Here is a 461,373-nt window from a genome sequence, read left to right on the forward strand (position 1 = left end):
AGGGCGGTCGCATTTGACGCCGGTATCCTCGATGCGCAGTTTCTGGGGGCTGATGAAGGCCTACTGGTTCTCCGAGCGCTGGAAGGAAGCCTGGACGCTCACTGTCGTCATCGCCCTGCTGACGGCGCTTTCCAGCAAGGCCGGCGTCTGGTTTGCCTTGGCATTGGGCGAGTTGGGCAATTCGATCGCCTTCTTCCACGATGCGGCCAACACCAGCCCGCTGCAGGCAATTCTGACCAATGCCGGCATACTTGTGCTGCTGGTCGTGCTCAAGGATGCCGGCTTCACCGGCGTGCGCGGTCTTGTCTCGGCAACCCTGCACCGAAAGTGGCGCGGCTGGCTGAATAGCCAGTTCAACAAGGCTCTGCTCGACGGCAATCATACCCACTTCCATGCTCAGCATGGTTCGGCGGCTGGCGGTATCGTCGCACCCGACAACATCGACCAGCGCATCCAGGAATCGATCAAGGACATGACGGGCGGGGCGATCGGTCTCGCCATGGGCGTTCTGGGTGTTGCGACCTCGCTCTATTTTATCGGCGAAAATCTGATCGGATCCTCGGTAGAGGTCAAAGGACTGGAGTTCCTCGGCGGTTATGGCAGCGCAGTGCTGGCCTTCCTCGCCGTCGCCATTTACGTGCCGTTGAACACTTGGATTGCGGTCAAGCTTGGCCGCTTGCTCGAGCGGCTCAATATCCGCATGCAGCAGGCCGAGGGCAGCTACCGCAGTGAACTGACGACGTTCCTGCGCCGCAGCTTCCATGTCGCCGCCTCGCATGGCGAAGATGTGCAAAAGTCGATGCACGACAAGCTCTATGTCGATATCGACAAGACCTGGGGCAAGCTCAATGTCGTCAACAATGGCTACACGTCGTTCGAGCTGATCTACAACTTCCTCGGCGCCCGGATCGTCGCCTATGGTCCCGGTCTGGTGTCGTTCATACACAATCGCTTGGACTACAAGGGCTACATAACCGGCTCCGAAATGGTCGCCCAGTTGATCAGCCAGTGCTCGTGGTTCATCCATGTCATGCCCGCCATCGCCACGCTGCGCGCCAACAGCCAGCGTGTCACGGAACTGGCGAACGCGATCGAGAACGTCCAGCATCCGCAGGCGTTCTACAGCCAGACCGGTCAGTCCGACTTCCACTATGCCAGCCAGAACCCTGTTTTCGGCCTGACCATCCAGAAGCTCGAACTGGCACATCAGGGCGAGGACGCGACACCGTTCCTCAGTGCCGCCAATTTGCGCTTCCGGCGCGGCGAGTGGACGTTCCTCAAAGGCGAATCCGGTTGCGGCAAGACTTCGCTGATCAAGGCGATCAACGGCCTCTGGCCTTATGGCCGCGGCACCATTGTCTTCCCCGACGGGGTGAAGAGTTTTTACGCCGCCCAGGAGGTCAAGCTCCAGCAGGTGTCGCTGAAACAGCTGGTCTGCCTGCCGGGCTCCGAGCACGACCATGGCGATGCCCAGGTCGCGTCGGCGCTGCACAAGGCGGGCCTTGGCGACTTCATCGAGCATATGGCCAATGAAAGCCGTGAAGGCAAAAGCTGGGATCAGGTCTTGTCGGGCGGCCAGAAGCAGAAGCTGGTGGTGGCCCGCATCATCCTGCAGCAGCCGGGGCTGCTGTTCCTCGACGAGGCGACCGGCGCCCTCGACCCGGAGGGCAAGATTGCCTTCCACCAGGCGATCAAGGACAACTGCCCCGATGTCACCGTGATCAGCGTCATGCACGAAGCAGTGGCGCCACGATCGGCTGCCGGCACCGAGTTCTACCACTCGATCGTGTTGATCGCCGACGGCGTCGCCACCAAGAAGCCGCTGACTCCGACCCTGCCAGTCGAACTCACCACGATTCTGACCCAGCCACGGCCGGTCGAGGATAAATGGCTGCGTTTCTCGCGCCGGCTGAAGCAGAAATAACGTTGATTTCACCACGACTTGCCGGGCAGCACGGCGGTCGGCGGTCACAGTATCGCGATCGGAGCCATCGGGCGCCGTTTTCCTCACTCACCGCGATTGACTCGGCAAGGCGCGCCCCTATGTTGCGCCGGCTTGCTGATAGTCAAACGCGAACCCGCAAGCGGAAAGGTCACCGCGCCATGCCTGGCGACAGTATTAGTCGAACGCAACCGCCGTCCGTCTACACGTGACCCCACATGGTTCATGTCCTGCCGGACGGCAAGGAGTGAACCATGAATGATTTTTCCCCCGTGGCGGACGACGAGGCCGTTGCCATCGCCCGCATCCTTGCAAACGACCATGTCGCCGACGTGGTCGAGGCGCTCAACCATGAATCGCGCGAAACCGCGACGGATCTGCTTTGCGCCGTACCCTTCGAACGGCTGGTCGAGATCTTCGACCAGCCCGAACTCGACGGTGCGCCCGAACTCGCGGACGCCCTGCCCCGCGCTAAGGCAAGCAAGCTGCTCACCGCCATGTCGGTCGACCGTGCGGCCGACATACTGCGCGAGCTCGACGAGCCGGCGCGATCCGAACTGCTCGGCGCACTGGCGCCGCCGCTGCGCGCCACTCTGCTTTCCATCCTGGGCTATCCCGAAGGCAGCGCCGCTTCGATCATGACGACGGAGTTCGTCAGCGTTCCCTCGGACTGGACCGTCGGGCGCACGCTCGACTACATCCGCAAGGTCGAGCGGACGCGCGAAACCGTCTACGCGATCTACATCGTCGATCCGCAAACGCATCTCCTGGTGCGGTCGACCGGCCTGCGCCGGCTCATTACTGGTGAGCCGGACGACCCGGTCCTGTCGGTGGCACCGGACCGCGTGCCGGTCACGGTCACCCCGCTGACCGATCGTGAAACCCTGGCGCAGACGATCTCCAAATATGATCTTCTCGCCGTGCCGGTCGTCGACCATGGCAAGATCCTCGGCATCGTCACCATCGACGACATCATCGACACGATGATCGAAGAAACGACGGAGGATGTGCACCGCTTCGGCGGCATGGAAGCGCTCGACGAGCCCTACATGAAGATGAGCTTCCTCGCCATGATCCAGAAGCGCGCCGGCTGGCTGTGCGCGCTGTTTCTCAGTGAAATGCTGACCGCCAATGCCATGCAGAGCTACGAGAGCGAGTTGGAAAGGGCGATCGTGCTCACCCTCTTCATCCCGCTGATCATGAGCTCCGGCGGCAATTCCGGCTCGCAGGCGACCTCGCTGGTCATTCGGGCGATGGCGCTGCGCGAGATTGGCCTCGGCGACTGGTGGCGGGTTGCCTTGCGCGAACTGCCGACCGGCCTGGTGCTGGGATCGATCCTTGGCGTTGTCGGCGTCTGCCGCATCACGCTGTGGCAGTATTTCGGTTTCTACGATTACGGCCCGCACTGGCCGCTGATTGCCGCGACGGTTGGCGCTGCACTGGTCGGCATCGTCACCTTCGGCTCCCTCTCGGGGTCGATGCTGCCCTTCGCGCTGAAACGGGTCGGTTTCGACCCCGCCAGCGCATCGGCGCCGTTTGTCGCCACGCTGGTCGATGTCACCGGGCTGGTGATCTATTTCTCGGTGGCGCAGGTCATCCTGCGCGGCACGCTGCTGTAGCCGTATTGCTGTCTCCGCCGCTGGCCATGGCCGGCGGCGGCTTCCGCCTTTCAGGCTTGCCTGCCGTAGATGCTTCCGTCGACTTTTATGGAGCAAGCCGCGCTCGTCACTGGACGCGCTGGCCGTCCTTCACGCGGTAGGTCGGCTTGTACATGGTGACGAGTTCTTCCGCCGCGGTCGGGTGCACGGCCATTGTGCGGTCGAAATCATCCTTGCTCAGGCCGGCCTTCAGCGGAATACCGAGCAGCTGCGCCATTTCGCCGGCATCCGGCCCCAATATGTGGGCGCCGAGCACTTTGCGGGAAGCGCCGTCGACCACCAGCTTTATCAGCATCTTCTCGTCGCGGCCCGAGAGCGTATGCCGCATCGGCCGGAAGCTGGCGCGGTAGATTTCGACATCGGCGAAACGCTTCACGGCTTCGTCTTCCGACAGACCGACAGTACCGATTTCAGGCTGCGAGAAGACCGCGGTGGCGATGGTGTCGTGGTCGGGCGCGGTCGGATTCCCCTTGAATGCCGTCTCGACAAAGCACATCGCTTCGTGGATCGCCACCGGTGTCAGCTGCACGCGGTTGGTGACGTCGCCGATCGCCCAGATATTGTCGATGTTGGTGCGGGAGTACTCGTCGACCTTGATCGCGCCGGCTTGGGTCATCTCGAGGCCGATGCCTTCCAGACCCATATTCTCGGTGTTGGGAATGCGCCCGATGGCCAGCATGACCTGGTCCACCGTCAGGGTCTGGCCGCTGGTGAGAAGGGCGTCGAGCCGGCCGTCCGGCCGCTTGTGCACCCGCTCGCTCACTGCATGGCAAAGTATCTTGATCCCCTTCTTTTCCATGGTCTCGTGCAGCGTGCGGCGCAGATCCATGTCGAAGCGGCTGAGGATCTCCTTGCCGCGATAGACCAGCGTGGTGTCGACGCCGAGGCCGTGGAAAATGTTGGCGAACTCGACCGCGATATAGCCGCCGCCCTCGATCATGATCGCCTTCGGCAGTTCCTTGAGGTCGAAAGCCTCGTTGGAAAAGATGCAATGCTCATGGCCGGGAAGCGCCGGGTGGGCCGCCGGACGGCCGCCGGTGGCGATCAGGATTTGGTCGGCGGTGACGGTGCGGTCGTCGTCCAGGAGATGCACCACATGCGGGTCTACGATCATCGCCCGCGAAGGGAAGGTCTCGCCGCCGGCGCCCTCGACATTCTTCTTGTAGATTGCCTCCAGCCGGCTGATCTCGCGGTCCTTGTTGGCGACCAGTGTCTGCCAATTGAAACTGGCCTCCGGCACCGTCCAGCCATAGCCGGCGGCATCGGCAAAATGCTCCGGAAATTGCGAGGCGTAGACATAGAGTTTTTTCGGCACGCAGCCGCGGATGACACAGGTGCCGCCAAATCGGTATTCCTCGGCGATGCCGACGCGCTTGCCGAGTGTCGCGGCAACGCGCGCCGCCCTCACCCCACCGGAGCCGCCGCCGATGACGAAAAGATCGTAGTCATAACCGGCCATGGGGCGGCTCCTTGAACGTCGGAAAATGTGAGTGACAGGTAGGCCGCCAATGGCCAAAAGAAAAGCCCGGACAAGCCGGGCTTCACAGATGGCCGCAAGGCCACATTTTGAAAACGCAGGATCAGTTCTGCGTGCCGTCGGCGGGAGCGGAGCCGTCGGCCGGCGCCGAGCCGTCGGCAGGTGCGGCGCCATCCGCCGGAGCCGCATTGTCGGCCGGAGCAGCTCCATCAGCGGGCGCAGGGGCAGCCGGCGCCTTTGCCTTGGCGGCCGCGGCCAGCGTTTCGCCGACCTGCTGGGCGAGATCGCGGGCAAGGCCGTTCTGCCAGATGTCGGCAGCCTTGACCAAATCACGCGTCACGGTCGGGCCGCTGTCGAGCAGCTTCTTGCCGGAGTCGGAGCTGTAGAAGGCCGCGATCTCGTTGAGTTCCTTTTCGGAAAACACCTTCGCATAGGCAAGGGCTGCTTCCTTCTCGAGATCGGCGCGGCGCGAGGCCAGCGCCAGCGCCTTCTCGTTGATCGTCTTGCCGATCAGCTCCTGCATATCCGGGTTTTTCTGGATGAGCTGCGATTCGAGCGCGGCGGCCGCCTGCGGCAGGATGTTGTCGAACGGGTCGGTCGCATGGATCGCCGCGACCGCAGCGCGGGCGGCCTTCAGGTGCGACTCCGTGACGTCCTGCGAAAACGCCGGCGACGAGAAGGCGAAAACGGCTGAAGCCGCCAGAACGACGCAAAGGCCGCGAACCCGGTTATGCAACATCATGGTTGGTAGAACTCCCTGGTTTTCGGGCGGCATGGACGGTTTGGATGCCGTCGCCGCCGGCGATGATGGCCGTTGACGCCAGCCCGATGAAAAGACCATGCTCGACCACGCCCGGAATGGCGTGGAGAGCATTCGAAAGCGCTCTTGTATCCGGAATGCGGCCAAAAGATGCATCGAGGATAAAATGGCCGCCGTCTGTAACAAAAGCCTGGCCTCCCGTCATCCTCAATGTAATCGGACCGGAAAGGCCGAGATCCGCAGCCGTCTTGGCTATGGCGATCTCGGTGGCGCGCAGGCCGAACTGGTTGACTTCGATCGGCAGCGGAAACCGGCCGAGCGTCTCGACCATCTTCGAGCGGTCGGCGATGACGATCATGCGCTGCGAGGCTGCGGCAACGATCTTTTCGCGCAGCAGTGCGCCGCCGCCGCCCTTGATCAAGGTCAGTTCCGGATCGACCTCATCGGCGCCGTCGACCGTAAGATCGAGCTCGGGAGTTTCCTCCAATGTCGACAGCGGCACGCCAAGCTCACGGCAAAGTGCCGCGGTGCGCTCGGACGTCGGCACACCGATGACGGTCATGCCGGTGGCGACCTTGTCGGCGAGCAGTCGCACGAACTCTTCGGCAGTCGTGCCGGTGCCGATGCCGAGCCGCATGCCGTCGCTGACATGGGCAAGGGCGGCCCGCGCGGCCTCGACTTTCAACTGTCTTGCATCCATGCTGCTGCTTGCTGCCCCGGGGAACCTTGTGTTTCGGGCTCCTAGCATTTTTGCCGGCCGGGTCAAAGCTTTTGACCGTGCTCAAAGCCTTTGATCATTGGGCGCCTGTCCACCGCTTTGCTTGCCTTGACGCGCCGCAGCCGCTATCGCCTGCCAATGCACAAACCTGCGCAGGATGGATCATGAGTCGCCCGATCATCGTGTTCGACCTCGACGGAACGCTGATTGACACAGCGCCGGACCTGCTCGACAGCCTCAACCACAGCCTGGCCGCCAGCGAACTCACGGCTGTCGACGAGGCCGGCTTCAGGCGCTTCGTCGGCCATGGCGGCCGCGTGATGATAGAGCGGGCGCACGCCGCCCAGCAGCGCTCGCTCGACGTTGCCGAGCACGACCGGCTGCTAAAACTGTTCCTCGATCATTACACCGACAACATCCCCGGCAAATCGCGCCCCTACCCCGGTGTCATCGAGGCGATCGCGCGCTTCGAGAAGGCTGGCTATCTCCTGGCCATTTGCACCAACAAATACGAAGCCAACTCGCTGGCGCTGATCGAAGCGCTTGGCTTGACCAGGCATTTCGCGGCTATCGCCGGCCAGGACACGTTCGCCTTCCGCAAGCCCGACCCGCGCCACCTGACGGAAACCATCCGGCTGGCCGGCGGCGATGCGCACCGCGCCCTGATGGTCGGCGATTCGCAAACCGACATCGACACCGCCAAGGCCGCCGGCATTCCGGTGGTGGCGGTCGATTTCGGCTACACCGACCGGCATGTCCGCGAATTCGAACCTTCGGCGGTGATCTCGCATTTCGACGCATTGACCGTGGAATTGGCGGAGCGGCTGATCCGCGCCGCGGGACACTGAGCGAACAGCAACAAGAATACCGCCGGGCTCTGAAATGGCGCAGAATCCGATCTCTGAAAGAACGCCGGAGAGCGCCTTGACTTAACCGGCCGGCCTCCCTTATATCGCGGCTCGCTTGGCCTTCGGGCAACGAGCGGGCGATTAGCTCAGCGGGAGAGCACACCCTTCACACGGGTGGGGTCGCAGGTTCAATCCCTGCATCGCCCACCATCTTCCCAAATGGTTTTCCAGCCTTAGCCCGTTAATGCTTTGTCGGCAGCGGCGCGGCGAATTGCAGTTTGCGCGGACATGGCCGGGCACGCTTGGCCTCCCATCCGGAACCAACCACCCGGCCAGCGAGTTTCCTTGCGTCGAAACTTGAGGGAAAACCATGTCCAGATTTCTCGTGGCAACCAGCGTCGCCGTTTTTCTCGCTGCCGGACCCGCTCTGGCTGCGGATGACAAGCCGCTGCCGCCGCCCAACGCCAAGAAGCTGTCGGAGATCCTCGCCAAGGTCGAGCAGCGCGATGGCTTTCGCTATGTGAAAGAGGTCGACTGGGACAATGGCGCCTATACCGTCACCTACTACACGTCGGACAAGGCGAAGGTCGAAATCACCTACGATCCAGTGACGGCCGAGCCTAAGTAAGAGCTGCCGGCAGAGCCTCTTCATTTCGACGGGTCTGCCCGTTTTCTCCGTGCACCTGGACGGCCAATCCGATTGCCGCAAATTGTCCATCCTTGGCGTGTGATATGCACGCCAGGCGTGGGCAGCGCTGTTGGCTTGGGGGCAGTCATGCGATTTTCCGTTCGAACCGATGTCATACTCGTTCTCGCCGTCATCCTGGCTGGCGGCATGCTTGCAACGCCTTCTGCGCGGGCCGACGGACCGTCCTTCGACTGTGCCAAGGCGAGCCTGCCGGCAGAGAAGGCGATCTGCGCCGATCCGCAGCTGTCGGCCATCGATTTGCTGGTCGCCAAGGCCTACAAGGGTTTCGAGCCAGCCTTCGGCGGCGACAAGCGCAAGATCGCCCGCGGGCTGATTGCCGACCGCAATGCCTGCAAGAGCGATACAGCCTGCATCGTCAGCGCGCTGAACAACGCCTTGCAGACCTATGGCAATGCGCCGTCCTGGGTGCAGGACTACAACATCGCGCTGATCGGCAAGAAGGCTCTGGATACCGCCGCGCGCAATCCCGGCAACAATGACCAGCCCCTGCCCTCGGCCGTCGGGCAATGCGCGTCCACCCATATCAAGACGCTGACCGCGCGGCTCGGCGACGCTCCGCTCGAAACCGCCTCGCCCGATGCGGGCAGCGCAGCCACCTTCACCAATGGCGGCGGGGCTGTCTCCTATGATCGCGAACCGGGCCTTGCCGCCTCGAAGGTCGGCGAACCCGTGGTGATGTGCCTGATCGCGGTTCCCAGGGATTGTCCGAAGGGCGACGACCGTGGCCGGGTCTATTATTCGATCGATCTTGTTGCGAAAGGTTCGTGGGCCTTGCCGGACTCCGAGCATCTGTGTGGCGGCGCCTGATCGGCGTGCTTCGTGTCCACAAAGCCTGCCAAAGCGTCCCGCTCTGTGCCTGCCCTTGCGCCGGATCGTCTTTGATGGCTGACTGAACCGGTTGACTGCGCCGCATGGGGGTATGGGCATGGCGACGGCGAAGTATGTGATGAAACGCATCCTGATGATGCTGGCCGGCTATCTGGTCGCCGTGCTGGTTGGCCTGGTCGCCGTGGCGGCGATCTACGCCGCGCTCAGTTCGCTGCCCAACGCGCCGGCCTATTTCGATGTCATGGGCGTCAGCCCGATCGCCGTTTTGGTGGTGCCACCGCTCGGCATGTTCGTCTATTTCCTGACGATTGTCGTGACCGGGCTGCAGACGCTGATCTTCGCGCTGATTGCCGAGTTCTTCTCGTTGCGCAATGCCCTGATGCACATGGTCTTCGGCGCCGCTGCCGCCGCCGGTGGCTTCTTCCTGATCTGGCCGGTTCCGGCGGAGGATATGGATCCGGAGCGCTGGGCCGACATCGGCATCATCGCAGCCGCCGGCCTCGTCGCCGGATTGATCTACTGGCTGATCGCCGGGCGGGAGGCGGGTTTCCGCCGCCCGTTGTCGCAAATCTAATCGATCAGCTCGACGGCGAGCGCACGGCCTCGGTGGCGTCCAGGGCCTGCTTCAGCCGCGAATCGCGGTCATAAACGTCGCTGAAATACTCGACCTTGCCGGACATGTCGGGCCAGGCGGTGAAATAGGCGACATAGACCGGAATCTTGCGTGTCACATCCTCGGTCGAATGTCCGTGCTTGAGCTTCTCGGCGACATAGTCGACCGAGGTGCCGAGCACCGCCGCCGCCATGCCGCGCGGATCCTGCAGGCGCACGCAACCATGGCTGAGCGCACGCATGTCCTGCTTGAAGAACGATTTCTGCGGCGTGTCGTGCATGTAGATCGCGTGCTTGTTGGGGAACAGGATCTTCAGTTCGCCCAGCGCATTGGCCTCGCTCGGCTGCTGGCGCACACTGTAGGGAATGTTGGCGCCATAAGCGCCCCAATTGACCGCCGACGAGGGAATGCGCTTGCCGCGCGAATCCGTCACTTCGTAGCCGGCCCGGTCGAGATAGCCGGGATCGCTGCGCAATCTGGGCAGCATCTCATTGACGATGATCGACTGCGGCACGCCCCAATAGGGATGGAAGTCGACCTGCTTGATCTGGTCGTAGAAGAAAGCCGTCTGGTTGGTCACCCGGCCGACGACGACGCGCGTCTTCAGCTTCTCCTCGCCATTGTCGATATAGCTCGCGGTGAACGCCGGCTGGTTGATGAAGACACGCGGGCTGCCGAGATCGGAAGGCAGCCAGCGCAGTTCCTCAAGCGCCACCTGCACCTTGAGCAGCCTGTCGGCCTTCGACGTGCCGGCCAGCAAGGCGACGGTGCGCGGACCGATGACGCCGTCGCCCTTCATGCCTTCCTTCACCTGCACCGCCTTGATCAGCGGCACCAGCTCGGGAACATAAACCTCGCTGCTCGCGAGCCGCGACAGCAGCTCGCCATAGGTGCCGCCCATATTGTCATCGAGATTGCGCGCGATCAGCGACAGCAGTTTTGGCAGCTCGGGGCTGGTCTCGCCGGGCTTCAGCAGCAGTTTGGGATCGACGACGATCTCATTTTCCGCACTGGCCTGCAGGGCCTCCAGTTCGACGCGCAGCGCCTGATATTCCGCATTCTGCGGATGCCGTGATTCGAGATAGGTGCGCACTTCCTGCGTATGCGCCAGCGTCTTCAGCACGCCGACCATGTCGAGCGGCTTGGCCGGGAAATCATAGTAACCGGTCATCCGGTTGGGCTCGACACGGCCGTTCTGGGCGTCATGGGCGTAGCGCAAGACGCGTGCCGACAGCGCCATCTCGAAGCGCACGAGTTCCCTGAGCTTGGCCGCGTCATCCGTTGAGGCCGAAGTCGTGGCCGGCACATCGACCGTATAGTCGGCGGGCGTCAGGCCATAGCTCGCGGCCTCGCCCAGCACCCGCACCGCATCCTGGGCGCGGTTGTTGGGGCTGGTTCCGTTCACCCAGATGAAGTCCGGATTGGCCGAGTAATAGGCGATCAGTGCCTTCGCGATGTCGGGCTCGGCATAGAGTTCGTAGTCGCTGAGACCAGCAATGGCGTCGTGGAAAGCAGCCCCCGTTGCCGACGGAACGAACGCCGCGTCCTGCGGCGTCGCCGGCTGAGGCGCGGCGGACAGCGTCGAGAAGTCGACGCGAATAAGCTTGTCAGCCTTGTAGGTGTAATAGGACGGTCCGCTGATCTTCGCGCCGCCACCGCCGCCGGCCGGGACTTTGGGTTTGTGCTTTGGCGGAGGCGGAAATTCCCCCTGCGGCTCATGCCTGACGCCGCCGCCGAACAGCATGTCGAAGAGCCCCTGAGCGCCTGCCTGAGGCGCGCCAAGAGCGAGCGTTGCAGCGATCGCCACAAGCGGCATCGCGGTTGCTTTTTTACCGAGGAATTTCATGGATCACCCGCTCCGGTCGCAACCGGTTCCCGTTCCGCACGCTAAACCGTCTCGCTCACCGCATGGCGGATGTAAGGCGCGACTATACCGATTCATACCGATTTCGTTAAGCTTCCATAAATTTTGGAAAGCCTGTTGCAGAACGGTTTCACAAGATAGTGACGGCTGGAGCGCGGGTGTTTCGCTCCGGCCCTGGGAATGCCGCAGAATTCAGGCGTTGGCGCCGCCATCGATGGTCAACGCCGCGCCCGTGACGAAACGTCCTTCCGGACCGGCGAGCCAGGCAACCATGCCGGCGATGTCATCGGCCTTGCCGAATCGCGGCGTCGCCATCTTTTGGCGCTGGTGTTCGGCATGCGGTCCATCCGCCGGGTTCATGTCGGTGTCGGTCGAACCGGGATGGACGACATTGGCGGTGATGCCGCGCGAACCGAGGTCGCGTGCGAGTGCCTTGGTCAAGCCGACCAGCGCCGCCTTGCTGGCGGAATAGGCGCCGAGGTTGGTGTCGGTGACGCGTTCGGCGAGATTGCTGCCGATCGAGATGATTCGGCCACCCTCGCCCATATGTGCCGCAGCCGCTTTCGAGGCGATGAACGGGGCTCTGAGATTGACCGACATGGTTTCGTCGAAGTCGGCTAACGACAATGTGTCGATGGGTGCCGCGCGCCAGATGCCGGCACTGTTGACCAATATGTCGAGCCGGCCGAAGGCGGCGGCGGTCTCGTCAACGGCCCTGTCTATGGCCTCAGCATCGCGGTTATCTGCCCTGATCGCGATGGCGCGGCCGCCCTTGGCTTCAATCTCGGCGACGACCGAGCGGGCCTGTTCCTCGCCATGCACATAGGTCAGCGCGACATCGGCGCCATCTGCCGCGAGCCTTCGCGCAATCGCCGCGCCAATGCCCCGGCTGCCGCCGGTGACGAGTGCCGCCTTGCCGTTCAAATTGCTGGAAGACATCGGTTTCTCCATTTATGTAGCGATTGATACACAAATATCTGGCAGCCTTGCTCGACCGCGTCAACTCATTTATGTATCGATCAACACAGAAAAGAAGAACATGTCGGACAGAGGACGTCCCCGTACCTTCGACCGAACCGCCGCCCTGCGGCGCGCGATGGAGCTGTTTTGGGCCAAGGGCTATGGGGGTACGTCGATCGCCGAGTTGACGACGGCGATGGGTATCAATTCGCCCAGCCTCTATGCCGCCTTCGGCAGCAAGGAGGCGCTGTTCCTCGAAGCGACCGAATATTACACGCAAGCCGAAGGAACCGAGATATGGGCCGCCTTGGACGAGGCGCCGACGGCATGCCAGGCGATCGAGAATTTTCTGCGGCGCACAGCCAAGGCCTATTCGCAGACCGATCGGCCGCAGGGCTGCTTGATTGCGCTGGGCGCCCTGCATGAGGACTCAAGCAGCGGTGCCATCTGCACGGATTTGCGCCGCCGCCGCGCCGAAAATCTTACCACCCTGCGCAAGCGCCTGGAGCGCGGTGTGGCCGAGGGCGAATTGCCTGCCGACTTCGACTGCGATGCCGTGGCGACCTTCTACGCCACGGTCCAGCACGGCATGTCCATCCAGGCGCGTGACGGCGCGTCGTGCCTCGCGCTGATGGCGACCGTCGCTGGCGCGATGGCTGCCTGGCAGGTACTCGCAGGCCCCGACAGAGCGTGACAAACGCTGGCCATTATGGTGGAAATCCAGCCAAACGCGCGGTCGGGAGGAACAAGCTGTGAAAAAGGGTTATCGCGAACTGCTGGACGAGGCCAACGCCGAGATCGAAGTGGTTTCGCCTGAAGAAGCGGCAGGATTGCTCGAGGACGAAGGCACCATCTTCGTCGACCTGCGCGACCCGCGCGAGGTCGAACGCGACGGCGGGATCCCCGGCGCCAAACATGTCACACGCGGCATGCTGGAATTCTGGATCGATCCGGAAAGCCCCTATCACAAGCCATTCTTCGCCTCGGGAAAGAGCTTCGTGTTCTTCTGTGCCGGCGGCTGGCGTTCGGCGCTCGCCACCAAGACGGCGCAGGACATGGGCCTTGTGCCCGTCAAGCACATCCTTGGCGGCTATACCGCCTGGAAGGCGGCAGGACTGCCTGTCGAGCCCGGCGAGAAGAAGAAATAACCCAATGCATGTCGCTCAAAAGTGGTCGCGGTTTTGAGACAACGGCATGCTTAGCACGAGGACAGCGGCTCAATGCAGCCGCGACGGCTCGCGGTGTTCCGCGACGAAGGCGACTGCGCGTTCGACCACGCCCTTGTCCGCAAGAATGCGGCGGTGGCCGAGACCGTCGGCCCAATGCAGCCGCACATGACCGCCGGCGCCGGCATAGCGCTTTGCATGCTCGGCCGGCACCTCGCGATCGTCCTGCGCGTGGATGACCAGCGTCGGCACGGGCGCCTGGGCAAGCTGGCGGTCGCCAGTGAATTCATGCAGCGGCCGGCCGGACAGGTGCTGGACGCAGTCCGCCATCGCCACCTGCGAGCGCGGCCCGACATTGAGCATGCGGCTGAAGTCGGCGAAGATCACCGGCAAGGAGCTCGGTGCTGCGATCAGCACGAGACGTCCGGCCGCCAGCGGCGGAATGTTCTTGATGGAACCGGCGATCGCATTGGCGGCGACGGCGCCACCGAAGGAATGCCCCACCGCCGCGACGAACGGGCCGAACCATTCGCCGGCGACCCGCACTGCGTCGACCGCATTCGCCATGTTCAGGTGTCGGCCCTGCGAATGGCCATGCCCCGGCAGGTCCAGGGAAACGACCCTGTAGCCGGCCGCGCGGTAGCCCTCGATCAAGGCGCGCATATATTCGGTACGCGAACGCCAGCCATGAACGACAAGCACGGTGCCGAGCGCCGCCCTGCCCGGCTCCGGCCGGAATTCGTGCACCATGACGCAGCCGGTTGCCGTCTTCAGCCGATGATGGCGCGCCTCGGTCATGAACTCCGCGGCCCGGCCGATGGCGCGGCGCTCGCCGTCGGTCAGCGCCCTGGCGCTCGGCGTGCGGCAGAACAGTTCGAAAGCCGCGCGCCCGGTGATGCGTGGCGCAATATGTTCGGCCGCACCAAATACGCTCCGGATGACCTTCAGCCCGATTGATGCCATAGTGAGAATCCATCCATACGTTCAAGCATGAACATAATAGTTCAAAGATGAACAATAAACAAGAGCTACCCTGGGACAACCCGCGTTTTCGCAACTGGGTCGCGGTGGCGCGCGCCAGTCATGTGCTGGAGCGCACGCTGGCGGTGAAACTCGCGCCGCTGGACCTGAAGCCGGCGCAGCTCGACGTGCTGATGAACCTCTACCGCCATCCCGGCATGTCGCAGCACGACCTTGCCCGCAAGCTGCTCGTCGGCCGCTCCAACATCACCATGCTGTTGCCCCAGCTGGAGACGCGCGGCCTGCTGCGCCGCGAAGGCGACGAGAAGGACAAGCGCATCTTGCGGCTTGCCCTCACAGAGGCCGGCGAGGCGCTGCTGATGCAGGCGCTGAAAGTGCACATGGCGTTGATCGAAAAAGCGATGAGCCAGTCGACGCCGGAGCAGTGCGACATGATCGGCGAACAGATGCGCAAGATCTACGAGGTGCTGAAGGAGGCCTGACGGCCCTTTCAGTCACTCACCACATGGTCTTCTTCGCCCGCTCCGGCCATTCCCTGTCGTAGGTTTCGCCGTCGATGTTCTTGCGGCTGGTGATTTCCAGGATTTTTCCGGGCGTCGGCAGCGATTTCGGATCGACATGTTTTGCCGGATTCCAAAGCTCCGACCGAACGATGGCGCGGGCACACTGGAAATAGACCGAATCGACGTCGATGACGGTCACCGAGCGCGCCGCCTTGCCGTCCACCATGAAGGATGCGCAAAGTTCGGCGTCCGTGGTGATATGCGCGCGGCCGTTGATGCGCAGCGTCGTGCCGGAGCCCGGCACCAGGAACAGCAGCCCGAGACGCGGATCCCGGATGATGTTGCGCAGCGAATCGGCGCGATTGTTGCCCCGCCGGTCCGGCATCATCACTGTCTTGGGGTCAACAATGCGCACGAATCCGGCGAGATCGCCGCGCGGCGAACAATCCAGTCCCTCCGGACCGCTGGTGGCAAGCGCTACAAAGGGCGAAGCCGCGATGAAGGCGGCATATTCGGGAATGACGTGGTCGAGTTCCTTGACCAGCGAGGCTTCGCCTGGAACGCCGTAGAGCGCCTCGAGTTGTTCGACCGTGGTGATAACCGGCATCGTTTTTGTCTCCGAACCTTTGCCGGCGCTACTCCAGATGTGTGACGCCCTTACGACGCCAGATTAGCGATCGCGGCTCAAGCCCTTTTCCGCAAGCTCCGCCAGATAGGCATTCCAGCGCTCATCCTTCTCATGGCCGAGCGTATGCAGGTAGTTCCAGGTGAAAATGCCGGTGTCGTGGAAATCATCGAAGGTGATGCGCACCGCATAGTTGCCGACCGGCTCGATCTTCAGAATGGCCACATTGCGCTTGCCGGGAACCGTCACACGCTGGTCGGGCGAATGACCCTGCACCTCGGCCGATGGCGAGGCAACGCGCAAAAGCTCAGCAGGCAATTCGAATGGCTGGTGATTGGGAAAGGTGACCGACAGCAGCTTGCGGTCCTTGGAGACCCGGAGTTCTTTTGGCGCGGTCATGCTGTTTGATCCCGTATCGATTGCCCTTCCCTACGCCGCTTCGCGACAGGGGAAAAGTCCTGATGGAACAACCGACATACCGTGTCGGCTCCGGGATGTTACCAAAGATCGAGAAGCGGTATCTTGAATGGCGGGCTGGATCGTATCACATAGCTGTATATAACGGCGCCCGGTAACGGCCACGGAAACGCTCGAACATGAACATGATCGACCCCTTCGGTCGCACGATCAGCTATCTCAGAGTGTCGGTCACCGACCGCTGCGATTTTCGCTGCACCTATTGCATGGCCGAAGACATGGCCTTCCTGCCGAAGAAGGACCTGTTGTCGCTGGAAGAGCTGGACCGGCTCTGCAGCGTCTTCATCGAGAAGGGCGTCAGACGGCTGCGGCTCACCGGCGGCGAGCCACTGGTGCGCAAAAACATCATGCATCTGGTGCGCCAGCTCTCGCGCCACCTCGACAGCGGCGCGCTGGAAGAACTGACGCTGACCACCAACGGCTCGCAGCTGTCGCGCTTCGCCGCCGAGCTCGCCGATTGCGGCGTCAAGCGCATCAACGTCTCGCTCGACACGCTCGATGCCGACAAGTTCCACCAGATCACCCGCTGGGGCCATCTCGACAAGGTCATGCAAGGCATCGATGCCGCTCAGGCGGCCGGGCTGAAGGTCAAGCTCAACGCGGTGGCGTTGAAGGATTTCAACGACGCCGAACTGCCCGACATGATGCGCTGGGCGCATGGCCGCGGCATGGATCTCACCGTCATCGAAACCATGCCGATGGGCGAGATCGACGCCGATCGCACCGACCAGTATCTGCCGCTGTCGCTGCTGCGCGCCTCGCTGGAGCGTCAGTTCACGCTGACCGACATTCCCTTCAAGACCGGTGGCCCTGCCCGATACGTCCACGTCGCCGAGACCGGCGGAAAGCTCGGTTTCATCACACCGATGACGCATAATTTCTGCGAAAGCTGCAACCGCGTCCGGCTGACCTGCACCGGTACGCTCTATATGTGCCTTGGCCAGGAAGACGCGGCCGACCTGCGCGCGCCGTTGCGTGCATCCGAAGGCAACGAACTTGTCGCCGACGCCATCGACGAGGCCATCGGCCGCAAGCCGAAAGGCCATGATTTCATCATCGACCGCCGCACCAGCCGTCCCTCGGTTTCCCGGCATATGAGCGTCACCGGCGGCTGATTTTTTCTCCGATTTGGTGCAAGATTATCTTTGGTCACAAGGGCCAAGGGGGCATCGTGCTGCGTCTTTATCGTATCGGCTTGTCGGCGCTGACCACAGTTCTGTCCTTGGCGACGCCAGTCACAACAACTGCAAACGCCAAGCCCTTCACCTATGTGAACGCGCGCTTCGGCACCGTCTGCACTTTTCCCGACGAGATATTCACCGATCGTCAGCCTGAGCCGGAAAATGGCGACGGACAGGTCTGGCTGAGCGCGGACGGCGCCAGCCTGACCTGCTCCGGCATCCTCAACGTCGATGACGACACGCCGAAAAGCTTTGTCGCCGATGAAAAGGCAAGCAAGGAACCTGGCTACACCGTTACCTACAGCAAGACCGGCAAGAACTGGGCGGTGTTGTCGGGCATGAAGGATGGCAATATCTTTTACGAGCGGCGCCTGTTCGGCAGGGATGGCGTCATCCGCACCGTCTGGATCGATTATCCGCCGGCCTTGAAGGCGAAATACGATCCGCTCGTCGGCGCCATTGCCGCAAGCCTCAAGGGGCAGTGAGTGTTTCCGATCACACCCCAGAAAAAGTCTTGCTTGCAAACCGCCGCCGGATTTACCGCCAGCCTGTTCCGGCCTAGCCTTTCGCCAGAAGCGGCTCTTCGCTGATAGGGGGAATACACCATGCGCAAACTCGTTCTTTCTCTCGCATTGCTTGGCCTCACGGCCCTGCCCGCGGCGGCGCAGTCGATCGGCGGCACCTACACCGTCGCCGGCACCAATTTCGACGGTTCGAAATATGATGGCGAAGCCACCATCACGCTGACCAGCGGGACGACCTGCGCGATCCACTGGGAGACCGGCGGTTCTTCGTCCGACGGCATCTGCATGCGCAACGACGACGCGTTCTCCGCCGGCTATGTCATGGGCAAGGACATCGGCCTCGTCGTCTACAAGGTCGAGGATGACGGGTCGCTGCATGGCCTGTGGACCATCGCCGGCAAGGAAGGCAACGGCACCGAAGTGCTGACGCCGAAGAAATAGACATCGGCAGCCTACGCAGGTTCCGGGAGGCGAAGCCGCCTCCCGACCAGATTCGCGCCGAATCCAGGACATGATTTCACATCGGCGATGACGAATGCCCCGGTCCTGGCCCAGCCCTTTGCCATTGCTGTTTCTTGGCGGGCTGTTACAGGCTTGCTGCCCAAGCAACCGGTGGATGCCTTGCCTCTTTCCCCAAATCTTCGCGGCGCGTTGTTCATGATGGTGGCGATGGTTGGCTTCACGCTCAATGACGCCATCACCAAATACTCTTCCCAATCGATGAACATGGCGCAGGTCATGCTGATTAGAGGAGCCTTTGCCTCGCTCTTCGTCGGCCTCCTGGCCTGGCAACGCGGCGCGCTTTTGCGGCCGGGCCTGATGCTGCAGCCGCTGGTGGCGATGCGTGTCCTGGGCGAAGCAGGCGCCACCGTGTCATTCCTCGTGGCGCTTGCCCATTTGCCGATCGGCAGTGTGTCAGCCGTTCTTCAGGCGCTGCCGCTGGCAGTGACGATGGGGGCAGCACTGTTTTTCGGCGAAGCGGTCGGCTGGCGGCGCTGGCTGGCGATCGCCGCCGGTTTTGCCGGCGTGATGGTCATCGTGCGGCCGGGATTCGACGGCTTCACTATATATTCCCTTTGGGCGCTGGCCAGCGTCGCCTGCTGCACCGTGCGTGATCTCGCCACCAGGCGCATTCCCCAAACCACACCGACCATGCTGGTCTCGACCGCGACCGCACTGGCGATGACCGTCGTTGGCGCGGTGCTGTTGGTGCCGATGGGCGGCTGGACGCCCATGACCGGCAAAAGCACGGCGCTGCTGGCTTTGGCTGCGGTGCTCGTGCTGATCGGTTATCAGTTCATCATCATGGCAATGCGCTCGGGCGAGATCTCCTTCATCGCGCCGTTCCGCTACACCGCGCTCCTCTGGTCCATCCTGCTTGGCTTGATCGTCTTCGGCGACATACCTGACATGCCGATGGTTGTCGGCGCGACGATCGTCGTCGGCTCGGGTCTTTATGCACTCTACCGCGAGCGTGTGGTCGGCCGGCGAAGGATCGTCGCCGAAACGACCGGGCCGGCCATGGCGCCGGATGGAATCTAGCCGGCTCTTGTGATTTCCGGCGGCTGGCGTACAGGCTCGATGCATGAGGCGAGATATTGCAGGGATCGTCCTGGCCGGTGGCCAGTCAAGGCGGATGGGAGGCGGCGACAAGAGCCTGTTGCCGCTCGGCAGCGGCAGCGTGCTTGACCAAATCCTGTCGCGCTTTGGCCCGCAGATCGAAATCCTGGCGCTGAGCGCCAATGGCGATCCCGAACGCTTTTCCCGTTTCGGACTGCCCGTGCTTGCCGACACCGTCGAAGGCTTTGCCGGGCCGCTTGCCGGAATCCTAACGGGCCTCGAATGGGCCATTGCCGGCACGCCTTGCAAGGCCGTCGTAACCGCCGCAGGCGACACGCCGTTCCTGCCGCTTGATCTCGTCGATCGCCTGGCGGCGGCAGCCCGCGACCATCCCGGTTCCATTGCCGTCGCCTCCTCGGCCGGTAGGCGGCACCCGACCTTTGCGCTGTGGCCGACCGAATGCCGCGATGCTTTGCGGCATTTCCTGGTCGATGAGGACAACAGGCGCGTTTCGGACTTCATCGAGCGCCATGGTCACGTGGAGGTGGAATTCCGGTTCGTGCAATCCGCTGGGCTCGATCCTTTCTTCAACATCAATGTGCCTGATGACCTTGCCCAGGCCGCGCGCCTGTTGCAGAGCATGACATCATGAACATCTTCGGCATCACCGGCTGGAAAAACTCCGGCAAGACCACCCTCACCGAAAAGCTGGTCGCCGAGCTTGTGCGGCGCGGCTGGAAGGTCTCGACGGTCAAACATGCCCATCATGATTTCGACATCGACAAGCCGGGCGCCGACAGCTTCCGCCATCGGCAGGCTGGCGCCACCGAGGTTGCGATCGTCTCCGGCAACCGCTGGGCGCTGATGCACGAATTGCGCGGCGAGGATGAGCCGCCGCTGGAAAGCATCCTCTCGCGACTCGCCCCATGCGACATCGTGCTGGTCGAAGGCTACAAGCGCGAATCCCACCGCAAGATCGAAACACGGCGCCTGGAGGCGAAGGACCGGACGCCGCTTTCGGCGGGCGATCCCAACATTGTCGCCATCGCCGCCGATTTCGCCGTCACGGACAAGAGCCTGCCGGCATTCGATCTCGACGACGTAAAATCGATAGTCGACTTCATCGAGCGTACCACCGGCCTCGTTGCTTGAGATGTAACGTGACGGCAGAAGCCCATTGCCGATTTCGGTGGTTTTGCAGTTGCTTTTTTCTTGGAAAGAATGGGAGTATCGCCTCAGCGGGCGGTCAAAAGCACCGCCCCATAGAGCCGTTTCGGAACGACGGTCGGGACCATAAAGAGAGGACTATCATGCGTATTGCACTGCGTATCGCGCTCGCCGCATCGGCTGCGCTGCTGACGCTCGGCGTCGCCCAGGCCCAGGAAAAGACCCTGCGGATCGGCACCGAAGGCGCCTATCCCCCGTTCAACAACCTCACCTCCGACGGCAAGCTCGTCGGCTTCGATATCGACATCGCCCAGGCGCTTTGCGATCAGATGAAGGTGAAGTGCACCTTCGTCGCCCAGGATTGGGACGGCATCATCCCGGCACTTCAGGCCGGCAAGTTCGACGCCATCGTCGCTTCGATGTCGATCACGCCTGAGCGCAAGGAGAAGGTCGACTTCACCCACAAATACTACAACACACCCTCGGCTCTCGCAGTGCCGAAAGACAGCACGCTGAAGGGCGTGACCAAGGCAGATCTCGCCGGCAAGACCATCGGCGTCGCCACGACGACCACCCATTTCAACTATGCCTCGAAGACCTACACCGACAGCACCGTGAAGGGCTATCCGAGCAGCCCCGAGGAGCAGGCAGATCTGGCCAATGGTCGTCTGGACGCCATCGAGGACGATATCGTCGTGCTCCAGCAGTGGCTGGACTCGCCTGATGGCGCCTGCTGCAAGATTCTCGGCCAGCCCTCGCCGCAACCGGTCGAGATCTTCGGGCCGGGCGCCGGCATAGCCGTGCGCAAGGGCGAGACCGATCTGGTCAACAAGCTCAATGAGGCCATCGACGCCATCCGCGCCAATGGAAAATACAAGGAAATCAACGACAAGTACTTCAAGTTCGACGTCTTCGGCGCCGAGTCCTGATAGACGGATCAAGACGGCGGGGAAATTCCCCGCCGTCTTTCTATTCATCTTGGAACGCCGTGGAGATAAGACCCGTCAATGCCAGCCCAAAGCATATGGACACTTCTCAGTTGGGGACCTGACGGCTGGAGTGACGACATTGCCTATGGCGTCATTGTAACGGTTCTGCTCGCGCTGGCGACGCTCCCCATTGGGTTGACGATTGGCTTTTTCATTGCGCTCGGCAAGCAGTCCGAGGAGCCGTCGCTGCGCCTCGCCGCCAATATCTACACCACGGTCTTTCGCGGCCTGCCGGAACTGGTGACGCTTTTCCTGTTCTTCTTCGGCATGCCGATCCTGCTGCAGCATCTCATCCGGTATTTCCGCCCCGAGGCGACCATCGACGTCAACAGCTTCGTCGCCGGCATGATCGTGCTCTCGCTGATCTTCTCGTCCTATGCCAGCGAGGTTTTCCTCTCGGCCTTCCGCGCCATCCCGAAGGGGCAGTATGAGGGTGGCTATTCCATTGGTCTGTCCAAATGGCAGACCATGCGCCTGGTGATCCTGCCGCAGCTGTTGCGCATTGCCTTCCCCGGCCTCGAGAACTGCTGGCTCAGCCTGCTCAAGGACACGTCGCTGGTTTCGGTCGTCGGTCTTGCCGAGACACTGCGCAATGCCGGCGTGGCGGCTCGCGTCACCAAACATTCGTTCCTGTTTTACAGCATTGCGGCTCTGGTCTTTCTCGGTCTGGCCGTCGTGTCATCCTTCGCCACCGGTGCCATTTTGCGCTCGCTTGGCAAACGGGAGGCACAACGATGAGCGCCACCGCCGCCATGGTCGAACGGCCGCCACCGCGGACCCGCGGCTGGCCGCGACCGCGCATCGTCGGCTACGCGCTGGTCTGCCTATGGATCGCCTTTGGCCTTGGCATCGTCGGCTATCTTGTCTTTGCCTGGAACCCGGTCTTCTTCGCCAAATATGCGCCGGCCTATCTGAGCGGACTGGGCGTTACCTTGTCGCTGGTCGCCATTTCAATGGTGCTTGGCGCCGTCCTGTCGATGCCCGTTGCTTACGGGCGCATGTCCAGAAACCGGATCCTGTCCGGCCTTGCTTACTGTTACGTCTATTTCTTTCGAGGCACGCCGCTGCTGGTTCAGACGTTCCTGATCTATTACGGGCTGGGGTCGTTCAGGCCGGAACTCCAGATGATCGGGCTTTGGGATTTCTTCAAGGACGCCTTCAACTGCGGCGTCTTCGCCTTTGCGCTCAACACCGCCGCCTACCAGGCCGAAATCCTGCGCGGCGCCATCGAAAGCGTGCACAGGGGCCAATGGGAAGGCGCTGCATCCCTCGGCCTGCACAAATTGCAGACGCTGCGCAAGATCATCCTGCCGCAAGCTCTGATCGTCGCCTTGCGGCCCTACGGCAATGAGCTGATCCTGATGGTCAAGGCGTCCGCCATCGTCGCCATCATCACCGTCTACGACCTGATGGGCAATGCGAAACTCGCCTTTGCCAATTCCTTCGATATCCAGGCCTATATCTGGGTCGCCCTGGTGTACCTGGTGATGGTCGAGTTGTTGCGCCATGCGATCGAATGGATCGAGCGCCGGATCACCATTCACCTGAAGCGTTGACCCGTTTTCGGCTGTGCCAGTCGATCGCACCACGCGCGTCTTGACGAATTAAGCGCAGGGCCTAGAGCTTTCCCAGCAATTTCGTTTCCGTCTGAAGGGCAAGCTCATGGCATCTGTGGCATTTCTCGGTCTTGGCGTGATGGGCTACCCCATGGCCGCGCACCTCAGGAACAAGGGTGATCACGACGTCACCGTCTACAACCGCACCAAGACCAAGGCCGAGCAATGGGTCGACCAGCATGGCGGCAGCCTTGCGGTGACGCCGGCAGACGCAGCTAAGGACAAGGATTTCGTCTTTTCCTGCGTCGGCAATGACGACGATCTGCGCTCGGTGACGACTGGTCCCGAAGGCGCCTTCAAATCGATGAAGAAAGGTTCGGTCTTCATCGACAACACCACTGCCTCGGCGGAAGTCGCGCGCGAACTGGCGGCAGCAGCGGAGGCAGGTGGATTTTCGTTTCTCGACGCGCCGGTCTCCGGTGGCCAGGCCGGCGCGGAGAACGGCGTGCTGACCGTCATGGTCGGCGGCGATCAGGCTGCCTACGACAGAGCGAGGCCCGTTATCGATGCCTATGCCCGCATGGTCGGGCTGATGGGGTCGGCGGGCGCTGGCCAGCTCACCAAGATGATCAACCAGATCTGCATCGCCGGGCTGGTGCAGGGCCTGTCGGAAGGCATCCATTTCGGCAAAAAGGCCGGGCTCGACATCGAGAAGGTGATCGAGGTGATTTCCAAGGGTGCCGCCGGTTCCTGGCAGATGGAAAACCGCCACAAGACGATGAATGCCGGCAAATATGATTTCGGCTTTGCCGTCGACTGGATGCGCAAGGATCTTGGCATCTGCCTGGCGGAGGCCGACCGCAACGGCGCCAAGCTGCCGGTGACCGCGCTTGTCGACCAGTTCTACAAGGATGTGCAGGCCATGGGCGGCAAGCGCTGGGACACGTCCTCGCTGCTCGCGCGCCTGGAGAAGTAGGGGGCCATGTCCCTGCCCGCCCCAGACTGGACGGCGCACGACATCATCGCACATCTGCGCTCAATCGGCACCGACGAAAACCGCGCCGGCATGGCGCGGTTCGGCATCAACATCGCGACCGCGCTTGGTGTCGGCAATACGGATTTGCGGCCCTTGGCGCGCAAGCTGAAGCGCAATCACGAACGATCCCTGGCGCTGTGGGCCAGCGGCATTCGCGAAGCACGGCTCGTTGCGGCTTTCACTGGCGAATCGAAGAGGATCACCATCGAGGAATGCCGCCGCTGGGCCGGCGATTTCAATTCCTGGGAAGTCGTCGATACCGTCTCCGACCTGTTCGTCGACACGCCGTTCTGGCGTGCGCTGATTGAGGAGTTTGCGGGCGACGAGCGCGAATTCGTCCGCCGCACGGCCTTTGCCATGCTGGCATGGGCGGCCGTGCATTTGAAAAAGGAGCCGGACGCGACGTTCCTGTCCTATCTACCATTGATCGAAGTCCACGCCGGCGATGAGCGCAACTTCGTCAGGAAAGCAGTCAACTGGGCGCTGCGGCAGATCGGCAAGCGATCGATGAGCCTGCACACCCCTGCCCTGGCGCTGGCGCAGAAGCTTGCCGACTCCCCAGACAAAACCGCGCGCTGGATCGGCAAGGATGCTGTGAAGGAATTGTCGGATGCCAAAACGCTCGAACGCCTCGCCAGCAGAAAAATTTGACCTCGCCAACATCCGCTTCATCGAGGTGACGCCGGCAACACGCGGCAGCTTTGAGACCCTGTTCGAGCAGCCGGGTGCGCCAAAATACTGCTGGTGCATGGCCTGGCGGCACTCTGGCCGCGAGCACATCCAGAACGATGAAAAGAAGCGCCAGATGATGGCGCGCATCGATGCCGGAGCCCCGGTCGGCATCGTCGCTGAGATCGACGGCAAGAGCATTGCCTGGTGTTCGGTCGCTCCGCGCGACACCTATCGCAGGCTTTCAAAGCGGCAGGATGACAGCGAGACCGGCGTATGGTCGATCGTCTGCTTCTATGTGCCGAGGGCTCTGCGCGGCGGCGGCCTTGCCTCGGCCTTGCTCGATGCAGCCATCGATCATGCCTTCGCCAAGGGCGCGCGCATCATCGAGGCCTATCCCGTGGCCGAGGCGTCGCCGAGTTACCGTTTCATGGGCTTTCGCGATATGTTCGCGTCGCGCGGCTTCCGTGAGGTCGGCATGGCCGGTTCTCGCCGACATGTGATGCGGCTCGAGCATTGACGTCATTTGGCATGGCGTCTTTACTCGCCTCCAAAGGGAGCGGCCATGAACCATTTCACGTCAATCACAGGGCTCGCGGCCGCGCTGTCTCTCTGCGCTGCCGGCGCCTCGGCCGAGACCATGCACATCTTCTGGAAGGATTTGCGCCCGGCGACCCAGTTAGCCGGCTATGCATTGCCGGTCGATCGCGACGGCGATCTCGTCTATCAGTTCCTGCTGGTGCCATGGACGGGCGCATGCAGCCACATGCCGACGCCGCCGCCCAATCAGATCGTGCTGGTCACGCCAGCCCATCCCTACAAGATGTCGCAAGCCTACCAGTCGGTCGCCGTCACCGGCGCCCTGAAGCCGGACATCGAAAAGAGCCAGCTGTTCATTCTGGATGGCGTCAGCGTCATCCAGTCCGGTTATAGCGTGCGCAAAGCGGATGTGATCGGCGTCGACACCGTGCCGGACACTGTCACCCTGCCGGTGAACTCGCCCTGGAGTTTCCTCAACAAGAAGAAGAACTGAGCGGCGCCGCCCGCTCAGGCGGCGTTGGCGCCGGATTCCTTGTCCAGCACCATGTAGTCGAGCGGGATTTCGGTCGTATACTTGATTTGCTCCATGGCGAAGGACGACGACACGTCACGGATTTCGATCTTGGCGATCAGCCGCTTATAGAAGGCGTCGTAGGCGGCGATATCAGGCACCACGACGCGCAAGAGATAGTCGACGTCGCCGCTCATGCGGTAGAACTCGACCACCTCGGGAAACTCCTGGATGACCTCGGAAAAGCGGCGCAGCCATTCGTGGCTGTGCGAATTCGTGCGAATCGAGACGAAGACGGTGACCCGCACATTGACCTTCTCATGGTCGAGAATAGCGACGCGCCGCTTGATGACGCCCTCCTCCTCGAGCTTCTGGATGCGGCGCCAGCAGGGCGTGGTCGACAGGCCGACTTTCTTGGCGACATCGGCAACCGCGAGTGTAGCGTCCTCCTGTAGAAGGCGGAGAATTTTTCGGTCAAGGCGGTCCATTAGAGGCTCCTGAGGAATAGTTTGGCTATATTCCCCTTTATTCGGGGCTTTCACAAGAAAGAAATTCTGCCAATCGCCATGAAAGCGAGTGATTTCTTGCTGAATGTCTAACCGAGGCGATAGCGGATTTCCGAGCGCAGGAAAGGCAGCAAATCCATTTCAAACCACGGATTCTGCTTCAACCAGCCGCTGTTGCGCCAGGATGGATGTGGCAGCGGCAGCACTTTTGCGCCGACGGAATTCTCCCAGATGGCGCGCCAGTCCATCACCGTTTCCGTCAGCGAGGGCCGGCGCGCGGCGGCCATATGCCAGGACTGCGCGTAGATGCCAATCGTCAGCACCAGGTCGATCCGCGGCATCAGCGCCATCAAAGGCGCACGCCAGGCTGGCGCGCATTCGCGCCTTGGCGGCAGGTCACCACCCTTGGCATCCTGGCCGGGAAAGCAGAAGCCCATCGGCACGATGGCGAATTTCTCGATGTCGTAGAATTCGTCGCTGGTCACGCCGAGCCAACTGCGCAGGCGGTCGCCCGAGGCATCGGTGAACGGCATGCCCGACAGGTGCACCTTGGTTCCCGGCGCCTGGCTGGCAATCAGGATGCGGGCGCTGGACGAGGGCCGCAGCACCGGCCTCGGCTCATGCGGCAGCGGCTTGCCGACGGGATTTTCAACGCAGATACGGCAGGCCCTGACCGTTGCCGCGAGGCTGTCCAGTTCCACGCTCAAGCGGCCGCACTCGGCCGGCTGGAGATCGCCTGATGCCAGCGCAGCACGTTGGTGCATTCCTCCGGCACCTTGATGCGCGCCGGCTTCATGAAGTCGATCGCGATCAGGCCGGTGATATCCGCAATCGAATAGCTGTCGCCGGCGGCGAATTCCCGGTTCGCCAACTCGCCGTCGAGGAGTTTCAGGAATTCGATTGCTTTCGGCTTGTTGGCCTCGCCCCATTCGGGGATCTGCGGGATTTCCCATTCCTTCATGGCCGGATGGATATGGCGAAAGGCCTGCGCGACGCAGCTGAGCAGCTTGAACTCCATCCGCCTCTGCCACATCTCGACCTGTGCCTTGCCCAGCGCGCCGCGCCCGAACAGGGCCGGCTCCGGATGCAACTCCTCGAAATAGCGGCAGATGGCGACGGATTCGGTGATGACGGTGCCATCGTCAAGCTCCAACACCGGCAGGCGCTGCAAAGGGTTGCGCGAACTCACCGTTTGGCCTTTGTGCTCCAGCGCGCCCATGTCGACGGACACCAGCGGAACCGCGATCCCCTTTTCGGCGAGGAAGACACGTACCCGCCGCGGATTGGGTGCCCGGCCACCGTCGAAGAGCTTCATATCGATCCTCCCTTTCCTTCCAAGCCGATACACCTCACCAGAAGCGAAAAATCTCCCGCACGGCGTCGCCGATCGACGCCAGCGTGCCGTGTTTTCGCTCCACGACCTCGCCGTGATGGCTGTCGCGCCAGTCCTGCGGCTGATCGAACGTACCCGCCCAGATACCGACCTTTGCGGCGCGGGCGGTTGCTTCCTCGCTTTCGAAGTCGCCAAAGGCAACCGCCCATCCCGCTTCGACCTGAGCGCGGTTGAGGTCGGTGCCGCCGGCCTTGCAGTCGCCAAGCAACCGGCCGTAGCGATCCCGCTGCCAGCCGCTGCAGGTGACGGGCCTGCCGGCGATCAGGCGCACCAGCGACTGGCGCGCAAGCGTGCCGCAGGCATAGTCGACGCCGTTCCTGCGGCAGGTCTGAGTGTATTCCGGAGCGTCGATGCCGCGCATGCGGATGCGCTCGGTGCCGAGCGTGATCGAATCGCCGTCATTGATGATGGCCGCGCCTTGCGTCTGACGCGTCTCCACCCGATCCAGGCGCGCCGCCAACAGGATCAGCAGCCCCAGAATGATGATGGTCAGCCCATAGTCCAGCACCTTGCGCCACAGGCTCCTCGGGCGCGGCGCCGCGTACCGCCGGCGCGATCTCGGCGACCAGGAACGGCTCATATGGCAAACGGTTGGTTAATCATTCGAACGTAGCTTAACACCTTGAAATCGCTGCGCGCATAAATTGAAGTTTTTGATGCCCTTGCAACGCTCGAACACAGCGGACAAGTTCATTGTGGACCGCAGGAAACCCCATCGCAACAGCGATGTGGCGCGCGCGGTGCGCAAGACGCGCGACCGTCTTTCGCAGCAGGCCGGCAATCCCGATTTCGACCGCGAATTGTTGAAACTCCATGCCGGCGCCATGACAAGCGGCGCCGTGGTGATCCCGTTGCTCGTCCTGGCGATCGCCGCTGCCGGCTGGCTCGCCGGCGTCGGCAACGAGATCGGGCTCTGGGCGTTGTTCACGCTCACTTGCTATACGATCGTCGCCTTCATGGCGCGACGCATCGAGCGCACGGAAGCGTCCGAGCTTAACCCCTTGCAAACGCGACGGGAATTCCTGGTAGGCCATTTCCTTTGCGGCCTCGGCTGGGGCTGGTTCGTCGTGCTCGGCTGCGGCGCCTGCGCGGTCGACCAGTTTCCGGTGGTCAAGGCGGTGGTGCTGCTTCTTGCCATGGCCGGGACGGCGCTCATGGCCTCATCGCTGAGCGGCGCGCTGCTGGCGACTTTCGCCGTACCGGTGGCGCTCTATGCCTATGTCGGTACCAGGCTGTGGATGCCGGTGGAGGCGATGATGGCCGGGCTGCTTGTCCTGTCGCTGCCTTTCTTCGTCTATGTCGCCCGTCAGCTCAACCGCGCCTCGCTGATGCTGTTGTCGTTCCGCTCCGAAAAGGATGCGCTGATCGCCGAGCTGGAGACAGCGAAATCCATGTCGGACGAGGCGCGGCGGCGGGCCGAGGACGCCAATCTGGCAAAGTCGCGTTTCCTCGCTTCGATGAGCCACGAATTGCGCACGCCACTCAACGCCATTCTCGGCTTTTCCGAGGTTATGGCGAACGAGGTGCTGGGGCCTATGAGCAATCCCACCTATCGCGATTATGCCCATGACGTGCATGATTCCGGCCAGCACCTGCTCGACCTGATCAACGAAATCCTCGATCTGTCGCGCATAGAAGCCGGTCGCTACCAGCTCAACGAAGAGCCGGTGATGTTGCTCAACATCGTCGAGGATTGCTGCCATATGATGGAGTTGAAGGCGCGCAACAAGGATATCCGCGTCGTCCAGGATTTCGAACAGACATTGCCGCGGCTGTTCGCAGACGAGCGCGCCGTGCGCCAGATCACGCTCAACCTTCTGTCCAATGCCATAAAGTTCACCGCCACCGGCGGCGAAATCCGCGTCCGCGTCGGCTGGACGGCGGGCGGCGGGCAATACATCTCCGTCAAGGACAATGGTCCGGGGATTCCCGAGGACGAGATCCCGGTCGTGCTCTCGGCCTTCGGCCAGGGCTCGATCGCCATCAAGAGCGCCGAACAAGGCACCGGGCTCGGCCTGCCGATCGTGCAAGGCCTGCTTGCAATGCATGGCGGCGAGTTCGAACTTCATTCCAAACTGCGTGAAGGCACGGAGGCGATTGCCATCTTCCCCCTGAGCCGGGTGATGGAAGAACTGCCGGCGTTGCCGACCGCGGCGGTGGCGGCGCGACGGCGGTAACGGACCTCGTCAGCGTCCGATGTGCCTTGCACCTAGATCCGAACCGCCGCCGCCATGCCTGAACTGGTTAGCGCCGCCGCCTTGACCAGGCCCGCGCCAAGTGCAGCCCCTGCCCCTTCGCCATGGCCTATGCCGAGGTCGAGCAGCGGACGGAAGCCAAGCAGCTCGGCGGCCCTGGTATGCGCGGGCTCCGGCGACAGGCTGGCGAGAAGACAATGATCCAGGGCCCCAGGATTCGCGGCATAAAGCACCGCCGCGGCAGCCGTTGTGGCAAAGCCGTCGAGCAGCACGGGAATCTTCTGCATCCGCGCGGCGAGGATGGCGCCGGCTATCGCGGCGAACTCGCGGCCGCCGACCCGGCGCAGCACTTCCAACGGGTCGTCGAGATGGCCGTGGTGAAAGGCCAGCGCCGCATCGACCACATCCGCCTTGCGCGCCTGCATTGCCGCGTCGGCGCCGGATCCCGGGCCAACCCAATCGGCACCCCTGCCTCCGAACAGCGCGGCAAACAGGGCGGCGGCGACGGTGGAATTGCCGACGCCGAGATCGCCGAGGCAAAGCAGATCGGTGCCGCCGGCGATCGCTTCCATGCCGAAGGCCATGGTCGCCGCGCATCCGCGCTCGTCAAGCGCGGCATCCTCTGCGATGTCGCCGGTCGGGATATGCAGGGCAAGATCGAACACCTTCAATCCCAGATCATAGGCAATGCAGATCTGGTTGATCGCCGCACCGCCTGCCGCGCAAAGCTCGACCGCGTTGGCGGTTGCCGCCACCGGGCGCGGCGAAATGCCATGACGGGTCACGCCGTGATTGCCGGCAAAGACCGCCATCAACGGCCGTGTCACCGCGGGCGGAGACCGGCCGCTCCAGGCGGCAAGCCACGCGGCGATGTCCTCGATGCGGCCGAGCGAATGCGCCGGCTTGTCGGCCTTGGCAAACAGCGCGCGCACGCGCGCTTCGGCTTTGAGATCGGCTGCCGGCATATTGTCGAGCAGGTTGCGAAAATCGTCGAAAGGCAGAGCGCTGGTCATGTCGTGAGCAATCATTCCTGGATTTGGTGAGCGGCATAGCTGCGTTGCGTGATCGGCACAACCTCTCCCAAACATCCGCCTTGATTGCCGCAAAGATGGCCCGGGAAGGCGCGATCGCGAGGGCTTGCATTGGCTTTGCCGTTGCACCATGTGTCGGTGGAAGAGCGGAGTCCGCATGGATCCCTCGAGAGAAAGTCATGACGGCCATCGAATCCCCCTGCATCCTGGTCTGTTCGATCGATATGAAAACCGGCTTCTGCTTCGGTTGCGGCCGCACCCGCGAGGAAATCGGCGCCTGGATGGGAATGACGCCCGAAACGCGCCGCAATGTGATGGCCGAACTGCCGGCCCGACTGGAAACGGTCGAGCGCCGGCCGCGCCGCGAAACGCGCCGCACCCGCATGGCGCGCGAACGCGACGCACTCTAGGGCAGTTCACCGTTTCACGGAAACGGCGAACCGCTCCAACTCTTTGTTTTAACGCAATTCTTATGGGAAAACCCGTCACGCTTTTCCTGGAATTGCTCTAGCGAGGAACGGATGAGCAGCCGACTGTTCTGGATTCTGATGGCGGTGATCGGCGTGGGAGCGGCCCTGCTCGTGCTCAATGATTCCGCCGGCAGCACGCTTGGCGTCGAGAATTACGATTTTGGCCGGCTGATCTGGCTTGGCGCCTTTGGTGCCCTGATCGGCGCCGGCTTGCTGCGCTCCGGCCGCCCGTTGGGCGACATGGCCCGCAATTTCGGCGCCTGGGCGGCAATCGTGCTGGCGCTGATCGCCGGCTACCAATATCGCTACGAACTGCAGGACATCGCCAGCCGGGTGACCGCGGGCCTCGTTCCCGGCAGCCCGCTGGCGCTTGGCGTCGAGGACGGCCACGCTACAGTGACCCTCGACAAGGCTGACAACGGCCATTTCGAAGCGCGCATCCTGGTCAACGGCAAGCCGGTCCGGGCTGTTGTCGACACCGGCGCGACCAGCACGGTGCTGACGTCGGAAGATGCCCAGGCCGCCGGCTTCAACCCGGCAGCGCTCAACTACACGATACCGGTTTCGACAGCCAACGGCATGGCGCGCGCCGCGGCGGTCAAGACCGATGCGGTGGCGATCGGCGGCATCGTGCGCAAGGACATGCCGGTGATGGTCGCGGCACCCGGCATGCTGAGCCAGAGCCTGCTCGGCATGAATTTCATCGGCTCCTTGTCAGGCTTCGACGTGCGCGGCGACCGCATGATCCTGCGGGACTGAGCCTAGGCCGCTTCGGCGGCCGCTCCACTGAATTCGACGGCGGCGAACGCCGTCTTCAGCACGTCAGGCCCGGCGCCGGGCCGGTTTGCGTCGGTGGACAGGATCTGACGGTAGCGGCGTGCACCGGGCAGCCCATGGAACAGCCCGACCATATGGCGGGTGACATGGCCGAGCCGCCCGCCCTGTTCGATGTGGCGCGCTGCATAGTCCGCCATGGCATCGATCAGCGCGGCGAAATCGAACGCCTCAGGCTTCGCGCCGTAGAAGCCGGCATCAACGCCGGCCAGAATGCCTGGCGTGTGGTAGGCGGCGCGGCCGAGCATGGCGCCGTCGACATGATCGAGATGCGCCCGCGCCTCTTCAAGTGATTGAATGCCACCGTTGATACCAATGAATTCGTTCGGTTTTTTGGCTTTCAGCCGATAGACCCTGTTATAGTCGAGCGGCGGGATGTCGCGGTTTTCCTTGGGGCTCAGCCCTTCCAGCCAAGCCTTGCGCGCATGCACCCAAAGCGCGTCGGCGCCGGCGTTGAAAACCCCATCTGCCAGCGCATCAAGCGCCGGCTCCGGATTCTGCTCGTCGACGCCGATGCGGCACTTGACGGTAACGGGTATTGCCACCGCCGCCTTCATCGCCGTGACGCAACCGGCGACGAGGTCAGGCACTTTCATCAGGCAGGCGCCGAACGTGCCCGATTGGACGCGATCGGACGGACAGCCGACATTGAGGTTGACCTCGTCATAGCCGAAGGCTTCGCCAATGCGCGCCGCCTCGGCAAGTTTCGCCGGATCCGAGCCGCCGAGCTGTAGCGCGACCGGATGTTCCGCGTCATCAAAGCCGAGCAGCCGTTCGCGCGCGCCATGGATCACAGCATCGGCCACCACCATCTCGGTATAAAGCAGTGCACGGCTCGTCAGCTGGCGATGGAAGAACCGGCAATGCCGGTCCGTCCAGTCCATCATGGGTGCAATAGCCAGTCTATGGTCTTGATATTTCAACATTTTTTCTTCAAATTGTTAGAACCTGCCAAGTGCACACGAATTTACGCCAGAATGCGACCCTTTCGCCACGTTTCGATCTCTCAGCGCGCACGGGGCGCACACGAAAAAATGGCCACCTAAACAAAGCTATCGTCCGGTTCCTGGCGTATCCAAGTCCATCGCAAAGGTCGCTACGTCAGCGGGACCTTCCTGCGCCGAGACGATGCACGGCGTTGGGCGACCCAAAACCGATAGCGCGCCTGAAACCTTTCGGCGAACTCATCGACCCTCATATCGACGACATGTGCGACGTAGGCAAGTCCCCCGCAGTTCGCGAACGGCGCGACCATCACCGTGCCCCACGGCATTCGCCAATAGATGCAATTCCTCGATTGCTGCCCTTACTGCCCTGTTTCCAGGTCCAGTCCATGGCGCACATCTCTCACATAGCGCCTATCTTGTGGCGATCCCCCGTCTACAATCAATGATTCTGTCAAAGAGTGCCTGTATTTGATTGTGCGCTAATATACGTTTTCGGCTAGGTAGGCACTGGGGCTATCGAATCAGACGAAGGAAATTGGATGGCCACTCTCCACTACGCATCAGGCGGATCAGCGACGGACGTCGCAACCACCGGGTTCAATCTTGTCGACGTTTCATCCGTGGACGAACTCAACGCCTTGCCGGCTGGCACGAAAGGTCTGGTCTGGCTCGATGAAGCCAATGGCGCGACCTCGTCTTTCATTCAGAAAGTCACGCCCTTCATCGGCAATCCGAATGTGTTCGGCTTCTTCCTCGTCGACGAGCCCGATCCCACGGGCAAATGGGGAACCTATGCCACAGCCGACAATCTGAAGGCGGACCAACCTGCCCGGCGCCAAGACCTTCATCACCATGATGAACATGGGGTCTTCGGCTGATCCCGATTTTTCAAACACTTTCAATCCCGCCAACACGCATATCGACTATTACGGCGTGGATCCCTACCCGGTGCGCACTGGCACAAGCACCGTCGACTACAACATGATCGACAGGACCGTGGCGGCGGCGGTCGCCTCGGGCGTTCCGCTCAGCCAGATCGTTCCGGTTTATCAGACGTTCGGCGGCGGCAACTACACCACCGATACGGGCGGCCAATATGTCCTTCCCAGCGTCGCCCAGGAGCAGACCATGCTGGACCACTGGGCCAAGGTGGCGCCATCGCCCGCCTTCGACTATGCCTATGCCTGGGGTTCTCAACAGGGCGACACCGCGCTTGGCAACTCGCCGGCGCTGCAGGCCTTGTTCCAGCAACATAATCTCAGCAGCGCCGCAAGCGGCCCTGCCACCCCTCCCCCGAGCACCTCTGGCGCCTCCAGCACTCCTAGCACTCCTAGCACTCCCAATACCCCCGATACCCATGTGAGCCTTGGCACCGCTAGTACACCGAGCACTCCAGTTGTCGCCAACCCCAGCGATGGTAGTCATCATCACACCAACGGTGCCGATTTGATCGACAGAACCGACGGCGTCCATCATGTCCCCAATGCCAACCACTGGGTGACAGAGTCGGCCGGTGGCCCCGGGCGCAGAGGACTCGCCTCACTGGCCGATGTCGGCAGCGATGCCTTCGCATTCAATACTGCTCTTACGGCCGGGAGGGCCGACCGGGCTACGGACTTCAGCCAACAAAAGATTCATCACGACCACGCTTTGGGGCTTCACACGGGCGCTCCGCCAAATGGCGCTCTCTTCGCCGGCATGGGCACGCATGATGGTAGCGACCATATCATCTATAACAGTTCGACCGGTGCGCTCTCTTTCGACGACCACGGCACCGGAGGTGCGCATCACATAGAATTCGCCCATTTTCCTGGTGCCTCTATGATTTGAAAGGGCCTTTAGAACGGCCAACATTGACCGAAGCCTCGCAAATCGCTCTTCGACCAAGTCTGTGACCCTTGAAGAGCGTTCGAGAAGATGGTTGGGCGCCTCTGCATGGAGCCGTTCGCTGGCGAAGGCGCAGGGCAACCCGGACGGAGGCTCAGGTTTGCCGCACGACCGGGCTTGGGGCCCTTTCGCGACCGTTCTTTGGCCTTTCGTCGAGCCTCACCAGACGCGCTTCCTTGTAAGTCGCCGCCTGGAGATTGCCCTTTCGATAATTTCGAACGGATCGTAGACAATCGCCATAGCCGGTTGGATTTGGACGACAACCCTGCCAGCCGAACCGGGCTTGCCGACCACAACTCGCGATCGGCCGTGCGCGCACTCGTTCTATCAGTCGCCAAGTCTTCCCCCGCGGTGCCCCATCATCATCCGGGAAGCATACATCGTGGGCGAGCGCTTACCCGGCATATTGGCTTCGAGAACGATCTGCTCGACGAACCCCTGGTTCGTTTCGAATTCAATGCACTCGTCGAGCTTGTCGACAATCCAAAGCATGTATCTATCCGCCACACTCGGCTGATCATTTTTCTTGTCATAGCCGCAATCGTCGGCTGGAATTTCTTGAGGAAAGGCGGAGATCAACATGATTTTTGGTTTTGGTAGATCATAGCAATGTCCTTCATAGGAATAACCCACAATAATACCACAAGACAGCAATTTTCTTTCCCTTGCCGCCTCTTCGATTGTTAATAACGTTGATAAAGCAATTTTTCCAAAATTTCGCGTGTCGAGGGCAATTTGGTACGACATTCCTACAGGCCATGGAAATGGCGGCGTGGTAATAAGTGTTTTGAATATTTCTTCGTCAGATAATATATTTTCTCCTGCAGCTCTTAAGCCTTCTAATATTTTATTTATTTCAGCATTTGCTTTTTCATCTTTTTTGAGGTCTCCAGTAGACATGTTTGAAGAAATACTTGTGTTCTTTGTGCCGACGGCCTTTGTGCTCCCTGGGAACACGAGACCGCCACTCCCGGGGATGCCGTAGAGCCTTACTTGGCTGGCGTTATATGCGCCACCGGGAAAAGTCAGTGTCGGTCGGTGAAAATCGTCACTCATGTTGTTACTCCTCCGTTGCAATCACCAGTTCATAATATTTCCCGCCACCTGAAGTTCTCCTCGAAGCTTGCCGCCACGGCCGGGCGGATGCGGTCGGACACTTCGATGATGGTGGAGGCTGCGATTGCGAATGTGAGATGGTCGGCATCGAGGCGCGTCCACGCGCGCGCGAGCGAAAGCGCGACATCGTCGCGCGCCTTGATTAGCTCGGTCTTGAAAAGGAAGGGACGGGCCCGGAACGCATCGCCCGTGAAGTTAGAGATGCGCCGCATATCGGCTTCACTAACCTGCCTGATGTCGAAGCGAAGCAGGCGCTCGTCGGCCAGGCCCTGCCGCACCAAGCCGGCATGGTAGAGATCGACCAGGGTATCGAAGATCGCTCCCGTGAATGGGCGAGACCGGTCATGAATCTCTTCGGTTACTTCCGTCATCTTGCGCGAGTTACTGGCAAGGCGGATCTGGCGGTCGCCCGTCAGTTCGCCGATGCGGTTGAGCTCGTTGAGGACAAGCAGGTTTGCCTGGCTGTGCCGTAACAATCGATCCATCCCGCTGTCGAAATGCAGGAACGAAAGCAGCGAAATAAGATCGGCGTTGGCTTCGTGGAACGGCCCGAAGTCGCCGTCCTGCAGGCCTTTCGTGGGCACTCCGAAGAGAGAAAAGAGTATTGAGTGACCCATTTCATGCGCGATCACGTCGAAGTTGAGGGCGTACGGATGGCCGCGCCCGTCGGCTCCACGCTCGCGGCCAAGCTCCAGATAGCCATACCCCGATTGCGCATTCTCCCAGTCAATCCAGGGAATGATCTCAAGCCGCTCGTATGTTTCGGCGAAGTACCAGACAATCGGTTTGCCCAGATAGCTTTCCCAGATGTCCAGCACCCGACTCGCAGCCGCGAACGCATGCGCTGCCAGGAACTGGCGCGAGTGAAGAGAGAGGTTGTCGAAATGACCATCAAAGCCGGGTTCGGCTGGTGGGAAATACGCGCCGACGAAGGGCGGCAGGTAGGGATACTCGTACGGCTGCTTGGCCAGCACGGGATCACGCACGTATATACGATGATCCTCCGGGCCTGGATGGATCAAACCAGGCGATGTTGAAATCCAGACCACCTCAGGTTTCTCGTAACCAGAAACGTAAGGCGCTTGTGGGTATAGCAGGAAGCGCGTTCCGGCCGACATCCCCGCCCGACCGGCGACATCAAGCGCGTTCAACTGCGCGGCCCCTCTCATAGTCTGCGACACTAGCACGAAGCCTGTACTTCGTAAAATGCACCAAGTATCAGCGGCAACTCTGTCGTCAGATTGCTAACCCGGCGTCCTCCAAATCTTGGACGAACCCGACCGTCATTCTGAAATTTTTCAATTCCGCCGGCACCAATGCATTTTCGTGCATAAATTGCAGAGCTGACAGTGCGTCGCGCTTCTTTTGCTGAACGAAAGCTCCTGCGAGAATTTGCCGGCAGGTTTGCAAGTCATGGTCACCGGCTTCCGGCAATGCCTCGCGGACCATTCGCGACAGCGTGCGTTCCCGAAAATTGAGGTTCCGGGCCGCACTCTCGAGCTTTCCGGACAAATCGGTGGAGATCAGGTTCCGCCTCCAAGCAACGCGGACGGTCATTCGTAAATCAACCAAAGCGTGCGTTAGTGGCGAGAAATTCACCGCCTTCGGACCATAGAGCACTGCCACTGCGTCATCAGGCAGGACAGCAAAGCGGCGGTACCATCGGTAGATAAGGCCAACGCCGTGCATGTATGGGTAAAGCTCCGCGGCTCGCAAGGCTCCCATGCTTCCAGCACCTATCACCGGGATGCCCTGGCTGATCGCCCACAGTATCTCCTTGTGCCTCACTGCCGGCTCAGCCTGGAAAGCGCCATCTATGATGACAATTGCAGCGGGGTCATAACGTTGCACCGCAGCTACGATCGAGCCTTGCACCGCGGGCGCCAGACAGATCACGTCGGCCACCTGCTGTGCCTCTGCATGCGATAGCGTAGGGCCGGTGAAAACGAGCCGAGGTCGCATCCGCTCACTCCACCAAAGGGTACAATTGGGGGATAACCATCCTGACGACCGACAGTCGGTTCCAAGGGCTGGTGTTTAGACGGATCAGATACACGGCATTGATTCCGCTTTCCTCCAATCTCGCGAGAAGGCTGCCACGCAAGGTCTGTCCGCCCGCCGCTCGATAGGCACGCTGGCGGGCGAAGCTCACGTCCTTACGGCCGCCGGTGATCAGCTGGCGGTGCGCCTCGATAAGCTGCCAGTCGGGATATCTCGGATAAGACGCCCGGGTCATGTCATCGCGCGCACCCGAGATCGCCGCAAGCCGCGCCTGCGCCGCCTCGCGAATCGCTTGGACGGCAGCTGCCGCCGGATCGAATGCAGCGGCCGAGCCATCGGCTGGCAGATGGAGCAATGCCGTCTCGCGAGGATTGCTCTCCATCAAATGGCACCAAATCACAGGCAGGCCAACAGGCGATGGCGCAAGCCAAAGGCCGACGATCATGTCTTTTCGTGCAAGTTCACCCAATAGGGCCAAGACCCTTGCGTCATCGATGGTCGCTGGATCGATTCGCTGGTGTTGCAGAAAACCATGGGTCTGGAGAGCGCGGGCGATCGCATCACGTTCGACGCACTCCAATATGCCGTGTGTGATGGCGTCTGTTTCATCAAGCGCGGCCGCCAGTCCGGTTGTCGTTGGCGTGAAAATTCCGTCACAGGGGCTGGGCGGTACGAGATAGGCCGTGTGCACCAATTCCAGCGGAACGAAGTCGCATTTGCCCCCCAGCAGGTTCTCCGCTGAGACCCAGGCCGTATCCTTGTCGCGCCAATCAGCAAACGTAGGCTCTCGCAGCCAAGTTTCATATCGCCCGGAGGGTATCTCGAGCGACTTGGCCGAACCGTGGATGACGTCAAAATATTCGATGCGCTCTGCGAAAAACCCTTCAGCGGATTCCAAAATTGCCGATATCGCAGCGCGGGCCAGGCTGACGCCCTTTCCCTGCGCGACCGCGTTTGAAAGCGAGAACGGCCTCGTTGCCTGCACGACCGGGATGCCAACACGGTCCAGGCCGGTAATGTCCGCAATACGGGTGATGCCCAACGCTTGTCGCATCGACATCAGATAGGTCAGCGCTTCGTCTGCCGGAGGACCAACGCGCTCATAGTGTTCCACTATCGGCCGGCCCGCAGTTCCGGCTCAGGGTTCACGATCAGCGGCTCGCCGGGCTCAACCGACTTCCTTGCCGCTTCGACACGGTCGTTGTAGCTCCGAAGCAGCCCGGGCGAGAGATTTGACGCGCTGAGCGTCTCGTAGGCCGCGATGAGGATGGGAACGGCATTTTGCTCGGCTGCAGTATTGAGGCTCTGCTCAAGGGCAGCTGCCACCCGGCCGGCCGGCGCCCTGTCAAGGACGAGAAGTTGTGCAATTCGCCGGTGTAGTTCCGCCAGCCAATATCGGCTGCCACCCGCCTCGGCCTGAGCCACCGCCGAATGAAGCAGGGCAAGCGCGTGACTGATCGCACCCGAGCGGGCGAGAAGTTCTGCCAGCATGCCGCAATAGACTGGCTCGTCCTCGGGTGTCTGCACTTGTCCATGCAGGCCGAGGCCCTCGCGCATCTTGTCCTTGCCCCGCTCAAGCTGGCCAGCGTTGCCATCGCACCAGCCCTCGAAGATTTGTGCCGAGACGACTAGCGAAGGCAGGTGATGAAGCGCGGTCAGCTGTCGCAGATCCTCAATCACGTTACGCAACGAAGCGAAGTCGCGGCGATAGCAACTCAGCATCGCGTCGTTGATACAGGCATGCGCAATGCTGCTGACATGGCCAGTCCGCTGCGCCCAGCGACGGGCCTCCGACATGGAGCGGAGAGCGCTCGTTGCACGTCCCGAAAACCACAGCGACAGTGCACGATGCGCCAAGCCGCACACGCGCGCGTCGTGCCCCCCAAAACGCGTGGCATTCGCGTGCCCCTGGCCCACGTCATAGAGCGGCAATCCAGAATCAATCGCGGCTATGCATCCACCATGGTCTCCGCGATTGAAATCGACTGCCCATAAGCAGTGCCTAGCCTGAAGCTGAATCTCGGGGTCGTTAACCTCCTTTAGATCACTGACGACGGCCTGCGCCCGCTCGCCATCAACGACCGAACCCGTGAACCACCAACCCCAATAGATTGGGAACCATTTGGCGCGCTCCGCTATCGGCCGACGCCGTGCGATCTTTACGCCTTCGTCATAGAGCATGCGGGCGTGCTCGGAATTTGGCCCTTCGACGGCGGTCAGTATCGGCCCGAGCGCCACCATCGCCGAGAGCCGCAGCGCATCCCGTTTGTCATGATCAGAAACTTGCCCGCAAAGCGCAATGGCATGCTCGAGCAGCTGCCTTGCCTCAGCCATGGCCGAGCGGGACGAGCTTTCCATGCCGGCATTGACGAACTCGCCGATCGCTTCGTCAAGCAGGCCTGCTCGCTCAGCATGATCGGCAAGAGCTGCCGTTGTTAGCCAGCCAACGAGGCTGCGGTTGCGGCTAGCCACCGCATAAAGACGCCGATGCAGAGTCTGACGCCGTTTCCGCAGCGTTGCATTATAGATCGTCTCTTGGATAAGCGCATGCCGAAATGCGTACACTGTTGCTGCTGCGTGCCTGGCGCGTACGAAGCCTGCCTCAACCAGGGCATCGAGCGCCGCAGAGATTGTGCCTGGGTCAAATTCCGGCAAGAGCGCCGACAGCAAGTCCAGGCTGAATCTGTTGCCGGCGACGGCGGCCGCACGCGCCACCTCGCGGGCGCGGCCGAGAGGCTCCAGCCGGGCATCTAACACTGTTTCCAACACGGCCGCGCGGCCGAGCGAAACGCCTTGTGGCAGTTGCTCTGTACCGCTAGCGGCATTCTCCGCCATCCATTGGCAAACCTCCTCGATGAACAGGGGTACACCGCCGGTGACGCGCTCGACCAACTCTTTCAGCTCAGGCGCAGGCGCTGGCTTGCCTTGAGGCCACATCGTTGCGATTGCCCGCAACGTGTCAGCATGCTCAAGGGGAGCGAGCAGGACATGCTTGCTTTTTTCGTCTAGCCAGACGCCAGATTCCGGCCTCGTCGTTGCGATCAAGAGCACGGGGCAACTAGGAACCAGCTTTGCAAGTTCACCCAGCAGTTGCTTCGACGTCAGGTCGATCCAGTGAATATCTTCAACGATCAGGATCACCGCGCCACTGGCGCACGTTGCTTGTAACGCATGGCGTGCAGCCCATTCGGCCTTCTCCCGGATCATTTCCGGATCCATCTCATGGAAACTGGACCTCACGCCTTCCACACCGAGCAGGAAGGAAAAGATGTCGACGACTTCGGGGTCGTGAACGCCATGTGCGGCGAACACCTCGGCCACAAGCGCAGGGGTGAGTGCACGCTCGCCGTCGTCGAAATTGCCCAGCATCGCCTGCCGCAGTGGATGCAGCGTCGAACGCGAGTCGCCTGGCATACATTGGAAGAGGAGCAACCTGTTGCGTTGGAAGCGGGTTCGCCGGCGCACCTCGTGCAGGATGCGCGACTTGCCAATGCCGGCTTCGCCCTCGATCACGATGACCTGGCCACGTCCCGAAACGGCTTCATTCCAACATTCACGTATCAACTTGGCCTCATCCGTGCGGTCGATCAAGGGGCTGGTGAGGCGTCCGAACGCGAAGAAACGGTCTACACCCCGCTTGTGGCTCAGCGCCTGCCAGACCTGCTCGGGTTGCGCGAAGCCTTTGATGACGTGAGAACCGCAGAAGCTAAATACGTGTGAACGCCGTGTCAGATTGCGTGTCTCGTTGCACACGACGACAGTATCTGGCCGGGCGATTGCCTGCAGCCTAGTTGCCAGCGCAAATGCAGGGCCGGTTACCGTGTCCTGCGCTACACCGGTGTCGCCCTTCAGGATTAGCGTCATCGAGGTCGCCACACCGACCCTCACATGTAGGTCGCTCCTCCCTTTCTCCGCGGCAAGGAGCTTGCACGCCCTGACGATCTCAAGTCCGGCGCTGATCGTCAGCGACGCCGCATCCTTCGCACCCAGATCGACTGGGAACACAGCGACGCCGCCGTCGCCGACCTCGACCCTCACGGTTCCGGAGCACGATACGATCGCTTCCTTGGCGGCCATTTGAAACGCCAAGATAAGTTCCTCAAAATCTTCGATGCCGAGCAGGCCGAGCAACTCGGTGGAGGCTACGAGATCGTAACAAAGGGCGGTTAGAACGCGCCGTTCATGACGGGCTCCGACGGCGTCGTCCATCAACCCCCTGCCGATCGGAAGGTGCGAGCCAGTCCCCGCGCTCGGAACATCAACTCGGCTCTTATGCGACATGTCACCCTCGCTGACAGGGCATACTATCAAAAGTATGACAGAGCACAAATTACAGAGCGGCGATCGCCGGAACGTGCGACGGCTGCTCAGGACCTCTCGCCTGTGGGTTGGCGGAACTCAACCCCAAATTCCAGAGGCAGACATGCGACGGCCTAAGCCCAGACGTCCCGGCAAACGCAACATCCAGCGCCGTCGCCACCGCGATCGGAGTTGGCAAAGCCGGCCGGACTCGGTCGGAAGGCGGCGCCGGCGAAGAAAGGCCCTGTGAAGCGAAAAGCAAAAATAGTCCCACCCCTAGCACGCAAGCCTTAATCGCGCTTTGGCAATCACGCCTTGTAAGAATGCGGCCGACCTCATAGTCCATCCGGTAAACCCAAACCTTTCGCGCCCACCTCCTTGGCGTAAGCAAGATTTCGCACGTTTGCAGGTCCAACGCCCACCACTTGCGGCCGTTCCTATACTGAGCAATACTGCTCTTGGAGAAGTGCGGGTTGTTGGGGGTGTACTATGCCAATTTACGATGTAGCAGAGATGCGTCTCGATCGAATTGTTAGGTCGAAGGCAGTCGAAGCATGTAGTCCAGACGCGGCTGCATTGATCATGAATTCACGCAGATCAATCTCCCAAAAATGGGAGAAAGATTGGGTCCGGGTGACTGACGAAAATGATGGGCGAGTATTCGCTTACACAATCGCCAGGCGCGAACGGATGACCGACGATAAGGAGGTCGACGATCCATATGTGTGAGGTGCGGCAGACCTGAAAAGCGGGCCGCCCGTCGGACGCCATTCCGGGCAACCTCCAACGGAAATTTGCCAGTTCAATGATCGGATGACGTGGCGAAAACTCGCCGGGGCCGCTAATAGGGGGACGACGGACTTCGTGAGACATTGCTTAACCGTCAGTTTTTAAAGCAGGAGCATGGCCGACACCAAACCGTCGCCCGCAACTGTAGAAATCAGCCAATCCTTGGGCGAGTGGGTTGTTACGATCGTAACAGCGGATGGTCACACCTATTCTAGAGCCTTCGAACGTGAGTCCGATGCCGTCGCTTTCGCTGTGAATCAGCGTTTGCACCTGGGATTGCAACTTCCGTCGCCCGACCAGTCGCCCTGAACCGGCACCTTGCTTACGCCTTTGTCCTCTTGGGCTGACCAAGGGTCAGGAAGCCATCCCTTATCAGGTCCAACGCGTCGAGCGCGTCTTCATCCAACAAGTTTGTCAAGGGCACTCCACCCACGCGCACAACCTTGTTGTTGTCTATGTCGTAGACCTCCCAGAGCCCATCACTGACCCTTCGGATTGCGTGCCGTCTCTCCATAAGGGGTCTCTAATAAACGAGTCACCGAAGCGCCAGCAAGAAAACTCGATCCAAAGAGTTAACGGTGGAAAACCATGCTCGCTTTGGCGACAAGGCTGAACCGAAGCCCGCCCGAGACAGTTTTGCCCCGTCCGAGGCGGGCTGTGGAAGCGCGCTCGGCACGAGCCTTTTCGATCGTCGCGAAGCCTTTGCCTCCTGCCGGTTCCGTGCGGTTTCCGAAGATCGCGGGTGGCGGGTTTGCTGCTGATCAGACGATGCGCAACAGCTCGCGCAGGCGGACCGGTAATCTGGGCGAAGCCTGTAGCTCGGCGCAGCTCGCCTCCCATTGCCGCAGATATTCACCAATGGCCAGGCCGCTGCGGCCGGGCCAGCGGTTGAGTGCCCCCAGCGCCTCGATGCAGTCCGGCGCGCGGTCGTATTCGGCGAGGATGGTCAGCGACATAGCCTGGGCGAACGGATTAAGGGCGGGCATTTCGATCTCGCCGCGATGATCGGTGAACCACGCCGCGGCGTCGCGGGTGAGCCCCTGGCTATCGGCGAGAGCCGTATAGCGGTCGATGATATCCTGGCGGTATCGGGCGATGGCATCGCCGAAGGCGTTGTCGCCGGCGAAGGGCGGGGCCTCCTTCCAGCTTCTTGCCAGACGCCCGAGCCCGCGCAGTGAGTGGGCCTCCACCATGGCCTCCTCGAGCCATTGGCATGGCGGCGCCGGCCTGGCGTCCGGTTGCCAGCTGTTGCAGAGCACATGGCCGAGCTCGTGGCCGAACTGGTAGGCGAGCTTCGACCAGTCCCGCTCGCCGATGTCCACGATGATCCAGGCCATGCTGGTGCCGTCCGGATGCAGCCAGATGGCCGGCGTGCCGGAAGTGTGTTCGTCGACACGCAGCCGCGTCGGCTGGCGGTCGGAGACAAGGCGGACGCCGTCGAGGCAGGCATGCCGCATTCGCTCGACGACCTGATCAGCCGCACCCTCAAGCATGCGGCCCCAGTCGCCGGCAAGCTCGATGGGCGCGGTCAAGAGGGTTGGCTGTGGGCGGGCCGAGGGAGTTTTAGGGCGCATGGCTGCGTAGGCTTTCCGAGAGCGGCTCAGCAGCGCAGCTGGTGCCAAGCTGGTAGCCAACGAGACGGCCGCAAGTATACTGAACTTTCGCCTGTTCGTCAGCTTATGCTCCTTTGTCCAAACATACCCATCGAGGTGTGGTGCGGAGCGCGCGATCGCTAGACTTACCGCAACCCCACACCCATTGAACAACGCGTAGGGTGGTATGTAATTTGCTAAGTTGCCTTTGCAGCGACGACGAGCATTTGAATCGGTAATGGCACTGGTCATGCACCGATTTGCGCCATGTCCCACAGACACATCGCCTTCGATGCGTAGTGTTCCTCCGGCATAATCAGGAGTGGCAGCGGCAACGAGAATGGCGGTTGCTGTAAGTTGAGAAACCCGAATCCGCCCGTTTCCCGCGCAATGTCCTGTGCCGAGGTCGAGTGGCTTGAGGTGAACAGCCAGCGCGCGCCGCATTTTTTGAAGTTGCGAAGCGCGCGCCAGATGTCGGGTTCGGTCAGATGCTGCAGACAGTCGCGTGAAAAAATGAGGTCAACGTTCGGCAGTGGTTCAACAGCCAGATCGAGCACGTGAAATTCGCGATCCGCATATCGCACACGGTTCGTTTCGATGACTTCTGGAACAATGTCGCAACCGATGTAGTGCATTTTGCCCAAGTCGACGAAGCGCATCCAGTTGAAGTCGCCGCAGGGCGCATCAAGCATGGACTTCACATCCAGTGCGCGCAAAAGCATCGGCAATACGGTTCGCACGCGATGCGTCGTCGCGTACGCTGAACCGAGCCCGGAGCGCGATTCCGCGGAGCCCCACTCGTTGCTTTGGTAAATGCGCGCGAAAGCTTCGCGGGAATCATCAGGCGTGCCTTGCGTCATCGAATGCACCTCATCGACGCCGGTGACGTGCTCGATCCCGATTCCAGCCGCATTGATTGAAAACGGAAAAGTCGTCAAGCACGCTTACTGGAAGGGAATAGGGCACTATGCGACAAATTTCAACGAATTCGATGTCGGCGCGCGTTGTTGCGGGCCAGCGTCATCAGCGTGGAACTCGTTTTCCAACCGCCTGACCAGGCCAATCCCGCCGGCGTCCATCTCGACCCTTTTTGCAAAATGGCCAAACTCGCTTACCATCATCCCAAAATCAGGGATCAAGGGAGGGGTCTTTCGTGGGTGCGAGTTTCAACCAGGCCGGGTTCGTCAAGCGAATATTTACTTCGCATGGAACTACCCTCTTCGTAGACACTTCGTCTGGCGAGCTTCGGCATGGGCTTATGGAGTATAGCCCAAACAATGTGTTGCTGACTAAAGATGGCAAATCGGCTCATATTCGTTTCGTTGATGGACCGACTGATATTGTCTATTTCACTGAGTACTCTGCAATCTCGGGTTCTAAGAGAATAGATGGGATCGATGCTCTCAATTTAATGCCCGATAACACGCTGACGATCGTGGATCTGCCCAGAAACAAATTTGGGCTTGTTCAAAATGGGACCTTTCTGTCCGCACGATCTGATGGTCGGATTACTCTATCCGCTCCGCTATGCAGAGGTTGGGAAAATTTCCATTTCCGCAAAGATGCGTCTGAGGTAAGCGGAGTTATTGTTAGTCACCGCATTGATGGTAAGATTATCACCTTCTTCATACAGGACCGAACCGACATAATTCAGTCTATCTTATTTGGAGGGGACTTTTATGAGCGCGACACGCTCGATCTGATTCGCGATCGCTCTACACCAGGCAAAGTGTTTGTCGATATTGGCGCGAATATAGGTAATCACTCTATCTTTATGTCAAAATTCTGCAGTCCATCTGAGGTGATCGTTTTTGAACCCAATCCGAAAGCGATTGAAATACTTAAGTTAAACGTCCTATTGAACGCTTGCGCAAACATAAACACGAGCTATCTCGGCCTCGCCCTTGGTTCAAAAGCGGCCCAAATGCGTGTCTTTTCGCCGGATCCCAATAATATGGGTCGAGCCCAAATGCTCGACGACGATGATGGAAATGTCAAATGCGTCGCTGGAGACCTCCTCTTGCAACAGAAACCGGTTGGCCTCTTGAAGATTGATGTGGAAGGTTCAGAGTTCGAGGTGCTCAGAGGAATGCAGGGGACGATCGAAACTTGGCGCCCGAACATACTTATCGAAGTGTGGCCGCAAAGCCAGCAAGATCTTTTCTCGTGGTGCGACTCTTTCCGCTACGTTGTCCAAGAAACTTTTCCCACGGACAATAACTATTTCTTGGCGCCCATTGAGAGGCAGTCTTGAGGCGAAGCAAGAAGTGTCGGGCTGAACGTGCGATCGACGCCAAGTTCACTGCCGATTCGCGACTTCCCGATCTGATGCCTGCTCGTCGTCGTGAATGACCAGTGGCGGCATGCAGACGAACGCATGCATCGAGTCATACACCGCGGACATTGCGCAGTCGATGCCCTCATCCTCGAGGACCACTCCAGTCCCAGGAAACGGAATAAGCCGCTTTCGAAGAGGTAGGCATTTTTCAAGAAGTACTTGAGCTCCCCTTGGAGTTACTGAATAAGCCATTGCACCAAAGGAATGGACTAGTCGGATAAGAGATCGCGGATAGGTTTCAGATTGAAATTGGGCCGGAATCTGTTTGTGTTGTCGGTTGTAGAACTCCAGCTTGGCTTTGGAGAAATCGAAGTTCAACCACAGGAATAGAGGGTCGAAATTGAATCCCCACTTTACCATATCCCAGTTCTCTGGAGCCATGGACAGAATGCGAGTCGACTCCTCAAGAAAGTTGAACGACGAGTAGACGTCGTCCTCGAAAATGGTAATTGGCCGCTTCTCGGATACCGCTAACTTCCACAAGTTGATGTGCGATAGAGCACATCCCAATGCGCCCGGCAGATACCCGCAATCCTCGGCAATCACTCCATCGTCCACCAAGGCTTGCAAGGTCGACCTATCGAGGGATGCTCCGTCGACGGCCGATACCCGAATTGTATTGGCGGCTAGATGAGGATTCCTATCTTGATATTTGCGCCAGCGCTCGACGCTGCTGTCCAAGTTTATTAGGTGAATTTGCGGCGGCTCGACATGTCGATCTGGCATCGGTACGGCGCCCGGAGGCGTGGCGGCAGTGAATACCGGCGTGTCGCCGGCACCGTGCAACAGCGCTCGGGCGCGCTCGATCCCGTCACTCACATAATATTGGCCATCGCCGAAGGTGATGTAGCCATAGACTTGTCGGTTATCCATATACTGGACGATGCCGGCCTTGCGGGCGCTGTCGGCAAAGATCACGTACTCGTAGCGCGATGTCGCGTCCTCGTATGTCAGTTCGGGCAGTACGTCGGCGCGGACAAGATAGGTGCAGTGCACAAGCGGCATCTCGATAATGCCGCGCACGTGGCGGTTGAGCACCCACCCATATTGATCGCACTGCATATAGTAGCCGTTGGCGTCGATTTCGGCGTGGTAGTTCGAATAGTATTGCCCGGGAGAGATGGAGCGAAGCAGGGGAGCGACGATCGGCACGTCGAGCGCGACAAGCTCGCGTAGCGTGGCCGGTCGCACGAAATTATCGACGTCGGCAACGAAATAGAAATCGCAGCTGTGTTCGAGAGTTTTCCGCAAACTTATGTTGCGGATTCGGCCAAGCACCCTGAAGCGCGTCTCGTTCCATTCGTGTTCGCCAAACTGCTCGACTCTATCGGCCACGTTGGAGGCATCGAATTCAACCGCGGCATAGAGGTGACCAACGCGCTCCACCCATTCGCGCAGTATGTGCTCGGTCCTGTCGGTGTTGTTGTTTGTCCTGATGTACAGGACGATCGACGCCTTGGGGTAGTCGAGCGCCTCGATGCACTCGAGGTACAGCGGCAGTGCCGGCTCTTTCTGCTTTGCGAGGATTGTCACCAGGATGCGCGGCGTGCCCTCGATGCGCGACCGCAACGACCGCTGCCGGACAAGCCTGTGCTGGTCGATCAAGCTCTCGGTCCCGAACGCCCCAAGTTTCGGCGGCTCATTGACCGGAAGCTTGCCGGTGGCGAAGCGAGCGTTGGCCACCACACGCTTCGCCATTTCCGCAGGCAATTTGTCGGAGGCGAGCAATTTTAGACAAGCGTCGAGCGATTCCCGGTAGGCGCCTGCCCAGTAGGCATTGACAGCAAACTCGTCGAGCAGTCCGTAATCGTAAACCCAGGGCTGAATGAAAAGTCCGGCGGGTTGAACAAGGTCGAGCCCTCGACGCGCAAATTCCGTTCCTTCCGCATTCCGGCCCTGGTTGCGGCAATAGAGGCTCGCAGCGTGTAGAGCCTCCGCGCGGGCGGGGACGACCTGCGCCGCGCGCTCAAAGGCGGCAACGACCTCGTCGAATGGCCGCCCCAATGCTGCCATGAGGTTGCCCGCCTCAAGCAGGCTGACATAGACCTCCTCGTCCCAAAAACCTAGATCGGCGCGCTTCAGATAGTTCGCGAGTGATTTTTCACGCTCGCCGGAATCCCTGTAGCTCTGCGCCAGATAGAAGGTGTATCGCGAAACAAGAAAGGGGTCGGTCTCCGTTGCAAGCGCATTTTCAAGAACGGCCGAGTCGTCCTGGTACTTTCGTGGGTTTTGACTGCGTGCTCCGCCACGCCCCGTCGCCACGCGAAAACCCTTGGCGGTCTCCCGCGTGAGATGGCCAGGAGGGGCCTCGAGATATTCGTGCAGGACGCCCTTGAAGGCGAACGGCAGACGGTTGCGGCAGATCTGCGGGCGATAAAACGAAATGCCACCATGTAACACCTCGACGTCGTATAAATCGTGTTCCATCTGCGACTTGAACCTGATCGGATCGAAGTCGGCGTCCCGGATCAGAACATCGTCCGCGTCGATGATCATTGCATAGTCGACAGTCTCGACTTTACGCAATCGTTCAAGGGCGAAGGTCCGGTTGTACGCGAAGTCCCGCCATGGCTCGTCAATGACAGCGCCTTGGACACCGTTATCGGCGAGAAAGCCGCGTATCAGGTCTTGCGTGCCGTCCTCGGAACCGGTGTCGACGATGAGCACGTAGTCGACAAGGGGGAGCACGCTGGCGAGGCATTGCAGGATGACCTTCGTCTCGTTCTTGACAATCATGCACAGGCCGATGGTGCTCATGCGATTCCTTCAGCTGAGCAGCGGTCGTTGCGCGCCTGCTCGAAATTGTGGAATGGGAATTCGTGCAGCTCGCCCGGCAGGCTGCGGGCAGCGAAGAACGATTTGATGAAATCCTGGGTCCCGTCGGTCGAGCCGGTATCGCCGATGACACAGCAGTCGATGTGGTCGACAACCGCCCCGAGACAGCGTTGAAGGTTCGCCATCTCGTTCTTGACGATCATGTTGAGGCAGAGCCGCTTGCCGTGTGTCACCTTCGAATTGTCAGCGATCGAGGGAAGTGGCGATCGGACGGATGATTCAGTCCTGCTTTGTCTCGCCTTCGGGGCGGACTGCGTCGATGCGGATGCCAAGTCCCGGTCGCCCATGCCTTCAGCCCGCATATCGTTCATCCTGCCAGCTCGACCGCCAGTATAGTCTCTATTCCCGAATATCGGATCATTCGTTCTATCGGTTCCTACGGGATCGTCGTGAGGAAACCGTGCTTAACCTGATTCATCATGGTTACCCCAAGCCATTTCTCCGGCGGGCTGCAAGGACCATGGGAGGCGATTGCAGGCATGGTGCGCTCCAACCTGTTCAAGCGGAGAAACCTCGCCGCAATTTGCGCACTGTCTGCTTTCCCGCCTTTTATCAATTTTCAACTCATAAATTACAAATTCCTAAAATTCTAACCACTAATATACGATGTCAAGTGGCGGCAAGGCTCACGGCTGCTTACGCCGAATTTGTGAGGAGTGGGTCAGAGGGTGCTGGGTAGCAAAGCAAATCGCGTATGAGGCGCGACCGGGGTGCGCTCGTTGTAGGCCGCGTTCGTCCCTCTGCAGAAGGACAGACGGCTTCAATTCCCTCGCGCCGAGACATTGGTGTCATCATTCGTTTGAAGGACGACGGACGTCTCATTTCGGAGCTTTCTAACGGTTGACGCCCAGCCTTCGGCGTACCTGGAGGGATTGCGTTGTGGGTGGGTTGATATCGCCTGCCGACCGGCGAAGCTGTGGTGCGGCACTTGGCTACTGCATCCGGCGACCGACTGCAGGGTCGCCACCGCTTCCGCGATCTCCTCCACGGAGAACCAACGCGGCACGGTTCGATCCCACATGGCGCGACGCCAAGCGTTGGAAATTGGGGGGGCACAAATAACGGTGCGGCACGACCGCCGCTGACCAGGGAGGGAATTATGAGCTACGCACCAGCGTTTGCGGCGATCGAAGTCACCGTTATGGGCGCTTTGCCGGTCGGAAGTACGACCGGAAATGTAAATTACTTTATCGTGGATACGGCCAAAGATGCGATAGTCGGCCAGGTCGTCCTTCCCAACGCCGTCAGGCAAAGTCAGTCCGTCGTTCTCACCGTCAAGGTTCCAAGCAACGTAAGCTCGCTGGCGATCGGGACGTTTGACGACGCTGGGAATTTCCAGGCCTCCACCTTTCTCAGCGTAGACAGCCCCGTCGCTGCTCATCCCGGCGGCGCCGTCGGGCCATCCTGAAGATAACCGCCCAGTCTCCATGCTTTTTTCCCGTGGCCACGCCGGGCGAGCCTGCGTGCCGCTAAACCTTAAGTTGAATTCGAGCCCACAGGAGCCGGTGATGGCCCGCGCCTCGGAAATCCTCTTTTTAGATCCTTCAATCCCTGATCTCGAAACCGCTCTGAGAAACGTGCGGCCGGAGGTGGACGCTATCGTGCTCGACAAACGCCAGCCCGCGGCGCGGCAAATGGCGGAGGCTCTAGAAGGGCGCAACGGGTTGGACGCGGTGCACATCCTAGCTCACGGCGCGCCGGGACGTCTCGGCTTTGGCTCGGGCGAGTGGTCGAGCGACACTCTGGTGCGCGACGCTGCGAACCTAGCCGCCATCGGCAGGGCCTTGGCCGATTGTGGCGGCCTGCGGCTGTGGAGCTGCGAGACCGGTTACGGCGCGGCGGGCGAAGCGTTTGTAAAGGCTCTCTCCGAGGCGACCGGCGCTGGCGTATCGGCTGCCGTAGGACTGGTTGGCGCCGAAGCGTTGGGCGGGCGATGGGACCTGCCGATATCCCCTATGTCCCGTGTTGCGCCGCCGCTAACCAACACGGGAACGGCAAGTTACGCAGGTGTTCTGAGCCTTGAAGTGACACTTACTGGGTCACTCGATACTGCTGGTTCTATCAGCCAGAAGGCAGTTCAGTATTATATCACGAATTCGTCTAACGTAATTGTCGCTAGCTTTACGTTACCATCAAAATCATCTGCTCAATTCTCTTCCGTCGCTATGATTGTCGACGTTCCAGTAAGCGGGACTTATACGATAACAGCGCTTGTTCAAGATGATACGGACGATAACAATCAATGGTCAGTTGTTTCTGCTGGCACATTCAATCTGAGCAACAATTCGGTTACTTCTGGCCCGTCCAGCAATTCCGACGGTGTCTTTACTCTTACAGGGGTTTCTTCCACCAGCAACAGTGGTTCGACAGGCCCGACGGGTGCGACCGGCGCCACGGGTGCGACCGGCGCCACGGGCCGTACGGGTTCGACCGGGGCTACAGGCTCGACCGGCGCCACGGGTGCGACCGGCGCTACGGGCCATACGGGTTCGACGGGTGCCACAGGCTCGACCGGCGCCACAGGCTCGACCGGGGCGACTGGCTCGACAGGTGCGACTGGCTCGACTGGGGCAACAGGCGCCACAGGTTCGACTGGGGCAACCGGCGCCACGGGTGCAACAGGCTCGACCGGGGCAACAGGACCGACTGGCGCAACCGGGGCCACAGGTGCAACAGGCTCGACTGGCGCAACTGGCTCGACTGGGGCAACGGGCGCCACAGGTTCGACTGGGGCAACCGGCGCCACGGGTGCAACAGGCTCGACCGGGGCAACAGGACCGACTGGCGCAACCGGGGCCACAGGTGCAACAGGCTCGACTGGCGCAACTGGCTCGACTGGTGCAACGGGTGATACCGGAGCAACAGGATCAACCGGTGCCACCGGCTCTACCGGTGCCACCGGTTCGACTGGCGCAACGGGTGATACGGGAGCGACTGGCTCGACCGGAGCAACTGGCTCGACCGGCTCGACCGGAGCCACAGGTGCGACCGGCGATACAGGTGCCACAGGCTCGACCGGAGCGACAGGTGCGACCGGGGCGACTGGTGATACCGGAGCAACCGGCTCTACCGGAGCGACGGGTTCGACCGGCGACACGGGTGCGACCGGAGCAACTGGCTCGACTGGCTCGACAGGTGCGACTGGCTCGACTGGTGCAACTGGCGCCACGGGTGATACGGGAGCGACTGGCTCGACCGGAGCAACTGGCTCGACCGGAGCAACTGGTTCGACCGGTGCCACAGGCTCGACAGGTGCCACAGGCTCGACAGGTGCGACTGGTTCGACCGGTGCAACAGGCTCTACCGGGGCGACTGGCTCGACAGGTGCGACTGGCTCGACTGGTGCAACTGGCGCCACGGGTGATACGGGAGCGACTGGCTCGACCGGAGCCACTGGTTCGACCGGCTCGACCGGAGCCACAGGTGCGACCGGCGATACAGGTGCCACAGGCTCGACCGGAGCGACAGGTGCGACCGGGGCGACTGGTGATACCGGAGCAACCGGCTCTACCGGAGCGACGGGTTCGACCGGCGCCACTGGTTCGACCGGAGCGACAGGCTCGACCGGCGCGACCGGAGCAACCGGCTCGACCGGTGCGACCGGCGCCACGGGCTCGACCGGAGCAACTGGCTCGACCGGAGCAACCGGCTCGACCGGCGCCACTGGTTCGACCGGAGCGACTGGAGCAACCGGCTCGACTGGAGCAACCGGCTCGACCGGAGCCACCGGCGCGACCGGCGCCACTGGCTCGACCGGAGCGACTGGCTCGACCGGAGCAACAGGCTCGACCGGAGCAACCGGCTCGACTGGTGCAACTGGCTCGACTGGTGCAACTGGCGCCACGGGTGATACGGGAGCAACTGGCTCGACCGGAGCAACTGGCTCGACTGGCTCGACCGGAGCGACTGGTGATACCGGCGCGACAGGCTCCACAGGTTCGACGGGAGCAACCGGCGCGACTGGCTCCACAGGTGCGACAGGTTCCACCGGCGCAACTGGTGCGACTGGCTCGACTGGTGATACCGGCGCGACGGGCGCCACGGGTTCCACCGGCGCAACCGGCTCTACCGGTGCGACGGGCTCGACCGGGGCGACTGGCTCGACTGGTGCGACTGGCTCGACTGGTGATACCGGCGCGACGGGCGCCACGGGTTCCACCGGCGCAACCGGCTCTACCGGAGCGACTGGTGCGACAGGCGCAACCGGTTCGACCGGAGCGACTGGATCGACCGGAGCGACGGGTTCGACCGGAGCCACGGGCTCGACCGGAGCGACTGGTGCGACAGGCTCGACCGGAGCAACCGGCTCGACTGGTGCGACAGGCTCGACCGGCGCCACTGGCTCGACCGGGGCGACTGGCTCGACTGGTGCGACTGGCTCGACTGGTGATACCGGCGCGACGGGCGCCACGGGTTCCACCGGCGCAACCGGCTCTACCGGAGCGACTGGTGCGACAGGCGCAACCGGTTCGACCGGAGCGACTGGATCGACCGGAGCGACGGGTTCGACCGGAGCCACGGGCTCGACCGGAGCGACTGGTGCGACAGGCTCGACCGGAGCAACCGGCTCGACTGGTGCGACAGGCTCGACCGGCGCCACTGGCTCGACCGGAGCGACCGGCTCAACCGGTGCGACTGGATCGACCGGAGCCACCGGCTCGACCGGAGCGACAGGCTCGACCGGAGCAACCGGCTCAACCGGGGCAACTGGCTCGACCGGAGCGACAGGCTCGACCGGAGCGACAGGCTCGACCGGCGCAACTGGCTCGACCGGAGCCACCGGCTCGACTGGTGCGACTGGCTCGACCGGAGCGACGGGTTCGACCGGAGCGACAGGCTCCACGGGCTCGACCGGAGCAACCGGCGCGACCGGCGCCACTGGTTCGACCGGAGCGACAGGCTCGACCGGAGCAACCGGCTCGACCGGCGCAACTGGCTCGACCGGAGCCACCGGCTCGACCGGCGCAACTGGCTCGACCGGAGCCACCGGCTCGACCGGAGCAACTGGCTCGACCGGAGCGACTGGCTCGACTGGTGCGACTGGCTCGACCGGAGCAACCGGCTCGACTGGTGCAACTGGCTCGACTGGTGCAACCGGCTCGACCGGAGCAACCGGCGCGACTGGCTCGACTGGTGCGACGGGTTCGACCGGAGCAACTGGCTCGACCGGAGCGACTGGTGCGACAGGCTCGACCGGGGCAACCGGCTCGACTGGTGCGACTGGCTCGACTGGTGCGACAGGCTCGACCGGCGCAAGTGGCTCGACCGGAGCCACTGGCTCGACCGGCGCCACTGGCTCGACCGGAGCAACCGGCTCGACTGGTGCAACCGGCTCGACCGGAGCAACAGGTTCGACTGGTGCGACCGGTGCGACTGGCTCGACCGGAGCGACGGGTGCGACCGGATCGACCGGAGCGACAGGCTCCACCGGAGCAACCGGATCGACCGGCGCCACCGGCTCGACCGGGGCAACCGGCTCGACGGGTGCAACTGGCTCGACCGGAGCGACGGGTGCGACCGGGGCAACCGGCTCGACTGGTGCGACTGGCTCGACCGGAGCGACAGGCTCGACCGGAGCCACGGGATCGACCGGAGCGACTGGTGCGACAGGCTCGACCGGATCGACCGGAGCAACCGGTGCGACTGGCTCGACCGGCGCAACTGGCTCGACCGGAGCCACAGGTTCGACCGGAGCAACCGGTGCGACTGGCTCGACCGGCGCAACTGGCTCGACCGGAGCCACAGGTTCGACCGGAGCCACTGGCTCAACCGGGGCAACTGGCTCGACCGGAGCGACAGGCTCGACCGGAGCGACCGGAGCAACCGGCTCGACTGGTGCAACTGGCTCGACTGGTGCAACCGGCTCGACCGGAGCAACCGGCGCGACTGGCTCGACTGGTGCGACGGGTTCGACCGGAGCAACTGGCTCGACGGGTGCGACCGGCTCGACCGGAGCGACTGGTGCGACAGGCTCGACCGGGGCAACCGGCTCGACTGGTGCGACTGGCTCGACTGGTGCGACAGGCTCGACCGGCGCAAGTGGCTCGACCGGAGCCACTGGCTCGACCGGCGCCACTGGCTCGACCGGAGCAACCGGCTCGACCGGAGCCACGGGATCGACCGGAGCGACTGGTGCGACAGGCTCGACAGGTTCGACCGGAGCCACTGGCTCAACCGGTGCGACGGGTTCGACCGGGGCAACTGGCTCGACCGGAGCGACAGGCTCGACCGGCGCAACTGGCTCGACCGGAGCCACAGGTTCGACCGGGGCAACCGGCTCGACTGGTGCGACTGGCTCGACTGGTGCGACAGGCTCGACCGGCGCAAGTGGCTCGACCGGAGCCACTGGCTCGACCGGCGCCACTGGCTCGACCGGAGCAACCGGCTCGACCGGAGCCACGGGATCGACCGGAGCGACTGGTGCGACAGGCTCGACAGGTTCGACCGGAGCCACTGGCTCAACCGGTGCGACGGGTTCGACCGGGGCAACTGGCTCGACCGGAGCGACAGGCTCGACCGGCGCAACTGGCTCGACCGGAGCCACAGGTTCGACCGGAGCCACTGGCTCAACCGGGGCAACTGGCTCGACCGGAGCGACAGGCTCGACCGGAGCGACAGGCTCGACCGGCGCAACTGGCTCGACCGGAGCCACTGGCTCGACCGGAGCCACCGGCTCGACTGGTGCGACTGGCTCGACCGGAGCGACGGGTTCGACCGGCGCCACTGGCTCGACAGGTGCGACGGGTTCGACCGGAGCGACAGGCTCGACCGGAGCAACCGGCTCGACCGGAGCAACTGGCTCGACCGGAGCCACCGGCTCGACCGGCGCAACTGGCTCGACCGGAGCCACCGGCTCGACCGGCGCCACTGGCTCGACCGGAGCAACCGGCTCGACTGGTGCAACCGGCTCGACCGGAGCAACCGGCGCGACTGGCTCGACTGGTGCGACGGGTTCGACCGGCGCCACTGGCTCGACCGGAGCAACCGGCTCGACTGGTGCAACCGGCTCGACCGGAGCAACCGGCGCGACTGGCTCGACTGGTGCGACGGGTTCGACCGGAGCCACTGGCTCGACCGGAGCGACGGGTGCGACCGGGGCAACCGGCTCGACTGGTGCAACCGGCTCGACCGGCGCGACTGGCTCGACCGGCGCAACCGGCGCGACGGGTTCGACCGGGGCAACTGGAGCGACTGGCTCGACCGGCGCGACTGGCTCGACCGGCTCGACCGGAGCGACGGGTGCGACCGGCTCGACTGGCGCCACGGGCTCGACCGGAGCGACGGGTTCGACCGGAGCAACTGGCTCGACTGGTGCGACAGGCTCGACTGGCTCGACTGGCTCGACCGGAGCGACAGGCTCGACTGGTGCGACCGGCTCGACCGGAGCGCCTGGTCCGACCGGTGCGACCGGTGCGACTGGCTCAGCCGATGACGATGATAAGCATCATCATCACCATCACCACCATGGCAACAACGGCAACGGCGACGACGACCGCAGCAACCGAGGCAACCGGCGTGACCAGGACGACGACGATGGCAAGTCCGGCAACGGCAACAACGCCAAAGTCACGGCAAGCACGCTCGGGCTCAAGGACACCACACAGTTCCTGCAGTCCGGCGCGCCCGACGGCAACAGTGGTCCCGGCAAGCATGCGTCGTTCGGCCAACTGGTCGGCCTTGCGGCGACTTCGGTGACGACAGACCTGCTGAACGTTCTCAAGACGGTTAGCGGATCTGGCAACAACCAGAACAAGCCGTCTGGGGCGAGCACGGATCTCACCTCGGATCAGACCAAGCCTGGCGCCGGCTATGCCAGCAACGAGCACACCGTCAAGACGTCCCTGAAGGATCTCTTGAAGCCGCACGAGTGAGCGGCGAATGGACCTGGACCGTGACTGGTCCAGGTTTGACAACGGGCGCGCGGGTTTCGCTGGAAAGCGGACTCCGCGCGCTGATCATTCTTGCTTTGTTGGCTCGCGCAGCGCCTGGCATCTACAGGGTCAGCCGCCGGCAAGCGCTCCGGCCAGGCCCGCGGCTGGCCCAGCCACGGCGACATTCGCGGGTTGACGGCAACTTAAGGGAAGCCGCCAAGTCTTCGATTTCCAAAAACAATTTGCGCGAGTCCGGCGCCTCAATATTGACCGAGGTCTGCTGCCTTCGTTCCTGCCAATTTACCAATTCCCTACTTAATAGTTTACAAATCGCTAATTTTCGCATCTACTAATATATGGGTATGGAGGGTGCCCGCAGATCGCACGGTCGGGTGGCCGTAAGGTCTGTGCAGGCGAGTTTGGGCAGGGGTCTGGGTAGCAAGGCTATTTAGCGGATGACGAAGGTGCGCCCATCAGGCGCGCCGTGAGACGCCGCGTCTATGTCTGTCCTCGGCGGAAGGCAGACGTCCCCATTCCGGAGTTCACTCGCGAGTTTGCCGTCGAGGCGTCGGCGGCACGGGTGATGGGAGTGGGTACTGTGAATCAAGCGTTGTCGCGTGCGCCCCAGGGCGTTGTGCCCCGGTTCGATGGGCGCCAAATTCATCCGCTGCCGGCCACAGCAACTGGTCGCCCGAATGCGCGGACCGATGCGCCCCTGCCCCGCGCTTCCGAAATCCTTTTCGTCGACCCCTCTGTATCCGATCTCGGCACGATCCTCGCCAATCTGAGGCCCGAGGTCGAGGCGATCCTGCTCGACGCCAAGCGCCCGGCCGCGCGCCAGATGGCGCTGGCGCTCGAAGGCCGCGACGGCCTCGATGCCGTGCACGTCATCGCGCATGGGGCGCCAGGGCGGGTGAGCTTCGCGGCGGGTGAATGGTCGGCGCGGACGCTGGACGACGACGGGGTCGACCTCGCGGCGATCGGCCGGGCGCTAGGCGATGATGGCGGTTTGAGGTTATGGAGCTGCTATGCTGCTGCCGGCGATGAGGGTGATGAATTCGTCGATGGCCTGGCGCGCGCAACCGGCACGAACGTTGCCGCCGCGACGGGACTTATCGGTGCAGCGGCACGGGGCGGCGGATGGCAACTCGCCAGACGTGTAAGAGGTGCCGTAGTAGCACAGCCGCCGCTGACTGCGGGGGGCATCGGCGCATATGCCGGGGTGTTGGTCGCCAGGACGTGGGTTGGGGGTGTCGACACTAATTTCCTCAACGTCAACAACTGGAGCGTGACAACTGGCTCAATTGGTGCGGACGTTCTAACCATCTCGGGGAGCCCAACCAGACAGCCCACGCTGAGCACCGCTGGCACCACCACAATAACTTCACTGAACATCAGCGGCTCCAACACTCTAACCATTAATGGTGCAGCCGTTATTCTCGCCGCGACAAGCGGCATCACTATGGCCAGCCCAGCCATCATCACGGGCACTGGCACGATCGCAGCAGGCACTAACATCACTGGCGCCGGCACCGTAGGCATACCGATATCGACCACCGGCACAATCACAGCCAGCGGCGGCACACTGAACCTTACCGGAACCGTGTCGAATCGGACGCTGGCAATCGCCAATGTTGCCGGATCGATTCTCAAACTCGACGGCACCGTGAGCTCCGGGGTTACCTTTAACGGTACCACCGGGACTCTGGACCTCACCAACCTCGCAGGGTTCACCGGCACCATCAGCGGGCTGAACATCGGCGCCAGCACCACCACGGCGACCAACCAGATCGATTTTGGCAATGCCAGCATTGTATCGGGAAGCCTGAATGGCAGCGTCCTCACAGTCGTAGACGGCGCCGGTCAGTCGTACGCGTTGACACTCGGCGGCGCTCCAGCCGCCGGCACAGTTGTCGATTTGAAGTTTGATGGAGCTAGCGGCACTGACGTCTTCTTCAGCACGCCGGCAGCGACGAACACCTTCACAATGGCCCAGGGAGGGGCCGACGCCTGGGGGGATACGGCTCGATGGAGCGGCGGCTTACCTCTGACTCAGCCGGCCGCCGGCCCCAATTTGACGTTCGTCAGCAACCACAATGCTCAGGGCAGTTTATCGGGCAATATTAATTCCTTATACATGCCGCCGACCCTGCGTCAGGCAACGGGAACCGGTAGCAGTATCTGGACCGTCAGTGACACGGGCTCCAGCGCCAACCAATTTACCACCTCGCTGACCCTGATCAACCATGGTCAGATTTTCGTAAACGGCACCGCAAACCTGACGTCGGGCACAGCGGCGACGACCAATTGGGTCATGACTGGCACCGGCGTCGGGGCGGGCGGCCTCGGCAATCAATATTTCGAAAATGACGGCTCCCTCAACGTCGTAGGCACGACAGCGGCCGCTCTCGCGAACGGCTTCTCAACCTCCGCGACTTTCACCGGCAATATTTATGTAACCGGCAGCGGGTACATGAATATATACGGCAACGCGTCGCTAGTGTTCGGTACTGGCGTTGGCGTGAGCGCGAGCCAGACGATTAATTTTGTTACCGACGGCGGTAATAATACAGATGGTACAGTTACTGAAATCAGCTCCCAATTTGTCAATGCGGCATACGCGGGATTTCTCCCGGGCGATACATTAGTCCTGGAGAATTTGGGGGCTACCCCCCTCTCCGAGGTCGTGATTGACGGCAATGGCCAGGCGACGGTCTACATATATAGCGGCGCGAACGGCACGGGCACTTTGCTCGATGAGGAAACATTCCTCGGCAATTTTACCAACGGCAACAGCGACTTCACCTTCGTTAACAGCTCCGCCAATGGCGGACAGGTTACGATAGGCGCTACCGGATCCGCAGGCCATGCAGTCGGGCCGACAGGTCCGACAGGTCCGACTGGCGCTACGGGTTCAACGGGCGCCACGGGCTCGACCGGCGCTACAGGTTCGACTGGTGCGACGGGTTCGACTGGCGCGACGGGTTCGACCGGTGCAACGGGTGCGACCGGCGCCACGGGTTCAACGGGCGCCACGGGCGCGACTGGCTCAACCGGCGCGACGGGTTCTACTGGCGCCACGGGCTCGACCGGTGCAACGGGTGCGACCGGCGCCACAGGCTCAACGGGCGCCACAGGTGCGACTGGCTCAACCGGCGCCACGGGCGCGACTGGCTCAACCGGCGCGACGGGTTCGACAGGCGTTACAGGCGCGACGGGCTCGACTGGTGCAACCGGAGCCACAGGTGCGACCGGCTCTACTGGTGCCACGGGTTCGACCGGCAATACAGGCGCCACGGGTTCAACCGGCGCCACAGGCGCGACTGGTGCTACCGGCGATACAGGCGCCACAGGTTCGACCGGAGCTACCGGCTCGACCGGAGCAACTGGCGCCACTGGCGATACCGGAGCGACAGGTTCGACTGGAGCAACTGGCTCGACCGGTGCCACAGGCGCGACCGGCGACACCGGAGCCACAGGTTCGACTGGAGCAACCGGAGCCACAGGTGCGACCGGCGATACGGGTGCCACTGGTTCGACTGGAGCTACAGGTTCAACAGGCGCGACCGGTGATACCGGAGCCACGGGCTCGACCGGTGCAACCGGCGCCACTGGCGCGACCGGTGATACCGGAGCCACGGGCTCGACCGGTGCAACCGGCGCCACAGGTGCGACCGGAGCCACAGGTGCGACTGGCGATACGGGCGCCACGGGTTCGACCGGAGCAACTGGCGCGACCGGTGATACCGGCGCCACAGGCTCTACTGGAGCTACAGGTTCCACTGGCGCAACCGGTGATACGGGCACCACAGGCTCTACTGGAGCAACCGGCGCCACTGGTGCGACTGGCGATACGGGCGCCACCGGAGCTACCGGCGCCACGGGCTCGACCGGAGCAACCGGTGCCACTGGTGCGACCGGCGATACAGGCGCAACGGGTTCCACAGGAGCAACCGGCGCCACAGGTGCAACTGGCGACACCGGCGCAACCGGCGATACGGGTGTCACAGGCTCGACCGGAGCCACGGGTGCAACCGGAGCCACAGGCGCGACCGGGGATACCGGCGCCACGGGTTCCACCGGTGCCACGGGCGCCACGGGTTCGACCGGAACAACCGGAGCCACAGGCGCGACCGGCGATACCGGAGCGACCGGCGATACCGGGGCCACGGGATCTACTGGCGCAACCGGTGCCACAGGTGCGACCGGCGATACCGGTGCCACAGGTTCAACGGGAGCGACGGGCTCGACCGGAGCCACAGGCGCGACTGGGGATACGGGCGCCACGGGCTCGACCGGCGATACGGGCGCCACCGGAGCCACGGGCGCAACTGGTGCTACAGGTGCAACTGGCGATACGGGCGCCACGGGTTCGACCGGAGCTACCGGAGCCACTGGTGCCACAGGCGATACCGGAGCCACGGGCTCGACCGGGGCAACCGGTGCCACAGGTGCAACTGGCGCGACCGGTGATACCGGCGCCACGGGTGCGACCGGAGCTACCGGCGCCACTGGTGCCACAGGCGATACCGGAGCAACAGGTTCGACTGGGGCCACAGGCTCAACTGGTGCGACCGGTGATACCGGCGCCACAGGCTCGACCGGAGCAACCGGAGCCACGGGTGCAACCGGCGATACGGGCGCCACAGGCTCTACCGGAGCAACCGGTGCTACGGGCGCAACCGGCGATACGGGCGCCACGGGTTCGACCGGAGCTACCGGCGCCACTGGTGCCACAGGCGATACCGGAGCAACAGGTTCGACTGGGGCCACAGGCTCAACTGGTGCGACTGGTGATACCGGCGCCACAGGTTCCACCGGAGCAACCGGAGCCACTGGTGATACCGGCGCCACAGGTTCGACCGGAGCCACCGGTGCGACTGGTGCGACAGGCTCGACCGGCGCGACCGGCGATACCGGAGCAACGGGCTCTACTGGAGCAACCGGAGCCACGGGCGCGACCGGTGATACCGGTGCGACTGGCTCGACTGGAGCAACCGGCGCCACAGGCGCCACCGGCGATACGGGTTCGACCGGAGCTACCGGAGCCACTGGCGCCACCGGCGATACCGGAGCCACGGGCTCGACCGGTGCAACCGGCGCCACAGGTGCGACCGGAGCCACAGGGGCGACTGGCGATACGGGCGCCACGGGTTCAACCGGAGCAACCGGCGCCACAGGCGCGACCGGGGATACCGGAGCCACGGGTTCCACCGGAGCCACGGGTGCGACCGGCGACACCGGTGCAACGGGCTCGACTGGAGCAACCGGAGCAACAGGTGCGACCGGCGATACGGGTGCCACAGGCTCAACCGGAGCTACAGGTGCTACGGGTGCGACCGGCGATACGGGCGCCACCGGCTCGACCGGAGCAACCGGAGCCACCGGTGCAACTGGCGCCACGGGTGCGACTGGCGATACGGGTGCCACCGGTTCAACTGGAGCTACAGGTTCAACTGGCGCCACAGGCGATACCGGCGCCACCGGCGCCACAGGTGCGACCGGCGATACGGGCGCCACAGGTGCGACCGGAGCTACCGGCGCCACGGGTGCGACTGGCGATACGGGCGCCACGGGTGCGACCGGCTCGACTGGAGCAACTGGCGCCACCGGCGATACGGGCGCAACGGGCTCGACTGGAGCAACCGGCGCCACAGGTGCGACCGGCGATACGGGTGCCACTGGTTCGACCGGAGCAACTGGAGCTACCGGCGCCACAGGTGCGACCGGCGACACCGGTGCCACCGGCTCTACTGGCGCAACCGGAGCCACTGGCGCGACTGGTGATACCGGCGCCACGGGCTCGACGGGAGCTACCGGCGCCACAGGTGCGACCGGCGACACCGGTGCAACGGGCTCGACTGGCGCAACTGGCGCCACTGGCGATACCGGAGCGACAGGTTCGACTGGCGCAACCGGAGCCACGGGCGCGACCGGTGCCACGGGTGCGACCGGCGATACGGGCGCCACCGGTTCGACCGGAGCAACCGGCTCAACAGGTGCGACTGGAGATACTGGCGCGACCGGCTCGACTGGAGCAACTGGCGCCACGGGTGCGACCGGCGATACGGGCGCAACGGGCTCGACTGGTGCAACCGGAGCCACGGGCGCGACCGGTGATACCGGTGCGACTGGCTCGACTGGAGCAACCGGCGCCACAGGCGCCACCGGCGATACGGGTGCCACGGGCTCGACTGGAGCTACCGGTGCCACTGGTGCCACAGGCGATACCGGCGCCACGGGTTCGACTGGTGCAACCGGCGCCACAGGTGCGACCGGTGATACAGGCGCCACGGGTTCGACCGGAGCTACCGGCGCCACGGGTGCAACTGGCGATACTGGAGCCACGGGCTCGACTGGAGCTACCGGTGCCACTGGTGCCACAGGCGATACCGGCGCCACGGGTTCGACAGGAGCAACCGGTGCCACAGGTGCGACCGGCGATACAGGCGCCACGGGTTCGACCGGAGCTACCGGCGCCACGGGTTCGACTGGCGATACTGGAGCCACGGGCTCGACTGGAGCTACCGGCGTCACAGGTGCAACTGGCGATACCGGAGCCACGGGTGCAACCGGTGCCACGGGCGCGACGGGCGCCACGGGTTCGACTGGCGCAACCGGTGCCACCGGCTCGACCGGTGATACAGGCGCCACAGGTGCGACCGGCGATACGGGCGCAACGGGCTCGACTGGAGCCACGGGTTCCACCGGAGCGACCGGTGCTACGGGTGCAACCGGCGCCACAGGTGCGACTGGCGATACGGGCGCCACAGGTTCGACTGGCGATACGGGCGCCACAGGTTCGACCGGCGCAACCGGAGCCACGGGTGCGACTGGCGCAACCGGAGCCACGGGTGCGACTGGCGCAACCGGAGCCACGGGTGCGACTGGCGATACTGGGGCAACGGGCTCGACCGGAGCAACTGGAGCCACCGGCGCAACCGGTGATACGGGCGCCACGGGCTCGACTGGAGCAACTGGAGCCACAGGTGCGACTGGCGATACGGGCGCCACGGGTTCGACTGGAGCTACAGGTTCAACAGGTGCGACTGGAGATACAGGCGCGACCGGCTCGACTGGAGCAACTGGCGCCACCGGCGATACGGGTGCAACGGGCTCTACTGGCGCAACCGGAGCCACGGGTTCCACCGGCGCCACGGGTGCGACCGGCGACACCGGTGCAACGGGCTCGACTGGGGCAACGGGCGATACGGGAGCAACAGGTTCAACCGGAGCAACAGGTGCGACCGGCGATACGGGCGCTACGGGCTCGACTGGAGCGACCGGTGCTACGGGCGCAACCGGCGCCACAGGTGCAACGGGCGATACCGGAGCAACAGGTTCGACTGGGGCTACAGGTTCAACTGGTGCGACCGGTGATACGGGCGCCACGGGTTCGACCGGAGCTACCGGCGCCACAGGTGCGACTGGCGATACGGGGGCTACAGGCTCGACCGGGGCAACTGGTGCCACGGGTGCGACTGGCGATACCGGAGCAACAGGTTCGACTGGGGCTACAGGCTCAACAGGCGCGACCGGCGATACCGGCGCCACGGGCTCGACCGGAGCCACGGGTTCGACCGGCGATACGGGTGCCACTGGTTCGACCGGAGCAACTGGAGCAACCGGCGCCACAGGTGTGACCGGCGATAGGGGCGCAACGGGCTCGACTGGAGCCACGGGTTCCACCGGAGCGACCGGTGCTACGGGTGCAACCGGAGCCTCAGGTGCGACCGGCGATACCGGAGCCACGGGCTCGACCGGAGCTACCGGCGCAACCGGTGATACGGGCGCCACGGGTTCGACAGGTGCGACTGGCGATACAGGCGCGACCGGCTCGACTGGAGCAACTGGCGATACGGGCGCCACGGGCTCGACTGGAGCTACGGGCGCCACAGGTTCGGCTGGAGCAACTGGAGCCACAGGTGCGACTGGCGATACGGGTGCCACAGGCTCAACCGGAGCTACCGGCGCCACTGGTGCGACCGGCGATACCGGCGCCACTGGTGCGACCGGCGATACCGGCGCCACGGGCTCGACCGGAGCTACAGGTTCAACAGGTGCGACTGGAGATACAGGCGCCACCGGCTCGACTGGAGCCACGGGTTCCACCGGAGCGACCGGTGCTACGGGTGCAACCGGAGCCTCAGGTCCGACCGGCGATACCGGAGCCACGGGCTCGACTGGGGCAACTGGCGCGACCGGCGATACGGGTTCGACCGGAGCTACTGGCTCAACAGGTGCGACTGGAGATACCGGCGCGACCGGCTCGACCGGAGCAACTGGAGCTACCGGAGCCCCAGGTGCGACCGGCGCAACCGGTGACACGGGCGCAACGGGGTCGACTGGCGATACCGGAGCCACGGGTTCGACCGGGGCAACCGGCGCCACTGGCGATACTGGTGCCACCGGCTCAACCGGAGCGACCGGTGCTACGGGTTCCGCCGGCGCCACCGGTTCGACTGGAGCAACCGGCGCCACTGGTGCGACTGGCAATACGGGCGCTACAGGCTCTACTGGAGCGACAGGTTCGACCGGAGCAACCGGCGCAACGGGCTCGACAGGACCGAAGGGTGACACCGGCTCGACTGGCTCAACCGGGCCCAAGGGCGACACCGGACCGAAGGGTGCCACGGGTGCAACCGGCGCCACGGGCTCGACCGGAGCAACCGGACCGAAGGGTGATACTGGACCTAAGGGCGACACCGGACCCAAGGGCGCAACAGGTGCCACTGGCGCAACCGGCTCGACTGGTTCGACCGGTCCGACTGGCTCAACCGGACCTAAGGGCGACACCGGGCCCAAGGGCGCGACAGGTGCCACTGGCGCAACCGGCTCGACTGGTTCGACCGGGCCCAAAGGCGACACCGGGCCCAAGGGCGCGACTGGTGCAACCGGCGCCACAGGCTCAACTGGTTCGACCGGGCCGACTGGCTCAACCGGACCTAAGGGCGATACCGGGCCTAAGGGCGCAACAGGTGCCACTGGCGCAACCGGCTCGACTGGTTCGACCGGTCCGACTGGCTCAACCGGACCTAAGGGCGACACCGGACCCAAGGGCGCAACAGGTGCCACTGGCGCAACCGGCTCGACTGGTTCGACCGGTCCGACTGGCTCAACCGGGCCTAAGGGCGACACCGGGCCCAAGGGCGCGACTGGTGCAACCGGCGCCACAGGCTCAACTGGTTCGACCGGTCCGACTGGCTCAACCGGACCTAAGGGCGACACCGGGCCTAAGGGCGCGACTGGTGCAACCGGCGCCACAGGCTCAACTGGTTCGACCGGTCCGACTGGCTCAACCGGACCTAAGGGCGATACCGGGCCTAAGGGCGCGACAGGTGCAACCGGCGCCACAGGCTCAACTGGCTCGACCGGTCCGACTGGCTCAACCGGGCCTAAGGGCGACACCGGCCCCAAGGGCGCGACCGGTGCAACCGGCGCCACGGGCTCGACCGGAGCGACCGGGCCGAAGGGCGATACTGGACCCAAGGGCGATACTGGACCCAAGGGCGCCACAGGTGCCACCGGCGCAACCGGTCCGACCGGACCCTCAAGCGGTCACCACGACTCGATCGTTCCGTCGACCTCAACCCTGGTGACGACGACCCAGAAGACCGCCAATGTCACGTCCGACTCGCTCGGCCTCAAGGATAGCGGGCAGTTCCTGCAGCCGGGCTCGACCGGCAATGGCAGCGGCGGCCAGCCGTCGCTACACCACCTGATCGGCCTAGCGGCCGGCTCGGTGACGACCGATCTCCTGAATATCCTCAATACGATCAAGGGATTTGGTCACCAACAGAACCAGCCGTCCCGCGCGACTACGGACCAGACCTTGGATGCGACCAAGCACGGTACCGGCTACGCCAGCACCGACCACACGGCGAAGACGACCCTGAAGGATCTTCTGAAGCCACATGAGTGAGCAAGACTGGCGAGAGAACACCGAAGGGAAACGCGCGGACGTCGCGGGAGAGCGAAGTTCGCGCGTTGAACATCCCGGGACACGGACTGGCAGAAGAGTCGCGCGGCCGATCAATTCGGAGTACGATGGCGGCATGATCGAAACCCTCGGCAGAGGCACTTCGGCCTGGGAATTGTCGAGTTCGCTTGCGTGCTGGAAGACAAGTCCATGGTGAACATCCCCGTGAACGCCGAAATCCAAGCGGTCCCGATCGACGCCGGTCCCGCGCAAGGCGAGGCGGCGGGCGGCGAGAGCACTATGGCTCGGATCCCTGGCGGTCCCGCCGAATTCGACAAGATCGGGCCACGCCTCAAGGCGATGCTGCGCGCCGCCCGCTATCACGGTGTCGAGCTCGACCCGAACGAATTCAGGGCCGCGAGCGCGGTTCCGGCCGCCGCCGATCTGTCGCAGTGGGCGCAGGACGCCGGCATGTGGTCACGTGCTGTGCGCATCCGCTGGTCGCACCTTTTGCGCTTCCAGGACGCCGGACCGGTCGTCCTGTTGTTCAACGACGGCGGCGCGGCTCTCCTCACCGGGGCGAGCGCCGAGCGAAACGTCGTCTTCCTGAAAAGTGCGGATGCACCCGAAGATGGTGAAGCCGTCGCCATCGACGAGTTGCGGCTGTCGCAGGTGTGGACCGGCGAGGCACTGCTGCTGCGCGCCACACGATCCTATGTCGCGGCGGACGCGCCCTTCACCCTTCGCTGGCTCGCCGAACTGGTGCGGCTCGAAAGTCACGCTCTGCGCGATATCACCATCGCCTCGTTCACGCTGAGTGTCCTTACCATCCTGCCGCCGCTTATCGTCATGACGGTGGTCAACAAGGTGCTGCAGTTCAACAGCATTTCGACGCTGGTGCTGTTGTCGGCGGTGATCGCCGTGGTTTTCGCCTATGAGACACTGCTTGGCCATGCACGGCGGCTGATCATCAATGTCGTCGGCGCCCGTTTGGATACCAAGTTGCAGCTGCACGTCTTCAGCCGGCTGTTACGCCTGCCGCTCGACTATTTCGAACGGCATCCGGCCGGCGAGACGATGTATCACCTCGCCCAGGTCTATCGCATCCGCGAGTTCCTGACGGGAAAACTCCTCAGCACGTTCCTGGATATGATCACGCTGTGCGTGCTGGTACCGGTCATGTTCTACATCAACACCGCCCTCGCCTGGATCGTGCTGGCCTGCGCGGTGGTGATCATGCTGATCATCCTCGCCTTCCTCATGCCGCTGCGCCGCAGATACCAGCGAGTAGTAGACGCCGAGACCTGGAAGTCGGCGGCGCTCGGCGAAACAGTCGTCGGCATCAAGACGGTGAAGGCGCTCGGTCTCGAGCCGCAGCGCAAGGCGCTTTGGGACGAGCGGGTGGCGGAAGCGGGAAAGGCGCGTCTCGCCTTCGGACAGCTGGCAAGCTGGCCGCAGACCCTGGTCACGCCGATCGAACGCGTGATGGTGCTCGGCACCATGCTGATCGGCGCCTATCTCGCGATGAACGACCGCACCGGCTACATGGTCGGCGGCTTGTTCGCCTTCATGATGATCGCCCAGCGTGTGGCCCAGCCGCTGGTTGGCCTGGCCCGATTGGTTGAAGACTACGAGGAGGTCGGTGCGGCGATCGGCGAGGCAGCGTCAGTCCTCAACCGGCCGCTGGAGAGCAGTTCGAATTCCACCGGCCTGAGACCCAGGCTGGTCGGCGAGGTCGTGTTCAGCGACCTGACCTTTAGCTATATCGCCACCAAGATACCGGCGCTCGACCGGGTCAGCTTCCACATTCCCGCCGGCAGCATGTTTGGCATTGTTGGGCGCAGCGGGTCGGGAAAATCGACAGTCGCCCGCCTCCTGCAGGGGATCAACCGCGACTACAGTGGTTTCCTCAAGCTTGATGGCGTCGACCTCAAGGAAATCAACCTGCGCCATCTGCGCCAGGGGCTTGGCGTGGTGCTGCAGGACAACTTTCTGTTCCGCGGGTCGATCCGCGACAACATCATCGCCGGGCGCCCGGGCCTGACGCTTTCCGACGCCATGCGCGCCGCGCACCTCGCCGGCGCCCAGGAATTCATCGAGCGGATGCCGAATGGCTACGACACCTACATCGAGGAAGGTTCGCCCAATCTGTCAGGCGGTCAGAAGCAGCGGCTGGCGATCGCGCGCGCGCTCATCCACGATCCGACTATTCTCATCCTCGACGAAGCGACCAGCGCACTCGACCCGGAGAGCGAGGCGGTTGTCAGCGCCAACCTCATGCGCATCGCCAGCGGGCGCACGATGATCATCGTTTCGCACCGGCTCGCCTCGCTGACCGAGTGCGACAACATCCTCGTCATGGATCAGGGTAAGGTCCTCGACGTCGCGCCGCATGCGACCTTGCTCGAACGATGTGCACTCTATCGCCAGTTGTGGTCGCAGCAGAACCGGCACCTCGACGGCCGCCACGGCCGCCCGGTCGCCGTCCCGCCGCGGTTGGTTTGATCATGTCGCGCGCCTCATATTCGCATCAGGTCCGGTAACCCATGAGCAGCACCTCCCTCACCGCCCTTCCCGCTCGGTGGCACCGGATGGAAACGAGAGATCCGACGGCGCCGGCAATACTCGAGTTCCAGTGGCCATCGACGGCTGTCGCCAATGCGCCTATTCCGCGGTCGGCGCGCGGCATCGTCTGGATCGTCTCTAGCCTGGTCATCGCGCTGATCGCCCTGGCGGGGCTGATACCGGTCGATCAGGTGGTGACGGCCAGAGGGCTGGTGGTCTCGCAATCCCCCAACATCGTTGTGCAACCGCTGGAAACAGCGATCGTCCGCTCGATCGAGGTGCGGGAAGGACAGCGCGTCCAGGCCGGCCAATTGCTTGCCCGCCTCGATGCGACCTTTACCTCAGCCGACAAGGCGGCGCTGGCGATGCAGGTCTCGACGCTTGAAGCCGAGGTGGCGCGGTTGAAGGCGGAGGCCAACGGCCAGGCGTTCACCTATGACGGCCTCGACCCGAGTTGGACCCTGCAGGTGTCGATATTCGAGCAACGCAAGGCGGTCTACGACGCCAAGGTGGAGAATTTCGAACGCCAGCGTGACGAACTCAGCTCGGTGATTTCGCGATCGCAATCCGATGCGGAGGGCTACCGCCAGCGGCTCACGGTCGCCGACTCGATCGAACAGATGCGCAGGCAGCTTGAGGCAAGGCAGGTAGGAAGTCGCCTCAACACGCTCCTGGCCGAGGACAACCGGGCGGAAATGTCCCGGGCGCTGGGCAATGCCGAACAGACCGCGGAAGCCGCCAAGCGCCAGCAAGCCGCGGTGGCCGCCGAGCGCGACGGCTACATTCAGGGCTGGCGCGCTGAAGTCTCGCAGAGCCTGTCCGAGGCGAGCTCGCGGATCTCGGACGCCCGCGAACTTCTCAACAAGGCAAAGCTTCGAAACCAGTTGGTCGAGTTGAAGAGCCAATCAGACGCCATCGTTCAATCCGTGGCAAAAGTCTCTGTCGGCTCGGTCATGCAGTCAGGGGAGCGCTTTATCACGCTGGTGCCGGCCGACGCGCCCCTTGAGATCGAGACAAACATCGTTGGCAGGAGCAGCGGTTTTGTGCATGTCGGCGACCCGGTGGTCATCAAGTTCGACACCTTCCCCTATTCGCAATACGGCCTCGCCCATGGAACTGTGCGGGCACTCAGCCCAGATTCCTTCTCGGCACAGGAGCAAGCGCGCGATCCGAACAGTTCCTTGGCCATGCTGCCTTCCGACGCCGAGCCATTCTATCGCACGCGGATCTCCATCGACCAGGTCGCCCTCCACGGCGTACCCGCCGGTTTCGCCGTCAGCCCTGGCATGCCGGTGACCGCCGACGTAAAGGTCGGCCGCCGCACGATACTCAAGTACATTCTCGGCGTCATGCTCCCGATCGGCCAGGAGGCAATGCGGGAGCCTTAGAGTACTGGAGGGATCAGAGGCTCGGATCGATGACAATCCTGGATCGGCTGACTGGTCTGGCCTTCCCGGCGGCGGTATTGCGTCGAGCGATCAAGCTTGCTGACAGCGGCAAGGCCGCTGAAGCCTTTCCGCTTATGGCGAAAGCGGCCCGCGCGGGGATCGTCGACGCCGAGTACCGGGTCGCGCGTTGCTATCTGGAAGGCGCCGGTGTGCCACCGAGCCGTATGGAAGGCGCGCGATGGCTGCTGCGGGCGGCCGACCACGGGAGCGCGGATGCGCAAGCGCTCCTCGCCGCACTCTACGTCACCGGGCTGGTGACGTCGGAAGCCGACGGCAAGGGACCCTCGGAGCACTTATTCAAACCTGATTCCGCTGGAAAACCAGACTTCACGGCCGCTTTCGACTTTGCCACCAAGGCGGCCGAGGCAGGCTCGGCCACGGGACAGGCGATCCTCGGTTATATCCTTACCAGCGGCCCCGCATCGATGCGCGATGCCGATGCGGCCCACCGGTGGTACGAGAAGTCGGCTTCTGCCGGCTGCGCCGAAGGGTGCCTTGGCTTTGCCCTGTCGCTGGCTCGCCGCGGCAAACGCGAAAACAGAGTTCGGATTGCGGAAGAGGTAAGACGTGCAGCCGACGCCGGCCTGCCGACCGCGACCTATCTTCTTGCGGTCCTTACCGAGCACGGGCTCGGCGTAGCACGCGACATGGCAGCAGCCGCTCAACTGTATCAGGCTGCTGCGGAGAAGGGCCTGCCCTCTGCTCAATTCCGGTTGGGATTGGCACTGATCGACGGTGCACTCGTCGGCCAAGATGTCGCTGCTGGGGAGGCGTGGATGCGGCGTGCTGCCCTGGCCGGCAATATCGAGGCAGCCTATCTCCTGGGCGATCGCCATGCGAAGACGCAGCGGCCGGATTTTGCGGAAGCCGCGAACTGGTATCGGCGGGCAGCCGAAGCGGGCCACCAAGCCGCCGCCCGCGCTTTGGCCTCGCTCTATTTGACTGGAAATGGTGTGGCTGAGGATGTCGAGGAAGGAGCACGCTGGCTGCGCTCTTCCGCAAGTGCCGGCAATCAGCAGGCACAGACAGACCTCGCCAATCTTATCCTCGGAGGGGCTGGCGAGCCGGACGACGGTGCAAGCGTTGCCGGATGGTTCGAGGCGGCCGCATCATCGGGCGACCTCATCGCGGCATTCAACCTTGGGCTCTGCTTCGCCAAGGGCGTCGGCGTTCGCCAGGACGAGGGGCAAGCGGCACACTGGCTGCGGCGCGCGGCCGAAGGCGTCGCCGAGGCACAATATATGTATGCCCGCCTCCTCCAGGATGGACGCGGCGTGGCGGCCGACCCAACTCAGGCCCGCGTGTGGTTTGCGCGGGCGGCCGACGCCGGCGTGCTCGACGCACGCGTGGCGCTCGCCGAGATGCTACTCAATGGGCGCGGCGGCATGCCCGAGCCCGAGGCTGCAATGCAGTTGTTTGAACAGGCCGCCGCCGACGGTCACGCCGGGGCGATGTTTGCGATTGGCGCGCTGTACGGAGCCGGCCACGGCCTGCCGCTCGACCAGACAACGGCACAGAAATGGTACGCTGCCGCTGCCGGACGTGGGCATAGCCAAGCCCAATTCATGCTCGGACGTTATCTCTTGAAAGGCCTCGCCGGGGAGCGCGACCCGGTTGCCGCTCGCCTTTGGCTCGAACGTGCGGCTGCGCACGGGATCAGTGAAGCCGCCGACGAACTGGGGGCTGCGGGCGGGTCCGACTAGTGCAGCGGTGGCCGTTGGAGTGAAGCAGCGCTAAGAAGGCTGGAGGACCGTTGGAAATTCGCTGACCGACTGGCTGCGAAAAAAGAAGAGAAGCAGAACTTTCGTGTGCGATATTTGCACACGACATCTCGTAACTAGCTTATATTTAAGTATCTGCCCCGTCCATCATGGGTGCAATAGCAAGTCTATGGTATTGATATTGCATCATTTCTTCTTTGCAATAAATCGTTATAACCTGCCGACGGCAATGCCGGCAACGCGCTACATGGAGTGGCCCGAAGGCGCACATCTACCGGTAACTATCTCGGTCCTTGGCCTTCTCGGCCTGGCAATCAACCTTACTCGAAGCAGCCTTGCGGTAAGCGTCTTCAAACACGCGAATAGCCCTCTCGAATTTAGCTGGATTGGGTACCAAGTGTTTGTCTAGCCCGTGATACAAAAGGATGGAGACAGCCATCATGGCTTTTCCACTTGGGCTTGGGCTCAGCGCCGGGCACCTTTTCAATACGCCATAGATGTTACCTGAAATTGCTGCAGCCCGATGCAATTTGCCATCTGCCATGCGCGCCAGGTAATCGATGTTTTTCTCTTCCTGCCCGGCCGAAGCAGCCGAAATCGTGAAGCAGATTGCTGCGGTGACCGTTAATAAAATGCGACTCAAGCGTTTCCCCTCTTCTTGCAGTCAACTCGGCCCTACTAATCACCCGTTATCATAACCGAGCTAAGATTCAAAAACTCACCAATCGGCAGCAGTGGGCATACCACTAAAACTGCGTCGCGGCCCTCCATCCGAGGGAAAAACCGGTCTTCTGGTAGACAAGCTCAATTCCTCCCAGAAGTCCTGCAACGAAGCTGCTGCAAGTCTTCCTCGCCGCGGTATGTTTCGGCAGAGCGCCAGATGGGCCGGTAAGACCGGCCCATCCTCAATCAATCCTCCTCAACGGGTGCCGGGATCTCATCCGGTACGGTTTGCCGTCCAACCCGGTCGGCAACGAGCATCGAAAGCATCATCTCGACAAGACCATTGGCGGCCCCCTTCTCGCCACCGGTAGCGCCGATCTGGATCTGCGGCACGAGCGGTAGCCTGCCATTCTCGATCGCCTCGGCGAAGCGCATGAGAACCTGCGAGTTGAGCTGATAGTCCGGGCCGCCGAATGCCGCGACCTTCTTCTCGGTGGCCTCGGCCTCTGCCAGACCGATGGCGCGCACCTTCTCGGCATCGGCAAAACCGGTCGCCTTGATGCGTTCGGCATCGGCAAGCGCGATAGCCTTGATCATGTCGGCCTCGCCCTGGCCGCCGAGGCGCACCTTCTCGGCCTCTGCCTTGGCAGTGACCTGAATGGTTTCTGCCTGCTGGCGGGTGCGGGCGAGTTGCGCCTTGCCTTCGTTCTCGCTGATCTCGATGGTAAGGGCCGATGTCGTGATCTTGGCTTGCTGTTCGGCAAGCGCCTCCTTCTCACGCAACGTGCGCTCCTGAATGGCCGCCCTCTCCTGCAATTTATAAGTCTCGACCTTTTCGACTGCGATCTGACGCTCGCGAAGCTGGATCAGGATCTGTTCTATGCTGTTCTGGCCATTGGCGGCACGGGGCGTACCAATCAACACTTCCTGCAGCTCGAGGCTGTAGGAATTGAATTTTTCGCGCATCTCCTCGCCCGATTTGCGCTGGATATCGCTACGCTCCTGCAAAAGCTGGATCAGCGTCTTTGTCTGGGCGATATTCTTGAAGTAAGCAGAAACCATCGGATCGAGCGTTTGTTCGACCAGCCGCTTGATGTCACCGAAACGCTGCACCACGAGCGGCGCCTTCATATAGTCGATATGCACGACGACGGAGAGCGGCAGCACAGGCTCGAACGCATCCTTGGTGATCAACGACACTTCAGACAGGTTCTCGTCCAGCCTGTGTTCGCCAAACTGCTCCTTCGTCCATTTGAGCACGAAGTTGGTGGTCGGCACGGTGATGATATTGCCGGCATAGGTATTGAACGCATATTTGCCTGGCAGTAGCGGCGTGGACCAGACACCGCGTGAGCCGATTTCGACCAGCTCGCCGTGACGATATGCCTGTCCGGATATATCCGTGCCGTGGCGGCCGTTATAGGAGACGACGACACCCACCGTGCCAACGTCAATGATCGTCTTCTTGACCAGTTCGACGGTCGCAAAAATGCGATTGAGGAAGTAGCTACCGTCGGCCAGCACCTGCAGCTGCCGGCCGCGGTAGCCTCTGGCATTGAGAAACTTCTCCGGGTCCTGAAAATTGTTGTGGAAGTTCGGGTCGTTCGGATCGTTGGCGACGGTCGGTGCGATGATCTCGCCGTCCGGTAGGGCCGGACCGTCATGGACGGTGACGATGCCGATCATGTCCTCGGCATTATGGATGACGACTGGCTCAAAGCCGCCCCGCTCCGAGATCATGGTGGACATATTGGTAAAAAGGTTTTGTTCCGACGAGCTCAGATTAACGGCATAGATCGACTGCGCGGTCAGCACGATGAACTGTGCGAGATTGATAGCATAGGTGCCTTCACGCAAGATCTTGCGTTGCGGTCCTTTCTGTCCGCCTTTTTCGAGAAAGCCGCGCACATCCTGGAAATCATCGGCGTCGGTGTTGGAAGCAAGTGTCTGTGTCGGAGGTAGCGGCTTGCCATCACGGGCAAAGACATAGCCGATCTGACCCTGCGGGATGGTGACAAGATTGGCGCGATGCATCGAATATTGGAACGGCATGAAGAAATGCAGGCCACCGCGCACGACTTCCGGCTGGTAGCCTGCCTCACGGTTAAGCGCAATGAAGCCGTTGCTGACGGAGCCGCGAAAACTCCATAGTTTTTCTAAGATGCCGAGCCTGTCGTTTGGGATATAGCGGACCACCCCGCTCCACCACAACAGGATTGCCAGCACGATGACTAGCACGGCTACCTCGATCGCCATCCATCCCGTCGGGCCGAGATATTGTAGGGCTTCCATCTCTTCTCTCCTATGGGCGCGCGGGTTTGCTCACCCGACCGCCACCCGGTTGGTGTTGCTTGGTAAAGCGGGGAGATTGCGCACCGACACGCTCGACGCACTAAGGGCGTGTCGAACGTTTGGGCTCTCATTGTATGGAAAAATGACCGCGTCCCGAGTCCCCAGTGCGGGCGTGGCCGTGAGCTATCTCACATTGGTGTTGCCTTGATAGACATAACGCAAATGAAGTAGGGATCGCGCCAACAGGTTTAAAGATATTCCGCGCGGAAATCGTATAAGTATTTCCAACGCTTTCGCTGTTCGAAAGCATGGTGGTTGGTTTTTTACAAATTGGCAAGAGCGCAACTCGACAAAGCTGGACAGATCCCAGAACGTCCATGTCACTCGTCCCGGAACGCGCGTGCTATCTGACGGGCCAGGGGCTTTACCAGGTTGGGACAGCATGGTTCGGCAGCCGGTGGAAAAGGGCGCTAAGTATTTATGGAGCTGCCACCATGAACGATCCGAGCGCGGGAAAGCCCGCTTACGACCCGCAGCAGCTGGAGCCCATGCTGATAGCGAGACAGCATGCTGGCGATGTCGATGGCATGGTCGCGCTGTTCGAGGCGGATGCGGTGATCGACTGCGGCGACGGACGCTTTCTGCGCGGCCGCGAAGCCATTCGTGACTACTATGCCGAGATCGTTACGTCCGGACGGAAGTTTGCGGTCGGAGAGCAGCGACCGGCGCTCGTTTGCGGCGACCTTGCCCTCACTTCGACCCGACTTCCCGACGGTGATGTGACCAGCGAGGTTGCCCGGCGGCAGGCCGACGGCTCCTGGCTCTGGGTGATCGATCGCTATTCCGTTGCTTGGGATTAAAGCTTTGCCTGGGGTGACCGTTTTCAGACAAGCGCCCGACCGTACTTGTTGCCGCAGGCGCGCATCAAAACGCCGCTGCGGCCGTCACAGCCGCAGTCCTGGCGTTCAGCAATCCGGGTGCGGCTACCGCCGCAGCGCGTATACGTCCGCCATGGTTTCGCCGGGGACCGGCAGCGCCATGTCGTCGTCCAGAAGCCGCGTTATCCGGGCAAAGCCGGTGAATGCCTTCCTGGCCTCCTCCGCCGACATCTGTCCCGACAAAGCGGCCGAGCAGCAGTTCAGCGCGCACTGATACACTGGCCCACGTCGTCCCGTCGGCCATTTACGCAAGAAAACCATCGCCTCGGCGACACTATCCACTTCTTCTACAGGATGTCCCTGCCCGCGCGAGATTCGCACGGGCGCAAAGAAATGCAGGTAGTCCATCGTTTCCTCCCGGTCGATCGCGATGCCGCCCGATCGAACCTTATGAAACGCACAGTCTTGCGGTTGGTTCCATACAGAAAACGGAACCTTTAAAAAATCTTTTGGTCAATGGTCGCCGGCTAAACCGTCGGGAAATGGCAGGCCACTTTGCAGCCGGGCCGATACTCCCTCAGTTCCGGCCGTTCCGTGCGGCATCGCTCGACCGCGATCGGGCATCTTGGGTGGAAACGGCAGCCGAATGGCGGCTTGAGCGGGCTCGGCACGTCGCCGGTGAGGATGATGCGCTTGCGCGTCCCGCTGGGCGTCGTCTCAACGACCGGAACCGCCGAGATCAAGGCCTGGCTGTAGGGATGGGCGGGCGTCGCGAACACCTGCTCCGCCGGCCCTTCCTCGACGATCGAGCCGAGATACATGACCGCGATGCGGGTCGATACCTGGCGCACCACCGACAGGTCGTGGGCGATAAAGATGTAGGTGAGGTTCAGCTTCTCCTGCAGATCAGCAAGCAGGTTGACTATCTGCGCCTGCACCGAGACGTCGAGCGCGGAGACCGGTTCGTCCAAGACAACCAGATCCGGGTTGAGCGCGATGGCTCGCGCGATGCCGACGCGCTGGCGCTGGCCGCCGGAGAATTCGTGGGGATAACGCATGACATGGTCGGGCAGCAGTCCCACGAGCTCGAACAATTCCGCGACGCGCGCGGTGATCTCGCGGGAGGAAAGCTTGCCATGGATGCGCAGCGGCTCGGCCACCAGATCGCCGACGCGCCGGCGCGGATTGAGCGAGGCCGACGGGTCCTGGAAGACCATTTGCAGGCGCCGCCGCAGCGGCCTGAGTTCAGACAGCGATTTCGAGGTGATGTCCTCGCCTTCGAACAGCAGCTCTCCGACCGATATGTCGTAGAGCCTCACCAGGCAGCGCGCCAGCGTGGACTTGCCGCAGCCGGATTCGCCGACCAGGCCGACCGTGTCGCCGCGCCGTACGGTCAGCGAAACATTGTCGACCGCATGGACGGTTCGCTTGCCTTCGGCGGAGAAACGGGTGCCGATCGAGAAGCGCTTGCCGAGTGAACGCGTTTCGAGGATGGGGCTGTCGGTCATCGGTCCGCTCATGCCTGCGTCACCCGAAAGCACGCGGCGGCGTGGGTGCCGACGCCAAGGTCTGGCTTGCCGGTCACGCAGGGCTCGTAGTGGACCGGGCATCGCGGGCCGAAGGCACAGCCCTGCGGCAATCGCAGCAGCGATGGCGGCGAACCGGGAATGGCCGGCAGGCGGCGCGGCTTTTCACCGGTCAGCGGCGGGATCGAACCGAGCAGCGCGCGCGTGTAGGGATGCCGCGGGTCGGAAAACAGTTCCATGCGGCTGCCACGTTCCACGACGCGGCCGGCGTACATGACCATCACTCGGTCGGCGAGTTCGGAGACCACGCCCATGTCATGCGTGATGAAGACCACGGCCGATTTGTGCGTCGCGCGCAATTTGCGCACGAGGTCGAGAATGCCGGCCTGCACCGTGACGTCGAGCGCCGTGGTCGGCTCGTCCGCCACCAGCAGCGCCGGATTGCAGGACAATGCCATTGCGATTACCGCGCGCTGCCGCATGCCGCCCGAAAGCTGGTGCGGATAGCGCGACATCGCCTCGTGCGGATTGGGAAAATTCACCTCGGCCAGCAGTTCTTCGACGCGCACCATCGCTTTGGCCTTGCTGATATTTTGGTGCGCGCGGATCTGTTCGGCGATCTGCCAGCCGATCGTGTAGACTGGCGTAAGCGCCGTCATCGGATCCTGGAAGATCATCGCGATCTCGTTGCCGCGTAAACGGCGAAGCTCCCGCGCGGGCAGCCCGACCAATTCGCGGCCCTTGTAGCGGATCGAGCCTTCGATCCGGGCGTTGGGATCGGTGATGAGGCCCATCACCGCCAGCAGCGACACCGTCTTGCCGGAACCGGATTCGCCGACAACGCCGAGTATCTCACTTTCCTCGAGGTCGAAGGAAACGCCGTCGATGGCCCGCACCAGACCGTCATTGGTGCGGAAGGATACTTTGAGGTCGCGCACCGACAGTATCATGATGTCCTCAGGCGCGGATCGAGCAGGATGTAGACGAAGTCGACGACCGCATTGGCGATGACCACGAACATGGACGCATACATCACCGTCGCCATGATCATCGGCAGGTCGAGGTTCTGCAGCGCGTCATAGGTGAGCTTGCCGATGCCGTGCAGCCCGAACACCACCTCGGTCAAAAGGGCCGAGCCGCCCACCAGCGCGCCGAAGTCGAGACCGAACAAGGTGACGAAGGCGATGAGCGATGTGCGCAAGGCGTGGCGCAGCAAGATGCGCGTCTCCGACAGGCCCTTGGCGCGGGCCGTGCGGATAAAGTCTTCCTGCAGGGATTCGATGATGGCGGCACGCAGCACGCGCCCGTAGATGCCGATGTAGAGAATGGCCAACGTGATCCACGGAATGACCAGGGTCAGGAACCAGCCTTTGGGATCGTCGGAGAAATTCTTATAGCCGAGCGGCGGCACCCAGGAGAACGCCCAGCTGTCGTGGTAGCGGCTCTGGGTGATCAGGTTCATCACCTCGCCCAGCCAGTAGACCGGCATGGAGATGCCAAGCAGCCCCAGCGCCATCAGCAGCTTGTCCAGCCAGCTGTCGCGGGTGGCGGCGGCAACGATACCGATGATGATGGAGACAACCACCCACAGGATCGCCGCCCCGAACACCAGCGAAAGCGTAACGGGAATGGAATCCATCACCGCCGGCACCACCTTCCAGCCGCGATTGACGAAGGAGGTCAGGTCGCCGGTGACGAAGATCTTCTCCATCATCTTCACATATTGCACGTAGAGTGGCCGGTCGAAGCCGAAACTGTGGCGCACGGCTTCCAGCACTTCGGGCGATGCATTGCGGCCGGCGATGCGCGCCGCCGGGTCAGCGCCCGGCGTCGCGAAGAAGATCAGGAAGACGATGACCGAGATGCCGAACATCACGAACAGCATCTGACCGAAACGGCGCAGGATGGCATAAAACATCAGTCGCGCCCCAGCCGAACCTTGGAGCGCGGGTCGAGCGCGTCGCGCAGCCCGTCGCCGAAGACATTGAGCGCCATGACGGACACTGCGATCGCCAGGCCTGGCACCAGCGCCACCAGCGGCCTGGTGTAGAGCAGCGCCTGCCCGTCCTGGATGATGGTGCCCCAGCTCGCGGCGGGCGGCTGCACGCCGATCGACAGAAAGGAAAGTGCCGATTCCGTCAGCATGTTCAGCGCCATCATCAGCGGCACGAAGACGATGAGCGTGGTGGTGATGTTGGGCAGGATATCGCGCCACAGGATGCGCCATCCCGGCACGCCGAGATTGATTGCGGCCAGCACGAATTCGCTGTGGCGCAGCGACAGCACCTGCCCGCGTATCGGGCGCGCCACATAGGGCACATAGACGATGCCGATGATGATGACTGGCAACCATAGGCTGCCGGACTCGATATCGATCGGCCCGATCCTGATGCCTTGCGCGATGGTGACGATGGAAAGCGAAATCGCCAGCAGATAGATCGGGAACGCCCACAGCACATCCAGCAGGCGCGACAGCACCGTATCGGTGATGCCGCCGAAATAGCCTGCGATCAATCCCGCCGCCGTGCCGATAATCAGGGTGAAGATGGTGGCCGCCCCGGAGATCAGCAGCGAGCTCAGCCCGCCATAGAGCATTCGGGCCATGACATCGCGCCCCTGGCTGTCGGCGCCAAGGAAATAATTACCGAGCCGCCAGGTCGGCCCCAGCGGCGTGTAGCCAAGCCCGAGCCCTTCGGTCGACTGTTCCATCACCGGGACGTCGGCGCCGTCGATCTGGATGACGGCGTCGAGCGTCGAAGCGAATGGGTCCGTGCCTGCCCATTTCGCGTAGAGAGGCGCGCTGAGGCAGGCCAGCACGATGAGGAGGAACACGGCCAAGGATGCCATGGCAGCCCTGTCCCTTGCCAGCTTCGCGAACGCGACGGCCCAGGGCCCTCGCGTCTTGCGCGACATGGCGACGGCTTGGTTCGACACGGGCGTGCCCCTCCAAAGGTCGTTACTGCACCCAGGACTGGGTGATCATCCAGTTGAACTGCCGGTTGAACTTGAAGTTGCCAACCCGTTTGCTGACGAAATCAAGCCGCTTCGGGGTAAAGAGGCCGACTGCCGGCGCCTTGTCCGTGACCTGCTTGTCGATTTCGGCCCACATTTTGTCGGCGGCTTTCTGGTCGGTCACGCCGAGGTCCAGCGCCTTTTGCATCTTGGCGTCGATGTCCTTGTCGCAGAAGCCGGCGATGTTGATCGAAGCGTCCGAACCTTCACGGAAGGAGGAGCAGCTGAACAGGATGTTGAGGAAGTCCGACGCTGCGGGATAGTCCTTGTACCACTGGGTAATGGACATCTGCACTTTGTTGTTGGTGTTCTGAATGTAGGTGAACTGGATATTGGGCGAGATCGGCTTGACGTCGGCGACATAGCCGATGCTGGTCAGCACGCTCTGCAGATAGACGCCGATGGAGCGTGAGATGGCTGTGTCCTCGGCGATGATGGTCACCTTCTGGCCCTTGGTGCCGGATTCCTCGACAAGCTGCTTTGCCTTGTCGAGATCGGGTGCCGACCATTTGGCGCCGGGGTTTTTGGTGAACGGGCAATAGTCCTCATGGCCCGGGAAGTCCGGCGGCAGGACCTGGCAGACCGGCGAGGCCAGCACCTTGCCGCCGAACAGCTTGACCAGCGTGTTGCGATCGATCGCATAGGCAACGGCCTGGCGCGCCTTTTCGTTGTCGAAGGGTGCCAGACGGTTGTTCAGCGGCGCATACCACCACGCCGAAAGCGGCGAGATGTGCAACTGGTCCATCGACTTGCTGCCAAGTTCGCCCAGGCGGTCGCTCGGCAGCGCATCGAACATCCAGTCCGCTTCGCCGTTCTGGATCGCCGTCACGGCCGCTTCCTCGGACAGGCCGAAATCATACTGGACGACATCCGGATAGCCGTCCGGCTGCGCTTCCTCGCTCCACTGCTTGAAGTTCGGGTTGCGCGACACCGTCATGCCCTTGTTGGGGTCGAAGGCGGAGATCATGTAGGCACCGGTGCTGGGAATGGGCTTGGAGCCCATGTCTTCGGCGGGCGTATCCGCCGGCAGTACCACGGCGTGCGGCAAGGCAAGCTTGTAGAGGATCTCGGCGTCGGGCTTGGTGAGATTGAGCGTGATGGTGCCGGCCGCCTCGTCGCCGACAACGCCGCCTTCGAGCGTGCAGTTCTTGGTGTCGGCCAGGCATTTGTCGGCGCCGACGATGCCGGCATAGAAGGTGCCGGAAGTCGGCCCGGAAACCTTGAAGATGCGCTGGAAGGAGGCGACGACGTCCTTCACGCCCATATCCTGGCCACTGGAGAACTTGATGCCCTTGCGCAGCTTGAACGTGAAGGTCTTGCCGTCATTGCTGACCTGCGGCAGCGCCTCGGCCAGATCGGGGACGATGGTGAAGCCGTCCATGCCCTCGGCCTTGCGGAAGGCCACCAGGCCGTCATAGATCGGCTGGTACATCTGCCAGCCCTGATCGGTGTAGTTGATGTGCGGATCGAGCGTTCCCGCCGCAGAGCGGGCCAGAAGGCGGATGGTGCCGCCTCGGTGCTCCTTGAGATACTCAGCCTGTGCCGGAGCGAGCCACGTGCCGGCCAGCAGTGCCGCGGCGGATGCTGCCAAAAGCAGTTTCTTCATGTCTTGGTTCCCCTTTTCTCAGTTGTCGTTGTCGTCCAGAAAGTCGCCCACCACCCGCATGCACGCGTCCTGCTCTTCGACATGCGGCATGTGGCTGGAATGCTCGAATATCTCCCAGCGCGATCCCTTGATGCCGTCCTTGTAGGGCTGCACGGTCGCGGGTGTGGCCTCGTCGTAGCGTCCGGAGATGATCAACGTGGGAACATCGACCGCCGGCAAGCGCTCGATGACGCTCCAGTTCTTCAGCGTTCCGATGACATGGAACTCGTTCGGCCCGTTCATCAGGTGATAGACGGTCGGATTGCGCGCGATCTGGTCGAAGATCTCCGTCACCTCCGGCGGGAAAGGCACGACCCGGCAGACATGCCGCTCGTAGAACGCCATCGTCGCTGCCTGGTAGGCTGGGTCGTCCGTCGTGCCGGCCTGCTCGTGCCGGGTCAGCGTCTCCTGTACATCCCCGGGCAGCTCGGCGCGCAACCGGTTGGCCTCTTCGACCCAAAGCTTCATGGAAGCCGGCGAGTTGGCGATGGTCAGCGACTTCAGACCTTTCGGCCGCGTCACCCCATATTCGGCGCCCAGCATGCCACCCCAGCTCTGGCCGAGCACGTGGAAGCCCGCGCGGATGCCGAGATGGTCGACGAGGTTTTCAAGCTCGTCGATGAAAAGCCGTGGCGTCCAGAAGTCGGCGCCCTTCTGCGGCAACAAAGTGGAATTGCCGCAGCCCAACTGGTCGTAGTGGATGACGGCGCGGTCCCGTCGGGCGAGAAGCTTATAGGCATCGACGTAGTTGTGGGCGGCGCCCGGCCCGCCATGCAGGACCACCACCGGGGCCTTGTCGGCATCGAGATCGCCAGAAATGCGATACCAGGTCTCGTAACTGCCGAACGGGGCTCGTCCCTCTTTGCTAGCGACCTCTGACGACATCCCGGTTCCCATCACGTTTAAACGCATTTCGTTTCTGTCCCCGACAGCAGGCGTCTAGTTCAGCCTGGTCTGCACCCACTCTTCCAGCATCTGCACGCCGAACGCCGTGGCGCCTTCGCGGCCGAGCGGCCGATCCGCGTCGGCCATTTCCTTGCCGGCGATATCGAGATGCACCCAAGGACGATCCTCGGTGAAATGGCGCAAGAACGCCGCCGCGTAAGGCGCGTCGCCATCCTCCATATCCTTGGCGTGATGCCGCAGATCCGCGAAGGGCGATTGCAGGCCCTCGTCATAGGCCTTGTCGAGCGGCAGTTGCCAGAACCGCTCGCCAACCGTTTCCCCCGCAGCGATCATCTGCGACGCGATGGCATCGTCGGTGCTGAAAAGACCGGCAAAGACCGATCCCAGGCCGCGCATCACCGAATAGGTCAGCGTCGCCAGATCGACGATCACCGAGGGGTTGAAGCGCGAGGCGGCATAGTGGAGGCAATCGGCCAGGATCAGGCGCCCTTCCGCGTCCGTGTCGAACACCTCGACCGTCTGTCCCGATGCCGTGGTGATGATGTCGCGCGACTTGAGCGCGGTGCCGGATGGCATGTTCTCGGCAATGCCGAGAACGCCGACGGCATGCACCGGGCTGCCTTGCCGGGCAAGCGCGATCAGCAGGCCGACCACCGCCGCCGCGCCGCCCATATCGGCTTTCATGTCGAACATCTGCTCGCCGCGCTTGATGCAGAGGCCGCCGGCATCGAAACACACGCCCTTACCGACGAAAGCCATCGGCTGGGAAGGAGCGCCCTTGCCGCGATAGCGCAGGACAGCGACACGCGGCGGCCGCACCGACCCGGAACCCACGGCCAGGATCGCGTTCATGCCGAGTTCTTTCAGCCGCGCCGTATCGAGTATGTCGACATCGATGCCGGCCTCGCGTAGCGGCTCCAGATGATCATGGAAATTGTCGGGATGGAGATGGTTTGGCGGCAGGTTGACCAGTGTGCGTGCATATTCGACGCCATCCGCGATGGCATTGACCCGCGCCAGTGCCGGGGTCAGCTCCGCGCTGCTTGCTCCGACCAGCTGTATCCGCAAGGTTCGGTCCGCCCCCGCGCCCTGCCGCCGGTTGCGCATGTCGAAACGATAGCGCCGCAGCCGCATGCCCAGCGCGACGCGGGCCAGGATCTCGGCTGCGGGCCGGCCGATGTCGTCGATCGGGTCGAGGACAAGCGTCGCCGCGCATTCGCATTTGCCTTCCAGATGCGCGGCAAGCAGACCGCCGGCGCGCGCCAATGACAGGGCGCTTACGGCCTCGGCTTTGCCCAGGGCCAGGACGATCACGCGCCGGGCCGATACGCCCTGGGGGGCGATGAGATCGATGCAGGTTCCGGAGTCGGCCAACGTGGCCGGGTCGGAGCAGGCTCGTGACAGGATCCCGCCCATTTCAGCGTCCAGCACCGTCGCCCGCGGGCCAAACCCTGCCTGGGCAGTCTGCAAGATCACGACGACCGAGGTTTCCGCGGAAATCCCGTCCACCGTTTCAAAGACCGGCACTGGCGATTGAGGCATAGACTGGCAGTCTCCCATGTGCTGACGGCTCCGGCCTCGGCGCAGCTTGCATCGCGCGCAAAGCTTCGCTCGCCAATGGCGAAAACCCGTTGCCGGTCTCTGCCGTTGGTGGAATGGTGCCGGAGAGGCCCCGAATAATCGTGTTTTGATGGCGACTTAGCCGCTCTTGCCTTTTGGGTAGCGCCGAACAGGCCAGGCAATCAAACGCCAATTTTACCCAAGTCGATTGACAAAAACTCAACTGACAATTCATGATTAGCCAATGGCCCTTCCCTCACTCAACGGCATGCGCGCTTTCGAGGCCGCCGCACGTCTCGGCAGCATCAAGGATGCAGCCGAGGAGTTGCACCTGACGCCCTCGGCCATCAGCCGCCATATCCGTGCGCTTGAAAGAAATCTCGGCCAGGATTTGTTCGAACGCGGCTTCCGCCAGATAACGCCGACCATCAGGGGCTCCTACTATGCGCGCAGCCTCTCCGAAGCGTTCGAGGCCATCTGGCGCGCCACCGACGATGTCAGCCTCGCCGATGGCCCAAGCCACGGCAGGACCCAACGCGTCAGGGTCTTGTGCGTCCCGGCGGTCCTGAACCTTTGGCTGGCGGACCGGTTGCCGAATTTTCGTCGGCTGCATCCAGCGGTGGAACTGGAGATCTCGACATCAGGCAAGCGCGCCAACTTCGATTTGGCCATTGTCGACGAGTTCGTCTACAAGGCCGGCCCGGCCTTGACGCTTTTGATCCCGCTGGTTCTGACGCCGGTCTGCGCACCCTCATTGCTCGACGGGCCCGTGCCGCTGCGATCGCCTGCCGATCTGGTCAACCATCATCTTATCCACGAATGCGAGAGCATGAGGTGGAAGCGTTGGCTGGAGCAGGAAGGCGTTCTGGACACGACGCCGAAATCCAGCACGACGCTGGATGACTGCACGCTCATCATGCGCGAGGCGATCAATGGCGCCGGAATTGCGCTCGCCGATACGATGATGGCGCAGGATTTTCTGCAGCAAGGCAAACTCGTCGCCCCGTTTCCTGCCCGCCACACCTACCCGGCCGGCATTTACCTGCATCAGCGCCGCAGCATCGGCAACAAGCCAGGGACCGGCCTGTTTCAGGACTGGCTGTTGTCGGAAGTCGAGGACCACAAGCGGGTCATGGCTATCGCCTAGGCGGAGAGGCGGTACCCAGATTCGAATCACCCGAGCTGTTGGTATTCAACAGCGGCCCACCATTGTGCCCCCTCGATAATCGCGGTTCGCATTGAATATCTTTAAGGCCAAAGCCGGCAAATGGGTTGCTTGTCGGTTCCCCAGCGTCAGGCTTAACCTGCACGGCCATCGCGTGGAGGCGCGTGGCCAATCAAGGGGAGGATTTTGCAGTGACCATACAAGGCGCATCGCCTGACCTGTACAACGAGGATCTCGCTCCGGCCAAAGTTCGAAACTGGGGAGCATTCTCGATCTTCAACGTCTGGACGTCGGACGTTCACAGCCTGTGGGGCTACTATCTCGCCGCCAGCCTTTTCCTGTTCTGCGGCGGCTTCGTCAATTTCATCATCGCCATCGGCATCGGCTCGCTGATCATCTACGCGCTGATGAACATGGTCGGTAACGCCGGCGTCAAAACCGGCGTGCCCTACCCCGTGCTTGCCCGTGCCTCCTTCGGCATCTGGGGCGCCAACATCCCGGCATTGGTGCGCGCCATCGTCGCCTGCTTCTGGTACGGTGCGCAAACGGCGGCCGCCTCCGGCGCCATCGTGGCATTGTTGACCCGCCTGCAATGGTTCGACGAATTCAACAAGACCTCGCATCTTCTCGGCCATTCCACCCTGGAAGTGATCTGCTTCGTCGTCATCTGGGCGCTGCAGCTGCTGATCATCCAGAAGGGCATGGAAACGGTGCGCCGCTTCCAGGATTGGGCGGGGCCTGCCGTCTGGGTGATGATGCTGCTCCTGGCCATCTATCTCTGCGTCAAATCGGGGACCTTCGCCTTTACCAGCGACATTCCGATGGACGTGCTGCGCGAAAAGACCGCCGACGCCGGCATTCCGGGCGATCCCGGATCGTGGACGGCGCTCTTCGGGGTCGCGGCGATCTGGGTGACCTATTTCTCGGCGCTATACCTCAATTTTTGCGACTTCGCCCGCTACGCACCGGACAAGGCGGCATTGCGCAAGGGCAACATCTGGGGCCTGCCGGTCAACCTCATCCTGTTTTCGCTGGTCGCCGGCGTCACCACCATTGCCGCCTATGACGTCTATCACGAGGTGCTGCTGCACCCCGACCAGATCTCGGCCAAGTTCGACAGCTGGTTCCTGGCTGCGCTCGCCGCCCTGACCTTCGCGGTGGCCACGCTCGGCATCAACGTCGTCGCCAACTTCGTCTCGCCGGCCTTCGACTTCTCCAACGTCTTTCCGCGTCAGATCGACTTCAAGAAGGGCGGCTACATCGCAGCACTTATCGCACTTGTGCTCTATCCCTTCGCGCCGTGGGAAGGCAGTGCCGCGCATTTCGTCGGCATCATCGGCGCGACGATGGGGCCTATCTTCGGCGTCATGATGGTCGACTATTACCTGATCCGCAAAGGCGAGGTCGACGTCGAGGCGCTGTATCGTGAGGACGGCGAGTTCCGCTTCCAGGGCGGCTGGCACGTCAATGCCTTCATCGCCGCCGGCATAGGCGCTGTGTTCTCGTCGATCCTGCCGAACTTCACCAACTGGCTGCCATCCTGGTGGGGCGTCTATGGCTGGTTCTTCGGCGTGGCGATTGCCGGAACCATCTACTACGTGCTGCGCACCGTCGCCGTGGGTGCGGGCGCCAAGACGGCAAAGGCTTGAAAAGAGGGAGTAGGCAGTAGGAGTTAGGGAATACAGACCCTTCCCTACTGCCTACTGCCTACTGCCCACCATCTCAGCCAACTTGCGCACCGTGTTCCAGTTGCGCGACGTGCCGATGCCGAGGCGTTTGTGGTTCATTGTCGCGAGCAGCCGTGACGTTGGCCTCTCGCGCGAAAAGACGACCCAGATATCGCCGGCGCAAGGCAATACCTTCTCGTCCTCGGCGGCATAGGCTTGCAGCGCCGCGACGTCCTCCACGGGCGCGGGTTTGCGCATCACCCGCACCGCCACCTGATCGCCTGCTTCAGCTGAATCGGCCGGAAACGGATTGCCGGCGGCAAGTTTCAGCCATTCCTCGGCAGTGCGCACGATGATGTCGACATGACGGCCGAAGGTTTTTTCGAAGGCCGTTTCCAGCCGCTGTTCCAGCTTGCCGATATCGGTCGCTCGCGCTTCGAAGACCAGATTTCCCGTCGCCACCAAGGTGCGCACATTCTTCAAACCGAGGCCTTCCGCCATCGCCTTGAGGTCCGCCATGACGACCCGGCGCCCCTCGCCCAGGATGATGCTGTAGAGGAGCGCGACATAGGTCTGCATGAGAGGCCCCGCCCGGCGGTTGCCTACACCAGGCGAGACTGCTCCACAGCCGCTTCGATGAAGCTGGCGAACAGCGGATGCGGATCGAGTGGCCGGCTCTTCAGCTCGGGATGATACTGCACGCCGATGAACCACGGATGGTCGGGATATTCGACCGTCTCCGGCAGCACGCCATCGGGCGACATGCCGGCAAACACCAGGCCGCAATCCTCCAGCCGCTCCTTGTAGTCGATATTGACCTCGTAGCGGTGGCGGTGGCGCTCGGAAATCTGCGTATCGCCATAGATCTCGGCGATCTTGGAGCCCTTGGCGAGGTCCGCCTGATAGGCACCGAGACGCATTGTGCCACCGAGGTCGCCGGTCTCACGCCGCTTCTCCAGCATGTTGCCCTTCAGCCATTCGGTCATTAGGCCGACAACGGGCTCCTCGGTCGGGCCGAACTCGGTCGAGGAGGCATGCTCGACGCCAGCCAGCGACCGCGCCGCCTCGATGCAGGCCATCTGCATGCCGAAGCAGATGCCGAAATACGGCACCTTGCGCTCGCGCGCGAATTTCGCCGCCAGGATCTTGCCTTCGGAGCCGCGTTCGCCAAAGCCGCCCGGAACCAGGATGCCATGCACCTTTTCCAGCCACGGCGTCGGATCCTCCTTCTCGAAGATCTCCGATTCGATCCAGTCGAGCTTGACCTTGACGTGATTGGCCAGGCCGCCATGCGAAAGCGCTTCGATCAGCGATTTGTAGGCATCCTTGAGGCCGGTGTATTTGCCGACGATGGCGATGGTCACCTCGCCTTCCGGGCTGTGGATGCGGTCCGACACTTTCTGCCAGGGCTCCATGCGCGGCTTAGGCGCCGGATCGATGCCGAAGGCAGCCAGCACCTCCGAATCGAGCCCTTCCTTGTGGTAGGCCATCGGCACGTCGTAGATGTGCGGCACATCGAGCGCCTGGATGACGGCGCTTTCCCTGACATTGCAGAACAGCGACAGCTTTCTGCGCTCTTCCTTGGGAATGGCGCGGTCCGCACGGACCAGCAGGATGTCGGGCGCGATGCCGATGCCGCGCAGTTCCTTGACCGAATGCTGGGTCGGCTTGGTCTTCAGTTCACCCGCCGTCGGGATGTAGGGCATCAGGGTCAGATGCACGTAGACGGCATTGTTGCGCGGCAGATCGTTGCCGAGCTGGCGGATCGCCTCGAGGAACGGCATGGCCTCGATGTCGCCGACCGTGCCGCCGATCTCGCACAGCACGAAATCGTAGTCGTCATTGCCGTTGAGGACGAAATTCTTGATCTCGTCGGTGACATGCGGAATGACCTGAACGGTCGCGCCGAGATAGTCGCCGCGCCGCTCACGCTCGATGATGTTTTTGTAAATGCGGCCGGTGGTGATGTTGTCTTGCTGATTGGCCGAGCGGCCGGTGAAGCGCTCGTAATGGCCAAGATCGAGATCGGTCTCCGCACCGTCATCGGTGACGAACACCTCGCCATGCTGGTACGGCGACATCGTGCCCGGATCGACATTGAGATACGGGTCGAGTTTTTTGATGCGTGCGCGATAACCTCGCGCCTGCAGGAGAGCCCCAAGGGCCGCTGCGGCTATGCCTTTTCCAAGTGAGGAAACCACGCCGCCTGTGATGAATACATATCGCGCCATGGGAGTCATCGCTTAACGCGGCTGGATTGATTCCGCCAGAGAAAAAACCACCGCGAAGGTTTTTTCCCAAGAAGGCGTCGGACCTTGATCCCGAAGAGTGGAACCCGGTTTTCTCGGACAACCGATTTCCGTTTGTCCAGGGATCACGACCGAACAGGCTTGGTCGTGAACGAGGCAAAACAAAAGGGCCGGCTGAGCCGGCCCTTTCGGCAGGATGATGGAACCGTCAGATGATGACGACTTTGGTGCCGACCCTGACGCGGCTGTAGAGATCCATGACGTGCTCGTTGATCATGCGGAAGCAGCCATTGGAAGCGCTGGTTCCGATCGACTGCGGCGCGATGGTGCCGTGGATGCGCAGATGCGTGTCCTTCTTGCCGTCATAGAGATAGATGGCGCGGGCGCCGAGCGGGTTCTGGCCACCGCCGGGCATGCCGTCCTTGTACTGGCCGTAATGCTTGGGCTCGCGCTTCTGCATGTCGAGGGTCGGGATCCAGCGCGGCCATTCCTGCTTGTCGCCGACCGCGACCGTGCCCTTGAACTGCAGGCCTTCACGACCGACCGCGATGGCGTAGCGACGCGCGGTCGAAAACGATTCGACGAGATAGAGCCGGCGGGCGCTGGTGTCGATGACGATGGTGCCCGGCTCATAGCCGGTGAATTCCACATCCTGCGGCACGAATTCCGGCTTCACCTTGAACGGCTTCTTGGCGTCCTTCTTGGCGAGAGCCTGGTCGAGAGCCCGCGTCTCGGGCAGATAGCTGATCGACGACCCGGAGGTGCCGCCGAACAGGCCGGCGAAAAGGCCGCCGGTCGGTTGCTTCTGGCCGATGACCTCACTGCGAAGCTCGCCATTGTTGCCTGTCAGCGCGACATTCATCGCTTCGGCCGGAAGCGGCTCGGCCGACTGGATTGGTGTGATCTGTTCGATCGGCTCGATGACCTTGGTGGTCTTCTTGGCCGGCTTGGCGTCAGCCACTTCGGCCGTTGCAGAAGCGCTCTTCTCCCTCTTGGCCAGGAAGGCCTGCCGTTCGGCGTCGGCCTTGGCCTTGGCCGCTTCGCGCATCGCCAGCTTCCTGGCTTCGAGCGCCTTGGCCTTGGCGTCTTCCTTGTCGGCAACGATCTTGGCCTCGATTTTCTTGATCTGGGCGAGATCGTCCGGTGTCGGGTTTTTCTTCTTCTTGAGAAGCCTCAACTGCGCCGCATCGCTCTTGACTGCGACGTTGATGGCGTCGGTTTTGTCGACCGACTGATTGGCGGCCAAATTGGCCGGCACGCCGGCGAAAGCCGGGGAACCCAGGCCGAGTACGGCGCAAAGTCCCAAGAAAATGAAGCTGCGAAGCTGCATGGCGAAGATCCGATCGTTCAATGCTTGTTGCCCACGGCGTCGCCCGGCGTCCCCCAAGGACACCGAAAATGCCGCGCGCAATCTATAGTCGAATAAGCGCGGATGTCTCAAGCGCGAGACCGCGCTGCTGCACGTTGAATCTTCGTGATCGCGCAGCATTTGCCGCGACTGTGTTCAAACGATCACAGGTCGCGGTTTGGACCAGATGGACGTTACTGGTTCGGGACCTGCGGTGCAGCGGGCGCGGTGTTGGTGGTGCCGTTGTTTGCCGGCGGCGTCGCACCAGAGGCCGGCGCGGTGGCCGGAGTTGCCGGCGCAGGCGTCGTCGCTGCGCCATTGCCCGACGGCGGCGTAGGGGCGGTGCTGCCGGCCGGTGCCGGGGTCGTCGTACCAGGCAACTGGTTGAGCACGCCCTTGCCGGTCGCGGGGACGCGATCGAGAATGTCGATCGGCTTTTCGCCGTAGCGGGCAATGATCGACAAGGTCAGCGACGTGACGAAGAAAGCCGCCGCCAGGATCGCCGTTGCCCGGGTCAGCGCGTTGGCGGCGCCACGTGCCGTCATGAAGCCAGATCCGCCACCAATGCCAAGGCCGCCGCCTTCGGAGCGTTGCAGCAGCACCACGCCGACGAGGGCGAGCACGACCATGAGATGGATGACGATCAGTACGGTTTGCATAGTTTATCCTGGCAAGGCCTTGCCCGGCCGCGGGCACGACCGGTGAATTGGAGGCGGCTCAATACAATGCTTTCACGGCATTTCCAAGCCCGTGGCCGGAATATGGGAAGCAACGCGCCCTTTGCAACGAATTTGGACGGGATGAGCGCCGTCTTTCGTCGTGAATCTCAGCCTGAAATGCTGCGATAGGCCTCGGCGATACCGAGGAAATCGGCCGCTTTCAGGCTGGCGCCGCCAACCAGCGCGCCATCGACATTCCTGACGCCCAGCAGTTCCACCGCGTTGGACGGCTTGACCGAGCCACCGTAGAGAATGCGCGTCTTGGCGGCAGAGGCACCAAGTTTCTCCGACAGCCTTTCGCGGATATGCGCATGCGCTTCGGCCACATCGGCCGCGGTCGGCGTCAGGCCGGTGCCGATCGCCCACACCGGCTCATAGGCAATGACGGTGTTGGATGGCGTGGCACTCGGCGGCACCGAACCTGCGACCTGGCGCGACAGCACCTCGAGCGTGGCGCCCGCCTCACGCTGCTGCTGCGTCTCGCCGATGCAAATGATGGCCACGAGCCCGGCGCGCCATGCGGCGGCGGCCTTGGCCTGGACCGTCGCATCGTCCTCGCCGCGTTGTTCGCGGCATTCGGAATGGCCGACAATAACATGGCTCGCGCCGGCGTCCTTCAGCATTTCCGCCGAGATACAGCCGGTGTAGGCGCCGCTTTCCTTGGTGTGGCAATCCTCGCCGCCCGCATGGACCGGCGTGCGCGACAGAATCTCGGCTGCATGGGAAAGCAGCGTCGCGGGAACGCAGACCAGCGCCTCGGTCTCCGCGTCGAGCCCGCTCATGAACCCGTTGCCGATCATCCTGAGCTCGTTCAGCGAAGCGCTGGTGCCGTTCATTTTCCAGTTGCCGGCGACAAGCGGGCGAATTCCTGGCGTCATGGTCTGCTTCTCCGGGCGATATCAAGCTCTGGCCCTCACTACCAAAATCAGGCCACAAAGCAATCGACAGTAGGCCGGAAGGGCGCTATTGCGCTTGTTTCAGACTCGGCGCACGCGAAAATGCGCATAAATCGGAAGTAACGATGCTTGGTATATTGAGAAGCGCGGCGGGTACATGGGTCGCGAAGACATTGCTGTCGCTGCTGGTGGTCAGTTTCGCCGCCTGGGGCATCTCCGGTCGGCTGATGGGCGGCTTTGCCGGCCACGATTCGGTGATAATAGCGGGCGGCACCAAGGTATCGATCAACGAATACCGCCTCGCCTATGATCGCCAGCTCGCCGTCATGTCGCAGCAGTTCGGTCAGCGCCTCACCCACGAACAGGCAAAGGCGCTCGGCATCGACAACCAGGTTCTGGCTCAGCTTGTCTCCGGCGCCGTTCTCGACGAACAGGCTCGCAAGCTTGGGCTCGGCCTGTCCAAGGACCGGCTGGCCGAGCTGACGCGCGAGGACCCGGCGTTCAAGGGCCCAGGCGGCGAGTTCGACAGGAGAACATTCGAATACATGCTGCGCCAGGTCGGCATGCGGCCCGAAGATTACCTGAAGAACCGCGCCCAGGTGGCGGTGCGCCAGCAGATCGTCGAGGCGGTCTCGGACGGCCTCAAGGCGCCGGACGCTTTCTTCAAGGCGGTCGCGCTCTATCGCGGCGAGGACCGCACCGTTGACTACCTGCTGTTGCCGAAGAAGCTCGTCGAGCCCATCGAAGCACCGAGCGACAGCGTGCTTCAGGCCTATTTCGAGGCCAACAAGAAAACCTACGCGGCACCTGAGTACCGCAAATTCTCCTATGTCCGCCTCGAGCCGGTGGACATCATGGATCCGACCGCCGTCACCGAGCAACAGGTCAGCGACGACTACAACAAGAACAAGACGCGCTACACCACGCCCGAAATGCGCACGATCGAGCAGCTTGTGTTCAAGACACCGGATGCGGCCAAGGCCGCACTCGATTCGCTCAAGGCCGGCGCCACCTTCGAAAAGCTTGTGACAGCCGAAGGCAAGACCCCGGCCGACACGCTGCTTGGCACGTTGGCCAAGGACAAGATCGCCGACAAGGCGGTTGCCGATGCCGCCTTTGCGCTCAACGCCAATGAAGTCAGCCAGGTCGTTCAGGGCGCCTTCGGCCCGGTGCTGCTGCGCGTCACCGAGATCAAACCCGAGGTGGTGAAGCCGCTCGCCGAAGTGTCCGACCAGATCCGCAAGGACCTGGCGTTGGGCGAGGCAAGCCGCATCCTTTTGGATGTGCACGACAATTACGAAGACACCCGCGCCTCCGGCAGTTCGCTGGCCGACGCGGCTGCCAAGCTGAAGCTGAAGGACGTCACCATCGACGCCATCGACCGCAGCGGCCTCAGGCCGGACGGCTCCATCGTCAAGGACCTGCCGGAATCGCCGGCGCTGATCAAGGCGGTCTTTGATGCCGAACCCAAAACCGAAAACGAAGCGCTGACCACGGCCGACAACGGCTTCATCTTCTATGAGGTTGCTTCGATCACGCCGGCTCGCGACCGGACGCTGGACGAGGTCCGCCAGAAAGTCGTCGCCGACTGGACTGCTGCTGAGACCACCAAGCGGCTTGCCGCCAAGGCAAGCGAGCTCGACAAGCGGCTCAAGGCAGGCGCCACGCTCGATGTCATCGCCGGTGATCTCAAGCTGGAGAAGCAGACCAAGCGCGGCCTGAAGCGCGAGGCCGACGATGCCGATTTCGGCAAGGAGGGTGCTGCCGTGATGTTCGGCGTCGGCGAAGGCGGCACCGGTTTGATCCCCTCGCCCACCGGTGACGGACAGATCCTGTTCAAGGTCGCCGAAGTGTTCGAGCCCGCCGGAGCCGATGCCAGCTCGGTGCCGGAAGACGCGCAGAAATCCTTCACTTCCGGCATGTCGGACGATCTGCTCGACCAATTGGTGGCGCAGTTGCAGACGCAGTACGACGTCCGCATCGACCAGGCCGCCGTTGCCCAAGCCGCGACAAGATGAGCGCGTTGAAAACCCATATCGCCAAGGTGGCGGCCGGCACCGCGCTTTCCTTCGAGGAAGCGCGCGAGGCCTTCGACATAATCATGTCGGGCGACGCGACCCCTGGGCAGATCGGTGGTTTCCTGATGGCGCTTCGCGTACGCGGTGAGACAGTGAGCGAGATTTCGGGCGCTGTCGCCACGATGCGGGCCAAGATGCTGCGCGTTGAGGCGCCCGCGGGTGCCATCGATATCGTCGGCACGGGCGGCGACAATTCCCACAGCGTCAACATTTCGACGGGCTCGGCCTTCGTCATCGCCGCCGCCGGCGTGCCGGTCGCCAAGCACGGCAATCGCGGCCTGTCGTCGCTGACCGGCGCGGCCGATGTCCTGATCGCGCTTGGGGTCAAGATAGACATTCCGCCGGACGCGATCGGCCGTTGCATCCACGAAGCCGGCGTCGGCTTCATGTTCGCGCCGGCGCACCATCCGGCTATGAAGCATGTCGGCCCGACTCGCGTCGAGCTCGGCACCCGGACCATCTTCAACCTGCTCGGGCCCCTCTCCAATCCGGCTGGCGTCGTCAGGCAGATGGTCGGTGTGTTCCTGCCGGAATGGATCTTGCCCGTGGCCGAGACATTGAAGGCGCTGGGCACCGAGCATGCCTGGGTCGTCCATGGCGACGGCTATGACGAAATCACCACCACCGGCGAGACCCAGGTGGCGGAACTGATCGGCGGTGAGATCCGCAGCTTCACGCTGACCCCGGAAGAGGTCGGACTGAAGCGCCACACCAAGGACGAGCTGCGCGGCGGCGACGCCGCCTACAACGCCAACGCCTTGCGCGACATGCTGGACGGCGCTGCCGGCGCCTATCGCGACACCGTGCTGATGAATGCCGGCGCCGGGCTGGTGATCGCGGGCAAGGCGACGACGCTCGGCGACGGCATCGCGCTCGCAGCGCAAGCCATAGACAGCGGCCGGGCGTTGCAGGTGCTCGACCGGCTGGTCGAAATTTCGAACGGGTGAACCGTGTCTGACATTCTGCGCAAGATCGAGGCCTACAAGCGCGACGAGATCGCCGCCGCCAAGGCACACGTGCCGCTGGCCGAGATCAAGGCGCGGGCGAAGGACGCCGACGCACCACGCGGCTTTCTTGCAGCCCTGGAGGCAAAGCGCAGATCAGGCCGCTTCGCCCTGATCGCCGAAATCAAGAAGGCGAGCCCCTCCAAAGGCCTGATCCGTGCCGATTTCGATCCGCCGGCACTGGCGCAGGCCTATGAGAAAGGCGGCGCCGCCTGTCTTTCGGTATTGACCGATGCGCCGTCCTTCCAGGGCGCGCCGGAATTCCTCACCAAGGCAAGGGCAGCCGTCGCCCTGCCCGCCCTGCGCAAGGATTTCCTGTTCGATCCCTATCAGGTCTATGAGGCGCGCGCCTGGGGCGCGGATGCTATCCTGATCATCATGGCCAGCGTCGACGATGCGCTGGCGAGCGCATTGGAAGCGACCGCATTCGAACTCGGCATGGATGCGCTGATCGAGGTACATGACGAAGCCGAGACGCAACGAGCGCTAAAGCTGTCGTCGCGGCTGATCGGCATAAACAACCGCAATCTGAGAACGTTCGAGACCAGCCTCGAAACCTCCGAGCGGCTGGCAACGATGGTGCCGGCCGACCGCTTGCTGGTCAGTGAGAGCGGCATCTTCACACATGACGATTGCCTCAGGCTGCAGAAGAAGGACATCGGCACCTTCCTTGTCGGCGAGAGCCTGATGCGGCAGGAGGATGTCACCGCGGCGACCCGCATTCTGCTGACGGGCAAGGCGCTGGCCGAGGTCGTCTGACGATGACATCAGCCCTCACCCATCTCGGCGCGCAGGGCGAGGCCAATATGGTCGATGTCGGCGACAAGGAAGAGACGACGCGCACGGCGATCGCAGAAGGGTTCGTCTCGATGCAGCCCGAGACGCTGAAGACCATCCTCGCCGGCAACGCCAAGAAGGGCGATGTGCTGGGCACTGCCCGCATCGCCGGCATCATGGCGGCGAAGAAGACGCATGAATTGATCCCGCTCTGCCATCCGCTGCTCTTGACCAAGATTTCAGTAGACATCGAGCCCGACCATGCGCTGCCCGGCCTGAAAGTCACCGCGTTGGCGCGTGTCACCGGCAAGACGGGCGTTGAGATGGAGGCGCTGACCGCAGCATCGGTCGCCTGCCTGACCATTTACGACATGGCCAAGGCGGTCGACCGCGCCATGCTCATCTCCGGCATCCGCCTGGTCGAAAAGACCGGCGGCAAATCCGGCGACTATAAGGTTGGCGCCTGATGGCGCTGGTTCCGGTGGCGGAGGCGCTTGAGCGCCTGCTGGATGGTGCAGCCCCCCTGGCCGGCGAAAGCGTCCCTCTGTTCGAGGCCGTCGATCGTGTGCTGGCGGAACCGCTCGCAGCACTGCGCACCCAGCCGCCTTTCAACGCTTCGGCCATGGATGGTTACGCGGTGCGCGCCGCCGATGTCGCTTCCGTGCCGTCGAAACTCACGGTAATCGGCATGGCGCCGGCCGGGCGCGGCTTTGACGGCTCACTCGGCGAGCGCCAGGCGGTGCGCATCTTCACCGGCGCGCCGCTGCCCGAGGGTGCGGACACTATCGTCATCCAGGAAAACGTCCGCGACCTCGGCGGCGGCCATATCGAAGTGATCGAACCGACGGCCGAGTGGCGCAACATCCGCCGCGTCGGCCTCGACTTTTCCAAAGGCGACTTCCTGCTGGAGAAAGGTCGCTTACTCGATCCGGCGGCGCTGTCTCTTACGGCGTCGGCCAACCATCCCGTGGTCACCGTGGTCAAACGGCCGCTGGTCGCCATCATCGCCACCGGCGACGAGTTGTTACCGCCCGGCAGCGAACTCGGGCCGGACCAGATCATCTCGTCCAACGCCTACGGCGTCGCTGCGGTGGCGCAATCGGTCGGCGCCCGCGCGCTCGATCTCGGCATTGCCGCCGACCGCAAGGACGCCATCGCAGCGCTGGTCAAAAAGGCGGTCGCGGCCGGTGCGGATGTCATCGTCACGCTTGGTGGCGCCTCGGTCGGCGACCACGACCTGATCCATGACGTGCTGACCGGCGAAGGCATGACGCTCGGCTTCTGGAAGATCGCCATGCGCCCTGGCAAGCCGCTGATGTTCGGCCGCCTCGGCGATATCAGGTGCATCGGCCTGCCCGGCAACCCGGTGGCAAGCCTGGTCTGCTCGCAATTGTTCCTGAAGCCGCTTCTGGCGAGGCTCGGCGGCCGCGATCATCGCCAGGACATCCGTCCGGCGCGATTGGGCGCCGCAATGCCGGCCAATGATCTGCGCCAGGACTATGTACGCGCGGTGGTCAGGGAAGACGGTGGCGAACTGGTGGCGACGCCGTTCAGCATCCAGGATTCGTCCATGCTGAGGATGCTGGCCGACGCCAATGGGCTGATCGTGCGGGCGCCATTTGCCCCTGCATCCGCTGTTGGAGATTCTTGCAGCGTGCTGATGCTGCGCTGAAGAACTATCCCATAACGCACTGATAACAGAACAAAAACTGTCTCATCTATTCCGAGATCAAGGTTCGTGTCAGCGCATGCGCCGGATCGGCGAGGCCATCGACAATGTCGTAATGATGCCGATCCGGCTCGACCACGCAGCTGGTGGCGGCGCCAAGTCCGGTCCAGATATTGGCCAGCAGCGCATTCTGGCGCAGGAACTCCGAGCGCTCGCCGCCGCCGGCCCAGCAGGTGATGCGGGCGCCATCCAAGGGCCGCAGCAGCGCTGGGCTCTCGGCCTGGGCTTCGGTCTCGTCGATTGCCAAGGCGGCGTTCATAGCGGTGCGCATCAGCGGGCGCAGGTCGTGCAGGCCCGAGATCGAAACGACATGGCGGATGCGCTTCCCCACATCCGCGGCCAGAGGCGTTGATGTGGTCACCATGCGGCTGGCGAGATGTCCGCCGGCCGAATGTCCGGTCAGCATCAACGGTCCGTCGACCATCGCCGCCACTTTTTCGATCGCTGCACCGATTTCACGGACGATGCCGGCGATGCGTATCTCCGGGCACTGCGTGTAGGACGGCATCGCCACCGCATAGCCGCTGTCGACCGCGCCCTTGGCCAGATGCGACCAGTCGCTCTTGTCGGACTCCAGCCAGTAACCGCCATGGATGAACACGACGAGCCCCTGGGGCGCGGCCTTTGGAAGGAAAAGATCGAAGCGGTTGCGCGGTCGCTCGCCATAGGCGATGTCGATGCGTGCCCGGCCCTCTGCCGTCAACGCGTCACGGAAGGCTTGCGCCGGCACCGCCCACGCCGCCGGCCAACGGTCGCTGCCGGCGATGTTCGCACCATTGGCGTAGGCGTTGTTCCAATCGGCAATGCGGTGTTCGAGCATTCGTACCCTCCCCCAAAAACGCATGCGTTTAACGCTAGCAATGGCCGCCACCAAGCCATGCGTCAATGCTTCAAGACAAAAACATTTTAGGCTTGAAACAAATTTCGACTGGTGCGATCCTACCCGAAGAACAGCCGACAATGGGAGGTCCGCTGTGCTGTCCAAACCTGGCGGATGTCTACCCTTCCGGTGGCGTCGCCGAACAGGTGTACCTGGCCGCACAAAGCCTCTCGCGAAAAGACGGGAACTTCAGATCCACCACCTCGGACAGGTGCTTCGCGCACTGGCCAGGCAGCAAATGGGATGGCGGCGGCATGCTTGGGCCTTCAGCGCATATCGACACGTTCACGCGCGATCATCTGCCGCCGCCGGATCAATGGCCGGATTTCCTGCTCGATGGCTTCGACTATCCTGAACATCTCAACGTCGGCGTCGAATTGACCGACAGGCTGGTCGAGAAGGGTCTTGGCGACCACACGGCCTTGATCGGCAATGGCCGCCGCCGCACCTACAAGGAACTGTCCGACTGGACGAACAGGCTGGCCCACGCGCTGGTCGAGAATTACGACGTCAAGCCGGGCAACCGGGTGCTGATCCGCTCCGCCAACAACCCCGCAATGGTCGCCTGCTGGCTTGCCGCCACCAAAGTCGGCGCGGTGGTCGTCAACACCATGCCGATGCTGCGCACCGGCGAGCTCACCAAGATCGTCGACAAGGCGGAAATAACCATCGCGCTCTGCGACACCAGGCTGATGGACGAGATGACCGCCTGCGCCAAGGACAGCACCTTCCTGAAGCAGGTCATCGGCTTCGACGGCACCGCCAACCATGATGCCGAGCTTGATCGCGCCGCGCTCGACAAGCCGGTCACCTTCACCGCCGTCAACACCGGCCGCGACGACGTCGCCTTGCTCGGCTTCACCTCGGGCACGACGGGCGTGCCGAAGGCGACCATGCACTTCCACCGCGATCTCCTGATCATCGCCGATGCCTATGCCCGGGAAATCCTCCAGGTCACGCCGGACGACATCTTCGTCGGCTCGCCGCCGCTCGCCTTCACCTTCGGCCTTGGCGGCCTCGCCATCTTCCCCCTGCGCTTCGGTGCAGCGGCAACATTGCTGGAACAAGCAACGCCGCCCAACATGATCCACATCATCGAGACCTACAAAGCGACCATCTCCTTCACCGCGCCGACCGCCTATCGCGCCATGCTGAAGGCCATGGATGAAGGCGCTGACCTGTCATCGCTGCGCGTCGCCGTTTCGGCCGGCGAGACATTGCCGGCTCCGGTTTTCGAGGAATGGACCGAGAAGACCGGCAAGCCGATCCTCGACGGCATCGGCGCCACCGAAATGCTGCACATCTTCATCTCCAACCGCTTTGACGACAGGAAGCCAGCGTCGACCGGCAAGCCTGTGGGCGGCTACGAAGCGCGCATCGTCGACGACGCGATGCGCGAGGTGCCGCGCGGCGAGACCGGGCGGCTGGCGGTGCGCGGCCCGACCGGCTGCCGCTACATGGCCGACGACAGGCAGAAGGAGTATGTGCGCGACGGCTGGAACCTGACCGGCGACACTTTCACCCAGGACGAGGACGGTTTCTTCCATTTCGCCGCGCGTTCCGACGATATGATCGTCAGCGCCGGCTACAACATTGCCGGGCCTGAGGTCGAGGCGGCACTGCTGTCGCATCCCGATGTCGCCGAATGCGCGGTCATCGGCGCAGAGGATGGCGAACGCGGCCAGATCGTCGAGGCGCATGTCGTGCTGGTGCAAGGCGTGGCGCCCGATGCGTTGACCGTCAAGCGCCTGCAGGACCACGTCAAGGCAATGATCGCGCCCTACAAATATCCGCGCTCGATCAAATTCATCGCCGCCCTGCCCAAGACCCAGACCGGCAAGATCCAGCGCTTCCGGCTGCGCACGGAGAAAATCAATTGAGCGAGCCCTACGATCCGGCGTCCGAAGGCGCACAGATGTCGTTCAACGAGCGCATGTCCTACAGCGACTATCTGCACCTGGAAAAAGTGCTGGAGGCACAGACGCCGCTGTCGTCGGCGCATGACGAGATGCTGTTCATCATCCAGCACCAGACCTCGGAGCTCTGGATGAAACTCGCTCTGCATGAGATCGGCGCCGCCATCCGCTCCATTCGCGCTGACCGGCTCGAGCCGAGCTTCAAGATGCTGTCGCGCGTCGCCCGGATTTTCGAGCAGCTCAACAATGCCTGGGACGTGCTGCGCACGATGACTCCAAGCGAATACACCGAGTTCCGCGACGCGCTCGGCCAGTCCTCTGGCTTCCAGTCCTGGCAGTACCGCGCCATCGAGTTCATGGCCGGCAACCGCAACCTGGCAATGCTCGGACCCCACAAACACCGGCCGGACCTCAGCGGCAAGCTGGAGGCAATCCTGGCCGAGCCGTCGCTCTATGATGAAGCGTTGCTGCTTCTGGCGCGCAACGGGTTCGACATCGGCGCCGACGCCAGGCGCACGGACTGGCGCGAGACGCGCACCGAGAACGAAGAAGTCCTGGTCGCCTGGCAGACCGTCTACCGCGATCCGCAGCGCTACTGGATGTTCTATGAGCTGGCCGAGAAGCTGGTGGATTTCGAAGACTATTTCCGCCGCTGGCGTTTCAATCACGTCACGACGGTCGAGCGCATCATTGGCCTGAAGCGCGGCACCGGCGGCACCTCAGGCGCATCCTATCTGAAGAAGATGCTCGAGGTCGTGCTGTTTCCCGAACTGTGGACGGTCCGCACGCGGCTCTGAGGTCTCAGGTCACCGCCGTCTTCACGGCAAAACGCGCTTCCTGCCAGGCGCCGGTACGCAAAATGTCCTCCAGCACCTCGACCGCTTGCCAGACGTCCTTGTAGCCGACATAGAGCGGCGTAAAGCCGAAGCGGATGGTCGAGGGCGCGCGGAAATCACCGATCACGCCGCGCTCGATCAAGGCGCGCATCACCTGGTAGCCATGCGGGTGGAGGAACGAGACCTGGCTGCCGCGCGCATTGCCGTCGCGCGGACCTTCGAGTTCGAGGCCGTAGGCGCCGCATCTGGCTTCGACCAGCTGGATGAACAGGTCGGTGAGCCCAATGCTTTTCTTGCGCACCGCCGCCATGTCGACATCGTCCCAGATATCCAGCGCCCCTTTCAGCGCCCGCATCGACAGCACCGGCTGCGTGCCGCACAGGAACCGGCGGATACCGCTGCCGGCCGTGTAGCTTTGTTCAAAAGCGAAAGGCCGCGCATGGCCCCACCAGCCGCTCAGTGGCTGATGGACATCTTCGTGATGGCGTTTCGCGGCATAGATGAAGGCTGGCGCACCCGGACCGCCATTGAGATATTTGTAGGTGCAGCCGATGGCGAAATCGGCATTCGCCGCATCGAGCTCGACCGGCAGTGCGCCGGCCGTATGGCAGAGATCCCAGACGATCAGCGCACCGACCTGATGGGCCTTGCACGTCAGCGCGGCCATGTCGCGCAATTGTCCGGTTTTGTAGTTGACGTGGTTCACCAGGATGACGGCGACGCGCTCGTCGATCAGTTCCTCAATGGTGGGCGCATCGACGCCCTCGAGCCGCAGCACGGTGCCCGGCCGGGTCGAGGCCACGCCTTCAGCCATGTAGAGGTCGGTCGGGAAACTGTCGCCCTCGGCGACGATGACCGAGCGGTTCGGCCGCATGCCGAGTGCCGCATGCAACACCTTGTAGATGTTGATCGAGGTCGTGTCGCAGACCACCGTCTGGCCGGAAACGGCGCCGATCAGACGCCCGAGCTGGTCGCCGAGCGCGACCGGCATGTCGAACCAGCTGGCGGTGTTCCAGGCGCGGATGAGGTCCTGCGCCCATTCCTGCGTCGCCGCCTTTTGCAGCTCGTTGAAGACAGCAGGCGCCGCGGCACCCAGCGAATTGCCGTCGAGATAGATCACGCCTTCCGGCAAAATGAAGCGGTCGCGCATGGCACGCAGCGGATCCGCCGCATCCAAGGCTTCGACTGCTGCGAGATCGAGCGGTGCACGCATGATTTGTGACATTCCCTGGTTGTTTACGTCCTGATTATTCGCGGATGGCTTCGCGAGCCGGCGTGGGTCCCCGGCTGCGCTTGAGGCTCGGCAAAGCAAGCATGGCGAGCACGAACAGGCCCGTGGCAAGCTTCAGGTCGGGGGGCGGCATGCCGGCGGCGAGGCAGAACGACACCAGCTGGTAGTAGATGATCGCGCCGGCAAAGGGCGCCAGCAGCTGGCGCCAGACCGTCTGCTTGCCAACGACCGCCTCGCCGATCATCAGCGCGGCCAGGCCGTTGATAAGGATGCCCAGCCCCATATTGACGTCGGCAAATCCCTGCGACTGCACCATCAGCGCACCGCTCGAGGCCGAAAACGCGCTTGCCAGCCCGACACCACCGATGGTCGCCGCCCAGACATTGATGCCCTGAGCCTCGGCCATGTCGGGATTGGCGCCGACGGCGCGCACGGCAGTCCCCTTCTCGGTCCGAAAGAACATGTAGAGCGCCGCGAAGACGACGAGCGCGAGAAGGCCGGCGACGACGATCTTGCTGGCCGGAAAACCCGGCCGTGCGAACGGCACCCAGTCGAACACGGTGGGCGAGCCGAAAACCGAGAGGTTGGATTTGCCCATGATGCGCAGGTTGATGCTGTAAAGCATCGTCATCATCAGGATGCCCGCCAGCAGCGTGTGGATGCGAAAGCGCAGATGGATGAAGGCGGTGCAGCAACCCGCCGCGAAGCCCGCCCCAAACGCGACGACGATGCAGGTCAGCGGCGATACCCCGGCAGCCAGCAGCACGCCGCAGGCGCAGCCGCCCAGCGGAAAGGCGCCTTCGCTGGTGAGATCGGGAAAATTCAGCATTCGGAACGGGATCATGATGCCGAGCACGACAAAGGCCAGGATCAGGCTTTGCGCCAGGGTCACCGGCATGATCGCGACAAAGCTGGAGAGAACGTCCTGAATAAAGCCCATGATGATCAGCTCGCCAGCAACATTCGGTCGGTCTTGATGGAAAAGTGGCCGATCAGATCGATAACCGTGACCCTGGCCTTCTCCTCGCCGGTGACTTCCAGCAGGACCCGGCCTGCGTCGAGCATGATCACCCGGCTGCCATAGTCGACGGCGTGCTGCATGTTGTGGGTCACCATCAGCGTGGTCAGCTTCAGCGCATTGACGGCGCGCACTGTCGCCTGCATGACGATCTCGGCCGTGCGCGGGTCAAGTGCCGCGGTATGCTCGTCGAGCAGCAGCAGGTCCGGCGATCCGCCGACGGCCATGATCAGCGACAGCGACTGCCGCTGCCCGCCCGAGAGCAGGTCGACACGGGTGTCGAGACGATTTTCGAGGCCGAGACCCAATATCGACAGGCGCTCCTTGTAGGACGCGAGCCGCGTGGCGTTCAGCCCTTGTCGCAGCGTGCGTTTTTGGCTGCGCAGATCGGCCAGCAGCATGTTCTCCGCCACGGTCATGCTGGCGGCGGTGCCACGCATCGGATCCTGGAAGACGCGCGCCAATCGTGTGGCGCGCTTGTACACCGGCATGGCTGTCACATCGGCGCCGTTGATCAGGATCTTGCCGGTATCCAGGACAAGGGCTCCGGAAATGGCATTGAGCATGCTGCTCTTGCCGGCACCGTTGGAGCCGATGACGATGCCGAACTCGCCAGTGGCCAATGACAGGCTGAGACCGTCCAGCGCGACCTTCTCGTCGGCCTGCCCCTTGTAGAATACTTTGCGCGCGGATCGGATATCGAGCATCGTTCCTCCATGGCCTGAAGGGCGACGGCGCCGACGCCGTCGCCCTGTGCAGCCCGATATCAGTCGACGATGCAGCCGCAATCGGCCATCGAAGCCGGTATCTCGATGCCGAAGGCGGCCATCGCCTTGCGGGAAATCGTTGCCATGTGATCCTTGTAGGCCGGGCGCGACGGCGCGATCGTCTTGGGATCCTTGCCCTTGAGGATTTCGGCGGCGATGTTGCCGGCGTTCATGCCGACCTGCGTGTAATTGACCGCGAAGCTCGCCGGCACGGTGTCGTTGCGGACCGCGCTGTCATCGGAGTTGACGACCGGGATACCGGCCTGGCGGGCGGCGGCGGAGACAGCGGCGATCGCCGGCTGGATCAGGTTCGAGGCCGGACCGTAGATCACGTCGACCTTGCCGGCGAGCGAAGCGATGCGCTGCTGGATGTCATTGACGTTGTCGACGCCGACTTCGACGACCTCAAAGCCGGCGGCGGGTGCCGCCGCCTTGATCTTTTCGATCAGGGCAACGTCATTGGCCTCGCCCGGATTGTAGGGCACGCCAAAACGCTTGGCGTTCGGCAGCAGTTTCTTGGTGAAGGCCATCACCGCGGCGACATCCTGCAGATCGCTGGCGCCGGTCATGCCTTCGTCTCCGGCGTCCCACGACGGCACCAGCTTGGCCGCCACCGGATCGGTGACCGCGGCAAAGACGATCGGAATCCCGGAACCGGCGAGCGCCTTCTTGGCGATCTGCGAGACCGGCGTGGTGATGGTATAGATCAGCTTGGGCTGCTCCGCCTGCAGCTTGGCGATCATCTGCGGCACCAGAGATGCATCGAAATTGGTGTGGCTTTCGGTGTAGACGACGTCCTTGCCCTCGACAAAGCCTTTGTCCGTCAAAGCCTTCTTGAAGCCCGCTATGGCGGCGTTGAGCTGCGGATGCTCGCCGAAATTGGCGATGCCGATGCGTATCTGATCGGCCGCGGCGCTGCCGACGCTGACCATCAATGCACCTGCCAGGGCCAATCCCGACAGCCAAGCGGATTTCGACTTCAACATCATTTCCTCCCAGATTTGATCAGCGCCGTTCACAGGACGGCAACTGCGACGATCATGGTCAGTCCCTCGCCACGTGTCAAACATTATATATAATTCTTGCCATATCTCCCCATCATATATAATTTTCCAGAGCCCGATGATGGACGGATGGCGATGCAGGATCAGAACAATTCCACGAAGACCGAGGCGGCCTATCAGCTGCTGCGGCGCGATATCCTGACCACCCGCCTCATGCCGGGCGCGCCGCTCAAGCTGAGCGCGCTGCGCGGCACATACGGCGTCGGCTGGACGCCGCTGCGTGAAGCCTTGTCCCGACTTGAAGCCGAACGCCTGGTCACCGCCATCAGCAATCGCGGCTTTGCCGTCGCTCCCGTGTCGCGCGCCGAGCTCGAGGACCTGGCGCGCGCAAGGATGGTTGTCGAAATGCCGCTGTTCCTGGAATCGATCGCGAACGGCGGCAGGGAATGGGAGGACGCGGTCGTCACCGCTCATTACCGGCTCTCCCGCTGCAAGACCGCGGTCGAAGACCCTTCCGATGCGGCCGTCGACAAATGGGACGAGAGCCACGAGGCCTTCCATGCGGCGTTGCTGAGCGCGGCGACGTCGAACTGGCTGTTGCGCTTCCGCTCGACGATCGCCGATCAGCTGCGGCGGCATCACCGTTTTCTCGGCCTGGCGCCCACATTACGAGCGGCGGCCGGCCTCAAGGACGGCTATGGCGAGGCAATGGACGCTTTGCGCGAGGCGATCGCCATCGAGCATCACACCGAGATCATGGAAGCGGCGCTCGATCGCGACGTCGAGCGGGCAAAGGCGCTGATGACGGCGCATATCGGCTACACGCTGCACGTCTATGTGCACAGCGAAGACAATTGCGCCAATCCCTACACCGCGCGCGCCGGCAGTCTGAAAGCGGTTTCCGGATGACGCGGCCGCGGCGTCCAGATCCACGCGGCCGTGCCGGCCCTGAACCCGCGATCGTTGGCGTTTTGATTTCGTTTCGTTCCACTGGAAATGGATCGATACACCGTACAAATCCACCCCGTGAACGCCTCTTAAGGGCCTGATGCCAAACCGCATCCAGGGGTAGGCCACAGGCCATTAACCAAAATGATTTCAATGCGCCGCCCGCAGCGGAAGCGGTCAATCGCTGCCCGCTGCCGGGGCCAAATAATTTCGGACGCCTTAACAAATTCATTAAACTTTAAACAGTTGCAGAACACAACTGGAACAGATAGTGTTTGTTCTGGGTTTGTTTTTCGATTCTGGTTCACACCCTTCGTCCAATGCCTTGGGGGCCGCCATGCTGACACGCAAGCAACATGAACTGTTGATGTTCATTCATGAACGGCTCAAGGAAAGCGGCATTCCGCCGTCTTTCGACGAGATGAAGGAAGCGCTTGATCTCGCCTCCAAGTCAGGCATTCATCGCCTGATCACGGCACTTGAGGAACGCGGCTTCATTCGCCGGCTGCCCAACCGGGCGCGGGCGCTGGAAGTGCTGCGGCTGCCGGATTCAATCGCGCCCGGCCTTAACGCGGCAAAGAAATTCTCGCCAAGCGTCATCCAGGGCAGCCTCGGCCAGGGTGGTCTTGGCCGCCAGATCAAGCCGGCGCCGTCGCGCTTGCCCGCGGCCGGCAATGATGACGACGCGGTTTCCGCCGTGTCGATCCCGGTGATGGGTCGCATCGCCGCTGGTGTGCCGATCGATGCCATCCAGCATCAGACACATTCGATCTCGGTACCGCCGGACATGATCATGGGTGGCGAGCATTATGCCCTTGAGGTGAAGGGCGACTCGATGATCGACGCCGGTATCTTCGACGGCGACACGGTCATCATCCGCAACGCCGACACGGCGAGCCCGGGCGAGATCGTCGTGGCTTTGGTCGACGAGGAGGAAGCAACCCTGAAACGGTTCCGCCGCAAGGGCGCCTCGATCGCCCTTGAAGCCGCCAACCCGGCCTACGAGACGCGCATTTTCGGACCGGACAGGGTCAAGGTGCAAGGCAAGCTGGTCGGGCTGATCCGGCGCTACTGAGCAGGAGCGGCCGGCTTTTCGGCTTTTTGATAGGGCGGCAGCCCCCTCGCCTCACGCGAAAATTTTCGCTGCTCGTGCCAAGGCCGATACGGCCCGTCCACCGCGAAGCTGACGGTTAGCGGACCGGTCGCCGATTGGCGGTCGAAGAAGACGGCGGCACTGCCCTTGCGGGCAAGTTGGCGTTTGGTGACGACGAGAACTAGCGGATTGTGACAGGCGTCATAGCCCGTCGCGTCATTGACGACGATCAAATCGGCGAAACCGCAGGCCTTCCAGGTGTCCTTGCGGTCTTCGACATGCGCGATGATCGCACCGGACGGGTGCCGGGCAAGACAGACGCCATCCGTGCAGTAGAACGGTGCTCCCGGCGGCAGATTGACGGCATCGGCAATGTCGAATTGCCCATCCGCCTTGTCGAACATCTCCGGCACGACGATGGTTTCGGACACCAGCGCGCGTTTCCAATTGTCGACGGTGAACTCGTTCGGGCGAGCCCGGCTGACCGCGAGTTCGCCACCGCCGATCGGCAGCGCGACCAGCCGCGCATCTTCCGAGATCAGCACATCCGGGGTGCGCGTATCCGACACCGTCAACAAGCCGGCAAGCGCGAATGGCACTGCCGCGAGCCGTAGCCATGTCGTCGCCATCGTCGCGATGACCAGGGCTATGGTCACCAGCAGCACGGATTGCAGCGAAATCAGCCCGACCGCATCGACCGGTGAGCGTTCCGATATCCACGCCGATATGGCGATCATCGCGGTCAGGCCCTTGCCCATCAGGTAAAGGGTCGGCGCATCCAATCCGAATGGCATCAGTAACGCGCTTGCAACGGCCAGGAACATCACGACTGACACGATCGGCATGACGGCCAGATTGGCGAACAGGCTGAGCGGCGACACACGCTGGAAATGCCAGATGGCAAACAGCGCCGTGGCGCAGCCGGCAATGATGGAGGTCATTGCCAACCCGCCCGTCGCCAGCAGGAATTTTCGCGTGAGAAAACCCGGCAGGGATCGCTTTGGCGGTGGCGGTCTTGCCTTTCCCGCATGGTGATCCGCCCAGCCGGCATAGGCACCGACCAGCGCCGCGGTCGCGGCGAAGGACATCTGGAAGCTCGGGCCGACGACCTCATGTGGCGAGACCACGATGACCGCGATCGCTGAGGTCGCCAGATTGCGCATGGTCAGCGCCGCGCGATCGAACAGGACGGCAATCAGCATCACCGCCAGCATGATGAAGCTGCGCTCGGCGGCGACGACGACGCCGGAAATGACGAGATAGGCGGCGATCGAGAAAAGGGCCGCGGCGGCCGCGTATTTCTTCACCGGCCGACGCGCCGAAAAATCCGGAAACAGCGCGAAGGCGCCGCGCAGCAAACCCATGATGGTGCCGGCGACCAGCGCCATATGCAGTCCGGAAATGGAGATGATGTGGTAGATGCCGGTGCGCCGCATCGCCTCGTTGATTTCATCGGGAATGCCGGCCCGCACGCCGACGATCAGCGCCGCCGCGATCTCGCCTTCAGCACCGCCGACCGTGGCCCGGATGTGGTCGGCAATGGCTTCACGGGCATTTTCTATCCCTGAGAAAAGGCGGGCCGTGAGCGGCACCTCGTCGTCGGTGGCGGAAACAAGCTTTGGATTGCCGAGAAAGAAGCCGCTGCCGCCAATGCCGGCGAAATAGCTGTCGAAGGAGAAATCGTAGCTGTCCGGCCGCACCGGACCGGTTGGCGGCAACAGTTTGGCGTAGCCGGTGACCAGGGAGCCGGCGGTCATGTCCGCCGGGATGTCTCGCGCCGAAAGCCGGACCCTTTCCGGCGCATAGCGCAGTTTCGGCCGCGCGGTCGACGTCACGTCGATGGTCAGCCGGATGCGGCCGGTCTCCATCCGGTCGAGCGAGACGACGCGGCCGGTCACTTGCGTCGAGATTTCCGAACCCAGCATCTGGGTGCCCGCCCGCCATGTCTCGACCTTGGCGGCAAGCAGGCCCAGCGCACACAACAATGCCGCCATGAAGCCCAGATGGGTTTTCTGCCAGGAGCGCGAAACAAGTGCACAGACCACCATCAGCACGACGACCGCGACAGGCTTTGCAAAATCAGGCTCGACCGCGAGCGAATAGTAGCCGATCGCTCCAGCGGCCAGACAAACCGGAACCAGCAGGAAGGCGATGCCCCGGTCAAGCTCGAGCTCCGCCGCGGTCGCCGCATTGTAGCGCAGGCGGGGCCAGGAAACCCGGCCGAGTTGCCGCCGCACGCGCACAATCCGGCCCGAGGCAGGCGACGGAAGTTTCGTCGGGATATCCGCCTGCTGCGGCTGGCTGCCGGAGCCCGGCACCAGAGGCGATGGCGGCAGAGAGACTGGCGGCGCAATCGCAAACAGGGACCGTTCGCTGACGCCAACACCAGCGTCCTCGCCCTGTTCCGAGCCCCGGCCTCGTCCAGCCATCGGGTCTGCCCCTTGCACCCCTGACGCCCTATGCTACATGAACGCGCGACGCGCGAAAGTCCGCGCAGCCGCACCCCGCTTCAGATGGTTTCCGAGAGTTTCATGTCCGACAAGGTCGTCACCCGTTTTGCCCCCTCGCCCACCGGCTATCTGCATATCGGCGGCGCGCGCACGGCGCTGTTCAACTGGCTCTATGCCAAGCACACCGGCGGCACCATGCTGCTGCGCATCGAGGACACCGACCGCGAGCGTTCGACCGCCGCCGCCACGGCCGCCATCCTCGACGGCCTCTCCTGGCTTGGTCTTGGCTGGGACGGCGACGCGGTCTCGCAATTTGAGCGCGCGCCACGCCACCGCGAGGTCGCGGAAGAACTCGTTCGCATGGGCAAGGCCTATTACAGCTACGAAACGCCGGCCGAGCTGGAGGCGATGCGCGAGGCAGCACGGGCCAAGGGCCTGCCGCCGCGCTACAACGGCCAGTGGCGCGACCGCACCCCCTCAGAGGCGCCTGCAGGCGTCAAGGGCGCCATCCGCATCAAGGCGCCGACTGAGGGCGAGACGATCGTCCACGATCGTGTGCAGGGCGAAGTGCGCTTCCCCAACAAGGATCTCGACGACTTCATCATCCTGCGTTCGGACGGCAACCCGACCTACATGCATGCCGTCGTCGTCGACGACCACGACATGGGTGTCACGCATATCATCCGCGGCGACGACCACCTGACCAATGCCGCCCGCCAGACCGTGATCTACAACGCCATGGGCTGGGACGTGCCGTCCATGTCGCACATCCCGCTGATCCATGGCGCAGACGGCGCCAAGCTGTCGAAGCGCCACGGCGCGCTCGGCGTCGAAGCCTATCGAGCCATGGGCTACCTGCCGGAGGCATTGCTCAACTATCTCGCGCGCCTGGGCTGGAGCCACGGCGATGACGAGATCATGTCGATCAAGGACATGATCTCCTGGTTCGATATCGGCGACGTCAACAAGGGCGCTGCCCGCTTCGACTTCGCCAAGCTGGAGGCGATCAACGGCGCACATATGCGCCGCATGGCCGACGCGCAGCTGTTGGACATCTTCATCGCCACTTTGCCCTATCTCGAGGGCGGCCCGGCGATGGCCGCGCGCCTCAACGAACACAACAAGGCGCAGTTGCTGGCGGCCCTTCCGGGTCTGAAGGAGCGCGCCAAGACGCTGGTCGAGCTCGTCGATGGCGCCGCCTTCCTGTTCGCCACGCGCCCGCTGCCGGTCGACGAGAAGGCGGCCCTCCTGCTCAATGACGGTGCCCGCAAGATCCTGCGCGGCGCTCACGAAGCTTTGAACGCGCTTTCCGGCGACTGGACGGCGGCCGCGGCGGAAGCCGCGGTCCGCGACTATGCGCTGGCCGGTGGCCACAAGCTTGGCGCCGTGGCCCAACCGTTGCGGGCCGCGCTGACCGGCAAAAGCACCTCGCCCGGCGTGTTCGACGTGCTTGCCGTGCTTGGGCGCGAGGAAAGCCTGGCGCGCATAGCGGATCAAATCGATTAGGAGCAAACTGGCCCAAGAAGATTGGCATTGAAAGGCGCGTTTCGCAGTGCAACATTAGGCCTTGGCCCAATCTGGCACGCACCTCCTATAATGCGGTGGCGAATACGCGCATTGCGGTGATTTCGACGTGTCGCTTTGCAGAATTTGCCTTTGCCGGCATGAGGAAACAACAAGGAGTTTGCAATGACCGAAGCTGCGAAAAAACTGGATGTGGGCGGCGCGAACCAAGAGGCTACGGCAACGCTTCAATTCGCTGGCAAGACCCATGAATTCAAGGTGCGAAGCGGCTCCGTCGGACCCGACGTCATCGACATCGCCTCGCTCTACAGCACGACCGGCGCCTTCACCTACGACCCCGGCTTCACTTCGACGGCAAGCTGCGAGTCCGAAATCACCTTCATCGACGGCGACGCCGGTATTCTCCTCCACCGCGGCTATCCGATCGACCAGTTGGCCGAACACGGCGACTTCCTCGAAGTCTGCTACCTCCTGCTCTACGGCGAATTGCCGACCAAGGCGCAGAAGGACGATTTCGATTACCGCGTGACGCGCCACACCATGGTGCACGAGCAGATGTCGCGCTTCTTCACCGGTTTCCGCCGCGACGCGCACCCGATGGCGGTGATGTGCGGCGTGGTGGGCGCGCTGTCGGCCTTCTATCACGACTCCACCGACATCTCGGACCCCTACCAGCGCATGGTCGCCTCGATGCGTCTGATCGCCAAGATGCCGACGATCGCGGCCATGGCCTACAAGTACCACATCGGCCAGCCCTTCATTTACCCAAAGAACGATCTCGGCTTCGCGGCAAACTTCCTGCATATGTGCTTTGCCGTGCCGTGCGAAGAGTACAAGATCAACCCGGTGCTGGCGCGCGCCATGGAGCGCATCTTCATCCTGCACGCAGATCACGAGCAGAACGCCTCGACCTCGACGGTTCGCCTCGCCGGCTCGTCGGGCGCCAACCCGTTCGCCTGCATCGCCGCCGGCATCGCTTGCTTGTGGGGCCCGGCCCATGGCGGTGCCAATGAAGCGGCGCTCAACATGCTGGGCGAGATCGGCCATGTCGATCACATCCCGGAGTTCATCGCCCGCGCCAAGGACAAGAACGACCCGTTCCGGCTGATGGGCTTTGGCCACCGCGTCTACAAGAACTACGATCCTCGTGCGAAAATCATGCAGAAGACGGCGCACGAGGTTCTGGGCGAACTCGGCATCAAGGACGATCCGCTGCTCGACATCGCCATGGAACTGGAAAAGATCGCGCTGACCGATCCCTATTTCATCGAGAAGAAGCTGTATCCGAATGTCGACTTCTATTCCGGCATCACGCTGAAGGCGCTGGGCTTCCCCACCACCATGTTCACCGTTCTGTTCGCGGTCGCCCGCACCGTCGGCTGGATCGCGCAGTGGAAAGAGATGATCGAGGACCCGCGCCAGAAGATTGGCCGCCCGCGCCAGCTCTACACGGGTGCGCCGGAGCGCGACTACGTGCCGATCGCCAAGCGCTGACCGAAGCTGTCTTGATCATAAAAAAGGCGCCTCTCAGGGCGCCTTTTTTATATGGCGCAGCACCACGCCCGCCGCGATCTCGCCCGACGGCTTGTCCGTCGCCATGCGCCTGGCGATCTCGGCAAAGCCGTCTTTCTGCCAGGCGCGCATGCCGCTGTCGGCGAACAACGCTTCCAGTTGGCGAGCCAGATTGTTCGCCTTGACGTACTCGTTGTAGAACTCCGGGATAAGGGCGCGATCGGAGATGAGATTGGGCAGCAGCGCCGACCAAACCGAAACAAGATACGGCGCAACGGCACGGGCGATCGGATCGAGCCTGTAGGACGACACCATCGGCACACCAGCCAAAGCCAGTTCCAGCGACACGGTCCCCGATGCGATCAGCGCGGCATCGGCCTTGCCGAAAGCCTGCCATTTGCGTTGCGGATCAACGATGATTTCGGGTTTTTCGTCCCAACGGTTGACCGAGGATTTGACGAGATCGGCGACATGCGGAACCGTCGGCAGCTGCAGCCGCAGACGATGTCCGCGCGCGCGCAGCATCGATACGGTTTCGCCGAACGGTTCGATCAACCGCCGCACCTCGCCGCGCCGCGAGCCTGGCAGGACGAGCAATGTCTTGATCCGGTCCTGGGCAAGATCGCGCGGCAAGGCCTGCGCCTTCTGGGCGGCAAGCACGCCCACATCATGCGTCAGGCGATGCCCGACATAAGTGCCGGGCGGGCCGCCCAGCCTATCGAGCTCCTTCACCTCGAACGGCAGGATGCAGAGGATATGGTCGACATAGGGCTTCATCGCCACCGCCCTGCCCGGCCGCCAGGCCCAGACGCTCGGGCAGACATAGTGGATGATCGGTATCGACGGATTGGCCGCCCGCACCTTCCTGGCAACGCGCAAGGAAAAGTCCGGACTGTCGATGGTGACCAGGCAATCCGGCTTTTCCTCGGCGATGGTTTTGGCCAGCTGGCCGATCCGCCTGATGAGGCGCGGCAGATCGCGCAGGACTGCACTGAAACCCATCAGCGCGATCTCGCCGGCATCAAAGGGCGACACCAGGCCCAATTCCCCGAGATGGCGACCGCCGAGGCCGACGAGCCGCACCTCGCGGCCGGTGATCTGGCGGAGCGAACGCACAATGTCGGCGCCCAGCAGATCACCCGATTCCTCGCCGGCGACGATCGCGATCTTCAACACCCTGTCAGCCATATGCAGGCTCCGCCGCGGCCAGGCCGACGATGAACAGACCAAGTTCATTGGCCCGTGAGAGGGTTGCGGGGCCTTCGAGGATCAGTGAGCGCCCCGCCTCGACGGCAATGCCGGCAAGCCCGGCCGCGTGGGCTGCTTCGACCGTCTGCGGTCCCATCGAAGGAAGATCCGCGCGCAGCTCCTGACCGGGCTTGGCGCATTTGACCAGGACACCGCGGGTCTTGCCGGCGATGCGGCCATGGCCACGCAGCAGTTTGGCGCGGTCGAGCAATCCGGCCGTACCCTCGATGCCCTCGAGCGCAATGGCCCGGCCGCCGACCGCGATCGCCGCCTGGCCGATATCGAGCGCCCCGATGGCCTTCGCTGCGGCAAAGCCTGCCTCGATGTCGCGCCAATCCGATTTCTGTGGCACCGCTTTGGTCAAGACCCCTTCGGCGGCGACCAGGTTCGGCACGATTTCGTGGGCGCCCATGATCTTTATCCCTCGGGCCTCGAGACCGCGCGCCACCACCTTCAACAGGCCATCGTCGCCACGCGCCAGCGCCATGACGACAATCGGTATCACCGCCAGCAGGCTGAGGCTTGGGCGCAGATGCGTCAGCCTTGGCCGGCGCTTGATCTCGCCAGCAAGCACCAGATGGGTAATCCGGTGGCGTTTGAGCAAAGGAACAAGCGAGCCGATCGCCTCCAGGGCAAGCGTCTCATGTTCGTACTGGCACAATTCCGTCAGACGGTCGGCTTCGCCTTCCATGAGGACGATGAAGGGCGGATAACCCTGCCCGGCCGAGCCGGCCGCGACTTCGACCGGAAGACTGCCGCCGCCGGCGATGATGCCGACCCTGGCATCTGGCGGGAGATCAAGACCGGCAGAAGCCGTCTCAGTCTTCATCGTCGGTATCGTCGCCATCGCCACCCTTGAGCGACGGCACCGCATAGTGCCGCTTGCCGCGACTGCTGATGAAGTCGATGATCTTCATGGCGGTCGGCGAAGAGGCAAACTCGGCCTTGGCGAATTCGATGTTCTCGCCAACGGTGCGGGAGCGGTCGAAGATCGTCCTATAGGCTTTGCGCAACAGATAGATTTCGGAACGCGGCAGACCGGCGCGCTTGAGGCCGATGATGTTCAAACCGCGCAAGCTGGCGCGGTTGCCGACGGCAATGGCATAGGGAATGACGTCACCAACGAAAGCCGAGCACCCGCCAAGAAAGGCGTTGTCGCCGACGCGCACGAATTGATGAACGGCACTGAGGCCGCCTATGTAGACGTTGTCGCCGATCTCGCAGTGGCCGCCCAGCGTCGCGCCATTGGCGAAGGTGGCGTTCTTGCCGACCACGCAATCATGGGCGATGTGGGCGTAGGCAAGGAAATTGCCATTGTCGCCCACCGTCGTTTCGCCGCGGCTGGTGTCGGTGCCGACATGCATGGTGACGCCTTCGCGGATGGTGCAATTCGCGCCAATGACCAGCGTCGTGCGGCCGCCCTTGTGTTTGGTGTTCTGCGGCGGCGCACCCAATGTCGCCATCGGATAGACCTTGGTCGAGGCGCCGATGGTTGTCGCACCCATGACCGAGACATGGCTGACCAGTTCGACGCCATCGCCGATCACGGCATCGGCGCTGATATGGCAGAACGGCCCAATGCGTACACCCTCACCGATTTGGGCGCCTTCTTCCACGACGGAGGAAGGATGGATTGAAGTCTTGATTTTCATAAGCACTCGATCGTCAGTCGCCGGTGACCATCATGGCTGAAATCTCGGCCTCGGCCGCCTTGGTGCCATCGACCAGGGCTTCACAGGCGAATTTGAGCAGGTTGCCGCGCTTCTTGATTTTTTTGACGTGAATCTTCAACTGGTCGCCGGGAACGACCGGTTTGCGGAATTTGGCGTTGTCGATGGTCAGGAAATAGACCAGCGACGGCTTCGACGCCCCGAGGCTGCGGATGCAGATGGCGCCTGCCGTCTGCGCCATGGCTTCGACGATCAGCACGCCCGGCATCACCGGCTGCTCCGGGAAATGCCCCTGAAAATGCGGCTCGTTGATGGTGACGTTCTTGATGCCGATGGCGGAATCGTCACCATCGATGTCGATGATGCGGTCGATCATCAGGAAGGGATAGCGGTGTGGCAGGAGCTTCATCAGCCCCATTATGTCGACCGCTTCCAGCGTCGTCGCCGCCACCATATCAGCCATTGTCCTTGCCCTGCTTGCGTGCCCTTGCCATCGTGCGCAACATGGCTATCTCCCGCATGGCTTCCGCCATCGGCTGTGCCGGATAACCGCCCCAGATCTCGCCGGCCGGGACATTGCTCATAAATCCACTTCTGGCGGCAAGCTTGGCACCGGACCCGATGGTCAGGTGATCGGCAAGCCCGACACCGCCGCCCATCGTAACGTTGTCACCCACGACCACGGAACCGGAAATACCCGAAAGTCCCGCCACGATACAATTGCGACCGATGCGGACGTTATGGGCGATCTGCACGAGATTGTCGATCTTGGTGCCCTGGCCGATGATCGTATCGGACATGGCGCCGCGATCGACGGTGGAATTGGAGCCGATCTCGACATCGTCCTGGATGACGACCCGTCCGATCTGGGGAACGCGTTCCGGGCCCTTGGCGCCGCCGACGAAGCCGAAGCCGTCCTGGCCGATCCTGGCGCCGCCATGGATGATGACCCGATTGCCGATCAGCGCATACTGGATGCTGGCGCCCGGGCCGACATAGCCGTCACGGCCGATCTGGCAGGATTGTCCAATGACCGCGTTTGGCGCGATGACGGTGCCGCTGCCGATCGAGACGCCTGGTCCGATGACCACACCGGCCTCGATGATGGCGCCGGCTTCGACATGCGCGGTCGGATCGATATGGGCATGCGCTGAAACACCGGTCTCACTGGTCATTGGCCCCGGCGTGGCGGCTGTCGGAAACAGCAGTCGGCCCACCAGCGCGAATGCCTGTTGCGGACGCGGATGGATCAAAACGGCGACGCTCGACGGCGCCTTGTTGGCGAATTCCGCCGGACACAGGACCGCTGCCGCGCGCAGCGACGGCATCAGCGCGGAATTACGCCTGCCGTCGACGAAGACGAGCGCATTGGCGCCGCCTTCGCTGGCCGGCGCCAGCGCCTCGATCGAAACGTCGGATTGGCCGGAATCGACAAGCACCGAGCCGGTCAGATTCGCGACTTCGGCCGCCGTATACCGGCGTGATGGCGCGAAGAACACCGGATCGGTCATTCCAGAAGCTATATCCAGCTAGGTCGAAACATTTCTCCCGGATCCAAAAAATCCGGGAGCATCGTTGGCCGCCGATCAGAAGCGGGTCGATATGCCGAAGTTGAATTCCTGCACGTCGTCGCTCGCTTCCTTCCTGACCGGGATCGCATAGTCGATACGGATCGGACCGAACGGCGATGCCCACATTAGGCCGACACCGACCGAAGCGCGCAGCTTCATGCCGGTCGAGTCCTGATCGACCAGGGTCTGATCAGCAATCTTGTTGCCGTAAAGCGTCGCCGCGTCGGCGAACACCGCGCCACGCAGACCGAAGCTCTCGGGAATGACCGGCAGCGGGAACTGGGCTTCGGCCGAAGCGTTGAAATATGTTGTGCCGCCCAGATGGTCGCCACTGGTGCCGGAAGCAACCGGGCCGATGCCACCATAGGCAAACCCGCGGATCATGCGATCGGTGCTCTGGAAGTGATCGAAGATGCGCAGGTCGCCGTCGTTGCCGTAACCCTCGACATGGCCTGCGCCGCCCGAAATGAGCCCGACAAGGTCAAGCTGCTCGGACAGCGTCTGGTAGATGCTGCCGCGTCCGGTGATCTTCACGAACTTGGCATCGCCGCCGACGCCCGCGACCTCGACGGTCGTGTTGGCATAGATACCCTCATGCGGGTTCTTCATGTCGTCGATGGTGTTGTAGACCAATCCCAGGCTGACCGAAGACTTGATCCAGGGGCTTTCCGCGATGCCATCCAAGATGGCCTGCGAAATGTTGCAGGTGCCGCCGGGAGGATTCGGAGGGTCGGTAGGGCCGCAACTGTTGTCGACCTTATACTTCTCCTGAGAGATATTATACGCCAACTGGGTCGTGATGCTGTTGGTGATCGGCAGGCCGAAGCGCACCGTCGCACCGACGGTGTCGCTGTCATAGTTGTTGTTGTATTCCCGCGTCGACTTGTAGATGTCGAAGCCGGCGGCGATGCGCCGTCCGAGGAAATACGGCTCGGTGAACGATACGGAGTAGTCGCGTGAATTCTTGCCGCCGCCCGCCGACAGCTTGATGAACTGGCCGCGACCGAGGAAGTTGCGCTCGGTGATCGAGCCTTCGACGGATGGGCCTGCCGAGTCACCGCCGGTCGAATAGCCGGCGCCAACGGAGAATTCACCGGTCGACTTCTCGACCACGTCGACCACCAGCACGACCTGATCGGGCTGCGAGCCGGGCACTGTCGAGATTTCAACTTTGTCAAAATAATTCAGGTCTTCCAGACGCTTCTTCGCGCGCTGGATGAGCACCTGGTTGAACGCATCGCCTTCGCTGACGTCGAACTCGCGGCGGATGACATAGTCACGCGTGCGGTCATTGCCGCGGATCTCGATGCGCTCGATATAGGCCTTGGTGCCCTGGTCGACCGTATAGACCACCGAAATCGTATGGTTCTCGAAATTGCGATCGCCGCGCGGCGTCACCTGCGCGAAGGCATAGCCTGAACCAGCCACCTTCTCGGTGAGCGCGATGATGGAGTCCTCGACATCCTTGGCGTTGTAGACGTCGCCCTTGTGGGTCTCAACCACCGATTCCAGCGACTTGGAGTCGACTTCCGGGATCGTGCTTTCGACGCTGATATCGCCGAAATTATAGCGCTCGCCTTCCTGGACAGTGATGGTGACCGTGTATTTGTTCGTCGCGTTGTCGAGCTCGCCAACGGCCGACACGACCTGGAAATCGGCATAGCCGTGATTGTAGTAGAAGCGGCGCAGCAGCTCTTGGTCGGCCCGCAGCTTGTCCTCGTCATAGACGTCATCGCGCAGGATGAACGACACCCAGGACGAACGCTTGGTGTTGATCACATCCGACAGACGGCGGCTCGAATAGGCGCTGTTGCCGACAAAATTGATCGCTGCGATCTGCGTACGGTCGCCTTCGGTGATGTGGAACACCACGTTCACGCGGTTGTCGCCGAGCTCCATGACCTGCGTGGTCACGCCGGCATCATCGCGGCCGATGCGCCTGTAGGCAGCCTTGACCGCCTCGACATCGGAATCGAGCGTCGCCTGCGAAAACGTGCCACGCGGCTTCAACTGAACCGCCGCCGCGAGCGCATTGTCCTTGAGCTTCTTGTTGCCCTGGAACAGCACCTGGTTGACGACCTTGTATTCGGCGACCTTGACCACCAGCGTCGAGCCGACCTGATTGATCTGGACGTCGGAGAACAGGCCGGTGCCGAACAACGCCTTGACGGCCGCGTCGACATCGGAACTGGAGAAGGCTTTGCCCGGCTTGATGGTGATGTAATTGCGGATGGTATCGGCGTCGACACGCTGGTTGCCGCTCACCTCCACCCTGCTGACGACAGCGGCTTCAGCCGCCGATGTGGCAACGAATTGTACTGCGAGCGCACCTGGCACGACCAGAGCGGCGGACAGTGCCGCCGCTGACGCGGCGCTCAGAAACTTGGATGCTGCCTTCATCGGGCTTAATAACCTTTTCTCGTAGTCCCCACGGCGAGAAAACCGGACGTGCGGTAATTTCCCCTACCGTATTAACCGGATTTTCCCTACACGCAAGGCTTCTGGTTAATTTGTATTTACTTAACCCTGGTGCGTGGCTTTCGCGTCACTCATATCCCCGTGCATGGTAAACGGCGTCTCAACATCGACCATGCCAAAGCCAAATTTCTTCATGATTTCAGCATCCAAACAGATCGTTCCAGAACACGAAACCCATGAAGCACAAGACCAGAAGCAGACCGGCCCGATAGGCCATTTCCATCATCCGTTCCGACACCGGCCGGCGAATGACGGCCTCCACCCCGTAGAACAACAGATGGCCGCCGTCGAGGGGGGGAATCGGCAAAAGGTTTAGAAAACCTATGCCGACGGAGAGCAGCGCGACGAGCTGCACCAGCCATTCGAAACCGAGTTTCGCCGCCTTGCCGGCCATGTCCGCGATCTTGACGGGACCGCCCAACTGACACTTGTCCTCGCGCCCGACGGCGAAACGCTGCAAGAACTGGCCGGTGCGCTGGATGACGTGGCCTGTTTCCTCAACTGCCGCCGCAACCGCCCCGACCGGCGTGTAGGTGATGAGACGAGGCTGACCGAGTTCCTTGTTGTTGACGACGCCGATCACGGCGACCTTGACCTTGTTGCCGAGCGCGTCTTGCTGCTCCATCAACTGCGGCGTCGCGGTCACCGTGACTTCCTTGCCGTCGCGCAGCATGACAAAGGTGATGGTATCGCCGGCGCGGCCCGACACCAGCCGCTGCACATCGCCAAAGGTTTCGACCTTGCTGCCGTCGACACTGACGAATCGATCGCCAGGCTGGATGCCGGCCTTTGCCGCCGGACTGTCTGCCGTGACTTCAGCCACCATGGGCTCTGCGACATAGCGCCCATAGGAGGCAAACAGCACGGAAAAGACGACGATCGTCAGCAGGAAATTGAACAGAGGCCCGGCCACCACCGTCGCCGCACGCTTCCAGATGGCCTGTGTGTGGAAGGCGACCTTGCGCTCCTCGTCGGTCAGCGTCTCCAGCTCTTCCGACGTGGGCTGGCTGGAGGTGGCGTTCATGTCGCCGACAAATTTGACATAGCCGCCAAGCGGTATGGCGCAAAGCTTCCAGCGCGTGCCATGCCGGTCATTGAAGCCGATGAGTTCGGGACCGAAGCCGATCGAGAAGGCCCTGACCCCGATGCCGCACCACCGGCCGACGAGGTAGTGGCCCATCTCGTGGACGAACACCACCACGGTCAGCACGAACAGAAACGGCACGAGCGTGCCGAGAAACAAGCCTTCCGTGCTGAAAATCGCGTGAAGAATCCCGTTCAACTCATGTCCTCAAATTCTTCCGCTGTCGCCGTGACTGTGACATCAATCCAGGCGAATCCAAGGCACGCCCGCACCAGATCGTGAAACGACACCGTTCAAATCGGAAACAGCCCCTGCGCCGGATGATCGGCGCCCGCCGAAATCCAGCCAATGACGTATAGGGCAAGAGCCGCCGCGACAAGCCCGTCGACACGATCCATGACGCCGCCATGGCCCGGAATGAGCACGCCCGAATCCTTGCGGCCATGCCGCCGTTTGACCCAGGATTCGAACAGGTCACCGGCCTGGGCCACAATCGAAAGCGCAAGCGCCACAAGGCCGAGCAAGGCCAGATTGCCGGCACCGGCGCCTGCTGCCAGCATGACCCCGGCGACAACGCCACCGAAAGCGCCACCGAGCGCGCCGCTGCGCGTTTTGCCGGGCGAAATCGACGGCGCCAGTTTGGGACCGCCGACGGCGCGCCCGACGAAATAGGCAAAAATGTCGGTCGCCCAGACGACGGCGAACAGGAACAGGATGGCGACGAGGCCCGAATGGTCGCCATCACGCAGCAGGGCAAGCGACAGGCCGGACACACTGGCATAGGCAAGACCGCTTACCTCCCATTGCCCGGCCTTGCGAACCAGGGCGGCAATCGCCGTGACGGCGATCAGAACCACGACAAGCAGCAGCAGCCAGGATGCGGCGAGCCCGGCAATCAAGGCGCCGATGAACACGACGACCAGCGCCTCCGGCAGGAAACTCAGCCCATTGGCCGCGGCTGGCCGCGACATGCGTGTCCACTCGTAAAAGATCATCGCCGACATGGCTGCGCACAGCAGCCGGAAAGGCAGGCCGCCAAGCCAGGTCAGGCCAAGGGCGATGACGGCAAGCACGACCGCTGAAATGACGCGGAGCTGAAGGTTGCTCATCCCGCTGCCGGTCGCGAAGCGACGTCTTGCTGGCCCAATCCTCCGAAACGGCGCTCGCGGCCGGCAAATTCGCGCAACGCCTCGGCAAGGTGCTCGCGGCTGAAGTCGGGCCAATAGCAAGGCAGGAAGACGAGCTCGCTATAGGCGGCCTGCCACAACAGGAAGTTGGACAGGCGAAGCTCGCCGCTGGTGCGTATGACCAGTTCCGGATCGGGAATGCCTTGCGTGTCGAGACCACCGGCAAAGCTATCGGCGGTGATCGATTCGGCGTCGATTTCGCCGCGCGCGGCGGCCGAGGCAAGCTTGCGTGCAGTGCGGACGATTTCGTCGCGCCCGCCATAGTTGAAGGCGATCACCAGCGTCAGGGACTCGTTACGGGCGGTCAGCGATTCGGCCTCTTCGAGCAACCCTCGGATGTCGGCCTGCAGCCCTGCCCTGTCGCCGATGATCCTGACCCGCACGCCGCTCTGGTGCAGTTCGGCGAGATCACGGCGGATGAACAGCTTCAACAGCCCCATCAGGTCGCTGACCTCGGCCTTCGGCCGCGACCAGTTCTCCGACGAGAACGCATAGACGGTCAGGAACGAGATGCCGAGATCGGGCGCCGCGCGCACCGTCTTGCGCAATGCCTCGACGCCGGCGCGATGACCGGCAAGCCTCGGCATGCCGCGCGCCTTGGCCCAGCGTCCATTCCCATCCATGATGATCGCGACATGCGCGGGCGTTGTCATGATCTCGCTTTCGGGTCAGCCGGCCGCCAACCCTAAACCTGCATGATTTCAGCTTCCTTGTCGGAAAGCAGATGATCGATGGTGCTGATCGTTTCGTCGGTAAGCTTCTGGACCTGGTCCGAACGCTTGCGCTGATCGTCCTCGCTGATCACGCCGTCCTTCTCGGCCTTCTTCAGGAAGTCCATGCCGTCGCGGCGCACATGGCGCGCGGCGACACGAGCGTTCTCTGCATAGCCGTGCGAGATCTTGACCAGTTCCTTGCGGCGCTGCTCGTTGAGCTCCGGCAGCGGAATCCTCAGATTGGTACCGTCGACGATCGGGTTGAAGCCCAGGTTGGATTCTCGGATGGCGCGGTCGACCGCGCCGACCATCGACTTGTCCCAGATCGACACCGAGATCATGCGCGGCTCCGGTACCGTAACGTTGGCAACCTGGTTGATCGGCATGGTGGTGCCATAGGCCTGCACCTGGATGGCGTCGAGCAGATTGCTGGAGGCGCGGCCGGTCCGCAGCGAAGCCAGGTCATGCTTGAACGCGGCGATTGCCCCATCCATGCGCCGCTTGAGATCGTCGTACTCACCACTCATCTTAGTCTCCTCGACCCGTCTGCCGCGGGTTCACTGCCTCGGGGCAAGGCCCCGTTCGAGCCTGATTTTCGAAAAGCCGGTTTTCCCGTTCTAGGGATCAGGCCCCGGATCAATCGTCCGCAACGACCGTACAGCGGCCGCCGCCCCTCAGAATATCGCCGAAACCACCTTTTTCGTGGATCGAATAGACGATTATCGGAATGTTGTTTTCGCGCGCAAGTGCAATCGCAGCCGTATCCATGATGGAAAGGCCTCGATTTATGACTTCGGCATGGCTGATGCGCTCGAAACGCGTCGCATTCGGATCCTTTTTCGGATCGGCCGAATAGACGCCATCGACCTGCGTGCCCTTGAACAGCGCATCGGCACCGATTTCGGCCGCGCGCAGTGCCGCTGCCGAATCAGTGGTGAAGAACGGGTTGCCGGTGCCGCCGGCAAAGATCACCACCCTGCCCTGGTTCATGTAAGCGTCTGCCTGGCGTTGCGAAAAACTCTCGCAGAGTTCTGGCATGGCGATCGCGGACAGCACCACGGCATCGACGCCGATCTTGTGCAGCGAGGTGCGCAGCGCCAGCGAGTTGATGACCGTGGCAAGCATGCCCATGTGGTCGCCGGTGACGCGGTCTCCACCCTTGGAGGCGACGGCCACGCCGCGAAAGATATTGCCGCCACCGATGACGACGCCGACCTCGATGCCCAGCCCGCGGGCCTCGGCGATGTCGGCGGCGATGCGATCCACGACCGAAACGTCGATGCCGAAATGTTGTTCGCCCATCAACGCTTCGCCCGACGCTTTCAGCAAGACACGTCGGTAGAGGGGCTTCACCGTCATCTGGTCCTCGTCATTTTGCATGTGGTTACGCCTGGGCCGGCCGCCCTCGCGCAGGCGCCGCACCCCGAACATTGGCGCGATGCCGAGTTCCGATACACGAAGGGCGCCGCGATGTCACGCGGCGCCCGACCGGCAAATTGGTGGCAGCCTGCCGGATCGATCAGTCGGTCGACACGCTGGCCGGCTCGCCCTCGACAAGCACCGGCGACGCATAGCCGGAGGGCTTGTCACCGGTTGCTGCACCGCCTGTGACGCGCGCCTGTATCTGCGGCCCGAAATAGGAATAGGGGAACGGCGCCGGCGTTCTGCTGACCGAATCCAGCCGATCGCGAAGCGTTGCCGGAATCTCGAAGTCCAGCGCGCCAAGATTGTCCTGTATCTGGGCAAGCGTGGTCGCACCAAGGATGACGGTGGCAATCCCCGGCTGCGTCGCCACCCAGTTGATCGCGACCTGTGGCATGCCGCGGCCGAGCTCGGATGCGACCTTTTCGAGTTCGGCCACAATGGCCCAGTTGCGCTCCGTGAATTTCTGGAATCCCGGATGCGTCGAATTGCGGAAACCGTCGAGCCGGCCGGCGTTTCCGGCCTGAGCCGGGCGATACTTGCCGCTGAGCAGCCCGCTGGCCAGCGGGCTCCAGACCATGATGCCGGCGCCATGGCGCGTGCCGAAAGGCACGAACTCGTTCTCGATCGCGCGCTCGGCCAGGGAATATTCGAGCTGCAGGGCCGAAACCGGCTCATACCCGCGCAGCTCGGCGATCGCCTGTGCCCGTCCCGCATACCAGGCCGGCACATCGGACAGGCCGACATGGCGCACCTTGCCCATCCGCACCAGGTCATCAAGCGTGCGCATGACCTCTTCGGCCGGCGTCAGCCTGTCCCACACATGCATGAGATAGAGATCGATATAGTCGGTGCCCAGCCGTTTCAGCGAAGCATCGACCGCGCGCAAGATGTTCTTGCGGCCGTTGCCGCCAGCATTCGGATTGCCCGGCTGCATGTTCATGGTGAACTTGCTGGCGATCACCGCGGTGTCGCGCAAACCGCGCTCGGCGATGAACTCGCCAAGCCAGGCTTCGGCCGTGCCGCCGGTGTAGAGGTCCGCCGTGTCGAAGAAATTGCCGCCTGCCTCGACGTAGGCGTCGAACATCGCGCGGGCGGTGTCCCTGTCGGCTCCCCAGCCCCATTCCTTACCGAAGGTCATCGTGCCCAGCGCCAGCCGGCTGACCCTGAGGCCACTGTTGCCGAGCGTGTAATAGGTCATGGTCATGATCGTCTTCCAATGCTTGCTGGTGAATGCCGTGGCGTCACTGGCCCGCCGTGTCATTGCCGGGCGTTGCCTTGACCCAGGGGTTGCCGCGCTCATGCGTCATATGGAACGCGAAGCCGTCGACCTTCCAGCCGGCGGCGGAGCGCGTCAGGTGATGCTCATAGGTGCCCCAGACTTCCCAAAGCGGGTCGCCATTGCCTTCCATCCGGTTCCAGGCATAGCCGTTCGAGCGGACCGTCGCCGTATCCGCCTCAAGCACGACCTGGTGATTGGTGCGCAGGTGCAGGCTTGTCTTGCTGCCCTTGAGATTGCCGGCCCAGGCGCCGATCAGGTCGTCCGAGGCGATGTTGGCCGCCGGCTGCCCGGACAAGCTGCTGAAATCGGCGGTGACCCGATCCGCGAAATAGCTGCGCGCCAGTGTCCAGTCCTGCGCGTCGACGGCACGGTCGATGGCATCGGCAATCCGGATGACGGCGCGTTCGTCCGCGAGCGCCTGCCAGCCAGCTGGTTCGGCCCCGCCGGCATCGATCGGCGCCAGTGCCATGCCTGCCGCGAACGTTACGTGCTTCAACGCATTCATGTCTCTTCTCCTTGGTGCCATCAGCCAATCGCTGTTGGGGACAATGTGGACCACTGTCTCGGCATCGATAAGATTGCATTGTCTGCAAAGACCATGCGATATCGTTCATGAATGGATCGCGATCTCCTCACGCATCTGCCTGTCATTGTAGCCGTTGCCCGGCGCGGCGGCTTCGCGCTTGCGGCAGCTGAACTCGGCATGAGCCCGTCAGCGGTCAGCCATGCCGTGCGGCTGGTCGAGGAGCGCATAGGCCAGCCTTTGTTCGCGCGTACGACGCGCAGTGTTTCGCTGACCGAGGCCGGCAAGGCGCTGGTGGAGACCGCGGCCCCTGCCCTTCAGGATATCGGCGAGCGGATCGATCAAATCCGCAGCGTCAAGGGCAGGCCGTCCGGCCTGCTCAGGATCAACGCCTCCACCATCGCGATTCCATTGGCGGTGACGCCTGTGGTCGCGGCGATGGCCGAGCGCTATCCGGACGTTACGGTGGAGATTTTCGCCGATCAGGGACTGGTCGACATCGTCGGCGAAGGTTTTGACGCTGGCATCCGGCTGGGCGAGATGATCGCGCAGGACATGGTGGCCGTGCGGCTCACGCCTCCGTTCAGAACCATCATCGTCGCCTCTCCTGCCTATATCGGACGCCACGGCCGTCCGCGCAGCGTGGCCGATCTCGCCAACCACAATTGCATCGGCTACCGGCTCATCCGCTCCGGTGCCCTCTATCGCTGGGACCTGGCCGAAGACGGCAAGGATGTCATCATGGAGACCGGCGGTACGGCCATCGTCACGGATTCGCTTGCCGCGATCGACCTGGCGCTTGCCGGAGTGGGCCTTGCCTATATGTTCGAGCCGCTGGCGCGCGCCGATCTTGCGGCCGGCCGCCTGGTGCAGGTTCTGCCGCAATCGGCAATCGAGGAACCTGGCCTTTTCCTCTACTTCCCGCGCCGGGCGGCGATGGCGCCGAAACTGCGGGCCTTTATCGACACCGCACAAGAAATCGGCCGGACATCCCTGCGGACATCCGGCCGAAAAACGCTTTCGGAATAAAGCGGTAGGAAGTTTACTTCTTGACCGCCGCAGCGACTTCCGCCGCGAAATCGGTCTCTTCCTTCTCGATGCCTTCGCCGAGCGCGAAGCGCAGATAGGCGGTGATCTTGGCCGGCGCGCCGATTTCCTTCTCGGCATCCTTCAGCGCCTTCTCGACGGTGATGTCGGGATTGAGCACGAAGGCCTGCTTCAGGAGCACGACTTCCTCGTAGAACTTGCGCATCCGGCCCTCGACCATCTTTTCGATGATCGCTTCCGGCTTGCCGGACTGGCGCGCCTGATCGGAGAAGATCGCCTTCTCGCGCTCGACCGCTGCCGGATCGATCTGCTCCGCCGTCAGCGCCATCGGGTTGGTGGCGGCGACATGCATGGCGACCTGACGGCCAAAGGCGTTGGCGGCATGTTCATTGCCTGTGGTTTCGATCGCAACCAGCACGCCGAGCTTGCCAAGGCCGTCGGCAACCGCGTTGTGGACATAGGTCGCAACCGCGCCATGCGGAACCGTCAGCTTGGCGGAGCGGCGGAAGCCCAGATTCTCGCCGATGGTGCCAACAGCATCCTTGATGGTGTCGGTCACCGACTTGTCCGAACCCGGATACTTCGCGGCAGCCACGGCTTCCGTCGTGCCATAGGCGAGAGCAACCTTGGCAACGTTGGCGACGATCTCCTGGAACGCGGCGTTGCGGGCAACGAAGTCGGTCTCGGAATTGACCTCGACGACGGCAGCTTCGCGCACGCCGGCATCGACGCCGATCAGGCCTTCGGCCGCGGTACGGCCGGCCTTCTTGTCAGCCTTGGAGATGCCCTTCTTGCGCAGCCAGTCGACGGCCTCTTCCATGTTGCCGTTCGTCTCGTTCAACGCCGCCTTGCAGTCCATCATGCCCGCGCCGGTCAAGTCGCGGAGTTCTTTGACCTGTGCAGCCGAAATGCTCATTGTCGCCTCTTTGTTTTAAATGCACCGACGCACCACCGGTACTCGATGATGCGTCCGTTTAGCGTGCCAAAATATTAGAAAGATGAAGGCCGGAACCGGCCCTCGCCGTTTTACGCCTGCGGGGCCTCGGTCGACGGAGCCGGATCGAGCGCCGGCTCGACCGGGGCTTCGACCGAAGCGCCGATATCGACGCCGAGCGCGCCCTGCTGACGGGCGATGCCGTCGATCGCAGCCTTGGCGATCAGGTCGCAATAGAGTTGGATGGCGCGGGCCGCGTCGTCATTGCCGGGGATCGGGAAGTCGATCTTGTCCGGATCGCAGTTCGAATCGATGATGGCGACCACCGGAATGCCGAGGCGCTTGGCCTCCAGGATGGCGATCGCTTCCTTGTTGGTGTCGATCACGAACATCAGGTCAGGCGTCGAGCCCATGTCCTTGATGCCGCCGAGCGCCTTGTCGAGCTTCTCGCGCTCGCGGTCGAGATTCAGGCGCTCCTTCTTGGTCAGGCCCTGGGCCTCGCCGGCCAGCATCTCGTCGAGCTTGCGCAGGCGCTGGATCGAATTCGAGATCGTCTTCCAATTGGTCAGCATGCCGCCGAGCCAACGCGAATTGACGTAGTACTGGGCCGAACGCTGCGCCGCATCGGCGACGATGTCGGACGCCTGGCGCTTGGTGCCGACGAACAGCACGCGCCCGCCCTTGGCGACGGTGTCGGAAACCTGCTTCAGCGCCTGGTGCAGCAAGGGCACCGTCTGCGAGAGGTCGATGATGTGGATGTTGTTGCGGGCGCCATAGATGTAGGGCGCCATCTTCGGGTTCCAGCGGTGGGTCTGGTGGCCGAAGTGAATGCCAGCTTCCAAAAGCTGGCGCATGCTGAAATCAGGCAGAGCCATTCTCATTTTCCTTTCCGGTTAGCCTCCACGGACACAGGCATTTTTGGACTTCAGTCCTCGAACGCCACCGGAGGTTTCAGCCGGATTTCTCCCGGGCAGACACCAAAGTCCGTGTGTGGAATGAGCGCGCATATAGAGGGGAAGCGCGACAAACGCAAGCGGGGCGGTGTTTTACCGCTCAGCGTGCGGCAATCAGCGCTCCGGTGCCGATCATGGCGCTGCCGGCAAACCGGTTCATCAGCCGCATGCGCTTCGGCGTCCTGAACCAGCCCGAAGCCCGGCCCGCAAGGGCTGCGTAGACCCCCATGGTCAGGATATTGACGCTGATGACGGTGGCCACCACCAGCAGGCCATCGACGAATGTCAGCGTGTCGAGGTTGAGGATCAGCGGCATGATCGAGGCGTGGAACAGGATCGCCTTGGGGTTGCCCAGCGCAATGGACGCGCCGAGGAAGAAGGACCGGGACAATCTCGCCTCACCCGTCCGCGGCTCATTCGATTGCGTGGCCGAGGCGCGCCACATCCTGATGCCGAGAAAGATCAGATAGGCGGCGCCTGCATATTTCAGCAGGAGAAATATCCATTCGAATGTTTGCGCCAGCGCCACAAGGCCGAGCAGCGCCAGAGTGACCAGCACGGCATCGCCGGCGGCAACCCCGACACCGGCCATGAAGGCGCGAAGGAAACCGCGCGACACACCATTGGTGATGACCGTGAACATCGCAGGCCCCGGCGTGGCGGCGGCGAGTGTGACGGCGGCGCAATAAGCCAGAAATGCCGTTGGTGTCATCGCTTGGCCTTTCCATTGGGCACCCGCACGCGCCGGAAGATCGCGACGATTTCCTCGCGGCTGCATTCGATGGCGCCGAGCCGCACCGCGCGGTCGCGCTCGAAACCGGTTATGTCATAATGCGGAGCGGATGTCTTGGGCGGTCCCTGGTAGGACGAACGTTTGACGCCCAGCGCGGCGGCGAAACGATGCAGCTCGTCGGTGTCGTCGGCCATCAGGTGGCACCAGCGATGGCCGGCCCATCTCCAGATCGCCGCATCGACGTAGACTGCCATCAAGCCCGCCGCGGCCAGCTCAATTGCAACCCTGCTATTTCGATGCCGGACAAGGCTTCGTCTGGTCGAACAGCGACAGGTTGACCAGCTTGCCTGTCATCGAGAAGTCGCCATAGTCCATGGTGAGATCGCGGGTGATGCCGTTCTCGTGCAGCTTGAAGCTGATCCGGTATTCCGGCACTTCCTCTCCGTTCTGGGCCTTGTCGTCAAAATAGGCGATGTCGACCGGCCAGTACTTGTCGGTGGCGAGTTTGGCCAGCGCCGGAGCCTCCGGATCGACCTTGTCGGCTTCGGTCTTCTTGCCGACGACGACGGTGGTCGTCATCACCTTGTTGGCGTCCTCCGAGCCGTCGAACAGGTTCGTCTGGTAGAAATTCTCGCCTTTCTCGGCCTTGCCGATCAGTTCGACCAGATGCTGGGTCGGAAACTGGGTCGCGGCGAGTTCCAGGCTGTTCTTCTCGGGCTTGTCGATATCGACCTTGAGGCCCTTGGCGTCTTTCGTGGCGATGCCCTTGACCTCCTTGTCGAGGTTCTGGTCGACAAAGGATTTGGTCACGAAGGAAAAGGTCTTGCCTTCGGCGTCCTCGAAAGTCGTCGTCTGCTGGTCCGTCAGCTTCGTGCCCTCGGCGGTAACGATCTGGGTAACGAAGCGGAATTTCACTGTATAGCCTTCGCAGGCCGAGCCATTGAATTCGTAGACCATGCGGCCGGATATGCCTGTTATGCCGGAGCGATCGTCCGCCTTCTTGAGGGTGAGGTCATACACGGCGCGATGCGCCTGCAGCGCCGGTACTGCGAAGGCGGGGACTATCGGGAACACCGCCGACAACAGAACGGCATGGAATGCAAGGCGCGCTGCGCGCATGAGGTACTCCGATCGTCGCGGCTGATGGCAGGCCGCAGGGAAAGATGGTCCAGCTTAAAAAAAGTCGTGGCGGAAGCGAGGCAAAAATAGCAATTTCGGCCCCGCCAGCGCGGCGCCTTCCAGCAATAGGGAAAAGCAATGAGTGAAACAATCGAAAAGCGGCTAAGCGATCTCGGCGTGACGCTTCCTGTCGCGGCCGCACCTGCCGCCAACTACGTTCCCTACTGCAGGTCGGGCAATCTGCTGTTCACCGCCGGGCAATTGCCGCTCAAGGACGGCAAGCTGCAGGCGAGCGGTCTGCTCGGCCGCGACGTCGACACGGCAAGCGGCAAAGAGGCGGCGAAATACTGCGCGATCAATATTCTGGCGCAAGCCAGGGCTGCGCTCGGCGACCTGGAGAAAATCAGCCGGCTGGTCAAGATCACTGTCTTCGTTGCCTCCGCCCCCGACTTTGTCGAGCAGCATCTGGTTGCCAATGGTGCCTCCGATTTCCTGGTCGCCGCCCTTGGCGAGCGCGGCAAACACGCTCGCTCCGCCGTCGGCACCACCTCTCTGCCGCTTAATGCCGCGGTGGAAATCGAAGCCATCTTCGAAGTCGAATGAACGAAGGCCTGACATGACCGACCTATCCTGGCTGACTGCCCGGCCCGTTGCCCATCGCGGCTTCCACGACATGAACAAGACGCGCTGGGAAAACACGCTTTCCGCCTTCACTGCCGCGGCCGAACGGGACTACGCCATCGAATGCGACGTGCATCTGTCGTCCGACGGCGTTCCCATCATCATCCATGATGACGACCTGAAAAGACTGACCGGACAGGACGGTTTCGTCTGGCAGCGCAGCGCGGCCGAACTGACCGCGCTCAAGGTTGGCGGCACATCCGACCGCGTGCCGACGCTGCAGGAAGCGCTCGACCTCGTCGACGGCCGCGTGCCCATGGTCGTCGAACTGAAAGGCATTCCCGGCCGCGATGAAGGCCTGGTCGCCCGCGTCGGCAACATGCTCAAGCGCTACAAGGGCAAGGCGGCTATCATGTCGTTCGATCATTGGCTTATCCGCGAATTCCCGAAACATGCACCCGGCATTCCCGCTGGCCTGACCGCCTACGGCAAGGACCTCAAGCTGATCGAGGCGCATTTTTCCATGCTGGCGCACGAGCTATCCTTCACCTCCTACGCTGCGGGCGACTTGCCAAACCCGTTCGTCAGCTTCGTGCGTGAAAAGCTCAAAATGCCTGTCATCACCTGGACGGTGCATGATCAGCCCGCGATCGACCTGACCTTCAAATATGCCGACCAGATGACGTTCGAAGGGTTCGAACCCGAACTGGTCAAAGTCGCTTGAGCGGAGTGTCTGAAACGTGACTTGTAGCGGCCTGGATGGAGCTTAAATAAGCCTCATGGATCAGGGCGACGATGGCGACGGGCAAACTGCAAATGCGGACTATTCGATCCGTATCGCCGCAGGCATCGGCGCGTTCACCTGCGATGAGTGGAACGGCTTTGCCGGTACCACGCGCAGCGATGCGGAAAATGGCTATAACCCGCTCGTTTCATTTGCCTTTTTAAGTGCGCTTGAGGATTCCGGCTGCGCCGTGCGGCGCACCGGCTGGCAGGGACATCATGTGCGGCTGGAGACCGCGCAAGGCAGGCTGCTAGGCGCCGTTCCCTGCTATCTCAAATCGCACAGCCAGGGCGAATATGTGTTCGACCACGGCTGGTCTGACGCCTTCGAACGCGCCGGCGGCCGCTATTATCCGAAACTGCAATGCGCCGTGCCGTTCACGCCGGTCACCGGCCCTCGCCTGCTGGTCAACAGAGGCGAGGATCCGGATGCGGTTAAGGCCGGGCTTGCCGCCGGCCTCAAAATGGTGACCGACAAGCTCGGCGTGTCCTCGGCGCATGTCACCTTCGCGCAGGAAAGTGACGTCGCGACGCTCGAGGCCGCCGGTTTCCTGCATCGCACCGACCAGCAGTTCCATTTCTTCAACGAAGGTTTTTCGACCTATGACGACTTCCTCGCCACGCTTGCCTCGCGCAAGCGCAAGGCGATGAAGAAGGAACGGCGCGAAGCGCTTGCCGATGGCATCACCATCGACTGGCTGACCGGCAAGGACCTGACCGAAAAGGCCTGGGATGATTTCTTCGCCTTCTACATGGACACCGGCAGCCGCAAATGGGGCCGCCCCTACCTGAACCGCCAGTTCTTCTCGCTGATCGGCGAGCGCATGGCCGACGATATCCTGTTGGTGATGGCCAGGCGCAATGGGCGCTACGTGGCCGGCGCCATCAATTTCATCGGCTCGGACGCGCTCTACGGCCGCAACTGGGGCTGTATCGAGGATCACCCCTTCCTACATTTCGAGGTCTGCTACCACCAGGCCATCGACTTCGCCATCGAGCGCAAGCTGAAGGTGGTCGAGGCGGGCGCGCAAGGAGAGCACAAGCTGGCGCGCGGTTACCGGCCCGTGACGATGCATTCCGCGCACTACATTTCGCATCCCGGCCTGCGCAATGCGGTGGCCGACTATCTCCAGCGCGAGCGGCGCGAAGTAGAGCGGATGGGCGAATATCTCGAAGAACACACCCCGTTTCGCAAGGATCTCGAGGAGTAGCAGGCCTTCTGGCATGGCCGATCTCGCCTGATCGCCCGTCCCATCGTCTTGCCGCTCCGGAAGAGCTTCGCTACACGGGACGCGAGGCAAAAATCCGGAGCGTTCGCTATGGCTGAAACCGCCTATGAGACCGACAACATCTTCGCAAAGATCCTGCGTGGAGAAATTCCCTCGCACCGCGTCTACGAAGACGACGCCGTCGTCGCCTTCATGGATGTGATGCCGCAAGGACCCGGCCATACGCTGGTTGTGCCAAAAGCCCCGTCGCGCAATCTGCTCGACGCCAACCCGTCGACCTTCGGCCCACTTTTCAACGTCGTCCAGAAAGTGGCGCAGGCGGTCAAGAAGGCGCTCAATGCCGACGGCGTCACCATCCTGCAGTTCAACGAGCCAGCCTCGGGGCAGACCGTCTATCACCTGCACGTCCATGTCATCCCGCGCTTCGACGGCATTCCGTTGAAGCCGCACACGGGCACGATGGAAAAACCCGAAGTGCTGGTTGAGCACGCCGAGAAAATACGCGCGGCGCTGGGGAGCTAACCTCACAACCGGCCAGCGGTGCGATCGCCCGGCTGAGCGCCATCTCGCATCAGCCGCTGGCGGATCGCTTGCGCGCCCTGTTCAGGGCTGAGGACCGACCGGCCATAGCCACCCTGTCGCCCAAATGAAAAAGCCCCGTTTCCGGGGCTTCTTCGAGTGCGTGCCGATCAGCCCTTGCGCGGCAGTTGCGGGACCAGGCTGCGCTTGCCGCCATCCTTGCCCTTGGGCTCCGGCTTCTGCGCCACGACCTTCTTGGCGGCAGGCTTCTTGGCCACGGCCTTGGGCGGCTTCGGCGCGTCTTCCGGCTCTTCCTTCTTCGGCTTCACCGGCGCCTCGTCGGCCAGCGATTCGAGCTTCAGGCCGGTCTCGCCGGTTTCCTTCTTCTCGACGGTGACACGCACCGTGCCGCCCTTCTTGAGCTTGCCGAACAGCACCTCGTCAGCCAGCGGCTTTTTGATGTGCTCCTGGATCACACGGCCGAGCGGCCGAGCGCCCATGCGCTCGTCATAACCCTTGTCGGCCAGCCAGGCGATCGCATCCGGCGACAGGTCGAAGGTAACGCCACGCTCGGAGAGCTGCGCCTCGAGCTGCATGACGAACTTCTGCACCACCTGATGGATGACCGGCACCGGCAGCGAACCGAACGGGATGATCGCATCGAGACGGTTGCGGAATTCCGGCGTGAACAGCCGGTTGATCGCCTCGACATCGTCGCCTTCGCGCTTGGTCGACCCGAAACCGATCGCCGCGCGCTGCGCATCGGATGCGCCCGCATTGGTGGTCATGATCAGGATGACATTGCGGAAGTCGATCTGCTTGCCGTTGTGGTCGGTCAGCTTGCCGTGGTCCATGACCTGCAACAGGATGTTAAACAGGTCCGGATGCGCCTTCTCGACCTCGTCGAGCAGCAGCACGCAGTGCGGATGCTGGTCGACGCCGTCCGTGAGCAAGCCACCCTGGTCGAAACCGACATAGCCGGGAGGCGCGCCGATCAGCCGCGAAACGGTGTGGCGTTCCATATATTCCGACATGTCGAAGCGGATCAGCTCGACGCCGAGCGAGGCGGCGAGCTGCTTGGCGACTTCCGTCTTGCCGACGCCGGTCGGACCCGAGAACAGGTACGAGCCGATCGGCTTTTCCGGTTCGCGCAGGCCGGCACGGGCCAGCTTGATCGCCGAGGTCAGTGCCGTGATGGCGGTATCCTGACCATAGACGACGCGCTTCAGCTCGATATCGAGGCCTTGCAGCACCTTCTCGTCATCGGCCGAAACCGTCTTCGGCGGGATACGCGCCATGGTGGCGATCGTTGCTTCGATCTCCTTGATGCCGATGGTCTTCTTGCGCTTGGCTTCCGGCACCAGCATCTGCGAGGCGCCGGTCTCGTCGATCACGTCGATCGCCTTGTCCGGCAGCTTGCGGTCGTTGATGTAGCGCGCCGACAGTTCGACCGAGGCCTTGATGGCTTCCGAGGTGTAGCGGACCTTGTGGAACTCCTCGAAATAGGGCTTCAGGCCCTTCATGATCTCGATGGCGTCCTCGATGGTCGGTTCGTTGACGTCGATCTTCTGGAAGCGCCGCACCAGAGCGCGGTCCTTCTCGAAGAACTGGCGGAACTCCTTGTAGGTGGTCGAGCCGATGCAGCGGATAGCACCCGACGACAGAGCCGGCTTCAACAGGTTCGACGCGTCCATGGCGCCGCCTGAGGTGGCCCCTGCGCCGATCACCGTGTGGATCTCGTCGATGAACAGCACCGCACCCGGATAGTCCTCGAGTTCCTTGACGACCTGCTTCAGCCGTTCCTCGAAATCGCCGCGGTAGCGCGTGCCGGCCAGCAGCGTGCCCATGTCGAGCGCGAAGATGGTGGCATTGTGCAGCACTTCGGGAACGTCGCCCTCGACGATGCGCTTGGCAAGACCTTCGGCGATCGCCGTCTTGCCGACGCCGGGATCGCCGACATAGAGCGGGTTGTTCTTGGAGCGGCGGCACAGCACCTGGATGGTGCGGTTGATTTCCGACTCGCGACCGATCAGCGGATCGATCTTGCCGGCCTTGGCCTTGTTGTTGAGGTTGACGCAATAAGCCGTCAGCGCGTCCTGCTGCTGCTTTTTCTTGCCGCCTTCCTCTTGCGGCTCGGCGCCGTTCTGGCCGCCCTGCTCGTCATCGGCGCCGCGCGGCGAGCGCGTTTCCGATGCGCCGGGGCGCTTGGCGATGCCGTGCGAGATGTAGTTGACCGCGTCGTAGCGGGTCATCTGCTGTTCCTGCAGGAAGTAGGCGGCATGGCTCTCGCGCTCGGCGAAGATGGCGACGAGCACGTTGGCGCCAGACACTTCCTCTCGGCCCGACGACTGGACATGGATCACCGCGCGCTGGATGACGCGCTGGAAGCCGGCGGTCGGCTTGGAATCCTCGTCGTAGCCGGTGACCAGATTGTCGAGCTCGGTGTCGATATAGGTGAGAACAGTGTGCTTCAGCTCGTCGAGATCGACGTTGCAGGCGCGCATGACGGCGGCCGCTTCGGTGTCGTCGATCAACGCGAGCAGCAGATGTTCAAGGGTTGCGTATTCATGGTGCCGCTCATTGGCGAGCGTCAGCGCCTGGTGAAGCGCCTTTTCCAGGCCTTGGGAGAAAGCCGGCATGTTACCTCACTTCTTCTCCATCACGCATTGCAGCGGATGCTGATTCTGTCGGGCGAAATCCATGACCTGAGACACTTTGGTCTCGGCCACCTCGAATGTATAGACCCCGCACTCGCCCACTCCATGATTGTGAACATGAAGCATGATGCGTGTGGCGGCTTCGCGGTCCTTCTGGAAAAAACGCTCCAGCACGTGAACCACGAACTCCATGGGAGTGTAGTCGTCGTTGAGGATGAGGACCCGGTAAAGGCTGGGCTTCTTGGTCTTGGTTTTGGTGCGCGTGATAACGGCCGTCCCGCGGCCGGCCTCATTGCCGTCGCCGCCGCCGTTTTGCATCCGCGCCACTTGTCTCGTGGCAGTCAAACCGATCGTCACGTAATCCTGCCTCTTTCGAATCCCCATGCGAGTTCAACATGTAGGTGTTCGATGGACGATTTTAAGCCCTTCTGGTTAGCTGACAATATGGCTAGGTGACCAAACTTGGCGGATTTTCGCAATCGTGAAGCGCTACGCCGCTGCAAACCGGAAATTAGCATGAAAAAACCCGGCCGCGTTTCCGCGACCGGGTTTTGTCCCGGGCCCAAACGGGCCGGATCTGAAACTATCGGGCGAAATTACTTCGCCTTGGCAACGATCGATTCGAACGGCTTGTAGGCTTCCTTGGCGAGTTCGGCATAGAGATCGCCAATCTTGGTGGCCTCGGCGACGAACGCTTCATAGGACTGCTTGGCATAGTCGGTCTGGATCTCGATCGCCTTGTCCAGCGACTTGGCCGAAAACAGCTTCTCGACAGCGGCGCTGCCGGCCTCAAAGCTCTTCTTGGTGTACTCGCCGGCCTCGGTGGCGATCGCCTGGGCGCCCTTGGAGAGCGAAGCGAAGCTCTTCAAACCGGTGTCGGCGAATTCCTTGCCGTATTTGCTGAAGTCCTCATAGGTCTGGGTCATTTCACGATTCCCTTGACGGTTGAGGCGTCCTTCTTCGGGGCGCCGTTGTGCAATGCACCTCAATATATTGTGCGCCGCACAAAAGTCAATATTTCGCCGGCGTGCGGGGTCCGCCTGCGCCGGCAATGGCTAAAAATCAAATAAACTGTGTTTCAAGCCCGAAGAAAATGGTGAACGCGGCGGTTACCATAAACGGATTGGTAACGCTGCCCCGTTAGCTTGGCTGAAAGTGAGGCAGGACCCTTTGCCGCCTCCAACGCAACGAAGAATTCAAGGGAAATATCAGTGCGTAAGGCGTTGTTGGGCATCGTTTCCAAATCCACCTCCCCCCTCAAAGCGATGATGGTCTTCGCCCTGGCGATGACGTTCGTTTGCGCCGACGTAGCGTCCTCGCTGGCAGCGCGGCCGGCGGCCATCGTCGTGGACGCCAAGACGGGCAAGGTGCTGTACTCCGCGGATGCCAATGGCAGGCGCTATCCGGCGTCGCTGACCAAGATGATGACGCTCTATCTGACCTTCGAGGCGATGGCGAAGGGCAAGATCAGCCGGAACACGCCCGTCGTGTTTTCCGCCAAGGCCTCCGCCGAGGCGCCGACGAAACTCGGCGTGAAGCCGGGCGGTTCGGTCTCGGTCGAAACCGCGATCCTGTCGATCGTCACCAAGTCGGCGAACGACTCGGCCACCGCGCTCGGTGAAATGCTTGGCGGCGATGAAACCACCTTTGCCCGCATGATGACCGCCAAGGCGCGGGCTCTCGGCATGAACGGCACCGTCTTCCGCAACGCCAACGGCCTGCCCGACCCCGGCCAGTTCACCACCGCGCGCGACATGGCCACGCTCGGCATCGCGCTCAGGGAGCATTTTCCCCAGTACTACGGGTACTTCTCGCAGCGCTCGTTTCTCTACGGCCGCCAGCGCATCAACGGTCACAACCGTCTGCTCGGGCGCATCAAGGGCGTCGACGGCATCAAGACCGGCTACACCCGTGCCTCCGGATTCAACCTCGTCTCATCCGTGTCCGACGGCAACCGACGCCTTGTCGCCGTTGTCATGGGCGGCACGTCGGGCGGCAGCCGCGACAACCAGATGGCGTCCCTGATCAACACCTACATGCCAAGGGCTTCGACCCGCGGTGGCGGCGACCTCGTCGCCAAGGCTGACAGCAGCAACCCGGTCAAGGCCCTTGCCAAGGTTCTCTTGCCCAAGCACGACGCGCCGACCCCGGACGACAAGCCGGTCGCTGTGGCCAACGCCGATGACGCCGTTGCGGACGACGCGACGGCAGCCAACGACGCGACGGTTGCCGAGGACGACAATGCCGATAACGATGCCCAGGCCGAAGCACCCACGCTGGTCGCCCCGGCAAAGAAGGTGAAGACGGTCATCGTCTCCGCCCCCAAGGTCGCCACCGCACAGGTCGTGGCCGCCTATGCCGAGCCGGCGCCGGCTGCCGCGCCGACGCCAACCGTCGATCCGGTCAACACCGCGTCGGTGCCGTCGGGCTGGGCCATCCAGGTAGCTTCCTCGGAAAAGCAGTCGGAAGCCCAGGCCGTCCTCGACAAGACCAGCAAGCAGGCGCCGAAGGTGCTGGCGGATGCCGCCGGCTTTACCGTCGCCTTCGACAAGGACGGCGTCACCTATTACCGAGCCCGTTTCGGCGGCTTTGGTTCGAAGGACGCCGCCTGGAAGGCCTGCACCGCTTTGAAGAAGAAGAAAATCGAGTGCTACGCCGTCCAGCAGTAGGACGGCGTGGAAGCATCTCCCGGAAAATTTCTGCGTCGAAGGAGACTAGTTGTGATTGGAGAGCAAGACGTCCTTGGCTTCGTTGATTCGCGCCGCCAGGAAAGACGTGCCGCCGACATCGGGGTGCAGGCGCTGCATCAGGCGGCGGTGCGCCTTGCGGACATCCGCCGCGGCGGCCCCCGCTTCAAGACCAAGGACCTTGTAGGCCTCCTCCTTAGTCATGGCGCCCGGACCTGGCGCAACACCCAGCCCTTCGCCACCGTTCGTCTCAGTGTTTTTGCGCCAGACGGGAAATCTGCCGTCAAGATACGTCTCTAGCAGCTGGCGGCTCTCCGCGTCGCCGGAGAGTTCGCGGTAAAGATGCTGCAGCTCCGCAAGGCCCATCGCGCCAAGCATCTTGCCGTCATGGCGGCCGGCCAGAACCAGTCCTTCAAGGCCGCCGGTATCGTGATCCAGCTCCATTTCGAGTGCTGCCGTCCGCACCGTTGAGCGTTTTCCCGGCACCGGCTTCACATCGGGCCGGTTCGCGCGCGTGGCGGCATACCAGCCGATCGCCACGAACAGCATGACGCCGCCGATTCCGCTTCGACCGACCAGAAGCACGGCGGCGCCCACCAGTGCCAGCAGGATCGGTCCCAGTGTTCTCATGCCGGTTGCCAGCCGGGCGGGATCGGCCCGGAGGAAGGCCGAGGCAACACCCAGGAGCACCAGCAGCAATGCGACCAGACCGATAATTGCGCCTAACATTTCCCACCGCCCCGCGAGTACCCTGTCCGCCTGGACAGCCGCGTGATGTCATCCAACACTTTTTCTGCGCCGGAATGATGGCCTTCACCGGGACAGGAAGAGGGCCGCGATGCCGGATGGCTCTCCGAACCTTTGGCCCTTGTCGGTTTCGACGGCTTTTCGTTGCGCATGAATTTCAAGATGTGGCGTTGTCGCGCCGCTTGCAAGTCCAGTGCGAAGCAACATGGAGGGCCAGAAAAGCCCGCGCCAAAACCGGCTACGTTTCCGTGCGATGGCCTACAGCAAGCCGAGATCGGCAAGCTCGCGCCTGAGTTTCGGCGGCATCTCGACCATCCCCGCCTTGCCCTTGCCAAGGTCAGGTGGTGCATCCGACGGTTTCAAGTAGCGCCAGCCCTGGAAGGCCCGGCGCGGCTGCCAGTCGGTGCGCACGACATGCGGATCGAGCATCAGATGACAGCGGCCAATGCCCTCGTCATCGGTGAACGGGCGGATCTCGGTGATCAGCTGGCGGCATTGCACATTGCCCTTGATCACCCAGTAGAGCGAACCACCATCGGTGATCTCGGCGCCGCGCGTCGGCACCATGCGGGTGGTGTGCCAGTGTTCGGCCGGCTCGCCGGCGCGGCGCCGTTCGTCGAGGCGGAATTCGATCCATTCCTCGAGATCCTCGACGCTGTCGCAGCCGACGCACAGTTTTAGGAGATTGAGAGCCATTCGCTAAGGTTAGTCCGGAGCGCCGGGACGTCAACGGCCTGACGGACTTCTCCACAGTGCCAGCGTTGCTCAGCACTCCACGACATTGACCGCGAGCCCGCCGAGGCTGGTTTCCTTGTACTTCTCGTTCATGTCGAGGCCGGTCTGGCGCATGGTCTCGATCGCCGCGTCGAGCGGCACGAAGTGGATGCCGTCGCCCTTGATCGCCAGGGACGCAGCCGTCACCGCCTTGACCGCGCCCAGCGCATTGCGCTCGATGCACGGCACCTGGACCAGCCCGCCGACTGGATCGCAAGTCATGCCGAGATGGTGTTCGAGCGCGATCTCGGCGGCATTCTCGACCTGCTCGGGCGTGCCGCCCATGACGGCGCACAGGCCGGCCGCGGCCATCGCCGAGGCGGACCCGACCTCGCCCTGGCAGCCGACCTCGGCGCCAGAGATCGACGCATTGGTCTTGATGATGCCGCCGACGGCGGCAGCCGTCAGCAGGAAGTCGCGTATGCTCGGCTGGTCGGCTTCGGGATGGAAATGCAGCCAGTAGCGCAGCACCGCCGGCAGCGTACCGGCCGCCCCGTTGGTCGGCGCGGTAACAACGCGGCCGCCGGCCGCATTCTCCTCGTTGACCGCCATGGCGTAGATCGACAGCCAGTCATTGGCGAGCAAGGGATTTGGCCGGTTCTGCTGCCACTGTTCCTGCAGCTTGTCGTGCAGCTGCCGGGCCCGGCGCCGAACCTTCAACCCGCCCGGCATGATGCCGTCCTGCGACAGGCCACGGTCGATGCAGCTCTTCATAGCCCCCCAGATGGCGTCGAGGCCGGCGTCGAGGTCCTCGCGCGACATCTGCGTTTCCTCGTTGACGCGCTTCATCTCGGCGATGGAAAGCCCGCTCTTGGCCGCCATCTTCAGCATCTCGACGGCGTTCTTGAAAGGATAAGGCACTTTCTTGCCTTCTGAAGTCACCGACCCCTTGGCCTTCATCCGCTGCAGCTCTTCTTCCGACACCACGAAGCCGCCGCCGATCGAATAGTAGATGCGTTTGAGCAGCAGGCGCCCGCTGGCGTCATAGGCATAGAACGCCATGCCGTTGGCGTGGCCGGTAAGCGGTGTCTTGCGGTCGAGCACCAGATCCGTGGCCGGGTCGAAATGGTAGGACGGGTGACCGGGCGGCGAAATCATCCTGTCGGCGGTGATGCGGCCGATGATGCCATCGGCCTGGTCCGGATCAACCGTTTGCGGGGTCTGGCCGGCAAGGCCGAGGATGACGGCGCGGTCGCTGCCATGGCCGATGCCAGTATAGGCGAGCGAGCCGTGCAGGCTGGCGCCGATGCGGGCGACCTTGGCGCCGGTGGGCCGCGGCCAGTCGTCACCCGCGACCTCGTCGAGAAACCGCCGCGCGGCCGTCATCGGGCCCATCGTGTGCGAGCTCGAGGGGCCGATGCCGATCTTGAACAGGTCGAAAACCGAAAGGAACACGCTGTCTCCTGGAGTCACATCGAGGACTACATATAGGAATTCCCCGGATGTTTCCGCTCTTTTGGCGATCGCGGCGCAGCACCTGCCGACCTTGTTTGCTCCGGCAGCGACATTGCTGTCGATCGCGGGAGCCGGCATCGAAGTGACCGCGCTGGATGTGCTAAATTCAGCCCATGGGCGATTCCTTCTATCTTTCGATGGCTGATCTCGGGGCACTGGCCTTCTTCCTGATCGTGTGGCTGCTGCATACGCTCGCCTCGGACGGCAAGCTGGTCAGCCGGATGTCGCTGACGACGGCGATGAATGCGCAGCGCGAAGCCTGGATGCGCACCATGGCCGAGCGCGAAATCCGCATCGTCGACACCGCCATCATGAGCGGCCTGCAGCAGGGAACCGCCTTCTTCGCCTCCAGCTCGCTGATCGCGCTGGGCGGCTGCTTTGCCTTGCTCGGCGCATCCGACCGGGTGCTGGAAGTGCTGAGCAACCTGCCGCTCGGCGGCGCGCCGTCGCGCCCGGCCTTTCAGATCAAGGTGCTGGGGCTGGTGCTGATCCTGGCCTTTTCCTTCTTCAAATTCGGCTGGGCCTACCGGCTGTTCAACTATTGCTCGATTCTGATCGGCGCGGTGCCGATCCCGCACGGCGAAGCCTCGCGCAATCCGGTCACGCAAACGGCAGTGTGGCGCGCGGCGCAGATGAACATGCTGGCCGGCAAGCATTTCAACTCGGGCCTGCGCGGCGTGTTCTTCTCGATCGGCTATCTCGGCTGGTTCGTCGATCCGGTGGTGTTCGTTCTGTCGACGCTTCTGCTGCTGGCCGTGCTGGTGCGGCGCCAGTTCTTCTCGGCGGCGCGACGCGCCGTCATCGGTCAGCCGCCCGGCCCCGGAAAAGGCTGATCGATGCGGCCGGAAAGCCAATAGGCAAAAAGCCCGATCCATTCGCGGAGCGCTATGGTGGTGTTCTGCACGGAATCGATCGCATTGTCGCGAAACAAGCCGACACCTTCCTTGCCGGAGGTGTGATAGTCGACCGGCCATGGGACGGTTGGAAAACCAGCCTTGTCGAACAGCGCCTTGGCCCGTGGCATGTGGAAGGCGGAGGTCACCAGCAGCCAGGTCTCGCCCGGCTTCGGCTCGACAAGTTTGCGGCTGAAGATCGCATTTTCGTACGTGTTGCGGGACTTGTCTTCCAGGACAAGACGATCGGCCGATACACCGAGCGGAACGAGCATGCGGGACGCTGAGTCGGCGTCCCCCTCGGCGTCGATGAAAAACGCGCCGTGTCCGCCTGATACAACCACTTTGGCCAGTGGGAAGCGCCGGGCGAGGATTGCGGTCTCGACCATGCGGTCGCCGCTGCTGCTCAATTCATAGCCGCCACGTGCGAGGTTGATGGCGCCCTCGAAGCCGCCGCCCAGCACGACGATGCCGTCGACCTTTTGCGGCAGCGGCGGCCGTGGAAATCGCTCCTCGAGCGGGTTGAGCATCATCGCGCCAAGCGACGTCCAGGTCGAGAGCGCCAAAATCAAGAAGGCTAGCACACTGCCGGTGACGGCCAGCCGCCGCCGGCCGATCATCCCGGCGATCAGCCCCGCCAGAAGCAGGAAGATCGTCAGGTTGAGCGGCTGGACGAAGAACCAGAAGACCTTGGAAAGAAGGAAGAACATCGCTCACCCCTTCAGATGATCGATATCCTTACCACCACTTCTCAGGCTGAAATGTGCCGGCCGCCTGCTCGATGACGGCGGCGGTCTGGAACAGCGTCTCTTCCTCGAACGGCCGGCCGATCAGCTGCAGGCCGAGCGGCAGCCCCTTGGGATCGAGGCCGGCGGGCACGGCGATGCCGGGCAGGCCCGCCATGTTCACGGTGACCGTGAAAATGTCGTTGAGGTACATTTTCACCGGGTCGGCGGCCATGTCCTCATCGGCGATGCCGAAGGCGGCGGACGGCGTCGCCGGGGTCAGGATGACGTCGACGCCGGCGGCGAAGACATTTTCGAAGTCGCGCTTGATCAAATTGCGCACCTTCTGTGCCTGCAGATAATAGGCGTCGTAATAGCCGGCCGACAGCACATAGGTGCCGATCATGATGCGGCGCTTGACCTCGCGGCCGAAACCGGCGGCGCGGGTCTTCTCATACATCTCGACAATGTCCTTGCCCGGCACGCGCAAGCCGTAGCGGACGCCGTCATAGCGCGCCAGGTTGGACGAAGCCTCGGCGGGCGCCACGATGTAATAGGCCGGCAGCGCGTATTTCGTATGCGGCAGCGAAATGTCGACGATCTCGGCGCCGGCATCCCTGAGCCAGGCAATGCCCTTCTGCCACAGCGCCTCGATCTCCTCGGGCATGCCGTCAACGCGGTATTCCTTGGGAATGCCGACCTTCATGCCCTTGATCGGCTTGCCGATCGCCGCCTCATAGTCCGGCACCGGCCGGTCGACGGAAGTGGTGTCCTTCGGATCGACCGAGGCCATGGATTTGAGCAGGATCGCGGCGTCGCGAACATCGCGCGCGATCGGTCCGGCCTGGTCGAGCGACGAGGCGAAGGCGACGATGCCCCAGCGCGAGCAGCGGCCATAGGTCGGCTTGATGCCGACGGTGCCGGTGAAGGCCGCCGGCTGGCGGATCGAGCCGCCCGTATCGGTCGCCGTGGCGCCGGCGCACAGGAACGCCGAGACGGCCGTCGCCGAGCCGCCGGAAGAGCCACCCGGAACCAGCTGCGCGTTGTCCAGGCTGCGCTGGGTTTTCGTGCCGCCGGCCGAGACAAAACCGCCGTCGCCCTGATGCGTCGTCGGCATCACCACCGTGTCGAGGCGCGAACGCCGCCACGGGTTGATGACCGGGCCGTAATAGGAGGTCTCGTTGGACGAGCCCATGGCGAACTCGTCCATGTTGAGCTTGCCGAGCATGACCGCGCCATCCGCCCACAGATTGGCGGTGACAGTCGATTCGTAGAGCGGCTTGAAGCCGTCGAGCACGTGGCTGCAGGCCTGGGTGTGGACACCTTCGGTGCCGAACAGGTCCTTGATGCCCAGCGGAATGCCCTCCAGCGCCCCGCCCTCGCCCTTGACCAGCCTGGCGTCGGACGCCTTGGCCATGTCACGCGCTCTGTCGCCAGTCACCGCGACATAGGCATTGAGCGCCGGATTGGCGCGATCGATCGCCGAGAGATAGGCCTCGGTGATCTCTGTCGCGGTGATTTCCTTGCCGCGCAGCTTGGCGCGAGCCTGTGAAATCGTCAGTCTGGTCAGGTCGCTCATCAAAGGCTCTTTTCGTAAAACACCGACCACTTGGAATCGGGATAATCCAGCACCGGGCCGCAGCGCGAAAACCCGGCACGTTCGTAGACGGTCCAGGCGGCGGGATGGCGGTCGCCCGTCTCCAGCACCAGCCGCTTCAGTCCTTCCTGCCTCGCCAGCGCCTCGACGCGCTCAACGATGCTGGCGCCGATTTTCTGGCCGCGATGCGAAGGCCGCGTATACATGCGCTTGACCTCGCCAATGGCGCCGCCATGGCGCTTCAGCGCGCCACAACCGACGGCGATGCCATTGTCGCGGGCGATGAAAACGGTCGTGTCCTGACCGGCCATCTGCTCCACCGTCAAATGATAGCAGTGCTCCGGCGGCGTCAATTCGAGCAAGGTCTCGTTGAGTTCCTTGACCAGGCCGCGCACGTCGTCCTGCAACGGCGTCTCGATGGCGATCTCGATTGCCATCGGCGCCCTACTCCACGACCTTCGGCACGAGGAAGAAATTCTCTTCGGTCGCCGGCGCATTGGCGACGATGTCGGCCGCCTTGTTGCCGTCGGTGACGACGTCCTGGCGCTTCTTCATCTCCATCGGCGTCACCGAGGTCATCGGTTCGACGCCGGAGACATCGACCTCGTTCAGCTGCTCAACGAAGCCCAGTATGGCGTTCAGTTCGCCGGTCATGCGCTCTGCATCTTCTTCGCTCACCGCGATGCGGGCGAGACGCGCGACGCGCTTCACAGTCTGAAGATCAACGGACATAGATTTAGCCTCGGGGAAAACCAGTCCGGGCTATAGCGGCGCCGCGCGTACTGCGCAACATGCATCATGCGAGAGACCAAGCGTGATGGCGGCCTGGTCTCTCGGCCATCGGTCCAAGGACAAGTCTATGGCAGGGCAACGCCCTCGCACAAATAATAGCTGCCGCTGTTGCCGCTCGCCTCGCTTTCGTCATCGATCGGCCGGACCGATACGAGATCGAGCTGCGTCGGGCTGATCCGCGTCATCGACAGGACGTCGGGAAAGACATAGCCCGGCTCCTGGCAGATGGCCGTCACCGCCCAGCTCGGCGAGCGTGTCGCCTTGCTGACCTGGACGAATTCGCAATTGTATTCGACGCCCTGCAAGCCATGCACGGAAAGCACGATGTTGCCGGCATCGATCAGCGTCTGCAGCGTGTCCTTCCTGGCCTGCGTGCAAAGCTCCTCGGACTGCAGGTAGACGCCTTCGATGAAGTCATCCGCGGCGAGCGCGGGCGATGCCGCGACAAACATCGACACACAAAGAGATCGCCCCAACACCATGGATTTGTTCCGCTTTGGCTGTTTCTAGATCGTAATCGTTTCACCGATTTTCGGCAACGCGACCTTCACACCGGACCCTTCGAGGCCGGCCTCGAATTTCTCGGGCGTCGGATCGATCATCGGAAACGTGCCGAAGTGGCAAGGGACGACCGTGTCGAACTTGAAGAAGCGGCGGCAGGCAAGTGCCGCCACCGCGCCGCCCATGGTGAACCGATCGCCGATCGGCACGATGCCGATCTTCGGCTCATGCAATTCGTTGATCAACGCCATGTCGGAAAAGATGTCGGTATCGCCCATATGGTAGAGCGTGCGGTCTTCCGGGAAGTGCAGGACCAGCCCGCCGGGATTGCCGAGATAGACGTTCTTGCCGCCGTCTTCGCCAAATGAGGAAGAGTGCAGCGCCTGGACGAAAGTGGTGGTGAAGCCGCCGCAATCGACCGTGCCGCCGATGTTGCCGGGATTGATCTTGCTGCCGTCGGCACCCTTGCCGACCAGATACATGCAAATCTCGAAATTGGCGACAAGTTGCGCGCCGCTCTTGCCGAGCACTTCCAGCGCGCCGCTGATGTGGTCGCTGTGTCCGTGCGTCAGCAGGACATGCGTGATCCCTTCGGCCGGCCCTTCCCAGCCGCCCGTCCAGGACGGGTTGCCGATCAGATAGGGGTCGATGAGGATCTTGGCGTCGCCGGTTTCGATACGGAAGGCCGAGTGGCCGTACCAGGTCAGTTTCATGAAATGCATTCCTCGATTTTTGTCGAGCCAGAGGATAGAACGCCGATGACCCCGAGAGCAAAGGGTATAGTGTCCGCCGCGCATCCGGAAGGACGCATGCTGCTGAAAAAGATGAGGGAAAACCGTTGGCTATCATCACGATTGAGCAATTGCCGGCATGGCTCGCCGACGGCAGGACGCTGGCGGGGCTCGATCTCGGCGACAAGACGATCGGCGTCGCGGTTTCCGACCGGGGGTTCGCCTTCGCTCACCCGCGCCCCGTCATCATGCGACGGAAATTCTCGCTCGATGCCGCCGTGCTCCTGGCCTTGCTGAAGAAGGAGAATGTCGGCGCGGTGGCGATCGGGCTGCCGATCAACATGGATGGGTCGGAAGGTCCGCGCGCGCAGAAATCGCGCGCCTTCGTGCGCAACATGGCGCAGCTGAGCGACCTGCCCTTCGTGTTCTGGGATGAACGGCTGTCGACGGTGGCGGCCGAGAGGACGCTGATCGAAATGGATTTCTCGCGCGCCAAACGTGCCGGCAAGATCGATTCGGCGGCCGCGGCCTTTATTCTGCAGGGAGTCTTGGACCGGCTTCAGTCGCTCGATTCAGCCGCTCGAACGGAATTGGGCGGTCGAACGGAGCCGGGCCCGACCGACGCCGCTTGACCCAGTCCAGAATTTCGCGGCGGCGGCGAAAAGCCCATATCGCCATCAGCAGAAACCCGTCGAAGATACAGGCCTTTCCCACCATCCCCGGGATGATGGCCGGATCGATGCCGAGCATCTGGCCGTAAAGCTGGAACACGAAATCGTGCAGCTGCCGGGTCAGCATCACATAGCCGAAATTCATGTCGTTGAGCGACAGGTAGAACCAGCCCCAGAACAGCGCCATCGGGGCCGCCCACAATGCGAAGATATAGCGCATCAGCGGCCTCCCCTCCCGTTCGGCCCGGCCCGGCCCGATATCAGGGAAAGCAGCGAATTATGGGCCGCCGCCTTCGCCATGCTGTGCGCCGTGGCGCGAAAATCGGCGTCATCCGACGCGGCCGCGGAGCGCCGCTCGGCGAGCATCGCGACATAGGAGGCCAGAAGCGCCGCCAATTGCACCGCAACGACCATGAACAGCCCGTTGATGCCTTGCGCGGCGCCACCGATCAGGATCATCGACAGGACGCCGGACGCGGAAATGAAGGCGATGCGAACGACGCTGTCGGCGCCTGGGCTGGCCGCATCGTTGATCAGCGTATCGACAAAGGCCCAGAAGAACAGCACGGCCACGACCAGCAAGGCGATCGCCAGCGGCGCGACCACGACGACGTTCTGCAGATCGACGAACCGGGCGCTCTCGACGGTCACTCCGAGCACGCCGAGGGCAGCCGTCACACCGCGGTCTCCATCGATGCAGATCAGCGCCAGCAGGGCGAAGACAATCGCCCAGTGCACAGACAGAAAGGAGGTCAGTACGTGTCGCATCGTGGTTCCTGCTTCGGCAGGAATGACAGTGGGCTTTGCCGCCCGCCGCCGCAATGGAAACCATTTGTTAAGGTTAACGGCGATCCACAGGACGCACCCACTGTTCCCAGATGCGCTCAACTGATCGAAGAATCGGGCGATGCGGCCGCTCTCGGCTCAGTTCACCGGCGGATAGAGCGTGTCGATGATCATGCGCGCGTCATGGCGCGAATCGATCATGCCGTAGGTGTTGCGCCACTGGCCGGCCAGGCGGGTCTCGACGAAGGCATCGGCAATCCGCCCTGCCCCCAGCCGGCGCAGCTCCGCCGCGGCGGCCGACAACGCCAGCTGTTCGGTCAGCAGCCGGGCCGAGCCCTCATCGGTCAAAGCCACCTGCATCGCCGCCTTCAACACGCCGATCGTGCCGCGCCCACCGGCGCCGAGGTCGCGGTCGATGCCGGCCAGCACCTCTTCGAACAGGCCGGGCGCGCGCCCGAGCACGCGCAGCACGTCGAGCGCCATGACATTGCCCGACCCTTCCCAGATCGCGTTGACAGGCGCTTCGCGATAATAGCGGGCGAGCGGCGCCTCCTCGACGTAGCCATTGCCGCCGAGACACTCCATCGCCTCGTAGAGCAGCGGCGGCGCGATCTTGCACACCCAGTATTTAACGACCGGCGTCATGGCGCGGGCAAACGCCGCTTCGCCGCGATCGCTCGCCGCCTCGTCGAAGGAGCGCGCCAACCGGAACGACAGAGCGGTTGCGGCGGCAACATCCAGCGCCATGTCGGCCAGCACGCGTTGCATGAGCGGCTGTTCGATCAAGGTAGAGCCGAACACCTGGCGATGGCGGGCATGATGAACCGCTTCCGCCAGCCCTGCCCGCATGATCGCCGAGGACGCCACGGCGCAATCGAGCCGGGTCAAGGTCACCATGTCCATGATCGTCTTCACGCCGGCGCCGGGCTCGCCGATCATCTCGCCGATGGCGTTGACGAACTCGACTTCGGAAGAGGCGTTGGAGCGGTTGCCGAGCTTGTCCTTCAGCCGCTGGAAGCGGAAGCCGTTGCCCGATCCATCGCCGAGGACGCGCGGCACGAGGAAGCACGACAGTCCTTCCGGCGCCTGAGCCAGCACCAGGAAGGCGTCCGACATCGGTGCCGACATGAACCATTTGTGGCCGGTCAGGCGATAGAAGCCGCTGCCGGCGCGCTCGGCCCTCGTCACATTGGCGCGCACATCCGTGCCGCCCTGTTTTTCGGTCATGCCCATGCCGAGCGTCAGCCCGGTCTTCTCGACCGGCGGCTTCTGGCTCTGGTCGTATTTGCGCGTCGTCACGCGCGGGGCCCATTCGCGAAACAACTTTGGGCTGGCCATCAACGCCGCCAGCGAGGCGCTGGTCATGGTGATGGGGCAGAGATGCCCGGTTTCGAGTTCGGCGGTCAGGTAGAAGCGTGCGGCGCGCACCTGATGGCGGCGGCCGATCTCGGCATCGCCATTTTCCCAAACCGAGGAATGCAACCCGTTGGCCACCGAGCGGCGCATCAAGGCATGGTAGGCGGGGTGGAACTCGACCAGGTCGATGCGCCGTCCCTGGCGGTCATGGGTCCTGAGCTTCGGCGTCTCGACATTGGCCAGGCGCGCCAGCTCCTGCGCCTCCTGCGTCAGCACGAAACGGCCGAGCCCGTCGAGGTCTTTGCGCACCGGGTCGGAAAACCGCTCGGCAAGCTGGATCAGCAACGGATCGCCCCGCCAGGCGTTGCCGCCCGTCAGCGGCGGCGGCTGGTTCGTCACGTCGTCGGTCACGCTTTGTCCTTGTCGCAAGAAGACTTCGAATCCGAAGCCATCGGCTAGATATAGCCAAGCGTTGCCGCGCGCGCGACGAAAATACCGGGGAGAACAGCGCCAATCCAAAGCTGGCGCTTGCGGGCGCAAAATCCGCACCCTATAGCAGCCCCTTGAGATGACCGACGCTTCGTCCCTGCCACTCTACCCTCACCGCCATCTTCTGGGCATCAGCGATCTTTCGCCCGCCGACATCGAGCTGTTGCTCGACCGGGCGGATCGGGCCGTCGCGATTTCGCGGCAGTCCGAAAAGAAGACCTCGACGCTGCGCGGCCGCACCCAGATCAATCTCTTCTACGAGGCCTCGACCCGCACGCAGTCCTCTTTCGAGCTGGCCGGAAAGCGGCTCGGCGCCGATGTCATGAACATGTCGGTGGCAAGTTCTTCCGTGAAGAAGGGCGAAACGCTCATCGACACGGCGATGACGCTGAACGCCATGCGGCCCGATATATTGATCATCCGCCATCAGTCGGCGGGTGCTGCCGCCCTGCTGGCGCAGAAAGTCGGCTGCTCGGTCGTCAATGCCGGCGACGGCGCGCATGAACACCCGACCCAGGCGCTGCTCGACGCGCTAACCATCCGCCGCGCCAAGGGGCCGCTGTCGAAGCTGATCGTGGCGATCTGCGGCGACATCCTGCATTCGCGCGTGGCGCGCTCCAACATCATGCTGCTCAACGCGCTTGGCGCGCAGGTGCGCGTGGTGGCGCCTTCGACGCTGCTACCGTCCGGCATAGAGAAGATGGGCGTCATCGTCACGCGCTCGATGGCCGAAGGCCTCAAGGACGCCGACGTGGTGATGATGCTGCGCCTGCAGCGCGAGCGCATGGAAGGCGCCTTCGTGCCTTCGGTGCGCGAATATTTCCGCTATTTCGGCCTCGATGCCGAGAAGCTGAAGGCCGCCAAGGGTGACGCGCTGGTGATGCATCCCGGCCCGATGAACCGCGGCGTCGAAATCGCCTCGGAAATCGCCGACGGCCCGCAAAGCGTGATCCAGGAGCAGGTGGAGATGGGCGTCGCCGTGCGCATGGCGGTGATGGAAGCGCTGCTCGACCCCCGTCGTAATCAAGAGGGCCGCAAACAGGAGGGTCGCGGCGCATGAGCACGACAGTCTTTGAACGCGCCCGCATCGTCGACCCTTCGCGCGGCATCGACGAAGTCGGCTCCGTCATCGTCGAGGGCCGCAAGATCGTTGCCGCCGGCAAGGCGACGTTGAACCAGGGCGCGCCCGAGGGCGCTATCATCGTCGACTGCGCCGGCAAGGCGATCATTCCCGGCCTGATCGATGGCCGCGTCTTCATCGGCGAGCCGGGCGGCGAGCATCGCGAAACCATCGCTTCTGCCAGCGTCGCCGCGGCCGCCGGCGGCGTCACCTCTGTCGTCATGATGCCCGATACCGATCCGGTGATCGACAATGTCGCGCTGGTCGAGTTCGTGCTGCGCACCGCCAAGGACACGGCGATCGTCAACATCTTCCCGGCGGCTGCGATCACCAAGGGCCTCGACGGCCGCGAGATGACCGAGTTCGGCCTGTTGCGCGAGGCCGGCGCCGTCGCCTTCACCGATGGCCGCCACACCATCGCCAGTTCACTGGTGATGCGCCGGGCGCTCACCTATGCCCGCGATTTCGGCGCCACCATCGTGCACGAGACGCAGGATGCCGACCTCGGTTCGTCAGGCGTGATGAATGAAGGTCTGTACGCCAGTTGGCTCGGCCTCTCCGGCATTCCGCGCGAAGCCGAATCGATCCCGCTCGAGCGCGATCTGGCTTTGGCGCGGCTGACGCGCGGCTCCTACCATGCGGCAAAGATCTCGACGGCGATGGCGGCCAACGCCGTGACGCGCGCCAAGGCTGACGGCGCTGCCGTAACGTCAGGCGTGTCGATCCACAACCTGTCGCTCAATGAAAACGATGTCGGCGAATACCGCACCTTCTTCCGCCTGACGCCGCCATTGCGCGCCGAGGAAGACCGGCTGGCGATGATCGAGGCGGTCAGGGACGGCACGGTCGATATCATCGTCTCCTCGCACGATCCGCAGGATGTCGACACCAAGCGCCTGCCCTTCGCCGACGCCGCGGCCGGCGCCATCGGGCTGGAGACGCTGCTGGGTGCCGCCTTGCGGCTCTACCACAATGGCGACGTGCCCTTGCTTCGGCTGGTCGAAACGCTGTCCACCGCGCCGGCAAGGCTGTTCGGACTGCCCGGCGGCACGCTGACGCCGGGCTCAGTCGCCGACCTCGCGCTCGTCGATCTCGACGAACCCTGGATCGTCAGCGAAAGCGGCATCCGCTCGCGCTCGAAGAACACCTGTTTCGAAGGCGCGCGCCTGCAAGGCAAGGTCTTGCAAACGCTGGTCGCGGGCCGCACAGTGTTCTCGGCATAGACCGGGAACGGGCGTCGCGCCTGATCGGGCTGCGCTGGGGAAATGCGGGGGAAACAATGACTTACGGCCTAATCCTGGCGCTGGTATTCGGCTACCTCTTGGGCTCGATTCCCTTCGGGCTGCTGCTGACGCGCGCCGCCGGCCTTGGTGATGTGCGCAAGATCGGCTCCGGCAATATCGGCGCCACCAATGTGCTGCGCACCGGCAACAAGGGCCTGGCCGCCGCGACCTTGCTGCTCGATGCGCTGAAGGGTACCGCCGCTGTGCTGATCGCTGGCCATTTCGCACCGGAAACGGCGGTCTGGGCCGGCCTGGGCGCCTTTCTCGGCCATCTCTTCCCGGTCTGGCTTGGCTTCAAGGGCGGCAAGGGCGTCGCCACCTATCTCGGCGTGCTGATCGGCCTTGCCTGGCAGGTGGCACTGATCTTCGCCGTCATCTGGCTGGCGATGGCATTCCTGTTCCGCTACTCGTCGCTCGCGGCGCTGACGGCAGCCGTCATCGTGCCGATAGCCCTCTACTTCCTGAGTGCGCCGCAGATTGCCGTTTTGTTCGTGGTGATGAGCATCATCGTCTTCATCAAGCACAGGGCGAACATTTCGCGGCTGCTTGCCGGCACCGAGGGCAAGATCGGAGCCAAGGGGTGAGCGAGCGCGCCGCCGCGATGAGCGAGCCGGCCGCCGGGCCGCGCCTCAGCGACCGGCAGCGGCTGAACTGGCTGCGGCTGATCCGCACCCAGAATGTCGGCCCCGCTTCCTTTCGCGACCTGATCAACCGTTTCGGGTCAGCCGAAGTGGCGCTGGAAATCCTGCCGGAACTGATGGTTTCGGGCGGTGCCAGCAGGATCGCCCGCATTCCGTCAATCGCTGAGGCCGAGGCCGAACTCGAGGCAGCCCGCCGGGCTGGCGCGCGTTTTGTCGGTATCGGCGAGCCCGACTATCCCCCGCTGCTGAGAAGCATGGACAATCCCCCACCTCTTTTGGCGGTCAAAGGCAATGCCGCTGTCTTCCGGCTGCCTGGGGTCGCCATCGTCGGCGCCCGCAATGCATCGCTGGCCGGCATCAAGATGGCGCGTATGCTGGCGGCTACCCTTGGCGGCGATGGCTACGGCATAGTCTCCGGCCTGGCGCGCGGTATCGACACGGCGGCGCATCAAGGCAGCCTGCAAACCGGCACGATCGGTGTGCTCGCCGGAGGCCTCGACCTGCCCTACCCGCCCGAAAATGCCGGCCTATGCGCGGAAATCGCCGAGCGCGGCGCCGTCATCTCCGAAATGCCGTTCGGCTGGCAGCCGCGCGCTCAGGATTTTCCACGCCGCAACCGTCTTGTCGCGGGTGCTGCCCTCGGGCTGGTGGTGGTCGAGGCCGCCCAGCGTTCGGGCTCGCTGATCAGCGCCAGGCTTGCCGGCGAAATGGGCCGGCTGGTTTTTGCCGTGCCGGGCTCTCCGCTCGATCCACGCGCCGCCGGCACCAACGGTTTGCTCAAGGACGGCGCCACGCTGGTCACCGAGGCATCGGACATTTCCAGGGCGATCGCGCCGCTGACCGGCATGCGAGCGCCCGCTGTGCCACCGTTCGAGGATCCGCCCGACTTTTCGGCCACACCGCCACCCGGCGAGAGCGACCGCGCCAAGGTCATCGAAGCGCTAGGCCCGACACCGGTGCCAGTCGACGAGATCATCCGCCACACCGGCCTTCACCCGGCCCAGGTCTTCATGGTTCTGTTGGAACTCGACCTCGCCGGCCGGCTCGAACGCCATGCCGGCGGCAATGTTTCGCTGATTTTCGGGGAAGGCTGACCGCAGCCGTCAATGGCGGTTGGGTTCCTTCTCCCCGGTCTCGGCGTAATCTGGCGTGTTGGCTCCAAACAGATCATTTTCGACAGCCTTGCGCCAGACTGCGTCCGCGTCTTCGGGACGCAACCGCTGAGCTGCCGCCTCACCGCTTTGTGGCGCAGCGTGCCGCCGGAGCCAGGCGGGCATGACTTCCCGAATGAGGCTGGTCAATTGGGTCATTGCAAACTCCTTCCATGCGCGCGAACCGGGATTGCCTCAGGGCAATCCGGTTCATTTGGGCATTGCGGCCAGCGTCGCCGCTTTCGCGGTCTCGCTCCTGCTCATCTCGTCCAGCCAGGCCAAGGCCGCGTCCACGCCGGCCAGTGCAAAAGGTGCAGCTGTCGATCCCTGCGGCTTTATGCGAACCGAGATGCCGTCCAATTCGTTGACGGTCTCGAACCCGTTCTCGTCGGATGTATCGTCCCCGAGGAACACCGGGCGCCGTCCCCTGAAAGCCGGAATTTGCATGAAGCGCCGGATGGCTGCTCCCTTCGCCGCCTCCAGCGGCATCAGTTCCACACCGGCATTTCCGGCCAAAACCCGGTATCCCGCAGGCAATCTGTCTAGTGCCTGTTCGACCAACTCCGTCGCGCGTTGAAGCAAATGCGGTGCCGCGCGTGTATGAATGGCCAGGATGGGTCCCTTGCGCTCGATATAGACATCTGCATTGTCCAGTTCCGTCGCGATTTCGTTGGCAAGAGCTGCAATATCAGCCGGCTCGCTGGCCGCCTCGACCGGACCATCGCGCGCCAGCCTGTGCTCGAGGCCGTAAAGCCCCGCGGCGCGCAGCCTGAGAGGCCGGAAGAGATGGTCGACGGCGGCGATCGAGCGTCCCGTGATGAACGCCAGTGCTCCGTCCAGTTGCGCTTCGAGCCGCACCAGCAGGGTGCGCAATTCATCACCGACAACCACCGCATCGGGATGCGCGGCATGTTCGAGAAGCGTGCCGTCGATATCGAGGAACAGGCTGCATGGCCCTTGCGGAACGACAGGCACGGCGAGGTTTGGCGAGAGAGAGATCATAGCGCCGCCACGCGTCTGCGATCGAGCAGCGATATGACATTGGCTGGGGCCGCTGGAGCGGCGCTGACGGCGCGATCGACCGCGTCGCGCTTGCGCAAGCGCGCCGCATCGAGAAGCATGCTGCCGGCCCACCGATAGACGTTGTTGTCGCGTACGATCTCGCGCATGCGTCGCATGCGCTGGCTTTGCTCTTCCTGCGACATGGTCAAGGCCTGCAGCAAGGCATCTCCCATCATAGCCGCGTCATAGGGATTGACGATCAGTGCGTCCAGCAGCTCTTTGGAGGCGCCGGCGAACATGCTGAGCAACAGCACGCCCTGTTCGTCCTCACGCGCCGCGACAAACTCCTTGGCAACCAGGTTCATGCCGTCATGCAGACTGGTGACCATGCAAACGTCGGCTGCACGGTAGATTTCGTAGACCTGCTGCTGCGAGTGATGTTCCGTTATCATCAGGACTGGTGTGTAGCCTTCGCGACCATAGCGCTGGTTGAGATCCTCGGCATGGCGCAGGCACTCCTCGTACAATTGTTGATAGGCAGGCAACGTGCCGCGGCTGGGCGCAGCGATCTGCAGGAACGCCACCTTGCCGATCCATTCGGGATGAAGCGTCAGCAGTTCGTCGAGCGCGTTGAAGCGATCGAGGATGCCTTTGGTGTAGTCGAGACGTTCGACGCCCACGCACAGCTTGACATTTTCGGCCAGGCCGAATTTCTCGCGAACCTGCCGGCGGCATTGCGCCACGTCAGGCAGTTTGCCCAATTGCGCCGGCGGCCACTCGATTGAGATCGGATAGGCATGGACCAGGCTGATCTGGCCGCCATAGGAAATGGCCGAATCCTCGCGCTCGATCCGGCTTTCCAGGAAACGGTCGACGCTGTCGATGAAGTTGTTGCAATGGAACTGGGTGTGGAAACCGACGATAGAACTGCCGAGCAGGCCGTCGAGAATCTTTTCGCGCCATGGGCAGATGCTGAACACCTCGGAATTCGGCCACGGAATATGCCAGAAGGTGATGATGATCGCCTCCGGCAGCCGTTCACGGATCATTCGCGGCAGCAGCGCGAAATGATAATCCTGGACCAGCACGATGGGCCGTTCGTTGCGGGCTTCCGCGACGACGGTGTCGGCGAATTTGCGGTTGACCGCCTCGTAGGCCTCCCAATCCGAGGCGCGGAATATCGGCCGGGTGAAGGCGATATGGCACAGCGGCCAGAGGCCTTCATTGGCAAAGCCGAGATAATAGCCTTGCTGTTCTTCCTCGCTCAGCCAGACACGGCGCAGCGTGTAGGAAGGGTTGTCCGGCGGCACCTCGATCCGGTCGTTCTTGTCGACAACCAGCTTGTCGGCCGAACCACCGCCATAGGCGATCCAGGTGCCCGCGCAGGCACGCGTGATCGGCTCCAGGGCGGAGACGAGCCCGCTGGCGGGTACGACCAGCTGGATGTCGTCGCCCTCGCGGTTGTGGATATACGGTTCACGGTTTGAGACGACGATCACCTGGGCATCGGGAAGTTCGGTCGCCAGGATGTGACGCAGCGTTTCGGGCGACCATTGCACCAGTGCCGCGGCCGCCGACTGCCCGTTCTTCTCGAATTCCGGCAATGAGCCGCGAGCAGGGTCAACCCCCGCAACGGCCAGCCTGCGGCCCTTGCGCGCCCGAAGCATCATCGTCACCAGCACAACCGCCAGGACGCCGACAGCGACAAGAACAAAGAGCCACAATGCGAATACGGGAACGACTAGATACGAACTGTTGTCGGGCATTGAAATCGATTACCTTTCAATGGGATACCGCAGCGGCTTTAAGAGCTGGAGTTTCGGCACCCCATGGCGTGGTGGTCCAACGCTCACGGCGCGGGATGGTTCCGATTTTTCAGCTCCTGACCACGAGCGGCACCAGCCCCTCATGCGGTTCGGCAAGGAAGGCGCCGACGCGATCCCCGACGCGCTGGAATGTCAGATCCACCGCCGCCTGCCCTACCGAAAGATGGCGGATGACGAGGTTATCGATGCCGATCGGCAGGCGCGGCCGCGTCACATGGATTTCACCTGTCCAGCCATCGATTTGCAGGCCGAGGCATGATTGCATGAGCATGAAGGCGGAGCCGGCGGACCAGGCTTGCGGCAGGCAGGCCACCGGATAGGCGATCGGCGCTTCACCGGCCGCACGCGTGAAGCCGCAAAACAATTCGGGCAGTCGCATGTTGAAATGAACGGCGGATTCGAAGGTGCCGCTCATCAGCCGCACGACGCTGTCGCGGCTGCCGTATCGCGCCAGTCCGGCAGCGCAGATCGCCGTATCATGCGGCCAAATGGAGCCGTTGTGATAGGACATCGGATTGAAGAAGATCGCATCGTCGGCCAGCGTCCGCAGCCCCCAGCCAGAATGAAACGACGCTGACAGGAGCTGGTCGGCAACCATGCGCGCGCGATCCGGACCGGGAAGGCCGACATAAAGCAAGTGACCGGCGTTGGACGTGCGCACCTTGCAGGGTAGACCATCGCCGTCCAACGCTAGCGCATAGTAGCCGAGGTCTTCCATCCAGAAATGGCGCTCGACTTTTTGGCGAATGGCATCGGCGCGTATTTCCCAGCTCTCGGCGCGTTCCGCCTCGCCACGCAGCCGTGCCAGCTTCGCCAACCCCTGGAACGCCGCGAAGACGTAGCCCTGCACCTCGACCAGCGCGATCGGCCCCTTCGGGATGCGGCCATCGGCGTGGAAGACAGAATCGAAACTGTCCTTCCATCCCTGGTTGGCAAGGCCGGATTCCGCGGCGCGCTGGTATGTGAGGAATCCCGTCGAACGGCTCGCCGTCTCGATCCACTCGGCCGCGGCGCACAGTGATGGCCACAGCGTATCGATGAAGGCCGTATCGCCCGTGCGGTCAGCATAGGCGCAGGCAAGATGGATATAGAGCGGCGTCGTGTCGACGCCGCCATAATAGCGGCCGAACGGCAACTCGCTCAGCGCCACCATCTCGCCCTTGCGGGTCTCGTGCATGATCTTGCCGGGTTCGGAATCGCTGAAAGGCGATGTCTCGGTTGCCTGGTGCTGGGCCAGAAACGCTAGGACGCCCCGCGCCAGGCCGGGATTGAGCCAAAGCATCTGCAAGGCCGAGATCACGCCATCCCGGCCAAACGCGGTGGAGAACCAGGGAATGCCGGCATAGGGATAGGGCCCGGTCGCCAGTTCCGTGGTGAGCAGCGCGACGTCGGCGCGCGCGCGCTCCATCCAGTCGTTGAAGACGCGACCGGAACTGTGCAGCGTCGCGCCGTGCCGGCGCTTGGCGCGCATGCCGAAGCGAGCGCGGGCGGCAGCCGCGCGAAACCGGCGGCTTTCGGGGCGATCGTCTGTCGCGTTGCCCACTTCCACATAAAGCGTCTGGCTGCTGCGCTTGGTGACGGCGATGACGAAATCGGCGCGTTCGGAAGTCAGTTGATCGGGCGTCTGTGAGAATGAAATCGCCGATGTCCGCACGACCTTGTCCAGGCCTTCGTAGCGAAGCACGACCGCGTTCCCTGCGATCTCGGCCGTATCGGCGGTTCCACGCTTCAAGCGGGTCGAGCCGCGGACCTCGAACATGTCGCGGAAATCGGCGGCAAAACGCAGCGACAGCAGGATCGTCGAATGCTCGCGGCTGTAGTTGGACAGCGTTATGCGCTCATACAGCCTTTCCTCCCACAACAGCCGCACGCGCTCGATATGCATAGCGCCTTGCGGAATCTGGCGGCCAGCGGCGCTCTCGATCGGCAGATTGGTGAGGTTGGTGGTGAAGAGCACGTTGTCCTGGCTGAGCGACGCGCCCAGCAACGACGTCGACCGCCCGCCGACGGTGAGGCGAAATTCGGAGAGCACGCGCGTGTCGTCGCGGAAGAACCCATCGCCGACACCGCGTATGTCGCCATAGGCATCGGCAACGGCAAAGCAATCGCCATGCTTGAGGGCGAACAGCCGATGCGGTTCCCTCGGCGCGGTTTCGTCCAGGGAAGCCAGAGCTATGGCAGGATCAAGCTTGCGCTCGTCGAGTTGGGTGATGGTCAACAGGATTGTCCCGTGCTGGGTTTTTCGGACGGTGAAGGCCTACGAAGCTCTGCTTTGCTCATGGCCGTTGCGCAGCCGGGAATAAGCCTCGACGTAGTCCCTGGCCATTCTGTCGGCTGAAAACCGCCTTTCGAACACCGCCCTTATGCGCCGCCTGTCGAGCTGCAGAAGAGCCGGCATCGTGGCGACCGCATCCTCGATGGTTTCGACGACGAAGCCGGTAACCCCATAGTCGACAATTTCGGGCATGGCGCCGCAACTCCAGGCCATGACCGGGGTTCCACAGGCCATGGCCTCGATCACGGCAAGACCGAAGGGTTCGGGCCAATCGATCGGAAACAGCAGGGCGGCCGCATTGCCAAGAAACCTGCTCTTCTGGTCCTCGCCGATTTCGCCGACATATTCGACCCGGTCGCCATCGATCATCGGTTGGACGACTTCCTCGAAATAGGCGCGGTCGCCATCGCCGATCTTGGCCGCGAGCTTGAGTTTCAGCCCGGTGCGGCGGGCGATCTCGATCGCCCGGTCCGGCCGCTTGTCGCGCGACATCCTGCCGAGAAAGGCAAGATAGCCGCCATCCGAACCCGCCTCGAAATCGGGTTCGTAGAGATCGACGGGCAGGCCGTGATGGATCGTCGCAAGCCAGTTGGCCGACGCAAACCGCGCCCGCTGGCTGCGCGATATGGAAACCATCGGGAAGCGCGGGAACCGGTCATAGGCCTGCGCGAGATCCGCGTAATCCAGCCTGCCATGCGGCGTCGTCACCGTGCGCTGCGGCATGTCGCGGAAAAACGGGAAATGCAGGAAATGGCTGAGGTGGAAATGAATCACGTCAAAATCGTCGGCGCGTTTCCTCACCTCGTCGAGCATCGACAGATGCGCCGCGATCTCGGACTTCAGCGGGCGTGGATCGAGGCGAAGCGCCCGCTCGCGGCAGGGCACGAGTTTGGCGGAGGTCTTCGTGTCGCCGCTGGCGAACAGCGTCACGTCGTGGCCGAGGTCGACGAGGGCTTCGGTCAGGTAGGAAATGATGCGCTCGGTGCCCCCGTAGAGCCTTGGCGGAACGGATTCGTACAGTGGCGCGACATGAGCGATCTTCATGGCCCGGCCTTCCCTCAATGCGCTGGTCATGGAACGAAATGCTTCAGCCGCAGGATCGTTCCGGCCCATTGGCGGGTGCGACGAAATGATCGAAGGACATTTGATGTCCGATCAAGCCGCCCTATTTCCTTTTGGCCGCCGAATTTGCACGCACGGCAGCCCAGGGAGGCTTCGGTGGAACCCAAGGATGTGCAGGAACCCAGGGACATTGCAGCCCGCCGCCTGAGCATGGTCATCGAACAATATGTCGAGGCCAGAAAACGGCGTTATGACTTCGTGTCGACGGATCAGGCCGCCAGGGTGATCCGCAAGATCCTGAAACCCGCGGACCCAGCCCTCTCCGACCGCAAGCTCGACGATATGGTCACTGCCGTCGCCGTCAAGAACGGCCTGGCGGTCGCCTTCGATCGTGGCGTCAGAGCACCGACCGATGGCACCGAGGCCGACCTGAGCAGAAAGGAACCGACCATGCGAGCACCAAGGGAGACTCCCGATGTTGCCGGCGCGGTGGACGCCATTCTGGCCACCCAGGCCGCCCCGCTTTCCCAAAACACCCCGCTTTCCCAATTGACTCCGCTTTCAATGAGGGCGGTGATCTCGCTGTTGCGCGAACGGACCGGCACCAAGCGATCGGACGCGGATCTGGAAGGCCTGATCGCCAAGAAGGCGGCGGTCCTGGACGTGCACTTGTCGCGGAACGGCTGAACGGTCGATCGCGACGCGCTGCGGCGGCCTGCGAGCGAGGCTAATGTCCTCGCTCGCGACATTCGGTTGCAGCCGAAAGCCACGGATCGGCCCCACGACGCCCTCGAACGAAACAAATCCTGTGTCCGGCCTTTCCCATGATCGGCACATCCTGTAATTGCCCGCAGGTTAAGGCTATTGCGCTGCAGCTGGGGCTGGACTGGCTCAACCGGAACGTTATCTGATCGGATCTTACCTACAAAAACGTGTGTTTCGCCGAATGGCCGATAAGTTTGGTTCGACGTCGAAACGCTCGTCGAAGGACTACCTGGCTTTCCTTGACGGGCTCCGGGCCATCGCGATCCTGTCAGTCGTATTCTACCATCTGTATGGCGACCGCCTCCCCAATGGCTTTCTAGGGGTTGATGTTTTCTTCGTAATTTCTGGTTTCGTCGTCAGCTATACGGTGTCGCGGCGCTACCGGGGCCAGTCCGCTTTTCATTTTGTCTTGGAATTCTATGCGCGCCGGTTCACAAGAATCATGCCGGCCCTGTTGCTGTGCTTGCTGGTCAGTGCGCTCGCCACCTTTCTGTTTGTTCCGGACGCCTGGCTCAGCACATCAATCAGCCAAACCGCCTCTTCCGCCTTCGTCGGCCTGAGCAACATCTTCCTGGCCAGGGGAACCGACTATTTTTCACCCGTGACCGAGTTTAACCCATTTACCCACACGTGGTCTCTTGGGGTTGAGGAACAATTCTACATTATTTTCCCGCTGCTGTTTTTTCCTTGGGTTATAGGACCGCGCGGGAAGAGGTTTTCGGCGCTTGTTTATGGTGCGCTCGCCATCGCGTCGGTGGCGATATGGTTTCATCTTCTGGCTGCGAATCCGCTTCACGCTTTCTACATGCCCTACGCCCGCTTTTGGCAGTTGGCATGCGGCATATTGTGCTTTCAGCTCGTCAGCCGGATAGGGGAACTGACGGGCTTCGAAAGGCATTGCAATCTTGCAGCCACGATCGCGCTAATAGGCCTCTTGGCAACATTCGCGCTCGACTTCGGCAAGGACTCTCATGGGCTTGAGAACCTCGCTGCAGTTGTCTGCACAACTGTCTTGATCGGATGCCTCTACTATCTGGGAAGCGATAGAGCGCCGCACTTTGCGGTGTTGGAAATAAAGCCGGTCAGGTTCGTCGGATGGATCTCATATTCCCTCTACCTGTGGCATTGGCCAGTCTTCGTGATGGCAAGATGGACGATAGGCATCGAAACCACCGCCACAAAATTAGCAGCGTTGCTGGTCGCCGTGGCGTTCAGCCTCGGCTCGTATTTCTGGATCGAAACACCGACGCGCCGATTGCGGCTTTTGAGAACCGCCCCTGACATAGCCGTTGTCGCCCTCTTTCTGGCTGTCATCGCTGCTGCATTTTTCGGCTTCAAACTGATGGGCGACAATCGATATGAAATAGCCTTGAGCACAGTCATGAGGAATCGAGGCGAATGGTATGGGACCTCGCCAGACACCTCTCCTCAATTTCCCGGTTGCGTCGTCGTCACGGAAACTGCGGAAGAAGCGCAGTTCTTTACCAAAGGCGGGTGCCCAGGCGACGGGCACAATGAGACCTTATTCGTGCTGGGCGACTCTCACGCGGGAGCCTACATTCCACTCCTGAAGCGTTTCACGCTCGAAACCGGCATCCGAACAGTGGTGGTGTCGACCGCCGGTTGCCCGTTTCTCAGCTTGAATCTTCGCCGTGACACTGAGCCAACGTGCGCTCATGCCACGACTGCCGGTGCAGCCTACATAGCCAGGATTGCCAAGCCTCGCGACGTGCTGTTCCTGCCCTCGCTCCGGCTGACGCGACTTAGTCTTCAATGGGCTGCTGGCTCCGACAGCAACACGGAGAACAGCGAGCAGGAAAGGCAACAAGCCGTCAAGAACGCTATCGATCAACTTACCCACCTCTCCAAAGCGGGACTGTCGATTGTTTTCGAAGGTCCAAAGCCAATCTTTAGGGCCTCGGCCTTTCGATGCAGTGATTGGTTCAATTCAATGAATCCGTCCTGTACCAACGGATTCGACATCGATCGAAAGCTGATAGAAAATCTTCGATCACCAATTTTGAAGGGCTACGCTGAGATATCAGCAGCTCTGCCGAACATTCACGTCTGGGACCCTTTGCCTACGCTCTGCCCGCAAGTTACATGTTCGGCATTCAGGAATGGACACCCGTTGTTCTTCGACGGCGATCATGTCACGGCCTATGCCAATTCGCTTCTGTTGGAGAACTTCGTGTCAGAGATCGAGTCCACAATTTCAAAAGACCAAGCAGCACGCTTTGGGATGTAAACCACCTGCCGGCCGACTTGGCGCTGCGCATGCGGTCCGCCAAGGTCTCGCAGCTATTTGGAAAGGTTCTTCGGCCTGATTTGTTCCGGGTTGCGGCGCGGTGTCTGGAACAGCCGCGAACGCGCTCGGACGCAGTCACCCTCGCCTGCGAACCCTGAGAAACATTCTTCTGATGAAAAGCGGGATCATGCCGTTGTAGAGCCCTTTGATCTCATTGACGAAATTCGAAAGGCGCGACAACTCGTCGTCAATTCGATGCAATCTGGCCTGGCTGTCCTGGGCCACCCTGTCGAGCGAAGCGGAGGCATCAAGGATCGGTTTTGCGATTTCGGGTCCGATGGCTTTGACCTGCTCGCCAAGCTCTACCAACGACGCGACATTGCTCTCCAGCGTTTTTGTGTTTGATTGCAGCAATTCCACAAGCGCGGTCTGGTCTGGCGAAACCTGCCATCCATGAACCTCTTTCACAATATGGGCCCATCTGCGGGGCGCAACCGAAACGCCGATTTCCTCTATCCAGCGCGCGGTTGCCAGCGACCGCTCGTCGGCAGTCGTATTCGTCTGCGCCTGTATGGCCTGATTGTAGGCCTTGAGATGCTCTTGAACGAAGTGCGAGACATCAGCCACTTCACGGAAATAGGCACAAACCTTCGCGGCATCGCCGGCATCGAACCGCGAGATCGCCTCCATCAGGTTCTCGACGGTGGTCGGCCTCGTCAGAAGACCAACCCCGAGGTTCATGCGCCGCCATGCCTCCATGTTCGCTGTATCGAGCAGGCCGGCGAAGCCACGCGCGTCGCAGACGACGACCGAACAGCCCACCGCGGCCGCTTCAAGGGCCATACGGGCGGTTGCAAAGACGATGTCGTATTCAGGCAAATCCTTTTCGAGCTGATGGGAAAAGCGTTCGGTAGCCGGACCCACCTCATCCAACGCGATATTGCTCTTCGAGCAGGCCTCACGCACCGCCTGCTGGTGTTCGAAATTCTTGGTCAGCAGCAGCGCTCTGGCGGGCCTGGAAGGTAGCGGCAGGCGCGGCTTGAAACGGTGAAGGTCGACTGCGTTGTAGATGAGGTCCAACCTGTCAGCCGGTACACCGCGCGACAAGCACTTGGCCTTGCACGCTTCGTCGACCGCGATCCAGCGGCGTATCTGCGGATGAAGCATGGGAGCTTCGATCTCAAAGAAAGCGCTATGACAGGAAAACACGGCAGGCACGTCGGGAAACCGCGCCAGCGCCGTCAGGCAAGGCGTCAAATGCTGGCCATGGATGATGTCGGGCTTTTCGACAATCTCGGCAATCCGGTCCACCACATGGTGTCCCCGTCTGCGCATTCTGTCGGCCATGTCGCCAAGTGTTGGCGCCAGCACCATGGTTTGATGACCGGCGCCGCGAAGCCCGTCGGCCAGCAATTCGACAACCACTTCGGTGCCGCTGTTGTGCGATACGAACAGATTGGTGATGAGAACCCGCAAATGCCGCCTCCGGTCTGTTTCGCAACCCACCACATTGGCGGCGAGGGACAACAGATGCTAGGCAGCGTTCTTAGTTTGAAGGCATCGACCAGACAAGTTTGTACAAAATTTGCCTCGGCGCCTGCTCCAATGTTGGGAAGCCTTTGACGGCTGATCGCCTTGGATGCAATTGAAAAACACAGATATATGCCAAAGCCTGGATTGGAGCCGTTGTTTGCCCGAAAAATTACAACATGTGCTGATCCTTGCGCATCCAGGGCATGAGCTTAGGATTCATCATTGGATTGAGCTGAGCAAACCGCGAATCTACCTTTTGACGGATGGTTCGGGCGGACGCCATTCTGCCAGAACCCAATATTCACGCGACCTCGTGGAAGCTGCCGGTGCAACCGCCGGCGCGGTGTTCGGCGATATGCCTGATGCCGTCTGGTACAAGGCGCTGTTGGCTGGAGACAGCGGCTTCTTTGCCGATGTGCTGGCGAGGATCCATGCCGATCTGTCTGATATGCAGGACGTGCAGATCGTCTCGGACGCCGTCGATGGCTACAATCCGATGCACGATCTGGCCTATGCATTCGGCGATGCCATCAACCGGCTGCTGCAAAGGCCGGCTCGCAAGCAGCTTTGTTCCGCCGCGGTTCCCAACGTGCCAGGGGCTGTCGAGGTGGAAATCCAACTGGATTCGGCTGCGCGCGCCAGAAAGATGGCTGCGGTCAAAGCCTACACGCCATTGGCGGATGAAGCCCGCCAGATTCTGGATCGGGACCCGCAGTGCTTCGACCGGGAACTTCTCATCTCGCAGCACTTTGACTGGGATGCGCCGTGGACGCCGGACTGGGAGCGCATCGGCAAAGAGCGGGTGGCGAACAAAGTCTACGACAGATGCATCACCTACAAGGAAAATGTACAGCCGGTCGCGCAGCGACTGATGTCGGAAGGCGACCGAACTCACGCGCCGCGGAAAGTCCAGCGTCTGCCTTCCCGGGCCTAGCCAAGGGTCTCGACGATTGCCTGTGCATGAAACAATGGTGAGCGCGATGGGATTCGAACCCATGACCTACTGATTAAAAGTCAGTTGCTCTACCGGCTGAGCTACGCGCTCCCGCGGGCGCGAAAGGGCGGCCCTCGAAATTGCGCGGAACATAGGGAGAGTGCCTCGACCGGTCAACCGGAAAAAGAGCATCCGCAAGCCAGACTTCTCAAGCATTTCCACCGAGGCACCCTGCCCGCTTCGTTCAACGGCGCAACGCCCCTGGCAAAGCGACGGCATCACCTCTTTTCAGCTCAGCTGGCAGGCCAGAGAAACATTACAAATCAGCAACTTGGGATTTAGCGAGGAACCTTACACGCTACCGCTCGTTGTCTCGCCACAAGGGACGTCAATCACCCTTTCGAAGGAGAAGACCATGAACAAGATCGTATCGGGTATACTGGCGGCCACTTTGTCCGTTTCGTTTGTAGCGGCCGCGATTCCGGCCAATGCCGCTCAGATGTTCGTGCCGCAGGCACCGGAGGCCTCATCCAATACTCTGAACGTTGAAGCCCGCAACGGTGATCGGAACTTCCAATGGCGTCATAACCGCTATGGCAACCGCGACTTCGGCGTCCGTCGCAACTTTGCCCGAAACAATGACGGCGGCGCCTACTGGAACGGTCATCGCGGCTATCGTGAGTACCATCGCGGCTATCGTCGCCATGGCGACAACTGGTTCCCGCTGGCGGCCTTCGCGACTGGCGCCCTGATCACCGGCGCGATCGTCAACAGCGAGAACAACCGCTTCCACGAAGGCAATGCGCATGTGCAGTGGTGCTACGACCGCTATCGCAGCTATCGTGCTTCGGACAACACATTCCAGCCGAACTACGGACCGCGTCAGGAGTGCCGTTCGCCTTACTGACCCCAGGTATCGGCAGCTGAGTACAAGGCCCGCGTCGGAAACGGCGCGGGTCTCTCTTATGCGCTTAGCGTCCTGCGCACAGCATCGCGCCAGCCTGCCAGCTTGGCGGATCGTGTGGCGATATCCATCTCCGGCTTGAACCGCCGCTCAAGCGCCCAGCTCTTGGCGAATTCCTTCGCCTTGGGCCAGACACCAGCCTTCGAGCCGGCAAGCCAGGCCGCGCCCAGCGCGGTCGTCTCAAGGATGGTCGGGCGATCGACCGGCGCGTCGAGTATGTCGGCCAGCCGCTGCATGGTCCAATCCGACGCCACCATGCCGCCATCGACCCTCAGCACCGTTTTGGCCGAAGTGCCCTTCCAGTCCTTGCGCATGGCGTCGAGCAGGTCGCGGGTCTGGTAGGCAACGGCCTCCAGAGCGGCGCGGGCAAATTCTGCCGGTCCGGAATTGCGGGTCAGTCCGAAGATGGCACCGCGCGCCTCGGCATCCCAGTGCGGCGCGCCGAGGCCGACGAAAGCCGGCACCAGATAGACGTTTTGCGTCGGGTCGGCCTCATCAGCCAGTTTGCCGCTCTGCTCGGCCTTGCCGATCACCTTGATGCCGTCGCGCAGCCATTGCACGGCAGCCCCTGCGATGAAGATCGAACCTTCCAGCGCATAGGTGGTCTTGCCGTTCAGCCGATAGGCGATGGTCGTCAAAAGCCGGTTCTTCGAACGCACCAGATCGCTGCCGGTGTTGAGCAGCGCGAAGCAGCCGGTGCCATAGGTGGATTTCATCATGCCCGGCTCGAAGCAGGCCTGGCCGATGGTCGCGGCATGCTGGTCACCGGCAACGCCGAGGATCCTTATCTCGGCACCGAACAGATCTCTCTCGGTCACTCCATAGTCATCGGCGCAGTCCTTGACCTGCGGCAGCAGTTTCGCCGGAATGTTGAGAATGGCCAAAAGCTCGTCGTCCCAGGCGTTTTCCGCGATGTTGTAGACCAGCGTGCGCGAGGCGTTGGTGGCGTCGGTGGCGTGGACCTTGCCGCCGGTCAGCCGCCAGATCAGAAAACTGTCGATGGTGCCGGCCAGCAATTCGCCTTTCTCGGCGCGCTTCCTGCCGCCCTTCACCTTGTCGAGTATCCAGGCGATCTTGGTGCCCGAGAAATAGGGATCGAGCAGCAAGCCGGTCTTGCGCGTGAATTTCTTCTCCAGCCCCTGCTTCTTCAGTTTCTGGCAGAGCGGCGCGGTGCGGCGGTCCTGCCAGACGATGGCATTGTGGATCGGCTTGCCCGTCGCCCTGTCCCAGACGACGACGGTCTCGCGCTGATTGGTGATGCCGATGGCGGCGACATCCGACGCGGCTTTGCCGGCATTCTTCAGCGCAGCCTTCACGGTCGTCACAACACTCGCCCAAATCTCTTCCGGGTCATGCTCGACCCAGCCGGAGGCCGGATAGTGCTGCGCGAATTCCTTCTGGCCGCTGCCGGCGACTTTCATCTGGCCATCGAATAGGATCGCCCTGGTCGATGTCGTTCCCTGGTCGATTGCCAGCACAAAACCGCTCATTGCGTCCTCCGCCTTCACACAAACAGGGGAGACGGCAACATGCCGCCTCCCCCAATTTCACACGGGCGCGAGCGCCCGCATAGGACAGTCTTACTTCTGCCAGCTCTTCACCAGTTCGTCGTAGTTGATGGTGATCGGCTTGTCCTTCTCCTGCTCGAGCTTCAGCTGAGGCGCCAGATTGCCGCCTTTGACCGCGTCGGCGTTCCAGTAGGCAAGGTCATGCTCTTCGGCCATCTTCGGTCCGATGTCGCCCTGGACGCCGGATTTCTCGATACGTGCCATGACTTTTTCCTGATCGGCGCAGAGCGAATCCATGGCTTCCTGCGGTGTCTTGGCACCAGACGATGCGTCACCGATGTTCTGCCACCAGAGCTGCGCCAGCTTCGGATAGTCCGGCACGTTGGTACCGGTCGGCGTCCACTGCACACGGGCCGGCGAGCGATAGAACTCGATCAGGCCGCCGAGCTTCGGCGCACGTTCGGTGAAGCTCTTGTCATGGATGGTGGAGTCGCGAATGAAGGTGAGGCCAACCTGGCTCTTCTTCACGTCGACGGTCTTCGAGGTGACGAACTGGGCATAAAGCCAGGCGGCCTTGGCGCGGTCGGTCGGCGTCGACTTCATCAGCGTCCAGGAACCGACGTCCTGATAGCCGAGCTTCATGCCGTCCTTCCAGTAGGAGCCGTGCGGAGACGGCGCCATGCGCCACTTCGGCGTGCCGTCGTCGTTCATGACCGGCAAGCCGGGCTTGACCATGTCGGCGGTGAACGCGGTGTACCAGAAGATCTGCTGGGCAACATTGCCTTGCGACGGCACGGGGCCGGATTCGGAGAAGGTCATGCCCTGGGCTTCCGGCGGCGCATAGGCTTTCAGCCAATCAAGATACTTCTGGATGGCATAGACCGATGCTGGTCCATTGGTGTCGCCGCCGCGCGCGGTGCACGAGCCGACAGGCCGCGACTTCGCATCGACCTTGATGCCCCATTCGTCGACCGGCACACCGTTCGGCAGGCCCTTGTCGCCATTGCCGGCCATCGACAGCCAGGCGTCCGTGAACCGCCAGCCGAGCGACGGATCCTTCTTGCCGTAGTCCATGTGGCCATAGACCTTCTTGCCGTTGACGTCGCGGCCGGTGAAGAATTCGGCGATGTCCTCATAGGCCGACCAGTTGACCGGCACGCCGAGATCATAGCCGTACTTGGCCTTGAAGTCGGCCTTGTTCTTCTCATCGTTGAACCAGTCGTAACGGAACCAGTAGAGGTTCGCGAACTGCTGGTCGGGCAGCTGGTAGAGCTTCTTGTCCGGCGCGGTGGTGAACTTCGTGCCGATGAAGTCGTCGACGTCGAGCATCGGATCGGTAACGTCCTTGCCTTCGCCCGCCATCCAGTCGGTCAAATTGCGCACCTGCTGGTAGCGCCAATGGGTGCCGATCAGATCGGAATCGTTGACCCAGCCGTCATAGATGTTCTGGCCGGTCTGCATCTGGGTCTGGATCTTCTCGACGACGTCGCCTTCCTGGATGACGTCATGCGTGACCTTGATGCCGGTGATGGCGGTAAAGGCCGGCGCCAGCACCTGAGACTCGTACTGGTGGGTGGTCAAGGTTTCCGACACGACTTTGATGTCCATGCCGGCGAAGGGCTTGGCGGCGTCGATGAACCACTGCATTTGCTTTTCCTGGTCGGCGCGCGAAAGCGTCGACACGCCGCCAATCTCTTTGTCCAGAAAGGCTTTTGCTTCATCCATCCCGGCGTAGGCATTGCCTACACCGAGCAATAGGACAAGGGCCGTTGTTGATGTTAAAAATTGCCGTCGCATGTGTTTCCTCCACTGTTTCAGGTTTCAAGTGCGATCTGGAGCGGTGGCCGGCACGCTGCCGCTCCAACAGTTTCCCCCTCTATACGTAGCGGAACACGCCGATGGCGTAGACCACGGAGAGAGCGAGAGCCCACCACAGGTTGGATCCAACGAGACCCAGCCAAGCGAGATGGATATAGGCGCTGCCAAGCAGCGACAGGAAAAGACGATCGCCGCGTGTCGTCTCGAAGCGCAGGATGCCGACGCGTGGGTTGCCGCCCGGCGAGGCGTATTCCCACGCCGCCATGCCGCACAGCAACAGCAGAATGGTCGCGAAGAAGGCCGCCGTCGGCCACGTCCACGCCATCCAGGAGAGGTCGAAATTCATGATCACACCCTCCCCAGGGCAAAGCCCTTGGCGATATAATTTCGGACGAACCAGATGACGAGCGCGCCGGGGATCAGCGTCAGCACGCCGGCGGCGGCGAGCAGGCCCCAATCCATGCCCGCGGCCGAAACGGTGCGCGTCATGGTGGCGGCGATCGGCTTGGCGTCGGTAGTGGTCAGCGTGCGCGCGATCAGCAATTCCACCCACGAGAACATGAAGCAGAAGAAGCAGGCGACACCGATGCCGCTCGCGATCAGCGGCATGAAGATTTTTACGAAGAAGCGCGGGAAGGAATAGCCGTCGATATAGGCGGTCTCGTCGATTTCCTTCGGCACGCCCGACATGAAACCCTCGAGAATCCACACCGCCAGCGGAACGTTGAACAGGCAATGCGCCAGCGCCACCGCGATATGCGTGTCGATCAGCCCGAAGGCCGAGTAGAGCTGGAAGAACGGCAGTGCGAACACCGCCGGCGGCGCCATGCGGTTGGTCAGCAGCCAGAAGAACAGATGTTTGTCGCCAAGGAAGCGGTAGCGCGAGAAGGCATAGGCCGCCGGCAGCGCCACCGATACCGAAATCACCATGTTCATGACCACATAGGTGATCGAGTTGATGTAGCCGGAGTACCAGGCCTTCTCGGTGAAGATGGTGACGTAGTTGGCGATTGTCGGCGCGTGCGGGTAGAGCGTCAGCGAGTTGACGATCTCGGCATTGGTCTTGAAGCTCATGTTGATGAGCCAGTAGATCGGCAGCAACAGCACGATGATGTAGAGCGTCGGCACGATCCACCACCAGCGCGATTCCTCGCCGCGACGGCGCATCCGCCTGTCGAGATCGCTCTGCGACAGCGCACTGGCGAGACCTTCCGAGGCGGTCCCGTTTATCGCATTGCGCTCGGTTCGTTCATTGGCGCCAGCCATTTCAGCGCTCCGCGTCGTAGTTGGTCATCACAGTGTAGAACACCCATGACAACAACAGGATGATGAGGAAGTAGACCAGCGACATGGCGGCAGCCGGGCCAAGGTCGAACTGGCCGAGCGCCGTCTTGACGAGGTCGATCGACAGGAAGGTCGTCGAGTTGCCCGGCCCGCCGCCGGTGACGACGAAGGGTTCGGTGTAGATCATAAAACTGTCCATGAAGCGCAGCAGCACGGCGATCAAAAGCACGCGCTGCATCTTCGGCAGCTGGATGTAGCGAAACACCGCCCAGCGCGAGGCTCCGTCGATCTTGGCCGCCTGGTAGAAGGCATCGGGAATGGAAACCAGGCCAGCATAGCAGAGCAGCACGACGAGGCTGGTCCAGTGCCACACATCCATGACGATGATGATGACCCAGGCATCGAACGCATGCTGAACGTAGTTGAAGTCGATGCCGAGCGCGTTGACGTAGTAGCCCAGCAGCCCGATGTCGTTGCGTCCGAACACCTGCCAGATGGTGCCGACGACGTTCCACGGGATCAGCAGTGGCAGTGACATCAGCACCAGGCAGACCGGCACGCCCCAGCCCTTCTTTGGCATGTTGAGCGCGATGAAGATGCCGAGCGGCACCTGGATCGCCAGGATGATGAAGGAAAAGATCAGGTTGCGGACCATCGCTTCCCAGAAGCGGCTGGACGACAGCAGGTCCTCGAACCATTCGGTGCCGGCCCAGGTGAAGACATTGTTGCCGAACGTGTCCTGCACCGAATAGTTGACGACCGTCATCAGCGGGATGACGGCGGTGAAGGCCACCAGCACCAGCACCGGCAGCACCAGGAACCAGGCCTTGTTGTTCCAGGTCTTGTCCATCTAGGCCCCCATCTCGACACGCCAGGAATCGGCATAGATGTTGATGCCGGCCGGATCGAACCGCACCTTCGGCTCGGCTGGAACAGTCTCGTCCTCGCCGATGACGGCAGCGATATCCCTGCCTTCCAGTCTGGCGCGCACCACCTTGTGGCGGCCGAGATCCTCGACCTTGCTGATCGAGACGGCCATGCCGTCCCGGCCGAGCCGCACATATTCGGGACGGATGCCGAGCTCGACAGCGCCGCCGGAGGCTTTGGGTGCGCCCGGCAATTCGATCCGCTGCGAGCCGAGCGTCGCCGTCTTGCCGTCGATCGCCACCGGCATGACGTTCATGCCCGGCGAGCCGATGAAGTAACCGACGAAGGTATGGCGCGGCCGCTCGAACAGTTCGGTCGGCGTGCCGATCTGCACGATGCCGCCGTCATACATGACGACGACCTGGTCGGCGAAGGTCAGCGCCTCGGTCTGGTCGTGGGTGACGTAGACCATGGTGTAGCCGAAGCGGCGGTGAAGCTGCTTCAATTGCGAGCGCAGCACCCATTTCATGTGAGGGTCGATGACGGTCAGCGGCTCGTCGAACAGGATGGCGTTGACATCGGAGCGCACCAGTCCGCGGCCGAGCGAGATCTTCTGTTTCTGGTCGGCGGTCAGGCCCCTCGCCTTCCTTTTCGCCCAGGAGGCGAGATCAATCATCTCCAGCGTCTCGCGCACTTTGCGGTCGACATCGGCCTCCGGCACGCCGCGATTGCGCAGCGGGAAGGCCAGATTGTCGTAGACGGTCATGGTGTCGTAGATGACCGGGAACTGGAACACCTGCGCGATGTTGCGTTCCTGAGTCGACAGTTTGGTCACGTCCCTGCCGTTGAACAGCAACTGGCCGTGCGAGGGGTGGAGCAGTCCCGAAATGATGTTGAGCAGCGTGGTCTTGCCGCAGCCGGATGGTCCGAGCAGCGCATAGGCGCCGCCATCCTCGAATGTATGGTGCACTTCCCTGAGCGCGAAATCGGCATCCTTCTGCGGATTGGGCAGGTAGGAATGCCTGACATGGTTGACGTCGATGCGCGCCATATCGTCCTCCTCAAGCCGCCAGCTTCGGCGCGGTCACGGCGCGGCCGTGCTCGTCGAACACCATGATGTGACGCGGGTCGATGAACACCTCGACCGCTTCGTCGGTCTCGAAATCCCGGATGCCGTGGGTCAGCATGACCCAGCGCACGTCGGCGAAATCGAGATGGATGAAACTCTCCGACCCGGTGATCTCGGTGATGGTCACCTTTGCCCGGACCGGCACGGCGCCGGCATTGGGCCGTTCGAGCGACAGATGGTGCGGCTGAAAACCGATCGTGTAATTGCCGTCGGCAATGCCGACGAGTTCGGGCGGCACCGGCAGCTTCACCCCGCCTTCGAGCAGGAAGTCGGCGCCCTTCTTGGCCAGCACGATGGTGTTGAGCGGCGGATCGGCGAAGGTCCTCGCCGTAACCAGGTCGACCGGCTTGCGGAACACGTCGATGGTCGGCCCGAACTGCGTGATGCGGCCTTCCGACAGCGTTGCCGTATTGCCGCCGAGCAGCAGCGCCTCGTGCGGTTCGGTCGTGGCGTAGACGAAGATGGTGCCGGCGGCGGCAAAGATCCTCGGCAATTCGGCGCGCAATTCCTCGCGCAGCTTGTAGTCGAGATTGGCGAGCGGCTCGTCGAGCAGCACCAGGCTGGCATTCTTGACGATGGCGCGCGCCAGCGCGGTACGCTGTTGCTGGCCGCCGGACAGGCTGAGAGGCGTGCGGTCGAGATAGGGGGTCAGCTTCAGCAGTGCCGCGGCCTCGCGCACCTGGCTGTCGATCTTTCCTTGCTCCGCGCCGGCCACCCGGAGCGGCGAGGCGATGTTCTCATAGACGGTCATCGCTGGATAGTTGATGAACTGCTGGTAGACCATGGCGATCTTGCGCTTCTGCACCGGCATGCCGGTGACGTCATGGCCATCGAACCAGACCGAGCCGGAAGTCGGCACGTCGAGACCGGCCATCAGCCGCATCAGGCTGGTCTTGCCGGAAAGCGTCGGCCCGAGCAGAACATTGAGCGAGCCGTGCTGAAGCGTCAGCGACACATCACGTATGTGCTCGACCGCACCGACCGTCTTGGTGACGTTCCTCAGTTCAAGCATGACGCCTCCTCCCAGGCTTTCCGCATCAGCTCAAGACCCTCTTCATTCGGCGGCCGCGACGTGCCGCCGGCTTATGCCGCGCATGAATTCATCGAGTGCCGCGACGTGTTCGCGGCTGAGATGCAGGCCGCGCTTGGTGCGGCGCCACAGCACGTCTTCCGCCGTAAGAGCCCATTCGTTTTCAACGAGATAGCGAACTTCGGCCTCATAGAGATCGCCGCCGAAATTGCGGCCGAGTTCGGCATTCGATTTGGCAAGGCCAAGCAGACGCTGAGCCCGCGTCCCGTAAAGCCGCGTCAGCCGACGGGCCAGGCGCGCGTCGAGGAAAGGATAGGCTGTCTTCAACTTCGCCACCTGCGCGTCGAAACCGGTCGCCGGGAAATCGCCGCCCGGCAGCGGCGCGTCCGATGTCCACGGCTTGCCGCGCTTGCCGAGAAAACCTTCGATCTTCTCCAGCATCGATTCCGACAGCCGGCGGTAGGTGGTGATTTTGCCGCCGAAGGCATTGACGATCGGAGCGGTACCCTCGCCGCCATCGGCCTTCAGCACATAGTCGCGCGTCGCTTCCTGCGCCTTGGAGGCGCCGTCATCATAGAGCGGGCGCACGGCCGAATAGGTCCAGACGATGTCGGAGCGCTTGACCGGTTGCGCAAAATACTCGCTGGCCGCAGCGCAGAGATAATCGATCTCGGTGTCGCTGATCTTCACATCGTGCGGATCGCCGGGATAATCCCGGTCGGTGGTGCCGATCAGCGTGAACTCGTCCTCGTAGGGGATGGCGAAGATGATGCGGCCATCCTTGTTCTGGAAGAAATAGGCGCGCGGATCGTCGAACTTCTTGGCGATGACGATATGGCTGCCCTGCACCAGGCGGACATTGTGCACATCGTTGAGGCCGACGACACCGGAGAGCACGTGATCGACCCACGGCCCGGCTGCATTGACCAGCAGCCGCGCCTTGATCTCTTCGGTCTCGCCGTTCTGCAGATTCTCGATCTTGATTGTCCAAAGGCCGTTTTCACGGCGCGCGCCGACCACCTTCGTGCGGGTCCGGATCGTTGCACCACGATCTGCGGCATCGCGTGCGTTGAGCGCCACCAGCCGCGCATCGTTGACCCAGCCATCGGAATATTCGAACGCCTTTTTGAACAACGGCTTCAAAGGCTTGCCGGCCGGATCGCTTGCCATGTCGAGTGTCCTGGTCGCCGGCAGCAATTTGCGTCCGCCAATGTGGTCGTACAGGAACAGGCCGAGCCGGATCAGCCAGGCCGGACGCAGGCCCTTGGCATAGGGCAGCACGAAGCGCATCGGCCAGATGATGTGCGGCGCGTTCTTCCACAAAACCTCGCGCTCCATCAGCGCCTCGCGCACCAGGCGGAACTCGTAGAATTCGAGATAACGCAGGCCGCCATGGATCAGCTTGGTCGAACCGGAGGAGGTTCCGCTGGCGAGGTCGTTCATCTCGGCGAGAAAAACCGAAAACCCCCTCCCAACGGCATCGCGGGCTATGCCGCAACCGTTGATACCGCCACCTATGACGAAAATGTCCCGGACTGAAGACGTGTCCACTTAACTCCTCCACGATTTCGCATTGCACCATTTTTGGTCTTTTGCGAAACCGTGACGGAATTATTTCGAACTCATAACGAATGTCAAACGAAATATCACAGGCCCGTGACATGATCGCGAAACGGCCTTACCCAAGCGACGTCTCGATTAGCTGAACCTCGGCCTCCTGGCAGATCTTGCGCACCGACGGAATGTCGCAGCGGTCGGTGATGAAGGTGTTGACCTGCGACAGGTGACCGATGCGCACCGGCGCCGTGCGCTCGAACTTGGTCTGGTCGGAGACCAGAATCACATGCCTGGCATTGGCAATGATCGCCTGCGCCACCTTCACCTCGCGAAAGTCGAAGTCGAGCAAGGCGCCGTCATGGTCGATGGCCGAGGCGCCGATAACGGCGTAGTCGACCTTGAACTGCCTGATGAAGTCGACCGCTGCCTCGCCAACGACGCCGCCATCCGAACCGCGCACCACCCCGCCGGCAATCACCACCTCGATCGAAGGATAGATACGCATCCTATTGGCAACATTGATATTATTGGTGATGACCATCAGGCCGTTATGGTCGAGCAACGCCTTGCTGACCGCTTCCGTCGTGGTCCCGATATTGATGAACAGCGAGGCGTTGTCAGGGATCAGTCTTGCCGCCGCGCGGCCGATCGCTTCCTTCTCGTCCGCCGCGATCTTGCGCCGGGCCTCATACTCCATATTCTCGATACCCGACGGGAACAATGCGCCGCCATGGATGCGCGAAAGCAGCCGCTGGTCGCAGAGATCGTTGAGATCCTTGCGAATGGTCTGCGGCGTCACATTGAAGTGAGTGGCCAGGTCGTCGACCAGCACGCGGCCATGGTCCTTGGCCATCTGGATGATCTCGGCGTGGCGTGGCGACAGGTACATGGACGGCCTCCCGTTTTCGTTTTTCTTTTCTATAGCCGAAAACGAAAGCAATGAAAAGGTATAAGCCGGCTAACGGAAATCACCTGATTGCAAAGGCAAACTCCAGCGCAATCCTATATCGGCCGGTCAGGCCATGCCGCGCGCGATTTCGGTAATGACGGCAAAAGCCGAATCGACATCGCCTGCGGTCGCCTCGAACTGGCCGACCTGGAAGCGGATCGCCACCTGCCCGTCGACCCTCGTTTGCGTCAGGTAGATGCGGCCATCGTCGTTGATCGCATTGACCAGCCGCAGATTGTGCTCGTCCGCATCGGCGCTTGAGGGCGCCCTGTGCCGGAATGAAAACAGCGACAGCATCGGTTCGCTGACGATCTCGAAATCCGGCTCCTTTGCCAGCCGCGCGGCAAGGCCCTCGCTCCAGGTCACATGGTTGCGGACCATGGCGCGCAGGTTTTCCAGCCCGTGGGCACGCAGCAGGAACCACAATTTCAGGGCGCGAAACCGGCGGCCGAGCGGTACCGACCATTCGGAATAGTTGATGATGCCGTCACGTCCGTGCGTCTTGAGGAATTCGGGCTTGATCGCCAGCGTACGCACCAGGTCTTCCGGCTGTCGCAAGAACTGGATGGAGCAGTCAAACTGCGCGCCCAGCCATTTGTGCGGGTTGAAGACGACAGAATCAGCCTGTTCGGCGCCGGCCCAGAAATGACGATACTCCGGGCAGATCATGGCCGACCCGGCCCAAGCGGCATCGACATGAAAATAGAGCCCATGCCGGCGCGCCACGCCGGCGACCGCGGCGATGTCGTCCGTGCCGCCGATGCTGGTTCCACCGACGCTGCCTATGATGCCGGCAGGCAGCATTCCAGCCGCGCGGTCAGCGACGATTGCCGCTTCCAGAGCTGCTGTATCCATGGAGCGGAACCGGCCGCCGACGGGAATGCGCACCAGATTGTCCTCGCCGATGCCCGACACCCAGATCGCCCGGTCGATCGACGTGTGCACCTGATCCGAGGAATAGATGCGCAACTGGCCCTGCCCGGCCAACCCCTTTTTGTTGCCTTGCCAATCCAGCGCCCGCTCGCGCATGGTCAGCACGGCATTGAGTGTCGCCGACGAAGCCGAATCCTGGATGACGCCGGAAAATCCCTCGGGAAGACCAAGTGCCTGGCGCATCCAGTCGACGGTGCGGGTCTCGAGTTCGGTCGCCGCCGGCGAGGTCTGCCAAAGCATGCACTGCGCGGCCATTGCGGAGACGAGATACTCAGCCACCACCGAAACCGGCGCCGCATTGGCCGGGAAATAGGCGAAGAAGCGCGGGTGCTGCCAATGCGTCATGCCCGGCACGATCTTCTCTTCGAAGTCGGCGAAGATCCTGTCCATGGGTTCGGCGTCTTCCGGCGGCGAGGCGTCAATGCTCCTGAAAATGTCACCCGGTTCGACCAGCGGCCGCACCGGCCGCTCGCGCAATGAATTGCGATAGTCGGCGCCCCAGTCGGCGGCACGTCGCGACCACTGCCGGAACTCGTCATTGTTCATCCTGTCCTCCCGACACGAATGCAATGCCGGCACTCTTCGCCCGGCTTTCAAATCCATCAATAATTAACATGTAAAATAGATGCAAGCGCCGGCAGCTACGGCAAGCGCCCTAAAGCGCATCGCTTGATCGGATCCAGGCGATGCGCTTTAGATCCCTGTTCTTGTGCATGTCGTTCCCCCCAAAACCGGGGCCACTTTTGGGCGACATGCATCACCCCGGAAAATCCGGCAGGCTGGCAAAGGCGCTCTTCAGCGCATTCGACCAGCCATCGGAGATGGTGCGGTAATACTGGTCGTCCTGAGCGATCCGCTTCTTCAGGCCAACCTTGAAGGCGTCCTTTTCCAGGAACAGCAGGTCGAGTGGCAGGCCGACCGACAGGTTCGACTTGAGTGTCGAATCGAACGACACCAGGAGCAGCTTCACCGTCTCGGCCAGGCTCATCGTCCGCTCATAGGCGCGGATGATGATCGGCTTGCCGTATTTGGTCTCGCCGATCTGGAAGAACGGCGTGTCGTCGGTCGATTCGATGAAATTGCCCTCGGGATAGATCATGAACAGCCGCGGCGGACTGCCCAAGATCTGGCCGCCGAGGATGAAGGAGGCGTTGAAATAGGAATCGGCCTTCTCGCCGGCGGGAGACGATTGCGCGATCACCTCTTTCACCGTGTCGCCCACCAGCCGCACCGTCTGGTACATGGATGGCGTCTCGAGCAGCTTCTCGTGGCGGTCGGTCACCGCCTTGGTGCGTTCGTCGAGCAGGCTGACCACGGCCTGCGTCGTCGCCAGGTTGCCGGCCGACATCAAGACGATGACGCGCTCACCCGGCTGTTCCCAGACATGCATCTTCTTGAAGGTCGAGATCGAATCCATGCCGGCATTGGTGCGCGTGTCCGACATGAACACGAGCCCGCGATCGATCTTCAGGCCGACGCAATAGGTCATGGAATCGCTTCTGGCACTAATCCTTGCGGGATTACTGCTCTACCGTGACGGTGACCGCAAGCCGTTCTTCCGCTTGTCCCTGTCGAATTCCCGACACCGGCGAGGCGTCGCGGTAGTCGCGGCCGGTCGCCACCTTCACATAACGCTCGTCGGGAGAAATACCGTTCGCGGGGTCGAAGGCAACCCAGCCGAGACCCGGAACATGCGCTTCGGCCCAGGCATGGCTTGCCGCCTGCTCGACCGCATCCATCATCAGATAGCCGGAGACGTAGCGCGACGGAAATCCCATGGCGCGCGCCGCCGCGGCAAAGATATGGCTATGGTCCTGGCAAACCCCGGTCTTCAGCGCCAGCGCCTCTTCGGCCGGTGTGGTCGCCTTGGTGCTGCCTGGCGTGTAGGCGACGCGCTCGCCGATCATGGCCATCAGCCGGTGCAGCCTTTCTATGTCGGTTCCCGTGCCGACCGCTTCGGCCAGCTTACGGATGCCGCCACCGATGGCGGTCAGGGGCGTTTCCTGCGCGAACAGCCACAGTGGCGCAAAGCCCTGATGCGACCCGCAAACACCTGACGTATCGCGCGTCACCACCTCGCCAGAAGCCTCGACCGTGATGAAATCGTGGTCACCCTCGACGCTCAGCAATCGTGTGTCGTTGCCGTAGTGATCGGTAAACCGCACTTCCTCGCGCGCGCCTTCCACCTTCAGCGCCCAGGACAGCACCGTCTGTGTCTGTCCGCTGACCGGGAGCAGCCGCAGCCGTTGCAGCAGATATTGCACCGGCGCGTCGTAGCGGTATTCGGTCCGGTGGGTGATCTTGAGCCGCATGACGTCCTCAATAAAACCGGTAATCCTGCGCGATCTCGTCGCCGAGCCGGGTGTTGTCGCGAATGAACCCGGCAAGGAACTCGTGCAGACCTGCGTCGAATATATCCTTGATCGATCCGGCCCTCAGCATAGCCTGCGTTTTTTCCGCCGTCGCGTGGCAGGCGTGGCGTTCGCCGTAATCGTCGCTCAGGAACTTCAGATGTTCGGACAGGAAGCGGTAGCAGAAGGTCAATGAACGCGGCATGCGGACGTTGAGGATCAGGTAATCGGCGATGTTGGTCGGCTTGTAGTCAGCGTCATAGACCCAACGGTAGGAGCGGTGCGCCGACACCGAGCGCAGGATCGATTCCCATTGATAGTTGTCGAGCGTCGAACCAACCCAGGAGATCGACGGCAGCAGCACGTAATATTTCACGTCGAGGATGCGCGCCGTGTTGTCGGCGCGCTCGACATAGGTTCCGAGCTGCGAGAAGTCGAAAATCTCGTTGCGCAGCATGGTCCCGTAGAACGAGCCGCGGATCAGCGCCGTCTCGCGCTTGATGGCATCGAGCACGCTTGGCAGGTCGCGCTCGTCGATCGGCCTCGCCAGCATCCGCTTCAGCGACATCCAGGCTTCGTTGATGCTTTCCCAGGTCTCGCGCGTCAGCGCGGTGCGCACCATGCGGGCATTGTTGCGGGCCGTCTCGATCGACGACATGGTGCTCGACGGGTTCGAGGTGTCGCGCAAAAGGAAATCAGCAACATCGGCGGCCGTATAGTCCGAATACTTCTGCTTGAAGGCGACGTCGGAGCCGGCGCTGAGCAGCACCGAATTCCATTCCTCCGACGCGTTTTGCGTGCGGGTCAGCGCCATGCGCAGGCCGGCATCGACCAGCCGCGCCATGTTTTCGGCCCGCTCGATATAGCGGTTCATCCAGTAGAGCCCGTTGGCGGTGCGGCCCAAAAGCATGTCAGCTTGCTCCGGTGTCGGGCGAATAGCGAATAGCGAGTGGCGAATAGGGAAGAATACGTCTCATGGTTGCTGCGTCCCCCTGCTCGTCTCAATCATCCAACACCCAAGTATCTTTCGTTCCGCCACCCTGCGATGAGTTCACGACCAGAGAGCCTTCCTTCAACGCCACGCGCGTCAGGCCGCCGGGCACGATCTGGATGCGGTCGGAAACCAGCACGTAGGGCCTGAGGTCGACGTGGCGCGGCGCCAGTCCCTTGTCGGTCAGGATCGGGCAAGTCGACAGCGCCAGTGTCGGTTGGGCGATATAGTTCGAAGGCTTCGCCGCCAGTTTCTTGGCGAAGGCTTCGCACTCTTTCTTGGTCGCCGCCGGTCCGACCAGCATGCCGTAGCCGCCGGAGCCGTGCACTTCCTTGATCACCAGTTCATGGATGTGCTCGAGCACATATTTCAGGCTGTCCGGCTCCGAACAGCGCCAGGTCGGGATGTTGCCGAGGATCGCCTTGCGGCCGGTGTAGAATTCCACAATCTCGGGCATGTAGGAATAGATCGCCTTGTCGTCGGCGATGCCGGTTCCCGGCGCATTGGCGATGGTGATGTTTCCGGCGCGATAGACATCCATGATGCCGGGTATGCCGAGGGCCGAATCCGGCCGGAAGGTCAGCGGGTCGAGGAAGGAATCGTCGACGCGGCGGTAGAGCACGTCGATCTGCTTGTAGCCTTCGGTCGTGCGCATCGCCACATGGCCGTCGACAACGCGCAGATCCTGGCCCTCGACCAGTTGCACGCCCATCTGGTCGGCAAGGAAGGCGTGTTCGAAATAGGCGGAATTGAAGCTGCCGGGGGTCAGCACGGCGATGGTCGGCGCGCCCTTGGTGCTTTGCGGCCGAACCGCAGCCAGCGATTGACGCAGCAGCTGCGGGTAGTTCTCCACCGGCCGCACCTTGATCTTCTGGAACAGCTCGGGGAACAGCTGCATCATCGTTTCGCGGTTCTCCAGCATGTAGGAGACACCGGACGGGGTGCGCGCATTGTCCTCCAATACGTAGAACTCGTCCTCGCTGATGCGCACGATATCGACGCCGATGATATGGGTGTAGACACCGGCCGGCGGCCGCACCCCGATCATCTCCGGCAGGAAAGCTTCGTTCTTGGCGATCAGGTCCCTGGGAACGCGGCCGGCGCGCAGGATCTCCTGGCGATGGTAGATGTCGTCGAGGAAGGCGTTCAGCGCCTGCACGCGCTGCTCGATGCCTTGCGTCAGGCGCCGCCACTCATTGCCTGAAATGATGCGCGGGACGATGTCGAAGGGGATCAGCCGCTCGGAAGCTTCCTGCTCGCCATAGACGGCGAAGGTGATGCCGGTCTTGCGGAAGACGCGTTCGGCGTCCTGCATCTTCTCGGTAAGTCTGGCTGGATCCTGCTCCTTCAGCCAGCGATCATAAGCCGAATACGGTCTTCTCAATCCGGAAACTTCCGGAAGCATTTCATCGAACGCTGCCAATCGCATACTCCCCTGTGACGCCATTTCACTGGCGTCGCCGAAGAAAATCAAGCGCAATCGGTGATTTGGGAGATGCGGACGATCAGTATGTTGCGGCTGCCTAAAATTGAGGCAGTCGAAATACGACCTTGATCAGGCTTTGCCTCGTGCCCGGGCAAATGCCTTGCCGGCTAGAAGGCGCGGAAGGTGACGACCGTAAACGTGTCCTTGATGCCGGGGAGAATCTGCACCTTCTCGTTGACGAAATGGCCGACGTCTTCCTCGTCATCGACATAGAATTTGGCGAGCAGATCGTAATTGCCGGCGGTGGAGTAGATCTCCGAGGCGATCTCGGCATCGGCAAGCGCGCTGGCAACCTCATAGGATTTGCCCAACTCGCATTTGATCTGCACGAAAAACGCCTTCATGGCTTCGTCCCGCTAAACGTCCAAGTCCAAGCGGCCCTTCTGGCAGACTGGAGGCGGCCTTTCAAGCACTGGAATCCGCACTTAGCCGGCGTGGCCCCTGGCCACGGCCTCGCGCAGCTCCGCAACAGGCATGACATTCCGATGGCGAATATTCGCAATCGGTGAAACCGGGATACACCGCCAAGCGTATGTTATCGTGCGTCTTCGGACATCATTTTTGAGGGATCATTCCGAGGGACAACGGAGACAGGCCATGCGCCGCGCTTTTTTCGCATTCACAGTCATTCCATTCCTTTTCATATCCTCGGCCTTTGCCGGCGATGCCGAAATCAAGGCAGGCCAGGCGGTCATCGACGGTCAGTTGAAGGCGCTGCTGGCCGATGACGGCGCCAAGGCCTACAGCTTCGCCGCCCCGAATGTGAAGCAGGTGTTCCCGACCGTCGACGCCTTCATGAACATGGTGACCAATGGCTACCCGCCGGTGCGCAAGCCACAGTCCTATGCCTTCGGCAAGGTCGAGCAAACCGGTCCGGGCTCGATTATCCAGCAGGTGCTGATCGTCGGACCCGACGGCAAGGATTACGAGGCGGTCTATACGCTGCAGCAGCAGCCCGACGGCACGTTGCAGATCACCGGCTGCAGCCTGCGCGCATCCAACTCGCTGAGTACTTAAGGTTCTACAGGACCGGGATATCGCCCCTCGCCCAGCCCTCTGTGATCTCGGCCCCACGCGCCTCGAAGGTTTGGGTCTCGATCGCGGCGCGAATGTCCTGCATCAGCTTTTGATAGTAGGACAGGTTGTTCCAGGTGAGCAGCATCGCGCCCAGCGCCTCCTGCGAGCGCACCAGATGGTGCAGATAGGCGCGCGAATAATCGCGTGCCGCCGGACAATCGCTTTCCTCGTCGAGCGGGCGCGGATCGTCGGCATGGCGGGCGTTGCGCAGATTGACCTTGCCGCGCCTGGTGTAGGCCAGGCCGTGCCGGCCGGCCCGCGTCGGCATCACGCAGTCGAACATATCGATGCCGCGCGCCACGGACTTCAGGATGTCGTCGGGCGTACCGACGCCCATGAGATAGCGCGGCTTGTCCGCGGGCAGTTCGGGACAGGTGATGTCGAGCATTTCGAGCATCACCGCTTGCGGCTCGCCGACCGCCAGGCCGCCGACCGCATAGCCCTTCAAGCCCATCGCGCTCAGCGCCTGCGCCGAGCGCACCCGAAGTGCCGCATTGTCGCCGCCCTGTACGATGCCGAACATCGCCTTGCCCGGCTGGTCGCCGAACGCCGTCTTGCAGCGCTCAGCCCAACGCAGCGACAGTTCCATGGCGCGCTCGATCTCCTTGAGCTCGGCCGGCAGCGCCGTGCATTCGTCGAGCTGCATCTGGATGTCGGAATCGAGCAGGCTCTGGATCTCGATCGAGCGCTCCGGCGACATTTCGTAAGGCGCGCCATCGATATGCGAGCGGAAGGTGACGCCCTTTTCGGTCAGTTTCCTGAGCTTCGACAGCGACATCACCTGGAAACCGCCGCTGTCGGTCAGGATCGGATGCGGCCAGCGGGCGAATTCATGCAATCCGCCAAGTCGCGCGACACGCTCGGCGCCGGGCCGCAGCATCAGGTGATAGGTGTTGCCCAGGATGATGTCGGCGCCGACGCCGCGCACCTGGTCCATATACATGGTCTTCACGGTGCCGCCGGTGCCGACCGGCATGAAGGCAGGCGTGCGGATTTCGCCGCGCGGCATGTCGATGATACCGCGCCGCGCCCTGCCGTCGGTGGCAAGGACCTTGAAGCTGAACGGCTTAGCCATTGAATTCCTTGTCGTGGATGGGCGCGTCAGGCGCCTGTCTGTCGAGCGATTGCCGATATTGGATGCAGCCGCGCATGAATTTGGGCCAGGGCGGCACAGCGATCGACGGCTCGGTCTTTTCAGGCAGCAGATCCCACAAATCGGGGTGATGCCAGCAGAGATCATGACCTGACGTGTCGCGATGCGCGCGAATGCCGGCGCGCAGTTTCTTCACCTCGGCGATCAGGGCATCGCGATCGAGGGTTTGCAGGTCATCATCCATCGCTCATCTCCGCTCGATACAGCAGGCTTGCATCTCCATAGGAGTAGAACCTGTAGCGGTTCGCAATGGCATGCGCATAGGCGGCGCCCATCGTGTCGAGGCCACTGAAGGCCGAAACCAGCATGAACAGCGTCGAGCGCGGCAGATGGAAATTGGTCATCAGCATGTCGGCGGTGCGAAAGCGGTAGCCGGGCGTGATGAAGATGTCGGTGGGACCCGACCACGCGGGCACCGTACCGTCTTCACGCGCGGCACTCTCCAGCAGGCGCAGCGAGGTCGTGCCGACGGCGATGATGCGCCCGCCCCTCGCCTTGGCCGCGTTGAGCGCATCGGCTGTTTCCCGGCTGACCGAGCCGATCTCGGCATGCATCTTGTGGTCGGCGGTGTCGTCCGCCTTGACCGGCAGGAACGTGCCGGCACCGACATGCAAGGTCACGAAGTGTCGCTCGACCCCTTTGGCGTCGAGAGCCGCAAAAAGCTCCGGCGTGAAATGCAGGCCGGCGGTGGGGGCGGCAACCGCCCCTTCCTCCCTTGCATAAATCGTCTGGTAATCGGCCCGATCGCGCTCGTCGTCGTCGCGCTTGGAAGCGATGTAGGGTGGCAGCGGAATGTGGCCGACGGCGTGCAGCGCCTCGTCGAGGAACGGCCCCGACAGGTCGAAGCCAAGCAAGGCTTCGCCGCCCTCGCCCTTCTCTATTACCGTGGCATCAAGTTGGCCGAGGAAGCAGGAATTGCCGTCATGGCCGAAATGGATGCGGTCGCCGGCGGCGATGCGCTTGCCGGGTCGCATGAAGGCGAGCCAACGGTCCGGCGCCACGCGCATATGCAGCGTAGCCTCGACCTGCGCCTGCGCTTCGCCGCGCCGCCTTATGCCTTTGAGCTGCGCCGGAATGACCTTGGTATCATTGAACACCAGCACGTCGCCGGCTCTGAGCAGGGATGGCAAGTCGCCGACTTTGCGGTCGTCGAGCGCCTCACCCGATTTAACCACCAGCATCTTGGCGCTGTCGCGTGGCTCCGCCGGGCGAAGCGCGATGCGCTCCTCCGGCAGTTCGAAGTCAAAGAGATCGACGCGCATCAGTAGAGCCGGATAAGCAGCGCTCCGGCCAAGAGCATCACCGCGCCGGCGACGCGGCCGAGCGAGATTTCACGCACCGCGACGCCGAGGAAACCGACGCGATCGATGAGCATGCCGGCGAGCAACTGGCCGGCCACCAGGAACGCCATCAGCGCAGCGGCGCCGATGCGCGGCGTCAGGACTGTCGAGAGCGTGACATAGAAGCCGCCGAGCATGCCGCCGGCAACGAACAGCCAGGGCGCCGGCGCCTTCCAGTCGAGCGAAATGCCTTGCAGCTTCACCACCGTGACGGCGATGATGCCGAGCACGATCGCGCCCGACAGGAACGAAAACGCAGCCGCCGCGACCGGGAGACCCAGGCCGCGCGCCAGCTGCGAATTGATCGGTGCCTGAATGGCAATGAAGGCGCCGGACAGGATGCCGAGAAGCGACCAGACGACGCCCATCATTGTCGTTTCGCCTTACTTGACGTCGGCCGCGACCTTCAGCGACACGATCTTGTCGGGATCGACGACCGGTTCGCCGCGCTTGATCTTATCGACATTGTCCATGCCTTCGATGACCTGGCCCCAGACCGTGTACTGACGGTTGAGGAAGGCGGCATCGTCGAAGCAGATGAAGAACTGCGAATTGGCCGAGTTCGGGTTCTGTGAACGGGCCATCGAGCAGGTGCCGCGGCCGTGGTTGGCGTTGGAGAACTCAGCTTTCAGGTCCGGCTTGTCCGAGCCGCCCATGCCCGCGCGCGACGGCGCGAAGGTGGGCTTCGAGGAATTGCCGAACTTCACGTCGCCCGTCTGCGCCATGAAGCCGTCGATGACGCGGTGGAAAACCACCCCGTCATAGGCGCCTTCCCTGGCCAGTTCCTTGATGCGGGCGACATGGCCGGGGGCCAGATCGGGGAAAAGTTCGATGACGACCTTGCCCTTGGTCGTTTCCATGATGAGCGCGTTCTCGCGGTCCTTGATTTCGGCCATGTCAGATATCCTTTTGAGAAAACAAAAATTACTTGTCGGCGGCGATGCGCACCTTGATCATCCGGTCGGGGTCGGAGACCGTACCGTTGTCCGCCTCGTCGCCCTTCTTGATGTGGTCCACCAACTCCATGCCGCTGACGACATTGCCGACGATGGTGTACTGGCCGTCGAGCGGCGGCGCCGGCGCGAACATGATGAAGAACTGCGAATTGGCGGAGTTCGGATCCTGTGAGCGGGCCATGCCGACCACGCCGCGCTTATAGTGCTCGGTCTGCGAGAATTCGGCCGGCAGGTCGGGCAGGTCCGAACCGCCGGTGCCGACGGCCTGGGAGTTGAAGCCCTTCTTCATGTTGCCGAACTTGACGTCGCCGGTCTGCGCCATGAAGCCGTCGATGACGCGGTGGAAAGCGACATTGTCATAGGCATGGTCACGCACGAGCTTCTTGATCTGCGCGACGTGCTTGGGCGCCAGATCGGGCCGCAGAGCGATGGTGACGTCGCCATCCTTCAGCGTGATGATCATGGTGTTTTCCGGGTCGGCGGCATAGGCCGAGGCCGAGGCGGTCACAAGACCGGCAAGCACGACGAGGAACGAGGCGAGCCTTTTGAGCTGCATGGGATTTTCTCCGGCTTATTTCGCGAATTTGGCGGTGAGCGCGCCAGCAACAGCCGCCGGCACGAAGGGGCGGATGTCGCCGCCCATCGAGGCTATCTGGCGCACAAGTGTGGCGGTAATGGTGCGCACCGACGGGCTGGCGGGCAGAAAAACCGTCTGCAGTTCAGGCGCCATAGTCTCGTTCATGCCGGCCATCTGCATTTCGTAGTCGAGATCGGTGCCGTCGCGCAGGCCGCGGATCATGATCGAGGCGCCTTGTTTCCTGGCCGCGTCGATCACCAGCCCATCGAAGGCAACGACCTTGATGCGAGCGCCATCGCGGCCGAATTCGGCCTTCGTGGCGTCTTCGATGAGTTGCACCCGCTCCTCGAAGGAAAACAACGGCTTCTTGCCCGGATGAATGCCGATCGCGGCATAGACGATATCGGCCACGGCCAGCGACGCCTTCAGCACATCGAGATGGCCGTTGGTCAGCGGGTCGAAGGAGCCGGCGTAGAGGGCGGTGCGTTCAATCATGGCAGGTGCTTCTAATGCATGATCCCAAAAAGTGGAAACCGGTTTTTGGAAAAGATCATGCTCAAATGAAAGCTAGAGCCTGTTCCATCTTCAGTCCACCAAGATGGAGCAGGCTCTAGCGAGCCTCTCTCGCAAAGGCAAATCCGATCGGCGCGGGGGTCGTGAACCTTTTCCGGCACATGAACGACAGATGAACACGCTGATCACGAAGCCTTCACGCAGCGTTCACTAGGTTGCACCTTAATAAGATGAAACCAAAATCCCATCTATCCGTTGTAAGGCGCAGGAGAACACGCAAATGCTGATCTACATGCTCGCCACCGCAATGACAGTCGCCATGCTGATCGCCACCGTATTCGGGCTGCATCAGGAGGCACAACGCATCCGCGTCAAGGCAACCACCAAGCGCTTCGAAGGCTTCGGCCCCCGCGAGCCGTATCGTCACTACTAAACCAGTCCATACTTGCTGCCGCGCCGGCCAATGGGCCGGCGTTGCTATGTCTGGACTTATTCAGCGTTTTCCGGACCTGCGTCGGGAGCTGATTCCGTACCGCCCTCGACGGTCTCTTCGCTTTCCTCGTCCGACTGCGGCTCGGAAATCCGTTCGACCGAAACCACCTTCTCACCTTCGGCCGTGTTGAAGATGGTCACGCCCTTGGTGGCGCGGCTGGCGAAACGAATGCCGTTGACCGGCACCCGGATGACTGTGCCGCCATCCGACACCAGCATGATTTGATCGTCATTGCCGACCGGGAAGGTCGCCACCAGCCGGCCGATCTCGGCCGTCTTCGACACGTCGGTGGCGCGGATGCCCTTGCCGCCGCGGCCGGTCAGGCGGAAATCGTAGGACGACGAACGCTTGCCGTAGCCATATTCGGTCACCGTCAGCACATACTGCTCATGCGCCTTGAGGAACTCATAGCGTTCGTCTGAAAGCTCAGCCTCCTCGCCGATCTCCTCATTGGTCAGCGCGATCTCTTCCTCTTCGCCGTTAGCGCCAGCGGCAAGGCGGCGCTCGGCCGCTGCCCGCTTGAGGTAAGCGGCACGCTCTGCCGGCGACGCGTCCACATTCTCGATCACCGACATTGAGATGATGCGGTCGGTCTCGGCCATGGTGATGCCGCGCACGCCGACCGAGTTGCGGCTCTGGAAGACGCGCACATCGCCGACGGAGAAGCGGATGCACTGGCCGGAACTGGCGGTCAAGAGCACGTCGTCGTTGTCGGTGCAGGTCTCGACGCCGAGGATCTCGTCGCCTTCCTCCTCCAGCTTCATGGCGATCTTGCCGTTGCGGTTGACCTGGACGAAATCGGACAGCTTGTTGCGGCGCACGGTGCCGCGCGTGGTGGCGAACATCACGTCGAGCTCGCCCCAGCTGGTCTCGTCCTCGGGCAGCGGCATGATGGTGGTGATGCGTTCGCCCTGCTCGAGCGGCAGCATGTTGATCAGCGCCTTGCCGCGTGACTGCGGATTGCCGATCGGCAGCCGCCAGACCTTTTCCTTGTAGACGATCCCGCGCGAGGAGAAGAACAGCACCGGCGTGTGCGTGTTGGCCACGAACAGCCTGGTCACGAAATCCTCTTCCTTGGTCGACATGCCGGAGCGGCCCTTGCCGCCGCGGCGCTGCGCCCGGTAGAGCGAAAGCGGCACACGCTTGATGTAGCCGGAATGGCTCACCGTCACGACCATGTCCTCGCGCTGGATCAGGTCCTCGTCTTCCATGTCGGCGCCGCCGTCGGTCAGCTCCGTGCGGCGCGGCGTGCCGAACTCGTCGCGCACGGCGGCAAGCTCGTCCTTGACGATCTGCTGGACACGAGCTCGGGACGACAAAATGTCCAGATAATCAACGATTTCGGCGCCGATCGAGTTTAACTCGTCGGCGATCTCGTCGCGGCCGAGCGCGGTCAGGCGCTGCAGGCGCAGTTCGAGGATGGCGCGCGCCTGTTCCTCGGACAGATTGTAGGTGCCGTCCGCATTGATGCGGTGGCGCGGATCGTCGATCAGAAGGATCAGCGATTCGACATCACCGGCCGGCCAGCGCCGCTCCATCAACTGCTCGCGCGCCGTCTGCGGATCGGGCGCGGTGCGGATCAGCTTGATGACCTCGTCGATATTGGCGACGGCGATGGCAAGACCCACCAACACATGGGCGCGGTCGCGCGCCTTGCGCAGCAGGAATTTCGTCCGCCTTGTGATGACCTCTTCGCGGAAGGAGACGAACGCCTTCAGCATGTCGGTCAGGGTCAGCAGTTCCGGCTTGCCGCCATTCAGCGCCACCATATTGGCGCCGAAAGAGGTCTGCAGCGGCGTGAAGCGGTAAAGCTGGTTGAGGATGACGTCGGCGACGGCGTCGCGCTTCAGCTCGATGACGACACGGTAACCTTGGCGGTCGCTTTCGTCGCGGATGTCGGAAATGCCTTCGATGCGCTTGTCGCGCACCAGCTCGGCCATCTTCTCGATCATCGAGGCCTTGTTCACCTGGTAGGGAACCTCGGTGATGATAATCGATTCACGGTCATTGCCGCGCTGTTCGATGTTGACCTTGCCGCGCATGACGATCGAGCCACGACCGGTCGAATAGGCGCTGTAGATACCGGAACGGCCAAGCACAATGCCGCCGGTCGGGAAGTCGGGGCCTGGAATGATCTCCATCAGCGCCGGCAGGTCAATCGCCGGATTGTCGATGATGGCGATGGCGCCGTTGCAGACTTCGCCCAGATTGTGCGGCGGGATGTTGGTGGCCATGCCGACGGCGATGCCGCCGGAGCCGTTGACCAGCAGATTGGGAAAGCGCGCCGGCAGAACCTTCGGTTCGGTGTCCGAGGCATCATAAGTCTCCTGAAAATCGACCGTGTCCTTGTCGATGTCCTCCAAAAGCTCATGCGCGACCTTGGTCAGCCGCGATTCGGTGTAGCGCATGGCCGCCGGCGGGTCGCCGTCGATCGAGCCGAAATTGCCCTGCCCGTCGATCAGCGGCACGCGCAGCGACCAATCCTGCGCCATGCGCACCAAGGCGTCATAGATCGAGGCGTCGCCATGCGGATGGTATTTACCCATCACGTCGGCGACCGGGCGGGCCGACTTCACATATTTGCGGTTCCAGTGGTAACCGCTCTCATGCGCTGCATAGAGAATGCGGCGATGCACGGGCTTCAGGCCGTCGCGCACATCGGGCAGCGCACGGCTGACGATCACGCTCATGGCGTAAGAAAGATACGAGCTCTGCATCTCCTCGATAATGGAGATCGGCTCGATGCCGGTGGGGCCGCCGTCGGCGCCTCGCGGTGTCTTTTGGTCGGTCAAATCGGATCACAATCTAATCAGGAATCACTGACCGCTTATATAGGAAGCAAGGCCGAAACTCCAATGTTCGCGGCACTTTTCCAGTGTCATTTTTGATGGTAATTTCAAAAGGATACCACTGATTGCGACGATATGGCCACGACGCTTTTCGCCGCCACAAGGCAAAAGCCGGCAATGGACCAACTTTCCCACGCGAAAGCCGCAAGCGCCATGAGTTGGCGCCGGTGGCTGCCTTTGCAGGCTCTGAGCGGCTGGCAGTTCAGTGATCTCAACGGTGATCTGATCGCCGGCCTGACATTGGCGGCGATCGCCATTCCCGAGCAGATGGCAACGGCCCGGCTCGGCGGCTTTGCCCCCGAAATCGGTTTTTTCGCTTTTGTCGCCGGTTCGGTGGCGTTTGCCCTGTTCGGCGCCAATCGTCACCTCTCGGTTGGCGCGGATTCGACCATCACGCCGCTGTTCGCCGGCAGCCTGGCGCTGCTCGCCACATCCGGCTCGCCGCATTATCTGGCGCTGGCGGCCATGCTGGCACTGCTGGTCGGGCTGATCGTGACGCTCAGCGGCATCTTTCGCCTCGGCTGGATCGCCGATCTCCTGTCGGTGCCGGTTACGACAGGGTTCCTGGCCGGCATTGCCGTCCATATCATCGTTTCACAGATGCCCGGACTGCTCGGCCTGCCTGCCGAGAGTGGAGAAACCTTGCGGCGTGTCGGCGAGATCGCCGGCAATCTTCATCTCACCAATCCCTGGAGCCTGGGGCTCGGCCTCGGCGTGTTCGCGATCGTGTTCTGTTCGGAACGGATCAGCGCCCGCATCCCCGGCGCCTTGATCGGCATGGTGCTCGCCACGCTTGCGGTCGTCGTCTTCGGCCTCAGGGATCACGGCGTCGAGGTGCTTGGCGCTCTGCCAAACGGCCTGCCGGGCGCCTATTTGCCGGTGGCGAGCCTCGGCGATGTGCAAGCGCTCGTTCCGCTGGCGCTTCTGATCGCCATTGTCGTCATGGTGCAGACGGCCGCAACCTCGCGGTCCTTCGCCTCGCAACCGGACGCCTCGCCCGACGTCAACCGCGATTTCGTCGGCGTCGGTGCCGGCAGCATTTTGTCGAGCCTGTTCGGCGCCTTTGCTGTCAATGCCAGCCCGCCGCGCACAGCCATCGTCTCCCAATCGGGTGGCCGCTCACAACTGTCCGGTCTCATTGCCGCGGCCATCGTGCTGGCGCTCGGTGCCTTTGGCGGCGCCCTGCTCGCCAATGTTCCGCAGGCCGCCTTGGCCGGCGTCCTGATGTTCGTTGCCCAGCACATATTGCGCTGGAAGGTGTTCGCCGGTGTCTACCGGCAGGCGCCGGTCGAATTCGTGTTGATCCTGGTCACCACGGCGGCAATCGTCGTGTTGCCGATCGCAACCGGGGTGGCGGTGGGCATCGGCCTGTCGCTGCTGCATGGCATATGGAGCGCGACGCGCACGGAACCGATCGAGCTCGAACAGGTGCCAGGCACGTCCGTCTGGTGGCCTCCGGCCAAGCCCAGCGCTGGCGAACAACTCCCGGGCGTGCTGGTCGCGGCCTTCCAGGCGCCACTGTCCTTCGTCAATGCCGACCGATTCAAGCGCGGTGTTTGCGACCTTGTAGATGCCAGGGACGAAACCGTGAAGCTGGTCGTGTTGGAGGCCAGCAACATCGTCGAAATCGACTACACCGCCGCACAGGCCCTGATCGACACCATCACCCATTGCCGCAAGGCGGGCGCGATCTTTGCCATCGCGCGCATGGAATCGCTGCGCGCCCAGGCGGCGCTTGCGCGGTTCGGCATCGCTGAAATGGTCGGCACGCAGCACATATTCCACAGCGTCGACGCGGCGATCAAATCGCTTGGTCCGGGCAAACAACAGCAGCAAGAACAGGATGGAGTACCATGATCGACCCGCGAGAACCCATTGTCACGCCGGTTCCCGTCGAGGAATTGAGGCCGACGCAGATAACGGTCGGCATGCGGGAAGTTGCATTGAAGCGCCAGATGATCCGGGAGCAGGACGCCAAGAAGAAGACCGGCGCTTTTCTCGGCAAACACATGGTGCCGGTCGTATTGGGTCCCAAGAATCGCAACTACGTCACCGATCACCATCACCTCGCCCGCGCCCTGCTCGAGGAAGGTGTCAAGGACGTGCTGGTGACCGTGATCAGCGACCTGTCCGCGCTCGACAAGGACACGTTTCTTTTCGTGCTCGATAACAGAGGCTGGATGCACCCGTTCGATGAGAGCGGCCGGCGCCGCGATTACTCGGCAATCCCGAAGACAATCGGCGAGCTGATCGATGATCCTTACCGGAGCATGGCGGGCGAACTGCGCCGGATGGGCGGCTTTGCCAAGGACACGACGCCGTTCAGCGAATTCATCTGGGCGGATTTCCTTCGTCGGCGCATCGATCGCAACGCGGTTGCGAAGAACTTCGACAAGGCGATGAAAGAGGCACTCAGCCTAGCCAAGGGCAAGGACGCGGACTATCTGCCGGGCTGGTGCGGCCCGACCTCGGACTGAGCCTGCCTCGGCCTAATGCATGTCGCCCAAAAGTGACCTCGGTTTTGGGAGAACAACATGCATAAAAACAAAACCTAAAGCGCGTCTCGACGCGCTTTAGGCGCGCGTATGACGGTGCGGCCCGATCGGCTGGCGCGATAATCGCCCGGCGTCTCGCCCATGACCCGTCGAAACCGGCGGTTGAACGTCGACAGGTCGTTGAAGCCGGCATCGAAGGCGATCGCCGAGACCGCATCATCCGACAGGCGCAGCTGCACCGCTGCCCGGTGCAAGCGGGTCTTGAGCAAGAACTGGTAGGGCGTCATGCCGGCAACCTGCCGGAAAATGCGCAGGAAATGATAGGGACTGGTCGCCGTCTCATCCGCCAGCGTCGACAGCGAAACCGGCCCGTCGGCATCCAGTTCGATCCGTCGCACGGCTTCGGCCACCCGTTTCTGGTCGCGGCGGCTAGGTCCGCGCCTGATGGACGTGGCGCCGGAAATCGTGGCCACAGCGGCAGCAGCAATGCGCACACCGAGTTCCTCGAAGGCCTCGCTGTCGCCCGTCTCCCGCGCGGCTTCCGCCTCAGCCAACAAAGGCGCCAGGGCCGGCAAGGGCGGCAGGCGCGGGGCTTCGAAGGCAAGCGTGCTCGCGCCCGGCACACCGGCGACGATCCGTTCCATGTAGGCAGGTTTGAAATGGAACGAGAGACAGCGATCGCCGCTGCCATGCTCATGCCCGCATTCATAGCAGGTGCCGGAATTGCCGAGCAGCAGCGCGCCCGGCGCCAGCATGGCGGTGCCTTGCTGCGCGCGGTAACGGAACGTGCCGCTGGTGACCGCCGCAACACAGAACTCCTGATGGGCTTCCTCGAACGGCCGGTCGCCCGCCCCGGCCGTGCAGATCACATCCGCCACATGCCAGCCGGGTCCGAATGCCAGAGTGCGGGTCGTCGCTATCATGGCCGAAACATAGCAATTTTTCCCAAGCCCAGAACCCCGTCAGCGCCTACTCCTCGCGGTCTCCTGACAGAAAGAGACCGCAGTCATGTTCGACCCTTTTGCCGAAGCCCTGCACAGTCCCGGCCCGATCCGCGGGCTTGCAGAAAAACTGAACCTTTACGGCCGCTTCGTCGGCGCCTGGACGTTTGAGGCCTCACGCCACCTCGACGACGGCACCGTGCTGAGCGGGCGTGGCGAGGTGCACTTCGGCTGGGTGCTCGAAGGTCGCGCCATCCAGGACGTCTGGATCCTGCCCGCGCGGAACACCGATTCCCAGCCCTCCCTGGGCAAGTGGACGTTCTACGGCACGACGCTGCGCGTCTATGATCCCGGCGCCGACGCCTGGCACATTTTCTGGAGCGATCCGCGCAATCAGTATTTCAGCCGCCAGCTCGGCCAGGCCGAGGGCGACGCGATCGTGCAGGTCGGCGCCGACGGCACGGGTTCCTCGGTGCGCTGGAGCTTTTCGCGGATCACCGAAAATTCCTTCCGCTGGCTTGGCGAGCGCTCGCACGACAATGGCGCGACATGGCGGCTGGAGGTCGAGTTCCTGGCGCGGCGCGTTGCAACAGCCTGAACCAGCAACCTTTGTAACGATGGAGAAAACCACGTCGATCATATCTTGATCAGTGTCCGCGACGCCATTTCCTGATTGTACGCATGAGAAATCCCTTCCGCCCGGCCCGCGTGGGCAGATTCCATGTCGAACTTTTCAGAAATGGCGCGCTGGCTTGGCCGGCCCGATTGTGAAAAAGAAACTGCTGAGCCGACGCGCGTATTGAATCGGCGACGGGCGACGATATAGGGTCGCCCAAGGCGGGGTTTTTCCAATGGCCAAGAACGCCGAGATTGAAATTCTGCGCGCGATCTCCATCCTCATGGTGATCACTGCGCACGTTCCCTTCATACTGTCTTGGGAATCTGCGTATTGGTGGCCTGTATTCAGGGTAGCTAATTTTTGGGCGGGCGTGGATATATTCTTCGCGATATCGGGATTTGTGGTCACTGCCACTCTACTGCGCCATATCCGGTCTGAAACGCCCTTCACCGCCTTGAAGTCGTTTTGGATTCGGCGTTTCTTTCGTCTCGTTCCGTTGTCCTGGATGACTTTGGCTCTCTCGATAGTGTTGGCCGCCACCTGGAACGGGTTCGGCTTTTTCGGCAGCCCGCAGAACAATTTCTACGACGCTGTGGCTGTTGTGATCTACGTCCAGAACTGGCACTTTTTCCAATGCCTGTCAGCCGGCTGGAAGATATGCGGCATCAACCTTCATTTTTGGTCGCTGTCCTTGGAAGAACAGTTCTATATCGCCCTTCCGCTGGTGTTCATCTTCTCGCGTAAGTGGCTTGCAGCGATCTGTGCTCTCCTCATCGTCATCCAGTTTCCGCTTTACCGACCCAACACCTCATGGCTTTGGATCACGCGGACCGATGCCATCTCATGGGGCGTCCTGATCGCGCTGTTTTCGCAGCATGCCGACTATTGGCGACTGGCTCCCACCATCTTTCGCCACCGCCACATCGGTCTTCTCTTTGCGGCGCTCGCCATCACCGCCATTTGTTTCCTGTCGGGCGGACTGATCGTTTCGTTCTATGTCGGGTTGATAGCTCTGCTGACTGGCGTACTGGTCTGGATCGCCTCCTATGATCGAGGCTACCTGTTCCGGAACGCAAAAGACCAACGCCTGCTGCTTTGGATCGGCAATCGCTCCTACGCCATCTACCTTTTGCATTCCATAGCCTTCAGGCTGGTCAAAGAGGGCTGCGCCCGCTACGCCGGCAGTGCGGACGCCATCCGGAACTCGGCGCATTCCGTTGTCATTCTGGCGGGGGGGCTCATCCTCACTGCCGCCATCGCCGAGATCGCGTGCCGCCTCGTCGAAGCCCCATTCCAGACAAAGGGACGAGCCATGGCGCAGCGGATAGGTGCGCCAGCGACTGTTGCCGTCCCGACTTAGTTCCAAGGCCTAACGGCCGCAACATTGTGTCGCCGATTGGCCGGCATCGGATGAAGCTGTTTGCCTTGGCGACCCTGACTGCTATCGCCTCGAGGCCTATTTCGGCGCTGCCGGCCAACCCTGTTGAGCTTCGCAGTTTCGCGGTCAAGACAGTTCCCACTGACCGGGCTTTGCTCTACCAATGCGGAGCGGGCTCGGCCCGGTGGGAGGGTCAGCGATGCCGAGTTTCGACAGCCTGTTCAATGCCTTCGTCACCATTCTCGTGACCATCGATCCGCCCGGCCTGGCGCCGCTGTTCCTCGCCGTGACCCGCGGCATGAACCGCGAGGAGCGCCAGCAGGTGTCGGTCCGCGCCTCGGTCATCGGCTTCCTGGTGATGGCGTTGTTCGCGGTTGCCGGCGCCTCGATCCTGTCGGTGTTCGGCATCACGCTGCCGGCATTCCGGGTTGCCGGCGGTTTCCTGCTGTTCTTCATCGCCTTCGAAATGGTCTTCGAGCGGCGCCAGGACCGCAAGGAGAAGATCGGAGACGTCGCCATTACCAAGGACATGATCCACAACATCGCCGCCTTCCCGCTGGCGATCCCGCTGATCGCCGGCCCCGGTGCGATTTCAGCGACCGTGCTGCTTTCCGGCTCGTTTCAGGGCTTTGCCGCGCAGGCAGCCCTTGTCGGCATCATCTTCGTCTGCCTCGCCATCACCTACCTGGTGTTCGTGCTGTCGGAACGCATCGATCGCATCCTCGGCCAGACCGGCCGCTCGATCCTGACCCGCCTGCTCGGCGTCATCTTGGCGGCGCTGGCCGTGCAGTTCGTGGCCGACGGCATCAAGGCGCTGATGGCGGGGTGAACGGCAGTCCCTACTGCCGTACTGCCCTTCACTTCGCCGCCGTATCGATCACCTCGAAATCATGCGTGATCGTCGCCGTCTTGGCCATCATTGCGGAGGCCGAGCAGTATTTTTCAATCGAAAGATTGATCGCGCGCTGAACCTTGTCGGACGACAGCGCCCTGCCCTTGACGATGAAATGCATATGGATGCGGGTGAACACCTTTGGGTCGGTCTCGGCCCGGTCGGCGTCGAGTTCGACGACGCAGTCCTCGACCGCCTCGCGACCCTTTTCCAGTATATGCACGACATCATAGGCCGAGCAGCCGCCGGTGCCGATCAGCACCAGTTCCATCGGGCTCGGGCCTGGCGTCTTGCCATCAGGGCCGGATGCCGTTCCCAGCACCAGCTTGTGGCCGCTGCCGGACTCGCCGATGAAGGTGCGCTCTTCGACCCACTTTATCCGTGCCTTCACCGCTTTGTCCTTTCAGTCCTTTGATCCCAAATCAACAATGCAAAACCCCGAAAGTCCATGCGGGACCCTCGGGGCGTATCGATCACACAACGTCAGCCGTTTGGTGTTGCTTTCGATCAGAACGGGATCTCATCGTCCAGTTCGCGCGACGAACCGCCGCCACCGCCGCCCCTGGGAGCGCCGCCGCCACGGTTGAAGCTTTCGTTCGGGCCGGATTGGCCGAAATCGGAACCGCGGCTGCTGCCGCCGCCGGAATAACCACCGACCTGGCCGCCCTCACCCTGGCGTCCGTCGAGCATCTGCAGTTCGCCGCGGAATCTCTGCAGCACGACTTCCGTCGTGTACTTGTCCGCGCCGGTCTGGTCCTGCCATTTGCGCGTCTGCAGCTGGCCCTCGACATAGACCTTCATGCCCTTCTTCAGATACTGCTCGGCCACCTTGGCGATGCCCTCATTGAAGATGACGACATTGTGCCACTCGGTCTTTTCCTTGCGCTCGCCGGAATTCTTGTCGCGCCAGCTTTCCGACGTGGCGATACGGATGTTGACGACCGGCTCGCCCGAGTTCAGGCGGCGGATTTCAGGGTCCGCGCCGAGATTGCCGACCAGAATGACCTTATTGACGCTACCCGCCATGATTTTTCTCCGCGCTCATCCGAAACAAATTTTTGTCGCAGCACCTTACAGGCTGCGCACGCCTGCCGCCTGCTAAGGCTGGCTTTTCCCACAAGGTTTTTGTTCCCTTTTCGTTCCTATATGCACTGCTGCTGATTGTCAAGGAATGGCAATAATGCGCCAATCCATCATATGGGTTTCAAAACAGCGCTTGCCAAATCAATAAGTATCGACTTATGCTTTTGTCATGATCGAAGCAGAGATTTTCCGCGCCCTGGCCGACCCGACACGCCGCGCCGTCTTCGAGCGCCTCGCCGCAGCTGAGATGAGCGTGTCGGAATTGCGCAGCGGCCTGACGGTGTCGCAGCCTGCGGTGTCACAGCATCTGGCGGTGCTGCGTGGCGCCGGCCTCGTGGTCGAACGGCGGGCCGGACGCAACGCCTACTATCGTGCTGATCCGCAGGGGCTTGCCCCCTTGCTCTCCTGGATCGAACGCTACCGGACCTTCTGGCCGGAGCGCATCGAAAGGCTGAAGACAGTTTTGAAGGACATGGATCAATGAAGGATTTGGGATCGATGAACGCCAAAACCCAGGGCGACGCCGCCCCGGAGGCGCTGGAGTTCGAATACGACCTTGCCGAGCCGCCGGAAAAAGTGTGGCGGGCGCTGACCGTGCCGGAACTGCTCGCCGCCTGGATGATGCCGAACGACATCAGGCCGGAAATCGGCAATCGTTTTGCCTTCGCCGGGACTGAAGCTGCCATCGAATGCGAAATCCTCGACGCCGAGCCGGAGCGTCTGCTGCGCTATTCTTGGCGGCAGCAGCCGGGCGACGCCGCGCGCCAGGATCCACTCGACAGTGTCGTCACCTTCACACTCGCCCGCACCGTTTCCGGCGGCACGCATCTGCGCATCGTCCATGACGGTTTTGGTGGGAAAGCAATGCCCGCCGTCGCCATGGCTAGCGGCGGCTGCCGGCTTTCGCTTGGATTGCACGGGCGCGCAAAGCCTGTCGCCGCGAACATACCGAACACCTTGCTGCTCGCAGCCTGAACACGGAAATCGGAGACGAAAAATGAGCGGTCTTGCCAGTCTGGTGCCGATGGTGATCGAGCAATCGAGCCGCGGTGAACGCGCCTTCGACATTTTCTCGCGGCTGCTGCGCGAGCGCATTATCTTCATCAATGGCGAGATCAATGACGACGTCTCGGCGCTGGTCTGCGCGCAACTCCTGTCGCTGGAATCGGACAATCCCGACAAGGAGATCTCGCTCTACATCAACTCACCGGGCGGCGTGGTGACCAGCGGTTTCGCCATCTACGACACGATGCAATATGTCAGCTGCCCGGTATCGACCGTGTGCATGGGCTTTGCCGCCTCGATGGGGTCGTTCCTGCTAATGGCGGGCACGCCGGGGCGCCGCATCGCGCTGCCGAACGCCACCATCCTGCTGCACCAGCCGCTGGGTGGCTTCCAGGGCCAGGCTTCCGACATTCAGCGCCACGCCGAACGCATCGGCAAGACCAAACAGCGCATGGCCGAACTCTACGCCCAGCATTGCGGCCGCAGTTATGAGGAGGTCGAACGCACGCTCGACCGCGACCATTTCATGACCGCCCGCGAAGCCCAGACCTGGGGCATTGTCGACCATGTCTTCGACACGCGAAAAAAGGCGGCGTAAGCCCAAGCCAGATCGGATTCCTGGCGGTCGCCAAGATTTGACGACACCAGTCTGGTTCAGGGGGCGGCTCGCCCCTATAATCCTGGGATGATCGACACGCATTCGCCCACGCATCGCGTCATCGCCGCCGCGGTGCTCATTTTCGCCAGCCTTGCGAACGGCATGGCACTCGCCGACGACAGCGCACCGCCGGCGCAGAAAGGTGCCCTGCCCGGCGTGAGCGGCGATTATCGCATCGCCAAGCCGGCTCCCCAGCCGGAACCCGACGATGCGTTCCCCAGCAACGGCAACGGCACGTTCAAGATCGGCGATACCGATGTCAGGATCAGCGGCAGCATAACCGTCGACATGGGAACGGGCGGGCTTAAACCCCCGAGGTGAGCAGCCCTCCGCTGGGGCCAGTTCAGCCATTTCCTCAAACGAACAGCCCCGCCGTGCCTTAGGCAAACGGACGGGGCTTTTCTGGATCTCAAATCCATATTTTGCCGGGAGTGTACTGCCGGCGTTTGATTTCGGATGCTGCGCGGCGTCAGCCGACGATCCGACTAGCAGTCTCTGATTTTTGGGGGATACGGCAAGTCACGGTTTGTCGGGTGGCGCAGACGCTAAACCCTGGCACTTATGCCTGCCGCGGCTCCAACGAGGCGTGGAGCCCTTGGGGACTGTCCGGTGGCGTCATGCTCCGCTCCTGTGTCCGTTGCGACATTGTCGACGCGAAGCGCAAATCGCAAATGCCTGCGGCGTCTCGCAGACCGCCTTGGGGCGGCGAGGCCATCGAAAGACGGCCGGCTTCGCTGACTGTTGGAGACTGCTCCCATGAGCCGGCCACGTCAACCTTCAATAGCCGGTTACGGAAAATTGTGATCTCCGGGAGGTTACGTCCAGGTCAGGTTTCTGCACAGCTTTGTCAGGAGCGTGTTCGGCCTTTGTTCTTTCTGCTTGCCCCTTCGCGCGAAAGGCGGTTAAACGACTTCTGTCGGGAATTGTGGCGTCTCTCGACGTGGCGGCAAAAACACCTACATAGGGGATGGCCGGGACAATCCCGCCAATCCCACCAATTCCAGATCTGAGGCGGCGACCGGCGATGGCCGACCATAAATTCCTTTCCATTCGCGGGGCGCGCGAACACAATCTGAAGAATGTCGATCTCGACCTGCCGCGTGACAGCCTGATCGTCATGACCGGCCTGTCGGGCTCCGGCAAATCGTCGCTCGCCTTCGACACAATCTACGCAGAAGGCCAGCGTCGCTATGTCGAAAGCCTGTCGGCCTATGCGCGGCAATTCCTCGAAATGATGCAGAAGCCCGACGTCGACCAGATCGACGGCCTGTCGCCTGCCATCTCGATCGAGCAGAAGACCACGTCGAAGAACCCGCGTTCGACGGTCGGCACCGTCACCGAGATCTACGACTATATGCGCCTGCTGTTCGCGCGTGTCGGCGTGCCTTATTCGCCGGCCACCGGCCTGCCGATCGAGAGCCAGACGGTCAGCCAGATGGTCGACCGCGTGCTGGCGCTGGAGGAAGGCACGCGCCTGTTCCTGCTGGCGCCGATCGTGCGCGGCCGCAAGGGCGAGTACCGCAAGGAACTGCTGGAGCTGCAGAAGAAGGGTTTTCAGCGCGTCAAGGTCGACGGTGTCTTTTATGAGATCGCTGACGTTCCGGCACTCGACAAGAAGTACAAGCACGACATCGACGTCGTCGTCGACCGCATCGTCGTGCGCGGCGATCTGGCCACGCGCCTTGCCGATTCCATCGAGACAGCGCTGAAGCTCGCCGAGGGGCTGGCGGTGGCCGAGTTCGCCGATAAACCGCTCGACTCCAGCCAGACCGGCGAGGATTCGGTCAACAAGTCGAAGAACGAGACGCATGAGCGCATCCTGTTCTCGGAAAAATTCGCTTGTCCGGTGTCCGGCTTCACCATCCCGGAGATCGAGCCGCGGCTGTTCTCGTTCAACAACCCGTTCGGCGCCTGCCCGACCTGCGACGGTCTCGGCAGCCAGCGCGCCATCGACCCCAATCTCGTTGTGCCCGACGAAAACGTGTCGCTGCGCGACGGCGCCGTCAGCCCGTGGGCGAAATCGACATCGCCCTATTACGTGCAGACGCTTGAGGCCTTGGGCAAGGCCTACAACTTCAAGCTCGGCGACAAGTTCAAGGATTTGAGCGCCGAGGCGCAGGACGCGATCCTGCGCGGTACCGGCGAGCGCGAAGTCACCTTCCAGTATGATGACGGGCTGCGCTCCTACAAGACGACCAAGACCTTCGAAGGCGTTATCCCCAATCTCGAACGGCGCTGGAAGGAAACCGAATCCGCCTGGATGCGCGAGGAGATCGAGCGCTTCATGTCGGCGACGCCCTGCCCCGTCTGCAAAGGCTATCGGCTGAAGCCGGAAGCGCTGGCGGTGAAGATCGGTGGCAAGCACATCGGCGAAGTCACCGAACAGTCGATCCGCAACGCCGACAAATGGTTCACCGACCTGCCCGCCCAACTCAACGACAAGCAGAACGAGATCGCGGTCAGGGTGCTGAAGGAAATCCGCGAGCGCCTGCGCTTTCTCAACGATGTCGGGCTCGATTATCTGACATTGTCGCGCAATTCCGGCACCTTGTCGGGTGGCGAAAGCCAGCGCATCCGGCTGGCGTCGCAGATCGGCTCGGGCCTGACCGGCGTGCTTTACGTGCTGGACGAGCCGTCGATCGGTCTGCACCAGCGCGACAACACGCGGCTGCTCGATACGCTCAAGCACCTTCGCGACATCGGCAACACGGTGATCGTCGTCGAGCATGACGAGGACGCCATCCTGCACGCCGACTATGTCGTCGACATGGGTCCGGCCGCCGGGATCCATGGCGGCGAGATCATCGCCCAGGGCACGCCGCAGCAGGTGATGGCCAATCCCAATTCGATCACCGGCAAATATCTGTCGGGCGCGCTTGAAGTCGCCACCCCCGGCGTGCGGCGCGAGGCGAAAAAGAACCGGCGCCTGAAGATCGTCGGCGCGCGCGGCAACAATCTGAAGAACGTCACCGCCGAAATCCCGCTCGGCACCTTCACCGCCGTCACCGGCGTGTCGGGCGGCGGCAAGTCGACCTTCCTCATCGAGACGCTGTTCAAGGCGGCTTCGCGCCGCATCATGGGGTCGCGCGAACATCCGGCCGAACATGACCGTATCGAGGGTCTGGAATTCCTCGACAAGGTCATCGACATCGACCAATCGCCGATCGGCCGCACGCCGCGTTCGAACCCCGCCACCTATACCGGCGCCTTCACGCCGATCCGCGACTGGTTCGCCGGTCTGCCGGAAGCCAAGGCGCGCGGCTACCAGCCGGGGCGCTTCTCGTTCAACGTCAAGGGCGGTCGCTGCGAAGCCTGCCAGGGCGACGGCGTCATCAAGATCGAGATGCACTTCCTGCCCGACGTCTACGTCACCTGCGACGTTTGCCACGGCAAGCGGTATAACAGGGAGACGCTCGATGTCCTGTTCAAGGGCAAGTCTATCGCCGACGTGCTCGACATGACCGTCGAAGAAGGTGTCGACTTCTTCGCCGCCGTGCCCGGCGTGCGCGACAAGCTCGATACGCTGAAGCAGGTCGGCCTCGGCTACATCCATATCGGCCAGCAGGCGACAACGCTGTCAGGCGGCGAAGCGCAGCGCATAAAACTCGCCAAGGAACTGTCGCGCAAGGCGACCGGCAAGACGCTCTACATCCTCGACGAGCCGACCACCGGCCTGCATTTTCACGACGTCGCCAAACTCTTGGAAGTGCTGCACGAACTTGTCGACCAGGGCAACACGGTGGTGGTCATCGAGCACAATCTCGAAGTGATCAAGACCGCCGACTGGGTGCTCGACCTCGGCCCCGAAGGCGGCGACGGCGGCGGCGAACTGGTTGCCCAGGGCACACCGGAAGCCATCGTGCGCGAGAAGCGCAGCTATACCGGCCAGTTCCTCAAGGAACTGCTGGAGCGGCGCCCCGGAGGCAAGCGCGAAGCGGCGGAGTGATAAACGGACCGGTTGGCGCCTGGAGAGTTTTGGATGACAATCAGAAGAGCGCTTGCCGGTGATATCCAAACAGTCGTTTCGCTGACGGAAGCCGCCTACGCTCCTTACAACGCCATACTCGACGCGCCGCCGATCCCGGTGACCGAAGACTACGCGCCGCGCATCGCGAACGGCGAGGTCTGGCTGCTGGAGAGTGGCGGCGAACCTGCCGGAGTGCTCACACTGGAGCGGCATGCGGATCACGCGATGATCTTCTCCGTCGCGGTGTCGCCCGGCTTCCAGGGCAAGGGGTTCGGTATCGCATTGTTGAAACACGCCGACGAGCAGACGCGCCAATGGGGCCTACCGGAGATACGGCTCTACACCAATGCGAAAATGGAGCGGAACATCGCGCTCTATCTCGCTTACGGCTATCGCGAAACGGGTCGCCGGCCCAACCCCTACCGGCCAGGATGGGTGCTTGTCGACATGGCAAAACCGGTCGACGAGACCACGACGGCCTGATTTTCTGAACGCGGCCAGACTTCTGAATTTGGCCAGACGCTGCACTCGGGAGGACAACAATGAGCAAATCGGGAACAATCCGCTCCGGCATGGGCGGCTGGACCTTTGAGCCCTGGGATACGTCCTTCTATCCGGATAAGTTGTCGAAGGCCAAGCAGCTGCAATATGCCAGCCGGCAGGTGCCGAGCATCGAGGTCAACGGTACCTACTATTCCAGCTTCAAGGAGCCGACCTTCGTCAAATGGGCAAGCGAGGCGCCGGACGGGTTTGTCTATTCGCTTAAGGGCAACCGCTTCGTCACCAATCGCCGCGTGCTGGGCGAGGCCGGTGAATCGATGATGCGCTTCCTCGGTTCCGGCGTTGCCGCGCTCGGCGACAAGCTCGGCCCGATCCTGTGGCAGTTCGCGCCGACGAAAAAGTTCGATCCGGACGATTTCGAAGCTTTTTTGAAACTGCTGCCGGAGAAACAGGATGGTGTCGCACTGCGTCACGCGCTCGAAGTCCGCAACGACAGTTTCTTCGTGCCGGAATTCGCGGCGCTTGCCCGTAAATACAAGGCGGCGATCGTCTATGCCGACCATGCCAAATATCCTGACATCGCCGACGTCACCGGTGACTTCGTCTACGCACGGCTGCAGACCGGCTCGGACGACAACCCCGATTGCTACACGCCCAAGGGGCTCGACGAGTGGGCGGCACGGGCAAAAATATGGGCGGAAGGCAAGCAGCCGGCCGATTTGCGGCGCGCCGATCCCGCCACCGACGCGCCCGTGCAGCCGCGCGATGTGTTCGTCTACTTCATCACCGAGGGCAAGGTGCGCGCGCCGTTCGGGGCGATGGCGCTGATGAAGCGCATAGCCGGCTGACAAGCATCCGTTGTTGTTGTTCGGCTGCATGCTGTAAGCGCATCATCCATGCGTTTTGCGCGTAGCAAAACGCCTATTCCTGGGCATCTTCGCCGCGATCGTAACTTTATCGACACTTCCTTGCTGCATGAATGCGGCGACGGCAAGCCGCACAGCTGGAGCCGCCGCCGGCAGGGAAAGAGGGGCATGTCGCTCGACTACACTTCACTTCTGCTGGCCGTCGGTTTCTCCGCCGCTTGCCTGAGCCTGACATTGTTCGGCATGTGGCTGACCGCCCGCACGGAACGGTTTCTGCTGACATGGGCGATCAGCCTGGTGTTCGTGGTCGGCGATATCTTTGTCTACGACGCCTATATCGACATGCCCGGACGCTTGCTCGGCATCGCCACCCTTGCCCTGTTGCTGCTCGGCTTCTCCACCATGCTGGGTGCGGCCTTCCAGTTCAGAACCGGCGGCTCGCCGCTGCCGCTCGCACTGTTGGGCTGTGTTTCACTGGCGGTGACGCTGCCACCCATGGCTCTGGGCTACGATGGCCTCGGCTTCATGTTCGAGAACCTGTTCGCTGCCTTGCTCCTGTTCGCGACGGCATTCGAATACTGGCGAGGCCGCGACGAGGCCCCTGCCCTGACGATCGGCATCACCACGCTCTATTCGGCCACCGCCGTTTCCTTCATGCTGTGCGCGGCGGTCCTGGCATGGGACGGCAGGCTGGTTCTCGGCCATGCACCAAGCAACTGGGCCGAGGAACTGAGCCTCATTGTCGTCATCGCCAGCATGACGGGTATTGGTGCCCTGTCGCTTGCGCTCAACCAGGGGCGTCTGGCGAGGCATCATCGCCGCAATGCGCTCACCGATCCCTTGACCGGCCTGCTCAACCGGCGCGCGCTTTTCGACATGCATGGCCACGTCCCGGTCGGTGCCTTTACCGCTGTGGTCGTCTTCGACCTCGACAATTTCAAAGCCATCAACGACGAGTTCGGCCACGCGGCCGGTGACGAGGTGCTGAAGGTGTTTGCGAGGGAACTCGCCGGCAATCTTCGCCAGACCGACATCGCCGCGCGCATGGGCGGCGAGGAATTCGCACTGGTGCTGAAGCGCACGCTGCCGGAAACGGTCGAGGACGCGGCAGAGCGCATCCGGACCGCCTTCGCGACACGCCTGATAGAGACCGAAACCGGCTCGCTGAGGTGCACGGTCAGCGCCGGGTTTGCATTTGGCAGCAAAGAGGGCCTCAGCTTCGACAAGGTGCTCAGCGCCGCCGACAAGGCGCTCTACGACGCCAAGCGCGGCGGCCGCAACCGCGTCACCGCCTCTCCATTCCGGCGCGCGAGCTGAGCGAATGTATCGGTGCCGAGCCTGTGATTGTCGGCTAGGCGAAAGCGGCTCTATGCCGCCATCACGATTTCATTGAAGGTATCAAGGTCGACATAGAAGACCTTGGTGATTTCCTCAATCAGGTCGTCGTATTCGCAGCCCTGCGACCTCAAGATGTTGATGGCGGCGATGATGTCGACCCGTTCGGTAAGCCGCCGCTTCTGGTAGTCCTCGACATAACGTTCCATGGCTGTCCCTTAGCCTGTGTGCCCAAACGCGTTTGAACGACAGAGATCGCAGGAGGGAAGCTAGGAAGCCTTGCTTGCGTGAAACTTGCCCGGCCTTCGCCGCGCCCTCGATCTGCGACACCAGACTGATACGGAAGCGGCCGACTCACAGAAGCCAACGAAAGACTAGCATGCGGCCTCTGGCGCGCCAGAGATGCAGATCGCTGGATGGAAGAAATATTGGACTTGCCAGGGATTTGGCCAGGGACTTGGATTGTCAGCCGAAGTCCAGCATCGATTCTAGACGGTAAGGAACTTGCGGACATCAGCCCGGTCTAGATCTTCGGCCGGGCCGGTATGGACGATCTGGCCCCGGTCCATGATGTTGACCTCGTCGGCGAGTTCGCGGCAGAAGTCGAGATATTGTTCGACCAGCAGCACGGCGATACCAGCCTGGTCGCGCAAAAAGCGGATGGCGCGGCCGATATCCTTGATGATCGACGGCTGGATGCCTTCGGTGGGTTCATCCAGCACCAGCAGCTTCGGCCGCATCACCAGCGCCCTGCCAATGGCGAGTTGCTGCTGCTGACCGCCCGAAAGATCGCCGCCACGGCGGCCAAGCATCTGCTTCAGCACCGGAAACAACTCGAAGACGTGCGCCGGCACGTTGCGGTCGGCACGCTTCAATGGCGCAAAGCCGGACTCCAGGTTTTCGCGCACCGTGAGCAGGGGAAAGATCTCCCTGCCCTGCGGTACGAATGCGATGCCCGACCGGGCGCGGTCATACGCCGCGCTCCGGTCGAGCGCCTTCCCCTCGAAGGCAACGCTTCCGCTCGTCAGCCGGTGGTGGCCGACGATCGATCTCATCAAACTGGTCTTGCCGACGCCGTTGCGGCCGAGCACGCAAGTGATCTTGCCGGCGCCCGCCTTCAGCGAAACGCCGCGCAGCGCCTGGGCGGCGCCGTAATGGAGCGTGGCGTTGGAAACTTCGAGCATGTCAGCGCCTTCTCCAGAACCGGAGGAACGACAGATCGAAGCGATGGAATTGTACGCGCCAGACCATGCTCATCTCCCCAGATAGACTTCGACGACACGCTCGTCGGCCGAGACGAAATCCAGTGTGCCTTCCGATAGTACCGAGCCTTCGTGCAGGCAGGTCACCTTGACGCCGAGTTCGCGCACGAAATGCATGTCGTGCTCGACGACGATGACCGAATGGTCGCGCGCAATGTCCTTGAGCAGCCGCGCGGTCTCCTCGGTTTCGGCATCGGTCATGCCCGCGACCGGCTCGTCGACCAAAAGCAGCTTCGGGTCCTGCGCCAGCAGCATGCCGATCTCCAGCCACTGTTTCTGGCCGTGGCTGAGATTGGCGGCCAGCTCGTGGCGCTTGTCGCCCAGCCGGATAATGCCGAGAATGTCGTCGATCTGCCGCGCCTCGGCCGCGGAGCGGCGATGGAACAGCGCCGGGAAGATCGAACGCGGCCCCTTCAGCGCCAGCATCAGATTGTCCTCGATCGTGTGGCTCTCGAAAACCGTCGGTTTCTGGAATTTGCGGCCTATGCCCATCATGGCGATCTCGGCCTCGTCATGCCTGGTGAGATCCACCTGGCCGTCGAAGAACACTTCGCCCTCGTCGGGCCGCGTCTTGCCGGTGACGATGTCCATCATCGTCGTCTTGCCGGCGCCGTTGGGGCCGATGATGGCGCGCATCTCGCCCTTGTCGAGCACCAGCGACAAATTGTTGATGGCGCGAAAACCGTCGAAGGAGACCGAGACGCCGTCGAGATAGAGGATGGTGTTCGACTTGCTCATGGTTCCTACTCCGCCGCCTGCGGTTCAGGGTCGGACAAGGACCATTCGCCTGGATTCCTCGCCGGCGAGCGAGCGGGCTTTGAGGTCGCGGACGCCACTGCAACCTTGGTGCCGGCTTCTTCAGCGACGGAGGCCGCGCGCAACGCCTTCGCATTGCCGCGCCAGCTGTCCCACATACCGATGATGCCCTTCGGCAAGAGCAGGGTGACGGCCACGAACAGGCCGCCGAGCGCGAACAGCCACAATTCCGGCAGCACGCCGGTGAACCAGGATTTGCCGGCATTGACCAGCAGCGCGCCGATGATCGGCCCGACAATGGTGCCGCGCCCGCCGACGGCGGCCCAGATCACCACCTCGATCGAATTGGACGGTTCGAACTCACCGGGATTGATGATGCCGACCTGCGGCACGTAGAGCGCGCCGGCAATGCCGGCCATGACGGCCGAGACGGTGAAGGCGAACAGTTTCACATTCTCCGCCCGCCAGCCGAGGAAGCGCGTGCGGCTCTCCGCGTCGCGCACCGCCATCAGGAGCTTGCCGTATTTGGAGCCGACGATCGCCCAGGTGATGAACACGGCGAGCGCCAGCATCGCCGCGCTGGCGGCGAACAGCGCCGAACGCGTTGCGTCGGCCTGCACGTTGAAGCCCAGAATATCCTTGAAATCGGTCAGGCCGTTATTGCCGCCGAAACCCATATCGTTGCGGAAGAAGGCGAGCAGCAGCGCATAGGTCATCGCCTGGGTGATGATGGAGAGATAGACGCCGGTGACGCGGCTGCGGAAGGCGAACCAGCCGAAGACGAAGGCAAGCAGGCCGGGCACGGCCAGAACCATGATCGCCGCAAACCAGAAATGGTCGAAGCCATACCAGAACCACGGCAATTCCTTGTAGTTCAGGAACACCATGAAATCGGGCAGGATCGGGTTGCCGTAGACGCCGCGCGAACCGATCTGGCGCATCAGATACATGCCCATCGCATAGCCGCCGAGCGCGAAGAAGGCGCCGTGGCCGAGCGAAAGGATGCCGCAATAGCCCCAGACCAGGTCGAGCGCGAGCGCCAGCAGCGCATAGCAGAGATATTTGCCGGTTAGCGCCACTATATAGGCCGGGACGTAGAAGGCGCTGGTCGGCGATACCGCAAGATTGAGCAGCGGCACGACAATGGCGGCAGCCAGCAGGATGAGAATCGTGATCGCGATGCGGCGGTCAGCGCCAGCGGCGAAGAAGCGTCCCGTGATCATGCTTCCACCGCCCTGCCCTTGAGCGCGAACAGGCCGCGCGGGCGCTTCTGGATGAACAGGATGATCAGCACCAGCACGACGATCTTGCCCAGCACCGCGCCGGCATATGGCTCGAGGAACTTGTTGACGATGCCCAGCGAAAAGGCGCCGACCAGCGTGCCCCAGAGATTGCCGACGCCGCCGAAGACGACGACCATGAAACTGTCGATGATGTAGCCGCGGCCGAGATTGGGCGAGACATTGTCGATCTGGCTGAGCGCGACGCCGGCGATACCGGCAATGCCGGATCCCAACGCGAAGGTCAGCGCATCGACCCACGGTGTCCTGATGCCCATGGAGGCGGCCATGCGGCGGTTGGCGGTGACGGCGCGCATCTGCAGGCCCCAGGGCGTGCGCTTCATCACGTAGAGCAGCACGCCGAAGACGGTGAGCGCGAACACCAGGATCCAGAGCCGGTTCCAGGTGATGGCCAGCTGGCCGATATCGAACGACCCCGACATCCAGGAGGGGTTGCCGACCTCCTGGTTGGTCGGCCCGAAGATCGAGCGCACAGCCTGCTGCAGGATCAGCGACACGCCCCAGGTCGCCAGCAGCGTCTCCAGCGGCCGGCCATAGAGGAAGCGGATGACGCCGCGTTCGATGGCGAGACCGACGAGGGCGGCGACCAGAAAGGCAAGCGGCAGCGCGATGACCAGCGACCAGTCGAACAGGCCGGGAAAGGATGTGCGGATCACCTGCTGGACGACGAAGGTCGTGTAGGCGCCGAGCATCACCATCTCGCCATGCGCCATGTTGATGACGCCCATGACGCCGAAGGTGATGGCAAGCCCGATCGCCGCGAGCAGCAGCACCGAGCCCAGCGAAATGCCGTACCAGATGTTTTGTCCGGCGTCCCAGAAGGCCAGCGTCGAGTTGATGTTGGCGATCGCAGCCGTCGCGGCGTCCTTCACGGCGCCCGAGGCATTGGCCTCGACCGAGGTGAGCAGTGAAACCGCGTCACGATCGCCGCGCGAGCCGATCAGGGCGATTGCGGCGAGCTTGTCTGCATCGGGCTTGTCTGAAACCAGTATGGAAGCGGCACGCGCCTGCTCCAGCAGCGCCTTAACGCTCGCCACGGTTTCACTGACGATCGCTGCGTCGAGCGGCTCGATATTGGCGGCATCAGGTGTCTTGAACATAGTGTCGGCGGCGGCGATGCGGACCGTCGGATCCTTGGACCCAAGCGTCAACGTGCCCAACGCATCGCGAATGGCGCGGCGCAAGGTGTTGTTGACGGTGATTTTGGTTATGTCGTCTTCGGAGGCCTCCCCCGCAGCCTCGCCGCTCAGCGGGTCAAAAAGCTGGACGTTTTCATCGCCCTCCTTGCCGACAAACACCATCGAGTCGGCCGTGCGAATGTAAAGATTGCCCTCAGCCAATGCAGCAAGCGGCCGTTCGACGGCGGGATCCCCTGTGGCCGTCAACTCTTGAACGACGGCGCCCGTCTCGGAGAAGTCCGTTACCGTAGCGAATTTGGCGATAATGGCACGCAGATCGGCTTCCGCTGCGCCCGAAGACGACAGCGTCGTCAGCAGGAGCAAAAGCGTCAGGCCCATCGCATGGAAAATCTTCATCGGTTTTTGATGACCCTTGAAGGTTGAGTGGGCGTCCGGACAGCGGAGGAAACCGTCCGGACGCGCGCGGCCTTGGGCATGGACCTGAAGGTCCGGCCCGGGGAGGATCAGTTCGTGCCCTTACCGCCGCACTTGCCGGTTTTGACGTTGAAGTTGCCGCAGCTGAGCGGCGCGCGCCAATCGGAAATCAGGTCCTTGGAGTCGGGCAGGTAGTCGGACCATTCGTCGCCCATCACCAGACCCGGCGTCTTCGAGACCGTTTCGAACTGGCCATTGGCCTGGATTTCACCGATCAGCACCGGCTTGGTGATATGGTGGTTCGGCATCATCGTCGAATAACCGCCGGTCAGGTTTGGCACCGAAACACCGATCATGGCATCGATGACCTTGTCCGGATCGGTGGTGCCGGCCTTTTCAACCGCCTTCACCCACATGTTGAACCCGATATAGTGGGCTTCCATCGGGTCGTTGGTGGTGCGCTTGTTGTTCTTGATGAACTTGTGCCAGTTAGCGATGAACTTCTTGTTCTCAGGCGTGTTGACGCTCTCGAAATAGTTCCAGGCGGCCAGATGTCCGACCAGCGGCTTGGTGTCGAGACCGGCGAGCTCTTCCTCACCAACGGAGAAGGCCATCACCGGGATGTCCTCGGCCTTGATGCCCTGGTTGCCGAGTTCCTTGTAGAACGGCACGTTGGCGTCGCCGTTGACGGTCGAGACGACGGCGGTCTTCTTGCCGGCCGAACCGAACTTCTTGATCGCCGAGACTTCCGTCTGCCAGTCGGAGAAGCCGAACGGCGTGTAGTTGGTCATGATGTCCTCGGCCGCGACGCCCTTGGACTTCAGGTAGGCTTCGAGGATCTTGTTGGTGGTGCGCGGATAGACGTAGTCGGTGCCTTCCAGCACCCAACGCTTCACAGAGCCCCCGTCCTTGCTCATCAGATAGTCGACCGCCGGAATGGCCTGCTGGTTCGGTGCGGCACCCGTATAGAACACGTTGCGCTCGCTTTCCTCGCCCTCATACTGGACGGGGTAGAACAGGATGTTGTCGAGCTCGGAGAACACCGGCAGCACCGACTTGCGCGACACCGAGGTCCAGCAGCCGAACACCGCCGCGACCTTGTCCTTCGAAATCAGCTCGCGCGCCTTTTCGGCGAACAGCGGCCAGTTGGACGCCGGATCGACGACGACGGCTTCAAGCTTCTTGCCGAGCAGGCCGCCCTTGGCGTTCTGCTCATCGATGAGCATCAGCATGGCGTCCTTCAGCGTCGTCTCCGAAATCGCCATGGTCCCCGACAGCGAATGGAGAATGCCGACCTTGATCGTATCGTCGGCCGCCCTGGCGGGAGCCGACATCAACAGGCCGGCGGCAACCACGCTCGCCGAAAACATTTTTGTTATTGTCGAGAAATTACCCCTCATACGGAAGACTCCCAAGCTGGTTGATTGCACCGCAACAATACAATGCAACCCCCATGCCAACCGCTGTCGGGATTCTGAAAAACGGCAAATATTCAAACATTATCAGATGATTAGTATATTAGATTGAACAAACAAAGGAGAGCCGGTTAAAAATTGGTTGAGGGAAATTTGCGCAGCGCACACAGCTGATGCCTAATTTCTGCCCAATTCCACCAAATGCCTAGATTTTGGCCTCCGGACGCGAGGCGAGAACGACAAATGTTGCGGCACAGCGCAAAAATAGGGCAAGCTCGCTGCTTAACCGAGCGGCGTCATGGCATCCCTGATTTCACGCATTCTTATCGGCACAGTGCTTCTGGCGGCAGCGACCGGCGCCGCACACGCCGACTTCAGCGACGGCAAGATGCCTGACGGCACCTATCACTGCGAAGTCTACCTGCTCGGCATGTTCCTCGACCTCGGCGACATCACCATCAAGGGGAACGTCTATACAGGCCCGGTAACCTTCGGAACCGCCCAGCAGGCTTACAATTATCAGATGAATGCAAATGGCGAGATCTCCTGGCTGGGACCGCTCGGCGGCTACACCGCCGGCGGCAACTCGCTGTCGATGACCCAGGCAACGCTGGACGGCCAGAACCCGCCCTCCTTCGACATCATCATGAAGCAGCCCGACGGCGCCTTCACCGCCTCGACCTGCACCCTGGGCAGCAATCCATAGGCCTTCCCTCGAACGGCGCCGCCGTACGGACCACAAGCCGTGTCGCCCTCTCGTGTCATCTGGATGTAGCCGAAGCTGGATAGGCAGCGGTGCGCCGTCACCATCCACATCGAGAGGCAGACACATGGCCAATTCCCCGTCTTCATCCTCCCCTGTCATTCGCGAAATCATCGCCGAGCGCGTCTCGCGCCGGTCCCTACTGAAAGGCAGCCTGGCATCTGGCGCCGTGATCGCCGGCGGCAGCTTTGTCGGCTCGTTGTTTGCCGGCGAAACGCATGCGGCTGCTGCACTTTCCACCCTCGGTTTTTCCGAACTGAAGCGCGTCTACGACAAGACCCACGCCGCTGCCGAGGGTTATGAAACCACGATCGTCGCCCGCTGGGGCGATCCGCTTGTCGCCGGCCTGCTGGATTTCGACGGCAACAAGGTCGCTGCCGACGAGCAGGACAAGCGTTTCGGCTACAATTGCGACTACATCGCCTTCCTGCCACTGCCCAAGGGTTCGGTGAACTCCGACCACGGCCTGCTTTGCGTCAACAACGAATACATCTCACCCAATGTGATGTTCCCCGGCATGACCGAGGACGGCGCCGGCAAGGCGATGAGCAAGGAACAGGTCGATCTCGGCCTGGCGGCGATGGGCCATTCGATCGTCGAAATCATGCTCAAGGACGGCAAGTGGCAAACCGTCGAGGACAGCCCGCTCAACCGCCGCGTCACGGCCAACACCGAAATGGCTGTTTCGGGACCGGTGGCCGGCCATGCCTTGATGAAGACCTCCGCCGATGCGACCGGCACGAAGGTGCTCGGCACCAGTTACAATTGCAGCGGCGGCTTCACCCCCTGGGGCACTGTGCTGACCTGCGAGGAAGGCGTTTCCGACCTGTTCGGCGGCGACCCGAAAAAGGCGCCGACCGCCGATATTCTCGATCGCTACGGCTTCGATGGCTCCGACATCTACGGCCGTGGCCGTTTCCACGACCGCTTCAACATCGACAAGGAACCGAATGAGCCGAACCGCTTCGACTGGGTGGTCGAGATCGACCCCTATGATCCCAGGTCGAGGCCGGTGAAACGCACGGCCCTTGGCCGCATGTCGCATGAGGCCTCTACGGTCGTCCTCAACAAGGACGGTCGCATCGTCGTCTACATGGGCGACGACGACTATTTCGAATACATGTACCGCTACGTCTCGAACAAGGCTTACGACAAGACGAACCCGGCTTCCAGCAACGGCCTTCTCGATGATGGCGTGCTCTCGGTTGCCCGTTACGACGCCGACGGCTCGATGACATGGCTGCCGCTGGTCCACGGCCAGGGCAAGCTCACGGCGGAAAACGGTTTTGCCGACCAGGCCGACGTGCTGTTGAAGACGCGCCTTGCCGCCGACGCGCTCGGTGCGACCCCGATGGACCGGCCGGAGGACATCGAGACCAATCCGGTTACCGGCCGCGTCTACGCCGTCATGACCAAGAACAAGAAGCGCGACGAATCCAAGGTCAACCCGGCCAATACGCGACCCGAAAACCTCTGGGGCCACATCGTCGAGCTGATCCCGCCAGGCGGCCGCGGCATCGAGGCCGACCACACCGCCGACAAATACGCCTGGGACCTGTTCGTGCTCTGCGGCAATCCCAAGGACGCCAAAGTCGGCGCCACCTTCCATCCCGACACGTCGGACAATGGCTGGTTCGTCTGCCCCGACAACATCACATTCGATCCGGCCGGGCGGCTGTGGGTGGCGACCGACGGCGCCAATGATTTCGACCTGCCCGACGGCGTCTATGGCGTCGACACGGAAGGCCCGACGCGCGGCCTGCCAAAGCTGCTGTTCACCTGCCCGCATGGCGCCGAAGCGACCGGCCCTTGCTTCACCCCGGATGGCACGACGCTGTTCCTTTCGGTCCAGCATCCCTCCGAAGATGCCGAGACGCTCGACAAGGCGCAGTCGCTGTGGCCCGATTTCAAGGACGGCCAGCCGCCGCGGCCATCGGTCGTCGCCATCCGCCGCAAGGACGGCCAACCGGTTGGGGCCTGAGACTGCGAGATTCAAAAGGCGCGGAACCCGGGGCGGGTCCCGCGCCGGCGGCAGGCGGCCTAGCGCCCTTCCCCAGCGATTTCGAGCGCCAGCCGGCTCATATCGGTGAAAAGCGCCTGGCGCTCGGAATAGTCGGCCTGTTCGCCGGTAACCAGATTGTCGACGACTGTCAGTAGCGATAACGCCCTGGCGCCGAAATGCGCCGCGATGCGGTAGAGCGCGCTGGTTTCCATGTCCACGGCCAGCGCTCCGAGCGCCCTTGCTTCGGCATAACGGGTGTGCGCTTCAGGATGGTAAAATATGTCGGTGCAGACTGTCAGGCCGGCGTGATGGTCGATGCCGAGTTCGGCTGCCTTGGCCAAGGCGCAGACGAGCAGCGCCGGATCCGGGCCGGCTTCAGCGTCATAAAGGCCAAAGACCTGACCGTTCTCGGCGTTTTCCGGCCGTGCCGATTGCGAGATTACCAGGCTGCGCAGCGTGGCCTCGGCGCTCAGGCCGCCGCAGGTCCCCGTGCGGATCAACGTTCGGGCGCCATAATAGTCAAGCAATTCATGGGCATAGATCAGGAACGACGAAACCCCGATACCCGTCGCCTGAATGCTGACGGGCTGGCCGCGAAAAAGGCCGGTAAAGCCGAGAGCACCCCGCCGGCGATTGACGCAGCGTGGCGCCTCGAGAAATGTCTTCGCCATCCATTCGGCGCGCTGCGGATCGCCCGGCAACAGCACCGTTTCGGCGTAATCGCCCTTGCCTGCCTCTATGTGTGTCGTCAATCGCTGCTCCCCCAAGCCCGACCGCCCTCTCACCCGCAATCATGGCGTTGTCAGGGCACGCCGCGCAAGGCGGATCATTGGAGAGCGCTAAATTAGGACTCCAGCATATCCTTGACGATCGTCGCCAGTTGCTTGAGCGAGAACGGCTTCGGCAGGAAGCCGAAATGCGCGTCGGCCGGCAGGTTCCTGGCGAATGCGTCCTCGGCATAGCCGGACACGAACACGAACTTGATATCAGGCTGGCGCTTGCGCAACTCGCCAAGCAGGGTCGGTCCGTCCATTTCCGGCATGACCACGTCGGAAACGACGATGTCGACCTTGCCGCCCAGGGCTTCGAACACTTCCAGCGCCTCGACGCCGGAGGATGCCTCATGCACCGTATAGCCGCGCGAGGTCAGCGCCCGCATACCGCCCATGCGCACCGCATCCTCGTCCTCGACCAGCAGCACCGTGGCAGACCCCGACAGATCCTTGGTGCTGTCGACCGGCTTGACCGGCGCGGCACTCGGCGCATCGCCGGGTTCGGCCCCCTTCTTCGCTTCCGCGATATGACGCGGCAGGAAGATGCGGAAGGTCGACCCCTTGCCGACTTCGGAATCGCAGAAAATGAAGCCGCCGGTCTGCTTGATGATGCCGTAGACCATGGACAGGCCAAGGCCAGTGCCCTTGCCGACCTCCTTGGTCGTGAAGAACGGCTCGAAGATCTTCTTCAGCACATCCGGCGCGATGCCGCTGCCGGTGTCCTCGACCTCGACCACGACATAGTCGGCCGCGGCGAGTTCGCGATAGGAGAAGGTCTTGCACTCCTCGGCAGTGACGTTGCGGGTGCGCACGGTGAGATCGCCGCCGGCGGGCATCGCGTCGCGCGCATTGACGGCCAGATTGACCACCACCTGCTCGAACTGGCCGATATCGACCTTGACCGGCCACAGGTCACGGCCATGGTCGATCTTCAGCTTGATGTCGTTGCCGACCAGGCGGGCAAGCAGCATCCTGAGATCGGCGAGCACGTCGGTGAGGTTCAGCACTTCCGGCCGCAGCGTCTGCTTGCGCGAGAAGGCCAGCAACTGCCTGACCAGCGAGGCCGCCCGGTTGGCGTTCTGCTTGATGTTCATGATGTCGGGGAAGGACGGGTCCGACGGCCGGTGATTGGTCAAAAGCAGGTCCGACGCCATGATGATGGCGGTCAACACATTGTTGAAGTCGTGAGCGATGCCGCCCGCCAGTTGCCCGACCGCCTGCATCTTCTGGCTTTGCGCCATCTGCCCTTCGAGCGCCTTCTGCTCGGTCGTCTCGACGGCATAGACAATGGCCGATTCCTCGGCGCCCTCGCCACCGGTGCCGTCGGCGACGGCATTGACGTAGAAACGGATATGCCGCTCTTCGTTGCCGGGCAGCACGGTGTCGATCGGCTCGATGTCCGCCTGGCGCTGCCTGGCCTTCTCGAACGCCGCGGCAAAGGCTGGCCGCTCGCGCTCATGGATCACCGTATCGAGCCGCACGCGGCGGTCCACGGCATCCCGGTCGACGACCGAGGAAAACAGCGACAGGAATGGCGCGTTAGTGCGCAGGATGCGCCCGCTGGCATCGACGCCCGCGATCGCCATCGGCGTCGAATTGAAGAAGCGGGTGAAGCGCACTTCCGAGGCGCGCAGATCGGCCGAGGCATCCTCGCCCTGTGTGCGATTGAGCACGATCGTGCGCGTCGGACCGCCGATACCTTCGCGGCTGGCCGAAACGCGATGCATGAAGCGCACCGGCAGCGCCTCGCCCGTCATCGTCGTCAAATCGAGATCGATGACCGCGTTGCGCGTCGTGCCGGGGTCGGCCTTGACCGAACGCACCAGAGCCATGCCGTCGCCGGCAACGATATCCGGCAAGGTGACTGCGCCGGGCGTGAAGCTGGCAAGATCGATGCCCAGCCATTCCGCGAGCGTGGCGTTGATGTAGGTGACGCGGCCGTCCTGGTCGGCGGAAAAGAAGCCGGCCGGAGCGTGGTCGAGGTGATCGATGGCCTTCTGCAGGTCGAGGAAGAAACGCTCCTGCTCGGCCCGCTCCTGCGAAATGTCGGCGAGTTGCCAGGCCAGCATAGGCAGTCGCTGGCCCGGAACGTTGAAGGTGCGGGCGCGCGCCCGGTACCAGCGGGCGCCCGGTTCGGCGCCGGGCCGGATCGACTGCGCCAGCCGAAACTCGCCGTCACCTGGCTGTCCGTCACGCAGGCCGGAGGCCAGCCGGTAAATCGTCACCGAGGCCTCGGGAACATCCGAAAGCAGCCCTTCGACCGTCTTGAGGTCGGCGGCCGAGGAGGCCCCGGTCATGTCGGCATAGGCTCGATTGGCGTAGACGACGCGGCCCTTGGTGTCCGTCACAAGCAGGCCTTGCGCCATCGAATCGACGAAAGCCTTGGACAGTTCATCGCCGGTCGAGCGCGGCGTGACCTGCACGAAGCCGATCGCGGTCGCGAACAGGAAGCCGACGCCGATCATTGCCAGCACGCCAAGCATGCCGAGCAGGAAGGGATCCCCGAGGCGCTCGCGGAACAGGCCGAAGACGATCGCGGCCCCCGTCAGGACGACGATGAAGATGATGAGCCGGGTGACCGCACCCGGTCGCGTGTTTTGGTCGACGATCGGTACCGGATAGAAATCGCCGCGCGCTTCCTTGGCCATATGCCCCCTGCTCGTGAAGTCCGACGTTCCGACACCCGCCCCTAATGCATGTCGCCCAAAAGTGACTTCGGTTTTGGGCAAACGACGTGCATGAAAACAAGGACCTGAAGCGCGTCGCATGAATCCGCTTCAGCGCGACCCGCTTTAGCCGGTTGAATCACATTCTCCCAGTCCCGAAAAGGCCCGGGCGGCAAATGTCAGATAAAAATGATGCCAGCCGTGTTTCAAGCTGTTCACGATGCGTGAAAGGCAACTTGCGGTGGCCAGCCGCAACGGTCTAGTGTCGCGTCACTTTCCAAAACCGATCAGGGGAAACCAATGCAGTGGCTGGATAGCGTGGCGGGCCCTGGTTATGCGGCGGCACTCCTGTGGACCTTCGCGGCGCTGATCCTGCTGGTCATCGTGCTCGTCATCATCAGGCTCGTGCGCAACCTGACCTTCGGTACGTTTGTCGCCGGTGGCCGGAACCGCAAGACGCGGCTGGCCGTCATGGACGCCACCGCCGTCGACAGCCATCGCCGGCTGGTGCTGGTGCGCCGCGACGACATCGAACATCTGCTTCTGATCGGCGGCCCGACCGACGTCGTCGTCGAACGCGACATACGCCTTGCCGCACCGCGCCGTCCGGCGCTGACCGGAGATGGCGGTCTGCAGCCTGTCCCGGCCACCGCGGCCCCGACGGCAAAACCGCGGCCGCCTCAGCCGGCGCCCGCACCAGCCCGACCTGCGCCGCAGCCGGTGACCGCGGCGCCGCCGCCTGCCCGCCCGCGCCCGGCGGCGCCACCGCCGGCCCCAGCCCCCGCACCGAAACCGGTTGCGCAACCCTATCAATCGACAAACGTCACGCCGCTGCCTGCTTATGGCTCCGCCAACGCCAATGCCGTCAGGCAGGCGCCACCGCCCCCGCAAGACAGCATCGACGACGCGCTGATGAAGGACCTGGAGGTTTCGCTCGACCAGCCGCGCTCCGGCGGCCCTGTCGGCAAACCGGCGACCAAGCCGCCGCAATCGCTCGACGATGAAATGACCAGGCTTCTGGGCGAACTTTCTTCAAGTCAGAAAAGATGATTGGCGCCTGAGGCACCCTGCCGGCCGGCGATCTGGCCGGGTTTGCTCCTGCTGCAACGGATTGCCATGCAGCCAACAAAAATGGCCGGAAAGCCGGCCATTTTTGACAGCAACTTCACTGTAACTGCCTCGCGATGCAGCCCGGAAGCGATGCGTCAGTCGTCGCGATAGACTTTTTCGCGGCGCTCATGCCGTTCCTGCGCTTCGATCGACAAAGTGGCTATCGGACGGGCGTCGAGCCGTTTCAGCGCGATCGGCTCGCCGGTTTCCTCGCAATAGCCGTAAGTACCTTCGTCGATGCGCTGCAGCGCCGAATCGATCTTTGCGATGAGTTTGCGCTGACGGTCGCGGGCCCTGAGCTCGATGGCGCGGTCTGTTTCAGAAGAGGCGCGGTCGGCGAGGTCGGGATGGTTGGCGTTTTCCTGCTGCAGGATTTCGAGAGTTTCGCGCGCTTCGCGCAATATGTCATTTTTCCAGGTGACGAGCTTCAGGCGGAAGTAGGATTTCTGCCGTTCGTTCATGAACGGCTCGTCTTCGGAGGGTACGTAATCGGCGGTAACGATGTCGTTCATTCGACTCACCCAAACTGCCCCAATTTTGGCGCTTATATATTCGCCGCCCGACGCCTGCACAAGCGCAATCAGCCACCGACACACGCAATTGTTAAAGTGCCCCGGCGGCACCCCTTGGAGCGGGATGTCGCTGATTCGATGGAGAAAGTGCCGCAGACCTTCGCCACCCTGCCTCGTGCGTGATTCTTTGAACGGAAGAACAAGTGGCCATTGTGCGCGGCGCCCTTCTTGTGGCTAATCGTGCCGCGGCTTCGGCATCATCGGAGGTTGGGTGAGCAGGCTCTATCTGTTGCGGCACGCCAAGGCTGGCTGGGCGCTGCCCGGCATGCGCGATTTCGATCGACCGCTCGATGCAGCCGGCCGCGCCGATGCCGAGATAATGGGCGCTGCCATGCGCTCCCGCGGCTATGTCCCAGACCTGACATTGTGCTCCAACGCCCGGCGCGCCAAGGAAACACTCGAAGGGCTGGCCGGCCAGACCGACACCGGCAAGGTGTTGTTTTTCGACACGCTCTACAGCGAAGACGCGGCCGGCTATCTCCGCCTCATCCGTGAACATGGCGGGCCGGGTTCACTGCTGGTCATCGGCCACAATCCAATGACGGAGGATCTCGCCATGGCGGTCTCAGGCGATGGCGACGAGACGGCGCGTGCCATGCTCAACCATGGGTTCCCGACCTCGGGCCTGGCGGTCGTGCGTTTCCTGGACAATCTGGCGAAAGCAGGCCAGGACACGGGCTATCTCGAAGCGTTTCTCACACCTGCCGATCTCTAGGGCAGTTCGCCGGCGGCATTTCAAAGCCGGGTTCCAACCCCTATATCGGACGGACGCAAGCCCGAGAGATCACATTTTGGCATCATCGCTGACCACCTTCACCGACGAGGCAAGAATTGCCCTCGATACGCTGTCGGGACGCGCCACCGGGCTTTTTTCTCCGTCGCTGCGGCTGGGTGTTACGGGCCTTTCGCGCGCCGGCAAGACGGTGTTCATCTCCGCGCTGGTCCACAATCTGATCCATGGCGGACGCCTGCCGCTGTTCGAGGCGCAGAAATCCGGGCGTATCGCCCGCGCTTTCCTGGAAGAGCAGCCTGACGATGCCGTGCCGCGCTTCCAGTACGAGGACCATATCGCCGCATTGGTCAACGACCGTGCCTGGCCCGATTCCACGCGCGCCATTTCGGAACTGCGGCTGACCATCGAATACGAATCGGCCTCCGGCTGGAGCCGCATGTTCTCTTCGGGCAAATTGTCGGTCGACATCGTCGATTATCCCGGCGAATGGCTGCTCGACCTGCCGCTGCTCGGCAAATCCTTCGCCGATTTTTCACGCGAGGCCATGGAGATGGCCACTTTGCCGGTGCGCGAGGATCTGTCGCGGGCCTGGCGGGCGATCTCGGCGGAAATCGACCCGAATGGCGACGCCGACGAGATGACGGCGCGCCGCCTTGCCGAAAGCTTCGCCGCCTATCTCAAGGCCTGCAAGCTCGACGAGCGCGCGCTTTCGACCTTGCCGCCCGGCCGTTTCCTGATGCCTGGGGATCTGGAAGGCTCGCCGGCGCTGACCTTTGCCCCGCTGGCCGGCCTCGACAGGCGTCCGCGCCCGGGATCGCTGCACGCCATGATGGAGAGGCGCTACGAGGCCTACAAGACGCATGTCGTCAAACCCTTCTTCCGCGAACACATCACCCGTCTGGACCGCCAGATCGTCCTGATCGACGCCATGCAGGCGCTGAACGCCGGTCCCGGCGCCATGGCCGACCTCGAGCGCGCCGTGACCGAGATCCTCGGCTGTTTCCGCCCTGGCCGCGGCAGCTTCCTCACCGACCTGTTTTCGCGGCGCATCGATCGCATCCTGGTCGCCGCGACCAAGGCCGATCACCTGCACCACGAAAGCCATGACCGGTTGCAGGCGATCGTGCGGCGGCTGGCCGACCGCGCCGTGGCACGGGCGAACTTCACCGGCGCCGATGTCGACGTGGTCGCCATGGCGGCGGTGCGCGCGACCCGCGAAGGTACGGTCAAGCAAGGCCGTGAGACGTTGCCTGTCATCATCGGCACGCCGATCGCCGGCGAGAAGATCAACGGCGAAACGTTCGACGGAAAGACCGAAACTGCGATATTTCCCGGTGATTTACCGGAGAAGATTGATGCGGTGTTCGAGGTCTCCGAGCCCGACCACAGGCAGGATTCAACGGACCCGGCAATCCGCTTTGTCCGATTCCGCCCGCCAAAACTCGAACGCACGGCCGAAGGCGTCACGCTGTCTCTGCCGCATATCAGGCTCGACCGTGCCTTGCAGTTCCTGATCGGAGACCATCTGGCATGACCGCGCCCCGCAAACCGGCGGCCTTCCGCATCGAGCCGGAAGCCGCGCCAACACAAGAGACGCCAAAGGCGCGCCAGGCCGAGCTCTCGCGCAAACCTCGCGGGCTGAAGACCGATGTCGCTCTGGTCATACCGGCGGAAGTCGACGTCTTCGACGAACCCGACATCGTGGCCGCGGAACCGCCGCCGGCGGCCGCCCCCAGGAAACGCTCGCTGTTCGGCAGCATCTTCTTCGGCGCGATCGGCGTGCTGGTTTCGCTGGCTGTCGGCCTGTGGACCGACCAGCTGATCCGCGATCTCTTCGCCCGAGCCGAATGGCTGGGCTGGCTGGCCGCCGGCATGGCGGCGATCGCCGTATTGGCGCTTGTGGTGATCCTGATTCGGGAATTCCTGGCGATCGCCCGCCTTGCCGAAGTCGAAAAACTGCAAAAACGCGCGCTCGACGCCATCGCGCGCGACGATCCCAAGGCGGCACGATCGGTGGTCGACGAGCTTTCGGCTTTCGTCGCGGCCAAGCCAGAGACCGCGGCGGGTCGGCGTGCCCTGGCCGAACTGCGCGGCGAAATCATCGACGGCGGCAATCTGGTGCGCCTGGCTGAAGCGGAAATCCTCGGTCCCCTCGATGCCAGGGCCAAGGTGATGATTCTCGAAGCCGCCAAACGCGTCTCGCTGGTGACGGCTGTCAGCCCGCGCGCGCTGGTCGACGTCGCCTATGTCGTATTCGAGGCCGGACGCCTCATTCGCCGTCTCTCGGAACTCTATGGCGGACGCCCGGGAACGCTGGGTTTCTTCCGCCTGGCGCGCAGCGTGCTGGCGCATCTGGCAGTCACCGGCTCCATCGCCGTCGGCGACAGTTTCGTCCAGCAGATCGTCGGCCACGGCCTGGCGGCGCGCCTATCGGCTAAGCTTGGCGAAGGCGTCGTCAACGGCATGATGACGGCGCGCATCGGCATCGCGGCGATGGAAACCGCGCGTCCCCTGCCCTTCAGCGCCGCCAAACGGCCGGGCCTGGGCGATTTCCTCTCGGCATTGACATCGTTTGCCGCGAAGAAGGACACCGAAACCACAGGCTCTGGCAAATAGCGTCCTGTTCGTCCGGACGATGAGCGGATTGCCGTTTCAAGGCTTCGCAGTGACGAAGCATTAACCAATCTTCTTCATGGTCGAACCGGTTCCAAACAGCCTCTTTGTTGCCGGGTGTCGTCGATGAAAAGCGTAATTCTGTCCAGCGTCTTGCCCCTGGCCGTTGCAATCACAGCAGTCGTCGGCCTCGCCTCGCGGGCTTCCGCCGCAGAGCCGGACAAGCAGTTCTTCCAGTCGGCCGAAGGCAAATGGGTCGGCCCGGGCGAAATCGTCGCCGGCAAGTACAAGGGCACGAAATTCAACTGCAGCTTTACCGGCTCCACGCCGGACGGCACGATGGGCATGACACTGGATGGCGGCTGCCGGGTCGGCATGTTCACCCAGCCGATGTCGGCCAAGATCGAGCGCAAGGGCCGCGACTACAAGGGCTCTTTCATGGGTGGCTCTGCCGGTGCAGGCCTCGACATCATCGGCGGCAACGTCGTCGATGCCCGCAAGGTGGTCTTTACCATCAACCGCAATCAGTTGCGTGGCGTCATGCAAGCCCGCATTCCCGACGACAATTCGATGACCGTGACGGTTGCCGTGCGTGTCCAGGACCAGCTGGTGCCGGTCATCGGCATGAGCCTGAAGCGCGTCGATGCGGTCGAAGTCGGCTCCATCGCCCCGAACTGAGCGCGTTAGCGCCCCTGACACGTCCCCCCAAAGCAAAGAGGCGGCAGCCCATCGCCACCGCCTCCTTGAACCAGTCGAATCAGGCGCTTAGCCCTTGATGGCGGCCGTCACCTCGTCATACGCCTTGCAGGCGTCGGCGAGTGTCGTGGTGCCCTGGTACTTGGTTGTCACCGCCTGGACCTTGGCGGTCAGGTCAGCTGCCTTGGACGGATCCTTGGTGATCGCTTCCTGCAGCGCGGCGGCCATGTCCTGCGCTTTCTTGGTCGCGATCTCGGCCGTGCATTCCGGCGCCTTCGAGCAGGCCGAACCGGCAAGCACCGCCAGGCCGACGGCAACAAGCAAAAACTTCTTCATGTCAGTCATCTCCTCAAAAGGGCGCGACTTGATCGTCGCTCACCCTCCAATGGCCGAAGCCGAGCGTCCTTAGCCTTCGATTGTGGCAACAAGCAACGCGCGCATTGCGTAAACTTGTGTAACGCGCCTGCAATATTGTCCGGGCCAGATTCGAGCTGCTGTGGCAGCGGCGGCAAAGCTAGCCGCGCGGCTGTAGCAGCGCCAAGACGGCTGTCGATGCTGCAAGGATAGCAGTCACGGTCAAAGGCGCCGTAGGGCCATAGGTGTCCACAGCATAGCCGCCGACAACCGCGCCGATGGTGATGGCGACCTGAAAAGAGGCGACCATCAGGCTGCCCGCTGCTTCCAGCGCGTCCGGCGCTGCGCGAGACAAATTTGTCGGCAGCACCACCGGCGCCATGCCGAAGGCGAAGCCCCACAGCGTAGCGAAGCCAAAGGCAACGCCAATGTGCACGCCCCAGAGCACCAATGCCAGCGCCGCAAACGCCATCAATGCGGCGTTAACCACGAGAGCCACGTGGATATTGGCGTCGGCCATGCGGCCACCAGCAATATTGCCGATCACTGCGGCGATGCCAAATCCGAGCAACGCCAGGGCAATTGGCCCGGTTGCAAGGAGCGTCACATGTTCGAGGAAGGGGCGCACATAGACCGAGCCGGCAAAATGCCCCGTCATCAACAAAAGGATAGCAAGCATACCAAGTTGAATGCCACGCCGCCGTGTCAGCCGAAGGACGTCTGCAAGACTATTGCTTGCCGTTGCAGGCAAGGACGGCAGGCTAAGCAACTGCAGCAGCATGGCAAGCAAGGCCAACCCCGCTGTCATGGCCATGGCGCTGCGCCAACCCAGCCAGTCGCTGATCAACGCGCCCATCGACGGTGCGGCTATGGTTGCGAGCGAGACGCCGAGGGTGACGATAGCCATGCCCCGCCCAGTCGCATTGGCGCCAACCAGCCTCGCCACGACGGCGACCGAAAGCGCCCAGAAAGCGCTGAGAGCGATCCCCAGTCCGGCCCGACCCAGCAACAACAGCCAGAAATCGGTCGCCAGCGCCGCAAGAATGTTGGAACCAACGGCCAAGGCGCTGAGACCAACCAGCACTGCCTTGCGGTTTAATCGGCCGATGAGAACATTGCTCAACATGGCCGTCACGGCGCCGACAGAAGCTGTGGCGGTGACGACCTGCCCGGCCGTTCCTTCGCTGATGCCGAGATCGCGCGCCAGGGGCGTCAGCAGACCTGCCGGCAGAAATTCGGCTGACACCAGGGCAAAGCTGGTGGCGGCCAATGAAATGACCGCGAACCAGATGGTTGCGTCCCACGTGGCCGGCGCAGCCGCATCAACGTCTATCGCCGCATCTTCAAGCTGTAATGTCGTGTCTGTCACGGAAGTATCTCCAAAGTTTGGAGATCTTCATAGACGGGTTTCTTCGGATGATATGTGTCTCACAATCCGAAATTCATGTCCATTCGTCCGGGAATTGTGCGACGCACAACGCCAGGCGAGACATTGGTGATGCGCTTGAAGGCGCGAGCGAAGGACGCCTCGGAATCATAGCCCAAGCGAGCAGCAACCTCGGCCACCGACAAGCCGTTTTGCCCCAACAACTCGCGGGCAAGCTGCATGCGCAAACGGGCGAGATAGCGTGCAGCCCCCTCTCCCAATACAGCGCTGAAGCGCTCGGCGAAAATCGAGCGCGATTGGCCTGCCAGGCTGGCGAGGCTTTCGAGCGTCCAATTATGGCCGGGGTCTCTGTGCATGGCTGCCAGAGCGCGGCCAATATGGGGGTCGCGGATGGCAGCGAGCCAACCGGTGGTCGAAGCTCCCGTGCAATTGACCCAGCAGCGAATGAGCCGGGCCGTCAGCAAGTCCGCCATACGCGACAAGATGGTGGCGCTGCCCATCTGCGGTTGCGCGGCCTCCACGGTCATGGCCGTCAGCAGAGGACCAACGACCGGATCATTGCCGGCCACGTCGCAACCCTTGATGATGGGCGGCATCAGCGTGATCAATGGATTTAACGCACAGGCGCCCAAGGCCATTGAGCCGCAGAAAAGGGTGCTTGTCGCGCCCGTGCCTTCCCGTACGACTTCGCAGACGTTGCTCCCCAACTTGGTCACCCGGCAATCATCGAGCGAGCCGCCTGCAACGTCCGGCGCGCTGGCCAGCCGATGGGCGATGCCTTGCGGCAGCAGCGCCAGATCGCCATCGCGCAACTCCTGCCAGCCTTCCGCTTCGGTATGGATCCAGCATGGACCCTGACCGACAAAGTGAAAACGAAGCAGCGATTGTTGCGGAAATTCTATGCTCCAGGGATGTCGGAGCTCGCAGCGGCCATAATTGACGCCACTCAAGCGAAAGTCTTGTAGGATTTCGCTGAGCGCATCGATCGGAATATGCGGCGGCGGAGACGGCCGGGACGAATGGTCGGTCATCCTGTCGATATAGATACCAATCGTCCGGCAGGCAAGCGGAGACCGTGGTCCCGCCAGGGGAAACGCTTCGACGGCATCCTCCCCGTCCTGGCAGGCTCCCCGCCCTTGCCTCCCGCTCCAACTGCATGCAAGGAGTGCTGTCGGACATAGGGAGACACAGGGACAAGAGGCATGGCAGCGGAAACATCAGGCAGCGATCTCATTCAGGTGGTGGCGCTGCTTGCCGCTGGGGTCGTCGCCGTCCCCATCTTCAAGCGCATGGGCCTCGGCTCGATCCTGGGCTATCTGGCCGCCGGCGTGGTGATCGGCCCGTTTGGCCTTCGCATCTTTTCCGAATCGGGAGCCATCCTCCACGTCGCCGAGCTCGGCGTCGTCATGTTCCTGTTCATCATCGGGCTGGAAATGCAGCCGTCGCGGCTTTGGGGCCTACGCCGCGAAATCTTCGGGCTCGGTGCGCTGCAGGTCGGGGTCTGCGCGGTTCTGTTGACCGGCGTGGGAATGGCCGGCGGTTTTCCAGTCTCGCAATCCTTTGTCGCCGGGGCCGGTTTCGTGCTGACCTCGACGGCGATCGTCATGCAGCTTCTCGAGGAACGTGGCGAAATCGCCTCGCCGAAAGGCCAGCGCATCGTCTCCATCTTGCTGCTGGAAGATCTGGCCATCGTGCCGCTGCTGGCCCTGATCGCGTTCCTGGCGCCCGGTGGTGCCGACACCAGCATGTCGGAGCGGTTGACCGAGGTCGGCATCGGCCTTGCCGCGATCGTCGGGCTGGTGCTGGCGGGCCGCTATCTGCTCAACCCCTTCTTCCGCATCCTGGCGGATGCCCGAGCCCGCGAGGTGATGACGGCCGCGGCATTGCTGGTCGTGCTCGGATCGGCGCTCGCCATGCAGCTCAGCGGGCTGTCGATGGCGATGGGCGCGTTCCTGGCCGGCGTGCTTCTGTCCGAATCGACCTTCCGCCATCAGCTGGAAGCCGACATCGAGCCGTTCCGCGGCATCTTGCTCGGCCTGTTCTTCCTGGCGGTCGGCATGTCGCTCGACCTGCATGTGGTGGCCGCGAACTGGAGGCTGATCGCTGTCTATGTCGTCGCCTACATGGTCATGAAGGCTCTTGGCATCTACATCGTCGCCCGCATCCTCAAGACCGGCCATCGCGAAGCGCTGGAACGCGCCGTCTTCATGGCGCAGGGCGGCGAATTCGCCTTCGTCCTCTACTCCGCTGCCGCTGCCGTCGGCATCATCGACAACCAGGCCAACGCGACGCTGACGGCGATCGTCATCATTTCCATGGTGCTGACGCCACTGGCGATCATCGCCTTGCGCTATGTCACCCCGCGCGACGAGCAGTCGCTCGACGGGGTCGATGTCGCCGACGGCCTGACCGGCAGCGTGTTGATCATCGGTTTCGGCCGCTTCGGCCAGATCGCCAGCCAACCACTGCTGCTGCGCGGCATCGATGTGTCGATCATCGACAATGATGTCGAGATGATCCAGGCGGCGGCCGATTTCGGCTTCAAGGTCTATTATGGTGATGGCACGCGGCTGGATATCCTGCACGCGGCCGGAGCCGGCCGGGCGCGCGCCGTGCTGATCTGCGTCGACAAGGCCGATGCGGCCGTCCGTATTGTCCAGTTGATCAAGGCGGAATTTCCGCTGCTCACCGTGCTGGCCCGGGCTTTCGACCGCGGCACGGCGCTGCAGCTCATCCGCGCCGGCGTCGACTATCAGTTGCGCGAGACTTTCGAATCGGCACTGGTTTTCGGCGGCTCGGCCCTGGAATCGCTCGGCGTTGATCCCGAAGATGTGGCCGAGACGATCGAGGACGTCAGGCGCCGCGACACCGAACGTTTCGAAACCCAGCTCGCGGAAGGCATTCGCGCAGGCCAGCGCTTCCTGCGGGGCAATATCGGCACGCCGATTCCGACACCGCTCTCCACGCCGCGCCGTCCTGGTCAGGCCCTCAACGAGGAGACGGCCGGCGTTCTGCACAAATCCGAAACAGCCGACTGAACCAAGGAACCATGCATGGAACTGGACAGCGGAGCCCTGTCGGTCACCAAATTCTGGCGCGACGCCGGCGAGGATGCATGGTTCGAGAAGAACGACGCTTTCGATGGCGATTTTCGCGACCGCTTTCTCGACCTGCACTATGCCGCCGCGCGGCGTGAATGCGATGCCTGGTCGAACCATGCCGAAGGTTCGCTGGCGCTGATGATCCTGCTCGACCAGTTTCCGCGCAATTGCTTCCGCGGCACCGGCCATATGTATGCCACCGATCCGTTGGCGAAGCATTTCGCTGAAAAGGCGGTCGCTGCCGGGCATGATCTGGCGCTGGAACCGGAACTCCGCGTGTTCCTGTATTTGCCGTTCGAACATGCCGAAAACCTTGCCGACCAGGACATTTCGGTCGAACTGCACACCGCCAGGGCCGAGTTCAACCTGAAATACGCGCTGGAGCATCGCGACATCATCAAGCGCTTCGGCCGGTTTCCGCATCGCAACAGGATGCTTGGCCGCGAGACGACACCGCAAGAGCAGGCGTTTCTCGACGAAGGTGGGTTTTCGGGCTGATCGTTAGGTCAGCCACCAATCCCGGCCGGACGGCAACCGCTCGATTCCGGCGGCGTCGACGGCGCTGAGCCGCTCCGACACGCTTCGCCCGCCGACGGCAAGATCCGGCGCGATCTCGGCCAGCGGCGCCAGCACGAAGGCCCGCTCCAGCATGCGCGGATGCGGCACTTCCAGGCCCGTCTCGTGGATGACGCGGTCACCGAACACCAGGATGTCGATATCGATCAGGCGCGGCCCCCAGCGCTCCTCGCGCACCCGCTTCAGCTTCCGCTCGGCATCGAGGCAGAGGTCGAGCAGCGCCCGTGGCGAGAGCCGCGTCGACAGTTCGGCCGCGGCATTAAGGAAATCCGGCTGGTCGAGCTTGCCCCAAGGCGGCGTGCGGTAGAGCGACGAGACGGCGGTGACGCGCGTATCCGTATCGGCATCGAGAATGCGCAGCGCCGCCGCCATCGAGGCCGCCGGATCGCCCAGATTGCCGCCGAGGCTGAGGTAGACGGTGTTACTCGGGCCAGACAACGGTCACCTCGACATAATCGAGCACGCCAGGCACCGGTGCGTTTGGCTTGCGCACGGTGATTTCGGCCCTCCTGATCTGGGGAAACCGCTCCGTCAGCGCCTTTGCCACTTCCATGGCGAGGGCCTCGATCAGGAAGCGCCGTTCGCCGGTGATGATCTTTTCGATCACCGTGAAGGCAATGCCGTAGTTGACGGTTTCCTCGATCGCGTCGTCGACAAGCGCGCGCCCGGGTTCGACCGACAACACTGCATCGACATAGAAACGCTGGCCGAGCGCCTCCTCTTCGTCGAGGACGCCATGCCGGGCAAAGAAGGCGCAGTTCTTCAGGCGGATGACATACATGGCTCAGCGTTCCGATGCGGCAGTTTCACGCGCCAGCATAGCATCCGCCATGGCCAGAGCGTCCACGTTGATTGCGACATCGTGGACGCGAAACAGATGCGCGCCCTTGAGCCTGAGAATGACGCTGGTCGCCGCCGTTCCGGGGGCCCGGTCGGCCGCGTCGCGGCCAGTGACGGTGCCGATGAAGCGTTTTCGCGAAGTGCCTGCCATCAGCGGAAAGCCAAGCGCATGGAGCTCGGAAAACCGCGCCATCAGGTCGAGATTTTCCTCAGCCGTCTCCTTGGCGAAGCCGAAACCGGGATCGAGCACGATGCGATCGTCCGCAATGCCGTTGCGGCGGGCGATCTCCAGTGATCTTTCCAGGAAAGCAAACTGGTCGGCGATCACGTCGGGCAGTTTCTTTCGATCCCGTCCGGTGTGCATGATGATGAGCCCGGCTCCGGTTTCGGCGGCGACCCGCGCGATATCGGGCTCGCGCTGCAGGCCCCAGACATCGTTGACGATATGCGCGCCGGCAGCCACGGCCAGCCGCGCGGTGTCGGCACGATAGGTATCGACCGAAATCAGCACGTCACCGGAGCGCGCCAGCGCCTCGATCACCGGCAGGACACGCGCCTGTTCCTCGCTGGCCGAGATGGCGGCGGCACCCGGCCGTGTCGATTCTCCACCGACATCGATGATCCCTGCCCCTTCCCCGATCATGCGCCGCGCCTGGGCCAGCGCCGCTTCGGGCGCGTCGAACAGGCCGCCGTCGGAAAAGCTGTCGGGGGTGACGTTGAGAATGCCGACGACCACGGCCTTGCCGCCAAGGTCGAGATGACGTCCATGCGCCAGCTGCCATCGCCTCGCCGTCATTGCTCGTCAACCATGGGCTCATCAACGATGTGTGATCCGCAAAGGATCAATTCCGTTGCGCCGGCAACGGCCGTAAAGCAAGGTGGGTAAAGAGGCAATATGATGAAACGATCCCTGCTTTGCGCGCTGCTGCTCGCCGCCACCGCTGTTCCGGCGGGAGCGGCCAATCTGGTGAAGACATACAGCTATTTTTCGATCGGCGGCAGCACGCTCGAAGACATCGAGAAGCAGCTCTCCAAACATGGGCCGCAGGTCAAAAGCACGGGCTCGCGCCACCCCGGCGCCACCCAGATGGCCTTCACCACCCGCATTAGCTACGCCAGGCAGGCTGGCTCCTGCCGGATCGCTGACGCCGCCGTGACCGTCAAGGTCAAGGTGATCCTTCCCGAATGGCGCCGCCCGCGCAAGGCGGAACCCGAGGTGAAGCTGTTCTGGGACACGCTGGCCGCCGACATCAAGCGCCATGAAGAACGCCATGTCGAGATCGCCAAGAACTATGGCCGCGAGCTGGAAAACGCGCTGAAGGCGACCTATCCGCGGACGGATTGCGGTACGGCCAAGGCCAAGGCGGCTGAGATCACCGCCGCCGTTCTCGCCAGGCACGACCGCGCCCAGGTGCAGTTCGATCGCGTCGAAAGCGTCAATTTCGAAAGCCGTATCCTGCGGCTCATGCGCTACCGCATCCAGCGCATCGAGAACGGCCAGTTGCCGCCACCGCCCTGAATTTTGTCGGCGCACGCAATAGCGTCGATGCAAGCCAACCGGGCCGAAGCCTAGTGCCAGCGTCGAAAATTCTCGAACGGCAGTCGAAATCGGCCTAAACGGAACGACATATCACGGGTTGGCAAGCCGCGACCCTCAAGGCACGAGCACCACGACGGATTGCGCGGCGAACGCACCAGGCGAGCCCAATCGTGACCCGGATCGCGCGCAAAGCACATGGACAAGATCATGGACCAGGCTGTCGACAAGCAGACCATGGCGGCTGCCGCCACGCCGCTGACCGAAAGCGAGAAGAACGCCATCATCGGCGGCGTTCTTCTGTCGATGCTGTTGGCGGCGCTTGACCAGACCATCATCGCACCCGCAATGCCGACCATCGCGCGGGCGCTCGGCCACGCCGAGTATCTGCCCTGGATGGTCACCGGCTATCTCCTGACCGCGACCGCCGTGGCGCCGCTCTACGGCAAGATTTCCGACGTCTATGGCCGCCGCCCGACCATTTACGCGGCGATCCTCATCTTCCTCGTCGGATCGCTGGTCAGCGCCATGGCCCCCAACATGTTCGTGCTGGTGATAGGGCGCGCGATCCAGGGTGCCGGCGGCGGCGGCCTGTTTGCGCTGGCGCAAACCGTGATCGGCGACCTCGTGCCGCCGCGCGAACGCGCACGTTACGCGGCCTGGGTCTCGGGCACCTGGGCCGTCGCCAGTATTGCCGGGCCACTGCTGGGCGGCACCTTTGCCGAGCACCTGCACTGGTCGCTGATCTTCTGGATCAACATTCCGCTTGGGCTTTTGGCCATGGCGATCATCAACAAGCCGCTGAAGAAGCTGCCGATCGCGGCCAAACATCACCGCATCGACGGGTTGGGCGCCCTGCTTCTGGTTATCGCCACGGCACTTCTGCTTCTGGCGCTCAACTGGGGCGGGAGCACCTATGCGTGGTTTTCGCGCGAAATTGTCGGGCTCGTGGCCGGTTCGGCCGTGTTCTGGGCCCTGTTCGCAATAAGGCTGATGGGGGCGACCGAGCCGTTGATCTCGCTCGAAGTGCTGGGCAACCCGATCGTGCTCGCCGGTGCGCTATCGATGTTCCTGCTGCAGGCGGCGAATATCGGCGCTTCGGTCTACCTGCCGGTCTATCTGCAAACCGTGATCGGGCTTTCCGTCAGCGAATCGGGAATGGCCATGCTCGGCCTTTTGCTCGGCACGGTCGCCGGTGCTGCTACAAGCGGCCGCCTGATCCCTCGCTTCGTGCACTACAAGCGCATCGCCATGATCGGCATCACCTTGGCCATTGTCAGCATCGGCTTGCTCAGTGCCATTGCCGGACACGCCTCGCTGCTCGAGGTCGAGATCCTGACCACCCTGATCGGCCTGGGCAGCGGAACGACATTCCCGGTCGCGACCGTCTCCGTCCAGAACGCCGTCGATCGAACTCATCTCGGGGTTGCGACCGGCGTGCTGACCTTCCTGCGTACGCTGGGTGGCGCGCTGGGCGTCGCCCTGCTCGGCGCGGTCGCGATCGGCTATGGCCTGCCGCTCTCCGCCGAGGGCTCGCAGACACATATCCAGCTGACCTCAGCCCTGCCGTTCGTAATGATCTTCATCACCGCCGGCATCACCCTGGTGCTGGCGCTTGTCGCCATGATGCTGATGCCGGAAAAGGCGCTGCGCGGACGCGACGAGGTGGCCGCGCCCGTCCTCGCGGAATAGAAGCGCTTCTTTACCCCACCACGCCGAGCTTCTTCTGCAGGCTGGTCGACGAGGTCGTATACTGGAACACGATCCGCTCGCCGGGGCTGACGATGCGCTTGGCGGCCTGTGCCATAAGCGCCACCTCATGAAAACCCGACAGGATCAGCTTCAGCTTGCCCGGATACGAGTTGATGTCGCCGACCGCGAAAATGCCGGGCACCGATGTCTGGAACTTCTCGGTGTCGACCGGGATCAGGTTCTCGTGGAGATTGAGCCCCCACTCCGCGATCGGCCCGAGCTTCATCGTCAGGCCGAAGAAGGGCAGCATGCGCGTGCATGGCACTTCGATATCGCCGTCCGGACCGCCTTTGATGGTGGCCGAGGACAATTGGCCATCGGCGCCGGTCAAACCGGTCACCTGGCCGACCCTGAATTCCAGCTGCTTCATCTCCTGCATGGCATACATCTTGTTGACGCTGTCGGGCGCCGCGCGGAACTCAGGGCGCCGGTGGACCAGCGTTACGCTCTTGGCCACTGGCTGCAGGTTCAATGTCCAGTCGAGCGCCGAGTCGCCGCCGCCGACAATGACAAGGTCGTGGCCGCGAAAATCCTCCATCCGGCGCACCGAATAGAAGACGCTCTTGCCCTCATAGGGCTCGATACCCGGGATCGGCGGGCGTTTGGGCTGGAACGAGCCGCCGCCGGCGGCGATCACCACCACCTTGGCCTCGAACACCTCGTTCTCGTCCGTGGTGACGCGAAAGCTCCCGTCTTCCAGCTTTTCGAGACTGGAGACCATGCGGTTGTAGGTGAAGTCGGGCTTGAACGGATGGATCTGCTCGAGCAGCTTGTCGACCAGCCCTTGCGCTGAAATCGAGGGCCAGCCGGGAATGTCGTAGATCGGCTTTTCCGGATAGAGTTCCGCGCATTGGCCGCCGGGTTTGTCGAGGATATCGATCAGGTGGCATTTCATGTCGAACAGGCCGAGCTCGAACACGGCGAACAAGCCGACTGGCCCTGCCCCGACAATGAGAACGTCCGTACTGATGATCCCGGTCATGCGCCATGCCTCGTTGCTCGATTGGCAGTGAGACTGCATGACCACCGGCCCGCTGCCAAGCGGCAGCGGGAAAAATCCGCTTTTCAGCCCTGGCGCTCGGGCACCCGCACCACCAGGCCGTCGAGCGCGTCGCGTACCTTGATCTGGCAGGACAGCCGCGAGTTCGGCTGGACGTCGTAGGCGAAGTCCAGCATGTCTTCTTCCATCGCCTCCGGCTCGCCCACTTCCGCCGTCCAGGCTTCGTCGACATAGACATGGCAGGTGGCGCAGGCGCAGGCGCCGCCGCATTCCGCCTCGATCCCCGGCACGGCGTTGCGGATAGCGTTTTCCATGACCGTCGAGCCGTTTTCGGCATCCACGTCGAATTGTGTGCCGTCATGGGCGATGAAGGTCAGCTTGGTCATTTGTCACCTGAAGGGAGTTTCCGCCGAGATAATCACTCCGGCAGACAAGTCAACTGCCGCGCGAAAGCGCCGCTCGGTGACGTTTTTCCAAAAAACCGGGTCAGCGATTGATGGCGGCGATGAAATCGCGCACTTCGTCGATCAGTTTGCCGAGCCGATTGAGGGTCTGGCCGTCTTCCGGCTGCCGCTCGATCTCGGTGGCACAATCGGCGATGGCAAAGGCGCCGACGCCGCGAGCGGACCCCTTCAACCCATGCGCCAGCAGAAGCCGGTCCTTGAGATCGGCATCGACTATTTTGTCGCGTACCGACAGCGCCTGCTGTACAAACAGCGCCAGCACCTCTTGCTCGAGGGCGCGGTCGCCCATCGTCTGCCGGGCAAGGTGTGCCAAATCGACCGGTCGGGACTGCCTGGTTCCCGAGACGTCGCCTCCGGGCATTGAGAAGGCAATGCCGCTTTCGCCACGCATGAACTCGAACTCCGTTTCTTAGGCCGCCTGAAAAACTAGGCGAATCCAATGGACAACGGGTTAATGGATGGCCCGGAAAAATGTTGCGAAAACGGCGCCCGGATCACGGTTCCGTTAACCTTATATTTAAAGTTTTACGTATCCCGCGGAATGCATGTTTTCTTTACCCCCCTGTGTCATTACGATACGAGGGTCCATTTTCAGCCTCCTGCGCGGGGGCACGACAAAGACAATTATAAGCCCCGCGGCAGCTAGTACAGGGTAGCGAAGGCATGGCAAAGAAACCAACGACGACCACGAGAAATCTCGATAGCGACGTGGCCAGAGAACTGGAAAAAGCGCTCGATCTCGACCTCAGCGGCGACATCGGCAGCGGCGATCTCGATATCGCGGCTTCGATGGAAGATCTGGAAGCGCAGATATCCCAGGCCGCCGACGAGCTGGCACGCGAGGGACGCGACCAGAGGCCGGCACTCGCCGCCAATCAGGCCGCCCCCATTGCCAATCAGGCGGCGAATCCCGCGCCGAAGGCCAAGCCTGCCGAACTGCGCCCCGTGGAGACGCGCAATGGCAACGGTACGCAGCCCACGGGGTTTGCGCCGGCCAATGACGATCGCCAGAAGGATTACAAGACCCTCCTGCACAGCCTCAACAGGCGCGCCTCCAACACCGTCTACTGGATCGTTGCCTTTGTCTCGCTCGCCTGGATCGCGGGCGCCGGCGGGCTCGCCAACCTGCTGTTTGGACCGAGCATCTGGAGGATCGGCACTCTCGATCAGTTCCTCGCCCGTCCCGAGCTGATTGGCCTCGCCGTAGCGGCGATCGTGCCGATCATCCTGTTCTGGGCCTTCGCGGCCATGATTCGCCGCGCCCAGGACATGCGCATTGCCGCCCAGTCGATGACGGAAGTGGCCTTCCGCCTGACAGAGCCAGAAAACATGGCGCAGGATCGCGTCATGATGATCGGCCAGGCCGTTCGCCGCGAGGTGGCCGCCATGGGCGAAGGCATCGAACGTACGCTGGCCCGCGCCGTGGAGTTGGAAACGCTGGTCCACAGCGAAGTCAACCAGATCGAGCGCTCCTATTCGGAAAACGAAACCCGCATCCGTTCGCTCGTCGACGGGCTCGGCAGCGAGCGCGAGGCGGTCGTCACCCATGCCGAGCGCGTCCGCGCCTCGATCGCCGGCGCGCATGAGACGCTCAGGGATGAAATCGGCGCCGCCAGCGACATCATCCGCGACTCCATCCTCAATGCGTCGACCAAGCTGTCGATGACGATCACCAATTCCGGCGACACGCTTATCGACCGCATCAATGAAAGCTCGATGTCGATCTTCGATTCGGTCGAAGGCCGGCTCGACACCATCACCGACAAGTTGTCGACCTCCGGCGAGGCCTTCGCCAGCCTGCTTGACACGCGCATCGCCAAGCTGACGGACACGACGGACGGCCTGACCCGGTCGCTGACCGATCTGCTCGACGATCGCACCACCGGCATGGTTTCGCTTCTCGGCGGCGCCGCGCGCACCCTCAATTCGGAATTCGAAGCCAGCCTCAACGGCATCGAGCGCACGCTGGCCGAACGCGGCCAGGCGCTGATCAGCGAATTCCAGACCCGCGCCGAGGCGCTGGACACCGGCACGCAGAAGCTCAACGCCGCGCTCGAGGCCCGCGCCCGCCAGATCAACGAGACGCTGGTCGAGCGCGCCCGCGAAATCGCCCACACCTTCGCCGAGAGCAAGGACACGCTGGCCGCGATGATCGATCAGGGCAAGACCCAGATCGGCGCCGATATGGCAGACATCGTCACCTCGACATCGAGCATGCTGGAGGCCCGCGCCAGCGACTTTGCCGGTCGCATGGAAGCGGCGCGTCATGTAGTCTCGCGTTCCTTCGACAGCGACATCCAGCGGCTCGCCGACGCCCGTGTCGGCATTGAGGAAGCCGTCGAAAACCACAGCCGCAAGCTGTCCGAAAGCCGCGACCGCATGGCGGCCGCCATGCAGGCGGACCTGGAGAAATTCGCCGAAAGCCGCGACGGCATCGATGCCGCGGTGACCAACCAGGTGCAGAAGCTGGCCGAAGGCCGCAGCCTGATCGCGCGCGCCCTCGAAGAGGATTTGCGCAAGGTCAACGAATCGCGCGCCGCAATCGACGCGTCGCTCGGCAGCCACCTCGAAAGGCTGGAAGAAGGCCGCAACCGGCTTTCGCTGGCTCTCAACGAAGACTCCGGAAAACTCGTGCAAGCGCGTACGATCATTGATGAAATGGTCGCCGGTCATGTTGGAAAACTCGCCGAGGGCCGCAACATCCTGTCGCGCGCCCTGGAAGCCGACCTCGGCAAACTGTCCGACAGCCGCGCCAGCATTGACGGACTGGTTGCCGGTCAGGTCGAGAAGATCGCCGAAGGCCGTGCGGTGCTCGCCAAGGCCTTGGAAAATGATATTGCCGGCATCAAGAGCCTGATCGAGGTGCATTCGGCAAAGCTCGTGGAAGACCGTAGCCAACTCGGCCGTTCGCTCGAGGACGATCTATCTGGCATTAGGGGCTTGCTTGACGATCACTCGGTCAAGCTCGCCAACGACCGCAGCCTGCTGTCGCAGACGCTGGAAGCCGACCTAGCCAAGCTGGCCGAAAGCCGCTCGAGCATTGACGGCCTCGTCGCCGGTCAGGTCGAGAAGCTGGCCGAGGGCCGCGACATTCTCAAGCGCGCGCTGGAATCGGACCTCAGCACCATCAAGGGTGTCATATCGAGTCAGTCGGAAAGGCTGGCGGAGGATCGCGGACAGCTTTCGCGGGTCCTCGAAGCCGACTTGCAGAATGTGAACAGCGTCATCGCCGACCACATGAACAGGCTCGTTCAGGATCGTTCGACTTTGTCGAAGGCTCTCGAGGACGACCTCGCCAAGCTGGCCGACAGCCGCTCCAGCATCGACGGGCTGGTCGCTGGTCAGGTCGAGAAGCTGGCCGAAGGCCGCGACATTCTCAAGCGCGCCCTCGAAGCCGACCTCAACACCATCAAGAACACCGTTGCCGACCAGTCGCAGAAGCTGGTCGACGACCGCGCCCAGTTCGCCAGGGCGCTCGAAGCCGATCTCGAAAGTGTCAACAGCCTCGTCAACAGCCATTCCGAGCGGCTCGTCCAGGATCGTTCGACCCTGTCGAAGGCGCTGGAAGTCGACCTCGACAACGTCAACGGCCTGATCAACAGCCATGCCGAGCGACTCGTCCAGGACCGTTCGACGCTGTCGAAGGCGCTGGAAGCCGACCTCGAAAGCGTCAGCGGCCTGGTCAACAGCCATGCCGACAGGCTTGTCCAGGAACGCTCGACCCTGTCCAGGGCGCTCGAGGACGATCTTGCCAAGCTGGCCGAAAGCCGTTCGAGCATCGACGGCCTGGTCGCCGGCCAGGTGGAGAAACTGGCCGAAGGCCGCGACGTTCTCAGGCGCGCCCTCGAAGCCGATCTCGCCAAGCTCGCCGAAAGCCGCTCCAGCATCGACGGTCTGGTCGCCGGCCAGGTGGAAAAACTGGCCGAAGGCCGCGACATTCTCAAGCGCGCCCTCGAGGCCGACCTGCAGAAGCTGAGCGAAAGCCGCGGCGATATCGATGGCGTCATCGCCGGCCATGTCGGCAAGCTGGCCGAAGGCCGCAACATGCTGAGCCGCGCGCTGGAAGACGATCTCGGCAAGCTCGCCGAGACCCGCAAGGACGTCGACCGCTCGCTGTCCGGTCATATCGACCAGATCGCTGCCAGGAGCACCGACATTTCGGCCGCGATCGCCGCCGATGTGGAAAAGATCGAGCAGGCGTTCAGCCGTCAGACCGGGATCATCGAGGAACGTGCCGGAACCATGGAGCGCGCGCTCTCGACCGGCGTCGACAATGTCCGCAGCGTGCTCGAAAAGAGCGCGGTCTTCGTCGCCGGCGCCTTGCGCGAAAAGGTCCTGGAAGTCACCAGCACGCTGCATGAGCAGGCCGGTGCGGCCTTCAGCGACGCCGATCGCAAGATCGCCGAGCGCGCCGAACAGACCTCCGCAGCGCTTTTGGCACGAGCCGAGGACATCGCCCGCACCTTCGAGGAAGCCGATCGCCGCCTCCACGCCCGCGCCGAAGATACGTCCAACGCCCTGCTCGCCCGTGCCGACGACACCTCCAGCTCGCTGCTGGCGCGTGCCCACGAAACCGCCGATCAGCTGGCCGCCCGTGCCGGCGAGATCGCCGGCAGCTTCGAGCTGGCGGACCAGAAGCTCGCCGCCCGCGCCCAGGACACCGCTGACCAGCTGGCCGCCCGCGCAAGCGAGATTGCAGGCACGTTCGACGCAGCCGACCAGAAACTGGTCGCCCGCGCCATCGAGACGGCGCAGTCGCTGGCCGCCCGCGCCGGCGACATCCTGCGCAACTTCGAGAGCGCCGACCAGCGGCTCGGCATGCGCATCGGCGAATCGGCCGAGGCGCTCGCCGCCCGCGCAACCGACCTTGGCCGCATCTTCGATGCCGCCGATCAGCAACTGGTCTCGCGCATTGCCGAAGGCTCGGATGCTCTGTCCAACCGTGCGTCCGAGATCGGCCGCATCTTCGACGAGGCCGACCAGCGCCTGGTCTCGCGCATCGCCGACAGCTCTTCGACGATCGGCGAGCACGCGCAGAGCATCGTCGGAGCTTTCGCCAGCACCGAGCAGAAGGTCGCCGACCGTGCGCGCCAGACCGGCCAGGAACTGGCCGTGCACGCCCGCGAAATCGAGCAGGCACTTGCCGGCGCCGACGAGCGTCTTGCGTCGACCGCGGCGGCCGCGGCCGCCCGTGTCGAGGAGCAGATCGCCAGCGTCGAGAACCGCCTCGCCCACACCACCGAAACAATGGGCCAGAGGCTCAACGAGCAGGTGTCTAGCGCCGAGGCGCAACTCGTTTCGCGCGCCAATGTGATCGCCGAGACCTTCACTGCTGTTGGCCAGCATATCGGCCAGAGCACCAACGACGCCGCCAAGACGATCGGCGCCAACACCCGCGAACTCAACACCATGCTCGCGGCGCGGTCGGCCGAAATGTCGAAGATCCTCGACGAAACCGCGCGGCCTTTGGTCGAGCGCTTCGCCCAGGGCGGCTCGGAACTGCAAAAGAGCATGGAAGAGGTCACCGAACGCGCCACCGAGAAGCTGCGCAGCGAAAATGCCGCCCTGGTCAACGCGCTCGCCAACCGCACCGCCGAGACTTTGTCGGCGGTCGAAGGCGCCCGCTCGTCTCTGTCCGACAGCGTTGCCGATCTCATCGGCCGCATGACCAAGTCCAGCTCGCAGCTCGGCCAGCTGATCGAGCAGGCCGCGGTCAATCTCGGCCAGGTCGACGAACGCCTGACCGGCAGCACGCAGAGCTTCGCTGCTACAACCGAAAAGGCGGCGCAGACCTTTGCCAGCTCGGCGCGTCTGGTCGATTCGAACACGACAAGGCTGACGGAACTGTCATCGTCGACCTTGCGCGAAGTGGCCTCGATCGCCACCAAGTTCGACGAGCACAGCCGCCTGCTGGCCAGCGCCTCGGACCTGTTGAGCTCGGCCCAGAGCAACCTCGAGCACACGCTGGAAAGGCAGTCGTCGCTGGAAGACCTCGCCGTCGGCCTGGTCAAGAAGTCGGAAGATCTCGAAAGGGTCATGCGCTCGTTCGAGAACCTCGTCGGCCAGACGCTGCAGAACGCCGAAGGCAAGACGATGGAGTCGGCCGACAAGATCCGCAATGCCATCACCGACGTGGTCGATTCGGCAACCAAGCGCTTCGCCGACGCCACCGATGAGATGCGGCGCACCGCGAGCTCGATCAAGAGCGAACTCGACCTCACCCGCGCCGAGCTCAAGAAAGGCGTCATCGAGATGCCGGAAGAGGCGAAGGAATCGACCTCTGCCATCCGCCGCGCCGTTTCCGAGCAGATCAACGCGCTGAAGGAGCTTTCGGACATCGTTGCGAAGTCCGGTCGCGGCGGCGGCGATACCTCGGAGCCACGCAATCTGCGCCCGGCTCCGCAAGCCCAGGCGGCACGTCCGGCCGAGCCGCCGCGTCGGCCGCCGGCTCCGCAGCCGGAGCTTCGCACGCCTCAGCCGCCGTTGGGCGGCACCGCACTGCGCGGCACGCTCGATCTCGAGCGTCCGGCAGAGCCGCGCCAGCGTCCCGAAGCCGGCGCCCGCACGCCGCAGGGCGGCTGGGTGCGCGACCTCCTGACCGCGGCGTCGAACGATGCGGATCTCCGGCCGGCAACCCCACCCTCGCCGCCTGCGGAAGCGCCGCGCGCGGCCCCTGCCCAGCGCTCGCCGCTGCATGTCGTGGAATCGCTGAACTCGCTGTCCGTCGACATCGCACGGGCTATCGACCACGATGCTTCGATCGAGTTGTGGAACCGCTATCGGCGTGGCGAACGGGATGTGTTCACGCGCCGGCTCTACACGCTAAAGGGCCAGCAGACATTCGACGAAATCCGCCGCAAGTATCAGGGCGAGGCCGAATTCCGCGCCGCCGTCGACCGTTACTGCGACGACTTCGAGAAGCTGCTCAAGGATGTCTCGCGCAACGACCGCGACAACATCATGGCGCAGACCTACCTGACGTCGGACACCGGCAAGGTCTACACGATGCTGGCCCACGCCAGCGGGCGGTTGCACTAAGGCCGCGCCGACGGAGAAAAGCAAAGGCGGGCCGGGGCCCGCCTTTTTCATTTTATCCAGACAACCAGACTGATGATGCAAGACGGATCAGATACCCCGTCTGTCGGCGCCGCCCCTCATCCGCCTGCCGGCACCTTCTCCCCGTATAGTGACAGGGAGAAGGGAGATGGCCGCGTCGCCGACGCCTATTCTGCAACGTTGGAGATTGGCGAAACCGTCAATGACAGCGTCTTTCTCCCCGTCACCATACGGGGAGTTGAGGAGCGGACGAAAAGCCAATTGCTTGGCTTTTCGAGTGACGAACGCCCGGCAGGGCAATGAGGGGCGGCGCTGAGGTCTCAGAAAGCCTCTTGGAGATCGCTCAGATCACCGAATCCGTCCAGCGAACGATCTGTTTGGCGGCATCGCCGAAGGCACTGTCGAGCGCTTTGATGTAGGCTGGATTGCCGCTGCCCGAAACAGGCGCGGACGCGGTGAAGCTCTTGGAAGCGCGCACCTCGCCGTTGCGATCGTTGAGCAGGCGCACGAACAGGTCGACCTCGGCATGTTCGCCGCCGTCGACACTCACTTCGAAGGAACGAATCTCGACGATCACCTGGTAGTCGATCGCCAGGCCCTCGCCCGGCTTGCCGACGCCGGCAAAGCTGCCGGAGCGCTGGAAGGTCTCCGCCAGCCGCGCCTGCACGATCAGCGGCAGGCGGTCGGCCCATTGCGCGCCCTTGAGATACTGGATCGAGCGGTCGGAGGGTTTGATGACGATGTTCTGGCTGTCCAGCGCCTTGAGCGCCGAGGGCTGGGCGATCAGGATTTGCTTGCGGCTATGGCCATGGGCGTCAACCGACGGCGCCGAAAGCTCGAATGTGTCGAGCGGCGCAGGCTTGCCACCCAGTACCGCACAGCCGGCAAGCGATAGCGCAAGCAGCGCCGCAGCCGGTGTCAATCCACCCGTTTTCATCCACACCGACTTCACGCGCGATCCCCGTTGTCCCCGGATCGTAAGATCAACCCGCATCCGCAGCTCATGTTCTTGGGGCGAGCAGGCGCCGAAGTCAACGCCGCGCCCTGCCATCGAATTGCCGAACCTCGCCGTCGCCACCCGAAAGAATGCGTTGCGGATTGCGGCTGAGATCCGTGACCGCTTCCTCGATGCGGGTGATCGAGCGGCGGCTGTCCTGCACCAGCGCCTCGACATTCGAAAGGCCCTGGCCCGAGAAGCGCGCCAGATTGTCGGTGATGACGCCAAGCCGCGCGTTCAGCGTATCGGCAACCTGCTTGAACGACTTCAGCGTATCCCGGGCGTCGGCCATCAGGCCATCAGCCTGCCCCGAGCCGAGCAAGGTATCGACCCTGGCGAGGATGCCGTCGACGCGCACCGAGGCATCGTTGAGCCGCTGCGCCAATTGCTTGGCGTCCTTGATCGTCTGGTCGATATCGTCGGCCCGGTTGGCGAACTTTTCGGTCACCACCGCGATGTCGGCAGCGGCCTTGTTGGCGTTTTCACTGGCCTTCTGGATATTGGCCAGAGCCGCACGCACCTGCGCCGGATCGACACCGTCGAGCACCCCGTCGACCTTGGCCAGCGTGCCTTGTGTTTGCTTGGCGAAATCATTGACGGATCCGACCGCCGTGTCGACATTCTTGATCACGCCGTCGAGCTGTTGCGATGTCTGCTTGAGGTTCGCGGTCACCGTATCGACATTGGCGACGATGCTCTTGATCTTGTCCCTGTCGACGGCATTGAGCAGGCCTTCCGCCGCCTTCAGCGTCCCGTCGAGTTTGCCGGACACGCCCTTCAGTTCTTCGGACAGCGCGCTGACGCTGGACAGGAACTTGTCGATGCCGTCGGAATTCTTGGCCAGCGCATCGGAGAATGTCTGCACGTTCTGGACAGTCTGCGTCAGCGGTCCGCGAACATCCCTGGTGAAGCCCTCGAGTTCGCTCAGCACCTTGTCGGCGCGGCTGAAGATGTTCTGCGCCGTCTGCAGCAGATTGGTCACGGCGGAAGGGTTGGCGACGATCTCGGCAACCTTGCCTTCCTTCTCCGCCTGATCGAGGAGTTTCACTTCCTTGGGGTCGGCGCCCTTGAGCTCGATATTGGCCTGCCCGGTGAGGCCGGCAAGCCCGATATCGGCCTGCGTCGACTTGGTGATCGGCGTCAGCCGGTCGATTTCGGTGTCGGCGATGGCGACAGTCGGATTGTCGACGTCGATATAGACGCGCTTGACGTCACCGACCTTGACGCCGTTGAACAGCACGAAGCTGCCGCGGCCGAGGCCGGAAGCCGAACCAGGGATACGCACGCGCAACAGCGTCGTCTCGCCCCTGTCACCGATCGCCGCCGTCCAATAGACGAAGCCGAACGCCGCCAGGATCGCAACCAGCGTAAAGATGCCGACAATGACGTAGTTGGCTCTGGTTTCCATTGCTTCACTTATGGCTATGCACGTGCGGCAAGATCAAGTTGCCGGGCGCGTTTTCCGCGGAAATAGGATTTTACCCACGGTTCCTCGCTCTTCAGCATGTCGTCGATGGTGCCTTCGACCAATACTTTCTTCTTGCCCAGCACCGCCACGTGGTCGCAAGCGGTAAACAGCGTATCGAGGTCGTGCGTGACCATATAGACGGTCAGATCCATGGTGTCGCGCAGCTTGACGACAAGTTCGTCGAACTCGGCAGCACTGATGGGGTCGAGGCCGGACGTCGGCTCGTCGAGAAAGACGATATCCGGATCGAGCGCCAGCGCGCGCGCAAGTGCCGCCCGCTTGATCATGCCGCCGGAGAGTTCTGACGGGAATTTCTGCGCCGCGTCCGGCGGCAGACCGACCAGCTCGATCTTGAGCAGCGCCAACTCGTCCATCAGCTTCCTTGGCAGGTCGAGATATTCGCGCATCGGCACCTGCACGTTCTCCTGCACGGTCAGCGCCGAAAACAGCGCGCCATGCTGGAACAGCACGCCAAGCCGCATGTCGATGCGCAGGCGCTCGATATCGCTTGCCTTGTCGACGTCGACACCGAACAGCTTGATCGTTCCCGACTGCTTGGGCATGAGCCCGAGAATGGTGCGCAGCAGGACGGACTTGCCGGCGCCCGAAGCACCGACGAACCCCAGGATCTCGCCGCGCTTGATGTCGAGCGAAAGCTTGTCGAGGATCAGCTTGTCCTCGATGGCAACGGTGACGTCGCGCACCGAAAGGACGATCTCGCTCTCGTCCTTTTCCTCCACCTTGATGCCGTTGCCCTTCGCCATTGTGTCAGAACTCGATCGCTGCGTAGAACATGGCGAAAAGCCCATCGAGGATGATGACGACGAAGATCGACTTCACCACGGAGGCGGTCACGTGCTGGCCGAGCGATTCGGCACTGCCGCCGACCTTCATGCCTTCCACCGAGGCGATCGTGCCGATGATCATGGCCATGAACGGTGCCTTGATCAGCCCGGCGAATATCGTGCTGAGATCGATGGCGACACGCAAGCGGTCGATGAACGCGGCGGGTGGGATATCGGAGTAGAGCCAGGCCGCGACGATGCCGCCGCCAAGTGCTGCAAAATTGGCGATGATCGTCAGGCACGGCAAGGCGATCACCAGCGCAACCAGGCGCGGAAAGACCAGGACCCCGATTGGATTGAGACCGATGACCTTCAGCGCGTCGACCTCCTCGCGCATCTTCATCGAGCCGATCTCGGCGGTGATCGCGCTGCCGGAGCGGCCGGCGATCATGATTGCCGTCATCAGCACGCCGAGTTCGCGCAGGATCAGCACGCCGACGAGGTCGACGACGAAGATATCGGCGCCGAAATAGCTGAGCTGGTAGGCGCCTTGCTGGGCGACGATGGCGCCGACGATGGCCGACATCAGCACCACCACCGGAATGGCGCCGACGCCCATGCGGTCGATCTGGTTGAAGATCGCCGCCGGATTGACGGCATGGCCACGGCCGAGCTTCATCTGCGCGCCGCGGATGGTGGCGCCCAGAATATTCATCGAGGCGAGAAAATCGTCACGCATCTCGTAGACGCGGCGGCCAACCGCCTCCAGTGCGCGAATGATGATGTTGGGCGGCCGCGCCGGACCGGATTCGGGTTCGCGCCGGACAGCCTCGCCGACCGCGTCGAGCAGGATGGACGCGATCTCGCTTTGGCCTTGCAGCCGGACCTCGACGTTCTTCTTCTCGAAGGCGCTGACCAGCCGGTCGATCAGCCAGGCGCCGGCGGTATCGATCTTCTCGATTTTCGAAAGATCGAGCGCCAAAGTCTTGAAACCGCTTCGTTTCTCGATCTTGCGCATGTCGGCGTCGATCAGCGCCACGGTCCGTGTCGTCCAGATTCCGGAAAACGCGCAGCCGAGTACGCCAGCCTCCTCGCCGACCGCCACGCGTGGTTGGTGGTCAGCCTCCGAGGCGGCTCTACCGCTTGCGTCGCGCTTGCCGATGGTCAACATGACGTCCTGTTTAGCCTGATGGGTCCGACCTTGTCGATTTGCCGACAACCCTTCTCGCACAGCCGGAGCAGAAAAATATGGCGCGTGTCATTTCGGTTGAGGCCGAGCGTTTTCCGATCGCCGGCAGCTTCACCATTTCGCGCGGCTCCAAGACCGAGGCCGAGGTCATCACCTGCACGATCAGCCAGGATGGCCATAGCGGGCGTGGCGAATGCGTTCCCTACAAGCGCTATGGCGAGACCATGGACGGCGTGCACGCCGCGATCGAGGCCATGCGCGAGCGGATCGCCGGCGGCATCGACCGGACCGCTTTGCTCGACGCAATGCCGGCGGGAGCCGCCCGCAACGCCGTCGACTGTGCGCTGTGGGACCTCGAAGCCAAGATCAGCGGCAAGCCGGTGGCGAACGCAATCTGGCCGGCGCCGCTGCGCCCCTTGGAAACCGCCTACACGCTGTCGCTTGGCGAGCCCGAGGCGATGGCGGCACAGGCCAGCGCCAATGCCGGCCGGCCGCTGCTGAAGGTCAAGATCGGCGGCGACAACGATACGGCTCGGATTCGCGCTGTGACGGAAGCCGCGCCTCAGAGCCGAATCATCCTCGATGCCAATGAGGGCTGGACCGACGACAACATCGTCGCGAATCTCGTATTTGCGGCGGAGCACGGCATTGCGCTGGTCGAACAGCCCCTGCCCGCCGGCCGGGACGAAATCCTGCGCCACATCGCGCATCCGCTGCCTATCTGTGCCGACGAAAGCGTGCATGAGGCGAAGAACCTAGAAACGCTGGTCGGACTCTATGACGCCGTCAACATCAAGCTCGACAAGTCGGGTGGACTGACGGCGGCGCTCGTGCTGCGTGACCGCGCCCGCGAGCTCGGTTTTGGCATCATGGTCGGCTGCATGGTCGGCACTTCGCTTGCCATGGCTCCGGCGGTGCTGCTCGCCCAGGACGCCGATTTCGTCGACCTTGACGGTCCGTTGCTACTTGCCCGCGACCGTGTGCCGGGCCTCGTCTACCAGGGTTCGCTCGTCTCCCCTCCCGACCGGGCGCTTTGGGGCTGAGCGCGCGGCAAGTCCGATCAGCACTAGGCCGACGATCGCGATCGGGATCATCACCAGGAAACCATCGACGCCGAGACGGTCATAGAGCGGGCCGGAAGCCAGCGTAACGGCGGCCATGAAGAAGCCGTTGAAGAAATAGGCGATGCCTTGCGCTGCCCCCGTGCGCTCTTCGGAGACTGTCTCGGCGATCATTTTCTGCAGGCCGATGAGCACCATGGCGACAGACACCGAATGCAGCGACTGCACGGCGAAGAAGCCGGCGATGCCAAGGCCGAGCGGCCACACCAGCGGAAAGAGTATCCAGCGCACGATCGAGCCGATGCCGGCGATCACCATCACCTTGACGACCGACACGGAGGCGAAAATGCGGTTGAAAAGCAGGAACATGCAGACTTCGGACACCACGCCCCAGGCCCACAGCAGGCCGACGACGGAATCGCTGATGCCGATCGATTTCCAGTAGATGGAAACGAAACCGTAAAGGAAGGCGTGGCTGGCGGTGATGATGCCGACGCCAAAGGTGAAGTAGAGGAAATAGGCATTGAACAGGCTCGGCGCCGCGTGCTGGATTTCCGCGGCCGACAGTGGCGAGGCCTTGCGCGGCCGGCCCATGCGCGGCGCCAGCAGCCCGGCGACGAGCGCCGCGGCAAGGGCAAGGACTATGATCACCGGCACTGCCTGGGGACCGGTGGCCGCCAAGATGAAGCCGCCCGCGACATTGGCGCAGAGATAGCAGATCGATCCCCATTTGCGCATGCTTGCATAGTTCGAGCCGAAGCGGCGCACGCCCGAAAGCGCCAGCGAATCGGCAATCGGCGAATGCGGCGTCCAGACAATGGTCAGCCCCAGCGACACAGCCAGCACCATCGCGTAGGTCGGGGTGAGGAAATAGCCCGCCGAGAGCAGCAGGGAGGCTGCCACCAGCGCGACGTAGACATTGGCGCGGTCCCTCGCCCGATCGGCGAGCGTCGTCAGCAGCGGCGTTGTCACCACGCGCAGGAACATGGGCGCTGCCAGAATGACGGCGATCTGCTCGGCGTGAAACCCCTTGGCCTGCAGCCACAGCGGGAAATAGGGCAGATGCGTGCCGAGCGAGATGAACAATGTGCCGAAGATCAGGCTCATGCGCAGTTCGAAGTGGCGCGGCTTGACGAGCTGTTCTGGCGAAAGCGGCGGGAGGGACATGAATCGATCCAATAACGCCGCGCTCAATTGGCTAGCGACGTGGATCGATCCCTTAACATGGCAGAAAACCTGGCGAAACCGGCTGGACCAATCGATTGCCGCTTAAAAGCCGTAGCGGCCTTCGCGTCAGGCCGCCTGCCCGACCCGATCCTCGATGAGCATCGGGATGAAAGGTTCGTCAAACGACTCCGGCAGCACCTGCGCCCAGGTCAGGATTTCCATCCGGCCATCGAAGTGCTCGACGACTGCCGTGCAGCTCTCCACCCAGTCGCCGGTGTTGATGTAGCGCACGTCATCGAAATTCTCGATCGCGGCATGGTGGATGTGGCCGCAAATGACGCCGTCGACATGCGAGCGGCGAGCTTCCTCGGTCAGCACGGTCTGGAACGAGCCGATGAAGTTGACAGCCTTCTTGACCTTGACCTTGGCCCAGGACGAGAACGACCAGTAAGGCAGGCCGAGCAATTGGCGCAGCCGCGTCACCACGCGGTTGACGATCATCGCCGCGTCATAGGCGTGATCGCCGAGATAGGCGAGCCAGCGCTGATTGTGGACGACAGTGTCGAACTGATCGCCATGGATGACGAGCAGGCGCTTGCCGTCGGCTGTTTCATGGATGGCGCGGTCGGCGACAACGATGCCGCCGAAATGCACGCCCTGGAACTGGCGGGCGAATTCGTCGTGATTGCCGGCGATATAGGTGATCGAGGCGCCCTTGCGCGCCTTGCGCAGCAATTTTTGCACGACGTCATTGTGGCTTTGCGGCCAGTGCCAGCTGCGCCGCAGCCGCCAGCCATCGACGATATCGCCGACCAGATAGATGATGTCGGCGTCGTGGTAGCGCAGGAAATCGATCAGGAAGTCGGCCTTCGCCGCCTTCGAGCCCAGATGGACATCGGAAATGAACATGCTGCGGAAAGTGCGGGGCTCTTGGCCTGACATCGCGATTTCACCCTTGCTTTCGCGCAGCCTATGCCCCGATTCATGCAACAACCGTATGACGGTTGCGATTGGTCCAGCCTAAGGACTAGCTTGCCGGCCAAATCACAGGAGAAATCGTCATGGATCTTGGTATCCGCGGAAAGAAGGCCATAGTCTGCGCTTCGAGCAAGGGGCTTGGAAAGGGCTGCGCCATGGCGCTGGCCGAGGCCGGTTGCGATATCGTCGTCAACGGCCGCAACGCCGAACTGGTGGCCAAGACCGCTGCGGAGCTGCGCGAGCGTTTTGACGTGACGGTGACGGAAGTCGTCGGCGACGTTTCGAAACCGGACGTGCAGAAGGCGCTGCTCGCCGCCTGCCCGGAACCCGACATCCTCGTCAACAACAATGGCGGCCCGCCGCTGCGCGATTTCCGCGAACTCGATCGCGCGAAAATTCTCGAAGGCGTGACCCAGAACATGGTGACGCCAATCGAGCTGGTGCAAGCCGTCCTCGACGGCATGGCGAAGCGTGGCTTCGGCCGCATCGTCAACATCACCTCGCTGTCGGTCTATGTTCCTATTCCAGGTCTCGACCTGTCGTCGGGCGCGCGGGCCGGCCTGACCTCCTTCCTCGCGGGGGTGGCGCGGACGGTGATCGACCGCAACGTCACCATCAACAGCCTCTTGCCCGGCAAGCTCGACACCGACCGGCTGCGCGGCCCGCACGAGGCTGGCACATCAGAGGCCCCCGCCGCGGCAGCCGCGCGCAAGACCCGCATCAGCGCCGATGTGCCGGCCAAGCGGCTCGGCACGCCGGAGGAATTCGGCCAGATCTGCGCCTTCCTCTGCTCGGTCCATGCCGGCTATCTCACGGGCCAGAACATACCGGTCGATGGCGGCCTCTACGTCAGCGCCTTCTGACCGAGAGGTCAGCGAGGCGGCGCGACTCATCTGGCATGAAATGGCCGTAAGCATCTGACATCTAGTGATTTTCGACGCGCCGCCACTTAAAGCTGCCGGCGCGTCAATTAGCGTCGCGAAAAATCTTGGCCGCATGCTAAAAGGACTCCCGACACAGGTTTCGAGGGAGCGGCCGCATGGAAGGCGAGAACAAGAAAACGGCACGTTCGGACCTCGACGAAGCCGCCCTCTACTTCCACAAGCACCCGACGCCGGGAAAGCTCGAGATCCAGGCAACCAAGCCGCTCGGCAACCAGCGTGACCTGGCGCTCGCCTATTCGCCTGGCGTGGCTGCGCCTTGTCTTGAGATCCGCGACAATCCGGCAACCGCTGCCGACTACACGGCGCGCGCCAACCTCGTCGGCGTCGTCTCCAACGGCTCGGCCGTGCTCGGCCTCGGCAACATCGGCCCGCTGGCCTCCAAGCCGGTCATGGAAGGCAAAGCGGTTCTGTTCAAGAAGTTCGCCGGCATCGACGTCTTCGACATCGAGATCGACGCTCCCGAGATCGAGCGCATGGTGGAGACCGTCGCCGCCCTCGAACCCACTTTCGGCGGCATCAATCTCGAGGACATCAAGGCGCCGGAGTGTTTTGAAGTCGAGGAACGGCTGAAAGCCCGCATGAGCATACCGGTATTCCACGACGACCAGCATGGCACCGCCATCATCGTCGCCGCCGCCGTGCTCAACGGACTGGAATTCGCCGGCAAAACGATCTCGGACATCAAGGTCGTCACCTCCGGCGCCGGTGCGGCCGCCCTTGCCTGCCTGAACCTTCTGGTGTCGCTCGGCGTGCGCATCGAAAACATCTGGGTCACCGACCGTTTCGGCGTCGCCTACAAGGGCCGCACCGAAGAGATGGACCGCTGGAAAGACCCCTATGTGAAGGACACCGAGGCGCGCACGCTGGCCGATGTCATCCCGGGCGCCGATGTCTTCCTCGGCCTCTCTGCGGCGGGCGTGCTGAAGCCGGAACTGCTGCAGCATATGGCGCCAAAGCCGCTGATCCTGGCGCTCGCCAATCCCAATCCCGAGATCATGCCGGAAGTGGCGCGCGCGGCGCGTCCCGATGCCATGATCTGCACCGGCCGCTCCGATTTTCCCAATCAGGTCAACAACGTCCTGTGCTTCCCCTATATCTTCCGTGGCGCGCTCGACTGCGGCGCCAGCGCCATCAACGAGGAGATGAAGATGGCCGCCGTGCGGGCCATCGCCGCCCTTGCCCGCGAAGAGCCTTCGGACGTCGCCGCACGCGCGTATTCGGGCGAGACGCCGATCTTCGGGCCCGATTTCCTGATCCCCTCGCCCTTCGATCCCAGGCTCATCCTGCGCATCGCGCCGGCCGTCGCCAAGGCGGCCTGCGACACCGGTGTAGCGACGCGGCCGATCACCGACTTCGCCGCCTATATCGACAAGCTCAACCGTTTCGTCTTCCGCTCCGGCCTGGTGATGAAGCCGGTGTTCTCGTCCGCCAAGGCATCGAGCGCCAAGCGCGTCATCTATGCCGATGGCGAGGATGAGCGCGTACTGCGCGCCGCCCAGGTGGTGCTCGAGGAAGGCATCGCTGAGCCGATCCTGATCGGCCGCCCACACGTCATCGAGGTCAGGCTGAAGCGCTACGGGCTGCGCATCAAGCCGGGCGTCGATTTCGGCCTGATCAACCCTGAGGACGATCCGCGCTATCGGCACTATGTCGACCTTTTGATCGAACTCGCCGGCCGGCGCGGGGTGACGACGGAGGCGGCGCGCACCATGGTGCGCACCGACAACACGGTGATTGCGGCGCTGGCGCTCAAGCGTGGCGACGCCGATGCCATGGTCTGCGGCCTCGAAGGCCGCTTCGAGCGGCATCTGCGCAACGTGACGCTGATCATCGGGCCGCGCGCGGGCATCAAGGACTATGACTTGTCGACGCTTTCGATGCTGATCTCGCAACGCGGAATCATCTTCCTCACTGACACGCACGTCTCCGTCGACCCGACGGCCGAGGAGATCGCCGAGATGACCGTGCTGGCGGCCGAGGAAATCCAGCGCTTCGGCATCGAGCCGAAGGCAGCCCTTCTGTCGCATTCGGATTTCGGTTCGCGCGATTCACCAAGCGCGTTGAAGATGCGCCAGGCGGCGGCGATCCTGGCGCGCATCGCGCCGGAGTTGCAGTGCGACGGTGAAATGCATGCCGATTCCGCTTTGTCCGAGCATTTGCGCCAGCGCGTCTATCCACATTCGCGGCTGAAGGGCGAAGCCAATCTGCTGGTGTTCCCGAACCTCGATTCGGCCAACATCACGCTGACGGCCCTGCGCGCCATGATGGATGCGCTGCATGTCGGCCCGATCCTGCTCGGCACCGACAAGCCGGCGCACATACTGACGCCCTCGGTCACGTCGCGCGGCGTGGTCAACATGACGGCGCTCGCAGTGGTCGAGGCCGCGCACAAGGCGCAGGCCATCGCCAATCTGGACTAGGCCGAAGCCGCCAGCAGGCTCGACCTGGTCTTCCAGGCCAGTGCTCTCATATGCCGGCAACAACTCGTTGCAAACCGGGGTGTTGCGGACCGGCAACTTGCGATTGCGGAAATTCGGCGTTGGCCGGAAGCGGATTTCGCGGGGGAAGCCGACCTGATATGGTTGCGCATCTGATTTGACGGCGAGGACGTCATGAAGGGCCTCTTGCTCGCGTCCGCATTGCTGTCGCTGATCGGCGGACAAGCTCTGGCCGCGGATGCCATCAGTGCCGAGCCCGCAACCGCCCATGACTGGTCAGGCGTCTATGTCGGCGGGCAGATCGGCTATGGTTTCGGCAAGACCGACGCGACTTACAATTTGCCCAACACCCCGACAATCCGAGGCTCGCAGGATTACGATACCGACGGTTTCCTGGGCGGCGTGCAGATCGGCTACAACTACCAGATCAACTCCGCCGTTCTCGGCGTCGAGGCCGATGTTTCCGGAGCCGACATCAAGGGGCACTCCGACGAGATCACCTCCGGCCTGGGCGACCGTTACGATACCAAGGTGGACTGGTTTGGAACGCTGCGCGCCAGGGCAGGCTATGCATTCGATCGCACGCTGATCTACGGCACTGGCGGGCTGGCGTTCGGAAGCGTCGAGAACCGGTATGTTGACGGTCCGTTTGACACCTTTTCCGAGAAGAACACCAAGGTTGGCTGGACCATCGGCGCCGGACTGGAGCAAGCGATCACGGACCATTGGTCGGCAAAATTCGAATATCAATATGTCGACCTGCGGGACCAGACCATCGACTATGCCCCGAACTCCAACACCACGTTCGACAACACGTTCAACGCGGTCAAGATCGGTATGAACTACAAGTTCTGACAATCGGTGGAGTGATCTGCCGTGCCTTGTCGCTTCCGGCTGATTGAACCCGCACGCCGCCGCGATCCAAGGCTTTCGGCCGAGTACCGGACCGCATCCGAAATAGACGATTAACCGGCAACGGGGTAGTTTGGCGAGCACAAGCCAGCGGGATTGAGGCGGATGACAAGCGGAGGGTTGAAGCGGGCGCATGCTGCCATGCTGCTTGGCCTGCTGCTGTCCGGCGCCACCATCACCGAACCACAGGCGGCGTCGCGGGTTTGCCGTCAGTTGGAGGCCGATCTTGCTGCGGCTTCGCGTGGCGGCGGTGGTGGTCCGGCAATGATCCGCAAATACGATGCCGCGATCGATCGGCAGCGCGAACAAATCTCCAAGGCCCGCGACCAAGCGGACAGTGCCGGTTGCGGGTTTTCGCTGTTTTCCCGCAACATCAATCGATGCGCCGGGCTCAACGCCACCATCGACCGCATGAACGCCAATCTCGACAGTCTCCAGGCTAAGCGTGCCCAACTCGCCGGTGGCGGCGGCTCGCGTCGCGACCGTGGCCGCATCCTGGCCGCGCTTGACGCCAATGGCTGCCGCGACGACACGGTTGCGCCGCGCCGTGCGCCGCTGCAGGAAGCCGACCGTGGAGAACAAGACGGCAAGGCCGACCTGTTCGACCAGCTTTTCGGCAATCAGCAGAGCGATACGCTTGACCAGCCGGACGATCCCAGCGAGGAACGCAATGTCCGCGGCGTCCTGAACCTGCCCGGCATTCCGGACGTTCCGGGCACCGGCGGCGAGTTCCACACCACATGCGTGCGCACCTGCGACGGTTATTTCTTCCCGATGTCGAATGCCGCCTCGGTCGGCGACTTCGAGCGCGACCAGAAGAATTGCGAATCGAGCTGCCCCGGCACCGAGATGCAGGTCTTCTATTCGCGCGGCATGGATGACGATTCGGCTTCGATGACGTCATCGGTCACCGGCAGGCCCTACAGCGAGTTGCCGACCGCCTATCTCTACAAGCAGTCCAACATGTCGCGGCCGCCGGCCTGCGGCTGCAATGCCGCGCAGAATTTTCAGATCATCGGCGGCAACCCTCCGCCTCCGCAACAGTCGCTGCCGGAAACGGAGGCGGCACCGTTGGTTCCCGTGCCGGCCTCCAAGCCCGATCCGGGCGCCGACCCGGAGACCCTGGCCAACAGGGAGGGCGGGCTCGACCGCGAGGCTGTCAAACGGCTTTCCGCCAAGCCGGTGACGTCGCCCGTATCCGCACTACCGCCGGAGCAGCGCAAGGTCAGGGTCGTCGGGCCAACGTTCCTTCCCGACCCATCAGCGGCAATAAATCTGCAAGCTCCGGCCCCGAAGGCAGTCCAGTAAGGGCAAGCCTCAGCGGCATGAACAGCCCCTTGCCCTTGCGCCCGGTCGCTTCCCTGATCTTGCCGGTCCAGTCCTTCCAGACGGTTCCGTTCCAGGGCTCTTCGGGCAAGACTTCGAAAGCCTGTCCGAGGAAGTCACGATCGTCGTCGGAGAACTCCGGTCTGTCCTGCGGCCCCTCGCGCAGGATGCGCCACCAGCCCACCGCATCGGCGAGCCGGTCGAGATTGCCGCGCACCGCCAGCCAGAACGGCTCGGCCTGTTCGCCCGAGATGCCCAGCACCATCAGCCTGTCGCGCGCCTCGTCGAACGGCATGTGGTGCATCAGCACGCGGTTGAGCACGAACAGTTCGTCCGGATCGAACTTGGCCGATGATTTCGAGGTCGCGGCCGGGTCGAAATGGCCGGCAAGTTCGGTGAGATCATGCGCGGCCGCGACATTCTCCGAAGTGCCGACCAGCACGGCGAGCGACGCGACGGCCATCGGCTCGATGCCATCCTCGCGCAGGCTTTCGATGGAGAGTGCCCCGGTGCGCTTCGAGAGCCCCTCGCCTGACACGGTGGTCAAGAGATTGTGGTGGCCGAAGACAGGCGGCTCGGTGCCCAGCGCCTTGAACAAGGCGATCTGCACGCCGGTGTTGGTGACATGGTCGTCACCCCTGATGACGTGGCTGACGCCCATCTCGATGTCGTCGACGACGGATGGCAGCGTGTAGAGATAGGTGCCGTCCTCGCGCACCAGCACTGGGTCGGAGAGCGAAGCGAGATCGACCGTTTCCTCGCCACGCACCAGGTCTTTCCAATGAACCTCGGTGCGTTCGGGCTGCAGCGGATCGCCGGTGAAATTGGGAAGCAGGAAGCGCCAGTGCGGCCGGCGGCCATCGGCCTGGTATTCGGCTACCTGCTCATGTGTCAGCGCCAAGGCCTCGCGGCCATAGACCGGCGGCAGGCCGCGCGTACGGCGCACCTTGCGCCTCAGATCGAGTTCTTCCGGCGTTTCGTAGCAGGCGTAGAGAACGCCAGCCGCCTTCAGCCGCTCGACCGCCGCGTCATAGACCTCGAAGCGCCGCGACTGATATTCGGTGGCATCCGGGAAAATGCCCAGCCAATGTAGGTCGTAGAGGATGGCGTCGGCGAATTCCTGCTTCGAGCGGCCAATGTCGGTGTCGTCGAAGCGCTGGATGAAGCGGCCCTTGTTGTTGAGCGCAAACAGCCAGTTGAACAGAGCGGTGCGCGCATTGCCGATATGGATGCGGCCGGTCGGCGACGGGGCGAAACGAACGGTAACTGTCATGAGCGGGGCGTACCGGATGCCTTTGTGATTGACAAGATGCGCCCCCGCACTGGTCGGCACACATAGAACATGATGCGCGCGATGAAAAGACTAGCGCCCTGCGAGACGCATGGCCCTTATCCGATCAGAACAGCTGGTTGAAAGCGATCAGCGGCCGAAATCATCTGAACTGAGGCGGGTCCAGCGATCGCCCATCAACCCACCGATGAAGATGTCGCCAGAACGGACCGCTTGCGCGACCTCGGGGATGCGCGAGCGCACCATCGTCCCCCCGGCATAGCGGAAGAAAACATTCTTGTAGCTGAAGAGCTGCGGCATGAACCTGTTCTGCGTCTGCCCGATAATGCCCGCACAGCCCATATTCCATGCCTCCTCGATCAGGCTATCAAGCGTCGCGCCCCAGTGAGGCCCAGAGGACTGGATCTGCAACAGGTTCGCGATGCCGCCGGCCTGACCGTAGAAAGCGTAGCAACCAAGCATTTTACCGGCTTCGTCGTAGGTTCCACTAAAGTGAAGGGGGCCGTCGGCCCGTTTCTCGGCCGCCAGCGCGAGCAGCCGCAGCAGCTCATCATCCTGCCAGCGCGGCCGCAGCGCGTAATCGGACACAATCGTCGGCAGCCGCTCCGCAAATTGCGCGGCGTCCATCGGCTGCCGATGGACGCGATGTGACGAGGAATGCTGGACGGTCGGTTCGAACCTTTTTCTCGTAAAAGGATCGAATGCCCTGGCGCAGGGATCGAGTACGAAGCGAGACAGGCCCGGCCATCTGCCGCGAACCACGGCGGACGCCACCGCGGCCGGGCGGAAAATGCGGGTCCATCCCAGGCAATGGGTTGGCAGGAGCTGGTATTTCATCGGGCGCGCGAATGCCAGGGATACACGGTTGGCCGAATCGGTCAGGTGCAGATCGAATTCGCCTTGATGCACGGCACGCAGCAATTGCGGTCCGGCCGAACCGTGATCGGTGCCGGTGTCGGCCATGAGCGGACCGATGATCGCGGCATTCAGCACCGCTCCGTTGAGCTCGTAGCAGGCTTTCAGGACACCGAGGAAGCCACCCAGATCGCCCTGCGGGTTGATCTGGACAAGAGCGCTGCTCGCGCCGGACTGGTCGGTAGGGGCGAGATAGATCTTCCTCATATACTCGGCCACCTCAGCGATCGCCCGATCGAGGAGGTGACGTCGCCGACGGCGAAACTTGGTCAGGAAGAGTGCGGCGACCCGCTCGAGATCTTCGGCGGCGAGTGGCCGAACCGTGCCGTGCTGAGTTGCCAGCACGGACGGCGCAGCCAGCTTTTCCATTCCGGTATCTTCGGAAGCAAGATGCATCGTGAAGTCGAAGTCCTGCGCTGGCCAGTCTGATCCCAAGGGTACGAGCCTACTATCCCTGGATTGCCTTTGCGTAAACATACAACAACCAGTGGTAGAAAAGGCGTGTTGTAGTCCGGCATCGTAAAAAACGTCTAAACCGTGGGGATGCCACATGCCGCGCAGGTCAGTCCAGCTGACAGCGCCTGAGGGAGATGGCCTCCGGCCGATGCCGGAGGCCATCTCAGGTCAGATGACCAGTCCCTTGGTCAGTTCGAGCGCCTGACGCTCGAACAGGCGGCGGTAGATGCCGCCCTTCAGCCGGATCAGCTCGTCGTGCGAGCCTTCCTCGACAATGTTGCCGCGATCGAAGACCAGCAGCCTGTCGAGCGCCCGCACCGTCGACAACCGGTGCGCGATGACCAGCGTGGTGCGGCCGACCATCAGCCGCTCCATCGCCTGCTGGATCAGCACCTCCGATTCCGAATCGAGGCTCGATGTCGCCTCGTCCAGAATCAGGATGCGTGCATCGGCCAGGAAAGCGCGCGCGATCGCCACACGCTGCCGCTCGCCCCCCGACAGTTTGACGCCGCGTTCGCCGACCAACGTGCCATAGCCTTTCGGCAGGCTGGAGATGAAATCATGCGCGCTCGCCAGCCTAGCGGCATGCTCGATCTCTTCCTGCGTCGCGCTCGGCCTGGCATAGGCGATGTTTTCGGCCAGCGAGCGATGGAACAGGATCGGCTCCTGCTGGACGATCGCGATCTGCCCGCGCAGCGACGCCTGCGCCACTTGAGAGATATCCTGGCCGTCGACCAGGATCCTGCCCGCATTGACGTCATAGAGCCGCTGGATCAGCTTGACGAAGGTCGTCTTGCCCGAACCGGAGTGACCGACGAGTCCGACGCGTTCACCCGGCGCGATATCGACCGAAAAGTCGCGATAGAGCGGCGACCGGTGATTGCCGTAGTGAAAGGTGACCCTGTCGAAGCTGATCGACCCTTGCGTGATCCGGATCGGCCTGGCGCCGGGCCGGTCCTCGATGCCGAGCGGTTCGGACTGGAAATCGACCAGTTCCTCCATGTCGTTGATCGAACGCTGCAGATTGCGGATATGCGTGCCGATATCCCTGAGATAGCCCTGCAGCACAAAGAACGAGGTTAGCACGAAGGCAACGTCGCCGGCGCTCGCCTGACCCCAAGACCACAAGAGCAGCGACAGGCCGATGACGGCCGCGCGCATGACCAGCAGCAGCGCCCCTTGCGTGGTGCCGTTGATGGTGCCGCGCACCCAGGTGCGCCGCGTGCGCGCCCGCCATTTGGCGACCACCTTGGCAAGGCGCCGCTCTTCGCGCTCCTCGGCGCCAAAGCCCTTGACCACGGCGTTGCAGCTCACCGCATCGGCGAGCGAACCGCCAAGGCGCGTGTCCCAGGTGTTGGCGAGCCGCGCCGCCGGCGCGACATAGCCAAGCGACAGCATCGCCGTCACCATGATGAACAGCACCGAGCCTGCGGCAACGACCACGCCCATCAGCGGCCAGAACCAGCCGAGCAGCAGCGTCGAGCCGACGAGCATGACGACGGACGGCAGCAACGCGATCAGGATGGTGTCGTTGAGCAGGTCGAGCGCCCACATGCCGCGCGTCACCTTGCGCACGGTCGAGCCGGCGAAGCTGTTGGCGTGCCAGTCGGTGGAAAAGCGCTGGACGCGATGGAAGGCATCGGCGGCGATGTCAGCCATCATCTTCAGCGTCAGTTCGACTATACCCATGAACGCCAGGTTGCGCAGCACGACGCCCGTCAAGGCAAGCGCCATCAATATCGAAAACGCCGTCATCGCGGCATTCCAGGCGACGGCGTTCGCGCCGGCGCTGCTGGCGACGGCGTCGACCAGTCTGCCGGAATAGAGCGGCGTCAGGACGTCGGCCAGCGTCGACAGCAGGAAACCACCCATGATCAGCGAAAGCCGCCAGGGCTGGCGCCGCCAATGGGTGAGCGTGAAACCAAGAACGCTGCGAAAGGCGCTCGCGCGCAAATCGATCTTGAAATGAGCCATGATGTCATTCGGGCACAAATGCGCCCGATCCCAATAAGGTCGAAAAATTGAAGAAGCCGCGCAAGGGGCCAATGATTGCCCAGAAGCGGAGTGGCATATTTTGGCGTCACGCCCGTAATCGGGCGGCGACCGGCATCGGCATAAGCCTGTGCTCAAACCGGCGCCGATGCGAAGGACGGACCTTCGCGCGGCGCCTGATGAGACCTAGGCTTCGCGGCCTCGCATTACCATTTTAAATACTGCCATTCGGACCTCCCGCAAATGAATCGCGGAATGGTTCTTATAGAGACGCTCCGATGCATCGCCAAGACGAGCCCTGCCCAAAAGCGTATCTGGTCCAAGCACTGCGATTATTTTGCAACAACGGCGGCGGAAGCTTTCGCCGCGTTCCGGTCACTGGACCGCGCGGTCCAGGCGCATGTATCGGCCGTCGGTCGATGCCTTAAAGCCCAGCTTTTCGTAGACCCCATGCGCATCACCGGTCGACAGGCTCCAGTGCGAGACGCTGCCGAGCTCGGGATGATCGATGAGTGCCTGCACCAGCCGCTGGCCGATGCCCTGCCCGCGATTCTGCGGCCAGACGATGATGTCGGCGAGATAGGCGAACACCGTGCGGTCGGTGATCGCCCTGCCGAAACCGACCTGCTTGCCATCGATGTAGGCGGCGGCGCAGAGCGAATTGGCGAAGGCCCGGTGATGAAACTCATCGCTGCGTCCAGTCCCCCAATAGCTCGCCATCAACAGGTCGGAGGTCGCGCGAAAGTCGATCCGCGCGAGGTCGAAGCTGATCTCACAGTCCGGCATGCTGTATCCTCGCCCCGCGGCACCGCGTATTTTCGCCCAGCGGACGAACGCGCTTACCCACGATCCCTGAAGCGGTTGGTGATGGGATAGCGGCGGTCGCGGCCGAAATTCTTCCGGGTGATCTTCACCCCTGGTGCCGCCTGCCGGCGCTTGTATTCGGCGATGTAGAGCAGGTGTTCGATGCGCGTCACCGTCGCCCGGTCATGGCCGCGCGCGACAATGTCGTCGACGCCCATCTCGTTCTCGACCAGGCATTCGAGGATGTCGTCCAGCACCGGATAGGGCGGCAGCGAATCCTGGTCCGTCTGGTTCTCGCGCAATTCCGCCGACGGCGCCTTGTCGATGATGTTCTTCGGAATGACCTCGCCCGAGGGTCCGAGCGCGCCCGGCGGCACATGGCTGTTGCGCCAGCGCGACAGCGCGTAGACCTGCATCTTGTAGAGATCCTTGATCGGGTTGAAGCCGCCATTCATGTCGCCATAGAGCGTCGCATAGCCAACCGACATTTCGCTCTTGTTGCCTGTCGTAACCACCATCGAGCCGAACTTGTTGGAGATCGCCATCAGGATGGTGCCGCGCGCGCGGCTCTGCAGGTTTTCCTCGGTGATGCCTTCCTTGGTGCCCTCGAAGAGCTGCGTCAGCGCATGCAGGAAACCTTCGACCGGCTCGAAGATCGGCACGATGTCATAGCGGCAGCCGAGCGCCCGGGCGCAATCCTCGGCGTCCTTGAGCGAATCCTTCGAGGTGTAGCGATAGGGCATCATCACCGCGCGCAGCCGCTCTTCGCCGAGCGCGTCGACGGCAAGGGCGGCACAGATCGCCGAATCGATGCCGCCGGACAGGCCGAGCACCACATTCTTGAAGCCGTTCTTGTTGACGTAGTCGCGCAGGCCCAGCATGCAGGCGCGATAGTCGGCCTCCTCCCGCTCCGGGATCTTCGACATCGGCCCTTCCGAACAGACCCAGCCGTCCTCCCCGCGCTTCCATGTGACGACGTCGACCGCTTCCTCGAACTGACTCATCTGGAAAGCCAATGTCTTGTCGGCGCCGATGGCAAACGACGCGCCGTCGAAGATCAGCTCATCCTGGCCGCCAAGCTGATTGGCATAGGTGATCGGCAGCCCGCATTCGATGATCTGGCGAATGACGACCTGGTAGCGGACATCGATTTTGGCGCGATAGTAAGGCGAGCCGTTCGGCACCAGCAGGATTTCCGCCCCGCTTTCCGCCAGCGATTCGCAGATGCCGACATCGCCCCAGATGTCCTCGCAAATCGGAATTCCGATGCGCACGCCACGGAAATTGACAGGTCCCTGGATCTCGGGTCCAGCCTGGAACACGCGCTTCTCGTCGAACTCGCCATAATTCGGCAGGTCGAGCTTGTAGCGTTCGGCGATGATCTTGCCGCCATCAGCGACGATGATCGAATTGTGCGTGCCGCTCTTGCGCTTCAGCGGCGTGCCGATGATCACGCCGGGGCCGCCATCCGATGTATCGGCGGCAAACTCCTGCGCCGCCTTTTCGCAAGCCTTCAGGAAGGCCGGCTTCAGCACCAGATCTTCAGGTGGGTAACCGGCAAGGAAAAGCTCGGTGTAGAGCACGAGATCGGCGCCCTGGCGCGCGGCATCCGCCCTCGCCTCGCGGGCCTTGGCGAGATTGCCGGCGACATCGCCGACGGTCGGATTGAGCTGGGCGATCGCGATGCGCAGTATGTCGGGCTTCTTGGTCATGCCTGCTGACTTAGCGCGGCAAAATTCGCCTCGCAATGGCGTTCGCTTGGACCAACTCCGACCGAATGACAGACGTCATTCGTCATCAGTCGTGTTGGGACCGTCGATCAGTCGTCGCCCATATATTCGCGCAGCGACTGCGGAGAATGGTTCTCGCCGATCGACATCGCCAGGATGCGCGAAATGTGTCGCCGCGGCAGGCCTGTGTCCGCCACCCATTGATTGATCTGGGCCTGGATCTTGTCGAGGTCCTTCTTCGAGGTCGGGCTTTCGGCAATGTCGAGGCCGGCGTCGCAAAGCGCCGCCGCCATGTCGGCCGAGATGACGAAGGCATCCCAGCCCAGCCAGCGCAGGAAATACTGGCCTGTATTGCCGCCCAGCCGGCTGCCATGCTTGCCGAGATAGGCCATCAGCCCGACCTGGTCGCCGGCAGGCCAGTTGGCAAGGAATTCACCGAAGCCGCCATGCTCCTTCGACACGCGTTCGACAAAGGCGGCGTTGTCGCGCACGGATTTGATTTTCTGCGGGTTGCGCACGATACGCTGGTCGGAAGTCAGATCGTGCCAGAAGTCGTCAGGCTGGAACAGCAGCCGCTTCGGCTCGAAGCGCAGAAACGCCTCCTCGAAACCGGGCCATTTCTGCTCGATGACGCGCCAGACGAAACCGGCGGCAAAGATACGCTCGGCCATGGTCGAGAGAATGCGATCGTCCGGAATGTCGGCGACCGCGGCATTGTCGGGCACAGGCCCGAGCAGCGTTGCCAGCTCCGCCTCGCCGCCCTTGCGTTTTGCCGCGCGCAGGCGAATTTTCTGGAAATCGGCCATGGGTCCCTCGGTGTTGGCCTGAATGTAACACTTCCCGCGAGAGGCGGCAGCCTCTACGTCTATCTCCACTGACGACGGAGACGGCCATGAACAAGACAATCGACGACCTGGCGAACCGCTGGCTCAAGCGACGGCCGGACGGCCTCAGCCAGCTGGAGAGCCGGGTGCTGCAATCAACGCTCGAGCGCACCACGATCTCCAGGGACACCAACAAGGCGGTCGCTTTCCACCAGACCTTTGGCGACCGCCTTGCCGATACGATCGCCCGCATCGGCGGCTCCTGGTCCTTCATCCTGGGCTTCATCGCCTTCCTGATCCTATGGACCAGCGGCAATGTCTGGCTTTTGACGCGCGACGCCTTCGACCCCTACCCGTTCATCTTCCTCAATCTGGTGCTGTCGATGGTCGCCGCCTTGCAGGCGCCGGTGATCATGATGGCGCAGAACCGCCAGACCGAACGCGACCGCATCGATGCCGCCCACGATTACGAGGTCAATCTGAAGGCCGAGATCGAGATCATGGCGCTGCACGAAAAGCTGGATGAACTGCGCCACAGCCAGATCATCGGCATGCGCGACGAGATCGTGCGGCTGGCGGAAGCGGTCAAGAGCATCGACGAGAGGCTGGCGCGGCAGCAGTCGGCCTCATGACCGAAGCGATCCATCATTTTATCGAACAGTATGGGCTGCTTGCCGTCTTTCTCGGCTGTGTCGCCGAAGGGGAAAGTGCTGCCATTCTCGGCGGTTTCTTCGCCCACCAGCATGTTTTCGTGCTGTGGCATGCCATTGTCGCGGCGGCGCTCGGCGCCTTCGTCGGCGACACCTGCTTCTTCATCCTGGGCAGAAGTTTCGCCGACAACCGTCAGGTCGTCAGGCTACGCAGGCGGCCCGGCTTCCGCCGCGCCTACCGTCTGCTCAATACCCATCCCGACATCTTCGTGCTGTCGAACCGCTATGTCTATGGCATGCGCCTGGTCGGCGGCATCGCGGCCGGCCTGTCGACCATAGCAGCACCCCGCTTCGTCATCCTCAACGCCATCTCATCGGTGATCTGGGCGGTGCTGTTCAGCACCATCGGTTATGTCTTCGGGCTGGGCGCCGAGCATTTCGTCGGCCAGGCGCTGATGCGCCACGAGCGGCTGTTCATCGGGCTCGGCATCGGCCTGACGGTGGCCGCGCTGGCCTGGCTTGTCGCCCGCCACATCGCCAAGCGGGAGCGTCGCCGGGAGCAGTGATGCCGCCGGCCTCGCTCGGAAGGTCAGATCGGAAAGCCGGTGATCCGTTCGATCAGCGCGATGCCCCAGACGCCGGCGACGATGACCACGGAGATCAGCACCGCCAGCGAACCGCAATCCTTGGCCAGCTGGATGTCGACATTGAACTCGCGGCTGAAGGCATCGCAGGCCGCCTCGATGCCGGTGTTCAGCACCTCGACCATGATCAGCAGCAGCACCGCCCCGATCAGCAAGGCATAACCACGCCAGGAGACCGAAACGAACCACGCCGCCGGCAAGGCGAGCACCAGCAGCATCAGCTCCTGCTGGAAAGCCTTCTCGCTGGCGGCCAGCTTGCGAAACGCCCGCACCGAATTGAAAAAAGCGTCAATCAGCCGCTGCATGCCCAAACCTCTTTCCGAATTACCGGCACGAGATAAAGCAACGGCCCGATCAAGGGAATAAGGCGTCTCGTCCAAAATTCATTCAGCGACCGCTATCGAAGGCGTCGACTTTTCAAACTGCGGCAGCCCGTCGTCGATCGAATAATAGTCGCCCTTGTCGCCGACGAAGATATGACAGTCGCCCTTGAGACCTGTCGGCTTGTCGAACGCTCCCGCCATGACCGAAATATAGTCTTGAGTCCTTGGCTTCCAGAAAAGTACGGACCCGCATGTCTTGCAGAAGCCGCGCCCGGCGAAAGCGGACGCTTCATACCAGGTGATGCTTTCCGTGCCTTCGATTACGATGTCGGCGTCGGCGACGTTGGTCGCGGCATAGAAATGCCCGCTTTGCTTCCTGCATTGCGAGCAATGACAGTAGACGACGCCGCGCAATGCTCCCTTTGTCCGGAAGCGGACCGCGCCGCACAGGCATGATCCCTGGTGACTATCGCTCATTTCGGTACTCCCTGAAGAAACCTCGTCCAGCATCGTCGCCAGGATTCCAGCTTTGCCGTGGTCGCGCGCAAGCAAATGCGACATCGATCGGCGTGACAAATTTGAAATTCAAGTTTCATTTCCATCAGCACAACACGCGGATCTCGAAGTCAAAACCGCCAAACTGGGTGTTGTCCCGCGACGGTGGTACAAAATATATGCTTCTACAGCCATAGGTAGAGAAAAACCTGTGGAAGTCGTGCGCATTAAGGAAACTTTAGCGCTACCGCATCTATGGTCACACCAAGCGAAGATGGCGGGTGGGGACGCGTCTCTTCGCAAGACGTTCTGGGCTATCGGGTCGCGCTCCCCATGTCGGCGATCAACGGAACCCGCAAATTCCGCGCTGGGATCCGAGGGGAAGAGTGGATCAGACATGCAGCCGGCAGCCGCCACGACCGAACGAAGCACCGACATCGCAGCCACGGTTGTTGCCACCATGCGCCAGCTTGGCGTCCTCGGCCTGCCGCGCAACTACGAAATCTTCTACGAGGCATTGAGCGGCACCAACCGCGAGCTCAGCCTCGCCGTCGTGTCACTGAGCAGCCGGCCGACGCAGGATGAGCTGGATAAGATCGGACGCGCCTTCTTTGCCCAGAACCACGGCCCCGGCATCGTCGAGCATGCGCGGGACGTCATCGCCCGGGAACTCGAGGAGGTCGCGGCGCTGCTGCGCAGCGAACGCAGCCACATCGAAAAATACGGCAGGATCCTCGACGAGACATCGAACGGCCTGAGTGGCCGCAGCCTGCTCTCCCAGGATCTCCTGCAAAAAATCGCCAACGCCATGGCCGTTGCCACCAATTCGACGATCGATCACGGCAAGCAGATCGCCTCGACGCTCAGCGACAAGACGGCCGAACTCGAAAGCGTCAAGTCGAAGCTGGAGGAATACAAGCGGCTGGCCGATACGGATCCGCTGACCCAGATCCGGAACCGCCGCGCCTTCGACAAGGAAATCACCCGGATCTACAACAGCAACAAGGGTATCCTGTTCAATGCTTTGATCCTTGCCGACATCGATCGGTTCAAGGACATCAACGACCGCTACGGCCATCCTGTCGGCGACAAGATCATCCAGATCATCGCCGAGATTTTCCAGACCAGCATTCGCGGCGACATGTTCGTCGCCCGCACCGGCGGCGAGGAGTTCGCGCTGATCATCGAGGGCGCCAGCGAAGACGCCACCTACGAGATCGCCGAGCGCATTCGCGCCCTGATCGAGCAGACGCCGTTCACCAGCAGCCAGACCGGCATGAATTACGGAACCGTCACCGTCTCGATGGGCATCTGCATGGCATCCGAGGCCGAAGGCCCGGAAGACCTCTACACCAAGGCCGACCGGGCGCTCTACCGTTCGAAAGTGAGCGGCCGCAACCGCGTCACCAAGCATTCGACGATGGCCGGCCGCGCCGGCAAGAGCTGGCTGCTCTACAAGAAGGACTGACGCCTTCTATCAGCTGATCGCGCTGGCAGCTGCCGAGAACACAAACGTGAGCTAAAACGAAGAAGGCGCCGGATTTCTCCAGCGCCTTTCCTTAATCGGGTCATTGGTCGGTATCAGCCGTTGACGGCCTGCCTGTGCTGCACCGGATGGCTCTTCTTCAAGAGGTCCGACACCAGGAAGGCCAGTTCGATCGCCTGGTCGGCATTGAGGCGCGGGTCGCAATGGGTGTGGTAGCGGTCCTGCAATTCCTCGGCCGTGATGGCGCGCGCGCCGCCCGTGCATTCGGTGACGTTCTTGCCGGTCATCTCGACATGGATGCCGCCCGGATGCGTGCCTTCGGCGCGGTGCACCTCGAAGAAGGTCTGCACTTCCTTCAGGATGCGGTCGAACGGCCGCGTCTTGTAGCCGGCCGCCTCGATCGTGTTGCCATGCATCGGGTCCGACGACCAGACCACGCTGCGGCCTTCCTTCTGCACCGCGCGCACCAGCTTCGGCAGATGGTCGGCGACCTTGTCCGAACCAAAGCGGGCGATCAGCGTCAGCCGGCCGGGCTCGTTCTCGGGGTTGAGCAGGTCGATCAGCTCCAGCAAGCCGTCAGCGGTCAGCGACGGGCCGCATTTCAGGCCGAGCGGGTTCTTGATGCCGCGGCAATACTCGACATGGGCATGATCGGGCTGGCGCGTGCGGTCGCCGATCCAGATCATATGGCCTGACGTGGCATACCAGTCGCCGGAGGTCGAATCAACGCGGGTCAGTGCTTCCTCATAACCGAGCAGCAAGGCCTCGTGGCTGGTGTAGAAATCGGTCTCGCGCAGCGCATAATTGGTTTCCGAAGTGATGCCGACGGCCTTCATGAAGTCCATCGTCTCGGTGATGCGGTTGGCGAGCGACTCGTATTTCTCGCCCTGCGGGCTGTCGGAGACGAAGCCGAGCATCCAGCTATGCACATTCTCCAGGTTGGCATAGCCGCCCTGCGCGAAGGCGCGCAGAAGGTTGAGCGTCGCCGCCGACTGGCGATAGGCCATTTCCTGGCGTGCGGGATCCGGAATACGCGATTTGGCGTCGAATTCGATGCCGTTGATGATGTCGCCGCGATAGCTCGGCAGCGTCACCTCGCCCTTGGTCTCATTGTCGGACGAGCGCGGCTTGGCGAACTGGCCGGCGACGCGTCCGACCTTCACCACCGGCTGCGCGCCAGCGAAGGTCAGCACGACCGACATCTGCAGGAAGACACGGAAGAAGTCGCGGATGTTGTCGGCGCCATGCTCGGCAAAGCTCTCGGCGCAATCGCCGCCCTGGAGCAGGAAGGCTTCGCCGGCAGCGACGGCCGCGAGCTGCTTCTTCAGCTTGCGTGCCTCACCGGCAAAGACCAATGGCGGGAAGGTGGCGAGCTGGGCTTCGGTGTTCTTCAGCGCGGCAAGGTCCGGATAGGCAGGAACCTGCTTGATCGGCTTTGCTCTCCACGAATTCGGCGACCATTTCGTCATCGCTGCACCCAACACTCTTTCCGGCGGGCACCCTCGCCCGCCATTTCCGCCCCTATATGGGTTGGCGGCTCCCATACACGAAGCCGATTTCCTATTCTAGACCGGAATTTCAGCGCTGGCGAATGCGCTAGCGGTGCTGAGTGCGTTGAGATTCAGGTCAGGCCGGCGTCACCTGAATATCAATGGTCCTCAGGCCGCCTTCTCCACCAGACGCGCCAACTGCGTCATGACCACCGCCGAGCCCGCCAACCGTTTCTCCGCTGTCGGCCAGTCGCGGGTGAAGACGACGCTGTGGTCCGGCCGGATCTTGGCCAGCGAGCCCTGCTCGCCGATGAACTTGACCAGGCCGACCGGGTTGGAGAACTCGCGCTTGCGGAAATGGATGACGACACCCTTCGGTCCGGCGTCGAGCTTCTCGACATTGGCCTTGCGGCAGAGCGCCTTGATGAAGACGATCTTCAACAGATGCTTCACCTCGTCCGGCAGTGGGCCGAAACGGTCGATCAGCTCGGCGCCGAAGGCATCGATCTCCTCGGTGTTTTCGAGGTCGCCGAGACGGCGGTAGAGCGCCAGCCTGAGCTGCAGGTCCGGCACATAGCTTTCCGGGATCATCACCGCCGTGCCGACGGCGATCTGCGGCGACCAGCCGCCATCCTGGACCTCGCCGGAATCCTTCACCTCGGCGACGGCCTCTTCCAGCATCTGCTGGTAGAGCTCGAAGCCGACCTCCTTGATATGGCCGGACTGCTCTTCGCCCAAGAGATTGCCGGCGCCCCTTATATCGAGATCGTGGCTGGCGAGCTGGAAGCCGGCGCCCAGCGTGTCGAGCGACTGCAGCACCTTCAGACGGCGCTCGGCCGTGTCGGTGAGCTTGCGGTTGGCCGGCAGCGTGAACAGCGCATAGGCGCGCACCTTCGAACGCCCGACGCGACCTCGCAGCTGGTAGAGCTGGGAGAGGCCGAACATGTCGGCGCGATGGATGATCAGCGTGTTTGCGGTCGGGATGTCGAGGCCGGATTCGACGATGGTCGTCGACAGAAGCACGTCGTACTGGCCGTCATAGAAGGCGTTCATGATGTCGTCGAGTTCGCCTGGTGGCATCTGGCCGTGGGCCACCGCCACTTTCAGTTCGGGCACGGATTCCTTCAGGAACTCATGGATTTCCGAGAGATCGCTGATGCGCGGAACGACATAGAAGGAGTGTCCTCCGCGATAACGCTCGCGCAGCAGCGTCTCGCGAATGACCAGCGGATCGAAGGGCGAGATGAAGGTGCGCACCGCCATGCGGTCGACCGGCGGCGTGGCGATCAACGACAGCTCGCGCACCCCGGTCAGCGCCAGTTGCAGCGTGCGCGGGATCGGCGTCGCCGACAGCGTCAGCACATGGACATCGGTCTTCAGATCCTTCAGCCGCTCCTTGTGCTTGACGCCAAAGTGCTGCTCCTCGTCGATGATCAGCAGGCCGAGATTCTTGAACGAGATCGACGAACCGAGCAGCGCATGGGTGCCGACAACGATGTCGACCTGCCCTTCGGCCAAAGCCTTCTTCGTCTCCGCCAGTTCCTTGGCGCCGACCAGCCGCGAGGCCTGGGCGACGCGGATGGGAAGGCCTGAGAAACGCTGGGAAAAGGTCTTGAAGTGCTGGCGCGACAACAATGTCGTCGGCACCACGACCGCGACCTGGAACCCTTCCATCGCCGCGATGAAGGCGGCACGCAGCGCCACTTCGGTCTTGCCGAAGCCGACATCGCCGCAGATCAGCCGGTCCATCGGCTTGCCAGCGCCGAGGTCGTCGCGCACCGAGTCGATCGCCGTCTGCTGGTCGTCGGTCTCCTCATAAGGGAAACGCGCGGCAAACTCGTCATAGAGCCCCTCGGCCGGGACCAGCGCCGGTGCTGCGCGCATCTGCCGTTCGGCGGCGATACGGATCAGCTGCCCGGCCATGTCGAGCAGGCGCCGCTTCAGCTTGGCCTTGCGTGACTGCCAGGCGCCGCCACCCAGCTTGTCCAGCGTCGCCTCGGCGGAGTCGGAGCCATAACGCGACAGAAGCTCAATGTTTTCAACCGGCAGAAACAGCCGGTCATCGCCGGCGTAGTGGATTTCCAGGCAATCATGCGGCGCACCAACCGCCTCAATGGTGCGCAGGCCAATGAAGCGGCCGATGCCATGGTCGGCATGAACGACGATATCGCCGGTCGACAGGGCCGAGGCCTCGGCAATGAAGTCGGATGCGCGCTTCTTGCGCTTCGAACGCCGGATGAGCCGGTCGCCCAGAATATCCTGTTCGGCAACGACGACCAGTCTTTCGGTCTCGAAGCCGGATTCGAGCGGGAGCACGGCCAGCGCCGCCTGCCCCGGATCGAGCTGTTCGGCTTCGGCAAGCGTCTCGACCTGCTTGAGATTGCCGAGATGGTGCTCGGCCAGGATCTGGCCAAGCCGGTCGAGCGAGCCTTCCGTCCAGCCGGCGATGACAATACGCCGACGTGCGGCGCGCTCGTCGGCGATATGCCTGACGACGACATCGAAGACGTTGACGTTCGGATCGGCGCGCTCCTCGACAAAGCTGCGGCCATGGCGCGAGCCGGCATGATAGACCTTTTTCGCGCCGGCATCGGGCGCGTCGAAGGGCGTGAAGTCGATCGCTTCGCGCGGCCCGAGCGAGGCGATCAGGTTTTCCGGCGAGAGATAGAGCAGATCCGGCGCCACCGGCTTGTAGGGGACCGCATCCTTCAGCGCAGCGTCGGCCTGCTTCTTGCGCGCTTCATAGTGGTCGAGGATCAGCGTGTGGCGCTCGGCCAGGGCCTCATGCGCCAGATGGTCGAAAACGACAGGCGTATCCGGTAGATAGTCGAACACCGTCTCCAGCCGCTCGTAGAAGAACGGCAGCCAGTGCTCCATGCCGGCGAACCGCCTGCCCTCGCTTACTGCCGCATAGAGCCCGTCGTCGCGCTGCGGCGCGCCAAAGGCTTCGATGTAGGAGCGGCGGAAGCGGCTGATGGTTTCGGGCGTCAGCGCCACTTCGCTCATCGCCTGCAGCGCCATCGACTTGCGCTGGCCGGTGGTGCGCTGCGTGGCGGCATCGAAGACGCGGATCGATTCCAGCGTATCGCCGAAGAAATCGAGGCGCAGCGCCTCGGCCCAGCCGGGGGCGAAGAGGTCGAGAATGCCGCCGCGTACCGCGAATTCGCCGATGCCGCGCACTGTCGGCACGCGCTCGAAGCCGGACGTTTCCAGCCGCGCGATCAGCGCGTTCATGTCGATCTGGTTGCCGGGCCTCGCATGAAAGGTCTGTGCCTCGACAAGGTCGGCCGGCGGAATGCGCTGCAGCAACGCATTGGCGGTGGTGAGAATGACGGCGCGGTGCGGCTTCTTCGCCAGCGCGATCATCGCCGTCAGCGCGTCGAGGCGCTTGGCGGCGGCGTCCGAGCCGGGCGAGACGCGGTCGTAGGGCAGACAGTCCCAGGCCGGCAGTTCCAGCACCGGCAGGCCGGGGGCGGCGAAGGCCAGCGCCTCGATGATAACAGGCAGGCGCTGGCCGTCGCGCGCCACGAACAGCACCGGCTTGTCGGGTGCGATTTCAAGCGCGGCCTGCACCAGCGCGAAGGCCTCATAGCCATCGGCGACACCGTCGACGATGAACTGGCCGGCACGGCCTTTCGGCAGACCAATAGTGGGGATGAGGCTCATCAAATCACGGTCTTGTTTGTCACAATTCCTGTGGGAAAACCGCTTCGCGTTTTCCTGGAATTGCTTTTGTTCAGAATGTCATGGTCCGGCGTGACGCCAGGATCTTTTGCAGAACGGCACAATCGATATCCGCCGGGATCGGGCGTTCACCGGTGATCAGCGGCAGGAATTCGGTGTCGGAAATGTCGAGGAGCCTCTCATATTGTTCGATTTCCTCGCCGGTCAAGGCGCCGATCTCGGCGTCGGCGAAGGTGCCGAGGATAAGATCCATCTCGCGCATGCCGCGATGCCAGGAGCGGAACAACAGCTTGCGGCGGTGGGCGTCCAGCCCCTCGCTTGATCGTTTCGTTCCGGTCATTGCGGCGCATCCTCACTTGCTGCGGCGCATATAGCGTGGATAGAAGGGGCTGTCAGCCTTGCGCTGTAGCCGTCGCGACATAAGCTGACATCATGCGTCCTTCCATCCTCGATCCGCTGTTTGTTCCGATCACTTCGCTTGCCGGCGTCGGACCGAAGGTCGGCGCGCTGATCGAGAAGGTCGTCACGGCTGATCTTGGTGATCGCGCGGCCCGCGCGGGCGACCTTCTGTTCGTGCTGCCGCATACCGTTATCGACCGCCGCAGCCGGCCGGGCATCGCCGGTTCCGCGGAAGGCCAGATCGTTACCCTCGACGTGCGCATCGACCGCCACCAGCCGCCGCCACGCGGCAACCGGTCGGTGCCCTACAGGGTCTACGCCCATGACGATACCGGCGAAATCGGCCTGACCTTTTTCCATGCGCACGCCGCCTATCTCGAAAAGGCAATGCCCGTCGGCGAGCATGTCGTGGTCTCGGGCCGCATGGAATGGTTCAACGGCCGCCCGACCATGGTCCACCCCGACCACATCGCGTTGGCCAGCGAGGCGGAAAACCTGCCACTGGTCGAGCCGGTCTATCCGCTCACCGCGGGTCTCTCCGGCAAGGTGCTGCGCCGTGCGATCGGCCAGGCGTTGGCGCGGCTGCCCGAATTGCCGGAGTGGCAGGACGTCGCCTTCATGCGCCGGCACACCTTTCCCACCTTTGCCGACGCACTCACCCGCATCCACAATCCAGCCGACCCGATCGATGTTTCCATCGAGGGTGCGGCCTGGCGGCGTCTTGCCTATGACGAGTTGCTGGCGGGCCAGGTCTCGCTGGCGCTGGTGCGGGCAAAGATCCGCCGCCTGTCCGGCCGCCCCCTGGTCGGCGACGGCCGCATCGTCGAGAAACTGCGCGCAGCCCTTCCCTATTCGCTGACCGCAAGCCAGGAATTCGCGCTGGCCGAAATCAATGCCGACCTTGCCGACCCCGAGCGCATGCTGCGGCTGCTGCAGGGCGATGTCGGATCGGGCAAGACGGTGGTCGCGCTGCTTGCCATGGCGCGCGCCGTCGAGGCCGGCGGCCAGGCAGCGCTGATGGCGCCGACCGAAATCCTGGCGCGCCAGCACCTGGCGACGATCGCCCCGTTCGCCGCCAAGGTCGGGCTGCGCATCGCCATCCTCACCGGCCGCGAAAAGGGCCGCGAACGCACCGAAACACTGGCCGGCCTGGCCAGCGGCGAGATCGACATCGTCGTCGGCACCCACGCGCTGTTCCAGGAGACGGTCACCTTCCACGATCTGGTGCTGGCTGTCATCGACGAGCAGCATCGCTTCGGCGTTCACCAGCGGCTCGCCATCACCGCCAAGGGCGATGCGCCCGACATGCTGGTGATGACCGCCACACCGATCCCGCGCACGCTGGTGCTGACCGCCTTCGGCGACATGGACGTCTCCAAGCTGACGGAAAAACCGGCCGGCCGACAGCCGATCCGCACCGTCACGCTGCCGCTGGAGCGGCTCGACGAACTGGTCGCCCGCATGCAGGATGCCGTCGCCGGCGGCCAGAAAATCTACTGGATCTGCCCGCTGGTCGAGGAATCCGAAGAGATCAAGCTGATGTCGGCCGAGGATCGCTTTGCCTCGCTGAAACCGCTGTTCGGCGACCGCATCGGCCTTGTCCACGGCCGCATGAAGGGCGCCGAGAAGGACGAGGCGATGCGCGCCTTCAAGGAGGGCGAAACCCGCATCCTGATCGCCACCACGGTCATCGAGGTCGGCGTCGATGTTCCCGACGCCACCGTCATGGTCATCGAGCATGCCGAGCGTTTCGGCCTCGCACAGCTGCACCAGCTGCGCGGGCGGGTCGGGCGCGGCGACAAGCCCTCCTCTTGCGTGCTGCTCTACAAGGACCCGCTCGGCGAGACGGCAAAACGCCGGCTGTCGGTGATGCGCGAGACCGAAGACGGCTTTTTGATCGCCGAGGAAGACCTCAAGCTGCGCGGTGAAGGCGAGCTGTTGGGCACCCGCCAGTCCGGCACACCGGGTTTCCAGGTGGCGCGCATCGAGGCGCATGCCGATCTTCTGGAGGCCGCCCGCGACGATGCCAGGCTTATCCTGTCGCGCGACCCGGAGCTGCAATCCGACCGCGGCGAGGCGCTGCGCCTGCTGCTCTATCTGTTCGGCCGCGACGAGGCCGTGCGGCTCCTGCGGGCCGGGTGAGACCCTAATGGCGGATTGGCGACCGTTCCGTTGATCGGCTCGCCATTCAGCGTCACCATCTTGCTTTTCACCTCCGGCGCCACCAGCCCTGCAGAAACAATCAGCTTGGCGCCGTCCTCGATCGTCATGTCAAGCAGCACGATGTCCGACTTCAGCACATACATCAGGAAGCCGGTCGTCGGGTTCGGTGTGCAGGGCATGAACACGGCGATCAGCGGATCGCCTTCCTGGTCGAGCTTCTCATTGATCTCGGTTTCCTTCTCGCTGGCGACGAACACCAGCGACCACACGCCCTTGCGCGGATATTCGACCAGCCCGACCTGGCGGAACATGTCGCCCTTGTTCGACAGCACGGCCTCGAAAATCTGCTTCAGCGAGCCATAGATGCCGCGCACCAGCGGCATGCGGCCAAGCAGGCGCTCGCCAAAACCGACAATGGCGCGGCCGACAATGTTGGCGGTGAGGAACCCGATCAGCGTGATCAGGATCAGCGCAACGATCAGCCCGAACCCCGGGACCGGAAACGGCAGATAGGTGTCGGGGCTGTAACGCGCCGGAATATAGGGCTTTACCCAGGAATCGACCCAGCCGATGAACGACCAGGCGATGTAGGCGGTGATCGCCAGCGGCGCACAGACGACGAAGCCCGTGAGGAAATAGTTTCTCAGCCGGGTCATGCCGGAGGTCTTGGGAGCATCGGACATGGTTCACCGGGCGCGGGTTGCAGCGCAACATTAGTGAACCGGGACGCCGTTTGGAACTGCGAAGTTTTTAAAGAGCGCCTGTTAGGGCCCCCTATTCCACCGTCACGGATTTCGCCAGATTGCGCGGCTGGTCGACATCGGTGCCCATGAACACGGCGGCGAAATAGGCCAGCATCTGGATCGGCAGCGCATAGATGATCGGCGAGATGATTTCCGGCACGTCCGGCAGGATGATCGTCTCCATCGTCTTGACGCTCACCTGCGCCGCCCCTTTGCTGTCGGTGATCAGGATGATCTTGCCGCCACGCGCCGCCACTTCCTGCATGTTCGACACGGTCTTCTCGAAAATGCGGTCATGCGGCGCAATGACAATGACCGGCATGTTCTCGTCGATCAGCGCGATCGGCCCATGCTTCAATTCGCCCGCCGCATAGCCCTCGGCGTGGATATAGGAGATTTCCTTGAGTTTCAGCGCGCCTTCCATGGCCAGCGGGAAATTGGTGTCGCGGCCGAGATAGAGCACGTCCTTGTAGCGCGACAGTTCGCGCGCGATCCGCTCGATCTGCTCTTCGAGCTTGAGCACCTGGTTGGCATAGCGCGGCGCTTCCGAAAGCGCGCGCACCAGGGTCTTTTCCTGCTCCTGCGAAATCACCCCGCGCGCCACGCCGGCGCGCACCGCAAGCGAGGCCAGCACCGACAGCTGGCAAGTGAAAGCCTTGGTCGAGGCGACGCCGATCTCGGGGCCGGCGAGTGTCGGCAGCACGACGTCGGATTCGCGCGCCATGGTCGATTCGCGCACATTGACGACGGCGCCGATCTTCATGCCGGCCTTGCGGCAATAACGCAGCGAGGCCAGCGTGTCGGCGGTCTCGCCCGACTGCGAGATGAAGAAGGCGGCATCGTTGGCCGACAGCGGCATTTCGCGGTAGCGGAACTCCGAGGCGACATCGATGTCGACCGGCAGCCGCGCATAGCGCTCGAACCAGTATTTGCCGATCAGGCCGGCGAGATAGGCGGTGCCGCAAGCCGAAATCGCCAGCCGGCCGATCTTGGCGAAGTCGAACGGCAGGTCGAGCGGCTTCGAAACGCCGGAGACGAAATCGACATAATGCGCCAGCGTGTGCGAGATCACCTCGGGCTGTTCATGGATTTCCTTCTCCATGAAATGCCGGCGGTTGCCCTTGTCGACCATGAAGGAGGTCGACAGCGATTGCTGGCGCTTGCGCTCGACCTTTTTGCCGTCGATGTCGAAGATGGCGACGCTGTCGCGGCGCACCACCGCCCAGTCGCCGTCCTCGAGATAGGTGATCGAATTGGTGAATGGCGCCAGCGCGATGGCGTCCGAGCCCAAGAACATCTCGCCATCGCCATGGCCGACGGCCAGTGGCGGGCCGTTGCGGGCGCCGACGATCAGGTCCTCGTCGCCCTTGAACATGATGGCCAGCGCAAAGGCGCCTTCCAGCCGCTTCAGCGCCTGATGCGCGGCCTCGACCGGCTTCAGCCCCTTGGCCAACTCGCGCGCCACCAGATGCGCCACGACCTCTGTATCGGTCTGCGAGGAGAAGGCATAGCCGTCGCGGACCAGCTCGTCGCGCAGCTCGGCAAAGTTCTCGATGATGCCGTTGTGGACGATGGCGACGCCGTCGGAAAAATGCGGATGCGCATTGGTCTCGTTGGGCACGCCATGGGTGGCCCAGCGTGTGTGGCCGATGCCGATCGTGCCGTCGAGCGGCTCCTCCTTGAGCCGGCGCTCGAGGTTGATCAATTTGCCTTCGGCGCGACGGCGGGCGAGCTCGCCATGCTCGATGGTGGCGACGCCGGCCGAGTCATAACCGCGATACTCAAGCCGCTTCAGCGCATCGACGATGAGCGGCGCAACCTGCGAGTGGCCGACGATTCCAACGATACCGCACATGCAGACAGTCCCCGATTCCCCATGGAAAACCAGCGCTATTTAGGGATGGCCGGCCTGCCGTGAAAGTCACATTGCATTTCGTCCGGTGTAACGGACGCTTCTCAACGCATGCACCATGCCAGACCGCTCTTGCAATCCGGTTACTGCAATTGTTCGGTTTTCAGCGATCCGGTTTTCGCTCCGGCAATATTTGGCTAAGCTTCCGCCATGAATGAAGCTCAGCCCACCATTACACTCTGGCGCCCGATCGGACCCGAGGAATTGAAACTCATTGAGGCGTCGAACATGCGGGCATTTCCGCCACGCCTTCCTGAACAGCCTATCTTCTATCCGGTTCTGTCGGAAGCCTATGCAGTGCAGATCGCGCGCGACTGGAATGTGCCGGCCAGCGGCGCGGGGTTCGTGACCGGTTTGCCGTGCTGAAAAGCTTTCTCGACCGCTACCGGGTCGAGCACGCCGGCAGCAAGGCACATCTGGAATATTGGATCCCTGCCGAAGACCTCGATGATTTCAACAAAGCCATCGTCGGCAAGATCGAGGTGACCGCCACTTTCGGTCGAGATACGGCGCCGGCCAACTGACCGCTAGTGATCGGCGCCGGCCGCCTTCTTCTTCGCCGCCGCAGCCGAAGCGAAACGCTCGCGCAATTCCTTGCCCTTGCCGGGGATCGTCTTCTGGCGGGCGCGGCCGAAGGCCAGCGCATCGTCGGGCACGCTTTCGGTGATCACGCTGCCGGAAGCGATGTAGCCGCCCTTGCCGATCGATACGGGCGCCACCAGCGAGGAGTTCGAGCCGACAAAGGCGCCCTCGCCGATATCGGTAAAGAATTTCGAAAAGCCATCATAATTGCAGGTGATGGTGCCGGCGCCGATATTGGCGCCCGCGCCGACGCGGGCATCGCCGATATAGGTCAAATGGTTGACCTTGGCGCCTTCCTCGATAACAGCCTGCTTGACCTCGCAGAAATTGCCGACCTTTGCCTTGTTCCGAAGATCGGCACCCGGCCGCAAGCGCGCGAACGGCCCGACATCGCAGTTCGCGGCAATGGTCGCGCCTTCAATATGGCTGAAGGCATGGATCTTGGCGCCGCCGGCGATCTTCACGCCCGGGCCGAACCAGACATTGGGCTCGACGACGGTGTCGGCGCCGATCTCGGTGTCGTGCGAGAAATACACGGTCTCCGGCGCGATCAGCGTCACGCCCGACAGCATCGCCTCTTGGCGGCGACGTGCCTGCCAGATGCCTTCGGCCTGGGCCAGTTCGGCGCGGTTGTTGATGCCGAGCGCATTCTCGAAACTGGCCTCGGTGGCGACGACATCAAGGCCTTGCGCACCTGCGATCTCGACGATGTCGGTCAGATAATATTCGCCCTTGGCATTCTTGTTGCCGACCGCGTCGAGCAGCTTCAGCGCGTGGGCACCGGCCACCGCCATCATGCCGGCATTGCAGAAGCCAATCTTCTTCTCCGCCTCGGAACAATCCTTTTCCTCGCGGATGGCGATCAGCTTGCCGCCTTTTTCGACCAGCCGGCCATAGCCGTTTGGAAGAGGCGGACGGAAGCCAATCACCGCGACGGCCGCACCTTCGGCGAGCTTCAGCCGCGCCAAGTTCAGCGCTTCCGCATCGATCAGCGGCGTGTCGCCGAACATCACCAGGATGTCGTCATAACCCCTTGATATCGCTTCGCGGGCGGCAAGAACAGCATGCGCCGTACCCAGGCGTTCTTCCTGCACGAAGGTTTCGGCCTTGGGCGAGAACTTCGTCACCGCCTTGCGCATCTCTTCCGCGCCATGGCCGATGACGATCGCATCGCTGCTGGCACCGGCGGCGTCGGCCGCCTTCACCACATGGGCGACCATCGGCAGGCCTGCGATCTGGTGCAACACCTTCGGCAGCGCGCTCTTCATGCGCGTGCCTTCGCCGGCGGCGAGAATGACGGACAGGCAGGATCTCTGGCTCATAGGCGAACAACCATAGGAAAAGGATTGGGAATCAAGACAAGATAGCAGTGGCGCCATGCTGCACCAATGCGGTTAAATTCCGGTGAGATAGTCGAGCAAGTGACTTTTAATCAGCAGGTCCACTGCCAGATCCTTTACCGCAAAAGCGGGGGGAACTTACCCCAGCCGACCCAGCACCGGAAAATTCTCCAGCAGCCAGTAGGACACGGTCTGCACGCCGCCGGTTAGGAAAAACACGCCGGCGACTACCAGCAGAGCGCCGATCGCCTTTTCAACGCGGCCGAGATGGACGCGGAATTTGCCGAGGAAGCGCATGAAGGCGCCAGAAAACACGGCGGCGATCAGAAACGGTATTCCAAGTCCGAGCGAATAAGCGGCGAGCAGCAGCGCACCCTCGCCCACCGTCTCGCGCCCGCCGGCCAGCGTCAGGATCGGCCCCAGCACCGGGCCGATGCAGGGCGTCCAGCCGAAGGCGAAGGCGAGCCCCATGATATACGCGGCGATAGCATTTGCCGGCTTGCCTTGCGACTGGAAACGAGCCTCGCGCGACAGCAGCGGAATGCGCAATATGCCGAGGAAATTCAGGCCCATCAGGATGATCAGCACGCCGGCGCCCATCGCCAGCGGCTCCTGCCAGACGCGCAAGAGCCGGCCGATTGTCGAGGCGCCGGCGCCGAGCGCGACGAACACGGTCGAAAAGCCGAGCACGAAGGCGATGGAAGAATAGAGCAGTGCCCCGCGCGTGCCTTCGCGGGCTGTGACGCCCGCATCGCCACGGAAGTCGTCGACCGAAACGCCTGCCATGTAGCAGAGATAGGGCGGCACCAGCGGCAGCACGCAAGGCGACAGGAACGAGATGGCTCCCGCCCCGACGGCGCTGACATAGCCGATGTCCAATGCCATTCCAAAACTCCAACTGCTCCCCGGCGGATATAGCGACGGCCAGGCCTGTCTGCCAATCACCATTGTGTGGAAAGTCAGCCGCATACGGACATGGGGGACGAAAGCGCCGGCATGGGACGTTGATGTCAGAGAGGCCGCGATTTCCCGCGCGTCTCCAATACAGCCAGGGAGATTTCCATGAAAACCATAACCATAGGGCTGGCCGCACTGCTTCTCAGCACAGCCGCATCCTTTGCCGCCGACGCGTGGAAGAAAGCCGAGGTCAACGGCACCAAGATCTACACCGACGCCAAGGGCATGACGCTCTATACCTATGACAAGGACGCGAAGGGCAAGACCACCTGCTACGACAAATGCGCCGCCAACTGGCCGCCGCTGAAGGCCGCGGCCGGCGCCAAGGCGGATGACGAATGGAGCGTCATCGACCGCACCGACGGCACCAAGATGTGGGCCTATGACGGCAAGCCGGTCTATACCTTCACAAAGGACAAGAAGGCCGGCGATGTGAACGGTGAAGGTGTCGCCGGCGTCTGGCACATGCTGAAAGCCGATTGATCCTCGATACAATCGCCCGCCTGACGGCGGGACTAGGCTGGTCGCCGGGCATTCCCCCATTGAGCCGGCGGCCAGCGCCAGGCGGCCTTTCCCCTCGTCGTCCCGGCATCGTACGCAAGCCGCCGTCTCCCGACTCGGCGAAAAATGAATCGGGCCGTTCGCCCCTAGCAAGCGACGTCATCCCTCCAGGCCAAATCTGTGATTTTCTCCATACACTCTAAGAGTGTATTGCTGCGGACAGCCCCGCAATTTGGGCGCTTCCCCTTGACCGGATGCAAAAGCGCGGCCATGTGAGCGGCAAATAGAACGAGATTTCGTCGCGCGCAGCGGAATTCTTCTGCCGCATCACAGCTGATATGAGACCTCATGGACGTCGTCGTCGTCGAATCGCCGGCCAAGGCGAAGACAATCAACAAATACCTCGGCAAGAACTACAAGGTTCTGGCCTCGTTCGGCCATGTCCGCGATTTGCCGGCCAAGGATGGCTCGGTGCGCCCGGATGAAGATTTCGCCATGTCCTGGGCGGTCGACACCGCCTCGGGCAAGCGGCTCGCCGACATCGCCAAGGCGGTCAAGGATGCCGACGGCCTGATCCTCGCCACCGACCCGGATCGCGAAGGCGAGGCCATTTCCTGGCATGTTCTGGAAGTGCTGAAGCAGAAGCGCGCGCTGAAGGACAAGCCGGTCAGCCGGGTCGTCTTCAACGCCATCACCAAATCGTCGGTGCTGGAAGCCATGGCCAATCCGCGCCAGATCGACGCGCCGCTGGTCGATGCCTATCTGGCCCGCCGGGCGCTGGACTATCTCGTCGGCTTCACGCTGTCGCCGGTGCTGTGGCGCAAATTGCCCGGCGCCCGCTCGGCCGGCCGCGTCCAGTCCGTGGCCTTGCGTCTGGTCTGCGACCGTGAATCCGAAATCGAACGCTTCATCCGCGAGGAATATTGGCAGATCGCCGCCATCCTCGGCACGCCGCGCAACGAGACTTTCGAGGCGCGGCTGACCGCCTTCGAGCGCAAGAAGCTGCAAAAGCTCGACATTGCCAACAAGGCGCAGGCCGACGACATCAAGGCGATGCTCGAGGGCGCGACCTTCAAGGCGTTGTCGGTGGAAGCCAAGCCGACCAAGCGCAACCCAGGCCCGCCCTTCACCACCTCGACCTTGCAGCAGGCCGCCTCCTCGGGCCTCGGTTTTTCGGCCACCCGCACCATGCAGGTGGCGCAGCGGCTCTATGAGGGTATGGAGATCGGCGGCGAAACGACCGGCCTGATCACCTATATGCGAACAGACGGCGTGCAGATGGCGCCCGAGGCTATCGACGCTGCCCGCGATGCCATCGCCAAGGAATTCGGCCCGAAATATCTGCCGGAAAAGCCGCGTTTCTACACGACCAAGGCCAAGAATGCCCAGGAAGCGCACGAGGCGATCCGTCCGACGGATTTCATGCGCACTCCGGCATCGGTTCGGCAGTATCTCGATTCCGACCAGATGCGGCTTTATGAGCTGATCTGGAAGCGCGCCATCGCCAGCCAGATGCAGCCGGCCGAAATCGAGCGCACCACAGTCGAGATCGAGGCCGTCAATGGCGCCCGCACAGCCGAACTTCGCGCTGTCGGTTCGGTCGTTCGCTTCGACGGCTTCATCGCCGCCTACACCGATCAGAAGGACGACGACGCGGAGGACGAGGAAAACCGCCGTCTGCCGGAAATCCGCGCCGGCGAGCAGCTTGCCCGCCAGGCAATCAACGCCACCCAGCACACGACCGAGCCGCCACCGCGCTATTCCGAGGCCACGCTGATCAAGAAGCTGGAAGAACTCGGCATCGGCCGGCCGTCGACCTATACGGCAATCCTGAAGACGCTCGAGGACCGCGACTATGTCACGATCGACAAGCGCCGGCTGGTGCCGCAGGCCAAGGGCCGCCTGCTGTCCGCTTTCCTCGAAAGCTTCTTCGAGCGCTATGTCGAATATGACTTCACGGCATCGCTGGAGGAAAAGCTCGACGAGATTTCCGACGGCAAGCTCGCCTGGAAGGACGTGCTGCGCGATTTCTGGAAGGATTTTTCGGGCGCCGTCGCCGACATCAAGGAGCTGCGCGTCACCGATGTGCTCGATGCGCTGAACGAGGAACTGGCGCCCCTGGTCTTCCCCGCGCGCGAAGACGGCTCCAACCCGCGGATCTGCCCGAAATGCGGCACCGGCAACCTCTCGCTGAAGCTCGGCAAGTTCGGCGCCTTCGTCGGCTGCTCGAACTATCCGGAATGCTCCTTCACCCGCCAGCTCGGCGACGCCGCCAATCCTAATGGCGAGAATGGCGGCGGCGATGACGGCACCAAGGTGCTCGGCAAGGATCCCTACACGGCCGAGGAAATCACCCTGCGATCGGGTCGCTTCGGGCCCTACCTCCAGCGCGGCGACGGTAAGGACGCCAAGCGCTCGAGCCTGCCCAAGGGCTGGACGCCCGAAACCATCGACCATGAGAAAGCATTGGCGTTGCTGGCGCTGCCGCGCGATATCGGCAAGCATCCTGAAACGTCCAAGATGATCTCGGCCGGGCTCGGCCGCTACGGCCCGTTCGTGCTGCATGATGGCACCTATGCCAATCTCGACAGCATCGAGGATGTGTTCTCGATCGGCCTCAACCGCGCCGTCACGGTGATCGCCGAGAAGCAGTCGAAGGGCAAGGGCGGCCGCAATGGCGGCACGCCGGCGGCGCTGAAGGAGCTTGGCGACCATCCGGACGGTGGCGGCAAGATCGTCGTGCGCGACGGCAAATACGGGCCTTACGTCAATTTCGGCAAGGTCAATGCCACGCTGCCCAAGGGCAAGGATCCGCAATCGGTGACCATCGAGGACGCGCTGGCGCTGATTGCCGAGAAGGAAGCCAAGGGCGGCGGCGGCAAGAAGCCGTTCCGCAAGGCAGCCGCGGCCAAGGCGCCCGCGGCCAAGAAAACAGCCGCCAGGAAGCCGGCGGCGAAGAAAAAAGGGTAGGACGGCGTGGCGCGCAGGATCACCGGACGGAGCCACGGCGATCCACGCACCGCCGACACGAGGGCCAAGGTCAAGGACGACTATCGGCCTTCGCGCGACGAAATCCTGCGCTATATCGCCGAAAATCCCGATCGTGCCGGAAAGCGCGACATCGCCAAGGCCTTCGCTTTGCGCGGCGATGACCGCATCTGGCTGAAAGACATTCTGCGCGACCTGCAGGATGAAGGCGTGCTGACCAAGGAGCGCAAGCGGCTGGCCCGCGTCGGCGCCCTGCCCCATGTCGCCGTGCTCGACATTTTTGGCCGTGACGGCGACGGCATCCTGCTGGCGCATCCGGCGGAGTCAATCGGCAGCGGCGAGCCGCCCGTGGTCTCGATCCGCGTTTCGCGCAGCGGCAACGGCCCGGCGCCCGGCATTGGCGACCGCGTCCTGGCCAAGACCTTCCCGACCGATGATCCGTCCGGCCCCGCCTATACCGGCCGGGTGATGAAGATCTTCGAGAAGCGCACCGATGCCGTCCTCGGCGTCTTTCGCGTGCTAAAGGACGGCACCTTCCGCATCGAACCGGTGGAACGGCGCCAGCCCGAACTGATCGTCGACAAGGAATTCCAGAACGGCGCTGAGAATGGCGACCTGGTCGAGGTCGAGCCCGCGCGGGCTTCCCGCTACGGGCTGCCGAAAGCCAAGGTGCTCAATGTGCTCGGCTCGTTGACCAGTGAAAAGGCGGTCTCGATGATCGCCATCCACGCCCACGACATCCCGCACATCTTTCCGGCTGATGTCATCGCCGAATCCGAAGCCGTCAAGCCGGCAACGCTTGACCGCCGCGAGGACTGGCGCGACCTGCCTCTCGTCACCATCGATCCGGCCGACGCCAAGGACCACGATGACGCGGTCTTCGCGACGCCTGATCTCGACGAAAAGAACCCGGGCGGCGTGATCGCCACCGTGGCGATCGCCGACGTTGCCGCCTATGTCCGCTATGGCACGGCGCTGGACCGCGAAGCCTTGAAGCGCGGCAATTCGGTCTATTTCCCGGATCGCGTCGTGCCGATGCTGCCGGAGCGCATCTCGAACGATCTCTGTTCGCTGCGAGAGGGCCAGGATCGCCCGGCGCTGGCCGTGCGCATGACCTTCTCCGCCGAAGGTCACAAGATCAGGCACTCCTTCCACCGCGTGATGATGAAATCGGCGGCGAAGCTTGCCTATCCGCAGGCGCAGGCGGCCATCGACGGCGCGCCCGACGAGAAGACCGGCCCGATCCTCGACACCGTGCTGAAGCCGCTCTGGGATGCCTATGCGATCCTCAAGCGCGGTCGCGCCGGCCGACAGCCGCTCGAACTCGACCTACCGGAGCGCAAGATCATGCTCAAGCCGGACGGCACGGTCGACCGTGTCATCGTGCCGGAACGGCTCGATGCCCATAAGCTGATCGAAGAATTCATGATCCAGGCCAATGTCGCCGCCGCCGAGACGCTGGAGGCGAAGAAGCAGGCGCTGGTCTACCGCGTCCACGACGCGCCGTCGCTCGCCAAGCAGGAATCGCTACGCGAATTCCTGCAGACGCTCGGCCTGTCACTGGCGCGCGGCGCGCAGATGCGGCCCAGCCAGTTCAACGGCATTCTCGAGCGCGTGCGCGGCGCCGACAACGAGGCACTGGTCAACGAGGTGGTGCTGCGCTCGCAGAGCCAGGCTGAATACTCGCCCGGGAATATCGGCCATTTCGGCCTCAACCTCAGGCGCTACGCGCATTTCACCTCGCCGATCCGCCGCTATGCCGATTTGATCGTGCATCGCGGGCTTATTGCCGCACTCGGCCTCGGACCGGGAGGACTGACGCAGGACGAAGCAGCTCGGCTCGAAGACGTTGCGATACTGATCTCCGGCACGGAACGGCGTGCCATGGCGGCCGAGCGCGACACGGTCGACCGGCTGATTGCAGCCTATCTCGCCGAGCGCATCGACGACCGCTTCGACGCCCGCATCTCCGGCGTCACCAAATCAGGACTATTTGTCCAATTGCCGCAATATGGCGCCGATGGCTTCATCCCCGTGTCAACGCTGGGCGGCGATTACTATATATACGACGAAGCCGCTCGCTCGCTCTTCGGAGAACGCACGGGCAAAGGCTACCAGCTCGCGGACCATGTCGAGGTCCGGCTCGTCGAGGTGGCACCCATGGCCGGCGCCATGCGCTTCGAGATGCTGACAGACCCGAAGCCCCTGCCAGGCTCCACCAGGTCGTTTCACAAGGCCAAGGGCCGCGCCCGTGCGTCGCAATCGCGACCGGGTTCGCGCGGCAGGAGACGATAATGCCAAAGGAATTAGGGATACAAGAACAGGTTTTCGGCGGTGAACATCACACTGGCCGGGTTGCCCGCCCCTTGTGGACGGCGATGAAGCGCGGCCTTTTGGGCCGCTGCCCGAACTGCGGCGAAGGCAAGCTGTTTCGCGGCTTCACCAAGACCGTCGACACCTGCAGCGTCTGTGGCGAGGAAATCCATCACCATCGCGCCGATGACCTGCCGGCCTATCTGGTCATTGTCATCGTCGGCCACATCGTTCTCGGTGCGTTCATGGGCGTGGAAGCGACATCGACGCTCTCAACCTGGCAGCACATCCTCATCTGGGTGCCTCTGACCATCATTTTGTCGGTTGCGCTGCTGCAGCCTGTCAAAGGTGCCGTCATAGGACTGCAATGGGCGTTCTATATGCACGGATTCGGTGGCGAAAAGGATGGGGCGGGCTCCCACCACGGCGCCTGATGCGCCACTGGCGCAACACGCCAATCGCTAAGGCCACTTTCGCATGCAAGAAGTTTCCGCTAGGTCCCTGCGCATGGAAGCAATGACCAAGGCGGATGTCGACAAGCTCGACAAGGGTCTCGCCGCACATGGCGGCCGGCCTCTGCGGCCGCGTGATGCCGCGACCCTGATCCTGCTCGACCGCAAGGGCGATGAGGTGCTGGTGCTGATGGGGCGCCGCCACGCCGGCCACGCCTTCATGCCTGGGAAATTCGTGTTTCCCGGTGGCCGTACCGATCCGGCCGACAGCCGCATCGCGACGGCCACCGCATTGCATCGCGACGAGGAAGCGAAGCTGCTGGCTGGTCCCGGCCGCACCAGTGCCGCGCGGGCCCGCGCCGTCGCCTTGTCCGCAATTCGCGAGACCTATGAGGAAGCCGGTCTGCTCATCGGCGAGAGGGCCGCCTTTGCCACCGACAAGCGCGACTGGCAAGGTTTCGTCGAACACGGCGTCAGGCCTTCGCTCGAAACGCTGCGTTTCATCGCGCGCGCCATCACGCCGCCCAACCGGGTGCGCCGCTTCGATACGCGCTTCTTCAGCGCCTGGCGCAGCGATGTGGCCGTTGAACTGCCGGGCGGCGGTCCGACCAACGAACTTGAGGAACTGGTCTGGCTGCCGCTTGCCAAGGCCAGGGAAGCCGACATACCCGACATCACCCGAATGATCCTGGACGAGTTGGAAAAACGCCTTGCCCATGATCCGCTGCTGCGTCCGGGCGGCCCCGTGCCCTTCTACCGGCTTGTCCGCAACCGCTTCACCCGCGAACTTCTGTAGAGCAATTCCAGGAAGAGTGTGACGCGGTTTTCCGCCCGGAATTGCGTAAGATCAACGAGACAGAGTATTCACTATCCCATGACGGTCGATACCCAACCACAGGGCGACGAACGCGTACACTGGCTGCCGATGGTGGCGGCGATCTCGTCAATCAGCGTCGTCGGCATCGCCATTGGCCTCGGCATGCCACTGCTCAGCGTCATCCTGGAAACGCGCGGCCACTCGGCTTCGATGATCGGCCTCAACACCGCCGTGGCCGGCCTGGCCTCGATCGCCGGTGCGCCGCTGGCGACACCGCTCGCCATGCGCTTTGGCGTCGCCTGGACCATGATCGCCATGATTGCCACCGGCGCTCTCGCCTTCGTCGGTTTCCATTTCGCGCCCAATTTCTGGATGTGGTTCCCGCTGCGCATCGTGCTGCATATCGCGTTGACGGTGCTGTTCATCCTGTCGGAATTCTGGATCAGCACGTCGGCACCGCCGCACCGGCGCGGCCTTGTTCTTGGCATCTACGCCACCGTCCTGTCGCTCGGTTTTGCCGCCGGACCGTGGCTGTTCGCCCATCTCGGCAGCTCCGGCTTCAGGCCGTTCGGCGTCATCATCGCACTGGTCACGCTGGCCGCGATACCGGTGCTGGCCGCGCGCAATGAAAGCCCCTCCATCGTCGCCGATGGCGAAACCAGCAATTTCCTGCGCTACATCTGGCTGGTGCCGACCGCGACTTTTGCCGTGCTGGTGTTCGGCGCGGTCGAGACCGGCGGCTTCGCGCTGTTCCCGGTCTATGGCAACCGCATCGGCTATTCCGAAGCCGACGCCGCATTGCTGCTGACCATGATCGGCCTTGGCAATGTGCTCTTGCAGATTCCGATCGGCATGATCAGCGACCGCGTTTCGGACCGGCGTTATCTGCTGCTCGCCTGCGCCACGGTTGGCCTTGCCGGCACGCTGTTCATGCCCTTCTTTGCGGCGAACTGGCACTTGATGGCAGCGCTTCTGTTCGTCTGGGGCGGTGTCGTCGCGGCCATGTACACGATCGGCCTCGCCCATCTCGGTTCGCAGCTCTCCGGCCACGAACTGGCGTCGGCCAACGCAGCCTTCGTGCTGTGCTACGGCGTCGGCATGGTGCTTGGCCCACAGGCGATCGGCATCGGCATGGACAGTTTCGGGCCTTCCGGTTTCGGCTGGTCGCTCGGCCTGTTCTTCGGCGCCTACATCGCCCTGGTCTGCTTCAGGCTGGTTCGCAAGATCCTTTTGTAGAGCGTCTGGAATAGCGATTCTGTTCGCGTACGCAGCAGCTGCTGACAGAACCGTGTCAGGAGCCACGCGGTAAAAGAGTATCCCCAAAACATCGGAAGTTGAGGACACTCCCATGATCGACAGCGGCTTTGAAACCACATCCCTGCGAATGACGCTCCTGCTGCTCGTGACCTTCCAGGCCCCGGCGGCGGATGTCGACCGTATCATGGACGCGGTGGTTGCGATCGCCCCGCTGGCGATGGGCAAATATGACCGCAACGCCTATCAGTCAGCGCACGGCATCGAGCGCTACAGGCCGCTCGAAGGGGCAGCGGCCGGCGCCGAAATCGAATTGCGCCGTCGCCCGGGCACGGTCGAGGTGTCCTTCGAATTGCCCGACGACCAGGCGTTGGCTGCCCAAGTCGTTGAGGCGATTTTCCAGGCCCATTCCTACCAGGAGCCGGTGATCCGCATCCAGCCGATCCTCGCCAGCCGCTCCAAGGGACTGGACGACCGCGCCAATCCGAATCGCTGGTGGAACACCACCGGGGACTGGAAAAAGATAGCGGCGCCGGAGACACAAACCGCATGATTTGAGGCCATAGGGCGGTTCCGGTGGGGCGGAGAAGCTCCGCCGGGCTTGACTTTCCAGGCACGTTCTTTATGTGTCGCGCCAAGTTTCCCGCGTCCGGGTGTCTTCCCGTGCTCCAGCGGCCAAAACCCCACGAACAAACGGACTGATACCATGGCCAAAGCCGCAAACATCAAGATCAAGCTTCTGTCGACCGCCGACACCGGTTTCTTCTACGTGACCAGCAAGAACAGCCGTACCAAGACCGACAAGCTGTCGTTCCGCAAGTACGACCCGGTCGCCAAGAAGCACGTTGAATTCAAGGAAACCAAGATCAAGTAATCTGGGTTTTTCCCTTGCAAACAAAAACGCCGCCCATCGGGCGGCGTTTTTGTGTCTAAGTCATTGTTCTGTTAAGATAAGTGACGGACAGCATAGTGGCCAGCGCAATGCGTCGGGTAGCCAAAATGGCTAAACCACGAGCCGCCATTCCTTAAATTGCCGATTCATCCATTAGCAATCCCTAAACTAAGTGGGAGGACGATACGGCGTTGGGTTGGCTAGTGGGTGTTGCGATGCAAAGCGACTTTGCAGCGGCGCGCGAGCTGTTGGAATGCGCACAAAACCGCCTGTGCGGCGAGGACGAAACAAGCCAAAGGATCCGCGCCAGGCTAGATGTGATGATCGAAGAAATAGCGGCTGCGGAATTTCAGAAGTCGCCTCTGACGATCGTGCCTTTCCCGAGAAGTCGGCCGCCGAGGTAGCGCAACAAATAGCCCCCACGACGCTGGGGCCTGGCGGCACGAAAACCCGCCTCTCCTTTCGAAGCGGCCGATCCCTCGTAAATCTGGTGAAGCAGGGTACCTTCCTAGCAATTGCAGCGCACCGCCTGCTGAGGCTGTGGGCTGAGTTCCCTCAGCCCCGCCCGAAATCTCCTTCAGCCGATGCGGTCGCCGCTTTTCGGATCGAACAGATGCAGCGCCGCCGGATCGGCCGCCAGCCGCACGATATCGCCGGGCTTCACGCCGGCGCGCCCCATGGCAAAGACGCAGAGCTGCTGGTTGGCCAGTGTGACGTAGAACTGCGTCGAAAGCCCGAGCGGCTCCACCACCACCACCTCGCCCTGCAGTGCGCCGTCTTCGGCCAGCCTTATATGTTCGGGCCGCAGGCCGATGGTGATCGCGTCGCCATCCTTGAGTGGTAGGCCATCCGGCAGCCGCAGCTTCTGGCCATCGGAAAGCACCGCGTCCGCCTTTGCGCCCTTCTCCACGGTTGCCGGCAGGAAATTCATGCCCGGTGAGCCGATGAAGCCGGCAACGAACACGTTGGCTGGCCGGTCATAGAGATCGAGTGGCGCGCCGACCTGCTGGATCAGCCCGTCATGCATGACGACGATCCGGTCGGCCATGGTCATCGCTTCGATCTGGTCGTGGGTGACGTAGACAGAGGTGGTCTTCAACTGCTGGTGCAACGCCTTGATCTCGGCACGCATATGCACGCGCAACTTGGCGTCGAGATTCGACAACGGCTCGTCAAAGAGAAAAACCTTGGGGTCGCGCACGATGGCGCGTCCCATGGCGACGCGCTGTCGCTGGCCGCCGGACAATTGCCGCGGCAACCGTTGCAGGAACGTGTCGAGCCCGAGCCGCTTGGCCGCGCCATCCACCCTTGCATCGATCGTGGACTTCTGCGCCTTCTTCAGGAGCAGGCTGAAGCCCATGTTCTTCGACACGTCCATATGCGGGTAGAGCGCGTAGGACTGGAACACCATGGCGATGTCGCGGTCCTTGGGCGCGACGTCATTGACCAACCGCTCGCCGATGCGGATCTCGCCGCCTGAAGCCTCCTCCAGCCCGGCGATCATGCGCAAAAGCGTGGATTTGCCGCAGCCAGACGGCCCGACCAGGACGACGAACTCGCCATCGGCGATTTCAAGATCGACCGCGTGCAGGACGCGGACGGCGCCATAGTCCTTGCGGACCTTATCGAGTGTAACAGAAGCCATCGATCTATCCTTTGACGGCGCCGGCGGTCAGGCCGGTGACGAGATAGCGTTGCAGGAAAGCGAAGAAGATGCAGACCGGGATCAGCGCCAGGATGGATGCCGCCATCATCTGCCCCCAGTCGACGGCGAACTTGCCGATGAAGGTGAGCAGGCCGACGGCAAAAGTCTTCTGGTCGTCGCTGGAAATCAGCATCAGCGCGAACAGAAGCTCGCTCCAGGCGGCGGTGAAGACAAAGCCGAGCGTCGCGCCCATGCCGGGCAGGGTGAGCGGCACGATCACCTTGCGCATCGCCTGCGCACGGGTGCAGCCGTCGATCATCGCCGCCTCCTCCAGATCCTTCGGGATGCCGTCGAAGAAGGACTGCATCAGGAAGGTGGCGAAGGCAGTGTTGAAGGCGGTGTAGATGATGATCAGCCCTGTCAGGCTGTTGATCAGGCCGATCTGCCCCATCACCCGGTAGATCGGCGGAATGACCATCACCAGCGGAAACGTCTGGGTCAAAAGCAGCATCAAGGCCAGCGCCGCCTTGCCGCGAAAGGTGAAGCGCGACATGGCGTAGCCGGCGAGCGTGGCGGTGACGGTCACCAAGGCCGCCGTCGACACCGAGACGATGACGCTGTTGAGGAAATAGCGCGGGAAATCGGTGGCCTCGAGCACGGTGACAAAATTCTGCAACGTCATCCGCGAAGGCCAGAAGGTGACGCCTTCCGAATAGAGCAGCCGTTCCGGCGTGACCGAGATCTTCAGCGTCCAGTAGATCGGGAACAAGGCGAAGACCACATAGGCCGCGATTGCCGCATAGAGGCCGACACCGCCGAAGAACCGTTGTGAGTTTGAGCGTCCCGCGATCATCAGACGTGCCTCACCAGGGAGCGGCGGATGGCGATCAGCGCGATCGCATAGGCAATGAGCAGGACGAGGAGCAGCACGGCCACAGCCGAGGCATAGCCCTTGTCCAGCGATTTGAAGGCGCTGACATAGATGTAGACCGGCACCGTGTTGGTCGAGCCGGCCGGTCCTCCCTCGGTCATGACGAAGATGAGGTCGGCGAAGGTGGCGATCCAGATGGTGCGCAGCATCACGGTGATGGCAATGGTCGGCGCCAGGAACGGCAGCGTCACCTTGGTGAAGCGCTGCCAGGGCGAAGCGCCGTCGATCGCCGCCGCCTCATGCAGTTCGGACGGAATGGACTTCAGCGCCGCCAGCAGCGTGATGGCGAAGAACGGAATGCCGAACCAGACATTGGCGACGATCGGCCCCCACATGGCGGTGGCGGGATCAGAGAGAATGTTGGTCGGCTCGGCCTTCAGCCCGAGTGCGAAAAGCCAATGCGGCAACGGGCCGATGATCGGGTTGAACAGCCAGGCCCAGGTCAGGCCGGACAGGAAGGACGGCACCGCCCAGGGCAGGAACACCAGCGCCTGCACCAGCTTGCGGCCCCGGAACGGCTTGTCGAGCAGCAGCGCCAGGCCAAGGCCGAGGAAGAACTGGAAGAACAGGCTGGCGACCGTCCACCACAGCGTGTTGACCAGCGCCTGCCCCAGCACCGGATCCGACAGCATCGCGCGATACTGCCCGAGCCCGACAAATTCCGACTTGAAGGCCGAGAATTTGCGGAAGGAGTAGCTGATGCCGATGACCAGCGGCACCAGCAGCACCACGACCAGCAGTATGATCGACGGACTGAGATAGAGCCAGGGCTCGATGGCGGCGTGCGACAGCCGCTTTCGTCGCGGCTTGCCGGCGGATCGGATTTCGGACACGGCATAGGTCATTGGCAGCTCTGCGGTGAATGAGTGAATGCCGGCGTCGGCGACAGCGTCCTTCTCCCCGTTCACGGGGAGAAGATGGCGGCAGCCAGATGAGGGGCAGCGCAAGCCTATCGGGGCATGGCGCTGCCCTCATCCGTCACTTCGTGACACCTTCTCCCCGTGAAACGGGGAGAAGGAAGAAGGCGCTTACTTCTTGTTTTTCGCCAGCCAATCCTGCTGTTCCTTGGTCAGGAAGGCGGCCCATTGGTCGGCGACGTCCTTGGCGGTCTTTTGGCCCAGCAGCACTTCCTGGAAATTCTTGATCGCCACCTGGTCGACGAAATTGCCGAGGTTTTCCAGATGCGTCGGCGGCGTCACCATTTCATATTTGGAGGTGTCGCTGAGCTCGGTGAACCAGCCCTTGAACTGCTCGGTCTTGAAATGCGGATCTTGGTCGGCGCCGTTGTGGATCGGCACCACGCCGACTTCCTTGGCCCATTCGAGATTGTCCTTGGGCGAGAGCAGCGTCGCCATCAGCTTCCAGGCATCGTCCTTGTGCTGCGAGTTGGCGAACATCGCCCAGCCGGCATAACCGAGCGTCGGATAGGACTTGCCGCTCGGGCCAACCGGCAGCGGCGCCACGGCGAAATCGTCGGCGCTCATCTTGTCGGCGATGCCGAGCAACGCGTCCGGATCCTGGTTGAGCATGGCGCAGGTGCCGGAATAGAAGCCGGTGACGGTTTCGTTGAAACCCCAGCTCACCGCATCCTTCGGCGCCAAGCCGTCCTTGTACATGTCGGCCAGCATCTGCAGGCCCTTGACCGAGCCCTCCTCATTGATGGTCGAGGTGCCGTCCTTGTTGAAGTATCCGCCCTTGCCCTGGGCGATGTTCATGAACATGTGCATGCCGTTGAAGGCGCCGGGTCCGCCGCGCAGGCAGTAGCCGTATTTGCCTGGAATGGCGGAGATCTTCTTGGAGTCGGCGACGAACTCGTCGAGCGTCGCCGGCGGGCCGTCGAGGCCAGCTTGCTTGAACAGTTTCTTGTTCCAGAACAGCGCATTCACATAGTAGCCGTAGGGGATCATGAACTGGGTGTTGTTGACCGTCGAGCCGAACTGCTTGGCGCGCTCGCCAAGCGTCTTGGCGTCGTCCCATTTGGCCATGTAGGGACCGAGGTCCTCGAGCTGGGCATTGTTGGCATAGAGGCCCATCCAGCGTTCCGGCATCTCGACCACGTCGGGCGTGTCGCCGGCCTGCACCATGGTCAGGAACTTTTCGAAGGCTTGGCCCCAGGGCAGCGAGATCAGCTCGACCTTGACGCCGGGATTGGCAGCCTCGAACTCGGCGATCTGTTTTTTCAGGAATTCGGTGCGCGGCGGGCTGGTGATGACTTCGACCATCTTGAGGGTCGAATCGGCCAGCGCGCTCCCGGCGGAAATCGCCAGCCCCGCAACGGTGGCAAGCATGACGGTCAGTTTTTTCATGTTCAAGACTCCCATTTTGAACCCGCTTGTTATTTTCTGGCTTTTTCGAAGGCCTGGGCGACGTCGGCCCAGAGGTCTTCGACACTTTCCAATCCGACATTGAAGCGGATGGTTCGGGGGCTGACGCCGAAGCGCGCCATCGAATTCAGTCCCGGCGTCTGCTCCAGCGACGCCTTGGCCGGCACGACCAGGCTTTCATGCCCGCCCCAGCTGACGCCGATGCGGAAATACTTCAGCGCGTCGACGAAGACCGGGATGTCGATATCGTCCGTCACCTCGAAGGAGAACAGACCGGCATAGCCGGCCAGCGTCGCCTTGCCGGGATGGTTCGAATAGGCTGGATGGTTGACGCGCTCGACATGGGCATGCGCCTTGAGCCGCTCGGCGAGGGTTAGCCCGCTCTTCATGTGGTGCGGCAGCCGCAGCGGCAGCGTGCGCAGGCCGCGCAGCAGCAGCCAGGCCTCGAATGGCGACAGCTTGCCGCCGAGATAGGAATAGGTCTGCTCGTTGATGTGCTTGATGTGGGCGGCGGAGCCCGCCACCACGCCGGCGACCGTGTCGCTGTGGCCGCCGAGATATTTCGATGCCGAATGCAGCACCAGGTCGACCCCGTGCGAGATCGGCTTCTGGAACACCGGCGTCGCCCAGGAATTGTCGATCGTGGTGACGATGCCCTGCTCTTTCGCCAGCCGGGTCAAATGCGCAATGTCCTGGAGCTCGAACATCATCGAGGTCGGGCTTTCCAGGTAGAGCAGCTTGGCGCCGGGAAGTGCCGCTGCCACCGCGTCCGGATCGGAGCCGTCGACATAGTCGACCTTGATGTTGAGCCGCGGCAGAAGCCGTTCGAACAAGCGGTAGGCATCGCCATAGCAATTGCGCACGGCGACAATGCGCTCGCCCGCGCCAACGAAGGCAAGCACGGTGGCGCTGATCGCCGCCATGCCGCTGGAAAAGCCGCGCGCGGCCTCGGCGCCCTCGAGCGCGGCCACGCGCGCCTCGAACTCCATCACCGTCGGATTGTCGCCGCGCGAATAGATCGGCTGCTTTCGTTTGCCGGCAAATGTGTCGGCCATTTCGGCATAGTTGGCGAAGGTGAACAGCGAGGTCTGGTAGATCGGCGGCACCACCGCGCCACCCGGGAACGGCTCGTCATGCGCCAAAAGCGTCGCCGCCTCGGCAAGATAATCGTGATCGAAACCGCTCGGATGCTCGTTCATGTCTGGCTCGAAAGTTTGAGTTTGGCCGCACCGCGCTTGAGATCGTCCTCGACGGTGGCGATCAGCTTGAGCGCCTCGGCGCGGGCGCCTTGCGGGTCGCGTGCGGCAATGCATTCGTAGATGGTGCGGTGATAGGGAAAGCTGGCGTGGCCGAAATCACGCACGCCGAGCGGATGCTCCCAGAAGCGATGGAACAGTTCGTGCATGGCTGCGATGATCTGCTCGAACAGCGGATTGCCGGAGACCCGGTAGATCGCCTGGTGGAACTCCCAGTCCTCTTCCGACGACATGCCGTCGCGGGTGCGGAAGGCCTGCTCCATGATGTCGAGCTTGCGCTTGATCTCGGCAATGTCCGCCGGGCTGGCGCGTTCGGCGCAAAGGGCCGCCGCCTCCGCTTCCAGCGCGCGGCGAATTTCAAGCGTATGCATCAGGCTGGTGAAGTCGTTGCCGCCTGCAAGCGTCAGCGGCATATGCAGCATGTCGGGCGAGACAGCCGCCTTGAGATAGGTGCCGCTGCCTTGCCGGCGCTCGACCAGGCCAAGCCCCTCCCACCGCGTCAGCGCCTCGCGCACTGTGTTGCGGCTGACTTTCAGCCGCTCGGCCAGGATGCGTTCGGTCGGAAGCCGATTGCCGGGCTGCAGGGCCTCGGCGCGAACAAAGCCCACCAACGCCTTCAGCACGGCGTCATCGCGCGCCGTCGTCTGAATGGGTGGCAGGCTGTTCTGGTCCACAAATCCTCCCGAATTCAAGTGGTCCAATGGTCCAACCAATTTCTGCATAGATAAAACCTCCTGTCAACCGATTGTCAGGAGAGCAGTCGGCTTTTGCCTTGTCGCAAGCTGCCACGCGATGCGTTTGAGGACATCGCGTGGTCCGCCTCGATCTATCGGCTAAGTGGCGGGCGGCCCGAACCAGGTGGTCAGCGCCTCAGCCAGCCCGTGTTGGGTTCCGATCCCGACCCAGGCCACATAGCCATCGGGCCGGATCAGCACGGCAGCGGCCGGGGCGACCGTCCCGAGGACCGGCAGCTCCCATGTGCCATTATATCCTGCCTCGATCTGCCGGACCCGATTCGCCCAGGGCGCAATGTCCAGTCCGCCTGGTTCACCGAGGTTGAGAAGCACCGGCCGGGCGTCATGCAGCAGGCTGAAGACCCGCACTGGACCGCTGGCCGTGGCCAGGTCGAGGTCGGGCATCCGCCGCCCAAGCAGTGGATGTCCCGCGCCGAGATCGTAATGGATGCCCAGACCGGACATCTCCGCGGCGATCCGTTTGCGCGGTTCATCCATGCCAAGCAGCTCGGTAAGGGTGTCGTTCAATGCCTTGGTGCTGGCATCGATACGACGAAGGGCAACCTGTGCCTTCGCGTTGCGCAGCACGCGCGCGGCGATCGGATGACGCTCGGCGTGATAGCTGTCGAGAAGGCTTTCCGGTGATATCAGCTTGACCACCTGGGCCAGCTTCCACCCCAGATTGACCGCGTCCTGGACGCCGATATTAAGCCCCTGCCCGCCCATCGGCGGATGGATGTGCGCGGCGTCGCCGGCCAGGAGGACGCGTCTGTCGCGGTAGGCGGCGGCCTGGCGTGTCATGTCGGTGAAGCGGGAAATCCAGGTTGGACTGTGGACCCCGTAATCGGTGCCATAGACAGCGACAAGTGCTTCACGCAGATCGGCCAGCGTCGGTTCGCCGCCAATGGTCAATTGCCTCTCGGTAAGCACGACACCCACCCGGCCGTTTTCCTCGATCTTGCCTATCGCATGAATCCCGTAGGCATCGCTGCGAAAGCCCAATGCCGGCTCCCCAGACATCTCGACCTCGGCGATCATCCAACTCATCGTCGGATCCCATCCGGGGAACTCAATGCCCGCCGCCTTGCGGATCGTGCTGCGCCCTCCATCGCAGCCGATGAGGTATTGCGCCCGCAGCCGTTGGCCTCCGGACAGATCCAGGTCGACACCATCATCATCCTGCGCGAAGCCGGTGACGTCCTGTCCGCGATAGATCGGCACCCCCAACTCGTCGATCCAGTCGACCAATATCCGCTCGATGTGGTTTTGTCGCAGCGCCAGCAGATAGTTGTGCCGGCTGGGAAAGTCGCTGATATCCAACCGGATCATGTGGAAACCGACGGTCGGGAAGCTCTGCCCCTGCGAGAGAAACCGGTCGGCAATTCCGCGCTGATCGAGAATTTCGATGGTACGTGCGTGCAGGCCACCCGCGCGCAACCCGATCAGCTGCTGGTCCGGGCGCCGCTCGACAATGGCAACGTCGATGCCCGCCAAAGCGAGTTCCCCCGCCAGCATCAATCCTGTCGGACCGCCCCCGGCGATCACCACCGCATGCTCTGAAATCGTCAATCGCCACTCCCGTTTTCGCGCCTGATTTGCGTGGGTTTTACGGGAGGAGCCGGGTCTTGCCGCAAGCCCCTTGTACGCCATATGTATGAAATGGAAGGGGTGCTCTCCGGCGCGGATCGCTTCGGCCGGCCAACGGCGGTGGATCGAAGACCGGAGCCCGGATTGCTTGCAGGCAAAAAATCAGAGTCCTTCGTGCCTTGGCACGAAGTTCTGATGTTCTGTTTGAAAGAAGGGGGCCGGTCGGCGTTTGGCAGCGGTACGAGGAGGCCACTATGTGCCAGCGCCGGCCGGCCGACCCCACGGACCCAGGAGATGCGGCGGACCTGAGCATCATGGGGTATTTCTAGGGATCGAGCCGGCTATCTACCCTCGCGCCGGCTTCGTCTTGGCCTGCACATTTGCTCAGGAGCTTATGAAAATCAACAGTTTCTTAACCAAGGCTCGCGAATCGCTTGGATTAAGGTAAATAGCTAACCTTGTTGGATTGACCGTGGAATCGGTCGCGGACGCTTACGCTGCCTTGGCTACGACGCGGTTGCGGCCGCCGCTCTTGGCTTCGTAGAGCGCGAGATCGGCGCGCTTCATCAGCGCCGCCACCGTATCAACGCCCTTCAGCACCGACGACACCCCGACGCTGACGGTGACCTCGATTGTCTTGCCGTCGGCGCCGATGGCGAAAGGCTTTTGAGCGATTTCGGCGCGGATGCGTTCGGCCACTTTCTCGGCCACGGCACCGTCGGTGTCCGGCATGACCACGACGAACTCCTCGCCGCCGAACCGGCAGGCAAGGTCGATACCCCTGACATTCTTGCGCAGCCGCCGCGCGAATTCCCGTAGCACCTCGTCGCCGCCATCATGGCCATGCGCGTCATTGATCGACTTGAAGCGGTCGAGATCGGTGATCATTACTGACAATGGCCGGCGCCGCGCCACGGCGCGATCGAACAGCGTCTGCAAATGGCTGTCGAGATAGCGGCGGTTGTGCAGCCCGGTCAGGCCGTCGGTCACCGCCATCTCGATGGTCTGGGTGACACTGGCGCGCAATTGGTCGTTGTAGCGCTTGCGGCGCACCTGGGTGCGCAGCCGCGCGGTCAGCTCCTGCTGGTCGATCGGCCGCATCAGATAGTCGTTGATGCCGAGTTCGAGGCCGCGGATGATGCGCTCCTCCTCGCCCTCCTCCGCCAAAAGGATGATCGGCACGAAACGGGTCCGGTCGAGCGAGCGCAATTGCGAGCAGAGCCGCAGCGGATCGAAATCGGCGAAGGCCGTCGAGATCATCACGCATTCATAGGACGTCTCGGCGGCCTGGAAGAACCCGGCATGCGGGTCGCCGATAACATCGAGGTCGGCGCGGTCGCGCAGCATTTTCTGGATGCGCTCGACAGACGATTTGCGCTCGTCGATCAACAGCACTTTCGGCGTCGTGTCCTCGGACGCGAAATTGCGGCTGAGCAGCTCTTCGATGCCGATGTTGCGCGTCGTCGAGGCGCGCAGCCTGAGTTCGTCGGTGAGAGACTTCAACCGGACCAGGCTCTTGACGCGCGTCATCAGCTGCAGGTCGTTGACCGGCTTGGTCAGGAAATCGTCGGCGCCGGCCTCGAGCCCGCGCACGCGGTCGGAAACCTGGTCGAGCGCGGTGATCATCACCACCGGAATGTGCGATGTCGCCGGGTCGCTCTTCAGCCTGCGGCAGACCTCGAACCCGTCCATGTCGGGCATCATCACGTCGAGCAGCACGACATCGACCTTGCCGTTTTCGCAGGTCTCGATGGCGTCGGGTCCATTGGTGGCGGTCAGCACCTCGAAATATTCGGCCAGCAGCCGGACCTCCAGCAGCCTCACATTGGCAGGGATGTCGTCGACGACGAGGATCCGCGCGGTCATTTCACAAGGCTCCGGCTCGGCTGGAAAGGGACATCAGGCATCGCCCAGGTAGGATTTGATGGTTTCGATGAAACGCGGCACCGAGATCGGCTTCGAAATATAGGCCTCGCAGCCGCCCTGGCGGATGCGCTCCTCGTCGCCTTTCATGGCGAAGGCGGTCACCGCGATGACCGGAATGACGTGCAGATCGTCATCTTCCTTCAGCCATTTGGTCACTTCCAGCCCCGACACTTCGGGCAGCTGGATGTCCATCAGGATGAGATCCGGCCGGTGTTTACGTGCCAGGTCGAGCGCCTCCAGACCATTGCGGGTGCGCACCGTCTCGTAACCGCTCGCTTCGATGAGGTCCCGAAAGAGCTTCATGTTGAGCTCATTGTCCTCGACGATCATGACCTTCTTAGGCATCGACATCCCGTCCCGGCCGTCCTTCCGCTCGAAGGTGGCCGTTATGCGCTCCTGGTTGAACGCACCAAACCCTGCTCCACTATACGGCAATATGATTGACGAAACGGAAACCGCCGGCTGCAAAGCAGCGTGAATTCCACCTCGCCTCCCTGCGCGTCCAAACGGCGCGTGGCGCTGTAAAGGCTTGCCGCAAGCAATTCTTGCCATTACTGCGGAAGAGACTCATTCCACATACCGAAGGTAGTGATGGCAAACGCGGCGTCAATGCGCGAAGAGGCGGAAACCATTGCCGTGAAGGCGCTGGGCTTCGTCGCCTCCGATCCGGAGCTGTTGCCGCGCTTTCTGGCGATCACCGGCATAGAGGCGCATTCGATCCGCAAGGCCGCCGGCGAGCCGGGCTTTTTGGCCGGCGTGCTGCAGTTCATCCTTGCCCATGAGCCGACCCTGATGCGCTTTGCCGAGGAAACCGGCACGCCGCCGGCCGCCGTCGGCAAGGCATTGCGCGCACTGCCGCTCGGCGACGACAACCACGAGCGTTCCATATGAGCGACGACCCGGAGACCGCGCGCCAGATCGAGGAACTGGCCGCCGATGGCCGGCCGCTGCTGGTGCTCGACGTCGACGATGTCGTGCTCGAATTCATTCGCCCTTTCCCGCATTTCCTCAAGTCGCGGGGCTATGGCCTGACACTGGCCTCGTTCCGGTTGACCGGCAACATTGCCGAAACGGCCAGCGGCCGCCTGATCGAACAGCTGGAAGTCACGGCACTTCTGGGCGATTTCTTCGACGCGCAGGCCGAATGGCAGGGCATAACCGACGGTGCCGCGGAAACCCTGGCAAGACTTGGTGGCCGCGCGGAAATCATATTGCTGACAGCCATGCCGCACCGGCATCGCGCCGTGCGCCGCGCGCATCTCGATGCCTTGGGTCTGAACTATCCGCTGCTGACCACCGAAATGGCCAAGGGGCCGGCAGTGGCCAGGCTACGCGGCAAGAGCGGCCGGCCCGTCGTCTTCGTCGACGATCAGCCGCACAATCTGGCATCGGTGCGGGAATCGGTCGCCGACGCCAATCTTTTCCACCTGATGGCCGACAATTCGCTGCGCGCCTTCCTGCCGCCGGTCCCGGACGATGTCATCGTTGTCCAGGACTGGCACGAAGCCGGGCCGAAGATCGTCGGAGCGCTGGGACTCTAAACGTTAGACGCAATTCAGGGAAAATCGCCATGCGCTTTTCCCTGAATTGCTGGAAAGCCGAACCCTCAAGGGTTCAGCTTCGCACCGGCTCCGCCATTGTCGCTGCTACCACCATTGGCGTCGCCACCGCCACTATTGGCGCCGCCGCCATTGTCACCGCCGCTGCTGTCGTCCGCGCCGTCACCGCCGTCACCGCCATCGCCGCCGTCGTCCACCGCCGGATCGGCGGGCTTCAGCATGACGCCGTTGACGGTGACCGAGCCGTCGGCCTTGGTGCTGACGGCCCATTCCAGCCGGCCGTCCGGCAGCGTCTTGGCAAAACCCTTGGCCATGAGGGCGACAGGCACATACTGCCCGACCTCCGGCTCCGCCTTTGCCGCTTCCTGCAGATGTGCCATGATCTTGTCGAAGCCGGCGACATCGACGGTGAGATTTGCATCGGGTTTCTGGCCGAAGCTCGTCATCTCGCCTTCCAGCGCGATCTCCATGTCCTTGTTCTTCACAACGCTGTGGCCGATCATGACCTTCGGCGCCTTGGCGAGAAAGTCGGCTTTGAGCTGGTCGCCGAACTCGGCCGACAGCGGCGGATCCTGATTGAGATCAAAGGCTTCGATCGCCTTCTTCGCCATGCTGTCGAGATCGATATTGGCACCACCGAAGTTCAGGTCGATATCGGTGGGCAGCAACGCCACGCTCCAGCTCGGCAAAAGCTGCTGCGGCACGGTCAGCCCCGACGCTTTGATGCCGTAGGTGACCTTGCCGCTCTGGGAAACGCCGTCGCTGCCGAACACGGTGCTGAGCTGGGTTGCCCCGAAAGTACCGATCGGGCTGTCGACCGCGAAATCCTTGAAGCCATAGGTGCCGTCGATGCGCTCCCACACCGGCAGCGCAGCGCGTAGAAGCGACTTGAGCTGCGCCTGGTTGGCCTCCAGCGTCTTCTCGTCCTCATTGGCCACGGCAAATGCCAGGAGGTCGAGCAGCGGCCTTGTCTGCACGCCCTTGCCGCTGGCTTCCACCGACAGTTCCGGCGACTTGATGGTGACCGGAAAATTCAGCCCGTTCTCGGGATCGTCCAGTTTGATCGCCTCGACGAAATTCGAAATCTTCTGCGACATCGTGAAATCGACGCCGCCATTGGCAGCCTTGGTGGCGGCGATGGTCGCGGTGCCGGCGCCAGTGCTGGCCTCCATCTGCTGCTTGGCGTCCTTCGATGCCATCGTCATGCCGGCCAGCGAACTGGTGCCGCTGATGAAGGCCGCCAGATTGGGATCGTAGACGCCGGAACCCTTGCCGTCCTTGATCGAAAACTGTGTGCTTTGCAGCCCCTCGGGCCCGGTGAACTCGAAGGATCCGCTTTGCGAAAAATCTATCGAGACATCCCAGGTCCCGTCGCTGCGCGGCTTCACCAGCAGGGCGTAGGGAGCGAAGTCGAGTTTCACCTTTCCCTGCTCGGGAAACGTCGCGGCAAGCGCCTTGACATCGAACGCGATCTTGTAGGCGCCGCCTTCGACCGAAACCTTCAGAATGCCCTTGTCGAACGCCTGTTTGCCGACATAGCGTGACAGGTCATCGGACAATTGCTTGGCGCCCTGGCTGTCGACGGCCTGGCCGAAAGCGGGCGCGCTGAACAGAAGCGCGGTAAAGGCAACTGGCAACATACGGTTCACGGGAAGTCTCCGTTGGATCGAAAAGGCAAAAATCGTTTCATACTTCTGGTAGGCAAATACCATCACAACTGCAAGATGATGACAGTCAGGCAATCGGCTTCAGCACCAGCCGCATAAGCGGCCGGCCAGCCTTGCGTTCCACCAGCCTCTCGAACCCGGCCTTCTCGAACACTCCCGACGAGCCGACGAACAGGCCGATCGAGCGCGAATCGCGCGACAAGTCGATCGGGCAGGCCTCGACAAGCCGTGCTCCGTTGCTGCGGGCGAAATCGATGCCGCCTTCGACGAGGCGATGCGTGATGCCCCGGCCCCGCGCCTTGGCGCGGATGAAGAAGCAGGAGATCGCCCAGACCGCCGGATCGGAAGCGTCGGCGGGATCGATCGGCGCCGAGCCCCTGCCCTTGTTGTTCCATTCGGGCACATCGGCGCGCGGCCCGATCTGCATCCAGCCAACCGCCTTGCCATCCTCGAAGGCCAGCAGGCCGGGCGGCGGGCCGGCCTCGATGCGCGCCTTGATATGATCCTTGTTGCGTTCGCGGCTGCTCTCGCGCCGCGCCGCCGGTGCCAGCCGGAAATGTGTGCACCAGCAGCCGTAGCAGGCACCCTGTTTGCCGAAAAGGTCCTCGAAATCAGGCCAGAGCTCAGGCACCAGCGGTACTATGGTCGTGCTCATACGGTTCTCCCCAGGCCAAGCTTGTCGCTGACCCTGCACTGTCGTACCATTGCCTCTGTTCTCTTTATGTTCGCAGTGATGGCGGCCCCTGTCAACAATCCCGATCACGGTTTTTGCCGTGACTGCCTGACGTTTCAGCGCAGTGAAACGCGCCGCTGCGAGCGCTGCGGCAGCCCTCGCCTTGCCCGTCATCCCGAGCTCTACCGTCTGCATCTGGCCCATATCGATTGCGACGCCTTCTACGCGGCGATCGAAAAGCGCGACAACCCGGCGCTCAAGGACAAGCCGCTGATCATCGGCGGCGGCAAGCGCGGGGTCGTCTCCACCGCTTGCTACATCGCCCGCATCCGGGGCGTGCGCTCCGCCATGCCGATGTTCAAGGCGCTCGAGGCCTGCCCCGAGGCGGTCGTGATCCCGCCCAACATGGAAAAATATGTGCGTGTCGGCCGCGAGGTGCGCGCCATGATGCAGACGCTGACGCCGCTGGTCGAGCCGCTGTCGATCGACGAGGCGTTTCTCGATTTCGCCGGCACCGAACGGTTGCACGGCCAGCCGCCGGCCGTGGTGCTGGCGCGCTTCGCACTGGCCGTCGAGAAAGAGATCGGCATCACCGTTTCGGCGGGCCTCTCCTATTGCAAATTCCTCGCCAAGATCGCATCCGATTTCCGCAAACCACGCGGCTTTTCGGTCATTGGCGAGGCCGAGGCGGTGGGCTTCCTGGCGACGAAGCCGGTGACGATGATCTGGGGCGTCGGCAAGGCGTTCAACGCCACGCTGGAACGCGACGGCATCCGCACCATCGGTCAGCTTCAAACGATGGAACGTGGCGACCTGATGCGCCGCTATGGCGTGATGGGCGACCGGCTCTACCGGCTTTCGCGTGGTGAGGACGTTCGCCGCGTCGACCCCGACCAGGATGCCAAAAGCGTATCGGCCGAAACCACCTTCGACACCGACATCGCATCGTTGGACGAGCTGGTCTCGGTGCTGAGAGGGCTTTCGGAAAAGGTCTCGGCGCGGCTGAAAAAGTCGGGCATTGCCGGGCGCACCGTGGTGCTGAAGCTGAAGACCCAGGATTTCAAGCTGCGCACGCGAAACCGCCAGCTCGGCGATCCGACAAGGCTCGCGGACCGTATCTTTCAGGCCGGGGTCGAGCTTCTACGCAAGGAAACGGACGGAACGAAATTTCGATTGCTCGGCATCGGCGTCAGCGACCTCTCCGACGACGACAAGGCCGACCCGCCGGATCTGGTCGACGTCCAGTCGCGCAAGCGCGCCATGGCCGAAGGCGCCATCGATGCGCTGCGCGACAAGTTCGGCCGCAAGGCGGTGGAAACCGGCTATACGTTCGGCAGGGGCCGCGACGCCCATCCGCCGGAGCCGCTGGAAGACTAAGAACACCGGATGTGTTGAGATTCAGGTCAGGCCGTCAGGTGCGCGACAGATCGATCCTGCTCATCACCACGTTCTTGCCGGTTTTCGGATCGGTATCGGTCACCGTCAGCCGGATGCCGTTCTCGCCTCGCTTCTCAACCGTCATCCGCGCCTTGCGATCGCCATTGATTTCCTGAGCCCATTGGATGCCAAGGTTGATCGCGTTGCCCGAACGGCTGCCGTTCAGCTGCGCCGGCCCAGTGCGGGACCCGACATAGACGCCGCTGTATTTGGCACCCGTGACGTTCAACTTGGCGCTGATGGCCCGCGTCACCAAAATGAGACCGCGGCAACTGCCATCCAGCGAGAGCGAGGTTGAGGTTGCGTTCGACTTGAAGCTGCAGGAAACATTGACGTTCGGCACATCCGAGGTCACCTGGACAGTGCCCTTGCCGGCAAAATTGCCCTTGAATGACTGGAGAAACTTGGTCTCGTCGGCATGTGCCGTGCCTGCCGCTACCAATAGACAGCCGGCGAGCGCAAATTGCGCGAATGGTCTCATCGAAGTTCTCCTTGTCGATACCGGAAAGGCAAGACGTCCTGCAAAGCACGGCCGAATATCGGGACTCAACGCCCACTGCCCTATCAGGTTCCGCCCGCAACATGGCCGTCTTGCAACATCACGCCATTGCAACTGGCCCAGAAGAATGGAGCGACTAGCGATTGCGGCAAAAGCCCCGGCCTGCGAGATAGCTGCCATGGCACCCACCCCCTCGATCCCCAAGGCCGCGTTCTGGATGGCGCTGTCGATTAGCTCTTTCCTGGCGATGTCGGTCGCCGGCCGCGCCACCACAGCCGAACTCAACGTCTTCCAGGTGCTGGAACTGCGCTCGGTGATCGGCTTCTTCATCCTCTTGCCGCTGGTGCTGACGAGCGGCGGCTTCGCGGCGATGCGCACGCAGCGTCCCCTCGCCCATATCGCCCGCAACGTCGTCCACTATAGTGGGCAGGCGGCATGGCTCTACGCCTTGACGCTGATCCCGCTGGCGGTGCTCATCTCGATCGAATTCACCACGCCGATCTGGACGGCGATCCTGGCGGTGACTTTTCTTGGCGAAAGGCTGAGCCGGCCGAAACTGGCGGCTGTCGGGCTCGGGCTGATCGGCGTGGTGGTCATCGTCCGTCCAGGCGTCGACGCGGTCGATCCCGGACATCTGGTCGTGCTGGGCGCCGCGGTCTGTTTCGGCATCTCGCTGGTGCTGGTCAAATCGCTGACGCGCACCGACAGCGTCGTGCGCATCATCTTCTGGATGCTGATCATCCAGTCGGCGCTCGGCCTCGTCCCCGCGCTCTACGTGTGGCGCACGCCATCGCTCGAACTGTGGCCCTGGATCCTGCTGATCGCATTCACCGGCATGTCGTCGCATTTCTGCATGGCCCGCGCGCTCACCTATGCCGACGCCACCGTCATCTCGCCAATGGATTTCCTGCGGGTGCCCTTGTCGGCGCTGGTCGGCTGGCTGCTTTATCACGAGCAGATCGACGCTTTCACCGCTGGCGGCGCGCTGCTGATCCTGATGGGCAATCTCCTCAATCTGCAGCGCAAACCGGTGCAGCCGGCTGAAGTGGCGGCATCGTAGCGCCCGTTAGGTGTATTGAGATTCAGGTCAACCGAGTCGAGAACGGTAGGTTCCGAGAACCGGAACGGAGCGTACATTTTGGTACGTGAGTACAGTTCTACTGCAACGCAGTAGAACGGGGAAAGCGCAGGAAGCTGCCGTTCGCAGGCCGGCATCACCTGAATATCAATGCACCTAGTCGCCTTCGTTCGGTATGTTGAGAACATGCCCGCAGGCCTTGCAGTGCACGGCATCCGGTTCATGCCGCTGCAGCACGCATTGCGGACAGGGGAAGAACACCTTGGCCGGCCGAAACATCGCCTGCGCCAGCCTGACGAACAGCGATATGCCGATGATCATGGTGACGATCGCCGTCAGCTTTCCAGCCATTCCCGGCAGCACGATGTCGCCGAAGCCGGTCGTCGTCACCGTGGCGACGGTGAAATAAAGCGCGTCGATGTAGTTTTCCAGCCCGGCGCCATTGCGGAAGAAGAAGGTGTAGACGAAGCCGGTGATGACGAACAGAAACGTCAAAAGGTTGATGACCGCATGGCTTGCCTCGCGCCAGGGTCTAAGGCCGCGCATCTCGAAATGCCGCCAGATCGAACCGCTGCGCGATAGCGACCACAGCCGCAGGATGCGCAGGAAACCGAGATTGGCGAGCGCCGTCGGCATCAGCAGCGTCAACAGGATGAAGACATCCACCCAGGAGGTCGGCTGCTTCATCAGGCGCAGCATGTCGTTGGAGGCCAGCAGCCTGGCGATCAGATCGGCGCCGACGAGCGCCGCCACCGCATAATCCAGCCACAGGAACGAGGCCGATTGCTGGATGACGGGTGTAGCGATGAAGAAGCCGATGATGGCCAGATCTATGACGATTGCCGCAACCTGAAACCGGAAGGCAGCAGCAGTGCGCCCGTGATAGAGCCTGCGCAGCGTGTCGCGCAGCCGCGCCATCGCGGAACGATCCGGTGATGCCCGCTTGTCCGCGGCCTTCATGCCGATCGCGATGACATGGGCGGCATGTGCCGACGCCTGCCAAGGGCGGGGATCACACCAGTTCCACTTCGACCACGCCGGGTACCGCGCGCATCGCCGAGGCGATCTGCGGCGAAACGCGGTAGCCGCCTTGCAAGGCGATCTCGACCTCGCCCTGGGCCTCTTCCTTTATAACGATGATGCTCACCTGACTTTCACCGCGCTGGGTGAGCTGGGATTGGATTATCGAGGCGGGTCCCTCGTTCCTGACGAAAATGCGCAGCGCTTTCTGGATGCGGCTTGCCTCCTCCTCCAGCGACTGCACCGAGTTGATCCGTAAATTGACACCCTCGGGCCTGTCCTCCGCCGCGACGGTGATGACGACGGAGCGGCCGGCTTCCAGCAGGTCACGATACTGCGCCAACGCTTCTGAAAACAGCACGGCCTCGTACTGGCCGGAAGTATCGGAAAAGGCCACCACGCCCATCTTGTTGCCGGTGCGCGTCTTGCGCTCCTGCTTGCTGGTCACCGTGCCGGCGAGGCGGCCGGCAGAAGCGCCGCGTTTGACGGCGGCCGAAAACTCCGCCCAGTTCTGCACCCGCATCTTCTGCAAGGCCGCCTTGTATTCGTCGAGCGGATGGGCCGAGAGATAGAAGCCGACGACCTGGAATTCGCGGTGCAGCCGGTCGGCGGCGAGCCATGGATCTGTCGCCGGCAGGTTCAGCGCCTGCGACTGAGCGCCCAGCGAGGCGCCGAAAATATCGGCCTGGCCGGAAACAGCATTCTGCTGGGCGAGCGACGCCAGCCCCATCATCCGTTCGACGCCAGCCATCATCTGGGCGCGGTCGTGGCCGAAGCAGTCGAGCGCACCGGCCATGATCAGGCTTTCGAAGACGCGCTTGCCGACGATCTTGGGGTCGACCCGCTCGCAGAAATCGGCAAGATTCTTGAACGGCTTTTCGCCGCGCACGGCAACGATGTGCTCGACCGCCGCGTCGCCGACGCCCTTGAGCGCGGCCATCGAATAATAGATGCGGTTCTCGCCGACCTCGAAGGGTCGGAAGCTGGTCATCACCGATGGCGCCAGAACCTCGATGCCAAGGCGCAGCGCGTCCTGGCGGAAGTCGGCAAGCTTGTCGGTATTTCCCATGTCGAGGGTCATCGACGCCGCCAGGAACTCGACCGGGTAGTGAGCCTTGAGATAGGCGGTCTGGTACGAGACCACGGCGTAGGCGGCGGCGTGCGACTTGTTGAAGCCATAGTCGGCGAATTTGGCCAGCAGGTCGAAAATGAAGTCGGCTTGCGGCTTGCTGACACCGCGCTCGACCGCACCCGAGACAAAGCGCTCGCGCTGCTTGTCCATCTCGGCGCGGATCTTCTTGCCCATGGCGCGGCGCAGAAGGTCGGCCTCGCCGAGCGAATAGCCGGACAGCTCCTGCGCGATCTGCATCACCTGTTCCTGGTAAACGATAACGCCTTGCGTCTCCTTCACCAGATGGTCGATCTTGGGATGGATCGAGGCCATCTCCTCCTCGCCATGCTTTCTGGCGTTGTAGGTCGGGATGTTCTCCATCGGGCCCGGCCGGTAGAGGGCGACGAGCGCGATGATGTCCTCGATGCAGTCGGGCCGCATGCCGATCAGCGCCTTGCGCATGCCGGCACTTTCCACCTGGAACACGCCGACCACCTCGCCGCGCGACAGCATGGCGTAAGTTTCGGGGTCGTCGAGCGGGATCGTCGCCAGGTCGATGTCGATGCCACGCCGGCGGATCAGCTTGACCGCCGTCTCCAGCACGGTCAGCGTCTTCAGGCCGAGGAAGTCGAACTTCACCAGCCCGGCCTGCTCGACATATTTCATGTTGAACTGGGTGACCGGCATGTCCGAGCGCGGATCGCGGTACATCGGCACCAGTTCCGACAAAGGCCGGTCGCCGATGACGATGCCGGCGGCGTGCGTCGAGGCATGGCGATAGAGGCCTTCCAGCTTCTGCGCCATGTCGAGCAGCGTCTGGACGATCGGCTCCTTCTCGGCCTCTTCGGCAAAGCGCGGCTCGTTGGCGATGGCGTCCGCGAGCTTGACCGGATTTGCCGGGTTCTGCGGCACCATCTTGGACAGCTTGTCGACCTGGCCGTAGGGCATCTGCAGTACGCGGCCGACGTCGCGCAGCACGGCGCGGGCCTGCAGCGTACCGAAGGTGATGATCTGGCCGACCTGGTCGCGGCCGTATTTCTGCTGGACGTAGCGGATCACCTCTTCGCGGCGATCCTGGCAGAAGTCGATGTCGAAGTCGGGCATCGACACGCGGTCGGGATTGAGGAAGCGCTCGAACAGCAGCGAGAAGCGCAGCGGATCGATGTCGGTGATGGTCGTCGAATAGGCGACCAGCGACCCGGCGCCCGAACCACGGCCCGGTCCGACCGGAATGCCTTGCGCCTTGGCCCATTTGATGAAGTCGGCAACGATCAGGAAGTAGCCCGGAAATTTCATCTTCTCGATGATGCCGAGCTCGAATTCGAGCCGCTCCCGATATTGCTCGACCGTGTAGCCCGGCGTTGGCCCGTGCAGCGCAAGCCGCGCGTCGAGCCCCTCGCGCGCCTGGCGTGCGAGTTCCGCCGCCTCGGCCTTTTCGGCCGCATCCTTGTCGGAGGCATCTCCGCCGGTGAAGCGCGGCAGGATCGGGCTGCGGGTTTTTGGATAATAGGAACAGCGCAGCGCGATTTCGACCGTGTTGTCGATCGCTTCCGGCAGGTCGGCGAACAATTGCGCCATTTCGGCCTGGCTGCGCAGGAAATTGTCCGGCGACAGCCGGCGGCGAGTGTCGACGGCGACGACGGAGCCCTCGGCAATGGCGATCAGCGCGTCATGCGCCTCATAATCGTCGCGCGACGAGAAGAAGGCTTCGTTGGTGGCGACAAGCGGAAGTTCGTGCGCATAGGCGAGATCGATCGTCTGATGCTCGATGACCCGGTCGTAGCCCGCGACCCGGTCCAATTCGACATAGAGCCGGTCGCCGAACAGCGTTTTCAGCGTCAAAAGCCGCACCTCGGCCAGATCGCGGCGATCCTCCTTCAAGGCGTTGCCGATCGGGCCGCGTGGCCCGCCGCTGAGGCAGATCAGCCCATCGGCCTTCCCCTCCAGCATCTCGGTTGTCAGATGCACCGCCTCGCCGGGCGGCGTTTCCAGATAGACGCGGCTGACCAGCCTGACCAGGTTGGAATAGCCGGCTTCGGTCGCGGCGAGCAGAACGACCGGCCGCATTTCCGGGCCTTGCCGGCGGCGGTCGCGCTGGCCGTCGCTGTTTTCGCCGGAAAAGGCGAGCGCGATCTGGCAGCCGATGATCGGCTGGATGCCGTCCTTGACCGCCTTCTGCGCGAATTCGAGCGCGCCGAACAGATTGTTGGTGTCGGTGACGGCAATCGCCGGCGCTTCGTCTTTCACCGCGTGGCCGACGATCTTGCCAAGCTGAAGCGCGCCCTCGAGCAGCGAATAGGCCGAATGCACGCGCAGATGCACGAACGGCCGCGCCGGCACCTCCGGACGCGCCGCCGCAATCGCGGCTTCGCGCTTCAGGGGATCGCGTGGAAGTCTGTCATCCGCCATGGTTTCTCGCGCTATCGAAGGCCTTGAGTCGATGGAGATGTATTGTCCGGGACCGGGCGATGCCAGTCCAGCACAAACGACCGCCAATCACAGGCTTCCGCGACCCTGGCCGAGGTCTGTTGAGATTCGGGTCAGGCCGAGCCGAAAATGATGGATTCCGGGAACCGGAGCGGAGCGTACTTTTCGTACGTGAGCACCGGAAGCGCAGGTATCAGCCATTTGCAGGCCGGCCTCACCTGAATATCAACAGACGTCAGGCGAATTCCATGATCACCGCGTCGACGGCCAGACTGTCGCCCGGCTTGGCGTTCAATTTCGACACGACGAGATCGCGTTCGGCGCGCAGCACGTTTTCCATCTTCATCGCCTCGACCACGGCTAAGGTCTCGCCGGCCTTCACCTCCTGGCCCTCGGTGACAGCGATCGACACGACGAGGCCGGGCATCGGGCAAAGCAGCAGTTTCGACGTGTCCGGCGCCACCTTCTCCGGCATAAGCCGCTCCAGCTCGGCGATGCGCGGCAGCATGGCGCGCGCGGTCACCGACATGCCTTTCCAGGCGATGCGAAGACCGTTGGCGACAGGCCGGATCTGGGCGACGACGGAGCGCTTGCCGACCGTGCCGCGCCAGATCAGGTCGCCTGGCCGCCAGTCGGATGAAACGGTCAGCGCCTTGCCGCCATCGATCGACAGGTCGATCTCCATCGGAATGGAAATCATGCCTTCGAGGATGGACGCCTGGAGATAGTCGTCGCCGAGCCTCACGACCCAATCGCGCTTGAGTACTCCCGAATGCGGCGCCAACCGCCCGCCCAGCCGGTCGAGCCGGTCGCGGCGCAGCAGTTCCACCGCGGTCACGATCGAGGCCAGCACGGCCTTTTCCCGGCTGTTCGGCACGACAGGCGCAAAACCGTCGGGATATTCCTCGGCTATGAAGCCGGTCGATATTGCCCCTTCCCGCCAGCGCGGATGCTGCATCAGCGCGGCCAGGAACGGGATATTGTGCTCGATGCCATCGACCACAAAACTGTCGAGCACTTCCGACATGGCATCGATCGCCTCGATGCGCGTCGGAGCCCAGGTACACAATTTGGCGAGCATCGGGTCATAGAACATCGAAATCTCGGAGCCTTCGGTGACGCCGGTATCGTTGCGGATGACGACATCGCCGAATTGCCCCTCCTCCGGCGGCCGGTAGCGCGTCAGCCGGCCGATCGACGGCAGGAAATTGCGATAGGGATCCTCGGCATAGAGCCGGCTTTCCACGGCCCAGCCATTCAGCTTGATGTCGCTTTGCTTCAAAGAGAGTTTTTCGCCGGCGGCGACGCGGATCATCTGCTCGACCAGATCGATGCCGGTGACGAGCTCCGTCACCGGATGCTCGACCTGCAATCGTGTATTCATTTCAAGGAAATAGAAGTTCTTGTCCTTGTCGACGATGAACTCGACCGTGCCGGCACTCTGATAGTCGACGGCCCTGGCTAGCGCCACCGACTGCTCGCCCATGGCCTTGCGCGTCTTGGCGTCGAGGAATGGCGACGGCGCCTCTTCCGCGACCTTTTGGTTGCGGCGTTGGATCGAGCATTCACGCTCGCCGAGATAGAGCGCATTGCCATGCGCGTCGGCCAGCACCTGGATTTCGATATGGCGCGGATCGACGACGAATTTTTCGATGAACACGCGGTCATCGCCGAACGAGCTCTTGGCTTCCGAGCGCGCCCGGTCGAAGCCGTCGCGCACTTCCGACTGGTTCCAGGCGATGCGCATGCCCTTGCCGCCGCCGCCGGCCGAGGCCTTGATCATCACGGGATAGCCGATCTCGCCGGCGATCTTTTCGGCATGGTCGGCATTCTCGATGACGCCGAGCCAGCCGGGCACGGTCGAAACCTTGGCGGCGTTGGCGAATTTCTTCGATTCGATCTTGTCGCCCATCGCCTTGATCGCCTTGGGCTTCGGACCGATGAAGACGATGCCTTCCTTCTCCAGCGCCTCGCAGAAGGCGGCGCGTTCGGACAGGAAGCCATAACCGGGATGCACGGCCTGAGCCCCGGTTTCCTTGCAGGCGGCGATGATCTTTTCAGGGACAAGATAACTCTGCGCGGCGGGCGAAGGCCCGATATGCACCGCCTCGTCGGCCATCTCGACATGCACGGCATCGCGATCGGCATCGGAATAGACAGCGACCGTGGCAATCCCCATCTTGCGCGCCGTCTTGATGACGCGACAGGCGATCTCGCCACGGTTGGCGATCAGGATTTTCGTGAACATGCTGAGGTCATTCCCATCCGGTCGGTCGTTCCTTTTATGGCCTGTGCTTGCGGGGTCAAGCCGACCATGCAAATCACTGGCTTTCAATCGATTTGCGATTCCAATTCATCGCTGCGGCCCAGTCTCGGCGCCAGCTTCCAGTTGATCGTGTCGATAAAACCTGAAACCTTGGAAAAAAATTCGCATTGGAGGACGCCTGATGAAGACCCGCGCCGCTGTCGCTGTCGCCGCCGGAAAGCCGCTGGAGATCATGGAGGTCGACCTCGACGGTCCGCGCGAAGGCGAGGTTCTGGTCGAGATCAAGGCGACCGGCATCTGCCACACCGACGAGTTCACCTTGTCGGGCGCCGATCCCGAAGGGCTGTTCCCGGCCATTCTCGGCCATGAGGGCGCCGGTGTCGTGGTCGATGTCGGCAAGGGTGTCACCTCGGTCAAGAAGGGCGACCATGTCATCCCGCTCTATACGCCGGAATGCCGGCAGTGCCCGTCCTGCTTGTCGAGAAAGACCAATCTGTGCACGGCGATCCGCGCCACGCAGGGGCAAGGCTTGATGCCGGACGGCTCGTCGCGCTTCTCGATCGGCAAGGACAAGATCTTTCACTATATGGGCTGCTCGACCTTCTCCAACTTCACCGTTCTGCCCGAGATCGCGCTGGCCAAGGTTAACCCGGACGCCCCCTTCGACAAGATCTGCTACATCGGCTGCGGCGTCACCACCGGCATCGGCGCCGTCATCAACACCGCCAAGGTTGAGCAAGGCGCGACCGCTGTCGTCTTCGGCCTCGGCGGCATCGGCCTCAACGTCATCCAGGGCCTGAAGCTCGCCGGTGCCGACATGATCATCGGCGTCGACCTCAACAACGACAAGAAGGCCTGGGGCGAGCGGTTCGGCATGACGCATTTCGTCAATCCGAAGGAGATCGACGGCGACATCGTCCCTCACCTCGTCAACATGACCAAGCGCGGCGCCGACCAGATCGGCGGCGCCGACTACACGTTCGACTGCACCGGCAACACCAAGGTGATGCGCCAGGCGCTGGAAGCCTCGCACCGCGGTTGGGGCAAGTCGGTCGTCATCGGCGTCGCCGGCGCCGGCCAGGAGATCTCGACGCGTCCGTTCCAGCTGGTCACCGGTCGCACCTGGATGGGCACCGCCTTCGGCGGCGCGCGCGGCCGCACCGACGTGCCGCGGATCGTCGACTGGTACATGGACGGCAAGATCCAGATCGATCCGATGATCACCCATTTGCTGAAGCTGGAAGACATCAACAAGGGGTTCGACCTCATGCATGAGGGCAAGTCGATCCGTAGCGTCGTGGTTTACTGAAGCAAGCCACACGCCGCCGACCGACCGGCCTGCGACCTCTGTGGTTCAAAACTGGGAGGAGAAAAGAATGGCGGAAAAACTGCATCCGAGAATCGACAATGGCCTGCCCAAGGAGAGCGCGAGCTTTGCCGGCGGCACGCTGGTCTGCGCCTGCACCAGCAAGCCGGTCAAGGTGAAGGTCAAGGGGCAGATCGCCCACAACCATGCCTGCGGCTGCACCAAATGCTGGAAGCCGGAAGGTGCTATATTCTCGGTGGTTGCCGTTGCCGGCACCGGCGACGTCACTGTCACCGAGAACGGCGACAAGCTGAAAGTGGTCGACGCTAGCGCGCTGATCCAGCGCCATGCCTGCACCGGCTGCGGCGTCCACATGCACGGACCGGTCGAGCGCGACCATGCGTTCAAAGGCCTGACCTTCATCCACCCCGAGCGCTTCGTCGAGGATGGTTGGTCGCCACCGGGCTTCACCGCCTTCGTCTCGTCGATCATCGAATCCGGCGTCGATCCAAAGCGGATGGACGGCATCCGGGCGCAGCTAAGGACGATCGGGCTGGAGCCCTATGACTGCCTCAACCCCGGCCTGATGGACTATATCGCCACCTGGACGGCGAAGAAGTCCGGCGCCTTGCCGGCCTGAACCCTGTAAGATTTCAGGCAGGGGCCGGACATGTTTCCGGCCCCTGTCCGTTTCGGAGAGATTATGCCCGCCCCCACCATTTACGTCGATGCCGACGCCTGCCCGGTCAAGGCCGAGGTCGAAAAGGTCGCCGAGCGCCTCGGCGTCGTCGTCACCTACGTCTCCAATGGCGGCTTGCGGCCATCGCGCGATCCGATGATCCGCAATGTCGTGGTCTCCAAGGGCGCCGACGCCGCCGACGACTGGATTGTCGAGAACGCCAAATCCAACGATGTCGTGGTGACTGCCGATATTCCGCTTGCCGCTCGAGCGGTGGCGCTCGGCGCGCATGTGCTTGGGCCCACCGGGAGGCCGTTCACGCCCGAAACGATCGGCATGGCGGTGGCCATGCGCGACCTCAAGCAGCATTTACGCGAGACCGGTGAAAGCAAGGGCTACAATGCCTCCTTCGCACCGCAGGACCGTTCGCGGTTCCTTGGTGAACTCGACCGCATCTTGCGGCGCGCGCTGAAATCCGCCACACCCGGCTAGAAACCGAGCGCCATCCAGGGTGGAGACCGCCATGGCCGCCGAAACCCCGATCCCGAGACCCGTGCAGCGCCATATGCTGTTCGCGATGTCGGCGTGTTTCGGGGCGCTCGCGTTCCTCGTGGCGTTGCTGCTGCATGCCCCGCTCGCCTACTCGATCGGCGCCAATGCCTTTTTCGCCGCCTACGTCATTCTTGTCGTCAGCCAGATGCCCAAATTCACCGGAAAATATCTGAGCAAGAACGCGCGCGCCACCGATCAGCCGGTGCTGGTCATCTTCGCGGTGACGCTCGTCGTCGTTATCGTCGCCGTTGTCTCATTGTTCCTGCTTATCAATCAAAAGAACAGAGGCAATTCCGTCGAACTCGGTTTCGCGCTGCTGTCGATCCCGCTTGGCTGGTTCACCATCCATGCCATGGCCGCACTTCATTATGCGCATGTCTACTGGATGGACGGCGATGCGGTGGACGCTGAAACCAAGAAGAAAATCCCGGTCGGCGGATTGCTGTTCCCAGGCGACAAGCGCCCGGAAGGTTGGGATTTCCTCTATTTCTCGGCAGTCATCGGCATGACGGCGCAAACCGCCGACACCAACATCTCGACCACGCATATGCGCTGTGTCGTCCTCGTCCACTCGATCCTGTCGTTTTTCTTCAACACGGTCATCGTCGCCGCGGCCGTCAATCTCGCCGTCAGCCTGGGTGGTCCGTAATAAATCCGTGATCGGGTGAAACATCGGTTTGGATCGCGACGTATCAGGAGGACAATGAACGCGCAGGCCACGCCGTGAGGCCGGGAGACGAAACAAGATGCAATCCGTTGCCAGAAGCCAATCCGCCACCGGACCGGACGCTCCCGTGTCGAGCGACAGCACGCTGATCTACCGGCAGTCGCGCTGGACGCGGCTGACGCACTGGATCTGGGCCATTTCGCTGTTCTTCATGCTGCTTTCCGGGCTGCAGATATTCAACGCCCGGCCACAGCTCTATATCGGCAAGCAATCCGGCTTCGGCTACAACAACACCATCTTCGAAATCGGCGCCGTGAACACCGATGCCGGGCCGCGCGGGTTCACCGAAATCTTCGGGCACCGCTTCGACACGACGGGCGTGCTCGGCTGGTCGGGTCCGCCAGGCAACGAGACGGCGCGCGGCTTCCCGTCCTGGGCGACCATTCCGTCCTATTATGACCTCGGCACCGCCCGCGTCGTGCATTTCTTCTTCGCCTGGATCCTGACGACGACCTTGATCGTCTGGCTGGTCGCCAGCCTGGTCAACGGCCATATCAGGCGCGATCTCGCCCCACGCCTGGACGACCTCAAGCGGCTGCCGCGCGACATCGTCGACCACGCCAGGCTGAAATTCCATCACACACGCGAATACAACACGCTGCAGAAAATGGCCTATGGCGGCGTGCTGTTCGTGCTGTTGCCGCTGATGATCATCACCGGCCTTGCCATGTCTCCCAGCATGAATTCGGTGCTGCCCTTCCTCAACGAAGTGCTCGGCGGCCGGCAGACGGCGCGCACCATCCATTTCACCGTCATGCTGCTGCTGGTCGGCTTCTTCATCATCCACATCCTGATGATCCTGGCCGCCGGCCCGATCAACGAATTGCGCTCGATCATCACCGGCTGGTACCGCACCGACCCTCCCGCGCATGACGACAAGACGACCGAGAGGAGTGCCTGACATGGCGAAGTTTGAGATCAGCCCCAATTTTCAGATCAGTCGAAGGAAATTCCTGACCGCCGCCAGCCTTGGCGCCTCCGGCATCATGCTGTCGGGCTGCGATGCCTTCGACAGCCAGTTGAGCATCGGCAGCGGCCTGCGCAGCTTCCTCGAAAACGCCAATGGCCTGACATATCGCGCCCAACGCCTGCTTGCCGGCCGTGACGCGCTGGCACCGGAATTCACCGAGGCCGACATCCGCCAGCCGCAGCGGCCGAACGGCGTTACCGCGCCTGACGATGACACCTATAAGGGCCTGCTCGCCAACAATTTCGCCGACTGGCGGCTGGAAGTCTCAGGCCTCGTCGAAAAGCCGCTGTCGCTCAGCCGCGAGCAGCTTCAGAACATGCCGAGCCGCACCCAGATCACCCGCCACGACTGCGTCGAGGGTTGGAGCTGCATCGCCAAATGGACCGGCACGCCGCTGTCGCTGGTGCTCGACCAGGCGGTGGTCAAGCCGCAGGCGCGTTACGTCATGTTCCACTGCCTCGACACGATCGACCGCAGCCTGTCCGGCGACATCAAATATTATGGCACGATCGACCTGATCGACGCCCGCCACCCGCAGACGATCCTCGCCTATGGCCTGAACGGCAAACCGCTCCCGGTCGAAAACGGCGCTCCGCTGCGTGTCCGCGTCGAGCGCCAGCTCGGCTACAAGATGCCGAAGTACCTCTACAAGATCGAGTTGGTCGACGGCTTCGCCAATGTCGGCGGCGGCCGCGGCGGCTATTGGGAAGACAATGGCTACGACTGGTACGGCGGGATTTGATGACCAGGGAATTAGCACACCGAGATCAGTGGCTTAAACCGCAGTATCTCAAGCCACTTTGTCGAGCAGCGGCCTCAGCGCCGGATGGATCTCCGGCGAAGCATGCTTGATCAGCGTCAGCAGCGCACGCTCATTTTCGTATAAAGGGCGGTTCGTCCCGATGTGCTCGATCAGCCATTTGGCTTCGCCGGCGTCGATCGTCTCGGCGCGGCGGGCCAGGGCCTCGGCCGCCCTGTTCTTGGCCTCCCATTCGGCCTCGATGTCATCGGGGGACCGGTAGGCCTCGATGATCCCGGCAAGCCCGCCGGACACCATGCGGCTGAAAAAGCCGCCAATTTCCGGCTCGGCATGTTCGAGGAAGCTTTCCTGGCGCAGCGCCACGTCGCGGGTCGGCGCTTCATAGCCGGCCGAACACATGACGAAATTGGCGATTGCCTTGACGAACAGGTCGTTCCAGGACGGATCGTTCTTGGCCTGGGCGGTCTGTTCGTTGATCCTGAACAGCACCTCGGCCTCGCCGCGGGTGATGGCGATGTTGCCGTCGCCGCCATGGGCGTAGAGGATGCGGCGCAGCAGTTCGACTTCCGCCTTGGCAATCAGTCCGGGCACCAGCGCGCCGCCCAGCATCAGTGGCCCCTTGCCGTCGATGACGGCATGGGCGACCTGCTCCAGCGCATAGACGCAAAGCTTGCTCGGCGAGGATCTCGCCTTTTCCAGCACATGGACCAGCAATTCGAGTTCGGTACGGCTGTCGACCATGCCGTCGCGCGAGATGGTGCGGACCAGCCAGTCGGCATTGTCCTGGGAGATATAGCCGGACGGCTTTTCCTGATGGACGATGTAGTCGGTCACCGCCTCGACGAAGAACGGTGCCCACTCCGCGCATTTGTCCTGGGCCGTCTGGTCGAGAGCGAACAGCGCCTCGGCCTCGCCTCGGGTCACCACGCCATCGGCGAACACGTCGCGGCGCAGCATCAGCACGTCCTCCGCGGCAATGCGATTCTTCGAGGTCAGCCCAGCCACCGGCGCGCTCATGATCAATTCGCCCATTGTCGTCCCCGTCCGCCCCAAAGTGTTACATCGGCCTGCTATATCAGGAGTGTCTTGAAAAACCGGCAAACGGCGTGGTTAGCGAAGACTTGTCGGCCAATGCATGTCGCCCAAAAGTGTGCAGCGGTTTTGGGAGAACGACATGGATCAAAACAAAGAGCTAAAGCGCATCGCCTGAATCCATTTCAGCGCGACGCGCTTTAGATGTCGCTGGGAGGTGACAAGGTGTCGCCGACGGGCTATGGATGGCGCGTCGAGGGCTCGGGATTCGAGTCCTACCTGTTTGCGGGAGAGAGCAGCGAGAGCTGCCGCCGAAGGGGAAATCGCCCGAAATCTCTCAGGCAAAAGAACCGTAGACGGGAAAGACACTCTGGAAAGTCGGGGCTTGCCCCCGCGCCGAAGGTGTAAGCGCCGCTGACAGAGTTCCGGTTGCGCGAGTCTCTCAGGCTTCAGACAGAGGGGCACGGACTGGTCGCCATTCGCGGCCGCTTGCGTGCGACTCTGGAGACGACATGACGGGCGACGACTCAAAACACCTTCCTCTAGAAGATATCCACACAGCCGCCGGCGCGCGCTTCGGCGCCTTTGCCGGTTGGTCGATGCCGCTGACCTATCCGGCCGGCGTCATGAAGGAGCATCTGCACACCCGCGAGCATGTCGGTCTCTTCGATATCTCGCACATGAAACTGTTCGAGGTCAGCGGGCCGCAGGCGGTTGCACTGCTCAACCGCGCTTGCCCCTTGGATGCCGGCGCGCTCGAAATCTCGCAGTCGAAACTGTCCTTCTTCCTCAATGAGGCCGGCGGCATTCTCGACGACCTGATCGTCACCCGGCTCGGCGATACCAGGTTCATGGTGGTCGCCAATGCCGGCAACGCCGTCGCCGACGAAAAGCATCTGCGTGAGCTGGCCACGAATTTTGATGTGAAGGTCGAGCCGCTCGACCGCGTCTTCCTCGCTATCCAGGGCCCGGAAGCATGGGCGGCTCTTTCCCGCGCCGGCATCGAGACCGGCTCGCTGCTGTTCATGCATGGCGTCGAACCGCGGAAAGACTGGTTCATGAGCCGGTCTGGCTACACTGGCGAGGACGGTTTCGAGATCGGGCTGCCGGAGGCCGACGCGCGCGATCTCGTCGCGAAGCTACTCGAAGATGAGCGTGTGCTGTGGATCGGCCTTGCCGCGCGCGACAGCCTGCGGCTTGAGGCTGGGCTTTGCCTGCATGGCCAGGACATCACGCCGGAGACCGACCCGGCCGCTGCCGCGCTGATGTGGGCAATCCCCAGGGATATCCGCGCTTCCGGGGCGTTCATAGGCGCCGACGCCTTGCGCGCCGCCGTGGAACGCGGCCCAGCGCAAAAGCGCGTCGGGTTGAAGCCGGAAGGCCGCCAGCCGGTGCGCGCCGGCGTTGCTCTGTTCGACGCCGACGGCAATCCCGCCGGCCATGTCACATCGGGCGGCTTTGGCCCCTCGGCCGGCCATCCGGTCGCCATGGGCTATGTCGCCGCATCGCTGGCAAAGCCCGGCACACGGGTGTTCGCCGAGGTACGCGGCACGAAGATCCCCGTCGATATCAGTTCCCTGCCCTTCACCCCTCATCGCTACCGCAAAGGATGAACCTCATGGCAAAGACCTATTTCACATCAGATCACGAATGGCTCCGCGTTGAGGGCGGCATCGCCACCGTCGGCATCACCGACTACGCGCAGGAGCAGCTCGGCGACCTCGTCTTCGTCGAACTGCCGGAAACGGGCAAGAAGCTGACCAAGGGCGACACCGCCGTCGTGGTCGAATCCGTCAAGGCGGCTTCCGACGTTTACGCGCCGGTCGACGGCGAGATCACCGAGGCCAACGGCACGCTGTCTTCCGACCCGTCGCTGGTCAACTCGGCGGCAACCGGCGCCGGCTGGCTGTGGAAGATGAGGCTTGCCGACGAAAGCCAGCTCGCCGGCCTCATGGATGAGGCCGCCTACAAAGCCCATATCGCCTGAAATCAGGACTAGAGATGATGACCACAGCACTTACCCCCTTCTCGGCCCGTCATATCGGTCCTGGCGTGAACGATGTCAGAGCCATGCTTGCGGTGATCGGCGTTCCCTCCGTCGAGACGCTGATCAGCCAGGCCGTACCGCAGTCGATTCGCCTCGACCTGCCGCTGACCTTGCCCGCGCCGGCCAGCGAAGCCGAAGCACTGGCCGAATTGTCGGCCATCATGGCGAAGAACACGGTGCTGAAGAGCTTCATCGGCGCCGGCTATCACGGCGTCCACGTGCCGCCGGTCATCCAGCGCAATCTGTTCGAGAATCCGGCCTGGTACACGGCCTACACGCCCTATCAGGCCGAGATCAGCCAGGGCCGTCTGGAAATGCTGTTCAACTTCCAGACCTTGGTCACCGAATTGACCGGGCTGCCGGTGGCATCCGCCTCGCTGCTCGATGAGGCCACCGCTGTCGCCGAAGCGGTCGGCATTGCGCTGCGCCACCACCGCGACAAGCGCACCAAGGTGGCGTTCGCCGGCACGCCGCACCCGCAGACGCTGGATGTGGTGCGCACCCGTGCCGAACCGCTCGGCATCGAGATTGACGGCGAGACGATCGACGACAACACCGCTGCCCTGCTCGTCTCCTGGCCCGACACCCTTGGCGTCTATGGCGACCACAAGGCCGCGATCGACAAGGCCCGCGCCGCTGGCGCGCTGGTCGTCTTCATCGCCGATCCACTCGGCCTGACGCTGACCGATGCGCCGGCGAAACTCGGCGCCGACATCGCCGTCGGGCCGATGCAGCGCTTTGGCGTGCCGATGGGCTTTGGCGGCCCGCACGCCGCCTATTGCGCCGTTTCCGACAGGCTGACCCGGCTGATGCCCGGCCGCCTCGTCGGCCAGTCGACCGACAGCAAGGGCCGGCCCGGCTACCGCCTGGCCTTGCAGACGCGAGAACAGCATATCCGCCGCGACAAGGCGACCTCCAACATCTGCACCGCGCAGGCGCTGCTCGCCAACATGGCAACGGCCTATGCCATCTGGCACGGCCCGGCCGGGCTGCAGGCGATTGCCGGGCGCATCCACGCGCTGGCCAACCGCCTGGCGAGCGGCCTCAAGGCGGCGGGCGTTTCGGTGCTCGGCGCCAGCCGCTTCGACACGGTGACGGTGGAGGCGAAAGGCAAGGCCGCGGAGATCGCCGAAGCCGCCGAAAAGACCGGCCGGTTGCTGCGCGTCCTCGACGCCGACCATGTCGGCATCGCCTTCGACGAGACCTCGACCGATGCGGATCTCGATGCAATCGCTTCCCTGTTCGGTGCCAAGGCTGCCCCCTCGGCCGACAGCACCGTCCCTGGCAAGCCGCGCGGAAAAGAGTTTCTGACCCAGCCCGTCTTCAACGAGAACAAGTCGGAAACCGACATGATGCGCCTGCTGCGCCGGTTGGCCGACAAGGATCTGGCGCTCGACCGCTCCATGATCCCGCTCGGATCCTGCACCATGAAGCTTAACGCGGCGGCCGAAATGATGCCGGTGAGCTGGCCAAGCATCGCCGATCTGCATCCCTTCGCGCCGGCCAGCCATTCGGCCGGCTATCGCGCCATGATCGGCGAACTGGAAGGCTGGCTGTCCGAAATCACCGGCTTCGACGCGGTCAGCCTGCAGCCCAATGCCGGCAGCCAGGGCGAATATGCCGGCCTGCTCGCCATCCGCGCCTATCACCGCTCGCGCGGCGAAGGGCATCGCACGGTCTGCCTGATCCCCTCCTCCGCGCATGGCACCAATCCGGCAAGCGCGGCGATGGCCGGCATGAGCGTTGTTGTCGTGCGCTGCCTGGAGGACGGTAACATCGACATGGACGATATGCGGGCCAAAGCCAACGAGCATTCCAAGAATCTCGCCGCGCTGATGTTCACCTATCCCTCGACACATGGCGTCTACGAAGAAGGCGCCCGCCATCTCTGCGCCCTGATCCATGAGCATGGCGGCCAGGTCTATTTCGACGGCGCCAACCTCAACGCGCTGGTCGCGCTCGCCCGACCCGCCGATATCGGCGCCGATGTCTGCCATATGAACCTGCACAAGACCTTCTGCATTCCGCATGGCGGCGGTGGCCCCGGCGTCGGCCCGATCGGCGTCAAGGCACATCTGAAGCCTTATCTGCCGGGCCATGTCACAGAAGGCTCGGCGCATGCCGTGTCTGCGGCACCGTTCGGCAGCGCTTCCATCCTGCCGATCACCTGGATGTATATCCGCATGATGGGCGCCGCTGGACTGAAGCAGGCAACGGAGACCGCCATCATCTCGGCCAACTACGTGGCGACACGGCTCGCGCCGCACTTCCCGCTGCTCTACAAGGGCCGGCACGATCGCATCGCGCATGAATGCATCCTCGACACCCGCGTGCTCAAGGAGAGCGCAGGCATCAGCGTCGACGATATCGCCAAGCGCCTCATCGACTATGGCTTCCACGCGCCGACCATGTCGTTTCCGGTCGCCGGCACGTTGATGGTCGAGCCGACGGAATCCGAGCCGAAGCGCGAACTCGACCGCTTCTGCGAGGCGATGATCGCCATTGCCGGCGAAGCCGCGAAAGTCGCCAGGGGTGACTGGCCCTTGGCCGACAACCCGCTGGTCAACGCGCCGCACACCGCCGCCGAGACACTGGCCGGCCAGTGGACCCATCCCTACTCGCGCCTGGAAGCGGCCTATCCCGCGGGCGACGCCGATACGGCGGCCAAGTACTGGCCGCCGGTGTCGCGCATCGACAATGTCGCCGGCGACCGCAATCTGGTCTGCTCCTGCCCGCCTTTGTCGGATTATCTGGGAGCAGCCGAATAGCAGCCTCTCGGCCTACGCAGAGCGCAAGGCCGGCTTGACCGGTTCGGCCTTGCCCATTCTTTTGCGGCTGACAACGCAGTTTCGGCCGGCGCGCTTGGCCGCATAGAGCGCGGCGTCCGCCTCGGCCAGGACCTCGTCGAGGCTGCTGCCGTCAGCGCCGCCAAAGCCGATGCCGCCGCTGACCGTGCTGCGCAATGGGCCGAGCGGGGTAGGAACGATCTCGGTGCCGAAGGCGACGCCGATCTTGCTGGCGAGATCATGGGCGCGCTCTTCCGTCATCCGCGACATGACGATGGCGAACTCCTCGCCGCCCAGGCGAAAGGCGTCGACGCCGGTCCTGGCATATTTCCGGATGACGGCGGCGAAGCGGCACAGCACCTGGTCCCCGACCGGGTGACCGTAGATGTCGTTCGTCCTCTTGAAGTGATCGAGATCGAACATGACGACCGCCATGAACGGACCGAAGGGCCGCTCGCCGTGGAGGGACATCAACCCACGACGGTTCATCAGCCCGGTCAATGGATCGGTCATCGTCTCGGCCTTCAGTTCGATCTGCGCCTGCAAATGGTGCAGCGAGAGCGTCAGGGCGCCCAGACCCGTCATGCAGGCCACCGCCACGACGGAATTCAGACGTTCGGCCCAGTTGTCAGGCGCCGCCCCGAGCGCCCATTGCCCCTTCGCCATCAGAACCACGCCGCAAAGGGCAAACGACACCGCGCAGGTGCCACTCAGGAACGAAACCACCAGCAGGATCCGGCGGTCGTGGCTGCCATTAACCCAGAACATGGCCCCGATCGTCGACAGCAGCACGGTCACCGTCGCGTAGGTGACGATGAAGCCGACACCGTCAAGGCCGAGGAAGGTAAAGGCGGCGCAGACTGCCATGGCGGCAAGCGTCGGCACGATCACTCGTCTATGATCCGGTACGCCGAGATACTGCATGGCCGAAAGGCAGATAATCAGGAAGCCCAGGCTGAGCAGCGCCAGCGCGATCTGGCAAAGCAGCGGATCGGGCTCCTTGGTGTAACGCCAGAACAGGATCACATGCGCGACAAGCACGAGGATGCCGCACGCCACCGTCAGCACGAAACGCGCCCGCGGCGCGGTGAGCCAGATGGCAAACATGGTGACGGCCAGGCATGTGCCCGACAGCGCGGCCGCGAGCAGGAGCGAACTGAAATCCAGCATATCGGGCGGGGGCCTCTCCAGCGTCGGCGGTTACGCCGCATTCTAGGTCACCGGCAGCCCTCGAACATGGCTTTCAGCAGGTCTTTCGACCCAAGCTGCGTTTAGGGTTTACAAAGCGTCGACAGTGCCTGTCCGGAAATCGGCCCCTTGGCCAGCGCGAGGATCAAACGCGCATCAGCCCTTGTTCAGCAAGGCGAGATTGGCGTTGACGACCGTCGGGTCGGCCATGCCGGCCTTCGCCTCGAGCAGCAGAGCCCTGGCCTTCTTCTTGTTGCCGCGCAGCAGTTGCGAATAGCCCATATTGTTGACGATCTGCGGCTTGCGGCCGGCGACCTTCAAGAGCTGGCCATAGGCGCGGTCGGCGAAGTCGAAGCGGCCGAGCTCGTCATAGGAGGCGGCCAGCCCCATCCAGGCCTCCGCATTGTCGGCCTTCAGCTCGACGGCCTTGCGGAAATGCTGTTCGGCGAGACCATAATTGGCGTCGCGAAACTGCGCCTTGCCCTGTGCCAGGTCGGATGTGTCGACATCCTTCGCCTTCGGCTGGATCGCGGTCGTCTTGGTCGTGTCGACGTTGTTGTTCGTCGTACACCCGGTGATCATCAGGACGGCCGCCATCATGGCCGCCGCCGCAAATTGTGTCTGACGCATGCCCTGCCCCGTCGCCCGATTTGCCGGGTCGTTCTTCAGGTAAAGACATTAGAGCAAAGCGATTAAGCTTCGGTGCCGAAATGCAGCTAAGATTTGGTTTCCGCAATACCGGCCATTAACCACTAGGTCCCAACGCCTCAAGCGGACGCGGGGGCGGTCTCACGGCGGGTCCATTGCCTTGAGTGCGGCCGGAACCGGGTAGCGGCTGCCGTCATAGCGCAGCTGGTAGGTCCGGCTCACCGATTTGCCGGGGTGGGACTGGCACTCGCCATCCTTGTCGGGGAGCGGCTCGTCGGTATCCTGCCGTTCGACCGCGATGATGTCATGGTAGCCGCGATGGATCGTCGGGCTCATCGCCAGGCTGACCTGGCTGGAATGAAAGGATCCCGCGCAACTGGTGTCGCCTTCGCCGCCATGGCCGGCCACGGCAAGCCCGTCGAGCACCGCTTGCAGCGCATTTCCGGCGATGGCGTAGAGCCGCAGGTCGGTTTCGTTGAAAGGATTGGGCTGTGAATGATTGGCCATGTCGATGCGCAGGCCGAAGGCGGTGACGCCGGGCGCCAGCCCATAGCGCGCGGTATCGAATTCGATGCCTCGGATGGCGACGGCATCGTCATTCATCAACTTGGGCTGGAGCAGGCGCTGGCGTACCTGCAAGGTCTTCCTGTCGACGACGAGAAGCTCGATGTCGCCAACATGCTGGCCGTCGACAGATTGGGCGCTGTCGATCAGCGGCACCGCGACCAGCAGAAGATCATTATGGGCAGGCCAGACCTTGCAGACCAGGCCAGGCATACCGTCCTGCGGGACCGCAAGCGTGATGCTGGTATGCGGTTCGAGCGTGAACGAGCGGCCGTCGGCGCTTTTTTGAACCTTGGGATAAGCCTGCCGCAACAGCGCGGCAGCATCGCCGCAATCGTCGGCCGCGGCCAAAGCGGGCCACAGGCTGGCTGCGGCAAGAGCGGCGGCACACAACAATATTCGCATGGGATTCTCACGTCGCGGGCCGCGTTCAGGCAGGACAATGGTTGTCCGTCACCGCTCCGGATTTGTCGACTCTCATTTGCTGATTTTGCAGATGCCGACGGTTTTTGAACCGCCAGTTCCTTGCCGATCTTCGACAGCGGCGCCTGCTACTTCTGTTTTAGCCGACGCAGCGCCTCCGGGAAGCGGCGCGAGAGGGGCGCCTCGCAGCCGCCGGGGAGATCCAGGTGCATGTCACCCGAGCCGGCGGGGCGAAGGCCTGTTACGCGCGCCCTGTTGACCAACCAAGATCGATGCGTGCGTTCGAAGCCGGATGGGACCAGTCGTTCCGCATAGGAGGTAAGCGTCCCGCGAACGAGCAGCCGCCGTCCGTCTTCCAGGAGCACTTCCACATAGTTGCCGGCGGCGCGTAGAGCCAATACCGCTCGCAGAGGGACGCGTATCGTACGCGCCCCAATGTCGATATCGAAAACGGGTTCACTCTCGAACCGCGGGGCGGCTTCGCGCCTGACGTTCTCTGCGCGCGAGCGGAAGGCGGCCAGGCAAGCCGCGATGATCAGGTAAGTCAGCAAATCCTTCCGATATTCATAGAGCCAATCGCCGAGCTCAAATTGATAGTGGGCACCCATCACGCCATAGATGACCTTTCTGAGCGCCACCATGCCCAGCACATGTTGCGCCGAGAAGCAGAGACTGGCCAAGGCGTGAACCAATGCCACGCCGCCCCAGTGCATCCGCCCTGGACTTGCGAGCCGCAGAGCCGACGCGATGATCCACACCGCGGCCAAAGCCGACACGCCGCTCGACGCCTCGGCTACGCTCGGGATCCACAGTGCGACGCCGGGGCCGTGACGGAGCGAATTGTGCACGATGGTGAACACATTGGACAGATCGATCGCCGCTACGCCGGCCGCAATCATCCCAAATGATGCAGCATCCAGCGCAAATGGAGCGCCTTTTGTCACGTTGAGAATGCTATTCGGCCCAGCACTCATTGTTTCATCCCTGTTCTCGCGCCGGCGGTCCCGCGATCCTTGTCCGCCAGAACGGTTCAATCATACTGCGCCTTCTCCCTCCGGGGAAATACCCGCGATAAGACCAAACGGCTTGACCGATCGTAGCGGCAAGGTGCGAGACAGATGCAGAAGAGGTACATCCCTCGAATTGGGCGGGGCGTTATGGCCGTGCTCGCCACAGTCGTGGCCGTGCACGCCTTGCGATACTACGCCACATTGGACAACGTTTGGTTCGGCATCGATCCGGGCATCAAGGCAGTGATACTGCACGTGCCGCTGCAAGCGTTGATTCACATGCTCATAGCCCCTGCCGCCTTGATGCTGGGACCATTCCAATTCTACCCGCAGCTACGTGCGCGCCATCCGACGCTGCATCGTTGGTCCGGCCGAGTTTACGTCCTGGCGTGCGTTATAAGTGGAGCGGGAGCACTGGCCACGTCACCATTTGCTTCGGGCGGCTGGGTCGCCGGTCTCGGCTTCGGGATTCTCGCGGTATTATGGATCGGCACGACGGTGGCCGCCTGGATTTCGGCCGTATGGGCAGCGTTTGAGTGGCATCGGCTGCTTATGCGGTTCAGCTACGCGTTGACTTTCGCAGCCGTTGTCCTTCGCCTGCAGATTCCGATCGGTTACGCGTTGGGATACAGCAGCTATTCGAGCATGTCTCCGGTTCTGGCATTCACGTCGTGGATACCCAATATCTTGATAGTCGCCCTGTATTCGGCGTTAGAATCTCGGCGGCGTCTTCGGTTGTTCAACGAAGCTCCCGAAGCAAAAACATGAATTACGGTGGCAGTGCATCTTAACCCGTCGCTTGGGAGTAGGCACTATTCCAGGCAGCCACTTGGGCACATCCTAATGGCTACCCGTCATTTTGACGATGATCGGAATGATCGCGATCATCAGCACCACCGGCAGGATGCATACCGTCACCGGTATCGACATCTTGGCCGGCAAGGCATGTGCCTTTTCCTCGGCCAGCGACATGCGCTTGTGGCGCATTTCGTCGGAGAAGACGCGCAACGCGCCTGACAGGCTGGTGCCGAGTTCCTTCGACTGCTGCAGCAGCGTGGCGAAGGAGCGAACTTCGTCCAGGCTGAGGCGGTCGGCGAGTGCCTTCAGCGCATCGTCGAGGCTGCGCCCTGCCCTCAGTTCCAGCGACACAAGCTGCAAATTCTGGCTGAGCGCGGGATAGGTCTTTGCGAGTTCCTTCGAGACGCGCTCGATACCGGCTTCCATGCTCATGCCGGCATCCGAACAGACGATCATCAGATCCATGAAGTCGGGAAAGCCGTTGCGGTATTCGCGCATCTTTTCCCGCACCTGCTGGGTCAGCACCAGGCCGGGCAGGAAATAGCCGGCCACGCCCGACAGGATGACGAACGCCCAGCGGCTGGTCATCGTCGCTTCGGCACTGGCCAGCCACTGGTTGAGGACAAAGGCGCCTATCGCGCCGCCGACCAGCGCCGAAAAGCGAATGATGAAGAACGTGCCGACGGCGCGCGGCTCCATATAGCCGGCCTGGATCAGCTTCATGCGCAACCGGGCGACATTTTCCGGATCGCTCTTGGCGTAGAATTCCTGCGCCCGCTTCACCGCCCTTTCGCGCACGACATTGGCGTTCTTCTTCTGCGGCGGCTCGGGCTTCGCGGCCATGGCGCCATGGTCGACCTTGAGCCGGCGCTTCACGTCGTTGCGGTCGCCCTTCGCCGCCACCATCGGCCAGGCGACCGCGACGCTGCCCAGGACCAAAAGCAGGATCGCCACCGGCATCAGGGAGGTCGGTGCGAGCGAGGCGAGGAATTCGATGAAGCCCTGCATGTCAGAACCTGAAATTCGACATTTTGAACATCATCAGATTGCCCAGCATCAGCCAGGTCACCGACCCGCCGATCAGGTACCAGGTCTTCGGCTCGTCCCAGACATCGCGGTAGAAGCCCGGCATCAGCGCCATGATGGCGGCAAACAGCAGCGCCGGTATCGCCGTCAGGATGTAGGCCGACATGCGGCCTTCGGTCGAGATGGCGCGCACCTTGCGGCGCAGCTTGCCGCGCTCGCGGATCGTCAATGCAAGGCCGTCGAGGATCTCGCGCAAATTGCCGCCCGAACTGGACTGGATGGAGACGGCGGTGATGAACAGCGGCAGATCCTCATGGCCGACCCTGTCGAACAGCGAATTCAACGCCGAGACCAGGTCGGAGCCATAGGTCACCTCATCGGCGATGACGCCGAACTCGGTGCCGATCGGATCGGGCATTTCGCGCGACACCATGGCGATTGCCACCGGCACGGGGTGACCGGCCTTGAGGCCGCGCGTGATCAGCTCCAGCGCCTCGGGTAGCTGCATGCCGAAGCGCTTGAGCCGGCGCTTGCGCTTGGAGCGCATCACCATCACCGGCACCAGCGGCATCAGCACTACGAACAGGAGAAGCCCCATCAGCAGCGGCAAGCCATGCCATATGGCGACCAGGGTCATGGCCATCGCCACGCCGGAGGTGATCATCAGGAATTTCGACAGCGGCATGATCATGCCCGACTGCGTGCGCAGCGCGCGGAACCGGTCCGGCGAGAACAACGAGGTGCCCGCGTCGAGGCCGCGCTCCTTGCGCAGTTGGATCAGCACCTGCTCCTGGCTGATCTTGCTTTCCTGCAGCTTCATGCGTCGGTTGATGGCGGTGCGCTTGTCGCTGCGGCCGGCATAGAGGAGATAGCAGGCCTCGGCGATCATGATGCCGGTAAGTGCTGCTCCGGCATAGACGACATAGATTGCGCTCAGCCCGTCGAACACCTGGCTACTCCTGCGGCCGACCGGGTTCGAAATACCGTCCGGGAAACTCGATGCCCATGGCGCGCAGATCCTCCAGGAAGCGCGGCCGGATGCCGGTCGCCTCGAAATAACCGAGAATGCCGCCATCGGCGTCCATGCCGGTGCGCACGAAGCGGAATATCTCCTGCATCTGGATGACGTCGCCTTCCATGCCGGTCACCTCGGCAACGCTCGTCACCTTGCGCTTGCCGTCGGAAAGCCGGGTCAGTTGCACGATGATGTCGATGGCGCTGGCGATCTGACTGCGGATCGACTGCACCGTCATCGGCATGCCGGTCATGCCCAGCATCTGTTCGAGGCGCGAAATGGCATCGCGCGGCGTGTTGGCGTGGATGGTCGCCATCGACCCTTCATGGCCGGTGTTCATCGCCTGCAGCATGTCGAAAGCCTCCTCGCCGCGGCACTCGCCGAGGATGACGCGGTCGGGACGCATGCGCAGCGCGTTTTTGACGAGATCGCGCTGCTTGAGTTCGCCATGGCCCTCGATGTTGGCGGGGCGCGTTTCCATGCGCGCGACATGCGGCTGCTGCAGCTGAAGTTCGGCCGCGTCCTCGATGGTGATCAACCGCTCGTCTTCGGGAATGAAGGCCGACAACGCGTTGAGCATCGTCGTCTTGCCGGTGCCGGTGCCGCCCGAAATGATCGTCGTCTTGCGGGCGTGCACGGCCGCCGCCAGCACTTCGGCCATGTTCTGGGTGATGGCGCCGAATTCGACCAGCTTGTGCAGGCCGAGCTTGTTCTTGGAGAATTTGCGGATCGACACCAGCGGCCCGTCGACGCCAACCGGGCGGATGGCCGCGTTGAAGCGCGAGCCGTCCAGCATACGGGCATCGACCATCGGCTGCGATTCGTCGACGCGACGGCCAACCGCGGCGACGATTTTGTTAATAATTCTAAGCAGATGCGCCTCATCCTTGAACGGGATATGGACCTGCTGCAACTTGCCCTTCTTTTCGATGAAGCAGTTCTGGTGGCCGTTGATCAGGATGTCGTTGATTTCGGGATCCTTGAGCAACGGCTCGAGCGGGCCAAGACCGACCATCTCGTCGACGATATCGTCGACCAGCGCTTCGAGTTCGGCGGTGTTGATCGCCATCCGCTCCTGGCGGGTCTTTTCCGAAACGAAATCATGCACCTGACGGCGCATCTCATCCTTGGGCAAACGCTCCAGCGCCACCAGGTTGATTTCCTCGAGCAGCATGCGGTGAATGCGCACGCGCGCATCGAGCACCTTGTTGGCGTTCTTTGCCGGCGCGACATCGGGCTTTGCCGGCAAAGCCTTCCGGCTGGTCGGGATGACGACCGCATGATGCGCGACCGGCGTTGACTCCGCCGAGCGCTGCGGACGCGCGTCGCGGTTCTGCAGGGTGGAAAAACGGCTGGTCATCCGGCCTTCCTTTTCAAGAAGCCCTTGCCGAGGCCGAACAGCGACTTCGATTTGGCTCCGGTCGCGACCGCCTCCTCCGGCAGGATGATCTTCTTCAGATCGTTGACGACATTGGCATTGGGGTCGATCTCGTGCAGCGGCACGCCGCGGTCGACCGCCTCGCGCACCAGCCGGTAGTTGTTCGCGATGCCGCCGACGAAATGCTCGCCAAGGATCTCCTGGACGTCCGCCTGCTTGATGCCGTTGTCGAACATCTTCTGCTCGAAACGGTTGACGATGACGTTCGGCTTCACTTCCTTGCCGGCGGTCTCGTAGACCGCCTGGATCAGCCTTTGCGTGTGGCGCAGGCACGGCACCGTCATCTCGGCGACGATATAGAGCTTGTTGGAGCCAAGCAGCACCGTCTCCGTCCAGGGAAACCAGGTGCGCGGCATGTCGATGACGACATTGTCGAAATAGGCCGAGACGAGGTCCAGCATGCGCACCACGACATCGGTCTTGAACGAGCGCATCTCCGCCGGATGCGTCGGCGCGGCCAGCACGCAAAGTCCGCTGGCATGCTTGGACAGCATCACGTCCAGCAATTGCCGGTCGAGGCGTTCGGGCTGGTTCTCGATCTCGGTGATGTCGAAACGCGGCTCGAGGTCGAGATATTCGGCACAGGCGCCCTGCTGGAAATTGAGGTCGACCACGCAGGTCGAGGCGCCGCGCGTCACCGAGTGATGCAGCTGGAACGCTGTCTGCAGCGCCAGCGTCGTGGTGCCGACGCCGCCGGCGGCCGGCATGAAGGTATAGATTTGCGATTCGGTGTTTTCCTCACGCCCCGGCCCTTGCAGGGCCCGCACCACTGAGCGCACCAGATCGGCCGTGGTGATCGGCTTGACCAGGAAGTCCGCGACCTTGAGCTGTACCAGGATGCGCACCGCGGCGGCGTTGAACTCCTGGGTGACGACAACCACCGGCGCCTTGCCCTCCAGCCGGCGCATGACGCGCTGCAGCGACTCGACCTCTTCCAGTCTGGCCGCGTCCATGTCGACGATGATGGCGCCGAAATCCGCTTCCTGGATCTCGCCGCGCAGTTCGGTGACGTTCTTTTCCACTGTCGAGAGCTGGATGATCTCGGAGGCGGCGAATGCGGTCCGCGTGTCCTGCACGAAGGTCTTGTCCGTCGATACGAGCAGGATCTTCTTGGTCTTGATGCCGTTTGCCATTTTTGTCAGCCTGTGAGCTCGATCGCCCTTTGGGGTCAGTTGCCCGTGGTCGTCTGCGATGCCTTCGAAGCGGCGGCCTGATCCGGCGTGACCGGCCCGGCATCGCCACGCTTGGCAGGCACGAGAAGCCTTGTGTTCTGGACGCCGTACTTCCAGGGATCGACCATCTGCATGACGGTGTTGGCGGCCTGGGCGTTGCCGGAGCCCGGCGTCACCCCTTCGCTGCGTATGTAATCGTCGCTGGTGCAGCCGCCGGCCAAAACGGCAAGGAGCAAGGCGACACTCGATCTCAGGACCAGACGCATGGCTTCAGTCCTTCGGCAGGTCGAGGAAGTGCCCGACCGTGGTGGTGGGAGCGGTCCGTGCGGCGCTGCCATCGGCCAGCGCCAGCGCCCGGCCGGCGTCCGATGCCTTCACTTCCTCGGTGTTGTTGAGGAAATAGTCGACATTGCTGGCCGGCCGCGTGCCGTCGGTCGGCTCGACCATTTTCTTCGACGGATCGACCGGCTTGACCAGGTAGGGCGTGACGATGATGACCAGATCGGTCTCGCGCCGCTGGTAGGATTTCGACGAGAACAGCGCCCCGAGCACCGGCATCTTGCCGAGGCCGGGAATGCGCGATGTGGTGATGTCGTTTTGCGACTGCAGCAGTCCCGCGATCATGAAGCTCTGGCCGTTCTTGAGATCGACGGAGGTCTTGGCGCGGCGCACGATGAAGCCCGGCACGGAGATAGTGCCGATGTTATAGGAGGACGACGCATCGATGGAGGAGACTTCCGGCGCGATGTCGAGGCTGACCAGCCCGTCCTTGAGCACGGTCGGCGTGAAGTCCAGGCTGACGCCGTATTTCTTGTAGCTGACGGAGATCTTGCCGTTGTCTTCAGAGACCGGGATCGGGAATTCGCCGCCGGCCAGGAAGCTCGCCGTCTCGCCGGAGCGGGCGATCAGGTTCGGTTCCGCCAACCGCCGGGCAAGACCGCGCTCTTCCAGGGCCTTGATGGCGATATCGATCGACACGCCGTTCGACAGCAGCCGGCCGATGATTTCGCCGGTGCCGGCCGCCGGCACGGTTCCTGGGTCGAGCGAAACGTCGCGTCCGCCGAAACCGTAGGCAAAATTGGCACTGTATTTGGCACCCAGATCCTGCCCCGCCTGGCGGTTGATCTCGACGAAGCGGACGTTGAGCTGAACCTGCTGCGACGACGAGATGTTGACCGAGTTGATCACTTCCTCTGTGCCGGAAAAGCGCGTTGCGATCTTGTTTGCCTTTTCGGCGGCGACCGCATCATCCGCCTCGCCCGACAGCACGACACGGCCATTGGCCGAGCCGACCTTGATCTTGGCGTCCGGCACGCTGGCGCGGATGGTGCTGGCCAGCTGATCCGTGTCGAGCGTCACTTCGATGTCGACGGTGCCGACGAGCTGCTTCTTCTCGTCGAACAGCGCAATGCCGGTGGTGCCGAGATTGTTGCCGAGCACATAGAAGGATTTGTCGGTCAGTGGATTGACGTTGGCGATCTCAGGATCGCCGATGACGATCTGGTAGAAGGCGGCATTCGTCACGATCGTCTTGGGCTTGCCCTTGGCGACCTTGATCGACGCATTCTTGGTCGCCGAGACATAGACGATGTCATTGTCCGCCTTGGCCACGCCGGGCAAAGCGAGCATTGCGCCCGCAACCAGCGCGGCAGCCATCGCCAGAGCGCGCGCAAAGCGCGATCGATCCATCATTCGATATAGGGTACACATCAACATTGCCCTGTCCCGTCCGGTCCCCACCGGCCTTTACTTCTGGTCCCGCTCAGGAACCTGATATTCCTCGGCCTTCGTGCCGCGCGTCACGATGACCGTCTTGAATTTCGGCTTCTCCGGCTCCTTGGTTATCGCATCGAACAGCGAGCCGGCCGCGGCCTGAGCCTTGGCCGCCACCGATCCGCCAAACGACGAGATGGTGGTGACGCCGTTCTTGCCGTCGCCGCCTTCGGAGGCCGAGCGCAGCGACAGCGACAGCGTGCCGACGGTGCGGGCAAGCGCCACTTTCTGCGCGCCTTCGGTCGTCACTTCGATGGTCACGGAATTCGTGATCTGCGGCGTCGTCTGGCGCTCGTCGGCACCCTGGCCGACACTCAGCACCTTGGCGTCGGCAACGACGATCTCGGAGGTGACGGTCGAACCGGCAGCACCTTGCGCGTTCTTGGCAACTTCCTGGATTTCGCCGGCATCGCGCGTCAGCACGACATCGACGCGGTCGCCCGGCGTGACGAACCCGCCGACACCGGCGATCTCGTCGGTTCGGATGGTCACCGCCCGCATTCCGGGCGTCAGCATGTTGGAGAGCGTCGCGCGGCCGTTCGGCCCCGACAGCTTGGTCAGCAGCACCGGTTCGTTGACCTCGATCGGCGACAGCACGATGCGATTGCCCTCGCCGAGCAATCCGTCGATGGTGGCAAAGGCGCCTTGCGGCAGGGAATCCTGCGGCCAGGGGATTTCGATCAGCTTGGCGCGATCGAGTTCCTGGCCGTAGCGCAGCGGCGCTTTCGCTACCACAATGGTCTTGAATTCGATCCTGGGCGGTACCGGAGCGGCGATCGACGCCGTCTTCTCCTCGGCATCGGCCTTGGCCTGGCTCTTGACCCAGAAATCCGCGGCAAAGATCGAGATCGCGCCGAAAACGGCGGCGATGCCGATCATCGTTATGGCCTTGCCCCTCACGCCGAAACCCCTGATACCCGTCGTTTCTTGTTATGTTGGGCTCACGCTAGGCCGCTTTGTTAAAGAATCAGGAATGTAGAACGGTGGTATTGGACCTATTTCCGCCCGCTTGGTTATCGAATGGTTTTAGGATAAGACGGGTCAAATCCCCGAACGTAACAGGAACCTCCGTCGCTTGGCGCTGAAAAGCGTGGCAGTATCGACGGGTGATTCGCAGCACCGGACCCTATGGCAGGCATGGACGACAACAACGACCTCTTCGGCAATATGGACAAGCAGCCGCAGCCGGTTCGCACACCGGCGCGCCCGGCCGACCCGCTTGTGCAGGCAGCAGCCAAGCGCCCGGCCGCGACCAAGGATGGCAGCGAGGGCTACAGCGCCGCCGACATCGAGGTGCTCGAAGGCCTGGAGCCGGTGCGCCGCCGGCCAGGCATGTATATTGGCGGCACCGACGACAAGGCGATGCATCACCTGTTCGCCGAGGTCATCGACAATTCGATGGACGAGGCGGTTGCCGGCCATGCCACCTTCATCGATGTCGAGCTTTCGGCCGACGGGTTTCTGACCGTTACCGACAATGGCCGCGGCATCCCGGTCGATCCGCATCCGAAATTCAAGAAGCCGGCGCTCGAAGTCATCATGACGACGCTGCATTCGGGCGGCAAATTCGACTCCAAGGTCTATGAAACCTCCGGCGGCCTGCATGGCGTCGGCGTTTCCGTGGTCAACGCGCTGTCGGATCATCTCGAGGTCGAGGTCGCGCGTGGCCGCCAGCTCTATCGCCAGCGCTTTTCGCGCGGCATTCCGGTAAGCGGCCTAGAGCAGCTTGGCGAGGTCCATAATCGGCGCGGAACGAAAATCCGCTTCCATCCCGACGAGCAGATCTTCGGCAAGGGCGCGGCCTTCGAACCGGCGCGCCTCTACCGCATGACGCGCTCGAAAGCCTATCTGTTCGGCGGTGTCGAAATCCGCTGGACCTGCGATCCCTCGCTGATCAAGGAAAAGGACCAGACGCCGGCCAAGGCTGAGTTCCATTTCCCCGGCGGCCTGAAGGACTATCTCAAGGCATCGCTCGGCGACGACTTTCAGGTGACGCGGGAAATCTTCGCGGGAAAAAGCGAAAAGCAAGGCGGCCATGGCTCGCTCGAATGGGCGGTGACCTGGTTCGGCGGCGACGGCTTCATCAATTCCTACTGCAACACCATCCCGACCGGCGAAGGCGGTACGCACGAGGCCGGCTTCCGCAACGTGCTGACCCGGGGCTTGCGCGCCTATGCCGATCTGGTCGGCAACAAGCGCGCCTCCATCGTCACCTCCGAAGACGTCATGATCTCGGCCGCCGGCATGCTATCGGTGTTCATCCGCGAGCCTGAATTCGTTGGCCAGACCAAGGACAGGCTGGCGACGATCGAGGCAATCCGCATTGTCGAGACCGCGATCCGCGATCCGTTCGACCATTGGCTGGCCGACAATCCGCAGGAAGCCTCGAAGCTGCTGGAATGGGTGATCGCGCGCGCCGACGAGCGGGTGCGCCGGCGCCAGGAAAAAGAAGTGTCGCGCAAGAGCGCGGTGCGCAAATTGCGCCTGCCGGGCAAGCTCGCCGACTGCACGCAGAACGCGGCGGCCGGTGCCGAACTGTTCATCGTCGAAGGTGACTCCGCCGGCGGCTCGGCCAAACAGGCGCGCGACCGTGCCAGCCAGGCAGTACTGCCATTGCGCGGAAAAATCCTCAACGTGGCCAGTGCCGGCAATGACAAGCTGGCGGCCAACCAGCAGATATCGGACCTGATCCAGGCTCTCGGCTGCGGCACGCGCTCAAAATACCGCGACGAGGATTTGCGCTACGACCGCGTCATCATCATGACCGACGCCGACGTCGACGGCGCCCATATCGCTTCGCTGCTGATCACCTTCTTCTACCAGGAAATGCCGGCGCTGGTGCGTGGCGGCCATCTCTATCTGGCGGTGCCGCCGCTTTACTCGATCCGGCAAGGCGGCAAGGTCGCCTATGCCCGCGACGATGCGCACAAGGACGAGCTCCTGCGCACCGAATTCACCGGGCGCGGCAAGGTCGAGCTTGGCCGCTTCAAGGGCCTGGGCGAGATGATGGCCTCGCAGCTCAAGGAGACCACCATGGATCCGAGAAAGCGCACGCTGCTCAGGGTCGATGTGAACGAAATCGATTCAGCCACCAAGGACAGGGTCGATGAGCTGATGGGCACCAAGCCGGAAGCCCGCTTCCGCTTCATCCAGGAGCGTGCCGAATTCGCCGAGACGGAAGTGCTGGATATCTAGCCGCGGGCCAGTTTAGCTTGCGCTTCCGATATGGAGACCGGCACGTGACCTGGGCGCGGCTGAAAGCCTATTTCGAGACGAGCCTGGCCGGGTTGACGCAGCCGACGCGCTCGGACTGGATTTTCGCCCTGCGCACCGTTTCGGCCGGCCTGATTGCGCTGCTTGCCGCCTATGCCCTCAAGCTCGACCACCCGCAATGGGCGATGATGACGGTGTTCATCGTCGCCCAGCCTGTCGCGGGTATGGTGCTGGCGAAGGGTTTCTACCGGTTGCTCGGCACGCTGGCCGGCGGGCTGGCGGCGATCGGCATCACCACTGTCTTCGGCACCAACCCATGGGTTCTGGTGACGGTGCTCGCCGTCTGGATCGGCATCTGCACCTTCGTTTCCTCATTGCTGCGCAATCCCGAAGCCTATGGTGCGGCACTTGCCGGCTACACGGCGATGATCATCGGCCTGCCTGCCTTCGGACAGCCGCATCTGGTCGTCGATCTCGCTGTCGCCCGTTGCGCGGAAATCGTGCTTGGCATCGTCTGCGCCGGCGTGACCAGCCGGCTGATCCTGCCGAAACTGGCCAGCGATGCCATCATATCGCGGCTGAAGCGCTGCATTCTCGACCTTGCCACCTATGCCGCGGGCGCCTTCTCGGGAGGTGATACAGCGACACTTTCCGCACTGCATCGCAAACTCGTCGCGGACACCCAGACACTTGGCGAAATGCGCGCCTATGCAAGGCTGGAAGCGCCGAGCTTCGCGCCGCGTGCCCACCCGGTGCGGCGCACCATCGGACAATTGCTCTCGGCCCTGTCGGCGGCACGCGCCCTGCATTCGCACGCCGCTCCGAAAAACGCAGCCCTCATCCCGGTGCGTTCGCAATTGCAGGCCCTTGTCGGCGATTTGGCAACAAAGCCCGGCGCACTGGACGATACGGCACCCTGGGTGGAACAGCTCGACGCCATCTCGGCCAGGGCCCGGCAACTGCCCGATGCTTCAATCGACCAGGGTGACGACAGGGTCGGCACCATCACCCGCCTCACCATCGCCGCCGATTTCGCCGAGGCGCTCAAGCAGGTGCTGCGCGGGCTCGATGCCTTGCGCGCGCCGGTCACAGGTACCGGCCGCGCCGGCAGGCAGCCTGCGCTGGTGGTGCACCGCGACTACCCCGGCGCATCGCGCAATGCCGTGCGTGCCGCCCTTGCCACCCTGCTGGTCGCGGCCTTCTGGCTGACGACGAAATGGTCCGAGGCGGCGGGCACGGTCATTCTCGTTGCCGTCGTATCCAGCCTTTTCGCCGCTCGCCCCGATCCGGTGCAGGTGTCCTGGGGCTTCTTCAAGGGCACGCTGCTGGCTTTGCCCTTTGCCTTTCTCATCGGCCAGATCGCATTGCCTGCTTTGCCCGGCTTCGGCTGGTTCGTGCTGTTCGTTGTGCCGATCCTGGTGCCGACGGCGCTGGGCATGGCCAATCCGCGCTATGTCGGCATAGCCACGGCCTTCGCCATCAACTTCCTCGCTTTCCTCAGCCCGCATCAGGCGATGACCTACGATCCTGGCCCGTTCTTCGCCGGCTCGGCGTCCGTTCTGGTAGGCATTCTGCTGGCGATCGGCGTCTTCATTGTCGTGCTGCCCGCCGATCCGTGGCTCGCGGCGAACCGGATCGTACGGGCCATGCGCGAGGATTTGGCACGGCTTTGCCTGCACGAGCGCGTGCCGAGGCGTTCGGCCTTCGAAAGCCTCGCCTATGACCGCATCAACCAGCTGATGCCGCTGGTGCAGAATTCCGGCAGGAAGGGTGATGCGGTGCTGGGCGGCGGCGTCGCCGCCGTCACGGTCGGCCTGGAGATCCTGCGGCTGCGCGGCGCGAGCCAAAACCATGCCATCCCGTCCGAAACCGCACTTTCGATCGCCAATTTCCTGAGAGGGCTGGCGCGCGAACTGCTGTTCCGCGCCCCCGGCGATCCGCAGACAGCCACCATTGCTGTCGCCCGGCAGTACGCGGCGAGCATCGCCCAGCGAAACGCCCCCGGCGACATGCTGCAGATCGCGGCATCCCTGCGCATCATTGCCGCCGCGATGGAGGATTTTCCCGATTTTTTCGCGAGGGATAAAGCCTAGGCCGCCGCAATGGCCAGCGCGTGACCCCGCGCGTTCTCGCGCAGCGCGTCGAGATGGATCGACTTGACCAGGGCCGCGAGATCGCCTTCCGCGGATTGCCCGCCCAACTCCTTGAGCATCAGCCAGCTGACTTCCTGCACGCCGGCGATGCGCTTGCCATTGGCGACCTCCCGCCAGATTTTCAAGGCACGCAGGATGATCGCATGCGTTGCCGCGGCCAGGCCCGCGCTGCGGAACAATGCCTGCAAGGCCACGTCGTGGCCGCCGGCCAGCAGCGCCCTCACCCGCGGTTCGGACTGCTGGGCGAGTGCGACCAGCGTGGAGCCGAAGAAATCGACCTTGCCATGCGCGATGGTGCGGATGAGGAAGCTCGCAGTGAGGTCGCCGCGCAGCCTGAGATGCTCGATCAGCGCGGCATGTTCTTCCTGGCGCGTGCCCTCGATCAGTGTCACCGAGGCCTTGACGCAGGCGTCCCGCAGGACGCGATCGGCCCGCGCGGCGCCCATCAATGCCATGACCAGCGGCGATGTCTTCAACGTCTCGCCGAGCTTGATCAGCAGCATGTGCCGGCAGTCGGCAGGCAGCCTGATGTCCAATATCAGCGCCTCGCGCACCTGCGGCAGATGCCCATGGCGTTCGGCCATGCGGCGGAAGCTCAGAGAAGCGATGTCGGCGCCGCTGTTGGCGAGCAGCACCGCGCAGGCTTCCGCCTCGCCGATCTCGGCGATCGCCGCCGACAGCGCCATCGAGACGACAGGACGGTCGGCGATCAGCTTCTGCGTCGCCTTCTGACTCGCCGCCACGCGGTTGATCAGATCGGCATCGGTAAGCAGCGGCGAACGCGCCAGCACGACACCGGCGACTTCTGGCTGGTCGGAGGCCAGTGCGCTGATGATCTGCAGCGGCGCGTGATGGCTCATGGAGAGCGCTTCGGCCATCGCCAACCGCACCTTTGACGAAGCATCGTCGAGCAGCAGCGTCAGCGCCGCTTCCGCCGCGCAGCGGTCCTCGAACGGCAATTCGGAATTGACATAGGCCCGGGCCAGCGCATTGGCCGCGGCGGCGCGCTCGGACACTCTTGCCGTATAGATCCATTTCAGGAAATGCGAAACAACAACCATGCCGCCTGCTTACGCCCCTTGCCGGGAGGTTTCCGGCCCCGCTTAAGACGGTAGGCAGAAATGGTTTACGAACGGTTCACCATGTTCATTAACTGGCTTGCGAGCGCCGGATGCAGCGCCTATCAACCGTCAATCAGCGCAGGAGACTGAAAAATGGCCGGCCTATATCTCGAGGAGTTCGTCGTCGGCCATGTCTTCCAGCACACGCTGCGCAAGACCGTGACCGAGAGCGACAACATGCTGTTTTCGGTGATGACGCTGAACCCGCAGCCGCTGCATATCGACTTCGATTTCGCCGCCAGGAGCGAGTGGGGCAAGCCGCTGGTCAACTCGCTGTTCACGCTCGGGCTGATGATCGGCATTTCGGTCAATGACATCACGGTCGGCACGACGGTCGCCAATCTCGGCATGAAGGAAACCACCTTTCCACACCCGGTCTTCCATGGTGACACCATCCGCGTCGAGACCACGGTCATCTCGGTGCGGGAATCGAAATCGAAGCCGGATCGCGGCATCGTCGAATTCGAACACCGCGCCTACAACCAGCAAGGCGACCTCGTCGCCAAATGCACCAGACAAGCGATGATGCTGAAAAAGGCCGCCTGATGCGCTCGCTGCTGTTCGTTCCCGGCGATTCCGAGCGCAAGCTGGAGAAAGGCTTTGGCGCCGGCGCCGACGTGCTGATCGTCGATCTCGAGGATTCCGTGGCGCTGCAGAACAAGGCAGCCGCGCGAGACATTGCGGCACGCTTTATCGGCGAACGCAGGGGCCAAACCAGCTCGGCCATCTACATCAGGGTCAACGACCTTTCGACCGGACTAACGGATGACGATCTTGGCGCGCTCGTTCCGGTGAAGCCGGACGGGATCATGCTGCCGAAATCCAACAGCGGCCAGGATGTCCAGCAGCTCTCGGCAAAACTCAGGGTGGGCGAGGCCGAGAACGGCCTGCCCGACGGCTCGATCAAAATCCTCCCGATCATCACCGAAACCCCAGCGGGTGTGCTCGCCGCCGCGACCTATGCCGGCGCGAGCGCGCGGCTCGCCGGCCTCACCTGGGGCGCGGAAGACCTGTCGGCCGCGATCGGTGCGCGCGCGGCGCGCGACGAGCACGGCCGCTACACCGACGTATTCCGCCACGCTCGCCTGACGACCATCCTGGCGGCGGGTGCCGCGGAGGTCGCGGCAATCGACACCGTGTTCCCGAACTTTCGCGACATGGCGGCCTTCGCCATAGAATGCGCGGAGGCCGAGCGTGACGGCTTCACCGGCAAGATGGCGATCCACCCCGACCAGGTGCCCGTCATCAACGCCGCCTTCACGCCCTCGGCCGAGGCGGTGCAACAGTCGGCGGCGATCGTCGCGGCGTTCGAGGCGGCGGGAAATCCCGGTGTCGTCGGCATCGACGGCAAGATGTTCGACCGCCCCCATCTGCGGCTGGCCGAACGGCTGCTGGCACGCGCCAAGGCAGCCGGAATCTCCGCTTAGTCTGCCGAGCCTTTGCTCGTCAGTCCCGCGCCAGGACGATAATCCGGTCCTCCGGCAGATAGGTCAGCGCTTCCGACTTCAGCGGATTGACGGTGACGCCGCCCAGAGCCCGCTGGTCGGCGTCTCCGGCGCGGATGCGTCGATAGCCAATGGCGATCTCGCCGCGCAGCCGCGCCGACTCCGCGATCGTCCAGAAGGTCAAGGGCTGGTCGATGGCGACATAGTCGGCGACTGGGCGCATGTAGATTTCGGAGCCCTGCTCGTCGAGCAAATCATCGAAGATCGCGGCGAGATACTGGTTCTCGGACGCCTGCGCCAGCATCAGGCTGACCAGCCGGTTGCTGACGACGAAATCATCGGCCTTGGTCACCGCCGCAAGCTCGCGGTTGCGCACGTCGATCATCTCGCTGACGATGGAGATGTGCAGGCCGGCATCGTCGGCGATCTTGCGCAGATGCAGCAGCGTCACCAGCGTGCGCGTGTCGGCCGGCTGCGCGGCCATGGTTTCGCTGTAGCCGAGGACCAGCACGTGGTCGTAGGAAGGCACGTCCAGGCTTGAAAGCGCCGTGCTGCTCGACGTGTCGGTGATGCGGCAGGAAACCGACAGATTGTCGCCAGCGACCGGCAGTCCGGCAACTTCCTGCTCGAGGCCAGGCGTATCGGCGGCGATGGTCAGGATCGAACCAGGCGCGACGTAGCGCGACAGTTCATAGGTGATGATCGGACCGCGCCGGTTCCAGCCGAGGATCAGCGTGCGCTCCGGCTTCGCCTCGACGGGCCGCGGGTCGCGGATCGCCGCCGTGTCGATCTTGATCCCGGCGCTTCCGGGCCTGATCGCGGCATCGTCCTCGGCGATGATGATGGCGCGCATGTCCTTGCCGATCACCAGCTCCGACGGCGGGTTGAGATTGACGCGTCCCCCCTGGTCGCAGAGCCCGATCAGCGCGCAATGCTCATAGGCCATCACCGCCTCGCCGAAAGTCTTGCCGGCGAGCTCCGGCTGCGTGGTCGTGTAGATCTCGCAGCCATCGAAATCGAGCAGTTCCGAATAGACGCCGCTGAGGCCCGACTGCCGGCTCGAATGCACGACGATGCGCGAGATCAGCTGATCGGCCAGCACGAGCTGCACCTCGGCCCCGCCGACGACGCGGGCGACCTCGGCATTCTTGCCGTCGCGGATCTCGGCGGCGATGTTATAGGGGTCGGTGCGCCGGCTCGGGTCGTTGACCAGCGCCAGCACCGTCTTGATGACCTGCGAATCCGGATCGTCGCCGTCCGGCGACAGCACGATGACCGACCGCGAGGTCTGCGGGTTGACGATGGCGAGATCATAGAGATCGGTCGGATCGCCGCTGCGGCAGATGATGCGCGTGTTGCCCAGTTTGCCGACCTTGGCCGCGATCTCGTCCTCCATCGCGACCTTGTCCATATTGGCCATGACGACGATGCGCGGACGGCGGCGGCTGGCATTGGCGATGACGAGTTCGGAAATCACGTCGAAGATCGACGGCGACCAGTTGAGGATGATTGTGTGGTCGCTCTCCAGCACCCGAGAACGGCCCTTGCGCAATTCATCGAGCTTGCCGTCGACGCCGGCGCTGAGCACGCCGATGAGGGCGGACACGACGAAGATGCCGGCAAGCGTGACGACCAGCATGACGAGGCGGAAGGCCCAGCCGGTGTCACCGCCCATCGTCCCGGAATCGAGCGTGCGCATCAGCGATTCCCAGAACGCTTCGAAGAAATTCAGCGGCTCGCCGCCTTCCGGCGCGATGCGGGTCACCGCAAGGAAAGCGGCGGCGGCGATGATGATCAGCAGGGAAACGACGGCAAGCCAGCCGATCAGCGCGATCGGGCCGGCGGCCATGCTCTTGTCGAAGCCGTAGCGCAGCCGGGTTCCCAGCGAGTCTCGTTTCTTCATGCCAGTGGTGCCCCCGCACTATCCCCAAGGTCGATGCGTCAACCCAACGCATCGCCGAAGCCGCTCTCTTAGCGTGTGTTCAGAGGAAGGGGAATCGCTTTTCGCGTGGTCACGGCTAAGGAAGCCGCCGTGAGGCAAACCTGACGCACCGGTCTGGTGCGGCGGTTACCAGACCATCGGGATCAGGCGATAGCGGACCCGGGTTGCGTAGTCGTCATAGCCACGCAGGCCGGTGCGCAGGGTTTTCTCCTCGATGAAGGTGCGGATAGCCAGGAGAACGATGAACACGAGCACCGATACCAGCCCCCACCAGGAGCCAAGCAGGAGTGCCGTGCCGGCGAAGAAGAGGATGGCGCCGGCATACATCGGATGGCGGACGTAGCTGTAGGGCCCCGTGGTGATCACGCGCTGTCCGCGCTCGTCCTGGATCTTCACCACGGGTGCGGCGAAACTGTTCTCCAGCATGGTCAGGTAGCAGATCCAGATTCCGACCAGCAGGACCAGCGCGCCGACCGCCTGCGCCCAGAAGGGGACCGCCGACCAGCCGAAACGGAAGTCGAATCCCATGAAGCTCAGCCAGCCGAAGATGCCGATGAGAAGTATGGAGAGGAGGACCTTGTCGGCCGCGGCCTGATTCTTCTGGATCGGAGCACTCAGCCGCTCATTCATCAGGCCGGGATCGCGCCGCGCCAGCGCCACGCCCATGGTGAGGCTGAGCCCCACCATCACCACCAGATAGACCCAGGCTGCCGGCCAGGCAAAGGTGCCCGCCGACAGGAACAGCAAGGCGCCCATGACGCCGAACCAGATGAACGTCTGAAGAAGCAATTTTGCGATCATCATCGACCTTCCGCGCTGTGCTCCCATGATATTGGCTGAAATAGACCAATGGTCTACCATACCGACCGATGGTCTATAATTCAAGTGGACTATCTGGTATCCCGTACTGGACGGGACCGGCCATCGCGTGCAGAAGGTTTCGTCATGCCCCGTGTCATCAAGCATCCAGAGATCAGGCGAGAAGACATCCTGGACCATGCCCAGGCCCTGTTCCTGACGCAGGGCTACGACAGAGCGAGCCTCAATGACGTGATCGCTTCGGCCGGTATCTCGAAGGGTGCCTTCTATCACTACTTCGCCTCCAAGGAGGCTCTTCTCGAAGCCTTGGCCGACCGATTCGCGAGACAGGCGCTGGCAGGCGTCCAGGGTGTAGTCGACGATCCCGGCCTCGACCCGCTTGGCCGCCTGAATGGCCTGCTCAGCCAGTCGCGACAGGCCAAGATCGAGACCGCGGCGGAGGCCTGGGCTCTTTTCGAAACGATGTTTCGGCCGGAGAATCTGGTGCTCTTCCACCGCATCAACCTGGCGGCCAACGCGTCGTTTTCGCCCCTGCTGGTCAAGATCATCCGGCAAGGTGTGGAAGACGGCACCTTCAGGACCTTCGATCCGGAGGGTGTCGCCGACATCGTCATGCAGTTCGGCTTGGCCACGCACGATGTCGTCGCCAAGGCGATCGCCGGCGGCAGCGACGCCGACATGGAGGTCGCGATCGAAGTCCTGGAAAAACGTGTCAGGCTCTACGAAATCGCTCTCGACCGCATACTCGGCCTTCCCGACGGCAGCATTCGGATCGGAGAGCCCGGCTATATCAGAGCCGTCATGACGGCCCGACGGAAAGCCGACAAGGCGCGGTGATTTGCCAAGTCACCTACTCCTTGCCCCAGTGTGGCCGGCGCATCGAAAAGACTTCGTCGACGCTGGCATAGTCCATATAGCCAAGACGGGCCACATTGCCGGCCTTGGTGATGTCGAACAGGCCGTCCTTCAGGAAGGCGTCGTCAATGTGCACGCCGACCACCTCACCGGCGACAATGACGGCGCTCGTCAAGGTTCCGTCCAGCGCCTTCGGGCGAAACACCTCCGTCACCCGGCATTCCAGCGCGGCAGGCGCGGCCGCCACGCGCGGCGGCTTCACGAGACGCGAAGGCGCCATGGCGAGATCGGCATAGACGAACTCGTTGACACCGCGCGGCGCGTTGACGGACGTATAATTCATCTTCTCCGCAAGATCGCGGCTGACCAGATTGGCAACGAACTCGCCGGTCTCCTGGGCAAAGGAGGCGCTGTCCTTCTCGCCCTCCGAGGAGAACCAGACGATGAAGGGCCGCGTCGAAACGGCGTTGAAGAAGGAGTATGGCGCCAGGTTGATCTCGCCTGCCCCATTCAGCGTCGATATCCAGCCGATCGGCCGCGGCGCCACGATCGCCTTCGACGGATCATGCGGCAGCCCGTGCCCCTTGGACGGTTCGTAGAACATTCAGTCCGCCCAAGAGCCTGAGTAGTCGGCATAGAGCTTTGCCGGATCGGGCCGTGGCCGCTCCGGCGCCGGCCCGGCATAAGAGCCGATATGGATGAAACCGACGACGCGCTCCTGCGGCGCCAGTCCGAGGATCGCCCTGCCCTCCGGCACGTCGGAATACCAGTTGCTGATCATGTTGGTGCCATAGCCCAGCGCATTGGCTGATATTATCAGGTTCATCGCCGCCATGCCGCCGGACAGGAACATCTCCCATTGCGGGATCTTGGGGTTCTCCTTCGGCACCGACACCACGCCGATCACCAGCGGCGCGCGCGAAAAGCGCGCCAGTTCCTGGTTGCGGCGGCCCTCGGGCAGCGGCCCTTCCCGCTGTTCGGCAAGCGCCGCCAGCTTCCTGCCGATCTCGATGCGGACATCGCCGCGATAGAGGATGAAGCGCCAGGGTTCGAGCCGGCCATGGTCAGGCACGCGCGTGGCGGCGGCGATCATCGTTGCGATCTCGGCGTCGTTGGGCGCCGGCTCCTTGAGGTCGGGAATCGGCGCTGAATTTCGGGTCAGCAGGAAGTCGATAATCGGCGACGCCATGGGCGCAGGTCTCCTGAACACTCTGTTTTGAGCTGAAGCGCACCATCGGGAATTCGGGCGGCTCGTGCAAAGGCGCGCAAGCGCCGGGCTGAAGAGTCTATGGATCGGACTCTTAAGCCTTGAAATTGCCACCGCCATGGGCTTCAACGCAAGGCATGTTTGAGGGGCGACTGCGTCTTTTCCTGGTTTGGCTCTGCGCCGCGCTGTTCCTGCTGCCGGTGTCCTTGGCTGTTGCGCAGCAAAAGGATGGGATGGGCGACCTGAAACTCCCCGGAATTTCGAGCTATGCGACGCCCAAGAGCGAAACCCCGCTGGCGCTGAGCGGCGGCGGCGCCATCACCCTTTCTGCCCAGCTGACCGACAAGGGCACCGACATCACCCGTGGCCTCGTCTGGCGTGTTTTCAAACCCGTACCCGTCAACGGCAAATTGCCGATGGTCGCTTCCGCGCATGGCGGCAGTGCCGTGTTCCAGCTCGAGCCCGGCAGCTATCTGGTCCATGCCTCCTATGGCCGCGCCGGCGCCACCAAGCGCATCACTGTCGGCAAGGAAGCCAAGCGCGAAAGCCTCGTGCTCGATGCCGGCGGCCTGAAGCTCGACGCGGTTCTGTCCGGCGGCGTGCGCATTCCCCCGAAAAAACTGCGCTTCTCGATCTATGAGGGCACCGCCGAGGCCAATGGCGACCGCGCGCTGATCATTCCCGATGTCGAGCCCAACAGCGTCGTGCGGCTCAATGCCGGCATCTACCATGTCGTCTCGACCTACGGTGCGGTCAATGCGGTGATCCGCTCCGACATCCGCGTCGAGGCCGGCAAGCTGACCGAGGCCACCGTCGAGCATCACGCCGCCGAGATCACGATGAAGCTGGTGCGCGAAGCCGGTGGCGAAGCCATTGCCGACACGTCATGGTCGCTGCTCAACGAATCCGGCGATCCGATCAAGGAGTCCGTCGGCGCCTTCGCCTCGATGGTGCTTGCCGAGGGCGACTACACCATCATCGCCAAGAACCGCGACCGCATCTACCAGAAGGATTTCGCGGTCGTAGCCGGGCAGAACCAGGAAATCGAGGTTCTTGCCACCGAAGCGGCGGCCATGGACCCCGAAGAAGGCGCGGATTAGCCTTAGGCTGCGAATTTCTCTAGCTTTCAGGCGGCCAGTTTCGTCCGCGCCGGCAGGAACGGAATCCGGCGGCGCGGTACCTGCGGCGCCAGGTCGAACACACCGCGGTAGAGACGGTCGAGCAATGCCTTGCGGTCGCGCAGCGGCTCCAACTCGCTCCAGCTCAGCACATCGCCAACGCGCACGTCGATCGCCTTGCCGGAAAGCCGCGCGAATTCGTGGATGAGCATCGAAAGGCGCAGCGTCAGCGAAGCCTTACCGACGAATTTGGCCACGCGGCCATCGCGCTCGGCCATGTACATCGGCCCGCTGACCAGATGGAACAGCCGGCCGTTCTGTCCGGAAAAATGCATCGGAATGACGGACGCCTTGGCATCTTGGACCAAGCGTGCCGGAAACATCTTCCAAGGCAGGTCACGCGCCCGGCCAAAACCTTTCGGCGCGGTGGCGACGCCGCCGGCGGGAAACACGACGATGGTGACGCCCTCTTTCAGCAGCCGCACAGCCTCGTGGCGCACGGCCATATTGTTCTTCAGCGCGTCCTTGGTCTCGGAAAAGTCGATTGGCAGCGAATAGGGCTCCATCTCGCGGATCTTGAGCAGATCCTTGTGGATCATCACCCGGAACGGCCGCCCCAGTTGCTCCACCAGCGAAAGCACGGCAATGCCGTCGCCGATGCCGAACGGATGGTTGGCCACGATCACCAGCGGTGTGTCCGGCAATGGCGCGGGCGGCCACTGGTCGGCGGTGCGTATCCGCACGTCGATAAGGTCGAGCATGCGGCTGAACACGCGCTCGCCTGTCGGCACCACCTGGCGGCGCCAGAAATCATAGAGCACGGCATAGCGGTCGCGCCCCGACAGGCCTTCAATGGAATGGATGACCCAGCGCGTCAGCGCCGGCTGCCGCGGATTGGCATAGGAAAGCTCGGGAAACGGTTTTTCGCGCGTCTTCAGCTTGAGCATGAGGGCTCGTTACAAGGTTGGCGTGACAGGGATATGAAAATGGCGGTGGATCGCTCCACCGCCATTCCTGGGAACTATGCGGATCAGGCAGCGCGTTTGCGCCTGCGGTCCGGCGTTACTGCCTCTTCGGTCAGCTGCGCGATCGCCTCGGCAAGGCCAAGCGATTCCTGGTCGCGCGAGCCGAGCCGGCGGATGTTGACCGTCTGTTCCTCAGCCTCGCGCTTGCCACACACGAGAATGACCGGCACCTTCGCTAGCGAGTGTTCGCGGACCTTGTAGTTGATCTTCTCGTTGCGCAGATCGGCTTCCGCCAGCAGCCCCGCGGCCTTCAGCTTTGCCACGACCTCGGTCGCGTAGCCGTCCGCCTCGGAGGTGATCGTTGCCACCACCACCTGCTGCGGCGCGAACCACAGCGGGAAATGGCCGGAATAGTTCTCGATCAGGATGCCGAGGAAACGCTCCATTGAACCGCAGATGGCGCGGTGCACCATGACCGGCTGCTTCTTCTCCGAATCCGAGCCGATATAGAAGGCGCCAAAGCGTTCCGGCAGGTTGAAATCGACCTGCGTGGTGCCGCACTGCCATTCGCGGCCGATGGCATCCTTCAGCACATATTCGAACTTCGGCCCGTAAAAGGCGCCCTCGCCCGGATTGATCGAGGTCTTGATCCGGTTGCCGGACCGCGTCCTGATCGTCTCCAGCACGCTGCCCATGATCGCCTCGGCATGGTCCCAGGCCTCGTCGGTGCCGACACGCTTGTCGGGCCGCGTCGACAGCTTGACGCTGATTTCGTCAAAACCGAAATCGGCATAGGTCGACAGGATCAGATCGTTGATGCGCAGGCACTCCGACGCCAGCTGCTCCTCGGTGCAGAAGATATGCGCATCATCCTGCGTGAAGCCGCGCACGCGCATCAGCCCGTGCAGCGCACCCGACGGTTCGTAGCGATGCACATTGCCGAATTCCGCAAGTTTTACGGGCAGATCGCGATAGGACTTCAACCCATGCTTGAATATCTGCACATGGCCCGGGCAGTTCATCGGCTTCAGTGCAAAGACGCGGTCGTCGTCAGTATCGTCGCCGGCGACCGTCACCTTGAACATGGCGTCGCGATACCAGCCCCAATGGCCTGACGTTTCCCACAGGCTCTTGTCGAGCACCTGCGGCGCGTTGACCTCCTGGTAGCCCTGCTCGTCGAGGCGGCGGCGCATATAGTTGACCAGGTTCTGAAACATCTTCCAGCCCTTGGCGTGCCAGAAGACGACACCCGGCCCCTCTTCCTGGAAATGGAAGAGGTCCATCTCGCGGCCAAGCTTGCGGTGGTCGCGCTTCTCGGCCTCCTCCAGCATCGTCTGGTAGGCTTCGAGCTGCGCCTGGTCGGCCCAGGCCGTGCCGTAGATGCGCGTCAGCATCGGGTTGTTCGAATCGCCGCGCCAATAGGCGCCAGCCACCTTCATCAGCTTGAAGGCGTTGCCGATCTGGCCGGTCGAGGCCATGTGCGGGCCACGGCAGAGGTCGAACCAGTCGCCCTGCGCGTAGATCTTGAGGTCCTGATCCTCGGGAATGGCGTCGATCAGTTCGAGCTTGTAACGCTCGCCCTTGTCGGCGAACACCTTTTTCGCCTTGTCGCGCGACCAGACTTCCTTGGTGAACGGCTTGTTGCGCGCGATGATCTCGCGCATCTTCTTCTCGATCACCGGGAAATCGTCCGGCGTGAACGGCTCGTTGCGGGCGAAGTCGTAATAGAATCCGTTCTCGATCACCGGTCCGATGGTCACCTGCGTTCCCGGCCACAATTCCTGCACAGCCTCCGCCAGCACGTGCGCGGTGTCGTGGCGGATAAGCTCAAGAGCGCGCGCATCGTCGCGGGTGATGATCTCGACTTTGCCGGACTTGCCGAGCGGGTCGGAGAGGTCGCGCACGGTGCCGTTAATGGCATAGGCGACGGCCTTCTTGGCAAGCGACTTCGAGATTGATTCGGCAAGGCCGGCACCGGTCATCGCCGCGTCGTAGTCGCGGACGGACCCATCGGGAAATGTCAGGGAAACGGAATTCAGCATATGGTTCTCCTATCCAGTCCCGCAAACGAGCGCGGGTGGTTGAAATGCATGTCGCCCAAAAGTGTATGGCGATTTTGGGGTTACGGCATGCATAAGGTAAGGCCGGATGAGCCAATGACAGGGACAAACGGCGGCGGGCGGGTTTTAGAGGCAGTGCCGCGTCAGGTAAAGAGTGCTGACTGGCCCGTTCGTCAGGAAATGTCGGCAGAGATGTCGCAGACCCGCCGCCCGGGCTTGCGAACATCCCCGCAATCGTCTGGAATTGTCGATATGGAAAACGCAACACCCAGCCGAACCGCCCTCGGCGTCGCCCGCATGAGGGCTCTGCATCAATTTTCACCGCAGGCAGGATTGTTTCGCGATCCCTACGCGATCGCGATTCTGGGTGAAGCCGCTCCCGCGGCGCAGGAGCTTGAGCAGGAAGACGAGCGCCGCCAGCGCATGCGCCTGTTCGTGGCAGCGCGCGCCCGCTTCGCCGAGGACTGGCTGGCGGCGGCGGTGCTTCGCGGCGTCCGCCAACTTGTAGTACTTGGCGCCGGCCTCGATACGTTTTCGCTGCGCAATCCGTATCGGGACCTCAGCGTGTTCGAAGTCGATCACCCGGCCACGCAAGCCTGGAAACGCAAATGCATTGCCGATAGCGGCCTTGCCGAGCCAGCCGCGACCCGGTTCGTGCCGGTCGATTTCGAGCGGCAAAGCCTGTCCGCGGAACTGGCCGCGGCCGGCTTGCAGTCGACCGCGCCGGCCTTCTTCATCTGGCTCGGGGTCGTGCCCTATCTGACGAAGGAAGCGATCCTCAAGACCTTGTCCTGGATAGCCGGTGTCCCGGGCTCGGAGGTCGTGTTCGACTATAGCGAGCCGGCTGCGAACCGCGACGCGGCGGGACAGACCGCGCTGGCCTTCCATGCGGCGCGCGTCGCGTCCGTCGGGGAGCCATGGATCAGCTTCTTCGTGCCGGCCGAGCTGGCGAAATCCATGGGGGAACTCGGCTTCGACGAGATCGAAGATATCGAGAGCGGCGATATCGCCGCCCGTTTTTCCGAGGCCCCGAAGGGAATGACGAACAATTCCGGCGGCGGCCACATCATCCGCGCGCGCCGAACCGCTTAAGCAATTCCAGGAAAAGTGTGCAGCGGTTTTCCCGGGAAAAGCGAGTAGCGCTTTCCCTTGGAATTGCCTAGAAACCAGGACTCATTTCACCAGCAGCGACAGGTCTTTAAGAAACGCCGCCCGCGTCTTGAGGCCTTTTGGCATATCGGTGCGGGTAGCATCGACAACCAGGCGGGCAAAGACGATCTGCTGGCCGTCCTTCTTCGCCCAGCCGACGAACCAGCCAAGCGAACGCTTATCACTGATCTTGTCGGCATCGTCGGCGAGCCTTGTGCTGCCGGTCTTGCCTTGCACCGTCCAGCCTCCGGCCTGGAACGTCGGGATGATGGCCGACGTCAAGTCGTAGGCCTTGGCCGAGACCGGCAGCTTGCGCGCCAGCAGCTTGCGCAGGAAATCGACCTGCTCGACCGGCGTGATCTTGAGCGAGGAGTTCACCCAGGAATGGGTCAGGCCGTCATTCTTGCCGGGATTGCCGGAAACGTCCTTGTTGCCATAGCCGAGTTTCGAGACATAGCCGGCAAAGCTCTCCGGTCCAAGCTTGCGGGTGATTTCACGCGAATACCAGAGGACCGAATCCTTTTCCCAGATCACCGGGTCGACGATCTTCTGATCCCGCTTCGCCGCATTGAATTCGGGTTTGTAGTCCCAGCTTGGCGTGTGCTCGTCACTCAGGATGCCGGCGTCATAGCCGATCAGCGAAAGCGGCACCTTGAACGTCGAGGCCGGGCTGAACGGCTGGTCGCAGGTGCCGTCCTGATAAAGCACCTTGCCGCTCGCCGCATCGGCGATCAGCGTGCACTGCACGTCCCCAAGCGGCGCAGATTGCGCGCGCATCGGGAACCCCAGCAGCCAGGCGAGCAGGAAGAGGCTCCAGCCAGGATAAAGGGAAGACGGTCGATGTTACGCATTGATGCTCGCTCCAGAAGTGTGTTCGCGAGCGGGCTTAGCGAGGTCTCTTGTCTCGATTTTGTCTCAAATGCGCAGTCTTTGTGCAGGCTTGCGTTAACCCTACCGGATCGTAAACATGCGCCGTCGATCGAGGTGTGGCCGGCGCAGTCATGCCCGCGTCTCGGCGCGCTTGCGGCCGATCCGCCAGTACCGCCAGGGCATGAACCAGACATAACGATCCGCCAGAACTTCCGGCACCAGGTCGATACCATGCGTGCCGAAAGGCCCGCAGCGCAGCACCCGGAAAAATCCCATCCAGCCGCCGGCCCACAGGCCATGGCGGGCGATCGCCTCATGCGCGTATTCGGAACAGGTCGGCAGGTGCCGGCAGGAATTGCCGACAAAACCGGAAAGCGTCAGCTGGTAGAGGCGCACGAACGACGTGCCTAGGAGACGGCCAGGCGTCTTGCGCCACGGGCCGGGCCAGTTGCGTCCGCGCCCCGGCGGCCTGACAGTATGGGCATGCCCATGCGGGTCGTGCACCGCAGTCTCCGTATCGCGTTTCCCATGCGATAGATGTGAGCTTCGGCTGGAGAACGCAATCCCCGCCCTCGTCCTCTGTGCTGTCATGGGCGGGAGCGACGAAACGGCTGCCCGTCAACCGGAGGCGCCCAGCGGCCGGGGCGGACCGGCTCCTCGCCGCGTTTTGCGCGGTGTCTGTTGCCACACCATTGGAACGTTACGATCCGTATGACATCGCCAAAGATGCTCAGGACCTGGATCATAGTCGGTCTCCTTTGACGCGATTAGACCTCCACTGGCCTTGGCCTTCAAACGAGTATAATTTCCACTTCGGATAATCCTGGGTTATGCGAATGAGGCGTGGGCGCCTGCCGTTGACGGCATTGAGAAGTTTCGAGGCGGCGGGCCGGCACCTGAGCTTCAGCAAGGCCGCCGAGGAGCTTTTCGTTTCCCAGGCGGCGATCAGCCGCCAGATCCGCGAGCTTGAAACTTTCCTGCGCCAGCCTTTGTTCGAACGTCACCATCGCCGCGTCGAACTGACCGACAGCGGCCGCCGGCTGCTCGATCAGCTTGTCAGAAGTTTCGACGCCATCGATCGGCTGCTCGGCGAATTGGTGGCAGCCCCGGCGCAGTCCGTGGTTCGTGTCAGCGTCGAGCCGTCGCTTGCCTCCGTCTGGCTGGTGCCCCGGCTCAACCGGTTTCGCCAGTTGCGGCCCGATATCGACGTGTCCCTCGAAGTCGATGCCAGGCTGATCGAATTCCGCGGCGATCAACCCGAGCTTGCCTTGCGCTTCAGCGCCAACGCGACCTCCTGGCCCCGTAGCCAGGCAGAGCGCCTTGCCTCCACAGTCGATTCACCGGTTCTGTCGCCGGCGCTGCTCGCCTCTGGCCCTCCTCTCGAGAAGCCGATCGACCTTGCCCGCTACACACTTTTGCATGAGGAAAATCGCCAGGGCTGGGCGCGCTGGTTCGAAGCGGCCGGCGTGCCCGCCGATGCCGTGCCCGCGCGGGGGCCGATGCTGGCGGATATATCGCTTTCAAAGCAGGCCGCCCTGCTCGGACATGGCGTGGCGCTGGGCGATCTCTTGCAGATCGGCAACGAGCTCGAAACCGGCGCGTTGATCAAGCCGTTCGACATTGACGTCGCGTCCGGCGCCTACTGGCTGGTGGCCAGGAGCTTGAAGGAGCTTTCCGAGCCGGCCGCCGCGTTCGCCGACTGGGTCAGAAGCGAATTTGCCGAAAGCAGACGGACACTGGAGGCAAAGGTCTAAGCCGGTTCCCGCGCCTGGGCTCCCGCTATTTTGCCTTCTTGTATTTTTCGAGAAGCTTGTCGATGTCGTTTACCCGGTGTCGCGGGCCGCCGCGAAGTCCGCGCATCGTGAAAAGCGGAAATGGCAAGGTCAGGCCGCTTGTTCGGCGCGCTTTTTCTCGATCTGGCCGATGGCGTCGACCACGGCGTCGAAGGTCAGCATGGTCGAGGCATGCCGTGCCTTGTAGTCGCGCACCGGCTCAAGGTACTTCAGGTCGGCGAAGCGCCCTTCCGGCGGCGTGCCGTTCTCCTTCAGCATCCTCAGCATGGTGTCGCGCACCGTGCGCAATTCCTCGGCGCTCGCGCCGACGACATGCTGGGCCATGATCGAGGACGACGCCTGGCCGAGCGCGCAGGCCTTCACGTCATGGGCGAAGTCGGTGACCACGCCGTCCTCCATCTTGAGATCGACGGTAACGGTCGAACCGCACAGCTTGGAATGCGCCTTGGCGGTCGCGTCCGGATGATCGAGCCGGCCGATGCGGGCGATGTTTCCGGCAAAACCGAGAATTTTCGCGTTGTAGACATCGTTGATCATTATTTTCCAATCCGTCGCCGCCAAGCGAACAGCGATTGCCGCTGCTGTGTCTTCCTTTCGCTCGCTACGACCTTATATAATGCTGGCAGTCCGGTAACGACAAGGCGATGAGCGCTGCTGTCCTGGCCGGGAAGTTCACGCCGCTTACGGGGCTGGAAACGGGGCGAGTTTCCGACACCGAAAGGTCGTGGTCCGTTCAACTCGTTCCTCCTTGGAGAGGAACTACGGGAGACGCCTTTTATGGATGCCGTCATAAAGAAACTCATGCCCCAGTCCGCCTACATGGAAAAGCCGGTCACCGACCGACCGAGCGAAGCCGAGGTCGAGGCGGCCGTGCGCACATTGCTGCGCTGGACCGGCGACAATCCGGACCGCGAGGGGCTGATCGATACGCCCAAGCGCGTGGCCAAGGCCTTCCGCGAAATGTTCGGCGGCTACGACATGTGCCCGGCCGAGGAGCTCGGCCGCACCTTCGAGGAGGTCGCCGGCTACGACGATCTCGTCATAGTGAAGGATATTCACTTCCATTCGCATTGCGAGCACCACATGGTGCCGATCATCGGCAAGGCGCATGTCGGCTATCTGCCGGATGGCAAGGTCGTCGGCCTGTCGAAGATCGCGCGCGTCGTCGATATCTTCGCCCATCGCCTGCAGACGCAGGAAGCACTGACCGCGCAAATCGCCGGCGTCATCCAGGATGTGCTCAATCCGCGCGGCGTCGCCGTCATGATTGAGGCCGAGCACATGTGCATGGCCATGCGCGGCATCCGCAAGCAGGGCTCCACCACCCTCACCTCCACCTTCACCGGCGTTTTCAAGGATACGCCCGAGGAGCAGGTTCGTTTCGTCACCATGGTTCGCGGCGGCGGGGCATAACGTCTAGGCCGATATCGCTAGGCCATGATCCCGAAAAACGCGGACCGGTTTTCTCTGGACAAACGAAAACGTTTGTCCAGAGATCATGGTCAAATAGGAAGATACACCGGCGATGTCGGCACTGGGATTTCCCAAAACTCCGTCAGACAAGAAGGCCCTGGAGGAAGGCGCGGTGTTCTCACCGCGCTTCGACCCCGCCGGCCTTGTCACCGTCGTCGTCACCGATGCCGAAGACGGCATGCTGCTGATGGTCGCGCATATGAATGCGCAGGCACTCGCGCTGACGCTGGAAACAGGCATCGCCCACTACTGGTCGCGCTCGCGCAACGCGCTTTGGAAGAAGGGCGAAACCTCGGGCAATTTCCAGCACGTCGTCGAGATGCGCACGGACTGTGATCAGGATGCATTGTGGCTGCGCGTCAAAGTGTTGGGCCACGACGCAACCTGTCACACCGGCCGGCGTTCATGCTTTTATCGGACGGTGGGGCTTGTCGACGGCAAGGGGACGCTTGTTGACGACGGCAGCAAGCCGCTGTTCGATGCGGAATTCACGTATCGGAAGCCATCGTCTTGAACCATCTGCCTCACGCCAACCACACAGATTCATCATTTCGATACGGCCTGTCCGTATATTAGTCTTGGGACAAGGGAGATCATGATGCTCGAGTGGGCGTCATTGCGGAACAGACCAGATGTCAGGGAGGCCAACGGCCTGACCTCTTCCGGCGGCACGTCCGAAACGAAATCTCCCAAGAAGACAGGCATTTCGCTCGCTTTGGGCGGCGGTTGCGCCAGGGGCTGGGCTCATATCGGCGTGCTTCGCGCGCTCGACGAGGCCGGCATCGAAGTTTCGATGATCGCCGGCACCTCGATCGGCGCGCTGGTCGGCGGCTGTTATCTCGCCGGCAAACTGGATGAGCTGGAAGAGTTCGCCCGCAGCCTCACCAAGCGGCGCATTTTTGGCCTGCTCGATCTCAATCTGCGCGGCAGCGGCCTGTTCGGCGGCATGAAACTCGATGCCCGTCTGCGCGAGCATGTGGCGGGCGTCCGTTTCGAGGACCTGCCAAAACCCTTCGTCAGCGTCGCATCGGAAATCCGCACCGGCCACGAGATCTGGCTGTCGAACGGCTCGCTGATCACAGCCATGCGCGCGTCCTACGCATTGCCTGGCGTGTTCGAGCCGGTGAACTGCAACGGCCGCATGCTGGTCGACGGCGCGCTGGTCAATCCGGTTCCGGTGTCCGTCTGCCGCGCCTACGAGCAGCCGCTCGTCGTGGCGGTCAACCTTCATTACGACCTGTTCGGCCGCGCGGCCGTGATCAAACACAGCGCCGGCGAACTGGTTGTCGAAAAGGATGCGCCGCGCCCCGGCCATGTTGGCGCCGAGTACCAGTCACATCAGACACGCCTCGGCATCACCGGCGTCATGGTCGAGGCCTTCAACATCATCCAGGACCGCATCTCGCGCGCCAGGCTTGCCGGCGATCCGCCCGACATGTCGCTGCAGCCCAAACTCAGCCATATCGGCCTCACCGAGTTCCATCGCGCCGACGAGGCGATCCAGATCGGTTACCAGGCAACGACGGCGCAGATCGGCGAACTGACCCGGCTGCAGACCGTTCTCGCCTGAGGCCAGCCATCCCCTGAAAAACACCGTGCGTTGCGTCCCATCGACGGAAGACGCCGCACCCTTGAAGCGTGCGGCAATTCCGTATTGCCGTGCTCGCGATACCTGATTGCAAAATGCAATTGGTTATGCTGGTCTGTGCCCACTATACGGAGGCACACTGATGGCCAAAATCGTCTATTCCATGCTCACCTCTTTGGACGGCTACATCGCCGGGCCGGACGGGGACATTGGCCTGCCGGTGCCCGAAACGGAATTGCACCAGCACTTCAACGACATGATGAGGCAAGCGTCGGCAGTCCTTGCCGGCCGGCGGATGTACGAGACGATGCGCTTCTGGGACAGCCCTGACCGCGAGACCGGCGCCACCGAGGTCGAACGGGATTTTGCCGACGCCTGGCGGGATACACCGAAGATCGTGTTCTCGACCACGCTTCGGCAGGTCGGGTCCAATGCCCGGCTGGTGAATGGCGATGCCGAGACCGCAGTAAGATCGCTCAAGACGAAAACGGATGGCCTCGTCATCCTCGGTGGGGCCGATCTTGCCGCAGATCTGACACGAGCCGGGCTCATCGACGAATACCGGCTGTACATGCATCCGGTCGTGCTGGGTGGCGGCAAGCCATACTTCCAGTCCGGCCTGTCGCTGGCGTTGAAACCGCTTGGCACGGAAAGCCTGCCCCAGGGCGTGACGCTGCTGCGTTATGCGCCGGCCAACCAAGCTGCATAGATACTGACGCAGCTACGACCGCGCCGCATCGACGATACGGAATTGCACCGTGCGGTTGCCGTTCCAGTAATTGCCCGACAGCGAGCCGGCGACATGCACGCTCTTGCCCCGGTTCTTGAACAGGAATTCGCCAAGCACCGTATCGACGGCCCGAAAGGCGATCGCGGGGATGCGGCCGCCGGCGTCCGACTGCAATTCGCAGCGTATATGATTGGTGCCGACCGGCCGGGCGTCGGCCAGCCGATGGCGCGGCAGCACGAAGACCGGCGCGACGTGGCCGGCGCCAAACGGGCCGGCCTTTTCCAGCGCGTCGAGCAGGCTGAGCGTCGCGCCTTCGGCGGCAAGCGCGCCGTCGATCGCCAGGCTCTCCTCGTCCTGCAGCCGAAACACGTCGGCAGCCGCCCGTTCCTCGAAGAACGCCCTGAGTTCGCCCAGCCTGGCGCGCTCCACGGTGATGCCGGCCGCCATGCCATGACCGCCACCCTTGACGATCAGCCCGGCGTCGGCGGCTTCGCGCACCAGCCGGCCGAGATCGAAGCCCGACACCGAGCGGCCCGAACCGGTACCGATGCCCACGGCGTTGAAGGCAATGGCGAAAGCCGGGCGGCGCGCATGATCCTTCAGCCTCGAGGCAAGCAGGCCGACAATGCCGGGATGCCAATTGTTGCTGGCGGTGACGACGATCGCCGGGCCGCTGCCGCCCGCAAGCTCGGCATCGGCCTCGGCACGCGCCGCGGCCAGCATCTCCTGCTCCATCAGCTGCCGCTCCTGGTTCAGCCGGTCGAGCGTCTCGGCAATGGTCCGCGCCTCGACCGGATCGTCCGTCGCAAGCAGCCGGCTGCCAAGTGCTGCATCGCCGATGCGGCCGCCGGCGTTGATGCGCGGCCCGATCAGATAGGCGAGATGGAACGTGCTGATCGGTTCGCCAATGCGCGACACTCGCGCCAATGCGGCCAGGCCTTCATTCTTCTGCTGGCGCGCCATCTGCAGCCCTTTGACGACGAAGGCGCGGTTGACGCCGGTGAGCGGCACCACATCGCAAACGGTCGCCAACGCAACGAGATCGAGCAGTGACAGCAGGTCGGGCGGCGCGACATCGCTCAGGCCACGCAGGATTTTCGCGGTCTGCACCAAGGCAAGAAAGACGACACCGGCGGCGCAGAGATGGCCCTGCCCCGAAAGATCGTCGTCACGGTTTGGATTGACGACGGCAATCGCCGCCGGCAAGGCGCCGCCGACCTGATGGTGGTCGAGCACCACGACATCGGCGCCGGCTTCATTGGCGGCATCTACGGAAATGGCACTGTTGGTGCCGCAATCGACGGTGACGATCAGCGTCGCGCCGCGCGAGACGAGTTCGCGCATGGCATCGGGATTGGGACCGTAACCCTCGAAGATACGGTCCGGAATATAGATTTCCGACGGTATGGAGAAATGCGCCAGGAACCGTTTCAGCAAGGCCGACGAGGCGGCGCCGTCGACATCGTAGTCGCCGAAGATCGCCACTTTTTCCCGCGCCATCACCGCCGCGGCGATGCGGGTGGCGGCCTTGTCCATGTCGGTCAGCGAAGCCGGATTGGGCAACAGGTCGCGGATTGTCGGCTCGAGGAAGCGCTCGGTCTCGTCGGCGGTAACCCCGCGTCCGGCCAGAACGCGCGCGACGATGTCGGGCACGCCATGGCCCTGCGCGATGGCAAGCGCGACCATGTCCTGCCGTTCGGTCAGCCGGTGCTCCCAGGAGAGACCGGTCGCCGACTGCCTGATATCGAGGAAGAGGCGCCTGTCGCCCATCATGCGCCCTGCCAATTCATTGTTGGCAGCAGGATAGTGCATATCGCGCAAAAGTGTGCAGCGGTTTTGGGCCAGCGACATGCGGAGACAACAACTTAAAGCGCGTCGCGTGAACGTGACACGCTTCAGGGCCAAAGACAGGCAGAACCAGGTGGTTCGTGGTGGGTGGCGTCGCAGGAAAATTCAAGAAAAACTACGCTTTCCGCTTTTCAGCCTGGCGCCGGATCCATTCGTCGGCTGCGTCCCGCATCGTCTTTTCCCGGCCGTCCTTGAGCCAGGCCATCAAAGTCCGGTCGAACCTGAACGTATCGCCGCATTCGCGCGTGAAATAACGGCGCACATTCTGGGCGTTGGGCGTGGCACGCGAAATCGGATCCGCGTGCCAGTCGAACGCATTCATCGTCAATCCTTGCGCCGCCAGGTTCAGATGCAGCCAAGGGCTAGCAACTGCGCTGCGGCTTCGCAAGGAGCTCTAGAACTTATCCAGATCCTGGTGCCGGGCCTTGATTTCGCGCACGGTCCGCGACGAGGAGCGCAGCACGATCGTGTGCGTGGTGATGTAGGTGCGGCCGAACTTGACGCCGGCCAGCATGTTGCCGTCGGTGACGCCGGTGGCCGCGAACAGCACGTCGCCGCGCGCCATGTCTTCCGCGTGATAGATCCGCTTCGGATCGGAAATGCCCATTTTGGCGGCGCGCGCGACCTTTTCCGGCGTATCGAGGATCAGCCGGCCCTGCATCTGGCCGCCGGTGCAGCGCAGTGCCGCCGCCGCCAGCACGCCTTCCGGCGCGCCGCCAGTGCCGAGATAGAGATCGATGCCGGTTTCCTCCGGGTCGGTGGTGTGGATGACGCCGGCGACATCGCCGTCACCGATCAGCCGGATCGCCGCTCCCGTGGCGCGCACGGCATCGATCAGCTTGGCGTGGCGCGGACGGTCGAGGATGCAGGTGGTGATGTCGGACACCGCGACGCCCTTAGCCCGGGCGAGGCTGGCGATGTTTTCGGCTGGCGAGGCGTCGATATCGATGACGCCTTCGGCATAGCCCGGACCGATGGCGATCTTGTCCATATAGACGTCGGGCGCGAACAGCAGGCTGCCCTTCTCGGCGATGGCGATGACGGCAAGCGCGTTGGGCAGGTTCTTGGCGCAGATCGTCGTGCCTTCGAGCGGATCGAGCGCGATGTCGACGGCCGGTCCTTTGCCAGTGCCGACCTCCTCGCCGATATAGAGCATCGGCGCCTCGTCGCGCTCGCCCTCGCCGATCACCACCGTGCCCTTGATGGCAAGGCGGTTGAGCTCCTGGCGCATGGCATCGACCGCGACCTGGTCGGCAGCCTTCTCGTCGCCACGGCCGCGCAGCCTGGCGGCTGCCACGGCGGCCCTTTCGGTGACGCGCACCAGTTCCATGGTGAGTATCCGGTCAAGGCCGGCGACGATGTTCTGGGCCACATTCATGTTCGGCAAATCCTCGTTGGCATACCGCCTCCCGCCGGAGGCGGGCCTGTTTTGTCAAACGAGCATGACAACGGCAAGACCTGCCGCGCGTTTTATCGAAAGGTCAGCAATATCAATCGATTGAACCACATTCTCAACAAAAAGGCGGCCCGGTCGGAAACGACCGGGCCGCCTTGAAGACGCAGAACGGATGGCTCCCGCGATCTAGAAAACCGCGAGATATCTGAGCAGCGAAATGATGCCGATGATGATGACGATGACCTGCACGATCTGCCGCATCCTGGCGTCGAGCGGCAGGCGCTGCACGAGATAGAGAACGAGGATGATGACGAGGAATGTGATCAGTATGCCGATCAACATGGATGAAGCCATGACGCCCTCCTTCAAATGATTTCCTGAAACGGGAGCCGGCAAAACCGGCTCAATGCCGGCGCGCTCAATACCAACGGCGCGACGTGTCGTTGTTCATCGACTGGCCGACTGCAATCCCGGCCAAAAAACCGAGCAGGCCAATGACGCCGATCACGGCTGTCGTCGTGCCCGGATTTTCGCGCGCGACATCCGAAACCGCTTGGGCCTGGCTGCGCAGCTGCTGTGCTGTGCGCGATGCACGCGCCGAGGCCGTCTCATAGAAGTCCGAGGCCTGCTCGCTGGCGTCATCGAGCATTTCCGCGCCCCGCGCCGAAATGCTCTTGTTGATCTTGGTGATCTCCTTGCGCAGTTCGGCGATCTGCTTTTCCAGCGTTTTCTGGATGTCGTCGATGGCTGGGGTGTCGGACTTGTTGGTATCGGCCATGAAGCGGCTCCCTTGGTTGCTGACCAAGAGAACGGCGCCGCAACGAATTCGTTCCGGCTTATTCGCGGCTGGTCGCGACGGGATCCCGGGATTCCCCTTGGGGACGAAGTTACCCTGCCCGCTCGATGCGGATGACCTGCGGCTTGTCGGTCAGGTGACCGTCCTTGGTGATGCCGTCGACGGCCTTGCGCACGGCGGCCTCGGTGGTCTCGTGGGTGACGAGGATCACCGTCTTCTGCGCCGCCGCTTCGCCGTTGACTGCGTGCTGGACGATCGATTCCAGTGAAATATCGTTGTCGGCCATGCGCTTGGCGATCGCGGCGAAGACGCCAATGCGATCATGCACGGTTAGCCGGATGAAGTAGCCGCCGGCATGGCTGCGCATCTGCGCCTTCTTGTAGGGCCTGAGCTCCTTCGCCGGCAGGCCAAAGACCGGACCATGCTGGAAGCCGGGGCGGCTCTTGGCTATGTCGGCGATGTCGCCGATCACGGCAGAGGCGGTGGCGTTGCCGCCGGCGCCAGGGCCGGAGAGCAGCAATTCGCCAAGGATATCGGTCTCGATCGCCACCGCATTGGTGACGCCATGCACTTGCGCGATAACGGAGGCGGTCGGCACCATGGTCGGATGCACGCGCTGCTCGATACCGCTATCGGTGCGCTGGGCAACGCCGAGCAGCTTGATCCGGTAGCCGAGATCGCCGGCGGCGCGGATGTCGGCCTGTGTGATGTTGGAGATGCCTTCCATATAGATGTCGTTGGCGGCGATCTTGGTGCCGAAGGCAAGGCTGGTCAGGATCGACAGCTTGTGCGCGGTGTCATGGCCCTCGATGTCGAAGGTCGGATCGGCCTCGGCGTAGCCCAGCCGCTGCGCATCCTTCAGGCAGGCATCGAACGAGATGCCCTCGGCCTCCATGCGGGTCAGGATGTAGTTGCAGGTGCCGTTGAGAATGCCGAACACGCGGGTGACCGAGTTGCCGGCCATCGCCTCGCGCATCGTCTTGATGACGGGAATGCCGCCCGCCACCGCCGCCTCGTAGTTGAGCAGCACGCCCTTCTTCTCGGCGATCTCGGCCAGCGCCACGCCATGCTTGGCAAGCAGCGCCTTGTTGGCGGTAACGACGTGGCGGCCGGCTTCGAGCGCCGCCTTCACCGACAGGCGCGCCGGCCCCTCGTCGCCGCCGATCAGTTCGATGAACACATCGATCTCGGCGCTCTGCGCCATCTTGACCGGATCGTCGAACCATTTTGCGGCGCTGACATCGACGCCACGGTCGCGTTTCGGGTCGCGCGCCGAAACCGCCGACACGACGATGTCGCGCCCGCATTGCCGGGTCAGCTCCGCCGCCTTGTCGCGCAGCACCCGCGCCACCGCTGCACCCACCGTGCCAAGTCCGGCAATTCCAACACGCAGAGCTTCAGCCATGGAAGGCGACGTCCCTCAAAATCAGATCGAATTTTGCTTACCGGTGGGCGGACAGCGGCACCACATTGTTGGGCTGCTTGGCGCTGGTCGACAGGAAGCGCTTGATGTTGCGCGCCGCCTGGCGGATCCGGTGCTCGTTCTCCACCAGCGCCAGGCGCACGAAATCGTCGCCATGCTCGCCGAAGCCGACACCGGGCGCCACCGCCACGTCGGCGTGCTCGATGAGCAGCTTGGAGAATTCGAGCGAGCCCAGATGCTTGAACGGTTCGGGGATCGGCGCCCAGGCGAACATCGAGGCGGCCGGGGCCGGAATGTTCCAGCCGGCGCGCCCGAAGGAATCGACCATCACGTCGCGGCGCTTGTGGTAGACCTCGCGCACCTCTGCGATTTCGTCGCCGTTGAGCGCATGGGCCGCCGCCACCTGGATCGGCGTGAAGGCGCCGTAGTCGAGATAGGACTTCACCCGCGTCAGCGCCGAGATCAGCCGCTCATTGCCGACTGCAAAACCCATGCGCCAGCCGGGCATGGAGAAGGTCTTCGACATCGAGGTGAACTCGACGCAGACATCGATGGCGCCGGGCACCTGCAACACCGAAGGTGGCGGGTTGCCGTCGAAATAGATCTCCGAATAGGCAAGGTCGGACAGGATGATGATGTCGTTCTTCTTCGCGAACGCCACCACGTCCTTGTAGAAGTCGAGCGAAGCGACCAGTGCCGTCGGGTTCGACGGATAGTTGAGGATCAACGCCAGCGGCTTGGGGATCGAGTGGCGAACGCCGCGTTCCAGCGCTGGAATGAAACCATCGTCCGGCTCGACCTGCAGCGAGCGGATGACGCCGCCCGACATGATGAAGCCGAAGGCATGGATCGGATAGGTCGGGTTCGGGCACAGGATGACGTCGCCAGGCGCGGTGATCGCCTGCGCCATGTTGGCGAAGCCTTCCTTTGAGCCGAGCGTGGCCACCACTTGCGTGTCGGGGTTGAGCTTCACGCCGAAGCGGCGCTGATAATAGGCGGCCTGAGCGCGGCGCAGGCCGGGAATGCCGCGCGAGGAGGAATAGCGATGCGTGCGCGGATCGCGCACCACTTCGCACAATTTGTCGACGATGGCCTTGGGCGTCGGCAGGTCCGGATTGCCCATGCCGAGGTCGATAATGTCGGCGCCGCGCGAACGGGCGCTGGCCTTGAGCCGGTTGACCTGCTCGAACACGTAAGGCGGAAGCCGGCGGACCTTGTGAAACTCTTCCATGGCAGTTCCAGACAGCAAAAGGGGTATTGGGCGCGCGCTATATACTCATTTGCAGGTAGGGTCGAGGGCGGGATCGCATTTGCCTTCGATCTGCTTCAGCGCCTGCGGACCATGTTTCGCGGCTAGGTCCGCCAGTGCCGCCTGGTTGGCGACCGCGGCGCCGCCGCCGCTTTTGGCGCCCTGCGCGTTGCCGTCAGCCTTGAGTTCGGCGAGCTTGGCGTTCGTCTCGGCTTGCGTGAGCTGCTTGTTCGCCACTTTCGGCGGGATGTTGAGGTTCGGGAAGGTGCCGGTATCCTTCGGTCCTGCATTCTCGGCCATCGGCACCGGGCCGGCGGTATTCGTGCTCGAGCACCCGGCGATCCCCACAAGGACGATCGCCGCGCCGATGCGGCAAAACCGTGCGGCATTAAAAAAAACAGTCTCGCCAATATTAATCGTCATATTGTTTCCTTGGCAGCCGGGGTAGAGCGAGATTGGACCCTGTCGGATGTCCCATGTTAATATGTCAAGAAAACGCTTCGGGAGGAACCCCGCGAACCATGTCCAAAACACCCGATTCGGGCAAAACGGAAGATGACGAGCCTTCGACCGTCGAGCAATATCTGGTGAAGGATCCGGAGCGCTTCGCGTTGAACATGGCGCGCATGATCGAGCAGGCCGGCAAAGCGGCGTCCGCCTGGGCCGAACCGCGCGAGCGCGGCGAAGTGCGCGACCACGTCGCCGAGCCGGTCGTCGACATGGTCAAGACATTTTCCAAACTCAGCGAATACTGGCTCGCCGACCCGCAGCGCGCGCTCGAAGCGCAGACGCGGCTGTTCGCCGGCTATATGACGGTGTGGGCGAACGCCATCCAGCGCGTCAGCCCCAACGCCGAAGGCACCGACGACGCCGTCAAGCCGGAGCGCGGCGACAAGCGTTTCCAGGACCCGGAATGGGGCCGCAACGCCTTCTTCGATTTCCTCAAGCAGGCCTATCTCGTCACCTCGCGCTGGGCGTCCGAACTGGTCGAGCACGCCGAAGGTCTGGACGAGCACACCCGCCACAAGGCGAGCTTCTACGTCAAGCAGGTGTCCAATGCCATCTCGCCGTCAAATTTCATCCTGACCAACCCGGAGCTGTTCCGCGAGACCGTCGCTTCCAACGGCGAGAACCTGGTGCGCGGGATGAAGATGCTGGCCGAGGACATCGCCGCCGGCAAGGGTGACCTGAAACTGCGCCAGGCCGACTATTCGCCCTTCGAGATCGGCAGGAACATCGCCACCACACCCGGCAAGGTGGTCGGCCGCAGCGATGTCGCCGAGATCATCCAGTATGATCCCGCGACCGAGACGGTGCTGAAACGCCCGCTGCTGATCTGCCCGCCCTGGATCAACAAGTTCTACATACTCGACCTCAACCCGCAGAAATCCTTCATCCGCTGGGCGATCGAGCAAGGCCACACCGTTTTCGTCATCTCCTGGATCAATCCGGACGAGCGCCACGGCGCCAAGAATTGGGAAGCCTATATCAGGGAAGGCCTGCAATACGGCCTCGACACGATCGAGAAGGCCACCGGCGAGCGCGACGTAAACGCGATCGGTTACTGCGTTGGCGGCACGCTGCTGGCGGCGGCCCTGGCGCTGATGGCCAGGGAAGGCGACGACCGCATCAAGTCGGCGACCTTTTTCACCACGCAAGTCGACTTCACCTATGCCGGCGACCTGAAAGTCTTCGTCGACGAGGAACAGGTCGCAGCTGTGGAAAAGTCGATGAACGAAAAGGGCTATCTCGACGGCACCAAGATGGCGACCGCCTTCAACATGCTGCGCTCCGGCGACCTGATCTGGCCCTATGTCGTCAACAACTACATGCGCGGCAAGGATCCCCTGCCCTTCGACCTGCTCTACTGGAATGCCGATTCGACCCGAATGGCGGCGGCCAACCATTCCTTCTATCTGCGCAATTGCTATCTCGAGAACAACCTCTCGCGTGGCACGATGGAGCTGGCGGGGCATACGGTCTCGCTTGGGGATGTCACCATTCCGGTCTACAACCTCGCCTCGCGGGAAGATCACATCGCGCCGGCACTGTCCGTCTTCCTCGGCTCGAAATATTTCGGCGGCAAGGTCGACTACGTGATGGCGGGATCGGGCCACATAGCCGGTGTCGTCAATCCGCCCGCCTCCGGCAAGTACCAGTATTGGACCGGCGGCAAGCCGGAAGGCGATTTCGGCCAATGGATTGCCAAGGCCGCTGAGCATCCCGGGTCGTGGTGGCCGCACTGGCAAAGCTGGATCGAGGCCAAGGACGACACCCGCGTGCCTGCCCGCAAACCCGGCAAGCATATGAAAACCTTGGGCGATGCTCCCGGCAGCTATGTGAAGGTGCGTGTGTAACGGACTGTAATGTCTGGTGAGTTGACGGCCCGCCAAAAGCGGGCGAAATGGTGTCGTCAACCATCAAGCAGCCGTAATTCGGCAATCGCTGCAAAAATACTTCCAGGCTTGCGGATTTGACACAGGTCTCGTTTCCGGATCGGAGACAAAGGTCACCTTGGACAGCGACTTCCAGTGCTGCGCCGAGGACGTACCGACCGGACATCGAGGGGGAATTTGACTTTGAAATCAGCAGGATGGAGCCTAGCAAAGGGAGAACGCAGCGCCATCTTGGCAGCGCTCTGCTGTGTGCTCCTGGCCTCCTGCACATCGGCCGGCGACCCGACAATGTCGGTCGGAATGCCTGGCTACAATGCCTCCGCCTCCGACGTTAACGTGGCCGCCACCGGCAAGCCCATCGCCACCGCCGATTCGACTTCGCAGACAACGGCCACGCAAACGACCGTGATGAGCGAAGGCGACACCGCACTCCCCGAAAAAGTCGCTTACGTACCGATGGCCAAGCCGCAAGCAGCCTTTCCGCTGATAACGCCGGCTGGCGCTGAAACGATCGCGGGACAAACGCCGCAGGCCTTGCAGCAGCCGGCCCAGACGGCACAGCAGACCGACGCGGTCGCCCAGAAGATCGCTGCCGCCGATGCCGCGGTGACAACGCCGAAGCCAGCCACGGCGCCGGTGATGAACAATCCGGTCTATGTGACCGCGGGTGAGGCGCCACAAGCAGAGGCGCCAAAGAAACGTGGCTTCCTGGCCTCGATGTTCGGCGCCACGCCCGCTTCGGCCACACCGGCTCCGCTGATCAACACGCGATCGGGCGAACAGCCGACCGCACAGGCCAAACCCGCGCCCGCGGCGGCGGCAAAGCCGATCATCACGTTGGCCTCGGCCGACTCCACGGCAAAGCCAATACAATTGGCCTCGACCGGTGACGACGCCGGTCATATCACCGGCAGCGATGCCTTGCCTGGCGTGCGTCAGACCGCCCTGTTCGAGATCAAGCGCAAATCCGGCCTCGACGACGAAAGCGACGTCGACCTCAATGAGGATGAGGGTCCAATCGGCGGCAGCTATCAGGTTGCGTCGGCCGCCGGCATGGCCCGGCTCGCGCCCAACGGCCTGCTGAAGCAGAACGAAAGCGTCGATGTCGCCTGCCTGAAGCCGTCGCTGGTGCGCGTGCTGAAGACGATCGAAGGCCATTACGGCCGCAAGATGGTGGTCACGTCAGGCTACCGCGACCCTGCTCGCAACCGCCGCGCCAACGGCGCCAAGAACTCGCTGCACATGTACTGCGCCGCCGCCGACATCCAGGTGCCCGGCGTCTCCAAATGGGAACTGGCGAACTACATCAGGACCATGCCCGGCCGCGGTGGCGTCGGCACCTATTGCCACACCGAATCGGTACACGTCGACGTCGGCCCCGAGCGCGACTGGAACTGGCGCTGCCGCCGGCGCAGCGGCGGTGACGACGGCTAAAGGGCGCATTCGAGATTAACCGGAGCGTCCCCAACTTCGTCATCCACGGGCGGAGCAATGGGCGTTTTCGCTAATCACCAAGCGCCCAGTGGGTGATGAAGCCCCCGATTCCAAAGCCCCGCAAAAAAGTTGTCCAAGCCGGCATCTGACGGGTTGCCGGTTGCGCACAACGTCAGTATAAGCCGCTTCGTCTGAGCGCGCCCATCGTCTAGCGGTTAGGACACCGCCCTTTCACGGCGGTAACAGGGGTTCGATTCCCCTTGGGCGTACCAGGCTTTTCAGGCACTTGGCGACCTCCCCGTCCTTACTGTCCAATTTTTGGCCAATATCGTCCGGAACCAGCCGATTCCAAGGAACCGGTCAAAATGGCAAAGCAAACAATTTCGCATGGATGACGGACGCCACCCACGCCGAATCCGGCATGTCTGAATGCGTCAGACTTTCAGAGACTCGCCGTTCCATCACCGGACATGTCGCCGTCTGCGCCGAGCCCTTTAGCGCTTCTTCGGCTTCGGGGTGATCTCCTCGACCGAGCCCTCGCGCGCCATCCTGAAGCATCGACTGCCTCTGTAGTCAGGATAGCGCGGCTTGTCGAAGATGCTGACGATGTAGGCCGGCTTGTCGATCATTGGCCGGGATCGGTGCTGTTGAGACTGCACATGCGGATCAGCCAGCCTCCGCCAGCAGCCTGTCGCTCAAAGACGCTGAGTGAAGTTCCGTTCCCGGTCGCCTCACCCTCCGAATAGGCCGCGAGAGACCATGCAAGGTGCCCTGATGCCCCCGCCTCTATTATGCCTAGTGTTTTGTCGGGGGTGGCGTGTTGGGTCCAGACGCCATGCAGCGCCTCTATCGCCGCGCGGCCGCGAGCTGCCGCCGCATAGGGAGAATGCAATTCCGCATCAGGTGTGAATACCGCCGCGCAACCGGCAGCATCCCCGTCTCGATAGGCCGCAACGTAGATGTCCCAAAGCTCCTGCAGTTCGTCGCGGATCGACATCATTTCCTCCCGGTAAGGCTGCTCCTTCATTCGTAGGCTGCAATTACATTAGCACTAGCACATATATTGACCAGCCGGCGTCGCTGCTGCTCACAAAACAGCCCGTCGGTTAGGCCGGCGTCCTATTCACATCCCAATCTATAGGTGCCGGGCCGCACTGCCGTGGAACCTCAGGCGCCCGTTGCCCTACACGGCCGCAGGTGGCCGCGCCGGTCCTGTTCCATGAATGGCCGGCGCGAGTTCATTTGCATTTTAGCTAATTGAATGTGAGATGGTCATGAAATTCCGAGCGGGGGCTCATGACCACAGACATTTTTCTGACCGCTGTAGCGGCATTCTCGATACTCGTTCCGCTGTACTTCATCCTTGAGTGAGGCGTTAAGCCGCCTGGTTGGCGCCACCAGCGCGCGTTTCCCGCTGACGCTGTCCTAAACGCGGCAGAGGCTTCCCGCGCGTCCTGGCGCCCGCCTATGGCCAGTCGCTGTGTCTCTGGTTGCACCTGCAAGCTGCTTGAACGCAGAAACCTCGCCGCTCCATTTGCGAAGCGGCGAGGCCCACCACACCCGCCCAATTGCCGGTCCCAACAGCCGGTATTGCTGACAAAGCAATTGTTGTGCCAGCGACAATTGATCCATTACGGGACAGAAGGACCGGTCGCCGCAAGTTACGCGGCCGCATCGTCCGGCCCGCTCTGGCGCCTCCCGCTGCGCGCCAGAGCGGCCAATGCGCGCTCCTCAGCGGCGGTAGCGGAGCACCCCCCCTCCTTCTCCCGCTCACGCTCGAGGCGGTAAACTTCCGGTAGGGGTTGCCAGTCCTTAGGCTTATTCTTCCTGCACCATTTCGGCGGCGGAATCCCCAGTGCTCGATTGCAACGAGATCGATCCGTCAAACCAGCAACTCAGTTTCAACTTGGCAAAGTGCAGCAACCCTTGCCACCCACCAGACGCGATCGATTTCGAGGTCGACGGCGCCTTCCTTCCAGGGAGCCTCGGTAAGCCAGCCCTTCACGGCGGTAACAGGGGTTCGATTCCCCTTGGACGAACCAGAGTTTCGAGCACTGAGCCCGATCCCCTATTGCCGAATATCCGTCCGTGTCTCAGCCGCCCTTGCCTGTGTCCCAGAGCACCTGCATCAACCATCCTATTAGCAAGCGCTTGTATTCATCATAAAGCCGGATCATTATTCAAACCATCAGGTCGCTGAAGGGGTAGAGCGCCATGGAACTGATCTGTTCTGATCCGAGCGGGAGCATTTTTGCATCACCCGCCTTCCTCAACCTCACCGCTGTTTTCATCATTCTGGCAGCCTTCGCCGTTGCGCGGCTGATTGCAATGTCACGTACGGATTCTCTTGACCAGCTTCGGTTCGCGCCGATCCAATCCGCAAGTTGAGGACTGTTGTTTCTTGCCTTCAGCGGTCATGCACTCGAGGGTGTGCGCAGTAGCGATGTTATGGGGGCGCCATCTTGTTCGTTGATTACTACGAACTCCTTGAAATCAGCCCGAACGCCAACTCGGAAACGATAGAACGGGTATTCCGCTATTTCGCCATGCGCTACCATCCTGACAATCAGGACACCGGCGATGAATCGCGCTTCAGCGAAATCCTGGAAGCCCACAATGTTCTCAAGGACCCAGTCAAGCGCGCGCAGTATGACATTCAGCACAAGGACCATTTGAGCCTGCGAACAGAGTTGATTGGGGAAGCCAGCAACAGCACAACTATCGAGCGTGATGTGGCCATTCAGGCGAAATTGCTCTCACTGCTCTACGTCAAACGCCGGCAAGACGTAAACAATCCCGGTATTGGCGATACAGAAATCGAACGTTTGTCAGGCTGTCCGCGAGAACATCTTGAGTTTCATCTCTGGTACCTGAAAGCCAAGGGTTGGATTGGAAGGATCGAGAACGGAACCTTCGCGATCACCGTGGAAGGCATCGATCGCGCCAATTCCGAACATCGCCGTGACGCCACAACAAGACTGCTGGACCATGCAGGCTGAAACGCGCAAGCCAGCGTCTGCGCCGTATCGACTAACCGCCGACCAGCGGCACGGTGACGGTGGTGGCGTAGTTGATCGGAAAGCTGCTGAGGTAAGGAAAATCGACGACGAAGGCATAGGTGGCGGTCAGATGCGCCATGCGGAAGCCGCCGCTCGCCGGGTCGACGGCGATCGTCACGTTCACATCCTTCAAGCCCAAGGCCTGCAATTTCTGCGTGGCGATCGATTGGATGTCGGCTTGGGTCAGCGTGTTCTGAAGCTGCAGCGAGCGCGATGATGTCTCCAGCGTATAGCGAACGCTGGACACCGAATGCATCGACCAGCCCAAGGCGAAGATCCCGAACAGCAATATGATAAGGAACGGCGCGATCAGTGCGAACTCCAGCCCGGCCCCGCCCGATCGATCCCGCCTGAAGGCGCTTGCCCCAGCGCAATACCGGGGATCGCGGCAAAACGAAGAGCTAGGGCGCTTCGCCATTTCCGCGAAACGGTGAGACGCCCTACCGAACACGGATCACCTCCAGATGGCCGATGACGCTGGAAGCGGAAAAGACGCCGAAGGTGAAGGGCGGCGTCCAGGTGGCCGATGCCTGGATCTGAACATAGACCGACGGCACCTTTGGTCCGCTGCACAAAGTGGAGGCGTCGACCACGGTCGTCCCGCACATATAGATCCGGCTTAGCGTGACCTGGCCGTCCGTCGGCCGCTTCTCCCAACTCGACATGGCAACGGCCTGCGTCGCCGTGTCATTGGTCGATCCTTCCATGATCAGGTTCGCGGCGGTCTTGACGCCGGCGCGCATCGACAGTGAGCTCGTCACATAGGACCAGCCGTCGATGATGCCGAGCAGCGCCGCGCACAGGAAGGGCAGGACCATGGCGAACTCGACCGCGGCAACGCCAGAACGGTCGCCAAGGATTGATCCGCGTTCCATGGAAGCCTACTCGACCAGTGCCACGGACTGCGTGGCCGGAATGTCTCGCATTCCGAGGCTCGTGCAATCCTGATTGATGGTTGAATTCCCAGACCATTGGATCGTATTGGCGACGACTTGGGTGCAGCCGTTGTTGCCCGAGAAGTTGCCGAGATAGCTGATCTGCTGTTTCGGGAAGTAGATGGCCCCAGTCAGCAGCGAGTCGGCTGTGCCGTTGAAGGTGCTGGATGCGCTGTTGCCGGTTCTGTCGCCATAGAACAGAACGCCTGAATAGGCGCCCGAAGTCGGCGCGCTGAGCTTCACGGACGCGTTGCCGTTTATGCTGACCGACGAACTGCCCGACATGAAGATCGTCACCCCGCTGCCTGTGATGGCAGCGTTGGCGTTTATCTTGAGATTGCCCTGGACGACGTAGACGCCGGGTGAGAGCGTGACATTGCCCTTTAGCGTCATGCCGCTGCAATAGGTGCCTGGACTCAGTGTGGCTTTGTTATCGTTCTGGCAGGGGTTCGAAGCGGCTGGGGCCGGCAGGTCGGCAAATGGATCGGCGGCAGGCAGCGCCTGGGTTATCGGGGCCGCGCAGACGGTCGTAACGGGATTGCTGAGAGAAACACCGCCCCCCGATATCAGGCAATCGGCCTGGAGGCCCGCCGAGCCCTGAAGCTTGATGGCGTCCGATGCGATCGAATTGGACATGACCGAGCAGCCGATGAGCTTGACGCTGGTGTTGCCGGAAAACAGCGCCGCCTGCGAAGCGGATGGGTCGAGCGCGAGCACGCAGGCCTTCGAAGCGTTGGTGATGAGGGCCACCGCCCTCGCCTGCTCGGGCACCTGACCTTGCGTGAAGATCGAGGTGAACATCCGGTTGATGTTCTGAGCGACGATGACCTCGACCGCTTTCTTCGCTGTATTCGGCCCGGACGCTGGCGGCGTGTTGACGACGATCGTGCCCGAGCCCAGCCCGTTCGTCGCTGCCGACTGCGTCGCCGCCGCGATTATCGTCGGCTTGTCGGAACCCGAGATCTGTTCAAGCGCGCCGGCATAGGCCGCGGCATCGGCCGTCGCCTGCAGTCTCAGGCTGTTGTAGTACCAGTAGGAGGTCTCCACACCGAAGCCGGCCGCGCCGACGACGATCGGCAGGCTGAGGGCGAAGATGGTGGCAACATTTGCCCTTGTACTCCGGCGGATACCGGTCGCAACGAGCCGAATTCGGGTGAAGCGATTGAAAGCCATAGCTTAAATTAGAAAGCACGCATGTATGAAGGAACGGCTAAAAAGTTCCGTTCATTTTTGATGACGGCTTCGATTGGCTTTCAAAATAACCAGCTGTTGACTGACCTCTGCGCGCTTGTGAACGAGAACTGCTGCCCTGCGGGGCGCCGAGGATGGTCTACCGGTCCTTGACGCGCGGTTGCGCGCCAGGCGACCAGTGATCACGGAGCCGAACAGCGGAGGCAAGCATCGATGCCTCGGAGCTGCCGGCCTGCGATAGAGTTGCGGGTATCGTACAGGCGAGCGATCGTGCCTCGCCTACCAGTTCACCCTGAACCCGACATTGCCGCCATAGGTCTGCACCCGGTCGGCGAACTTGCCGTCGAAGGTGGCGAACACCGATGTGTTGGCGCTCCAGTTCAGCTTGACGCCGGCATTGACGGTGATCGCGTCCTCGGCCGCCCCTGCCCCCTGAACGACGAAGGCATAGCCGGGTGCTGCCTGGAAGCCAGGCTCCACCGAGCGGTCCGGCTTGAACTCGTGCAGCCAGGCGGCGCGGCCCCAGGCCTGCAGGGTCTTGCTCTCGCCGATAGCCATCGTGGTGTCGAGCTGCAAGCCGAGCGAGACCGGCAGCGAGATGACCGTACGGCTGTCGAAGTCGAGGCCCAGCGCTCCGTCGCTGGTCGACTTTTCCGAGAAGGCCTGCATCGCCAGAGCCTGGAATTGCAGCCCGGCGAACGGCGTGATGGCGCCGGCGCCGAAAGGCCGCCGCCAGCCGGCCTCGAGGCTGGTGCCGAAGCCCGCGCTCATGAAATCGCCGGTCCAGTGTTCCCTGGTGATTGGCGGCACCGGATTGAGCGGATTGGGCGCGCCCGGCACCGAGGTGAAGCGGTCGGTGGTGTTGCTGTAGAGATCCATCGCCAGCGAGCCGTTGATGTAGAACTGGCCCCATTTGCGCGCGCCGTAGGCGCCAGCATGGCCACCGATGATGTTGCCGGAGGTTTCGCGGTCCGGCACGGCGAAGGATCCGGCGACGCCACCCAGCGCGAAGCCCATCAGGACATCGGGATCGCCCTGCGAGTCCAGGCCAACGGCGAAGTTTCCGGATTTGTAGTCAAGGGCTGCGCTGCCGACCACCGGATCGCCGGTAACCGCACCCGAATTGCCGCCCGCCGTCGCCCAGTAACTCCAGCGCTGTTCGTTGGGCCCGTTGGCCAAGGCGTCGAACGGATTGGTCTTGCCGGGCGGTTCGGCATAGGCCGCCTCCGGCGCTTTCAGCGACTGGCTCATCGGGTCCGTCGCGATGCCCATGCGCCAAGCGTCGGCCTGCCGGCTCATCTGCGCCAGGAAGGTGCTGTTGGCGTCGAACTCCGGCTGCTGGAAGCCACTGATGCCCTCGCCTGAGATCGTGTCGTAGACGGCGCCAAGCTGATCAAGCGTCGGGATATAGAAGATCGCGTTGGCGATCTTGGTGAAGTTCGGCGACGTCAGATCGGTCTGGATGGCGTTGATCGCCTGGCCCACCGCGGTCTGGTTCTCGGTCAGGCCGGTGCGGGCGAAATTGATGTCGACATTGAGGACGATATCCTCCGGGTTCGGATATTTCAGCGCATACTGCGCCACCGCGCTCGGGATCGTATCGAGCTTCAACCCATTGTCGGTGACACCGCCCTGCGCCTCCAGGATGATGTAATCCTGATTGCCCGGCTTTGCCGCGCCCGGATTCATGATGTTGATGCTGACAAGGCCGTTGACGTCAGCCGTCCCGCTCACATTGATGCGGTCCGCCTCCGGATCGAGATCCAGGTCGAGCAGATAGACGCCGCCAAGCGATTGCGACCAGTTGCCGGTGACGTCGGTCGTCATCACGCGGTCGAGGCCGCCGGGAGCAGCAAAACCGTCATTGTCGAACTGGCCGGCCAGGTCGAGATAGACGGTGTCGCCCATCAGGTAGACGGCGTTGGTCTTGTTGTTGAAGATGTTGAGACCCGCGCCGAGATCCATCGAGCCGACCGTCAGGTACATGTTGTCGAACGTCTCGTTGCCGACGCCGCCGCGCATGGCATAGCCGTCGATCAGCAGCACCGAACGGACGATGCCGTTGTTGGTCAGCACATTGTCCTTGCCGTCCTTGTAGCCGATGCCGCCGCCGGCACCCGAGCCGCCGATGATCGTCACGCCACTGGCGATGGTGACGTTGATGTCGCCATTGTCCGATATGTTGCCAGTGCCGCCGGCGCTCTGCTCCATCAGCGCGAAGGAATTCTTGCCGATGACCGCGAGATCGGCCGTCTGCGTGAAGGTGATGGCGCCGCCGGTGCCGCCGCCGCCGGCGCTGCCCATGAAGCCTTGCGGGGCCATGGCCATTTTGCTGCTTGTGGACTGCACCTGGTCGAGGCCGAGATAGTTGCCGGAAAAGCCGCCGACGCCACCGCCGCCGCCGATGCTCTGGCCAAACACGCCGACCGAATTGTCACCGGTGATGAGCATGGCGACATTGCTGTTGATAGTCACGACGCCGCCATTGCCGCTGCCGCCGGCGACGGCCTGGACGATGCCGTCGGTGCCAGCGGTCACCACGCCGCCACCACCACCCACGGACTGCGCGAAGATGCCGACAGAGCCATTGCCGGTGAGCCTGATCTGCCCCGTATTGGTGACGGTGACGTCGCCGCCCTTGCCGGTCGCGCCCGTATCTCCGCCGATGAACACCGGCACGCCGATCGCTGCGGCGATCGCGGTGCCGCCCGAGCCGCCACCGCCGCCGACTGATTGCGCGAAGATCGCGACGGAATTGTCGCCGTCGAGCTGCATGGCCCCATTGTTGATGACGGTGACGATGCCACCGTCGCCGCCGGCGGCACCCTTGCCGCCGAGCGCGATGGCAAGTCCGGGCGGGCCGCCCGATACGGAATAGGACGCACCGCCTGCGCCACCGCCGCCGCCCACCGACTGCGCCATGATGCCGGTCGAGCCGAAGCCCTGGGTGTGGATGATGCCGTCGCTGAAATTGGTGACATTGACGTTGCCGCCCTTGCCATTGGCGCCGCCGTCGCCGCCGATGCCGAAGGTGAAGGCGCCAGGCGCGGGGCTCGCCGCCACGCTCATGGCACCGGTGCCGCCGCCGCCGCCGATCGATTCTGCGAAGATCGCGACCGACGAGGCCGATACCGTCGTGATGTCGCCATGGTTGTTGACGGTGACAACGCCGCCATCACCCGAACTGCCGCCGCCGCCGCCGACCCCGATCGCGACAGGCACGATGCTGACGCCGAACGCGCCGCCGCCCGAGCCGCCGCCGGCACCGACCGACTGCGCGAAGATGCCATGCGCGCCGATGCCTTCGACCGTGATCGTGCCATTGGCATTGTTGTTGACGGTGACCGCGCCGCCACCGCCGTTGCTGCCGGCGGTGGTGCCGTTACCGACATCGCCGCCCTTGCCGCCGACGGCGATGAAGCCGATCGCGCGGCCGCCGGAACCGCCGCCGCCACCGATCGACTGGGCGTTGATGCCGTCCGCGCCGGCGCCATAGGTGTGCAGGCTGTTGTTGTTGGTGACATTGACGATGCCACCGATACCGGACGAGCCGCCGGCGCCGCCGATCGAGATCAGGGCCGGGATCGAGCCGGTGATGCCGCCATTCTTGCCGCCGCCCGAACCACCGCCGCCACCCACCGACTGCGCCTGGATGGCGTAGGAATCGATGCCGTGCGTCTCGATCATGGCGTTGTTGACGACATCCACCTGGCCGCCGGAGCCGCTCGCGCCGCCCGAGCCGCCGACCGCGATCGCGCTGATGCCGAGCGAGCCGCCGGCGCCACCGCCGCCGCCGATCGACTGCGCGAAAATGCCAACCGAATCATCGGCATGCGTGAGGATGCCGCCGTAATTGTTGACCGTGACGTGGCCACCGGTACCGCCCGCCTTTCCGGAGCCGCCAAGCGACAGCAGGCCGCCGGCGCCGCCGCCCGTGCCGCCACCGCCACCGACCGATTGTGCGAAGATGCCGGCCGAATAGCCTTGCTCAGGGTCGGCGCTCGGCGCGCCCTCTGCCGGCGGCGTCGGCGACGTGCCGAAGGTCTGGATAATGGCCGCGCCGGCCTGGCTGAGGTTGGCCTTGCCGTTGGTGACGGTGACCGAACCGCCATTGCCGGCGGCCTTGCCCTGGCCGCCAAGGCCGACGGTGCCGAGCGCACCGGCCTCGCCGTCGCCACCATCGCCGCCGCCCCCGCCGATCGACTGGGCGTGGATGCCGTCCGACTTGGTGCCGTGGGTCGTGATCACACCTTCATTGGCAACGATGACGGTACCGCCATTGCCGCCACCGGCGCCGTTGCCGCCAATGGCGACCGTGCCCGACCTGGTCAGGCTGCTCGTGCCGAGCGGCTTCAGGAGCAGCGTCGGATCGACTGGCACGTAGGGTATCGCAAGCAGGCCGCCCGTCCCCACATAGGCGTCGCCGCCGATGCCGCCGCCGCCGCCGATCGACTGCGCGACGATGCCGGACGACTTGTCGCCATCCGTGGTGATGAAATCATAATTGCCGACATCGACGGTCATGGCGTCATTGCCGGTTCCGCCGGCGCCGCCGACGGTCGCCTGCAGGTTCCAGTTCGGTTTGCCGCCGGCCGGTTCACAGACCTTTGGAAGGGTGCATTTCGCACCAAGCTGCAGCGAGATCGAATTGGCGCGGCCGCCGGTGCCGCCGCCGCCGCCGATCGATTGCGCCAGTATGCCGAAGGCGCCCATGCCGTTGGTTTCGATGCCGCCATACTGCCTGATGGTGACGTTACCGCCCGTGTTGCCGTTGCCGGCCGAGCCGCCGACTGCAACGCTGACATTGACCTGAGTGCCCGCATTGTTGCCCTTGAGGCCAAGCACGCCGGTGATCGCGTTGCCGCCGGAGCCGCCGCCGCCGCCGACCGACTGCGCGAAGATGCCGTAGGCGCCATCGCCATTGGTCGTGGTCTGGCCGGCCGCGAGCAAGCCGGTCTGCAAGAGACCGTGATTGGTCACGAAGACGTCGCCGGCAAAGCCGGCGTCTCCGCCGAAGCCGCCGACGGTCACGCCGGCATTGAAATTGGTTCCGGTGCCGAGCGAGCCGATCACGGCCGAGACGGCCATGCCGCCATTGCCGCCGCCGCCACCGATCGACTGCGCCTGGATGGCGTCTGATTCGACCCCGTAAGTCGAAATGGCGCCGGTGTTGTCGACCGTCACCTTGCTGGCGTTGGTGCCGGCGCCGCCGAAGCCGCCGACGCTGGCCGACAGCGTCTTGGCGTCGGTGCCGGCAATCACGCCGGAGATCGCCATGCCGCCATTGCCGCCGCTGCCGCCGACCGATTGGGCGAACAGGCCGACGGACTGATCGCCGGTAGTGATGGTCGAGCCGTGGCGCGTCAGCAGCACTTCGCCACCGGTGCCGCCGCCACCGCCCTCGCCGCCGACAGCGGCGGTGATCTGGTTGCCGCCCTCACCGAGGTTGAGAGCTGCCGCCACGCTTAGCCCGCCCGTGCCGCCGCCACCGCCGACCGACTGCGCCAGGACACCGAAAGCCTTGTTGCCGCTGGTCTGGATGATGCCGGTCGAATCGACCGTGACCTTCTCGGCATCGCCGCCGGAACCGGCGCCGCCACCGAGTGATACCGAGACCGCGCCGTTCTTGCTCGGGTTCTTGCCGAGCGAGCCCTTGATTGTCGCGGCAAAGGAGAAGCCGCCATTGCCGCCGCCGCCGCCGACCGATTGCGCCAGGATGCCGTTCGCGCCGTTGCCTCCGGTCAAAATATTGTCGACCGAGGTGACATTGACGGTCTTGCCGTCGCCGGAGCCGGCTCCCGAGCCGCCGACGGAGACTCCGATCGCGGCCTTGGCATTCTGGCCGGTGACCGAAACCGCCCCGGAGAAGCCGCCATCGCCGCCGCCGCCGCCGACCGATTGCGCGAAGATGCCATTCGAATCCCCACCAACGGTGTGGATGGTCGCATTGTTGTTGGCGAGCGTGGTGCCGATATTGCTGTTGACGATGACGCGGCCGCCATCCTGGCCGGTGCCACCATTGCCGCCGACGCTGACGGCCGCGCCACCAGCGCCGTCAACGACCATCTCGCCAGAGATGGCGAAGCCTCCGGTCCCGCCGCCGCCGCCGATCGACTGGGCAAGGATACCATTGGCCTTGTCGCCGGTGGTGTCGATCGTGCCGATGTTGTTGACCGTGACCAGCTGCGAGGTGCCGCCCTTGGCGCCGCTGCCGCCGACAGAAACCGCCGCGGCCGCTTTCTGGCCGGAGCCCGCGATGGTGACCGCGGCTCCGCCATTGCCGCCGCCGCCGCCGACCGATTGCGCCAGGATGCCGTTCGAACCGTTCTTGAGGGTGACGATGTTGCCGGTCGAGGTCACGGTGACCGTGTCGGCATTGCCGCCGCCCTTGCCGGAGCCGCCGACACCGACGCCGATCGCGCCTGCTCCCGTGGTGATCGCCAGCGCACCGGAGAAGCCGCCATTGCCGCCGCCGCCGCCGATCGACTGCGCCAGGATGCCGTCGGCCTTCAAACCTTCGGTCCTGAGATCGCCCGTCGAGGAGACGGTGACCGCTTTGGCGTTGCCGCCATTGTCGCCCGAACCGCCGACACCGACGGCCAGACTGCCCGTGCCCTCGCCGGTCAGCGTGCCGGCTATCGCGCCGCCGCCATTGCCGCCGCCGCCGCCGACCGATTGTGCGAAGATCGCATGCGAGCCGTCGCCATCGGTCTCGATGTTGCCGTGGCTGGTGACGGTAACGACCGCGGCGTCGCCGCCGCTCGAGCCGGAGCCGCCGACCGCGACGCTGGCCGCCATATCCTTGCTGCCGGCCAGCGCAATGGCAAAACCGCCATTGCCACCGCCGCCGCCGACCGATTGCGCCATGATGCCGAAGGAGTCTTTGCCTCCGGTCAGGATGTTGTTGTAGCTGGTGACGGTGACCGTTTCGGCAGTCGAGCCGGATCCGGCGCCGCCGCCGATGCTGACACCGAGACCGCCGCCGCCGAGCCCGACGCCGAGGCTGCCGGCAAAGCCGCCCGAGCCACCGCCGCCGCCGACCGACTGCGCGAAAATACCGGATGAATTGTCACCCTGGGTCCAGATCGACACGATGTTCGAGGCTGGCGCCAGCAGCACCGGCTGGCCGTTCGCGCCGACGAGGCTGTAGCTGTTGACGATCACCTTGCCTGATGCCGAGCCGGTGGCGCCGGTGCCGCCGACGCCAACGCCGATGCCGGCATTGCCTGTCGTGGCAGAGCCGGCGACCGCGAAGCCGCCATTGCCGCCGCCGCCGCCGATCGACTGCGCCAGTATGCCGTTGGAGAATTTGCCCGTCGTCGTGATCGTGCCGGTGCTCGTCACCGTCACGTCCTTGCCGACGCCGCCGACGCCGCCCTTGCCGCCGATCGCGACCGACGCCGTTGCCGCATCGGGATCGCCAAGCGCACCGGTGACGGCGACACTGAAGCCGCCATTGCCGCCGCCGCCGCCGATCGACTGCGCGATGATGCCGGACGAATTGTCGAAATTGGTCGAGATGTTGCCAGTCGAGGTGACCTTGACGATGTCGGCACTGCCACCGCCCGCACCGCTGCCGCCAAACGCCACGCCGACGGCGATCGACTTGCCGCCGCCAAGCGTGCCGGCAAAGCCGCCATTGCCACCGCCGCCGCCGACCGATTGCGCCAGTATGCCGGCCGCGCCCGTACCGCGAACACCGCCTGATATGAAGCCGGCGCCGGTCGAGATGTTGCCGGTCGAGATGACGGTGACATCGAGGCCGTTGCCGGCCGCGCCGCCCTTGCCGCCAAGCGCCACGCCGATACCGGCATCCTTGGCAAGCGCCAGCGAAACGGTCGATCCGCCATTGCCGCCACCGCCGCCAACCGACTGCGCCAGAATGCCGATCGCCTGGTCGCCATACGTCGTGATGTCGCCGGTCGAGGTGACGCGAACGGTTTTCGCGCTGCCACCACCGGCGCCACTGCCGCCAAGCCCGACCGCGGCGCTGACACCCTGCAGCGTGATCGCGCCGGCGCCGGCAAAGCCGCCATTGCCGCCGCCGCCACCAACCGACTGCGCCATGATGCCAATCGACTGGTCGCCATGGGTCTGAATGTTGCCGGCCGAGGTCACCGTCACCTCGCCGGCGCTCTGCCCGCTGCCGCCACTGCCTCCGACGGCCACCGAAGCGCCCAGCGCGCCGGTCGTGAACGTGCCGGCGACGCTGAAGCCGCCATTGCCGCCACCGCCGCCGATGGACTGCGCCAGAATGCCGTCGGACTGTTTGCCGTAAGTGGCGATGTTGCCATAGCTGGTGACGAAAACATCCTTACCGACGCCACCGGTGGCACCGCTGCCGCCGACCGAGACCGCTGCCGCGCCGCCGGCGCCTTCATAGGAACCGGAGACGCTGAGCGTCACGGCGAAGCCGCCATTGCCGCCGCCGCCGCCGATCGATTGCGCCAGGATGCCGGTCGAGTTGTCCTCTATCGTCAGTATGTTGTTGTGGGTGACGGTGTTGCCGACCTTCTTGCCATTGTTAACGGTCGCCGTACCCGCATCACCGCCGCCACCGCCCGTGCCGCCGAGGCTGACGCCGACGCCGACAAGCCCGCCCGCCGCGAGGCTGCCGGAGAAGCCGCCATTGCCGCCGCCGCCGCCGATGCTCTCGGCCTGGATGCCGACCGCGTTCTTGCCTTCGGTGACAAGATTCCAGGTACCGGTATACGTGGTGGCGACCGTATGGCCGGCGCCGTCAGCACTGACGGTGACATTGCCGGCATTGCTGCCGTCGGCGCCCGCGCCGCCAAGGCCGACGCTCGCCGCGCCGCCGCCAAGGGCCGCCGAGATGGTGAAGCCGCCATTGCCGCCGCCGCCGCCGACCGATTGTGCCAGGATGCCGGTCGAATTGTTGCCCTTTGTGTGGATCGAACCGGAACTGCCGACAATGACGTCCGCACCGGCGCCACCGCCGGCACCCTTGCCGCCGATGTTGACGGCGATGCCGACCGCGCCGCCAATGGCGCCGCCGATCGCATAGCCACCATTGCCGCCGCCGCCGCCGACCGACTGGGCAACGATGCCGCCGGCATTGTTGCCGGCTGTCGAAATGTCACTGAGGCTCGACACGGTCACGAGTTTCGATGCACCGCCGGCGCCGCCATTGCCGCCAATGCCGATCGCCGCCGCGAATGTCCCGGTGGCGTTGACCGCCACCGCGATCGCCGCACCGCCATTGCCGCCGGTGCCGCCGATCGATTGCGCGAAGATGCCGCGCGATCCCTGGCCATAAGTGGTCAGCGAACCGGCGGTCTCCACCGTCACGATGTTGCCGTCGCTGGCATTGCCGGCAGCCCCGCCCATGGCGAGCGCAAGCACGCCGACCGCGCCCGAAACCGAAAATCCGCCATTGCCGCCGCCACCGCCAATCGATTGCGCGAAAACGGCATCCGACTGGTCGCCATGGGTGATGATCGAATAGGCAGTATCGTTGGCGTCGCGCAGCACCTCCACCGCTCCGGACGTGCCGCCACTTCCGCCGGCGCCGCCAATCGCCACGCTGAAGCCGATGCCGCCGGAGAACGCGCCGCCGCCATTGCCGCCGCCGCCGCCGACCGATTGCGCGAAGATGCCGGCGGAATTGACTGAAGCGGCACCATTTTTTCCGGTCTCGATATCGCCCGCATTGGTCACCGTCACCCGCGCGCCATTGCCGCCGGCGCCGCCTTTGCCGCCGGCCGAGAACAGGCCGCCGGAGGTGCCGCCATTGCCACCGCCGCCGCCGACCGACTGGGCGAAGATGCCGGCGGACTGCTTGCCGTCGGTACTGATCGAGCCGGCTGATGTGTTCGTCACTTCGACGATGCCGCCATTGGTGGTCGAAGCGCCGTCGCCGCCAAGCGAAACCAGACCGCCTGAATTGCCGCCATTGCCGCCGCCGCCGCCGATCGACTGCGCCAGGATGCCATTGGATTCCTGGCCATGGGTGACGATCGCACCGGAATTGGTGACGCCGACCGTCACGACATTGGCAGGGCCACCATTGCCGCCGAGGCTGCCGCTGCCGCCCGAGGCGAACAGGCCGAAATTCGAACCGCCGTCGCCGCCGCCGCCGCCGATCGTCTGGGCCAGGATGCCCTGTGAATTGTTGCCCCAGGTGGCGATATTGGCATTGTTGGTGACCTGGACGATGCCGCCATTGCCACCATTGCCGCCGCTGCCGCCGGACGACGAAAACAGGCCGAAACCACCGGCACTGCCGCCGCCGCCGCCGCCGATCGACTGCGCGGCTATGCCGTGCGAATAGATGCCATAGGTGGTGATGGTGGTGCCGACGCCGGTGAAGACATTGGCATTGCCGCCTGCACCGGCCGGACTGCCACCGCCCGGATTGAAGACCAGGCCGCCGCCACCGCCGCCATTGCCGCCATGGCCGCCCTGGCTGATGGCTGCAATGCCCGCAGAGTAGTTGCCCTGCGTTTCGACGCTTCCGCTGTTGAAATTAACGGTGGCATTGCCACCGCTGCCACCCAGCCCGCCATCGCCGGCATCGCCCGAAATGCCCTTGGCGTCGCCACCATCGCCACCATCGCCGCCGACGCTGCTCGCAACGATGCCGGCGTTCGGACAAGCCGTGGGCAGGACGCAATTGTTGCTCGTCATGACGGCCCCATCCACATTGACCGTGACGATGCCGCCATCGGCGCCATTGGCGCCGTCACCGCCATCGGAGAAGACGTAGCCATTGCTGCCATTGCCGCCCCGGCTGCCGTTCGAGGCGCCGAGAACACCGATGGTGCCGGTCGCGATCACCGCACCGCTGTTGGGCGTGTTGGTGTTGGCGGTGGGCTGATTATAGTTGACCACAAGTGTCGGGCCAGAATTGCCCGAAGGCCCGCCGGCGGCCTTGACCGGCGGTGCGACGCAGCTTGTTCCGGCAGGCGCGCCACTGGCGACCGCGCAGCTCTCGGCCACGGCGGGATTGCCGTTCTGGGCGGGTTTTTCCGGGGTGATGACGCAGTCGGCCGCATTGCCGGTGCTGCAGGTGTAGTGCTGGACTTCCGTTGCCGGTGCCGGGTTCGCCCCGCTACCGGTAAGGGATATCCGGCTGGGGTCGATCGTCAGCGTGTTGACGTTGAGCGTCGTGACGCCAGGCGCGGTGTAGCTGATGTCAGACTGTGTCCCGGATCCCGCGCAGGTCTCGACGCCACCACTCGGCCCCGTGCAAGTCGCTTCGGCAGGCCCCGTCGAACCGACGAACAGCGTCAGCGTCATGAGAATGGCCGCTACTGCCGCAAACCCTGAAAGGCCCAGAAATCTCTGCTTCAACCTGCCTGAAACAAAGCGAGACTCGGCTACGTACCCACGAACACGAGTCATCATCACCCCCTGATCCGCACCGCCCCCGGCGCGAATCTGCCCTTGCTAATGCAACCTAGCAGATTGCAATGGCAATAGGCGCTCCTAAGAATAGAGGTGATGTAAATTGGGTGCAGTGTTGCTGTTCAAGCACACAGACCCATAGAAAAAGGCACCGCTTACGCGCTATTGGAGTAAACAGCATTTCACAATAGAGAAGTATTTTCTTCAGGCGGAAAGAACTGGAGCCGATTCAGCCGCCAATCCAGCCGAAAGCTCTCTCTGTACGGCCAGGAAAAACCTGCGCACTTCATCGCTGGCGGTGGCTCTGTCTCTGCCCGACCCGACAACCAGGTCAAGCAACTCGGCTGCTTTAGCCCTCCAGAACGAGGCTGCAGGCTCGCCATGCAGATTGTCTAGCTTGGCTGCAACTTCCCTGACCAAGAATAGCTGCCGGTCGATCGGGAATGCACGGACTTTTTCTGGGGACATCTTCCAAACCATGAACTGACGCAACGAATCAACCATTGCTGAACAAGCAATGGCGTAGCCGCCAAGGTGGAAACGGAAGCTTAACGCCGCTGTCGATGCGTCGCCGTCGGAACGAGATGCACGTGATGATCCGCGCACGAGGTCATCACGTACATTCAAGCCAAGTTGAAAATGGAGTTGGCTGGTCGGGAGGGTAAAGCTGCCCTCAGGCCTGCAGCGCGCTTGCCTCGCCGCCACGCTTGCGCGGCGCCATCATGTCACTGGCCATCAGTCCGGTGACACGGCAGAACGCCATGAACGCCCGGCAGGCATCCTCGGTCTTGACCACGTCCACCGTGGCGCCGAAGCAGGCATTGAAGGCTTTCTGATACACCGGTCCCTGCCGGCGCGCCGGCCAGTCCTGGAGAAAATCCAGCGCCTGCACGACGCTGTAAATCTCCTCGACGGGCAAGCCGGGGCCTTGCGCAATGCGCACCGGTACCTCGAATTGCAATCTATCCATCCGCAAATCTCCCGAACCGGCGTCGCCCAGGCAACGCCATTCATCGTCAAAAGTTGCTTTGCCCGGTCAGTGCCACGCAAATGTGTCGTCACTGCGGAAACGGCCGTTTTTTGCTGCAAACAGGCCAAGGAAAGTCCTGCCGGCACCAGCCAGTCCGGCAGAACTCTCCCGCTCGACGGCGCCACTATTGATTGGCCGGGTCGGTCTCCGCATCGAAAGCCATGCGCACCACCGTTAAGAGAACATAGGCCGACGGCAAGGCGAACAGGGCACCAAGGACAAGCGCCACGGTTCCCGACAGATAGAGCGTCTCGGCGACCGCCCAATAGACGGTTCCGATACAGATGAAGGCCTGGACGGACAGAAAGGAAGCAGCCGAGGCCGCCCGCGTCAGGCTTTTGAATGTCTTGATACGTTGTTGCATTGCAATCATCCGGAAATGGCGCGCGCCACGCCACCCATGCGCGGCTGAAGCCGCCGCACGAGTCGCGACGCGAATGGCTTGGAAATGGCGGTGAACGTGCGGTCCTGGACCGCTCAGGCCTGCGTGGACGGCGGCGCACGCGGCTGGTTGGTGCTCGCGCCAGGAGCGGAGACCGTGCCAGATCCGGCAACAGGTATGGTCGGGGAAATCCGGTCCAACCAAAGGAAAACAGCTTGCGGAGCCGGCAAGGCCGGATGACCGCCGGCGAACTTGGCTAGGACCGGCCGGGCTGTGCGAACCTCCAGCGCCTGCGCCTTGTTTGTGACACGCAGCAGCGCCGCAACCTCACCCGACCCTTCCAGGCCAACGCTGGCGCCAGCCTGGCCAGGGTCCGCGAAAGTGGGGACATCAGGCCCGCCGAGGCACAGCATCGCCAGCAGCACCAGGCCCATCAGACATGAGCAGGCTGCCGTCAGTGACGCTTCAAGCGGCCTGGCACGCTTGGGTAATGGACGCGATCTCCAGAACATACGCCCGCCCTAGCGCGGGATGGCCGGAAAGGAAAGCAACCGTGCAAAACCGATAGAAATTGCCCCGACGAGACGAATATCCCGCCGGCTAAGGCTGCATCAGCCAGTTCTTCCTTGAACCTTTTGCCCTCAAGTGCCAAATCTTGCGGGATATTCACGCCAGCACTCCTGCAGCGCCCACCCTTCTATACGGACAAAATGGTCACCTATCTCGACGCCGCCACGGCCCCTCTCAGAAACACCGGCCAGATCCGCCTCTATGGCGAGGATGGTTTTGCCGGCATGCGCAAGGCATGCGACCTCACCGCGCGTTGCCTGGACGCGCTGGTGCCGATGGTCGGGCCCGGCGTCACCACGGACGCCATCGACCGTTTCGTCTTCGAGTTCGGCATGGATCACGGCGCGCTGCCGGCGACGCTCAACTATCGCGGCTACACGAAATCGTCCTGCACCTCGATCAACCATGTCGTCTGCCACGGCATTCCCGACAACAAACCGCTGAAGGACGGCGACATCGTCAACATCGACGTCACCTACATTCTCGACGGCTGGCATGGCGATTCCTCGCGCATGTATCCGGTCGGCACCATCAAGCGCGCGGCCGAACGCCTGCTCGAGGTCACCCATGAATGCCTGATGCGCGGCATCGCCGCCGTCAGGCCGGGTGCCCGCACCGGCGCCATCGGCGCCGCCATCCAGACTTTTGCCGAGGCGGAGCGCTGCTCGGTGGTGCGCGACTTCTGCGGCCACGGCGTCGGCCAGCTCTTCCACGACGCCCCCAACATCCTGCACTATGGCAGCGCCAATGAAGGCGTCGAGATGCGGCCCGGCATGATCTTCACCATCGAGCCGATGATCAATCTCGGCCGCCCGCATGTGAAGGTGCTGTCGGATGGCTGGACGGCGGTGACGCGGGACCGTTCGCTGTCGGCGCAGTACGAGCACACGATCGGCGTGACCGACACGGGCTGCGAGATCTTCACGCTCTCGCCCAACAACCTCGACCGGCCTGGCCTGCCGGCCTGATATTTTAATACGTCGGGCGACCGCTTTGCCCGACTGGCTAGCTGGATGCGGGGGCTGATGGGGAAGGCCAGCGACGACGACGAGCGGAGTTTCTTCGCCGAGGTGCCGGTTCGGCCAGCCGCGAAGGCGAGGCCTGCTCCAGCCGAAAAACCTGGATATCTCGGCCACCGCGACCGTTTGCGCGAGCGCTTTGCCTCGGCGGGTGCAGACGCTCTGCCCGATTATGAACTTCTGGAACTCTTGCTCTTCCGGCTGATCCCGCGCGCCGACACCAAGCCTGCCGCCAAGGCGTTGCTGGCGCGCTTCGGCACGTTGGCGGAAGTGCTTGGCGCGCCGGTCAACCTGCTGCAGGAGGTCAAGGGCATCGGCCCGGCGGTGGCGCTCGACCTGAAGGTTGTCGCGGCGACAGCGCAGCGCATGGCGCATGGCGAGGTGCATGGCCGCGAGGTCCTTTCGTCCTGGACGCAGCTTCTTGCCTATTGCCGCTCGGCCATGGCCTTCGAGGCGCGCGAGCAGTTCCGCATCCTGTTCCTCGACAAGAAGAACGCATTGATCGCCGACGAGGTGCAGCAGACCGGCACTGTCGACCACACGCCCGTCTATCCCAGAGAAGTGGTCAAGCGGGCGCTCGAACTGTCGGCCACCGCGATCATCCTGGTGCACAACCATCCCACTCGCCTCTTTTTGATCACGCACAATCACGCATTAGCACATTGATATATATCGTTTTTTCGACTTGTCGCAGAGTCGGATATCGTGGCATATTGGGGTCGGTTTTAGGGGGATCGAAGGCCCGTTTGGACCCAACCACAGACCCCTACTACCCGTCAGCCGATCCCACTCGAAAGCCTACGGGAGACCCCAGTGCCAAGCCTTACCGATGGAGAGATTCGCCGCGCTTTAAAGCAGGTCGAGGAGACCGGAAAGCAGCAGAACCTTGTCGATGGCGAGGGTCACGGAACAGGCCGCCTCGTTCTCGTGATAAAGCCGATGCCGACCCGCGTAACGGCGGACTGGATGGCCCAGCAATGGCGAGACCAAAAGCGTCTCAAAAAAAAGTTCGGCTCGTATCCGTCAATGGGCCTCAGCCAGGCTCGCGAGATTTTCAGACGCGATTTCGCCGACATGATCCAGAAGGGACGCAGCATCAAGATTGCAGGCGACACGCGACCCGGCACGGTCGCCGATCTGTTTGAGGCTTACGTCGCGTCGCTCAAGGCAGATGGAAAACCGTCCTGGAAGGAGGCCGAAAAGGGATTGAACAAGATCGCCGATTCGCTCGGTCGCAACCGCCCTGCCCGTGACATCGAGCCCGATGAGATCAGGGACATCATTCGACCGATCTATCAGCGAGGCAAACGGTCCATGGCCGATCATGTTCGCAGCTATATTCGTTCGGCCTACAGTTGGGGGCTGAAATCCGAGCACGACTACCGCTCGACCTCTGTCCGTCGCTTTCGTCTCGTCTACAATCCGGCTGCTGGTATTCCGACAGAACCAAAAAACGTTGGAACGCGTTGGTTGGACGAAGAGGAATTTGTCCGTCTCTATCGCTGGCTCGAATATCCCGATGCGCCGGTACATCCCCCTTACACGCGTGCAGTAAGAATTCTTATGCTGACCGGCCAACGCGTCGAGGAGATTGCTCGGCTACACGTCGATCAATGGGATGCCGCTGAGTGCATCATCGACTGGTCCAAGACCAAGAATGGAAAGCCTCACGCCATCCCCGTGCCCAAGATCGCGGCCGAGCTTATCGGGTCGATCAAGCCGAATGAATTTGGTTGGTTTTTCCCATCCGCAACCGACCCGTCCAAGCCTGTCAGTCATGGAACGCTCTATTCGTTCATGTGGCGACAGCGCGATCGCGAGGTCATTCCCGTCGTGACAAACCGCGATCTCCGGCGAACCTGGAAGACGCTTGCCGGCAAGGCAGGTCTCTCGAAAGAGATCCGAGACCGATTGCAGAACCACACTCTGCAGGACGTCAGTTCCAAGAGCTACGATCGCTGGAATTACATGCCGGAAAAGCGTGCTGCCATGGCCCGGTGGGACAAGTTTGTCCGCGAGCTCGTGACGAAGAAGAAGCGTAAAGTCGCCCTTAAGGAAGCTGCATGAGCTAGCAACTGCTTTTTTGGCGTTTGAGACGGGACAGGGCCGACTTGATTTCTAAAATTCAGCCGGTTTTGGAAGAACGGATGTTTCCGCGAACGATTTCGCAGTTTGGCGTATATGTTCCGCAGCCTGTTCCGCCTCGACTGAGTCTACGAGTTGGGCTGCTTGCTGTAGATGCCTCGTTATATCAGCGCGAGTGGTGAAGCGGTCCAACTCGCACGGCTGCAAATCGCCCGCGATAGCTTTCAGATCGCGCAATACGGAAGCGATGTGTGGCCAAGGGAAATCGGTCGGATCGCCGATGTCACGGTCCGCTCCGACGATCACCTCCAACTTGGCTAAGATGCCAGGTAACGACAGAGCTGGAACCTCTGGAAGCGCATCTTGAAGTTTGAGCGCTTCGGTCATGGCTAAGACTTCGGCCTCCCGAGCAACAGCGTACTGAATGCCGTCCGGTGCGATCACTGGCATGGGCTGCTTTTTCATTTCGCCTCTGGTCAATGCCTGAATGCCGGTATTGCAGATAATTCTCGTCTCCAACCGCTGCTGGACCCTGCAAAGCACCAGAGATGTATGTTGGGCACGATGCCATGCGGCCCACAGGGCGAGTGCTGGGTCATGTTTCACTGCTGCTGATTGCGCCATCTTGGATTCCTCCAATTCGACATGGCTGGGTCGTATCTGAATTTAAGATAACTGGAAATCAGATATAATTGAAGCCCTCATCTGGAACTGGATGAGGCCGGTGGTGAAAACGCTCGGAACGCTGCGCCACAAGTCATTGATCACGATGCTGATTGCAAAGCGTGAGGCTAGCGGGCTGACACAGACCGAGCTCGCCGAAAAGCTCGGCGAATATCAGTCGTTTGTCGCTCGACTCGAAAGCGGCCAACGCCGCGTCGACGTAGTCGAATTCATCGATCTGGCGAAAATCCTGGGGTTCGACCCTTCTTCAGCCATCAAGAGATTGGCAGCAGAACCAGACTGAATCTAGCTGAGACGGTCCCAACCGCTCGCGAGCGCGCCACACAACAGCGCCGTAGCGAGCGAGCGGCGGCTTTGCGCCTATTGCGGACTTAGAGTTCAACCCTGACCCGTCTTGAAATCAGTCGGTCCACGCGCCGTTAAAGAGAAGCTATTAAATCCGGTGCGAAAAATGTGCTGTGTGCGCTACAGCCCGCCTGATGGCTTCACTATCGCACCCGTGGTGCGGAGCGTCTCGGGTAAGGGTGGGATCGTTTAGCAACGGTGTCCTTCGACTACCAAAGCCAAAAAACGAAATTGTGCAATGCACAAATTCATATTGCATGTGCGAGACGTCTAGTTTAGCTTCCACTTTTTAAGCTATCACTTATCGAAGTGAGGAGCGGCATTTGGCAGTTCGCAACATCTGGCTTGATGCAGCCAAAGGCGTCGGGATACTCCTCGTGGTGGCGGCACATGTGGCTGGTGAAGGGCCACAACAGCGTGACATAATCTTCGCAAACGCCGTATTTTTGTTCCACATGCCGCTGTTTTTCGTGATTTCCGGGTACGTTTACAAACCGAGGGACCGTCAACAGCTGTTTTGGAAGAAATCAGCCAGCCTTGCAGTACCGTACATTTCGTTCTTGATGGTTTTGACGATAGCAGTCGTAGCAAGGCGGATGCTCCTAGGTGATCCTCCCGCGCATTGGGAGCTACGAGCAATGGCTATCAACGAGATCCTTGGCGGCATGCGGCTTGGGCGGGATTTCGGCGTATTTTGGTTCGTGACCTGCCTGTTCTTTACCCAGCTGATTTACAATGACGTCGCCCGTTGGGCTAAAAATCCTGGGAGCAGACGAATGTTGGCTTTCGTCGGGTTTTCCATGATTTCGGGCTACCTAATTCAGGCCGTATTGCCCTTGAACCAGTCACCTTGGGCCTTAGCCGCGGTTCCGATGGCTCTGTGCTGCTTTTGGTTCGGTGACTTGCTTCGAACCTTTCAATTTTCGCGGCGAATTCGATGGACTTTCATTGCGGCTGTAATGGCCTTGGCGCTAATCGCCTGGACGAGCGGCGCGGACATCCAGTTCAATATGAAATACTCAATTTTTGGTCCGCCGGTTGTCGGGCTTCTTATTGCGCTTGGGCTCTCTCTTGCAGTGCTCGATCTCGTGAGAGAGGCGGCCAAGATCGAGAAATTGGCGGCGCCCGTGGCAAAGCTGGGGGAGGCTTCGCTAGTGATCATGTTTCTCCACCAGTTCTTCCAGTTCTCCTTTCGCGATTTCGGGATCACGAACGAGCTTGTGATTATGTTGGCAGCGGTGTCGGGACCGCTACTAATTTACCAGTTCCTGAGACGATCAGCGCTGTTGGCTCCGTGGTTTTTGGGAACAGGCGATGGTGCGCCGGGTCGTTTGATCAACTGGCTCCGTAACGGACTGGGTTGGCGTATACGGAATTATCGAGAATGGCTCTTTGAGCTTGCAAAGCCTTATGTCGCGCATCTGCTGATCGCGGTGCGATGGCCGCTTAGAAGGAAGGGCCGTCCGCACGGACTGCCAAGCGATCTGGTTGTGTCATTGACGTCGTATCCGGCACGATTTCCAACTCTCCATCTCACGCTGCGTTGTCTCCTGTCGCAAACGATCGCGCCCGATCGGGTAATTCTCTGGGTCACATTAGAGGACGCAAAACATCTCCCTAAGTCAGTAAACGAACTGAAGCTTCATGGTCTCGAAATTCGGTTCTGCAAAGACATTCGCTCATACAAGAAGATCGTACCGGCGCTTCTGGCCTTTCCCGCGGCATACATCGTCACTGCAGATGACGATGTCTACTACTCGAAGCGTTGGCTGGAGCAATTGGTCGAAAAGGCTGGCGAACGCACTGTCGTCTGTCATCGAGGTCACGCTGTAGCCTTGAATGAGAGGGGACGCATCGAACCATACAGCGAGTGGTCATTCGATGTTGCAGGCCAATCTGAAATGCTATTCCCGACCGGTGTCGGAGGGGTTCTTTATGGTCCCAAATCCCTGTCACCAGAAGCGACCGATGAGGAGACATTTACCAGTCTGTGCCCACAAGGCGATGATATTTGGCTGTTCTGGATGGGCCGTCGAGCAGGTAGTACCTACGTTAAGACGTTGAACCATTGGACCGAGCTTTCCTGGAGGGGGTCGCAAACGTCTGCCCTTCATCTGACAAATGTCGGCACGGGGCGAAATGACGAACAAATTCGGAAAATAACCGAGCGCTATGGCCTCCCTGCCTTTGCCCCCCTTTCTTCTGATAAGATCCGTCGCCTGCCTTTCACGGCTGAAGAAATGATAGCCAGGATTCAAAAAGCGCTTGATGCGAAAGGTCTGCTCACTGCAGAGGAGAGTCGGTCTTTATGGACAAAGGCATCCCAGACAAAGCCCGATTGATCTCGACCTACTCACAAACGGAGGCGGCCATTCTCTTATCTCATGGCCTGCGGATAGGCTCATCCCGTTCCAACTCAAAGCAATCCGATCAGCGCTCGACTTTCAACCGGCGTTGAAAAAAAGATGGCCAAGGCGCCCAGGCTGCGGAGGGTATTCGACGGGCGAAATGCGAGGAATGGGGAAGCCCAGGACCATGAACCATAAGGATCCCAACTAAGGCCTTCGCGGCGGACGGCATGATTTATGCAGTCATCGCAACCAAGTTGGGCATCGGTAAAGCGCGGCATGCATTGGCCCTAGACCGGGAATCTTAAGGCAAACTGGCCGGCGCCTGCAACCTTCTCTGCGGCTCAGTCGTCACAGACGCTATTAGGCCGCTAACCAGCAAACCTGCGTGAAGAGGCCGTTTCAATTACCTATCCGCGGCGGGGCACAGGCTCAGAGAAATACTGAGTATCCGATGCGCTCGATGAGTTTCCAGCAAACTACGAATGTCAACAGGGCTGCACAGAACACGGTTGAAGCTGTCAAAGCAAAACCGCCACCCACTCTGTCCTGTCTCATTATCGGCTTCCGGAATTCGAGGGCGGGTTTCTCGATGACGTGCCACGAAAAGGCTGCGAAGGCTACCAGTAGTGGTAGGCCGATAAGGATTATCGCAACTAGGCTATTACCGAGGTTGTATCCGATGAACTGAAAAACGGGCCAATGATATAGATATATCCCATAAGAATAATCAGCGCTGGCGAGAACGAATATTCGTTTTGGATTCGTAAGGCCCAAAAAAACGGTGCAGTAGGCCACCGGAATCGACGCAAAAGTTGAAAGTGGGCTTTCTGTGAACAGCAAGGCACAAGATATTGCAAACATCAAAATGAACAATGCAATCGACCATGGGAGCAACTTCTTAAAAAAGAAAATCATGACACCGGCAACAAAGCAGTTTACGAGGCCGAGACCGTGGCCTAAGCCGGTGCCGACACCTGCGTACATCTGTGCTCCCCAATGATGAGTCAGCCCCCAGGCTACTAGGACGAATGGCATCGACAACGCTGAAAGTAAAAAGAGTGCACGGCTATTGCGAGCGCCCACAAGGGCGAGCAGACTTAGGGCAATGTAGCACAGTAATTCATAGGGCACGGTCCAGAGTTGAGCGTTTACCAAATTGCCTGCCACTGCATTTTTAAAAACTCCGGGCAGCGTGTAGTGGATTTCCCCGGTGACGTTTAAGAGATAACGCCAAAACTCACCGCTAGAGAAATACTGCGATAGCGGTACGGTTGTCACTAGTGGGCCGAGAATGAGCGCTGAGAGTAAAACTTCGACGCTGAGTGCTGGAAAAATCCGAATAACTCTGAGCCCTAGGAACGCGCTAAGCGTGAGGCATCGATCAAGGCTTCCGGCAACAAGGAAGCCGCTTAGTGCAAAAAACATCGGGAGAACAAATCGGCTGACTTCCCATATATGGTTATTATACCAGAACCCAAGCCCAGCATCTCCGTAAGCAATCTGGGGGATATGCCAAACCGCTACAAAAAGAGACAGGCATAATCGCAGATAGTCGAAGCCAGCCGGACGGTTGTTGGTAACGTCCATCCTCTCCTGAATATTTTGAAGTTGGAGCAAAACGCCTCCGGCATGGCACTGCGAGTTTGTTGCGCTGCACCATAACAGGCGCGTCTCTCTTCGCAATGCAAAAACGGGCCGGCGCCTTTGCCGCGCGGCTTGGCCCATCAAGGGGGCCATCCAGCGTCCTTCACTACAAAGCGCGGTATCTTGTTGGTATCACCGTCGAACACAGACGGGGAGTGTCAGGCGCAGCACTAGCGAAGACGCGACCGCGCGGTCCGCTATTTGCTTGCGAACGTCGGAAGCCGCCCGTCTGCATCCGGCCCATTCCCAGTCATTGAACCTGCCCCAGAGAAAAGTGTTCAACATTGACAGCAACGTGCCACTCCATCGCCACTAGTCGCTGTTTTTTCGTGATGCGCTGGTGTGCCATGAGACTGGATCGTCAATCCATCGATTGACATCGGATTCCCGCCAGCCCGCCCCGTTGATGCTTATCTTGATCTGAGCGGGGAACGTGCCTTCGGCGATCTTGCGATAGATGGTCGAGCGGGACAGACCGGTTCGGGCAAGGACGGTACTGAGACGCACAATACGATCTGACTCGGGCATAGCTTGCCTGCTTCAAAGTGGTTGTTGCTAGACACGACGAACCGAATGCTGGACGCAATCAGGTTTGTCGCTTCAGCCGCCAGCGGCGTGAAAACGGCGGCAAATCGGAAGGGTGTCAGAGCCCAAGGCCCCGCCCCTTTCCGATGCCATGGCTGAATGCCAGTTCCGCACCAAGGCGCCGGCCGGAATCGATCTTGATGCCAAGCTCGCGTTTGCGATTTGCCAGTAGGGATTCAAGTTGCGGATCGCGTTCGAGGCTTTTGGCCATGTCGGACATGGCCGACCGCGTTGACTTGTAGCCGGACATATCGCCAGCCTGGTATTGGCGCTGGCCCGTGCGGTCGAGCTTTTGCCAGCGTTCAACAAAACGGTCGGCGCGGCGGCCGGGATCGATGTCCATCCCAGTGCGGATTTCCGTTTCAAGCTGGAGAGCCAGCACGATGCGGCTGACGCGGCCGGCCCCCGCCTCGCGGACAAGTTCGGGATTTTTCACATAGGCCGCTTCGGCATCGCGCCAGCCATACGGCCGCACCTTCTCGAAGGCGTTGCGCGCGTCCCTCAGTTCGCGCATCAGGTCGGAACTGCCCCGCCCGTCCGCATTTGCGTTGTGCGACATCGCGTCGAGCGCGCGCGCGTGACGCACGAGCGCTTTCGTACGGGCACTGCGCAACGCCGCTTCCGGGTCCATCGGCAGATCCGTGTCGCGCTGCGCACCCGGCCCTGGCTTCTCCCTTTCCGGCGTGGCAGCGTCATCTGCGATTTGAGCTCCAACATTTTCCCTTGCCGGCCTGCGCCCAAGGTCCTGGCCGGGCTCCACGTCTCCAGGCGAGCGCAACCCGTCGATCAGCCCGCCGATCCTGTCGCGCAGCTTCTCCGGAACGATCCGGCGCACGATCTCGACCACGCGCTCGCGGAACGTGATGCCGCGCCGCTCGGCATAGCTCTGCGCCGGATCGATCTGCTCGTAATCCGACGCCATGTCCTTGGCGCGATCGCGTGACAGTGTGCGGACCAGTCGGTCCCGCGTACTGAAGTCGTCGCCGCCATAATGCAGGTCCATCGCGTCGCGATGCCGCGACAGGGCAACGTAGCTGCCATGTGCATCCATGCCGGGCGTAGCGAGCACATGGGTCCGGTCAACGGTCATGCCCTGCGCCTTGTGAATGGTCGCGGCATAGCCGTGGTCGATGTGGGAATAGTCCTTCAGGTCGAACCGCACCAACCTGCCGTCATCGGTGCGCACGGTCATGCTCTGTGTGCTGACCTGTTCGATCATACCGAGTGTTCCGTTCCTGACGCCGAGCGCGCGCTCGTTGCGCAGGAACATGGCCCGGTCGCCGCTGGCGAAGTTTCTTGGGCCGCGTTCGACAGTCACCTGAACATCGTCGCCGAGATCGCCTGCAGCGTGCATGCGCTCCCGCGCTGCCTGGTTCAAGGCATGTACCTCGTCGTTTGTATGGGTGAGAATGATCCGGCTTGCCTCGGGATGCGCCTGCCTGTCGCGATCCCAGCGCTCGACGAGTTCACTTCGCGCGTCGTCGCGCGTTGCAGCCTGATGCACCATGCCTTGCGCGTCGTAGGCGTTGATCGCGGCGCCTATCCTACCGGTTGCCAGATCGCGCGTGGCATCGCGCTGCCAGTCCTCGCGCTGCCGACGCACCTGGCCGATTTCGACGCCGCCATGACGCTCATGGATGGAACGGAATGCAGCGCCGGCTTCGATCGCCTGCAACTGTTGCGGGTCACCAACCAGCACGACTTTTGCGCCAACGTTCGCCGCATGGGAAAGCACGCGCTCCAACTGGCGCGTGCCGACCATGCCGGTCTCATCGATCACCAGGACATCGCGCGCGGTGAGCAGATCGCGGCCCTGTCCCCAGCTATGCTCCATGCTGGCGATCGTGCGTGAGGGGATGCCTGAACCGCCTTCCAGATTCTCGGCGGCGATGCCGGAGAGTGCCGCACCTCGAACCTCATAGCCCGCTGCTGCCCATGCCTGGCGCGCAACGCCCAGCATGGCGCTCTTACCCGTTCCGGCAAAGCCGACGACGACACCAAGACCGCGGCCGTCGGTGATATGCGCAAGCGCATCGGTCTGCTCGCCCGAAAGGATAAGACCGCGTTGCGCAGCCCGGGCCAGTACTGCCTCGCGATATGCGTCACTCACCGCGTGACGCTCGTCCAAATCCATACGCTCCGCAGCGCGGTGAAGGCGCTGTTCGGTGTCGATCATCTGCCTGGTGGTGAAACGGTCTTCGCCGCGTCCGTCCTTGCCGAGTTCGACCAGATGGGGTGCGTTGCCGATGGCTGCCACGACCGCGTTGAACTGCTCCATTCCATCGCTGTGGCGATGCGAGAACTTCGCGATGTCTTTTCGGGTGAAGGTCGATTGCTGATGCGTGATGGCATCGAGTGCCACGGATGGATCGGCAATGATGCGCGCACCATTGTTGCGCGCGATCTCGCGATGCAGTTCGGCGCGATCTGCTTCACTATCGCCAGCAGCAAGGCCACTGCCCTCGATGCGTTGAGCCGGTGCACCAATCTGGGTTTGCGGCTCCAGCGCAATGCCCTGCGCTTCCAGACTGCGATGGTCTATGCGTGCGTCGATATCGAGATCGGCCAGGCGCTCATTGGCCAGCTCCGCCCACCGCTCGCGCCAGCGCTCGACCAGCTGGGTAGCATTCCAGCCTCGAACCTTCGCCCCAAAGCCATTCTCGTCGACGGCCCGCATGGTCAGCATGACATGAGCGTGCGGCTTGGGACTGCCATCCTCTGCCCTGTCCCAATGCACATTGAGATCGGCGGCCATGCCCTTGCTGACAAACTCGGCCTCAACAAAGTCGCGCGCCAGTTCGATGCCTTGCGCCTGGCTCAGTTCACGCGGGAGCGCAAACTCGACCTCGCGGGCAAGCTGCGCATCCTTGCGGACCTCGAAGGCCTCGACATCGTTCCACAGACGTTCGCGGTCGCGCCAGGCCTCTGGCGCATCCTCCGGCAGCATCACCTCGGAATGGACGACGCCGCGCTTGGCGGAGAAGTCGTGCGTACGTTCGATCCGCTCGTCACGCAGCCGCGAAGCCGAGCGGTACGCCGCAGACGCCACAGCACTGCTCCCAGCCTTGCGGCCAATGACCTTGACGTGAAGATGATAGATCGCCATCGCGACCAGATCATTTGCACGTCAAAGCCCACGTCGGCACGACGTATAAGCGCGCCCTCCCTCGAAAAATTCTCGGGATGGACCAGCCCGTCCCGGGCTGTCTCTGCAAGCCTGAAGCCTTCCGGCAGGCGCTCCCCTATCATCCCCACATCGACAACCGAAGGAGATAGCCATGCGAAAACCACGGGACTTCGACTCGGAACTGAGGGCGCTTGAAGAAAAGGCGCGCGAACTAAAAGCGCGAAAAGTGCAGCAGCTTGGCGAACTGGTGATCGCCACCGGCGCCGACGAGCTCAGCACCGACGAGCTGGCCGGCGCGCTGGTCGCGATCACCGAGACCAGAGACGCGGCAAAGCGTGAGGCATGGGCAAAGCGTGGGGTGACGTTTTTCGAAAGCCGGTCCCGGCGAACTCCTCCGGCATCTCAGCGCAACCCTCGCAGCGCTCCAGCGCAACCGGGCGGCCCACAATCGCCGGCGAGCGGCACGGGCTCGGCATGATATGCGCACCTGGCAGGTCGAACGGCGCAAGCGGACCCGGCATCTGATCGAGCTCGGCGGGCTCGTCGTCAAGGCAGGCATCGTCGAGCTTACCAGCGACGATCGCGCCATCATCTATGGCGCGATGCTCTGGATCGCTGCCAAGATGCAGAGCCATGAAAGCGAGCATGCGCGCGAGCTGTGGGCCGCGAAGGGAAAGCAGGCTTTCGATGCGAAATAGCGTGAAGAGCAAATGGGTCAGCGATCGGAGCGTTGGTCGGCGCGAGGGCGGCGGCGCGAAGCCACGCATAGCGTAGTCCAGCCCGCACTGCGCCAGCGGCCTACATTGCGTTTAAAGGTGTGGAATGTCTCAATTGGGGCGATTGCAGACTGTCGCCTTCTGACGACGGCAAGAAGGTAGCGGACGTTCATTTTGCTCGTGCGCAGCACCGAGCTGGCCCGAAGCGAGCACGCTAGTCGCATTGGCGAAATCCAGATACAACGGCTAATCTTCGACCTCGGCAAGTTCGGAGCGCACAGCGGAACCGGCGTCTGGCGCACGGTGTATTCGCCCGAATGGGTCGCGGCAGCCGACCAGTTCGCTGAATGGTGCAGAGAAGCGGGTTTGGCTGTGCATAGCGACGCGGTCGGCAACGTCTGGGGAAGGCTTGAAGGCGAAGAGCCCGGCCCTTCGATCGTGTCCGGATCGCATATCGACAGCCAGACGCCCGGGGGGCGCTATGACGGTGCCTTGGGCGCGATCGCCGCGCTGGTCGCGGTTGACGCGCTTGCAAAGCAGTTTGGTAAGCCCCGCCGCACATTGGAGGTGCTGGCACTTTGCGAGGAAGAGGGAAGCCGTTTCCCTGCGGCAAGTCTTTGGGGCTCGCGTGCCATAACCGGCTGCATCGACCCGCGCGAATTTGACGAACTGGTAGACGGCGACGGTGTTTCGATTGGCCAAGCGATGAAGGCTGTCGGACTTGATACCAACGACCTCGGCAAGGCGCAGCGCGACGACATTGGCACGTTCATCGAGCTCCACATCGAGCAGGGTCCCGTCCTCGAAGCCGCCGGTCTTGGGGTCGGCCTCGTCACCGCAATCAATGGACTGCGTCACTACCGCGTGGAGCTGGCCGGCGAGGCAAATCACGCCGGCGCCTTTCCGATGGATGCGCGCCGCGATCCGATGGCGGGGTTTGCGGAAATCGCCGGCGGCCTCATTTCGACGGCGGAACGTTGGGGAAGGCCGGCGGTAACAACCGTGGGGCAAGTTAGCGTCGAACCCAACCTGCCCGCCATCATTCCTGCGAAAGTCACTTTCATGATCGATGCCCGGCATCCTGATCCAGATGCTGTGCAGCGGCTTTATACCCTGCACGAAAATCTGATCCATGAGGTTGCGGATCGTCGCGGCCTGAAAGTGAAGATCACGGTGGTGGAAAACCAGGTGCCTCTGATCTGCCACCCCGAAATCGTCACGGCAATCAAGGCAACAGCAGAGGAGCAGGGCATCCGGCTAAGCAATCTGTCCAGTGGCGGCAGCCACGACACGCAGCAGATGTCGAGGATCGCCCGTGCCGGGAGGATCTTCGTCAGAAGCAAGGATGGTAGGAGCCATACCCCCGAAGAGTTCTCTTCGATCGATGACATCGTTGATGGCATTAAGGTGCTTGCGGGTACGCTCTACAAGCTGGCCTATTGTTAAGCACCTGCTATGCGGAAAAATTTCCAATGAACCCTTCTCGCAGCAGGCCGGCACGCCAACCCGTATTAACGAGATCTCAGAGTCTCCTTCTCGTATCCCCATGGCAAACTCCGGCGACAACTCTTTTGGTTGCATTGGTGATCTTCGCGTCGGCGCTGGCCGTCAGATACTAAGATATTGTTTTTGATCAAATCTCAATCCGCCGACCCTCTGCTCAGTCTTCAAGAACTAGCTCTATCGTGCTCGGGTCGTGCACAGCGCTGCGGGCGGCTTTGCAGCCGGCAGCGTGAGAATCCGACCAAGCCGAGCCCATAGTCATCGGGACGTCTGCTTTTAGGCGGACCCAAAGTTGACCTCAACGACCGGGTTCAGGCGCAAAGCTGCCATTCCTCCGCGCGCCAAAACTGAACGAATCCACGTCAAAAGGCAACCACTTCCGGCGGACTTAATTAAACGGTCGCGATTGTCGAGGCCCGGAAAGGCCGTTAAGGGGCCGTGTATGGACGGCTCTCCGTTGGCAAGGGATTTTTGAGGCTTTTGCAGTCGCTGGTTGGTGCGGCCATGTATCCGACCTGTAGGTGCGGCCTTTCATGTGCCGCTGGCCATAATGCCATACGCGCGGCTCAGGTCCCGATCGTAAGCTCGCACTCGAGGTGCACGGCCCCAGTGGGTTTTCCTGATCCGGCGGCTTCAACCGGCTTTGTGCATTAGCTCCTGTGCGCCCTTTCCAACCTCGTCGGCGATCGCTCGCCCTGTCTATCCTATGCGAATGTCCGGCTCCCTGTAGCGCCCGCCGTTTGTCATCAATGCCCAAACCATCCGGGCTGTCTTGTTGGCCAGCGCAACCGCTGCAACCTTGGTCGTTCGCCTCGCCATCAACTGCATAAGCCATGTCCTCCTGGTTCCGTTCCGCTCGGCATAGCGGATGACCGCCATAGAACCGACCACGAGCAGCTGTCGCAGGTAGCGATTACCAGCCTTGGAGATGCTGCCGAGCCTCTCCTTGCCTCCGCTCGAGTTCTGCTTTGGAACGAGCCCGATCCAGGCCGATAGACAGCGTCCCGACTTGAACGCATGCGGATCGGCGACGGTCGCTATGAACGCGCTCGCCAGCAGCGGACCGACCCCGGGGGCGGTTGAGCATTAACCGCACCCGGTGCAGCATCATCACGCTTTGCTGCTCGGGCGACTTTACCGGAACGAAGCGCATGGTCGGTCGGGTCACCGCCTCGCAAATGGCCTCTGCATCGGCCGCATCATTCTTCTGACGCTTCAAATAGGGCTTCACATATTGTGCCGGCAGCAGCCGAACATCGTGGCCTCGCGCGATGAGCTCGCGAGCCCAATAGTGCGAGGAGCTGCAGGCCTCGATCCCGACCAGGCATCTTGGTAGCCTCTCGAAGAACCCTAGCACGCGCCCGCGGGTCAGCTTCCTGCGAACGACAACCTCGCCCGCCGCATGCACGCCATGGATTTGAAACACGGACTTCGCGATATCCAGACCAATCGTCATAACGTTGCTCATCATAGCGCTCCTCCATCTCTGATCCCGCGAACATACCGCAGGGAGGGAGGAGAGCCGTCCACCGCATCAAAAGCTGACAGGCAGGTTCCAGGCGCGAAATTCCCTTTAACGAGGCCGCTCAGTGCGGCTCTTAAAGGACCCTAGAATCGATCGCTCAACTTGCTGTGCCACGAGCGTCTCTTGCGCCACAATTCCTGAATCAACCGCCCCAGATACAGGAGGCGACGCCTCAGATGTTGGCCAGCGTAACCTGCATCGCGATAGTCAGTGATGAATTTTTCGACACTTGCACGCGTGGGCGCCGCTTCAACTTCGTGACCGTTAAGCTGCAACCTCTTGACGGTCCTGGCTCTTGAGTAATGTGAACCGCCGATGACCACAATTTTCATGTCGGTTCTCCTCGTCAGCATTGAAGTCCTGAAGGCTAGATCGGCGGTCGGCTTTGTCCCAGCGGGCACTACAAGAGCATGGCCTTTCCAGGGCTGGAAGCGAGTGCCTGAATGGAGGTGGGGTACGACGTCGAGGAGCAGGAATGCCTATGCCGAGGCATAAATCGGAGTAAACAATTTTAGTCTGATTGCCGCGCGCACTACGCCTGACATGCGGAAATGTCAGCTGTGACCATCCAGCCCCCTGGCAATATGCATGGCGTCCTCGCCATCCAGCCAGCCCCTCGCTCTGGAGATGATCAACGAAAGTATCGGACACGTCAGCCCTCGGCACGATGGCTCACATACCGCCACGACTGCAATAGTCTTCTCCGCAAGAAAACTCGAAGAGCGTCGCCTTTGGTTGCTCGATATATGCAATCGCCAAGGAGGCTACTTTTCGGCAACGTAGGAGCCGCCATTATGGCCGATATTCTCCAAAGGGAATCTGGCAGTGCCGAACACGCAGTGGCCACCGAGGAACTGACCTCGGTCGAGGTCGACGTCTCCGCTCTAGCGCCGGGAACGTCGGTGGTTGTCAACTGGAACGGCAAGCCCGTCGTCGTGCGACACCGTACCGAAAAAGAGCGAAAGGACAGTGAGGCGGTCAATTTGGCCGACCTCAAGGACCCGATTGCGCGCAATGCCAATCTGCCGGCAGATGCTCCGGCAACCGATGCCAATCGCGCCGCGCCCGGGAAGGAAGCATGGATTGTGATAGTCCAGGTTTGCACGCATCTGGGCTGCATCCCGTCCTACAAAGAAGGCGATTTCGGCGGCTGGCTCTGTCCGTGCCACGGGTCGCAATACGACAGCGCCGGCCGCGTTCGCAAAGGACCGGCACTTGAAAACATGGCGGTGCCGGAGTTCCAATTCATCTCCGATACCAAAATCCGTATCGGCTAAGGCGGAGGACATTCGGATGCGCGAGGGCCATTCGACCTACAAGCCAAAGACCGGTATCGAACGCTGGCTCGACGGCCGGCTGCCACTGCCGCGGGTGGTGCATGACTCCTTCATCGTTTATCCCGTGCCGCGGAACCTCAATTTCGCGTACACGTTCGGCGGCATCCTGACAATGATGCTGGGGCTACAGGTCGCGACCGGCATCGTGTTGGCTATGCACTATGCAGCCGATACAACTCTTGCCTTCAATACCGTGGAGAAAATCGTACGGGATGTGAACTCCGGCTGGCTCTTACGATCCCTGCATGCAAACGGCGCGTCGTTTTTTTTCATCGCCGTCTATGTCCACATTTTCCGGGGTCTTTACTACGGCTCCTACAAGGCCCCACGCGAGCTACTTTGGATACTCGGTTGCCTTAACGTGCTGCTTATGATGGCGATAGCCTTCATAGGCTATGTGTTGCCGTGGGGACAAATGTCGTTCTGGGGCGCGACGGTGATCACTAACTTCTTCACGGCAATCCCGCTCGTTGGCGGATGGATCCAGAAGCTGTTGCTCGGTGGTTTCGCAGTGGAAAACCCAACCCTCAATCGTTTCTTCGCTCTGCACTATCTTCTGCCATTCTTGCTCATCGGCAATGTCACTTTACACATCTGGGCGCTTCACGTAGTAGGCCAGAACAATCCAGCTGGGATCGACGTGCAGTCGAGCACGGACGTCGTTGACTTCACGCCGCACGCCACAATAAAAGATATATTCGGCGCGGTAATGTTTCTGATCGTCTTCCTCTATTTTGTATTCTATTTGCCAAATTACCTTGGCCATCCGGATAACTACAGCGCGGCTGACCCGCTAAAGACGCCATCTCACATCGTTCCCGAATGGTACTTTCTGCCGTTCTACGCCATGCTGCGGGCGGTCAATTTCAATGTCGGACCGATCGACTCAAAGCTCGGCGGTGTGCTCGCCCTGTTCGGAGCCATCGTTGTGTTGTTCTTCGTGCCATGGCTGGACCGGACGAGCGTGCGTTCGGCTGTCTATCGTCCTCTATATAGGCGCTTCTTTTGGCTATTCGCCTCGGACGTGATCTTTCTCGGCTGGTTGGGATCCAAACCAGCTGAGGGCTGGTACGTCCCGGCCATGCAGGCGGCGACGCTCTTCTACTTCGCCTTCTTCATCATCGTCGTGCCGTTGATCGGAATGATCGAAAAACCTCTGCGACTGCCGAACTCGATTACTGAAGTAGTTCTGGAGAGGAACAAGAAACGACGACCCAAAGATCGCACGGCGTCCTAATCAAGCACGCGTTCGACCAACATGACTGTAGCCCAAAAATGTCTGACGGGCGGCTTGGGCAAGTCGTTGAATGAAACCTTGGCCGGGATTGGATCCATGATCTGGTGGCATACTCCCCCACCCTACGTCGCGTTGGTCGGCTTGGCTGGGATTGCGGTCTGGCGGATGATCCCGCAGCGCCTCTCTGCTGCGAGGCTGTTTGTACAGATCGCCTGCTTCCTCACGATGTCCTTGTTGCTCTTCGATGGTGGCGTCGTCCCATACGAGTTGACTGCGGGCGACGAACCGGCAGCAAACGCAATCGTAATCGGATTGGCGAAAATCCTCTGGTGGGTTCACTGTGCCTGGGCATTGATCGGATTGGTCCGGATTTATGTCGTATTTGAACGAAAACCGCACGAGGCGCGTCTTTTGCAGGACCTCGTCGTTGGCGTCGTATACGTCGGGGCGTCGCTGTCGATTCTTGCGTTTGTTTTTGGGGTGCCAATCGGGGCACTGATTGCGACATCTGGTGCGTTTGCAATCGTGCTTGGATTGGCACTCCAGAATACGCTGAGCGACGTGTTTTCCGGTATCGCGCTTAACCTTGGCCGACCCTATTTGCTCGGCGACTGGATCGTGCTGAGCGACGGCATCGAAGGCCGTGTCGTTGAGACTGACTGGCGCGCAACGCACTTGCTTACCCCGGCGAATAATGTCGTGGCGCTACCAAACAGTGTTTTGGCCAAAATGGGCCTGACCAATGTCAGCAGCCCCGATGAAACCCATGGCCTGTCGATCCTAGTGAGACTGGCGCCGACAAAGTCGCCGGCTGCCATTGTGGAGGCGATGCGCGCCGTATTCCTTAGCTCGGACTCGATCGTAAAGGCGCCTCCTCCGGTGGTCGCCATCAAAGGCCTAGACGCTGATGCAATCGTGATCGAGCTGTCTTTCAGGGCACCAAATATCGGCCAGAGAATTGCCGCGAGGAACGACGTTTTCGATCTCGTCTACCGGCATGCCAAGTCCGCAGGTTTACATTTGGCAACTCAATCGTCTTCGATTTCGGCGGCGAGTCTACCGAACAGGGAGACCTGGCCCTTTACCGCGATAGAACTGATCGAGGGGACGGCGTTGTTTTCGGCGCTGACGGACCAAGAACGAGAAGCCCTCGCCGAGACGGCTCTGGTCCGCACTTACCGCAAGGGCGAAATCCTCGTGCGAGAGGGCGAAATGTTGCAGTCTCTGATGATCGTTCGCTCGGGTGTTGTCGTCCGGCAACGTGGCGAAGAGGCCCATCCGCAGGAAATCGGTCATCTTGCTCCCGGCGACTTCTTCGGAGAGACGGGGTTGCTTGCAGGCTATCGCGAGCCGTTGACATTGCGGGCTGTGACTCAGGTGGTCGCTTACGAAATAGATCAGCAGAGCTTTGCCCCCCTTCTGCTGAGCCGACCCGAGATGGCCGAAGAGCTCGCGGCGATACTCTCTGCAAGTATGTCGACGGTCGAAGAAAGCGGCCTGAACAGACAGCGGCATCCGATTTCCAAGTCCGCGCTTCGGGAAGCCATTCACACGGCTTTCCGCGCGGTGCCGTTCAGGCGCGTGGTGGGGGGCCCGGACAGGGCGCAGAAGAAGAGAGAAAGCCATGGCCATCTTGCAGAATGAAGCCACACATATCGACACCAGCTTTTTGCCCCCATTCCCAGAACGGCCCAGCGACTGCTTGGTACGGCGCGTTTTGCCCACTCTGCACCATCGTACGGTCGGCCCCTTCATCTTGGTCGACCAGCGAGGACCGGCGGATCTCGATGTGGGACGGGGTTTCGACCTCGCGCCGCATCCCCATATCGGCATCGAGACTTTGACGTACCTTGTCGATGGAGAGATCATTCATCGAGACAACCTTGGTAATGTGCAGACTGTCGGCCCCGGCGAGGTCAACTGGATGGCTGCCGGATCCGGTATTGTGCATTCCGAGCATACCCCACCCGCGATGCGAACAACCGGAAGCAATTTGTTCGGCATGCACGCCTGGATAGCGCTTTCGTTGCGGCACGAAGCGGCACCCCCCGATTTCGCACATTATGCAGCGTCCGAAGTTCCGAGGACTCGTGACAACGGTGTCGAGGTCACCCTCATCGCCGGGGCGTCCGATGGATTGACCTCACCGGTGCGGACTTTTTCCGACCTGGTCTGTGCCGAGATCTTACTCACCAGTGGTTCGCGATATCAGGTGAGGCCCGGATATCACGAGCGTGCAATCTATGTCGTCGCCGGCGAGGTAGAGATCGTAGGCAAACATGGCACGTTTAGTGAGGCTGAATTGCTAATGCTCGACCCTGGCGTTGAAGTTGTATTGAGGGCACCGGCCTTCCACGCCGCGCGATTGCTTCTTATAGGGGGCGAGCCCTTTGCCGAACCTCGGCACATTTACTGGAACTTCGTCTCCTCGTCGGCCGAGCGTATAGAGCAGGCAGAGGCCGATTGGCGGGAGCGTCGCTTCCCTGGAGTGCCAGGCGAGGAAGTATCCGCTCCTTTGTCAGCTGACCACATCGAAGGGACTGGCGACTGAAGCGCTCGAACTTAGCGAGTGCACTAAGCCTGAAGAAACTACGCTTGAGGCGTGCCTCGACCAATAGCAAAGCCGGATGGTTATCGCATCATCGCAATCTGGCTCATGGTCTCCTCGTCGAGCATGCCATCGAACCAGGCGTCGAACATGGTCTCGAGCAGGAACTCGTTATCGCTTGCCTCGGAAAACAGCGTCAGTGATGCGTGGAGCTTTCGTGCGGCAATTTCACCGAAGACGACACGCGGGCGTAGATGGAAGAGCCCATGTAGGGTGTCGACGCACTCCCGATACCGACCTCCAAGGATCGGCCAGGCGAGGTAAGCACTTGCCTCATCGAGCGACCTGATTGCGTAAGGTTCCAAGGCGGGAGCGGGTTTTCTGGATGCCAGTCTCGGAAATATGAACTCCATGTGGGAAGTATTCATCGTCCCGCGACGCAGGCCATCGATGGTCGCCTCATAAACCGGCGCTTGGGCGCGGACGAACCTATGCAGATTGTACTCGTCGCTCATGCGTCAGCGCGCCGATTTTTCCGGACAGCAAAGGTCTTCGGCAGGGAGCCGCAATATCACCGTAGTGCCAGACCCGAACGAGCTCTCGACTTCGATGGTTCCGCCATGCTCCTCGACGAACCGCTTCACCATCGGCAGGCCGACGCCGCCCAGGCCATTGCCCTTGGTGGTGAAGAACGGTTCGAAAGCGCGGACCACGGTCTCGGGCGACATTCCAACGCCGTTGTCTTTCACGCGCGCTTCGATCTGATGGGCAGGGCCGACGACCACTTCCGCAACGCTAATTGAGATCACCCCGCCGTTAGGCATTGCGTCACGTGCATTGAAAACGAGGTTCAAGACGGCGTTCTGAAGACCGAGGGGATCGCACCTCACCATCGGCAGGTCGGTCGCTGAGGCAACCTCAAGGCGAATGTTTGCGTCTCCTGCCCAGCCGGTGAGTTTCTCAATTACTTCTAGGCAGGCGTTGATATCTGCGTGTTCAGTTTCGCGACTGCTTTTGCGCGCTCTGATGATCGTATCGCGGACCAAAGTGTCTGCTCGTTGCAACGCCGTCCTGGCGCCGACAATGAGAGGCTCAAGGGCTGGCGCGGCGGAGACAGTCGGATCTCGTGCGAGCAGGTTCAATGCGGACGAAGCGACCTGCAGAAGATTGCCCAAATCGTGGACGGCTCCGACTGTCGGTTCCGCCGATATGTCGAGATAGGACGCGGTGTCGGCTTTACGCCCAAGACGGATCCCGGCGGCTTTTCTGGACATCACTTCCGGGTGCGGCATTGGAGACCCCATTACAGCTAAAGGGTGGTAGTCCGGCGAAACTAGTTTCCGGGTCTTTTGCGGTCCATTGAATCTGCGGCGAGGCCCAGCCATACGGGGGTATACGTCTTTCCCCGATTTCGCTGGTTCTCCAATCACGTTGGTGGTCGGCCAGCTGCCAAACCCAATCTGTGACGCGCTTTAGGGGGAATCGCGCGGACTCATCGGACAGAGCCTCCAACGCCGATGCTATAAGGCACCCTACCTTCCTGACTAGCTTTTCCGTTCCTCGGACCGATCGGCCCTATACGATTGCATCGCGCGCCAGATGCTTCCGTTGAATGGTTTAGCCGGGGTCGCCGTCGCATTCTCGGCAGCGAAGATAGAGCGCCGATAATCAGCCGCTCACCCATTACTGAAAACCCCACGCGACGAACAGGGAGTGTGTCATGAAGATTGTTGTTATCGGCGGGACCGGCCTCATCGGGTCGAAGACGGTCGAGAGACTGCGCAAAAAGGGCCACGACGTGCTCGCCGCGTCGCCTAACGGCGGCGTCAACACCATCACCGGAGAGGGTCTGGCCGAAGCACTGGCGGGAGCACAAGTTGTTATCGACCTGGCGAACTCGCCCTCCTTCGAGGACAAGGCGGTGTTGGAGTTCTTCGAGACGTCCGGCCGCAATCTGCTCGCCGCTGAAAAGCGAGCGGGCGTCAAGCACCACATTGCGCTTTCGATCGTTGGGGTCGAGCGGCTCCCCGACAGCGGCTATATGCGCGCCAAGATGGCCCAGGAGAGGCTGATCCGAGAGTCCGGCATTTCCTACACGATCGTTCACTCGACGCAGTTCTTCGAATTTCTTTCCGGCATTGCCCAGTCGGGAACTGTCGGCGACACCGCAACGGTTCCCTCTGCCTATTTCCAGCCGATCGCGTCAGACGACGTCGCCGACATCATGACTGATGTAGCGCTTTCGCCCCCGGTCAACGGCGTGATCGAAATCGCTGGGCCGGAGCCGATCCGCATGAGTGAACTCGTGGCACGGTTTCTGAAGGCCAGCAACGATCCGCGCAAGGTGACCGGGGATCCACACGCACGGTACTTCGGCGCCGAGTTGGATGACCGGTCGCTAGTGCCTGGCGACCGCCCACGCCTGGGCGCAATACCCTTCGACGACTGGTTGCGCCACGCTTCGCCCCCGCGACACTGATCAAAGCAAGGTCCCTCAGCCCCGCGCGGATACCCAGCGTGAATAGCTCAGTACATAGACCAAAACCCCTTTCGCTCTTTCCAAGGACGAGAAATATATAAAAGAAAGAAACTAAGATGACGTACCGTGTAAGAGAGCGCCTGATAGGAAGTGGATCTATTGGTTTCTACGTCTACAACGGCGATAAGTATATTGCCGGACCGTGGATGGACGCTTGGCAGGCTCGCCATTTCATCGGAACTCTGACTGAGGGCCGATACATGGCCAACGCTGACAGAACGACTGTCATGCGCGGCCGCAAAAGCGACGGTCGGTTGGTTTTGCGCGAAGTGCAGGAACATCGCGGTGCCGGCGAGATCGAGCACAGTTTGGGTGGCTCGGCATCGCGCCGCGATGTGTTGTTGGGCGCCCTTGCCGCAACCGCTGCGGTCGGCCTGTCGCGAGTCGGGACCGCGCAAGCGGAAACGAAGCAGAACCTTCCCTCTTCCCTCTCAAGCAAAGGATCAACGATGAGCACGATCACCACCAAGGACGGCGCGCAAATCTACTACAAGGATTGGGGCACGGGTCCGGTCGTCACCTTTTCTCACGGCTGGCCCCTGAATTCCGACGCCTGGGATGGCCAGATGCTCTTTCTCGCGCAGAACGGCTTCCGCGTTGTCGCACACGACCGGCGCGGGCATGGCCGGTCGAGCCAGGCTTCCTCTGGCAACGACATGAATGGCTACGCCGATGATCTTGCTGCCGTTATCGAAGCGCTAGACATCAAGGACGCCACGCTAGTGGGTCACTCCACTGGCGGCGGCGAGGTCGCCCGCTACATCAGACGGCACGGAACCGGCCGGGTCGCCAAAGCGGTTCTCATTGCTGCCGTTCCCCCGATCATGCTGAAGAGCGAGGCAAACCCTGAAGGACTGCCGATGGAAGTGTTCGACGGTATTCGTGCCGGCGTCGCTGGCGATCGATCGCAATACTACAAGGACCTGGCGCTCGCCTTCTACGGCGCTAACCGGCCAGGCGCTAAGGTCTCGCAGGGCACGTTGGACCAGTTCTGGCTGTGGAGCATGCAGGCCGGCGCGAAGAACGCCTACGAGAGCGTCAAGGCATTCTCAGAGACGGACTTCACCGAGGACCTCAAGAAATTCGATGTGCCGACGCTAGTCCTGCACGGTGAGGACGATCAGATCGTGCCGGTCAAGGACTCGGCGCGGAAGTCGGCAAAGCTGATCAAGGGGGCCAGGGAAATCTACTATCCGGGCGCGCCGCACGGCATCACCGCCACGCATCAGGACCAGGTCAACGCGGAGCTGCTCGCCTTCATCAGGTCATAGGCTCGCGCCACGTCCCCCAGCGAGAGCCCGATCGCCGGTCGCCCTCCCCGACCGGCGATCACCCATCACACCAGCAAACCGGAGCCAAGACAATGATCAAGACCATCCTATGCACCGCTGCTATCGCAGCCAGTCTCGCCACGGGATCAGCGCAAGCCGGTCAATCCCACGGCGACAAGGCGACACTGATCTACGACCACCCGGTGCCCAATGTGCCAGGCAAGAGCATGCGCGCCGTGCTCGTCGAATACGAACCCGGCGGCACGTCCGCGGGACATACCCATCCGAGATCCGCGTTCATCTTCGCGACGGTTCTCGAAGGCGCTATCCGCAGCCAGGTCAACGACGGGCCGGTCACGACCTATCGCGCCGGCGAAAGCTTTTCCGAATTTCCGGGCGACCGCCACGGCGTCAGCGAAAATGCGAGTGCCTCCGAACCCGCCAAGCTTCTGGCCGTGTTCGTCGTCGACACCAGCGAGACCGAGCTGACCACCTACATCGGCGACTAAGCGCGAGCGTCAAACGATCAGTTTGAACCCGGAGGACGGCAGCTATGCTTATCGACAAACTGCAAGCCTTGACTTCCTCGCGCCTCGCCGTGGTCGACGTCAATGCCACCGTGCAAGCGGCCGCCCTTTCGCTTTCTAGGCCCGGCATCGGCCTTGTCGCGGTCTGCAATGGCAACGGCGCCGCCGAAGGCGTGCTGAGCAAATCTGACCTCGTCCGCCACCTAGCCAATCCGACCGATCCGACGCCGCCGGTCTCCGTTCTGATGAGCAGCCCTATCGTGTCATGCGGCCCGCAGGATGACCTCCACTCGGTGTGGCAAACCATGGCTGGGCTGAACCTGCAGAACATCCTTGTGGTCGACAACGGCGCAAGGCCGGTTGGCATGCTCGACATACGCGACGCTATGAAAGCGCTGTTCGAGCAGGAGGAGGTGCAGGAGCAAATGCTCTCCAACTACGTCGCGGGCGTCGGCTACCGCTGACCTCCCTCTTCTTCTCAAAAGCGAAGGATCGAAGAATGAAACTGTACTACAGCCCACTTGCATGCAGCCTGGCCGATCATATCGCCCTCCTCGAGGCAAACGCGCAATTCGAACGAGAGAGCGTCGACCTGAAGACGAAGCGCACGGCGTCCGGAGCCGACTTCCGAGAAATTACGCCCAAGGGCTACGTTCCGGCGCTTGTTCTGGATGACGGCGAAATCCTCACCGAGAACATCGCAATTCTCGATTGGATCGCCGCGCAATATCCGACACTCGGTGTTGCGGGAAAGCTCGGCCGCACACGCCTCCTGGAGGCGTTGGTATTCATCTCAACGGAAGTGCATCGCGGCTTCAAGCCGATGTGGCATCCGCAAGGCCGCGATCAACTGCTGCAGGCGAGAGCGACAGTTTCGGGGCTGCTTGACATGCTGGCGGATAATCTGAGCGGCGACTATCTGTTTGGCCCCGCACCCAGCGTCGCGGATTTTTATCTGTTCGTGATGCTCTTGTGGGCCGAGCGTTTCGAGGTGCCGACTCCCGAACCCCTGGTAGCACTACGTCGGCGCATGGCGAGCCGGCCGGCTGTGCAAGCCGCCCTGCGGCAAGAAGGGCTGGTCTCAGCCGATGACCAGCCGGATGAGGCAGCCGCCTGATGACCGAGATCGAACGAGTGGCTTGCAGGGGATGTCGTCCGCGGCGAAGCAAGCCGTGAAGCAAGGGACGAGCGTGTCGCCTCCCACAATCGTGCTCAACCAAGGCAAGGAGCCAGGTCGATGAATGGCAGCGCCACCCGGACAGTCGCAGGCGTTTCCGTGCCTGATACGACAATCGTCGCTCGGACCCTTGACTACGCTCGTTTGGAATACGAGCCTTATTTGTTCAATCACGTCGTCCGTTCCTGGCTATTCGCAGTGCGGATCGCGCAGCTGCGGAACATCGATCATGACGCGGAGGTCGTGGCGGTCGGAACGCTGCTGCACGACGTCACCCTCAACGAGCGATTCGACGGTCCGCGCCGTTTTGAGGTCGAAGGCGCCGACCTGGCCCGCGTGTTTGCGCGGGAAGGCGGCGTCGACGAGCGCCGGGCCCAACTGATTTGGGATAGTGTCGCACTCAACTCGACACCGTCGATCGGACTCTACAAGGAGGCGGAGGTAGCGCTCTGCACCGCCGGTATCGGTCTCGACGTGATCGGATTTCAATACGAGCGGATCCCTTCTGAAGAGATTGCCAGGATCGTTCAGGAGTACCCGCGGCTGAACATGAAGCGGCGGATGACCAAATGCTTCTGCCACATCGCCGAGAAAAGGCCGGAAACAACTTACGATAATTTCGTTCGAGACTTCGGTGAGCGCCACATACTCGGGTACCGGGCTCCCTCGAGCGTCGATCTTGTGGCAAACGCGCCTTTCGACGAGTGACCTTCGCTCCAGGCTCGCCCATAATGCCTGAGAGAGCGGCGCGGGATTATAGCGATGGCCGATTCATTTCACTCTCGCGAACCGAAGCGGGCAGTGTTTCCCATGATTGGATCAGCTGGCCGATCGATGCAGCCTTCATCTTGCGCATGGCATTACCGCGGTGAAGCTTGACGGTGATCTCGCTTATGCCAAGGTCGAAGGCAATTTGCTTGCTTACTCGCCCTCGCGCGACCTCACGCAAGACCTGGCGCTCCCGAGGAGTCAGCGCTGCGAACAATTCAGTGTTTCGCTTGACGATCGCGGCTTCTTTCCGTTGCACGGCATCGATTGCAATCCCGGCAATGACCGCGTCAAGCAGCGTTTGATCACGCACCGGCTTGGTGAGAAAGTCGACAGCCCCCGCCTTCATGGCCTGTACAGACATCGGAATGTCGCCATGGCCGGTGAGAAAGATGACGGGCTTTGGATTGCCCCGTTGGGCCAGGCGATGTTGAAGGTCCAGACCACTTGCTCCCGGCATGCGCACATCCAGGATCAGACAACCTGGATTGTCCAACACATCCGCATCTAACAATTCACCGGTCGAAGCAAAACAGACGGGTTGCAGACCCGCCGAAAGGATCAATTCGGAGACGGCCTGCCGGACGGAAGCGTCGTCATCGACAATAATGACGAGCGGCTCCCTCACTTCGGTCTTCTGCTCCGTAGATAGCGGCGGCGATCTCCGCGGGAGCGACTGCTCATCTGTCACGATCGTCCTCCATTTCTCGACTGTACAAGGCGTCATTGGGCGCCGGCTAAGGCGCCTATGCGTGCTCGGATTCGTTCACCGTGCTCGACAATGAAGACGATGCAATCCCCCTTCGTCATGGCGCCTTTTCCGTTTCGACCGGCAAGGTGAAGATGAATGTTGCTCCGCGCGGTTCGTTCTTTTCGACCCAGAGCCGCCCACCATGCGACTCGACAATCGACCGGCTGATCGCCAGTCCCATGCCCATCCCTTGCTCCTTCGTTGTGAAGAACGGTTCGAACATCCTATCGAGTTGTTCGACACCCGGGCCCCAATCGCTGACCTCCGTTTGGATCGCATCCCCCACCCGGTGCACGCGCACCGCGAGAGACTTGGGGTCGCCGACCCCATCCATTGCTTCGATGCCATTGCGCATCAGATTTACCAGTACCTGCTGGATCTGGACGCGATCCAGCGCAATGACCGGTAGATCCCTCTCGACATCGATGTTGATGGGCACGCGACTTCTCGCCGCCTCCTCGGCCATGAGAGTGCGCGCTTGGTCGACGACACCGCCAAGCGTCGTGTCAAGCCGCGCATCCAAAGACTGCTTGAACAACGCGCGAATTCGGCTCACCACATCGGCGGCGCTGTTTGCGTCGCGGATAATTCGTCCCACGATCTTCTGCGCGCGTTGGACATTGGGCGGTTCGGCCATGAGCCAGCGCTCGCATGCATTAGAGTTCGCTACGACCGCCGCCAAAGGCTGGTTCACCTCATGCGCGATGGAAGCCGAGAGTTCGGCGAGGCTCGCGGCGTTCATCGCACGGGCGAGCTCTTCGGAGGCTCGTCGCAGCGCTTCTTCGGCGCGCACCTGCGCGGCCTCCGCACGCTTGCGTTCTGTCAGATCAAGAATGTAGGCAACCCCTTGCTTAGACTGTCCTTCGAAGCAGGCAGCGCCGATCAATACGGGAATCCGGCTACCATCCTTCCTGAAAAACTCCTTCTCCCGGGCCTGCATTTTGCCCGTGGCCTTCAGTTCTTCTGCTTCCTCCCGGGCATGCACTTCTTGCCATTCCGGAGGCGTCATGTCGAACCATCGAAGCCCCGCCTGCAAATCCGCTCGGTCGCACTGGACCATCCGTAGAAAGGCGTCATTGGCGTCTATCAGCCGCCCATCCAGGTCCCAAATAACGATCCCAATGATATCGGAATCGACCAACCGTCGAATCTTGGCTTCTCGCTCTGCAAGGTCGCTATAGAGGCGCATCTCGTCGTCGACGTCGATGGAGATCGCAAACCACTGAACTATCGCTCCGCTTTGATCCCGAACCGGTTCGCCTCGACCATCGACCCACCGATACGCGCCGTCCGCGCGACGCATACGGTACTTTGTTGAGTATGGCTCCCCGGTGGCAAGGGAGTGCCGCACCGTCTCCAGAAGGCGAGCGGTATCTTCAGGATGCACGAGGGACGTGATCGCTGCCGCTAGCCGACTCATACCCGGCTTGTCTAGCTGCGCTAGGTCGTTCAAACCGAAGAAGTCGAGCAGGCGCTTGTTGAAGAAGGTCGGATTGCCTTCCGGCGTCAGACGCCGAATCTGGACTGGAACCATGTCCACTAGCTGTGACAGCTCGCGCTCACGCTCTCTAAGCGCCTGCTGCGCTCGCACCTCATCGTCTATATCCACAGAAACGCCATACCACTCTGCGACGGCTCCATCGTCATCGCGGCGAGGCTCTACCCTGCACTCGGACCAGCGATAAGCGCCGTCCTTCTCAAGTAGGCGAAACCGCATGACAGCGGCGCTGCCGCTTTCGAAACAGGCCCGCAGTGTCCGCTGCACTTCGGGCGCATCTTCGGGATGGGCTAGCCCGTGCACCAATCCGTCGATAGACGGCGTCCGCAGAGATTCGAAGTTCCGAATAACGGAGCGGAAATGGTCCTGGTAGCGTTTGTTGAAGTACAACGGCTCGCCCGCAGGGGTGGCGCTCCAGACGCGGACCGGAAGTGCGTCAATCATCTGCTGCAGCTGCCGCTGGCTTTCCCGCAATGTGAGCACTGCTTGCTGATGCTGGCGCGATATGGCCGCCACGATCAGCGCCGAGAACGCCGAGATGGCAAGAAACAGCTGCAGCATGATCTGGCTATGTTTCTGGGACTGCGGATCGCTGATAAATTGGCTGGCGCCGGATATCGTGAATATCGCCGTGATCAGGGCGAGAAGGGTCAAGGTGACGGCGGCCCCCTTGAACTCGAAGCGGACGGCGGCCCAAAGCAGCGGCGGCATGACGATGTAGGCGAAAGGTAGATAGCCACTCAGCGAGAGCGTGGAGACAGAGAGGAAGATCAGACCAAGAACACCCGCTTCCATCCACTGCCCGCCAGAGAGCCGGGTCTTCCCGCGCAAGTTCTGGAACACGACCACTGCCAGGGGCGCTACGATCAACACCCCAGTAGCGTCGCCGATCCACCATAGCGGCCAAGCAGTCGCGAAGGATTGCACGCCGAACCAGGCAAGCGTAGCACTCCCCACCGTCGCGCTCGCGAACGGCGCAAGGCCTGCGGCCAGCAGGACAAATGCGAGAACCTCCTGCAACGTCTCGAGCCGAACTGGACGCCGGCAGGCCAAGTTCACGAGCCACGCACCGGTGATCGCTTCAAGAGCGTTGCCGCTGTAGATCAGCAGGGCGACAGGCAGGGAATTGTGGAACCATAACGCGCTGCTGAATAGTTCCCCCAAGAGACCGGCGATCACCCACCACGGCCAGCTTCGGGTGGGCGCGATGACAAGTGTCGCAATGAATAGCCCACTGGGAGGCCAAATCGAGATTCCTGTCCCGGGCACGACTGCGAGCGCCTGCGCAAATCCGGCGGCTAACACGTAGGCCGTAACAAAGAGTCCCAGGTGCAGAATCCGAGGGCGGGATGACCAGAGGTAGGATCTCCTGTTCGCCTCGAGGTCGGCAGTGGAATACTCGCGGGACCGAGCCAGTTCCACCGCCACAAGAGGTCGAGTATCTCCTTGCGATCCGGGTTCGGATCGGTCGAGGTCATCTTTCAGAGCGGGCGCCGCTTCCGAATTGGTTTCGCCCAACGAGTTGGATGCTGTCGTCATTGGCTGCTCCTGCCGGACTAGGAAAGCCTTGGGACTGCCAACTGTTTGTATAGCACATTTTCAATGTCCGGGGGCGGCGAACTCGCGAGCCAAGCCTAGCCCAGCGACAGGAGACTCCTACCGACTCACGACATTGAACAGATGACCCCTGTTAGCCGAGCAACGATAGCGAGGGAGGCTGCCTGGGGTTCGCTGCGCCGGTTCACACGTCACTTTCGAAGCTGCGGACCGGTCGCAAAGCTGCGCGTGCCGGCCCGCCGCTTGATCAGGACTATCTGGAGCTGCGGCGTTTGGTGGTCGAGGGTGACTGCGCGTTAGGACTGGCGAGCTGCCAGCCCCTGCAATATGGCGACATAAGGTACGATCACGACCTGCGTCCTCATCGCCCTTGCGCCTTGGGGAGCCGAGCAGGAACGGGGCGACCAGCGCCCAGCATCCCAAAATGGAAATCCAACGTTCGCCTAATCTCCTTAGCGATAGAGCCACGTCAGAGCAGCGTACGATCAGCATGCGATCTCGGCATTCCACGCCGCAACGGAAAGTTCGGAGAGCAATCGGGGCCTTCGGAGAGTATCCTCCAGCAGGTGTTTCTCGCGGCGGGTTTCAACACGCTTCCGAACAAAAGTAGTAATGGAACGGTCGTCGGTGAAAGGCGGAGTTGCAAGCGATGCAGATCATCTCCCACCCCAAGTTCTCGCTTCGACCTGGACCGCAGCGGTCGCGCGGCGACACGCTGGCCCCGGGCCTCGCATATAGTGGAGTTCCGGTCTGTAGTGGGGAGCGACGAACTCGCGGATCGCGGCCCCGAGTCGGGTAACTGGCGACCTCAGGACGGGCTTGGCGAGGAAGGCCTGCGTATTGAGGGAGGCGCGCCGCGACAGCATTCCGACCAAATCATGCATTGTATCCTCCATGACGGGTTGCGGGCGGAAATCAGTATGCGTCGGATCGGCCTGCGAACCAATTCTGCACGAGTATATGCACTGCGATGCCAAAGTCTTGGGCAGCCGGATTCAGTGTATGGGGGATCCCAATCGAAGAAAGCCCTTCGGACACTTGGTAGACGAAAATCAGATTCTCAAAGTAGGTGTATCTCAGATCTATTTACCTGATCGACTACAGCTAGCGCGCAATGCAGCGCTCCTCAGGCATCATATTTTCGGCTCGATCCACCGTCTGCTGGCGCAAGCCGGCCGTAGCCTGCTTCCGATCTATGCCCAGGGATAGGGTAACCTCTACCCTAGGCTCATAGACCGTCATCGATCGGCTGGCGTAACCTGGAAGGTGGCCGGTTTCGCTTGGGTGATGGCGTCGATGCACGGTGACGCATGGGCACGACGCTCAAATTCGACAGGAGCCTCGTGCGCATCGTTGGCAAGAATTGATGCGGTACCCTTCCCCGCAGTGCCTTGCTGAGGGACCAGCTCAACGAGAGATTTGATGCAGACCTCCCACTCTCGCACGACGAAGCGGTCCTCCGGGCGGAGCTTCGGCTTGCGGAGCTTGGTACTAGCCGTCTTTTTCCTCCTTTCGTTGGCGCCCGCCTACGCCGCCAACGATGTGTTGCGTATTCCTTACGTCGCGGATGTCGGCACATTCGACCCGGACAATGGATTTGAGACCGGCGCGATCAGCGCGATCGACAGCGTCTACGAAGGGCTTGTCGAATACGTGCCGGGTTCGACCAAGGTCGTTGGCCGGCTGGCCAAAAGCTGGGAAATCTCGGACGACGGGCTGACTTACACCTTCCACCTGGTCGACGGTGTCAAGTTCCATGATGGCACGCCTTTCAATGCTGCCGCAGTCATAAAGTCTTTCGAGCGCCGCCGAGACCATGGTCTGATCTTCAGTTACTCGTTGGCTAACGTAAAGGAAATGCGGGCGGCCGACACTTCCACGGTCGTGCTCACACTTGTCCATCCTCAGCCATCGCTTTTGGATGCGCTATCCAGCCCGTGGGGACCCAAGGTCATCAGTCCGGTTGCACTTGACGAACATGACAACGGCAACTCCGCGACGACCTGGCTCAACGAGCATGCGGTTGGCACCGGCCCGTTCAAATTGGCAGAATTTAAGCGCGGTCAGCGCTACGTGCTTGAACGCAATGACGACTACTGGGGCAAAAAACCGTTCTTCAGGCAGATCCAGATTTCGGTTGTGCCCGATATCAGCCAGCAGATCCTTCAATTGCAGGCGGGGACGATCGACGCGGTGCCGCTCAACTATCCATTCGAGCAACTCACCAGCCTGCCCGAGGGTCTGGAGATCACCACAGCTCCGAGCATGGTACCGTACGCTCTCTTCGTTAAGCCGGACTCGCCGCTCCAAGATGCGGAAGTCCGAAAAGCCGTTTTGACGGCGATCAACCCGGCGCTTTGGATCAAGGACGCTTTCGGAGAGTTCGCGACCCTGTCAAGGTCGGTCTATCCTAATGTCATGCTGGACCCGGCGAATCCGATCCGGTTCCCGACCGAATTCGACGCGGCGAGGGCCGCGATAGCGAAACATGGCCCGGTAAAATTGGTCATTGGCCTTCACAGCGCGGCCCCAACCTACAGCCGCATCGCCGATCTGATGATAGCACAGCTGGCCTCGATCGGCGTAAAGGCAACTGCTTATGTGCTGCCCTCCGGCGCTGCTTACACCTTGAAGGATGACAAGAACCCTCCGGATTTGCTACTCACGATCGCGAGCCCGGACGCCGCTCATCCGGAAAGCCAGGCCAAGGTGTTCTTCGCGAAAGGCGGTGCCCTCAACTTTTTTGGCCGGGTCTTGCCAGAAGCCGATTCCATCGTGGATCAGGCTGGACAGTTGACCGACGTCAAGGAACGCAACGCTCTCTACGAGAGGGCGGGACAGATGTATTTTGATGCCGGCATCGTCATCCCGCTGGTCAACGTCAACGACGTGGTTGTCCACGCCAAGGGTCTGAAGGACCTTGGACTTCGCCCTGTTGATCCGCCCGGTAACATCGACTTCGCCACCGTTCGCTGGGGACCCTGAACTCCGAACCATTCGGTTGGTTCGGGAGCAGGTCGGGCTCGCAGGATAAAATGGTCAAGGTTCCGCACCGAATGTCCGAACCCGTGGCCCAATCCGTCCTCGCCATCAAGGACCTCTCACTTACTCTCAGCCGCGAAGGCCGTCCTTCCCGCGTCCTCAACTCCATTAGTTTCGATATGTTTGCCGGCGAGATCGTCGCGCTCGTCGGAGAAAGCGGTTCCGGCAAGACCAGCATTGGGTTGACGCTTCAGGGGCTGTTGCCCCGCGAATATCGGCCCCTGGTGGCGGGCTCGATTCGGCTTGCCGGGATCGAACTTGTCGGCGCGGGACGGCGCACCTGGCAGTCGGCGCGACGCCACCTGATTCGCGCGATCTCGCAAGATCCGATGAGCGCGCTCAACCCCACCATGACGATCCGCCGCCAGTTGCGGGAATCCAATGAAGGGTCAATCGACGACTGGCTCAGCCGAACCGGACTGCCCGACCCGGACCGGATTGCTGATGCGCTTCCGCATCGCCTGTCGGGAGGACAGCGTCAGCGTGTGCTCATTGCCATGGCGATGATGGCGAAACCGAAGCTGCTCGTCGCCGACGAACCGACCACCGCGCTCGACGTCACCACCCAGGCTCAGATCCTCGATCTCTTGCGCGATCTCGCGCGCGAGCAGCAGACGGCAATTCTGTTCATTACGCATGATTTGAGCGTGGCGGCCTCGCTGGCCGACCGCGTCCTTGTTCTCTACGCCGGACGCATCGTCGAAACGGGCCGCATGCTGGACGTGGCGCGCAACGCCGCCCACCCCTATTCGGCCGGCCTGCTCGCTGCTCGCTTCGATCTGGACTCCGATCGGCGACGACCGCTTCCCACGCTCCCGCCGGAGCGCACGGCCTCCATAAATTTCGAGAACGCCTGCGCCTACGCGACGCGATGCCCGATCGCCCAGCCAGATTGCACAGCGATCCGCCCGCCACTAACGCCTGCTACGGTCCACTCGGGCGCAGTCGCCTGTCTTCACCACGAACAAACACGGTTTGTGTCGGCGCAGCGTCCTGGTGAACCCTGGCCGGCCCAGGCGATTCAGGAGACCGCCGCTTTGAGGCTGTTCCACGTCGGAAAGTCTTATCCGACTGGCCCACGATCGTTTTGGGGACAACGTCGACCTCACCCCGCCCTCAAATCAGTCAACCTGTCGATCAAGCTGGGCGAGTGTGTGGCGCTGGTGGGCGAGAGTGGGGCCGGCAAGACGACCCTTCTAAGGATCGCCGCCGGGCTCGTGGTTCCCGAGAGCGGCACCGTCACACGGTTCGACAAGCTTCCTCCGCAAGTCGTGTTTCAAGATCCGGTGGCGGCGCTAACGCCGTGGCTCACGATTGGCGAGCAGATTGGCGAGCGTCTGCGGGCCGTTTCGCTCGAGAGTGACTACGGTCGCCGTCGCGTCGGCGAGGCAATGAAGCTGGTGGGCCTCGATCCGATCCTGATGGACGCGCTACCGGCCGAGATGTCGGTCGGTCAGTGCCAGCGCGCTGTTTTGGCTCGCGCTGTTATCGTCCCTCCAGGGCTCCTGCTCTGCGATGAGCCGATCAGCGCCATGGATGTGTCGCTGGCGGCCACCACCTTGAACCTTCTCAGCGACCTTCGGCGGCGGCTCGACATGGCGATGCTATTCGTGACCCACGACCTGGCCGCCGCCAGGATCATCGCCGATCGTGTCGCGGTGCTGAAGGACGGCGAGCTGGTCGAGGTTGCCGATCCGGATGCCATCATCGCAGCACCACAATCCGCCTACACGCGGTCTCTCATCGCGGCCATGCCGAGCCTGCAGGCCGGAGACAGACGATGATCGAAAGGCGGAGCACCGATACGATGCCTGCGCGGCCCCGGTTCAACTGGCGGGATTTCTTCCGGCGAGCCGGTTGGCTTGGAAGCGTTGGCATTATCGGCGTACCTGCCGTGACCGTTGCGGCCGTGCTGGCGCCCTGGATAACTCCATTCGACCCGCAACTGCGTGTCGCGGTAGCCTATCTGCCGCCATCGGCTGGACATTGGTTCGGCACCGACGAGATCGGCCGCGACCTGTTCTCGCGGGTTATCCTCGGCGTTCAATACACGTGGCTGCCAGGACTTTCCGTTATCGCGTTCACTCTCACTGTGGGGTCCCTGGTCGGAATGATTTCGGGACTGATGGGCGACAAGGTTGATCTAGTCGTCATGCGGCTCGGCGACCTGTTCCTCGTGCTGCCATCGACACTCATCTCACTCGCTGTGGTGGCCACGCTCGGACCCGGGCTCGTCAACACGATGATCGCGATCGCCATTGTCTGGTGGCCTTGGTACGCGCGCATATCTCGTGATGAAATTCGGCGCCTCAAGGCCCGGCCACATTTCGAGGCGGCACGTATCGGGGGGGTCGGCGGGCAGCGCCTCCTTTGGCGCTATTTGCTGCCAGGGGTGGTCCCGGCGCTGCTCATCGCGGCCTCGCTGGATGTCGCCAACGTTATCATGACGTTGTCGCTGATGTCGTTCCTTGGTCTTGGATTGCCTGCACCGGCGCCCGAACTGGGAGCGATGACATCGCGCACTCTCGACAGTCTTACCGTCCATTGGTGGCTGCCGATGCTGCCTGCGGCGATCATATTTCTCCTCTGCCTCCTCGCCAACCTTGCGGGCGACGGCGTTCGCGCCGCGCTGAGGGGGGTGTAAATGTTGTCTTATCTCGCCAAGAGCGTTGCCGGCGCTATCGCCGTTCTCCTGTTGATGAGCTTCATCGTCTTCGGTCTCCAGAGCATTATCCCCGCCGATCCCGCGCGTGCCGTAGCCGGGCCGAACGCCCCGCTGGAGACGGTCGAAGCGATGCGCGAGCACCTCGGACTGGACGACCCGGCTGTCGTTCAGTACGGGCGCTTTCTATGGCGCCTTGCGCACGGCGACCTGGGGACGTCGGTGAGAACGCGGCAAGCGGTGTCCGACGACATACGGCAATTTCTTCCCGCTTCGCTCGAGCTTGTACTCGCGTCGATCTTTTTGGGAATGGCGCTGGCAATCATCATGGCGACGCTTCAGTTTCTGATTCCGGGATCGGGCGGCATAAGACTGGCCATGGTGGGGCTAGGATCCACGCCGGTATTTCTGTCGGCCTTGCTTCTGGCATATTTTTTCTGGTTTCGGCTCGAATGGCTCCCCGGAGCCGGTCGGCTTGCCTACCCAGACTTCGCAGGCCCGACGGGGCTCAACATCATCGATGGACTACTTCTCGGCCGACCTGACGTCATTGGGGACGCGCTGCTGCATTTGATCCTGCCGGCGCTTGCATTGGCATTACCCATTGGCATTGCGGTTGGGCGAAGCCTGAACGGTGCGCTTCATGATGTTATGAACCAGGCCTTCGTTCGCACGGCACGCGGCAAGGGTCTCAGCGAGACAACGGTGCTGTTGCGTCATGGTTTACGCAATGCGGCCACGGCCCCGCTGTCCATGCTCGGCTTGCAGATCAGGCTTCTCTTCGGCAATTTGCTAGTGGTCGAACGCATTTTCGGCTGGCCGGGTCTGGGTCTCTATACGGTCCAGGCTTTTGCCAGCGCCGATCTCCCGGCAGTGCTGGGCGTCGCGATTGTTTTCGGGATCTTGTACATTCTGGCCAACGCGCTCATCGAGATCGGGCAGTCGTTGGCCGATCGCCGAATCAGTCTCTGAAGGCGCACACAATTAGGCGCTTATCGTCGCGGCGGAGCGTGTCGCGGACGGATCGGCAGCGCGGATGGGGAGGCTAAAGATGATGGATGCTCCTCCACCCTCGACATTTTTCGCCCAAACCCGGCCATAGTGCGCCTCGACGATGGAACGGCAGATTGGCAGGCCCATTCCCATTCCATCCGGTTTGGTCGTGTAGAACGCCTCGAAAATGCGTTCCGGATCGCTGAGCCCGCGGCCGCGATCTCGCACTTCGACCTCGACGGTTCCGTCATCCTGACCGCGCGATACGATCCGCAAGCTTCGCGCGGTGGTGCTGACGTCCTGCATCGCTTCTATGCCGTTGCGGACAAGGTTGAGGACGACCTGCTCCATCTGGACGTGATCGGCAGCCGTCGCAGGGAGCTCGGGATCCAGGTCGAGCTCCAGCATGACGCGGCTCGATGCGAGCCTGTCGCCCATGAGCTCACACACTTCGCGGATCAGAGCATTAAGATCGAGCGGCTGCGGTTCGCCCTCGGTCTTGCTGAACAGAGACCGAATGCGTCCGATCACCTGCGCCGCGGCGTCGGCGTTTCTGATGATTTTCTGAGCGACCCGGCCGGCGTGATCGAAATTTGGCGGATCCGCAGTCAGCCACCTCTGAAACGCGCCGGCATTGGCCACGACCGCCTGCAGCGGCTGATTGAGCTCATGTGCGATAGACACCGAGAGTTCAGACAGGCTGGCGGCGCGCAGGGCGCGCGCAAGCCTCTCGTCCGCCAAACGCAGCGCCTCCTGGGCGCGAACCTGGTCGTCAATGTCGAAGTTGACGCCGTACCAGCGAACGATAGTGCCATCTTCGTCGCGCAGCGGTTCGAACCGCGAATCGATCCAGCGATATTCGCCGTCCTTCCGGCACAGCCGAGCCTTGTGCTGGAGCGCCTCTCCACGGGCAAACGACTTCTGGAACACGGCCTTGACGGCCGCGCGATCATCAGGGTGGAACAGTTCCACATGCGATGCGAATTGCCGCGTGCCTCGCGGTTCCTTGGCTGACTCGATACCTGCCCAGTCGACGAACCGCTTGTTGAAATAGTAGGGCAATCCCGCCGGCGTCATTAGCCAGATCATAGTGGGAACCGTATCGACCAGTAGCCTGAGCTCCCGCTCGCTCTGCCGGAGCGCGGCTTCCGCTTTTCGCCGGTCGTCGATGTCTTCGGTATGACCATACCAGCCGACAATTCGCCCGCGCTCATCGCGCGAGGCGACACCCGAGTCGCGAAACCATCGATAGCTGCCATCGAACCGGCGTAAACGCTGCTCCGCGAGCATCGGCTCGCCCGTCTCCACGCTGTGGCGCCATTGCGCCATGCTCGTATCAACATCGTCTGGATGAACAAATCTCAGCCACCAGGAAAAGTCGTCGGCATCCATGATCTCACGCATCTCCTCGACCGTGACTCCGAGGTAGTCGAGGACAGCGCTGTTGACGAATCGAAGGCGGCCATCAGGATATGCCGACCATCCGAGACCTGGAATATCCGTGACGTTGGGCCCGGCGCCCTGATAGACGCGGTCATAAAAACTGATGGTTCTGAAAATCTTGATCACGAGCCACAGCCCAAACGTCGCCGCAACAAATGCCACAAACCTGACGAGGCCGGGTTCGACCGCGTAGCCCGGCGCCATCAGGATCAATGCGCAAATCAGGCCGCCTGCGGCAGTCGCTGCCAGTCCAGCTTTCCAGCCGAGGCAAATGCACACAGCCGCAATTGCAACCAGCAGCCCAGATGGCTCGCCGGTAAACAGCGCGAGCAAAACGCTCCCAGTGCCGATCGCCCCGGCGACGACGCGGCGCTGCCTAATTGACCTTAGCTCCATTCGAGACCCTCTCGCGACCGCATCTGCTCGGGTCTCGCGATCCCGGTCCGTTGCAGCCCATTTGTCCGAGGCGTATCGCGTGGGATGCGAACGAACCCGCTACAGCGGCAGCGCATATTCGAACAGCGTTCAACGCATCTCAGCCGGCATCGACTGCCAGGCCCCCAAGAGGTGAGTGAGGGACCTTGCATTCATCTTCTTCATCATGTTGCTCCGATGGAGCTTCACGGTGATTTCGCTGATGCCAAGGTCGAATGCAATTTGCTTGTTCATTGCCCCAGCGACCACAAATCTCAGCACCTCGCGTTCCCGTGGAGTGAGGGTCTCGTAAAGCGCCATGGTTTTGCGCGCCGCGGTCGAGGCCGCCCTGCGCGCTTTGTCAGTAGCGACGGCTACCGATACCGCGTCAAGGAAGGTCTGGTCGCGCACCGGTTTGGTCAGGAAGTCGACCGCTCCCGTCTTCATCGCTTGCACGCTCATGGCGATGTCGCCATGGCCCGTCAGGAACACGACCGGAGTCTGTATTCCCTTCGTCAGGAGAAGATGCTGGAGATCCAGGCCGCTCTGGCCCGGCATGCGCACATCGAGGACAAAGCAGGCCGGGCGATCCGGTAACTCCGCGTCCAGCACCTCCTGGGTCGAAGAGAACGAAATCGACTCGATGCCCACGGAATTCAGCAATTCCTTGAGGGCGTCGCGCACCTCTGCGTCATCATCGACCAGAATTGCCATGGGGCATTCCGCGGTTTCTGACTGTGCCACGCCCATATCTCACCTCGGGAGAATCTGCTGGACACGAAATTTGCCGCTGTCGCGCACTGTATTATCAGCCGCGCGGCCGCCAGACGTCAACTGTGACCTGCGCTTGGCATCTGCCGTCGGCAACGCGAGCCGCACTCAGTGTTCATTTTTCCGAACCACCACGCGTGGCGTTACCGTCGGCACCCACCGTAACGGGATTGTGATGAGCCGCGCTACCACGCCAAGGTTTGATCGAACCGAGGGGAATCGATGCTCACCCTATGCCTCGGTATAGGTCGGAATGGCGGGGGGCTGGAACTCGATACCTGGAGTGCTTAGTCCAACGCGACAACGCTAGCAGCAAACGCCTACGAAGGAGGACTCGGCGGCCGATCGGGGGCGTACACCCGCAATAAACGCGAGGAGGCGTTGCAGAGCTACCCAAGGTGGTAGGAGGTCAACTACCAGAGGCGCCGGCAGCGGCAAAAAGGGGAAAGTCGAGGACGCGAACCGCGACGTGCCTGTTGTCAGGCTCGGGCGCGATCTTGCAGTTTGAGAACAAGCGGATTGGGTCTCGGCGTCCCGACGAGCGTAAGCGTGTTCGCATCAAAATGGTTGAACGCTTGGTCGCGGCCTTTAATCATTAGGGTGGTCTGGACGAGATAGCTCCAGCTTCCGTCGTCGTTGAAAGCAATGTCGCAGCGGTAGCTCGTGGTGCGGAATGCTTCGTCAAGGAACTCCGTTGCGTGAATGCCGTACCGCGTGTCACCGCGTGTGGCGGTAACCGAAAACTTGGTGTCACTCGGGTTCGCCCACCCGGAGGCGAGCAAGACCAGACCGCGCGGGATCGTCACACTTTGCATGATCAGACCCGTTGCAGGCTCCCATAGCCAGTAGCCGACCTGGTCATGCAGGGTTATCGCCTCTCCAGGCGTGTTGATGTGACTGTGATAGCGCAAGCCGTAGAGCAGCTGCGGTCCGTTCGTCTGCGGGTCGATGGCATCCATGCGAATACGCTCGCGAAACACGCGCCGCTCCGGCCCGTTCTCTTTGGGGCTGACGTCCACGCCCTTGTCCGACTGCCAGACACCGGCCAACCGCCGCAAGGGACCCAAATTTGCAAGGTCGTCCGGTGCGACGTTGCTCGGCTCAGTGAAAATGTCTTGGGCCATTACCACGCGAGCTGCTCCAACGTAATTGACGCGGCACTTGCACCGGCCATACCGAATCGCAAAGCCCGGTTCAGGGAGTTTTCAACCGGCGATACGCTGTCTGAATATAGCAACGTTTTCGGATGGCCAGGCTTGGTCACAGGGCATCGAGCCCGCCTGCAACTGAGCAGGATACGGTCGATGCTTACTTGTCCATGGTGCCACAAGTCGAGACTATGGCGGGTATTGAGCATTGCGTCGCGGTCCCTCTGCCCGAAAAGATCGCGAATGTCGTTGCTGGCGCTCGTATTCAATTTCTTTGCCTTTCTCATCGGCTTACCTGCGACCCGCAGGTTCTCCCACGTCGTCAAACTTTCCGGCTCGGAGGTTACGGTCCATGAGACGCCTCCAGCGATAGCTTGTCCTAGCCGCATACTGCGCCGCGTCGGGCTTCATGACCATCGAACGGATGCGTCGGTGATGCCATTCTCAGGTCTATGGCAGATCCTCCGGGAGCTTGAGTGACCCTGCGCAAAACGTAAGGAGGTCGGCTCTATCCAAGCGAAAGGCGGCTGTGCTTCTTGCCTGTCGGCGCTACACCAGCACGTGGGATATCCTGTTCTTCGCTACTGGCCGTCCATGGCCTTGATTCAGTCGACTGCGCGTGCGCCCACAACATAGCGTTCTCATGGCTCTTATCGGCGCTGGCCGATCGAGCAAATTCGAAGCGCGGGCCTATCAGACCGACGGAGAGACTAATGTCCAAGACCATCATGCTGATCCACGGCGCCTGGCTGAACGCCCACTGCTGGGAAGGCTTCAAGGCTCGTTACGAAGCCAGAGACTACAACGTCATCGCCCCGGCCTGGCCATTTGACGACCGATCTCCAAGCGAGCTGCGTGCCTCCCCGAATCCCGCCCTCGCCCAGGTCGGTATCAACGAGCTCATCAATCACTACGATCGGCTCATCCGCGCGTTGCCCGAGCCACCAATCCTGATCGGCCACTCGTTTGGCGGTACCGTGATGCAGCATCTGCTTGACCGCGGGCTCGGCGTGGCCGGCGTAGCCATCGACCCCGCGCCGACTTCCGGCGTACTGGTCGGGTGGCAGACCATCAAGTCGACCTTCCCCGTGTTCTTTTCCTGGCGGAGCTGGCGCCGCGTCATGACCATGTCGCGGAAGTTTTTCAGCACGCGCTTCGCACAGACCTTACCGGCAGCGCAGGTCAACACGATGTACGACCGCTACATCGTCCCCACGCCAGGGAAGATCTACTGGGACGGCCTGGTTTCGGCCGCAGGGAAGATCCGTTGGGACAACCCCAATCGCGCACCTCTTCTGCTCATCGGCGGTGGCATCGACATGATTGCCCAGGCCAAGATGACAAAAGCCATTTTCGAGAAGCAGAAGCAGGCGCCGTCGAAGACCGAACTCAAGATATATCCCAACCGCTCGCACTGGACCTGTCTTCAGCCGGGCTGGGAGGAAGTCGCGGACTTCGCACTCGACTGGGCCGCTAGAAACGCCCGCGCCCTCAAGAACGTACCGGTGTACGCAGCCTAGCCGCTCGGACCATCAGCAGGTCATGATCGCCGATGGACTCTCCCAAGGTTCATCAATCCAGGATTTTCGTAGAACGCCACGCGTAGTGAATCCGGTGTCGGCTTATTAACGCGCGCGCCATTTCGATCAAGCGCCGCAATAACCCGAAGTCTAAACGCGGGCATGTCATCTGGGGTGCGCTGGACGTTGTCAGGACGGCTACAGCGCCTATTAGCGTGGAAGAGCGCTCTTGGTATGGCGAGCATTTCCGTGGATTGGCGCGAAAATCTCATACCGAACCACAAGGCTGAGATCGCGCGGCTGCGCGAAGAGATCGAATTCGAGCGGACCAACCCGCAGGAACTTTCGGAAGAAATAATATCCGACAATCTCAGGGTGATCGCGACGCTTGAGGCGATAAAAGCGTGCACAGAAGCCAGCGACTAAACCAGCATCGCCGACCCCCTATGAAACAGGCCGGCGACATTTCAGTTCGGCTATTCCTTCCGACCGTCAATCGCCTTCTGGTGACGCTTGCGGTCGCTTTCGCCACGCCGCTTCGTGCGCATACCGGATCGCGTCGGCCAAGCCGCTCAGTGCGCGCCGCCGGCTTCAATATGGCCGGGTTTCTTCAGAAGCAGAGTGGCCGCGAGCGCGATCACCAGGGCAACCCCGAGCAGGAAGAAAGTGTCGCTGAAAGCCATAATGAAGGCCTGCTGCCTCACTCTCAGCGCAATCGCGATCACCCCTTTCTGTGCGGCGAGCACGTGATCACTGACTCCATGCGACAGGAAATAGGCGGTGAGCTTCGCGATGCGGGAACGCGTTGCCTCTTCGAACAATGAGATCGACTGCACCAGCACGTTCGAATGATACTGCTGGCGCTTGGTCAGGAAGGTCTGCAGCAGCGCGATGCCGACGGCGCCGCCGAGGTTGCGGATCATGTTGAACAAAGACGATGCCGAGCCGGCGTTCTCCTGCTCGATGCCCGATACTGCGATCGCCGAGAGCGGTGCGAAAACCAGGGCCTGGCCGATCGCCCGCACAATGTTCGGCCAGAACAATTGGTCACTGGCGTAGCCGGCGGTCATGTGCACGTTCATGAAATTCGAGGCGGCGAAGAGTGCGAAGCCGGTCACAATCACAAGGCGCACGTCGAAGCGCTGCATCAGGTAGGGAACCAGCGGGATCAGCAACAGCTGCGGCAGGCCGGTCCATGCGAGCACCAAGCCGATCTGCTCGGCATTGTAACCTTGGATCCGCGCGAGATACACCGGGAGGATGAAGACCGAGCCGTAGAGCGCCGTCCCCAGCATGAAATTGGCCAGGATGCCGAAGCCGAAATTGCGACGCAGGAGCAGCCTCAGGTTGAGCAGCGGATGGCTCGATGTGAGTTCGATCCAGACGAACAGCGAGAGCGACACGGCCGCGACGATTGCCAGCCGCAGGACGAAAAGCGAGCCGAACCAGTCGTTCTTGTTGCCTTCCTCGAGCACCGTCTGCAGCGCGGCGAGGCCGATGGCCATGGTCGCGATTCCGGGCCAGTCGCCCTCGCCGAGCAAGGCGAGCCGCATCGGCTGGCGGTCGAGCGAGAACCACAGCATGCCGACCATCAGCGCGCCGGGCACGATGTTGACGTAGAAGATATACTGCCAGCCCCAGTTCTCGGTGAGGTAGCCGCCGATCGTCGGGCCTATCGCTGGCGCGAAGGTTGCTGACATTGCGAAGAGCGCCAGTCCGATCGGCTGTCTCGCCTTGGGTAGCAGGGTGATAACGATGGTGAAGGCCATCGGGATGAGCACGCCGCCAGTGAAACCCTGGATGGCCCTCAAGACGATCATCTGCCCGAGGTTGGCGGCGAAGGCACAAGCCACTGAAAAGGCGAGGAATAGTACTGCGTTGGCGATGAGATAGTTGCGCAGCGAGAAGACCTGGGACAGCCATCCCGTCAGCGGGATTACCACGATCTCCGCGATGAGATAGGCGGTCGAGATCCAGCCGCCATCGTCGATGCCGGCTCCGATGGCGCCCTGGATGTCGGCCAGCGAGGCGTTGACGATCTGAATGTTCAGCACAGCCATGAAAGCGCCGAGGGAGGAGCCGACCACCGCCACCCAGACGCGCGGTGAAGCGGCAGTGCCAGCACTTCCGGTCTCGTTCCGGGCAGGTCGAGCCGGAGCCGGCATGGATGACGCGATGCTTGTCATGGCTGCTAATGCCTACTCGGCGCGCTTCGTCGCGGCCTCGGTGTTCCAATTGATGGATAGCGTGGCGGGCCGTGCGGACAGGCCATCCGCGGCAAGCACCGTTGCCTTGGTGTCGATGGTCGGTTCGACCGACATGCCGGCCCTTAGCAGGCCACCGAGCTCCTGGTCCTCGATCATTATCTTCACGGGGATGCGCTGCACGATCTTGGTAAAATTGCCGGTCGCATTGTCGGGCGGCAGGAGTGCGAATTCGAGACCGCTTGCCGGGGACAAGCTGTCGACGTGGCCCTCAAGCTCGACGCCAGGAAAGCCGTCGATGGCAACACGCACCGGCTGACCGCCGCGAACATAAGTGAGCTGTGTCTCCTTGAAATTGGCAACCACATAAACGGCATTCTGCGGCACCACCGCCATCAGCTGAGTGCCGGCTCCGACATATTGGCCAATCCTCAGCGTACGCGCGCCGACTGTACCGTCGACCGGCGCAGTGATAGTTGCATAGGAGAGATTGAGCCTAGCCTGCTCGCCGGCGGCCTGCGCACGGTCCACCTGAGCAAGCGCCTTGTCGCGTTCGGTAGCGAGAACATCGATCCTGACCTCAGCCGCAACGACCGCAGCTTGGTCGCGCGCCAGCCCTGCTGCTAGCTGGTCTGCCCCGGCGCGGCTGGCCTCGGCCTTCTGCGTTGTTCCAGTGCCACTCTTGGCCAGCGTGGCGTAACGGTCGGCGTCAACCGCGGCGAACCTCAGCGAGGCCTGAGTTGCAGCGACTGTTGCCCTCGCCTGCTCAATCAGCGCCCGCTGCAGCACGATCTGAGCGTCGAGATTTCGGACGGTCGCCTCGGCGGCCCGCATGTCGGCTTGGGCCTGATCGAGCGCGGCGCGGAAGTCGCGGTCGTCGATGCGCGCCAGGACCTGCCCCACCGTAACCTTCTGGTTGTCGCGGACCAACACCTCGGCGATGTAACCCGAGACCTTTGGTGCAATTGTCGTCGAATCAGCCTTCACATAGGCGTCATCGGTCGATTCCAGATATCGACCTGTCGTCCAGTAATCATGCCCGTAGTAGGCGGCCGCGGCGGTGCCCGCCAGAACCACGACTGCGGCAAGGACACGCTTGAAGTTCCGGCGCCCGGTCGGCGGTACCGGTACGATTTCATTCGAGGTCACCGGCGTCAGAAGCGGCAAAGGGGCCGACACTGGCGATCGGAGCTCGCCGCTCGCCGCAGCGCTGGAGATGGCTTCAGGGTCGAGAAGATGCTTCGTCATTGCCGACGCTCGCTTTGCAAGTTTTTCGATACGCACTCGGTGTCGCCCATCGCTGCACAGCCTCCGCAGGCAGACCCTGGGCCGCATGTCGTGAAGCTCAGGCTGGTAGCGTGGATCGAAGGTCGTCCTCAGACGATCGCACGAGTTGCGCTATGCGAGACCAGGTTCGCATGCCGCAATTTCCTCTCCGCTTGACGCATCTCCCGATGCGACAGGAGCTTGGTAGTAGTCGGCCGGCGCGGCGAGCTCTGTTCGAATCGCGACGGTGCGTGGGGACGTTCCCTCCCCTGCCGTCCGCAGAAATTCCGGCCGCAATCCATCGCCGCGCTGAGCAGCAATTCGATGCAATGCCTGCAGCAGAGGTAGCATGATAGAGACTCCTTTAGATCGGGTGTTATGCGTGGTGCGGCTGCCCGGTCATCGCCGAGTCGGCGACTTCAAGATCGCTTCGAAGGTCGCACCCGGTAAATGCTGTCGACAGAGAGACTTGCCTATGACGAGCCTAGCGGCGAGGGTTGCGCAAGAGCGGCAGCACCCGCTTCGATTCGACCAAGATGGCGCGCCGAGTGTCGCGCATTTGGTGATGTTCTGGCCTGTAGCGAGGTGCCACGAACTGGCGAAGTGCCGCCAAGCATTTTGCGAGTAGAGCAGAAAGTTCCATCGTTGCATTCCATCTTGGCTGGTTTGAATTCAGTTTCTCAAATCCGCGGAAATTGCTGGCAGCCACAGATCGATCGTGGTGCCATGGCCGAGGGTGCTAATGATCGAGAATCTGCCGCTCAAGCTCTCCACGATCCGCCTGACGACCGCGAGGCCAAGGCCACTTCCGTTCGCCTTTGTTGAGAAATTCTTCCGACCCGCCATTTTGAGTGTCCCGTCATCCATCCCGACGCCGTTGTCAGAGATGGACAGCCGGATCATCTGTTTTGGCGGACCAGTTTTGCTCGAAGGTGGAAACTCCAAGGCCGCGGCAATGGATATGTCGCCGCCAGCAGGCATCGCATCGCGTGCATTGAGGACGAGATTGAGAAGTGCTCGTTCGACGAGCTCTCGGTCGATGAAGGCCAGCGGAAGACTCCCCGCTACGTGCAGAGTCAGCCTGATGCTCGGTGAGAGGACGTTCGCAAGTACGACCTGGAACTGCTCAAGCAGTTGGCAAATATCCGTCAGCTCCTGCCGTGGTGGTCGCGCATTCGCAAGAAGTTGGCGGGCGAGAACTTTCGCTCGAAACGCGCAGTAGATCGCAGCATCGATCTTTCCGAGTTCTCTCGAGGTGCCGGCGCGGCGGCGCTGCAAATCTTCCAGGGCAATCATCACCGGCGTGAGCAGGTTGTTGAAATCATGAACGATCGATGACCACAGGTGCGGGTCCATAGACGGAGGAACCGACCCATCTGGACTGAATTGCGAGGACGTATATTCTCGCATGGTTATCTCCTTGACGCCGTTCTGAACTCTCCGACGGCACTCCAACCTAACAACAGAGCAAGCCCGGCGCGCTATTATGCCCGGGTATGAAACCGGCACCCTTTCGGACACATCTATTTACCAGAATCGACAACAGAGAGGTCTTTTGGGGTTGGACGAGGCCATTCACGCAGAGCGCGACAGCAAGGGTAGACTGCGAAGGAGTCGGCTCTTGGTCCTCGTGCAGTACACGGTGGCTGGAGAAAGCTGTCCACCGCAAGCAACCGCAGCAGATGTTGCCGTGCTCCGACTATGGGCCGACAGCCGATCCGGCCGCCCTTAGCCCTCAGTAGAGACAGCGAAAAAGTGCGTATCGGTCCGAACGCGGCAATGTCTGGTTTCAGGGATTCCAACGACCTCCCTGAGCGACCTATTTGAGGCGCAAAGCTGCCGTCCACATCCGATGCCTCCTAAAATGTCGTCGGCAAAATGGCGTCCGAATGCGACGGTCGGCGGCTCGGTCGAGGGAACGAAAAAAGGAAGAGAAACAGAACTTTCGTGGGCGATTTTTGCACACGACATCCCGCAACTATCTGATATTATTCATCTATCTGTCCGATCCATCATCATTGCCACTAACTCGGTTGCGATCGCGATTGACCGTCATGCAGCATGCCGACGGTAGCAAAAGAATGCCTGCTCAATAGTGGGTGTTGCGATGTAGCGCTCTCCCGCTACCAAAAATCGAATAAGTTATTGAAATATATAGTAAATTATGCGCAATTTGGTAGCGCTCTCGGACAAAATTCCTCAATAATTTCAATGCTACACGACTGACGCTGACCGATCCATCCCTGCATTCGTTGGAGCTAACCAGCGTTCAGGCTTGTTGCCTTCCGTAGGTGCAGCCGAAAAAAACGCCTGAAGTCTCGAAAATCGGCGAAACCGAGGCCCGTGGCGGCGCGCACCACCGTAGAGGGCGAGACGGAGCATTCGGCGGCAATCGAGCCGACGGTGCCAAAAGCTATCACGTCTGGCTTCGCCAGTGCCATCCGAGCAACTTGTTCCTGCTGCTCCGGAAGTGTGATCGTCCGTGAGGCAATCATGCCTTTGAGTTCGCTCACGTCGCTTGGTCGTTTGACGGCCTCGTGCATGACCACACTCCTCTGTAGCTCCAGAAGCTTCTATCGCAGCGGAATGGCTTGCTTCTTCGAGACGGACTCGATGCAGGCAAGCGCAATTTTTAGAGCGTTGCGCGCGTCCTCGCCCGTCGGTCCTTCAACTTTGCAGGTACGAGAGGCTCGAACGAACGAGGCGAGCTGCGCCGTGTAGCCTTGGACGAAATGGTCGGTGTCGCGGCGCCAGGTATCGTTCGACAGGCCGTTCTTGTCGAAGAGCGTCATGCTGGAGCGACGAACGTCGCCCATGGTCACCATGCCGCCGGAGCCGAAGACCTCGCCGCGGATGTCATAGCCGTAGAGTGCCGAGAAGTTTGCTTCGGCGACGGCAATGGAGCCGTTGTCGAACCGGACTGTGACTACCGCTGTGTCAAGGAAGCCGTTTTCCCTGAAATCCGGCCGCACTAAAGCGTCGGCTACAGCAGACACCTCTACCGGCTGCGCGCCCGGATTGAGCCACAACAGCGTGTCGAAGTCGTGGATGAGCGTCTCGTAGAAGATGGTCCAGAGTGGGATCCGCGCCGGATCGGCGCCGAACGGGCCTGGATCGCGCGTGAGAGAGCGAAGGAGCTGCGGCGTCCCGACTTTCCCGGCATCAATCGCTGCTCGCCCCTCAGCAAAGGCCTGATCCCAGCGCCGGTTGAAGCCCACCTGAAGTGGGACCCCGGCCGAACGCGCCGCGGCGATTGCCCGGTCGGCATCCTCCAGGGTCAATGCCATCGGCTTCTCGCAAAAGATCGCCTTGCCTGCTTCGGCCGCCTGCACGAGGACGTTCGTATGGAACCGCGCGGGAGTGGCTATAATCACCGCCTCGAGCCCCGGATGAGAGAGGAGATCGGCCGTATCCGTGTAGGCGCTTTCGACGCCGAGCTTCTCAGCGAGGTTGGACGCCGCATCCGGCGCAGGATCAGCGATACCAACGAGATCGGCACCGACGAGGCGGCACGCGACGGTCTCACCGTGGAAAGAACCGATGCGACCGGCGCCGATGAGTCCGACACTGACAGGCTTATTCTTGGGCATTCGAGCAATCCTAAAAATGGGTTGGAGAGGTAAGTCAGACCGTGAAGGCCTCGCGGAAGGCTTCGAGCGCGGCGTCGGGATCGCCGGCGGCCCAGGCTTCCATGCCGACAGGGCCGGAATAATCCATTGCCTTCAGGGCTTTGGCGACACCACGCCAGTTAATCTCGCCGGTGCCGGGTTCGCAGCGGCCCGGAACGTCCGCCACCTGGATCTCGCCGATCCAGGGCAGGCACTTGCGGCAGAGTTCGATCAAATTCCCCTCGCCGATCTGGGCGTGGTAGAGATCGAGGTTCAGGCGAAGTCGCGCATGGCCGATGCTCGACACCAGGGCGAGCGTGTCCTCGGCACGGCCAAAGGGCACGCCTGGGTGGTCGACCGGCAGGTTGAGATTTTCAATCGTGAAGGTGACACCTTCCTGCTCGGCTAGGTCGACGACGCGGCAGAGAGTGTCACGCGCCTTCAGCCACATTGCACCGGTGACGACTTCGATGGGCTGAACTGGGAGGCCCCTGTCCCCAAGCCCCGTGCCGTGCAGGTTGAGGCGCTGCACCCCGAGGCGCTTGCCAACCTGTGCGGTCTCGCGGGCCGTTCTGATCAGTTCGGCCGCACCTTCATCATCGGTCAGACGGCCCGCAAGGTAGCCGTTCATGATCGTGAAGGTCGCTCCGGTCGCCTCGAGCTTGGCGAGATCGTGCTCCGGCCAATTCCAGAGGCCGACGCCGAAGCCCATCTCCCTGAGGCGCGAGGCACGCCATTCGATCGGCTTGTCGCGCCACAGCATCTCGGCGCAGGCTGCGAGGGGAAAGGGAGCGGTCGTGGATACACTCATTGGCGGTTCTCGAATTGTGGGTATGACGATGAGTGGTGCGGCGCGATTGCGCCGCACCGACATGTGAAAAGCTCTCGATCAGATCGTTCCGCCGAGTTCCTCTGAGAGCGACTGCAGCTCCTTGCCGCCTGCCATCAGGTTCTGGAGCTCGTCGATGCCGATCTGATCTTTCCTATAAGTGCCGAGCGTCTTGCCGCGATTGAGCACCGTGAAGCGGTCGCCGACGGCATAGGCGTGACGGACATTGTGGGTGATGAAGATCACGCCGAGACCCTTGTTGCGGACCTGGCCGATGTACTTCAGCACCATGGAGGTCTGGGCAACGCCAAGAGCGGAAGTCGGCTCGTCCAGGATGAGGACCTTGGCGCCGAAATAAACCGCGCGGGCAATCGCAACACACTGACGCTCGCCGCCTGAAAGCGTTCCAACAGCCTGCTGAGGGTCGCGCACGTCGATGCCGATCCTGTGCATCTCGTCTCGTGTGACGTTGTCGGCGTGCTCCATGTCCATGCGTTTGAAAGGCCCGAAACCGACCACGGGCTCGCGCCCCATGAAGAAGTTGCGGGTCACCGACATCAGCGGGATCATGGCGAGGTCCTGATAAACGGTGGCAATGCCGGCATCGAGGGCATCGCGCGGTCCCGCAAAGAGCCGGGGCTGCCCCTCGACCAGGAATTGTCCGGACGTCGGCTTGTGCACGCCGGCAAGCGTGTTGATCAGCGTCGACTTGCCGGCGCCGTTATCGCCCAGCAAGCAGAGCACCTCATGCGCATTCACGCTCATCGACACACCGTTCAGCGCAATGACCGAGCCGAAATGCTTGACGATGTCCTTGACCTCAATGAGGGGCGTTTGGGATGTGGCCATCAGCGTTCTCCCGTTACGCGCTTGCGGATGACATTGTTGAAAATCACCGCGATCAGCAGCATGCCGCCCAGAAAGACGAGGTACCAATCCTGGTCGATCGAGGTGTAGGTCAGTCCGATCAGAACCATGCCGAACACGATCGATCCGAAGAAGGCGCCGATTGCCGAGCCATAGCCGCCGGTCAGCAGGCACCCGCCGATGACGGCAGCGATGATCGCCTCGAACTCCTTCTGGAAGCCGCGGCGGGCGTCGGTCGAGCCAGCATCGAGAACTGTAAGGATGGCAACCAGCGTGGCGCAGAGCGCGGTGATCACGAAGAGCGTCGTCTTTACCCGCGCAACCGGCACGGCGGATTTGCGGGCAGCGCGCGGATCGCCGCCGGCTGCAAAAATCCAGTTGCCAAAACGCGTCCGCAACAGGACCCACGTCGCGAGCAGGGCGATCGCTATGAACCACAAAATCTCGACGGGAATGCCCGGCACTTTCGGAGCGCCGCTCGGAAATGCCTCGATGATGCCTTTCTCGGCGAGCCACGAGAACAGGCTGGAAAAGGCGTCGCCCGAAAAGAACGGCGCCAGCGGGCTGCCGGCGGCAGCCTCCTTCATGCCGCGAAGCTGGGTGGAGCCGCCGCTCGCCCATTTTAGGCCGACCAGGGTCAGCCCGCGCAGGATGAACAGAAACGCCAGCGTGACGATGAAGGACGGCAGGCCGGTGCGCATCGTGATCTGCGCGTTGGTGACGCCGATGAAGACGGCGAAGGCGACGGCAACCAGGATCGCAACGCTGAGCGGCACATGCCAAACGACGAGCGCTGTGCCGAAGACCAGCCCGGCAAAAGCCACCATCGATCCGATCGAGAGATCAAATTCGCCGCCGATCATCAGTAAAGCCGCGCCGATGGCAAGGATGCCGAGTTGGGCGGCAGGTGCCATGAAATTCATGATGCCGGCCAGCGTGAACATCGCCGGATTTGCGGTGAAGAAGAAAAAGATGGTCACGAGCACCAGGCCTGCAACAGCGCCGAGTTCGGGGCGCCGCAGGAGCGCGGTCATCGTCGAGACTTTCTTCAGTCGCTCATCGGAGTGACTTGTGGCGGTGCTCTGTTCTTTGGTCAGAGTCATTGTTTCCTCCCGATTTCTATCAAGCTCAAGCCGTACAGATGCGGTCTTCCGGTCCTGCACGAAGATTGAGCGGTCCCCGCCGAAGCGAGGACCGCCCGGCTCTCCTTAGCGGATGCCCTGGGAGGATTTCTCAATGACGGAAGCGGCCGTGTCCTTCTCGACGAAGCTCGGACCGGAGGGCACATTGCCAGCGGGGATCGTACCGTAGCGGGCATAGAGCGCGAGGAACGTCACCGGCAGATAGCCTTGCAGGTAGGGCTGCTGATCGACCGCGAACAAAGCCTTGCCGTCGGCAACCGCCTTCAGGAAGCCCGCCGACAGGTCATAGGAAGCAACCTTCACCTTGTCGCCGACGCCCATCTTCTCGACGACTGCGACCGCAGGCTCGCCGACGAGCGGGGCCGAGAGACCGAGCACCACGTCGATCGACGGATCGGATGTGAGCGCGGCCTGGATCTTCGCTTTGATTTCGGCCGGATCGGCCGTTGTCGGCAGCACGGTCACCTTGCCGCCCTCAAAACCCTTTTCGGTGCCGGCGCAACGCTGGTCGAGAGCGGCATTGCCCACTTCCTGGTTGACGCAGAGAACGTGCTTCAGGCCGAGGGATTTTAATTTCTCGCCGACCTTGATGCCCGCTGGGCCTTCGTCTTGGCCAACATGCAGCTTGATGCCGAGCTTCTCTGCCGCCGAGATGCCTGAATTCATCGAAATCACCGGAATGCCGGCCGCGACAGCCTTCTCGATTGCCGGACCGAGCGCATCCGGGTCAGGGTCCGAGATGACGATGCCGGCAGGCTTCTGATTAGCGGCAGCCTCGATCAGTTGGCCCATTGCCACCATGTCGAAGGTTTCCGGAGCGCGATAGTCGACTTTGACATTGCTGTCCTTCCCGGCCTGCATCATCCCGTTCTTCACGATGGACCAGAATGGATCTGACGCCTGTCCGTGGGTGACCGCGATGATGGAAATATCCTCAGCTCTGGCGCTGATGGCCACTGAAGCTGCTGCACCGAGGATGACGGCACCGACTGCGAGTCTCTTTAGAATGGATTTCATCTGCTCCTCCTAACGTTGCCGTCTCCTCCTGAGGCGGCAAAAAAGCGAATGCTACCGGGTGCAAAAGTGTTTGCTACCGGGTGCAAACGCGTGCATCATAGCTTTTGATGCGCTAAAAGCAAGCGTTCATTTCACGGAATCAGAAAATGGAATGGACGTTTCATTTTGTGGAGGCTTCATGAGAAGGCGGGCAACGGCGAAGAACGTGGCAGATGCGGCCGGCGTCTCAAAATGGACAGTTATCCGTGCGTTCACGCCGGGCGCATCGATTACCGAGGAGAGCAAACGTAGGGTTCTGCAGGCTGCAGCGGCGCTTAACTACTCGCCGAACCTCCTCGCCCGCAGCTTGGCCACCAATCTCACGCATCAGGTGGCGGTCTTCGTCGACGACTTTGCCAACCCTCAGAAGTTGCCCTTCCTGGAGACTTTGACCGATCGGCTGCAGGCTGAAGGGCTGGTCGCCATGCTGATCAACATCAACAATCACTTCGATCATGTGCGTGCCCTGCTCAACGCGGATCAGCGCCAGGTCGATGCCATCATCATGTTCGGCACTGCTTTTCGCAGCGAAACGTTGAATGACAGGCGGCTGGGCCGGAGCATGCCGCCGATGTTCGTGCTGGCAAGGGACAGCCAGATCTATGGCGTGCCTGCCGTTGTCTGTGACGCCGAGCTGGCATTGAAGGAGATCGTCGATCATCTTTATGAAAAGGGATACCGGCGTCCGGGGTTCATGGCTGGGGCGCCGGCCCTCTCCACGGCGCTCAGGCGCCGGCATCATTTCATCGATTTCTGGAAACAGAAGGGCGTAGACGAGACCGCGGTGATATCGGCGGAAAGGTATAGCGCGCAGGCCGGAGCAGAATCCGTTCGCCACTATCTTCAGAATACGGATGCCAAGGATAGGGTCGACGTCCTCATGTGCGAGAACGACATCCTGGCCATCGGCGCGCTTGACGAAATCCGCGGGCAGTTTGGCTTGCGTGTGCCGCAGGACATGGCCGTCATCGGCTTCGACAATTACGAGCTGGGCGGAGCATCGGTCTATGGCCTTTCCACATACGAGCAGCCGAAGGACGAAATGGTTAAGGTTGTCATCGAGATGATAACCGGGCGGCTGCCCCCTGAGACTGTCACACTGCCGGGAAAGCTCATCGTCAGGAATTCTGCCTGAGCCACTTCTCAGAGCCAATCGGGGACACGGCGAACGTTGTCCTGCCGAGGCCTCTCAGTTCCAATCGAACATTATGCAGGGAATGCAATGACCCAGATTGATATCTTGCTGCCGCCCGACGTGCGACTAGCCGTCAGTCCGCTGTCCTGGGCGAACGACGTTCTTGAAGACCTTGGCGCGGATATACCGCTGGAAACCTGCCTGCGTGACGCCGCCGATGCTGGATATCATGGCGTGGAGCTCGGGCGAAAGTTTCCGCGAGATGCAAACGCCCTGAGCCCGCTGCTTGCCAGCCATGGTCTCGCCCTGGCGTCCGGCTGGCATTCGGGAAAACTAGCTGAACGTGGCGTTGGCGAAGAAATGGAAGCGGCCGCCAGCCATGCCGGCCTCCTGCACGCGATGGATTGCAAAGTGATGGTTTACGGCGAGGTCGCGATGATGACGCCGGGATCGCCGCTCGATGTTCCGATGTCAAAGCGAGTAATCATGCCGAAGGCAGACATGGCTGCGTATGCTGCGCGGTTGACCGAGTTCGCGAAGCGTCTTGCCGAGGAGTACGATCTTAAACTTGCGTACCATCATCATCTGATGATGGTTGCCGAGACATTCGACGAGATCTCGGGAATCTTCGACAAAGTGGGACCAGAGACAGGCTTGCTGCTCGACACCGGTCACGCCGTGGCAGCCGGCTTTGACTACGTCCGACTGATCGAGCGCTTTGGAGACCGTATCAACCATATCCACCTCAAGGATATCCGCAGGCCGGTTCTGGAAGAAGTCCGTACCGGCGATCTGAGCTTCAATGCCGGTGTGCGCAGGGGAGTATTCACGGTGCCGGGAGATGGAATCGTAGACTTCGTCCCAATTGCCCGCTTTGTCAGGGATCAAGGCTACGGCGGGTGGCTCGTGGTCGAAGCCGAGCAGGACCCAGCGGTCGCCCCACCCCGTCTCGCCGTCGCGCGAGCCTTTGAGCATATGTGCGATGTTTTCGCCGACCGACCAGATGCGTAGTGGAGGTTCAGTGCTGGCGCTATCAGGACTCTAGTGTAGTCGCAGGACTATGTCTGCTGTCAGGAAGCGGCCAATCTGGTCCTAGGGCGGACATGTGGCGCGAAATAGACGTTTAGCAACGGAGCCGCGACGCTGATGGGTCGGACTTTGCCGCTCCCCACCGGTCTTTGCAGCACCGAGACGGGTCCAGACCCCGACCTCCTTCAGAAGCGGGCGCATCTCGACGGGAGCAGCAAGACAGAGAGTTCGAAAAGCTTCCAGGAACCCCAGTCGATCGCGAATTGTAGAACTATTTGACGACCGGTTTGGGCCGAAAGCAGGCGGTCCGGTTCCAGAATTAACTAGCGGGAAAGGCGCCATTTTGCTGGCGACCCCATCTCAGCCGCAACGACGTTGCTGACGCGTCGCGCCATAGTCGGACCTCGGTGCGACTGCATAGGAACAACAGTAGGCCTCAGGGCAGATTGAAACCAGCGTAGGGTTTCAGCGGGACGATTTCGAAGTGAAGCATCCCCGCCCTCGCCAGCGGCAACGTCGCCAGCTTCTCGCGAACCTCGATCTCGTCCCTCGCCTCGACTATCTGGCACGCACCGGGCATATCACCGCGATGCCAGATCTGGCGCGTGAAGCCGATGCTATAGAGATGGCGGGCCTGTGCCCCCTCGCTGGGTACCAGCTGTTCGAAATCCGCTTCGCTGAATTGGTCGGTCCGGCGCCGAGACAAGACGAGGAATTGCATCGGTCCGGTCTCCAGAAACTTACGCGACTGCCGCGATCGCTTGTGCGGAGCGACCAGACTGGACGCCCTTCACCAGATCGGCGCCTTTTTCGCCGATCATCATCGTCGGTCCATTGGTGTTGCCGCTGATCAGCACCGGCATGATCGATGAGTCGATCACCCGCAGTCCGTCGACTCCGCGCACACGCAGTTCGGGATCGACGACTGCGGTCTCGTCGACGCCCATCTTGCAGGTGCCAACAGGGTGATAGTCGCAGCAGGCATATTGCCTGATGTAGGCCATCAATTCCTCGTCGGTCTTCGCAGCCGGCCCAGGCAGCCGCTCGACCTTGACGAACTTGGCGATTTCGCTTTGCGCCAGCACGTCCCGGATGATCCGTACTGATTTCAATGCCATGCCGCGATCGTATGGGTCAGAAAGATAGTTGGGGTCAACCAGCGGCTCGTCGGCGGGGTTCGAAGAGCGGACCTCCACCGAGCCGATGCTACGTGGTCGAAGGAATGTCGAGTTGATGGTAAAACCATGCCCGTCGAGCCGCGTCTGACCGCCGCGTACCACCATCGCCGGCGCGATGTGAATCTGAAGGTCGGGCCGCTTCGCTCCCTCGCTCTGGAAGAAGCCGCCGCCCTCGACAATGACCGAGGCGGCAGGGCCATTGCGATAGAGCAGCCAGCGAATGCCGTGCAGGAGCGCCTTGGGATAGCGATCCTGGCCGTCATAGCTGATTGGGTCCTTGAGCGTCAGATGGACATTGGTGCAGAGATGATCCTGGAGGTTCCGACCGACACCGCTGAGATCGGCGACCGGAGCGATCCCGAGAGCTTGCAACTTGTCGGCCGGGCCGATACCGGACAGCATCAGCAGGCGCGGCGAGTTGATGGCTCCTGCCGATACGATTACCTCGCTTTCGGCCCGGAGTACTTTCCGCGATTTGCCCTCGGAAAGTTCGACGCCGACGGCGCGGCCGTTCTCGACAACGATCCTTGTGACTCGGGCATGGGTCCTGACTGTCAAGTTGGGCCGCCTGCTGACGGGATGCAGATAGGAGACGGCGGACGAGCGGCGGCGGCCATCGCGACAGGTGACCTGGTAGAAGCCGGCGCCATACATGGTGTCGCCGTTGAAGTCGGGATTGAACGGCAGGCCATATTGTTGCACGGCACGGACAAATGCCCGGGTCAATGGGTGCGGACCGACCTGATCCGAAACTGCGAGCGGACCGCCCAGCCCGTGATAGCGATTGGCGAGCCGATCATTGTCCTCGGATTTACGGAAATAGGGCAAGACATCCTCATAAGCCCATCCGTCGTTTCCGAGTGCTGCCCAATTGTCATAGTCTTCCTTTTGGCATCGGATGTAGATCATCGCGTTGATCGAGCTTGAGCCGCCAAGGGTCTTGCCTTGCGGATACCAGATGGAGCGGTTGTCGAGGTTCTTCTGCGGCACCGTGTGGAACCGCCAGTTGACGCCCGGCCCGAACAGCTTGCCGATGCCGCCGGGAATATGGATCATCGGATTCCAATCCCGGCTGCCAGCCTCCAGCAGCAGGACCTTGACGTCAGGATCCTCTGACAGGCGGTTTGCCAGCACGCAACCGGCCGAGCCCGCGCCGACAATTATGTAATCCCACATGTTCTGCCTCCACTCGCGCCCGAAGGCGCCTTCTCCGTCCGCGCAACGAACCCCTGGCGGACCTGGCTCCTCAGTCCTATTTGCCCCTGAAGGCCGGCGCCCGTTTCTCGGCAAAGGCTCGCAGCCCTTCAATCCGGTCCTCCTTGCCGAATGCCTCGACGGTCAGCCGGTGCTCAATCTCGAGCCCGCTTTGCAGTTCGGTTTCGAATGCCGCCAGAACGGCCTTCTTCGCATAGGGCGTGATGGCAACCGACTTGGCGGCGATCGCAGCGGCGATCTCCAGCGCCCGTGGCAGGAGCCTGTCCGCCTCCACGACTTCGCTGACCAGTCCTTTGCGCTCGGCGAGGGTCGCATCGACCATGTCACCGGTCAGGACCATCTGCATGGCAAAGGATTTGCCGACGAGACGTGGCAGACGCTGCGTGCCGCCATCGCCGGGAAACGCGCCGATCTTGATTTCAGGAGTCGCGAATTGAGCTGCTTGCGAGGCAATGACGATGTCGCACAGAAGCGCAAGCTCCAGCCCGCCGCCCAGCGCATATCCATTCACGGCGGCGATAATCGGCTTGGTGAAGCCCTCAATGGCGCGCCAGCATGCCAGCCGTTCCGGGTCGGCGTAGGAGGCGACCCCGCGTTCCAGCATGTCAGAGATGTCGGCGCCTGCCGCAAAGGCGCGACCGGCACCCGTCAGCACCACGCAGCCGACCTCCGTGTCGGCGTCGTAGCCAGAAAGCAGGTGGCTCAATTCGGCCAGCAACGCCTTGGACAACGCGTTCAGCTTGTCCGGCCGGTTGAGCGTCAGCAGTCGGATGCCGGGCGCCGGTTCCACTGCCTGAACGAGGCGGTCCATCATCGACTAGGCGACCTTCCTGTAAAGCGTCTCCGCGCTCAATCCGGCAGCATTCAGCAGTCCCCGAATCTTCTCGATCTCGGCGGGGTCTGGCTTCATCAATGGGGGCCGGACGTGAGCTTCGTCCAGTCGCCCGAGCAGCACCAGCGCCTCTTTCATGCGATTGTGCATATCGAGAAGCGGCGCGTCATAAAAGGCCCGTACCGTCGGATAGATGCGGTCATTGATTGCCTTGGCAGTCTTGAGATTGTTTGCCTGCACGGCACGGTACAGCGCGACCTGAAGGCTGGCGATGACGCTGCCGGCACCCGACAGGAGCCCGTCGCAGCCAAGCGTCAGCGAGCCGAGCAACCAGGCGCTGTGGGTGGTGAGGGTGTTGACCGGTCGGTCGAGAGCTTTCAATTCGCGGATCTGACGTTCATGCAAATTGCCATCGCCGCACTGGTCTTTAATCGCGACGATCGAGGGAAAACGACGGCAGAGGTCGAGCAATGTCTGAAGCGGGTAAGCAAGGTTCGATGCCAGCGGATACTGGAACAGGATGATGGGAAGGTTGGACGCATCGGTAATGCGCTTCAGATGCTCGACGATCATCTCTGGCCGCAGGTGCCCACCGAGCGTCATGAAGTCCGGCGGGAAAACCAGCAGCGCGTCCGCCCCCTCTTGCTCAGCATAGGCGGCGATGCGCGCTGCCTCGAGGCTGGAGTTTGTGTAGACACCGACAATGGTCGGAACCTGATCCTGCAACACATCCTTGGCTACCACTATCGCGCGGTATTGCTCGTCGATGGTGAGCGCGTGCACTTCGGCCGCATGACCATTGATCGTGATGCCGGAAATGCCTTCGACCGAGGAGACGTCAGCGAGGTGCTTGCGGTAGGCACTCTCATCGACAGCCAGATCGGCGGTGAACGGCATCAGGCAGGCGGGAATGACGCCATGGGCAGCAAACGGTTTCTTGTCGCTCATCATTCAGTTCCTATTTGAAATTTCGGGACGCCGCGCCAGTGCGGCGTCCCGTTGCCCAGGGAGGACTTAGAAGCCCTTGCCGATCATGTCGGCGATATTGTCCGGGGTCACTGAGACCGTCGGCAAGGTGATCGTCTCCGGGACCTCTTCACCCTTGGCCACCTTGTAAGCGGTCTCGATCCCTTCCGGCGCCACGAACGGATAAACGAAGGTTGCGGCGAGCTTGCCCTGTTTGACTGCCTCGAAAGCAGTCTCCTGGCCGTCGATACCGACCACCGCCACTTCATTGAGCCGGCCGGCGGCCTCCAGCACCTGGATCGCGCCGAGTGCCATCTCGTCATTGTGCGCGTACACCGCCTGGATCTGGCCGGGACCAAACCGCTGCACCATGTCTTCCATGAACTTCACCGCCTTGTCGCGGGTGTAGTCACAGTTCTGCGATGCTACCACCTTCATGTCCGGGTGCTTTGCGATCGCTTCTGCAAACCCCTTGTTGCGATCGATGGTGGCCGATGCCCCCGCCGTCCCTTGCAACTCGATGATGTTGCCTTTGCCATTCAATTTCTTCGCAAGGAATTCGCCCGCGCCAACGCCGAGCGGCAGGTTCTCGCCGCCGACATGAACGGTCACAGGCGTGTTGACCTTGCGGTCGAGAGTCACAACCTTGATCCCGGCATCCATTGCTTCCTTCACGACCGGGGTCAGTGCCTGCTCGGTCAGCGGCGAGATCATCAGCACCTTGATGCCTTGTGCGATCAGGCTTTCGACGTCTGCCACCTGCTTGGAAGCATCGTTGTTGCCGTCAGTGACGATGAGATCGACATCCGGATAATGCTCGGCGGCGTACTTCTTGTTGCCCTCCACCATGGCGACGCGCCAAGGATGGTTCATGGTGCCTTGGCTGAAGCCGATCTTGATCTTGTCCTGAGCCAGGACCGCGCCCGGCATCATGGCGCCGAGTACCAGGGTGGCGGCAAGTGCCGTGGTGCGTAGGAAATGTCTGCGACTGGTCATTTTTTCACTCCTCCATTGTTTTTCATTTCAGGCTCCAAAGCGCGACGGCCGGCCCTTCTGGCAAGTGCTGCCGCACATGGATGTCAGGACCGTCTTTTGTGACGGTAGACCTCGAACATCACCGCGGCGATGATGATGGCGCCCTTCACGATCTGCTGTGTGAATGGCGATATACCTAGCAAATTCAATATATTAGCCATGACGGCAATGATTGCGGCGCCGATCACGGTGCCGATGACGCCGCCTTCGCCGCCAAACAGGCTGGTGCCGCCGATGACGACGATCGAGATGGCCTCGAGTTCGAGATTGGTGCCAGCGGTGGGCTCACCAACGGTGAGCCGTGAGACAAAAACCAGGGCGGTCAGCGCCGACAGCACGCCCGAGATGGCATAGACCGACATCAGCACGCGCGGCACGTTGATGCCGGCAAGCCGCGCCGCCTCGGTGTTTGAACCGACCGCGTAGATTTGGCGACCGAAAGGCGTGTGTCGTAGGACAACGAAAGCCACGGCGGCTATGGCAACGAAGATCCAGATCGGTACGGGAATGCCGAAGAGAAAACCGCTTCCCAGATAGGAGAAGGCATCCGAGGCATCGCCAAGCGTCTTCGGCTCGCCGTTGGCGATGGTCATGGCAATGCCGCGCCCCATCACCAGCGTGCCGAGGGTCATGATGAAGGGCGGCATGCCAAAGAAAACGACGCCTGCTCCGTTGATGGCGCCGAACACGGCTCCCATCCCCAGCGCCGCAATCATCGCCAACGGGATTGGAACGCCAGATGAGAGCATCAGCGCTGTGGCAACCGCGACGACACCGACGATGGAACCGACGGAAAGATCGATGCCGCGTGTCAGAATCACGAAGGTCATGCCGACGCTGACGATGCCAAACAGCGCGACCTGGCGGCCGACATTCAACATGTTGCCGGTCTGGATGAAGCTCGGCGACAGATACACTGCGAAGGCGCACAACACTATCAGGACCCAGAGCAGGCCAAGGCTTTGCGCCCAGCCTCGCAACCGACCCACCGACCCCGGCCGGATCGACGCCAATCCTTGTCCCGTTGTCATCTCAGCCATTCCTTCCTCCCGATTCGTGCGCCATTGCGAGGGTCGATTGCCGTTGCAGCAGCCAGGCCACCGCATCGGCCAGCCCGCCCTCGTCGCAGGACGGTCCAACGAAATGCGCGAGCCGCTTGGCTTCCGGGACCGCGTTTTCGACCGAGACCGCCGTTCCGGCCCAGACCAGCATCTCAAGATCATTCTCGGCGTCGCCGGCGGCGGCGCAGTCCGACGCCGCCATTCCGAGTTCGGTAGCAACGGTCGCGATGGCGGTCTTCTTGGAGATGCCGAGCGGACCGATCTCGAGCAGACGTGGATGCGATCCCGATACCGACAGGCACCGGGCAAGCTGTACGCGGAGAGCTCCAAAGGCTTCACGGTCCATGGGCTGCGCGGCGACACACATTATCTTGCCGGGTTCGCCCGGCAGGTCTTCCAACGCCTTCGCCACGACTAATGGCTCTGCGGTCACGCTGGCTTCGCGTGCGATGATCGGGTCTTCGGCAAGTGCGTGAATGGCGTGGCCGGTGAACCACATCGGCCGAACGCCCGCCGCTTGCGCCGTGGCCATGGTGTGCAGCGCATCGGTGCGACCGATCCGCTGCTCGGACAGCGCAACGCCGGTCGAGACATTACCGATCCAGCCACCGTTGAAGCAGATGGCGAGGCCTGCAATCCCAAGCTTCTCCGCATAGGGCTTTAGCCCGAGCGGCGAGCGCGCCGTTGCCAGAACAATCATGATGCCGGCCTCTCGTGCCACGTGCAGAGCGTCGGCAACACGCTGCGGAAGCACATGGTCGTGCGTCAGCAAGGTGCGGTCGACATCGGTGACGATAAGGCGCGGAATGGTCATGACCCGCCTCAGACCGGAAACACCGGAGCGCGCGGCCCGGTCTGAATGAGAAGCGTCTTGAGTTGGGTGAACTCTTCAAAGCCGGCCTGGCCCATCTCGTAGCCGAAGCCGGATCCCTTCACCCCAGTGAGCGGCAGTTGCGGGGCGCCGTCGATGATTGTGTTGGCCTGCACCCAGCCGCTCTTCAACCGCTTGGCGACGGTAAGGACCGTGTCGATATTCTTCGACCAGATGTAGTTGGACAGGCCATAGGCAGTATCATTGGCCAACCGCACCGCGTCATCCACCGTATCGAAGCGTGTGATGCTGAGCACCGGGCCAAAGATCTCTTCGCGGAAGATGGTCATATGCGGCTCGACCCGGTCGAAAATGGTCGCTTCGTGAAAATGACCTACCGCCCCTGCCGCTACGTTGCCGCCGAGCACCAGTTGGGCGCCTTCCTCGATCCCGCTTTTGACGAAGCCGGTCACCTTGGCCAGATGGTTGCGGTCGATCAGCGCGCCGACATCCGTGTCGTCGTCGAACGGATCGCCGACCTTCATCTTGCGGGAGCGCGCGATCACTTTGGCGATGAAGTCGTCGGCAATGGAGGACTGCACGAACAGCCGAGAACCCGAAACGCAGCACTCGCCATTGTTGAAGAACACGCCCATCAGCGCACCGTCCGCCGCGGCTTCCAGATCCGCATCGGCAAAGACGATATTGGCCGACTTGCCGCCCAGTTCGACCGAGGATTTGACCAGATGACGGGACGTGTTGCCGACGACGCGGCTGCCGGTGCGCGTCGAACCGGTGAAGGAAACGAAGTCGATGCCCATATGCCCCGTCAGGTGGTCGCCGGCGGTTGCGCCATAACCGCTGACGACATTGAAGGCGCCGGCCGGCACGCCGGCCTCCGCCGCAAGCGCGGCGATTTCGAACGCGGAGCCTGGCGTGAACTCGGATGGCTTCAGCACCACAGTGCAGCCGGCAGCGAGCGCGAACGGGACTTTCTGCGACAGGATCAGCGCCGGGAAATTCCATGGCGTGACCAGCGCCACGACGCCCACTGCTTCGCGGCTGATCAGCGCCGTCTTGCCATCGCCGATGTTCGTGTAGGTCAGGCCCGCCATCTGCATGGCCAGCGAAGCTGCATAACGTGTCAGGCCGGCTGCACCGTCAATATCGCCGCGCGCAAAACGAACTGGCTTGCCGACCTCCTCGACCTCAATCCTGACCAGCCTGTCGCGATTGGTGCGGATCAAATCGGCAAGACGGTTCAGGACCTCGGCGCGCTCCATGCCGCTCATACGCGGCCACGGCCCGTCCTCGAAAGCGATGCGGGCCGCCTCGACTGCAAGATCGACGTCCTCGGGCGTGCCATCAGCATATCGGGCGACCAGGTCACCTGTGGCCGGCGATCGGCGCTCGATCGAACCGGAACCTGAGCCGTCGACAAACCGCCCGCCGATGAATTGTTGGTAGCTGCGCGTGCTCACGTCGTTCCTCACTGCCAAACCGCATGGGCCATGATTGTTTCCTCGGTCGCGTCCTCGCCGTCGAGAACCGCCGAAATGGCGCCCTCGCGCATGACGATGATGCGATTGCAGAGGCCAAGGATTTCCGGCAATTCTGACGAGACCATCACGACGCTTGCGCCGCGCTTCGATGTCAGTTCGGCGAGCAGGTCGTAGATTTCACGCTTGGCTGCCACGTCGACGCCGCGCGTCGGTTCGTCGACCAGCAGAATTTCCGTCCCCGCATGCAGTTGTCGGGCGATGCCACATTTCTGCTGATTGCCGCCCGACAAGGTGCGGACCTTGGTGCTGGGGCTCGGCGTCTTGATGCGCATCTGCTGGATGAACAGGGAGACAGCCTCGTGCTCGCGACGGCCACTGATCAGGCCACTGCGGGTCAACGGCGTCATCTGGGAAACGGTGACGTTAAATGCCACCGACTGGTCGAGGAACAGCCCCTCTGTCTTGCGATCCTCGGGCAGCAGACCGACGCCATGCGCAAGTGCCCGACGCGGCCCGTCGATAGCGACCACTTGGCCGTCGATCCTGATCTCGCCGCCGTCGATCGGATCGGCGCCGGCGATAGCGCGCAGCACCTCGGTCCGGCCCGCTCCGGCAAGACCGCAGATGCCGACGATTTCGCCGCGCCTGACATTGAAGGAGATATCCTTCAGCACGCCGTTCCGCGATAGGTTGCGTACGTCTAAGCGGATCTCGTCGCCGGGCTGCGAGCGCGGTGGAAATACGTCCTTGAATTCGCGCCCGACCATATGGCGGATGAGATCGGCCGTGGTCGTCTGGCCAAGCGGCATCGAGGCAACGACCTGGCCATCCCGAAGCACGGTGACCTCGTCGCAAATCTCATAGAGCTCCTTGAGGCGATGGGTGATGTAGATGAACGCGACGCCGTGTTCGCTGCTCAGCCGCCGGATCGTCTTGAAAAGATGTTCAAGCTCGAAGTCGCCGAGAACAGCGGACGGCTCATCGAGCACCACGATGCGAGCCTCGCGGGCAATCGCCTTGGCTATCTCGACCATCTGGCGCTGCGCGACACTGATCGTGTCGATGCGCGCTGCCGGATCGACACGGAAGCCAAGCCTGTCGAGCACATCTTGAGCTGCGGCTTTCGCCCGGCGCCAGTCGATCGTGCCCAGACGCGTTTTCGGCAGGCGGCCGAGAAAGATGTTTTCAACCACTGTGAGATGCGGAGCCTGGGCGAGCTCTTGATAAATGACCGCGATTCCGAGCTCAAGCATCCGCTCAGGCGTCGGCGCCGCCACCACATCCCCGTCGATGGCCACTTCACCCTCGTTGGCCGGGAACGCGCCAGACAGGACGCGCATCAATGTCGACTTGCCGGCACCGTTTTCACCGATGACGCCATGCACGCTTCCCTTGCGCACGGCGAAGCTGACATTGTTCAGCGCATGCACACCCGGAAAGCGCTTGTGGATGCCGCGCATTTCGAGAACTGCGTCCTTCATCCTCGTCTCCAAACCGAGAAATCGTTTTCACGGTTCCTCAAAAAAAGCTCACAGGCGATGCATCTGCATGCCGCCGCCGATGTGGTAGATGTCCCCGGTGCTGAATGGCATGCCGCCGACGGCCAGCGTCGCCACCCCGCGGGCAATGTCTTCAGGCTGCCCCCACCGTCTGATTGCCGAGAGTTGTCCGGCTTCGACCTGCGCCGAATATTTCTCATAGACGTCTGCGGTCATGTCGGTCTGGATCAGGCCTGGGCGAATCTCGTGCACCCGGATGCCTGTATCCGCCAGACGAATGGCGAACTGCTGGGAAGCCATCGACAGTCCAGCCTTGGATATGCAGTACGGCCCTTTTTCCGGCGAGACCAAGCCTGCGTTCGCAGAGGTGATCGTCACGACCGATCGTTCGAGCCGGACATGCGGCCGGGAAATCATCGCGCGAGCGACGGCCTGGGTGAAGAAGAACGTGCCGCGCAGATTGATACCGACGAGCCGGTCGAAGCTCTCCTCGGAAACATCGAGTAGATCGCCACGCACTGAAACCTGGACGCCAGCGTTGTTGACCAGGCAAGTGGCCCCCCCCAGATCGGCTTCGATGCGCTCTATCAAGGCCGTATTGTCCGAGGTTTCGGATATGTCCTTGCGATAAAAGGCAGCATTTCGCCCGTGCCTGCGGACAAGATTGACAGTCTCGCTGGCATTCTCATCGTCGACGATATCAATGACAGCGATGTCGAAACCCGCCTGCGCGAGTTCACAACAGATGGCTCGCCCGATGCCACGACGGCCTCCCGTCACAATGGCAAGCCCGCGGTTGATGGACGCTGCTTTCTCGGGCATAGCAGCGCCGATTGCAGCCGGGGAAACCTGTTCCAGCATCACGAAGCCTTCCTTGCCACCGCATCATCCTTTTCGCGGGATGCGACCACGGCCTTTGACGTCAGCAGGCGCTGGATCTCAACTTCCGCATAGCCAAGCTCGTCTAGGATCTCGTGTGTGTGCTCGCCGATCTCCAAAGCGAGGTATCGCAGCGCGGGCACCTCGCCGTCGTAGCGGTTGGGATGGTTGACCAACTGTATCGTGCGGCCACGCACGTTCACCTGCCGAAACACGTGGGAATGGCTGAGCTGCGGGTCGGCCAGCAGATCGTCGTAATAATTGATAGGCGCCCACCAGATGCCATGACGATCAAAGCGCTCGGCAAGTTCGGCAGTAGTGAACCGCGCTGTAGCGCCGGCCAGTCGGCGCGCATAGTCATCGCGTTCGACATAGCGGTCGACGCCGACTAGCTCGCGCAGGGCATCACTGTCGAGCGCATCGGCCAGCACGGCGGATTCGCACAGCGACACGACCACATGGCCGTCGGTGGCAGGGTATACGCCGTAGGGCGCTGCATGAAACCAGGTGGCCAGGTTTTTCTCACGGTTCAACACCTCGCGGGTCATCCCGCCAGCGAAGTAATTGACCAGGGGCTCGCCTTGCAGATCGATTGCGGCATTGATCAGGCTTGCCTCGACGCGAGTCCCCTTGCCGTCCCGCAGGCGGCGCACCAATGCACCGAGAATGCCCATCGCCAGAAGTGCCCCGCCATGTTGGTCGACGATCGCTGCACCGACCGGCGTAGGGCCACGTTCCGGCGTTCCGGTCACGCTCATCAGACCGGAGCGCGCCTGGGCGAGAAGATCCTGGCCGGGGTTCATCGCCATCGGGCCTGTTGCGCCAAAACCGCTCGCCGAGGCGAAAATCAGATTGGGGTTGATGCCGCGGAGCGTTTCCTCGTCAAAGCCAAGCTTGGTGAAC

General features: G+C 62.5%; 400 protein-coding genes, 3 tRNA genes, 6 pseudogenes and 1 riboswitch (1 of these 410 running past the window's edge). Of the genes and pseudogenes, 170 read left to right on the forward strand and 239 right to left on the reverse strand.

Annotated elements, in window-relative coordinates; genetic code table 11:
• Window positions 1-31 precede the first annotated feature (31 nt).
• Together MAFF_RS03175 and mgtE are read left to right on the forward strand one after the other, a co-directional pair.
• Window positions 32-1,924: an ABC transporter ATP-binding protein/permease gene (locus MAFF_RS03175; RefSeq protein ID WP_044547623.1), complete on the forward strand. Its 1,893-nt coding sequence runs from the start codon at window positions 32-34 to the stop codon at window positions 1,922-1,924.
• A gap of 272 nt (window positions 1,925-2,196) precedes the next feature.
• Complete coding sequence (mgtE, locus tag MAFF_RS03180; RefSeq protein WP_010909447.1) at window positions 2,197-3,561, forward strand: magnesium transporter; 1,365 nt, start codon at window positions 2,197-2,199, stop codon at window positions 3,559-3,561.
• 106 nt (window positions 3,562-3,667) lie between these two features.
• Here mgtE and gor read toward each other — a convergent pair whose 3' ends face one another.
• The 3 genes from gor to rpiA all read right to left on the reverse strand — a co-directional run bounded on the left by gor (window position 3,668) and on the right by rpiA (window position 6,537).
• Entirely contained in the window at window positions 3,668-5,059 is a 1,392-nt protein-coding gene (gor, locus tag MAFF_RS03185; protein WP_010909448.1) for a glutathione-disulfide reductase, read from the reverse strand.
• A 121-nt stretch (window positions 5,060-5,180) separates the two neighbouring features.
• The gene (locus MAFF_RS03190) at window positions 5,181-5,819 is read right to left on the reverse strand and encodes a DUF2059 domain-containing protein (protein WP_044547624.1); all 639 of its coding nucleotides are present in this window, start codon (window positions 5,817-5,819) and stop codon (window positions 5,181-5,183) included.
• Window positions 5,806-6,537: a ribose-5-phosphate isomerase RpiA gene (gene rpiA, locus MAFF_RS03195; RefSeq protein ID WP_010909450.1), complete on the reverse strand. Its 732-nt coding sequence runs from the start codon at window positions 6,535-6,537 to the stop codon at window positions 5,806-5,808. The genes MAFF_RS03190 and rpiA overlap by 14 nt, the downstream gene beginning before the upstream one ends.
• Before the next feature lie 182 nt (window positions 6,538-6,719).
• Between rpiA and MAFF_RS03200 the strand changes: the two genes are divergently transcribed.
• The 5 genes from MAFF_RS03200 (at window position 6,720) to MAFF_RS03220 (ending at window position 9,514) form a co-directional block, all read left to right on the forward strand.
• Window positions 6,720-7,403, forward strand: a complete 684-nt coding sequence (locus MAFF_RS03200; RefSeq protein WP_010909451.1) for a phosphoglycolate phosphatase — start codon at window positions 6,720-6,722, stop codon at window positions 7,401-7,403.
• Window positions 7,404-7,538: 135 nt separating this feature from the next.
• Window positions 7,539-7,613, forward strand: a tRNA-Val gene (locus MAFF_RS03205).
• Window positions 7,614-7,773: 160 nt separating this feature from the next.
• Window positions 7,774-8,031, forward strand: a complete 258-nt coding sequence (locus MAFF_RS03210; protein ID WP_010909452.1) for a PepSY domain-containing protein — start codon at window positions 7,774-7,776, stop codon at window positions 8,029-8,031.
• A 147-nt stretch (window positions 8,032-8,178) separates the two neighbouring features.
• Window positions 8,179-8,919 (forward strand): lysozyme inhibitor LprI family protein, encoded by a 741-nt coding sequence (locus tag MAFF_RS40490; protein ID WP_048894769.1) that lies wholly within the window; start codon window positions 8,179-8,181, stop codon window positions 8,917-8,919.
• Window positions 8,920-9,031: 112 nt separating this feature from the next.
• A complete protein-coding gene (locus MAFF_RS03220; RefSeq protein WP_010909454.1) occupies window positions 9,032-9,514 on the forward strand; it encodes a hypothetical protein in 483 nt (160 codons plus the stop codon).
• Window positions 9,515-9,518: 4 nt separating this feature from the next.
• Here the strand turns inward: MAFF_RS03220 and MAFF_RS03225 are convergent, their stop codons facing one another.
• Together MAFF_RS03225 and MAFF_RS03230 are read right to left on the reverse strand one after the other, a co-directional pair.
• Window positions 9,519-11,399 carry a L,D-transpeptidase family protein gene (locus MAFF_RS03225; protein ID WP_010909455.1) on the reverse strand — a complete coding sequence of 627 codons (1,881 nt, stop codon included), beginning with the start codon at window positions 11,397-11,399 and terminating at the stop codon, window positions 9,519-9,521.
• A 210-nt stretch (window positions 11,400-11,609) separates the two neighbouring features.
• Complete coding sequence (locus MAFF_RS03230; RefSeq protein WP_010909456.1) at window positions 11,610-12,356, reverse strand: 3-oxoacyl-ACP reductase family protein; 747 nt, start codon at window positions 12,354-12,356, stop codon at window positions 11,610-11,612.
• A 100-nt stretch (window positions 12,357-12,456) separates the two neighbouring features.
• Here MAFF_RS03230 and MAFF_RS03235 point away from each other — a divergent pair, with 100 nt between their 5' ends.
• Together MAFF_RS03235 and MAFF_RS03240 are read left to right on the forward strand one after the other, a co-directional pair.
• Window positions 12,457-13,071 carry a TetR/AcrR family transcriptional regulator gene (locus MAFF_RS03235; protein WP_010909457.1) on the forward strand — a complete coding sequence of 205 codons (615 nt, stop codon included), beginning with the start codon at window positions 12,457-12,459 and terminating at the stop codon, window positions 13,069-13,071.
• 58 nt (window positions 13,072-13,129) lie between these two features.
• Window positions 13,130-13,525 carry a rhodanese-like domain-containing protein gene (locus MAFF_RS03240; protein ID WP_010909458.1) on the forward strand — a complete coding sequence of 132 codons (396 nt, stop codon included), beginning with the start codon at window positions 13,130-13,132 and terminating at the stop codon, window positions 13,523-13,525.
• 69 nt (window positions 13,526-13,594) lie between these two features.
• Here MAFF_RS03240 and MAFF_RS03245 read toward each other — a convergent pair whose 3' ends face one another.
• Complete coding sequence (locus MAFF_RS03245) at window positions 13,595-14,506, reverse strand: alpha/beta hydrolase (RefSeq protein ID WP_044547628.1); 912 nt, start codon at window positions 14,504-14,506, stop codon at window positions 13,595-13,597.
• Between the two features lie 47 nt (window positions 14,507-14,553).
• Here MAFF_RS03245 and MAFF_RS03250 point away from each other — a divergent pair, with 47 nt between their 5' ends.
• Window positions 14,554-15,006, forward strand: a complete 453-nt coding sequence (locus MAFF_RS03250; RefSeq protein ID WP_010909460.1) for a MarR family winged helix-turn-helix transcriptional regulator — start codon at window positions 14,554-14,556, stop codon at window positions 15,004-15,006.
• Window positions 15,007-15,022: 16 nt separating this feature from the next.
• Here MAFF_RS03250 and MAFF_RS03255 read toward each other — a convergent pair whose 3' ends face one another.
• Both MAFF_RS03255 and MAFF_RS03260 read right to left on the reverse strand, forming a co-directional pair.
• Window positions 15,023-15,634, reverse strand: a complete 612-nt coding sequence (locus MAFF_RS03255) for a pyridoxamine 5'-phosphate oxidase family protein (RefSeq protein WP_010909461.1) — start codon at window positions 15,632-15,634, stop codon at window positions 15,023-15,025.
• 63 nt (window positions 15,635-15,697) lie between these two features.
• A complete protein-coding gene (locus tag MAFF_RS03260) occupies window positions 15,698-16,051 on the reverse strand; it encodes a gamma-butyrobetaine hydroxylase-like domain-containing protein (RefSeq protein ID WP_010909462.1) in 354 nt (117 codons plus the stop codon).
• 197 nt (window positions 16,052-16,248) lie between these two features.
• On the opposite strand from MAFF_RS03260, the gene moaA reads away from it, so the two are divergent.
• From moaA to MAFF_RS03325, 13 genes are all read left to right on the forward strand, one after another.
• The gene (gene moaA, locus MAFF_RS03265; RefSeq protein WP_010909463.1) at window positions 16,249-17,244 is read left to right on the forward strand and encodes a GTP 3',8-cyclase MoaA; all 996 of its coding nucleotides are present in this window, start codon (window positions 16,249-16,251) and stop codon (window positions 17,242-17,244) included.
• Between the two features lie 56 nt (window positions 17,245-17,300).
• Window positions 17,301-17,795, forward strand: coding sequence for a hypothetical protein (locus tag MAFF_RS03270; protein WP_010909464.1), 495 nt, complete (start codon window positions 17,301-17,303; stop codon window positions 17,793-17,795).
• A gap of 120 nt (window positions 17,796-17,915) precedes the next feature.
• Window positions 17,916-18,275 (forward strand): hypothetical protein, encoded by a 360-nt coding sequence (locus MAFF_RS03275; protein ID WP_010909465.1) that lies wholly within the window; start codon window positions 17,916-17,918, stop codon window positions 18,273-18,275.
• A 180-nt stretch (window positions 18,276-18,455) separates the two neighbouring features.
• Entirely contained in the window at window positions 18,456-19,376 is a 921-nt protein-coding gene (locus tag MAFF_RS03280; protein ID WP_044550445.1) for a DMT family transporter, read from the forward strand.
• Window positions 19,377-19,419: 43 nt separating this feature from the next.
• A complete protein-coding gene (gene mobA / locus MAFF_RS03285) occupies window positions 19,420-20,046 on the forward strand; it encodes a molybdenum cofactor guanylyltransferase MobA (RefSeq protein WP_010909467.1) in 627 nt (208 codons plus the stop codon).
• On the forward strand, window positions 20,043-20,546 hold the full coding sequence (gene mobB / locus MAFF_RS03290; protein ID WP_010909468.1) for a molybdopterin-guanine dinucleotide biosynthesis protein B: 504 nt from the start codon (window positions 20,043-20,045) through the stop codon (window positions 20,544-20,546). Before mobA ends, mobB begins: the two co-directional genes overlap by 4 nt.
• Window positions 20,547-20,704: 158 nt before the next feature.
• A complete protein-coding gene (locus MAFF_RS03295; RefSeq protein WP_010909469.1) occupies window positions 20,705-21,490 on the forward strand; it encodes an ABC transporter substrate-binding protein in 786 nt (261 codons plus the stop codon).
• A 78-nt stretch (window positions 21,491-21,568) separates the two neighbouring features.
• Entirely contained in the window at window positions 21,569-22,288 is a 720-nt protein-coding gene (locus MAFF_RS03300) for an ABC transporter permease (protein ID WP_010909470.1), read from the forward strand.
• Window positions 22,285-23,106, forward strand: a complete 822-nt coding sequence (locus MAFF_RS03305) for an ABC transporter permease (protein WP_010909471.1) — start codon at window positions 22,285-22,287, stop codon at window positions 23,104-23,106. Before MAFF_RS03300 ends, MAFF_RS03305 begins: the two co-directional genes overlap by 4 nt.
• A 106-nt stretch (window positions 23,107-23,212) precedes the next feature.
• Window positions 23,213-24,082, forward strand: a complete 870-nt coding sequence (locus MAFF_RS03310) for an NAD(P)-dependent oxidoreductase (RefSeq protein WP_010909472.1) — start codon at window positions 23,213-23,215, stop codon at window positions 24,080-24,082.
• Between the two features lie 6 nt (window positions 24,083-24,088).
• Window positions 24,089-24,793 carry a DNA alkylation repair protein gene (locus MAFF_RS03315; RefSeq protein WP_010909473.1) on the forward strand — a complete coding sequence of 235 codons (705 nt, stop codon included), beginning with the start codon at window positions 24,089-24,091 and terminating at the stop codon, window positions 24,791-24,793.
• Entirely contained in the window at window positions 24,753-25,331 is a 579-nt protein-coding gene (locus tag MAFF_RS03320; protein ID WP_010909474.1) for a GNAT family N-acetyltransferase, read from the forward strand. Before MAFF_RS03315 ends, MAFF_RS03320 begins: the two co-directional genes overlap by 41 nt.
• Window positions 25,332-25,376: 45 nt before the next feature.
• Entirely contained in the window at window positions 25,377-25,844 is a 468-nt protein-coding gene (locus MAFF_RS03325; protein ID WP_010909475.1) for a DUF3299 domain-containing protein, read from the forward strand.
• A gap of 14 nt (window positions 25,845-25,858) precedes the next feature.
• Here MAFF_RS03325 and MAFF_RS03330 read toward each other — a convergent pair whose 3' ends face one another.
• The 4 genes from MAFF_RS03330 to MAFF_RS03345 all read right to left on the reverse strand — a co-directional run bounded on the left by MAFF_RS03330 (window position 25,859) and on the right by MAFF_RS03345 (window position 28,341).
• Window positions 25,859-26,350 (reverse strand): Lrp/AsnC family transcriptional regulator, encoded by a 492-nt coding sequence (locus MAFF_RS03330; protein ID WP_006205209.1) that lies wholly within the window; start codon window positions 26,348-26,350, stop codon window positions 25,859-25,861.
• A 107-nt stretch (window positions 26,351-26,457) separates the two neighbouring features.
• Window positions 26,458-27,132, reverse strand: coding sequence for a uracil-DNA glycosylase family protein (locus MAFF_RS03335; RefSeq protein ID WP_010909476.1), 675 nt, complete (start codon window positions 27,130-27,132; stop codon window positions 26,458-26,460).
• Window positions 27,072-27,683, reverse strand: coding sequence for a glutathione S-transferase (locus tag MAFF_RS03340; RefSeq protein WP_044547640.1), 612 nt, complete (start codon window positions 27,681-27,683; stop codon window positions 27,072-27,074). Before MAFF_RS03340 ends, MAFF_RS03335 begins: the two co-directional genes overlap by 61 nt.
• A 34-nt stretch (window positions 27,684-27,717) precedes the next feature.
• On the reverse strand, window positions 27,718-28,341 hold the full coding sequence (locus tag MAFF_RS03345; protein WP_032930292.1) for a thermonuclease family protein: 624 nt from the start codon (window positions 28,339-28,341) through the stop codon (window positions 27,718-27,720).
• 76 nt (window positions 28,342-28,417) lie between these two features.
• Between MAFF_RS03345 and MAFF_RS03350 the strand changes: the two genes are divergently transcribed.
• Window positions 28,418-29,938, forward strand: a complete 1,521-nt coding sequence (locus MAFF_RS03350; RefSeq protein ID WP_010909479.1) for an ATP-binding protein — start codon at window positions 28,418-28,420, stop codon at window positions 29,936-29,938.
• A 32-nt stretch (window positions 29,939-29,970) separates the two neighbouring features.
• Here the strand turns inward: MAFF_RS03350 and MAFF_RS03355 are convergent, their stop codons facing one another.
• Window positions 29,971-30,969 carry a nicotinate-nucleotide--dimethylbenzimidazole phosphoribosyltransferase gene (locus tag MAFF_RS03355; RefSeq protein WP_010909480.1) on the reverse strand — a complete coding sequence of 333 codons (999 nt, stop codon included), beginning with the start codon at window positions 30,967-30,969 and terminating at the stop codon, window positions 29,971-29,973.
• Between the two features lie 197 nt (window positions 30,970-31,166).
• Here MAFF_RS03355 and MAFF_RS03360 point away from each other — a divergent pair, with 197 nt between their 5' ends.
• Both MAFF_RS03360 and MAFF_RS03365 read left to right on the forward strand, forming a co-directional pair.
• Window positions 31,167-31,397: a DUF1289 domain-containing protein gene (locus tag MAFF_RS03360; protein WP_010909481.1), complete on the forward strand. Its 231-nt coding sequence runs from the start codon at window positions 31,167-31,169 to the stop codon at window positions 31,395-31,397.
• 111 nt (window positions 31,398-31,508) lie between these two features.
• Entirely contained in the window at window positions 31,509-32,216 is a 708-nt protein-coding gene (locus MAFF_RS03365; protein WP_010909482.1) for a TIGR02281 family clan AA aspartic protease, read from the forward strand.
• Window positions 32,217-32,218: 2 nt separating this feature from the next.
• On the opposite strand, the gene dusA is transcribed toward MAFF_RS03365, so the two are convergent.
• A complete protein-coding gene (dusA, locus tag MAFF_RS03370) occupies window positions 32,219-33,217 on the reverse strand; it encodes a tRNA dihydrouridine(20/20a) synthase DusA (protein ID WP_010909483.1) in 999 nt (332 codons plus the stop codon).
• 560 nt (window positions 33,218-33,777) lie between these two features.
• Between dusA and MAFF_RS40495 the strand changes: the two genes are divergently transcribed.
• Window positions 33,778-34,116 carry a hypothetical protein gene (locus MAFF_RS40495; protein WP_010909485.1) on the forward strand — a complete coding sequence of 113 codons (339 nt, stop codon included), beginning with the start codon at window positions 33,778-33,780 and terminating at the stop codon, window positions 34,114-34,116.
• Entirely contained in the window at window positions 34,091-35,068 is a 978-nt protein-coding gene (locus tag MAFF_RS03375; protein ID WP_010909486.1) for a hypothetical protein, read from the forward strand. Before MAFF_RS40495 ends, MAFF_RS03375 begins: the two co-directional genes overlap by 26 nt.
• Before the next feature lie 384 nt (window positions 35,069-35,452).
• Here MAFF_RS03375 and MAFF_RS38975 read toward each other — a convergent pair whose 3' ends face one another.
• From MAFF_RS38975 to MAFF_RS03415, 7 genes are all read right to left on the reverse strand, one after another.
• Entirely contained in the window at window positions 35,453-36,181 is a 729-nt protein-coding gene (locus MAFF_RS38975; protein ID WP_157865900.1) for a hypothetical protein, read from the reverse strand.
• 29 nt (window positions 36,182-36,210) lie between these two features.
• Window positions 36,211-37,410, reverse strand: coding sequence for a hypothetical protein (locus MAFF_RS03385; protein WP_044547641.1), 1,200 nt, complete (start codon window positions 37,408-37,410; stop codon window positions 36,211-36,213).
• 67 nt (window positions 37,411-37,477) lie between these two features.
• On the reverse strand, window positions 37,478-38,146 hold the full coding sequence (locus tag MAFF_RS03390) for a TfuA-like protein (RefSeq protein ID WP_244420710.1): 669 nt from the start codon (window positions 38,144-38,146) through the stop codon (window positions 37,478-37,480).
• A 61-nt stretch (window positions 38,147-38,207) separates the two neighbouring features.
• Window positions 38,208-39,356: a YcaO-like family protein gene (locus MAFF_RS03395; RefSeq protein WP_010909490.1), complete on the reverse strand. Its 1,149-nt coding sequence runs from the start codon at window positions 39,354-39,356 to the stop codon at window positions 38,208-38,210.
• On the reverse strand, window positions 39,356-42,451 hold the full coding sequence (locus MAFF_RS03400) for an AAA family ATPase (RefSeq protein ID WP_052292078.1): 3,096 nt from the start codon (window positions 42,449-42,451) through the stop codon (window positions 39,356-39,358). Before MAFF_RS03400 ends, MAFF_RS03395 begins: the two co-directional genes overlap by 1 nt.
• Before the next feature lie 1,640 nt (window positions 42,452-44,091).
• Window positions 44,092-44,862 (reverse strand): hypothetical protein, encoded by a 771-nt coding sequence (locus tag MAFF_RS03410; protein WP_193364003.1) that lies wholly within the window; start codon window positions 44,860-44,862, stop codon window positions 44,092-44,094.
• A 308-nt stretch (window positions 44,863-45,170) separates the two neighbouring features.
• Window positions 45,171-45,860 carry a class I SAM-dependent methyltransferase gene (locus MAFF_RS03415; RefSeq protein WP_048894772.1) on the reverse strand — a complete coding sequence of 230 codons (690 nt, stop codon included), beginning with the start codon at window positions 45,858-45,860 and terminating at the stop codon, window positions 45,171-45,173.
• A gap of 215 nt (window positions 45,861-46,075) precedes the next feature.
• Between MAFF_RS03415 and MAFF_RS03420 the strand changes: the two genes are divergently transcribed.
• Window positions 46,076-47,176 carry an FkbM family methyltransferase gene (locus MAFF_RS03420; RefSeq protein ID WP_010909496.1) on the forward strand — a complete coding sequence of 367 codons (1,101 nt, stop codon included), beginning with the start codon at window positions 46,076-46,078 and terminating at the stop codon, window positions 47,174-47,176.
• Window positions 47,177-47,221: 45 nt separating this feature from the next.
• Here the strand turns inward: MAFF_RS03420 and MAFF_RS03425 are convergent, their stop codons facing one another.
• Window positions 47,222-50,017 carry a glycosyltransferase family 25 protein gene (locus MAFF_RS03425; protein ID WP_010909497.1) on the reverse strand — a complete coding sequence of 932 codons (2,796 nt, stop codon included), beginning with the start codon at window positions 50,015-50,017 and terminating at the stop codon, window positions 47,222-47,224.
• Window positions 50,014-50,238 carry a hypothetical protein gene (locus tag MAFF_RS03430; protein ID WP_044547644.1) on the reverse strand — a complete coding sequence of 75 codons (225 nt, stop codon included), beginning with the start codon at window positions 50,236-50,238 and terminating at the stop codon, window positions 50,014-50,016. Before MAFF_RS03430 ends, MAFF_RS03425 begins: the two co-directional genes overlap by 4 nt.
• 956 nt (window positions 50,239-51,194) lie before the next feature.
• Here MAFF_RS03430 and MAFF_RS03435 point away from each other — a divergent pair.
• Window positions 51,195-51,503, forward strand: a complete 309-nt coding sequence (locus tag MAFF_RS03435; protein ID WP_044547646.1) for a hypothetical protein — start codon at window positions 51,195-51,197, stop codon at window positions 51,501-51,503.
• A gap of 100 nt (window positions 51,504-51,603) precedes the next feature.
• Window positions 51,604-52,098: pseudogene (locus MAFF_RS41395) on the forward strand (DUF4347 domain-containing protein); the annotation flags it as partial.
• 236 nt (window positions 52,099-52,334) lie between these two features.
• On the opposite strand, the gene MAFF_RS38985 reads toward MAFF_RS41395, so the two are convergent.
• Window positions 52,335-57,359, reverse strand: coding sequence for a DUF4573 domain-containing protein (locus tag MAFF_RS38985; RefSeq protein ID WP_193364004.1), 5,025 nt, complete (start codon window positions 57,357-57,359; stop codon window positions 52,335-52,337).
• Between the two features lie 157 nt (window positions 57,360-57,516).
• On the reverse strand, window positions 57,517-57,762 hold the full coding sequence (locus MAFF_RS40220) for a hypothetical protein (RefSeq protein ID WP_193364005.1): 246 nt from the start codon (window positions 57,760-57,762) through the stop codon (window positions 57,517-57,519).
• 24 nt (window positions 57,763-57,786) lie between these two features.
• On the opposite strand from MAFF_RS40220, the gene MAFF_RS40225 reads away from it, so the two are divergent.
• Window positions 57,787-57,966, forward strand: coding sequence for a hypothetical protein (locus MAFF_RS40225; protein ID WP_044547649.1), 180 nt, complete (start codon window positions 57,787-57,789; stop codon window positions 57,964-57,966).
• 448 nt (window positions 57,967-58,414) lie between these two features.
• Here MAFF_RS40225 and MAFF_RS40505 read toward each other — a convergent pair whose 3' ends face one another.
• Window positions 58,415-58,864: a hypothetical protein gene (locus tag MAFF_RS40505; RefSeq protein WP_044547651.1), complete on the reverse strand. Its 450-nt coding sequence runs from the start codon at window positions 58,862-58,864 to the stop codon at window positions 58,415-58,417.
• On the opposite strand from MAFF_RS40505, the pseudogene MAFF_RS40510 reads away from it, so the two are divergent.
• The 6 genes and pseudogenes from MAFF_RS40510 to MAFF_RS03515 form a co-directional block, all read left to right on the forward strand.
• A pseudogene (locus MAFF_RS40510) lies at window positions 58,751-59,134 on the forward strand (DUF4347 domain-containing protein); the annotation flags it as partial. The gene MAFF_RS40505 and the pseudogene MAFF_RS40510 sit on opposite strands and share 114 nt — an antisense overlap.
• Before the next feature lie 3,768 nt (window positions 59,135-62,902).
• Window positions 62,903-65,533: pseudogene (locus MAFF_RS41400) on the forward strand (hypothetical protein); the annotation flags it as partial.
• 2,028 nt (window positions 65,534-67,561) lie between these two features.
• Window positions 67,562-67,888, forward strand: coding sequence for a hypothetical protein (locus tag MAFF_RS40535; protein ID WP_244420857.1), 327 nt, complete (start codon window positions 67,562-67,564; stop codon window positions 67,886-67,888).
• Between the two features lie 207 nt (window positions 67,889-68,095).
• Window positions 68,096-70,390 (forward strand): peptidase domain-containing ABC transporter, encoded by a 2,295-nt coding sequence (locus MAFF_RS03505; RefSeq protein ID WP_157865902.1) that lies wholly within the window; start codon window positions 68,096-68,098, stop codon window positions 70,388-70,390.
• Window positions 70,391-70,476: 86 nt separating this feature from the next.
• On the forward strand, window positions 70,477-71,838 hold the full coding sequence (locus tag MAFF_RS03510; protein WP_044547656.1) for an HlyD family type I secretion periplasmic adaptor subunit: 1,362 nt from the start codon (window positions 70,477-70,479) through the stop codon (window positions 71,836-71,838).
• A 29-nt stretch (window positions 71,839-71,867) separates the two neighbouring features.
• On the forward strand, window positions 71,868-73,601 hold the full coding sequence (locus tag MAFF_RS03515) for an SEL1-like repeat protein (RefSeq protein WP_010909504.1): 1,734 nt from the start codon (window positions 71,868-71,870) through the stop codon (window positions 73,599-73,601).
• 289 nt (window positions 73,602-73,890) lie between these two features.
• Here the strand turns inward: MAFF_RS03515 and MAFF_RS38995 are convergent, their stop codons facing one another.
• Both MAFF_RS38995 and MAFF_RS03520 read right to left on the reverse strand, forming a co-directional pair.
• Window positions 73,891-74,262: a hypothetical protein gene (locus MAFF_RS38995; protein ID WP_095790670.1), complete on the reverse strand. Its 372-nt coding sequence runs from the start codon at window positions 74,260-74,262 to the stop codon at window positions 73,891-73,893.
• Window positions 74,263-74,528: 266 nt separating this feature from the next.
• Complete coding sequence (locus tag MAFF_RS03520; RefSeq protein ID WP_010909505.1) at window positions 74,529-76,574, reverse strand: SPFH domain-containing protein; 2,046 nt, start codon at window positions 76,572-76,574, stop codon at window positions 74,529-74,531.
• Between the two features lie 494 nt (window positions 76,575-77,068).
• Here MAFF_RS03520 and MAFF_RS03525 point away from each other — a divergent pair, with 494 nt between their 5' ends.
• Window positions 77,069-77,434, forward strand: a complete 366-nt coding sequence (locus MAFF_RS03525; RefSeq protein WP_032930308.1) for a YybH family protein — start codon at window positions 77,069-77,071, stop codon at window positions 77,432-77,434.
• Window positions 77,435-77,557: 123 nt separating this feature from the next.
• Here the strand turns inward: MAFF_RS03525 and MAFF_RS03530 are convergent, their stop codons facing one another.
• The 8 genes from MAFF_RS03530 to MAFF_RS03565 all read right to left on the reverse strand — a co-directional run bounded on the left by MAFF_RS03530 (window position 77,558) and on the right by MAFF_RS03565 (window position 86,083).
• Window positions 77,558-77,860, reverse strand: a complete 303-nt coding sequence (locus MAFF_RS03530) for a DUF982 domain-containing protein (protein WP_010909507.1) — start codon at window positions 77,858-77,860, stop codon at window positions 77,558-77,560.
• Window positions 77,861-77,979: 119 nt separating this feature from the next.
• On the reverse strand, window positions 77,980-78,960 hold the full coding sequence (locus MAFF_RS03535) for an ABC transporter ATP-binding protein (protein ID WP_010909508.1): 981 nt from the start codon (window positions 78,958-78,960) through the stop codon (window positions 77,980-77,982).
• 8 nt (window positions 78,961-78,968) lie between these two features.
• Window positions 78,969-79,928, reverse strand: a complete 960-nt coding sequence (locus tag MAFF_RS03540; protein ID WP_010909509.1) for an ABC transporter ATP-binding protein — start codon at window positions 79,926-79,928, stop codon at window positions 78,969-78,971.
• On the reverse strand, window positions 79,925-80,896 hold the full coding sequence (locus MAFF_RS03545; RefSeq protein ID WP_010909510.1) for an ABC transporter permease: 972 nt from the start codon (window positions 80,894-80,896) through the stop codon (window positions 79,925-79,927). The genes MAFF_RS03540 and MAFF_RS03545 overlap by 4 nt, the downstream gene beginning before the upstream one ends.
• Complete coding sequence (locus MAFF_RS03550; protein ID WP_010909511.1) at window positions 80,896-81,912, reverse strand: ABC transporter permease; 1,017 nt, start codon at window positions 81,910-81,912, stop codon at window positions 80,896-80,898. The genes MAFF_RS03545 and MAFF_RS03550 overlap by 1 nt, the downstream gene beginning before the upstream one ends.
• 22 nt (window positions 81,913-81,934) lie before the next feature.
• Window positions 81,935-83,596 (reverse strand): ABC transporter substrate-binding protein, encoded by a 1,662-nt coding sequence (locus tag MAFF_RS03555; protein WP_010909512.1) that lies wholly within the window; start codon window positions 83,594-83,596, stop codon window positions 81,935-81,937.
• Window positions 83,597-83,614: 18 nt separating this feature from the next.
• On the reverse strand, window positions 83,615-84,520 hold the full coding sequence (locus MAFF_RS03560; RefSeq protein WP_010909513.1) for a proline iminopeptidase-family hydrolase: 906 nt from the start codon (window positions 84,518-84,520) through the stop codon (window positions 83,615-83,617).
• 54 nt (window positions 84,521-84,574) lie between these two features.
• Window positions 84,575-86,083, reverse strand: coding sequence for a leucyl aminopeptidase (locus MAFF_RS03565; RefSeq protein WP_010909514.1), 1,509 nt, complete (start codon window positions 86,081-86,083; stop codon window positions 84,575-84,577).
• Between the two features lie 262 nt (window positions 86,084-86,345).
• Here MAFF_RS03565 and MAFF_RS03570 point away from each other — a divergent pair, with 262 nt between their 5' ends.
• Together MAFF_RS03570 and MAFF_RS03575 are read left to right on the forward strand one after the other, a co-directional pair.
• The gene (locus MAFF_RS03570; RefSeq protein ID WP_010909515.1) at window positions 86,346-87,248 is read left to right on the forward strand and encodes a LysR substrate-binding domain-containing protein; all 903 of its coding nucleotides are present in this window, start codon (window positions 86,346-86,348) and stop codon (window positions 87,246-87,248) included.
• Between the two features lie 209 nt (window positions 87,249-87,457).
• On the forward strand, window positions 87,458-88,915 hold the full coding sequence (locus tag MAFF_RS03575; protein WP_010909516.1) for an NCS1 family nucleobase:cation symporter-1: 1,458 nt from the start codon (window positions 87,458-87,460) through the stop codon (window positions 88,913-88,915).
• A 51-nt stretch (window positions 88,916-88,966) separates the two neighbouring features.
• Here MAFF_RS03575 and MAFF_RS03580 read toward each other — a convergent pair whose 3' ends face one another.
• From MAFF_RS03580 to tpiA, 5 genes are all read right to left on the reverse strand, one after another.
• On the reverse strand, window positions 88,967-89,512 hold the full coding sequence (locus MAFF_RS03580) for a DUF1697 domain-containing protein (RefSeq protein ID WP_010909517.1): 546 nt from the start codon (window positions 89,510-89,512) through the stop codon (window positions 88,967-88,969).
• 23 nt (window positions 89,513-89,535) lie between these two features.
• Entirely contained in the window at window positions 89,536-91,173 is a 1,638-nt protein-coding gene (locus MAFF_RS03585) for a CTP synthase (protein ID WP_080511782.1), read from the reverse strand.
• A gap of 217 nt (window positions 91,174-91,390) precedes the next feature.
• The gene (locus tag MAFF_RS03590) at window positions 91,391-92,512 is read right to left on the reverse strand and encodes a L,D-transpeptidase (protein ID WP_044550471.1); all 1,122 of its coding nucleotides are present in this window, start codon (window positions 92,510-92,512) and stop codon (window positions 91,391-91,393) included.
• A gap of 212 nt (window positions 92,513-92,724) precedes the next feature.
• Window positions 92,725-93,189: a preprotein translocase subunit SecG gene (secG, locus tag MAFF_RS03595; RefSeq protein ID WP_010909520.1), complete on the reverse strand. Its 465-nt coding sequence runs from the start codon at window positions 93,187-93,189 to the stop codon at window positions 92,725-92,727.
• A 167-nt stretch (window positions 93,190-93,356) separates the two neighbouring features.
• Window positions 93,357-94,127, reverse strand: coding sequence for a triose-phosphate isomerase (tpiA, locus tag MAFF_RS03600; protein ID WP_010909521.1), 771 nt, complete (start codon window positions 94,125-94,127; stop codon window positions 93,357-93,359).
• 143 nt (window positions 94,128-94,270) lie between these two features.
• Between tpiA and MAFF_RS03605 the strand changes: the two genes are divergently transcribed.
• The 5 genes from MAFF_RS03605 to glp are packed head-to-tail and all read left to right on the forward strand — an operon-like array spanning window position 94,271 to window position 99,676.
• Window positions 94,271-96,163, forward strand: coding sequence for a SurA N-terminal domain-containing protein (locus tag MAFF_RS03605; RefSeq protein WP_010909523.1), 1,893 nt, complete (start codon window positions 94,271-94,273; stop codon window positions 96,161-96,163).
• Window positions 96,160-97,170 carry an anthranilate phosphoribosyltransferase gene (gene trpD / locus MAFF_RS03610; RefSeq protein WP_010909524.1) on the forward strand — a complete coding sequence of 337 codons (1,011 nt, stop codon included), beginning with the start codon at window positions 96,160-96,162 and terminating at the stop codon, window positions 97,168-97,170. The genes MAFF_RS03605 and trpD overlap by 4 nt, the downstream gene beginning before the upstream one ends.
• A 3-nt stretch (window positions 97,171-97,173) precedes the next feature.
• Window positions 97,174-97,986 (forward strand): indole-3-glycerol phosphate synthase TrpC, encoded by an 813-nt coding sequence (trpC, locus tag MAFF_RS03615; protein WP_010909525.1) that lies wholly within the window; start codon window positions 97,174-97,176, stop codon window positions 97,984-97,986.
• Window positions 97,987-97,988: 2 nt separating this feature from the next.
• On the forward strand, window positions 97,989-98,471 hold the full coding sequence (gene moaC, locus MAFF_RS03620) for a cyclic pyranopterin monophosphate synthase MoaC (protein WP_010909526.1): 483 nt from the start codon (window positions 97,989-97,991) through the stop codon (window positions 98,469-98,471).
• Window positions 98,471-99,676, forward strand: coding sequence for a molybdopterin molybdotransferase MoeA (gene glp / locus MAFF_RS03625; protein WP_010909527.1), 1,206 nt, complete (start codon window positions 98,471-98,473; stop codon window positions 99,674-99,676). Before moaC ends, glp begins: the two co-directional genes overlap by 1 nt.
• Before the next feature lie 46 nt (window positions 99,677-99,722).
• Here the strand turns inward: glp and MAFF_RS03630 are convergent, their stop codons facing one another.
• Window positions 99,723-100,553 (reverse strand): alpha/beta hydrolase, encoded by an 831-nt coding sequence (locus MAFF_RS03630; RefSeq protein ID WP_044547660.1) that lies wholly within the window; start codon window positions 100,551-100,553, stop codon window positions 99,723-99,725.
• Between the two features lie 314 nt (window positions 100,554-100,867).
• Here MAFF_RS03630 and MAFF_RS03635 point away from each other — a divergent pair, with 314 nt between their 5' ends.
• Together MAFF_RS03635 and kynA are read left to right on the forward strand one after the other, a co-directional pair.
• A complete protein-coding gene (locus MAFF_RS03635; RefSeq protein WP_010909529.1) occupies window positions 100,868-102,493 on the forward strand; it encodes an AMP-binding protein in 1,626 nt (541 codons plus the stop codon).
• A complete protein-coding gene (gene kynA, locus MAFF_RS03640; protein ID WP_032930320.1) occupies window positions 102,490-103,326 on the forward strand; it encodes a tryptophan 2,3-dioxygenase in 837 nt (278 codons plus the stop codon). The genes MAFF_RS03635 and kynA overlap by 4 nt, the downstream gene beginning before the upstream one ends.
• Before the next feature lie 4 nt (window positions 103,327-103,330).
• On the opposite strand, the gene kynU is transcribed toward kynA, so the two are convergent.
• Genes kynU through MAFF_RS03660 form a run of 4 tightly spaced genes read right to left on the reverse strand, consistent with a single transcriptional unit; the run spans window position 103,331 to window position 107,367 of the window.
• On the reverse strand, window positions 103,331-104,578 hold the full coding sequence (kynU, locus tag MAFF_RS03645) for a kynureninase (protein WP_010909531.1): 1,248 nt from the start codon (window positions 104,576-104,578) through the stop codon (window positions 103,331-103,333).
• Window positions 104,579-104,612: 34 nt separating this feature from the next.
• Window positions 104,613-105,536, reverse strand: a complete 924-nt coding sequence (locus MAFF_RS03650; protein ID WP_010909532.1) for an ABC transporter permease — start codon at window positions 105,534-105,536, stop codon at window positions 104,613-104,615.
• A 5-nt stretch (window positions 105,537-105,541) separates the two neighbouring features.
• Entirely contained in the window at window positions 105,542-106,321 is a 780-nt protein-coding gene (locus tag MAFF_RS03655; protein ID WP_010909533.1) for an ABC transporter ATP-binding protein, read from the reverse strand.
• Window positions 106,322-106,380: 59 nt separating this feature from the next.
• Window positions 106,381-107,367 (reverse strand): ABC transporter substrate-binding protein, encoded by a 987-nt coding sequence (locus MAFF_RS03660; RefSeq protein ID WP_044550475.1) that lies wholly within the window; start codon window positions 107,365-107,367, stop codon window positions 106,381-106,383.
• A gap of 153 nt (window positions 107,368-107,520) precedes the next feature.
• Between MAFF_RS03660 and MAFF_RS03665 the strand changes: the two genes are divergently transcribed.
• Together MAFF_RS03665 and lexA are read left to right on the forward strand one after the other, a co-directional pair.
• Window positions 107,521-108,294 (forward strand): GntR family transcriptional regulator, encoded by a 774-nt coding sequence (locus MAFF_RS03665; protein ID WP_044550478.1) that lies wholly within the window; start codon window positions 107,521-107,523, stop codon window positions 108,292-108,294.
• A 376-nt stretch (window positions 108,295-108,670) separates the two neighbouring features.
• Window positions 108,671-109,408, forward strand: coding sequence for a transcriptional repressor LexA (lexA, locus tag MAFF_RS03670; protein ID WP_010909536.1), 738 nt, complete (start codon window positions 108,671-108,673; stop codon window positions 109,406-109,408).
• Here lexA and MAFF_RS03675 read toward each other — a convergent pair.
• Window positions 109,402-111,855 carry a ComEC/Rec2 family competence protein gene (locus tag MAFF_RS03675; RefSeq protein ID WP_044547663.1) on the reverse strand — a complete coding sequence of 818 codons (2,454 nt, stop codon included), beginning with the start codon at window positions 111,853-111,855 and terminating at the stop codon, window positions 109,402-109,404. The two genes, lexA and MAFF_RS03675, sit on opposite strands and share 7 nt — an antisense overlap.
• Before the next feature lie 102 nt (window positions 111,856-111,957).
• On the opposite strand from MAFF_RS03675, the gene gltX reads away from it, so the two are divergent.
• Both gltX and gltA read left to right on the forward strand, forming a co-directional pair.
• Window positions 111,958-113,382 (forward strand): glutamate--tRNA ligase, encoded by a 1,425-nt coding sequence (gltX, locus tag MAFF_RS03680; RefSeq protein WP_010909538.1) that lies wholly within the window; start codon window positions 111,958-111,960, stop codon window positions 113,380-113,382.
• A gap of 183 nt (window positions 113,383-113,565) precedes the next feature.
• Window positions 113,566-114,894 (forward strand): citrate synthase, encoded by a 1,329-nt coding sequence (gene gltA / locus MAFF_RS03685; protein WP_019858188.1) that lies wholly within the window; start codon window positions 113,566-113,568, stop codon window positions 114,892-114,894.
• A 33-nt stretch (window positions 114,895-114,927) separates the two neighbouring features.
• Here gltA and lpxB read toward each other — a convergent pair whose 3' ends face one another.
• The 13 genes from lpxB to MAFF_RS03750 all read right to left on the reverse strand — a co-directional run bounded on the left by lpxB (window position 114,928) and on the right by MAFF_RS03750 (window position 128,072).
• Window positions 114,928-116,100 carry a lipid-A-disaccharide synthase gene (gene lpxB, locus MAFF_RS03690; protein WP_010909540.1) on the reverse strand — a complete coding sequence of 391 codons (1,173 nt, stop codon included), beginning with the start codon at window positions 116,098-116,100 and terminating at the stop codon, window positions 114,928-114,930.
• The gene (locus MAFF_RS03695) at window positions 116,093-117,007 is read right to left on the reverse strand and encodes an LpxI family protein (RefSeq protein WP_010909541.1); all 915 of its coding nucleotides are present in this window, start codon (window positions 117,005-117,007) and stop codon (window positions 116,093-116,095) included. Before MAFF_RS03695 ends, lpxB begins: the two co-directional genes overlap by 8 nt.
• Window positions 116,979-117,812 (reverse strand): acyl-ACP--UDP-N-acetylglucosamine O-acyltransferase, encoded by an 834-nt coding sequence (gene lpxA, locus MAFF_RS03700; protein ID WP_032930325.1) that lies wholly within the window; start codon window positions 117,810-117,812, stop codon window positions 116,979-116,981. The genes MAFF_RS03695 and lpxA overlap by 29 nt, the downstream gene beginning before the upstream one ends.
• 13 nt (window positions 117,813-117,825) lie before the next feature.
• Window positions 117,826-118,293: a 3-hydroxyacyl-ACP dehydratase FabZ gene (fabZ, locus tag MAFF_RS03705; protein ID WP_032930326.1), complete on the reverse strand. Its 468-nt coding sequence runs from the start codon at window positions 118,291-118,293 to the stop codon at window positions 117,826-117,828.
• Window positions 118,286-119,341: a UDP-3-O-(3-hydroxymyristoyl)glucosamine N-acyltransferase gene (gene lpxD, locus MAFF_RS03710; RefSeq protein WP_010909544.1), complete on the reverse strand. Its 1,056-nt coding sequence runs from the start codon at window positions 119,339-119,341 to the stop codon at window positions 118,286-118,288. Before lpxD ends, fabZ begins: the two co-directional genes overlap by 8 nt.
• 75 nt (window positions 119,342-119,416) lie before the next feature.
• Complete coding sequence (gene bamA, locus MAFF_RS03715) at window positions 119,417-121,801, reverse strand: outer membrane protein assembly factor BamA (RefSeq protein WP_010909545.1); 2,385 nt, start codon at window positions 121,799-121,801, stop codon at window positions 119,417-119,419.
• 217 nt (window positions 121,802-122,018) lie between these two features.
• Complete coding sequence (gene rseP, locus MAFF_RS03720) at window positions 122,019-123,161, reverse strand: RIP metalloprotease RseP (protein ID WP_032930328.1); 1,143 nt, start codon at window positions 123,159-123,161, stop codon at window positions 122,019-122,021.
• Between the two features lie 95 nt (window positions 123,162-123,256).
• Window positions 123,257-124,072 carry a phosphatidate cytidylyltransferase gene (locus tag MAFF_RS03725; RefSeq protein WP_010909548.1) on the reverse strand — a complete coding sequence of 272 codons (816 nt, stop codon included), beginning with the start codon at window positions 124,070-124,072 and terminating at the stop codon, window positions 123,257-123,259.
• Window positions 124,069-124,803 (reverse strand): isoprenyl transferase, encoded by a 735-nt coding sequence (locus MAFF_RS03730; protein WP_010909549.1) that lies wholly within the window; start codon window positions 124,801-124,803, stop codon window positions 124,069-124,071. The genes MAFF_RS03725 and MAFF_RS03730 overlap by 4 nt, the downstream gene beginning before the upstream one ends.
• Window positions 124,804-124,835: 32 nt before the next feature.
• Window positions 124,836-125,390: a ribosome recycling factor gene (frr, locus tag MAFF_RS03735; RefSeq protein WP_010909550.1), complete on the reverse strand. Its 555-nt coding sequence runs from the start codon at window positions 125,388-125,390 to the stop codon at window positions 124,836-124,838.
• A gap of 109 nt (window positions 125,391-125,499) precedes the next feature.
• Window positions 125,500-126,222: a UMP kinase gene (gene pyrH / locus MAFF_RS03740; protein WP_080512025.1), complete on the reverse strand. Its 723-nt coding sequence runs from the start codon at window positions 126,220-126,222 to the stop codon at window positions 125,500-125,502.
• Between the two features lie 160 nt (window positions 126,223-126,382).
• Window positions 126,383-127,492 (reverse strand): aldo/keto reductase, encoded by a 1,110-nt coding sequence (locus tag MAFF_RS03745; protein ID WP_010909552.1) that lies wholly within the window; start codon window positions 127,490-127,492, stop codon window positions 126,383-126,385.
• Window positions 127,493-127,529: 37 nt separating this feature from the next.
• Window positions 127,530-128,072: a nuclear transport factor 2 family protein gene (locus MAFF_RS03750; protein WP_032930330.1), complete on the reverse strand. Its 543-nt coding sequence runs from the start codon at window positions 128,070-128,072 to the stop codon at window positions 127,530-127,532.
• A 111-nt stretch (window positions 128,073-128,183) separates the two neighbouring features.
• Between MAFF_RS03750 and MAFF_RS03755 the strand changes: the two genes are divergently transcribed.
• Window positions 128,184-129,119 carry a LysR family transcriptional regulator gene (locus MAFF_RS03755; protein ID WP_010909554.1) on the forward strand — a complete coding sequence of 312 codons (936 nt, stop codon included), beginning with the start codon at window positions 128,184-128,186 and terminating at the stop codon, window positions 129,117-129,119.
• A 13-nt stretch (window positions 129,120-129,132) separates the two neighbouring features.
• Here the strand turns inward: MAFF_RS03755 and tsf are convergent, their stop codons facing one another.
• The 5 genes from tsf to MAFF_RS03780 form a co-directional block, all read right to left on the reverse strand.
• Window positions 129,133-130,053 carry a translation elongation factor Ts gene (gene tsf / locus MAFF_RS03760; RefSeq protein ID WP_010909555.1) on the reverse strand — a complete coding sequence of 307 codons (921 nt, stop codon included), beginning with the start codon at window positions 130,051-130,053 and terminating at the stop codon, window positions 129,133-129,135.
• Between the two features lie 110 nt (window positions 130,054-130,163).
• Window positions 130,164-130,946 carry a 30S ribosomal protein S2 gene (gene rpsB / locus MAFF_RS03765; RefSeq protein ID WP_010909556.1) on the reverse strand — a complete coding sequence of 261 codons (783 nt, stop codon included), beginning with the start codon at window positions 130,944-130,946 and terminating at the stop codon, window positions 130,164-130,166.
• A gap of 178 nt (window positions 130,947-131,124) precedes the next feature.
• Window positions 131,125-131,736 carry a LysE family translocator gene (locus MAFF_RS03770; RefSeq protein ID WP_010909557.1) on the reverse strand — a complete coding sequence of 204 codons (612 nt, stop codon included), beginning with the start codon at window positions 131,734-131,736 and terminating at the stop codon, window positions 131,125-131,127.
• On the reverse strand, window positions 131,733-132,011 hold the full coding sequence (locus MAFF_RS03775; protein ID WP_010909558.1) for a DUF4031 domain-containing protein: 279 nt from the start codon (window positions 132,009-132,011) through the stop codon (window positions 131,733-131,735). The genes MAFF_RS03770 and MAFF_RS03775 overlap by 4 nt, the downstream gene beginning before the upstream one ends.
• Window positions 132,012-132,045: 34 nt before the next feature.
• Complete coding sequence (locus MAFF_RS03780; protein WP_010909559.1) at window positions 132,046-132,876, reverse strand: cell envelope integrity EipB family protein; 831 nt, start codon at window positions 132,874-132,876, stop codon at window positions 132,046-132,048.
• A gap of 138 nt (window positions 132,877-133,014) precedes the next feature.
• On the opposite strand from MAFF_RS03780, the gene MAFF_RS03785 reads away from it, so the two are divergent.
• From MAFF_RS03785 to MAFF_RS03800, 4 genes are all read left to right on the forward strand, one after another.
• Complete coding sequence (locus MAFF_RS03785) at window positions 133,015-133,479, forward strand: RidA family protein (protein ID WP_010909560.1); 465 nt, start codon at window positions 133,015-133,017, stop codon at window positions 133,477-133,479.
• Window positions 133,480-133,492: 13 nt separating this feature from the next.
• Window positions 133,493-134,221: a glycerophosphodiester phosphodiesterase gene (locus tag MAFF_RS03790; protein WP_010909561.1), complete on the forward strand. Its 729-nt coding sequence runs from the start codon at window positions 133,493-133,495 to the stop codon at window positions 134,219-134,221.
• A gap of 55 nt (window positions 134,222-134,276) precedes the next feature.
• Window positions 134,277-135,491: a GNAT family N-acetyltransferase gene (locus MAFF_RS03795; protein WP_010909562.1), complete on the forward strand. Its 1,215-nt coding sequence runs from the start codon at window positions 134,277-134,279 to the stop codon at window positions 135,489-135,491.
• Window positions 135,492-135,599: 108 nt separating this feature from the next.
• Entirely contained in the window at window positions 135,600-136,031 is a 432-nt protein-coding gene (locus tag MAFF_RS03800) for an HIT family protein (protein WP_010909563.1), read from the forward strand.
• 167 nt (window positions 136,032-136,198) lie between these two features.
• Here the strand turns inward: MAFF_RS03800 and clpA are convergent, their stop codons facing one another.
• From clpA to MAFF_RS03815, 3 genes are all read right to left on the reverse strand, one after another.
• Window positions 136,199-138,667, reverse strand: a complete 2,469-nt coding sequence (gene clpA, locus MAFF_RS03805) for an ATP-dependent Clp protease ATP-binding subunit ClpA (protein WP_010909564.1) — start codon at window positions 138,665-138,667, stop codon at window positions 136,199-136,201.
• Between the two features lie 6 nt (window positions 138,668-138,673).
• Complete coding sequence (gene clpS, locus MAFF_RS03810; RefSeq protein WP_010909565.1) at window positions 138,674-139,003, reverse strand: ATP-dependent Clp protease adapter ClpS; 330 nt, start codon at window positions 139,001-139,003, stop codon at window positions 138,674-138,676.
• 278 nt (window positions 139,004-139,281) lie between these two features.
• Window positions 139,282-139,611 carry a phasin family protein gene (locus tag MAFF_RS03815; protein ID WP_010909566.1) on the reverse strand — a complete coding sequence of 110 codons (330 nt, stop codon included), beginning with the start codon at window positions 139,609-139,611 and terminating at the stop codon, window positions 139,282-139,284.
• Between the two features lie 285 nt (window positions 139,612-139,896).
• On the opposite strand from MAFF_RS03815, the gene MAFF_RS03820 reads away from it, so the two are divergent.
• On the forward strand, window positions 139,897-141,354 hold the full coding sequence (locus MAFF_RS03820) for a D-alanyl-D-alanine carboxypeptidase (protein WP_010909567.1): 1,458 nt from the start codon (window positions 139,897-139,899) through the stop codon (window positions 141,352-141,354).
• A gap of 45 nt (window positions 141,355-141,399) precedes the next feature.
• On the opposite strand, the gene MAFF_RS03825 is transcribed toward MAFF_RS03820, so the two are convergent.
• The 3 genes from MAFF_RS03825 to MAFF_RS03835 all read right to left on the reverse strand — a co-directional run bounded on the left by MAFF_RS03825 (window position 141,400) and on the right by MAFF_RS03835 (window position 144,288).
• Window positions 141,400-142,101, reverse strand: a complete 702-nt coding sequence (locus MAFF_RS03825) for a DnaJ domain-containing protein (protein WP_010909568.1) — start codon at window positions 142,099-142,101, stop codon at window positions 141,400-141,402.
• Window positions 142,102-142,377: 276 nt separating this feature from the next.
• Window positions 142,378-142,815, reverse strand: a complete 438-nt coding sequence (locus MAFF_RS03830; protein WP_010909569.1) for a DUF1489 family protein — start codon at window positions 142,813-142,815, stop codon at window positions 142,378-142,380.
• Window positions 142,816-142,884: 69 nt separating this feature from the next.
• Entirely contained in the window at window positions 142,885-144,288 is a 1,404-nt protein-coding gene (locus MAFF_RS03835) for an L-serine ammonia-lyase (RefSeq protein ID WP_010909570.1), read from the reverse strand.
• Between the two features lie 173 nt (window positions 144,289-144,461).
• Between MAFF_RS03835 and MAFF_RS03840 the strand changes: the two genes are divergently transcribed.
• Complete coding sequence (locus tag MAFF_RS03840) at window positions 144,462-145,181, forward strand: DUF599 domain-containing protein (protein WP_010909571.1); 720 nt, start codon at window positions 144,462-144,464, stop codon at window positions 145,179-145,181.
• Here MAFF_RS03840 and MAFF_RS03845 read toward each other — a convergent pair.
• From MAFF_RS03845 to MAFF_RS03870, 6 genes are all read right to left on the reverse strand, one after another.
• Window positions 145,154-145,951, reverse strand: a complete 798-nt coding sequence (locus MAFF_RS03845) for a YdcF family protein (RefSeq protein WP_010909572.1) — start codon at window positions 145,949-145,951, stop codon at window positions 145,154-145,156. The two genes, MAFF_RS03840 and MAFF_RS03845, sit on opposite strands and share 28 nt — an antisense overlap.
• A 28-nt stretch (window positions 145,952-145,979) precedes the next feature.
• Window positions 145,980-147,545: an amidase gene (locus MAFF_RS03850; RefSeq protein WP_010909573.1), complete on the reverse strand. Its 1,566-nt coding sequence runs from the start codon at window positions 147,543-147,545 to the stop codon at window positions 145,980-145,982.
• Entirely contained in the window at window positions 147,545-148,000 is a 456-nt protein-coding gene (locus MAFF_RS03855) for a GNAT family N-acetyltransferase (protein WP_010909574.1), read from the reverse strand. Before MAFF_RS03855 ends, MAFF_RS03850 begins: the two co-directional genes overlap by 1 nt.
• A 7-nt stretch (window positions 148,001-148,007) precedes the next feature.
• Window positions 148,008-148,295, reverse strand: a complete 288-nt coding sequence (gene gatC / locus MAFF_RS03860; protein ID WP_010909575.1) for an Asp-tRNA(Asn)/Glu-tRNA(Gln) amidotransferase subunit GatC — start codon at window positions 148,293-148,295, stop codon at window positions 148,008-148,010.
• Window positions 148,296-148,420: 125 nt separating this feature from the next.
• A complete protein-coding gene (locus MAFF_RS03865) occupies window positions 148,421-148,807 on the reverse strand; it encodes a hypothetical protein (RefSeq protein ID WP_032930344.1) in 387 nt (128 codons plus the stop codon).
• Between the two features lie 54 nt (window positions 148,808-148,861).
• Window positions 148,862-149,569, reverse strand: a complete 708-nt coding sequence (locus MAFF_RS03870; RefSeq protein ID WP_010909577.1) for a metal-dependent hydrolase — start codon at window positions 149,567-149,569, stop codon at window positions 148,862-148,864.
• A gap of 125 nt (window positions 149,570-149,694) precedes the next feature.
• Here MAFF_RS03870 and ruvX point away from each other — a divergent pair, with 125 nt between their 5' ends.
• Window positions 149,695-150,219, forward strand: coding sequence for a Holliday junction resolvase RuvX (gene ruvX / locus MAFF_RS03875; RefSeq protein ID WP_032930345.1), 525 nt, complete (start codon window positions 149,695-149,697; stop codon window positions 150,217-150,219).
• Here the strand turns inward: ruvX and MAFF_RS37425 are convergent.
• From MAFF_RS37425 to MAFF_RS03885, 3 genes are all read right to left on the reverse strand, one after another.
• A complete protein-coding gene (locus tag MAFF_RS37425; protein ID WP_064987072.1) occupies window positions 150,119-150,478 on the reverse strand; it encodes a DUF6105 family protein in 360 nt (119 codons plus the stop codon). The genes ruvX and MAFF_RS37425 overlap by 101 nt on opposite strands.
• Window positions 150,478-151,026 (reverse strand): hypothetical protein, encoded by a 549-nt coding sequence (locus MAFF_RS03880; protein ID WP_010909580.1) that lies wholly within the window; start codon window positions 151,024-151,026, stop codon window positions 150,478-150,480. The genes MAFF_RS37425 and MAFF_RS03880 overlap by 1 nt, the downstream gene beginning before the upstream one ends.
• Before the next feature lie 156 nt (window positions 151,027-151,182).
• On the reverse strand, window positions 151,183-152,811 hold the full coding sequence (locus MAFF_RS03885; RefSeq protein WP_044547669.1) for a DNA alkylation response protein: 1,629 nt from the start codon (window positions 152,809-152,811) through the stop codon (window positions 151,183-151,185).
• Window positions 152,812-152,968: 157 nt separating this feature from the next.
• Here MAFF_RS03885 and MAFF_RS03890 point away from each other — a divergent pair, with 157 nt between their 5' ends.
• From MAFF_RS03890 to dprA, 4 genes are read left to right on the forward strand one after another with little or no spacing between them, the layout of a single operon-like run.
• Complete coding sequence (locus MAFF_RS03890) at window positions 152,969-153,949, forward strand: aspartate carbamoyltransferase catalytic subunit (RefSeq protein ID WP_010909582.1); 981 nt, start codon at window positions 152,969-152,971, stop codon at window positions 153,947-153,949.
• Window positions 153,946-155,232: a dihydroorotase gene (locus tag MAFF_RS03895; protein ID WP_010909583.1), complete on the forward strand. Its 1,287-nt coding sequence runs from the start codon at window positions 153,946-153,948 to the stop codon at window positions 155,230-155,232. The genes MAFF_RS03890 and MAFF_RS03895 overlap by 4 nt, the downstream gene beginning before the upstream one ends.
• Before the next feature lie 56 nt (window positions 155,233-155,288).
• A complete protein-coding gene (gene plsY, locus MAFF_RS03900; protein WP_010909584.1) occupies window positions 155,289-155,876 on the forward strand; it encodes a glycerol-3-phosphate 1-O-acyltransferase PlsY in 588 nt (195 codons plus the stop codon).
• Between the two features lie 17 nt (window positions 155,877-155,893).
• On the forward strand, window positions 155,894-157,027 hold the full coding sequence (gene dprA / locus MAFF_RS03905; RefSeq protein WP_010909585.1) for a DNA-processing protein DprA: 1,134 nt from the start codon (window positions 155,894-155,896) through the stop codon (window positions 157,025-157,027).
• Window positions 157,028-157,036: 9 nt separating this feature from the next.
• Here the strand turns inward: dprA and MAFF_RS03910 are convergent, their stop codons facing one another.
• The 5 genes from MAFF_RS03910 to MAFF_RS03930 all read right to left on the reverse strand — a co-directional run bounded on the left by MAFF_RS03910 (window position 157,037) and on the right by MAFF_RS03930 (window position 163,231).
• A complete protein-coding gene (locus MAFF_RS03910) occupies window positions 157,037-157,243 on the reverse strand; it encodes a hypothetical protein (RefSeq protein WP_032930350.1) in 207 nt (68 codons plus the stop codon).
• Window positions 157,244-157,294: 51 nt separating this feature from the next.
• On the reverse strand, window positions 157,295-158,086 hold the full coding sequence (otsB, locus tag MAFF_RS03915; protein ID WP_010909586.1) for a trehalose-phosphatase: 792 nt from the start codon (window positions 158,084-158,086) through the stop codon (window positions 157,295-157,297).
• Complete coding sequence (locus tag MAFF_RS03920) at window positions 158,083-159,852, reverse strand: alpha,alpha-trehalose-phosphate synthase (UDP-forming) (RefSeq protein ID WP_044547671.1); 1,770 nt, start codon at window positions 159,850-159,852, stop codon at window positions 158,083-158,085. The genes otsB and MAFF_RS03920 overlap by 4 nt, the downstream gene beginning before the upstream one ends.
• A gap of 109 nt (window positions 159,853-159,961) precedes the next feature.
• A complete protein-coding gene (locus MAFF_RS03925; RefSeq protein WP_044550483.1) occupies window positions 159,962-162,124 on the reverse strand; it encodes an amylo-alpha-1,6-glucosidase in 2,163 nt (720 codons plus the stop codon).
• A gap of 45 nt (window positions 162,125-162,169) precedes the next feature.
• Window positions 162,170-163,231 (reverse strand): glycosyltransferase family 4 protein, encoded by a 1,062-nt coding sequence (locus tag MAFF_RS03930; RefSeq protein ID WP_010909589.1) that lies wholly within the window; start codon window positions 163,229-163,231, stop codon window positions 162,170-162,172.
• 174 nt (window positions 163,232-163,405) lie between these two features.
• On the opposite strand from MAFF_RS03930, the gene MAFF_RS40230 reads away from it, so the two are divergent.
• Together MAFF_RS40230 and MAFF_RS03945 are read left to right on the forward strand one after the other, a co-directional pair.
• Entirely contained in the window at window positions 163,406-163,936 is a 531-nt protein-coding gene (locus MAFF_RS40230) for a hypothetical protein (RefSeq protein ID WP_244420712.1), read from the forward strand.
• A gap of 259 nt (window positions 163,937-164,195) precedes the next feature.
• Window positions 164,196-166,262 carry an acyltransferase family protein gene (locus MAFF_RS03945; RefSeq protein WP_010909591.1) on the forward strand — a complete coding sequence of 689 codons (2,067 nt, stop codon included), beginning with the start codon at window positions 164,196-164,198 and terminating at the stop codon, window positions 166,260-166,262.
• A gap of 135 nt (window positions 166,263-166,397) precedes the next feature.
• Here the strand turns inward: MAFF_RS03945 and MAFF_RS03950 are convergent, their stop codons facing one another.
• Window positions 166,398-167,789, reverse strand: coding sequence for a glycosyltransferase (locus MAFF_RS03950; RefSeq protein WP_244420713.1), 1,392 nt, complete (start codon window positions 167,787-167,789; stop codon window positions 166,398-166,400).
• 112 nt (window positions 167,790-167,901) lie between these two features.
• On the opposite strand from MAFF_RS03950, the gene MAFF_RS03955 reads away from it, so the two are divergent.
• A complete protein-coding gene (locus MAFF_RS03955) occupies window positions 167,902-168,729 on the forward strand; it encodes a hypothetical protein (RefSeq protein WP_010909593.1) in 828 nt (275 codons plus the stop codon).
• Between the two features lie 35 nt (window positions 168,730-168,764).
• Here the strand turns inward: MAFF_RS03955 and MAFF_RS03960 are convergent.
• Window positions 168,765-168,840 (reverse strand) — tRNA-Lys (locus MAFF_RS03960).
• Between the two features lie 304 nt (window positions 168,841-169,144).
• On the opposite strand from MAFF_RS03960, the gene MAFF_RS03965 reads away from it, so the two are divergent.
• Window positions 169,145-169,636, forward strand: a complete 492-nt coding sequence (locus MAFF_RS03965; RefSeq protein WP_032930355.1) for a BA14K family protein — start codon at window positions 169,145-169,147, stop codon at window positions 169,634-169,636.
• A gap of 56 nt (window positions 169,637-169,692) precedes the next feature.
• On the opposite strand, the gene glpK is transcribed toward MAFF_RS03965, so the two are convergent.
• The 15 genes from glpK to MAFF_RS04040 form a co-directional block, all read right to left on the reverse strand.
• Entirely contained in the window at window positions 169,693-171,183 is a 1,491-nt protein-coding gene (glpK, locus tag MAFF_RS03970) for a glycerol kinase GlpK (protein WP_010909595.1), read from the reverse strand.
• A 90-nt stretch (window positions 171,184-171,273) separates the two neighbouring features.
• Entirely contained in the window at window positions 171,274-172,998 is a 1,725-nt protein-coding gene (locus MAFF_RS03975) for an ABC transporter substrate-binding protein (protein ID WP_010909596.1), read from the reverse strand.
• Window positions 172,999-173,077: 79 nt separating this feature from the next.
• Window positions 173,078-173,365: a DUF2160 domain-containing protein gene (locus MAFF_RS03980; RefSeq protein WP_032930358.1), complete on the reverse strand. Its 288-nt coding sequence runs from the start codon at window positions 173,363-173,365 to the stop codon at window positions 173,078-173,080.
• Window positions 173,366-173,367: 2 nt separating this feature from the next.
• Window positions 173,368-174,285 (reverse strand): carbohydrate ABC transporter permease, encoded by a 918-nt coding sequence (locus MAFF_RS03985; protein WP_010909598.1) that lies wholly within the window; start codon window positions 174,283-174,285, stop codon window positions 173,368-173,370.
• Between the two features lies 1 nt (window position 174,286).
• On the reverse strand, window positions 174,287-175,153 hold the full coding sequence (locus MAFF_RS03990) for a carbohydrate ABC transporter permease (RefSeq protein WP_010909599.1): 867 nt from the start codon (window positions 175,151-175,153) through the stop codon (window positions 174,287-174,289).
• Window positions 175,154-176,221 carry an ABC transporter ATP-binding protein gene (locus MAFF_RS03995; RefSeq protein ID WP_010909600.1) on the reverse strand — a complete coding sequence of 356 codons (1,068 nt, stop codon included), beginning with the start codon at window positions 176,219-176,221 and terminating at the stop codon, window positions 175,154-175,156.
• 10 nt (window positions 176,222-176,231) lie between these two features.
• Window positions 176,232-177,311, reverse strand: coding sequence for an ABC transporter ATP-binding protein (locus MAFF_RS04000; protein WP_010909601.1), 1,080 nt, complete (start codon window positions 177,309-177,311; stop codon window positions 176,232-176,234).
• 42 nt (window positions 177,312-177,353) lie between these two features.
• Window positions 177,354-178,880, reverse strand: coding sequence for a glycerol-3-phosphate dehydrogenase (glpD, locus tag MAFF_RS04005; RefSeq protein ID WP_010909602.1), 1,527 nt, complete (start codon window positions 178,878-178,880; stop codon window positions 177,354-177,356).
• A gap of 127 nt (window positions 178,881-179,007) precedes the next feature.
• A complete protein-coding gene (locus MAFF_RS04010; RefSeq protein ID WP_010909603.1) occupies window positions 179,008-179,775 on the reverse strand; it encodes a DeoR/GlpR family DNA-binding transcription regulator in 768 nt (255 codons plus the stop codon).
• A 126-nt stretch (window positions 179,776-179,901) separates the two neighbouring features.
• Window positions 179,902-181,314, reverse strand: coding sequence for a pyridoxal phosphate-dependent decarboxylase family protein (locus MAFF_RS04015; protein WP_010909604.1), 1,413 nt, complete (start codon window positions 181,312-181,314; stop codon window positions 179,902-179,904).
• A gap of 211 nt (window positions 181,315-181,525) precedes the next feature.
• Complete coding sequence (locus MAFF_RS04020; protein ID WP_010909605.1) at window positions 181,526-182,257, reverse strand: peptidase; 732 nt, start codon at window positions 182,255-182,257, stop codon at window positions 181,526-181,528.
• A gap of 31 nt (window positions 182,258-182,288) precedes the next feature.
• On the reverse strand, window positions 182,289-183,080 hold the full coding sequence (locus tag MAFF_RS04025) for a transglutaminase family protein (RefSeq protein ID WP_010909606.1): 792 nt from the start codon (window positions 183,078-183,080) through the stop codon (window positions 182,289-182,291).
• Between the two features lie 7 nt (window positions 183,081-183,087).
• The gene (locus MAFF_RS04030; RefSeq protein WP_010909607.1) at window positions 183,088-184,029 is read right to left on the reverse strand and encodes an alpha-E domain-containing protein; all 942 of its coding nucleotides are present in this window, start codon (window positions 184,027-184,029) and stop codon (window positions 183,088-183,090) included.
• A 91-nt stretch (window positions 184,030-184,120) separates the two neighbouring features.
• On the reverse strand, window positions 184,121-185,533 hold the full coding sequence (locus MAFF_RS04035; RefSeq protein WP_032933458.1) for a circularly permuted type 2 ATP-grasp protein: 1,413 nt from the start codon (window positions 185,531-185,533) through the stop codon (window positions 184,121-184,123).
• 170 nt (window positions 185,534-185,703) lie between these two features.
• Window positions 185,704-185,940, reverse strand: a complete 237-nt coding sequence (locus MAFF_RS04040) for an Lrp/AsnC family transcriptional regulator (protein WP_010909609.1) — start codon at window positions 185,938-185,940, stop codon at window positions 185,704-185,706.
• Between the two features lie 253 nt (window positions 185,941-186,193).
• Between MAFF_RS04040 and MAFF_RS04045 the strand changes: the two genes are divergently transcribed.
• Window positions 186,194-186,613, forward strand: coding sequence for a DUF4864 domain-containing protein (locus MAFF_RS04045; RefSeq protein WP_044547675.1), 420 nt, complete (start codon window positions 186,194-186,196; stop codon window positions 186,611-186,613).
• Between the two features lie 4 nt (window positions 186,614-186,617).
• Here the strand turns inward: MAFF_RS04045 and tgt are convergent, their stop codons facing one another.
• The 7 genes from tgt to coaD form a co-directional block, all read right to left on the reverse strand.
• Window positions 186,618-187,748 (reverse strand): tRNA guanosine(34) transglycosylase Tgt, encoded by a 1,131-nt coding sequence (gene tgt / locus MAFF_RS04050; protein ID WP_010909611.1) that lies wholly within the window; start codon window positions 187,746-187,748, stop codon window positions 186,618-186,620.
• On the reverse strand, window positions 187,741-188,010 hold the full coding sequence (locus MAFF_RS04055; RefSeq protein ID WP_010909612.1) for a hypothetical protein: 270 nt from the start codon (window positions 188,008-188,010) through the stop codon (window positions 187,741-187,743). The genes tgt and MAFF_RS04055 overlap by 8 nt, the downstream gene beginning before the upstream one ends.
• Window positions 188,003-189,088, reverse strand: a complete 1,086-nt coding sequence (gene queA / locus MAFF_RS04060; RefSeq protein ID WP_010909613.1) for a tRNA preQ1(34) S-adenosylmethionine ribosyltransferase-isomerase QueA — start codon at window positions 189,086-189,088, stop codon at window positions 188,003-188,005. Before queA ends, MAFF_RS04055 begins: the two co-directional genes overlap by 8 nt.
• Entirely contained in the window at window positions 189,088-189,537 is a 450-nt protein-coding gene (locus tag MAFF_RS04065; RefSeq protein ID WP_010909614.1) for a DMT family transporter, read from the reverse strand. Before MAFF_RS04065 ends, queA begins: the two co-directional genes overlap by 1 nt.
• A gap of 12 nt (window positions 189,538-189,549) precedes the next feature.
• Entirely contained in the window at window positions 189,550-190,062 is a 513-nt protein-coding gene (locus MAFF_RS04070) for a peptidylprolyl isomerase (protein WP_010909615.1), read from the reverse strand.
• 28 nt (window positions 190,063-190,090) lie between these two features.
• Window positions 190,091-190,585 carry a peptidylprolyl isomerase gene (locus MAFF_RS04075; RefSeq protein WP_010909616.1) on the reverse strand — a complete coding sequence of 165 codons (495 nt, stop codon included), beginning with the start codon at window positions 190,583-190,585 and terminating at the stop codon, window positions 190,091-190,093.
• Window positions 190,586-190,693: 108 nt separating this feature from the next.
• Window positions 190,694-191,194, reverse strand: a complete 501-nt coding sequence (coaD, locus tag MAFF_RS04080; protein ID WP_010909617.1) for a pantetheine-phosphate adenylyltransferase — start codon at window positions 191,192-191,194, stop codon at window positions 190,694-190,696.
• 298 nt (window positions 191,195-191,492) lie between these two features.
• On the opposite strand from coaD, the gene MAFF_RS39920 reads away from it, so the two are divergent.
• The gene (locus MAFF_RS39920) at window positions 191,493-191,645 is read left to right on the forward strand and encodes a hypothetical protein (protein ID WP_010909618.1); all 153 of its coding nucleotides are present in this window, start codon (window positions 191,493-191,495) and stop codon (window positions 191,643-191,645) included.
• Window positions 191,646-191,701: 56 nt separating this feature from the next.
• On the opposite strand, the gene gyrA is transcribed toward MAFF_RS39920, so the two are convergent.
• Entirely contained in the window at window positions 191,702-194,497 is a 2,796-nt protein-coding gene (gyrA, locus tag MAFF_RS04085) for a DNA gyrase subunit A (protein WP_010909619.1), read from the reverse strand.
• Window positions 194,498-194,671: 174 nt separating this feature from the next.
• Here gyrA and MAFF_RS04090 point away from each other — a divergent pair, with 174 nt between their 5' ends.
• Together MAFF_RS04090 and MAFF_RS04095 are read left to right on the forward strand one after the other, a co-directional pair.
• Window positions 194,672-196,411, forward strand: a complete 1,740-nt coding sequence (locus tag MAFF_RS04090; protein ID WP_167316192.1) for a SulP family inorganic anion transporter — start codon at window positions 194,672-194,674, stop codon at window positions 196,409-196,411.
• Window positions 196,408-197,031 (forward strand): ParB-like protein, encoded by a 624-nt coding sequence (locus MAFF_RS04095; RefSeq protein WP_010909621.1) that lies wholly within the window; start codon window positions 196,408-196,410, stop codon window positions 197,029-197,031. The genes MAFF_RS04090 and MAFF_RS04095 overlap by 4 nt, the downstream gene beginning before the upstream one ends.
• A 74-nt stretch (window positions 197,032-197,105) precedes the next feature.
• Here the strand turns inward: MAFF_RS04095 and MAFF_RS04100 are convergent, their stop codons facing one another.
• Entirely contained in the window at window positions 197,106-197,972 is an 867-nt protein-coding gene (locus MAFF_RS04100; RefSeq protein ID WP_010909622.1) for a helix-turn-helix transcriptional regulator, read from the reverse strand.
• Window positions 197,973-198,057: 85 nt separating this feature from the next.
• On the opposite strand from MAFF_RS04100, the gene MAFF_RS04105 reads away from it, so the two are divergent.
• The 3 genes from MAFF_RS04105 (at window position 198,058) to MAFF_RS04115 (ending at window position 200,816) form a co-directional block, all read left to right on the forward strand.
• Window positions 198,058-198,588 carry a hypothetical protein gene (locus MAFF_RS04105; protein WP_044547679.1) on the forward strand — a complete coding sequence of 177 codons (531 nt, stop codon included), beginning with the start codon at window positions 198,058-198,060 and terminating at the stop codon, window positions 198,586-198,588.
• A gap of 253 nt (window positions 198,589-198,841) precedes the next feature.
• Entirely contained in the window at window positions 198,842-199,969 is a 1,128-nt protein-coding gene (locus tag MAFF_RS04110; RefSeq protein WP_010909624.1) for an acyltransferase family protein, read from the forward strand.
• Window positions 199,970-200,186: 217 nt separating this feature from the next.
• Window positions 200,187-200,816 carry a MarC family protein gene (locus MAFF_RS04115; protein WP_010909625.1) on the forward strand — a complete coding sequence of 210 codons (630 nt, stop codon included), beginning with the start codon at window positions 200,187-200,189 and terminating at the stop codon, window positions 200,814-200,816.
• Window positions 200,817-200,844: 28 nt separating this feature from the next.
• Here MAFF_RS04115 and MAFF_RS04120 read toward each other — a convergent pair whose 3' ends face one another.
• Both MAFF_RS04120 and MAFF_RS04125 read right to left on the reverse strand, forming a co-directional pair.
• Window positions 200,845-201,270: an OsmC family protein gene (locus MAFF_RS04120; protein WP_010909626.1), complete on the reverse strand. Its 426-nt coding sequence runs from the start codon at window positions 201,268-201,270 to the stop codon at window positions 200,845-200,847.
• Window positions 201,271-201,386: 116 nt separating this feature from the next.
• A complete protein-coding gene (locus MAFF_RS04125; protein ID WP_010909627.1) occupies window positions 201,387-201,905 on the reverse strand; it encodes a single-stranded DNA-binding protein in 519 nt (172 codons plus the stop codon).
• A gap of 226 nt (window positions 201,906-202,131) precedes the next feature.
• On the opposite strand from MAFF_RS04125, the gene MAFF_RS04130 reads away from it, so the two are divergent.
• From MAFF_RS04130 to MAFF_RS04165, 8 genes are all read left to right on the forward strand, one after another.
• Window positions 202,132-202,446, forward strand: coding sequence for an ArsR/SmtB family transcription factor (locus MAFF_RS04130; protein ID WP_010909628.1), 315 nt, complete (start codon window positions 202,132-202,134; stop codon window positions 202,444-202,446).
• A gap of 14 nt (window positions 202,447-202,460) precedes the next feature.
• The gene (locus MAFF_RS04135; RefSeq protein WP_032933461.1) at window positions 202,461-202,937 is read left to right on the forward strand and encodes an SRPBCC family protein; all 477 of its coding nucleotides are present in this window, start codon (window positions 202,461-202,463) and stop codon (window positions 202,935-202,937) included.
• A 22-nt stretch (window positions 202,938-202,959) separates the two neighbouring features.
• Entirely contained in the window at window positions 202,960-203,565 is a 606-nt protein-coding gene (locus tag MAFF_RS04140; protein ID WP_010909630.1) for an ATP-dependent Clp protease proteolytic subunit, read from the forward strand.
• Between the two features lie 87 nt (window positions 203,566-203,652).
• Window positions 203,653-203,946 (forward strand): hypothetical protein, encoded by a 294-nt coding sequence (locus tag MAFF_RS04145; protein WP_010909631.1) that lies wholly within the window; start codon window positions 203,653-203,655, stop codon window positions 203,944-203,946.
• 703 nt (window positions 203,947-204,649) lie between these two features.
• Window positions 204,650-207,571 carry an excinuclease ABC subunit UvrA gene (gene uvrA, locus MAFF_RS04150; RefSeq protein WP_010909632.1) on the forward strand — a complete coding sequence of 974 codons (2,922 nt, stop codon included), beginning with the start codon at window positions 204,650-204,652 and terminating at the stop codon, window positions 207,569-207,571.
• 33 nt (window positions 207,572-207,604) lie between these two features.
• The gene (locus MAFF_RS04155) at window positions 207,605-208,075 is read left to right on the forward strand and encodes a GNAT family N-acetyltransferase (protein WP_010909633.1); all 471 of its coding nucleotides are present in this window, start codon (window positions 207,605-207,607) and stop codon (window positions 208,073-208,075) included.
• 59 nt (window positions 208,076-208,134) lie between these two features.
• Window positions 208,135-208,941: a DUF72 domain-containing protein gene (locus tag MAFF_RS04160; protein WP_010909634.1), complete on the forward strand. Its 807-nt coding sequence runs from the start codon at window positions 208,135-208,137 to the stop codon at window positions 208,939-208,941.
• A gap of 186 nt (window positions 208,942-209,127) precedes the next feature.
• Window positions 209,128-210,276 carry a GGDEF domain-containing protein gene (locus MAFF_RS04165; protein ID WP_044550494.1) on the forward strand — a complete coding sequence of 383 codons (1,149 nt, stop codon included), beginning with the start codon at window positions 209,128-209,130 and terminating at the stop codon, window positions 210,274-210,276.
• A gap of 50 nt (window positions 210,277-210,326) precedes the next feature.
• Here MAFF_RS04165 and MAFF_RS39925 read toward each other — a convergent pair whose 3' ends face one another.
• The 6 genes from MAFF_RS39925 to urtA all read right to left on the reverse strand — a co-directional run bounded on the left by MAFF_RS39925 (window position 210,327) and on the right by urtA (window position 216,536).
• Window positions 210,327-210,503: a hypothetical protein gene (locus MAFF_RS39925; RefSeq protein ID WP_010909636.1), complete on the reverse strand. Its 177-nt coding sequence runs from the start codon at window positions 210,501-210,503 to the stop codon at window positions 210,327-210,329.
• Between the two features lie 279 nt (window positions 210,504-210,782).
• A complete protein-coding gene (gene urtE / locus MAFF_RS04170) occupies window positions 210,783-211,478 on the reverse strand; it encodes an urea ABC transporter ATP-binding subunit UrtE (RefSeq protein ID WP_010909637.1) in 696 nt (231 codons plus the stop codon).
• A gap of 69 nt (window positions 211,479-211,547) precedes the next feature.
• Window positions 211,548-212,294, reverse strand: a complete 747-nt coding sequence (urtD, locus tag MAFF_RS04175) for an urea ABC transporter ATP-binding protein UrtD (protein ID WP_010909638.1) — start codon at window positions 212,292-212,294, stop codon at window positions 211,548-211,550.
• A gap of 5 nt (window positions 212,295-212,299) precedes the next feature.
• Window positions 212,300-213,535, reverse strand: a complete 1,236-nt coding sequence (urtC, locus tag MAFF_RS04180) for an urea ABC transporter permease subunit UrtC (protein WP_010909639.1) — start codon at window positions 213,533-213,535, stop codon at window positions 212,300-212,302.
• Window positions 213,532-215,148 carry an urea ABC transporter permease subunit UrtB gene (urtB, locus tag MAFF_RS04185; RefSeq protein ID WP_044547683.1) on the reverse strand — a complete coding sequence of 539 codons (1,617 nt, stop codon included), beginning with the start codon at window positions 215,146-215,148 and terminating at the stop codon, window positions 213,532-213,534. Before urtB ends, urtC begins: the two co-directional genes overlap by 4 nt.
• Window positions 215,149-215,255: 107 nt before the next feature.
• Window positions 215,256-216,536, reverse strand: a complete 1,281-nt coding sequence (gene urtA / locus MAFF_RS04190; protein WP_244420714.1) for an urea ABC transporter substrate-binding protein — start codon at window positions 216,534-216,536, stop codon at window positions 215,256-215,258.
• A gap of 343 nt (window positions 216,537-216,879) precedes the next feature.
• Here urtA and MAFF_RS04195 point away from each other — a divergent pair, with 343 nt between their 5' ends.
• Both MAFF_RS04195 and MAFF_RS04200 read left to right on the forward strand, forming a co-directional pair.
• The gene (locus MAFF_RS04195) at window positions 216,880-217,287 is read left to right on the forward strand and encodes a hypothetical protein (protein ID WP_010909642.1); all 408 of its coding nucleotides are present in this window, start codon (window positions 216,880-216,882) and stop codon (window positions 217,285-217,287) included.
• Window positions 217,288-217,411: 124 nt separating this feature from the next.
• Complete coding sequence (locus tag MAFF_RS04200; RefSeq protein ID WP_010909643.1) at window positions 217,412-219,325, forward strand: PhoX family protein; 1,914 nt, start codon at window positions 217,412-217,414, stop codon at window positions 219,323-219,325.
• Window positions 219,326-219,384: 59 nt separating this feature from the next.
• Here the strand turns inward: MAFF_RS04200 and MAFF_RS04205 are convergent, their stop codons facing one another.
• Both MAFF_RS04205 and cckA read right to left on the reverse strand, forming a co-directional pair.
• Window positions 219,385-220,098: a DeoD-type purine-nucleoside phosphorylase gene (locus MAFF_RS04205; protein WP_044547685.1), complete on the reverse strand. Its 714-nt coding sequence runs from the start codon at window positions 220,096-220,098 to the stop codon at window positions 219,385-219,387.
• A gap of 92 nt (window positions 220,099-220,190) precedes the next feature.
• Window positions 220,191-222,767 (reverse strand): cell cycle histidine kinase CckA, encoded by a 2,577-nt coding sequence (gene cckA / locus MAFF_RS04210; protein ID WP_032930382.1) that lies wholly within the window; start codon window positions 222,765-222,767, stop codon window positions 220,191-220,193.
• Window positions 222,768-223,085: 318 nt separating this feature from the next.
• Between cckA and MAFF_RS04215 the strand changes: the two genes are divergently transcribed.
• On the forward strand, window positions 223,086-223,835 hold the full coding sequence (locus MAFF_RS04215; RefSeq protein WP_010909646.1) for a flagellar biosynthetic protein FliO: 750 nt from the start codon (window positions 223,086-223,088) through the stop codon (window positions 223,833-223,835).
• Between the two features lie 155 nt (window positions 223,836-223,990).
• On the opposite strand, the gene dksA is transcribed toward MAFF_RS04215, so the two are convergent.
• A complete protein-coding gene (gene dksA / locus MAFF_RS04220) occupies window positions 223,991-224,407 on the reverse strand; it encodes an RNA polymerase-binding protein DksA (protein ID WP_010909647.1) in 417 nt (138 codons plus the stop codon).
• Between the two features lie 271 nt (window positions 224,408-224,678).
• Here dksA and MAFF_RS04225 point away from each other — a divergent pair, with 271 nt between their 5' ends.
• The 4 genes from MAFF_RS04225 to MAFF_RS04240 all read left to right on the forward strand — a co-directional run bounded on the left by MAFF_RS04225 (window position 224,679) and on the right by MAFF_RS04240 (window position 228,491).
• Entirely contained in the window at window positions 224,679-225,182 is a 504-nt protein-coding gene (locus MAFF_RS04225; protein WP_010909648.1) for a SixA phosphatase family protein, read from the forward strand.
• 76 nt (window positions 225,183-225,258) lie between these two features.
• A complete protein-coding gene (locus tag MAFF_RS04230; protein WP_010909649.1) occupies window positions 225,259-226,734 on the forward strand; it encodes a YcjX family protein in 1,476 nt (491 codons plus the stop codon).
• Window positions 226,731-227,816 carry a YcjF family protein gene (locus MAFF_RS04235; protein WP_010909650.1) on the forward strand — a complete coding sequence of 362 codons (1,086 nt, stop codon included), beginning with the start codon at window positions 226,731-226,733 and terminating at the stop codon, window positions 227,814-227,816. The genes MAFF_RS04230 and MAFF_RS04235 overlap by 4 nt, the downstream gene beginning before the upstream one ends.
• Before the next feature lie 123 nt (window positions 227,817-227,939).
• Entirely contained in the window at window positions 227,940-228,491 is a 552-nt protein-coding gene (locus tag MAFF_RS04240; RefSeq protein WP_044547690.1) for a hypothetical protein, read from the forward strand.
• A gap of 87 nt (window positions 228,492-228,578) precedes the next feature.
• On the opposite strand, the gene MAFF_RS04245 is transcribed toward MAFF_RS04240, so the two are convergent.
• The 3 genes from MAFF_RS04245 to MAFF_RS04255 form a co-directional block, all read right to left on the reverse strand.
• Window positions 228,579-228,845, reverse strand: coding sequence for a hypothetical protein (locus MAFF_RS04245; RefSeq protein WP_019858327.1), 267 nt, complete (start codon window positions 228,843-228,845; stop codon window positions 228,579-228,581).
• Window positions 228,846-229,023: 178 nt separating this feature from the next.
• Window positions 229,024-230,232, reverse strand: coding sequence for an MFS transporter (locus tag MAFF_RS04250; RefSeq protein ID WP_010909653.1), 1,209 nt, complete (start codon window positions 230,230-230,232; stop codon window positions 229,024-229,026).
• Window positions 230,233-230,291: 59 nt separating this feature from the next.
• Window positions 230,292-231,281, reverse strand: coding sequence for an AraC family transcriptional regulator (locus MAFF_RS04255; protein ID WP_010909654.1), 990 nt, complete (start codon window positions 231,279-231,281; stop codon window positions 230,292-230,294).
• A 171-nt stretch (window positions 231,282-231,452) separates the two neighbouring features.
• On the opposite strand from MAFF_RS04255, the gene MAFF_RS04260 reads away from it, so the two are divergent.
• Entirely contained in the window at window positions 231,453-233,288 is a 1,836-nt protein-coding gene (locus MAFF_RS04260) for a monovalent cation:proton antiporter-2 (CPA2) family protein (RefSeq protein WP_010909655.1), read from the forward strand.
• 15 nt (window positions 233,289-233,303) lie between these two features.
• Window positions 233,304-233,849, forward strand: a complete 546-nt coding sequence (locus tag MAFF_RS04265; RefSeq protein ID WP_010909656.1) for a DUF924 family protein — start codon at window positions 233,304-233,306, stop codon at window positions 233,847-233,849.
• Window positions 233,850-233,852: 3 nt separating this feature from the next.
• Here MAFF_RS04265 and folK read toward each other — a convergent pair whose 3' ends face one another.
• Genes folK through folP form a run of 3 tightly spaced genes read right to left on the reverse strand, consistent with a single transcriptional unit; the run spans window position 233,853 to window position 235,563 of the window.
• Entirely contained in the window at window positions 233,853-234,365 is a 513-nt protein-coding gene (gene folK / locus MAFF_RS04270) for a 2-amino-4-hydroxy-6-hydroxymethyldihydropteridine diphosphokinase (RefSeq protein WP_010909657.1), read from the reverse strand.
• The gene (gene folB / locus MAFF_RS04275) at window positions 234,349-234,708 is read right to left on the reverse strand and encodes a dihydroneopterin aldolase (protein WP_010909658.1); all 360 of its coding nucleotides are present in this window, start codon (window positions 234,706-234,708) and stop codon (window positions 234,349-234,351) included. Before folB ends, folK begins: the two co-directional genes overlap by 17 nt.
• Before the next feature lie 3 nt (window positions 234,709-234,711).
• The gene (folP, locus tag MAFF_RS04280; RefSeq protein ID WP_010909659.1) at window positions 234,712-235,563 is read right to left on the reverse strand and encodes a dihydropteroate synthase; all 852 of its coding nucleotides are present in this window, start codon (window positions 235,561-235,563) and stop codon (window positions 234,712-234,714) included.
• A 99-nt stretch (window positions 235,564-235,662) separates the two neighbouring features.
• On the opposite strand from folP, the gene MAFF_RS04285 reads away from it, so the two are divergent.
• Both MAFF_RS04285 and MAFF_RS04290 read left to right on the forward strand, forming a co-directional pair.
• Window positions 235,663-236,286 carry a DUF922 domain-containing Zn-dependent protease gene (locus tag MAFF_RS04285; RefSeq protein ID WP_010909660.1) on the forward strand — a complete coding sequence of 208 codons (624 nt, stop codon included), beginning with the start codon at window positions 235,663-235,665 and terminating at the stop codon, window positions 236,284-236,286.
• A gap of 228 nt (window positions 236,287-236,514) precedes the next feature.
• The gene (locus tag MAFF_RS04290) at window positions 236,515-237,996 is read left to right on the forward strand and encodes an MDR family MFS transporter (protein ID WP_044550497.1); all 1,482 of its coding nucleotides are present in this window, start codon (window positions 236,515-236,517) and stop codon (window positions 237,994-237,996) included.
• A gap of 10 nt (window positions 237,997-238,006) precedes the next feature.
• On the opposite strand, the gene MAFF_RS04295 is transcribed toward MAFF_RS04290, so the two are convergent.
• The 3 genes from MAFF_RS04295 to MAFF_RS04305 form a co-directional block, all read right to left on the reverse strand.
• On the reverse strand, window positions 238,007-239,038 hold the full coding sequence (locus MAFF_RS04295; RefSeq protein ID WP_010909662.1) for an NAD(P)/FAD-dependent oxidoreductase: 1,032 nt from the start codon (window positions 239,036-239,038) through the stop codon (window positions 238,007-238,009).
• Window positions 239,039-239,121: 83 nt separating this feature from the next.
• On the reverse strand, window positions 239,122-239,442 hold the full coding sequence (locus tag MAFF_RS04300; RefSeq protein ID WP_010909663.1) for a 2Fe-2S iron-sulfur cluster-binding protein: 321 nt from the start codon (window positions 239,440-239,442) through the stop codon (window positions 239,122-239,124).
• Between the two features lie 100 nt (window positions 239,443-239,542).
• Complete coding sequence (locus tag MAFF_RS04305) at window positions 239,543-239,911, reverse strand: Hpt domain-containing protein (protein ID WP_044547694.1); 369 nt, start codon at window positions 239,909-239,911, stop codon at window positions 239,543-239,545.
• Between the two features lie 272 nt (window positions 239,912-240,183).
• Between MAFF_RS04305 and MAFF_RS04310 the strand changes: the two genes are divergently transcribed.
• Window positions 240,184-246,558, forward strand: coding sequence for a kinesin (locus tag MAFF_RS04310; protein ID WP_010909665.1), 6,375 nt, complete (start codon window positions 240,184-240,186; stop codon window positions 246,556-246,558).
• A gap of 361 nt (window positions 246,559-246,919) precedes the next feature.
• On the opposite strand, the gene MAFF_RS04320 is transcribed toward MAFF_RS04310, so the two are convergent.
• Genes MAFF_RS04320 through MAFF_RS04335 form a run of 4 tightly spaced genes read right to left on the reverse strand, consistent with a single transcriptional unit; the run spans window position 246,920 to window position 250,997 of the window.
• On the reverse strand, window positions 246,920-247,570 hold the full coding sequence (locus tag MAFF_RS04320) for an ABC-type transport auxiliary lipoprotein family protein (RefSeq protein ID WP_244420715.1): 651 nt from the start codon (window positions 247,568-247,570) through the stop codon (window positions 246,920-246,922).
• A 37-nt stretch (window positions 247,571-247,607) separates the two neighbouring features.
• Window positions 247,608-248,981 carry an MCE family protein gene (locus tag MAFF_RS04325; protein ID WP_010909667.1) on the reverse strand — a complete coding sequence of 458 codons (1,374 nt, stop codon included), beginning with the start codon at window positions 248,979-248,981 and terminating at the stop codon, window positions 247,608-247,610.
• A 14-nt stretch (window positions 248,982-248,995) separates the two neighbouring features.
• Window positions 248,996-249,805, reverse strand: a complete 810-nt coding sequence (locus MAFF_RS04330; RefSeq protein ID WP_010909668.1) for an ABC transporter ATP-binding protein — start codon at window positions 249,803-249,805, stop codon at window positions 248,996-248,998.
• A 4-nt stretch (window positions 249,806-249,809) separates the two neighbouring features.
• Window positions 249,810-250,997 (reverse strand): ABC transporter permease, encoded by a 1,188-nt coding sequence (locus MAFF_RS04335; protein WP_010909669.1) that lies wholly within the window; start codon window positions 250,995-250,997, stop codon window positions 249,810-249,812.
• Between the two features lie 77 nt (window positions 250,998-251,074).
• Here MAFF_RS04335 and dgcA point away from each other — a divergent pair, with 77 nt between their 5' ends.
• Window positions 251,075-252,058: an N-acetyl-D-Glu racemase DgcA gene (dgcA, locus tag MAFF_RS04340; RefSeq protein WP_010909670.1), complete on the forward strand. Its 984-nt coding sequence runs from the start codon at window positions 251,075-251,077 to the stop codon at window positions 252,056-252,058.
• Here the strand turns inward: dgcA and MAFF_RS04345 are convergent.
• Complete coding sequence (locus MAFF_RS04345; RefSeq protein WP_010909671.1) at window positions 251,978-253,243, reverse strand: MFS transporter; 1,266 nt, start codon at window positions 253,241-253,243, stop codon at window positions 251,978-251,980. The two genes, dgcA and MAFF_RS04345, sit on opposite strands and share 81 nt — an antisense overlap.
• 126 nt (window positions 253,244-253,369) lie before the next feature.
• A complete protein-coding gene (locus MAFF_RS04350) occupies window positions 253,370-254,185 on the reverse strand; it encodes a UDP-2,3-diacylglucosamine diphosphatase (RefSeq protein ID WP_080512026.1) in 816 nt (271 codons plus the stop codon).
• 119 nt (window positions 254,186-254,304) lie between these two features.
• Between MAFF_RS04350 and MAFF_RS04355 the strand changes: the two genes are divergently transcribed.
• The 4 genes from MAFF_RS04355 (at window position 254,305) to MAFF_RS04370 (ending at window position 259,823) form a co-directional block, all read left to right on the forward strand.
• Window positions 254,305-255,084, forward strand: coding sequence for an SDR family oxidoreductase (locus tag MAFF_RS04355; RefSeq protein WP_010909673.1), 780 nt, complete (start codon window positions 254,305-254,307; stop codon window positions 255,082-255,084).
• Between the two features lie 176 nt (window positions 255,085-255,260).
• Window positions 255,261-257,585 carry an NADP-dependent malic enzyme gene (locus tag MAFF_RS04360; RefSeq protein WP_010909674.1) on the forward strand — a complete coding sequence of 775 codons (2,325 nt, stop codon included), beginning with the start codon at window positions 255,261-255,263 and terminating at the stop codon, window positions 257,583-257,585.
• Window positions 257,586-257,777: 192 nt separating this feature from the next.
• Window positions 257,778-258,458 carry an outer membrane protein gene (locus tag MAFF_RS04365; protein ID WP_010909675.1) on the forward strand — a complete coding sequence of 227 codons (681 nt, stop codon included), beginning with the start codon at window positions 257,778-257,780 and terminating at the stop codon, window positions 258,456-258,458.
• 162 nt (window positions 258,459-258,620) lie between these two features.
• The gene (locus MAFF_RS04370; RefSeq protein WP_010909676.1) at window positions 258,621-259,823 is read left to right on the forward strand and encodes a DUF2865 domain-containing protein; all 1,203 of its coding nucleotides are present in this window, start codon (window positions 258,621-258,623) and stop codon (window positions 259,821-259,823) included.
• On the opposite strand, the gene MAFF_RS04375 is transcribed toward MAFF_RS04370, so the two are convergent.
• The 6 genes from MAFF_RS04375 to MAFF_RS04400 all read right to left on the reverse strand — a co-directional run bounded on the left by MAFF_RS04375 (window position 259,741) and on the right by MAFF_RS04400 (window position 267,835).
• The gene (locus MAFF_RS04375) at window positions 259,741-261,114 is read right to left on the reverse strand and encodes a glutamate--tRNA ligase (protein WP_010909677.1); all 1,374 of its coding nucleotides are present in this window, start codon (window positions 261,112-261,114) and stop codon (window positions 259,741-259,743) included. The genes MAFF_RS04370 and MAFF_RS04375 overlap by 83 nt on opposite strands.
• Window positions 261,115-261,261: 147 nt before the next feature.
• The gene (locus MAFF_RS04380; RefSeq protein ID WP_244420716.1) at window positions 261,262-262,416 is read right to left on the reverse strand and encodes a hypothetical protein; all 1,155 of its coding nucleotides are present in this window, start codon (window positions 262,414-262,416) and stop codon (window positions 261,262-261,264) included.
• A 255-nt stretch (window positions 262,417-262,671) separates the two neighbouring features.
• Window positions 262,672-264,477 (reverse strand): ABC transporter ATP-binding protein, encoded by a 1,806-nt coding sequence (locus MAFF_RS04385; protein WP_010909679.1) that lies wholly within the window; start codon window positions 264,475-264,477, stop codon window positions 262,672-262,674.
• A 393-nt stretch (window positions 264,478-264,870) separates the two neighbouring features.
• Complete coding sequence (locus MAFF_RS04390; RefSeq protein ID WP_010909680.1) at window positions 264,871-265,281, reverse strand: GNAT family N-acetyltransferase; 411 nt, start codon at window positions 265,279-265,281, stop codon at window positions 264,871-264,873.
• A gap of 53 nt (window positions 265,282-265,334) precedes the next feature.
• Complete coding sequence (locus tag MAFF_RS04395) at window positions 265,335-267,011, reverse strand: NAD+ synthase (protein ID WP_010909681.1); 1,677 nt, start codon at window positions 267,009-267,011, stop codon at window positions 265,335-265,337.
• A gap of 107 nt (window positions 267,012-267,118) precedes the next feature.
• Window positions 267,119-267,835: a DNA-3-methyladenine glycosylase I gene (locus MAFF_RS04400; RefSeq protein WP_010909682.1), complete on the reverse strand. Its 717-nt coding sequence runs from the start codon at window positions 267,833-267,835 to the stop codon at window positions 267,119-267,121.
• 86 nt (window positions 267,836-267,921) lie between these two features.
• Here MAFF_RS04400 and MAFF_RS04405 point away from each other — a divergent pair, with 86 nt between their 5' ends.
• Window positions 267,922-268,485, forward strand: coding sequence for a DUF1003 domain-containing protein (locus MAFF_RS04405; protein ID WP_032930413.1), 564 nt, complete (start codon window positions 267,922-267,924; stop codon window positions 268,483-268,485).
• A complete protein-coding gene (locus tag MAFF_RS04410) occupies window positions 268,482-269,069 on the forward strand; it encodes a DedA family protein (protein ID WP_010909684.1) in 588 nt (195 codons plus the stop codon). Before MAFF_RS04405 ends, MAFF_RS04410 begins: the two co-directional genes overlap by 4 nt.
• Window positions 269,070-269,092: 23 nt before the next feature.
• Here the strand turns inward: MAFF_RS04410 and MAFF_RS04415 are convergent, their stop codons facing one another.
• Both MAFF_RS04415 and MAFF_RS04420 read right to left on the reverse strand, forming a co-directional pair.
• A complete protein-coding gene (locus MAFF_RS04415) occupies window positions 269,093-269,452 on the reverse strand; it encodes a diacylglycerol kinase (protein WP_010909685.1) in 360 nt (119 codons plus the stop codon).
• 78 nt (window positions 269,453-269,530) lie between these two features.
• Window positions 269,531-269,947, reverse strand: coding sequence for a GFA family protein (locus tag MAFF_RS04420; protein WP_010909686.1), 417 nt, complete (start codon window positions 269,945-269,947; stop codon window positions 269,531-269,533).
• Window positions 269,948-270,362: 415 nt separating this feature from the next.
• Here MAFF_RS04420 and MAFF_RS04425 point away from each other — a divergent pair, with 415 nt between their 5' ends.
• Window positions 270,363-271,433 carry a GGDEF domain-containing protein gene (locus tag MAFF_RS04425; RefSeq protein WP_044547700.1) on the forward strand — a complete coding sequence of 357 codons (1,071 nt, stop codon included), beginning with the start codon at window positions 270,363-270,365 and terminating at the stop codon, window positions 271,431-271,433.
• Window positions 271,434-271,546: 113 nt separating this feature from the next.
• Here MAFF_RS04425 and MAFF_RS04430 read toward each other — a convergent pair whose 3' ends face one another.
• The 3 genes from MAFF_RS04430 to MAFF_RS04440 form a co-directional block, all read right to left on the reverse strand.
• Complete coding sequence (locus MAFF_RS04430; protein WP_010909688.1) at window positions 271,547-272,920, reverse strand: class II 3-deoxy-7-phosphoheptulonate synthase; 1,374 nt, start codon at window positions 272,918-272,920, stop codon at window positions 271,547-271,549.
• A 189-nt stretch (window positions 272,921-273,109) separates the two neighbouring features.
• A complete protein-coding gene (gene mfd / locus MAFF_RS04435) occupies window positions 273,110-276,607 on the reverse strand; it encodes a transcription-repair coupling factor (RefSeq protein ID WP_010909689.1) in 3,498 nt (1,165 codons plus the stop codon).
• Between the two features lie 70 nt (window positions 276,608-276,677).
• Entirely contained in the window at window positions 276,678-276,965 is a 288-nt protein-coding gene (locus MAFF_RS04440; protein WP_010909690.1) for a succinate dehydrogenase assembly factor 2, read from the reverse strand.
• Window positions 276,966-277,057: 92 nt separating this feature from the next.
• On the opposite strand from MAFF_RS04440, the gene recG reads away from it, so the two are divergent.
• Window positions 277,058-279,166 carry an ATP-dependent DNA helicase RecG gene (recG, locus tag MAFF_RS04445; protein ID WP_010909691.1) on the forward strand — a complete coding sequence of 703 codons (2,109 nt, stop codon included), beginning with the start codon at window positions 277,058-277,060 and terminating at the stop codon, window positions 279,164-279,166.
• On the opposite strand, the gene MAFF_RS04450 is transcribed toward recG, so the two are convergent.
• Both MAFF_RS04450 and glmS read right to left on the reverse strand, forming a co-directional pair.
• On the reverse strand, window positions 279,118-279,870 hold the full coding sequence (locus MAFF_RS04450) for a DUF502 domain-containing protein (RefSeq protein ID WP_010909692.1): 753 nt from the start codon (window positions 279,868-279,870) through the stop codon (window positions 279,118-279,120). The genes recG and MAFF_RS04450 overlap by 49 nt on opposite strands.
• A 91-nt stretch (window positions 279,871-279,961) precedes the next feature.
• The gene (gene glmS, locus MAFF_RS04455; RefSeq protein WP_010909693.1) at window positions 279,962-281,785 is read right to left on the reverse strand and encodes a glutamine--fructose-6-phosphate transaminase (isomerizing); all 1,824 of its coding nucleotides are present in this window, start codon (window positions 281,783-281,785) and stop codon (window positions 279,962-279,964) included.
• A 207-nt stretch (window positions 281,786-281,992) separates the two neighbouring features.
• Here glmS and MAFF_RS04460 point away from each other — a divergent pair.
• Window positions 281,993-282,366: pseudogene (locus tag MAFF_RS04460) on the forward strand (ADP-ribosylation/crystallin J1).
• Window positions 282,367-282,369: 3 nt separating this feature from the next.
• Here MAFF_RS04460 and glmU read toward each other — a convergent pair.
• Window positions 282,370-283,746, reverse strand: coding sequence for a bifunctional UDP-N-acetylglucosamine diphosphorylase/glucosamine-1-phosphate N-acetyltransferase GlmU (gene glmU, locus MAFF_RS04465; protein WP_010909696.1), 1,377 nt, complete (start codon window positions 283,744-283,746; stop codon window positions 282,370-282,372).
• A 156-nt stretch (window positions 283,747-283,902) separates the two neighbouring features.
• Complete coding sequence (locus MAFF_RS04470) at window positions 283,903-284,649, reverse strand: cytochrome c biogenesis CcdA family protein (protein ID WP_010909697.1); 747 nt, start codon at window positions 284,647-284,649, stop codon at window positions 283,903-283,905.
• A 177-nt stretch (window positions 284,650-284,826) separates the two neighbouring features.
• On the opposite strand from MAFF_RS04470, the gene MAFF_RS04475 reads away from it, so the two are divergent.
• From MAFF_RS04475 to rpmG, 8 genes are all read left to right on the forward strand, one after another.
• Window positions 284,827-285,204: a COG4315 family predicted lipoprotein gene (locus tag MAFF_RS04475; RefSeq protein WP_032930422.1), complete on the forward strand. Its 378-nt coding sequence runs from the start codon at window positions 284,827-284,829 to the stop codon at window positions 285,202-285,204.
• 366 nt (window positions 285,205-285,570) lie between these two features.
• On the forward strand, window positions 285,571-288,192 hold the full coding sequence (topA, locus tag MAFF_RS04480) for a type I DNA topoisomerase (protein ID WP_010909698.1): 2,622 nt from the start codon (window positions 285,571-285,573) through the stop codon (window positions 288,190-288,192).
• 6 nt (window positions 288,193-288,198) lie between these two features.
• Window positions 288,199-290,505 carry a ribonuclease R gene (rnr, locus tag MAFF_RS04485; protein WP_010909699.1) on the forward strand — a complete coding sequence of 769 codons (2,307 nt, stop codon included), beginning with the start codon at window positions 288,199-288,201 and terminating at the stop codon, window positions 290,503-290,505.
• Complete coding sequence (locus MAFF_RS04490) at window positions 290,505-290,957, forward strand: DUF983 domain-containing protein (RefSeq protein WP_010909700.1); 453 nt, start codon at window positions 290,505-290,507, stop codon at window positions 290,955-290,957. Before rnr ends, MAFF_RS04490 begins: the two co-directional genes overlap by 1 nt.
• A 73-nt stretch (window positions 290,958-291,030) precedes the next feature.
• Complete coding sequence (locus MAFF_RS04495; protein WP_038647029.1) at window positions 291,031-291,771, forward strand: NUDIX hydrolase; 741 nt, start codon at window positions 291,031-291,033, stop codon at window positions 291,769-291,771.
• Window positions 291,772-291,849: 78 nt separating this feature from the next.
• Window positions 291,850-293,028: an MFS transporter gene (locus tag MAFF_RS04500; RefSeq protein ID WP_010909702.1), complete on the forward strand. Its 1,179-nt coding sequence runs from the start codon at window positions 291,850-291,852 to the stop codon at window positions 293,026-293,028.
• 112 nt (window positions 293,029-293,140) lie between these two features.
• Window positions 293,141-293,599 carry a hypothetical protein gene (locus MAFF_RS04505; RefSeq protein ID WP_010909703.1) on the forward strand — a complete coding sequence of 153 codons (459 nt, stop codon included), beginning with the start codon at window positions 293,141-293,143 and terminating at the stop codon, window positions 293,597-293,599.
• 153 nt (window positions 293,600-293,752) lie between these two features.
• Entirely contained in the window at window positions 293,753-293,920 is a 168-nt protein-coding gene (gene rpmG, locus MAFF_RS04510; protein ID WP_006201775.1) for a 50S ribosomal protein L33, read from the forward strand.
• A 595-nt stretch (window positions 293,921-294,515) separates the two neighbouring features.
• On the opposite strand, the gene MAFF_RS04520 is transcribed toward rpmG, so the two are convergent.
• From MAFF_RS04520 to MAFF_RS04560, 9 genes are all read right to left on the reverse strand, one after another.
• Window positions 294,516-295,583, reverse strand: coding sequence for an ABC transporter ATP-binding protein (locus tag MAFF_RS04520; protein ID WP_010909704.1), 1,068 nt, complete (start codon window positions 295,581-295,583; stop codon window positions 294,516-294,518).
• A 4-nt stretch (window positions 295,584-295,587) separates the two neighbouring features.
• On the reverse strand, window positions 295,588-296,436 hold the full coding sequence (locus MAFF_RS04525; protein ID WP_010909705.1) for a carbohydrate ABC transporter permease: 849 nt from the start codon (window positions 296,434-296,436) through the stop codon (window positions 295,588-295,590).
• Window positions 296,436-297,359 (reverse strand): carbohydrate ABC transporter permease, encoded by a 924-nt coding sequence (locus MAFF_RS04530; protein ID WP_010909706.1) that lies wholly within the window; start codon window positions 297,357-297,359, stop codon window positions 296,436-296,438. Before MAFF_RS04530 ends, MAFF_RS04525 begins: the two co-directional genes overlap by 1 nt.
• Window positions 297,360-297,542: 183 nt before the next feature.
• On the reverse strand, window positions 297,543-298,820 hold the full coding sequence (locus tag MAFF_RS04535) for an ABC transporter substrate-binding protein (RefSeq protein WP_032930431.1): 1,278 nt from the start codon (window positions 298,818-298,820) through the stop codon (window positions 297,543-297,545).
• 29 nt (window positions 298,821-298,849) lie between these two features.
• Window positions 298,850-300,037, reverse strand: coding sequence for a PLP-dependent transferase (locus tag MAFF_RS04540; RefSeq protein ID WP_010909708.1), 1,188 nt, complete (start codon window positions 300,035-300,037; stop codon window positions 298,850-298,852).
• Window positions 300,034-300,816: a FadR/GntR family transcriptional regulator gene (locus tag MAFF_RS04545; RefSeq protein WP_010909709.1), complete on the reverse strand. Its 783-nt coding sequence runs from the start codon at window positions 300,814-300,816 to the stop codon at window positions 300,034-300,036. The genes MAFF_RS04540 and MAFF_RS04545 overlap by 4 nt, the downstream gene beginning before the upstream one ends.
• Before the next feature lie 111 nt (window positions 300,817-300,927).
• Entirely contained in the window at window positions 300,928-302,478 is a 1,551-nt protein-coding gene (locus MAFF_RS04550; protein WP_010909710.1) for an FAD-dependent monooxygenase, read from the reverse strand.
• A 429-nt stretch (window positions 302,479-302,907) separates the two neighbouring features.
• Entirely contained in the window at window positions 302,908-304,281 is a 1,374-nt protein-coding gene (locus tag MAFF_RS04555) for a PleD family two-component system response regulator (RefSeq protein ID WP_010909711.1), read from the reverse strand.
• A 33-nt stretch (window positions 304,282-304,314) separates the two neighbouring features.
• Window positions 304,315-304,692, reverse strand: coding sequence for a response regulator (locus MAFF_RS04560; protein ID WP_280113136.1), 378 nt, complete (start codon window positions 304,690-304,692; stop codon window positions 304,315-304,317).
• Between the two features lie 240 nt (window positions 304,693-304,932).
• Between MAFF_RS04560 and MAFF_RS04565 the strand changes: the two genes are divergently transcribed.
• Entirely contained in the window at window positions 304,933-305,232 is a 300-nt protein-coding gene (locus MAFF_RS04565) for a DUF3572 domain-containing protein (RefSeq protein WP_032930433.1), read from the forward strand.
• Entirely contained in the window at window positions 305,229-305,882 is a 654-nt protein-coding gene (locus tag MAFF_RS04570; protein WP_010909714.1) for a hypothetical protein, read from the forward strand. The genes MAFF_RS04565 and MAFF_RS04570 overlap by 4 nt, the downstream gene beginning before the upstream one ends.
• Before the next feature lie 65 nt (window positions 305,883-305,947).
• On the opposite strand, the gene MAFF_RS04575 is transcribed toward MAFF_RS04570, so the two are convergent.
• Window positions 305,948-307,549 carry a hypothetical protein gene (locus MAFF_RS04575; protein WP_044550510.1) on the reverse strand — a complete coding sequence of 534 codons (1,602 nt, stop codon included), beginning with the start codon at window positions 307,547-307,549 and terminating at the stop codon, window positions 305,948-305,950.
• Between the two features lie 85 nt (window positions 307,550-307,634).
• Entirely contained in the window at window positions 307,635-308,222 is a 588-nt protein-coding gene (locus MAFF_RS04580; RefSeq protein WP_032930436.1) for a GNAT family N-acetyltransferase, read from the reverse strand.
• Window positions 308,223-308,288: 66 nt separating this feature from the next.
• Between MAFF_RS04580 and MAFF_RS04585 the strand changes: the two genes are divergently transcribed.
• The gene (locus MAFF_RS04585; RefSeq protein WP_044547714.1) at window positions 308,289-309,617 is read left to right on the forward strand and encodes a DNA polymerase IV; all 1,329 of its coding nucleotides are present in this window, start codon (window positions 308,289-308,291) and stop codon (window positions 309,615-309,617) included.
• A gap of 34 nt (window positions 309,618-309,651) precedes the next feature.
• Here the strand turns inward: MAFF_RS04585 and MAFF_RS04590 are convergent, their stop codons facing one another.
• Complete coding sequence (locus MAFF_RS04590) at window positions 309,652-310,158, reverse strand: hypothetical protein (protein WP_010909717.1); 507 nt, start codon at window positions 310,156-310,158, stop codon at window positions 309,652-309,654.
• Window positions 310,159-310,354: 196 nt separating this feature from the next.
• On the opposite strand from MAFF_RS04590, the gene MAFF_RS04595 reads away from it, so the two are divergent.
• Window positions 310,355-311,236, forward strand: a complete 882-nt coding sequence (locus tag MAFF_RS04595; RefSeq protein WP_010909718.1) for a DMT family transporter — start codon at window positions 310,355-310,357, stop codon at window positions 311,234-311,236.
• A gap of 174 nt (window positions 311,237-311,410) precedes the next feature.
• Here MAFF_RS04595 and MAFF_RS04600 read toward each other — a convergent pair whose 3' ends face one another.
• From MAFF_RS04600 to MAFF_RS04610, 3 genes are all read right to left on the reverse strand, one after another.
• A complete protein-coding gene (locus MAFF_RS04600) occupies window positions 311,411-312,214 on the reverse strand; it encodes a potassium channel family protein (protein ID WP_010909719.1) in 804 nt (267 codons plus the stop codon).
• A 52-nt stretch (window positions 312,215-312,266) separates the two neighbouring features.
• Window positions 312,267-315,794, reverse strand: a complete 3,528-nt coding sequence (gene dnaE / locus MAFF_RS04605) for a DNA polymerase III subunit alpha (protein WP_010909720.1) — start codon at window positions 315,792-315,794, stop codon at window positions 312,267-312,269.
• A 253-nt stretch (window positions 315,795-316,047) separates the two neighbouring features.
• On the reverse strand, window positions 316,048-318,060 hold the full coding sequence (locus MAFF_RS04610) for an acetyl-CoA carboxylase biotin carboxylase subunit (protein WP_010909721.1): 2,013 nt from the start codon (window positions 318,058-318,060) through the stop codon (window positions 316,048-316,050).
• A 199-nt stretch (window positions 318,061-318,259) separates the two neighbouring features.
• Here MAFF_RS04610 and MAFF_RS04615 point away from each other — a divergent pair, with 199 nt between their 5' ends.
• The 6 genes from MAFF_RS04615 (at window position 318,260) to MAFF_RS04640 (ending at window position 323,054) form a co-directional block, all read left to right on the forward strand.
• Window positions 318,260-319,387, forward strand: coding sequence for an S-(hydroxymethyl)glutathione dehydrogenase/class III alcohol dehydrogenase (locus tag MAFF_RS04615; RefSeq protein ID WP_010909722.1), 1,128 nt, complete (start codon window positions 318,260-318,262; stop codon window positions 319,385-319,387).
• A gap of 67 nt (window positions 319,388-319,454) precedes the next feature.
• Window positions 319,455-320,024 (forward strand): S-(hydroxymethyl)glutathione synthase, encoded by a 570-nt coding sequence (gfa, locus tag MAFF_RS04620; RefSeq protein WP_032930445.1) that lies wholly within the window; start codon window positions 319,455-319,457, stop codon window positions 320,022-320,024.
• 63 nt (window positions 320,025-320,087) lie between these two features.
• Window positions 320,088-320,555, forward strand: coding sequence for a YaiI/YqxD family protein (locus MAFF_RS04625; protein ID WP_032930446.1), 468 nt, complete (start codon window positions 320,088-320,090; stop codon window positions 320,553-320,555).
• A gap of 31 nt (window positions 320,556-320,586) precedes the next feature.
• A complete protein-coding gene (locus MAFF_RS04630; protein ID WP_044547718.1) occupies window positions 320,587-321,264 on the forward strand; it encodes a DUF1345 domain-containing protein in 678 nt (225 codons plus the stop codon).
• 97 nt (window positions 321,265-321,361) lie between these two features.
• Window positions 321,362-322,243, forward strand: coding sequence for a cytochrome b/b6 domain-containing protein (locus MAFF_RS04635; protein WP_010909726.1), 882 nt, complete (start codon window positions 321,362-321,364; stop codon window positions 322,241-322,243).
• A gap of 1 nt (window position 322,244) precedes the next feature.
• A complete protein-coding gene (locus MAFF_RS04640; protein ID WP_038647059.1) occupies window positions 322,245-323,054 on the forward strand; it encodes a molybdopterin-binding protein in 810 nt (269 codons plus the stop codon).
• A gap of 48 nt (window positions 323,055-323,102) precedes the next feature.
• Here the strand turns inward: MAFF_RS04640 and MAFF_RS04645 are convergent, their stop codons facing one another.
• On the reverse strand, window positions 323,103-324,104 hold the full coding sequence (locus MAFF_RS04645; protein ID WP_010909728.1) for a hypothetical protein: 1,002 nt from the start codon (window positions 324,102-324,104) through the stop codon (window positions 323,103-323,105).
• 276 nt (window positions 324,105-324,380) lie between these two features.
• A riboswitch (glycine riboswitch) is annotated at window positions 324,381-324,467 on the forward strand.
• A 149-nt stretch (window positions 324,468-324,616) separates the two neighbouring features.
• Here MAFF_RS04645 and gcvT point away from each other — a divergent pair.
• The 3 genes from gcvT to gcvP are packed head-to-tail and all read left to right on the forward strand — an operon-like array spanning window position 324,617 to window position 328,919.
• Complete coding sequence (gene gcvT / locus MAFF_RS04650) at window positions 324,617-325,717, forward strand: glycine cleavage system aminomethyltransferase GcvT (RefSeq protein ID WP_010909729.1); 1,101 nt, start codon at window positions 324,617-324,619, stop codon at window positions 325,715-325,717.
• Window positions 325,718-325,722: 5 nt separating this feature from the next.
• Window positions 325,723-326,091, forward strand: coding sequence for a glycine cleavage system protein GcvH (gcvH, locus tag MAFF_RS04655; RefSeq protein WP_044550512.1), 369 nt, complete (start codon window positions 325,723-325,725; stop codon window positions 326,089-326,091).
• 14 nt (window positions 326,092-326,105) lie between these two features.
• Complete coding sequence (gene gcvP, locus MAFF_RS04660) at window positions 326,106-328,919, forward strand: aminomethyl-transferring glycine dehydrogenase (protein ID WP_010909731.1); 2,814 nt, start codon at window positions 326,106-326,108, stop codon at window positions 328,917-328,919.
• Between the two features lie 12 nt (window positions 328,920-328,931).
• Here gcvP and MAFF_RS04665 read toward each other — a convergent pair whose 3' ends face one another.
• From MAFF_RS04665 to MAFF_RS04680, 4 genes are all read right to left on the reverse strand, one after another.
• Entirely contained in the window at window positions 328,932-330,107 is a 1,176-nt protein-coding gene (locus MAFF_RS04665; RefSeq protein WP_010909732.1) for a GGDEF domain-containing protein, read from the reverse strand.
• A gap of 174 nt (window positions 330,108-330,281) precedes the next feature.
• Entirely contained in the window at window positions 330,282-330,755 is a 474-nt protein-coding gene (locus tag MAFF_RS04670; protein ID WP_010909733.1) for a tetratricopeptide repeat protein, read from the reverse strand.
• Between the two features lie 159 nt (window positions 330,756-330,914).
• A complete protein-coding gene (locus MAFF_RS04675; protein WP_010909734.1) occupies window positions 330,915-331,742 on the reverse strand; it encodes a hypothetical protein in 828 nt (275 codons plus the stop codon).
• A gap of 146 nt (window positions 331,743-331,888) precedes the next feature.
• Window positions 331,889-332,734 (reverse strand): LytTR family DNA-binding domain-containing protein, encoded by an 846-nt coding sequence (locus MAFF_RS04680; RefSeq protein WP_010909735.1) that lies wholly within the window; start codon window positions 332,732-332,734, stop codon window positions 331,889-331,891.
• A gap of 183 nt (window positions 332,735-332,917) precedes the next feature.
• Between MAFF_RS04680 and MAFF_RS04685 the strand changes: the two genes are divergently transcribed.
• Window positions 332,918-333,538: a DUF2306 domain-containing protein gene (locus MAFF_RS04685; protein ID WP_157865906.1), complete on the forward strand. Its 621-nt coding sequence runs from the start codon at window positions 332,918-332,920 to the stop codon at window positions 333,536-333,538.
• A 72-nt stretch (window positions 333,539-333,610) separates the two neighbouring features.
• On the opposite strand, the gene MAFF_RS04690 is transcribed toward MAFF_RS04685, so the two are convergent.
• Genes MAFF_RS04690 through cpaB form a run of 7 tightly spaced genes read right to left on the reverse strand, consistent with a single transcriptional unit; the run spans window position 333,611 to window position 340,892 of the window.
• The gene (locus tag MAFF_RS04690) at window positions 333,611-334,576 is read right to left on the reverse strand and encodes a type II secretion system F family protein (RefSeq protein ID WP_044547724.1); all 966 of its coding nucleotides are present in this window, start codon (window positions 334,574-334,576) and stop codon (window positions 333,611-333,613) included.
• A 1-nt stretch (window position 334,577) separates the two neighbouring features.
• Entirely contained in the window at window positions 334,578-335,543 is a 966-nt protein-coding gene (locus MAFF_RS04695; RefSeq protein ID WP_044547725.1) for a type II secretion system F family protein, read from the reverse strand.
• Window positions 335,544-335,547: 4 nt separating this feature from the next.
• Entirely contained in the window at window positions 335,548-336,969 is a 1,422-nt protein-coding gene (locus MAFF_RS04700) for a CpaF family protein (RefSeq protein ID WP_010909738.1), read from the reverse strand.
• Window positions 336,966-338,180 (reverse strand): AAA family ATPase, encoded by a 1,215-nt coding sequence (locus MAFF_RS04705; RefSeq protein ID WP_032930463.1) that lies wholly within the window; start codon window positions 338,178-338,180, stop codon window positions 336,966-336,968. Before MAFF_RS04705 ends, MAFF_RS04700 begins: the two co-directional genes overlap by 4 nt.
• A gap of 35 nt (window positions 338,181-338,215) precedes the next feature.
• Window positions 338,216-338,485 (reverse strand): hypothetical protein, encoded by a 270-nt coding sequence (locus tag MAFF_RS04710; RefSeq protein WP_032930464.1) that lies wholly within the window; start codon window positions 338,483-338,485, stop codon window positions 338,216-338,218.
• Window positions 338,486-338,489: 4 nt separating this feature from the next.
• Window positions 338,490-339,908, reverse strand: coding sequence for a type II and III secretion system protein family protein (locus tag MAFF_RS04715; RefSeq protein ID WP_420651759.1), 1,419 nt, complete (start codon window positions 339,906-339,908; stop codon window positions 338,490-338,492).
• A 57-nt stretch (window positions 339,909-339,965) separates the two neighbouring features.
• Entirely contained in the window at window positions 339,966-340,892 is a 927-nt protein-coding gene (gene cpaB / locus MAFF_RS04720; RefSeq protein ID WP_010909742.1) for a Flp pilus assembly protein CpaB, read from the reverse strand.
• Window positions 340,893-341,129: 237 nt separating this feature from the next.
• On the opposite strand from cpaB, the gene parE reads away from it, so the two are divergent.
• Window positions 341,130-343,187: a DNA topoisomerase IV subunit B gene (parE, locus tag MAFF_RS04725; protein ID WP_010909743.1), complete on the forward strand. Its 2,058-nt coding sequence runs from the start codon at window positions 341,130-341,132 to the stop codon at window positions 343,185-343,187.
• Between the two features lie 44 nt (window positions 343,188-343,231).
• Window positions 343,232-345,298 carry an FUSC family protein gene (locus tag MAFF_RS04730; RefSeq protein ID WP_010909744.1) on the forward strand — a complete coding sequence of 689 codons (2,067 nt, stop codon included), beginning with the start codon at window positions 343,232-343,234 and terminating at the stop codon, window positions 345,296-345,298.
• Here the strand turns inward: MAFF_RS04730 and MAFF_RS04735 are convergent.
• The gene (locus MAFF_RS04735) at window positions 345,295-346,419 is read right to left on the reverse strand and encodes a DUF2336 domain-containing protein (RefSeq protein ID WP_044547730.1); all 1,125 of its coding nucleotides are present in this window, start codon (window positions 346,417-346,419) and stop codon (window positions 345,295-345,297) included. The genes MAFF_RS04730 and MAFF_RS04735 overlap by 4 nt on opposite strands.
• A 153-nt stretch (window positions 346,420-346,572) precedes the next feature.
• On the opposite strand from MAFF_RS04735, the gene MAFF_RS04740 reads away from it, so the two are divergent.
• Window positions 346,573-347,025 carry a MaoC family dehydratase gene (locus tag MAFF_RS04740; protein WP_010909746.1) on the forward strand — a complete coding sequence of 151 codons (453 nt, stop codon included), beginning with the start codon at window positions 346,573-346,575 and terminating at the stop codon, window positions 347,023-347,025.
• On the forward strand, window positions 347,025-347,906 hold the full coding sequence (locus MAFF_RS04745; protein WP_044547731.1) for an HpcH/HpaI aldolase/citrate lyase family protein: 882 nt from the start codon (window positions 347,025-347,027) through the stop codon (window positions 347,904-347,906). The genes MAFF_RS04740 and MAFF_RS04745 overlap by 1 nt, the downstream gene beginning before the upstream one ends.
• 19 nt (window positions 347,907-347,925) lie before the next feature.
• On the opposite strand, the gene MAFF_RS04750 is transcribed toward MAFF_RS04745, so the two are convergent.
• Together MAFF_RS04750 and MAFF_RS04755 are read right to left on the reverse strand one after the other, a co-directional pair.
• The gene (locus tag MAFF_RS04750) at window positions 347,926-349,827 is read right to left on the reverse strand and encodes a CASTOR/POLLUX-related putative ion channel (RefSeq protein ID WP_010909748.1); all 1,902 of its coding nucleotides are present in this window, start codon (window positions 349,825-349,827) and stop codon (window positions 347,926-347,928) included.
• A 165-nt stretch (window positions 349,828-349,992) separates the two neighbouring features.
• A complete protein-coding gene (locus MAFF_RS04755; RefSeq protein ID WP_044550515.1) occupies window positions 349,993-350,667 on the reverse strand; it encodes a methyltransferase family protein in 675 nt (224 codons plus the stop codon).
• Between the two features lie 144 nt (window positions 350,668-350,811).
• On the opposite strand from MAFF_RS04755, the gene MAFF_RS04760 reads away from it, so the two are divergent.
• Window positions 350,812-351,522: a TetR/AcrR family transcriptional regulator gene (locus MAFF_RS04760; protein WP_010909750.1), complete on the forward strand. Its 711-nt coding sequence runs from the start codon at window positions 350,812-350,814 to the stop codon at window positions 351,520-351,522.
• Window positions 351,523-351,535: 13 nt separating this feature from the next.
• Here the strand turns inward: MAFF_RS04760 and MAFF_RS04765 are convergent, their stop codons facing one another.
• Both MAFF_RS04765 and MAFF_RS04770 read right to left on the reverse strand, forming a co-directional pair.
• Entirely contained in the window at window positions 351,536-352,144 is a 609-nt protein-coding gene (locus MAFF_RS04765) for a flavin reductase family protein (RefSeq protein WP_010909751.1), read from the reverse strand.
• Window positions 352,145-352,729, reverse strand: coding sequence for a nitroreductase family protein (locus tag MAFF_RS04770; RefSeq protein ID WP_010909752.1), 585 nt, complete (start codon window positions 352,727-352,729; stop codon window positions 352,145-352,147). It abuts the gene before it with no gap.
• Window positions 352,730-352,884: 155 nt separating this feature from the next.
• Here MAFF_RS04770 and MAFF_RS04775 point away from each other — a divergent pair, with 155 nt between their 5' ends.
• Complete coding sequence (locus tag MAFF_RS04775) at window positions 352,885-353,847, forward strand: hypothetical protein (protein WP_010909753.1); 963 nt, start codon at window positions 352,885-352,887, stop codon at window positions 353,845-353,847.
• A gap of 26 nt (window positions 353,848-353,873) precedes the next feature.
• Here MAFF_RS04775 and MAFF_RS04780 read toward each other — a convergent pair whose 3' ends face one another.
• Both MAFF_RS04780 and thrS read right to left on the reverse strand, forming a co-directional pair.
• A complete protein-coding gene (locus MAFF_RS04780; protein ID WP_010909754.1) occupies window positions 353,874-354,812 on the reverse strand; it encodes a lysophospholipid acyltransferase family protein in 939 nt (312 codons plus the stop codon).
• Between the two features lie 83 nt (window positions 354,813-354,895).
• Window positions 354,896-356,872, reverse strand: a complete 1,977-nt coding sequence (gene thrS / locus MAFF_RS04785) for a threonine--tRNA ligase (protein ID WP_010909755.1) — start codon at window positions 356,870-356,872, stop codon at window positions 354,896-354,898.
• Between the two features lie 270 nt (window positions 356,873-357,142).
• Here thrS and MAFF_RS04790 point away from each other — a divergent pair, with 270 nt between their 5' ends.
• Complete coding sequence (locus tag MAFF_RS04790; protein ID WP_044547733.1) at window positions 357,143-357,982, forward strand: class I SAM-dependent methyltransferase; 840 nt, start codon at window positions 357,143-357,145, stop codon at window positions 357,980-357,982.
• A gap of 81 nt (window positions 357,983-358,063) precedes the next feature.
• Here MAFF_RS04790 and blaOXA read toward each other — a convergent pair.
• Both blaOXA and yidD read right to left on the reverse strand, forming a co-directional pair.
• Window positions 358,064-358,890: pseudogene (gene blaOXA, locus MAFF_RS04795) on the reverse strand (class D beta-lactamase).
• Window positions 358,891-359,038: 148 nt separating this feature from the next.
• Window positions 359,039-359,413, reverse strand: coding sequence for a membrane protein insertion efficiency factor YidD (yidD, locus tag MAFF_RS04800; RefSeq protein WP_032930477.1), 375 nt, complete (start codon window positions 359,411-359,413; stop codon window positions 359,039-359,041).
• Window positions 359,414-359,745: 332 nt separating this feature from the next.
• Here yidD and MAFF_RS04805 point away from each other — a divergent pair, with 332 nt between their 5' ends.
• Complete coding sequence (locus MAFF_RS04805; protein ID WP_010909759.1) at window positions 359,746-360,663, forward strand: LysR substrate-binding domain-containing protein; 918 nt, start codon at window positions 359,746-359,748, stop codon at window positions 360,661-360,663.
• 129 nt (window positions 360,664-360,792) lie between these two features.
• On the opposite strand, the gene MAFF_RS04810 is transcribed toward MAFF_RS04805, so the two are convergent.
• Window positions 360,793-361,239: an iron-sulfur cluster assembly scaffold protein gene (locus MAFF_RS04810; RefSeq protein ID WP_010909760.1), complete on the reverse strand. Its 447-nt coding sequence runs from the start codon at window positions 361,237-361,239 to the stop codon at window positions 360,793-360,795.
• A gap of 240 nt (window positions 361,240-361,479) precedes the next feature.
• On the opposite strand from MAFF_RS04810, the gene folE reads away from it, so the two are divergent.
• The 4 genes from folE to MAFF_RS04830 all read left to right on the forward strand — a co-directional run bounded on the left by folE (window position 361,480) and on the right by MAFF_RS04830 (window position 364,472).
• Window positions 361,480-362,115, forward strand: coding sequence for a GTP cyclohydrolase I FolE (gene folE / locus MAFF_RS04815; protein ID WP_032930479.1), 636 nt, complete (start codon window positions 361,480-361,482; stop codon window positions 362,113-362,115).
• A 112-nt stretch (window positions 362,116-362,227) separates the two neighbouring features.
• Complete coding sequence (gene hisI, locus MAFF_RS04820) at window positions 362,228-362,689, forward strand: phosphoribosyl-AMP cyclohydrolase (protein ID WP_010909762.1); 462 nt, start codon at window positions 362,228-362,230, stop codon at window positions 362,687-362,689.
• 84 nt (window positions 362,690-362,773) lie between these two features.
• Window positions 362,774-363,745, forward strand: a complete 972-nt coding sequence (locus MAFF_RS04825) for a patatin family protein (RefSeq protein WP_044550518.1) — start codon at window positions 362,774-362,776, stop codon at window positions 363,743-363,745.
• A gap of 160 nt (window positions 363,746-363,905) precedes the next feature.
• Entirely contained in the window at window positions 363,906-364,472 is a 567-nt protein-coding gene (locus MAFF_RS04830; protein ID WP_010909764.1) for a dihydrofolate reductase family protein, read from the forward strand.
• A 12-nt stretch (window positions 364,473-364,484) separates the two neighbouring features.
• On the opposite strand, the gene recJ is transcribed toward MAFF_RS04830, so the two are convergent.
• The 8 genes from recJ to MAFF_RS04870 all read right to left on the reverse strand — a co-directional run bounded on the left by recJ (window position 364,485) and on the right by MAFF_RS04870 (window position 371,628).
• On the reverse strand, window positions 364,485-366,266 hold the full coding sequence (gene recJ / locus MAFF_RS04835) for a single-stranded-DNA-specific exonuclease RecJ (RefSeq protein WP_044550521.1): 1,782 nt from the start codon (window positions 366,264-366,266) through the stop codon (window positions 364,485-364,487).
• Between the two features lie 190 nt (window positions 366,267-366,456).
• Window positions 366,457-366,663, reverse strand: coding sequence for a DUF6434 domain-containing protein (locus tag MAFF_RS04840; RefSeq protein WP_044547735.1), 207 nt, complete (start codon window positions 366,661-366,663; stop codon window positions 366,457-366,459).
• Window positions 366,664-366,735: 72 nt separating this feature from the next.
• Window positions 366,736-367,719 (reverse strand): class II fructose-bisphosphatase, encoded by a 984-nt coding sequence (gene glpX / locus MAFF_RS04845; RefSeq protein ID WP_010909766.1) that lies wholly within the window; start codon window positions 367,717-367,719, stop codon window positions 366,736-366,738.
• 204 nt (window positions 367,720-367,923) lie between these two features.
• Window positions 367,924-368,091, reverse strand: coding sequence for a Thivi_2564 family membrane protein (locus MAFF_RS39930; protein ID WP_010909767.1), 168 nt, complete (start codon window positions 368,089-368,091; stop codon window positions 367,924-367,926).
• Window positions 368,092-368,155: 64 nt separating this feature from the next.
• Window positions 368,156-368,515: a hypothetical protein gene (locus MAFF_RS04855; RefSeq protein WP_010909768.1), complete on the reverse strand. Its 360-nt coding sequence runs from the start codon at window positions 368,513-368,515 to the stop codon at window positions 368,156-368,158.
• Between the two features lie 109 nt (window positions 368,516-368,624).
• A complete protein-coding gene (locus tag MAFF_RS04860) occupies window positions 368,625-369,938 on the reverse strand; it encodes a homoserine dehydrogenase (RefSeq protein WP_010909769.1) in 1,314 nt (437 codons plus the stop codon).
• 37 nt (window positions 369,939-369,975) lie between these two features.
• Window positions 369,976-371,187 carry an LL-diaminopimelate aminotransferase gene (locus MAFF_RS04865; protein ID WP_010909770.1) on the reverse strand — a complete coding sequence of 404 codons (1,212 nt, stop codon included), beginning with the start codon at window positions 371,185-371,187 and terminating at the stop codon, window positions 369,976-369,978.
• Between the two features lie 45 nt (window positions 371,188-371,232).
• Complete coding sequence (locus tag MAFF_RS04870) at window positions 371,233-371,628, reverse strand: hypothetical protein (RefSeq protein WP_080511787.1); 396 nt, start codon at window positions 371,626-371,628, stop codon at window positions 371,233-371,235.
• A gap of 98 nt (window positions 371,629-371,726) precedes the next feature.
• On the opposite strand from MAFF_RS04870, the gene phaC reads away from it, so the two are divergent.
• The 3 genes from phaC (at window position 371,727) to MAFF_RS04885 (ending at window position 375,307) form a co-directional block, all read left to right on the forward strand.
• Window positions 371,727-373,562, forward strand: a complete 1,836-nt coding sequence (phaC, locus tag MAFF_RS04875; RefSeq protein ID WP_010909772.1) for a class I poly(R)-hydroxyalkanoic acid synthase — start codon at window positions 371,727-371,729, stop codon at window positions 373,560-373,562.
• 216 nt (window positions 373,563-373,778) lie between these two features.
• Window positions 373,779-375,035, forward strand: a complete 1,257-nt coding sequence (locus MAFF_RS04880) for a YcbK family protein (protein WP_044547738.1) — start codon at window positions 373,779-373,781, stop codon at window positions 375,033-375,035.
• A gap of 197 nt (window positions 375,036-375,232) precedes the next feature.
• Window positions 375,233-375,307: transfer RNA gene (locus tag MAFF_RS04885), tRNA-Glu, on the forward strand.
• A gap of 222 nt (window positions 375,308-375,529) precedes the next feature.
• On the opposite strand, the gene MAFF_RS41135 is transcribed toward MAFF_RS04885, so the two are convergent.
• Both MAFF_RS41135 and MAFF_RS04890 read right to left on the reverse strand, forming a co-directional pair.
• Entirely contained in the window at window positions 375,530-375,664 is a 135-nt protein-coding gene (locus MAFF_RS41135) for a hypothetical protein (protein ID WP_280113137.1), read from the reverse strand.
• A complete protein-coding gene (locus MAFF_RS04890; RefSeq protein ID WP_010909775.1) occupies window positions 375,661-376,062 on the reverse strand; it encodes a YybH family protein in 402 nt (133 codons plus the stop codon). Before MAFF_RS04890 ends, MAFF_RS41135 begins: the two co-directional genes overlap by 4 nt.
• A gap of 1,187 nt (window positions 376,063-377,249) precedes the next feature.
• Between MAFF_RS04890 and MAFF_RS39935 the strand changes: the two genes are divergently transcribed.
• Both MAFF_RS39935 and MAFF_RS04895 read left to right on the forward strand, forming a co-directional pair.
• Window positions 377,250-377,423, forward strand: a complete 174-nt coding sequence (locus MAFF_RS39935; RefSeq protein WP_010909776.1) for a hypothetical protein — start codon at window positions 377,250-377,252, stop codon at window positions 377,421-377,423.
• 74 nt (window positions 377,424-377,497) lie between these two features.
• The gene (locus tag MAFF_RS04895; RefSeq protein ID WP_010909777.1) at window positions 377,498-378,034 is read left to right on the forward strand and encodes a DnaJ domain-containing protein; all 537 of its coding nucleotides are present in this window, start codon (window positions 377,498-377,500) and stop codon (window positions 378,032-378,034) included.
• A 31-nt stretch (window positions 378,035-378,065) separates the two neighbouring features.
• On the opposite strand, the gene MAFF_RS04900 is transcribed toward MAFF_RS04895, so the two are convergent.
• From MAFF_RS04900 to MAFF_RS04930, 7 genes are all read right to left on the reverse strand, one after another.
• Complete coding sequence (locus tag MAFF_RS04900; protein ID WP_080511788.1) at window positions 378,066-378,512, reverse strand: TadE/TadG family type IV pilus assembly protein; 447 nt, start codon at window positions 378,510-378,512, stop codon at window positions 378,066-378,068.
• Between the two features lie 22 nt (window positions 378,513-378,534).
• Window positions 378,535-378,969, reverse strand: coding sequence for a TadE/TadG family type IV pilus assembly protein (locus MAFF_RS04905; RefSeq protein WP_010909779.1), 435 nt, complete (start codon window positions 378,967-378,969; stop codon window positions 378,535-378,537).
• A 6-nt stretch (window positions 378,970-378,975) separates the two neighbouring features.
• Window positions 378,976-380,202 carry a pilus assembly protein TadG-related protein gene (locus MAFF_RS04910; RefSeq protein WP_010909780.1) on the reverse strand — a complete coding sequence of 409 codons (1,227 nt, stop codon included), beginning with the start codon at window positions 380,200-380,202 and terminating at the stop codon, window positions 378,976-378,978.
• A gap of 297 nt (window positions 380,203-380,499) precedes the next feature.
• Window positions 380,500-391,479 carry an autotransporter outer membrane beta-barrel domain-containing protein gene (locus tag MAFF_RS04915; protein ID WP_010909781.1) on the reverse strand — a complete coding sequence of 3,660 codons (10,980 nt, stop codon included), beginning with the start codon at window positions 391,477-391,479 and terminating at the stop codon, window positions 380,500-380,502.
• Between the two features lie 312 nt (window positions 391,480-391,791).
• On the reverse strand, window positions 391,792-392,214 hold the full coding sequence (locus tag MAFF_RS40540) for a DUF6074 family protein (protein WP_244420718.1): 423 nt from the start codon (window positions 392,212-392,214) through the stop codon (window positions 391,792-391,794).
• A 46-nt stretch (window positions 392,215-392,260) separates the two neighbouring features.
• On the reverse strand, window positions 392,261-392,557 hold the full coding sequence (locus tag MAFF_RS04925) for a DUF982 domain-containing protein (protein WP_010909782.1): 297 nt from the start codon (window positions 392,555-392,557) through the stop codon (window positions 392,261-392,263).
• Window positions 392,558-392,741: 184 nt separating this feature from the next.
• Window positions 392,742-392,981, reverse strand: a complete 240-nt coding sequence (locus MAFF_RS04930; RefSeq protein ID WP_167316193.1) for a hypothetical protein — start codon at window positions 392,979-392,981, stop codon at window positions 392,742-392,744.
• A gap of 728 nt (window positions 392,982-393,709) precedes the next feature.
• Here MAFF_RS04930 and map point away from each other — a divergent pair.
• From map to MAFF_RS04950, 3 genes are all read left to right on the forward strand, one after another.
• Entirely contained in the window at window positions 393,710-394,537 is an 828-nt protein-coding gene (gene map, locus MAFF_RS04940) for a type I methionyl aminopeptidase (protein ID WP_010909784.1), read from the forward strand.
• 57 nt (window positions 394,538-394,594) lie between these two features.
• Window positions 394,595-395,254, forward strand: a complete 660-nt coding sequence (locus MAFF_RS04945; protein WP_044547750.1) for a JAB domain-containing protein — start codon at window positions 394,595-394,597, stop codon at window positions 395,252-395,254.
• Between the two features lie 147 nt (window positions 395,255-395,401).
• Window positions 395,402-396,655 carry a tyrosine-type recombinase/integrase gene (locus tag MAFF_RS04950; RefSeq protein ID WP_010909786.1) on the forward strand — a complete coding sequence of 418 codons (1,254 nt, stop codon included), beginning with the start codon at window positions 395,402-395,404 and terminating at the stop codon, window positions 396,653-396,655.
• A gap of 51 nt (window positions 396,656-396,706) precedes the next feature.
• Here the strand turns inward: MAFF_RS04950 and MAFF_RS04955 are convergent, their stop codons facing one another.
• Window positions 396,707-397,297: a hypothetical protein gene (locus tag MAFF_RS04955; RefSeq protein WP_244420719.1), complete on the reverse strand. Its 591-nt coding sequence runs from the start codon at window positions 397,295-397,297 to the stop codon at window positions 396,707-396,709.
• 91 nt (window positions 397,298-397,388) lie between these two features.
• Between MAFF_RS04955 and MAFF_RS04960 the strand changes: the two genes are divergently transcribed.
• Both MAFF_RS04960 and MAFF_RS36850 read left to right on the forward strand, forming a co-directional pair.
• Window positions 397,389-397,640, forward strand: coding sequence for a helix-turn-helix domain-containing protein (locus MAFF_RS04960; protein WP_010909788.1), 252 nt, complete (start codon window positions 397,389-397,391; stop codon window positions 397,638-397,640).
• 385 nt (window positions 397,641-398,025) lie between these two features.
• Window positions 398,026-400,044 (forward strand): acyltransferase family protein, encoded by a 2,019-nt coding sequence (locus MAFF_RS36850; protein WP_010909789.1) that lies wholly within the window; start codon window positions 398,026-398,028, stop codon window positions 400,042-400,044.
• A gap of 438 nt (window positions 400,045-400,482) precedes the next feature.
• On the opposite strand, the gene MAFF_RS04970 is transcribed toward MAFF_RS36850, so the two are convergent.
• The 3 genes from MAFF_RS04970 to traA form a co-directional block, all read right to left on the reverse strand.
• Complete coding sequence (locus MAFF_RS04970; protein ID WP_157865908.1) at window positions 400,483-401,640, reverse strand: acyltransferase family protein; 1,158 nt, start codon at window positions 401,638-401,640, stop codon at window positions 400,483-400,485.
• A gap of 369 nt (window positions 401,641-402,009) precedes the next feature.
• Complete coding sequence (locus MAFF_RS04975) at window positions 402,010-402,225, reverse strand: helix-turn-helix transcriptional regulator (RefSeq protein WP_044547753.1); 216 nt, start codon at window positions 402,223-402,225, stop codon at window positions 402,010-402,012.
• A 115-nt stretch (window positions 402,226-402,340) separates the two neighbouring features.
• A complete protein-coding gene (gene traA, locus MAFF_RS04980) occupies window positions 402,341-405,388 on the reverse strand; it encodes a Ti-type conjugative transfer relaxase TraA (protein WP_010909791.1) in 3,048 nt (1,015 codons plus the stop codon).
• A 172-nt stretch (window positions 405,389-405,560) separates the two neighbouring features.
• On the opposite strand from traA, the gene MAFF_RS04985 reads away from it, so the two are divergent.
• The 3 genes from MAFF_RS04985 to MAFF_RS04995 all read left to right on the forward strand — a co-directional run bounded on the left by MAFF_RS04985 (window position 405,561) and on the right by MAFF_RS04995 (window position 407,571).
• A complete protein-coding gene (locus MAFF_RS04985; RefSeq protein WP_044547756.1) occupies window positions 405,561-405,887 on the forward strand; it encodes a conjugal transfer protein TraD in 327 nt (108 codons plus the stop codon).
• 1 nt (window position 405,888) lies between these two features.
• A complete protein-coding gene (locus tag MAFF_RS04990; RefSeq protein WP_010909792.1) occupies window positions 405,889-406,107 on the forward strand; it encodes a conjugal transfer protein TraD in 219 nt (72 codons plus the stop codon).
• 198 nt (window positions 406,108-406,305) lie between these two features.
• Window positions 406,306-407,571 (forward strand): Zn-dependent hydrolase, encoded by a 1,266-nt coding sequence (locus MAFF_RS04995; protein WP_010909793.1) that lies wholly within the window; start codon window positions 406,306-406,308, stop codon window positions 407,569-407,571.
• A gap of 756 nt (window positions 407,572-408,327) precedes the next feature.
• Here MAFF_RS04995 and MAFF_RS05000 read toward each other — a convergent pair.
• Window positions 408,328-409,096 (reverse strand): annotated as a pseudogene (locus MAFF_RS05000) (IS110 family transposase).
• Between the two features lie 140 nt (window positions 409,097-409,236).
• Window positions 409,237-409,485 (reverse strand): hypothetical protein, encoded by a 249-nt coding sequence (locus tag MAFF_RS36590; protein ID WP_157865910.1) that lies wholly within the window; start codon window positions 409,483-409,485, stop codon window positions 409,237-409,239.
• A gap of 414 nt (window positions 409,486-409,899) precedes the next feature.
• Here MAFF_RS36590 and petA point away from each other — a divergent pair, with 414 nt between their 5' ends.
• The 4 genes from petA to MAFF_RS05025 all read left to right on the forward strand — a co-directional run bounded on the left by petA (window position 409,900) and on the right by MAFF_RS05025 (window position 414,278).
• On the forward strand, window positions 409,900-410,430 hold the full coding sequence (gene petA / locus MAFF_RS05010; RefSeq protein WP_010909796.1) for a ubiquinol-cytochrome c reductase iron-sulfur subunit: 531 nt from the start codon (window positions 409,900-409,902) through the stop codon (window positions 410,428-410,430).
• 16 nt (window positions 410,431-410,446) lie between these two features.
• Window positions 410,447-411,727, forward strand: coding sequence for a cytochrome b (locus MAFF_RS05015; RefSeq protein WP_010909797.1), 1,281 nt, complete (start codon window positions 410,447-410,449; stop codon window positions 411,725-411,727).
• A gap of 96 nt (window positions 411,728-411,823) precedes the next feature.
• Entirely contained in the window at window positions 411,824-413,371 is a 1,548-nt protein-coding gene (locus MAFF_RS05020; RefSeq protein ID WP_157865913.1) for a mechanosensitive ion channel family protein, read from the forward strand.
• Window positions 413,352-414,278: a pirin family protein gene (locus MAFF_RS05025; protein WP_010909799.1), complete on the forward strand. Its 927-nt coding sequence runs from the start codon at window positions 413,352-413,354 to the stop codon at window positions 414,276-414,278. Before MAFF_RS05020 ends, MAFF_RS05025 begins: the two co-directional genes overlap by 20 nt.
• Window positions 414,279-414,358: 80 nt before the next feature.
• Here MAFF_RS05025 and MAFF_RS05030 read toward each other — a convergent pair whose 3' ends face one another.
• Window positions 414,359-414,790, reverse strand: a complete 432-nt coding sequence (locus MAFF_RS05030; protein ID WP_010909800.1) for a DUF1810 domain-containing protein — start codon at window positions 414,788-414,790, stop codon at window positions 414,359-414,361.
• A gap of 3 nt (window positions 414,791-414,793) precedes the next feature.
• Window positions 414,794-415,567 (reverse strand): sensor histidine kinase, encoded by a 774-nt coding sequence (locus MAFF_RS05035; RefSeq protein ID WP_244420720.1) that lies wholly within the window; start codon window positions 415,565-415,567, stop codon window positions 414,794-414,796.
• Between the two features lie 428 nt (window positions 415,568-415,995).
• Here MAFF_RS05035 and MAFF_RS05040 point away from each other — a divergent pair, with 428 nt between their 5' ends.
• The 6 genes from MAFF_RS05040 (at window position 415,996) to MAFF_RS05065 (ending at window position 420,497) form a co-directional block, all read left to right on the forward strand.
• The gene (locus MAFF_RS05040) at window positions 415,996-416,754 is read left to right on the forward strand and encodes an SDR family oxidoreductase (protein ID WP_010909802.1); all 759 of its coding nucleotides are present in this window, start codon (window positions 415,996-415,998) and stop codon (window positions 416,752-416,754) included.
• Between the two features lie 356 nt (window positions 416,755-417,110).
• Complete coding sequence (locus tag MAFF_RS05045) at window positions 417,111-418,085, forward strand: alpha/beta fold hydrolase (RefSeq protein ID WP_044550537.1); 975 nt, start codon at window positions 417,111-417,113, stop codon at window positions 418,083-418,085.
• A 92-nt stretch (window positions 418,086-418,177) separates the two neighbouring features.
• Window positions 418,178-418,594: a cupin domain-containing protein gene (locus MAFF_RS05050; protein WP_010909804.1), complete on the forward strand. Its 417-nt coding sequence runs from the start codon at window positions 418,178-418,180 to the stop codon at window positions 418,592-418,594.
• Window positions 418,595-418,638: 44 nt separating this feature from the next.
• The gene (locus MAFF_RS05055) at window positions 418,639-419,076 is read left to right on the forward strand and encodes a CBS domain-containing protein (RefSeq protein ID WP_010909805.1); all 438 of its coding nucleotides are present in this window, start codon (window positions 418,639-418,641) and stop codon (window positions 419,074-419,076) included.
• A 35-nt stretch (window positions 419,077-419,111) separates the two neighbouring features.
• Complete coding sequence (locus tag MAFF_RS05060) at window positions 419,112-419,729, forward strand: glutathione S-transferase N-terminal domain-containing protein (protein WP_010909806.1); 618 nt, start codon at window positions 419,112-419,114, stop codon at window positions 419,727-419,729.
• Window positions 419,730-419,849: 120 nt separating this feature from the next.
• A complete protein-coding gene (locus MAFF_RS05065) occupies window positions 419,850-420,497 on the forward strand; it encodes a hypothetical protein (RefSeq protein WP_010909807.1) in 648 nt (215 codons plus the stop codon).
• Between the two features lie 46 nt (window positions 420,498-420,543).
• Here MAFF_RS05065 and MAFF_RS05070 read toward each other — a convergent pair whose 3' ends face one another.
• Window positions 420,544-421,284, reverse strand: coding sequence for a response regulator transcription factor (locus MAFF_RS05070; RefSeq protein WP_010909808.1), 741 nt, complete (start codon window positions 421,282-421,284; stop codon window positions 420,544-420,546).
• Window positions 421,285-421,363: 79 nt separating this feature from the next.
• A complete protein-coding gene (locus MAFF_RS05075) occupies window positions 421,364-424,345 on the reverse strand; it encodes an MASE1 domain-containing protein (protein ID WP_010909809.1) in 2,982 nt (993 codons plus the stop codon).
• 1,440 nt (window positions 424,346-425,785) lie between these two features.
• Here MAFF_RS05075 and MAFF_RS05085 point away from each other — a divergent pair.
• The 4 genes from MAFF_RS05085 to MAFF_RS05100 are packed head-to-tail and all read left to right on the forward strand — an operon-like array spanning window position 425,786 to window position 431,039.
• A complete protein-coding gene (locus MAFF_RS05085) occupies window positions 425,786-427,348 on the forward strand; it encodes an ABC transporter substrate-binding protein (RefSeq protein WP_010909810.1) in 1,563 nt (520 codons plus the stop codon).
• Window positions 427,349-427,398: 50 nt separating this feature from the next.
• Complete coding sequence (locus MAFF_RS05090) at window positions 427,399-429,189, forward strand: oligopeptide/dipeptide ABC transporter ATP-binding protein (RefSeq protein WP_010909811.1); 1,791 nt, start codon at window positions 427,399-427,401, stop codon at window positions 429,187-429,189.
• A complete protein-coding gene (locus MAFF_RS05095) occupies window positions 429,186-430,049 on the forward strand; it encodes an ABC transporter permease (RefSeq protein WP_010909812.1) in 864 nt (287 codons plus the stop codon). Before MAFF_RS05090 ends, MAFF_RS05095 begins: the two co-directional genes overlap by 4 nt.
• On the forward strand, window positions 430,050-431,039 hold the full coding sequence (locus MAFF_RS05100; protein WP_010909813.1) for an ABC transporter permease: 990 nt from the start codon (window positions 430,050-430,052) through the stop codon (window positions 431,037-431,039). It abuts the gene before it with no gap.
• Window positions 431,040-431,051: 12 nt separating this feature from the next.
• On the opposite strand, the gene MAFF_RS05105 is transcribed toward MAFF_RS05100, so the two are convergent.
• The 3 genes from MAFF_RS05105 to MAFF_RS05115 form a co-directional block, all read right to left on the reverse strand.
• Complete coding sequence (locus MAFF_RS05105; protein WP_244420722.1) at window positions 431,052-432,836, reverse strand: PAS domain-containing sensor histidine kinase; 1,785 nt, start codon at window positions 432,834-432,836, stop codon at window positions 431,052-431,054.
• 192 nt (window positions 432,837-433,028) lie between these two features.
• Window positions 433,029-433,667 carry a response regulator transcription factor gene (locus MAFF_RS05110; protein WP_010909815.1) on the reverse strand — a complete coding sequence of 213 codons (639 nt, stop codon included), beginning with the start codon at window positions 433,665-433,667 and terminating at the stop codon, window positions 433,029-433,031.
• 500 nt (window positions 433,668-434,167) lie between these two features.
• Window positions 434,168-434,812 carry an FABP family protein gene (locus MAFF_RS05115; RefSeq protein WP_044547764.1) on the reverse strand — a complete coding sequence of 215 codons (645 nt, stop codon included), beginning with the start codon at window positions 434,810-434,812 and terminating at the stop codon, window positions 434,168-434,170.
• Between the two features lie 737 nt (window positions 434,813-435,549).
• On the opposite strand from MAFF_RS05115, the gene MAFF_RS05125 reads away from it, so the two are divergent.
• A complete protein-coding gene (locus MAFF_RS05125; RefSeq protein ID WP_010909817.1) occupies window positions 435,550-436,356 on the forward strand; it encodes an alpha/beta hydrolase in 807 nt (268 codons plus the stop codon).
• A gap of 234 nt (window positions 436,357-436,590) precedes the next feature.
• On the forward strand, window positions 436,591-436,782 hold the full coding sequence (locus MAFF_RS05130; protein WP_044547768.1) for a hypothetical protein: 192 nt from the start codon (window positions 436,591-436,593) through the stop codon (window positions 436,780-436,782).
• Window positions 436,783-436,928: 146 nt separating this feature from the next.
• Here the strand turns inward: MAFF_RS05130 and MAFF_RS05135 are convergent, their stop codons facing one another.
• From MAFF_RS05135 to MAFF_RS05175, 9 genes are all read right to left on the reverse strand, one after another.
• Entirely contained in the window at window positions 436,929-438,542 is a 1,614-nt protein-coding gene (locus tag MAFF_RS05135; RefSeq protein WP_010909819.1) for an MDR family MFS transporter, read from the reverse strand.
• 12 nt (window positions 438,543-438,554) lie between these two features.
• Window positions 438,555-439,808 carry an HlyD family secretion protein gene (locus MAFF_RS05140; protein WP_010909820.1) on the reverse strand — a complete coding sequence of 418 codons (1,254 nt, stop codon included), beginning with the start codon at window positions 439,806-439,808 and terminating at the stop codon, window positions 438,555-438,557.
• Window positions 439,809-440,498: 690 nt separating this feature from the next.
• On the reverse strand, window positions 440,499-441,236 hold the full coding sequence (locus MAFF_RS05145) for an ATP-binding protein (protein WP_157865917.1): 738 nt from the start codon (window positions 441,234-441,236) through the stop codon (window positions 440,499-440,501).
• An 848-nt stretch (window positions 441,237-442,084) separates the two neighbouring features.
• Window positions 442,085-442,369, reverse strand: coding sequence for a transcriptional regulator (locus tag MAFF_RS05150; RefSeq protein WP_044547773.1), 285 nt, complete (start codon window positions 442,367-442,369; stop codon window positions 442,085-442,087).
• Between the two features lie 30 nt (window positions 442,370-442,399).
• Window positions 442,400-443,416 carry a Gfo/Idh/MocA family oxidoreductase gene (locus MAFF_RS05155; RefSeq protein ID WP_010909824.1) on the reverse strand — a complete coding sequence of 339 codons (1,017 nt, stop codon included), beginning with the start codon at window positions 443,414-443,416 and terminating at the stop codon, window positions 442,400-442,402.
• A gap of 34 nt (window positions 443,417-443,450) precedes the next feature.
• The gene (locus tag MAFF_RS05160; protein WP_044547776.1) at window positions 443,451-444,245 is read right to left on the reverse strand and encodes a hydroxypyruvate isomerase family protein; all 795 of its coding nucleotides are present in this window, start codon (window positions 444,243-444,245) and stop codon (window positions 443,451-443,453) included.
• 78 nt (window positions 444,246-444,323) lie between these two features.
• The gene (locus MAFF_RS05165; protein ID WP_010909826.1) at window positions 444,324-445,112 is read right to left on the reverse strand and encodes an ATP-binding cassette domain-containing protein; all 789 of its coding nucleotides are present in this window, start codon (window positions 445,110-445,112) and stop codon (window positions 444,324-444,326) included.
• A complete protein-coding gene (locus tag MAFF_RS05170) occupies window positions 445,112-446,233 on the reverse strand; it encodes an ABC transporter permease (RefSeq protein ID WP_010909827.1) in 1,122 nt (373 codons plus the stop codon). The genes MAFF_RS05165 and MAFF_RS05170 overlap by 1 nt, the downstream gene beginning before the upstream one ends.
• 105 nt (window positions 446,234-446,338) lie before the next feature.
• Window positions 446,339-447,289, reverse strand: a complete 951-nt coding sequence (locus tag MAFF_RS05175; protein WP_010909828.1) for a sugar ABC transporter substrate-binding protein — start codon at window positions 447,287-447,289, stop codon at window positions 446,339-446,341.
• A 178-nt stretch (window positions 447,290-447,467) separates the two neighbouring features.
• Between MAFF_RS05175 and MAFF_RS05180 the strand changes: the two genes are divergently transcribed.
• Complete coding sequence (locus MAFF_RS05180) at window positions 447,468-448,463, forward strand: LacI family DNA-binding transcriptional regulator (protein ID WP_010909829.1); 996 nt, start codon at window positions 447,468-447,470, stop codon at window positions 448,461-448,463.
• An 87-nt stretch (window positions 448,464-448,550) separates the two neighbouring features.
• Window positions 448,551-449,474, forward strand: coding sequence for a myo-inosose-2 dehydratase (gene iolE / locus MAFF_RS05185; RefSeq protein ID WP_044547781.1), 924 nt, complete (start codon window positions 448,551-448,553; stop codon window positions 449,472-449,474).
• Window positions 449,475-449,928: 454 nt separating this feature from the next.
• Here the strand turns inward: iolE and MAFF_RS05190 are convergent, their stop codons facing one another.
• The 11 genes from MAFF_RS05190 to MAFF_RS05240 form a co-directional block, all read right to left on the reverse strand.
• Entirely contained in the window at window positions 449,929-450,213 is a 285-nt protein-coding gene (locus MAFF_RS05190) for a muconolactone Delta-isomerase family protein (RefSeq protein ID WP_010909831.1), read from the reverse strand.
• Window positions 450,214-450,232: 19 nt separating this feature from the next.
• Window positions 450,233-451,846: a GMC family oxidoreductase gene (locus MAFF_RS05195; RefSeq protein WP_010909832.1), complete on the reverse strand. Its 1,614-nt coding sequence runs from the start codon at window positions 451,844-451,846 to the stop codon at window positions 450,233-450,235.
• 76 nt (window positions 451,847-451,922) lie between these two features.
• Complete coding sequence (locus MAFF_RS05200) at window positions 451,923-452,699, reverse strand: enoyl-CoA hydratase-related protein (RefSeq protein ID WP_010909833.1); 777 nt, start codon at window positions 452,697-452,699, stop codon at window positions 451,923-451,925.
• Window positions 452,700-452,702: 3 nt separating this feature from the next.
• Window positions 452,703-453,668, reverse strand: coding sequence for a dihydrodipicolinate synthase family protein (locus MAFF_RS05205; RefSeq protein WP_010909834.1), 966 nt, complete (start codon window positions 453,666-453,668; stop codon window positions 452,703-452,705).
• A 63-nt stretch (window positions 453,669-453,731) separates the two neighbouring features.
• Entirely contained in the window at window positions 453,732-454,616 is an 885-nt protein-coding gene (locus MAFF_RS05210) for a substrate-binding domain-containing protein (protein WP_244420723.1), read from the reverse strand.
• Window positions 454,617-454,762: 146 nt separating this feature from the next.
• Entirely contained in the window at window positions 454,763-455,758 is a 996-nt protein-coding gene (locus MAFF_RS05215; protein ID WP_010909836.1) for an ABC transporter permease, read from the reverse strand.
• Window positions 455,751-456,593 (reverse strand): Cof-type HAD-IIB family hydrolase, encoded by an 843-nt coding sequence (locus tag MAFF_RS05220; protein WP_010909837.1) that lies wholly within the window; start codon window positions 456,591-456,593, stop codon window positions 455,751-455,753. Before MAFF_RS05220 ends, MAFF_RS05215 begins: the two co-directional genes overlap by 8 nt.
• 8 nt (window positions 456,594-456,601) lie before the next feature.
• Window positions 456,602-458,071: an aldehyde dehydrogenase family protein gene (locus MAFF_RS05225; protein WP_157865919.1), complete on the reverse strand. Its 1,470-nt coding sequence runs from the start codon at window positions 458,069-458,071 to the stop codon at window positions 456,602-456,604.
• Window positions 458,072-458,079: 8 nt separating this feature from the next.
• Window positions 458,080-459,573 (reverse strand): sugar ABC transporter ATP-binding protein, encoded by a 1,494-nt coding sequence (locus tag MAFF_RS05230; RefSeq protein WP_010909839.1) that lies wholly within the window; start codon window positions 459,571-459,573, stop codon window positions 458,080-458,082.
• A gap of 48 nt (window positions 459,574-459,621) precedes the next feature.
• Window positions 459,622-460,452, reverse strand: coding sequence for a 3-ketoacyl-ACP reductase (locus MAFF_RS05235; RefSeq protein WP_010909840.1), 831 nt, complete (start codon window positions 460,450-460,452; stop codon window positions 459,622-459,624).
• On the reverse strand, window positions 460,452-461,373 hold the 3' portion of the coding sequence (locus tag MAFF_RS05240) for a CaiB/BaiF CoA transferase family protein (protein ID WP_010909841.1). It continues 296 nt past the right edge of the window; 922 of the gene's 1,218 nt are visible here — the last part of the coding sequence; its start codon lies off the right edge, out of view; it ends in the stop codon at window positions 460,452-460,454. Before MAFF_RS05240 ends, MAFF_RS05235 begins: the two co-directional genes overlap by 1 nt.

Source organism: Mesorhizobium japonicum MAFF 303099 (assembly GCF_000009625.1).
Taxonomy (GTDB): Bacteria; Pseudomonadota; Alphaproteobacteria; order Rhizobiales; family Rhizobiaceae; genus Mesorhizobium; species Mesorhizobium japonicum.

What these genes read in the sequence shown, in the direction of transcription:
- MAFF_RS03175 (WP_044547623.1), top strand. Translation starts at nt 32, where the DNA reads ATGCGCAGTTTCTGGGGGCTGATGAAGGCCTACTGGTTCTCCGAGCGC.
- mgtE (WP_010909447.1), top strand. Translation starts at nt 2,197, where the DNA reads ATGAATGATTTTTCCCCCGTGGCGGACGACGAGGCCGTTGCCATCGCC.
- gor (WP_010909448.1), bottom strand. Translation starts at nt 5,059, where the DNA reads ATGGCCGGTTATGACTACGATCTTTTCGTCATCGGCGGCGGCTCCGGT.
- MAFF_RS03190 (WP_044547624.1), bottom strand. Translation starts at nt 5,819, where the DNA reads ATGATGTTGCATAACCGGGTTCGCGGCCTTTGCGTCGTTCTGGCGGCT.
- rpiA (WP_010909450.1), bottom strand. Translation starts at nt 6,537, where the DNA reads ATGGATGCAAGACAGTTGAAAGTCGAGGCCGCGCGGGCCGCCCTTGCC.
- MAFF_RS03200 (WP_010909451.1), top strand. Translation starts at nt 6,720, where the DNA reads ATGAGTCGCCCGATCATCGTGTTCGACCTCGACGGAACGCTGATTGAC.
- MAFF_RS03210 (WP_010909452.1), top strand. Translation starts at nt 7,774, where the DNA reads ATGTCCAGATTTCTCGTGGCAACCAGCGTCGCCGTTTTTCTCGCTGCC.
- MAFF_RS40490 (WP_048894769.1), top strand. Translation starts at nt 8,179, where the DNA reads ATGCGATTTTCCGTTCGAACCGATGTCATACTCGTTCTCGCCGTCATC.
- MAFF_RS03220 (WP_010909454.1), top strand. Translation starts at nt 9,032, where the DNA reads ATGGGCATGGCGACGGCGAAGTATGTGATGAAACGCATCCTGATGATG.
- MAFF_RS03225 (WP_010909455.1), bottom strand. Translation starts at nt 11,399, where the DNA reads ATGAAATTCCTCGGTAAAAAAGCAACCGCGATGCCGCTTGTGGCGATC.
- MAFF_RS03230 (WP_010909456.1), bottom strand. Translation starts at nt 12,356, where the DNA reads ATGTCTTCCAGCAATTTGAACGGCAAGGCGGCACTCGTCACCGGCGGC.
- MAFF_RS03235 (WP_010909457.1), top strand. Translation starts at nt 12,457, where the DNA reads ATGTCGGACAGAGGACGTCCCCGTACCTTCGACCGAACCGCCGCCCTG.
- MAFF_RS03245 (WP_044547628.1), bottom strand. Translation starts at nt 14,506, where the DNA reads ATGGCATCAATCGGGCTGAAGGTCATCCGGAGCGTATTTGGTGCGGCC.
- MAFF_RS03250 (WP_010909460.1), top strand. Translation starts at nt 14,554, where the DNA reads ATGAACAATAAACAAGAGCTACCCTGGGACAACCCGCGTTTTCGCAAC.
- MAFF_RS03255 (WP_010909461.1), bottom strand. Translation starts at nt 15,634, where the DNA reads ATGCCGGTTATCACCACGGTCGAACAACTCGAGGCGCTCTACGGCGTT.
- MAFF_RS03260 (WP_010909462.1), bottom strand. Translation starts at nt 16,051, where the DNA reads ATGACCGCGCCAAAAGAACTCCGGGTCTCCAAGGACCGCAAGCTGCTG.
- moaA (WP_010909463.1), top strand. Translation starts at nt 16,249, where the DNA reads ATGAACATGATCGACCCCTTCGGTCGCACGATCAGCTATCTCAGAGTG.
- MAFF_RS03275 (WP_010909465.1), top strand. Translation starts at nt 17,916, where the DNA reads ATGCGCAAACTCGTTCTTTCTCTCGCATTGCTTGGCCTCACGGCCCTG.
- mobA (WP_010909467.1), top strand. Translation starts at nt 19,420, where the DNA reads ATGAGGCGAGATATTGCAGGGATCGTCCTGGCCGGTGGCCAGTCAAGG.
- mobB (WP_010909468.1), top strand. Translation starts at nt 20,043, where the DNA reads ATGAACATCTTCGGCATCACCGGCTGGAAAAACTCCGGCAAGACCACC.
- MAFF_RS03295 (WP_010909469.1), top strand. Translation starts at nt 20,705, where the DNA reads ATGCGTATTGCACTGCGTATCGCGCTCGCCGCATCGGCTGCGCTGCTG.
- MAFF_RS03300 (WP_010909470.1), top strand. Translation starts at nt 21,569, where the DNA reads ATGCCAGCCCAAAGCATATGGACACTTCTCAGTTGGGGACCTGACGGC.
- MAFF_RS03305 (WP_010909471.1), top strand. Translation starts at nt 22,285, where the DNA reads ATGAGCGCCACCGCCGCCATGGTCGAACGGCCGCCACCGCGGACCCGC.
- MAFF_RS03310 (WP_010909472.1), top strand. Translation starts at nt 23,213, where the DNA reads ATGGCATCTGTGGCATTTCTCGGTCTTGGCGTGATGGGCTACCCCATG.
- MAFF_RS03315 (WP_010909473.1), top strand. Translation starts at nt 24,089, where the DNA reads ATGTCCCTGCCCGCCCCAGACTGGACGGCGCACGACATCATCGCACAT.
- MAFF_RS03320 (WP_010909474.1), top strand. Translation starts at nt 24,753, where the DNA reads ATGCCAAAACGCTCGAACGCCTCGCCAGCAGAAAAATTTGACCTCGCC.
- MAFF_RS03325 (WP_010909475.1), top strand. Translation starts at nt 25,377, where the DNA reads ATGAACCATTTCACGTCAATCACAGGGCTCGCGGCCGCGCTGTCTCTC.
- MAFF_RS03330 (WP_006205209.1), bottom strand. Translation starts at nt 26,350, where the DNA reads ATGGACCGCCTTGACCGAAAAATTCTCCGCCTTCTACAGGAGGACGCT.
- MAFF_RS03335 (WP_010909476.1), bottom strand. Translation starts at nt 27,132, where the DNA reads ATGCACCAACGTGCTGCGCTGGCATCAGGCGATCTCCAGCCGGCCGAG.
- MAFF_RS03340 (WP_044547640.1), bottom strand. Translation starts at nt 27,683, where the DNA reads ATGAAGCTCTTCGACGGTGGCCGGGCACCCAATCCGCGGCGGGTACGT.
- MAFF_RS03345 (WP_032930292.1), bottom strand. Translation starts at nt 28,341, where the DNA reads ATGAGCCGTTCCTGGTCGCCGAGATCGCGCCGGCGGTACGCGGCGCCG.
- MAFF_RS03350 (WP_010909479.1), top strand. Translation starts at nt 28,418, where the DNA reads ATGCCCTTGCAACGCTCGAACACAGCGGACAAGTTCATTGTGGACCGC.
- MAFF_RS03355 (WP_010909480.1), bottom strand. Translation starts at nt 30,969, where the DNA reads ATGACCAGCGCTCTGCCTTTCGACGATTTTCGCAACCTGCTCGACAAT.
- MAFF_RS03360 (WP_010909481.1), top strand. Translation starts at nt 31,167, where the DNA reads ATGACGGCCATCGAATCCCCCTGCATCCTGGTCTGTTCGATCGATATG.
- MAFF_RS03365 (WP_010909482.1), top strand. Translation starts at nt 31,509, where the DNA reads ATGAGCAGCCGACTGTTCTGGATTCTGATGGCGGTGATCGGCGTGGGA.
- dusA (WP_010909483.1), bottom strand. Translation starts at nt 33,217, where the DNA reads ATGTTGAAATATCAAGACCATAGACTGGCTATTGCACCCATGATGGAC.
- MAFF_RS40495 (WP_010909485.1), top strand. Translation starts at nt 33,778, where the DNA reads ATGGCCACTCTCCACTACGCATCAGGCGGATCAGCGACGGACGTCGCA.
- MAFF_RS03375 (WP_010909486.1), top strand. Translation starts at nt 34,091, where the DNA reads ATGATGAACATGGGGTCTTCGGCTGATCCCGATTTTTCAAACACTTTC.
- MAFF_RS38975 (WP_157865900.1), bottom strand. Translation starts at nt 36,181, where the DNA reads ATGAGTGACGATTTTCACCGACCGACACTGACTTTTCCCGGTGGCGCA.
- MAFF_RS03385 (WP_044547641.1), bottom strand. Translation starts at nt 37,410, where the DNA reads ATGAGAGGGGCCGCGCAGTTGAACGCGCTTGATGTCGCCGGTCGGGCG.
- MAFF_RS03400 (WP_052292078.1), bottom strand. Translation starts at nt 42,451, where the DNA reads ATGGACGACGCCGTCGGAGCCCGTCATGAACGGCGCGTTCTAACCGCC.
- MAFF_RS03425 (WP_010909497.1), bottom strand. Translation starts at nt 50,017, where the DNA reads ATGAGCACCATCGGCCTGTGCATGATTGTCAAGAACGAGACGAAGGTC.
- MAFF_RS03430 (WP_044547644.1), bottom strand. Translation starts at nt 50,238, where the DNA reads ATGATCGTCAAGAACGAGATGGCGAACCTTCAACGCTGTCTCGGGGCG.
- MAFF_RS03435 (WP_044547646.1), top strand. Translation starts at nt 51,195, where the DNA reads ATGAGCTACGCACCAGCGTTTGCGGCGATCGAAGTCACCGTTATGGGC.
- MAFF_RS40505 (WP_044547651.1), bottom strand. Translation starts at nt 58,864, where the DNA reads ATGCGCGATGACGTGCACGGCATCGAGGCCGTCGCGGCCTTCGAGCGC.
- MAFF_RS03505 (WP_157865902.1), top strand. Translation starts at nt 68,096, where the DNA reads ATGGTGAACATCCCCGTGAACGCCGAAATCCAAGCGGTCCCGATCGAC.
- MAFF_RS03510 (WP_044547656.1), top strand. Translation starts at nt 70,477, where the DNA reads ATGGAAACGAGAGATCCGACGGCGCCGGCAATACTCGAGTTCCAGTGG.
- MAFF_RS03515 (WP_010909504.1), top strand. Translation starts at nt 71,868, where the DNA reads ATGACAATCCTGGATCGGCTGACTGGTCTGGCCTTCCCGGCGGCGGTA.
- MAFF_RS03520 (WP_010909505.1), bottom strand. Translation starts at nt 76,574, where the DNA reads ATGGAAGCCCTACAATATCTCGGCCCGACGGGATGGATGGCGATCGAG.
- MAFF_RS03525 (WP_032930308.1), top strand. Translation starts at nt 77,069, where the DNA reads ATGAACGATCCGAGCGCGGGAAAGCCCGCTTACGACCCGCAGCAGCTG.
- MAFF_RS03530 (WP_010909507.1), bottom strand. Translation starts at nt 77,860, where the DNA reads ATGGACTACCTGCATTTCTTTGCGCCCGTGCGAATCTCGCGCGGGCAG.
- MAFF_RS03535 (WP_010909508.1), bottom strand. Translation starts at nt 78,960, where the DNA reads ATGACCGACAGCCCCATCCTCGAAACGCGTTCACTCGGCAAGCGCTTC.
- MAFF_RS03540 (WP_010909509.1), bottom strand. Translation starts at nt 79,928, where the DNA reads ATGATACTGTCGGTGCGCGACCTCAAAGTATCCTTCCGCACCAATGAC.
- MAFF_RS03545 (WP_010909510.1), bottom strand. Translation starts at nt 80,896, where the DNA reads ATGTTTTATGCCATCCTGCGCCGTTTCGGTCAGATGCTGTTCGTGATG.
- MAFF_RS03555 (WP_010909512.1), bottom strand. Translation starts at nt 83,596, where the DNA reads ATGAAGAAACTGCTTTTGGCAGCATCCGCCGCGGCACTGCTGGCCGGC.
- MAFF_RS03560 (WP_010909513.1), bottom strand. Translation starts at nt 84,520, where the DNA reads ATGTCGTCAGAGGTCGCTAGCAAAGAGGGACGAGCCCCGTTCGGCAGT.
- MAFF_RS03565 (WP_010909514.1), bottom strand. Translation starts at nt 86,083, where the DNA reads ATGCCTCAATCGCCAGTGCCGGTCTTTGAAACGGTGGACGGGATTTCC.
- MAFF_RS03570 (WP_010909515.1), top strand. Translation starts at nt 86,346, where the DNA reads ATGGCCCTTCCCTCACTCAACGGCATGCGCGCTTTCGAGGCCGCCGCA.
- MAFF_RS03580 (WP_010909517.1), bottom strand. Translation starts at nt 89,512, where the DNA reads ATGCAGACCTATGTCGCGCTCCTCTACAGCATCATCCTGGGCGAGGGG.
- MAFF_RS03585 (WP_080511782.1), bottom strand. Translation starts at nt 91,173, where the DNA reads ATGACTCCCATGGCGCGATATGTATTCATCACAGGCGGCGTGGTTTCC.
- MAFF_RS03590 (WP_044550471.1), bottom strand. Translation starts at nt 92,512, where the DNA reads ATGCAGCTTCGCAGCTTCATTTTCTTGGGACTTTGCGCCGTACTCGGC.
- secG (WP_010909520.1), bottom strand. Translation starts at nt 93,189, where the DNA reads ATGCAAACCGTACTGATCGTCATCCATCTCATGGTCGTGCTCGCCCTC.
- tpiA (WP_010909521.1), bottom strand. Translation starts at nt 94,127, where the DNA reads ATGACGCCAGGAATTCGCCCGCTTGTCGCCGGCAACTGGAAAATGAAC.
- MAFF_RS03605 (WP_010909523.1), top strand. Translation starts at nt 94,271, where the DNA reads ATGCTTGGTATATTGAGAAGCGCGGCGGGTACATGGGTCGCGAAGACA.
- trpD (WP_010909524.1), top strand. Translation starts at nt 96,160, where the DNA reads ATGAGCGCGTTGAAAACCCATATCGCCAAGGTGGCGGCCGGCACCGCG.
- moaC (WP_010909526.1), top strand. Translation starts at nt 97,989, where the DNA reads ATGACATCAGCCCTCACCCATCTCGGCGCGCAGGGCGAGGCCAATATG.
- glp (WP_010909527.1), top strand. Translation starts at nt 98,471, where the DNA reads ATGGCGCTGGTTCCGGTGGCGGAGGCGCTTGAGCGCCTGCTGGATGGT.
- MAFF_RS03630 (WP_044547660.1), bottom strand. Translation starts at nt 100,553, where the DNA reads ATGCTCGAACACCGCATTGCCGATTGGAACAACGCCTACGCCAATGGT.
- MAFF_RS03635 (WP_010909529.1), top strand. Translation starts at nt 100,868, where the DNA reads ATGCTTGGGCCTTCAGCGCATATCGACACGTTCACGCGCGATCATCTG.
- kynU (WP_010909531.1), bottom strand. Translation starts at nt 104,578, where the DNA reads ATGCGTGCACCGCTCGATCTCGCAGCAGTCGAAGCCTTGGATGCGGCG.
- MAFF_RS03650 (WP_010909532.1), bottom strand. Translation starts at nt 105,536, where the DNA reads ATGGGCTTTATTCAGGACGTTCTCTCCAGCTTTGTCGCGATCATGCCG.
- MAFF_RS03655 (WP_010909533.1), bottom strand. Translation starts at nt 106,321, where the DNA reads ATGCTCGATATCCGATCCGCGCGCAAAGTATTCTACAAGGGGCAGGCC.
- MAFF_RS03660 (WP_044550475.1), bottom strand. Translation starts at nt 107,367, where the DNA reads ATGTTGAAGTCGAAATCCGCTTGGCTGTCGGGATTGGCCCTGGCAGGT.
- MAFF_RS03665 (WP_044550478.1), top strand. Translation starts at nt 107,521, where the DNA reads ATGCAGGATCAGAACAATTCCACGAAGACCGAGGCGGCCTATCAGCTG.
- lexA (WP_010909536.1), top strand. Translation starts at nt 108,671, where the DNA reads ATGCTGACACGCAAGCAACATGAACTGTTGATGTTCATTCATGAACGG.
- MAFF_RS03675 (WP_044547663.1), bottom strand. Translation starts at nt 111,855, where the DNA reads ATGGCTGGACGAGGCCGGGGCTCGGAACAGGGCGAGGACGCTGGTGTT.
- gltX (WP_010909538.1), top strand. Translation starts at nt 111,958, where the DNA reads ATGTCCGACAAGGTCGTCACCCGTTTTGCCCCCTCGCCCACCGGCTAT.
- gltA (WP_019858188.1), top strand. Translation starts at nt 113,566, where the DNA reads ATGACCGAAGCTGCGAAAAAACTGGATGTGGGCGGCGCGAACCAAGAG.
- lpxB (WP_010909540.1), bottom strand. Translation starts at nt 116,100, where the DNA reads ATGGCTGACAGGGTGTTGAAGATCGCGATCGTCGCCGGCGAGGAATCG.
- MAFF_RS03695 (WP_010909541.1), bottom strand. Translation starts at nt 117,007, where the DNA reads ATGGCGACGATACCGACGATGAAGACTGAGACGGCTTCTGCCGGTCTT.
- lpxA (WP_032930325.1), bottom strand. Translation starts at nt 117,812, where the DNA reads ATGAAAATCAAGACTTCAATCCATCCTTCCTCCGTCGTGGAAGAAGGC.
- fabZ (WP_032930326.1), bottom strand. Translation starts at nt 118,293, where the DNA reads ATGGCTGATATGGTGGCGGCGACGACGCTGGAAGCGGTCGACATAATG.
- lpxD (WP_010909544.1), bottom strand. Translation starts at nt 119,341, where the DNA reads ATGACCGATCCGGTGTTCTTCGCGCCATCACGCCGGTATACGGCGGCC.
- bamA (WP_010909545.1), bottom strand. Translation starts at nt 121,801, where the DNA reads ATGAAGGCAGCATCCAAGTTTCTGAGCGCCGCGTCAGCGGCGGCACTG.
- MAFF_RS03725 (WP_010909548.1), bottom strand. Translation starts at nt 124,072, where the DNA reads ATGAGCAACCTTCAGCTCCGCGTCATTTCAGCGGTCGTGCTTGCCGTC.
- MAFF_RS03730 (WP_010909549.1), bottom strand. Translation starts at nt 124,803, where the DNA reads ATGACAACGCCCGCGCATGTCGCGATCATCATGGATGGGAATGGACGC.
- frr (WP_010909550.1), bottom strand. Translation starts at nt 125,390, where the DNA reads ATGAGTGGTGAGTACGACGATCTCAAGCGGCGCATGGATGGGGCAATC.
- pyrH (WP_080512025.1), bottom strand. Translation starts at nt 126,222, where the DNA reads ATGACGGTGAAGCCCCTCTACCGACGTGTCTTGCTGAAAGCGTCGGGC.
- MAFF_RS03745 (WP_010909552.1), bottom strand. Translation starts at nt 127,492, where the DNA reads ATGACCATGACCTATTACACGCTCGGCAACAGTGGCCTCAGGGTCAGC.
- MAFF_RS03750 (WP_032930330.1), bottom strand. Translation starts at nt 128,072, where the DNA reads ATGAATGCGTTGAAGCACGTAACGTTCGCGGCAGGCATGGCACTGGCG.
- MAFF_RS03755 (WP_010909554.1), top strand. Translation starts at nt 128,184, where the DNA reads ATGGATCGCGATCTCCTCACGCATCTGCCTGTCATTGTAGCCGTTGCC.
- tsf (WP_010909555.1), bottom strand. Translation starts at nt 130,053, where the DNA reads ATGAGCATTTCGGCTGCACAGGTCAAAGAACTCCGCGACTTGACCGGC.
- rpsB (WP_010909556.1), bottom strand. Translation starts at nt 130,946, where the DNA reads ATGGCTCTGCCTGATTTCAGCATGCGCCAGCTTTTGGAAGCTGGCATT.
- MAFF_RS03770 (WP_010909557.1), bottom strand. Translation starts at nt 131,736, where the DNA reads ATGACACCAACGGCATTTCTGGCTTATTGCGCCGCCGTCACACTCGCC.
- MAFF_RS03775 (WP_010909558.1), bottom strand. Translation starts at nt 132,011, where the DNA reads ATGGCAGTCTACGTCGATGCGGCGATCTGGAGATGGGCCGGCCATCGC.
- MAFF_RS03780 (WP_010909559.1), bottom strand. Translation starts at nt 132,876, where the DNA reads ATGCGCGCAGCGCGCCTTGCATTCCATGCCGTTCTGTTGTCGGCGGTG.
- MAFF_RS03785 (WP_010909560.1), top strand. Translation starts at nt 133,015, where the DNA reads ATGAGTGAAACAATCGAAAAGCGGCTAAGCGATCTCGGCGTGACGCTT.
- MAFF_RS03790 (WP_010909561.1), top strand. Translation starts at nt 133,493, where the DNA reads ATGACCGACCTATCCTGGCTGACTGCCCGGCCCGTTGCCCATCGCGGC.
- MAFF_RS03795 (WP_010909562.1), top strand. Translation starts at nt 134,277, where the DNA reads ATGGATCAGGGCGACGATGGCGACGGGCAAACTGCAAATGCGGACTAT.
- MAFF_RS03800 (WP_010909563.1), top strand. Translation starts at nt 135,600, where the DNA reads ATGGCTGAAACCGCCTATGAGACCGACAACATCTTCGCAAAGATCCTG.
- clpA (WP_010909564.1), bottom strand. Translation starts at nt 138,667, where the DNA reads ATGCCGGCTTTCTCCCAAGGCCTGGAAAAGGCGCTTCACCAGGCGCTG.
- clpS (WP_010909565.1), bottom strand. Translation starts at nt 139,003, where the DNA reads ATGCAAAACGGCGGCGGCGACGGCAATGAGGCCGGCCGCGGGACGGCC.
- MAFF_RS03815 (WP_010909566.1), bottom strand. Translation starts at nt 139,611, where the DNA reads ATGACCCAGACCTATGAGGACTTCAGCAAATACGGCAAGGAATTCGCC.
- MAFF_RS03825 (WP_010909568.1), bottom strand. Translation starts at nt 142,101, where the DNA reads ATGTTAGGCGCAATTATCGGTCTGGTCGCATTGCTGCTGGTGCTCCTG.
- MAFF_RS03830 (WP_010909569.1), bottom strand. Translation starts at nt 142,815, where the DNA reads ATGGCTCTCAATCTCCTAAAACTGTGCGTCGGCTGCGACAGCGTCGAG.
- MAFF_RS03840 (WP_010909571.1), top strand. Translation starts at nt 144,462, where the DNA reads ATGGGCGATTCCTTCTATCTTTCGATGGCTGATCTCGGGGCACTGGCC.
- MAFF_RS03845 (WP_010909572.1), bottom strand. Translation starts at nt 145,951, where the DNA reads ATGTTCTTCCTTCTTTCCAAGGTCTTCTGGTTCTTCGTCCAGCCGCTC.
- MAFF_RS03850 (WP_010909573.1), bottom strand. Translation starts at nt 147,545, where the DNA reads ATGAGCGACCTGACCAGACTGACGATTTCACAGGCTCGCGCCAAGCTG.
- MAFF_RS03855 (WP_010909574.1), bottom strand. Translation starts at nt 148,000, where the DNA reads ATGGCAATCGAGATCGCCATCGAGACGCCGTTGCAGGACGACGTGCGC.
- gatC (WP_010909575.1), bottom strand. Translation starts at nt 148,295, where the DNA reads ATGTCCGTTGATCTTCAGACTGTGAAGCGCGTCGCGCGTCTCGCCCGC.
- MAFF_RS03865 (WP_032930344.1), bottom strand. Translation starts at nt 148,807, where the DNA reads ATGTTTGTCGCGGCATCGCCCGCGCTCGCCGCGGATGACTTCATCGAA.
- MAFF_RS03870 (WP_010909577.1), bottom strand. Translation starts at nt 149,569, where the DNA reads ATGAAACTGACCTGGTACGGCCACTCGGCCTTCCGTATCGAAACCGGC.
- MAFF_RS37425 (WP_064987072.1), bottom strand. Translation starts at nt 150,478, where the DNA reads ATGCGCTATATCTTCGCATTGTGGGCGGCCCCGATGGCGCTGTTCTGG.
- MAFF_RS03880 (WP_010909580.1), bottom strand. Translation starts at nt 151,026, where the DNA reads ATGCGACACGTACTGACCTCCTTTCTGTCTGTGCACTGGGCGATTGTC.
- MAFF_RS03890 (WP_010909582.1), top strand. Translation starts at nt 152,969, where the DNA reads ATGACCGACGCTTCGTCCCTGCCACTCTACCCTCACCGCCATCTTCTG.
- MAFF_RS03895 (WP_010909583.1), top strand. Translation starts at nt 153,946, where the DNA reads ATGAGCACGACAGTCTTTGAACGCGCCCGCATCGTCGACCCTTCGCGC.
- plsY (WP_010909584.1), top strand. Translation starts at nt 155,289, where the DNA reads ATGACTTACGGCCTAATCCTGGCGCTGGTATTCGGCTACCTCTTGGGC.
- dprA (WP_010909585.1), top strand. Translation starts at nt 155,894, where the DNA reads ATGAGCGAGCCGGCCGCCGGGCCGCGCCTCAGCGACCGGCAGCGGCTG.
- MAFF_RS03910 (WP_032930350.1), bottom strand. Translation starts at nt 157,243, where the DNA reads ATGACCCAATTGACCAGCCTCATTCGGGAAGTCATGCCCGCCTGGCTC.
- otsB (WP_010909586.1), bottom strand. Translation starts at nt 158,086, where the DNA reads ATGATCTCTCTCTCGCCAAACCTCGCCGTGCCTGTCGTTCCGCAAGGG.
- MAFF_RS03920 (WP_044547671.1), bottom strand. Translation starts at nt 159,852, where the DNA reads ATGCCCGACAACAGTTCGTATCTAGTCGTTCCCGTATTCGCATTGTGG.
- MAFF_RS03930 (WP_010909589.1), bottom strand. Translation starts at nt 163,231, where the DNA reads ATGAAGATCGCTCATGTCGCGCCACTGTACGAATCCGTTCCGCCAAGG.
- MAFF_RS03945 (WP_010909591.1), top strand. Translation starts at nt 164,196, where the DNA reads ATGGCCGATAAGTTTGGTTCGACGTCGAAACGCTCGTCGAAGGACTAC.
- MAFF_RS03955 (WP_010909593.1), top strand. Translation starts at nt 167,902, where the DNA reads ATGCAATTGAAAAACACAGATATATGCCAAAGCCTGGATTGGAGCCGT.
- MAFF_RS03965 (WP_032930355.1), top strand. Translation starts at nt 169,145, where the DNA reads ATGAACAAGATCGTATCGGGTATACTGGCGGCCACTTTGTCCGTTTCG.
- glpK (WP_010909595.1), bottom strand. Translation starts at nt 171,183, where the DNA reads ATGAGCGGTTTTGTGCTGGCAATCGACCAGGGAACGACATCGACCAGG.
- MAFF_RS03975 (WP_010909596.1), bottom strand. Translation starts at nt 172,998, where the DNA reads ATGCGACGGCAATTTTTAACATCAACAACGGCCCTTGTCCTATTGCTC.
- MAFF_RS03980 (WP_032930358.1), bottom strand. Translation starts at nt 173,365, where the DNA reads ATGAATTTCGACCTCTCCTGGATGGCGTGGACGTGGCCGACGGCGGCC.
- MAFF_RS03985 (WP_010909598.1), bottom strand. Translation starts at nt 174,285, where the DNA reads ATGGCTGGCGCCAATGAACGAACCGAGCGCAATGCGATAAACGGGACC.
- MAFF_RS03990 (WP_010909599.1), bottom strand. Translation starts at nt 175,153, where the DNA reads ATGGACAAGACCTGGAACAACAAGGCCTGGTTCCTGGTGCTGCCGGTG.
- MAFF_RS03995 (WP_010909600.1), bottom strand. Translation starts at nt 176,221, where the DNA reads ATGGCGCGCATCGACGTCAACCATGTCAGGCATTCCTACCTGCCCAAT.
- MAFF_RS04000 (WP_010909601.1), bottom strand. Translation starts at nt 177,311, where the DNA reads ATGCTTGAACTGAGGAACGTCACCAAGACGGTCGGTGCGGTCGAGCAC.
- MAFF_RS04010 (WP_010909603.1), bottom strand. Translation starts at nt 179,775, where the DNA reads ATGTACCTGTCGCCACGCCACGCCGAGATCATCCAGATGGCCAAGGAC.
- MAFF_RS04015 (WP_010909604.1), bottom strand. Translation starts at nt 181,314, where the DNA reads ATGAACAATGACGAGTTCCGGCAGTGGTCGCGACGTGCCGCCGACTGG.
- MAFF_RS04020 (WP_010909605.1), bottom strand. Translation starts at nt 182,257, where the DNA reads ATGACCTATTGCGTCGGCCTGAAGATCGATCGCGGGCTCGTGTTCATG.
- MAFF_RS04025 (WP_010909606.1), bottom strand. Translation starts at nt 183,080, where the DNA reads ATGCGGCTCAAGATCACCCACCGGACCGAATACCGCTACGACGCGCCG.
- MAFF_RS04030 (WP_010909607.1), bottom strand. Translation starts at nt 184,029, where the DNA reads ATGCTTTTGGGCCGCACCGCCAACGGGCTCTACTGGATGAACCGCTAT.
- MAFF_RS04040 (WP_010909609.1), bottom strand. Translation starts at nt 185,940, where the DNA reads ATGAAGGCGTTTTTCGTGCAGATCAAATGCGAGTTGGGCAAATCCTAT.
- MAFF_RS04045 (WP_044547675.1), top strand. Translation starts at nt 186,194, where the DNA reads ATGCGCCGCGCTTTTTTCGCATTCACAGTCATTCCATTCCTTTTCATA.
- tgt (WP_010909611.1), bottom strand. Translation starts at nt 187,748, where the DNA reads ATGGCTAAGCCGTTCAGCTTCAAGGTCCTTGCCACCGACGGCAGGGCG.
- MAFF_RS04055 (WP_010909612.1), bottom strand. Translation starts at nt 188,010, where the DNA reads ATGGATGATGACCTGCAAACCCTCGATCGCGATGCCCTGATCGCCGAG.
- queA (WP_010909613.1), bottom strand. Translation starts at nt 189,088, where the DNA reads ATGCGCGTCGATCTCTTTGACTTCGAACTGCCGGAGGAGCGCATCGCG.
- MAFF_RS04065 (WP_010909614.1), bottom strand. Translation starts at nt 189,537, where the DNA reads ATGATGGGCGTCGTCTGGTCGCTTCTCGGCATCCTGTCCGGCGCCTTC.
- MAFF_RS04070 (WP_010909615.1), bottom strand. Translation starts at nt 190,062, where the DNA reads ATGGCCGAAATCAAGGACCGCGAGAACGCGCTCATCATGGAAACGACC.
- MAFF_RS04075 (WP_010909616.1), bottom strand. Translation starts at nt 190,585, where the DNA reads ATGATCATCACGCTGAAGGATGGCGACGTCACCATCGCTCTGCGGCCC.
- coaD (WP_010909617.1), bottom strand. Translation starts at nt 191,194, where the DNA reads ATGATTGAACGCACCGCCCTCTACGCCGGCTCCTTCGACCCGCTGACC.
- MAFF_RS39920 (WP_010909618.1), top strand. Translation starts at nt 191,493, where the DNA reads ATGCTGATCTACATGCTCGCCACCGCAATGACAGTCGCCATGCTGATC.
- MAFF_RS04090 (WP_167316192.1), top strand. Translation starts at nt 194,672, where the DNA reads ATGGACCAACTTTCCCACGCGAAAGCCGCAAGCGCCATGAGTTGGCGC.
- MAFF_RS04095 (WP_010909621.1), top strand. Translation starts at nt 196,408, where the DNA reads ATGATCGACCCGCGAGAACCCATTGTCACGCCGGTTCCCGTCGAGGAA.
- MAFF_RS04100 (WP_010909622.1), bottom strand. Translation starts at nt 197,972, where the DNA reads ATGATAGCGACGACCCGCACTCTGGCATTCGGACCCGGCTGGCATGTG.
- MAFF_RS04105 (WP_044547679.1), top strand. Translation starts at nt 198,058, where the DNA reads ATGTTCGACCCTTTTGCCGAAGCCCTGCACAGTCCCGGCCCGATCCGC.
- MAFF_RS04110 (WP_010909624.1), top strand. Translation starts at nt 198,842, where the DNA reads ATGGCCAAGAACGCCGAGATTGAAATTCTGCGCGCGATCTCCATCCTC.
- MAFF_RS04115 (WP_010909625.1), top strand. Translation starts at nt 200,187, where the DNA reads ATGCCGAGTTTCGACAGCCTGTTCAATGCCTTCGTCACCATTCTCGTG.
- MAFF_RS04125 (WP_010909627.1), bottom strand. Translation starts at nt 201,905, where the DNA reads ATGGCGGGTAGCGTCAATAAGGTCATTCTGGTCGGCAATCTCGGCGCG.
- MAFF_RS04130 (WP_010909628.1), top strand. Translation starts at nt 202,132, where the DNA reads ATGATCGAAGCAGAGATTTTCCGCGCCCTGGCCGACCCGACACGCCGC.
- MAFF_RS04135 (WP_032933461.1), top strand. Translation starts at nt 202,461, where the DNA reads ATGAACGCCAAAACCCAGGGCGACGCCGCCCCGGAGGCGCTGGAGTTC.
- MAFF_RS04140 (WP_010909630.1), top strand. Translation starts at nt 202,960, where the DNA reads ATGAGCGGTCTTGCCAGTCTGGTGCCGATGGTGATCGAGCAATCGAGC.
- MAFF_RS04145 (WP_010909631.1), top strand. Translation starts at nt 203,653, where the DNA reads ATGATCGACACGCATTCGCCCACGCATCGCGTCATCGCCGCCGCGGTG.
- uvrA (WP_010909632.1), top strand. Translation starts at nt 204,650, where the DNA reads ATGGCCGACCATAAATTCCTTTCCATTCGCGGGGCGCGCGAACACAAT.
- MAFF_RS04155 (WP_010909633.1), top strand. Translation starts at nt 207,605, where the DNA reads ATGACAATCAGAAGAGCGCTTGCCGGTGATATCCAAACAGTCGTTTCG.
- MAFF_RS04160 (WP_010909634.1), top strand. Translation starts at nt 208,135, where the DNA reads ATGAGCAAATCGGGAACAATCCGCTCCGGCATGGGCGGCTGGACCTTT.
- MAFF_RS04165 (WP_044550494.1), top strand. Translation starts at nt 209,128, where the DNA reads ATGTCGCTCGACTACACTTCACTTCTGCTGGCCGTCGGTTTCTCCGCC.
- MAFF_RS39925 (WP_010909636.1), bottom strand. Translation starts at nt 210,503, where the DNA reads ATGGAACGTTATGTCGAGGACTACCAGAAGCGGCGGCTTACCGAACGG.
- urtE (WP_010909637.1), bottom strand. Translation starts at nt 211,478, where the DNA reads ATGCTCGAAGTTTCCAACGCCACGCTCCATTACGGCGCCGCCCAGGCG.
- urtD (WP_010909638.1), bottom strand. Translation starts at nt 212,294, where the DNA reads ATGAGCAAGTCGAACACCATCCTCTATCTCGACGGCGTCTCGGTCTCC.
- urtC (WP_010909639.1), bottom strand. Translation starts at nt 213,535, where the DNA reads ATGATCACGGGACGCTTCTTCGCCGCTGGCGCTGACCGCCGCATCGCG.
- urtB (WP_044547683.1), bottom strand. Translation starts at nt 215,148, where the DNA reads ATGAAGATTTTCCATGCGATGGGCCTGACGCTTTTGCTCCTGCTGACG.
- urtA (WP_244420714.1), bottom strand. Translation starts at nt 216,536, where the DNA reads ATGTTTTCGGCGAGCGTGGTTGCCGCCGGCCTGTTGATGTCGGCTCCC.
- MAFF_RS04195 (WP_010909642.1), top strand. Translation starts at nt 216,880, where the DNA reads ATGGCATCCCTGATTTCACGCATTCTTATCGGCACAGTGCTTCTGGCG.
- MAFF_RS04200 (WP_010909643.1), top strand. Translation starts at nt 217,412, where the DNA reads ATGGCCAATTCCCCGTCTTCATCCTCCCCTGTCATTCGCGAAATCATC.
- cckA (WP_032930382.1), bottom strand. Translation starts at nt 222,767, where the DNA reads ATGGCCAAGGAAGCGCGCGGCGATTTCTATCCGGTACCGATCGTCGAC.
- MAFF_RS04215 (WP_010909646.1), top strand. Translation starts at nt 223,086, where the DNA reads ATGCAGTGGCTGGATAGCGTGGCGGGCCCTGGTTATGCGGCGGCACTC.
- dksA (WP_010909647.1), bottom strand. Translation starts at nt 224,407, where the DNA reads ATGAACGACATCGTTACCGCCGATTACGTACCCTCCGAAGACGAGCCG.
- MAFF_RS04235 (WP_010909650.1), top strand. Translation starts at nt 226,731, where the DNA reads ATGACCGCGCCCCGCAAACCGGCGGCCTTCCGCATCGAGCCGGAAGCC.
- MAFF_RS04240 (WP_044547690.1), top strand. Translation starts at nt 227,940, where the DNA reads ATGAAAAGCGTAATTCTGTCCAGCGTCTTGCCCCTGGCCGTTGCAATC.
- MAFF_RS04245 (WP_019858327.1), bottom strand. Translation starts at nt 228,845, where the DNA reads ATGAAGAAGTTTTTGCTTGTTGCCGTCGGCCTGGCGGTGCTTGCCGGT.
- MAFF_RS04255 (WP_010909654.1), bottom strand. Translation starts at nt 231,281, where the DNA reads ATGACCGACCATTCGTCCCGGCCGTCTCCGCCGCCGCATATTCCGATC.
- MAFF_RS04260 (WP_010909655.1), top strand. Translation starts at nt 231,453, where the DNA reads ATGGCAGCGGAAACATCAGGCAGCGATCTCATTCAGGTGGTGGCGCTG.
- MAFF_RS04265 (WP_010909656.1), top strand. Translation starts at nt 233,304, where the DNA reads ATGGAACTGGACAGCGGAGCCCTGTCGGTCACCAAATTCTGGCGCGAC.
- folB (WP_010909658.1), bottom strand. Translation starts at nt 234,708, where the DNA reads ATGTATGTCATCCGCCTGAAGAACTGCGCCTTCTTTGCCCGGCATGGC.
- folP (WP_010909659.1), bottom strand. Translation starts at nt 235,563, where the DNA reads ATGACGGCGAGGCGATGGCAGCTGGCGCATGGACGTCATCTCGACCTT.
- MAFF_RS04285 (WP_010909660.1), top strand. Translation starts at nt 235,663, where the DNA reads ATGATGAAACGATCCCTGCTTTGCGCGCTGCTGCTCGCCGCCACCGCT.
- MAFF_RS04290 (WP_044550497.1), top strand. Translation starts at nt 236,515, where the DNA reads ATGGACCAGGCTGTCGACAAGCAGACCATGGCGGCTGCCGCCACGCCG.
- MAFF_RS04295 (WP_010909662.1), bottom strand. Translation starts at nt 239,038, where the DNA reads ATGACCGGGATCATCAGTACGGACGTTCTCATTGTCGGGGCAGGGCCA.
- MAFF_RS04300 (WP_010909663.1), bottom strand. Translation starts at nt 239,442, where the DNA reads ATGACCAAGCTGACCTTCATCGCCCATGACGGCACACAATTCGACGTG.
- MAFF_RS04305 (WP_044547694.1), bottom strand. Translation starts at nt 239,911, where the DNA reads ATGCGTGGCGAAAGCGGCATTGCCTTCTCAATGCCCGGAGGCGACGTC.
- MAFF_RS04310 (WP_010909665.1), top strand. Translation starts at nt 240,184, where the DNA reads ATGGCAAAGAAACCAACGACGACCACGAGAAATCTCGATAGCGACGTG.
- MAFF_RS04320 (WP_244420715.1), bottom strand. Translation starts at nt 247,570, where the DNA reads ATGCGGGTTGATCTTACGATCCGGGGACAACGGGGATCGCGCGTGAAG.
- MAFF_RS04325 (WP_010909667.1), bottom strand. Translation starts at nt 248,981, where the DNA reads ATGGAAACCAGAGCCAACTACGTCATTGTCGGCATCTTTACGCTGGTT.
- MAFF_RS04330 (WP_010909668.1), bottom strand. Translation starts at nt 249,805, where the DNA reads ATGGCGAAGGGCAACGGCATCAAGGTGGAGGAAAAGGACGAGAGCGAG.
- MAFF_RS04335 (WP_010909669.1), bottom strand. Translation starts at nt 250,997, where the DNA reads ATGTTGACCATCGGCAAGCGCGACGCAAGCGGTAGAGCCGCCTCGGAG.
- dgcA (WP_010909670.1), top strand. Translation starts at nt 251,075, where the DNA reads ATGGCGCGTGTCATTTCGGTTGAGGCCGAGCGTTTTCCGATCGCCGGC.
- MAFF_RS04345 (WP_010909671.1), bottom strand. Translation starts at nt 253,243, where the DNA reads ATGTCCCTCCCGCCGCTTTCGCCAGAACAGCTCGTCAAGCCGCGCCAC.
- MAFF_RS04350 (WP_080512026.1), bottom strand. Translation starts at nt 254,185, where the DNA reads ATGTCAGGCCAAGAGCCCCGCACTTTCCGCAGCATGTTCATTTCCGAT.
- MAFF_RS04355 (WP_010909673.1), top strand. Translation starts at nt 254,305, where the DNA reads ATGGATCTTGGTATCCGCGGAAAGAAGGCCATAGTCTGCGCTTCGAGC.
- MAFF_RS04360 (WP_010909674.1), top strand. Translation starts at nt 255,261, where the DNA reads ATGGAAGGCGAGAACAAGAAAACGGCACGTTCGGACCTCGACGAAGCC.
- MAFF_RS04365 (WP_010909675.1), top strand. Translation starts at nt 257,778, where the DNA reads ATGAAGGGCCTCTTGCTCGCGTCCGCATTGCTGTCGCTGATCGGCGGA.
- MAFF_RS04370 (WP_010909676.1), top strand. Translation starts at nt 258,621, where the DNA reads ATGACAAGCGGAGGGTTGAAGCGGGCGCATGCTGCCATGCTGCTTGGC.
- MAFF_RS04375 (WP_010909677.1), bottom strand. Translation starts at nt 261,114, where the DNA reads ATGACAGTTACCGTTCGTTTCGCCCCGTCGCCGACCGGCCGCATCCAT.
- MAFF_RS04380 (WP_244420716.1), bottom strand. Translation starts at nt 262,416, where the DNA reads ATGGAAAAGCTGGCTGCGCCGTCCGTGCTGGCAACTCAGCACGGCACG.
- MAFF_RS04385 (WP_010909679.1), bottom strand. Translation starts at nt 264,477, where the DNA reads ATGGCTCATTTCAAGATCGATTTGCGCGCGAGCGCCTTTCGCAGCGTT.
- MAFF_RS04390 (WP_010909680.1), bottom strand. Translation starts at nt 265,281, where the DNA reads ATGCCGGACTGTGAGATCAGCTTCGACCTCGCGCGGATCGACTTTCGC.
- MAFF_RS04395 (WP_010909681.1), bottom strand. Translation starts at nt 267,011, where the DNA reads ATGACCAAGAAGCCCGACATACTGCGCATCGCGATCGCCCAGCTCAAT.
- MAFF_RS04400 (WP_010909682.1), bottom strand. Translation starts at nt 267,835, where the DNA reads ATGGCCGATTTCCAGAAAATTCGCCTGCGCGCGGCAAAACGCAAGGGC.
- MAFF_RS04405 (WP_032930413.1), top strand. Translation starts at nt 267,922, where the DNA reads ATGAACAAGACAATCGACGACCTGGCGAACCGCTGGCTCAAGCGACGG.
- MAFF_RS04410 (WP_010909684.1), top strand. Translation starts at nt 268,482, where the DNA reads ATGACCGAAGCGATCCATCATTTTATCGAACAGTATGGGCTGCTTGCC.
- MAFF_RS04415 (WP_010909685.1), bottom strand. Translation starts at nt 269,452, where the DNA reads ATGCAGCGGCTGATTGACGCTTTTTTCAATTCGGTGCGGGCGTTTCGC.
- MAFF_RS04420 (WP_010909686.1), bottom strand. Translation starts at nt 269,947, where the DNA reads ATGAGCGATAGTCACCAGGGATCATGCCTGTGCGGCGCGGTCCGCTTC.
- MAFF_RS04425 (WP_044547700.1), top strand. Translation starts at nt 270,363, where the DNA reads ATGCAGCCGGCAGCCGCCACGACCGAACGAAGCACCGACATCGCAGCC.
- MAFF_RS04430 (WP_010909688.1), bottom strand. Translation starts at nt 272,920, where the DNA reads ATGACGAAATGGTCGCCGAATTCGTGGAGAGCAAAGCCGATCAAGCAG.
- mfd (WP_010909689.1), bottom strand. Translation starts at nt 276,607, where the DNA reads ATGAGCCTCATCCCCACTATTGGTCTGCCGAAAGGCCGTGCCGGCCAG.
- MAFF_RS04440 (WP_010909690.1), bottom strand. Translation starts at nt 276,965, where the DNA reads ATGACCGGAACGAAACGATCAAGCGAGGGGCTGGACGCCCACCGCCGC.
- recG (WP_010909691.1), top strand. Translation starts at nt 277,058, where the DNA reads ATGCGTCCTTCCATCCTCGATCCGCTGTTTGTTCCGATCACTTCGCTT.
- MAFF_RS04450 (WP_010909692.1), bottom strand. Translation starts at nt 279,870, where the DNA reads ATGTCCGATGCTCCCAAGACCTCCGGCATGACCCGGCTGAGAAACTAT.
- glmS (WP_010909693.1), bottom strand. Translation starts at nt 281,785, where the DNA reads ATGTGCGGTATCGTTGGAATCGTCGGCCACTCGCAGGTTGCGCCGCTC.
- glmU (WP_010909696.1), bottom strand. Translation starts at nt 283,746, where the DNA reads ATGAGCCAGAGATCCTGCCTGTCCGTCATTCTCGCCGCCGGCGAAGGC.
- MAFF_RS04470 (WP_010909697.1), bottom strand. Translation starts at nt 284,649, where the DNA reads ATGGCATTGGACATCGGCTATGTCAGCGCCGTCGGGGCGGGAGCCATC.
- MAFF_RS04475 (WP_032930422.1), top strand. Translation starts at nt 284,827, where the DNA reads ATGAAAACCATAACCATAGGGCTGGCCGCACTGCTTCTCAGCACAGCC.
- topA (WP_010909698.1), top strand. Translation starts at nt 285,571, where the DNA reads ATGGACGTCGTCGTCGTCGAATCGCCGGCCAAGGCGAAGACAATCAAC.
- MAFF_RS04490 (WP_010909700.1), top strand. Translation starts at nt 290,505, where the DNA reads ATGCCAAAGGAATTAGGGATACAAGAACAGGTTTTCGGCGGTGAACAT.
- MAFF_RS04495 (WP_038647029.1), top strand. Translation starts at nt 291,031, where the DNA reads ATGGAAGCAATGACCAAGGCGGATGTCGACAAGCTCGACAAGGGTCTC.
- MAFF_RS04500 (WP_010909702.1), top strand. Translation starts at nt 291,850, where the DNA reads ATGACGGTCGATACCCAACCACAGGGCGACGAACGCGTACACTGGCTG.
- MAFF_RS04505 (WP_010909703.1), top strand. Translation starts at nt 293,141, where the DNA reads ATGATCGACAGCGGCTTTGAAACCACATCCCTGCGAATGACGCTCCTG.
- rpmG (WP_006201775.1), top strand. Translation starts at nt 293,753, where the DNA reads ATGGCCAAAGCCGCAAACATCAAGATCAAGCTTCTGTCGACCGCCGAC.
- MAFF_RS04520 (WP_010909704.1), bottom strand. Translation starts at nt 295,583, where the DNA reads ATGGCTTCTGTTACACTCGATAAGGTCCGCAAGGACTATGGCGCCGTC.
- MAFF_RS04525 (WP_010909705.1), bottom strand. Translation starts at nt 296,436, where the DNA reads ATGATCGCGGGACGCTCAAACTCACAACGGTTCTTCGGCGGTGTCGGC.
- MAFF_RS04530 (WP_010909706.1), bottom strand. Translation starts at nt 297,359, where the DNA reads ATGACCTATGCCGTGTCCGAAATCCGATCCGCCGGCAAGCCGCGACGA.
- MAFF_RS04535 (WP_032930431.1), bottom strand. Translation starts at nt 298,820, where the DNA reads ATGAAAAAACTGACCGTCATGCTTGCCACCGTTGCGGGGCTGGCGATT.
- MAFF_RS04540 (WP_010909708.1), bottom strand. Translation starts at nt 300,037, where the DNA reads ATGAACGAGCATCCGAGCGGTTTCGATCACGATTATCTTGCCGAGGCG.
- MAFF_RS04545 (WP_010909709.1), bottom strand. Translation starts at nt 300,816, where the DNA reads ATGCAGAAATTGGTTGGACCATTGGACCACTTGAATTCGGGAGGATTT.
- MAFF_RS04550 (WP_010909710.1), bottom strand. Translation starts at nt 302,478, where the DNA reads ATGGCGTACAAGGGGCTTGCGGCAAGACCCGGCTCCTCCCGTAAAACC.
- MAFF_RS04555 (WP_010909711.1), bottom strand. Translation starts at nt 304,281, where the DNA reads ATGACCGCGCGGATCCTCGTCGTCGACGACATCCCTGCCAATGTGAGG.
- MAFF_RS04560 (WP_280113136.1), bottom strand. Translation starts at nt 304,692, where the DNA reads ATGTCGATGCCTAAGAAGGTCATGATCGTCGAGGACAATGAGCTCAAC.
- MAFF_RS04565 (WP_032930433.1), top strand. Translation starts at nt 304,933, where the DNA reads ATGGCAAACGCGGCGTCAATGCGCGAAGAGGCGGAAACCATTGCCGTG.
- MAFF_RS04570 (WP_010909714.1), top strand. Translation starts at nt 305,229, where the DNA reads ATGAGCGACGACCCGGAGACCGCGCGCCAGATCGAGGAACTGGCCGCC.
- MAFF_RS04580 (WP_032930436.1), bottom strand. Translation starts at nt 308,222, where the DNA reads ATGAGCACGACCATAGTACCGCTGGTGCCTGAGCTCTGGCCTGATTTC.
- MAFF_RS04585 (WP_044547714.1), top strand. Translation starts at nt 308,289, where the DNA reads ATGTTCGCAGTGATGGCGGCCCCTGTCAACAATCCCGATCACGGTTTT.
- MAFF_RS04590 (WP_010909717.1), bottom strand. Translation starts at nt 310,158, where the DNA reads ATGAGACCATTCGCGCAATTTGCGCTCGCCGGCTGTCTATTGGTAGCG.
- MAFF_RS04595 (WP_010909718.1), top strand. Translation starts at nt 310,355, where the DNA reads ATGGCACCCACCCCCTCGATCCCCAAGGCCGCGTTCTGGATGGCGCTG.
- MAFF_RS04600 (WP_010909719.1), bottom strand. Translation starts at nt 312,214, where the DNA reads ATGAAGGCCGCGGACAAGCGGGCATCACCGGATCGTTCCGCGATGGCG.
- dnaE (WP_010909720.1), bottom strand. Translation starts at nt 315,794, where the DNA reads ATGGCGGATGACAGACTTCCACGCGATCCCCTGAAGCGCGAAGCCGCG.
- MAFF_RS04610 (WP_010909721.1), bottom strand. Translation starts at nt 318,060, where the DNA reads ATGTTCACGAAAATCCTGATCGCCAACCGTGGCGAGATCGCCTGTCGC.
- MAFF_RS04615 (WP_010909722.1), top strand. Translation starts at nt 318,260, where the DNA reads ATGAAGACCCGCGCCGCTGTCGCTGTCGCCGCCGGAAAGCCGCTGGAG.
- gfa (WP_032930445.1), top strand. Translation starts at nt 319,455, where the DNA reads ATGGCGGAAAAACTGCATCCGAGAATCGACAATGGCCTGCCCAAGGAG.
- MAFF_RS04625 (WP_032930446.1), top strand. Translation starts at nt 320,088, where the DNA reads ATGCCCGCCCCCACCATTTACGTCGATGCCGACGCCTGCCCGGTCAAG.
- MAFF_RS04630 (WP_044547718.1), top strand. Translation starts at nt 320,587, where the DNA reads ATGGCCGCCGAAACCCCGATCCCGAGACCCGTGCAGCGCCATATGCTG.
- MAFF_RS04635 (WP_010909726.1), top strand. Translation starts at nt 321,362, where the DNA reads ATGCAATCCGTTGCCAGAAGCCAATCCGCCACCGGACCGGACGCTCCC.
- MAFF_RS04640 (WP_038647059.1), top strand. Translation starts at nt 322,245, where the DNA reads ATGGCGAAGTTTGAGATCAGCCCCAATTTTCAGATCAGTCGAAGGAAA.
- MAFF_RS04645 (WP_010909728.1), bottom strand. Translation starts at nt 324,104, where the DNA reads ATGGGCGAATTGATCATGAGCGCGCCGGTGGCTGGGCTGACCTCGAAG.
- gcvT (WP_010909729.1), top strand. Translation starts at nt 324,617, where the DNA reads ATGACGGGCGACGACTCAAAACACCTTCCTCTAGAAGATATCCACACA.
- gcvH (WP_044550512.1), top strand. Translation starts at nt 325,723, where the DNA reads ATGGCAAAGACCTATTTCACATCAGATCACGAATGGCTCCGCGTTGAG.
- gcvP (WP_010909731.1), top strand. Translation starts at nt 326,106, where the DNA reads ATGATGACCACAGCACTTACCCCCTTCTCGGCCCGTCATATCGGTCCT.
- MAFF_RS04665 (WP_010909732.1), bottom strand. Translation starts at nt 330,107, where the DNA reads ATGCTGGATTTCAGTTCGCTCCTGCTCGCGGCCGCGCTGTCGGGCACA.
- MAFF_RS04670 (WP_010909733.1), bottom strand. Translation starts at nt 330,755, where the DNA reads ATGCGTCAGACACAATTTGCGGCGGCGGCCATGATGGCGGCCGTCCTG.
- MAFF_RS04675 (WP_010909734.1), bottom strand. Translation starts at nt 331,742, where the DNA reads ATGCGAATATTGTTGTGTGCCGCCGCTCTTGCCGCAGCCAGCCTGTGG.
- MAFF_RS04680 (WP_010909735.1), bottom strand. Translation starts at nt 332,734, where the DNA reads ATGAGTGCTGGGCCGAATAGCATTCTCAACGTGACAAAAGGCGCTCCA.
- MAFF_RS04685 (WP_157865906.1), top strand. Translation starts at nt 332,918, where the DNA reads ATGGCCGTGCTCGCCACAGTCGTGGCCGTGCACGCCTTGCGATACTAC.
- MAFF_RS04690 (WP_044547724.1), bottom strand. Translation starts at nt 334,576, where the DNA reads ATGCAGGGCTTCATCGAATTCCTCGCCTCGCTCGCACCGACCTCCCTG.
- MAFF_RS04700 (WP_010909738.1), bottom strand. Translation starts at nt 336,969, where the DNA reads ATGACCAGCCGTTTTTCCACCCTGCAGAACCGCGACGCGCGTCCGCAG.
- MAFF_RS04705 (WP_032930463.1), bottom strand. Translation starts at nt 338,180, where the DNA reads ATGGCAAACGGCATCAAGACCAAGAAGATCCTGCTCGTATCGACGGAC.
- MAFF_RS04710 (WP_032930464.1), bottom strand. Translation starts at nt 338,485, where the DNA reads ATGCGTCTGGTCCTGAGATCGAGTGTCGCCTTGCTCCTTGCCGTTTTG.
- MAFF_RS04715 (WP_420651759.1), bottom strand. Translation starts at nt 339,908, where the DNA reads ATGGATCGATCGCGCTTTGCGCGCGCTCTGGCGATGGCTGCCGCGCTG.
- parE (WP_010909743.1), top strand. Translation starts at nt 341,130, where the DNA reads ATGGACGACAACAACGACCTCTTCGGCAATATGGACAAGCAGCCGCAG.
- MAFF_RS04735 (WP_044547730.1), bottom strand. Translation starts at nt 346,419, where the DNA reads ATGGTTGTTGTTTCGCATTTCCTGAAATGGATCTATACGGCAAGAGTG.
- MAFF_RS04740 (WP_010909746.1), top strand. Translation starts at nt 346,573, where the DNA reads ATGGCCGGCCTATATCTCGAGGAGTTCGTCGTCGGCCATGTCTTCCAG.
- MAFF_RS04745 (WP_044547731.1), top strand. Translation starts at nt 347,025, where the DNA reads ATGCGCTCGCTGCTGTTCGTTCCCGGCGATTCCGAGCGCAAGCTGGAG.
- MAFF_RS04750 (WP_010909748.1), bottom strand. Translation starts at nt 349,827, where the DNA reads ATGAAGAAACGAGACTCGCTGGGAACCCGGCTGCGCTACGGCTTCGAC.
- MAFF_RS04755 (WP_044550515.1), bottom strand. Translation starts at nt 350,667, where the DNA reads ATGATCGCAAAATTGCTTCTTCAGACGTTCATCTGGTTCGGCGTCATG.
- MAFF_RS04760 (WP_010909750.1), top strand. Translation starts at nt 350,812, where the DNA reads ATGCCCCGTGTCATCAAGCATCCAGAGATCAGGCGAGAAGACATCCTG.
- MAFF_RS04765 (WP_010909751.1), bottom strand. Translation starts at nt 352,144, where the DNA reads ATGTTCTACGAACCGTCCAAGGGGCACGGGCTGCCGCATGATCCGTCG.
- MAFF_RS04770 (WP_010909752.1), bottom strand. Translation starts at nt 352,729, where the DNA reads ATGGCGTCGCCGATTATCGACTTCCTGCTGACCCGAAATTCAGCGCCG.
- MAFF_RS04775 (WP_010909753.1), top strand. Translation starts at nt 352,885, where the DNA reads ATGTTTGAGGGGCGACTGCGTCTTTTCCTGGTTTGGCTCTGCGCCGCG.
- MAFF_RS04780 (WP_010909754.1), bottom strand. Translation starts at nt 354,812, where the DNA reads ATGCTCAAGCTGAAGACGCGCGAAAAACCGTTTCCCGAGCTTTCCTAT.
- thrS (WP_010909755.1), bottom strand. Translation starts at nt 356,872, where the DNA reads ATGCTGAATTCCGTTTCCCTGACATTTCCCGATGGGTCCGTCCGCGAC.
- MAFF_RS04790 (WP_044547733.1), top strand. Translation starts at nt 357,143, where the DNA reads ATGGAAAACGCAACACCCAGCCGAACCGCCCTCGGCGTCGCCCGCATG.
- MAFF_RS04805 (WP_010909759.1), top strand. Translation starts at nt 359,746, where the DNA reads ATGAGGCGTGGGCGCCTGCCGTTGACGGCATTGAGAAGTTTCGAGGCG.
- MAFF_RS04810 (WP_010909760.1), bottom strand. Translation starts at nt 361,239, where the DNA reads ATGATCAACGATGTCTACAACGCGAAAATTCTCGGTTTTGCCGGAAAC.
- folE (WP_032930479.1), top strand. Translation starts at nt 361,480, where the DNA reads ATGGATGCCGTCATAAAGAAACTCATGCCCCAGTCCGCCTACATGGAA.
- hisI (WP_010909762.1), top strand. Translation starts at nt 362,228, where the DNA reads ATGTCGGCACTGGGATTTCCCAAAACTCCGTCAGACAAGAAGGCCCTG.
- MAFF_RS04825 (WP_044550518.1), top strand. Translation starts at nt 362,774, where the DNA reads ATGCTCGAGTGGGCGTCATTGCGGAACAGACCAGATGTCAGGGAGGCC.
- MAFF_RS04830 (WP_010909764.1), top strand. Translation starts at nt 363,906, where the DNA reads ATGGCCAAAATCGTCTATTCCATGCTCACCTCTTTGGACGGCTACATC.
- recJ (WP_044550521.1), bottom strand. Translation starts at nt 366,266, where the DNA reads ATGATGGGCGACAGGCGCCTCTTCCTCGATATCAGGCAGTCGGCGACC.
- MAFF_RS04840 (WP_044547735.1), bottom strand. Translation starts at nt 366,663, where the DNA reads ATGAATGCGTTCGACTGGCACGCGGATCCGATTTCGCGTGCCACGCCC.
- glpX (WP_010909766.1), bottom strand. Translation starts at nt 367,719, where the DNA reads ATGAATGTGGCCCAGAACATCGTCGCCGGCCTTGACCGGATACTCACC.
- MAFF_RS39930 (WP_010909767.1), bottom strand. Translation starts at nt 368,091, where the DNA reads ATGGCTTCATCCATGTTGATCGGCATACTGATCACATTCCTCGTCATC.
- MAFF_RS04855 (WP_010909768.1), bottom strand. Translation starts at nt 368,515, where the DNA reads ATGGCCGATACCAACAAGTCCGACACCCCAGCCATCGACGACATCCAG.
- MAFF_RS04860 (WP_010909769.1), bottom strand. Translation starts at nt 369,938, where the DNA reads ATGGCTGAAGCTCTGCGTGTTGGAATTGCCGGACTTGGCACGGTGGGT.
- MAFF_RS04865 (WP_010909770.1), bottom strand. Translation starts at nt 371,187, where the DNA reads ATGGAAGAGTTTCACAAGGTCCGCCGGCTTCCGCCTTACGTGTTCGAG.
- MAFF_RS04870 (WP_080511787.1), bottom strand. Translation starts at nt 371,628, where the DNA reads ATGACGATTAATATTGGCGAGACTGTTTTTTTTAATGCCGCACGGTTT.
- phaC (WP_010909772.1), top strand. Translation starts at nt 371,727, where the DNA reads ATGTCCAAAACACCCGATTCGGGCAAAACGGAAGATGACGAGCCTTCG.
- MAFF_RS41135 (WP_280113137.1), bottom strand. Translation starts at nt 375,664, where the DNA reads ATGATCGACAAGCCGGCCTACATCGTCAGCATCTTCGACAAGCCGCGC.
- MAFF_RS04890 (WP_010909775.1), bottom strand. Translation starts at nt 376,062, where the DNA reads ATGAAGGAGCAGCCTTACCGGGAGGAAATGATGTCGATCCGCGACGAA.
- MAFF_RS39935 (WP_010909776.1), top strand. Translation starts at nt 377,250, where the DNA reads ATGGAACTGATCTGTTCTGATCCGAGCGGGAGCATTTTTGCATCACCC.
- MAFF_RS04900 (WP_080511788.1), bottom strand. Translation starts at nt 378,512, where the DNA reads ATGGCGAAGCGCCCTAGCTCTTCGTTTTGCCGCGATCCCCGGTATTGC.
- MAFF_RS04905 (WP_010909779.1), bottom strand. Translation starts at nt 378,969, where the DNA reads ATGGAACGCGGATCAATCCTTGGCGACCGTTCTGGCGTTGCCGCGGTC.
- MAFF_RS04910 (WP_010909780.1), bottom strand. Translation starts at nt 380,202, where the DNA reads ATGGCTTTCAATCGCTTCACCCGAATTCGGCTCGTTGCGACCGGTATC.
- MAFF_RS04915 (WP_010909781.1), bottom strand. Translation starts at nt 391,479, where the DNA reads ATGACGCTGACGCTGTTCGTCGGTTCGACGGGGCCTGCCGAAGCGACT.
- MAFF_RS04925 (WP_010909782.1), bottom strand. Translation starts at nt 392,557, where the DNA reads ATGGATAGATTGCAATTCGAGGTACCGGTGCGCATTGCGCAAGGCCCC.
- MAFF_RS04930 (WP_167316193.1), bottom strand. Translation starts at nt 392,981, where the DNA reads ATGCAACAACGTATCAAGACATTCAAAAGCCTGACGCGGGCGGCCTCG.
- map (WP_010909784.1), top strand. Translation starts at nt 393,710, where the DNA reads ATGGTCACCTATCTCGACGCCGCCACGGCCCCTCTCAGAAACACCGGC.
- MAFF_RS04945 (WP_044547750.1), top strand. Translation starts at nt 394,595, where the DNA reads ATGGGGAAGGCCAGCGACGACGACGAGCGGAGTTTCTTCGCCGAGGTG.
- MAFF_RS04955 (WP_244420719.1), bottom strand. Translation starts at nt 397,297, where the DNA reads ATGGCGCAATCAGCAGCAGTGAAACATGACCCAGCACTCGCCCTGTGG.
- MAFF_RS04960 (WP_010909788.1), top strand. Translation starts at nt 397,389, where the DNA reads ATGAGGCCGGTGGTGAAAACGCTCGGAACGCTGCGCCACAAGTCATTG.
- MAFF_RS04970 (WP_157865908.1), bottom strand. Translation starts at nt 401,640, where the DNA reads ATGGACGTTACCAACAACCGTCCGGCTGGCTTCGACTATCTGCGATTA.
- MAFF_RS04975 (WP_044547753.1), bottom strand. Translation starts at nt 402,225, where the DNA reads ATGCCCGAGTCAGATCGTATTGTGCGTCTCAGTACCGTCCTTGCCCGA.
- traA (WP_010909791.1), bottom strand. Translation starts at nt 405,388, where the DNA reads ATGGCGATCTATCATCTTCACGTCAAGGTCATTGGCCGCAAGGCTGGG.
- MAFF_RS04985 (WP_044547756.1), top strand. Translation starts at nt 405,561, where the DNA reads ATGCGAAAACCACGGGACTTCGACTCGGAACTGAGGGCGCTTGAAGAA.
- MAFF_RS04990 (WP_010909792.1), top strand. Translation starts at nt 405,889, where the DNA reads ATGCGCACCTGGCAGGTCGAACGGCGCAAGCGGACCCGGCATCTGATC.
- MAFF_RS36590 (WP_157865910.1), bottom strand. Translation starts at nt 409,485, where the DNA reads ATGAAAATTGTGGTCATCGGCGGTTCACATTACTCAAGAGCCAGGACC.
- petA (WP_010909796.1), top strand. Translation starts at nt 409,900, where the DNA reads ATGCAATCGCCAAGGAGGCTACTTTTCGGCAACGTAGGAGCCGCCATT.
- MAFF_RS05015 (WP_010909797.1), top strand. Translation starts at nt 410,447, where the DNA reads ATGCGCGAGGGCCATTCGACCTACAAGCCAAAGACCGGTATCGAACGC.
- MAFF_RS05020 (WP_157865913.1), top strand. Translation starts at nt 411,824, where the DNA reads ATGATCTGGTGGCATACTCCCCCACCCTACGTCGCGTTGGTCGGCTTG.
- MAFF_RS05025 (WP_010909799.1), top strand. Translation starts at nt 413,352, where the DNA reads ATGGCCATCTTGCAGAATGAAGCCACACATATCGACACCAGCTTTTTG.
- MAFF_RS05030 (WP_010909800.1), bottom strand. Translation starts at nt 414,790, where the DNA reads ATGAGCGACGAGTACAATCTGCATAGGTTCGTCCGCGCCCAAGCGCCG.
- MAFF_RS05035 (WP_244420720.1), bottom strand. Translation starts at nt 415,567, where the DNA reads ATGCCGCACCCGGAAGTGATGTCCAGAAAAGCCGCCGGGATCCGTCTT.
- MAFF_RS05040 (WP_010909802.1), top strand. Translation starts at nt 415,996, where the DNA reads ATGAAGATTGTTGTTATCGGCGGGACCGGCCTCATCGGGTCGAAGACG.
- MAFF_RS05050 (WP_010909804.1), top strand. Translation starts at nt 418,178, where the DNA reads ATGATCAAGACCATCCTATGCACCGCTGCTATCGCAGCCAGTCTCGCC.
- MAFF_RS05055 (WP_010909805.1), top strand. Translation starts at nt 418,639, where the DNA reads ATGCTTATCGACAAACTGCAAGCCTTGACTTCCTCGCGCCTCGCCGTG.
- MAFF_RS05060 (WP_010909806.1), top strand. Translation starts at nt 419,112, where the DNA reads ATGAAACTGTACTACAGCCCACTTGCATGCAGCCTGGCCGATCATATC.
- MAFF_RS05065 (WP_010909807.1), top strand. Translation starts at nt 419,850, where the DNA reads ATGAATGGCAGCGCCACCCGGACAGTCGCAGGCGTTTCCGTGCCTGAT.
- MAFF_RS05070 (WP_010909808.1), bottom strand. Translation starts at nt 421,284, where the DNA reads ATGACGCCTTGTACAGTCGAGAAATGGAGGACGATCGTGACAGATGAG.
- MAFF_RS05075 (WP_010909809.1), bottom strand. Translation starts at nt 424,345, where the DNA reads ATGACGACAGCATCCAACTCGTTGGGCGAAACCAATTCGGAAGCGGCG.
- MAFF_RS05085 (WP_010909810.1), top strand. Translation starts at nt 425,786, where the DNA reads ATGCAGACCTCCCACTCTCGCACGACGAAGCGGTCCTCCGGGCGGAGC.
- MAFF_RS05090 (WP_010909811.1), top strand. Translation starts at nt 427,399, where the DNA reads ATGGTCAAGGTTCCGCACCGAATGTCCGAACCCGTGGCCCAATCCGTC.
- MAFF_RS05095 (WP_010909812.1), top strand. Translation starts at nt 429,186, where the DNA reads ATGATCGAAAGGCGGAGCACCGATACGATGCCTGCGCGGCCCCGGTTC.
- MAFF_RS05100 (WP_010909813.1), top strand. Translation starts at nt 430,050, where the DNA reads ATGTTGTCTTATCTCGCCAAGAGCGTTGCCGGCGCTATCGCCGTTCTC.
- MAFF_RS05110 (WP_010909815.1), bottom strand. Translation starts at nt 433,667, where the DNA reads ATGGGCGTGGCACAGTCAGAAACCGCGGAATGCCCCATGGCAATTCTG.
- MAFF_RS05115 (WP_044547764.1), bottom strand. Translation starts at nt 434,812, where the DNA reads ATGGCCCAAGACATTTTCACTGAGCCGAGCAACGTCGCACCGGACGAC.
- MAFF_RS05125 (WP_010909817.1), top strand. Translation starts at nt 435,550, where the DNA reads ATGTCCAAGACCATCATGCTGATCCACGGCGCCTGGCTGAACGCCCAC.
- MAFF_RS05130 (WP_044547768.1), top strand. Translation starts at nt 436,591, where the DNA reads ATGGCGAGCATTTCCGTGGATTGGCGCGAAAATCTCATACCGAACCAC.
- MAFF_RS05135 (WP_010909819.1), bottom strand. Translation starts at nt 438,542, where the DNA reads ATGACAAGCATCGCGTCATCCATGCCGGCTCCGGCTCGACCTGCCCGG.
- MAFF_RS05140 (WP_010909820.1), bottom strand. Translation starts at nt 439,808, where the DNA reads ATGACGAAGCATCTTCTCGACCCTGAAGCCATCTCCAGCGCTGCGGCG.
- MAFF_RS05145 (WP_157865917.1), bottom strand. Translation starts at nt 441,236, where the DNA reads ATGCGAGAATATACGTCCTCGCAATTCAGTCCAGATGGGTCGGTTCCT.
- MAFF_RS05150 (WP_044547773.1), bottom strand. Translation starts at nt 442,369, where the DNA reads ATGCACGAGGCCGTCAAACGACCAAGCGACGTGAGCGAACTCAAAGGC.
- MAFF_RS05155 (WP_010909824.1), bottom strand. Translation starts at nt 443,416, where the DNA reads ATGCCCAAGAATAAGCCTGTCAGTGTCGGACTCATCGGCGCCGGTCGC.
- MAFF_RS05160 (WP_044547776.1), bottom strand. Translation starts at nt 444,245, where the DNA reads ATGAGTGTATCCACGACCGCTCCCTTTCCCCTCGCAGCCTGCGCCGAG.
- MAFF_RS05165 (WP_010909826.1), bottom strand. Translation starts at nt 445,112, where the DNA reads ATGGCCACATCCCAAACGCCCCTCATTGAGGTCAAGGACATCGTCAAG.
- MAFF_RS05170 (WP_010909827.1), bottom strand. Translation starts at nt 446,233, where the DNA reads ATGACTCTGACCAAAGAACAGAGCACCGCCACAAGTCACTCCGATGAG.
- MAFF_RS05175 (WP_010909828.1), bottom strand. Translation starts at nt 447,289, where the DNA reads ATGAAATCCATTCTAAAGAGACTCGCAGTCGGTGCCGTCATCCTCGGT.
- MAFF_RS05180 (WP_010909829.1), top strand. Translation starts at nt 447,468, where the DNA reads ATGAGAAGGCGGGCAACGGCGAAGAACGTGGCAGATGCGGCCGGCGTC.
- iolE (WP_044547781.1), top strand. Translation starts at nt 448,551, where the DNA reads ATGACCCAGATTGATATCTTGCTGCCGCCCGACGTGCGACTAGCCGTC.
- MAFF_RS05190 (WP_010909831.1), bottom strand. Translation starts at nt 450,213, where the DNA reads ATGCAATTCCTCGTCTTGTCTCGGCGCCGGACCGACCAATTCAGCGAA.
- MAFF_RS05195 (WP_010909832.1), bottom strand. Translation starts at nt 451,846, where the DNA reads ATGTGGGATTACATAATTGTCGGCGCGGGCTCGGCCGGTTGCGTGCTG.
- MAFF_RS05200 (WP_010909833.1), bottom strand. Translation starts at nt 452,699, where the DNA reads ATGATGGACCGCCTCGTTCAGGCAGTGGAACCGGCGCCCGGCATCCGA.
- MAFF_RS05205 (WP_010909834.1), bottom strand. Translation starts at nt 453,668, where the DNA reads ATGATGAGCGACAAGAAACCGTTTGCTGCCCATGGCGTCATTCCCGCC.
- MAFF_RS05210 (WP_244420723.1), bottom strand. Translation starts at nt 454,616, where the DNA reads ATGATGCCGGGCGCGGTCCTGGCTCAGGACAAGATCAAGATCGGCTTC.
- MAFF_RS05215 (WP_010909836.1), bottom strand. Translation starts at nt 455,758, where the DNA reads ATGGCTGAGATGACAACGGGACAAGGATTGGCGTCGATCCGGCCGGGG.
- MAFF_RS05220 (WP_010909837.1), bottom strand. Translation starts at nt 456,593, where the DNA reads ATGACCATTCCGCGCCTTATCGTCACCGATGTCGACCGCACCTTGCTG.
- MAFF_RS05230 (WP_010909839.1), bottom strand. Translation starts at nt 459,573, where the DNA reads ATGAAGGACGCAGTTCTCGAAATGCGCGGCATCCACAAGCGCTTTCCG.
- MAFF_RS05235 (WP_010909840.1), bottom strand. Translation starts at nt 460,452, where the DNA reads ATGCTGGAACAGGTTTCCCCGGCTGCAATCGGCGCTGCTATGCCCGAG.